This window comes from Pseudaquabacterium terrae (assembly GCF_013266755.1).
Classification (GTDB): Bacteria; Pseudomonadota; Gammaproteobacteria; order Burkholderiales; family Burkholderiaceae_C; genus Pseudaquabacterium; species Pseudaquabacterium terrae.
Genome location: NZ_JABRWJ010000007.1, coordinates 110,177 through 556,533 on the forward strand (window position 1 = coordinate 110,177; position 446,357 = coordinate 556,533).

The following is a 446,357-nucleotide window of genomic DNA, read 5'->3' on the forward strand; positions in this document are numbered from 1 at the left end:
GTTGAGGTGGGGGAATTCGGTGGGTATCGGGTGCGAACCGGATGGCTAGAGCGTACCCACGCCGCAAGGGCCTGTGCAGACTTATGTCTTATAGAAGACTATAAATTTTGTTGTTTGATTTCAATGACTTACGATTTTCGTTTCATGATAAGAAATCAGCTCCTTCGCAATGAAAAATCTTGCTGCATTGCAGCAGCGAAGGAATCCACATTGCGAAACGCAGATTTCTTGATGTGAAACGTCAGGCGCTGCCGGCCAGCCAGTGGCGGTAGAGGTGGTCGGCGAAGCGCTGTTGCGCCGCCAGGCCTGCCGGCGCTTCGTCGTGCATCGACGCGCGGGCCTGCACGCTGGCCGGATGCAGCTGTCGCGCCTCGACGTAGGCCGGGCCGATCGCCGCCGACCAGGCCGCGAGCTTGCTCGCATCGAGCTCGACATGGAACTGCAGCGCCAGATGCGGGCCGAGCGCAAAGGCCTGGTGGCGGCACGCCGGGCTGGTCGCCAGCGACACCGCGCCTGCCGGCAGCGTGAAAGCCTCGTAGTGCCACTGGAAGACCTTCGGCCATGGCGCCGCGCCGAACCAGCTTTCGGCAAGCGCGGCTGCAGGGTCGCCAGCAGGCGGGGCGATCGCCTGCCAGCCGATCTCCGGCGCGATCGATGCCTCCACGCGGCCGCCGAGCGCCTTGGCCATCAACTGCCCGCCCAGGCAATGCCCGATCACCGGCACCCCCTGCGCCACCGCCTGCCGTATCAGCGCTTCGGCGCGCCGCAGCGAAGGCAATTCGTCGTTGGCGCTCATCGAGCCGCCGAGGATCGCCAGTGCCGAATACGCACCCAACTCGGCCGGGAAGGCCTGCCCGGCCTCGCTGCAGCGCAGCTCGATCGGCACACCCTCACGCGCGAGCCATTCGCCCAGGTAGGCGGGACCGTCGTCATGCAGGTGTTGCAGCACCAGCACCGGCTTCATGAATGATCCTTCGCTCGACCTATCATCGCCGCGAGTGTGTACCAGGGGTCGCGATGCCGAGTCTTCCGTTACGGGTGCTTCCGTGAGCCTCTCTGCCGCGCCGCCACGCGTGCAGCACCTGCGCCAGGTGCTGCTGTGGCCGCTGCGGCTGATGCCCCCGCGCGACGGCCAGGCCGAGCGCGCGCCGTGGCTGGTGTTGCAGGACATGGGGGCGGCTTCGCCCTGGCGCGAGGTGATCGACGAGTTCGATGCCGGCGGCGGCACCTTCCACGAGCGCCACTACAACGAGTTCGTCACCTTCCTGCCGTATGTGCAGCGCTTCCTGTACGGCGAAGGGCGCAAGCAGCGCGACAGCGACAGCGGCAGCGGCTCGCCGATGCGCGTTTTCCGGCGCAGCGACATCGCCGGCGTGCGCATCGTCGCCCACCCGGGCGACGAGCCGCTGCAGCTCGACATCGTGCACATCGACCTGTACTTCTTCCTCGATGTCGACATCGTGCTGTTGAACCTCGAGGTGTCGGCATCGAACCTGGCGTTGGGGCAGGCTCAGGAGCTGCTGTACCGCTTCGGCCGCGGGTACCCGGCCGGCTGGGATGCGCAGGGCCTGCCGCTGCACAGCCCGGCGCAGGTCGACTGGCTGGCGGCCGACGGCCGCGTGCTGGCGAGCTCGGACGCGCGCGATCGCGAGACCTTCCTCGCCCACGTCAGCGAGCACCGCGCACCGCGCATCTCGGCGCACTGGGCCTATGTGATGCAGCCGCTGGTCAGCGACCATTCGGCCGATCCGGGCCTGCTGCGCTTCCGGCAGATCGAGTACTACCGCATGCCGATGATGGCCTACTTGGCGCTCGACGATCCGCGCGCGCTGTCACGCGCCGATGTCGTGCGGCTCGGGCTGGTCACTGGCGCCGGCGAGGCCGAAGCGGCCCTGCCCTACGGCGAGCAGCACCTGGCCGACTTCGAGGCTCGCTACTGCTACGACCGCTTCTGGCACACCGCCGGTGCCGCGCCGAATACGCGTTATCTGTGCTGCGGCCATGCGCTGGTGGTGATCGGCCGCGCCGATTCGGATTTCTTCGCCTGCCGCGACCGCGGCGTGCTGGCGCAGTTCCGCCACCAGCACTTCATGCTGTTCCTGATCGCGCACTTCCAGAAAGCCGCGCTGCTGATGTTCTCCGACCGCCTGGCCGATGCGCTGCGCCGGCTGGACATCGCGCGACCCGACAGCGTGCGCCAGTTCAAGCGCGCGATCCGCTCGAGCTTCGAGGTCTTCCTGCGCTTCACGCACCGCTACTGGTTCCACGAGATTTCCGAGCAGGTTCAGGTGCGCGCGCTGTTCCAGATGTGCTCGCGCCACCTCGGCATCGACCCGCTGTACGACGAGGTCAAGCAGCGCATCGGCGAGATGAACGACTACCTCGACGCCGACTCGCTGCGCCGCCAGGCCAACACCGTCGTGCGGCTGACGGTGGTGACGATCTTCGGGCTGATCGGCACCGTGACCACCGGCTTCCTCGGCATGAACCTGATCGCCGAGGCCGACGCGCCGCTGTCCAAGCGCATCGCGATCTTCGCGGTCGTCTTCGTCGCCACCTTCATCCTGACGGCCTACACGATCAACAAATCCAAGGGCTTGTCGGACTTCCTCGATGCGCTGAGCGACGAGCGCATGTCGTTCTGGACGCGGATGAAGATCTTCGCGGCGATCTGGCGGCCCGGGCCGCGGGATTGAGGATCACAACGGCAGCGCCGTCGTCTTCTTCACCGTCCTGAGCACCAGCATCGAATTCGACCGCTCCACCCCCGGCAGCCGCATCAGCACCTGGGTGTGGAAGCGCTCGAGGTCCTCGGCATCGCGGTAGCTGAAGCGGATCAGGTAGTCGTTCGAGCCGGCGACGTAGAAGCAGTCGAGGATCTCGGGCTCGTCGCGCACCGCCTGCTCGAAGGACTTCAGCAGCGCGTCGTTCATCGTCGCCAGGTTGATGATCGTGAAGCAGGTGCCGTGCTGGCCGAGCGCCTTGGCGTTCAGCAGCGCGACGTACTGGGCGATCACGCCGGTGTCCTCGAGCTGCTTGACGCGCCGCAGGCAGGCCGACGGCGACAGGTGCACCCGCTCGGCGAGCTCGACGTTCGACAAGCGGCCCGCGCCTTGAAGCTCGCTCAGGATCTGGCGGTCGATCGCATCGAGTTGCGGCTTCGGGCTCTCTGGTCGCATGAAATTCTGTCGGAGGCTGTAACGTTCGCATGATATTGCGTCGGCAAGGGTGGGCCCGGTGCGATTGCGCAAGCACATTGCGCAGCCGCTTGTCTAGACTGGCGGTTGTTGCCGATCGAGCCCAGGAGCTGAAAGCGCCATGAATCCGCAAGACCTCGATGCCTACTGGATGCCGTTCACCGCGAACCGCCAGTTCAAGAAAGCCCCCCGCCTGTTCACCAAGGCCTCGGGCATGCACTTCTGGACCGACGACGGTCGCCAGGTGCTCGACGGCATAGCAGGCCTCTGGTGCGTGAATGCCGGCCACGCCCGGCCGAAGATCGTGCAGGCGATCCAGCAGCAGGCGGCGGAACTGGATTACGCGCCACCCTTCCAGATGGCGCACCCCAAGGCTTTCGAGCTCGCCGACAAGGTGTCGAAGCTGACGCCCGCCGGCCTCGACAAGATCTTCTTCACCAACTCCGGCAGCGAATCGGTCGACACCGCGCTGAAGATGGCGCTGGCCTACCACCGCGTGCGCGGCGAGGGCCAGCGGACGCGCCTGATCGGCCGCGAGCGTGGTTACCACGGCGTCAACTTCGGCGGCATCTCGGTCGGCGGCATGGTCGGCAACCGCAAGATGTTCGGGATGATGCTCAGCGGCGTCGACCACATCCGCCACACGCACGATGCGGCGCGCAATGCCTTCACGATCGGCCAGCCGGAGCACGGCGCGGAGTTCGCCGCCGACCTGGAGAACCTGGTCGCGCTGCACGATGCCTCGACCATCGCCGCGGTGATCGTCGAGCCGATCGCCGGCTCCACCGGCGTGCTGATCCCGCCCAAGGGCTACCTGAACAAGCTGCGCGAGATCTGCGACAAGCACGGCATCCTGCTGATCTTCGACGAGGTCATCACCGGCTTCGGTCGCACCGGCAACGCCTTCGCCGCGCAGACCTTCGGGGTCACGCCCGACATGATCGTGATGGCCAAGGGCCTGACCAACGGCTCGGCGCCGATGGGTGCGGTCGCCGTCAAGCGCAGCATCCACGACACCTTCATGACCGGGCCTGAGCACCTGATCGAGTTCTTCCACGGCTACACCTATTCGGCACACCCGCTCGCCTGCGCCGCCGGCCTCGGCACGCTCGCGACCTACGAGGAAGAAGGCCTGCTGACGCGCGCGCAGCAGCTGCAGGGCTACTTCGCCGAGGCGCTGCACTCGCTGAAGGGCCTGCCGAACGTCATCGACATCCGCAACACCGGGCTCGTCGGCGGCATCGAGCTGCAAGGGCTGCCGGGCGAGCCGGCCAAGCGCGCGTTCAACATCTTCCTCGACTGCTACGAGAAGGGCGTGCTGATCCGCACCACCGGCGACACGATCGCGCTGTCGCCGCCGCTGATCATCGAACGCCAGCAGATCGACCAGATCATCGACACGCTGCGCGGCGCGATCCAGCGCGCGGCCTGAGAGATGTCAGCTCCCAGCTCACGGCGTTCGCGGCCCCTGGGATCCGAAGGATCCCTTGCGGGATCCCTGGGCGCTCAGCCGGCTTGGGGACGGCCCGGCGCCGGCTGATAACGTCCGAAGCACCCGCACGAAACCACCGAGGGCTTGCCTAGCGCATACCGATGAATTTCCTCAGCGCTGATCGTGAACTGACGCGCCACTCGTACTACGCCGCCACGGCCGTACGGGATGCCCGGTATTCAGCGCTCGAAGGAGAGGCGAGCTGCGACGTCGCGATCGTCGGTGGCGGGCTCGCCGGGCTGTCGGCGGCGATGGAGTTGGCCGAGCGCGGTTTCTCGGTGCGCGTGCTGGAAGCGCGCGAAGTCGGCTTCGGCGCCAGCGGCCGCAACGGCGGCCAGGCGATCCACGGCCTGGCCTGCGACATCGAGGTCATCGAGCAGCAGCTCGGTGTGGCGGAGGCGCAGCGCGTGTTCCGCATGTCGATCGAGGCGCTGGAGCTGATCCGCGCGCGCTGCACGCGCTTCGGCATCGATGCCGATTGGCGCGACGGCTTCCTCGGCGTCGCCACCTCGCCGCGCAAGGCGCGCGAGCTGCTGGCCGGTGCCGAGCAGCTGGCGACGAATTACGACTATCCGATGCATGCGATCCCGCGCGCCGAGCTGCCGCGCTGGATCGAGAGCCCGCGTTATGTCGCCGGCGTGCACGACCCGAAGTCCGGCCACTTGCACCCGCTGAAGTACACGCTCGGCCTGGCGCGCGCGGCAGCCGGCCTCGGCGCGACGATCCACGAGCTGACGCCGGTCACCGCGCTCGACACCCGCGGCGCGCGGCCGGTGCTGCACACCGAGCGCGGCCGCGTGACGGCCCGCCAGGTGCTGCTGGCCGGCAACGTCTACCTGCAGGGCATCGCGCCGCAGATCGAGTCGCGCATCATGCCGGTCGGCACCTACATCATTGCCACGGCGCCGGTCGGCGAAACGCTGGCGCGGCGCCTGATCCCCACGCTGTCGGCGGTCTGCGACAACGACTTCATCCTCGACTACTACCGCTTCGCGGCCGATACCAGCATGCTGTTCGGCGGCCGGGTCAGCTACAGCACGACGACGCCGATGAACCTGGCCGAAAGCATGCGAAAGCGCATGGTCGCCGCGCTGCCGGCGCTGGCCGAAGCGAAGGTCACGCATGCCTGGGGTGGCTTCGTCGACATCTCGATGAACCGCGCGCCGGACTTCGGCCGGCTGCCCTCCTGCCCCGACGTCTACTACCTGCAGGGCTTCTCGGGGCACGGCCTGGCGCTGACCGGGATGGCGGGCAAGCTGGTCGCCGAAGCCATCAGCGGCGACGCCGGCCGCTTCGACACCTTTGCCCGCATTCGCCATCGTCCTTTCCCCGGCGGCAAGTTGCTGCGCACGCCCGCGCTGGTGCTGGGCATGGCGTGGTACCGACTCCGAGACGCGCTCGCATGAACTTCACTCCCAAACCCATGGTGCGCAAACCGGTCGTCCTCGTGCCGGCCTGCAACAAGCCGCTCGGCGAACATCCGTTCCACGTCGCCGGCAAGAAGTACGTCGACGCCGTGCGGCTGGCCGGCGCGCAACCGCTGATCGTGCCGACGGCGTTGCCCGAGGAGCTCGATGCGCTGCTCGACCTGGCCGACGGCGTGCTGCTGACCGGCTCGGCGTCGAACGTGCATCCGAGCCATTTCGACGAGGCGGTGCACGACCCTGCCCTGCCGCTGGATCCGGACCGGGATGCCTGGACACTGCCGCTGATCCCGAAGGTGCTGGCGCGCGGCATGCCGCTGTTCGCGATCTGCCGCGGCACGCAGGAGGCCAACGTCGCGCTCGGCGGCAGCCTGCACCAGGCCGTGCAGGAGGTCGACCCGTACGACGACCATCGCGCGCCGAGCGGCGAGCCGGCCGCCGTGCAGTACGGCCCGGCGCACGATGTCGAAGTCGTGCCCGGCGGCCTGCTGGCCGAGGTGCTCGACAGCAAGCGCTTCGCGGTCAATTCGGTGCACGGCCAGGCGGTGAACAAGCTCGCGCCGGGCCTGCGCGTGGAAGCCCGCGCGCCCGACGGCCTGGTCGAAGCCTTCTCCGTTGCCGAGGCCAAGGGCTTCAATCTCTGCGTGCAATGGCATCCCGAGTGGCAGGCCTCGAGCAACCCGATCTCGATGCAGCTGCTGCAGGCCTTCGGCCAGGCCTGTCGCGCATATCGCGACCGGCATCGCACGGCGATTCCCTAGCGCCGATCTGTTGCTTCAGAGCGCGGCCTGCCGGATCCACGCATCACAGCCGCAACCCCTTCCGAATCGAACAACAGGTGTTCCCATGGTGAACCGAGACAACTTCAATTTCAGCGAGCTCGAACAGTGGCTCAACGAGCGCCGCGTGACCGAGATCGAGTGCCTGGTGCCCGACCTGACCGGCGTGGCCCGCGGCAAGATCCTGCCGCGCGAGAAATTCACCGAAGACCGCGGCATGCGGCTGCCCGAAGCGGTGGTCGCGATGGGCGTGACCGGCGAGTTCCCCGAAGAGGGCCCGTACTACGACGTCATCAGCCCGAACGACATGGACATGCACCTGCGCCCCGACCCGGCGACGGTGCGCATCGTGCCGTGGGCCGTCGACCCCACCGCACAGGTGATCCACGACTGCTACGACAAGGACGGCAAGCTGGTGCCCTTCGCGCCGCGCTCGGTGCTGCGCCGGGTCTGCGAGCTGTATGCGGCCGAGGGCTGGAAGCCGGTGGTGGCGCCCGAGCTCGAGTTCTACCTGGTCGCGCGCAATACCGATCCCGACATGCCGCTGAAGCCGCCGATCGGCCGCAGCGGCCGCGCCGAGACCTCGCGCCAGGCCTATTCGATCGACGCCGTCAACGAGTTCGACCCGCTGTTCGAGGACGTTTACGACTACTGCGAAAAGATGGGCCTGAACGTCGACACGCTGATCCACGAGGTCGGCGCCGGGCAGATGGAGATCAACTTCTTCCACGACCATCCGCTGGGCCTGGCCGACGAGGTGTTCCTGTTCAAGCGCACGGTGCGCGAGGCCGCGTTGCGGCACGACATGTTCGCGACCTTCATGGCCAAGCCGATCGCCGGCGAGCCGGGCAGCGCGATGCACGTGCACCAGAGCGTCATCAACGAGGCCACCGGCCGCAACCTGTTCAGCAATCCCGACGGCACGCCGAGCAAGGAATTCTTCTGGTTCATCGGCGGGCTGCAGAAGTACATCCCCGCGGCGATGGCGCTGTTCGCGCCCTACGTCAACAGCTACCGCCGGCTGGCACGCTTCACCGCGGCGCCGATCAACATCCAGTGGGGCACCGACAACCGCACCGTCGGCATCCGCTCGCCGCTGGCCAGCGCGCAGGCGCGGCGCATCGAGAACCGGGTGATCGGCGCCGATGCGAACCCCTACGTCGCGCTGGCCGCGACGATGGCCTGCGGCTACATCGGCATCAAGAAGCAGATCGAGCCGTCACCCGAGTGCAAGGGCGACGCCTACCTCGGCGACTACCAGCTGCCGCGCAGCCTCGGCGAAGCGCTGACGCTGCTGCGCGAGGACAAGGACCTGCAGGAGGTGCTGGGCTCGGCCTTCGTCACCGTCTATACCGAGGTCAAGGAGATCGAGTACGCGGAGTTCATGAAGGTCATTTCTCCGTGGGAACGCGAGCACCTGCTGCTGCACGTCTGACACGCGAGGAACCGTCATCATGAACACCGAACTCCGCAGCAAAACCCGCACCACGGCGGACTGGCAGGCCGCCGACGCGGCCCACTTCCTGCACCCCTTCACCGACTTCCAGTCGCTCGCGAAGAAGGGCTCGCGCATCATCACGAAGGCCGAGAACATCTACCTGACCGACAGCGACGGCCAGCGCATCCTCGATGCGATGTCGGGGCTGTGGTGCGTCAACGTCGGCTACGGCCAGCAGGCGCTGATCGACGCGGCGACGCGGCAGCTGAAGGAGCTGCCCTTCTACAACGCCTTCTTCCAGACCGCGACGCCGCCGGCGATCGAGCTGGCCGAGCTGCTGGCCGAGGTGACACCGCCGCAGTTCAAGCACGTCTTCTTCACCGGCTCGGGCTCCGAGGGCAACGACACGATCGTGCGCATGGTGCGCCGCTACTGGGACATCCAGGGCCAACCCGGGCGCTCGGTCATCATCAGCCGGCGCAACGGTTATCACGGCTCGACGATGGCCGGCGCCTCGCTCGGCGGCATGAGCGCGATGCATGCGCAAGGTGGGCTGCCGATTCCCGGCATCGAGCACATCGATCAACCGTACTGGGTCGAGCATGGGCAGCACCGCCCGGCGCCGAGCCGCCTCAAGGCGGGCGACCCCCCTCGGGGGGCGGGCGACGAAGGAGACCTGGGGGCCGGCATCTCTCGCGAGCAGTTCGGCCTGGTCGCCGCGCGATGGCTCGAAGAGAAGATCCTTGCGGTCGGCGTCGAGCGCGTCGCCGCCTTCATCGGCGAGCCGATCCAGGGCGCCGGCGGCGTGATCATTCCGCCTGCGACCTACTGGCCCGAGATCCAGCGCATCTGCGACAAGTACGGCATCCTGCTGGTCAGCGACGAGGTCATCACCGGCTTCGGCCGCACCGGCCGCTGGTTCGGCTGCGAGACCTTCGGGGCTCGGCCCGACCTGATGACCTTCGCCAAGGGCGTCACGAGCGGCTACATCCCCTTGGGTGGCGTGATGGTCGGCGAGCGTGTCGCCGAAGCGCTGATCGAGCGCGGCGGCGAGTTCGAGCACGGCTACACCTACTCCGGCCACCCGGTGGCCTGCGCGGTGGCGCTGGCGAACATCAAGCTGATCCGCGAGCTCGGCCTGGTCGAGCGCGTGCACGACGATGTTGGCCCGTACCTTGCTGAAGGCTTCGAGTCGCTGAAGGCACATCCGCTGGTCGGCGATGCCGAAAGCTGCGGGCTGATGGGCGCGGTGCTGCTGGTCAAGGACAAGGACGGGCTGAAGCCCTTCGACGAGAGCGTCGGCATCGGCATGGTCTGCCGCGGCCACTGCTTCCGCGAGGGGCTGATCATGCGGGCGGTCGGCAACCGGATGATCATCGCGCCGCCGCTGGTGATCACCCGTGCGCAGATCGACGAGATGATGGCGCTGATCCGCCGCTGCCTCGACCTGACGCTCGCCGACGCGCGCCGCGAAGGCTGGTTGTGATTTCCCCGATGGGCCTAGTGGCCCATCTGCTTAGACTGCCTGATGTCGCCAATGAGCGCTGAAGCCTGTCCGATCGAAAACACACTGGAGGTTGATTTCATGAAGTTGCCGTCGTCGTCCCGCCGATTGATCACTGGGCTGGCCCTGGCCGCTGCGCTGGGCAGCAGCGCGGTGCGGGCCCAGGAGGAGGACAAGGTCCTCAACGTTTACAACTGGTCCGACTACATCGGCGAGGAGACGATCCGCGGTTTCGAGAAGGAAACCGGCATCAAGGTCCGCTACGACAACTTCGACAACAACGAGATCGTGCACGCCAAGCTGGTCGCGGGCAAGAGCGGCTACGACATCGTCGTGCCCTCGTCGAACTGGGCCAAGCTGCAGATCGACGGCGGCCTGCTCGCGAAGATCGACAAGAGCAAGATCCCGAACTACAAGAACCTCGATCCGGCCGTGCAGGCGCAGCTGGCGCGGCTCGACCCCGGCAACGAGCACATGGTCAACTGGCTGTGGGGCTTCACCACCGTCGGCATCAATGTCGAGAAGGTCAAGGCCGCGCTCGGCTCGACGCCGATGCCGGCCAATGCCTGGGACCTGGTGTTCAAGCCCGAGTACATCTCGAAGCTCAAATCCTGCGGCGTCTCGTTCCTCGACTCGGCCTCCGAAGTGATTCCGGCGGCGCTGCACTACCTCGGCAAGCCGCCCTTCAGCAAGGTGCCGAGCGACTACACCGCCGCCGCGCAGCTGCTGAAGTCGGTGCGCCCGCACGTCACGCTGTTCAGCTCGTCGGGCTACATCAACGACATGGCGAACGGCTCGATCTGCGTGGCGCTCGGCTGGTCCGGCGACATCAACATCGCGCGCCAGCGGGCGATCGACGGCAAGACCGGCCAGACCGTGCAGGCGCTGCTGCCGAGCAACGGCGGCCTGCTCTTCTTCGACGTGATGGTGATTCCCGTCGACGCCGCGCACCCGAACAACGCGCACAAGTTCATCAACTACATCCTGCGCGGCGACGTGCACGCGAGCCTGACCAACAAGGTCTTCTACGCGAACCCGAACCTGGACTCGAAGAAGCACATCAAGCCCGAGGTGGCCAGCAACCCGACCGTCTTCCTGCCCGACGCCGAGCTGAGGAAGATGATCCCGCCGGACGCGCTGAACAACGACCTGCGCCGGCTGATGACGCGCACCTACACCAGCTTCAAGACCGGGCTGTAAGCGCACCGCTTCGGACCGATAGCACCCGAAAGGGGCGGCCGCGACAGGCCCGCCCCGCGAGGAGGAGTGTTCATGCCCGCGAACGGGAATGCCGGCGGCAGCCCGGAGACCGCCTTCCTGCGGATCCAGGACGTCGTCAAGGACTTCGGCGGCCACACGGCGGTCGATCATGTCAGCGTCGACATCGCCCGCGGCGAGATCTTCGCGCTGCTCGGCTCGTCGGGCTGCGGCAAGACGACGCTGCTGCGCATGCTGGCCGGCTTCGAGACGCCGACGTCCGGCCGCATCGTGCTGAACGGGCAGGACCTCGCCGGCCTGCTGCCCTGCGAGCGGCCGCTCAACATGATGTTCCAGTCCTACGCGCTGTTTCCGCACCTGACGGTGTGGGACAACATCGCGTTCGGGCTGAAGCGCGACGGCCTGCCCAAGGCGCAGATCGCCGAGCGCGTCGAGGCGATGCTCAAGCTGGTGCAGCTCGGCAAGTACGCGAAGCGCAAGCCGCACCAGCTCTCCGGCGGCCAGCAGCAGCGCGTGGCGCTGGTGCGCAGCCTCGCCAAGCAGCCGCAGCTGCTGCTGCTGGACGAGCCGCTCGGCGCGCTGGACAAGAAGCTGCGCGAGGAAACGCAGATCGAGCTCGTCAACATCATCGAGCAGGTCGGCGTGACCTGCGTGATGGTCACGCACGACCAGGAAGAGGCGATGACGATGGCCTCGCGCATCGCGGTGATGAGCGAGGGGCGCTTCCTGCAGGTCGGCGCGCCGGCCGACATCTACGAGACGCCGTCGAGCCGCTTCGTCGCCGACTTCATCGGCAACGTCAACCTGATGCCGGGCACCGTCGAGGTCGACGAGCCCGACCACGTGGTGATTGCTGCAGCCGACTGCAAGCACTACGTCGGCCACGGCATCACCGGCACGCTGGGCATGCCGGTGACCGTCGCGCTGCGGCCGGAAAAGATCCAGGTCTCGCGCGACAAGCCGGCCGATGACTTCAACGCCGCGCCGGGCACGATCAAGGACCTGTCGTACTTCGGCAGCTTCACCGTCTACCACGTCGAGCTGGCCAGTGGCCAGCGGCTGAAGGTCTCTCAGGCCAACGTGGTGCGCCACCAGGACGACCAGCTGACCTGGGGCGATGCGGTGTGGGCGCACTGGTCGCCGATGGCGCACGTGGTGTTGACGCAATGAGCGGCGCGGTGGCACGACGCTGGTTCCGCGGCCGCAACGCCGTCATTGGCCTGCCCTATGGCTGGCTGCTGCTGTTCTTCCTGCTGCCCTTCCTGATCCTCGTGAAGATCAGCGTCTCCGAGATGGAGACCGTCAACTTCAAGGACCTGATCACCTTCAAGGAAGGCCTGCTGCAGCTGACGGTCAAGCTGTCGAACTACGTCTTCATCACCGAGGACGCGCTGTACATCAAGACCTACATCGCAAGCCTGAAGTACGCGGCCGCGGCGACGGCGGTGTGCCTGGCCATCGGCTACCCGTTCGCGTACTTCATGGCGCGCGCCCGACCCACCGCCCAGCCGGCGCTGCTGATGCTGGTGATGCTGCCGTTCTGGACCTCGTTCCTGCTGCGCGTCTACGCCTGGAAAGGCCTGCTGTCGGAGAACGGCTGGGCGTTCGACTTCATCGTCGGCAGCGGGCTCGACCAGCTGCTTCACGCCGCCGACATGATCCCGGCGCCGGGCAAGCTGATGTACACGCCGTTCTCGCTGGTGCTGGGCATGGCCTACACCTACATGCCCTTCATGATCCTGCCGCTGTACGGCAACCTGGCGAAGCTGGACCTGCGCCTGCTGGAAGCGGCGGCCGATCTGGGCGCGACGCCGTGGGTGGCCTTCTGGAAGGTCACCGTGCCGCTGTCGAAGGCCGGCATCATCGCCGGCTCGATGCTGGTGTTCATTCCCTGCATCGGCGAGCTGGTGATCCCCGAGCTGCTCGGCGGCCCCGAGACGCTGATGATCGGCCGCGTGCTGTGGGACGAGTTCTTCTCGAACAACGACTGGCCGATGGCGGCGAGCGTCGCGGTGGTGATGATCCTGTTGATCATCGTGCCGCTGGCGATCTTCAACAAATACCAGGCCGAAATGCAGGAGGCACGTCGATGACCTCCGCGTCCTTCAACCGCTATTTCGCGAAGGGGTGGCTGATTTTCGGCTACGCCTTCCTGTACCTGCCGATCCTTGCGCTGGTGATCTACTCGTTCAACGATTCGCCGCTGCCGAACGTCTGGCGCGGCTTCACGTTGAAGTGGTACGCCGCGCTGGCGCAGGACACCGAGATCCTGTCCGGCCTGTGGCTGAGCCTGCGCATCGCCTTCTTCACCGCCTGCGGCGCGGTGGTGCTGGGCACGCTGGCGGCGTTCACGCTGGTCAAGTACCGGCGCTTTCGCGGTCGCACGGTGTTCTCGGGCATGGTCACGGCGCCGCTGGTGATGCCGGAGGTGGTGGTCGGGCTGTCGCTGCTGTTGATGCTGGTGTCGATCCAGCGCGCGACACAGTCGGCCTTCGGCTGGGGCTTCCCCGAGCGCGGCATGCTGACGATCTGGCTCGGCCACCTGCTGCTCGGCATGGCCTACGCCACGGTCGTCGTGCAGGCGCGGCTTCAGGACCTGAACCCGCAGCTCGAGGAAGCCGCGATGGACCTGGGCGCGCGGCCGCTGCAGGTCTTCGTGCTGGTGACGCTGCCGATGATCGCGCAGTCGCTGGCCTCGGCATGGCTCTTGACCTTCACGATCTCGCTCGACGATGTCGTGCTGTCGGCCTTCCTGTCCGGCCCCGGCTCGACGACGATGCCGCTGGTGATCTTCTCGCGCGCGCGGCTCGGGCTGAACCCGAGCGTCAATGCGGTGGCGACGATCATCGTGGCGATCGTCGCCATCGGCGTGCTGATGGCCAGTTATGCGATCGCCCGCGCCGAGCGCCGGCGCCAGCAGGAGCTCGCTGCTGCGGCTCGCGGCTGACCCAACCCGAATACCAACGAACAACCCCCAGAGGAGTCCCGATGAAGAACCGAATCCCCTTCACTGCCCTCGCCTTGGCGCTGGCCGCGGCCTTCCCGGTCCAGGCCCAGTCGAACGCCGAGATCCTGAAGGAGCTGCAGGACCTGAAGGCCAAGGTGGCCGATCTCGAAGCCAAGTTGAAGGCGCAGGAAGCCCGGTCGCCGACCTCGCCGCCGACACCGCAGTGGGGCATGACGCCCGAGCAGGCGCGCGAGCTGAACCGCGTCGCGGTGAAGACCGAGGCGCTGGAAGATGCGGTCGAAGCCCAGGGCCTGAAGATGTTCAAGATCAACGGCTTCATGGACCCGACGTACCTGTGGAACCAGCGCCAGGACCGCGCCGGCTTCCAGTTCCTGAACCCGGTGGCGCTCGACGGCTACAACTACGACAACTCGTACTTCGGCGGCGCCTACCTCGACCTGCAGAAGGAGATGGAAGGCGGCACGAAGTGGCGGCTGACGCTGGTGCCCAACCGCGGCACCGGCAGCGTGATCGGCGAGCAGTCGATCGTGCAGGAGGCGTCGGTCTCGGTGCCGCTGGGCAGCCTGCAGACGCGGCTGATCGCCGGCCAGGTGCCCGACTGGTCGGGCTATGAATACCAACAGGCGACGCTGAACAAGCTGATCACGCACAACCTGCTCTACGACTTCACGCTGCCCACGCTCTACACCGGCGCCGGCATGGAATACATCCGCGGCAAGTGGTGGAGCCGCTGGATGCTGGCCAACGTCAATACCAGCAAGCGCAATGCGGGCGAGAAGGCGCCGGCCTTCGTCTACCGCGTCGATTACTCGCGCGGCGAGTTCCAGGGCTTCGGGTTTGCGGGCCTGCATGGCAAGGCAGCGAACTTTCGCGCCGACGGCGCGAACCCGGTCAGCGGCGAGGACTACTCGACCCGCGACACACGCGTGAACCTGTTCGAGTTCGACGCCTACTTCATCCGCGGCGACTGGACCGTGCAGGGCCAGGTGAGCTACGGCACGCAGAAGCAGGCGGCGATCAACGCCCACCCCGAGACCGGCGAGCTGCGCGACAGCCGGTGGACCGGCGTCTCTGGCCTGGTCGCCTACAAGTTCATCCCGCGCTGGGAGCTTGTCGGCCGCTTCGACCACGTGCGCAACAACAAGAACGGCGGCGGCCTGCTCGGCTACACGGTCGCCGACGACCGCAACGGCATCGGGCCCTCACGTGCACTGCCGACGGCCGATGGCCTGGTCGACTGCACCGCGACCTGGGTCGACGGCTGCGACAAGGGCGCCAACCGCAGCGCGCTGTCGCTGGGCATCTCGTACCTGTTCAACCTGAACACGACGCTCAAGGCCGAGGCCCGCTACGACCGCGCCAACCTGCCGGTCTTCCTCGACGTCAAGTCCGGCGAATACCGCAAGAGCAATGCGGTGTTCGGCACCTCGGTGGTCGTCAGCTTCTGAGCGCTGCACACTCGACCGATTCCTCCAGGAGACATCCCATGGCCAACCCGATCGACTGGCATGCCCGCGCCCGAGAGCTGCGCATCGACGGCCGCTGCGTGATCGACGGCGAACGCCGCGCCGCGCAGAACGGCGAGACCTTCGCCTGCCTGTCGCCGATCGACGGCCGCTCGCTCGGCGAGGTGGCGCGCGGGCGCGAGGCCGATGTCGATGCCGCCGTGCGCGCGGCGCGCGCGGCCTTCGACGACGGCCGCTGGGCCGACAAGGCGCCGGCGCAGCGCAAGCGCATCCTGCAGAAGTTTGCCGAGAAGATCCTGGCGGCCAAGGAGGAGCTGGCGCTGCTGGAGACGCTGGACATGGGCAAGCCGATCCGCGATTCGCTGGCGGTCGACGTACCGTCGGCGTCGCGCTGCATCCAGTGGTACGCCGAGGCCGTCGACAAGGTCTACGACGAGATCGCGCCGACGCCCAAGAGCGGCCTGGCGCTGATCACGCGCGAGCCGATGGGCGTGATCGGTGCGATCGTTCCCTGGAACTACCCGATGCTGATGGCCTCGTGGAAGCTCGGCCCCGCGCTCGCCGCCGGCAACTCGGTGGTGCTCAAGCCCAGCGAGAAGAGCCCGCTGACGGCGCTGCGGCTGGCCGAGCTGGCCGTCGAGGCCGGGCTGCCGCCGGGCGTCTTCAACGTCGTGCCCGGCTACGGCCACGAGGCCGGCGAGGCGCTGGCGCTGCACATGCAGGTCGACGCCATCGGCTTCACCGGCTCGACGCGCACCGGCCGCCGCATGCTCGACTACGCCGGCCGCTCGAACCTGAAGCGCGTCTACAACGAGCTCGGCGGCAAGTCGGCCTTCGTCGTCTTCGACGATTTCGCCGACGTCGCGCGCGCCGCCAGGACCGTCGCCGGCAGCATGTTCTACAACCAGGGCGAGAGCTGCAATGCGCCCTCGCGCGTGTTCGTGCACGAGCGCATCGCCGACCAGTTCGTCGCCACCGTCGCTGCCGAGGCGCCCAAGTACCAGCCGGGCGACCCGCTCGACGCCGCCACCGCGATGGGCGCGCTGGTCGACGACACCCAGCTGAAGACGGTGATGGGCTACATCGACGCCGGCCAGAGCGAAGGCGCGCGGATTGCTGCGGGCGGCAAGCGGGTGCGCACCGAGTCGGGTGGCTACTTCGTCGAGCCGACGGTCTTCGACGGTGTCGCCAACACGATGAAGATCGCCCGCGAGGAGATCTTCGGCCCGGTGATGAGCGTGATCCGGTTCAAGGACGAGGCGGAAGGCGTGGCGATGGCCAATGATTCGAGCTACGGCTTGCAGGCCAGCGTGTGGAGCGACAACATCAACCGTGCGCACCGCGTCGCTCGGCGCTTGCGCGCCGGCACGGTGCACGTGAACCAGTACGACGAGGACGACATCACCGTGCCCTTCGGCGGCTACAAGCAGAGCGGCAACGGGCGCGACAAGAGCCTGCATGCGTTCGACAAGTACACCGAGCTGAAGACGACGTGGATCCGCATTGATTGAACTCTGGAGGTCCGGCATGAAAGATCTGCGCGAGAGGCTGCAGGCCAAGGGCGTGCACACGCTGCTGGCGCAGTTCACCGACATCCACGGCGTGGCCAAGGGCAAGCTGGTACCGCTGGCCCACCTGGATGACCTGCTGACCGACGGGGCCGGCTTCAGCGGCCCGTCGATCGCCGGCACCGGTCTGCCGCGCACCGGCCCACGCGCCGAGTACTGGGCGCGCGGTTATGCCAGCACGGCCGTCGCGATGCCGTGGATGCCGGGCCATGCGCGCATCGTCTGCGACGGCTGGGTCGACGGCGAGGCCTTCGACGCCTGCCCGCGCCAGGTGCTCAAGCGCGCGACCGAGCGGCTCGACGAACGCGGCTGGCATCTGCGCACCGGCATCGAGCCCGAGTTCTTCCTGCTCAAGCACGAAGGCGAACGCTGGCTGCCGGCCGACGACGGTGACCGGCTCGACAAGCCGAGCTACGACCTGAAGGCGCTGCCGCGCCAGCGCGACTTCCTGCAGGCGCTGCACCAGTCGCTGGCCGGCTGCCGGCTCGACATGCTGCAGATCGACCACGAGGATGCGCACGGCCAGTACGAGCTGAACTTCGGCTTCGACGAGGCGCTGACCAGCGCCGATAACCTGATGCTGTTCAAGATCGCCGCGCAGGCGCTGGCCGAAGAGCGCGGCATGGTGTTCTCGATGATGCCCAAGCCCTTCGCCAACCAGCCGGGCAGCGGCATGCATTTCCACGTCTCGCTGTGGAAGGGCCAGGGCGTCGACGGCAGCAACCTGTTCATGCCGCACACGCCGGACGGCGCGGCGAACCCGTCGGCCGGGCTGTCGCCGCTGGGCCGCCAGTTCGTCGCCGGGGTGCTGGCGCATGCGCCGGGGCTGTCCGCGCTGGCCGCGCCGACGGTCAACAGCTACAAGCGGCTGGTGGTCGGCGAATGCCTGTCCGGCACCAGCTGGGCGCCGGCCTACATCGCGCACGGCGCGAACAACCGCACCGCGCTGGTCCGCACGCTGCCCGGCCGCTTCGAATGGCGCCTGCCCGATGCCAGCGCGAACCCGTATCTCGCCAGCGCCGGGCTGATCGCCGCCGGGCTCGACGGCATCGAGCGCAAGCTGGAGCTGCCGCCGGCGCAGGACGACGACCTGTTCGAGCTGAGCGCGGCCGAGCTGCGCGTGCGGGCGATTCCCGTGCTGCCGCAGAGCCTGGACGCCGCGCTCGATGCGCTGCAGGCCGACGAGGTGCTGACCGCCGCGCTCGGCGCGACGCTGACGGCGCAGTTCGTGAAGCTCAAGCGCCAGGAATCGCTGGCCTACCAGCGCCACGTCAGCGACTGGGAACTGCAGCGCTACGCGGCCGCCTTCTAGCGCTTCGACCGCCGCGTGCACCCGCCGCCGCTGCTGGCCTACGCCTGCCTGGCGGCCAGCATGGCGCTGGTCGGCAGCTATGTCGGGTTGTCGCGGCTGCTGGTGGCGGTGTTCCCGGTCTTCCTGCTCGCCTGGCTGCGCTTCGGCATCGCGGCGCTGGCGATGCCGCACTGGCTGGCGCGGGGGCCCGGCGAGGCGCCGCTGTCGACCCACGACCGCTGGCTGCTCTTCTGGGAGAGTTTCCTCGGCAACTTCCTGTTCTCGATCTGCATGCTGTTCGGCGTGCTGCTGACCTCGGCGGTCGCCGCTGGCGTCGTGATGGCGGCGATTCCGGCGGCCGTCGCGCTGATGTCGCGGATCTTTCTCGGCGAGCGCCTGTCGCGCCGGGTGATCGCCGGCATCGCCTGCGCCGTGGCCGGCATCGCACTGCTGGCGTTGACTCGTGCGCCCGAGGGGCACGCCGGCAGCGCCCCGGGCGGTGCCGCGACTGCCCTGCCCCGCTGGCTCGGGCCGCTGCTGCTGCTCGGCGCGGTGCTGTGCGAGGCGAGCTACGTCGTCATCGGCAAGCGGCTGACGGCGCAGGTCTCGCCACGCCGCATCAGCGCGCTGATCAACCTGTGGGGCCTGATGCTGGTGACGCCGCTCGGGCTGTGGCAGGCGCTGTCCTTCGATTTCGGCGCGGTCGCGCCCGGCACCTGGGCGCTCCTGGTCTTCTATTCGCTCGCCGCGAGCGTCGTCACCGTCTGGCTGTGGATGAAGGGCCTGGCCCAGGTGCCCGCGCAGCGCGCAGGCGTGTTCGCGGTGATGCTGCCGGTCAGTGCCGCGCTGGTCGGCGTGGTGTTCCTCGGCGAGCCCTTCACGGGCGCGCACGTCGTGGCGTTCGTGCTGGCCTTGGCCGGGCTGCTGCTGGCGGCGTGGCCGAGCCCGGCTCCATCAAACTGATGATCGACCGGCTTGACGGTGCGCACTAGCATCCAGGCGAATTCGATCGACCGCCTGGAGTAACCGATGCCGCTGCAGATCGCGTTGGTCATGCCATGACCCCACCCGCCATCACCGTCGCCCTCGTCGAAGACGACGCCACCGTGCGCGAGCGCTTCGCACGCGTCATCGCCGCGAATCCCGAGTTGCAGCTGCTGCACGCCGCGGCCACCGCGCAGCAGATGCTCGACTGGCTGGCCGACAACGCGGCCGACGTGCTGCTCGTCGACCTCGGCCTGCCGGACCGGCCGGGGCTCGACGTGATCCGCCATTGCCGCCAGGTGCAGCCGGCCTGCCAGGTGATGGTGATCTCGATCTTCGGCGACGAGGCCAACATGCTGCGCGCGTTCGAGTGCGGCGCGCGCGGCTACCTGCTGAAGGACGGCAACGAGCAGGACCTGGCCGCGCACGTGCTGAACCTGCATGGCGGCGGCTCGCCGATGTCGCCTATCATCGCGCGCCAATTGCTCGTGCGCTGGCAGGCCGGCGGCCAGACACCGACACCGACACCGGCCGCGGCACCGGCGCGGCCAGCGCCGATGTCGGCGCCGCTGTCGGGCAAGGAGAGCCAGGTGCTCGATCTGGTAGCGCGCGGATTCACCTACCAGGAAGTGGCGCAGCACCTGGGCGTGGCCGTCACCACCGTCCAGACCCATGTGCGCAACATCTACGGCAAGCTCGACGTGCACAACAAGGCCGAGGCACTGTTCGAGGCGCGGCAGCTGGGCTTGCTGCGGCACTGACTCCTTGCAGCGGCTGCTCCACACGCTGATCCTCGCCGTCACGCTGTTCGCCGGCCTGCTGGCGCCGACGCAGGCCAAGACCGACGTGATCACGCTGCGCGAGGCGCAGGCCCGGCTCGAGCCCGCCGGCCTGCCGCCGCAGCAGCAGCCAGCGCTGAAGCTGTCGCATCGGTGGGACGAGGCCTTTCCGGGTCGCGATGGCCGCGCCCTTTACACGCTGGCGCTGCCCGCCGGCGGCGGTGACGAGCCGATGGCGCTGCTCTTCACGCGCGTCGGCAACCAGGTCGAGGTGCGGGTCAACGGCCGCGTCGTCGCGCGCTTCGGCGAGCTGGGCAAGCCGCGCTTCGATGCCGCCAAGACGACGCGGCTGGTGCCGGTGCCGGCCGTGCTGCTGCAGGCCGAAGGCAACCGGCTCGAGGTCGAGGTGACAACGCAGGCCTCGCGCTGGGGCGGGCTGTCCTTGGTGCAGTACGGACCCGCCAGCACGCTCGCCGAAGTGCTGGCGGACCAACTGCGCTGGCGCCACCACGCGGCGCTGGTGCTCGTCGCCGGCTTCGCGCTGATGGGTGCGCTGTCGCTTGCGCTGTGGCATCGCCAGCGCGAGCCGCTGTACGGCTGGTTCGGCCTCGCGGCGCTGCTCGGCGTCGTGCGCCACCTCGACCGCATCTGGTCCGACGTGCCGGTGCCGTGGCCGGCCTGGGGCGCGATCACCGCGGCGGCGTACGCCGCGCACCTGGTGACGATCATCCACGTCGGCGCGCTGATGGTCGACGCCACCGGCGCGCGCCTGCGGCGTTCGATGGCGGCGACGCTGGTGGTCTCGGCGGGGCTCGGCATCGTCGCGCTGCTGCTGCACAAGCCGCTGCTGTGGGACATCGGCCTGGTGGCCATGGTGCCCTACGGCGTGGCGGTCGTGATCGCGCTCGGCCGCGTCGCCTGGGCGCGCGGCGGTGCGGCGCGCTGGCTGCTGGCGGCGGTTGCGCTGCTGCTGCTGACCGGCAGCGCGCACGACCTGGGCGTGCGCCTGGGCTGGTGGCCCGGTGGCGGCGGTCGCCTGTCGGTCATGCCGTTCGCGACCTTCCTGATCGCGCTGGGCATGTTCGGCCTGATCGCCCAGCGCCACAACCGCACCGTGCTCGACTATCGCCAGCTCAACGACGAGCTCGCGCAACGCGTGCAGCAGCGCGAGGACGAGCTGCGCCAGGCCCTCGACACGCTGCACCTGCAGCAGCGCGAGCAGGCGGTGCTCGAGGAGCGCCAGCGCACGATGCGCGAGCTGCACGACGGTGTCGGTGCGCAGCTGGTGGCGCTGCTGAACCTCGCCAGCCAGGGCCCGGTCGACGCTGCGCTGGTGCAGGAGCAGGCCAAGCTCGCGCTCGACGAGATGCGCATGGCGGTCGACGCGCTGCAGCCGATGAACGGCGACCTGACCACCGTGCTCGCGACGCTGCGCTACCGGCTGCAGCCTCGGCTCGCGGCGGCCGGCATCGCCGTCGACTGGGACATGCCGCCGCTGCCGCCGCTGGCGCACCTGACGCCGCACAGCGTGCTGCAGGTGCAGCGCATCCTGCTCGAGGCGGTGACCAATGTGCTGAAGCACGCCGCGGCCTCGCGCATCCGCGTCAGCGCCCGGCTGGTCGACACGCCCGCGCCGGCGATCGAGATGAGCCTGCACGATGACGGCCGCGGGCTGCAGCCGGGCGCCGCGCCGCCGCATGCCGGGCGCGGCCTGGCGAACATGCAGGCCCGCGCCCAGGCGATCGGCGCCAGCCTGGTGGTCGAGAGCACCGCGCCGCGCGGCACGCGGGTGTGCCTGCGCTGGCCGCTGCCGCCCGCCGTCGCCTGACGCGTCTTTAGGACGCTAGGCCGCGCCGACCAGCGCCTGCAGCGCGGCGGCCTGTGCAGCGACGATGCCGCGCTCGGTGATCAGCCCGCCGACCAGCCGCGCCGGCGTCACGTCGAAGGCCGGATTCAGCGCATTGCAGCCGGCCGGCGCGAGCTGCACCTCCGTCATCTCGCCCTTGTCGTCGAGGCCGGCGATGTGCGTCAGCTCGCGCGCCGCACGCTCCTCGATCGGGATCTCGGCCCGGCCGTCGCCGAGCGTGGCATCGAAGCTCGACAGCGGCATCGCGACGTAGAACGGCACGCCGTTGTCGTGTGCGGCCAGCGCCTTCAGGTAGGTGCCGATCTTGTTGCAGACATCGCCGTTGGCCGCCACGCGGTCGGCGCCGACCAGCACCACATCCACCTGCCCGCGCTGCATCAGATGGCCGCCGGCGTTGTCGGCGATCAGCGTGAAAGGCACGCCCTGCTGGCCGAGCTCCCAGGCGGTCAGGCTGGCGCCCTGGTTGCGTGGCCGCGTCTCGTCGACCCACACGTGCACGGCCAGGCCGGCCGCCTGCGCCTTGTAGACCGGCGCCAGCGCGGTGCCCCAGTCGACCGTCGCCAGCCAGCCGGCATTGCAATGCGTCAGCACCTGCAGCGGGGCATCCGCCGGCTTGGCCGCGGCCAGGCGGCGCAGCAGCGCGAGCCCGTGCTCGCCGATCGACTCGTTGACCGCGACGTCCTCGTCGGCGATCGCGCCGGCTTCGGCCCAGGCCGCCGCGCAGCGTTCGTCGAGGGCGATCGGGGCCAGCGCATCGAGCATGCGCTGCGTCGCCCAGGCGAGGTTCACCGCGGTCGGCCGCGCGTTGTCGAGAAAGGCCTTGGCTGCCTGCAGCGCCGCGTCGGTCGCCTGGTGGCGGCATTGCAGTGCCAGGCCATAAGCGGCGGTCGCGCCGATCAGCGGCGCGCCGCGCACCGCCATCGAGCGGATCGCCGCATGCACTTCGGCGATGTCGGTCAGGCGCAGTTCGAGCCAGCGGTGCGGCAGGCCGCGCTGGTCGATGATGTAGACGGCATCGGCCTCGGCGGCCGGCCAGATCGTGCGGCGGCGCTGGCCGGCGACGATCATCCGAGCAGTCTCCCGGCGATGAACTTCAACTGTTCAACGACCGCGGGATCACGCGCTGACGGCGCCGTGATCAGCGCATGGTCGAGGGCACGCCGGCAGGCGCAGCCGGCCGCCGTCGGATCGTGGCAGGCCGCTTCGGCCACGCCCGCGACGAGCGCGCGCCCGCGGTCGGCGTTCGACAACAGCACCTGGATGATCGCGTCGACGGTCACGGCGTCATGCTGCGGGTGCCAGCAGTCGAAGTCCGTGACCATGGCTACCGAGGCGTAACAGAGTTCAGCCTCGCGGGCGAGCGCCGCCTCGGGCAGGTTCGTCATGCCGATGACGTCGGCATTCCACGAGCGGTACAGGCGCGACTCGGCCAGCGTGCTGAACTGCGGCCCTTCGATCGCCAGGTAGGTGCCGCCGCGCGTGGCCGCGATGTCCAGCGCCGACAACGCTTGTTGCAGATGGTCGCCGAGCCGCCCGCACACGGGATGGGCCATCGACACATGCGCGACCAGCCCGCGGCCGAAGAAGGACTTGACCCGCGCCGTCGTGCGGTCGATGAACTGGTCGACCAGCACGAAGCGCCCCGGCGGCAGGTCGGCGCGCAGGCTGCCGACGGCGCTCAGCGACAGCACGTCCGTCACGCCCAGGTGCTTCAGCGCCGCGATGTTGGCCCGGTAGTTGACCTCCGAGGGCGGAATGAGGTGGCCGCGGCCATGGCGCGGCAGGAAGGCCAGCCGGGCCGGCCCGCGCGGCGTCGGCAGCGTGCCGATGAAGATTTGATCGGACGGCGCGCCCCAGGGCGTGTCGACCGCCACCCACGCCGTGTCCTGCAGGCCCGCGAGCTCGTAGACGCCGCTGCCGCCGATGATGCCGAGCATGGACGCTCCTTTGGTGCGTTGGGTCCCGACGTCAGGCAGCCCAGTTCTCGAGACGCAGGCCCGGCACCCGTTCGAACTCGCGCAGGTTGTTGCTGACGAGTGTTGCGCCGACGGCGTGTGCGTGGGCGGCGATCAGCGTGTCATAGGGTCCGATAGGCGTACCTTGCGACGCGAGCCAGGCGCGCAATGAGCCACTGAGTTCCGCGGCAGCTGCATCGAAGGGTGAAACTTCGAGGGTCGCCAGGAAGCGGCGCAAGGCTTCCAGGTTGCGCTTGGATCCGGTGCGCGCGACGCCGTAGTGGAGTTCGGCAGCGGTGATCGACGATACGCCCAGGCCGGCTGGTTGATGCTCGCGCAGCTTCCTCAACACGGCAGGCGGCCGTTCGTTGATGGCGTAGATGCAGATGTCGGTATCGAGCATGTACCGCATCAGCGTTGAACCTCGAACGTGGCGCGGTGCTGCTCGGGCGGCTGATCGCGCTGCAGCCGGACATCGGGCTCGAATGCCTCCAAGGCCGCGATCATCGCGTTGGCATCCGGAGGCGGCACGGCGCTGAGCACCACCTCGTTGCCGACGCGGCGCACGTGCACTTCTGTACCCTCGAAGCGGAACTCCTTGGGCAGACGGACGGCCTGGCTGCCGCCGTGCGTGAAGAGCTTGGCAACGCTCATGACGGTCATCCTGCGGTTCGAAGCCGGTAGTGTATACGGTGTAGCTATGTTGGTGAACGGCCAATGACCACTGACGCGCCGCCTCAGGCGGCCTGCACCGCGCGCTCGACGGCGACCTCGCCGCGGCGCGCGCTGCGCGCGAGCAGCAGCACCTCGGCCGCCGGCCGGTCCTTCAGCCGGTGGTCGCTCAACACCTGGCGCCAGCGGCGCGCGCCCGGCCGACCGTTCCACAGCCCGAGCATGTGGCGCGCGACGTGCGCCCACGGCACGCCGCGCTCGGACTGCTGGCGCGCCATGTACGCGGCCATGTGGTCCTCGATCATCTCGCGCCAGGCATCGTCGGCCTCGGCGGCCGGCCCCAGCGCGCCGAGGAAGTCCGCATCCCAGCCGGCCATCAGCGCCGGGTTGTGGTACGCCTCGCGCCCGAGCATCACGCCGTCGATCAGCTGCAGCTCGCGCGCGACGCCCTCGTTGTCGTCGATGCCGCCGTTCAGCACCACGGTGAACTCGGGGAACTCGCGCTTGAGCCGGTGCACGATCTCGTAGCGCAGCGGCGGAATCTCGCGGTTCTCCTTCGGGCTCAGCCCCTTGAGCCAGGCGTTGCGCGCATGCACGATGAAGACCGTGCAGCCGCCTTCGGCCACGGTGCCGACGAAATCGCGCACGAACTCGTAGGACTCCTGCCGGTCGATGCCGATGCGGTGCTTGACCGTCACCGGCAGGCCCACTGCGTCGCGCATCGCCTTCACGCAGTCGCGCACCAGCGCGCCTTCGGCCATCAGGCAGGCGCCGAAAGCGCCGCGCTGCACGCGCTCGCTCGGGCAGCCGCAGTTGAGATTGACCTCGTCGTAGCCCCAGCGCTCGGCGAGCCGCGCGCTGTGCGCCAGGTCGGCCGGCTCGCTGCCGCCCAACTGCAGCGCGAGCGGGTGCTCCTCGGCGTTGAAGTCGAGATGCCGCGGCACATCACCGTGCAGCAGCGCGCCGGTCGTCACCATCTCGGTGTACAGCCGCGTGCGCTTGGTGATCAGCCGGTGGAAGTAGCGGCAGTGGCGATCGGTCCAGTCCATCATCGGGGCTACGGACAGGCGCCACTTGCTAAGCTGTTGATTCAAGACAGATTTTCTCGATGATTGAGGAGCGCAAAGAGGCCAGCGTGCGGCGCACATGCCGTGCATCCGTGCAAAGCGGCGCACACGGGCACATTTTCCCAGCAAGCGAGTCATCGTTGGAACCGCGCTGCGGAACAATCCGAGACCGTCCACATGCGCAGCGTGCGCGCCCCGTCCCAAGTAGGAAGAACATGACCCATTGCACCGGGCTCGTCGCCCTGCGCCGCCTGCGCTCAGCGCTGTCATCGACCTTGCGGCGTACGCTGGTCGCCGCACTGCCCTTCGTGGTGCCGCTCGCGCTGTCCTTCGCGCCGGCCGCGCACGCCGAGCGGCCCAAGGAACACTACATCCTGCTGCCGGGCTTTCGGGAGTTCTACGCCAACAGCTACACGCCGTCCGCGAAGAACGTGGCCTTGCTGAACCAGTTGAAGATCGGTGCGACCACACCGCGGCGCGTGGCTTTTCATCCCGACAAGAAGCAGTTCGATTGGCTGCTGTGCCGCGGCAGCTACCCGATCTATGCGCCTGGCCAGGCGTCGTTCGCCACGCTGTTGGAGGCGGCCGTCAACCTGGAACTGCAGCAGGCAGGCCTTGCGAGCGAGGATGGGCCGAAGGTGCAGATCTGGCTGGACCAATTCGACTTCAGTTCGGCGCTGTTCGGCAACGCCCACTGGGCCATCGACCTGACGCTGGCCGACGAGGGAAAGCCACCGATATCCGTGACCTCGGTGCACGAGTTCGAGGGGCGCCATGGCGCGGGAACGGCCTGCGGGCAGATCAGCTTTCAGCTCCAGACGGCGCTCGAGGGCGTCCTGTTCAAGCTGTACTCGGCCCCTGGGTTTTCTGCGCTGTTCCGCTGAGCGGCTTCGAGTTCGAGGCCAGGCGCCTGGCTGGGCGGCTGGACCGCAGCCACTGGTTCATTCGCGCCCGGCAGCCTCAGAACCGCGGCAGATCGTCCAGCCGTTGCCCGCTGGCGCGCGCCTCGATCAGCCGCAGCTTGCCGTCGCTGTCGCGCTCGATCCGCACCTCGCCGCCCGACGCCCGCTGCCCGCCGTTGAGCCGGCTCCAGAACTCGATGGTCTCGCCGGCTTCGATAGCAGCCGCGAGCTGCTCCAGCGTGGCTTCCTGCGCCGCACCGGTCGGCATTCGGGCCGTGGCGACCTCCTGCCATCGAACCACGGCGATCCGGCCATCGAGACCGAGCCGGACGTGCGTGATGCCGCGGGTCATCATCGTCAGGGGAACCGGCCGGAGGCGACCGAGGCTGCCAGTGCCGGCACGTCAATGCTGACCTGTTGCACGGTCAGCTCGGCAGGCCGCGTGGCGAGCCAGTAGCCGCCCAGTGCGGCAATGGCCAGGATGCTGCCCGTCAGGATGGTCGATCGCTTCATGTGTGCTCCCGGCAGCCGGGAGTCGGCGCAGGTCACGACCACAGGCTACGCGCCCGATCGACACGCTCGCAATACGCTGTATCGCGTAGGGCAAGCTCACTTACACCCTCGCCGCGTTCATGGCCATGCCCGCGGCCAGCCGGGGCAGCAGCTGCTGCGGCAGGTCGTGGCCCATGCCCGGGATCAGGTCACGGCTGGCGCCAGAGATCTTTTGCAACAGGTCGTGTGCCGCACCCACCGGCACCAGCGGGTCGTCCTCGCCGTGGATCACGTGCGTCGGCGCCTGGATGTCCCTCAGCAGCGGCGAGCGGTCGCCATCCGCGGCGATGGCCACCATCTGGCGCACGACGCCCGCCGGGTGGTACGAGCGGCGCACGCTGCGTTCGAGGCGCTGGCGCAGCGCTTGCGGATCGGGCCGGTAGGCCGGGCTGCCGATGACGTGGAACAGGTGTTCGTAGTGCGCGATCTTCGCTTCCAGGTCCGGGCCGCGCGGCCGCGTCATCAGCGCCTGGCGCACCGCCATGCGCGGCTGGGGCAGATGGCGCGCGCCGGAGCTGGTCATCAGCAGCGTCAGGCTGGCCACGCGCTGCGGATGGCGGGCGGCGAGGTGCTGCGCGATCATGCCGCCCATCGAGGCGCCGCAGACGTGCGCCCGCGCGATGCCCAGCGCATCGAGCACGCCGAGCGCGTCGTCGGCCATCGCGCTCATCGGGTACGGCGAGCGCACCTTCAGGTGCAGCGCGTGGCGCAGCGCCGCCTTGACCAGGCTCGGCACGCCGAGGTGGTCGAGGTGCGAGCTCAGGCCGATGTCGCGGTTGTCGAGCCGTATCACGCGAAAGCCGCGGCCGACCAGGTCGGCGACGAGCTCGTCGGGCCAGGCGATCAGCTGCATGCCCAGGCCCATGATCAGCAGCAGCGGCTCGCCGTTGGGCGGGCCCTGGTCGTCGACCTCGAATTCGAGGCCATTGGCTTGCACGCGCATCGTGACGCTCGTTTCGATGGTTAGAACTGGCTGGCCTGCATCGGCGACAGGTGCGTCGTCTTGAAGAACCAGCGCCGCGCGCCGCGCAGGTCGAAGCGCTCCCAGCGCCCGGGGTCCTGCGCCAGGCGGTCGGCGATGGCGTACAGCGCGAGCGGGTTCATGCCCATGCCGATGTGGCTGGCATGGACCTCGATGTTCTCGGCATGTGGCTCGTCGGGGTTGATGCTGCACTGCCAGGCGACGACGCCGTCGGTCTTGCTGTAGATCGAGGTTGTCGGCACCGGCGGCGGCACGCGCAGCTGCGCGATCAGCGCCTCGTTGTGCTCGACGCTCTGGCCGCTGACCATCTCGTAGAAGCGCCACGCGTTGGTGGCGCGCGGATGGCCGGCGAAGGGCGAGCCGAGCGTGATGACGCAGCGCGCGCGCTCGGGTACTTCCTTCGCCAGCTCGCGGGCGTAGACGCCGCCCAGGCTCCAGCCGATCAGGCTGACCGGGCGCTGGTGGCGCTCGGCGACGTAGCGGTAATGCTCGCGGCAGGCCTCGAGCACGCCGTTGCGCGGACCGAAGTTGAAGCCCTGCTTCCACGGGTACGGCACGTAGCCCCGGTCCTCGAGGAAGCTGCGCAGCGGGGCGGTGGTGATGTCGGTGGCGCCGAGGCCGGGGAAGACCAGCACCGGATGCCCGTCGCCGCGCGGCAACTGGCGCAGCCACGGCGCGGCGGCCAGCATCGCAGCCCACTCCCAGGGCGCACGGGCTTCGAGCATCAGCAGCAGCGGCCCCGGGGGTTGAAGGTGGTCCACACCGGGAGGCGGCGGGCCGGCGGGCTTGCGTCGGCGATTCAGGGCCATTCAGGACGTGTTGTGTTGCCGGGCTCCCAACGTGCCCGGATGCGTCCGATCTTATCGGCGCCGCTTGGGGGCCGACGGAGCGCTTGCCCTAGGTGCACGTGTCACGAGAGCGACAGTGTCGAGCGCCGCCTGGGTGGCACCTCTCGTCGCGGTGCGGGTCGCCGTCTGCATGGCGGTCTTCACCGCCTGGCCGACCGCCGCGCCGACGACGCCGCGCGCCGCATCCGGCAGCGCCCGCGACACGCTGCGGCCGACGGCGCTGCCGGCGACACCCTTCATCGCGTCGCTGACGACGCCGGCGAGCCGCCGCCGCGCCTGGCCGAGCACCGCGCGGCCGGTCTCCGCGACGCCTGGCGCCGCGGTGACCGGCGGCGGATTCAGCGCGCGCAGGTCGTCGAAGGCCACCTGCATCGCATTGGCCAGCTGCCGCACGTCGGGCATCGCCTGCGCATCCGCCATGACGCCGAAATCGAGCTGGTCCTCGTAGCTGTGCACGGTGACGTTCAGCGCCATGCCGTGCACGACGATCGAGGTCGGGTAGTTGGCCTTCATGCGCGCGCCGGCCATGAACAGCGGCACCGGCGGGCCGGGCACGTTGCTGATCGCCACGTTGGCCACCTGCGGGATCTTCTCGGCCAGCCGCGCCTTGCCGTAGAGCGCAGTGGCGGCCTCGATCAGCCACGGCGCGCCGAGCGACGGGAAGTCGGTCGGCAGGATGCTCTTCAGGCTGCCCATCGTCGACTTCATCGCCGCGGTCGCCGCCTTGACGTGCGCCAGGCGCTTGCGCAGGTCGGCCAGGTGCGTGCCCAGGCTGATCAGGCTCATCGAGGCCTGGTTGTCGGAGGTGGTGTCGCCCTTCTCGCGCAGCGAGATCGGCACCGCGGCGATCAGCGACTTGCGCGGCAGCGTGCCGTGCTGCTGGAAATAACGCCGCAAGGCGGTGGAGCAGATCAGCAGCACCATGTCGTTGATGGTCGCGTCGTTGGCGCGGCCGATCGCCTTCAGCTCGGCCAGCGGCAGCGACACGCCGGCGAAGGCGCGGCCGGCGGTGACCGACTGGTTCAGCACGGTGCGCGGCGCCAGCGTGACATTGCTGACCTTGGCGCCCTTCTTCTTGCCGCCGAGCAGCTGGCTCTTCTGCAGCACCACGCCGGCGGTGCTGGCGATGGTGCCGACGGTGTCGGGCAGTGACTTGACGATGTTGGCGACCTGTTTCGCCTCGTTGGCCAGCACGCCGCGCAGCATCTCCGGCACGCCGAGGCGGAAGGTCTTCTCGCGCTTGCTGGGCTTGATGTCGAGGTCGCGGCCGCTCGGCACCAGGTCGAGGATCACCTGGCCGAGTGCGACGGCGGCCTGGCCGTCGACCGCCGCATGGTGCAGCTGCGAGTACAGGCCGACCCGCCGGCGCCCTTCCGGCGACGGGCCCAGGCCTTCGAGCACCCAGAACTTCCACAGCGGCCGCTTGCGGTCGAGCAGCTTGACGTGCAGCTCGCCGATGGCGGCTTCGAGCGCCGCCATGCCGTCGCCCTGCTTCGCGCTCTTCGGCAGCTTGTATTCGGCGATGTGCTCGTTCAAGTCCGGCTCGGCATCGACCCAGGCCGGATTCGCAAGGTTCAGCGGCATCCACCACAGCCTGCGCCGCAGTGCCGGCGCCAGCGGCAGCCGCTCGGCCATGTGACGGCGCAAGGCGGTGACGAAACGGCCCTTGAAGCCGGCGGGCAGCTCGAAGACGTTGAGCGCGCCGACGTGCATCGGCATCTCGGGCGTTTCGAGGTACAGGAAGGTGGCGTCGAGGCCGGACAGGCGCTTCATCAGTGCCCGCCCGGCCGCCCGAAGGGCACTGAGCGCCCCTCGGGGGCCGCGAACGAAGTGAGCTGGGGGTCCATGGTCGGATGCTAGGGGTCCAGGTACGCGGCGGCGGCGCGGGGGAACCCTAGGCGTCGCGCGCTTGCAGCAGGTCCCAGCGGTTGCCGTAGAGGTCCTCGAAGACGGCGACGGTGCCGTAAGGCTCGTGCCGGGGCGCTTCGAGAAAGCGCACGCCCGCGGCCTGCATGTGGGCATGGTCGGCGGCGAAGTCGGCGCTGTGCAGGAACAGGCCAACGCGGCCGGCCCATTGGCGGCCGATCGCCGCCTGCTGCTCGGGCGTCGCGGCGCGAGCCAGCAGCAGCGCGGCGCCTTCGGCCCCGGCGGTTGCGCGCGGGCGCACGATCACCCAGCGCTTGTCGCCCATCGGCGTGTCCTCGACCAGCTCGAAGCGCAGCGCCGCCGTGAAGAAGCGGATCGCCTCGTCGTACTCGCGCACCAGCAGCGCGACGGCCGCCAGCGTCATGCCGTGGCTTCCTCACGCTGCAGCGCATGCCACGCCGCCAGCACCTGAGCGGGTTCGATGTCCATCACCTTCGCGTCCGGCGACGGCTCGCACGGGCCGAGCGCGATCACGCGACCGCTGGCCGAGCGTGGCTTCCAGCGCTTCCAGCCGGCCTGGCCATAGAGGACGACCAGCGGGCAGTCCATGGCGCCCGCCACGTGCGCCGGGCCGGTGTCGACGGAGATCATGCCGACCGCGCGCGCGGCCAGGCCGGCCAGCCGTTGCAGCGTCAACTGGTGCGCCGCGCCGTTGATCACCAGGCCCTGCGACGCCGGCACCGCGGCCGCATCGACGATCGCCTGCGCCAGCCCCGCCTCGCGCGCCGAGCCGCAGACCAGCACCGCCGCGTCGGGCAGCTCGGCCAGCACGCCGCGGATCACCGTCGCCCAGCGTTGCGCGGGCCAGTGCTTGTCGTGCGTTCCGGTGCCGAGGCGGCCGCGCTTGTAGGTTTTCTTGTGGCCGGGCTGGACCAGCACCAGCGGCCGCTGCGCCAGGCCCAGGCGCTGCAGCCACTGCCCGGCCTCGTCGTGCCAGGCCGCCGGCACGACGAGCCGTGGCCGGGGTGGCACCTGCGGCACGCGCGCGGGTCCGGGCACGTCGGCGGCGTCGAGTTGCGCGATCTGCAGCCACCAGTCGGCCCAGTGGATGCCGTCACCCGGCCAGTGCTGCCAGGCGCGCACGAGGCGGGGCTCCGGGATGCCGGCACGCGCGATGATGCGCTCGCCGTGGACATCGGGATCACACAGGTAGACGGGGCCGCGGTGCGCGCGCAGCCAGCGCACTGCGCTCCAGCGCGAGGGCGTGAGCCAGTGCGGCGACCGGCGGCTGGCGACCAGTCGCAGCTCCGACAAGGCCGGATCGTGACCGAGCAGCACCGGCGTCCATTCGCCCGACGACAGCAGATGCACCGGCCGGCCATAACGCTCGGCCAGCGCGTTCAGCAGCACCGTGAGCAGGACCGCATCGCCGACCGCCGGGAAGCGCACGACCACCGGTGCATCGGGATCTGCTGTCTCAGGGTCGTGAAGGTCGCCGAGAGGGCGTGGCGCTGCCATGCCGCGCGAGCGTACCAGCACGGCGAACGCTCAGGCGACGGAAAGGCGGCGCTGGCGCAGCGCGAAGGCCTCGTTGGCCAGCAGCGCGCCGATGACCAGCGCGCCGCCGGACAAGGCCGTCGGCCCCGGAGCCTCGCCGGCGCCGACCCAGGCCAGCAGCACGCCGAAGATTACCTCGAGCAGCGCGATCAGCGAGATCTCCGGCGCCGGCAGCACGCGGGCGATGCGCACGGCGATCAGGCACGGGATCGCCAGTTGCACGACGCCGAGCAGGCCGAGCAGCGACAGGTCGTGTGCCGATGCCGACAGCGGCCAGGCCAACGGCAGCGTGACCGCCGCCGACAGCAGCGCGCCGATCAGCACCGCCGGCAGCATGTCGGGCTCCTCGACACTGGGATCGCGTTGATGCTTCTGGTGGATGTACTGCAGCAGCGTCCAGTTCGTCGCGCCCGCCAACGGCACGCCCAGCGCGACCAGGATGCCGGTGAGCGACGAGCCGCCCTCGACCGCCTGGCGGCCGAACATCCATGCGATGCCCAGGCCCGCGACGCCGATCGCGCCCCAAGTGCGCGCCGGCAGCCGGTGGTTCAGGAAGACGCGCGAGAACAGCGCGGTGACCAGCGGCGCGATCGACATCGTCACCAGCACCGTGGCGACAGTCGTCAGCGTGATCGCCACCATGAAGTTGGTGTACATCACCGCCCAGCACAGCCCCGAGGCCCATAACGGCCAACGGGCGCGGGCGATGCCGCGCCACAAGGCCGGGCCGCGCATCAAGCTCAATGCGACGATCAAGGCCAGCGCATTGAACAGGCTGCGCCAGAACGTCACCTCGAAGCTGCGCGCCGAGTCGAGGTGCCGGGTCACGACGCCGGCGATGCTCCACATCAGCGTCACCAGCACCATCAGCGAGACGGCGCGGCTATGGGTCATGCGGCTTCGCGTTGGGCCCGCTTGCGATCGTGTTCCTTCAGGAACCGCTTGCGGATGCGGATCGACTTCGGCGTGATCTCGACCAGCTCGTCGTCGGCGATGAACTCGACCGCGTACTCCAGCGTCAGGATGATCGGCGGCGTGATCTTGATCGCGTCTTCCTTGCCGCTGACGCGGAAGTTGGTCAGCTGCTTGGTGCGGGTGGCGTTGACGACGAGGTCGTTGTCGCGGCTGTGGATGCCGATGATCAGGCCTTCGTAGACCGGGTCGCCCGGCTTCACGAACATGCGGCCGCGGTCGTCGAGCTTGCCGAGCGCATAGGTGAAGATCTCGCCGTCGTCCATGCTGATCAGCACGCCGTTCTTGCGCCCTTCGATCTCGCCCTTGTAGGCCTCGTAGCCGTCGAAGATGTTGCTGATCAGGCCGGTGCCGCGCGTCAGGTTCATGAACTCGTTCGAGAAGCCGATCAGGCCGCGCGCCGGGATGCGGTATTCGAGCCGCACGCGGCCGTTGCCGTCGGTCTCCATGTTGACCAGATCGGCCTTGCGCTCGCCCAGCGCCTGCATCACGCCGCCCTGGTGCTGGTCCTCGATGTCGACGGTGACCATCTCGATCGGTTCGTGGCGCTCGCCATTGACCTCGTGGAACACGACGCGCGGCTTGCTGACGGCCAGCTCGTAGCCCTCGCGGCGCATGTTCTCCAGCAGGATCGTCAGGTGCAGCTCGCCGCGGCCGGAGACCTCGAAGATGCCATCCTCGTCGGTCTCCTTCACGCGCAGCGCGACGTTGCTCTGCAGCTCGCGCTGCAGGCGGTCCCAGATCTGGCGGCTGGTGACGAACTTGCCCTCGCGGCCGGCCAGCGGCGAGTTGTTGACGCAGAAGTTCATCGTCAGCGTCGGCTCGTCGACGGTCAGCATCGGCAGCGGCTGCGGATCGTCCAGGCTGGTGATCGTGACGCCGATGCCGATGTCTTCGATGCCGTTGATCAGCACGATGTCGCCGGGGCCGGCGCTTTCGGTCTGGCGGCGCTCCAGGCCTTCGAAGGTCAGCACCTGGTTGATGCGCGCGCGGCGCGGCGTGCTGTCGGGGCCTTCGCAGACGGCCACGTCGGTCAGGGGTTTAAGCGTGCCCTGGTTGATGCGGCCGATGCCGATGCGGCCGACGTAGCTGGAGTAGTCCAGCGAGCAGATCTGCAGCTGCAGCGGCGCGTTCTCGTCGCCTTCGTGCGGCGGCACATGCTCGAGCACGGCATCGAACAGCGGCGCCAGGTCAGTGCCGACCTCGCCGGCCTTCAGCGTCGCCCAGCCGTTCAGGCCCGAGGCGTAGATCACCGGGAAGTCGAGCTGCTCCTCGGTCGCGCCGAGCTTGTCGAACAGGTCGAAGGTGGCGTTGATGACGTAGTCGCAGCGCGCGCCGGGGCGGTCGACCTTGTTGACGACGACGATGGGTTTGAGGCCCAGCGCCAGTGCCTTCTTGGTGACGAAGCGGGTCTGCGGCATCGGGCCCTCGACCGCATCGACCAGCAGCAGCACGCTGTCGACCATCGACAGCACGCGCTCGACCTCGCCGCCGAAGTCGGCGTGGCCGGGGGTGTCGACGATGTTGACGTGGGTGTCCTTCCACTGCACCGCGCAGTTCTTCGCCAGGATCGTGATGCCGCGCTCGCGCTCGAGGTCGTTGCTGTCCATCACGCGTTCGGCGATCTGCTGGTTGTCGCGGAAGGTGCCGCTCTGGCGCAGCAGCTGGTCGACCAGCGTGGTCTTGCCATGGTCGACGTGCGCGATGATTGCGATGTTGCGGATCTGTGGGCTCATGGTCGTCTTTCGGGGAATTCTCAGGCCGTCTGCAGCAGCGCCTGCACTTCAGGCGGGCTCAGCAGGCGGTCGGCGATCAGCTCGCCGGCGGTGATGTGGGCGCTGCCGAGGAAGGCGCCGGGTTCGGGGCCATACACGCGTATTTCGGGCGCATCGGCATGCTGCACGCGGCGGCGCAGCCCGGAGAGGAAACGGCCGGCTTCGCCGCCGTCGAGCTGCAAGCTCGGCCAATCGGTGAGCAGTGCATCGGGCGGCAGCAGGTGCGCTTCGCGCGCGGCTTCGTCCATCGCCTCGAGTTGCTCCAGCGTCAGTGCATCGGCCAGGGTCAATGCCCCGGTGCCGGTGCGCCTCAGCGCCGCGAGGTGCGCGCCGCAGCCCAGCGCCTCGCCGATGTCTTCGGCGAGGGTGCGGATGTAGGTGCCCTTGCTGCAGCGAACGTCGATCACCAGCGTCTCATGCTGCCAGTCGACGATGTCGATCGAATGAATCGTGACGCGGCGCGGCGTGCGTTCGACCTCGAGGCCGGCGCGCGCGTATTCGTAGAGCGCCTTGCCGTCCTTCTTGATCGCCGAGTGCATCGGCGGCACTTGCTCGATCGGACCGGTGAAGCGCGCGCAGGCCGCATCGATCGCTGCGCGGTCGACGTCCACCGGGCGTTCGTCGACCAGCTCGCCCTCGAGGTCGCCGGTCGACATGCGCTGGCCGAGGCGCAGGGTCGCGCGGTAGGCCTTGTCGGCATCCAGGCTGACCTGCGAGAACTTGGTCGCCGCGCCGAAGCACAGCGGCAGCAGGCCGGTCGCCAGCGGGTCGAGCGTGCCGGTGTGGCCGGCCTTCTCGGCGCGCAGCAGCCACTTCGCCTTCTGCAAGGCGTCGTTGCTCGTCCAGCCGAGCGGCTTGTCGAGCAGGAGCACCCCGTGCAAGGCACGGCGCACCTGGCGCTGGCGCACGGGGCGGTTCATCGCTTCACTCGTCCTTGGCCCGCGTGGCGTTGGCCTGGCGGATCAGCGCGCTCAGCTCGGCGGCGTGCTCGGTCGTGCGGTCGAACTGGAAGTGCAGGGTCGGCACGGTGTGGATCTGCAGCCGCTTGAACAGGCCGTTGCGCAGGTACCCGGCGGCCTCGTTCAAGCCCGCTTCGCATTCGGCCGGGTTGCCGACCAGCAGCGAGAAGTACACCTTGGCATGCGCGTAGTCGGGCGTGACCTCGACGCTGTTCAGCGTGACCATGCCGACGCGTGGATCCTTCAGCTCGCGGATCAGCTCGGCCAGATCACGCTGGATCTGGTCGGCGACGCGGAAGCTGCGGTTGGGGATGGCTTTCTTGTGACGCATGGGGTGCTCCTGGCGAGCTCTTCAAGCACAAACCCCGCCTTCTTTGTCGGAAGGCGGGGTTCGTGGTCGAGCCGGATTCCGCCTTACAAGGTTCTGGCGACTTCCTTGACCTCGAAGAACTCGAGCTGGTCGCCCTCGGCGATGTCGTTGTAGTTCTTCAGCTTGATACCGCACTCGAAGCCTTCGTTGACCTCGCGCACGTCGTCCTTCATCCGCTTGAGCGAATCGATCTCGCCGGTGTAGATCACCACGTGGTCGCGCAGCAGGCGGAAGCGCGCGTTGCGGCGCACCACCCCGGCGGTGACCATGCAGCCGGCGACGGTGCCGATCTTCGATGCCACGAAGACGGTGCGGATCTCGGCCGCGCCGATGACCTCTTCGCGCTGCTCCGGCGCCAGCATGCCGGACATCGCCGCCTTCACCTCGTCGACCGCGTCGTAGATGATGTTGTAGTAGCGCAGGTCGACGTCGTTGCCCTCGGCCAGCTTGCGCGCGCCGGCGTCGGCGCGCACGTTGAAGCCGATGATGACGGCCTTCGACGCGATCGCCAGGTTGACATCGCTCTCGCTGATGCCGCCGACCGCCGCGTGCACGATCTGCACCTTGACCTCGTCGGTCGACAGCTTGACCAGCGACTGCGACAGCGCTTCCTGCGAGCCCTGCACGTCGGCCTTGATGATCAGCGCCAGCGTCTGTGCCTGGCCCTCGCCCATGTTGTCGAACATGTTCTCGAGCTTGGCGGCCTGGCGCTTGTTCAGCGTCACTTCGCGGTACTTGCCCTGGCGGAAGGTGGCCACCTCGCGGGCGCGGCGCTCGTCGGTCAACACCATGAACTCGTCACCGGCCTGCGGCACTTCGGTGAGACCTTGAATCTCCACCGGAATCGACGGCCCGGCTTCCTGGATCGTCTTGCCGTCCTCGTCGAGCATCGCGCGCACGCGGCCGTAGCTCGAGCCCGCCAGCACGACGTCGCCGCGCTTGAGCGTGCCCGACTGCACCAGCACCGTCGCGACCGGGCCGCGGCCCTTGTCGAGCTTGGCTTCGATCACCAGGCCCTTGGCGGGGGCGGTGGTCGGCGCGGTCAGCTCCAGCACCTCGGCCTGCAGCAGCACCTGCTCGAGCAGATCGTCGACGCCCTGGCCGGTCTTGGCCGACACGGCCACGAACGGCGAGTCGCCGCCGAAGTCTTCCGGCACCACCTGCTCGGCGACCAGCTCGCCCTTCAGGCGCTCGACGTTCGCTTCCGGCTTGTCGATCTTGTTCATCGCCACGACGATCGGCACCTTGGCCGACTTCGCGTGGTGGATGGCTTCCTTCGTCTGCGGCATCACGCCGTCGTCGGCCGCGACCACCAGGATCACGATGTCGGTGGCGTTGGCGCCGCGGGCACGCATCGCCGTGAACGCAGCGTGGCCCGGCGTATCGAGGAAAGTGATCGTCCCGCGCGGCGTCTCGACGTGGTAGGCGCCGATGTGCTGCGTGATGCCGCCCGCTTCGCCGGCGGCGACGCGGGTGCGGCGGATGTAGTCCAGCAGCGAGGTCTTGCCGTGGTCGACGTGACCCATGATCGTGACCACCGGCGCGCGCGGCATCAGCTCGGCCTGCGTCGTGGCATGTTCTTCCTCGAGGAAGGCTTCCGGGTCGTCCAGCTTCGCAGCCAGCGCCTTGTGGCCCATTTCCTCGACGACGATCATCGCCGTCTCCTGGTCGAGCTGCTGGTTGATCGTGACCATCTGGCCGAGCTTCATCAACTGCTTGATGACCTCGCTGGCCTTGACCGACATCTTGTGCGCGAGATCGGCGACGCTGATCGTCTCGGGGATATGAACCTCCTGGATGACCGGTTCGCTCGGCGCGCTGAACGCCGGCGAATCGTCGCCGCGGTCGCCACGGCGTCCGCCGCGCGGCGCGCGCCAACCGGCACGGCCGGCACCGGAATCGCTGCGGCCCTTCAAGGCGGCACGCTTCTTCGCCGCATCGTCGGCCCAGCTCGACGACAGCTTCTCGGACTTGACCGACTTCTTGTCGCCCGGCTTCGCGGCACCCGGTGCGGCTGGCGTCGCGCCCGGCGCGCCCTTCGGTTTGTGGATCGTGCCGGTGATGGCTTCCTTGGCCGCCGCCGGCTTGGCTTCTTCCGGCTTCTTGGCGGTCAGCACCTTCTTCGGCGCGTTCATCATCGCGCGGATCGCGGCGGCCTCGGACTCGGCGGCCTTGCGGCGCTTGTCGAGGTCGGCGATGCGCTGCTTCTCGATCGCCTCGTCGGTGCCGGCCTTGACGACGCGCAGGCCGGGCTTCGGCGGCTCGGGAGCCGGCGCCGGTGCCGGCGTTGCCGGCTTGGCGGCGGCCGGCGCAGGCGCGGGTGCTGCCTTCTCGGCGACCGGTGCCGGCTTGGCCTTGTCGGCCCCGGCCGGCGTGGCGGCCTTCTCGATCGCCGCCGCGGCGGCGGCCTCGGCAGCCTTGGCAGCAGCAGCTTCCGCGGCTTCGCGCGCCGCGGCTTCGGCGGCGGCCTTGGCCGCGGCTTCGGCAGCCTCGCGGGCCTGGCGTTCTTCTTCCTCGCGGCGGGCCTGAGCTTCGGCGAGCTCCTCGGCCTGGCGGCGCAGCGCCTCGGCCTGCGCGTTCGCTTCATCCTCGCGGCGCTGCAGCTCGGCGTCCTCGGCCGACGCTGCGCCCGGCGCGTCGGGCACCCCCGGCATTTCGTCGCGCTTGACGAAGACACGCTTCTTGCGCACCTCGACCTGGATCGTGCGGGCCTTGCCGGAGGCGTCGGCCTGCTTGATCTCGCTGGTCGACTTGCGCGTCAGCGTGATCTTCTTGCGGTCGCCGCCGGCAGTGCCGTGGGCGGTGCGCAAGTAGTCGAGCAGACGCTCCTTGTCGGCTTCGGTCAGCGCGTCGTCGGGTGACTTCTTCGCGACACCGGCAGACTGCAGCTGCTCGAGCAGCGTCCCGGCAGGACGGTTCAGCTCGGCTGCGAACTGGGCGACGGTGGTCACGGCCATTGGGGGTTTCCTTGCGTGAACTTCAGTGGTCATCAGGGGCGGTTCAGAGGGCGTATCACGCCGTGAACCAATGCTCCCGTGCCTTCATGATCAGGGCCTTGGCGGCGGCTTCGTCGATCTGCGTCATCTCGACCAATTCGTCGACCGCCAGGTCGGCCAGGTCGTCGCGGGTGTGCACGCCGCCGTCGGCCAGCTTGCCGATCAGATCGGTCGTCAGGCCTTCGAGGTCGCGCAGGTCCTGCGACACCTCCTCGACCGACTCCTCGTGCGCGATCTCCATCGTCAACAGCGCATCCTTGGCGCGCGTGCGCAGCTCGGTGATGGTGTCCTCGTCGAACGACTCCATCTCCAGCATCTCGGTCAGCGGCACGTAGGCCACTTCCTCGAGGCTGGTGAAGCCCTCGGCGATCAGGATGTCGGCAACTTCCTCGTCGACGTCGAGCTTGTCGACGAAGAGCTTGCGGATCGAATCGCTCTCGAGCGTCTGCTTGGCCTGCGATTCCTCGGCGGTCATGATGTTGATGCGCCAGCCGGTCAGCTCGGACGCCAGGCGCACGTTCTGCCCGCCGCGGCCGATCGCGATCGCCAGGTTTTCCTCGTCGACGACGACGTCCATCGCGTGCTTCTCTTCGTCGACGACGATCGACTGCACGTTCGCCGGCGCCAGTGCGCCGATGACGAATTGGGCCGGATCATCCGACCACAAGACGATGTCGACACGTTCGCCGGCGAGCTCGTTGGTCACCGCGTTGACGCGCGAACCGCGCACGCCGACGCAGGTGCCGATCGGGTCGACGCGCTTGTCGTGCGAGACCACGGCGATCTTGGCGCGCGAACCGGAATCCCGGGCGCAGCTCTTGATCTCGAGCAGGCCCTGCTCCATCTCGGGCACTTCCTGCGCGAAGAGCTCCTTCATGAAGTCCGGCGACGAGCGCGACAGCATGATCTGCGGACCGCGCGCGGTGGGATCGATGCCGGCGATGTAGGCCCGCACGCGGTCGCCCGTGCGCAGGTTCTCCTTCGGGATCATCTCGTTGCGCTTCAGGCGCCCTTCGACCCGGCCCGACTCGACGATGATGTCGCCCTTGTCCAGCCGCTTGACGGTGCCGACGAAGATCTTGTCGCCGCGCGACAGGAAATCGTTCAGCAGCGTCTCGCGCTCGGCGTCGCGGATCTTCTGCAGGATCACCTGCTTGGCCGCCATCGCGCCGATGCGACCGATCGGCACCGATTCGATCGGCTCCTCGATGTGGTCGTCGACCTCGATGTCGGAGATCTGCTCCTTGGCCTCGAACAACAGGATTTCGGAGTCGGGCAGTTGCAGGCCCGCTTCATCCGGCACCACGTGCCAGCGACGGAACGTCTCGTAGTCGCCGGTATCGCGGTCGACCGATACGCGAATGTCCACCTCGCCGCCGTGCAGCTTCTTCGTGGCTTGCGCGAGTGCCGCTTCGACCGCGCCGAACACGACATCGCGATCCACGCTCTTCTCGCGTGAGATGGCATCGACCAGCATCAACATTTCGCGGTTCATCAGTCCTGACCTCCGTCGTTCTCCTGGGGCACGGTTTCCCCGGTGCGGCGACGACCCTTGAAGTCGATCACCGGCACCAGGCGTGCCTCACGCACTTCGTCGAGTGCAAATTCGAATGCTTGTTCTGCGGGTGCCGCCGCGGCCGCCGGGCCCGCGGCAGCCGCCTTCGCGGCGGCCTTGGCGGCCGTCTTCGAGAGCGCCTGAGTCGGCAGCACCAGGCACCAGCCGCCGTCGGCGCGTGGCTGCAGCACGCCGCGCCACTTCTTGCGGTTCTGGAACGGCTGGCGCAACGTCACCTCGACCTCGTTGCCGGCAAAGCGCTCGTAGTCGGCCGGTGTCTTCAGCGGCCGGTCGAGCCCGGGCGACGACACTTCGAGGCGTTCGTAGTCAACCGCCTCGACCTCCAGCACCAGTTGCAGCTGGCGCGTGACCAGCTCGCAGTCGTCCACCGTGACGACGTCATGGGGCCCGGTTTCGTACGTTCGCCCGGGCAGCCGGTCGATGGTGACGCGCAGCAGCCCACCCATCGATCGCTCGACGTCGACAACTTCGTAACCCATACCCGTGACGGTGCGCTCCACCGTGGCCTGCCAGCTCATCGTGTTCGGTTCTGCCCTTTTGGCTCAATGACGCAAATTCAGCAACGAAAAAACGCGGTCGAGCAAAAAAAATGGGCTGGATGAATCCGCCCATTCAGCTCAACAGCGAAAGCGCTAATTGTAGCCCGCGGGAGCTATGCCCACAAGCCTGAGGGTGCGCCGGACACACTGCGTGCGAGAATTTCGGGCTTCGCTGAAGACAACCGAACACACAGGACCACCCTCATGGGCTTTCTCGCCGGCAAACGCTTGTTGATCACCGGGATCCTCAACAACCGCTCGATCGCCTACGGCATCGCCCGGGCGTGCCACCGCGAGGGCGCCGAACTGGCCTTCAGCTACCAGGGCGAGCGCTTCAAGGACCGGATCACCGAGTTCGCCGCCGAGTTCGGCTCCGATCGCGTCTTCGAGTGCGACGTCGCCGACGACGCACAGATCGAGCGCCTGTTCGCCCAGCTCGGCGAGCGCTGGGACGCATTCGACGGCTTCGTGCACGCGATCGCCTTCGCGCCGCGCGAGGCGATCGCCGGCGATTTCCTCGAGGGCTTCAGCCGCGAGGGCTTCCGCATCGCGCACGACATCTCGGCCTACAGCTTCCCGGCGATGGCCAAGGCGGCGGCACCGCGCTTGCGCCCCGGCGGCGCGCTGCTGACGCTGAGCTACCTGGGCGCCGCGCGCTACGTGCCGAACTACAACACGATGGGCCTGGCCAAGGCGTCGCTGGAGGCCAGCGTGCGCTTCCTCGCGCACAGCCTCGGTGCCAAGGGCGTGCGCGTCAACGCGATCTCGGCCGGCCCGATCAAGACGCTGGCCGCCTCCGGCATCAAGGACTTCGGCAAGCTGCTGAACGAGTTCGCCAATACCACGCCGATCCGCCGCACGATCACCATCGACGACGTCGGCAATGCCGCGGCCTTCCTGCTGTCGGACCTGGCCGGCGGCATCAGCGCCGAGACGCTCTACGTCGACGGCGGCTTCAGCCAGGTCGCCGCCACGGGCAGCGAAGGCTGACCGGTCGCGGCGGGCGCGGCGGGCTCAACCGCCGTCGCGCACGCAGTCGACTGCGTAGCGCCGCCCTTGCGGGCTGCCCTCGTCGTCGACCTCGACCAGACCGTGCACGTCGGTGTCGAAGCCCGGAAAGCGGGCGTTGAACTCGCGTGTGAAGCGCAGGTACTGCACGATCTTGCGGTTGAAGCGCTCGCCCGGGATCAGCAGCGGGATGCCGGGCGGGTACGGCGTCAGCAGCGAGGTGGTGATGCGGCCCTCGAGCTGGTCGATGTCGACGCGCTCGGTGTCGCGGTGCGCGATGCGCGCGTAGGCCTCGCTCGGCTTCATCGCCGGCTGCAGGTCGGACAGGTACATCTCGGTCGTCAGCCGCGCGATGTCGCCCTTCGCGTAGGTCTCGTGGATCGCCTGGCAGAGGTCGCGCAGGCCGAGCTTCTCGTACTTCGGCTGCGCGGCGCAGAACTCCGGCAGGATGCGCCACAGCGGCGCATTGCGGTCGTAGTCGTCCTTGAACTGCTGCAACGCCGTCAACAGCGTGTTCCAGCGGCCCTTGGTGATGCCGATCGTGAAGAGGATGAAGAACGAGTAGAGGCCGGTCTTCTCGACGACCACGCCATGCTCGGCGAGGAACTTGGTGACGATCGACGCCGGGATGCCGGTCTTGGCGAACTTGCCGGACATGTCCATGCCCGGGGTGATGATCGTGCTCTTGATCGGGTCGAGCATGTTGAAGCCCGACGCCAGGTTGCCGAAGCCGTGCCACTTCTCGTTGGCCTTGAGGATCCAGCCATCGGCGCGGCCGATGCCTTCGGGAACCAGCTTCTCGGGGCCCCAGACCTTGAACCACCAGTCCTTGCCGAAGTCCTTGTCGACCTTGCGCATCGCGCGGCGGAAATCCATCGCCTCGACGATGCTTTCCTCGACCAGCGCGGTACCGCCGGGCGGCTCCATCATCGCCGCGGCGACATCGCAGCTGGCGATGATCGAGTACTGCGGCGAGGTCGAGGTGTGCATCAGGTACGCCTCGTTGAACAGGTGGAAGTCGAGCTTCCTGGTCTGCGAGTCCTGCACCAGCACCTGCGAGGCCTGGCTGATGCCGGCGAGCAGCTTGTGCGTGCTCTGCGTGGCGTAGACCATCGCTTCCTTCGGCCGCGGCCGGCCCTTGCCCATCGCGTGGTAGGCGCCGTAGAACTTGTGGAAGGCGGCGTGCGGCAGCCAGGCCTCGTCGAAGTGCAGCGTGTCGATGTAGCCGTCGAGCTTGGCCTTGATCGTCTCGGTGTTGTAGAGCACGCCGTCGTAGGTGCTCTGCGTCAGCGTCAGGATGCGCGGCTTGACCTTCTTCGGATCGACCCCGGCCAGCAGCGGGTTGGCGGCGATCTTGCGGCGGATCGTCTCGGGCGAGAACTCGCTCTCCGGGATCGGGCCGATGATGCCGTAGTGGTTGCGCGTCGGCGTCAGGAACACCGGCACCGCGCCGGTCATGATGATCGAGTGCAGGATCGACTTGTGGCAGTTGCGGTCGACCACCACCACGTCACCCGGGGCTACGGTGTGGTGCCAGACCATCTTGTTGCTGGTGCTGGTGCCGTTGGTGACGAAGAAGCAGTGGTCGGCGTTGAAGATGCGCGCCGCGTTCTTCTCGCTCGCCGCGACCGGGCCGGTGTGGTCGAGCAGCTGGCCCAGCTCTTCCACCGCGTTGCAGACGTCGGCGCGCAGCATGTTCTCGCCGAAGAACTGGTGGAACATCTGGCCGACCGGGCTCTTCAGGAACGCCACGCCGCCGGAGTGCCCCGGGCAGTGCCAGGAGTACGAGCCGTCCTGCGCGTAGTCCATCAGCGCCTTGAAGAACGGCGGCGCCAGGCCGTCGAGGTAGCTCCTGGCCTCGCGAATGATGTGCCGGGCGACGAACTCCGGCGTGTCCTCGAACATGTGGATGAAGCCGTGCAGCTCGCGCAGCACGTCGTTCGGCAGGTGCGCCGAGGTGCGCGTCTCGCCGTACAGGTAGATCGGGATGTCGGCGTTCTTGAAGCGGATCTCTTCGATGAACTTGCGCAGGCTCAGCACCGCCGGGTCGAGCTCGGGGCCGGGCGTGAACTCGTTGTCGTCGATCGACAGGATGAAGGCCGACGCGCGGCTCTGCTGCTGCGCGAACTGCGACAGGTCGCCATAGCTGGTGGCGCCGAGCACTTCGAAGCCCTCTTTCTCGATCGCCTGTGCGAGCGCACGGATGCCGAGGCCGGAGGTGTTCTCGGAGCGGTAGTCCTCGTCGATGATGACGATCGGGAAGCGGAAGCGAAGCATCGACAGGGCTCCTCGGGAGCGGGGGGAATTCGAAGAGCGCGAAGTGTAGGACCGATTGCCGGCATGCCGATGACAGCCCGCCACGGCGCTGCCGCTGGCTACACTGCTGCGCGACCGCACTGCGGCCGAGGGGTGCAACGATGGATTGGACGGCTTCGACCTGGTGGTGGCTGGGCACCGCGGCGCTGGTGGCCGCCGAGCTCGCCACCGGCACCTTCTACCTGCTGATGCTGGCGGTGGGCACCGCCGCCGCCGCGCTGGCCGCCCACGCCGGCTTGGGCCAGACCGGCCAGCTCATCACCGGCGCGCTGGTCGGCATCGCCGCGATCGCGGTGTGGCACCAGCGCCGCGGCCGGCCGGTCACCGACACCGCGGCGAACCCCGACGTGAACCTCGACATCGGCAGCCGCGTGCGCGTCGAGGCCTGGACGGCGGACGGCACCGCGCGCGTGCACTATCGCGGCGCGGCCTGGGACGCGCGCTTTGCCGGTCAGGGCGCGCCCGAGCCCGGCGAGCACGTGATCCGCGCCGTGCTCGGCAACCAGTTGATGCTCGATCGTCCCGGCGCCTGAAGGAGCCCCTGCATGGAACTCATCGCCCTCGTCTTCCTCGTCATCGCGGCGATCTTCGTCGTCCGCTCGATCAAGGTCGTGCCGCAGCAGAACGCCTGGGTCGTCGAACGGCTCGGCAAGTACCACGCGACGCTGACGCCGGGGTTGAACTTCCTGGTCCCCTTCGTCGACCGGCTGGCCTACCGCCATTCGCTCAAGGAGATCCCGCTCGACGTGCCGAGCCAGGTCTGCATCACGAAGGACAACACGCAGCTCACCGTCGACGGCATCCTGTACTTCCAGGTCACCGACCCGATGCGCGCGAGCTACGGTTCGTCGAACTACATCGTCGCCATCACGCAGCTCGCGCAGACCACGCTGCGCAGCGTGATCGGCCGCATGGAGCTCGACCGCACCTTCGAGGAGCGCAGCCAGATCAACTCCGGCGTCGTCGCCTCGCTCGACGAGGCGGCGCTGAACTGGGGCGTCAAGGTGCTGCGCTACGAGATCAAGGATCTGACGCCGCCGGCCGAAATCCTGCGCTCGATGCAGGCGCAGATCACCGCCGAGCGCGAGAAGCGCGCACTGATCGCCGCCAGCGAGGGCCGGCGCCAGGAGCAGATCAACATCGCCACCGGCGAACGCGAGGCCTCGATCGCGCGCTCCGAAGGCGAGAAGCAGGCCGAGATCAACAAGGCGCTCGGCGAGGCCGCCGCGATCACCGCGGTGGCCGATGCCACCGCCGACGCGATCCGCAAGATCGCCGCGGCGATCGAGCAGCCGGGCGGCAACCAGGCCGTGCAGCTGAAGGTCGCCGAGAAGGCGATCGACGCCTACGCGCACCTGGCGAAGACCAACAACACGATGATCGTGCCGGGCAACATGACCGAGGTCTCCGGCCTGATCGCCACCGCGATGGCGGTGATGCAGCGCGGCGGCCCCGCCGCCCCTGCGGCGCGGCCCTGAGCCGAGCTAGAATCCTGGGCTTGCTTCCCGGGAGGGGCAGCACATCCCTGCGGAGGGATGGATGAGCGGTTTAAGTCGCACGCCTGGAAAGCGTGTGTGGGTTAACAGCCCACCGCGGGTTCGAATCCCGCTCCCTCCGCCACGGCGTCTGCCGTCACCTCAAGCCACGGCCGTTGCCGTGGCACCGCGCACCAGGAACCAGAACATCAGGCTGCCGGCCGGCTGCCCGTTCTCGTCATTCACGCGCACTTCCCACGATTCTTCCAATTTGCCGTCCGCGTTGCGCCGCGTCATGCCGGTGGCCTTGGCGACATCGGCGCAGACGACGACGCGGTGGTCGATCCCGCCTTCGGGCAGCGGGATGTCGATGGTGTAGGTCTGCTTCTTCATGGCTCGCCCCTGGGGGGTCAATGGACGTCCAGTATGCGCGTCCAGCGGCGCAATCGCGCCACAAATCGAAACGGCGCCGCACCGCGCGGGCCGGACCTCCGAATGAGGGGTGCACCCGTTCACGCGAGCGGCCTTCGATAGACTGCGCGCTGGCCGGAATGACCGCGTCGCGGCGCCGGCTTTTCGTGCGAGGGAGGACTCCAGAATGATCGATGAAATGAACGGCCGCGCCGCGGCCGAGGCGGCGCTGCGGCCGTTGTCGGGTGGATTGCGTTTTCGCTTCGGCCCGAACGCCTTGTTCGACGGCACCACGGACGCCGACGACCTGTACGGAACCCAGGCCGACGACACGCTCAACGGCCGCGACGGCGACGACCTGCTGCAGGGATTCGGCGGCGACGATCTCCTCGATGGTGGCAGTGGCTCCGACAGCAGCTTCTACAGCGACGCCGTCGCCGGCGTGGTGGTCGATCTCGGCGCCGGCAGCGCCAGCGGCGGCGCCGGCAACGACCGCCTGATCTCGATCGAGAACGCATGGGGCTCGAGCTTCGACGATCGGCTGCTCGGTGGTGCAGGCGACAACGAGCTGTATGGCGGTCCCGGCGCCGATCACCTCGACGGCGGCGCGGGCGACGACTCGCTCGCCGGCGGTGAAGGCGATGACACGCTCGTCGGCGGCCTCGGCTCCGACTTCGCGGACTACAGCTTCGCACCCGGCGCCGTCGTCGTCGACCTGGCCCGCGGCGAGGCCCGTGGCGCCGACGGCCACGACACGCTGTCGTCCATCGAGGACGTGTTCGGCTCGTTCTTCGACGATACGCTGATCGGCTCCAGCGACAGAAACCTCTTCATCGGGTCCTTCGGCGACGACACGATCGACGGCGGCGGCTGGGAAGACTATGCCGGTTTCGCCTCGTCGCTGGACACGGTCGACATCACGCATGACCCGGTGACCGGCTGGCTGACGGTGTCCTCGGATCTCGACGGCACCGACCGCCTGCGTGACGTCGAGGTGCTGTTCTTCGGCACCGACATGGTCCTCGCCTCGCAGTTCACCACTCGCTCGGCACCGACGCCGGTGCACTTCAGCCCCGCCAATGGCACGCCCGACGTGCGTGTCGGCAGCGACCTGGTGCTGACCTTCAACGAGCCGATCCAGCGCGGCAGCGGCAGCATCGTGCTGCGCGACGGCGCCGGCGCCATCGTCGCCCGTTTCGACGCCGCGACCAGTCCGCAGCTGTCATTCGACGGCAGCCATCTGCGCATCGATCCGGTGCAGGCGTTGAAGCGCGACACGGCCTATTTCCTCGACCTCGGTGCCGGCACGGTGCTCGATCGGGAAGGCAACCCGAACGCTGCGCACCAGGACCACGGCTTCCGCACCCGCCACGACCTCGAGCTGTGGCTGGCCGAACCGGTCCGCGCCGGCGAAGCGGACGGCGCGCTGCGCGTCGAAGTGACGCTGAGCGAGGCCTCCACGCAGCCCGTCTCGGTAACGCTCGATATGAGCGGCGACGGAACGGCAGTGCCCGGCACCGACCTGGTCGGTGGATCCCGTGCGCTGACCTTCGCGCCCGGCCAGACCCGCATCGTCGTCGACCTGCCGATCACCGACGACGCCGCGTTCGAACCGGACGAGGTGTTCACGTTGACGCTGACGCGCGCGATCGGCGCAACGATCGGCGAGGCCAGCGCCGAGGCCGTCATCGTCGACGACGACAGCCCGTTCGCGGCCCTGCCCTCCGACCCGCTGCTGGCGCGGCAGTGGCACCTGTATCCGGACAGCGGCGTCAATGTGCTTGCGCTGTGGCCTGAATACGATGGCCGCGGCGTGCGCGTCGGGGTCTTCGACCAGGGCATCGACGCCAACCACGCGGACCTGGCGGGCAATGTCGACCAGGCGCGCGGCCGCCGCGCCGCAGACCTCCAGCCCGGAGGCCAGCCCGTGTCGAGCTGGGACAACCACGGCACCGCGGTCGCCGGCGTCATCGCCGCCGAGCGCGATGGCAGCGGCGCCGTCGGCATCGCCTACGGCGCCGACCTGGTGTCGCTCTACTCGGCGCTGGAGGCCGACTCGACGCTCACCGAGATCGAGAACGCCTTCAACTACGCGCTCGGCCTCGACGTGCTCAACAACAGCTGGGGCTTCGCGCCGCAGTACTACCTCGATGCGCCCTGGGCCTTCTTCGACAATTTCGACGACCCGGCCTTCGCCGGCAGCGGTTCGGCGTTGCGCAGGCTGGCCGAGGAAGGCCGCGGCGGCCTGGGCACGATCGTCGTGCAGTCGGCCGGCAACAGCTTCGAGTACGGTGACGACACCAACCTGCACAGCTTCCAGAACAGCCGCTACGTGATCACCGTCGCGGCGACCGACTACCACGGCACGGCGGCCGGCTATTCGTCGCCCGGCGCGTCGATCCTCGTTGCAGCGCCGGGCGGCGACGGCAGCGGCGGTGCGGGCGACATCCTGACGACCGACCGCAGCGGGCGTTCCGGCTATGACGGCGGCGATCACGTCAGCATCGCCGGCACGTCGTTCTCGGCGCCCGTGGTGTCCGGCGTCGTCGCGCTGATGCTGCAGGCCAACCCGCAGCTCGGCTATCGCGATGTCCAGGAGATCCTGGCGCTGAGCGCGCGCATCACCGATGCGCCGCACAACGACTGGCGCAGCAACGGCGCCTCCGGATGGAACGGCGGCGGCCTGCACTACGACGCGCAACAGCACGAGCTCGGTTTCGGCCTCGTCGATGCGCACGGCGCGGTGCGGCTGGCCGAGACCTGGCGCGCCCTGCCGGCCACGGCGGCCAACGCGGTCGAAGTCAGCGTCGGGCGGAACGTGCCGGCGGCGATCCCGGACGGCAGGTCGTCGGTGACGCAGTCGGTCGAGGTCACGCAGCGCCTGGTCGTCGAGCGCATCGAGGTCAGCTGCGACATCGAGCACAGCTATGTCGGCGACCTGTCGCTGCAGCTGGTCTCGCCGTCGGGCACCGAGAGCTGGATCCTGTCGCGGCCGGCGCAGGCCGACGAGTCGCCCTATGGCACCGACCAGGCCGATGTGAAGTTCACCTTCACCAGCGTGCTCAGTCTCGGCGAATCCTCGCTCGGCCGCTGGAGCCTGACGGTTTTCGACAACGCCGCGGCCGATGTCGGCACGCTGCGCTCATGGACGCTGAAGCTGATCGGCCATGCCGACGGCGCCGACGACGTGCATGTCTACACCGACGAGTTCGGCGAATCGGCCGCCGCCCAGCCGGCGCGTGCGCTGCTGTCCGACGCGGAAGGCAGCGACACGCTCAACGCCGCGGCGATCAGCTCGGACAGCCGGATCGACCTGAACCCCGGCGCCAGGAGCCGGCTCGACGGCCAGGCCCTGACCATCGCCGCCGGCACCCAGATCGAGACCGCCCTCGGCGGCGACGGCGACGATGCGCTGCTGGGCAATGCGCTGGCGAACACGCTGCGAGGCATGCGCGGCGACGACGAGCTGATCGGCCGCGGCGGCGACGACCAGCTCGACGGCGGCGCCGGCATCGACCTGGCGCGCTACAGCGGCCTGCGCGCTGCGTACACGCTGACGCACGAAGCGAGCGGCTGGCGCGTGGCCGACAACCAGGGCAGCGACGGCCGCGACGCGCTGCTCGGCATCGAGCGCATCGGATTCGGCGACGTCTCGCTGGCGCTCGACACCGGCCGCGACGGCCATGCCGGCGAAACCGCGCAGATCCTGCGCGCCGTGTTCGGCGCGTCGAGCCTGACGAACCGGACCTACGCCGGCATCGGGATCGAATTGCTCGACGGTGGCATGCGCTACGACACGCTGGTCGCCGCTGCGCTCGGCACCGACACCTTCGTGCAGCTCGCCGGCTCGCGCTCGAACACCGACTTCGTGCGCCTGGTGTATCGCAACGTCGTCGGCATCGAGGCCCCGGCAGCCGAGCTGGCGCTGTACGTCGGGCTGCTCGACAGCGGCGCCTACAGCCAGGCCGAGCTCGCGGCGCTGGCCTGCCGCGCCGACATCAATACCAACAGCGTCGAGCTGACCGGACTCGCCGACAGCGGGTTGGCCTACCTGCCCTCCGCCGGCTGACGCGGCGGGGGTGTCGGTTCAACCCGCCAGCCGCGGCGTCGCTGCGCGCGCCTGCTGCGCGGCCGCGTACAACGCGAGGTAGTCGCGCGCGGCGTGGTCCCAGGACAGATCCTGCGCCATGCCGCGCCGCATCATCGCGGTCCAGGCCTCGGCATCGCTGCGCGCGGCGAGCGCACGCCGCACCGCGGCTTCGAAGGCCGCGGTGCTGGCGGCGTCGAAGACGAAGCCGGTCGCGCCGTCCGTGACCGTGTCGGCCAGCCCGCCGACCCGGCGCACGATCGGCACGGTGCCGTAGCGCAGGCCGTACATCTGCGTCAGCCCGCACGGCTCGAAGCGCGACGGCACGGCGATCGCATCGGCCCCGGCGATCAGCTGGTGCGCGCGCGCCTCGTCGTAGCCGATGTGCGCGCGCACGCGGCCCGGGTGCATCTGCTCGGCCATCCGGAAGGCGGCTTCGAGCGCCGGCTCGCCGGTGCCCTGCACGGCGATCTGCACGCCCGCCGGCACCAGCGCCGGCAGCGCGCCGAGCACCAGGTCGAGCCCCTTCTGCGAGGTCAGGCGGCTGACGACGGCCACCAGCAGCGCGTCGTCGTCGACCTCGAGCCCCATCTGCCGCTGCAGCGCGCGGCGGCCACTGCGCTTGCCTTCGAGCCGCTCGGCGTCGTAGCGCTCGGCCAGCGCTGCATCCGTCGCCGGGTTCCAGACCTTGTCGTCGATGCCGTTGAGGATGCCGCTGACCTCGCTGCCGCGGCCGCGGATCACGCCGTCGAGCCCGAAGCCGAACTCGTGCGTCGAGATCTCGCGGGCGTAGTTCGGGCTGACGGTGGTGACGCGGTCGGCGAACTTCAGCCCCGCCTTCATGAACGACAGCTGGCCGTGGAACTCGAGCCCCGCCGGTGACATGAAGCGCGACGACAGGCCGAGCAGCGCCCAGTCGTGGTGCGGGAACAGCCCCTGGAAGGCCATGTTGTGCACCGTGAAGACGGTGGCCGCGGCCGTCGGCAGGTGGTCGGCGATGTAGGCACAGGCCATCGCCGCGTGCCAGTCGTGCGCGTGCACGATTTCGGGCACCCAGGCGGCATCGGCGTCTTCGGCCGCCAGGTGCGCGGCCACCCAGCCGAGCAGCGCGAAGCGGCGCAGGTTGTCGGGCCACTCGCTGCCGTCCGGCGCCTGGTACGGACCGCCCGCGCGCTTGTACAGGTGCGGTGCCTCGACGATGTAGACCGGCAGCTGGCTGCCCGGCATGCGCCCCAGCAGCAGGCGCGCGCGCAACGCGCCGAAGGCCGGCCCGATGTCGATCACCGGGCGCGCCGACTGCACCGCATCGAGGATCGGCGGCAGCCCCGGCAGCAGCAGCCGGACGTCGGCGCCGGCGGCGGCCAGCGCCGGCGGCAGCGCCGCGACGACATCGGCCAGGCCGCCCGTCTTGACCAGCGGGTAGATCTCCGCGGCGACGTGCAGCACCCGCATCAGCCGGCCACCATCGCGTCGAGCATCGAACGCGTCACCAGCGTGATGCCGTGCTCGCTGCGGTAGAAGTGGCGCGCGTCGGCCTCGGGATCCTGGCCGACCACCAGCCCATCCGGAATCGCGCAGCCGCGGTCGACGATCACCCGGTTGAGCTTGGCGCCACGGCCGACCACCGCGCCGGGCAGCAGCACCGACCAGTCGACCTCGGAGTGCGAATGGACGCGTACATTGGAGAACATCAGGCTGCGGTAGGCGTGGCCCGAGACGATGCAGCCGCCGGCCACCAGCGATTCGATCGCCATGCCGCGCCGGTTCTCCTCGTTGTGCACGAACTTCGCCGGCGGCAGCTGCGGCTGGTAGGTCCAGATCGGCCAGCGCGTGTCGTACAGGTCGAGCTCGGGCACGGTGGCGGTCAGGTCGATGTTGGCATCCCAGTACGCGTCGATCGTGCCGACGTCGCGCCAGTACGGCTGCGTGCCGGGCTTCGGGTTCACCGCGCTGAGCTCGAAGGGGTGGGCCACCGCGCAGCCATTCTTCACTGCCGCCGGAATGATGTCCTTGCCGAAGTCGTGGCTCGACGCCAGGTCGCTCATGTCGCGCTCGAGCTCCTTGTACAGATAACGCGCATTGAACACGTAGATGCCCATGCTGGCGAGCGCGCGGTCGGGCTTGCCGGGCATGGCCGGCGGATCGGCCGGCTTTTCGAGGAAGTCGACGATGCGCCGCTTGGCGTCGATCGCCATCACGCCGAAGTCGCGCGCCTCCTCGCGCGGCACCTCGATGCAGGCCACCGTGCATTCGCGGCCTTGTGCGACATGGTCGGCCAGCAGCAGCGCGTAGTTCATCTTGTAGATGTGGTCACCGGCGAGCACGACGATGTAGTCGGCACCGTAGGCGGCGAGGATGTCCTGGTTCTGGTAGACCGCGTCGGCGGTGCCGCGGTACCAGTGCTCCTCGTCGATGCGCTGCTGCGCCGGCAGCAGGTCGACGAACTCGTTCATCTCGCTCTTCAGGAAAGCCCAGCCGCGCTGCAGGTGGCGCAGCAGGCTGTGGCTCTTGTACTGCGTGATGACGCCGATGCGGCGGATGCCGGAATTGAGGCAGTTCGACAGCGGAAAGTCGACCAGCCGGAACTTGCCGCCGAAGTACACGGCCGGCTTGGCGCGGCGGTCGGTCAGTGACCTGAGGCGGCTGCCGCGGCCACCGGCCAGCACCAGCGCGACGGCGCGCTTCGGAAGGTCGAGGCTGGAGGCCAGTTCGCGGGTCGGCATCGTCGTTCTCCATTTGCCCCCGAGACGCCTGCGGCGTCGGCCCCCCGAGGGGGCGTCGTCGCCTTGGGGCGGCCCGGCGGCGACGGGGTCCTGCGATGGTGCCACGGCGAATGGCCCTCGTCGCCGGGGCGCAGGCCATGAATAATGCAATTCGCTCCGCGACCGCCCCCGGTCGCGCCTGTGCGTTCATCACGAGGACTCGCCATGGCTTCGAAGCTCGCGCTCCCGACCGATCCGCCGCTGCCCGAGCGCCTCGACCGGCACCTGCTCGACACCGTCGGCGTCGTGCCGGCGCAGGCCTCGACGGGCGCGCTGTCGCAGGCGCTGTCGCAGGTGGCGCGCGCCGAGCTGTCGCGGCGCTGGGTCGCCGGCGAGCAGGCCGACGGCGTCGCCAAGGCGCGGCGCGTGTACTACCTGTCGATGGAGTTCCTGATCGGTCGCAGCCTGGGCAACGCGGTGGCGGCGTTGGGGCTCGAGGGGCCGGCTGCGGAAAGTGTCGCGACGCATGCCCGCACGCTGGAAGACCTGCAGGCGCAGGAGCCCGATGCGGCGCTCGGCAACGGCGGCCTCGGGCGGCTGGCGGCCTGCTTTCTCGATTCGATGGCCACGCTCGGGCTGCCGTCCTTCGGCTACGGCATCCGCTACGAGTTCGGCATGTTCGCGCAGGAGATCCACGGCGGGCGCCAGGTCGAGTACCCCGACCCGTGGCTGGCCGACGGCACGCCGTGGGAGTTTCCGCGGCCCGAGACCACGCACCGCGTGCGCTTCGGCGGCTGGGTCGAGCGCGCCGAGGCGCCCGACGTGCCGCCGATCTGGCGCCACGCCGGTGAAGTCATGGCCAAGGCCTACGACCACGTGGTGCCCGGCCACGCGACCGACCGGGTCGCGACGCTGCGGCTGTGGAAGGCCGCCGCGCCGGCGCACATCGACCTGCATGCCTTCAACAGCGGCGACTACGCGCGCGCCGCCGAGTTCAAGAACGAGTACGAGAACATCTCCTGGGTGCTGTACCCGAACGACAGCACGCCGGCCGGCCGCGAGCTGCGGCTGCGCCAGGAATACTTCTTCACCTCGGCGTCGCTGCAGGACATCGTCGCGCGCCACCTGGCCGAGCACGGGCGGCTCGCGAACCTCGCCGAGCACGTCGCGATCCACTTGAACGACACGCATCCGGCGATCGGCGTCGCCGAGCTGATGCGGCTGCTGGTCGACGAGCAGGGCTTCAGCTGGGCGCCCGCCTGGGCCATGACGCGGCGCATCTTCAGCTACACCAACCACACGCTGATGCCCGAAGCGCTGGAGACCTGGAGCGTCGCGCTGATGCAGCAGGTGCTGCCGCGGCACCTCGAGATCATCTTCCGCATCAACCACGACTTCCTGCTCGAAGCCGGTGCGCAGCGTCCGGGTGACGCCGACTTCCTGCGCCGGATCTCGTTGATCGACGAGCACGGCGAGCGCCGCGTGCGCATGGCGCACCTGGCCGTTGTCGGCAGCCACCAGGTCAATGGCGTCTCGGCGCTGCACAGCGACCTGCTGGTGCACACGATCTTCGCGGACTTCGCCAACCTGTGGCCGGGGCGCTTCTGCAACGTGACCAACGGCGTCACGCCGCGGCGCTGGCTGGCGCAGGCCAACCGGGGACTGTCGGGCGTGCTCGATGCGCGGCTCGGGCCGGCCTGGCGGCGCGACCTCGGTGAGCTGCGGCGCCTGGCCGAGCACGCCGGCGATCCGGCGCTGCAGGCCGATGTGATGGCGGCCAAGCGGCAGAACAAGGCGCGCCTGGCGGCGCTGATCGACCGCGAGACCGGTATCGACGTCGACCCGGCCTCGCTCTTCGACGTGCAGGTCAAGCGCATCCACGAGTACAAGCGCCAGCTGCTCAACCTGCTGCACGCGGTGACGCGCTACCGCGCCATCCTGGCGCAGCCGCACGCCGCCTGGCAGCCGCGCACGGTGATCTTCGCCGGCAAGGCGGCGTCGAGCTACCACCGCGCCAAGCAGATCATCCGGCTGATCCACGACGTCGGCGCCGTCGTCAACGACGATGCGCGCATCGGTGGCCGGCTGAAGGTCGTGTTCGTGCCGAACTACGGCGTGGCCGCGGCCGAGCTGATCATGCCGGGCGCCGACCTGTCCGAGCAGATCTCGACCGCCGGCACCGAAGCCTCCGGTACCGGCAACATGAAGCTGGCGCTCAACGGCGCCCTGACGATCGGCACCGACGACGGCGCCAACATCGAGATCCGCCAGGCCGTCGGCGACTCGAACATCTTCATCTTCGGCAAGCGCACGCACGAGGTCGCGGCGATGCGCGCCGCCGGCTACCAGCCACTGCGGCTGTACGAGAGCAACCCGCAACTGAAGGGCGTGCTCGATTCGATCGCCGCCGGCGCGTTCTCGCCCGACGAGCCGACGCGGTACCGCGACCTGGTCGATTCGCTGCTCTGGGGCGGCGACCACTACCTGCTGCTGGCCGACTACGAGGACTACGTCGCCACCCAGGGCCGCGTCGACGCGCTCTATGCCGACCCCGCGGCCTGGGCTCGCAAGGCGATCCTGAACATCGCCGGCATGGGGCCGTTCTCTGCCGACCGCACGATCGGCGAGTACGCCGAGCGCATCTGGAGCCTGCCGGTGCGCAGTTGAACACCCGCGCTCGGGTGCGAGTGGAAACAGCGCTTGCCCCGGGGCCCTGCTGTTGCCACACTGACCGGGCTTCGTTGGGGTTGCATCGATGTACGGTCGCACGACCGGTCCACCGCTACCGCGCACGGTCGCCTGGCAACTGCTGCTGCCGATCGCGCTGGCCGGCGTGCTGGTCGCCGGCAGCATCCTCGCGCTGGTGGCCCACAGCCGGCGCCAGACGACCGAGCAGGTCGGCATCAACACCGGCCGGACAGTTGCTCACCAGATCCTGACGCTGCGCGCCTTCTACACCGCCGAGGTCGTCAGCCGTGCGCGCCGGGCCGGCATGGAGATCGACTGGGATTTTGAACACCGCGAGCACACGCTGCCGCTGCCTGCCACGCTGGTCAAGACGCTGGGCGAGAGCGTTGCCCGCGAGCATCCCGGCACCCACATCCGCCTGTTGTCGAACCATCCGTTCCCGAACCGGGTGCCGCATCAGCGGCTCGATGCCGTCGAGTCGCAGGCGCTCGCCGAGCTGGAGCGCAATCCGAAGCAACCGGTGCACCGGGTCGAGGACTACAGGGGCCGGCTCTCGGTGCGCTACATGGTGGCCGACACGATGTCCGCCGGCTGCGTCGCCTGCCACAACAGCCATCCGGCATCGCCCAGGCGCGACTGGAAGCTCGGCGACGTGCGCGGCATCGTCGAGGTCATCGTGCCGGTCGACGAGGTCGCCGCGAACATCGACCAGGCGGCACTGGCGATGGCCGCGCTGGTGATCGGCGGCTTCGGTGCGCTCGGCGCGACGCTGGTGCTGCTGATGCGGCGCGTCGTCACGCAGCCGCTCGGCGCAACGGTGCAAGTGCTCGAACGCATGGCCGCCGGTGACCACAGCGTGCAACCGCCGCAGCACCGGCTCGACGAGATCGGCCGGCTGATCGGCGGCATCGAGTCGCTGTTCACCGATGCGCAGCGCGCGCGTGAAGCCGCCGAGGTCGCGAACCAGGCCAAGACCACCTTCCTGGCCAACATGAGCCATGAGCTGCGCACGCCCTTGAACGCGGTGCTCGGTTATGCGCAGATCCTTCAGCTCGAGCCGGGCCTGAGCGCGCGCGCGGCCGCCGGCCTGGCGACGATCGTGCGCAGCGGCGAGCATCTGCTGTCGCTGATCAACGGCGTGCTGGACCTGGCGCGCATCGAATCGGGCAAGGTCGAGCTCGACCTGGACAGCGTGAACCTGCCCGCCCTGCTGGACGCGGTCAACGACATCATCCGGGTCCATGCCGAGGGCAAGGCGCTGGTCTACCGATTCGAGACCGTCGGTGCACTGCCCTGCGAGGTGCGCGCCGACGGCCGGCGCATCGAGCAGGTGCTGTTGAACCTGCTGGGCAATGCGGTGAAGTTCAGCGCGCGCGGCAGCGTGACCTTGCGCGTCGAGCGGCTCGACGATGCCGTCGCCGGCAACGCCGACGCCCGGCTGCGCTTTTCGGTGATCGACACCGGTATCGGCATCGCGCCGGCGCAGCTGGAGACGATCTTCCGCGCGTTCGAACAAGGCGCCGGCGTGCAGCGCCGTTACGGCGGCGCCGGGCTCGGGCTGGCGATCAGCCGGCAGCTCGTCGAGCTGATGCACGGGCGCATCGAGGTGCACAGCACACCGGGACAGGGCAGCCACTTCAGCTTCGAGCTGCTGCTGCCGGTGCAGCAGGCCGCGGCCGAAACGGTCACCGGGGCCTAACAGGCAAAAGGGGCGCCAGCGGCGCCCCTTCGTGTTGCTTGCGTGAACCGAACGATCAGTTCAGCGGGACCTTCTTGCCGTCCTTGTAGCTGTACAGCGTCATCGCCGGGTTCTTCAGCTCGCCATCGGCCTCGAAACCGATCTTGGTCGTCACGCCCTGCAGATTGGCCGCGCCGATCAGGGGGGTGTAGACCTTCGGGTCGATCGACTTGGCACGCTGCATCGCATCGACCAGCACGTGAACCGCGTCGTAGGTGTACGGCGAGTAGACCTGGAACTGGTTCGGGTACTTCTTGTCGTAGCGGTCCTTCCAGGCCTTGCCGCCGGGCATCTTCTCCAGCGAAGCACCGCCCTCGGCGCAGACCACGTTGCCCAGCGTCTTGGCGCCGCCCGACAGCTCGGCGAGCTTGGCCGTGCAGATGCCGTCGCCGCCGAAGAACTTGACGTTCGCCAGACCCAGCTGCTCCATCTGGCGCAGCATCGGGCCGGCTTGCGGGTCCATGCCGCCGTAGAAGATGCCGTCCGGCGCCTTGGCCTTGATGGCCGTCAGGATGGCCATGAAGTCGGTGGCCTTGTCGGTCGTGAACTGCTCGTCGACGATCGTGATGCCCTTCTGCTGCGCGGTCTTCTTGAAGACCTCGGCAACGCCCTGGCCGTAGGCGGTGCGGTCATCGATGATCGCGATCTTCTTCAGCTTCAGGTTGTTCGACGCGTGCAGCGCCAGGCCGGCACCGAGCGCGTTGTCGTTGGCCAGCAGCCGGAAGGTGGTCTTGTAGCCCTGCTGCGTCAGCTTCGGGTTCGTCGCCGACGGCGTGACGTGGGGAATGCCGCACTGGTTGTAGACCGTCGACGCGGGAATCGTCGTGCCCGAGTTCAGGTGGCCGACGACGCCGGCGACCTTGGCGTCGCACAGCTTCTGCGCCGCGGCGGTGCCCTGCTTCGGATCGGCGGCATCGTCTTCGGCCACCAGCTCCAGCTTGTACTTCTTGCCGCCGATCGTCACGCCCTTGGCGTTCAGATCCTCGACGGCCATGCGGGCGCCGTTCTCGTTGTCCTTGCCGTAGTGCGCTTGCGCGCCGGAGACCGGGCCGACGTGGCCGATCTTCAGGACATCCTGCGCCATCGAGACGCCGGCGAACAGGGTTGCGGATGCGGCGACGAGGAGCTTCAATTTGAATTGCATGCAGATACCTCCGGATGGAATGTTGAGACTTTAGGAACGTCCAGGGGGTGGGTGTTTCTCAACGGGCGCAACGTTACTCCAATTGTCTAGACACCCCATATCGGGAATCCTCGGGGAAGCTGTGCCGACGCAAGCCTCGTGCCGAAGAACCCACCGTGGCCGGCCGCGAAGCCTGGAAAAGCCTCGCCGCGGCTGAGCTGCACAACGCGGCGCGCCGGCAGCGCGACGACCTCAGTCGCCCTGACTTCGGGTAAGCACTTGTGCCGCGGATGCTGCAGCCGCATCGTGGAGCTGCGGCTTGAAGCCGGCGGCGAGGTAGTCGCGCCAGCGTTGCCGGCCAAAGCGCGCGTCCTCGTCGTCGCTGCCGACGAGATCGATCACGCGCGCGAAGCGATCGAACCCGGGCGCGATGCCGGGGCCGAGGTTGACCAGCACCTGCGGCGCGGCCCAGTCCTCGATGCCATCGGCCAGCCAGATCGGCGTGCGCGCTTCCAGCAGCGGGTCGGGCGCTGCGCCAGCGCGCAGCCGGGCATGCGGCAGGAACTCCTCGTGCTCGAAGGTCCACAGCAGCACGTCGAGCCGGTTCAGCGCCTCGGGCGCACCGGTCACGACGACCTGCGCACCCTGGCGCCAGGCCTTGCGCAACAGCCGGCAGGCATAAGCCGGCTTGTCGGCAAGGCCGGTGTGGAAGGCGACTTCCGTGGTCACTTTTCCGTGGTCACTTCACCTGCGAGAGCACGAAGTGGGTCAGCAGGCCGACCGGCCGGCCGGTCGCGCCCTTCGCGGCGCCGGACTTCCATGCCGTGCCGGCGATGTCCAGGTGCGCCCAGCGCAGCTTCGAAGTGAAGCGCTTGAGGAACATCGCCGCGGTGATCGCACCGCCGGCGCGGCCGCCGATGTTGGCCATGTCGGCGAAGTTGCTCTTCAGCCCTTCGTCGTAGTCCTCGTCGACCGGCATGCGCCAGCACGGGTCGAGCGCCGCATCGCCGGCGGCCAGCAGCTCGGCGGCCAGCGCGTCGTCGGCACTGAAGAGGCCTGATCGGTGGTTGCCGAGCGCGATCACGCAGGCGCCGGTCAGCGTCGCGATGTCGACGACCACCGCGGGCTTGAAGCGCTCGGTGTAGGTCAGCGCATCGCACAGGATCAGCCGGCCCTCGGCGTCGGTGTTCAGGATCTCGATGGTCTGGCCCGACAGGCTGGTCACCACGTCGCCCGGCTTGACCGCGCGGCCGCCCGGCATGTTCTCGGTGGCCGCAACGATGCCGACGACGTTGAGCTTGGGCTTGAGCTGCGCGATCGCGCGCATCGTGCCGATCACGCTGGCCGCGCCGCCCATGTCGAACTTCATCTCGTCCATCTCGGCACCGGGCTTGAGCGAGATGCCGCCGGTGTCGAAGGTGATGCCCTTGCCGACCAGCACCACCGGCGCGGCCGACTTCGCGGCGCCCTGGTAGTGCATGACGATGAAGCGCGGCGGCTCGTCCGAGCCCTGCGCGACGGCGAGGAACGAGCCCATGCCGATCGCTTCGATCGCCTTCTTGTCGAGCACCTCGATGCGCAGGCCGTTGGCCTTGGCCATCTTGCGTGCTTCGTTGGCGAGGATCGTCGGCGTGCAGTGGTTGCCCGGGCGATTGGCCAGCTCGCGCGCCAGCGTCACGCCCTCGACGATCGCCGCGGCGCGCTCGAAGCCGCCGTTGAGCGCGCTGCCCTCGGCCTTCGTGCCGGCCAGCAGCGTCAGCTTCTCGAGCTTCGGTGCGGGCGGCGCGCTGGGCTTGGTGGTGCGGTAGAGGTAGACCGCGTCGCCGGCGGCGGCGGCCACGGCCTCGGCATGCACGCCCTGCAGTTCGCCGAAGCCGGCCAGCTGGATCGCGACATGCTTGACGCCCAACCCCTTGAGCGCGCCGAAGCCGGCGGCCGCGGCGGCCTTCAGCGCCTTCGCGCTCGCGTTGGCCGCATGCGCCACCGCCACGCGCGGCGCCTTGACGCCATCGACCGCGCGCAGGTAGGCGAGCTTGCCGCTCTTGAATGCATAGTCGTCGAGTGCGACGGCCTGCTCGATCGCCTTGGCCAGGGGTTCATCCAATCCCGCGGGCAGCTTGTCGCCGGCCAGCACGATCAGCAAGGCGTCCGCGTTGAAGCGGCTCGTGGCCCCGGGCGCGGTCACTTGAGTACGGAAGTCCATAATTCGTACAAGTATGAAGAGCCGATGATGTTATTCGATTCGACAGTGCGCCGAGAGCTGGCGCGGAGTTTCGGCGCGACGCTGGTCGTCGTGCTCACGATCGTGATCACGATGATGCTGATCCGCACCGTCGGCCAGGCCGCGGGCGGCGTCGTCGCGCCCGAGGATGTCGTTCTGGTGCTGGGTTATTCGGCGCTCGGCCACCTGCCGACGATGATCACGCTGTCGCTGTTCATCGCTGTCGTGCTGTCGCTGGGCCGCATGTACCGCGACAGCGAGATGGCGATCTGGTTTTCGTCGGGCGTCGGCCTGGCGCGCTTCGCGCGGCCGGTGCTGCGCATGGCCTGGCCGGTGCTGCTGGTGGTCGGCGTGCTGCTGCTCTTCGTCTGGCCCTGGGGCAACCGCAGCAGCACCGAGCTGCGCCAGCGCTACGAGCAGCGCTCCGACCTGTCGCGCGTGGCGCCCGGCGTGTTCCAGACCTCGCGCGACGGCAACCGGGTCTTCTTCGTCGACCGCGCCAGCCATGAAGGCAGCGACGGCCACAACGTCTTCATCCTGATGCGCAAGGCGGCGCTGGAATCGGTCACCGCGGCGCGCACCGGCCGGCTCGAGGTCATCGACGGCGACCGTATGCTGATCCTCGAGAACGGCCAGCGCAACGAGATCGACACGGCCGCGCGCACACGCACGCTGGCGGCCTTCGACAGCTACCGCGTGCTGGCCGACGAGCGCTCGGTGCGCGAAGCCAGCGCCAAGCCGCCGCGCACGCTGGCGACGCTGGCGCTGATCCAGGACCCGACGCCGCGCCACCAGGGCGAGCTGGCGTGGCGCTTCGGCCTGCTGTTCGCCGCCGCGAACCTGCTGCTGCTGGGCCTGGGCCTGGCGGCGACGAACCCGCGCCGCGCGAGCAACTGGAACCTGCTCTTCGCGCTGCTTGCCTTCATCGTCTACTTCAACCTGATCAACCTGTCGCAGGCCTGGATCGCCGGCGGCCGCTTCGGCTTCGCGCCGGTGATGCTCGTGCTGCACGGCGGTGGCTTCGCGCTGGCGCTGGCGCTGGTCTGGTGGCGCGACAACGGCACGACGCTGTGGCCCTCGTCGCGCAAGGCGGCCGCGGCATGAAGACGGTGCGCAGGCTGCTGTATCGCGACATCGCGTGGTCGGTCGCCTTCGTCGCGATCGCCTTCCTGTCACTGTTCTTCTTCATCGACGTCGTCGACGAGCTCGACAGCATCGGCCGCGACGGCTACACGCTCGGCTACGCGATGCTGCGCTCGCTGTTCGAGCTGCCGGGGCACTTCTACGAACTGTTCCCGATCGCGGTGCTGATCGGCACGATCTACGCGATGGCGCGGCTCGCGCAGTCGTCGGAGTTCACGATCCTGCGCACCGGCGGCCTGGGGCCCGGGCGGGCGCTGGCGCTGCTCGCGGTGCCCGGTGTCGTCTTCGCCGCGCTGACCTTCGTCGTCGGCGACTACGTGTCGCCGTGGACCGAGCGCGAGGCGGTTCTGCTGAAGCACCGCGGCGGCGTTGCGCCGGGCCGCGGCGGCGCCTGGCTGAAGGAGCGCCGCAGCGACCCGCAAGGCCTGCGCAACGTCTCGGTCAATGTCGCCAGCATCGATGCGGGCGGCGAGCTGCACGGCATCCGCATCTTCGAGTTCGATGGCGACGGCCGGCTGCGTTCGCAGATCGCTGCGCGCAGCGGCAGCGTCGGCGCCGAGGGCCAGTGGCGGCTGCGCGAGGTGCAGCGCACCGATTGGCCGGTGCCCGACGAAGCCGGCGACAACGCGCGGCTGACGATGCAAACGCATGCCGAGCTGATGTGGCGCTCGACGCTGGATGCCAACGTCGTCGCCGCCGCGCTGCTGCCGGTGCAGACGATGTCGACCGTCGAGCTGTGGCGCTACAGCGCGCACCTGACCGACCAGGACCAGGCCACGCAGCGCCACGAGATCCAGTTCTGGAAGAAGGCCTTCTATCCGCTGGCCTGCGTCGTGATGGTCGCGCTGGCACTGCCCTTCGCCTACCTGCATGCGCGCTCGGGCGCGGTCAGCTACAAGGTCTTCGGCGGCATCATGCTCGGCATCGGCTTCGTGCTGCTGAACAACGTCTCCGGGCACCTGGGCGTGCTGAAGCAATGGACACCGTGGCTGGTGGCCGCCGCACCGAGTCTTCTCTTCCTGTTGTTGTCGATGGCCGCGTTCGCGTGGCTGGTGAGGTATCGATGAGTGTTGTCGAAGGCGGCCCGCGCGGCCTGCTGCTGTTTGCGCATGGTGCGCGTGATCCGGCCTGGGCGCGGCCCTTCGAGGCAGTGGCCGCGCGCTGCCGCGCCGCGCGGCCCGCGATGCCGGTGCAACTGGCCTTCCTCGACTTCATGGCACCCGGCCTGATCGAGGCCGGCCAGCGGCTCGCGGCCGAAGGCTGCAAGAGCGTCGACGTGCTGCCGCTGTTTCTCGGTGCCGGCGGCCACGTGCGCAAGGACGTGCCGGTGCTGCTGGCGCAGCTCGAAGCCGAGCTGCCCAAGGTGCGCTGGCTGCTGCATCCGGCGGTGGGCGAAGCCGCGGCGCTGATCGAAGCGATGGCGGCGATCGCGCTCGACGCCGCCACCCTGCCCGTGCTGAACACGCGATGAACCTGCACCAGTTCCGCTTTGCGCAGGAAGCGGTGCGCCGCGGCCTGAACCTGACCGAAACCGCGAAGGCGCTGCACACCTCGCAGCCGGGCATCAGCAAGGCGATCCTCGAGCTCGAGGAAGAGCTCGGCGTCGACATCTTCGCGCGCCACGGCAAGCGCATCCGCCGCGTCACCGAGCCCGGACAGCTGGTGCTGAAGTCGATCGAGATCATCATGCGCGAGGTCGCCAACCTGAAGCGCATCGGCGAGGAGTTCTCGAAGCAGGACGCCGGCACGCTGTCGATCGCGACGACGCATTCGCAGGCCCGCTACTTCCTGCCCGAGCCGGTGGCGCAGCTGCGGCGCAAGCTGCCGAAGGTGCAGGTCGTGCTGCACCAGGGCACCCCGGGCGACGTGGCGCGCATGCTGGCCGACGACGTCGCCGAGATCGGCGTTGCGACCGAGTCGCTGGCCGATGTCGAGGGCCTGGTGACGCTGCCGTGCTACCAATGGCAGCACGTGCTGGTGGTGCCGGCGCAGCATCCGCTGGCGCAGGTCGAGCGGCCGACGCTGGAGCAGCTGGCCGCCGAGCCGCTGGTGACCTACCACCCGACCTTCAGCGGCCGCTCGCGCATCGATGCCGCCTTCAACCGCGCGCGGCTGAAACCGAACATCGCGCTCGAGGCGATCGATGCCGACGTGATCAAGACCTACGTGCGGCTGGGCATCGGCGTCGGCGTCGTCTCCGAGATGGCGGTGCGCGACGACCCGCCCGGCGGCGAGCTGGCGTGGCGGCCGGTCGGCCACCTGTTCGGCAACAACACCTCGCGCGTCGCCTTCAAGCGCGGCGCCTACCTGCGCCACTTCGTCTACGCTTTCGCCGAGCTGCTGTCGGACCGCCTGACGCGGCCGCTGATCGAGCGCGCGATGGGTGGGGATGCCGACTCCTACGATCTCTGAAATCCAGCCATGAAGACACCCCACCCACCGACCCGCCTGCCGAACGTCGGCACGACGATCTTCACCGTGATGTCCGCGCTGGCCGCCGAGCACGGCGCGGTCAACCTCGGCCAGGGCTTTCCGGACTTCGATTGCGATCCGCGGCTCATCGACGCGGTGTCGCAATCGATGCGCGAAGGCCTGAACCAGTACCCGCCGATGATCGGCGTGCCGGCACTGCGTGACGGCATCGCGGCGAAGATCGCGGCGCTGTACCACCACCGCTACGACGCCGGCAGCGAGATCACGATCACCGCCGGCGCAACGCAGGCGATCCTGACTGCCGTGCTGGCGATCACCGGTCCCGGCGACGAGGTGATCGTGCTCGACCCGTGCTACGACAGCTACGTGCCGAACATCGAGCTCGCCGGCGGCGTGGCCGTGCGCGTGCCTTTGACGGAAGGCAGCTTCCGGCCCGACTTCGCGGCCATCGGCGCGGCGCTCACGCCGCGCACGCGGGCGATCATCGTCAACACGCCGCACAACCCCAGCGGCACGGTCTGGCATGCGTCCGACCTGCAGGCGTTGGCCGAGCTGCTGCGGCCGACCGAGGTGGTGGTCATCGGCGACGAGGTCTACGAGCACATGGTCTACGACGGCGTCGCGCATGCCAGCATGGCCACGGTGCCCGAGCTCGCCGCGCGCAGCTTCGTGATCTCGAGCTTCGGCAAGACCTACCACGTCACCGGCTGGAAGGTCGGCTACGTCGCCGCGCCGGCGCCGCTGATGGCCGAGTTCCGCAAGGTGCACCAGTTCAACGTCTTCACCGTCAACACGCCGATGCAGCACGGCCTGGCCCGCCACTTGGCGGATCCGGCGCCGTACCGCGAGCTGCCGGCCTTCTATCAACACAAGCGCGACCTGTTCCGCAGCGGCTTGGGCGGCACGCGCTTCCGCCTGCTGCCCAGTGAAGGCAGCTACTTCCAGTGCGTCGACTACAGCGCGATCAGTTCGCTCGGCGAGACCGATTTCTGCCGCTGGCTGACGGCCGAGATCGGCGTCGCGGCGATCCCGCTGTCGGCCTTCTATGGCGACGGCCGCGACCAGGGGCTGGTGCGCTTCTGCTACGCCAAGCGCGACGAGACGCTGCGCAGCGCGCTCGATCGGCTGTCGACGCTGTAGGCCGGTTCAGCGCCGCAGGCGGCGGCCGCGAGCGACGGGCGCCGGTGCGTCGGCCGGTGCGCTCAAGTCGACGTCGACGCTCTGGAACGGCGCCGGCCGCTCGATCACGGAGCCCGGCGTCAACACCATCGTCGTCTCGCCGATCAAGGACAGATGCGGCAGCGGCGCGGTGGTATCGAACAGCGTGCCGCTGTTGCTCATGCGGGCGCTGGCGGCATCGAGCGGCAGCAGCAGGTCGACCTCGATGCGCGACGGTGCCGCATCGTCGGCCAGCTCGCGGGCGATCGCGTAGACGATCAGCAGCTCGCGGTAGGCCGGCAGATCGAAGAGCTCGCCATCGTCCTTGCGGAACAGCAGTGTCTCGAGCTCGGCCATCGCATCGATCGGCTGCGGCCACGCGCGCTGCAGCCGGGCGATCACGCGCGGATAGTCCTCCAGCAGGCGGCTCTGCTGCGGGTCGGTGTCCCAGTCCGGCGCATAAGCGTTGAAGCGCTGGTTGAAGCGCGAGCGTGTGCGCTCGTGCGCCGCGCGGTCGCCGAGGCGGCGCTGGATCTCCAGCAGCTTCAGGTACGGCAGCGGGCTGGTGCCGCCGGTGTCGCGCAGGTGCGCGACCAGCAGGTCGATCGCCGCCTCCTCTTGCCCGAGCACGCTGAAGAACTCCGCCTGTTGCTCGAGGTCGATCAGTTCCTCGGCCGACACCGGACGCGGCGGCGGGCTGGTCTGGTTCCAGGCCGGCTCGGCGGTCACCGGCGCCTGCAGCGTCGGCGCGACGCTCGGGTGCTCGCGGTCGTTGACGCCGAGCGTCGACGCGGGCGCGTTCTCGATCGGCAGGCTCAGGTCCGGCGGCGGAGCGGCGGACCGATGCAGCGGCGCCGGTTCGGCGACCGGGTCGGGCTGCACGTCGGCCAGCACCGCGGCGGCATCCGCATACCACTTGTCCTGCGCTTCCTGCCGCACCTGGCGCAGCCGCAGCGCCAGCCAGCTGGCCAGCAGCAGCAGCGCGCCGACCGCGACGATCAGCGGCGGCATCCAGCGATCCGCGGTGTCGCCCGAGGCTGCGCGAGCGCGCAGCTGCTGCAGTTGATCGCGCTGCTGGCGGCTGTCGGCCGACAGGCGCTCGACCTGCTCTTCCAGGCTCCTCACACGTGCCGCCGTTGCCGAGGCAGCGGCGGCGGCCGTCGCGGCGCTTTGCACGGACGCATGCACGGCGCTGGCCTGCTGCTCGGCCAGTGCCGCGGCGACGGCCTTGGCGATCAGCTCGGGATCGGCGGCTTCGAGCGACAGGCGCGGCGCGGCAGCCATGGCCGCGGGGGCGACCGGCTTGGGGCGCTGCTTCGCGCGGCGTTCGGCCGGCGCCTTGCTGAGCATGGGCGCGCGGGTGGGACGCGCGGCGGCGGATGCGGCCTTCACGGCCGGCATCACGGCCATCACTGCCACGTTCACCGCGCCTTGCGCGACGTCACTGCTCGGCACCTGCGCGCCGAGCAGCGGCGGATCCGCAAAGGCAGTGAAGCGCCGCGTGATGCGCGTGCCGCAGGTGCTGCTCACCTGCACCGTCACGACCGGCTCGTCGACCGCGACCAGCGAGACCACGCGCAGCAGCCGCTGCTGCGGCTCGGCGCCGGCTTCGATCATCCAGCGCAGGTGGTGAGGCGCGACGCGGCGATCGCCGAAGCTGGCCTCGGCGTGCACGCAGGCGGCGTCGAACGTCTCAGCGGGATCGATGCGCAGCGGCAGCGCGAAATTCAGCGGACTGCCCAGCGTCACCTGGCTCGGCGGCGGGCCGAAGCCGATCGCCCGTGCTGCCGTCGTGGCCGTCGACAACAGCAGGCCGCACAGCACGAACGCCAGCGATCGGATCAGGTGCATTGCGCGGCTTCGTCGCTGGGCTGGGACGCCAAAGGAATCGACCGACTCTAGCACCAATGGTTACAAATTGCGCCACGCCGGTGCAGCCGCGGCCGCCCTGCGCGGCGTTGTTCACGCGACGCCGGGCGGACCCGATTCAGCGGTCGTAGCCCGGCGACAGGCGGTCGAGCCGGCGCAGCAGGCCGGGCCATGCGAGCGCCCCAGCGCCCTGCCCGCGTGTCGCGCCGGCAGCCTGCTCGCGCGCCGTCGCGATGATCTCCGGGTGCACCGGCACCAGCGGCCCGCCGGCCTGCGCGCGGACCTGGATCGTGCAGACGGCCTCGAAGAAGTACATCGCGAGGAAGGCGTCGGCGATGGTCGCCCCGACCGTCAGCAGGCCGTGGTTGCGCAGCATCAGGTAGGTCTTGTCGCCGAGGTCACGCACCAGGCGCGGCTTCTCGTCGTCGCGCAGCGCGACGCCTTCGTAGTCGTGGTAACCGAGGCTCGCGAGCACGAAGATCGAGTGCTGCGACAAGGGCAACACGCCATCGCGCTGCGCCGACACCGCGATGCCGTTGATCGAGTGCGTGTGCAGCACGCACTGCGCATCGTGGCGTGCCGCATGCACCGCGCTGTGGATCGTGAAGCCGGCGGGGTTGACGGGGAACGGCGAGTCCTCGAGCTTGCTGCCCTGCTGGTCGACCTTGATCAGGCTCGACGCGGTGATCTCGTCGAACATCAGTCCATACGGATTGATCAGGAACTGGTCCTCGGTGCCCGGCACGCGCGCGCTGATGTGCGTGAAGACCAGGTCGTCCCACTTGAACAGCGCGACGAGGCGATAGGCCGCCGCAAGATCGACGCGCGTGCGCCATTCGTCGACATCGACTTGATCGCGGCGGGACGGCAAATCGAGCATCGGAGCAGCCATGAGAAATCTCCTCGGTCCAGTGCAGCGGCAATTCGCTCGTGGACAATAGTCATCCGATGTTGGCGCTGCTGTCGCGCCTGGGACAAGCCATGAATACCCCCGTTCTTACAATCGAAGAGCGTCACAACATCGAGTCCGCCTCGTGGTTTTCAAAGCTCTCCCAGCCGCTGCGCAATGCGATCCTGTCGCGCGCCTACGTGCGGCGTCTGCAGGACGGCGCACCGATGGCATCGCGCGGCACGCCGGCCGAGGATTGGTGCGGCGTCGCGAAGGGCGCGGTGCGGGTGTCGCTGGTGTCGCTGTCGGGCAAGCAGGTGACCTTGACCTATGTCGAGCCGGGCACCTGGTTCGGCGACATTGCGCTCTTCGACGGGCTGCCGCGCACGCACGATGCCGATGCGCACGGCGAGACCACGCTGCTGTGCGTGCGCAAGCCCGACTTCAAGGAACTGCTCGCGCAGCACACCGAGTTGTACGAGGCGCTGCTGCGCCTGAACTGCCGGCGCCTGCGCCTGCTGTTCAACCAGTTCGAGGACCTGAACACCAAGCCGCTCGCCGCGCGCCTGGCCAAGCAGATCCTGCTATTGGCCAAAAGCTACGGCATCGAGCAGGGCCAGGAAATCCGCATCGGACTGCAATTGGCGCAGGAAGACCTGGCGCAATTGCTCGGTGCCTCGCGCCAGCGCGTCAACCAGGAATTGAAGGGCTTCGAGCGCGACGGCGCGGTGCGTGTCGAGCCGACGCGCCTGGTCGTGCTGTCGCGCGAAAAACTGCTGGCGATCTCGGAAGACCGCTAGCCACAACTACCGAGGCCGAAAACGGCCTCCGCGGAGGCTGATCCCATGGACCAATTCACCGGCACGCGCACGGTGTCGTCGCAGCATGCCTTCGACCTCGAGAAGCTCGAGAGCTGGCTCGCCGAGCAGCTGCCCGGCTTCGCGGGGCCGCTGTCGGTCGAGCAGTTCAAGGGCGGGCAGTCCAATCCCACCTACAAGCTGATCACGCCGGCCAAGTGCTACGTGATGCGCAGCAAGCCGGGGCCGGTGGCCAAGCTGCTGCCGTCGGCGCATGCGATCGAGCGCGAATTCCGCGTCATGAGTGCGCTGGCGCTGACCGGCGTGCCGGTCGCCCGCATGCACGTGCTGTGCGAGGACGAGTCAATCATCGGCCGCGCCTTTTACGTGATGGAGTTCGTCGCCGGCCGCGTGCTCTGGGACCAGGCCCTGCCCGGCATGAGCAACGACCAGCGCGGCGCGATCTACGACGAGATGAACCGCGTCATCGCGACGCTGCATTCGGTCGACGTCAAGGCGGTGGGCCTGGCCGACTACGGCAAGCCCGGCAACTACTTCGCGCGCCAGGTCGGCCGCTGGTCCAAGCAGTACCTGGCCTCGGTGACGCAGGACATCCCCGAGATGAACCGGCTGATCGACTGGCTGCCGGCCCACATGCCGGCGAGCGCGCTGGACGAGAGCCAGGTCGCGATCGTGCACGGCGACTACCGCCTCGACAACCTGATCTTCGACGCCGCCGAGCCGCGCATCACCGCGGTGCTCGACTGGGAGCTGTCGACGCTCGGCCACCCGCTGGCCGACTTCAGCTACCACTGCATGGCCTGGCACATTCCGCCCGGCACCTTCCGCGGCATCGGCGGGCTCGACCATGCGGCGCTGGGCATCCCGAGCGAACGCGAGTACATCCGGCGTTATTGCGAACGCACCGGCCGCGGCACGCCCGACGAGCTGCTCGCCGACTGGAATTTCTACCTCGCCTACAACCTCTTCCGCCTCGCCGCGATCACGCAGGGCATCGCCAAGCGCGTCGTCGACGGCATCGCCGCCAGCCCGCAGGCCAAGGCCACCGGTGCCGCGACGCCCAAGCTCGCCGAGCTGGCCTGGGGTTTCGCGCAGGCCGCATGAACATTTGAAAGGTCGTTGATGGACTTCAGCTACTCCCCCAAGACGCAAGCCCTGCGCGAGCGCGTGATCGCGTTCATGGACGCGCACATCTTCCCGAACGAGAAGCGCTACGACGCCGAGCAGGCGGCGAACACCGCGTCAGGCAACCGCTGGCAGCCGCTGCCGCTGATCGAGGAGCTCAAGCCCAAGGCGCGCGCCGCCGGCCTGTGGAACCTGTTCCTGCCCGAGAGCGAATACGGCGCCGGCCTGTCGAACCAGGAATACGCGCCGCTGGCAGAGCTGATGGGCCGCGTGCTGTGGTCGAGCGAGGTCTTCAATTGCTCGGCGCCCGACACCGGCAACATGGAAGTGCTGGTGCGCTACGGCACGCCGGAGCAGAAAAAGCGCTGGCTCGAGCCGCTGCTGGCCGGCGAGATCCGCTCGGGCTTCGCGATGACCGAACCGGCGGTCGCCTCGTCGGATGCGACGAACATCGAGTCGTCGATCCGCCGCGACGGCGATGACTATGTGATCAACGGCCGCAAGTGGTGGACCTCCGGCGCCGGCGACCCGCGCTGCAAGGTGCTGATCTTCATGGGCAAGACCGATCCGGAGGCGCCCAGGCATTCGCAGCAGTCGATGATCCTGGTCCCGATGGATACCCCGGGGGTCAAGATCCTGCGCCACCTGCCGGTCTTCGGCTGGGACGACGCACCGCACGGCCACATGGAGATCGACTTCAAGGACGTGCGCGTACCGGCGACCAACATGCTGCTGGGCGAAGGCCGCGGCTTCGAGATCGCGCAGGGCCGCCTCGGGCCCGGCCGCATCCACCATTGCATGCGCACGATCGGTGTCGCCGAGCGTGCGCTCGAGTTCATGTGCAAGCGCGCGACGACGCGCGTGGCGTTCGGAAAATCGATCGCGCAGCACACGGTGACGCAGGAGCGCATTGCCGAGGCCCGCTGCATGATCGAGCAGGCGCGGCTGCTGACGCTGAAGGCCGCGTGGATGATGGACGCCGCCGGCAACAAGAGCGCGAAGGCCGAGATCGCGATGATCAAGGTCGTCGCGCCGAACATGGCGCTGCAGGTGATCGACTGGGCCATGCAGGTGCACGGCGCGGCCGGCGTCTGCGAAGACTTCCCGCTCGCCGGCAACTACGCCGCGGTGCGCACGCTGCGCTTCGCCGACGGTCCGGACGAGGTGCACCGCAACGCGATCGCGAAACTCGAACTCGGGCGCTACGCCTGACGAGAGAGAGGGACTACTCGTCCTCGGTCGGCCGCGACGGCGGCCAGACCGACGGTCGCAGCGTGCCGGTGGCCCCGCCGGCCGAGGCATCGCTCCAGTCGCGCGCCAGCTGGCGCGCCGACGGCAGGATGCGCTCGAACACGCCATGCCAGCGCGTCAGCACATCGGGGTCCGGTGACGGCATCGCAGTGCGGAACGTCAGGCGGCCGCGCGTGATCGTGAACACCGCCGGCGCGTGCGCCGGCACCTTGTCGATCGTCTCGGCCAGCGCTTCCTCGAGCGCGGCGGTGAGCCACAGCTGCAGCCAGGGCTTCACGCTGGCGACCGCCGAGTAGCGGTCCTTCAGCTTGCCGAGCTCGCTGCCGGTGAGCTTCGGGAACATCACCAGCCAGCGCATCTCGGGCGGCGTCTCGGTGTCGATGCGGGTCTGCACGTCTTCGACGTATTGCTCGAAGACGGCCTTCTCCATCGTTTCCATCAGCTCGCGGTTGAGCACCAGCACCAGCATCTCGCGCGCGGTGCCGATGTCGGCCGACATGCGCAGCTCGCGCCCTTCGATGTAGCTGCGCTGCGAGTCACCCCACTCGATGCGCCAGGCATTCTCGGCCGTGCTGCCCTGCGGTTCGATCGTGCAGCCATCGGCATCGCGCACGCGCTTGAGCTGCAAGCCGCGCTTGTCCGCCCACTCCTGGAACAACGACACATCGGTCGACTTGGGGCCTTTGCTCCACAGACGCCGCAGCGATTCCAGCATGGTTTAGAGTCAGCCACGGCATGCGGCCGAAGAGGGGACAAGAATGATCGAAGTGTATTCCTGGGCCACGCCCAACGGTCACAAGGTTCACATCATGCTCGAGGAATGCGGCCTGTCCTACCGCATTCATGCGGTCGACATCGGCGCCGGCGAGCAGTTCGATCCGGCCTTCCTCGCGATCAGCCCGAACAACAAGATCCCGGCCATCGTCGATCCCGACGGTCCCGAGGGCAAGCCCTTCAGCGTCTTCGAGTCCGGCGCGATCCTGCTGTACCTCGCCGGCAAGACCGGCAAGCTGCTGCCCGACAGCGTGGCCGGCAAGTACGAAGTGCTGCAGTGGCTGATGTTCCAGATGGGCGGCGTCGGCCCGATGCTCGGCCAGACGCATCACTTCCGCATCTACGCGCCCGACAAGATCCCCTACGCGATCGAGCGCTACAGCAACGAAGCCAAGCGCCTGTACGGCGTGATGGACAAGCGCCTCGCACGCTCGAAATACCTCGGCGGTCCCGAGTATTCGATCGCCGACATCGCCGTCTTCCCGTGGCTGCGCTCGTGGAAGAACCAGGGCATCGAGTGGAGTGACTTTCCCTACCTGAAGGGCTGGTTCGACGAGGTCTCCGCACGGCCGGCCGTCAAGCGCGGCGTCGAGGTGCTGGCCGAGCGGCGCCGGCCGCTGACCGACGATCGTTCCCGCAGCATTCTCTTCGGCGACGAGCAGTACAAGCGGCACTGAGGCATCGACGCTCGTCAGTGCACGAGCGTCGATTGCACCGCCGGCACCGCGAACGCGCGGCCGACCAGTGCGCGCGCGAACAGGTAGTTGTTGCGCGAGCGCTCGCTCAATGCGTTGAGGTCCACGGCGCCGCGGGCGTCGCAGGGGAACGTGAGGCCGCGGCCGGCGCCGACCAGCGAGTCGAAGCGCAGTTCGAAACCCGGACCGTCGTCGATGCGAAGCGCAGTCATGGTGGACCTCCTGCTCAACCGATCCGTCGTGTTCGACCGATCGATGGCCACAGCATGGTCCGCGGCTGTTGCGCTGCCGTTTCATGGGACGCCTCGCCAGGCTACGTTTGTAGCGCAGCTAGGGGCAGTTCAGGATGCCGCCGCCCGTGCTGCAGACGCCGCGCGGACCGAGCAGGTTCGAGCCGAAGCGGGTCAGGCGCGAGCCGTCGCTGGCCCAGCAGCCGGTCGGATCGCAGCTCGTCACGACCACCGGCGGCGAGGGTCGGGGCGTAATCACCGTTGGCGGCGTGGTCGGCGCGGCCGGCATGCGCAGTGACGGCGGCAGCGCGACCATCGGTGCGACGCTGAGTGGCGGACGTGCCGAAGCCGTTGGTGGCGGCGCGTCGCCCGAACCACCGAGGCAGGCGCGCGCGGCATCGCGGCGCAGCGCGCGCACCTGATCGAGGGTGTGGCGTTGCACGCGATCGTCACCGGGCGCGGCAGCATTGCGGGCGGCAATCGCCCGCGCTTCCAACTGGCCGAGCGCCTCGAGTGCCGTTCGGCATTCAGCCGATGTGGGCGCGCTGCCCTGCGGCGCGGCGCTCGCGCCCAGCGCCAGCATCCATCCGGTCAACAGCAGCGAACGGCGTCCCATGCCGCTTCGAGCCGCGGCGGGGCGACAAGTTCGTCGCACTCCGTTCGGCCACGGCTCCTAGAATCCGCCTCCGACTGCCCGTAGCTCAACTGGATAGAGCACCAGCCTTCTAAGCTGGGGGTCGGGGGTTCGAGTCCCTCCGGGCAGGCCAGTGTTCACGCGCCTTCCAAAGCTTGAACCCGCGCTGAAAGTTCTTCGAAGGCCAGCGCGAATTCCTCGATCGCTCTCTTGGCCACTTCGGCCAGTGCAAGCGCCTCGTCGTCGGACGCCGACATGCCCGGGAAGCTGGCCAGCGCATTGCCCAGTTCACCGGCGGTCAGCCGCAGTGCGTTCAAGTCCATGGGTGCGCCCCTTTCAGAGGGTCAGTGGGTCGTTGGGCGAGGCCAGGATAGCCCACGGGCAACTCCCGCGGCCGTGGCGAGCATCGATTGCCCTTGCACGCCCGCACCCGAGGCACTGGCACGCTCGGCACAAGTGCGAGACCATGCGCACTCGTGCCGGCCAGGGTTGGCCGCGGAGCGCCTGATGACCTCACCCCATGGCTCCTTGCCCGATGACGTGCGCGAGGCGCTGCAGCGCGGCAGCATCTTCGATGCCATCAAGCTGCTGCGGCGCTCCGGCGTGGCGAACCTGAAGGAGGCGAAGGCCGTGCTCGAGGCGGAGGCCCGCCGCATCAACGCGGCCAAGGGCGTTGCACCGCGGCCTGCGGGCGGTGCCAAGCCGGCGCCGACATCGGGCGCCTTTCCGCCCGCAGCCATCGACGCGCTGCGCCGCGGCAACAAGATCGAAGCCATCCGCATCGTGCGCGAGCACCGCGGCCTCGGGCTGAAGGAAGCCAAGGACCTCGTCGAAGCGCACGAGCAGATGCTGGTGCCCACCGTCGACAGCCTGTCGCCGCGCAACGGGCTGTCGCCCGGCGAGGTGCCACGCACCGGCGGGCGGGTGGCGTGGGTGCTGGCGCTGGCGACGATCGTCGCGGCGCTGATCTACCACTTCGTGCTGCGCGATCCCGGCTGAGGGGCGACGAGACGGGAACGCCGGCATCACGCGGCGAGGGCGTTGTGAATCGCCGTCGCGACGATCGCACCGTGGCCCACGGCCACCGCAATCTGGTCCAGCGCACTGACGACATCGCCGGCGGCATGCAGCCCCGGCACACTGCTGCGCCCGTGTGCGTCGACGATCACCGTGCCCAGTGCATCCAGCGTGGCCCCGACTTGGCCGCCCAGCCGAGCTCGCGGCTGCGCGCCCAGCGCGGCGTAGATCACGTCGGCTTCGAGGGGAGGTGCCGTTCCCTCGCAGTGCAGGCGCACCAGCGCCTGCGCATTGACCTCCACCGCTTGTGGCACGGCCTCGACGCACACGATGCCTGCCTGCTGCAGTGATGCGCGCAGGCGGTCGTTCACCGGTGCTTGCGCCGGGTCGACCACCAGCGTCAACTCGGCGCTGAAGGGATGCAGGAACAGCGCCTCGCGCGCACCGTGGTCGCCGCGCCCGATCACCAGAATGCGCCGGCCGCGGAACTCGTGCGCGTCGCAGATCGGGCATTGGCGCAGCAGGCCGCGATCGCGCAGTTCGGCGATGCCCTCGATCGCCGGCTCGGCGTCGCACACGCCGGTTGCCAGCAGCACCGTGCGTGCGCGCAGCTGCCCGTGCCGGCTCTGCGCGACGAAGCTGCCGTCGTCGGTGCGCGCGAGCAGCGTCGCTTCGTCGGCGATGATGCTGCCGCCGGCTTCGGTCAACTGCTCGCGCATGCGCTGCAGCAATTGCGGGCCTGACACGCCCTGCGGAAAACCGGGATAGTTGTGCGTGCGCTCAATGCGCTCGGCGCGGCTGTCGCCGGCATCGAGCACCGCGATGCGGCGCTGCAGCCGCTGCAGGTAGATCGCCGCTGTCAAGCCGGCAGGGCCGGCGCCGATCACCAGGCAGTCGAGCATCGCCGGCGCCTAGCGTTCAAAGAACGCGCAATGGGTGTCCGCTCGGGCCGCGACTCGATGCGGCCAACGAGTCGGATCTGCTGCTGCGATGAGGCCATGGGTGCCCGGAGCAAACCCGGTGCCTGCAATCCACGCCGGACCGCCGGCGCTCACGCATGAGCGCTTGTCGTTATTGGCTGCTCGCCGCGGCGGCCATCAGCCGCCGCGGCAAGCGCCCTCCTCCCTACCCTCTCTCCCTGAGCCGCTGCCTCTTCGGTGTCGGGAATTCTTAACGAGACGGCCGCGCGACGGAATTCTCCCGAGGTACTAGTACCTCGGGAGGTGCCCCAGCGCCGCGGCCAGCGCATCGGCATGCAGCGGCTTGGCCAGCACGCGCACGTCGCTTGTCGCGGCCAGCGCGGCTTGTGCGGCCTGCGGCTGCGCCGTCACCAGCAGCGCGGGGATCTGATCCTGCGCCTCGGCACGAACCCGCGCGATCGCCTGCGGGCCGGTGTGTCCGTCGCCGAGGTCGTGGTCACTGACGACCAGGTCCGGCAGGCGCAGGCTCTCCCGCACGGCCGCGACGGCATCATCGATCGAGCCGGCGCTGATCACCATGCAGTTGTACGAGGTCAGCAAGGTCGCCATGCTCTTGAGCACCAGGGGATCGTCGTCGATCAGCAGCACGAGCCGGCCGTCGAGCAGCGGCGCGAGGCGGGCCGAGCCGGCCTCGGCGGCGGCGCTGAACGCGATCGGCACGCCGACCTCGAACAGCGAGCCGCGCCCGGTGCGCGAGCGCACGCGCAGGCCGTGGCTCAGGCGATGCGCGGCGCGCTGCACGATCGCCAGGCCCAGCCCCAGGCCCTGCCGGTTCGTGCGCGCGGCGCGCGACACCTGGAAGAACTCCTCGAACACGCGCGCCAGGTCCTCGCGAGCGATGCCGATGCCCGAGTCCCACACCTGCAGCCACAGCGTGGCGCCGCGCCGGCGGCAACGCACGCGCACGCCGCCGGCGGGCGTGTAGCGGATCGCGTTGGCGACCAGGTTCGACACGATGCGTTCGAGCTGGAAGTGGTCGCTGCGCACGCGCAAAGGGGGGGCCAGCACCTGCAGCCGCAGTCCCTTGGCGAGCGCCTGCGGCTCGAACTGCAGCCGCACGCGCGCCAGCATGTCGTCGACGGCGAATGCGGTGATGTCGAGCGGAACCGCGCCCGCATCGAGCCGCGAGATCTCGAGCAAGGCGCCCAGCAAGGCTTCCATCGACTGCACGGAGGCGTCGATCTGCTCGACGGTGCCGACGTCGGCGCCGCCGCGAGCGCGCGCCGCGTCCGACAACAACGCGATCGTGTGCAGCGGCTGCCGCAAGTCGTGCGTGACCGAGGCGAGGAAGAAGGTCTTCGAGAGATTGGCGCGCTCCGCTTCACGGCGTTGCACGCCCAGCTCGTCGATCAGCGCCCGGCGTTCCTCGGCGACGCGCATGGCCTGCGTGATCGACGTGTTGTGCGCGCGCACGATGCGCATCATCAGCCCGACTGCGATCGCGAAGCCGATGCCGGTGACGACACCGAGCGGGCCGCCGCTGACGATCAGGTCGGCACTCGGAATGAGCTGGCATGGCACGCCGAACAGCGAGATGCCGGGCCGGTAGGCGGCGAACTGGCTCAAGCTGCCGGTGACCATCAGCAGCGTTCCCATCACGACGTACGGCGTGGCCCAGGCCGGCGCGGGCACCAGCACCGCCGATCCCCAGACCAGGCCGAGCAGGAAGATGCAGAGTTGGAAGCGCTGCTGCCACCTGCCGAGTGCGTCATCGCTCGGCCGGCTGCGGCGGAAGCCGACGATGACCGCGGTCAGCGCCGCGGTCGCCGCCGCGGCGAGCACGCACCAGAGGAGGTACGACGCCGACCCGACCGCCTGGAAGCCCGCGGCCCACAGCACGCAGGCCAGGATGGTGCCGACGATCCCGGCCGGTGCCTCGTCCATCATCTTGCGGAACTGCCGCGACGAGATCTCGCGCATCGTGTCCGGCGCGTCGGCCGGCGACGGCAGCGAAGCCGGCCGGCGCCACAGGCCGCGAAAGTCGTCGACGGTTTCCATCAGGCCCGCGATGAGGCGGCGCCACGCGGCAGCCTGCGTGTCGTCGCCGCTCATGCGTCGAGCGAAATGCCGCGCCGCGCAGTCTCCAGGATCGCGCCGACACGCGACGTCACGCCCAGCGCGCGCAGGATCGGCTTCACGTGCTGCTTGATCGTCGACTCGGCGATGTTCAGCGAGTTGGCGATCGCCTTGTTGGACTTGCCCTGCACGATGAAGCGGAACACCTGGACCTGGCGTTCGGTCAAGCCGAGGTCGCCCAGCTTCGTGCATGCCACCGGCGTCGGCGGCACCGGCAACGCCCGCCCGTCGCCGAAGGCGATCGACGGCACGTAGATGCCGTTGGCCAACACGACCTCGAGCGCCGAGCGCAGCACGTCCATCGAGGTCGTCTTCGGCACGAAGCCCATTGCCCCGCCCGCCAGCGCGTCGAGCACGGTCTGCCGGTCCTCCTGCGCGGAGAGCACGACGATCGGCAGGTCTTCGCGTTCCTGCCGGAACTGCGACAGCGCGTCGATGCCGTGGGTGCCGGGCAGGCCCAGGTCGAGCAGCACCAGCGTGATGTCCGCCTGCTCGCGGGCGATCCGCAGCGCATCGCCGAGCGTGCCGGCCTCGAGCGTGACCGAGTCGGGGCTGAGGCGCGCGAGCACGAGCTTCAGGCCCTCGCGGAACAGGGCGTGGTCGTCGACGAGGAGAATCTTCATGAGCGTGTGAGAACGCGCTTGCGCCGACATGCCATCGCGGCAAGGCGCGGTGGTCGGGGTGAGACGATTCGAACGTCCGACCCACTGCTCCCAAAGCAGTTGCGCTACCAGGCTGCGCTACACCCCGAAGCTGCGGATTCTAGTTCCACCGGCGCCCCGCCCGGCGGATCAGGCCGGTTCGGCCATCACCACGATGCCGTCGGCATCGGCATAGAGCCAGTCGCCGGGGCGGATCCACTGGCCCTGGATCTGCACCGGCAGGTCGGTCTGGCCGGCTGCCTTGCGCTCCGTCGGCAGCGGCATCAGCGCCAGTGCGCGGATGCCGATCTCGGTCTGGCGCAACTCGGCGATGTCGCGCACGCAGCCGTCGACGACGATGCCGGCCCAGCCGTTGCGCGCAGCGGTGGCGGCGAGGTTGCCGCCGACCAGCGCGCGGCGCAGCGAGCCGCCGCCGTCGATCACCAGCACGCGGCCCTCGCCGGCCGATTCGACAGCGGCCTTGACCGACGTGTTGTCCTCGAAGCACTTGACCGTCGCCACCAGGCCGCTGAAGACCGCGCGCCCGCCGTAGTCGTTGAACACCGGTGGCAGCACGCGGAAGCTGCCGTCGCTGTCGTTCTTGTGCAGGTCGCACAGGTCGCAGGTGGCCAGCAGGGGCATCGGGTCCTCCGGGGAATCAGTTCGTCTGCGGCGGATGATAGAGGCCGGCTTGGGCGCTTCAGGCGTTCGTTATCTTTCGAATCGGGGGTTTCACGTCCTCGGCGCGCGGCGGCAGCATCACCTGGTGTTCACGTGGGGCGTTCAGGATGATCGAGGTCGAGGTTTCGGCGAGCAGGCAGAAGCGCGTGACGACGGCATCGAGGTGCGGCACGTCGATCACCGCGATCTCGAGGATCCAGCTGTCTTCGCCGGTGACGTTGAAGGCATTGATGACCTCCGGCGTCTCCTTGATCAGCTTGACGATGCGCGCGTACTCGGCACGCGCGACGCGCACGATCGCGCGGATGCCGTAGCCGAGCGCGCCCAGGTCGACCGTCGCGCGGTAACCGCTGATCACGCCGGCGGCTTCGAGCTTGCGCACGCGCTCGGTGGCCGCGGGCTGCGACAGGTGCACGCGGCGGCCGAGCTCGGCCATCGAGATGCGGGCATCGGCCTGCAACTCGGCGAGGATGCGGGTGTCGTAGCCGTCGAGCGGGATGGATTCGGGCATGTTCAAAGCCTAGCGCCGGTTCGGCCTTGAAATCAACGGTGAAATCGACGAGCAATCTGCAAATTTGGCTGGAATGCTGGGCGGCGCCCTTTTACGATTCAACCCACCATGACGACCGCCCTCGCCACCCCTTCGCGCGGCCTGCCGCCGCTGGTCATCGCCTGCCTCGCCGCCACCTGGCTGGTCTGGGGCTCGACCTACCTGGCGATCAAGATCGCCCTCGTCAGCCTGCCGCCCTTCCTGCAAATGGGCTCGCGCTTCGTCGTCGCCGGCGCGCTGCTGTTCGGCTGGATGGCCTGGCGCGGCGCGGCGCTGCCGAGCGCGAAGCAATGGCGCAACGCGCTGATCGTCGGCAGCCTGATGCTCGGCGGCGGCATGGGCGGCACGGCGCTGGCCGAGGTCAGCGTCGGCTCGGGCCTGGTGGTGGCCTTCATCGCCGTCGTGCCGCTGATGATCGCGCTGGCCAATCGCTTCTATGGCGTCAAGCCGGCGCGGGCGGAGTTGGCCGGCATCGTCGTCGGCCTCGGCGGCGTGCTGCTGCTGACGCAGGGTGCCGGCTTCCAGGCTTCGCCGGCGGGGCTGGCGGCCATCTCGGTGGCCTGCGTCACGTGGTCGCTCGGCAGCGTGCTCAGCCAGCGCAGCCTGCCGCTGGCGCCGGGCGCGATGGGCTTCGCGAGCGAGATGTTGTGCGGCGGCGTCGTGCTGCTGGTGCTGGCCGCCTTCACCGGAGAGACGCTGCCGACGCAGATCGAGCCGCAAGCCATCGCCGCCTGGGCCTACCTGGTGGTCGCCGGCTCGCTGATCGCCTTCAACGCCTACATGTATCTGCTGGCGAATGCATCGCCGGGGCTGGCGTCGAGCTACACCTTCGTCAACCCGGTGATCGCGATGCTGCTCGGCGTGGCGCTGGCCGGTGAGCGCATCACGCTGGCCGAGTGGCTCGCCGCCGGCGTGATCCTCGCAGGCGTCGTGCTGTTGCTGCGGGCGAAGCAGCGCGTCTGAATCAGCGCTTCAGGTCGCCCCACAGCATCGTGATGAAGCGGTCGGGCGGGATGAAGCCGCCGCCCCAGACCGCGTCGAACTCGGCTGTCGGCTTCGCAGCCACCACCTCCTCCAGCTTGCGCCCGGCGCGCACGTGTTCCTTGATGCGGCCGCTGACGGTGGCCAGCATGTCGCGATAAGCCTTCAGGTCGGCCTTGCTCGCCCTGGGGCCGTGGCCGGGGATGATCTGCGTGTCGTCGCGGGCGATCGCCAGCACCTTGTCCACCGCCGCGATCACGCCGTCGACCGAGCCGCCGCTGCTGGTGTCGATGAACGGGTAGAGCTTGTTGAAGAACACGTCGCCCAGGTGCAGCACGTTGCTCTGGCGGAAATGCACGATCGCATCGCCGTCGGTGTGCGCGTTCGGCACGTGGAAGACCTGCACCTCGTCGCCGTTCAAGTGAAACGACACATCGCTGGTGAAGGTGACGATCGGCAGCGCCGCCTTCGGCGAGGCCTTGATCGGCATCTGCAGGAACGAGATCACCTGGTCCGAGGACATGCGCTTGCGCACGTTGGCATGCGCGACGATCGCCGCGCCGGCCTTGGCGTGGTTCTCGTTGCCGCCGGTGTGGTCGAAATGCCAGTGCGTATTGAGCACGAACTTCACCGGCTGCTTGCTCAGCGTGGCGATCGCCGCCTGGATCTTGGCCGTCAGCGGCGCGAACTGGTCGTCGACGACGAAGACCGCATCGTCGCCGACCGACACGCCGAGGTTGCCGCCGGCGCCGGTCAGCATGTAGGTCGAGGCGCTGAGCTTCTCGATCTTGATCTCGACCTTCGACCAGTCCTGCGGCTGCGCCTGCACCGGCGCCGCGGTCATCATTGCAGTGGCGGCCACGGCCGCCCACCAACGAGCTTGCATCGTCATTCCTCCTGGCGTTGTTGAATCAATGGCCGGCGCGGCGCGCGGCCTCGCGGATCGCGCTCAAGGTCGAGCGCGAAGTACTGACGTCGGCATCGAGCTTCAAGTGGATCAGCATCGGTGCGCCGGGCTGCAAGCCTTCAGCGAACGCGGCCTCGAAGTCCTCGGTGCGGTTCACGCGCGCCGCGCGCCAGCCATAGGCGGTGGCGAGCGCCGCGAAGTCCGGGTTGAACAGGTCGCTGCCGCTGACACGGCCCGGGTACTCGCGTTCCTGGTGCATGCGGATCGTGCCGTAGGTGCCGTTGTCGACAACCAGGCTGATCAGCCGGCCGGCGCCGCGGTTCGCGCCGTAGCCGGTGGCGGTGGCGAGCTCCTGCCCGGTCATCAGGAAGTCGCCGTCACCGGCGACGTTGATCACCGTGCGCTCCGGGTGCAGCAGCGCCGCGGCCACCGCCGCCGGCACACCGTAGCCCATCGCGCCCGAGGTCGGCGCGAGCTGTGTGCGGCCATGGTGCTGCAGGCCGTAGTAGCGCACGTAGCGGTGCAGCCAGCCGCTGTAGTTGCCGGCGCCGTTGGTGTAGACCGTGTCGGCCGGCGCGAGGCGCTGCACGGTCTTCATCACCACCGCCATGTCCAGCGGCTCGACTGCCGGCGCGGCGTGATTGGCCTCGTAGTCCGCATGGGCTGCTTCGGTCCACGGCCCCCAAGCGAGCGTCGGCGGCGCGGTCAGCGATTCCAGCGCCTTCGCGGCCGCCGGCATCGCGGCCTGCAGCATCAGGTCGGCGTGGTAGACGCGGCCCAGCTCCTCGGGCCCGGCATGGATGTGCACGAGCTTCTGCTTCGGCCGCGGCGGCGTCAGCAGCGTGTAGCCGCTGGTCGTCATCTCGCCCAGGCGCACGCCGAGCGCGATGATCAGGTCCGCGTCTTTCACGCGTTGGGCGAGCTTCGGATTGATGCCGATGCCGACGTCGCCCGCATACAGCGGATGGCGGTTGTCGAAGGTGTCCTGGAAGCGGAAGCCGCAGCCCACCGGCAGCTGCCAGTTCTCGGCAAAGCGCTCGAGCGCCTTCGCGGCTTCGGCATCCCAGCCGGTGCCGCCGGCGATCACGAAGGGGCGCTGCGCCTCGAGCAGCAGCGAGCGCAGATCGCGCAGGCCGCCGGGCGCAGGCCAGGCCTGAGCGGGCTCGGTGCGCGGCAGCACCGGCGCGGTGATCGGCTGCGTCAGCATGTCTTCGGGCAGTACCAGCACCACCGGGCCGGGGCGGCCCTGCAGCGCCGTGTGGAAGGCGCGGGCAACATATTCCGGCAGGCGCTGCGGATCGTGGATCTCGCCGACCCACTTGGCCATGCCCAGCGTGCCGGGGCCGAACATCTGGCGGTAGTCGACCTCCTGGAAGGCCTCGCGGTCCCGCTGGTCGCTGGCGACCTGGCCGATGAACAGGATCATCGGCGTCGAGTCCTGGAAGGCGGTGTGCAGGCCGATGCTGGCGTTGGTCGCGCCCGGGCCGCGGGTGACGAAGCAGATGCCGGGGCGGCCGCTCAGCTTGCCCTGCGCCTCGGCCATGAAGGCGGCGCCGCCCTCCTGCCGGCAGGCGATGAAGCGGATCCTTTCGCGATGCTCGTGAAAGCCATCGAGCACCGCGAGGTAACTCTCGCCGGGCACGCCGAAGGCGGTGGTGATTCCCTGTTCGATCAGGCATTCGACCAGCGCGTGGCCGGCGAGGCGTGATGTCATCGCATCTCTCTCTCGTGAAGAAGAGGCGCGATTATCGGCGCGCGCCCGGCGCGCCGCACGGTCCCGCCCTCAGCCGCCGACCAGCGATGCGAAGCGCGCCAGATCGACGTTGCCGCCCGACAGCACGATGCCCACGCGCAGGCCGCGGATGTCGCCCAATGCGCCGTTGAACGCGGCGGCCACCCCGAGACAGCCGGTCGGCTCGACGATCAGCTTCATGCGCGCGGCCATGAACTTCATCGCCTCGATCAACTGCTCGTCGCTGGCGGTCACGATGCGCACCCCGAGCGCCTGCAGCACGGGAAAGACGTGGCGCCCGAGGTTGCGGCTCTGCGCCGCATCGGCGATCGTCTTCGGCGTCTCGATGCGCACGATCTCGCCGCGCTGCAGGCTCTGCTGGCCGTCGTTGCCGGCCTCGGGCTCGACGCCGATCGCCGCGCAGCGCGGCGCGGCGCCGGTCAGCGCGGTTGCGCAGCCCGACAGCAGGCCGCCGCCGCCCACCGGCGTCACCAGCAGGTCGAGCTCGCCGACCTGCTCGATCAGCTCCAGCGCCGCGGTGCCCTGGCCCGCCATCACGTGCGGATGGTCGAAGGGCGGCACGGGGGTCAGGCCACGTTCTTCGGCGATGCGCTGCAGCACCTGCTCCGGATCCTGCGCATAACGGTCGTAGCCGAGCACCTCGGCACCGTAGCCCTGCGTCGCGGCGCGCTTCATTGCGGCGGCATCGTGCGGCATCACGACGACGGCCTTGACGCCGAGCAGTTGCGCGGCCAGCGCGATGGCCTGGCCGTGGTTGCCCGACGAGAAGGTCACGACGCCGCCGGCGCGCTGCTGCGGCGTGAACTGCGCGATCGCGTTGTAGGCGCCGCGCAGCTTGAAGGCGCCGATGCGCTGCTGGTTCTCGGCCTTGAAGTAAAGCCGGGCGCCGCTCATCGCATCTGCGGTGCGCGAGGTCAGCGCCGGCGTGCGGTGCACGATGCCGGCCAGGCGCCGCTGGGCCGCGGCGACGTCGTCGTAGGTGATGGCGAGGGGGGTCATGGCCGCCACCGTAACGGCGTTCGCCTCACTTGAAACTGTGCTGCCCGCCACAGCCACACAGTGCATCGCGACAGCCGCCCGCTTGTACCTTCACACCGCGCCCACGGGCCGCGACGATGCAGCCCATGACCGAACTGCTGCCCCTCGTGACCTACTCGATCGTGATGTCGAGCACCCCCGGCCCGAACAACCTGATGCTGACCACGTCCGGCGCCAACTTCGGCTTCCGGCGCTCGCTGCCGCACATCCTGGGCATCAGCACCGGCATGCTGGTGCAGACGATGGTGACTTGCCTCGGACTCGGTTCGCTGTTCGCGGCCTTCCCGGTGCTGCACACGGTGCTTCGCTTCGCCGGCGCGGCCTACCTGCTGGTGCTGGCCTGGAAGCTCGCCGGCAGCGCGATCGCAGACGTCTCGCTGGCGCGGCCGCTGACCTTCTGGCAGGCCGCGGCCTTCCAGGCCGTGAATCCGAAGAGCTGGGTCAAGTCGGTCACCATCGCGTCGGTGTTCATGCCGGCGGAGCTCGGCGTGCTGGCCGGCACGGCGCTGGTCACCGCGATCACGGTGGCCATCGGCATGCCCTGCGTCTCGGTGTGGACGCTGTTCGGCGTCGCGATCCGCCGCGTGCTGACCGACGTGCGCCGCCGCCGCGTCTTCAATGTCATCATGGCCGGCAGCCTGATCGCCTTGGCCGTCACCTTCCTGCTCTGACCCGAATGTTCCCGCTCGACCGTGATTCGCCCGTTCCGCTGGCCGACCAGGTCGAGCGCCAGCTGCGCGAATGGATCGAGGCCGGCCGCTGGCCTGCCGGCGCGCGGTTGCCGTCGATCCGCCAGCTCGCCGGGCAGCTCGGCGTCAGCCCGAACACGGTGGTCACTGCCTACGACCGGCTGGTCGCCGCGGCGCTGATCGATTCACGCGCGACGGCCGGCTTCTTCGTCGCCGAAGGCGCGCGCCCGTTGCCCGACGACGTGCTGCTCGATGCCGGCGACGAGCAGGACCCCGTGTGGCTCGCGCAGCAGTCGAACGACCAGCGCGCCGGCGTGTTGTTGGCCAGCAGCGGCGCGCTGCCGGGGCCGTGGCTGGAGGATGCGATCCCCGCGGCGCTGGTGTCGCGCGCGCTCGGCCGCAGTTCCGCCGGCATGGCCACGCGCTGCCCGCCGCAAGGCCTGCCCGAGCTGCGTGAACGCATCGCGACGATGCTGCGCGCGCAAGGCATCGCCGTCGACGCCGGCCGGCTGCTGACCACCGCCGGCGCGACGCATGCGATCGACCTGATCTGCCGCTGCTTCATCCAGCCCGGCGACACCGTGCTGGTCGAGGATCCCGGCTACTTCCTGCTGCTCGGCCGGCTGCAGGACACGGGCGCCCGCATCGTGCCGATCACGCGCCGCCACGACGGCATCGACCTCGAGCAGCTCGAGGCCGCCTGCCGCACGCAGCGCCCGCGCCTGCTGTTCATCCAGAGCGTGCTGCACAACCCGACCGGCTGGGGCAGCACACCGGCCAACCTGCACCGCGTGCTGATGCTGGCGCAGCAGCACGGCTTCCTGATCGCCGAGGACGACGTGCACGGCCATTTCCACCCTGGCGCGCCGATGCGGCTGGCGCAGCTGGCGGGGCTGGACCGCGTCATCTACTTCTCGACCTTCTGCAAGGCGCTGAGCCCGGCCCTGCGCCTGGGTTACCTGGCCGCCGAACCGGCGCTGCTGAAGCCCTTGCTGCGGCAGAAGATCTACTCGCTGCTGACGACGCCGTCGCTGAACGAATTCGTGCTGCTCGAGCTGCTGGCGACGGGCCGCTGGCGCAAGCACCTCGAGCGGCTGCAGCGCAAGCTGGCGGTGGCGCGCACAGCCAGCTCACGCCTGCTGCGACAGGCCGGCGTGCTGCTGGAGCATCCCGGCGAGGGTGGCTTGTTCCTGTGGGGCCAACTGCCGCACGGCATCGACATCGACGGCCTGGTGAAGGACGCCTGGCACAACCGCATCCTGCTCGCCCGCGGCGCGACCTTCAGCGCGCGTGGGGTCGCCGATCCGCACCTGCGCTTCAACGCCGTCTTCGCGCAGCAGCCGCGCCTGTCCGAGTACCTGAGCGAACGCCTCTCGGCGCTGGCGGGCGCCCGTGCCACCTTGGCGCGCGCTGCCCGCACTTCCCACTAATTCACCATCTGGTTAATATCCGCGGCGTGAGCAAAGCCGCCCGCCTGGACATCGACCTGCCGCCGCGCCTGCGCGATGCCGACCGTTCGCAGCAGGCGATCCTGGACGCCGCGCGCGACGAATTCGCGCAGCTCGGCCTGGGCGGCGCCCGCGTCGACCGCATCGCCGAGCGCGCGGCGGTCAACAAGCGCCTGATCTACTACTACTTCGGCAACAAGGACGGGCTGTTCCTCGCGGTGCTGGAGAACACCTACCTGCAGATCCGCGAAGCCGAGCGCCAGCTGCACCTGGCCGACCTGCCGCCGGTCGACGCGGTGCGGCGGCTGACCGAGTTCACCTGGACCTACTACCTCGAGCACCCCGAGTTCATCACGCTGCTCAACAGCGAGAACCTGCACCGCGCAACCCACCTCGAGCAATCGCTGCGCATCCGCGAGATGAACTCGCCGCTGATCCAGACGCTGGGCGAGATCCTCGAGCGGGGCCGGGCGCTGGGGCAGTTCCGCGGCGGCGTGGATCCGGTGCAGCTGTACATCTCGATCGCCGCGCTGGCCTACTTCTACCTGTCGAACCAGCACACGCTGTCGACGATCTTCGGCCGCGACCTGATGACGCCGAAAGCGCGCAGCGAGCGGCTGTCGCACGTCACCGAGGTGATCCTCGGGTATGTCCTGAGGTCGTGAGCATCGATCTGCTCGATATTCACCATTCGGTGAATTAATCGGGAGAAACGTCATGACGCTCCGGATCGCACTCGCCGGCGCGGCGGTCGCACTGTTCGCGACGCCAGCCGCCGCGCAATGGCAACCCGCCAAGCCGATCACCATCATCGTGCCCTGGGCCGCGGGCGGCTCGACCGACCAGGTCACCCGCGTCACCGCGGCCGAGCTGGAGAAGCACATCGGCCAGAAGGTGGTGATCGTCAACCAGCCCGGCGCCTCCGGCTCGATCGGCACCAAGAGTGCGCTCGAGGCACCGAAGGACGGCTACACCTGGGTGGCCGGCGCGGCCAAGGACCTCGGCACCTACAAGGTGCTCGGCATGCTCGACACCAGCGTGCGTGACTGGCACCTGTACCTCAATGTCGCGCACATCGCGGTCGTCGGCGTCAACGCCAACGCGCCGTATAAGACGATGGGCGAGCTGCTCGATGCGATGAAGGCCAAGCCCGGCCAGGTCAGCGTGGCGACCGCCGGCGTCAATTCCAGCGGCCACTCGGCGATAGAGGCGCTGACGCGCGCCGCCGGCGTGACCTACAAGCACGTCACCTACGACGGCGGCAACCCGGCCGTCGTCGCGACGGTCGCCGGCGAGACCGAAGTGACGACGCAGCTTGCCGCCGAGCAGACCGAGATGATCCGCGGCAAGCGCATCCGCCCGCTGGCGGTCGTCGGCGACAAGCCGCTGGTGATCGAGGGCTACGGCACGGTGCCGCCGCTGTCGCAGTTCATTCCCGGCTTCAAGGACCCGATCAACTACTTCGGCATCTTCGTGCCGCGCGGCGTGCCGCCCGAGGTGATCGCCACGCTCGACAAGCTGTGGGCCGGCGACTTCGCGCGCTCCGACGCGGTCAACAAGTACGCGCAGAACCGCGGTGCCATCTTCTCGCCGATGGCGGGCGAGGACGCGCAGAAGGCGGTGTTCCCGGCGATCCAGGCCTATGCGTGGACCCAGCAGGCGGCCGGCAAGGCCAAGGTGTCGCCCGACACCCTGGGCATCCCCAAGCCTTGAGCGATGGCACGGGTCGATCGACCGTGGGGCGCGGGCTGGATCGTGCTGGGCGCGGCGATCACCGCCGGCGCCTGGCGCATCGACCGGCTCGACGCGCAAGGCGTCGCCTGGTTCGCGGCGCCCGGGCTGCTGCCCGGCGTGCTCGGCGTGTTGATCGCGCTGTGCGGGCTGCTGCTGGCGCTGCGGTCCGAGCCAGGCACCTCTGCCACGCCGGATCCGGCCTCGGCCGACGCCGCGCCGATCGCCCTGCCCTGGCGCCGCGTGCTGCTGACCCTCCTGCTGTGCCTGGGCTTCGCGGTCGTGCTGGTGGGCCGCGGCTTGCCCTTCGGCGTCGCCGCCGCGCTGTACCTCTTCACGCACATCGGCTTGCTGCAATGGCATGAACGCGGCGCCGCGGGCCAGCGGCTGCGCGGGCTGCTGGTCGCCGCGGCGATCGCCATCGGCGCCGGACTGGCGGTGCCGTTCGTGTTCGAGCAGCTCTTCCTCGTGCGCCTGCCCTAGCGCGCCATACGAGCGGCCATGCTCGACGGACTCGCCCTGCTCGGCCAATCGCTGCTCGGCTTCGCCGCGCCCTGGCCGATCGTGTACACGCTGGGCGCGACGCTGCTGGGCATCCTCGTCGGCTGCATGCCGGGCCTGTCGGCAACGCTGGCGATCGCGCTGCTGACCACGCTGACGATCAAGATGGCGCCGAACGACGCGATCCTGATCCTCATCTGCGCCTACGTCGGCACGATCTACGGCGGCAGCCGCACCGCCATCCTTCTCAATATCCCTGGCACCGCGGCCAACGCTGCCGCCTGCCTCGACGGCCATGCGCTGGCGCGCCAAGGCCAGGCCGGGCGCGCGATGGGCATCGCGACCACCGGCTCGGTCGTCGGCTCCTTGTTCGGCGTGATCTGCCTGGCACTGCTCACCCCTTCGCTCGGCGAAGTGGCGCTCGCCTTCGGCGCCTTCGAGTTCTTCTGGCTCGCCCTCTTCGGCGTGATGATGTCCGGCTCGATCGCCGGCGCCGATCCGCTCAAGGGCTGGCTGATGGGCTTCCTCGGCCTCTTCGTCACGCTGATCGGCCAGGACGGCATCCACGCCGTCAACCGCTACACCTTCGGCATCAAGGACATCGAGGGCGGCATCTCGCTGATCCCGGCGCTGATCGGTGCCTTCGGCTTCTCCGAAGTGCTGATCGTGCTGTCCGAGCCGGTCAAGCGCGCGGCGATCAATGCCGTCGATTCGGTGCTGCCGCGCTTTCGCGACGTGATCGTGCACTGGAAGACCATCCTGCGCTCGGGCGTGATCGGCGTCTACGTCGGCATCCTGCCCGGCGTCGGCGAGGACATGGCGGCCTGGTCGTCGTATGCGGCCGCGCGCCGCGCCAGCAAGGAGGGTCACCTCTACGGCAAGGGCTCCGTCGAAGGGCTGATCGCCGCCGAGACCGGCGACAACGCGTCGATCCCCGGCGGCATCATCCCGGCGCTGGCGCTGGCGATTCCCGGCTCGGCGCCGTCGGCCGTGCTGATGGCCGCGATGATCATCCACGGCGTGCAGCCGGGCCCGATGCTGATGGTCAACCAGCCGCGCTTCGTCTACGACGTCGTCGCGATGACGCTGCTGGCGACGCTGGCGATGCTGTTCTTCGGCCTCTTTCTCGTGAAACCGTTGCTGGCGATCGTGCGCATCCCGCGCACGGTGATCATGCCGGTGATCTTCGTGCTGTGCAGCGTCGGCTCGTACGCGATCGCGTCGCGGCTCTTCGACCTCTACCTGATGCTCGCGGTCGGCGTGGCGGCCTTCGCGCTGCGCCGCCGCGGCTACCCGATCCCGCCCTTCGTGCTCGGCCTGGTGCTCGGCGACATCCTCGACAAGAGCCTGCGCCGCGGGCTGACACTGTCCGACGGCAACTTCGCCCCCTTCTTCACGCGGCCGATCTGCGCGCTGCTGGCGGCGATCACGCTGTTCACGATGCTGATGTACGTGCCGGCGTTCAACCGGCGCGTGCACGGCGCCTGGGCCTGGCTGCGCGCACGCGTCGGGTGGCGGACGACGGCATGAAGCTCGCGCTGTGCAACGAGGTGCTGCGGCACCTGAGCTTCGAGCAGCAATGCGCACGCGCCGCGGCACTGCGCTGCGACGGGCTCGAGCTGGCGCCGTTCACGCTGGCCGAGGATCCCCGCACGCTGACGACCGATGCCGCGCGCCGGCTGCGCGACACCGCCGCAGCGCACGGACTGACCATCAGCAGCCTGCACTGGCTGCTGGCGCAGCCGGCCGGCTGGTCCCTGTCGACGCCCGACACCGCGCAGCAGGCGCGCACCGTCGACTTCCTGCGCCACCTGATCGACTTCGCCGCCGCGTGCGGCGCGCAGGTGCTGGTGCACGGTTCGCCGGCCCAACGCGCGCCGGCGCCCGGCCAGAGCGTTGCCGATGCGCTGTCGCGCTGCGAGGCCGCCTGGGCCGCGCTGGCGCCGCATGCGCAAGCCGCCGGCATCACCTACTGCATCGAACCCTTGTCCCCGGCCGAGACGCCGGTGTTGAACACGCTGGCCGAAGCGGTCGCGCTGGTCGAGCGCATCGGCTCGCCGGCGATGAAGACGATGCTCGACCTGAGCGCCGCCGCGCAGGCTGAAGCCGACGACGCGGCGACGCTGCTGCGGCGCCACCTGCCCAGCGGCCACATCGCCCACGTGCAGCTCAACGACCGCAACCGCCGCGGCCCGGGCCAGGGCCAGACGCCGGTCGCGCCGGTGCTGGCCGCGCTGCGTGCGCTGAACTACCGCGGCTGGATCGCCATCGAGCCCTTCGACTACCAGCCCGATGCGGAGAACTGTGCCGCGTACTCCTGCGGTTATGCGCGCGCGCTGCTCGACGCGCTGGAGGGCCGCTCATGAACGTCGTGGCGTTGAAGCCGCTGCGCATCGATCTGTTCGAACGCCCGGTGCAGCTGCGGCTCCCGTTCCGCTTCGGCGCGGCGACGCTGCACCATTGCCAGCAGGCGTTCGTGCGCGTCGAGTGCCAGGCGTACGGCAGGACCGTTGTCGGCGCCACCGCCGAGCTGATGGTGCCGAAGTGGTTCGACAAGTCGCGCGAACGCTCGAACGATCAGAACGTCGAAGACCTGCGCGAGGCCTTGCGCTTCGCGCGCGCCGCCTACCTCGGTGCGGCGGGCGCGCGATCACCATGGCAGTTCAGCCATCAACAAGGCACCGAGGCCATCGAGCACGGCGTCGCGCGCGGCCTGCCGCGGCTGGTGGCGCAGTTCGGCGTCGCGCAGCTCGACAAGGCGCTCGCCGATGCCGCGCTGCGCACCACGGCGCTGGGCCTGGCCGAGGGGCTCGCACGTGGCCTGTTCGGCGACCCGTGGTCCGGTGGCCTGGTGCTGCAGCAACCGCAGCGCATCGTGCTGCGCCACACCGTCGGCCTGCTCGACCGGCTGGTTTCCGACGATGCCGGCACCGATCCGCAGGACGGATTGCCCGCGACGCTGCAGGACGCCATCCGCGCCCACGGCCTGACGCACTTCAAGCTCAAGCTCTGCGGCGAGCGTGACGCCGACATCGATCGGCTGACGCGCATCGCGGCGCTGCTCGACGCCGAGGTGCGCGGCGAGTGGCACGTGACGCTCGACGGCAACGAGAACTTCAGCTCGGCCGAGGTGCTGGCAGCGTTCTGGCAGGCACTGCTCGCCGCGCCGGCGCTCACGCGCCTGGTCGAGCGCACGCTGCTGCTCGAACAGCCCCTGCCGCGCAAGCTCGCGTTGCAGCAGCGCGTCGATACCCTGGGCATCGGCGTGCCGCTGATCCTCGACGAATCCGACGATGCCTACGGCGTGTTCGAACGCGGCCTCGCGCTCGGCTACCGCGGCATCTCGAGCAAGGCGTGCAAGGGCCTGTACCGCTCGCTGCACAGCGCCGCGCTGGTGGCGCGCGACCCGGCACATCGGCTGCTGTCCGGTGAAGACCTCACGTGCCAGGCCGGCCTCGCCGTGCAGCAGGACACGCTGCTCGCCGCGACGCTCGGCGTCACGCACATCGAGCGCAACGGTCACCACTACGTCGACGGTTTCGGCAGCGCGCCGGCGGCGGAAGCCGAAGCCTTCGCGCGCGCCCACCCGGCGCTCTACGAGACCGCAGCGAACGGCCGGCCGCGCCTGGCGGTGCACGACGGCGCGCTGTCGCTGCGTTCGCTGCACGGCCCCGGCTTTGCGACGACCGCCGAACCCGACTGGTCCTCGCTGACTCCTATCGCCTGAACACCACGGAGGCTCTTGATGCCCACCCACCGCCTCGGCCTGATCATGCATGGTGTCACCGGCCGCATGGGCCTGAACCAGCACCTCGTGCGCTCGATCGTCGCGATCCGCGAACAAGGCGGCGTCGCGCTCGCCAACGGCGACCGCGTGATGCCGGACCCGATCCTGATTGGCCGCAACGCCGAGAAGATCGCCGCCATCGCCCGTGAGCATGGCATCGCGCGCCATGGCACCGACCTGGCGGCGGCGCTCGCCAATCCGAACGACACGCTGTTCTTCGACGCCGGCACGACGCAGATGCGGCCGGCGCTGCTGGCGCAGGCGATCGCCGCCGGCAAGCATGTCTACTGCGAGAAGCCGATCGCCACCACGCTGACCGAGGCGCTCGAGGTCTGCCACCTCGCGCGCTCGGCCGGCATCAAGCACGGCGCGGTGCAGGACAAGCTGTTCCTGCCGGGCCTGCGCAAGCTCGATTTCCTGCGCCGGGCCGGCTTCTTCGGCCGCTTGCTCGCGGTGCGCATCGAGTTCGGCTACTGGGTCTTCGAAGGTGATCTGCAGCCGATGCAGCGCCCGAGCTGGAACTACCGCGCCGAGGACGGCGGCGGCATCATCCTCGACATGCTGTGCCACTGGCGCTACGTGCTGGACAACCTGTTCGGCGAGGTGCAGGCGGTGTCCTGCCTCGGCGCGACGCACATTCCGCAGCGCTGGGACGAGGCCGGCCAGCCCTATGCCGCCACCGCTGACGATGCATGTTATGCCACCTTCCAGCTGAAGGGCCACGGTGGCGAGCCGGTGATCGCGCAGGTCAACAGCTCGTGGGCGACGCGCGTGCGGCGTGAGGACCTGGTGACCTTTCACGTCGACGGCACGCAGGGTTCCGCGGTGGCCGGACTGACCGACTGCCACGTGCAGTCGCGGGTGACGACGCCGCGGCCGGTGTGGAACCCGGATGTCAGGCAGCCGATGCGCTTTCACGAGCAGTGGCAACCGGTGCCCGACACGCAGCCGAACGAGAACGGCTTCAAGCTGCAGTGGGAAGCCTTCATCCGGCACCTGGCCGACGATGCGCCCTACCGCTGGACCCTGGTCGAGGGCGCCAAGGGCGTGCAGCTCGTCGAGGCGGCGCTGCAGAGCTGGCGCGAGCGGCGCTGGGTCGACGTGCCGGCGCTGTCGTTGCAGGGGGGGCGATGAGCATCCGAATCCGCCTGCCGGCCGCCGACGGGACCTTGCAGTCCTATCGATTGAAAGGCGCGTTGCCGATCGAGCCGGCCGCAATACCTTCCTTCAACCGCATCGCCTACTCCGCCGCCCACGTCGTCGCCGATCCGCGCGCCGCGGTCGACCCCTGGCTGCAGTGCGCGCTCGACTGGGACGCGACGATCGGCTACCGACGCCACCTGTGGTCGCTGGGCCTCGGCGTTGCCGAGGCGATGGACACGGCGCAGCGCGGCATGGGGCTCGACTGGCCGACCTCGCTCGAGCTGATCCGGCGCTCGATCGACGCCGCGCGCGATGTGCCCGGCGCGCTGCTCGCCTGCGGCTGCGGCACCGATCAGCTGGCGCCGCAGGATGCGGCGACGCTCGACGACGTGATCCGCGCCTACGAGGAGCAGATGGCGGCGATCGAGGCGCTCGGCGGCCGCTTGATCGTGATGGCCAGCCGCGCGCTCGCCCGCATCGCGCGCGGGCCGGACGACTACCAGCGCGTCTACGGCCGGCTGCTGTCCCAGGCCCGCGCACCGGTGATCCTGCACTGGCTCGGTGACATGTTCGATCCGGCGCTGGCCGGCTACTGGGGATCGCACGACATCCCGCAGGCGATGGCCACGGCGCTCGGTGTCATCGACGCGCACGCCGCGAAGGTCGACGGCATCAAGATCTCGCTGCTTCACAAGGAGCACGAGATCACGATGCGCCGCCACCTGCCGCCGGGCGTGCGCATGTACACCGGCGACGACTTCAACTACCCGGAGCTGATCGCCGGCGACGCGGCCGGCCACAGCGATGCGCTGCTAGGCATCTTCGACGCCATCGCGCCGGCGGCGAGCGCGGCGCTCGGCGCGCTGGCGGCCGGCGATGCGGAACGCTTTCACGCCATCCTCGCGCCGACGCTGCCCCTGTCGCGCCACGTCTTCCAGGCGCCGACACGCTTCTACAAGACCGGCGTCGTCTTCATGGCCTGGCTCAATGGCCACCAGTCGCACTTCACGATGGTCGGCGGGCAGCAGAGCGCGCGCTCGCTGCTGCACTTCGCGGAACTGTTCCGGCTCGCCGATGCAGCCGGGCTGCTGATCGACCCGGGCCTGGCCTGCCGGCGCATGCGGACGCTGCTGGCGCTGCACGGTATGGATGACGGCCCCCAGCTCACTTCGTTCGCGGCCCCCGAGGGGGCGCAGGCCTCCCTTGAGACGGCTCGGCGAGAGGCCTGATGCGCGACTTCTCGAACGATCACCGCTGGCTGTCGATCAACACCGCGACGGTGCGGCGCCAGCGCGGCGTCGACTGGCCGCTGCTCGAGATCCTCGACGCCTGCGCCGCGCGCGGCATCCCTGCAGTCTCGCCATGGCGCGACCAGGTCGCCGCGGCCGGCCTCGATGCCACGGCGCGCAGCCTGCGCGGCCATGGCATCGAACTGTCGGGCTACTGCCGCGGCGGCATGTTCACGTACAGCGATGCCGCGTCACGCCAGGCGGTGCGCGATGACAACCGGCGCGCGCTCGACGAGGCCTGCACGCTGAACGCGCCGTGCCTGGTACTCGTCGTCGGCGGGCTGCCCGGCGCGCTGTCGGGAAAACCGGCGCACCGCGACATCGCCGGCGCGCGCGAGCAGGTGGCCGAGGGCATTGCCGCGCTGCTCGACGATGCTCGGCCACGCGGCATGCCGCTGGCGATCGAACCCTTGCATCCGATGTACGCGGCCGAACGGGCCTGCGTCAATACGCTGCGCCAGGCATTGGACCTGTGTGACCAGTTGGATCCGGCTCACGACGACGGCCCCCCCGCGCTCGGCGTGGCCGTCGACGTCTACCACGTCTGGTGGGACCCCGAGTTGCAGCAGCAGATCGAACGCGCCGGCCGGCGCCGGCTGCTCGCCTTCCACGTCAGCGACTGGCTGGTGCCGACCACCGACATGCTGAACGACCGCGGGATGATGGGCGACGGTGTGATTCACCTGCCGCGGCTGCGCGGTTGGGTCGAGGACGCTGGCTTTGCGGGTTATTCGGAAGTCGAGCTGTTCTCGAACCGCTGGTGGCAGCACGACGGTGGCGAGGTGCTCGACACCTGCATCGCGCGCCACCGCAGCGCTGTCTGAGCGGTCAGGCGCTGGCCGACACCGGCCGCGGCGCGGCCGGGCCGAAACGCCGCACGTTGAAGGCACTGGCAATCAGCACCAGCTGCAGCAGCGCAAGGCCGATCAGCACGCCCTGGAATGCATGGCCGTCCATCAATCGGCCGAAGACCAGCGGCGTCAACGCCTGGCCGATGTCGAGCCCGGAGTAGACGACGCCGTACACGCGGCCCGTGGCGCCCTCGGGCGTCGAGCGCTTGACCAGCAGGTCGCGCGACGGCCCGGCGATGCCGGCGGCCGCGCCCATCGCGCCGAACAGCACCGGCACGGCCAGTGCCGGCACGTTGCCCAGGCCGAGCGTCAGCGCCACCGCCGCAGCAATGCCGAAGCCGATGCCGACGATGCGCTCGCAGCGCGCCGGATCGGTGGCCAGGAAGCCGCCCGCCACCATGCCCGCGGCGCTGCAGACCATGTAGACCGACAGGCAGGCCGCGGCCAGGTGCACCGGCACGCCGTGCAGCTGGCGCGCCGCTTCCGGCGCATACGTCTGCACGACGCTCAAGGCGCCGGCATAGAACAGGAAGAAGCCGAAGCACATCCACACCGCCGGCAGGCGCAGGAAGTCGAAGCTGCCTTCCGCGGCATGCGCCGACCCTGCCGCCGGTGCCGCCGGCAGGTGCTGCAGCCGATCACGCTGCCACCACAGCGCGGCCAGCACGATGAACGCCACCGCCGCGGCGCAGAACAGGGCCGTGCGCCAGCCCCAGGCGAGCGCCACCGGCACCATCAGCGCCGGCGCCAGCGCCCAGCCCAGGCTGCCGGTGATGCCGTGCACGCTGTAGGCATGGCCGAGGCGCGACTTGTGCACCTTGGCGTTCAGCAGCGTGTAGTCGACCGGATGGAACACGCCGTTGCCGATGCCGGCGATCACCGAGCACAGGGCCAGCGCCGCATAACTCGGTGCCAGCGCGTAGCCCACGGCGGCCAGGCCGATCAGCGCCAGGCCGCCCATCAGCACCGGGCGGGGACCGAACCGGTCGACGACGAAGCCGGACAGCGTCTGCACCGCGCAGGAAACGATGAAGAAGATCGTCAGCAGCAGGCCGAGCTGTGTGTAGTTGACTGCGAAGGCGTCTTTCAGCCACGGGAACAGCGGCGGCAGCAGCAACTGACTGAAGTGGCTGACGCCATGGGCAAGACCGACGAGGCCGATGACGGCGGCGTCCTGGCGCAGATTCGGAACCGGAGGAGCAGCGAGCGAGCTCATTCTTCGACAAGGAAAGGAAGACAGCCCCGATCGTAGGCAGTGGCGCGGCGGCCGGATTACGATATGCGGTCAACTTCTGTCGAGAACCGGCCAATGAATCGCGTGCCTGCCGAAATCGGTCCGCTGACGCCCCATCTCTACGTGCCGACGCCGCTGCGCCCGGTGCGCGCCAAGGTGCACCATCTCAGCACCGACCAGCGCGTCGTGCCGCACCAGCATCCGTGGGCGCAGCTGGCGTTCTCGACCACCGGCGTCATTCGGCTGACGGTCGACCACGGCACCTACCTGGTGCCGGCCTCGCGCGCGCTGTGGGTACCGGCCGGCGTCGAGCATGCGGTCACGGTGATCGAGGATGCGACGCTGATGACGCTGTACCTGCATCAGCCGCGCAGCCGCAGCGGACCGGCCGGCGTGCCGCGTGCCGATCAGGCCGCCTGGCGCACCTGCCGCGTGCTCGAGGTCTCGGACCTGCTGCGCTCGCTGGTGCTGGCAATGGACACCGCGGCCGACGGCGCGGCGCTCGATGACGAAGCGCTGAAGCGCGAGCGCCTGCTCGCGACGCTGGTGCAGGACGAGTTGCGGCGCGCACGCGCGCTGCGCCTCGGTGTCGCGTTGCCGCGCGACAAGCGGCTGCGGGCGTTGTGCGAAGCGGTGCTCGACGATCCGGCGCGCCACCGCAGGCTCGAGGACTGGGCGCGCGACAGCGGCGCCAGCGCCCGCACCGTCGCGCGTCTGTTTCGTGAGCAACTTGGCGTGAGCTTCGGCCAATGGCGTCAGCAAGTGTTTCTCGCGCGCGCACTGAGTCTCGCCACGCAGGGCCGGCCGATGGCGCAGATCGCCGGCGCACTCGGTTATGCCAGTCCGAGTGCCTTCACCGCGATGGTTCGCCGCACCGTCGGCCAGCCACCGCGCCGCTTCTTCGCCGCGGCTGCCTGACGCGACGGTCGCTGCAGTCGGGAGCGCTGCTTGCTCCTACATTGAGAAACAGCGTCGCCCCGGGGCCGCCTACAGTGGCCGGCATCTCCCGGAGAGTCCCAGATGTTGCGCACCCTGTTCGGCGAACTGGCCCCACGCCGCATGCATGCCGCTTCGGCCGCGAGCACCGCGCCCGCGCGTGATGACCCGACCGATGGCGGACTCGGCGTCGAGCTGCGCCATCCGACCAACCGGCTCGACCGAGCGATCAGCGACGTCGTCGTCGACGCCTCGCCCGCCGCGGCGATGCGCGCGCATTTCGCCGCGACGCGCGCCAACCTCGACCAGGCCGGCGCGATGATCACGCTGCTCGATCCGTCGGGGCTGTGGGCATCCCAGGTGATCCGTGCGTTGTCCGATGCCGCGGCCCAGCACGTCGAGCGCCTCGCGCTGCGCGAGCGCGGCACCCTGCGCACCTTGGCGGTGATCGAGCGCACCATCGTGCCGCGCCATGAACAGTCGCCGCTGAAGGTCTACCACGCTGACATCCGCGCCACCGGCCTCGAGCAGGAAGAGATCTCCAACGCACTCGCCGAAGGCAGCCACCTGACGGCGGTGATCATCGGCGCGATGCAGCCGCACGCGGTCGAGGCGCTGCTGCGCTCGCTGCTGGCCGCAACACGCCAGGCCGAGTGGCATTGCCCGTGGCTGGTCTTCCTGCTGCCGCCGGGCTCGACCGCGCTGCGCCAGCGCATCCTCGACCAGGACTGGCCGGCGCAGGTGCGCACCGCCGCGATGGCCGAATCGCTGACCAGCGCCGCCGGGGTCTGGAACACCGTGCTGACCGCTTGGGAAGCTGCCGCCGCCGGCCCGCAATCGGGCGACGTCGACGCCCCGGCCCCGCTGACCGAGGCCGACCCGACGCTGCAGGCGCAAGCGGTCGAACGCGCGCTGAGCCTGGTCGCCCGCACCGACGGGCTGCTCGCCTGCGGCCTCGTGAACCTCGGCTGCGGCGACCTGCTGGCCGCCGACAGCCGCGCCGATTCGCAGCACCTGCTGGCACGCACCGCCGCCGCACTGTGCGCCGCGCGCGAAGCCCACATCGCCGCGCTCGGCCCGGCCGATGCGCCGCCGGACGAGCTGCTGATCACCAACGGCGCGCACCAGGCCCTGCTGCGGGCCATGCCGCAAGCCGCCTCGCTCGGCATCGTCGCGTTGATCGACCGCCAGCATGCGAACCTCGCGCTGCTGCGCTTCCGTCTGCTCGAAGCCGAGAAGCATCTAGTCTAGCTCTAGCGCCAGCGCATTCCTCCGCAATTCAGTGGTCGACGTCTCAAGCCGGCTGCCGCGCCGGCCGATAGCATCGACATCCGCTGACCGTCGCGAGGATCGCTCATGGACTTTTCGTCCGTCCATAACATTCATGAATCCGCTGTCTTCGAGGCGATTGCCTCGGCGGCGCCGCGTTATCCGGGCCTGGCCGACAACACCGACCTGCTTGCCGACGTGGCTTGCGTGGCATTGAACCGTGTTGCGCCGCGCTATATCCGGCATGATGTCGATCTGGCTTTTTTCCTGACCGAGCGAGAACGCGCCGAGAACGAGCGCGCGATTCGCGATGCAGTTGAACATGCGTTCGGCTTCGTGCAGGCCCGGCATGCCATGTCGGCCCGACGCTGAACGTCAGCCCCCTCGAAGGGAGGCATGATGGGTTCGATGTCGAACGACCGGCCCGATGACGACCATTGGGCCAAGACGCGCGTGACCGGCGCGGCCACCCGCCTGATCGGCGACGAAGAAGCCTACCTCGGCAACAAGCAGCACACGATCGGGCGCCGCATCGACGCCGAGCACCACGAGCTGTTTGTCGTCTGCGATCCGGCCGAAGCGCTGTTGCAGCAGTTCGACGCTCACCCGTCGGACTTCATCGTCCTGCACGACCTCGGCATCGACGCGTCGCTGCGCCTGCTGCAGGGCGTCGCCGGCGCGATCAGGAAGCCGGTACAGCAGCTGGTGGTACGCCGGCAGGGTTATGGGGTGCCGCTGGCGCTGCTGCGCTTCGTCGAGCTGCCCGGCGCCGCGGGCGCAGCGCCGGTGCGCATCTACAGCACGCGTTTCGAGACCGCCGTCGGCGATCAGGCCGAGGCCCTGGTCCGCACGCTGATCGGCCACAGCCGGCTCGGCGTGTTCCTCGTCGGGCCGCAGACGGCCGCCGATGCGGCCGTGCGCCTGCATTCGATCGGCGATGCGATCGGCCAGCCGTCCTGGCGCAACCACCAGTTGCTGTGGCTGCCGGTCGGCGAAGACGCCGACACGCGGCCACCGGCGGTGCTGCTGCATCGCCACGGCAGCATGAAGCTGCACACCGCGCCGCCGCAGGCCGACCTGGCCCACGCCTGGCCGGTGATCGGCGGGCTGTGGGATCAGCTGCGCGGCTCGCCGCAGGCCCCACCACCCCGCGCGCCGGCCCCGGCGCCGGCGCCTGCCGCGGAGGCGCCGACGGAGCTGCTGCCCTGGCCGGGCTCCGATGTGCCAGCTGCGGCTGCCGCCGAGCCCGCGCCGTCCGCCGAGCAGGCCAACTGGCAACAGTACGTGCGCGAATGCGCCGCGCTGCCCGGCATGCTCAGCTGCTGCGTCTTCGACCGCGCCACCCAGCGACCGCTGGCGCACGCCGGCAGCAAGCCCGGTCCCGCCGTGCTCGCGGCACAAGGTGCAGCGCTGTACGACACGCTGTGCCAGCGCGCACTGAAGCTCGGGCTGCAACCCGGTGACCCCGACCTGGCGCTGACGCTGGCCGAACATCACCTGATCCTGCACCCGCTGAGCCCGCATCCGGGGCCGCTGCTGTTCGCGGTGCTCGATGCCAACGTCGCCAACCTGACCTTGGTGCGGATGAAGCTGCATCGGCTGGACCCCGCAGGCACCACGCCGTGATCGCGCCGGCGCGAGGCCCCTGGCCCGCGTCGGTCAGCCCCGCTCGGCTACGATGGCGCCCCTGCTGTCCAAGGGACCTTGCACGTGACCCGCGTTTCCTTCGACTACCTCCGCCAGCGCGCCGAAGGCGCGAGCTGCGTCGCGCAGGCCTGGGCCGAGTTGCCCGAGCCGCTGGCGCCGGCGCGCCGCCAGGCGCTGCTCGATCAGTTGACGCGTCGCTTGAAGAGCGGCGAAGCGGTGCTGATCGCCCACTACTACACCGACGGCGACCTGCAGGACCTGGCGCTGGCCTCCGGCGGCTGCGTGTCCGATTCGCTGGAGATGGCGCGCTTCGGCCGCGACCACCCGGCGCAGACCTTGATCGTCGCCGGCGTGCGTTTCATGGGCGAGACGGCGAAGATCCTGTCGCCGGGCAAGCGCGTGCTGATGCCCGACCTCGACGCCACCTGCTCGCTCGACCTCGGCTGCCCGGCCGAGGACTTTGCGCGTTTCTGCGACGAACATCCCGACCGCCAGGTCGTCGTCTATGCCAACACCAGCGCCGCGGTGAAGGCGCGCGCCGACTGGATGGTCACCAGCTCCTGCGCGCTGCCGATCGTGCGCCACCTGAAGGACGCCGGCCACAAGATCCTGTGGGCGCCCGACAAGCACCTCGGCCGCTACATCGCCGATGAAACCGGTGCCGACATGCTGCTGTGGCAGGGTGCCTGCATCGTGCACGACGAGTTCAAGGGCGTGGAGCTCGAGCTGCTCAAGCGCGAGCACCCCGACGCGATGGTGCTGGTGCACCCCGAGTCGCCCGAGGCGGTGGTCGCGTTGGCCGACGTCGTCGGCTCGACCAGCCGGCTGCTGAAGGCGGTGGTCGAGGGCACGGCACAGACCTACATCGTCGCCACCGACAACGGCCTGATGCACCGCATGCGCCAGCTGGCGCCGGGCAAGACCTTGATCGAAGCACCCACTGCCGGCTCGAGCGCGACGTGCAAGAGCTGCGCCCACTGCCCGTGGATGGCGATGAACAGCCTGCAGGGCGTGCTGCAGTGCCTGGACCACGGCCGCGGCGAGATCCACCTCGAGGAAGACGTGCGCGCCAAGGCGCTGGGCTGCATCGAGCGCATGCTCGAGTTCACCGCCCGCGCCGGCGTCACGTCGAGCGCCGGCTCCGCCGGCTTCGTGCCGAAGATCGGCGCCGCATGAAGACCCTGACCGAGACCAACGAAGACCTCGACGCGGCCCGCGCACGCAACATCCGCGATGCGCTGGCCGAGGACATCGGCACCGGCGACTGGACCGCGCAGCTGGTGCCCTCGGACCACCGCGTCCAGGCCCGCGTGATCACCCGCGAAGCGGCGGTGCTGTGCGGCCGCGACTGGTTCGAGGGCTGCCTGAAGGCGCTCGATGCCAACGCGCAATTGACGTGGCTGTTCGCCGAAGGCGAGGACATGACGGCGGGTGCGCCGGTCGTCGAGATGATCGCCGACGCGCGCGCGCTGTTGTCGGCCGAACGCTGCGCGCTGAACTTCCTGCAGCTGCTGTCGGCCACCGCGACGCGCACGCGCGCGCACGTCCGGGCGATCGAAGGCGCCTCGCCGAACCCACGCGGCTGCGCGGTGCTCGACACCCGCAAGACGCTGCCCGGGCTGCGCCAGGCGCAGAAGTACGCGGTGCGCATCGGCGGCGGGCAGAACCAGCGGCTGGCGTTGTGGCACGGCATCCTGATCAAGGAAAACCACATCGCCGCGGCCGGTGGCATCGGGCCGGCCCTGGATGCCGCTCGGCTGCTGAACGCCGGTGTCGACGTGCAGATCGAGGTCGAATCGCTGGCCCAGCTCGCCGAGGCGATGGCCGGCGGCGCGACCAGCGTGCTGGTCGACAACTTCACGCTGTCGCAGATGCGCGAGGCGGTCGCACTGGCGGGCGGGCGCGCGCTGGTGGAGGTCTCGGGCGGCGTCACGCTGGAACAGCTGCGCGACATCGCCGCCACCGGCGTCGACCGCATCTCGATCGGCGCGCTGACGAAGGACGTCAAGGCGGTCGACTACTCGATGCGCATCCTCGGGCCGGCCGAACCGGACGCCTGACCCTAACGCGCTGGAGGTGCGGCTTCGCGGCCGCTGAGCACGGTCGGAAAACTCACCGGCAGCGGCCCGGGGAAATCGAGGCTGAAGTGCAGCCCGCGGCTTTCCGGCCGCGCCAGCGCCGAGCGGACGATCAGCTCGGCGCAATCGGCCAGGTTGCGCAGCTCCAGCAGGTCGGGCGTGATGCGGAAGCTCGCGTAGTAGTCGTGGATCTCGCCTTGCAGCAGCTGGATGCGGCGCAGCGCGCGTTCCAGCCGCTTGCGGCTGCGCACGATGCCGACGTAGTTCCACATCAGCAGGCGCAGCTCGTCCCAGTTGTGCGCGATCACCACCTGCTCGTCGGCATCCTCGACGCGGCTCTCGTCCCAGGCCGGCACCGTCGGCATCGCGTCGGCCGGCCGCGCCAGGATGTCGCGCGCGCAGGCCTGGCCGAGCACGATGCATTCGAGCAGCGAGTTCGATGCCAGCCGGTTCGCGCCGTGCAGCCCGGTGTAGGCCGTCTCACCGACGACGTACAGGCCCGCCAGGTCGCTGCGGCCGTGCAGGTCGCTGACCACGCCGCCGCAGCTGTAGTGCGCCGCCGGCACGACGGGAATCGGCTGGCGCGCGATGTCGATGCCCAGGGCCAGGCAGCGCGCGTGGATGGTCGGGAAGTGCTCGCGCAGCGCCAGCTCGCCGAGCGCGGTGGCGTCGAGCCACACGTGGTCGACGCCGTGCTTCTTCATCTCGAAGTCGATCGCGCGCGCGACGATGTCGCGCGGCGCCAGCTCGGCGCGCTCGTCGTGCGCGGGCATGAAGCGCGGGCCCCAGCGCTCCGTCGAACTCGGCAGCGGCAGGCGCAGCAAGGCGCCCTCGCCGCGCAGCGCCTCGGTGATCAGGAAGCTGCGGTCCTGCGGGTGGTACAGGCAGGTCGGGTGGAACTGGATGAACTCCATGTTCGCGACGCGGCAGCCCGCACGCCAGGCCATCGCGACGCCGTCGCCGGTGGCAGTGTCGGGGTTCGAGGTGTAGCGGTAGACCCGGCCGAGCCCGCCGGTGGCCAGCACGACGGCCGCCGCCGGCAGCGCCAGCACGCGGCGCGCCATCACGTCTAACGCGTAAACGCCATGGCAGGCCGTCGCACCGCCGGTGCCGATGCCGACGTGGCGCGAGGTGATCAGGTCGACCGCGAAGCAGTGCTCGCGCAGCGTGATGTTCGGATGTGCCCGCGCGCGCGTCAGCAGCGCCTCGTGGATCGCCTGGCCGGTGGCATCGGCGGCGTGGGCGATGCGGCGCACGCCGTGGCCGCCTTCGCGCGTCAGGTGCAGCCCGAGCGGGCCCTGCGCGTCGGGTGTCAGTGCGACACCTTGCGCCAGCAGCCAGGCGATCGCCTCGGCGCTGTGCTCGGAGACGAAACGCGCCGCTGCCTCGTCGACGAGTCCGGCGCCGGCCTGCTGGGTGTCGCGCACATGGGCTTCGATGCTGTCGTCGCTGCCGAGCACGCCGACGATGCCACCCTGCGCCCACGGCGTCGCGGCATCCCCGCGGCCGCGCTTGGCCAACAGCAGCACCGGCCGCTCGTCGGCGAGCTTCAACGCGGCGCTGAGCCCGGCCAGGCCCATGCCGACGATCACCACTGCGGGTTGTTCGGGTCGCATCGAGGCGGCGGATTCTACGAGCGGCGATGAGCGTGACCTTTGCGGGGCTCGCCCGCCTTGTCCGCGCCGCGGTGGCGGCCTATGCTGGCCGGTCATGAAGTCGCTGCCGAGGGTCGTCGTCCGCTGGTTCGTGCCGCTGTTGTTGCTGCCGGCGGCAGCGGTGCAGGCCTCCGAGGACGAGGAGCTCGCGCTGGCCTATGGCGACCAGTCGACGATCAGCCTGGCCACAGGCATGCGCCAGCCGCTGCGCCGCGCGCCCGCGGTCGCCACGGTCATCACCGCCGAGGACATCGCGGCGATGGGGGCGACCGATCTGGACCAGGTGCTCGAGACCGTCGCCGGGCTGCACATCAACGTCGCGCCGAGCGCCCGCAATACGCTGTACGTGATCCGCGGCGTCTTCAGCCTGCAGACACCGCAGGTGCTGGTGCTGCAGAACGGCATCCCGCTCACGGTGCTGCTGACCGGCGGCCGCGGCAACCTGTCGGGCCTGCCGGCGGTGGAGAACATCGCGCGTGTCGAGATCCTGCGCGGCCCCGGCTCGGCCCTGTTCGGCGCCGACGCGTTCTCCGGCGTCATCAACATCATCACGCGCGGCGCCGGCGAGCTGCCCGGTACCCAAGTCGCCGCGCGTGCGGGCTCCTTCGGCAGCGCCGACGCGTGGCTGCGGCAGGGCGGCAGCGCCGGCGGCGTTGCCTGGGCTGCGTTCGCCAAGCTCGCACGCACCGATGGCTTGCGCAGGACGATCGAATCCGATGCGCAGACGCGCAACGACCGGCTGTTCGGCACGCAGGCCGGCCTGGCGCCCGGGCCGGTGACGGCGACCGCCGACGCGCTCGACGCCGGGCTCGAGCTGGCATGGCAGCAGTGGCGCTGGCGCGCGCTGTACAAGCTGCGCGACAACGTCGGCACCTACGGCGGCCTGGGCTCGGCGCTCGATCCGATCGGGCGCGGACGCGGCGCGCGGCTGGTCACCGATCTTGGCTGGAGCGCGCCGGCATCGGCCGGCAGCGACTGGAGCTTCGACGCCAACGTGTCGTGGGTGCACTTCGCGCAGCGCTTCCCGGTGCCGGCGCGCATCTTTCCGCCCGGCACGCGCTTTCCGACCGGCGTCTTCGTGCACGGCATGTTCGGCGCACCGGAGGTCTCGGAACGCTCGTTGCGCGTGCAGGCGCATGCGGCCTATGCCGGATGGAACGGACACGCGTTGCGGCTGGGCGTCGGGTACGAGAACCTGCACATGTACATGGCGCGCGACACCAACAACTTCCGCTACACCGCCAGCGGGATCCCGATTCCGAACGACCCGGTGCGGCTGACCGACCTGCCGTTCATCTACCCGCAGCGCCGCGAAGTCCTCTACGCCTTCGTGCAGGACGAGTGGCACTTGCATCCGGACTGGACGCTGACCGCCGGCGTGCGCCACGACCAGTACTCGGACGCCGGCGGCACGACGAATCCGCGTCTCGCGCTGGTCTGGGACGCCACGGTCGACTGGACGGTGAAGGTGCTGTACGGCCAGGCGTTCCGCGCGCCGACGTTCTCCGAGCTGTACGCCACCAACAACCCGATCGCGCACGGCAACCCGGCGCTGCGTCCCGAGACGACACGCACGGTCGAGGCGGTCTCGAGCTGGCAGGCAACGCCAGACCTGCAGCTGACGCTGAGCATCTACAGCTACCGCATGCGCGACATCGCGCGCACGGTGCCGAATCCGTCGCCGGCGCCGGGGACCACCTACATGAACACCGGCCGCCAGCACGGCAAGGGCTTCGAGGCCGAGGCCGTATGGGACGCGACGCGGCAGCTGCGCCTGTCCGGCCACCTGTCGGTGACGCGGGCAGTCGATCCGGCCACCGGCGCCGACGTCGGCAACGTGCCGCGGCGCGATGTCTTCCTGCGCGCCGACTGGCGCATCGGACGCTGGCGGCTCGATGCGATGCTGAACCACATCGCCGACCGCCGCCGCGCCCGCGGCGATGCGCGCCCGCCGGTGCCCGACTACACGACGCTCGACCTCACGCTCTCGACCGATCGCAGCGCGCGCGGCTGGTTTGCCGGCGCGGCGCTGCGCAATGCCTTCGACGAGGACGTGCGCGAGCCGAACTTGGCGCCCGGCCTGATCGCCAACGACCTGCCGCAGGCTGGCCGCACGCTGACGCTGCAGATCGGCTATGCGTTCTAGGCCAGCGTCCTAGTCGCTCTTCAGCAGCATCGGCTCGTACAGCCGCCGCACGCGCTGCACGTCGCCCTGGCTGTACCAGCGCTCGTTGATCAGCCGGTAGCGCGGGGTCGGCCGCAGCAAGCGCAGCACCTCGTCGACTCGCTCGATCACGCGCGCGCCCCACTCGTTCTTCGTGCACATCACGCGGCCGGCCAGCGAGTCGGGCATCTCCCTCAGCGGCAGCACGGCCAGCTCGCCTTCCTGGCCCAACTGCTTCGCGTAGTACGACGCGATCAGCGGGAACTCGATCGCGTAGTCGAGCCGGTCGGCGAGGATCATCCGGATCGGCTCGGCATCGCCCGTATGGCGCCGCACCTGCGGCTGGCGATCCATCGCCTCCCTGACCTCCGGCGGGTAGCTGCGCGCACCGTGGAAGCTGGTGCGCAGCGAGGCCTGCGCGAGCAGCTTGTCCATCGACAGCTCCCCCAGCGCTTCGAACTGCGCCAGGCGCGACTTGCGCACCACCACGCCCTGCGGCAGGTGCACCTGCGCCGGCAGCGAGAAGTAGCCGAAAGCCTCGCGCTCGGGCACCTTCACCGCACCGACCATGCACCACGGCCGACCCTCCTGCATGCTGCTGAAGATGCGCGCGGCCGAGGCCTGCACCTCGCGGTGACGGTACTGCGGCAACTGCTCCTTCAGCACCTCGAGGATCTTGTCGCGGATGCCCTCGCCCTGGTGCGGGCCGCTGGGGATGGAGTACGGGGCGAAGTCGAGCACGCCCCAGACGATCTCTCCGGCCTCGTCGCCCGACGCCGCGGCGACCCCGGATGCGCCGGCCAGCAGCATCGAAACGATGGCGGCCGCGATGGTTGCGTACACGATGCTCTCCCGGCTTCGTGCAGCGCGGTCACGTGACGAGTCGTCCAGCCCGCCTGCACCGATACGGGCAGTATCGGCCGGCCGGCGCCGGGGCTCAAGCGCCGAGCGACGATCGATGCCGGCGCATCAGTGCACCACGCGGCCGAAGCCGAATGCGCCGTCCTTGAAGTCGACCGGGATCACGTCCTTCGGCCCGAAGCGCCCCTCGAGGATCAGCTTGGCCACCGGGTTCTCGATGCGCTGCTGGATCGCGCGCTTCAGCGGCCGCGCGCCGAACACCGGATCGAAGCCGACCTTGGCGATCTCGGCCAGCGCCTCGGGCGAGACCACCAGCTTCATCTCCATCTTCTCGAGCCGGTTCTCCAGCGTCTTCAGCTGGATGCGGGCGATCGATTCGATGTGCTTCTGGTCGAGCGCATGGAACACCACCGTCTCGTCGATGCGGTTCAGGAACTCGGGCCGGAAGTGCTGCTTGACCTCGGCCCAGACCGCGTCGCGGATCAGCTCCGACGGCTGGCCGACCATCTGCATGATCTGGTGCGAGCCGAGGTTGCTGGTCATCACGATCACGGTGTTCTTGAAGTCGACCGTGCGGCCCTGGCCGTCGGTCAGGCGCCCGTCGTCGAGCACCTGCAGCAGCACATTGAAGACGTCCGGATGCGCCTTCTCGACCTCGTCGAGCAGCAGCACGCTGTAGGGCTTGCGGCGCACCGCCTCCGTCAGGTAACCGCCCTCGTCATAACCGACATAACCGGGGGGCGCGCCGATCAGCCGGCTGACCGAGTGCTTCTCCATGAACTCGCTCATGTCGATGCGCACCATGTGGTCCTCGCTGTCGAACAGGAAGCCGGCCAGCGCCTTGCACAGCTCCGTCTTGCCGACGCCGGTGGGCCCGAGGAACAGGAACGAGCCGAGCGGCCGGTTCGGGTCGCTCAAGCCGGCGCGTGAGCGGCGGATCGCATCGGCGACGGCGGTGATCGCTTCATCCTGGCCGACGACGCGCTCGTGCAGCTTCTTCTCCATCTGCAGCAGCTTGTCGCGTTCACCCTGCATCAGCTTGGACACCGGGATGCCAGTGGAACGCGAGACGACCTCGGCGATCTCCTCGGCGCCGACCATCGTGCGCAGCAGCTGCGCCTTGCCCTCGCCCTTCTTGCCGGTCTCCTTGGCCTGCGCTTCCTTCAGCGTCTTGTCCAGCTCCGGCAGCTTCCCGTACTGCAGCTCGGCGACCTTGTTGAAGTCGCCCTTGCGCTTGAGCTCCTCGATCTGCGTCTTGATGCGGTCGATCTCTTCCTTGACGTGGGCCGAACCCTGCGCCGCCGCCTTCTCGGCCTTCCAGATCTCTTCCAGGTCGGCGTACTCGCGCTCGAGCTTGGCCGTTTCGGCCTCGATCAGGCCCAGACGGCGCTGCGAGGCCTCGTCCTTCTCCTTCTTCACCGCCTCGCGCTCGATCTTCAGCTGGATCAGCCGGCGGTCGAGCTTGTCCATCGCCTCGGGCTTGGAGTCGATCTCGATCTTGATCTTCGCCGCCGCCTCGTCGATCAGGTCGATCGCCTTGTCGGGCAGGAAGCGGTCGGTGATGTAGCGGTGCGACAGCTCGGCTGCGGCGACGATCGCCGGGTCGGTAATCTCGACGCCGTGGTGGACTTCGTACTTCTCTTGAAGCCCGCGCAGGATGGCGATGGTGGCCTCGACGCTGGGCTCGTCGACCAGCACCTTCTGGAAGCGCCGCTCGAGCGCGGCATCCTTCTCGACGTACTTGCGATATTCATCGAGCGTCGTCGCGCCGATGCAGTGCAGCTCGCCGCGGGCGAGTGCGGGCTTGAGCATGTTGCCGGCATCGATCGCGCCCTCGGCCTTGCCGGCGCCGACCATCGTGTGCAGTTCGTCGATGAACAGGATGATGCGGCCCTCGTCGGCGGCGACTTCCTTCAAAACAGCCTTCAGCCGCTCCTCGAACTCGCCCCGGTACTTGGCCCCGGCCAGCAGGCCCGCCATGTCCAGCGACAGCACGCGCTTGTCCTTCAGCGTCTCGGGCACTTCGCCCGCGACGATGCGCTGCGCCAGCCCTTCGACAATCGCCGTCTTGCCGACGCCCGGCTCGCCGATCAGCACGGGATTGTTCTTGGTGCGCCGCTGCAGCACCTGGATCGCGCGGCGGATCTCGTCGTCGCGGCCGATCACCGGGTCGAGCTTGGACGCGCGCGCGCGCTCGGTGAGGTCGAGCGTGTACTTCTTCAGTGCTTCGCGCTGGCCTTCGGCCTCGGCCGAATCGACCTTCGCGCCGCCGCGCACCGCCTCGATGGCCGCTTCCAGCGCCTTGCGCGTCAGCCCGTGGCCGCGCACGATGCCGCCCAGGTCGGTCTTCGAGTCGGCCAGCGCCAGCAGGAACATCTCGCTGGCGATGAAGTTGTCACCGCGCTTGGTGGCCTCCTTGTCGGCCGCCTGCAGCAGCTGCACCAGGTCGCGCCCGGCCTGCACCGGGCCGCCGCCCTGCACGCTGGGCAAGCCGTTGATCGCCGTCTCCATCGCCTTGTTCAGCGCAGCGCTGTTGGCGCCGGCGCGGTCGAGCAGCGCTTTCGGGCCGTCGGGCTGCACCAGCATCGCGGCCAGCACGTGGCTCGGTTCGATGTACGGGTTGTCGCGGGCGACGGCCAGGCTCTGGGCCTCGGCCAGGGCTTGTTGGAACGCGGTGGTGAGCTTGTCGAGACGCATGGGGCAATCCTCCGGGATGCGGGGGATTTTGGGCATGCGCCCGCGAAATCAAGTGGCTTTCTGATCGACGAGCTTGCCGGCGGTCAAAGGCGGCACCGGTCGTGCGGCGCCATTGAGCAGCCGGCCGATCCAGCGCCCGCGCACGATGGCCTGGTAGGTCAGCAGGCAGGCCGCCGTCGTCAACGTGATGTTCGCCAGCATCTTCGGCAGTGCGCCGAGCGGTGCGTCGTACAGCAGTGCGCCAAAGAGCACCGTCAACGGGAAGTGCACGATGTAGACCCAGTACGCGCTGTCCGACAGGTAGGCCAGCAGCGGCCGGCGCCGCGGCAGGTAGCGCAGGAACAGGCCGATCAACGCGGCCGACCACAGCCAGCTCGTCAGGTTGTAGGCGAAAGCCGTCCAGGCCTCGCTGTGCGGCAGCGCTCGTCCCTGCTGCGCCAGACCGACAATCGCGCCGCTGGCGAGGAAGAACGGCAGGCCCGCCGCCAGGCAGGCCCAGGCATGCCGCGTGTACAGCGGCAGCAGCGTCTCGCGGGCACCGTAGAGCACCACGCCGGCGGCAAAGAACAGGCCGTTGTGCAGCCACTCGCTCCAGTGCGGCAGCAGCGAGCCCTGCGGCGCCAGGATGCCGTATGGGTGGCCGAGGCTGGCCAGCACCAGCGGCAGCGTCAGCACGACAGGGCCCCACCAGCGCGAGATCAGCCGCTGCAGCAGCCGCGGCGCGGTCTGGGCCACGGCAGCCGGCAGCCGGCGCGAGACCCACTGCCAGCCGGCCGTCAGCACCGCCAGCCACCACAGCAGGTAGAGGAACCACAGGTGCATCGTGTTCAGCAGAGGTTTCCCAGGCACGCGCGGCGCCAACGCCTCGTCGATGCCGAAGCGGCCGTGGTGCGCGTTGTGCACGTACAGCAGCACCATCACCATCGTCGTGATGAGCACCAGCGGCCAGAACACCAGGAACGGCACGGCGATGCGCCGAAACCGGTGCTTCAGCATCCCGCCCGGGCCGCGCTGCTGCGCGAGCATCGCCACGAAGAAGCCGGCGACGATGAAGAACACCGGCATCCGGAAACTGTGGATGAAGGCCATCAGAAAGTCGGCCAGCGGCGTCGTCGCGCGGTCGTGCCAGGGCAGCGGGGATCGGCCGACGGTGTGCATCACGACGACGTGGATCACGACGCCGAGCCACATCATCACGGCACGCAGATTGTCCAGCGCATGCAGGCGGGGGGTGTTGGTCGACATGGTTGGAGTGAGCAATCAGGTGGCAGGCACGAAGTCACGCACCTGGCGCATGCGCGAGCCGAGCAGCGCGAGCACGACGATGATCAGCAGGCTGGCGCCGCTGAAGAGAAAGACGTACGGCAGCGCCACACCGCGCATGAGCCAGCCGGTGACCGCCGACGACAGCGGCGCGATGCCGAGAAAGATGAACATGAACAGGCTCATCGCGCGCCCGAGCATCGCCGGTGCCACGCGGCGCTGGATCCAGGTGAACACTGCTACCTGCATGAACCCGCCGAGCACGCCGATCGAGCCCAGCAGCAGCGCGCCCTGCCAGGTGGCATTGATGCCGCCCATCGGCATGAACAGCAGGCCGACCAGCGCATCGACGGCGAGCAAGGTGAGACCGAAATTGCCGAGCCGCCAATGCGGCTTGGCGCCGGCGATGGCCATGCCGATCAAGGTGCCGGCACCGTGCGACGCCAGCAGCGTGCCGAAGGCCGATGCGCCGAGGCCCGGCACCGTGTCGGCGAGCACCGGCAGCGCGATCTGGATCGGGCCGTGGATCAGCAACGCGACGGCCGACCAGTACAGCAGGCAGGTGCGCAATTCGACGTCGCGCCAGAAGCTGCGCAGACCCTCGGCGACGGCCGCCAGCACCGCCTGCGGCGGCGCAGCCGGCCCCACCGGGCGCATCTGCACCTTCGACAGCGTCCAGGCCGACAGTGCGAAGCTGAAGGCATCGAAGCCGAAGGCCAGCGCGAGGCCGCGCGCATCGGCAATCCTGTCGCCGCCGGCCACCGGCGCCGCATCGGCCGACAGCAGAATCAGCAGCGCCGCGAGCAAGGGGCCGAGGAACATCGTCAGCTGCCGCAAGCCGAGCAGCAGTCCGTTGGCCGCCGCCAGCTGCGCCGGCGCGACCACCTGCGGCAGCATCGCCGTGCCGGAGGGGATGCTGAAGGCCGTCGCCAACCCGATGCCGAGCGACAGCGCGTACAGCAGCGGCAGGCTCAGACCGCCGGTCCACACCAGGAGCGCCAGCGCGCCGAGCAGCACGGTGTTGACGACTTTGGTGATCATCATCACCCGCTTCGGCGAGTAGCGATCGACCACCGCGCCGCCGATCAGCAGGAACGCGGCGCGCGGGATGCCCATCATCGCGATCACCGTGCCGAGCACCAGCGGATCGCCGCTGATCTTCAGCACCAGCCAGGGCAGCGCGACCAGCGTGAACTGGTCGCCGAGCATCGACAGGAAGCCGCCGCTGACCATCCAGGCGAAGTTGCGGTCGCGGAACAGGGCGGCGCGGGGTGCGGGCGCTCCCGCAGAGGCTGAGGAAGAAGCATTCATGCCGCGCACTGTGCGGCCTGACGCTGCGTGAGGGTCAAGCGGTGGCGGGCGCAGCGGCGCTGGCCTCGACCAGGAAGGCGCGCGCCCACGGCGGCATCGCCGCGCCGGCGCGCAGCAGCGGCTCGGCGTCGTAGGCGCGCTGCAGCTTCTCGCCCAGCACCGCGTCGCCCCCCGTCAGGCGGTGCTTCAGGTCCAGCCACTGCCGTGCCACCGGCCATGCGGCCGGATCCGCTGGCGCCACGCCGGCGTCGATCAGCGCCTTCACCGCCCCGACCAGCGCGCGCCACTCGGCCGCGGGCACGACGCCGATGCGGCGCAGGTCGTCCTTGTCGATATACCGGAAATAGAGCGACAGGCGCAGATTCACTGCCGCATCGATGTAGTCGGCGAGCGGCCGGTCGATGGTGGAGCGGTTGTGCAGGCTGCCTTCGGCCCGGAACATCTCACCCCAGCGGTCCATCAGGCCGAAGTCGCCCTGCATCCACGTGTGCATCAGGTTCATCCAGCGCTGCGCGAGCGGTTGCAGCACGGGGTCGTCGGCCGGTACGCCGCGATCCATCTGCACGCGGATCTCGGCGGACAGGTGCTGCAACTGCTGCTCGACCTCGCGCCAGTTCGCGAAGATGCGGCGGATCTCGTCGGCATCGAACCAGCGGCTGCAGGTCGTCATCATCTGCAGCGTCGCGAGCCAGTCATCGAGCTCGGGCTCCTCGCCGGCATCGAACTTCGCCTGCACCAGCAGCAGCCGGTCGCGCAGCGTCGTGGCCTGCGCGATCTGCTCCTGCAGCGACGCGAGCTGGCGGCCGAGCACACGCATCAACCCACCCTCGCCACTCTCGCCCGGTGCACCGTCGAGCAACTGGCCGATGTCTTCGAGCGGCAGCCCGAGCGCGCGCAGCGCCTGGATGCCGTGCAGCCGCGCGACGTCGCTGCGGTCGTAGAGACGGTAGCCGCCGTCGGAGCGACCGGACGGACGCAGCAGCCCGATGCTGTCGTAGTGGTGCAGCGTGCGCACCGTCAATCCGCTGCGCTTGGCGAGCTCGCCGACTTTCAACAACATCACTCGATCGCCTCGTCGCCTTCGTGTTCGTCGTACAGGCATTCGCGACCCAGCCGGTCGATGCACAGCTCGGCCGTCCACGGCAGCATCACCGAGCCGCAGCGCGAATCGCGGTACAGCCGCTCCAGCGGCAGCGACTTCAGCAGCGTCTGCCCGCCGCAGGTGCGGATCGCCAGCCGGCACAACTCGTTGGCGCTCTCCATCACCGTGTAGTGCGCGGCGTAGAGGCGCATCCGGGCGTCCTTGTCGGGATCGAGCCGCGCCTCGCGCGCGGTCTGCAGGAACAGCGCGCGCATTGCCTCGAGGCGGATGCGCATCTCGGCGGTGTCCGACTGCTTGGTCGGGTACATGCGTCGCAGCACCTTCGGCATGCCCGGCACCTCGGCGCGCAGGTACTGCACCGTGAAGTCGTAGGCGGCCTGGGCGATGCCGAGGTAGGTGGCGGTCAGCGTCGACACCATGTGCGGGAAGCGGTTGAAGGCCTCGAAATACAGGCCTTCGGGCAGCAGCCGCGCCTCGTCGGGCACGAAGACGTCGCTGAACACGAGGTCGCGGCTGACGGTGGCGCGCATGCCCAGCGGATCCCAGTCGCCGCACACGGCGACACCCGGCGCATCGGCGGGAATCCCGAGGTACAGCATGTCGCGGCGCGTGCCGCCGGCCGCCTGGCCGGGCTGCTCCAGCGTGCACAGCACGGCGTAGCAGTCCGCCGCGCCGGCGAGCGAGGCAAATATCTTGCGGCCGCTGACACGGTAGCCACCCTCGACGCGGCGCGCCGCGGTGCCCCACGGGGCGGTGCCGGCCGCCGCGGCGCCGCCCTCGGAGAACGGCTGGGCGTAGAGCGTGCCGTCGTCGACGATGCGGCGCTGGTGCAGGCCGCGGATGCGCTCGTGGTCGGCGCGCTGCGCGGGCGACATCGGCAGCGCGTCGGCCAGCGGGCCGAGCCACAGCGTCGGGCAGACATGCATGTTGAAGCTCAGCGCCGTCGAGCCGCACCAGCGGCCGAGCTCGGCGGCAACGAGCATGTAGGTCTCGAAGTCGGCGCCGAGACCCCCGGCGGATTCGGGCACGCACAAGCCGAGCAGGCCCGCCGAACGCAGGTCGGCGAAGTTCTCGGCCGGGAAGCTGGCCTCGCGGTCGTGGTGCACGGCGCGTTCGGCCAGCCGCGGCCCGAGCGCGCTGACCCGCGCGACGAGCTCGCGCTGCCGCGGCGTCAGGCGGCCGGCATCGCCGGCGATGTGCGAAGGCTGATAGCGATCGGCGGGACTCATCGTCACAACACCTCCCCGAGCATGCGGTAGTGCCCGCCCTGGAACGCGAGCGGCGCGATGCCGGCGTCGGTGACCCGCAGCACGCGGCCGATGAACAGCACGTGGTCGCCGGCCTCCTGGCGCTGCGCGGTCTGGCATTCGAAGACCGCCGCGCAGCCGCCGAGCACGGGCACGCCGCCCAGCCCCGGGCTCCAGACGCCGGCGCTGAACTTGTCCGGCACCTGGGATGCGAAGCGGCGCGACAGCTCGACCTGCGTCTCGGCCAGCACATTGACCGCAAAGTGAGCGGCCTGCTCGAACGCCGGCACGCTGGGGCTGCTGCGCCGCAACGACCACAGCACCAGCGGCGGCTCGAGCGACAGCGCGTTGAACGAATTGGCCGTCAGCCCGACCGCCTGGCCGCCGGCATCGACGCAGGTGATGATGGTGACACCGGTGGCGAAACGGCCGAGCGCGGTGCGCAGCGCGCGCGGCTCGACCAGCGCGAGGTTCTCATCCGTCATGCGGCGTTGCCCGAGCGCAGGCCCCAGCGCGCGAGCGCCTCGTCGTCGGCAACCCGGGCGTCGACCCAGCGCGCGCCTTCGGGCGTGGTCTCCTTCTTCCAGAACGGCGCCTGCGTCTTCAGGTAGTCCATCAGGAACTCGCAGCCCTGGAATGCCGCGCCGCGGTGCGACGAGCTCGTCACCACCAGCACGATCTGGTCGCCCGGCAGCAGCCTGCCGACGCGGTGGATCACGCGCACGCCGCGCAGCGGGAAACGGCGGCAGGCCTCGTCGATCATCGCCTCGATCGCCGCCTCGGTCATGCCGGGGTAGTGCTCGAGCTCCATCGCGCTGATCGCCGGCTCGCCCGGGCTGCGGTCGCGCACCGTGCCGATGAAGCTGGCGATCGCACCGACGCCGGCGTCGCCGGCGCGCACGGCGGCGACCTCGGTCGAGAGGTCGAAATCGTCGGTCTGGATGCTGACGCGCGGCATGCTGCGATTGTGCCGTGGCTAGAATCCGCGCTCATGTGCTCGACCTCGCCATTCCACGTCCCGGCCTTCGCCGCGGGCGCCAGCGTGGTCGAGAAACAGAAAAAACAGCCGCTCGTCTGACCGGGGCCCAGCTGTTCCGGCGCGGTCGAGCGACGGAACTGAAGCAGGCTGCCCGACCGGCACAACCCGACCCAGCGGCCCGCCCCACTTCATCGCTTGTCCGACCGGTCTTTCAACGGTCGCTTGATGGAGTCTTTCCGATGGTTCAGTTCTCGGGTATCTGGGTGCCGCTGGTCACCCCGTTTCGCAGCGGCGCGCTCGATCTGCCGGCCTTGCGCCGCCTGGTCGAGCAGCTGGCGTCCCATGGCGTCGCCGGCTTCGTCGCCTGCGGCAGCACCGGCGAGGCGGCCTTGCTCGACGATGACGAGCAGCAGGCGGTGTTGCGCACGGTGCTCGACGCGGCCGGCGACCGGCCGGTGCTGATGGGGCTGTCCGGCGCGCGGCCGGCGCTGGTCGCGGCGCGCGCACGGCAGTTGGCCGACGCGCTGCCGCTGGCCGGCTACCTGCTCAGCGCACCGGGCTACATGAAGCCGAACCAGGCCGGGCTGCTGGACTTCTTCATCACCGTCGCCGACGTTTCGCCGGTGCCGATCGTCGCCTACGACATCCCGTCGCGCACCGGCGTGCGCATCGAGCCGCAGACGCTGCTCGCGCTGGCCGCGCATCCGCGCATCCGCGCGCTGAAGGACTGCAGCAGCGACGCCGCGGCCGCCACCGCGCTGCTCGCCGATGGCCGGCTCGCGCTGCTGGCGGGAAACGACGACGAGTTGTTCGCGCAGCTGGCGCTGGGCGCCACGGGCTCGATCACCGCGTCGGCGCACCTGCGGCCCGACCTGTTCGTCCGCCTGCATCGCCTGATGCAGGCGCAGCGGCTGCACGAAGCGCGCGCGCTGTGGCACCGGCTGCGGCCGCTGGTCACTGGCCTGTTCGCCGAGCCGAACCCGGCGCCGGTGAAGGCACTGCTGGCGCGCCAGGGCGTCATCGCCGGCGAGTTGCGCGCGCCGATGACGCCGGCATCGGCCGCCTGCGTCGAACGCGCGCAAGCCGCGCTGGACGCGCTTCGGGATCTGGACGCTTAACCGCCCGTCACCGGCGGAAAGAACGCGACTTCGGCGCCGGCAATCAGCGGCGCCGATTCGTCGGCCATCACCTGGTTCAGCGCGCAGCGCACGGCCTTGCCGCGGGCGAGTGCCGCGGCATGCGCGCCGCCGCGGGCGATCAGCGTGTCGCGCAGCTGGCCCAGCGTCTGGCCGGGCTCGATGTCGACCGTCTCGCTGCCGCCGAGGGACTCGCGCAGCGCGGCGAAATAACGCACATTCACCGTGGCCATGCTCATGAACCGATCAGGGATGACAGCAGCAGGAAGCGCACGCTGTCGCCGCGCCGGATGGCTTGTCCCGGCGGGTTGTCGATCAGTCCGTCGGCCCAGACCGCCGAGGTCAGTACACCCGAGCTCTGGTTCGGGAACAGCTCGAGGCCGCCGTCGGCGTTGAAGCGCGCACGCAGGAATTCGCGCCGCTTGTCGGGCTTCGGCCAGTCGAAATCGGCACGCACCGTCAGCGCCGGCGGCAACCCGGCCGGCGCGCCCTGCAGCGCGCGCAGCACGGGCGCGACCGCCAGAACGAAGGTCACGAAGCTCGATACCGGGTTGCCGGGCAGGCCGAGGAACAGCGTCTCGCCGCCCTCGCCCCGCCGCACGGCGCCGAAGGCCAGCGGCTTGCCGGGCTTGATCGCCAGGCCCCAGGTGTGCAGCCAGCCTTCGGCCTCGACGGCGGGCTTCAGGTGGTCCTCCTCGCCGACCGACACGCCGCCGCAGGTGAGGATCAGGTCGTGTCCGACCGCGGCACGCCGCAGCGCCTCGCGCGTGGCGTCGCGCTGGTCGGCGACGATGCCCAGGTCGGTGACCTCGCATCCCGCCGCCTGCAGCAAGCCGCGCAGCGTGAAGCGGTTCGAGTTGTAGATCGCGCCCGGCTTCAGCGGCTCGCCGGGCATAGCGAGCTCGTCGCCGGTCGAGAACATGGCCACACGTGGCCGGCGCCGCACCAGCAGCGCGGCCGCGCCGACCGACGCGGCGAGGCCGAGCCCCTGCGGCGTCAGGCGGGTGCCGGCAGCGAGCACCTCGGCACCGTGTTGCACGTCCTCGCCGCGGCGCCGGACCCATTGGCCGGGTTGCGGCACGGCATCGATGCGCACGGCGCCCAAGCCGTCGCCGGCGATCGCCGCGCACTGCTCCTGCATCACCACCGCATCGGCGCCCGCCGGCACCTGTGCGCCGGTGAAGATGCGCGCGGCGCTGCCGGGCGCGAGCGGCGTGCCGATCACGCCGGCGGGGATGCGCTGCGACACCGGCAGCACCGTGCCCGCGGTGGGCACGTCGGCGGCGCGCAGCGCGTAACCGTCCATCGCGGTGTTGTCGGCCGGCGGCACGTCGAGCGTCGAGCGCACGCCCTCGGCCAGCACGCGGCCGAGCGCATCGAAGGTGTTCACCCGCTCGGTGTCGGGGATCGCGCGTTCCCGCGTGACGCTCAACAGGCGCTCGAGCGCCTCGTCCAGGCTCAGCAGGGGCGCCTGCGGGCGCGGCGATTCAGCCATGGATCTCGGGTCGGTAGTGAAAGCGCTCGGCAGTGTCCAACAGGTGCGAAGCCAGCGCGGCGGGTGCGGCCATGTCGAAGACGGGCCGCGCGGTCGCCACCGGCAACGCCGCCGGCGCATCGGTGGCAATGGCGACGACGTAAGGCTCGTCGGGGTACAGCGGCGCCTCGCCGGTCGCGGCGCGCCAGACCTCGATCTTCGGGATGTCGGCGTGCTTGTAGCCCTCGACCAGCACCCAGTCGCAGTCGATCAGCTCGGCGATCAGCTGATGCACCGTCGGATGGCCCTCGACTTCGTATTCGCGCATCTTCGCCAGCCGCTGGCCGGAGGCGATCAGCACCTCGAAGGCGCCGGCCTGGCGGTGGCGCCAGCTGTCCTTGCCCGGCGTGTCGATGTCGAACGCGTGGTGCGCATGCTTGATCACCGAGACGCGCAGGCCGCGCGCCTTCAGCTCGGCGATCAGCTGCTCGATCAGCGTGGTCTTGCCGACGCCGGACGTGCCGCAGAAGCCGACGACGTGCATGTCAGGAGTTGCTCGCGTGCTCGGCGATGTAGTCCTTGACCTGCGCCGCATCCGCCGGCATCACGGTGAAGCGCTTCGGCAGCGCCTCGATGCCTTCCAGCGTCACCGGCCGCGTCGGCTGGCGGCCGAGCGCCTCTTCGATGGTCGCGGCGAATTTCGCCGGCAGCGCGGTCTCGAGCACGATCATCGGCACGTCCACTTCGCGCAGCGAGCGCGCGACCTTCAGGCCGTCGGCCGTGTGCGGATCGATCATGTCCTGGTGCTGCTCCCAGGTCGCGCGGATCGTCGCGACACGATCGGCGTGCGTGCTCTTGCCCGACCTGAAGCCGAACAGGCGGATGCGCTCGACCTCGTCCGGCGCCAGCGCAAAGCCCCCTTGCTGGGCCAGGCCCGGGCCGAACAGCTGCGCGGTGCGCGCGCCATCGCGGCCAAGCAGGTCGAACACGAAGCGCTCGAAGTTCGAGGCCTTGCTGATGTCCATCGACGGGCTGGAGGTCTCGTAGGTCTCGGCGCCACCGCGCACGCGGTAGCTGCCGGTGCGGAAGAACTCGTCGAGCACGTCGTTCTCGTTGGTCGCGACGACCAGGTGCTTGATCGGCAGCCCCATCATGCGCGCGACATGGCCGGCGCAGACGTTGCCGAAGTTGCCCGACGGCACCGCGAACGCGACCTTCTCGTCGTTCGATTCGGTGGCCTGGAAATAACCCGCGAAGTAGTAGACGACCTGCGCCAGCAAGCGTGCCCAGTTGATCGAATTGACTGTGCCGATCTTGTGCCGCCGCTTGAACTCCAGGTCGTTGCTGGCGGCCTTGACGATGTCCTGGCAGTCGTCGAACACGCCTTCGATGGCGATGTTGTGGATGTTGGGATCCGCCAGGCTGAACATCTGCGCCTGCTGGAACGGACTCATGCGGCCCTGGGGCGACAGCATGAAGACGCGCACGCCCTGCTTGCCGCGCATCGCGTATTCGGCCGCGCTGCCGGTGTCGCCCGAGGTCGCGCCGAGGATGTTCAGCTCTTCGCCGCGGCGCGCCAGCTCGTACTCGAACAGGTTGCCGAGCAGCTGCATCGCCATGTCCTTGAAGGCCAGCGTCGGGCCGTTGGACAGCGCTTCGATGTACAGGTTGTCGTCGAGCTCGCGCAGCGGCACGATCTCGTCGCTGCCGAAGGTGTGGCGCGTGTAGGTCTTCTCGACCAGCGTGCGCAGGTCGTCGCGCGGGATGTCGTCGATGAACATCGACAGGATCTCGAGCGCCAGCTCGGCATACGGCAGCGTGCGCCAGCGTGCCAGCGTGAACGCGCTGACCTTCGGATAGTGGTCGGGCATGTAGAGCCCGCCGTCCGGCGCCAGGCCCTCGAGCAGGATCTCGCTGAAGCTGCGTTGGGTCTGGTCGCCGCGGGTGCTGATGTATTTCATCGGGCCGGCTTAGTTGAGCTCTTCCTTGCGGATGTTGACGATCGGCGCCAGCACGGTCGGCAGCGCCTGCATCTTGGCCAGCGCCTCGCGCATGCGGCCCTCAACGGTCTCGTGCGTCAGGATGATGAGATCCGTAGGCTTCTCACCTTCAGCAGCAACTTGACCGGCACCTTCGGCGCCGGGGCGCTGCAGCACCGCATCGATCGAGATGTCGTGTTCGGCGAGGATGGTCGTGATGCGCGACAGCACGCCCGTCTGGTCGGCCACCTGCAGGCGCAGGTAGAACGAGGTGATCACCTGCGCGATCGGAAGAATCGGCGTGTCGTGCAGCTCGTCGGGCTGGAAGGCGAGGTGCGGCACGCGATGGTCCGGGTCGGCGGTGTGCAGCCGCGTGATGTCGACCAGGTCGGCGACGACGGCCGACGCCGTCGGCTCGGCGCCGGCGCCCTTGCCGTAGTACAGCGTCGTGCCGACGGCGTCGCCCTGCACCACCACCGCGTTCATCGCGCCTTCGACGTTGGCGATCAGGCGCTTGGCCGGCACCAGCGTCGGGTGCACGCGCAGCTCGATGCCGCCGGCGTCGTCGCGGCGCTTGGTGATGCCCAGCAGCTTGATGCGGTAGCCGAGTTGCTCGGCATAGCGGATGTCCGCGGCCTGCAGCTTGGTGATGCCTTCGACGTGTGCCTTGTCGAACTGCACCGGCACACCGAAGGCGATCGCGCTCATGATCGTCACCTTGTGGCCGGCGTCGACGCCCTCGATGTCGAAGGTCGGATCGGCCTCGGCATAACCGAGGCGCTGCGCCTCCTTCAGCACGACGCCGAAGTCGAGGCCCTTGTCGCGCATCTCGGAGAGGATGAAGTTGGTCGTGCCGTTGATGATGCCGGCGATCCACTCGATGCGGTTCGCGGTCAGCCCTTCGCGCAGCGCCTTGATGATGGGGATGCCGCCGGCCACCGCCGCTTCGAAGGCCACCATCACGCCCTTGGCATGCGCAGCGGCGAAGATCTCGCTGCCGTGCACCGCCAGCAGCGCCTTGTTGGCGGTGACGACGTGCTTGCCGGCGGCGATCGCCTCCATCACCAGCGTCTTCGCGATGGTGTAGCCGCCGATCAGCTCGATGACGATGTCGATCGCCGGGTTGGCGATCACTGCGCGCGCATCGGCCACGACCTCGACGCCTTCGCCGACGATCGCGCGCGCGCGCACCGTGTCCAGGTCGGCGACCATGGCAATCTCAATGCCCCGGCCGGCGCGGCGGCGAATCTCCGCCTGGTTGCGCGTGAGCACCTTGAAGGTGCCGGAGCCGACGGTACCGATGCCGAGCAGGCCGACCTGGATGGGTTTCATAGTCTCTTTCACTCTCGCTGGAATTGGCGCGTCGGATCTCAAACGGAGTGCCGTTTGCGGTAATGCGCCAGGAATCGGTCGATGCGACCGATCGCGTCGGCCAGGTCATCGGAATTGGGCAGGAAGACGAGCCGGAAGTGGTCCGGGTTGACCCAGTTGAAGCCGGTGCCCTGCACGATCAGCACCTTCTCCTCGTCGAGCAGCTCGTAGGCGAACTGCTGGTCGTCGGCAATCGGGTAAAGCTTCGGGTCGAGCTTCGGGAACATGTACAGCGCGGCCTTCGGCTTGACCACGCTGACGCCCGGGATCTGCGTCAACAGGTCGTAGGCCAGGTCGCGCTGGCGGCACAGGCGCCCGCTCGGCGCGACCAGGTCCTTGATGCTCTGGTAGCCGCCGAGGGCGGTCTGGATCGCCAGCTGCCCCGGCGTATTGGCGCACAGGCGCATCGAGGACAGCATGTTCAGCCCCTCGATGTAGTCCTTGGCGTGGCGCTTGTCGCCGGAGACGATCATCCAGCCGGCGCGGTAGCCGCAGGAGCGGTAGTTCTTCGACAGGCCGTTGAAGGTGATGAACAGCACGTCGTCGGCGAGCGACGCGATGCTGGTGTGCGTCTCGCCGTCGTACAGCGTCTTGTCGTAGATCTCGTCGGCGAAGACGATCAGCTGGTGCGCTCGCGCGATCTCGACGACTTCCTGCAGCAGCGCGGTGGGATACAGCGCACCGGTCGGGTTGTTCGGATTGATGATCACGATGCCCTTGGTGTTGGGCGTGATCTTGCGGCGGATGTCGTCCAGGTCCGGCAGCCAGCCGGCGCCTTCGTCGCACAGGTAGTGCACCGGGCGGCCGCCCGACAGCGAGACGGACGCGGTCCACAGCGGGTAGTCCGGCGCCGGCACCAGGATCTCGTCGCCGGTGTCGAGCAGCGCGTTCAAGCTCATCGTGATGAGCTCCGAGGCGCCGTTGCCGAGGTAGACATCGTCGACCGTCACGCCGGCGATGTGCTTTTCCTGGCTGTAGTGCACCACCGCCTTGCGCGGCGCGAACAGCCCCTTGCTGTCGGTGTAGCCGGCCGCATGGGGCAGGTTGCGGATCATGTCCTGCACGATCTCGTCCGGCGGCTCCAGCCCGAACGCGGCGATGTTGCCAATGTTCAGCTGGATGATCTTCTGGCCCTCTTCCTGCATCTCGCGCGCCCGGTCGAGCACCGGCCCGCGGATGTCGTAGCAGACGCTGGCGAGCTTGCTGGACTTCGTGATCGGCTTCAACGTCGGGCGCTCCAAAGAGGGGCGGCGCTTGCTGCGCCGCAAAAACTACAATTTTATCCGTGCAATCCCAGGCCTCCGGAGCCGCAACCGGCCTTTATCGCCCATGAAATTCCAGCCCGACCATCTTGCCGGCACCAATGTCATCACCCGCCATGGACCCGGCGAGCTGTGGGTCGGCGACCAGCGCTTCGAGCACAGCCTGCTGGTGCCCTGGGTCGGCACGGTGCAGCGCTGGGACCCGGCGACGGTGCAGCAACTCGAGCCGGCGCACTTCGACGCGGTGCTGGCGCTGAAGCCGGAGCTGTTGATCTTCGGCTCCGGGCCGCGCATCCAGTTCGTCTCGCCGGCGCTGATGCGCGCGCTGATCGATCGCCGCATCGGCGTCGAGACCATGGACACCGCCGCCGCCTGCCGCACCTACAACGTGCTGGCCAGCGAAGGCCGATCGGTGGTGGCTGCATTGCTGCTGGCGCCGACATGATGTCAGCCCCCAGCTCGCTTCGCTCGCGGCCCCAGGGATCCGAAGGATCCCCTGCGGGATCCTTGGGCGCAGTCGGCTCGGGAGCGGCCCAGCGCCGACTGAGGGATACCCTATCCCGCTTGGTCCAAGGACTTCGCCGGCGAACTTTATAATCACGGGCTACGCCCCCACCTCCCCGTTGCCGCCAGGTGGCTCGGGTCCGATTGCCGTGCTGATGGGGGCGCCACGACAGAACTCCATTTATCGCACATGACGCCTGTCCTCAACAAAGCCCTGCCCGATTTCGAGGCGCAAGCCACCAGCGGCGTGAAATTCACGCCGCAGGCCTTCGCCGGTCAAGCGATCGTGCTGTACTTCTATCCGAAGGACCATACGCCCGGCTGCACGACCGAGGCAATGCAGTTCCGCGACAAGCACAAGGATTTCCAGAAGGCGGGCGCGGTTCTTTTCGGCGTCTCGCGCGACAACATGGCCTCGCACGAGAAGTTCCGCCAGAACCTCGAGTTGCCGTTCGAGCTGATCGCCGACACCGAAGAGAAGCTTTGCCACATGTTCGGCGTGGTGAAGAACAAGATCATGTACGGCAAGAAGGTCAAGGGCATCGAGCGCAGCACCTTCCTGATCGACGGCGGTGGCGTGCTGCGCGCGGAGTGGCGCGGCATCAAGGTCGCCGGCCATGTCGACGAAGTGCTCAAGGCGGTCAAGGACCTGAAGAAGGCCTGATGACCCGAACGCGGCCGACCAAGCGATCTGTCACAGCACCGCCACGGAGCGCGCGGGCCGGATGTGCATAATCGGCCCATGCTCGTGAGTCGCCCACCGCGTTTCACCGACTAAGCGAAAGCCGCACAGCCGACTGTGCGGCTTTTTTGTTTGTGTCCAGCCGACATTGAAAGCTCCATGCCGCTACCGAAGCCGCCTGCCACCAAAGCCGCACTGCTGACGCCCACCGATTTCGAAGCCCAGGCCGCACCCCGGACCGACAAGAAAAGCCTCAAACCGAGCGCCGCCGCGGCCGAGCCCGCGGCGGCATCGCTCGAGCTGTACGACGGCGCGGCCCAGGTTTCCGCGCCGACGGCCAAGCCGGCCCGCCCGCCGGGCGGCGGCATGCCGGTCAAGACGCCGACGCTCGCCGCCGAGCCGAAGGCGCGCGTGCGCAAGCCGCGCAGCGAGGGTCCGCCGAAGCTCTTCGTGCTCGACACCAACGTGCTGATGCACGACCCGATGAGCCTGTTCCGGTTCGACGAGCACGATGTCTTCCTGCCGATGATCACGCTGGAGGAGCTCGACGGCCACAAGAAGGGCATGAGCGAGGTTGCACGCAATGCCCGCCAGGTCAGCCGCGACCTGGATGCGCTGGCCGGCGGCGAAGGCAAGCTCGATCCGAAGGAAGGCATCGCGCTGGCCAAGACCGGCCACAAGGACGCCGGCGGCAAGCTCTTCTTCCAGACCCAGCTGCTGGACATCAAGCTGCCCGCCGGGCTGCCGCAGGGCAAGGCCGACAACCAGATCCTGGGCGTCGTGCAGGCCTTGCGCGATCAGCACGTCGGACGCGACGTGGTGCTGGTGTCCAAGGACATCAACATGCGCGTCAAGGCGCGTGCGCTCGGGCTGCCGGCCGAGGACTACTTCAACGACAAGGTGCTCGAGGACGGGGACCTGCTCTACACCGGCGTGCTGGCGCTGCCCGGCGACTTCTGGGACCGCCACGGCAAGACGATGGAAAGCTGGCAGCAGGGCGGACAGACCTTCTACCGGATCAGCGGCCCGCTGGTGCCGGCGCTGATGGTCAACCAGTTCGTCTACCTCGAGTCGCCCGGCGCCTCGGCGCTGTATGCCCGCGTCACCGAGATCACCGGCAAGACCGCGGTGCTGAAGACGCTGAAGGACTACACCCACGCGAAGAACTCGGTCTGGGGCGTCACCGCGCGCAACCGCGAGCAGAACTTCGCGCTGAACCTGCTGATGGATCCGGAATGCGATTTCGTCTCGCTGTCCGGCACCGCCGGCACCGGCAAGACGCTGCTGACCTTGGCCGCGGGGCTGTCGCAGGTGCTCGACGAGCGCCGCTACACCGAGATCATCGTCACCCGCGTCACGGTGCCGGTCGGCGAGGACATCGGCTTCCTGCCCGGCACCGAGGAAGAGAAGATGGGCCCGTGGATGGGCGCGCTCGACGACAACCTCGAGGTGCTGGCGCGCGGCGACGGCTCGGCCGGTGAATGGGGCCGCGCGGCGACGCAGGACCTGGTGCGCTCGAAGATCAAGATCAAGAGCCTGAACTTCATGCGCGGGCGCACCTTCCTGAACAAGTTCGTGCTGATCGACGAGGCGCAGAACCTGACGCCCAAGCAGATGAAGACCTTGATCACACGGGCCGGCCCCGGCACGAAGATCGTCTGCCTGGGCAACCTGGCGCAGATCGACACGCCCTACCTGACCGAAGGCAGCTCGGGCCTGACCTTCGCGGTCGACCGCTTCAAGGGCTGGCCGCATTCGGGCCACATCATGCTGGCCCGCGGCGAGCGTTCGCGCCTGGCGGACTTCGCCTCGGAAGTGCTGTAGCGCGAAGCGCCGCCTCGCGAGAGGCGGCGCTGCCGACTACTTCTTCAAGTCCTCGAAGAAGGCCTTCGAGTTGAAGTCGCGGCCGAGGAACTCCTTGACCAGCGCGGCCGGCGGCAACTGGCTGCCGTTGCCCAGCACCTTGTCGCGGTAGCGGCGGCCGACCTGCGGGTCGAGGCGTTTGCCGCCGTCGAACGCGGTGCGCATGTCCATCGCGACGACCAGGCTCCACAGGTAGCCGTAGTAGCCGGCCGAGTAGTTGGTGGCGATGTGGCTGAAGCCGGCCGGGAACATCGTGCCCTTGACGTGGCCGAGCGGCGTCGCGCCCTCCATCTGCGCCCACAGCGCCATCGGGTCGCGCGGCTCGCCGCTGTACAGCGCGAGGTCGTAGCTGGCGAACAGGTGCTGGCGGCTCTGCTGGATGCCCTTGGCGTAGTCGCGCGCGGCCTTGGCCTGCTCGATCATCTTGTCGGGCACCGGCTTGCAGTTCGGGCAGACCTCGCCGAAGAGCTTGAGCACCTGCTTGTCGTAGACCCAGTCCTCGAGCATCTGCGACGGCGCCTCGACGAAATCGCGCTTGGTGCTGGTGCCGGCCTGCTGCCCGTAACGCGTCGCGGACAGGTTGTTGTGCACCGCGTGGCCGAGCTCGTGCAGCAGCGTCTCCAGCTCGTCGAGCGTCAGGCCCTGGCGATCGAAGTTGACGACCAATGCCGCCTGCGGCGTGCGCCGGGCGGCGGTCGAGCCGCTGCGCATGCTCCAGACGGCCGCGTGGTTGTACTTGCCCTCGCGCGGATAGAGGTCGAGCCACAAGGTCGCCAGCGGCTTGTTCGTCTTCGCATCCAGCACGCGCCAGGTCTGCGCTTCCGGATGCCACAGCGTGACGCCGGGCACGCGCTCGTAGCGCACGCCCATCAGCTTCTCGATCAGCCGGAAGCAGAACAAGAGGCTTTCCTGCGGCGGGAAATACGGGCGGAAGGCTTCCTGGTCGACGCTGTAACGCGCCTTGCGCGCACGCTCGGTGTAGAACGGCACGTCCCAGCGCTCCATCCGCACCGCGTCCAGCGGCTGGCCGAGGTGCTCGGCCTTCGCGCGGCGCAGCTCGTCGAGCTCGCGCCGCTCGCGTTCCTCGACCGCGGCCTTGACCTCGGCGAGGAAGGCCTGCGCCTTCGGCACGCTCTCGGCCATGCGCCGGCGCACGACGAAGTCGGCCCAGCTGGCGGCACCGAACAGCGACGCATATTCCTTGCGCAATCGGGTGATCTCGGCCAGCAGCTTCAGGTTCGCTTCGCCGCCTTCGTTGACCTTCGCGCGCCAGATGCGCTCGCGCGCCGAGGTGCTGTCGGCCAGCTGCAGCACCGGGTGGTAGGTCGGGTAGTCGACCCCCAGCAGCAGGCGACCTTCCGGGTCGCGCTTGGCGTTCTTCCACACCGCTTCGGGCACGCCCTTCAGCTCGGCTTCGGTGAACGCCACCTGGACAGCGGCATCGCGCACGTTGCGATCGAACTCCAGCCCGAGCGCGGCGATGCGGTCGTTCAGCGCCTTCGCGCGCTCGCGCTGCGCCGGCGGCAGCGCGACGCCGGCATCCTCGAAGCCCTCCAGCGTCGTCTTCAGCAGCTCGCGGTCGATCGCATCGCGCGGCTTGAGCTCGCGCGCCGCCTTGAAGAGCTTCTCGTTCTGGCCCAGCGACGACTGGAACTCGGTCCAGCGCTGCTCGCAGGCCTCGGAGGCGTCGCGCACCGGCTTGTCGGGATGCACTGCCGACAGGAATTGCAGCGGGTAGCCCAGGTCCTCGAGCTGGCCGTTGAAGCGGTCGTAGGCGGCCAACCAGCCGCCATCGGCCGGACGGCTTTCGAGCTGGCGCAGCGCGGCGGTGGCGGTGTCGAGGCCTCGATCACACGCCGCCTTCAGGTCGGCGGCGGTCTTGAAGGTCGGGAATGCCGGGCCGGGCGCCTGCGGCGCGGCGGCGATCGCGGCGCTGCCGAGCAGCGCCGCGGCCGCGGCCATGACAGGGTGCATGGGGTGTCTGGGCGTCATCGGTGGCTCTTGGTGGGTGGGGTCAATGCGCGGTCTGCGCTGCGGCCAGCGCCTTCTTCGGATGGATCAGGTTGCGCCGGCCGTCGGCGCTGCGTTCGGCGGTGTCGACGATCACCTTGATCAGCTCGGGCGGCTTCAGCTTCGGGTTGATCACCAGCAGCTTCGCCGCCAGATTCGCGACCTGCGGCGCCGCCATCGAGGTGCCCGACAGCGCGACGCGCTGGCCGCCCGGCAGGAAGCTGTCGACCTGGTAGCCGTTGGCATGCACCTTGACCGTCGGTCCGTAGCTGGTGAACGGCGCCTCGTCGCCGGCGCGGTCGACCGCTCCGACCGTCAGCAGGTTCGGCGCGACGATGTCGGCCGGCATGTTCTCGGCGAAGCTGGAATCCGCGTTGCTGTTGCCGGCGGCGGTGACGAAGAGGATCTCCGGCGCGCCGGCGAAGCCCTTGATCAGCGCCGCCTTGCCGATGTCGAAGTACTCACGGGCCAGCGCCTTGCGCTCGTCGGGCGTCTTGCCGATGCCGCATTGCTCGAGCTCGGCCGCGACATCGCCGACGCTGCCGCCCCAGCTCAGGTTCGCGACCTTGACGCCCTGGCGCTTGAACATGTCGATGGTGGCCTGCAGCGCCTTCGCATCCCGCTCGGCCTGTTCGCGGCCGGGGCACGGATCGGGCTTCAGGGTATGGCTGAACTCGATGCGGCCGACGACCAGCCGCGCCTGCGGCACACCGGCCAGCGCGATGCCGGCGACGTGCGTGCCGTGCTGGTAGTTGCCGGCCAGGCCGATCTCTTCGAGCGTCGACCGGTACTGCTCCGGCGGCATCGTCGACAGCAGTTGCTTGACCTGGCTCGCCTCGGGGCTGTCGATGTTCGATTGCAGGTCCGAGAAGCCCTTGGTACGGGCCGTCATCTGCGGCAGCTTGGCGAGGAGCGCCGGCGGGATCGGAATCAGCTCGCCCTGCGACGGGCGGCCGTACTTGTCAAAGGCGATCACCGCCGGCTGGCCATCGGCGGCCTTGGCCAGCTGGCCGGGAAAGAGCCGGGTCTCGACGCCGGAGTCCCAGACCGCGACGGTCACCGTCTGCGTCGCGTTCGCCGGCAGCGTCGCTTCACGTGCGGCCCAGATGTCCGGCTTTTCGACCTTGTTGGCCGCCAGATAGCCGCCGTAGGTTTCGATCAGCGTGCTCTTGAGCGGCAGCACCGCCAGCAGCACCAGGCGCGAGGCGACGATGCCGGGCGCGAAGTCGCTGCTCAGCGCGCCGTTCTGGTCGACGATCGGTTGCCACACTTCGCGCGCGCGGCCGAGCACCAGCGCCTCGCCCATCAGCTCGGCACTCGCCTTCGCGCCCTTGAGGTCGTTCTCGACCACCGGGTACGGCATCGGCGTGATCTCGCGCTTGATGAATTCGCCGACGGCCTTGCGGTACGCCTCGCTGCCGACCGCATGGCTGCGCGCCGCCTGCGCCATCGCCCGCAGGCGCAGGCCCGACAACAGTTTGTCGGCCGGCTTGTCCTGCAGCGAGCGAACTTCTTCGGCGCGCGCGAGCGCGCTGTCGTACTTGCCGTCGAGGAAGTCGAGCGCGGCGAGCGTCGCGATCAAGTCGCGACGCGTGCCCTTGTCGGCGATGTCGTAGTTGGCGAGCAGCGATTCGGTGTCGCGCCGCACGGCGGCAGCGAAGGGGGCGAAGCGCTCGGGTGAACGCAGCAGCTCCTCGACCTTGCCGTCGATCTTGTAGCTGAAGCGAGGCAGGTCGGCCGCCTTCTCGATGCGCGGCCGGCTCGCCTGAGCTGAAGCGCCGACGGGCGCCGCCACGGCGGCCAGCGCCAGCGCGAGCAGCGCGGCAGAGCGCGCGAGTGCTTGTCTATGCATGGGAGGATCCCTGAATGTCTCCAGGGCCCGATGCTAGCCGCCCGGAATGGCCCGCCGCGCAGCATGCGACGAACGGCGGAACGGGCGGATCAGCCTGCGTTCACCAGATCGCGGATCTGCTGCAGCGCCGACGGATCCTCGATCGTCGTCAGGTCGCCCGGGTCACGACGTTCACACACCGCCTGGATCGCGCGCCGCAGCAGCTTGCCCGAGCGCGTCTTCGGCAGCACGCTGACGAAGCGCACGCGCGCCGGCCGCCCGACCGCGCCGAGCGTCTCGTCGACGCGCTTCATGATCTCGCCCTCCAGCTTCAGCGCCGCGGTCGGATCGGCAGCGGCCGAGGCATCCTTGAGCACCGCGAAAGCCATCGCCACCTGGCCCTTGAGCGGGTCGGCGACGCCGACCACCGCCACCTCGGCGACGTTCGGATGGCTGGCGATGCTTTCCTCGATCTCGCGCGTGCCGAGCCGATGGCCGGCGACGTTGATCACGTCGTCGGTACGGCCGAGGATGAAGAAGTAGCCGTCCTCGTCGCGGATGCCCCAGTCGAAGGTGCTGTAGATCTGCCGGCCGGGAATGGTCGACCAGTAGGTCTTGACGAAGCGCTCGTCGTCGCGCCAGACGGTCTGCATGCAGCCGGGCGGCAGCGGGCCCTCGATCGCGACGACGCCCTTCTGGTGGGCGCCGGTCAGCTCGGCGCCGGTGGTTTCGTCGATCAGCCTGACGTCGTAGCCGACCATCGGCACCCCCGGCGAGCCCCACTTCGACGGCGCCGGCTCGACGCCGTTGGCGATCCCCAGGATAGGCCAGCCGGTCTCGGTCTGCCAGTAGTTGTCGACGATCGGCTTTCCCAGGCCCTTCGCGATCCACTGCGCGGTCGGCTCGTCGAGCGGCTCGCCGGCGAGGAACAGCCGCTTCAGCGAGCTCAGGTCGTACTTCGACAGCAGCGCCGGATCCTGCTTCTTCAGCACCCGCACGGCAGTCGGCGCGCTGAACATCACGCTGACGCGGTACTGCTCGACCAGTTTCCACCAGATGCCGCCGTCGGGGCGGATCGGCAGGCCCTCGTACATGATCGTCGCCATGCCGGCCAGCAGCGGCCCGTAGACGATGTAGCTGTGGCCGACGACCCAGCCGATGTCGCTGGTCGAGAAGTAGGTCTCGCCGGGCCGGCCGTCGAAGATCTGCGTCATCGACGCGGCCAGCGCCACCGCGTAGCCGCCGGTGTCGCGCTGCACGCCCTTGGGCTTGCCGGTGGTGCCCGAGGTGTACAGCGTGTAGCTCGGATGGTTCGACTCGACCCAGGTGCAGGGCACCTGCGCGTCGAGGTGCTGCTCGCGCATTGCCGCGTAGTCGAGGTCGCGGCCGGCGACCCGCTCGAAGGCGCTCAGGCCACGATCGACCATCAGCACTTTGGCCGGTTGGTGCTGCGCCAGGCGGATCGCCTCATCGAGCAAGGGCTTGTAGGCCATCACCTTGCCGCCGCGGCTGCCGGCATCGGCGCTGATGACCAGCACCGGCTGCGCGTCGTCGATGCGGCTGGCCAGGCTGACGCTGGCGAAGCCGCCGAAGACCACCGAGTGGATCGCGCCGATGCGCGCGCAGGCCAGCATCGCGAACGCCGCCTCGGGAATCATCGGCATGTACAACAGCACGCGGTCGCCCTGCTTCACGCCGGCGGACAGCAGCACCGCGGCCATGCGCTGCACCTCGGCATGCAGCGCGGCGAAGCTGTACACCCGCTCCTGCTCGACCTCGGTCGAGACCCAGATCAGCGCGTTCTGCTGCGCCCGCTCGGCCAGGTGCCGGTCGACGGCGTTGTGGCACAGGTTGGTGGTGCCGCCGACGAACCACTTCACGAACGGCGGCCGGTCGTAGTCGCAGACGCGCTCGAACGGCTGCTGCCACTCGATCAAGGCCGCCTGCTCGCGCCAGAAACCTTCGCGGTCGTCGATCGAACGGCGGTAGAACTCGCGGTAGCTGGGCATGGCGGCGGACTCTCCAGGGCTGCGGGCGTGCGGCGATGCGGCGATGCAGCCATTGCACGGTTCACCACTGACGGCACTCTGACGCTGCGCGCGCCCGCCGCGGCCGGTTTGATACTCGTCAAACCCCAGGAAATCACCGGGAAATGGCGCTCGCGAGCCGATGGTATCCTCGCGCGCTGTGCTGACGCCCCCCCTGCCCCCGAAGCGCCTGCTCGCTGCCGCCTTGATCGCGCTGGCGACGCTCGCCGCGCAGGCCGCGCCGCAGGCGGGCGCCGACGATCCAGTGATGCAGTTGCTGGCCGAGCGCAAGGCCGCTGCGAAGGAACCTGCCAGCCTCGTGCAAAGCATGCGCGACACGGCTTCGGACCTGGTGATGTCGGCGATGAATTTCCTCGGCGTGCCCTACCGCCGCGGCGGCAACACCGAATCGACCGGCTTCGACTGCAGCGGCTTCACGCGCCACATCTTCGAGAACAGCATCGGCCTGGTGCTGCCGCGCCGGGCCGACGAACAGGCCGCGCTGTCCTCGCTGCTGCAGATCAAGCGCGATGAGCTCAAGCCCGGCGACCTGGTGTTCTTCAACACGATGCGACGCACCTTCTCGCACGTCGGCATCTACGTCGGCGACGACAAGTTCATCCATTCGCCGCGCGCCGGCGGTGCGGTGCGCATCGAGGACATGAGCGACAGCTACTGGGCGCGCCGCTTCACCGGCGCACGCCGCGCCGAGCCGGCCGCCGTCGCGGTCACCGCAAATCCCCGCTGAAGCGCGCGGCCACGCCCGGACGCGCACAATCGCCGCACCTATGGGCGAGACCATCATTCCCCTGGCCGACCTGCGCTACGCCGCGCCGGTGCCGCTGATTCCGGCAACGCTCACCGCGCCGACCGGCCTGCTGGCCGACCACCTCGGCCGCCCGCTGCACGACCTGCGCATTTCCGTCACCGATCGTTGCAACTTCCGCTGCAGCTACTGCATGCCCAAGGAAGTCTTCGACCGCAACCACGTCTTCCTGCCGCATGCCTCGCTGCTGAGCTTCGAGGAGATCACCCGGCTGGCGAAAATCTTCGTCGCCCACGGCGTGCGCAAGCTGCGGCTGACCGGCGGCGAGCCGCTGCTGCGCAAGGGCCTGGAGACGCTGATCGCGATGCTCGCCGAGCTGCGAACGCCCGAGGGCCTGCCGCTCGACCTGACGCTGACGACCAACGCCTCGCTGCTGGCGCGCAAGGCGCGTGCGCTGGCCGACGCCGGTCTGAAGCGCATCACCGTCAGCCTCGATGCGCTCGACGACACCATCTTCCGACGCATGAACGACGTCGACTTCCCGGTGGCCGACGTGCTGCGCGGCATCGATGCCGCGCAGGCGGCGGGCCTCGGGCCCATCAAGCTGAACATGGTCGTCAAGCGCGGCACCAACGATGATCAGATCGTGCCGATGGCGCGCCACTTCCGCGGCTCCGGCCAGGTGCTGCGCTTCATCGAGTACATGGACGTCGGTGCCAGCAACGGCTGGCGCATGGACGAGGTGCTGCCGTCGGCCGATGTGCTCAAGCGCCTGCAGGCCGAGTGGCCGCTGCAGGCGCTGGAGCCGACCGTCGAGGGCGAGACCGCCGAGCGCTGGGCCTATGCCGACGGCGCCGGCGAAATCGGCCTGATCTCCAGCGTCACGCGCGCCTTCTGCCACGACTGCAATCGCGCGCGGCTGTCGACCGAAGGCAAGCTGTTCCTGTGCCTCTTCGCCAGCCGCGGCCACGACCTGCGCGCGCTGCTGCGCGGCGGCCGCAGCGACGAGGAGATCAGCGCCGCGCTGGGCGCCGTCTGGGCCGCTCGTGATGACCGTTATTCCGAGCTGCGCGGCGCGGCCGCCGCACCGGCCAGCGAGCGCCGCATCGAGATGCACTACATCGGTGGCTGAGATGTCGACCCCTCTTCGCTCCGTGCCGACTGACCGATGAACGCGCCGTCGCTCGAACTGATCGCCTCCTGCATCACCGGCTACGACCCGAATGCGTTGCCCGTAGCGCAGGCGCAGGAGTTCATCGCCCGCCTGGTGCCGAAAGTGGAAGCGGTCGAGCAGTTGCCGATCCGCAGTGCGCTCGGCCGCGTGCTGGCGCGCGACGTGATCTCGGCGATCGACGTGCCCTCGCACGACAACGCGGCGATGGACGGCTATGCGCTGCGCGGCATGGACCTCGAGACCGAGGGTCCGACGCTGCTGCCGGTGGCCGGCGCGGGCCTGGCGGGCCAGCCGGTGGTCAGCGCGGTGCCGCCGGCCTTCTGCGTGCGCATCATGACCGGCGCGGTGATCCCGGATGGGCTCGACACCGTCGTGCCGCAGGAATTCACCTCGCTGCTGCCCGACGGCCGCGTCAGCATCCCGGCCGGCATCGCGCGCACCGGCGACAACCGCCGGCTGCGCGGCGAGGACCTGGCGCGCGGCGAAGCGGCGCTGCATTCCGGCCGCGTGCTGCGCCCGGCCGACCTGGGGCTGCTGGCCTCGCTCGGCCTGGCCGAGGTGCCGGTGTATCGCCGGCTGCGCGTCGCCTTCTTCTCGACCGGTGACGAATTGCGCTCGGTCGGCGAGCCGCTCGACGAAGGCTGCGTCTACGACAGCAACCGCTACACGCTGTGGGGCATGCTGTCGCGCCTGGGCGTCGAGCTGATCGACATGGGTGTGGTGCGTGATGAGCCCGACGCGCTGCGCGAGGCCTTCAGCCGGGCCGCCGAGGCGGCCGATGCGGTGATCACCTCGGGCGGTGTCAGCGTCGGCGAGGCCGACCACACCAAGCGCATCATGGCCGAGCTGGGCGAGGTGCTGTTCTGGCGCGTCGCGATGCGGCCCGGGAGGCCTTTGGCGATCGGACGCATCGGCAGAGCCGAACGTTCGGCGATCCTCTTCGGGCTGCCCGGCAATCCGGTCGCCGTGATGGTCACGTTCTATGCCTTCGTGCGCAACGCGTTGCTGGCGATGGCCGGCGCGGCGGTCGAGCCGCTGCCGGTGCTGCAGGCGGTCAGCGCCAGCGCGCTGCGCAAGAAGCCGGGCCGCACCGAGTACCAGCGCGGCACGCTGCGCCCGGGCGCCGACGGCCGCTGGCAGGTCGAGATCACCGGCAGCCAGGGCTCCGGCATCCTGCGCAGCATGAGCCAGGCCAACGGCCTGGTCGTGCTGCACCACGGCCAGGGCAATGTCGCCGCCGGCGACCTGGTCGACGTGCTGCCGTTCGACGGCCTGGTGTAGTTCCGGATCCTGCGCTACTGGTGCAGCTGCCGGCTCGGCGAGGCGCCCTCGCTCCAGCGCAGCTGCAGGTGCCGCGACAGCAGCTCGAGCAGCAGCCGCCGCTCGATCGGCTTGGGCAGGAAGTCGTCGGCGCCGCATTCCAGGCAGGTGGCGCGGTCATGCTCCGACGCATTGGCCGACACCGCGATGATCGGCAGCCGCGCGGTCGCCGGGTCCTCGCGCAGCCGGCGTGTTGCCGCATGGCCGTCCATCACCGGCATCACCGTGTCCATCAGCACCAGGTCCGGCGCACTGCTCTTGACCTGCGCCAGGGCCGCCTGGCCGTCGCCGGCTTCGATGACCTCGAAGCCCAGCGCACCGAGCATCTCGGCCAGCACGCGCCGGTTGCCGACGACATCGTCGACCACCAGGATGCGCAGGCGCGGGCCTTCGTAGCCGGTGGTGGTCTGGTGCGCGCGCTCGCGCACCAGCGCAAGCGCCGGCTGCGGCGGCCGCTGCACGGCGATCTCGAACCAGAACCGGCTGCCTTGTTGCGGCCGGCTCTCGACCTGGATCTCGCCGCCCATCAGCCGCACCAGCTGGCGGCTGATCGCCAGCCCGAGCCCCGTGCCGCCGGAGCGCCGCTGCATCTCGCCGGCCTGCTCGAAGGGCTCGAAGATGCGCTCCAGGTGCGCCTCGTCGATGCCCACGCCCTGGTCGTGCACCTCGAAGTGCAGCATCGGCTGCGCCTCGTTGCCCGCCAGCGTGACCGCCAGCCGCACCAGGCCGCGGTCGGTGAATTTCACGGCGTTGCCGAGCAGGTTCAGCAGCACCTGGCGCAGCCGCTGGCCATCAGCCTCGATCGCCGGCGGCAGGTCCGGACCGACCGTGACGACGAAGTCGAGCCGTTTCTCGAGCGCCTTGATGCGGATGATGTCGCCGACGCCGGCGACCAGCGCCGGCAGGTCGACCAGCCCGGGGTTCAGCTCGGTCTTGCCGGCCTCGATGCGGGCGAGGTCGAGGATGTCGACGATCAATGTCAACAGATGCTCGCCGCTGGTCTGGATCGTCGACAGGCCGTTGCGCTGGCGCTCGCTCAGGTGCGCGTCCATCTGCAGCAGCTGGGCGTAGCCGAGCACCGCGTTGAGCGGCGTGCGCAGCTCGTGGCTCATGCGGGCGAGGAACTCGCTCTTCGCCAGGTTGGCGACCTCGGCGCGCTCCTTGGCCAGGCTGAGCTCGTGCGTGCGTTCGTCGACCAGCTCGGCCAGGTGCTCGCGGTGCATCTTCAGCTCGCTCTCGCGCTGCTGCAGCGCGGCGATCATGCTGTTGAAGGCCTGCGCCATGGCGCCGATGTCGCGCGGGCCGCTGACGTCGGCGCGCACATCGTCCTCGCCGCGTTCGGCGCGCGCCATCGCATGCGACAACTCGTTCAGCGGCCGCGTCAGGCGCAGCGAGAACAGGCGCAGCACGAGGAGGAACAGCACCGCGAACAGCAGCGACACGGCCATGTTGGCCAGGAACACGTTGGCGACCATGCGCTTGAGCGTGGCCTTGCTCAGCGTCACGCGGGCGTGGCCGAGCAGTTCTTCCGGCTGGGCCTCGACGACGAACGGCGACTCGGCGCGCTTGGTGCGCACCGGCGCGACGAAGTGCCAGGCGTCGTCGGATTCGGCCTCCAGGAAAGCCTGTGCCGGCATCGCCGCGGCACTGCGCGGCGGCGCGACGGCCGCGGCGTCCGACCGCGGCGCACCGCGCGACAGCAGCAGCGCGCCGCCGGCAAAGCGCAGCTCGACCGCGGTGACGTCCGGGAAGCTCAGCGTCATGTTCACCGCTTCGCCGGCGTTGTCGGCCGCGCCGTACAGCAGCGCCAGCGTGCTCTGCGTGGCCAGGCTCTGCGCGATGCGCTCGCCCTGCTCGACCAGCGTGTTGCGGATCTCGCGGCTGGCCTGCCACGAGCTGATCAGCGACGACACCAGCGCGATGCACAGCACGCCGATCGTCACCACCACCGACAACTGGCGCCTGAACGTCATGCGGCGGCTGGCCGCAAGCCGGGTCGAGCGTACTGCCGTGCCGATCGTCCCGTCTTTCATTTCATTGCTCCGGGAACACCATGTCGAAGGCCTGCTGGCCGCTCGCGAGGTTCAAGCCGAGGTGGCTGGCCGCCCGCACGTTGACGGCGATGCGCACGTCCTTCAGCGGCAGCACGCCGCTGGTGCGGTTGCCGCCCAGCGCCGCGAGCGCCGCACCGCCGAGCCGCCGGCCGAGTGCGAGGTTGTCGGGGTACAGCGAGAACAAGGCGCCGCGGCGCACGTGCGCGACGCTCGACGACAGCACCGCGAAGCTGCGGTCCCACGCTTCCTGCAGCACCAGCGGCAGCACGGCCGCTTCATCGACGGTCATCGAGTCGTGCGGCAGCCACAGCACGTCGCGCTTCGGATCGAAGGCCGCGACCAGGGTCTGGTAGATGCGCAGCGCCGACTTCAGGTCCTCGGCTTCATGCGCCACCAGCTCCAGCCCCTGCGCCTTCGCGGCTTCGCGCGCCAAGCGCACCAGCCAGCCGTTCTGCCGCGGGTCGTAGACCACCGCGACCCGCCTGGCCGACGGCACCAGGCTGCGCAGGCGGGCGAAGAGCAGCGCCGGATCGGGCGTCAGGCTGTGCACCGCGAAATCGCGCGCCTCGGACTCCGGTACCGCCAGCACGCCGCCGGCGATCACCGCGATGCTGCGGTCGAGCGCACCGACCGCCTTCAGCCCATTGCGGCCCAGCGCGATGACGGCGCGCACCTCGCGCTTGCGCAGCTCCGCCTGCGCCTCGGGCGACAGCCCGGCCGGTCCGACCGCATAACTGGCGACCTTGCCGCGCGCCTGCTGCTCGATGCCCTCGACGATCTTCGTGAAGACGCCGCGGTAGGGCTCGCCGATGTCCGGATAGATCACCGCGAGCGCCGGGGCCGCGTCGGCCTGCGCGAATACGGCGGCCGCCGGCGTCGCCAGCAGTGTGGCGAGCCAGAGGCGCCGCGAGCGGGACGGCGCCTTCATCCAGACGACCTCAATGCGCGGGCGCGGTGGCTTCCGCGAGTTCGGGGGTGCGGTTCTCGCCGGGCACGGCGCCGCGCGCGAACAAGGTGTAGACCGTCGGCACGACGAAGATCGTCAGCAGCGTGCCGACCGTCATGCCGCCGACGATGACCCAGCCGATCTGCTGCCGGCTCTCGGCGCCGGCGCCGCGCGCCAGCGCGAGCGGCAGCGCGCCGAGCACCATCGCGCCGGTGGTCATCAGGATCGGCCGCAGCCGCAGCGACGCTGCTTCGATCGTCGCCTCGAGCACCGGCCGCCCCTGTTCGCGCAGCTGGTTGCTGAATTCGACGATCAGGATGCCGTGCTTGGTGATCAGCCCGACCAGCGTGATCAGGCCGATCTGCGAGTAGACGTTCAGCGTGCCCCCGGTCAGCTGGATCGCACCGAGCGCACCGACCATCGACAAGGGCACCGACAGCATGATCACGAACGGGTCGACGAAGCTTTCGAACTGCGCCGACAGTACCAGGAAGATGAACACCAGCGCGAGCACGAAGACCAGCGCGAGCGCCCCGCTGGACGAGCGGAATTCACGCGAAACCCCGTTCAGCTCGGTGGCGTAGCCCGGCTGCAGCACCTTGCGGGCGGTGTCGTCCATGAACTTCAGCGCATCGCCGAGCGCATAGTTCGGCGCCAGGTTCGCGGTGATCGACACCGAGCGGCGCTGGTTGAAGTGGTTCAGCTCGCGCGGGCTCACCGATTCGCGCACCTTGACCAGCGACGACAGCGGCAGCATCACGTCGCCGCGGCCACGCACGAAGAGCTTCTCGATGTCCTCCGGATTCGTGCGGCCGGTGGTCTGCGTCTGCACGATCACGTCGTACTGCTCGGCGCCGCGCTTGTAGCGCGTCACGGCCCGCCCGCCGAGCATGGTCTCGACGGTGCGCGCGACCTGGTCGACGCTGACGCCGGCGTCGGCGGCGCGGTCGCGGTCGACTTCCATGAAGAGCTCCGGCTTGTTCAGCCGCAGGTCGCTGTCGGGCGCGACGAAGCCCGGGTTCTTCGCCATCTCGGCGAGGATCTGCTGCGTCGCCACGGCCAGGTTCTGGTAGCTGTCGCTGGTGATGACGACGAAGTTGACCGGCCGGTCGCGGAAGCCCTGGCCCAGGCTGGGCGGTGTCGACGCGAACGCGTTGACGCCGGGCAGGCCGGCGAACTGCTGCTGCAGCTCGCGGGCGATCTGCTGCGTGCTCTTGTTGCGGTCGGCCCAGTCCTTGGCGCCCATGAAGGACATCGCCTGCGCGACCGTCGGATTGCCCGACGAGACGAACACCCGGTCGAGCTCCGGATGCTTGGCGGCGATCTTCTCGAGCTCGCGGCCATAACGCGCGGTGTATTCGAGCGTGGCCCCGTCCGGAGCGTTGATCGAGCCGAGCACGACGCCGCGGTCCTCCATCGGCGCGAGCTCGCTGCGCAGGCCGCTGAACAGCACCCAGCTGCCGGCCGCCGACGCCGCCATCACGATCAGCACGATCCAGCGCTGGCCGAGGATGCCGTGCAGCGCCGCTGCGTAGCAGCCGGTCAGCCAGACCAGGAAGCGTTCCATGCCGCGGTCGAAGAAGTTCGGCTTCGGGTTGTGCTTGAGCAGCAGGCTGCACAGCATCGGCGTCAGCGTCAGCGCGACGAAGCCCGAGACGATCACCGCGCCGGCCAGCGCGAGCGCGAACTCGACGAAGAGCCGCCCGGTGCGCCCGGGCGTGAAAGCCAGCGGCGCGAACACCGCGGCGAGCGTCAGCGTCATCGCGACGACCGCGAAGCCGATCTCGCGCGCGCCCTTCAGCGCCGCCTGGAACGGCGTCATCAGGTGGCCCCCGCCCTCCTCGATGTGGCGGAAGATGTTCTCGAGCACGACGATCGAGTCGTCGACCACCAGGCCGATCGCCAGCACCAGCGACAGCAGCGTCAGCGTGTTGATCGTGAAACCGGCGGCGGCCATCAGCGCGAAGGTGCCGATCAGGCTGACCGGAATCGTCACCAGCGGGATCACCGACGCGCGCAGCGTGCGCAGGAAGACGAACACCACCAGCGCGACCAGCGCGACCGCTTCGACGATCGTGCGGTAGACCGACTTCACCGAGCGGTCGATGAAGACCGAGTTGTCGTTGGCGATGCGCACCGTCATGCCCGGCGGCAGGTCGAGCTGCACCTTCGGCAGCTGCTCGCGCACGCCGGCCGAGATGTCCAGCGGATTGGCAGTGGCGTTGCGGATGATGCCGGCGGAGATCGCCGGCGAGCCGTTCAGCCGCACGCTCTGGCGTTCGCTGGCCGGCGCCTGCTCGATGCGCGCGACGTCCTTGAGCCGCACCGTGAAACCGCTGGCGACCTTCAGCGCCACCTCGCCGAACTGGCGCTCGGTGTTCAGATCGGTGCGCGCGGTGACGTTGAACTCGCGCTGCCGGCTTTCGATGCGGCCGGCCGGCACTTCGAGGTTCTGGCGCCGCAGCGCGTCCTCGACGTCCTGGGTCGTCAGTCGGTACGCGGCGAGCTTGTCGGCGTCGAGCCAGATGCGCATCGCATAGCGGCGCTCACCGAAGATCGGCACGTCGGCGACACCGGGAATCGTCTGCAGCCGCGGCTTGACGATGCGGTTGACGACATCGGTGATCTCCAGCGGCGACATGGTGTCGCTGGTGAACGCGATCCACACCACCGGAAAGGCATCGGCCTCGACCTTGGCGACGATCGACTCGTCGGTCGCGTCGGGCAGGCGGCCGCGCACGCGGGCGACGCGGTCGCGCACGTCGGCGGCGGCCGAGTCGGGGTCCTTGCTGAGCTTGAAGCGCACCGTGATGAAGCTCTGCTCGGCGCGCGAGATCGAGGTCAGGATGTCGACGCCATCGATGCCGGCGATCGAATCCTCCAGCGGCTTGGTGACCTGCGACTCGATGACCTCCGACGACGCGCCGATCAGCCGCGTGCCGACCGTCACCACCGGTTCGTCGATGCGCGGGTATTCGCGCACGCTCAGCTTGGTGTACGACACGGCGCCGACGAGGATCAGCAGCAGCGACATCACCGTGGCGAACACCGGCCGGCGGATCGAGATCTCGGAGAGCTTCATCGCCCGCGCTCCTTCAAGGCGTCGTGAAGGCCACGCGCGGCGTCGAGGCGCCGTTGGCCGACCGGCGCGCGGCCGGTGGCGCGCTGGCGCCGCTCGCGGCGGCGGGGGCGGGACCCGCGCCGAGCTGCACGATGCGCAGCGGCTGCGGCTCGCCGCGCATCAGCCGCGCCTGGCCGGCGACGACCACCAGGTCGCCAGCGGCCACGCCGTCGAGCACCTCGACGCGGCCGGCGGCGCGCGCACCGATGCGCGCGACGATGCGCTGGCTCAGCTTGGCGCCGTTCGGCCCATCGACCACCTTGACCAGGAACTGCTGCTCGCCCATCGGCACCAGCGCTTCCTCAGGCACCGTGACCGCCTGGTCGCGCACCCCGAAAACGATGCGCGTGCGCGCGAACATGCCGGAGCGCAATTCACCGCCCGGGTTGGCCAGGCGCGCCCGCACCAGCAGCGAACGGCCGCTGGCATCGAGCTGCGAATCGACGGCCTCGACGCGCGCGGCATAGGAACGGGTTGGCAAGGCGTCGAGGTTCACGGCCACCGCCTGGCCGGGCTTGAGCTGCGCCAGGTAACGCTCGGACAGCCGGAAGTCGACCCACACGGTCGACAGGTCCTCGACCTGCACCAGGTCGGCACCGTCCTTCACGTAGTCGCCGATGCTGACGTTGCGGATGCCGACGATGCCGTCGAACGGCGCCAGCACCTTCATGCGCTGCAGCTGCGCCTGGGCCAGCGCCACCTGCGCTTCGGCCACCTCGAGGTTCGCCTGCGCCTGGTCGACGACGCTCTGGCTGACGAAGTTCTGCGCCACCAGCTCGCGGTTGCGCTGCAGGTTCGTGCGCGCGATGCTGGCCTGCGCCGCCGCCTGCTGCGCCTGCGCCTGCTGCAGCGCATCGTCGAGCTGCACCATCACCTGGCCGCGGCGCACGCGCTGGCCGTCGGTGAAGCCGAGCTTCTGCACCCGACCGCCGACCTCCGGGCGCAGCATCACGCCCTGGATCGAACGCAGCGTGCCGACCGCTTGCGCATCCTCTTCGAGCCGCGTTGTCTGGGCGCGACCCACCTCGACCGCCGCCGGTCCCGCCGATCCGCCGGGACCGGCCGGTGCACGTGCGCCGCCCGCGGGTGCCGCCGCACCGGCGGTGGCCGGCGTGGCCGACGCAGCAGGCCGGTTCTGCAGCCACCAGGCCCCGACAGCGGCACCGGCCAGCGCGACCACGACGACGGTGGTATGGACCTTCTTCATCAATTCGACATTCGCATCGGATTGCACACTGTAACGTCGAGATGCAACAACGCAGGGGCCGTTTGTGATGGCCCGCCGATCAGCGGTCGCCGATGACGGATTGGCGGCCGCGGCGTTGGCGCGACGTCAGCGCCGGACCGTCTCGACGCCGCGGTTGGCGAGCTGGTCGGCGCGCTCGTTGCCCGGATCGCCGGCATGGCCGCGCACCCAGTGCCACTGCACCTGGTGCTGCGCCACCAGCCCATCGAGCTTCTGCCACAGCTCCTGGTTCTTGACCGGCTTGTTGTCTGCGGTGCGCCAGCCGCGCGCCTTCCAGTTCTTGATCCAGCTGGTGATGCCGTTCTTCACGTATTCGCTGTCGGTGTAGATCGCCACCGGCGTCGGCCGCTTCAGCGTCGACAGCGCCTCGATTACCGCGGTCAGCTCCATGCGGTTGTTCGTCGTCAGGGCCTCACCGCCGAACAGCTCCTTCTCGTGGCCGCCCCAGCGCAACCAGGCGCCCCAGCCGCCCGGGCCGGGATTGCCCTTGCACGCCCCATCCGTGTAGATCACGACCGCATCGCTCATCTTGCTTTGGACCTTCTCGCCGAAATCAGCCATTGTCGTGGCCATCGGCCTGCGAATGCATGCGCGGCTGCGCGACCACGGCCGGCGCATTGGCCGGCGCCTTCTGCAGCCGCGCCAATCCGACCAGCCGCATGCCGCGCACGCGCTTCACGGCGACCAGGCAGTACAGCGCGCCGAGCACCGGCCACCAGCGCTCGCCATGGTCGTCCATCCAGGCGCCTCGATCGAGCCAGCGCTGCGAGCCGAACGGCGGCCGCCAGCAGCCGAAGCGGCCGCGCTCGACTTCGAATCCGAGCAGCCGCAGCCAGTCGCGCAGCCGCCAGTAGCCGATGAAGTCGCCGGCGCGCGGCAGGAACAGTTTCCCGCCCAGCCCCATGCCGCGGCGCAGGTGGCCGAAGCGCTGGCGCAGGCCCCACAGGCTCGCCGGGTTGAAGCCGGTGATGACGACCCGGCCCTCGGGCACCAGCACGCGTTCGACCTCGCGCAGCGCGTCGTGCGCGTCGCGCGCCAGCTCCAGCGCATGCGGCAGCACCACGAGGTCCAGGCTCTGGCTCGGAAACGGCAGCGCGTCGAAGTCGCAATGCAAGGCCATGCCCGCGTGCGGCGCCAGGGTCGAGATCGACTCGTCGACCGGCGGCAGGTCATAGGGGTCGGGCATGTACAGCGAGTCGCTCGCGACCCAGCGGTGCGGCATGCGGTTGGCGCGCAGGCCGTCGAGTTGCGGCAGCCCGAGCTGCAATGCATGGAAGCCGAACAGGTCGCTGACGTGGCGGTCCAGCTGCACCTGTTCCCAGCCCAGCAGGTAGCGGCCGGGCGGGCTCTTCAACCACTGGGCCAACTCTATAATCGACGATTCGCGCGTCATGAATCTGCTGCCCTGCCCGCCTTCTCATACGACACCAACTGGATGCTGCACGCTGGCTGCCAGCCGTCGTGGTGAATCCGGGGGACGCGGCGCCGGTGCAGCCTGCACTCGATGCCAACGGGCTCGCGCTGGCAGCCATTCTAGTGACGCACCACCCCGTGGCTAGCCACACCGCCGGTCATATTGCGTATCTGGAGCGGCCATGGAAAAACGGATACCGATGAGCCCTCGTCTCGCCCTGCCGCTCCTCGCCGCGCTGCTGCTCGGCGCCTGCGCCACGCCGCCGTCGCCGCCCCCCGAGCCGCCGCCGGTGGTTGTCCCCGCGCCGGTCGAAGCACCGCCTCCCCCGCCTGTCGAGCCCGCACCGCCGCCGGCACCCGAGGCGCCGCCAGCAGCAGTGCCGATCGACCCGCTCCGGCCCGAGGTGCGCATCGATCCGGAAGATCAGACGACGCGCATCGACCTGTGGATGCGCCTGCGCGGCGGCTTCAAGCTCACCGACCTCGAAGGCGACCTGGTGCGCAAGTGGGAGCAGTGGTACGCAGCGCGGCCGGACTACGTGCAGCGCATGACCGAACGCGGCGGCCGCTACCTGTTCCATATTCTCGAAGAGCTCGACAAGCGCGGCATGCCGAGCGAGCTCGCGCTGCTGCCGTTCATCGAGAGCGCCTACAACCCCGAGGCGATGTCGCACGCCAAGGCCTCGGGCATGTGGCAGTTCGTGCCGGCCACCGGCCGCGATTTCGACCTGCGGCAGAACGTCTTCCGCGACGACCGGCGCGGCGTGCTGGCATCGACGCGCGCTGCGCTCGACTACCTGCAGGTGCTGCATGGCATGTTCGGCGACTGGCAGCTGGCGCTGGCCGCCTACAACTGGGGCCAGGGCAGCGTGCAGCGCGCGCAGACGCGCAACCAGAAGGCCGGCCTGCCGACCGACTACCTCAGCCTGCGCATGCCCGACGAGACGCGCAACTACCTGCCGAAGCTGCAGGCGGTGAAGAACATCGTGATGCGGCCCGACGCCTTCGCATTGACGCTGCCGTCGCTGCAGAACCACCCGTACTTCCTGTCGGTGCCGATCGAGCGCGACATCGACGTCGAGCTCGCAGCTCGCCTCGCCGCCCTGCCGCTCGACGAGTTCCGCCAGCTCAATCCGCAGATGAACAAGCCGGTGATCCTGGCCGCAGGCACGCCGCTGCTGCTGCTGCCCTACGACAGCGCCAACACGTTCGTGCGGGCGCTGGCAGAGCACCGCGGCAAGCTCGCCAGCTGGACCGCCTGGGTCGCGCCAAAGACGCTGAAGCCGGTCGAGGCCGCGCGCCAGGTCGGCATGGACGAGACGCAGCTGCGCAACGTGAACCACATCCCATCCGGCATGCTGGTCAAGGCCGGCTCGACGCTGCTGGTGCCGCGTGATGCCAAGCGCCCGCTCGACGTCACCGAAGACCTCGCCCACAACGCGATGCTGGCCCTGGCACCGGATCGGCCGCCGCTGCGCCGCGTGAGCTTCAAGGCCGGCAAGAAGGGTGACAGCGTCGCGGCGGTCGCCAGGCGCTACCGTCTCGCCCCGGCGCAGGTCGCCGCGTGGAACGACGTCAACACGCAAGCGATGTTCAAGCCGGGCCAGGCGATCGTCGTGATGCTCGCAGGATCGTCGTCGAGCGCCAAAGCGGTGCGCACGGCGGTTGCTGCCAAGACGGCGCCTGCGGTCGTCAAACCGCTGCGCACCGTCGCCAAGCCGGGCAGCACGACGGGCCGCCGCATCGCCCGCCCCGCGCCGACCGCTCGTACCCGCCAGCCCTGACCTTGCCGCCTGCAGCGGCAGCCGCGCATGTCGCGCGTTAGCCGAGGCCGTGCCGGTCGTGCAGCGCGTGCGCCAGCGTCGACAGGTCGACGTATTCCAGCTCGCTGCCCGCCGGCACGCCGCGGGCCAGCCGCGTCACCGACAGTCCGCGCGCCTTCAGCGCCTGCGACAGCACGTGGGCCGTGGCTTCGCCTTCGGCGCTGAAGCCGGTGGCGAGGATCACCTCCTGCACGATGCCGTCGGCGGTCCGCTCGAGCAGCGGGTGCACGCCGATGTCGGCCAGCCCGATGCCGTCGAGCGGCCTGAGCCGTCCCATTAGCACGAAGTACAGCCCGCGGTAGCTGCCGGTGCGTTCGAGCGCCGCCTGGTCCGCCGGCGTCTCGACGACCATCAGCTGCCGCGCATCGCGCGCCGGATCGAGGCAGGTGCGGCAGATCTGCGCTTCGCTGAAGGTGTGGCAGCGCTGGCAGTGGCCGATGCCCTCGGCCGCCGCGCGCAAGGCACCGGCCAGGCGCAACGCCCCGTCACGGTCATGCTGCAGCAGATGAAAGGCCATCCGTTGCGCCGACTTGACGCCGACGCCCGGCAGGCGGCGCAGCGCGTCGATCAGCGCTTCGAGGCTGGCTTCGCTCACCGACCGCTCAGAACGGGAACTTCATGCCCGGGATCTGGGGCATGCCGGCGCTCAGGCGGCCCATCTTCTCCTGCGTCGTCGTCTCGACGCGGCGCACGGCGTCGTTGAAGGCGGCGGCGACCAGGTCCTCGAGCATGTCCTTGTCGTCGGCCAGCAGGCTGGGGTCGATGGTCACGCGCTTGACGTCGTGCTTGCAGGTCATCTGCACCTTCACGAGCCCGGCACCCGACTGGCCTTCGACCTCGATGGTCGCGAGCTCTTCCTGCGCCTTGCGCAGGTTGTCCTGCATCGCCTGCGCCTGCTTCATCAGGCCGGCAAGTTGGTTCTTCATCATGGTCGGAGATTCCTGTATGCGGTGGATGGGGCGGCCCCCAGGAGACGTGTCGATCAGCCGGCCAGAGGCGGCAGCGGCTTGATCGTTCCCGGCACGATGCGGGCGGTGCGGAACTGTGCCATCAACGCGCGCACCGCCGGGTCGTCGCGGATCATGTGCTCGGCCTCGCGTTGCGCCGCTTCGCGTGCTGCGGCGTCGCGGCGAGCGATCGAATCCTCGGCGATGCCCGACTCGAGCTGCAGCTGCAGCGCGCTGCCGAGCGCCGCCTGCAACGCCGCCTGCAGCTTGTCGCGCAGCGCTGGCGTGCGCAGCGTCTCGCGCTCGACGCGCAGGCGCCAGGTCGCGACCGCGTCGACCGTGTCGAGGCCCACCAGCTCGGCCTGGAGGGCCAGCTCGCGGACCAGTGCCGTGATTGCCCCGTCGGCGATCAGCGGCCGCAAGGCGGCGGCCCAACGGTCGCCGAGCGCGGTCGTGCGCAGCGCCGTCGGTGCTGCCGCGGGTGTCGGTGTCGGGGCGGTGTTGCGCGATTCGGCGGGACCGGCATCCGCGGCGTCGTCCGGCAAGGGCTCGTCGACCCACGGCGGCGGCTCGGCGGCGGCCTCGACGCTCGCCGCCGCCGGGGCCGGCGGTCTGGCCACGATCGCGGGAGGTGGCGCGGCCACCTTCGGCTGCGGTCGCGCCGGCGCCGCGGGCAAGGGCTTCGGCGTCGTCGACAAGCGGGCCTCGCGAGGGGCGGCCTGCAAGGGCACGGCGCGCCCGGGCATCGGAGCCGGCGCCGGTCCGCTGGGCGGGAAGGCCAGTAGCCGCAGCAGCACCATCGTCAGCGCCGCGTAGTCGTCCGACAGCAGGCTCAGCTCGACGCGGCCATGCACGACGATGCTGTAGAGCAGCTGCGTTTCGTCGGCCGGCAGCGTCGCGGCCAAGGCGCGCGCCGCAGCGGTGTCGGGATCGTTGTCGTCGAGCGCACCCGGCACGGCCTGCTCGATCGCCATCTGCTGCAGCAACGCGGCCATTTCCTCCAGCGTGCCGGCGGCCGACAGGCCATGCTGGCGCAGCGCATCGACCGTCGCCAGCATGGCGGCGCCGTCGCGTGCGGCGAGCGCCTCGACCAGCTGCGCTGCATGCCTGCGGTCGACGCTGCCGAGCATCACGCGCACGCCACTCTCATCGAGCCGGCCGCCGCCATAAGCGATCGCCTGGTCGGTCAGCGACAGCGCATCGCGCATCGAGCCGCGCGCCGCGCGCGACAGCAGCCGCAGCGCGCCGGCATCGCTGGGCACGCCTTCGGCTTCGAGCACCGCCTGCAGATGCCCGTGCACAACCTCGGGCGCCATCGGCCGCAGGTTGAACTGCAGGCAACGCGACAGCACCGTCGGAAGCATCTTCTCGGGGTCGGTCGTCGCCAGCACGAACTTCAGGTAGTCCGGCGGCTCCTCCAACGTCTTCAGCAGCGCGTTGAAGGCATCCTTCGTCAGCTGGTGCGCTTCGTCGATCATGAAGACCTTGAAGCGCCCGACGCTCGGCTTGTAGGCCGCGCGCTCGATCAGGTCGCGGATCTCGTCGATGCTGCGGTTCGACGCGGCATCGAGCTCGATGTAGTCGATGTAGCGGTCGGCGTCGATCTCGGTGCAGGCCTGGCACTGTCCGCAAGGTTGCGCGGTGACGCCGCCGCTGCCGTCCGGCCCGGTGCAGTTCAAGCTCTTCGCGAGGATGCGGCTGACCGTCGTCTTGCCGATGCCGCGCGTGCCGGTGAACAGGTAGGCGTGGTGCAGGCGGCCGGTCGCCAGCGCATTGCCGAGCGCCTGCACCACATGCTCCTGGCCGACCATTTGCTCGAAGCTGCGGGGCCGGTACTTGCGGGCCAGGACAACATGGGACATGACAGTCATTCTACGGGCCGGGTCCGCCCGACCCTGGCCACTGCGCCCGGGGCCGTCGCCGATAATCGCGCGATGAAATCGACCGTTTCCGGGACCGCCGACGGCACGCTGAGCTACGAGCAGGCGGGCGTCAATTACGACCTCATCGACCCACTGAAGGTCACCGCTCAACGTGCCGCCGCGTCCACGGCGACGCTGCTCGGCCGCCATGGCTTCGCCGAGGTGGCGGCCTCGCGCGGGGAGTCGGCCTACGTCGTCGACGTCGGTCCGTTCTACATCGCTTCGATCGTCGAATGCCTGGGCTCGAAGGCGCTGGTCGCCGACGAGATGGCCGCGTTGACCGGCCGCAGCTGGTACGAAGGCATCGCGCAGGACACCATCGCGATGGCCGTCAACGACCTGATCACCGTCGGCGCCACGCCGCTCGTGGTGCAGGCCTACTGGGCCGCCGGCGGCTCGGACTGGTTCGCCGATGCCGCACGCGCGCAGGCGCTGGTCGCGGGCTGGAAGCGCGCGTGCGAGATCTGCGGCGTCGCCTGGGGCGGTGGAGAAACGCCGGCACTGGCTGGCATCGTCGAAGGCGGCCGCATCGACTTGGCGGCGTCCTGCACCGGGTTGATCAACCCGAAGCAGCGGCTGTCGGTCGGCGACCGCCTGGCGCCGGGCGACACCATCGTGCTGCTCGACTCGAGCGGCATCCACGCCAATGGCCTGAGCCTGGCGCGCAAGCTGGTCGAGCGCCTGCCGCAAGGTTGGCTGACGGAGGTCGCGCCGGGGATGAGCTATGGCGAAGCGCTGCTCGCGCCGACCGTGCTGTATTCGCCGGTGACCGAGGCGCTGTGGCAGGCCGGCATCGTACCGCGCTACTGCGCCAACATCACCGGCCACGGCTGGCGCAAGCTGCTTCGCCATCCCGGCCGGTTCACCTACCGCATTCACACCCTGCCGCCAGTGCCGCCGGTGCTCGCCTTCATCCAGCGCGAGGCGCGCCAGGATGATCGCGAGGCCTACAGCACGCTGAACATGGGTGCCGGCTTCGCGCTGTTCGTCGCCGCCGAGGACGCGGCGCGCTGCGTCGAGATCGCGCAGGCGCAGGGAATCGGCGCGCGCATCGCCGGAGGCGTCGAAGACGGCCCGAAGCGCCTGCTGATCGAGCCGCTCGGAATCACCTTCGGCGACGAAGACCTGCAACTGCGATAGGCCGGAAACTCGAGGGGGCCGCGACCCCTCGCCTACAATCGTCGGTGACGGGCCTCCTCGCATGGAAGCGCGGCCAACTGGGTCAGGTCGGGAACGAAGCAGCCCTAACCGTTGCAACCAGTGCCGAGGGCAAGGCTCGTCACCCTCCCTCCTCCGCCTGTCCAGGCAGCGACTGCAGCATCGGCGCAACGCTTTGTGGCCGGCCGATGCGCGCTGCGGCTGCGTGCACCCCCCAAGTCAACCCGCGCTGCGGTGCAACGTTATGATGACGGAGGTAGTGCTGCGCCCCATCCGAGCATCGAAATTCGCGAGGGCGTTTAAGGCTCTTTCCCTCGAATCCAACCAGGAGTTGCTGATGAAGATGAAGACTGCTCTCTCGCTGATCGCCACCGTTGCCGCCGCGATGGTCGCCCAGGGCGCCTATGCGCAAGCTTCGGCCCCGAGCCGTGCCGACGTGAAGGCCGAAACCAAGGCCGCCGTCAAGGAAGGCAAGACCACGCCGGCAGGTGAAGCCACCCCGGCCGCTCCCGCCGCGAAGAGCACCAAGGCTCGCGCCGACGTGAAGGCCGAGACCAAGACCGCCGTCAAGGAAGGCAAGACCGCGCCGGCAGGTGATGCCGCTGCTGCACCCGCCGCGGCCGCGTCGAAGTCCGACAAGGCCCGTGCCGACGTGAAGGCCGAGACCAAGGCCGCCGTCAAGGAAGGCAAGACCACGCCGGCTGGTGAAGCCGCCGCGAAGAAGTAATCGCCAGGGCACCTCGCCCAAGCGCAACGGCCGTCCCTCGGGACGGCCGTTTTGCTTTGTGCTCGTTCAGCCGGCCTGGCGAAAGGCCATCACCGCCTGGTTGCGCAGGGTGCGCAACAGCGCGAGCTCGCGCTCACCCAATGCCAGCTCGCCCGGCGCTGCCTTGTCGCCGTAGATCAGCGCGAACGGGGCACCTTTCATCGCCATCGGCAGCAGCAGGAACGACGCGGCGTTGACCTGCTTCGCGTACCACGCGGGCAGGCGTTGCGCGATGTGCGTTGCCCGCGCATCGCTGATCAGCGTATCGGCGTTCTTCAGGCACACCGCGGCAAACAGATCGGGCGCAGCGCCGCGCCGCAGCTCCACCCGGAAGGCCTTGGCCACCGCATCGGCCTGGTGGCCGAGGCCGAAGCGGCCGAGCAGCGCTTCGCTCTTCGGCTCGCGAAGGCAAAAGACGACGCGCTGGAAGCCCATGCTGCGGTACATGGTCTCGAGGATCATGCGCAGCACTTCGTTGAGCTTGAATTGGTCTGCCGCCATCGTGTTCGTGATGTCCTGGATGCCGGCGGCGAGCAGCTCGACGACGCGCTCCGGCGCCAGCACCGCGGTCGCCGGCTCGATGGCCGCGGCGGCCTGCGCCGGGTTCAACGGTTGCGTCGCCTGAAGTTCATAGGGCGACAGCGAGTCGCCGGCATCCTGGGGCCGGCGCTCGCCGGTGCCGGCAGTCGACAGCTTCAGCGCCGTCACCGCCTTCGGCAATTGCAGTCCCATCGCCGGTGCGAGCTGGGCCAGCTTCTGTTGCGCGGCGGTGACCGCCGCTTGCAACTCTTTCGTGCCGATCGACAAGGCCTTGCCGAAGCGCTCGGTGATCGATGCCATCCGGCCGGCAAGCTGGTCCGGCTCGGTGTGCAGCAGGATGTCGGCGGTCTCGTTCGCCGCGGCGGCCAGCCAGCGCAGGCGCTCGGCGCCGCGGTCGACGGCCCGGTTCGGCGGTTCGGCGTCGGGGCGCCGCATGCAGCGTTGCAGCGAGTCCGGCAGACCCCATGCGCGCGCAACGCCCAGGCCGAGCTGTTCGAAGCCGATGCCGAGCACGCGCTCCGACACGCTTTCCGCCGACACCGGCGGGCCGTCCGCGCGCGTCGCGGCGGATTGCAATTGCTCGCGGATGGCCTGCGCTTCTTCCGGGAAGTAGTACTCGGTCAGCAAGCGGCCGAGGTTGTGGAACATCGCACCGAGGAAGGCCTCTTCGGCATCACGCGCCAGCGGCGTCAGCTCGGTGGCCAGCTGGCCGGCCATCAACGAACGCAGGAATTCCTCGCGCAGCCGGTGTGCGTGGCCCTTGTCCTTCATGTGCTCGAGCAGCACCAGCGACAAGGCCATGTTGCGGATGCCGGCGAAGCCGACCAGCGCAACCGCCCGCGAGACGGTGCTGATCGTGCCGCCGCCGGCGCTGCTGAAGTGCACGGTGTTGACCATGCGCAGCAGCTTGTTGGTCAGCGCGACGTCCTTCAGGATCTCGTTTGCCAGGCTGTTGAGATTTTCCTTCTCCGAGGTCGCGATGCGCTGGATGCGCACGACCGAATCGGACAGCGTCGGAAAGTCGCTCTTGTGGCGCATGCGCCGCAACAGGAAGTCGAGCGTGCCGCTCGCATTGGCCCCTGCGGCGCCCTCGGTCGCCTGCGGTTGCAGCCAGGCCTGCAGCGCATCGCGCATCGCGCCGGCGCTGTCGAAGCGCAGCGCGGCATCGCGGGCCAGCGCGCGCTGCACGACAGCGCGCAAGGCGTCGTCGACCTGCACACCCTCGGGCAGTTGCATGTCCTCGTTGACGATGCGATGCAGCGCGCGGTACGGGTCGCGCTCACGCAGTAGCGGGCTTCCGGCGAGCAGCTCCGCGAGCAGCATGCCCGCGGCGAAGACGTCCATCGACGGCGACGGCGGCAGCCCGCGCGCGGCTTCGGGCGACATGTAGCCCGGCGTGCCGACGATGCGGCCGTCGGCGTTGTCGGCGACGCGCGCGGCAATGCCGAAGTCCATCACGCGAGCGCGGCCCTCGCCGTCGAGCAGGATGTTCGACGGTTTCAGGTCGCGGTGAACGATGCCGTGTTCGTGGGCAGTGCGCAGCGCATCGAGCACGCCGACCATCAGCGTGCCGGCTTCGCGCGGGGCCATCGCGCCGTTGCGGCGCAGGTGCTCGGCGAGCGTGCGGCCGCGCACCAGCTCGAACACGAGGTACGGCTGGCCGGCATGCTCGTCGGCTTCGAACACCGGCACGATGTGCGGATGCGACAGCCGGCTGACCGCGCGCGCCTCGTGCAGCCACTGGCTGACGGCGAGCGTGTCGGCGTCCGGGTTCATCAGCTTCAGCGCCACGTCGCGCTCCAGCCGTTCGTCGTGCGCCAGCCAGACCGTTGCCTGCGCGCCGCGGCCGAGCTCCTCGCCGAGCCGGAAGCGCCCGATGCGCCGCCCGCTGCGCGCCGCCACCGCGGTAGCGCTCAATGCAGGCCCCCGAGCTGTGACGCGCGACCGGCGACGTCTTCGTCGGAGCCCGGCGCGATGCCCTGGGCGGCGAGCTGGACGTCGCGCAAGCTGATGCCGAGCACACGCGCATAGCGCTGTGCGACCCGCTGCAGACCGTTGGCCTGCTGCGGCGCCGGCAGGCCGCCGACGTCGACCACTTCATTGGCGCAGCAGGCGGCGAGCCGCAGCACCTCGTCATCGGTCTCGGCCGAGCGCACCGGGCTGGTCGCTGCGACGCGGCGAATCATGTGCATCACGGTATCGTCCAGGCCCCATTGGCGCGCCACCGCCGCGCCGAGCGATTCGACGTCGGTGCCGAGCACGGCGAACGCAGCGCCCTCCTCGGTCATCCCGGGTTCGTCTGGCTCGCCGGCCTTGGCGGCCGGCGCGGGTTGCATCAGGCGGCGGATCTGCTGCGCCTCGTCGGGGAAGTGGTAGTGCACGATCAGCCGGCCCAGGTTCTGCAGCAGTGCGAGAAGGTAGACGACCTCGGCGTCGTAGCCGGCCGGTCGCAGCCATTGCGCGATGCGCGCAGCGCGGCGCACGCGTTCGAGCAGACGGTCGAAATCGGCCGCTTGCGTCTCGTTCAGCGGCCCGGGCCAGGCCCGCAGCGACAAGGCCGCGCGGCGCACGCCATCCAGTCCCAACATCGCGATCGAGCGCCGCACCGTCAGCACCGGGCCGCTGCCGGCGGCCATCGCCGCGCGCACCTGCGCGCTGTTGACCATGCGGAGCATCTCGAAGGCCAGCGCGGTGTCCTGCAGCACGATCTCGGCCAGCTCGTTGGTGCGTTCACGCTCCATCAATGCCAGCCGCGCGGCGCGCGCGGCGCCGCCGGGCACCGACGGCAAGGCGCCGTTGGCGCGCATGCGGTCATTCAGTTGTGCGAGCGGCCCGCCGCCCTGGCCGGCCTGCGTCGACAGCCAGCCTTCGAGTGCGTGCTCGAGCGTGCGGGCATTGCGGTAGCGCTGGCGTTCCTGACGGTCGGTCGACCGGTTGACGATCGCGCGCAGCGCCTCCGGAATCGGGTGGGCCGTGCTCCACGGCAGCCTGACGATCTCGCGGCCCTGCGCCGGCAGGCGCTCGATGACCGCGGCGACGTCGGCCTGCTCGAGCGCCGGCTGCCCGGACAGCGCATGGTGCAGCACGATGCCGAAGGCAAGCACGTCGCGCTCGGCGGCGATGCGGTGCGCCTGCAGGCTGCTGGGTACGGCGCCGGCGTCGAGCGGCGCCATCGCGACGCCCAGCCCCATCACGCGGCAGGGTCCCGACTCGCCGATCAGCAGCATGCTGAGCTGCAGGTCCTGGTGCGATGCGCCGGCTTCGTGCGCGAAGGCCAGGCCCTGCAAGGCCTGCAGTGCACGCGGCACGATCTCCAGGGCCGGCTGGCCCTTGGTCGTCAGCAGCTCGGCCAGCGTCGCGCTGTTGCCGCGGTCATAGGTGATGTAGGGCCACTGCTCGACCTCGCCGACTTCGACGACGTGCGCGAGCGACGGGTGGTCGATGCGCGACGCCTTGCGCGCGGCCTGGCGCCAGCGCTCCAGCGCCTCGGGCTCGGTCGGGCGGTTGCGCGGCATTGCCAGCACCAGCTCCTGCCCGTTGCGCGGGTCGGCGACCTGCCAGAGCATCGTGCGCGCGCTCTTGCCGACCAGCTGCAGCAGCTGGAAGCGGCCGAAGTGGCGCACCGCCTGGGAGCGGGACGCTGAAGGGGGGGCCGTGGTCGACGCGGGCATGGCGAGTCAGAGTGGTGTTCCGATTGGAGCAAACCACGCCCACCCGCGATGGCCGGAACAGCCCGGTGATCGGGCATCAGATCACGCTGTCGGCGAATCTGTATCTTCTGCTGACAACTCGACCAGGCGGCCGCCGCCGGCGATGAACGCCGCGCGCACCGGGTCTCCGGGCTGGAGTGCCGCGATGGCATCACGATAACGGCGCAACTGGGCGCGGTTGTCGTCGAGCCGCTCGGGCGCCGACGCGAGCTTGTAGTCCAGCACCCACCAGCAGCCGTCAGCCTCGATCTGCACCAGCCGGTCGATGCGCAGGGGGTCGCCGTCGTGCGCCACCGGCACCTCGTTGCCGGCCCAGCGCAAGGCCGCCGGATCGAAGAAGCGGGCCAGCGCCGGTGCATCGAGCACCTCGGCCGCGCGCCGTTCGATCTCCGCGCCCGCAGTCGCATCGAGGCCGAAGGCCTGCGCTGCCGCCGCCGCGAGCTCGGCGCGCGGGCGGGTGCCGGCGGCGCGCTGCGCGGCCCACTCCAGCACGCGGTGCACCGCCTGCCCCAGGCGCGCCGCGGTCTCGTCGACGGCTGATGCCGCTGCCACGGCGTGGGCGAACTCCGGTGCCGCCGCTGGCAGCACCGGCAACGTCAGCAGCGCGGCAGCACCGTGGGCCTGCCGCGCCAGGTCAGGCACCCACGGCTCGGCCGCCGACAGCAAGCGCGGCCACCAGGCCAGCGGATCGCTGGCGCGCGGCGGCGTGCGGCTGACGACCAGCGCGTAGCGGGCACGCGTCATCGCGACGTACAGCACGTTCAGGTCCTCGCGCGCATTCAGCAGCGCCTCTTCGTCGGCCAGCCGGCGCAGGCTCGGTGGGCAGCGGCTCAGGCTGGCGACGAAGGCGATGCGGCTCGGCGCGGCCTCGTGCACCGGCCACTCGACCATCAAGCCGGCCTGGCCGGCATTCGGCGGCTCGGGATCGGCATCGACGAGGAACACCCGGTCGGCTTCGAGCCCCTTGGCGCCATGCACCGTCAGCAGGCGCACGGCGCCCGAGAACGCCGGCGTGCCGATGCGCACCGGCCTGCGCCGCAGCGCGCGCACGAAGTTGTAGGGCGTCGCATAACGGCCGCCGTCGATCGCCAGCGCCTGCGCGAGCAGCGCCTGCACCGCCTGGCGCGCGATGCCGCGCCGCTCCGGCGGCGCCGCGGCGACCAAACGCGCCAGCACGTCGCCTTCGTGCACGATGCGGTCGAGCAGGTCGTGCGGCGACAGCTGCGGCAATACGGCCGCCCAGCCGGCCAGCAGATCGCGTGCGCGCGCCAGCGCTGCGGGCGCATCGGTCCAGTCCGCGAGCGCCGCGCGCCAGTGGCCGCCGTTCGTCCGCGCGCGCTGCGCCAGTGCCAGCAGCTCGGCATCGTCGGCCGCGAAAACGGGGCTTTTGAGGGCATGGGCCAGCGACAGGTCATGCCCCGGCGAGGCCAGCACATCGAGCAGCGCGATCAGGTCGCGCGCCTCGGGCACCTCCGCCAGCAGCAGATCCTCGGGCGCGACGCAGGGCACATGGCGCTCGCGCAGCGCGTCGGCAACCAGTGCCAGCACGTTGCGCTTGCGTGCCAGCACCATGATCTCGTCGGGCGCCACGCCGCCGTCGAGACATTCGACGATCGCCGCGGCCACCTGCGCGGCCTCGGCCCGCCGCAGCAGCACCTCGGGTTCGACGCGGCGTTCGCTCAGCGAATCGCGCCACACCGGCGCCTGCGAGCGGTCGGCGCGCTCACGCGCCGGGCGTGCGGCCTCCGGCAGCACGCGCAAGGCCGGCAAGGGCACCGGTGCCGCCTCGGTCGTGTGGCTGCGAAAGCCGCTGAATTCGCCCGCCGCCTCGGCATCGCCGAAAACACGGTTGAGCTGTTCGATGACGCCCGGCGCGTTGCGCCGCGTGTGGTCGCATTCGAGCACCGTGCCGCCCAGCCCCTGCGCGACGAACTCCCGCGCCGCGGCGAAGACCCGCGGCTCGGCGCGGCGGAAGCGGTAGATGCTCTGCTTCGGGTCGCCGACGATGAAGACCGCCGGCGGCCGCTGCCCGCTTAGCCCCCCACCGGACCCGGCATACGCGGACAGCCAGTTCAGCAGCGCCTGCCACTGCAGCGGGCTGGTGTCCTGGAACTCGTCGATCAGCACCTGTCGCGTGCGCTGGTCCAGCCGCTGCTGCACCCAGCCCGACAGCACCGGATCGGACAACAGCGCCAGTGCGCAACGCTCGAGATCGGCCATGTCGGCCAGCGCGCGCTCGCGCTTCAGGTCGCGCCATGCCAGCAGCAGCCGACGTGACAGCCGCAGCATGCGCCCGTGGTCGCGCCGCGCGTTCTGCTGCGCGATCTCGTCGCGCAGCTGCAGCAGCAACCCGAAGGCATCCTCGACGGCCGGCGCGTCGCCGAGCTTGCGCGGCTTGTCCTCCTTCGTGAACAAGGCGGCCCAGGCCGTCTCGAAGGTGGCCAGCGGGTCGGACTCGGCAAGCGCCTGCTGCAAGCCGTCGCCGGCGTCGCGCTCGCGTTTGCCCTTGTGGGCGCCGAGCGCGCGCGCGGCGTCGTCGAGGCGATGGCGCAGCAGCATGTCGTCGGCCAAGCGGTCGACGGCCGTTGCTTCGTCGTCGTCGAGCGCCGGCAAGGCCAGCTCGGCACGGCCGGCCTCGTCGGCCAGCTCGATCTCGATGCGCTTGTCGAGCGCCGCCGCCAGCCACGCGGCGAGGCGCGCGCGCCCGTGGCGCTCGATCAGCGCGCGGTAGTCGGCGAGCGCGTCGGCGTCGTCCGCCACCGCGGCATGGAAGCGCCGCATCAGCTCGGGCTGCAGCTCGGTGATGTCTTCGATCAGCCCCATGCCCGGCTGCAGGCCGAGGCGCTGCAGCAGCTCGTGCGGCGCGGCGCGCATCAGGCGCGAGAACCAGGCATGGAAGGTCAGGATCTCGACCGCGCGGCCGCTCGCGAGCAGCCGCTCGGCGAGCCCCGCCAAGGCCGGTGCCAGCGCTTCGGCCTGTGCGGCTTCGACGCCGCGCTGCCGCAGCGCGTCGATGCGCGATGGCGTGTCGGCGAGCGCGAACTCGGTCAGCCACTCCTGCAGCCGTTCGCGCATCTCGCCCGCGGCCTTGCGGGTGAAGGTGATCGCCAGGATCTGTTCCGGCGCCACGCCGTCGAGCAGCGCGCGCAGGATGCGCGACACCAGCATCCAGGTCTTGCCGGCACCCGCGCAGGCCTCGACGACGACGCTGCGCGCCGGGTCGCAGGCGAGCGCGTAGAACGCCTCGCGGCTGCAGGGCTGGCCGTCGGCGCGGTAGGCCGCTGCGATCACGGAGCGCCCTCCTCGCCGTCGGACCACCAGTGGTCGCGCCGGCACAGCCCGCGCGCCTCGCAGAACTCGCAGGCCATGCCCTCGCCGAGCGCCTTCATCGGCGCCCCGGCGCCGAGCCGCGCCCATTCGTCGGCCAGGCCGGTGAGCAAGGCGTGCGCGCTGGCGGCGACGTCTCGATGCTCGAGCTCGCCGATCGCATCGCGCTCGTCGAGGGCCAGGTAGCTGGCGCGCAGACGCTCGGGGTCGGCACCTTGGCTCAACATCTGGGCCGCGTAGAACGCGAGCTGCGTGTCCTCGAACGGATCGGCGAGCTTGTCCTTCAGCGAGCGCTGGCTGCCGGTCTTGTAGTCGAGCAGCTGCTGCGCACCCGACGCGTGGCGATCGATGCGGTCGATGCGGCCGCGCAGCTTCAACGCCGGCAGATCGGCCGGGGCAGCGATCACCTCGACCTCGCCACCCTCGTAGGACCAGCCCGCCGCTTCACGCACGGCGAGCCAGCGCAGATAACGCGCAGCGAACGCGTCCAGGCCGGCACGAAACGGCAGCAGCGCCGGACCGTCGACGCCGAGCTCGCGGGCCGCCTCTTCGGCCAGCTCGACCAGCCGGGCGGCGGCGTCCGGCGGCGCGGCGCCGGCGGCACGTTCGTCGTGAAAGCGCTGCAGCGCGGCATGCAGCAGGCTGCCGTAGTCCCGCTTGCCGGGATCGTCGGCCAGCTCCTCGAGCTCGGACAGGCGCAGCACCGAGCGCGCGAAGAAGCGGTAGGGGCAGGTGCGCAGCGCTTCGACCGCGCTGGCGCTGACGGCGCTCGGCAGCGCACTCGCCGCCAGCGCCGCGGGCGCCGCCACCGGCGCGGGCTGCAGGCTGCGTGACTCGAGCGGCGCGGCCTGCTCGTCGAGCCTCGGTGCCCCCTGGCGCTGCTGCGCCAGCTGCAGCCGGCGCCACCAGCGCGAAGGCCCGAGCGCCTCGTCGTCATCGGCTCGGCGCCGCACCAGCAGCAGCTTCGGATGCCGCAGCAGCTGCACGAAGCGCATCGTCTGGCGTTCGGCGCGCGCCGCGTGGTCGTCGATGCCCAGCGAGCGCAGCAGCGCGTCGTTCAACAAGGCCGGGCCGGGCGCTGCGGTGCCCAGCCGCGACTCGTCGGCACCGGGCACGATGACCGCTGCGAACGGCCGCAGCAGCGCGCGCGCCAGCGGCGTCACGACCACCGGTGCGCCCTCGCGCGCGATCGCCGGGATGTAGGAGGCGTCACACAGCGCAGCGTCGACCCAGGCGCTGAACTCGTCGAGCGTCAGCGGCGTGCGGTCGACGTCGGCGCGCACCGATAGCCGATCCAGCCTCAGCGCCTGCCACACCGCGCGCGCCGCCGCGTCACCGGCCCATCGCGCGGGCCCGCCCGGCGCCGAGCCGAGCGTGTCGCGCAAGGCCTGCAACCAGGCGGCGAGCGGTTGCCGCCGCGCTCCGCTCAAGCCCTGCCAGCGCTGCTGGCGCGCCGCCCAGGCGTCGAGTGCACGCTGCAGGCGGGGTGTCGGTGGCGTCGCCGGCGTCGTGGCCGGACCGCGCCGCCAATGCGCTTCGAGCGCATCGACCAAGCCGCCCTCGCCCGGACCGCTTTCGGCCTTGATCGCGTCGAGCCAGTCATCGGCCGAGGCGCGCGGATGCACGGCGCCCAGCAAGGCCATCACCTGCGCTGCCGGCCGGGTCGTCGACAACATCCAGCCCGATTCGTCGGCCAGCGGCAGCCCCGCGCGTTCGAGCAGCGCCCGGATGCGCCGCACCAGCGCGCGATCCTCCGCGACCAGCGCCACCGGGCCGGCACGCAGGTGCACCGCGTCGATCACCGCCGCAGCGGCGGCAACGGCCTCGTCCTCGGCGTCGGCGGCGTGCCAGGCCTGCAGGCCCGCGGCGTGAATGTCGTCGAACGGTGCTTCGGAAGAGGGGTCGGCCTGCAGCCGGAGCAGCGCCGTGGCGCGGGAGGTCGCCTCATCGACGAGGGCCTGCACCAGCGGGTCGGCGCCGCCGGCCTGCAGCACGATCCACGCCGCCGGGCGCAGGGTGAACAGCACATCGCTCGCCGGCGCGGCGCTCTGGGCAGCCCATTCGAGCGCGAGGCGGGCCAGGGCACCGTTCAGCGGTGCGGCGTCGTCGACCTGCATCGCGAGCGCCGCCCGTGCTCGCGCCCACCATCCGTCGCGCTCCGTCGGTGCGCGCTGGGCGGCGGCACGCGCGAGCGCCAGCGCCGCGGCGGCGACCTCGTCGACGGCACGGGCATGGGCTTTCGGATCACGCCGGCGCCAATCGGCGATGCCCGGCAGCTGCTGCAGCATCGCAGCCACCAGCAGGCGGTCCAGCGCGGCGTCGCCACTCGGGCCGCCTTCGTCGCGGTGCGGCGGCGGTGCAAGCGCCTCGGCCAGCGTGCGCGGTGTTTCGATGCGGGGCTGCCAGCCGCCCTGTCGCGCAAAGGCCTGCCGCGCCGGCGGCAGCAGGTCGGCATAGGGCAACAGCAATACGGCGTCGCGCGCGGCCAACCGGCGCTGCGCCAGCCAGCCGTGCACGAGCGCCGGCAGGTCGGCCCACAGCCGCTCGGGCGTCAGCGCGGTGGGCAGGCGGATCTCGTCTATTGCAGTCATAGCGTGGCCACCAGTGTCGCCGACCGTGTGGGCAAGGCCTTTATGTCAGAATTCTTCGAGCCCATTTCTGGGCCAAATTCCCAAGGAACCGCGATGAGCAGTGAACTGATCAAGGAGGTCACCGATGCCTCGTTCGAGGCCGAGGTGCTGAATTCCGAGACGCCGGTGCTGGTCGACTACTGGGCCGAGTGGTGCGGTCCCTGCAAGATGATCGCGCCGATCCTCGACGAAACCGCCAAGGAATACGGCGGCCGCCTGCAGATCGCCAAGCTCAATGTCGACGACAACCGCGACGTGCCCGCAAAGTACGGCATCCGTGGCATCCCGACGCTGATGCTTTTCAAGGGCGGCCAGCTCGCTGCGACCAAGGTCGGCGCACTGTCGAAAGCCCAGTTGACGGCTTTCCTCCAGCCGCACCTATAATTCGCCGCATTGCAGTGGGGTGCGACGTCACAAGCGCGCTCCCACTGCCGCAGGATCTGCCACCACGCCGCCGGCACCGCCGGCACCCGTTCGAGCGCGTGGTTCCGGCCCCAACCCCAGCGCATCGTTTGTACTCCGCCGCGCGCGGAGCAGTTGGCGCAGCGGTTCGTGCCCGACTCCCGGCCCCACGCGTCCCTGGCAAGGCGCCCGGCCCACCACCCCAGGGTGATTACCCGTTATGCATCTGTCAGAACTGAAGGCGCTTCACGTCTCCGAGCTCATCAAGATGGGCGAGGCGCTGGAGATCGACAACGTCGCTCGCATGCGCAAGCAGGAGCTGATGTTCGCCATCATGAAGAAGCGCGCCAAGGGCGGCGAACAAGTGTTCGGCGACGGCGTGCTCGAGGTGCTGCCCGACGGCTTCGGCTTCCTGCGCTCGATCGACACGAGCTACATGGCGTCGACCGACGACATCTACCTGTCGCCGAGCCAGATCCGCCGCTTCAACCTGCACACCGGCGACATGATCGAAGGCGAGGTGCGCGTTCCGAAGGACGGCGAGCGCTACTTCGCGCTGGTCAAGGTCGACCGCGTGAACGGCCTGACGCCCGAGGAGAGCAAGCACAAGATCATGTTCGAGAACTTGACGCCGCTCTTCCCGAAAGAGCCGTTCAGGCTCGAGCGCGACATCAAGAACGAAGAGAACATCACCAGCCGCATCATCGACCTGATCGCGCCGATCGGCAAAGGCCAGCGTGCGCTGCTGGTCGCGCAGCCGAAGACCGGCAAGACGGTGATGATGCAGCACATCGCGCACTCGCTCGTCGCCAACCACCCCGAGATCCACTTGATCGTGCTGCTCGTCGACGAGCGGCCCGAAGAAGTGACCGAGATGCAGCGCACCGTGCGCGGCGAGGTCATCAGCTCGACCTTCGACGAGCCCGCCGCCCGCCACGTGCAGGTGGCCGAGATGGTGATCGAGCGCGCCAAGCGCCTGGTCGAGCTGAAGAAGGACGTCGTGATCCTGCTCGACTCGATCACCCGCCTGGCGCGCGCCTACAACAACGTGCTGCCTTCGTCGGGCAAGGTGCTGACCGGCGGCGTCGACGCCAACGCCCTGCAGCGCCCGAAGCGCTTCTTCGGCGCCGCGCGCAATGTCGAGGAAGGCGGCTCGCTGACCATCATCGGCACCGCACTGATCGACACCGGCTCGCGCATGGACGAGGTGATCTACGAAGAGTTCAAGGGCACCGGCAACTGCGAAATCCACCTCGACCGCCGAATGGCCGAGAAGCGCGTCTACCCGTCGATCCTGATCAACAAGTCGGGCACGCGGCGCGAAGAGCTGCTGCTGAAGCCTGAGATCCTGCAGAAGACCTGGATCCTGCGCAAGCTGCTCTATCCGATGGACGAGATCGAGGCAATGGAGTTCATCCTCGACAAGATGAAGTCGAGCAAGAACAACCTCGACTTCTTCGACATGATGCGGCGCGGCGGCTGATCTCGGCCGCAGGCTATAATTTTCGGTTTTCCGCTACTGGCAAGTGCGCACGCATGGTGCGGCGTGGCTGCCGACATTCCCTGAGCGAAGAGGTTTCGTATGAAAGATGGCATCCACCCCAACTACCGCGAAGTTTGCTTCGTGGATTTGTCCAACGGCTTCAAGTTCGTCACCCGCTCGACGGTGCAGACGAAGGAAACCGTCAAGATGGACGACGGCCGCGAGCTGCCGCTGGTGAAGCTGGAGACGACCAGCGAAACCCATCCGTTCTATACCGGCACGCAAAAGAGCATCGACAACCTCGGTGGCCGCGTCGAGAAGTTCCGCAACAAGTTCGCGCGCGTCGGCCTGGCCAAGAAGTCGGCCTGATCGCTTTAGCTCCGTGCACACGGACATCAGGGCAGCCTCGGCTGCCCTTTTTACTGCCTGCTCGGGCATCATCGACTAAGTGACCCCGCTGCCGAATCCCGCGCTGGTGACACGCGAGGCCGCACACCGGCTGCCGCGCTTGGCGCTGCTGCTGTTTTGCGCTGCCTACGTGTTGCCGGGATTGTTCGGCCGTGACCCCTGGCGCGGTGCCGACCTGAACGCCTTCGGCCAGATGCTCGCGCTGGCCGAAGGCCGCGCCCCGTGGCTCGCACCGGCGCTCGGCGGGGTGCCGACCGGGGCGTCGCTGCTGCCGCATTGGATCGGCGCCGCCGGCATCGTGATCGGCTCGCCGTGGCTGGATGCCGCAGTCGCCGCACGCCTGCCGTTCGCGCTGCTGCTGGTGCTGACACTGGTGGCCGTGTGGCACGCCACGTTCCATCTCGCCCGCACCGAGGCTGCCCAGCCGCTGCCGCTGGCCTTCGGCGGAGAGGCCGACGCCACCGACTATGCGCGTGCGATCGCCGATGGCGCGGTGCTGGCGCTGATCGCCACGCTGGGGCTGCTGCAGCTCGGGCACGAGACCACGCCGGAGCTCGCGCAGCTCGCGGCGCTGGGTTGCTTCCAATGGAGCCTCGCTGCAGCGCTGCACCGCGCACCGTGGTTGCCGAGGCTGGGCATATTGCTTTCTCTGCCCGCGCTGGCGGCGAGCGATGCACCGGCGATGGCGCTGGCGATCGGGCTCGGCAGCGTCGTGCTCGGATGGCGCACTGGCGTGCCGCCGGTGCTGCGCCGTCTGGTGCCATGGATCGCGGCAGCGACCGTGCTGGCGATGCTGGTCGCCTGGCCGGTCCATGCCTGGCGCTGGCGGATTGCCGCGGTGATCGATCCGCTGCAGCTGGTGCGGCTGCTGGTGTGGTTCCTGTGGCCGGCCTGGGCGCTCGCGCTGTGGACCTTGTGGCGCTGGCGCCGCCACCTGTTGCAGCTGCACCTCGCGATCCCGCTGCTGTCGGCGGTCGTCGCACTGGCCACCTGCGTGCTGATGGGCGGCGCAGACCGAGCGCTGATGCTCGCCCTGCCCGGCCTGGCGATCCTCGCTGCCTTCGCACTGCCGACATTGCGCCGCAGCGCATCGGCCGGCATCGACTGGTTCTCGGTGTTCTTCTTCTCGCTGTGCGCGCTGACGATCTGGGTTGTCTATGTCGCGATGCAGACCGGCGTGCCGGCCAAGCCGGCGGCCAACGTTCAGCGCCTCGCGCCGGGGTTTCAGGCGCACTGGTCGCTGCTGGCGACCGCCCTGGCCGTCGCCGGCACAGCCGCCTGGGTGTGGCTGGTGCGCTGGCGAACCGGCCGCCATCAGGCGGCCCTGTGGAAGAGCCTGGTGCTGCCGGCGGGTGGCGTTGCCTTGTGCTGGCTGTTGCTGATGAGCCTGTGGCTGCCGCTGCTGGACTACGGTCGCAGCTACCGGGCGACCATCGATCGGTTGCAGCGTTGGCTACCCGCCGAAGGCTGCGTGGCCGCTCCGGGGGCGACCGCGTCGTTGGTGGCCGCGCTCGAGTACTACGCGCGGCGGCGAGTGGATGCTTCGCCCGATGCCGCGCGCGGCCGTTGTGAGGTGCTGGTGATCGTCACGCGCGGCGCGGCGCGTCCGCCCACGCCGCCGGCTTGGCGCGAGGTAGCGCGCGAACGGCGGCCGACCGATCGCAACGAGTGGATATCGGTCTACCGGCGCGGCTGACGACGCTCAGGCGGCCTTCGCCGCTTCTGCCAGGCGCTGGGCCCAATGCGTCGCCTGCTCGCCATCGCTGGCTTCGACCATCACCCGCAGTACCGGCTCGGTGCCCGAAGCGCGGATCAAAATCCGGCCTTCGCCGCCGAGCGCGGCTTCCGCGGCCTTCGCCTCGCCGACCAGGCGCTCGTTCTGCTTCCAGTCGGACATGCCCGCCAGGCGCACGTTCAGCAGCGTCTGCGGGAACAACGCGACGCCGGCCAGCAGGTCGGCCAGCGAGGCCTGAGCGCGCTGCGTCGCCTGCAGCACCTGCAGCGCACTGACGATGCCGTCGCCGGTGGTGTGCTTGTCGAGCGCCAGCAGGTGGCCCGAGCTCTCGCCGCCCAGCAGCCAGCCGCGCGCGACGAGCTCCTCGAGCACATAGCGGTCGCCGACCTTGGCCCGCACCAGCTCGACACCGCGGCGCTTCAACGCCAGTTCGATGCCCATGTTGCTCATCAGCGTGCCGACGGCGCCCGGCACCGCCTGGCCTTGCGCCAGACGATCGACGACCATCGCGTACAACAGCTCGTCGCCATTGAAGAGACGCCCCGTGCGATCGACGAGCTGCAGCCGGTCGGCATCACCATCCAGCGCGATGCCGTAGTCGGCGCCGTGCTGCGCCACCGCGGCGACGAGCGCCTGCGGCGCGGTGGCGCCGACGCCGTCGTTGATGTTGACGCCATCGGGGGTGCAGCCGATCGTCAGCACCTCGGCACCCAACTCGTGGAAGACGTCCGGCGCGACGTGGTAGGCCGCGCCATGCGCCGCATCGATCACCACCTTCAGCCCGCGCAGCGACATGTCGTTGCCGACAGTGCTCTTGCAGAACTCGATGTAGCGGCCCTGCGCATCGTCGACGCGGCGCGCCTTGCCGAGCGTCGCCGCGTTCGCCCACTGCGGCGGCTCGTCCAGCGACGCTTCGACGGCGAGCTCCCACTCGTCCGGCAGCTTCTCGCCGCGCGCGGAGAAGAACTTGATGCCGTTGTCCTGGTACGGGTTGTGCGACGCGCTGATCACGACGCCGAGGTCGAGCCGCAGCGCGCGGGTCAGGTAGGCGACGCCCGGCGTCGGCAGCGGTCCGGTCAGCAGCGTGTCGACGCCCGCCGAGGCGAGGCCCGCTTCGAGCGAGGACTCGATCATGTAGCCCGAGATCCGCGTGTCCTTGCCGATCAGCACCACCGGCCGCTGCGTCGAGCGGCGCAACACGCGCCCGACGGCATGGCCGAGCCGCAACATGAAGTCCGGCGTGATCGGGTCCTGCCCGACCTCGCCGCGGATGCCATCGGTGCCGAAATAGCGTCGAGCCATGCTGCGAAATCCCTCTCTTGTTTCCTAACGCGACAAGCCAGCGGCCTGCCAGACTTTCAATGCGTCGACCGTTGCCGCGACGTCGTGCACCCGCACGATGCGTGCGCCGCGCTGGACGCTGGCCAGCGCGGCGGCCACGCTCGCCGCCAGCCGGTCGGCGACCGGCCGCCCGGTCAGCCGACCAAGCGTCGATTTGCGCGACCAGCCGACCAGCAAGGGCCTGCCGATCGCCACCAGCTCCGCCTGGCGTTCGAGCAGCGCCCAATTGTGCGCGGGCGTCTTGCCGAAACCGATGCCCGGATCGAGCACGATGCGTTCCAATGCCACGCCGGCTGCGAAAACCGTATCCAGGCGTTGCTGCAGGAAGGCTGCCACCTCGGCCACGACGTCGCCGTAGTCCGTTTCGGCCTGCATCGTCCCGGGCTCGCCGCGCATGTGCATCAGGCAGACGCCGGCGCGCGACTGCGCGATGGCGTCGATCGCGCCCGGCCGCTGCAGCGCGCGCACGTCGTTGACGATGTCCACGCCCAGATCGAGCGCGGCCCGCATCACCTGGGGCCGGCTGGTATCGACCGATACCGCGCACCCCAGCGTTACTGCATGCCGCAGCACGGGCACGACGCGGGCCAGTTCCTCCTCCCGCGTCGGCTGCCGTGCGCCGGGGCGGGTCGATTCGCCGCCGATGTCGAGGATGTCCGCACCCTCGGCGACGAGCTGTTCGCAGTGCGCGATTGCCTGCGAGGCGTCGAGAAAGCGGCCGCCATCCGAGAACGAGTCGGGCGTCGCATTGACGATGCCCATCACCAGCGGCCGGGACAGGTCGAGCGTGAAGCGGGTGGTCTGCCAGTGCATCACCAATGAAGACGGGGCCTGCCGGCCCCGTCTCGCGTGAATATCGAAGAAAACTCGCCTGAGTGTCAGCCGGCCGTCGCCGGCGCGCCGTCGGTGCTGACCGGGGCGCTCGGGCCGACCGGGCGGGCCGAGGGCGGTGTCCAGTCCTTCGGCGGCCGCGGCGGCTTGCCGTTGACGATGTCGTCGAGCTGCTCGCCGTCGATGGTTTCCCATTCCAGCAGCGCCGCAGCCATCGCGTGCATCTTGTCCTTGTTGTCCTCGATGAGCTTGCGCGCGATCGCGTATTGCTCGTCGATGATGCGGCGCACCTCGATGTCGACCTTCTGCATCGTGTCTTCGGACATGTTGGTCGTCTTGGTCACCGAGCGACCGAGGAAGACTTCGCCCTCGTTCTCGGCGTACACCATCGGACCCAGCTTCTCGCTCATGCCGTAGCGCATCACCATGTCGCGCGCCATCTGCGTCGCACGCTCGAAGTCGTTCGACGCGCCGGTGGTCATCTGGTTCATGAACACTTCTTCGGCGATGCGGCCGCCGAACAGCATGCTGATCTGGTTCAGCATGTAGTCGCGGTCGTAGCTGTAGCGGTCCTTCTCGGGTAACGACAAGGTGACGCCGAGCGCACGGCCGCGCGGAATGATGGTGACCTTGTGCACCGGGTCGAGCTTGGGCAGCAGGCGGCCGATCAGCGCATGGCCGGCTTCGTGGTAGGCGGTGTTGCGACGCTCGTTCTCGTCCATCACCATGCTCTTGCGCTCGGTGCCCATCATGATCTTGTCCTTGGCGCGCTCGAAGTCGATCATCTCGACGACGCGTGCGTTGCGGCGGGCGGCGAACAACGCCGCTTCATTGACCAGATTGGCGAGATCGGCGCCGGAGAAGCCCGGCGTGCCGCGCGCGAGGATGTCGGCCCGGATGTCCTGGCCGATCGGCACCTTGCGCATGTGCACGTTGAGGATCTGCTCGCGGCCGCGGATGTCGGGCAGCGTGACGTAGACCTGGCGGTCGAAACGACCCGGGCGCAGCAGCGCGGGGTCGAGGATGTCCGGCCGGTTGGTCGCCGCCATCACGATGACGCCGAGATTGGTCTCGAAGCCATCCATCTCGACCAGCATCTGGTTCAGCGTCTGCTCGCGCTCGTCGTTGCCGCCGCCGAGGCCGGCACCGCGGTGGCGGCCGACGGCGTCGATTTCGTCGACGAAGATGATGCAGGGCGCGCTCTTCTTCGCCTGCTCGAACATGTCGCGCACGCGCGCCGCGCCGACGCCGACGAACATCTCGACGAAGTCGGAACCGGAGATCGAGAAGAACGGCACCTTCGCCTCGCCGGCGATGGCCTTCGCGAGCAGCGTCTTACCGGTTCCCGGGGGGCCGACCATCAGCACGCCGCGCGGGATGCGGCCGCCCAGCTTCTGGAACTTCTGCGGGTCCTTCAGGAAGTCGACCAGCTCCTTGACCTCTTCCTTGGCCTCGTCGCAGCCCGCGACGTCCGCGAAGGTGATCGAGTTGTTGCTCTCGTCGAGCATGCGCGCGCGGCTCTTGCCGAAGCTGAAGGCGCCGCCCTTGCCGCCACCTTGCATCTGGCGCATGAAGTAGACCCAGACGCCGATCAGCAGCAGCATCGGACCCCAGCTGATCAGCAGGCTCATCAGCAGCGACGGTTCTTCGCGCGGCTTGACGTCGAACTTGACGTCGTTCTTGATCAGGTCACCGACCAGGCCGCGATCGAGCGCGGTGGCGGTCGAGCGGATCTTCTTGTCGTCGGTCGTCGTGGCGAGGATCTCGGAGCTGCCGTAGCCCTCCTGCAGCGTCACCGACTTGACCCGTCGGGCGCGCACCTCTTCGAGGAAATCGGAATACCCGATCTGCTGGCCCTGCGACACCCCGCGGTCGAACTGCTTGAACACGGTGAACAGCACGAGTGCTATCACCAGCCAAACAGCGACCTTCGAGAACCATTGATTGTTCACCGCGGCTCCTTTAGCCAATCCCTGACGCAGGCGACGCGCCGAACTTGCACGCACCACCCGAATGCGTGGGCAGATGGGGCCGATTCTATTCGAGTCAAGCCCTTGCGAAGCTGACGCAAGACCGTGCTGGAACAGGGCAAATCGGGTTCATTTCGACCCACCTTGCGCCTCGTTTGCTGCCTCGTCCACCGCCCGCGCCGGGGTTTTCAGACCGATGCCCACCAAAAAGGTTTCGGCGGACTTGTCACGCGATGCTTTTGGTTTGACGGGTTTCACGGTTCGAAAGGTTTTCTTGAAGCGTTCGACCAGCTGGCTGTAACCGCTGCCATGGAAGACCTTGGCGACCAGGGCGCCGCCGGGCTTGAGCTGCAGCTGGCAGAACTCGATCGCCAGCTCGACGAGGTTCTCGATGCGCGCTGCGTCCGACGACTCGACGCCGGACAGGTTGGGCGCCATGTCCGACACGACCAGATCGACCTGTCGCGGACCGACCGCCGCCCGCAGCGTGGCGAGCACCGCGTCGTCGCGGAAATCGCCCTGGATGAACTGCACGCCTTCGATCGGCTCCATCGGCAGAATGTCCAGCGCGATGATCGTGCCGTCGAGCTCGCCGACCGCCGCGCCGCCGGAGCCGGCGGTCTTCGGAGCGAAACGGCGGCGCAGGTACTGGCTCCAGGCGCCCGGCGCCGAGCCCAGGTCGACCACCACTTGCCCCGGTTTGATCAGATGGAGGGTCTCGTCGATCTCCTTCAACTTGTAGGCGGCGCGGGCTCGGTAGCCCTCGCGCTGCGCCAACTTGACGTACGGATCCTGCAGGTGATCGTGCAGCCACGCCTTGTTGAGTTTCTTGCTCTTGGTCTTGAACTTCATCGCCTTGGGATAATACGCAGATGCCTGCACTCAAATTGACGCCCGCCGACCGCAAGGACAAGCGGGGCGAAGCCCATCACCTGGACCCGGTGGTGTTGATCGGCGCCGACGGCCTGACCGCCGCGGTGCTGAAAGAAACCGATGCTGCACTGAAGGCCCATGGCCTGATCAAGGTGCGCATGTTTTCCGACGACCGCGACGAGCGCGAGGCCGCGCTCGCCAAGCTCGCCGACGAGCTCGGCGCCGCGCCGGTGCAGCACATCGGCAAGCTGCTGGTGCTGTGGCGGCCGCTGCCGCCGAAGGAAAAGGTGGAGCGCGAGGACCGCATGGCCGGCCCACGCACGGTCAAGATCGTCAAGTTCTCCAAGAGCCCGAGCCACCGCCCGCAGGTCAAGAAGATCAAGGTCTTCGGCAACCAGCGCGTGACCGCCGGCGGCTCGATCAAGCGCGCCAAGGCCCGCACCACCAGCGTCAAGAAGAAGGCACAGGCCGACTGATCCGCCAGGCGAGCGCGAGGACGAGCACCGTCTTCGCGCCGAAGAACAGCACGCTCAGGCCATGCAGTTGGCCGAAACTCAGTGCCCCCTGCCCGCTGCGCGCCGCCGGCAGCATCGGCTGGATGCCGAAGTGCCCGGCGATCGTGCAGAACAGCGTGCCCAGCAGCAGCAGCATCTCGGTGCTGAGCACCGAGCCGCGGCCGGCCTCGGCCGCATCCCGCGCGCGCCGGCGCTCGATGAACAGCAACAGCAGCGCCACGCCGAGGCTGATCCACGCTTCCTGAACGAAGATCCGCGCCACGACACGGCCGGCATCGGTGCTGGCCAGCGTCGCGAACGGCGCCGGCGTGGCGATCAGCGCGACGCACAGCAGCAGCCCGGCCCACAGCGCCGGCAGCAACCGCCGCAGCCGCTCGGCCATCGTCAGACGTAGCGGACTTCGACGATTTCGTAGCGCTTCAGGCCGCCCGGGGCCTGGACTTCGGCGACGTCGCCGGCTTCCTTGCCGATCATCGCGCGCGCGATCGGCGAGCTGATCGAGATCAGGCCCTTCTTCAGATCGGCCTCGTCCTCGCCGACGATCTGGTAGGTCACTTCCTGGCCCGAGGCTTCCTCCTCGAGGTCGACCGTCGCGCCGAACACCACGCGGCCGCCGGCATCCACCGCCTTCGGGTCGATCACCTGGGCTGCCGCCAGCTTGCTCTCGATCTCCAGGATGCGACCTTCGATGAAGCCCTGCTTGTCCTTGGCCGCGTCGTACTCGGCGTTCTCCGACAGGTCCCCTTGCGCGCGGGCCTCGGCGATGGCCTGGATCACCGCATGGCGCTCCACGGTCTTCAGCCGTTGCAGCTCTTCCTTCAGTTGCTCCGCGCCACGCTTGGTCAGGGGAATGGTGGTCATGATCAAAAACAGTCCGCCAAAAGAAACAAGCCGCCGGGGCCCTCGAGGGGCAACGCCAGCGGCGGGGTTGTGTGGCGGGGAGTTTAGTGCAGTTCGGCGTGCAGTTCCTGCAGCGACAGCACGCTCAGGTCATCGCGGTGCTTCAGCGCCTCGGTGGCGGCCTCGCAGCCGGCCATCGTCGTGTAGTAGGTCACGCGATGGGCCAGCGCCGCGGTGCGGATGTAGCGCGAATCGGCGATCGCCGTGCGCGTCTCGTCGACCGTCGTGAAGACGAGCTGGATCTCGCCCGCCTTGATCATGTCGGCGATGTGCGGCCGGCCGTCCTTGACCTTGTTGACGGCGCGCACCGGGATGCCGGCAGCACTGATCGCCGCCGCGGTGCCCTTGGTCGCGACGACGCTGAACCCCAGCGCCACCAGATCGGCAGCCACCTTCACCGCACGCACCTTGTCGTTGTTCTTCACGGTGATCACGACGGTGCCCTTGGCCGGCAGCCGCGAGCCGGCGCCGAGCTGGCTCTTCAGCATGGCCTCGCCGAAGCTGCGGCTCGCACCCATCACTTCGCCGGTCGAGCGCATCTCGGGGCCGAGGATCGGATCGACGCCGGGGAACTTGTTGAACGGGAACACCGCTTCCTTGATGCTGAAGTACGGCGGGATCACCTCGTGCGGCGGCTTGCCGCCGACGCCCTTCTGATCGGCGAGCTTCTGTCCGGCCATGCAGCGCGCGGCGATCTTGGCCAGCGGCTGGCCGGTGGCCTTCGAGACGTACGGCACGGTGCGCGACGCGCGCGGGTTGACCTCCAGCACATAGACCACGGCCTGTTCGCCATCGCCCTCGAAGACGCCATCGACCGCGCCCTGGATCGCGAACTGCACGTTCATCAGGCCGATCACCTTCAGCGCCTTGGCCATCAGCGTCGTCTGGCGGCGCAGCTCGTCCTGCAGCTTGGCAGGCAGCGAGTACGGCGGCAACGAACACGCCGAGTCGCCGGAGTGCACTCCCGCCTGCTCGATGTGCTCCATGATGCCGCCGATCATCACGTCGCTGCCGTCGCTGATGCAGTCGACGTCGACCTCGATCGCGTCGTCGAGGAAGCGGTCGAGCAGCACGGGCGACTTCTCGCTGACCTTGACCGCCTCGCGCATGTAGCGCTCGAGGTCGCGGTCGCCGTGCACGATCTCCATCGCCCGGCCGCCGAGCACGTAGCTCGGCCGCACGACCAGCGGGTAGCCGATCTCGTGCGCCAGCGCCAGCGCCTGGTCCTCGGTGCGCGCGGTGCGATTCGGCGGCTGCTTCAGGCCCAGCTGGTGCAGCAGCTTCTGGAAGCGCTCGCGGTCCTCGGCGATGTCGATCGAATCGGGCGACGTGCCGATGATCGGCACGCCGGCCTTCTCGAGGTCGAGCGCCAGCTTCAGCGGCGTCTGGCCGCCGTACTGCACGATCACGCCGACGGGCTTTTCCTTGTCGACGATCTCGAGCACGTCCTCGAGCGTCACCGGCTCGAAGTACAGGCGATCCGAGGTGTCGTAGTCGGTCGACACGGTCTCCGGATTGCAGTTGACCATGATGGTCTCGTAGCCGTCCTCGCGCATCGCCAGCGCGGCGTGCACGCAGCAATAGTCGAACTCGATGCCCTGCCCGATCCGGTTCGGGCCGCCGCCCAGCACCATGATCTTGCGGCGGTCGGTCGGCGCGGCCTCGCATTCCTCGTCGTAGGTCGAGTACATGTAGGCGGTCTGCGTCCCGAACTCGGCGGCGCAGGTATCGACACGCTTGTAGACCGGGCGCACGCCGGCGGCATGGCGCGCGCTGCGCACCTCGTGCTGGTTGGTGCCCAGCAGCTTCGCCAGGCGCTTGTCCGAGAAGCCCTTCTGCTTCAGGAAGCGCAGCTCGGCCGCCGACAGGCTGGCGAGCGTGCGGCCCTGCAGCTGCTTCTCGGTGGCGACGATCTCTTCGATCTGCGCCAGGAACCACGGGTCGATCCGCGTTTCGTCGAAGATCTCTTCCAGCGTCATGCCGACACGGAAGGCATCGCCGACGTACAGGATCCGCTCGGGCCCGGCGTTGCCGATGGCGTCGATGATTTCCTCGCGGTCGCTTTCGCGCTCGCTCAGACCATCGATGCCGGTCTCGAGGCCACGCAACGCCTTCTGGAAACTCTCCTGGAAGGTGCGGCCGATGGCCATCACCTCGCCGACCGACTTCATCTGCGTCGTCAGGCGCGGATCGGCCTCACGGAACTTCTCGAACGCGAAGCGCGGGATCTTCGTGACGACGTAGTCGATGCTGGGCTCGAAGCTCGCCGGCGTCGCGCCGCCGGTGATGTCGTTGCGCAGCTCGTCGAGCGTGTAGCCGACCGCCAGCTTGGCGGCGATCTTGGCGATCGGAAAGCCGGTCGCCTTCGACGCCAGCGCCGACGAGCGCGAGACGCGCGGATTCATCTCGATGACGATCATCCGGCCGTTGTCGGGGTTGATCGAGAACTGCACGTTCGAGCCGCCGGTGTCGACGCCGATCTCGCGCAGGATGGCGATCGACGCATTGCGCAGCAGCTGGTATTCCTTGTCGGTCAGCGTCTGCGCCGGCGCGACGGTGATCGAGTCGCCGGTGTGGATGCCCATCGGGTCGAGGTTCTCGATCGCGCAGACGATGATGCAGTTGTCCGCCTTGTCGCGGACCACTTCCATCTCGTACTCCTTCCAGCCGATCAGCGACTCTTCGATCAGCAGCTCGTTGGTCGGCGACAGGTCGAGGCCGCGCTTGCAGATCTCCTCGAACTCCTCCGGGTTGTAGGCGATGCCGCCACCGGTGCCGCCGAGCGTGAAGCTCGGGCGGATGACCATCGGGAAACCCGAGTGCGCCTCGGCGCCGCCGAGGTCGGCCTGGATGCGTTTCTGCACGCCCCAGGCCTCTTCCAGCGAATGCGCGATGCCGCTCTTGGCCGAATCGAGGCCGATCGAGGTCATCGCGTCCTTGAACTTCAGGCGATCCTCGGCCTTCTCGATCGCCTTCTCGTTGGCGCCGATCATCTCGACGTCGTACTTCGCCAGCACGCCGTGCTTGTGCAGGTCGAGCGCGCAGTTCAGCGCCGTCTGCCCGCCCATCGTCGGCAGGATCGCCATCTTCTCGTCGGGGCGCGCGCGGCGCTCCTTGGCGATGATCTTCTCGACCACCTGCCACGAGATCGGCTCGATGTAGGTGACGTCGGCCATCTCCGGGTCGGTCATGATCGTCGCCGGATTGCTGTTGACGAGGATGACGCGGTAGCCCTCCTGCCGCAGCGCCTTGCAGGCTTGTGCGCCGGAGTAATCGAACTCGCAGGCCTGGCCGATGATGATCGGGCCGGCACCGATGATCAGGATGCTTTGCAGGTCTTGGCGCTTAGGCATTCTGGGTCTCCATCAGCGCCACGAAACGGTCGAAGAGATAGGCGATGTCATGCGGTCCGGGGGAGGCCTCCGGGTGGCCCTGGAAGCAGAAGGCGGGGCGGTCGGTGCGGGCCAGGCCCTGCAAGGTGCCGTCGAAGAGGCTGATGTGCGTCGGCCGCAGCGTCGAAGGCAGCGACCTCTCGTCGACCGCGAAGCCATGGTTCTGGCTGGTGATCGAGACGCGGCCGGAGTCGAGGTCCTTCACCGGATGGTTCGCGCCGTGGTGGCCGAACTTCATCTTGAAGGTCTTGGCTCCGGACGCCAGCGCCATGATCTGGTGGCCGAGGCAGATGCCGAAGGTGGGGATGCCGGCGTCGATCAGCGTGCGGGTCGCTTCGATCGCGTAGTTGCACGGCTCGGGGTCGCCCGGCCCGTTGCTGAGGAAGATGCCGTCCGGCTTCAACTTCAGCGCTTCCGACGCTGGCGTCTGGGCCGGTAGCACCGTGACGCGGCAGCCGCGGCTGGCCAGCATGCGCAGGATGTTGTACTTGACGCCGTAGTCGAACGCGACGACGTGGAAGCGCGGAGCATCGAGCCGACCGTAGCCCTGGCCCAGCGTCCACTCGGTCTGGTCCCAGACATACGGCTCGCGCACCGAGACCACCTTGGCGAGATCCAGGCCGGACATGCTCGGTGCGCCCTTCGCGGCGGCGATCGCCGCGTCGATGTCGGTCTGAGAGATCACGTGGCCGACTTCGAATGCCACGATGCACCCGTTTTGCGCACCGCCGCTGCGCAGCACGCGCGTCAGGCGCCGGGTATCGATGCCGCTGATCGCGACAGTGCCCTCGCGCTGCAGGTACTGGGGCAGGCTCATCGCCTGGCGGAAGTTCGACAGGCGCGGCGGCAGGTCCTTGATGATCAGGCCGGCGGCATGGACCTTCTTGGCTTCGACGTCCTCGTGGTTGACGCCGTAGTTGCCGATGTGCGGATACGTCAGCGTGACGATCTGCCGGCAGTAACTCGGGTCGGTGAGGATTTCCTGGTAGCCGGTGAGTGCGGTGTTGAACACCACCTCGCCGACCGTGCGACCGGCGGTGCCGATCGAGGTGCCATGAAAGACCGTGCCGTCTGCGAGAACGAGGAGAGCGGGAGGCAGCAGGGGCAGCAACACAAAAGCTCCGGAAGTCGCGCACGCCCAGCTTCAGCTCCCCGACGTTTGGACCGTCGGAAACGGAAGTCCGGAAGAGGAAACTTCTGAAGGAGTTTCGCTAGGCTGCGGTGGTGGCGGGTAAACCTTCGAAGTATAGCCGCCTCGGGTTTGCCCTCACGCGCACGACACCCCAAGCGAGTGTCAGAGACCGATGGCCGCAATCCCCGCGCGGGCGATCTGCGCGTCCTCGTTCGACTTCACGCCGCTGACGCCGACAGCGCCGGCGCATTGGCCCTCGACGAGGATCGGAACGCCGCCTTCGAGCATGCCTTCGAGCGCCGGTGCGCTGAGAAACGACACACGGCCCTGGTTGATCATGTCTTCGTAGACCTTGCTCTCGCGCCGGCCGATCGCGGCGGTGCGCGCCTTGGCCGGCGCGATCTGCGCCGAGATCGGCGCAGCGCCATCGAGCCGCTGCAGCCAGAGCAGGTGGCCGCCATCGTCGACGATGGCGATCGTCACCGCCCATTGGTGGCTGCGCGCCTCGGCTTCAGCGGCCTGCGCGATCGCGCGCGCGTCGTCGAGGGTCAGGTGCGGCTTGGTCTTCATCGGGGGAACTCCAGGTTTCGCGAGGCGCGCAGTTTGCCCCAATCGCCTTCGCTTTCGCGGCGAGGCTGCATCGGCGTACGATGCGTCTTGGTGGAACTTAGAATCCCGCCGCGGTGTCCATAACCGCATTGCTGTCATTCATTGACTGGAGGTTCCATGAACGATCAAGGCCTGCAACCCTTCGGCCTCGCCGGGTCGGGCACGCTGGCGGCGGAACGCAACCGCGTCCTGCGCAACACTTACTGGCTGCTCGCCGTCTCGATGGTGCCGACGGTGCTGGGCGCCTGGGTCGGCGTCACCACCGGCTTCGCCGCGGCGATGAGCCCGATGGTCGGCCTGATGGTCTTCCTGGCCGGCGCCTTCGGCTTCATGTTCGCGATCGAGAAGACCAAGCACTCGTCGACCGGCGTTTACGTGCTGCTCGGCTTCACGTTCTTCATGGGCCTGATGCTGGCGCGCCTTCTGGCGTCGGTGCTGGGCTTCAAGAACGGCTCGTCGCTGATCATGATGGCCTTCGGCGGTACCGCGGCGATCTTCTTCGCGATGGCCACATTGGCGACCGTGATCAAGCGCGACCTGTCGACGATGGGCAAGTTCCTGACCGTCGGCGCGTGGATCCTGTTCTTCGCGTTCATCGCCAACGCGTTCCTGCAGTCGTCCGCGCTGATGCTGACGCTGCTGGTCCTGTGCCTGGGCATCTTCTCGGCCTTCATCCTCTATGACGTCAAGCGCGTCATCGATGGCGGCGAGGACAACTACATCAGCGCGACGCTGTCGATCTACCTGAGCGTCTACAACGTCTTCCAGAGCCTGCTGGCCATCCTCGGGATCTTCGGCGGCGAGCGTGACTGACGCTTCGTAGTCTCCCGATGTCGAAAGGCCCCGCATGCGGGGCCTTTTTCATGCGCGATCGAAGACCGCCATGCTCTCGACGTGAGCGGTGTGCGGAAACATGTTGACGACACCCGCCGCACTGCAGCGATACCCGGCCTGGTGGACGAGCAGCCCCGCGTCGCGCGCCAGCGTCGCCGGGTTGCAGCTGACGTAGACGATGCGCCGCGGCGGCGTCCAGCCCTCGCGCGGCGCCTCGTGCAGCTCGGCCAGCGCCTTGGCCAGCGCGAACGCACCTTCGCGCGGCGGATCGACCAGCCACTTGTCCGCCTGCCCGTAGCCGACCAGTTCGTCGGCGCTGAGCTCGAACAGGTTGCGCGCCTCGAAGCGCGTGCGCGCCGCCAGCCCGTTGCGCTCGGCGTTTTCGCGCGAGCGCTGCACCAGCGCCTCGCTGCCCTCGATGCCCAGCACCTCGCGCACCTGCGTCGCGATCGGCAGCGTGAAGTTGCCGAGGCCGCAGAACCAGTCGATCACGCGCTCGTCGGGTCGCAGATCGAGCAGGCCGAGCGACCGGTGCACGAGCACGCGGTTGATGTGGTGGTTGACCTGCGTGAAGTCGGTCGGCTTGAAGGGCATCAACAAGCCGTACTCGGGCAAGCTGTAGGCCAGCTCGGGGCCGGCGTCGTCGAGGCGATGCACGCTGTCCGGCCCCTTGGGCTGCAGCCACCACTGAACGCCGTGTTCGGCACCGAACGCGGCCAGCCGATCGCGGTCGCCGGCGCTCAACGGTTCGAGGTGCCGCAGCACCAATGCGATCACCGGCCCCTCGTCCCGCTCGCCGACCGCGAGCTCGATCTGCGGCAAGCGGTCGCGCTGGTCCATCGCGCCGATCAGCGCGCGTAGCGGCAGCAGCATGGCGCTCACTTTGGCCGGTAGCACGGGGCACACCGACATGTCGGCGACGTAGCGCGACTTGCGCTCGTGAAAGCCGATCAGCACCGTGCCCTTCTTCGCGACGTGCCGCACCGACAGTCGGGCTCGGTAGCGGTAGCCCCAGGTGGGCCCTTCGATCGGACGCAGCATGCGCTCGGGCCGCACCTTCGACAGGTGCTGCAGCCCATCCTCGAGCGCCCGCTGCTTGATCGCCACCTGCGCTGAAGGCTCGAGGTGCTGCATCTTGCAGCCGCCGCAGGCGCCGGCATGCAGGCCGAAGTGCGGGCAGCCGGGCCGCGTGCGCAGCGGGCTCTCACGGCGCAATGCCGTCAGCGTGCCCTGCTCCCACTGGTTCTTGCGCCGGCCGACCTGAACCTGGACCTCCTCGCCGGGCAATGCGCCTTCGATGAAGACGACCTTGCCTTCGCTGTTGCGGGCGACGCCCTGGGCTTCGATGTCGATCGACTCGACCTTCAGCCATTCCTCGTTTGCTGTCATGGGGCCGGATTATCCCGGCCCGGGCATCAAGGCTTCACGTAGTCGGAAACGACCTTCCAGCGTCCCTCCTGGATCTGCGACAGGCGCGACATGTCGCTGCCCAGGCGCTTCGTCGACGTGAACGTCATCTCCGGGCTGCCGAAGATGTCCGGCGGCACGACCATCGTGTCCATCGACTTGATGAATCCATCGACGCTCAGGTTCGGACCCGCCTTCTGCGCCGCACGGATGAACGTGTCGATGATGTTGTAGCCGTAGACCGAGAACACCGTCGGGTCCTCGTTGAACTTGGTCTTGTACTTCGTGGCCCAGAAACGGATCGGCTGCGAGGCTTCGTCGAGGTACGGGTGCTGCGTGCCATGGGTGGCGTACAGCCCATCCATCGCCTTGCCGCCGAGCTTGTGGATCAGGTCGGTGTAGGTCGCGCTGGAGCCGAGGAAGGTGGGGTTGAAGCCGGTCTTGCGCGACTCTGCGATCGTGCCGATGGTCTCGCGGATGATCGTGCCGAGCACCACGACCTCGCAGCCGGCGGCCTTCATGCGGGCGACCTGCGACGAGAAGTCGGTGGCACCGCGCTTGTAGGTCGTGCGCTCTGCCAGCTCGCCGCCGGCGGCCTTCATCCCCGCTTCGGCGCCGCGCAGCACTTCCAGCCCGAACTCGTCATCCTGGTACAGGGTGCAGACCTTCTTCGCGGCCTTGTCCTTGATGAGCTTGGGCAGCGCGGTGCGGACCTGGTCGTAGTAGGTCACGGCGAACGAGTACTTGAGCTTGTGGAAGGGCTCGTACATCTCGCGTGCCGCAGTGATCGGCATGAAGTTGATGACGTTCTTCTCGAACTGAACCGGCATCGCAGCATTGTTCTGCGCCGTGCCGATGTGGCCGGCCATCACGAAGATCTTGTCCTGGTTGACGAGCTTCTGCGCCGCGAGCACCGCGCGCTTCGGGTCATAACCCGAGTCCTCGACCAGCAGCTTGAGTTTGCGGCCGTGCACACCGCCCTGCTCGTTGACTTCGTCCACGCGCAGCATCATGCCGAGCCGCGCCTGCTTGCCGAACGCAGCGATCGGACCCGACAAGTCCTGGATCGAACCGATCAGGATTTCGCCCTTGGCGACCCCCTGGGTCTGCGCCGCAAGCGGCAACGCGGCAATCGCGAGCGATACGGCGGCCAACAGGTGAGCGAGTCTCATGGCGATTCGTCTCCGAAGAAGGGTGCGGGGCATGCTAGCGCCGGCCCTGCCGCACCACATCTCGGGACAAACGCTGACCACCGATCGCGGTCAGCGAAATCACGCGCGCTTCAGAACAGCGAGTCGCGATCGACGCCCTGGCGCGCCATCCGGCGCTTGAGCTTCAGCAGCGCCTCCTGCTGGATCTGGCGTATGCGTTCGCGCGTCAAGGACAGCCGCGCGGCCAACATCTCCAGCGTCTCGGGGTCGCGGTCCTGCAGCCCATAACGTCCGGCCAGGACCTCGCGTTCGCGGTCATTCAGTTCGGCAAGGCCGTGCGCCAGCAGCTGTTCGACCTCGCGGCTGAGCATCAGGCCGACCGGATCGATCGCCTGGTCGTCGACGACGCTGTCGAGCAGCGACTCGGCCGCATCGCCTTCGAGCGGCGCATCGAGCGATGCGGGATGCTCGGCCATCTTCAGCAGCGCAGCGACTTCGGCGACCGGGCGGCCGAGCCGCAGCGCGATGTCCTCGGTGCGCACCGAACGCGCGGCATCGGCTTGCAGCGACGACTGCGCCTCGAGCGCACGCCGCGCCTTGATCACCTGGTTCAGCTCGCGCACCACGTGCACCGGCAGGCGCACCAGCCGGGCCTGGTGCATGATCGCGCGCTCGATGCTCTGGCGCACCCACCACGACGCATAGGTCGAGAAGCGGAAGCCGCGCTCGGGCTCGAACTTGGCGATCGCGTGCATCAGGCCGAGGTTGCCCTCCTCGATCAGGTCCGGCATCGGCAGGCCGCGGCCGAGGTAGTTCTTGGCGATGCTGACGACGAGGCGCAGGTTGCGCTCGATCATCGCCTGGCGCGCATCGAAGTCGCCCTGCCGGGCGCGCGTCGCCGTCAGGAACTCTTCTTCGGGCGTGAACAGCGGCGCGCGGCGGATCTCGCGCAGGTAGAGCTGCAAGGTGTTGCCGACATCGGCGTCGCCCGCGGCGATCTCGATGCCATTGTTGCCGGGCACGTCGCCGTCATCGGCGTTGGCCGGCGGGCGCGGCCCGGCGCCATCGGCACCCTCCGGGCCGTTTGCATGCGCGTCGCGCCGCTTGGCCATGGTGCTGCATCCGTTCGGAGCGCCAGGCCTCTACCTGGGCGGCAGCAAGCGTGCCGGATCGATCGGCTTGCCTTGCTTGCGGATCTCGAAGTGAAGCTGGACGCGCTCGGCGTCGCTCGACCCCATTTCTGCGATTCGCTGGCCCCGGCGCACCACCTGATCCTCCTTCACAAGCAGGGTCTGATTGTGCGCGTACGCGGTGAGGTAGGTGTTGTTGTGCTTGACGATTACGAGGTTACCGTAACCACGCAATCCGGAGCCCGCGTAGACGACCCGGCCGTCGGCCGCGGCGAGCACCGGGTCGCCGGCCTTGCCGGTGATCGCCAGGCCTTTGCTGCGCCCTTCTTCGAACGGTGTCGCAACCTGCCCGCCGGCCGGCCACAGCCAGTTCAGATCATCTTCGGGGTCCTTCGGCGGTGCCGGGGTCGGTGCGGGGCCGGATGCGGCAGCGGCCGGCGCTGCACCGGGTGTTGCCGGCACGGCGCCAGGGGCCGATGCGGCCGTCGCCGGCAGCTTCGCATCGAGCGGGCGCGCCTCGACGCGCGAGCCCGCAACGCCGCGCGCAGCCACGGCATTGGGATCGACGCTCGGCGGCAGGACCCGCAACACCTGGCCGACCTCGATCAGGTTGGCATTCTCGATGCCGTTCCAGCGCGCCACGTCGCGCCAGTTCTGCCCGTTCTCGAGGCCGATGCGGATGAGAGTGTCACCGGGGCGAACGGTGTAGTAGCCGGGCTTGCCGGCGTTCTCGGCATTCGGCAGCGGCTTGGCGTCTGCCGCCACCGCCGATGCAACAGCGGCCGGGGCCGAGGCGGCCGCGGCCACGCGCGGCGTCCCGACGCGGTCCTCGACCGGGGCCTTGTTCCGGGACGATGCACAGCCCGCCATCAGCAGCACCAGCAGCACGGACAACAACGGCAATCGATCGAACATTGGGCGCACAGCCGCGCGAGCGGCAGCAAGGTCAGACGACGCCGGATTTTAGAGGTACGAAGTGAACGCCCTCATGTTGCGAGCGCGTCCAGCCCGCGGCGCTGCGGTCGACCACCACCAGGACCTGCCCGCCGCCGGCCGATTGCATCGGCGCGATGAGTCGGCCGCCGACCGCCAGCTGATCGAGCCACGCCGCGGGCAGATCGTCTCCGCCGGCAGCAGCGATCAGACTGTCGTACGGTGCGCGCGGCGCGTGACCGAGCATGCCGTCGCCGTGCACCAGGCGGACCTGGTCCAGCCGCCATGGCGCGAGATTGATGCGCGCCTTGTCGAACAGCGGCCGCAGTCGTTCGATCGACACCACATGCCGCGCCATGCAGGCCAGCAGGGCGGTCTGGTAGCCGCAGCCGGTGCCGATCTCGAGCGTGCGGCCGAGGTGCCCGTCGCGTCGCGCATTGGTCCCTTCGTACAGCAAACCGATCATGCGCGCGACGACCGACGGCTTCGAGATCGTCTGGCCGTGCCCGATCGGCAGGCTGGTGTCCTCGTAGGCCTGGTTGGCGAGCGCGGTGTCGACGAAGTGATGGCGCGGCACGCGCCCCATGGCATCGAAGACCGCCTCGCCGCGCAGCCCTTCGGCGCGCAGGCGATCGATCATGCGCTGCCGTACATGCGCCGAGTCCAGGCCGAGGCCGCTCGGCGTGGCCAGGCGTGATGCATCGAGCGCGGCCTGGTGCAGCAGGCGCTGCGGCCGCAGCGGCTCGCGCGCCGCGCTGGGCGCACGCGAGGCGGGCGTGCCGACCTTTTCGAGCTCGAGCGGAAAGCCGCGGCGCTTGCCGCTCATGCCGAGAACCCGAGCCGATCGCGCCATGCGCCCAATGCCGCGTGCTCGGTCAGATCGACCTGCAGCGGCGTGATCGACACGCAGCCCTGCGCCGTGGCGTGGAAGTCGGTGCCCTCGCCGGCTTCGCGTGCATCGCCGGCCGGGCCGATCCAGTAGATCTTTTCGCCGCGCGGGTTCACCTGACTGACCACCGGCTCGCTGGCATGGCGCCGGCCGAGCCGCGTGACGCGACGCAGCAGCCGCTCGGCATCGGGGCGGTTCGGGATGTTGACGTTCAGCAGCCACGGCGCCGCTGGCCGCGGCTCGGCGAGCACCTGTTCGACCACTGCACGTGCGACGCGACCAGCCTGCGCCAGATGCGTCCAGCCCTTATCGACCTGCGAGAACGCGATCGCCGGGATGCCGAACAGGTAGCCTTCCATCGCTGCCGCCACGGTGCCCGAATACAGCGTGTCGTCGCCCATGTTCGCGCCCTGGTTGATGCCAGAGAGCACGAGATCCGGGCGCTGCGGGAGCACGCCGGTCAAGGCCACGTGCACGCAGTCGGACGGGGTGCCGTTGACGACCAGGAAACCTCGCTGCGTCCCGCCCTGCGCCTCGAACACCGACAGCGGCCGGTTCAAGGTCAACGCGTTCGACGTGCCGCTGGCGTTCTGCTCCGGTGCGATCACGGTGATCTCGCCGAGCCCTTGCATCGCTTCGACCAGCGTTGCCAGGCCGGGGGCCAGGTAGCCGTCGTCGTTGGCGATCAGGATGCGCATCTGAGCTGGGGGCTGAGCATGCGGCGATTGTAGGGAGTCGTCACCCTTGCGACGCGATGCAACGGCGGCGCTGCCTAACATGCGGACCTTCGATCCGGCCACCTGGCCCACGGGAGACACGAGCGATGCAAGCCTGGATTTGCGACAACCCGATCGGCGTCGACGCGCTGCAATGGAAAGACCTGCCGACACCCGAACCGGGGCCCGGCGAGGTGCGATTGGCGGTGCGCGCCGCGAGCCTGAACTTCCCGGACATCCTGATCGTCCAGAACAAGTACCAGGTCAAACCGCCGCTGCCCTTCGTGCCGGGGTCGGAGTACGCCGGCGTCGTCGAAGCCGTCGGTGCCGGCGTGACGCAGTTCAAGCCCGGCGATCGGGTCGCCGCGCTGGGCAGCACCGGCGGGTTCGGCACCCACGCGATCGTCGGCGCCGACCGCCTGATGCCGCTGCCGCCCGGCTTCGCGTTCGAGCATGCCGCGGCCTTCGCCTTCACCTACGGCACCTCGCATCACGCACTGATCGACCGCGGCATGCTGAAGGCCGGCGAAACGGTGCTCGTGCTCGGCGCGGCCGGCGGTGTCGGCACCGCGGCGCTGCAGATCGCGAAAGCGGCCGGCGCGCGCGTGATCGCGGGCGCATCGACGGACGAGAAGTGCGCGCTGTGCAAGGAGCTCGGTGCCGACGCGACGCTGAACTACAGCAAGGAGAACGTGCGTGACGCGCTGAAGGCGCTGACCGACGGCAAGGGCCCCGACATCGTCTACGACCCCGTCGGCGGTGATCTGGCGGAGCCGGCATTTCGCTCGATCGCCTGGCGCGGCCGCTACCTGGTGATCGGCTTCGCCGGCGGCGGCATCCCCGCGCTGCCGTTCAACCTCGCACTGCTGAAAGGCGCGTCCATCGTCGGTGTGTTCTGGGGCGACTTCGTGCGCCGCGAGCCGCGCGCGAATGCGGCTGCGCTGGCCCAGCTCGCGGCCTGGTATGCCGAAGGCAAGGTCCGGCCGGTCATCGACGAACAATTGCCGATGAGCGAACTGCATCGCGCCTATGCGCGCATGACAGGCCGGGAGGTCAAGGGCAAGGTGGTCCTCGTCAATGCGTAAGCGTTGGTGACAGCAGCGCAAAACCTCCCCCCTTGGAGGGGTTCGGCGCGGGGGTATCTGCGCTAGCATTTCGGCTGGGAGAACAAAACTCATGGCCGTCAAGGTCCTCATCCTCGAAGACAACCCGGTCGCTCGCAGCTTCCTGTGCCGAGTCGTGCGCGAGAGCTTCAGCGACTCGATCACCATCACGGAAGCCGGCGACCTCGAAAGTGCGCGTGCCCAGATCAGCCTGACCGGCGGCCCGAGCGGCCTGCATGGCGTCGATCCGTTCAAGCTGATCCTCGTCGACCTCGAGCTGCCGGACGGCAACGGCATGGAGCTGCTCGCCGAGCTGACGCAGTACCCCGCGACCAAGGTCGTCACCACGCTCTATTCCGACGACGATCACCTCTTCCCGGCGCTGCAGTGCGGTGCCGACGGCTACCTGCTGAAGGAAGACCGCTTCGAGGTGCTGGTCGAGGAACTGCAGAAGATCGTGCGCGGCCAGCCGCCCTTGTCGCCGGCGATCGCGCGCCGCCTGTTGACGCACTTCCGCAGCGGATCTCGCGGCACCGACGGCCGGGCACCGGATTCCGGTTTCGCCCCGCTCGACTACGCGGCCGTCAGCCGCCCGGTGCCGCTCGAAAAGCCACCCGAGCACGACCGCCTGACGCCGCGCGAGAGCGAGGTGCTGACCTACCTGAGCAAGGGCTTCACGATCAAGGAGATCGCGAGCCTGATGGGCATCAAGTGGTTCACCGTCAACGACCACATCAAGTCGATCTACAAGAAGCTCAACGTCTCCAGCCGCGCCGAAGCCGCCGTGCTGGCGACCAAGCAAGGCCTGGTGTGACCGGCCCGGGCCTGTCCCGGGTTCGCTGCCGCTCAAGTCGCCCGTTATGACGGCCGACGCTTCCCATCCCGTCGCCGAGCCCGGCGGCGATGCCGGCGCTGATTCGCGCCACGATTCCCGCAACGATTCGCAGCTCGACTCGCGCTGGGTCGACCAGGCCTTCCTCTCGCGCAGTTCGGCAATGGCACGCTGGATGGGCTGGCGGCTGCGCGTGCTGGTCGTGCTGGCGCTGCTCGGCAGCGTCGGCGTGTTCGCGCTGTTGCGCGTGTTGGCTGTCCTGCCGCACATCGATGCGCAGTGGCGCAGCATCGGCCCCAACGGCATCGAACTGGTCGGCAGCAGCGATCCGGCATTGCGGCAGAAGGTCGGCCGGCGCCTGGTGGCGCTGGAACGCAGCGATGGCCGCCGCATCGAGGTCGACGCGAGCCTGCTGCAGCGGTCGCCGCGCTGGACCGTCGGTGACGTTGAACGAGGGCGCCAGATTGCGCTGCAGGACCACGTGGGCCAGGCCCTGCGCGAGCCGGTGCTGCGATTCGTGTTCGACGATCGCAGCATCGTCGAGCTGAAGCCGGCGCCGCGCGGCTTTCCCGGGTTGGGCGCGCTGTTCTGGCTGCTGTGCGCGCTGGCGCTGGTGTTGTACCTGATCGCTGCAGTCGTCGCACTGGCGGCGCCGGGCGTTGCGAACCTGCTGTATGCGCTGGTCGCGGTCAGCCAGAGCGCCAACCTCGTGCTGATCGCCGTCGAATCGATGCCCGCCTTCGGCGTTGCACCGGGCTTCGGTCAGCTGGCGCTCGATCTGCGCACGCTGTGCGACCTGGTCGCCGCGGCAGCGATCCTGCATGCCTGCCTGGTGCACCCCGCGCGGCTGCCGCGAGCCGGCTGGCTCGCGATCGCCGCATGGAGTGGCGCGCTGCTGTTCGCGCTGCTGGCGATGCGGCAGGCGCTGCCGGCGCAATGGTGGTTGACCCAGGCCATGCTGATCGGCTACGGGCTCGCGGCGGTCGCCGTGCTGACCTGGTCGTATCGCCTCGAGCCGCACCCGTTCTCGATCGTCGTGCGCCGCCTTGGGCTCGCCGCCAGCGGCATCCTGATCCTGCTGACCATCGCCGTCGCACTGGTCAGCACTGAATCGCAGGGCCAGCACACGGTGGCGACCTTCGGCTCGATGGCCTGGTACGTGTTCATCGCGTCGCTGCTGCTGCTCGTGCCCTTCATGTCGCGCTCGCAGCACGTGATGCGCGAGTTCGCGATGCTGGCCGGCATCAGCACCGTCGCCACGTCGCTCGACTTGTTGTTCGTCGCGGTGTTCGCGCTCGGCCAGTTCGCCTCGGTGACCTTGTCGCTGTTCGTCGCGCTCGGGTTGTATGTCGGCGCACGCCAATGGCTCGTCAACCAGTTCATGGGCACGGGCGTGCTGACCGCCGAGCGCATGTTCGAGAGTCTGTACCGCGTCGCGCGCGAGATCGAGGCCACCCCGCGCAAGTCCGAAGACCAGCTGGCGCGGCTGCTGCGCGAGCTGTTCGAGCCGCTGGAGGTCGCGCGCGTGCCACGCCCGGTCTCTCGCACGCGGGTCGCTTCCGACGGCTCGACGATGGTCGTGCCGGTGCCGCGGCTGCCGGGCGCGGCCGAGGACGACGAGCAGCCCGCCAGCGGCGCGATCGTGCTGCGTTATGCACGGCGCGGCCGGCGCCTGTTCAGCAGCGAGGACGCGCGCCTGACCGATCGCGTGCTCGAACAACTGCGCCGCGCCGTGGCCTTCGATCGCGCTGTCGAACAGGGCCGCAGCGAGGAGCGCGCGCGCATCGCGCAGGACCTGCACGACGACATCGGCGCGCGCCTGCTGACGCTGATGTACAAGGCGCAGAACCCGGAGATGGAGGAGTACATCCGCCATACGCTGCAGGACCTCAAGACACTGACGCGCGGGCTGGCTGCATCGAGCCACAAGCTGTCGCATGCCGCGGCCGAGTGGAAGTCCGACATCACGCAGCGCCTGAACGTCACGCACTGCGACCTGGTGTGGTCGTTCAGCGCCGATCGCGACATCCCGCTGACGGTGGTGCAGTGGTCGGGCCTGACGCGCGTGCTGCGCGAGCTGGTCAACAACATCATCGCGCACGCGCAGGCCAGCTGCGTCGAGATCTCGGGGCAGTACGACCGCGGCCGCCTGGTGCTGACCGTCAGCGACGACGGCATCGGCCGCCAGCCCGAACGCTGGTCGCACGGCCTCGGGTTGGGCGGCGTGCGCAAGCGCGTGAAGCTGCTCGGCGGCGAAGTGCGCTGGCGCGAGCGCAGCAGCCGCGGCATCGTCTGCGAGGTGCGCGTGCCGCTGCTCGGCACGCGCGTCTGAAGTCCGGCCCCAGGTGAGCCCACAAACTGAGCGGCCCGGAAACGACGAAGCCGGGACAGTGCCCGGCTTCGCTCTCAATCCTTGGGGTGGCTGATGGGACTCGAACCCACGACGACCAGAATCACAATCTGGGACTCTACCAACTGAGCTACAGCCACCACGGAAGCCGCGAATTATAGCCTGCGCCGTGCGGCGCAGGCTCGGCGCGGCCGGCTTTCAACGACTGGCCGCCGATGCTGCCGCCTCGAGCGCCGCTGCCGGCTTGACCTCGACCTTCAGTCGCGTCTTCAGCGCGCGGTAGTAGGCCTGCGATTCGGCCTGCGACCAGACCTGCGCGTACTGCGCCTGCAGTCGCGTGCCCTCTTCCGGCAGCTTCTCGCGCTCGAGCACCTTCTCGATGCGTGCGACGACGAAACCCTCGCCGGGTACCTCGGTGCCAACGTAGGCCGGCAGCTTCGACACGTCGGCTCGCAGCACCGCATCGAGCGCCGGACGCGCCAGGCCATCCGGCCGCGCGCGCGACACGGTGCCGGTCGATGGCAACTCGGCCTCCCCGTCCTTTCGGAGTTGGGCCAGGCGCGCCTCGCCATCCTTGCGCGCGAGCGCCATCGCCTGCTCGGCCTGCAGCAGCGCGCGCACGCGGTCCTTGACCTCGGCCAGCGGCTGCGTGTGCGCCGGGCGGTGCTCGACGATGCGCGCCGATGCGAGCTGGTTCGGGCCAACCTCGACCGCGTCGGTGTTGCGCTTGTTGCGCACCGCATCGGTGGCGAACACCGCCTCCAGCAGTTTGGTCGATGCGAGCGCGCCGGTCGCGTCGGGTGCCGGCGTGCGGGTCACCGTCGCGCTGCGCTTCTCGAGCTTCAGCTTGTCGATCACCGGCTTCAGGCTGTCGTAGTCCGAGTACACGGTGTTCGTGAACTGCTCGGCCGCGTCGACCCACTTCTTCTGCGCCGCCTGCTTGCGCGCTTCGTCCTCGATCGCTGCGCGCACTTCTTCGAACGGCTTCTTCGCGCCGCCCCGTGTCGCCTCGAGCTTGATGATGTGGAAGCCGAAATCGCTCTCGACGACGTTGCTGATCTCGCCGGCCTTCATCGCGTAGACCGCGTCCTCGAACGGCTTGGTCATCGCGCCCTTGCCGAAGAAGTCGAGGTCACCGCCCTGCGCCGCCGAGCCCGGATCCTCCGACTGCTTGCGTGCGACGTCGGCAAAGCTGTCGGGCGCCTTGCGCAGCTCGGCCAGCAAGGCTTCGGCGCGCGCCTTGGCCTTCTGCTTGACATCCCCGGCGGCGTCCTTGTCGGCCTTGATCAGGATGTGGCGCGCGCGGCGCTCCTCGGCGCTGGTGTAGCGGGCGATGTTCTCGCCGTAGTACTTGCGCAACTCCTCGTCGGAGACCGTGATGCCCTTCTTCAGCACCTCGAGATCGAGCACGACGTACTCGATCGTCGCGCGTTCGGGCGCGCGGAACTGCGCCTCGTGGCCCTTGTAGTAGGCCTCGATGTCGGCATCGCCCGGATTGACCTTGGGCAGGTAGTCCTTCACGTCGAAGCGCGCATAACGAATCTCGCGCCGCTGCAGCAGCGGATCGAGCGCGCTGGCGACGATGGCCGGCGGCGCCAGCACCGAGTCGGCGATGCCGCGCATCACCTGGCGCGCCTTCAGATCCTGCGCGAGCCGGGCTTCGAACATCTGCGGTGTCATGCCCTGCGCCTGCAGGATCGACTTGTAGGTCGCGACGTCGAAGCTACCGTCGGGCCGCTTGAACTGTGCGAGCTCGGGCAGCGCCTGCAGTTCGCGCACGACCTTGTCATCGGATACGTCCAGGTGCAGGCGGTGCGCGGCGGCGAGCATCACGCGTTCGCGCACCAGTTGCTCCAGCGTTTCCGATCGCATCGCGGCAGAGTCGAGCAGCTTGGGGTCGAGGTTGGGCATCTGCCGGCGCAGGCGCTCGGCCTGCTGCTGGTGCGCGGCATCCCATTCGGCCTGCGCGATCGGCTGGCCGTCGACCTTGGCGACGGTTTGCTTTCGGTCCTCGGTGAAGCTCGAGTAGCCCTGAATGCCGAAGACGAGGAAGGACGGAACGATCAGGATCAGCAGCAGCAGTTGCAGCAGCTTGGTATGCGTACGGACGAATTCGAACATGACGGCCTCGGGGAGACGTTCGTTTGCGGCAGCGGCCGCCGAACGCGAAAAAGGCGAACCGCGGTTCGCCTTCTTGTTGCTTGCCTCGCCCCTCGATGAACGAGGGAGCGGCGGATTCTAGCGGTGGTGGGTGCTGACGGGCTCGAACCGCCGACCTACGCCTTGTAAGGGCGCCGCTCTACCAACTGAGCTAAGCACCCAACGCTTCGAACCTGACTCACTCAGTTGACGGCGTCCTTCAAGGCTTTGCCGGCGCGGAACTTGGGCACCTTGGCGGCCTTGATCTTGATCGCCGCGCCGGTGCGCGGGTTGCGTCCGCTGCGCGCAGCGCGCTTGCTGACGGCGAAGGTACCGAAACCGACGATCGACACGCTGCCATTCTTTTTCAGGGTCGTCTTGACGCCCCCGATCAGGGCCTCCAAGGCGCGCGTGGCCGCCGCCTTGGAAATATCGGCCTGTGTGGCGATGTGCTCGATCAGCTCGGACTTGTTCACGAAGGTACCCCCTCTCAATGATGTCTCGAAGAGTTCGGATGGCTTGGGCGCGGGCTTCGGCGTTGATGCTGGCCGCTGCGTCTTTAGGACTCTTGCGCGGGTGTTCCGCGTCTCGTCGATTACAGCGGCGCCCTCTGACAGTGTCAAGCGCGGAGGGCGGATTCTATGCGCAGCACCTGCGGCATTCACAAAGCGTTGCTCGCCGCTGCGCGGGCTCAACGGGCGCGTGCGCGGATCTCCGGCAGCGCCTTGCGCAGGTAGTAGATCATCGACCAGATCGTCAGCACGCAGGCGATGAGGATCAGCACCGTGCCCCACCAGCGCGTGTCGATCAGCCCGAACAGCACCCCATCGAACAGCAGGAACGGGATCGCGACCATCTGCGTCGTCGTCTTCAGCTTGCCGAGCATGTGCACGGCGACGCTGCGCAACGCGCCGATCTGCGCCATCCATTCGCGCAGCGCCGAGATCGCGATCTCGCGGCCGATGATGACCAGCGCGACGAACACATCGACGCGCGTCAGGTGCACCAGCACCAGCAGCGACGCGCAGACCAGGAACTTGTCGGCCACCGGATCGAGGAAGGCGCCGAAGGCCGAGGTCTGGTTCAGCTTGCGCGCGAGCCAGCCGTCGGCCCAGTCGGTCAGCGCGAACAGCACGAACATCACGGTCGCCGTGAGGTTGCGCACCGGCGTGTCGAGCGGCAGATAGAACACGCCGACGATCAACGGGATCGCCACGATGCGAGCCCAGGTCAGCAAGGTCGGCAGCGTGAGGAACATGCCGGTCATTGTGCCGGACAGATTCGACGTGTCAGTCCAGGCTGCGCGGCTTGAAGCGGCGATCGTCGGCGAACAGGAAGACTTCGGTGAACTTCCAGGGCTTCGGCAAGTGCGACACCTCGGCGAACGGCGCCGCGCGGTGCACCGCATCGATGGCCAGCTGCACGGTGTCGCGCGCCTGGCTGGGCTGGCGCATCACGCTGACGCGGCGCACGCTGCCGTCACCGTTGAGCTCGATCTCCAGCACGGGGATCGCCAGCAGCGGTTCCGGCGGCACGCCGTCGTAGCTGGCACTGCGTGATGCGGCGACGATGCGCTGGGCGGCGATCACGCGGTATTCGTCCCAGTTGCGCGCGCGCTTCTGTGGTGCCGGCTTGATGGCGGTGGGCGCAGGCGCCGGCGTCGGCGCGGGCCGTGCTGCGGCCGCCGGTGGCGGTGCCGGGCGTGCCGGCGCTGGGGGTGGCGGCGTCGGGCTGGAACATCCGCCGACCAGCAGCAGGGCCGACACGCGATGCGGCCAGCGTTTCGATTTCAGTCGTTCAATGAAGCGCACGGTAGATCGTCTCCGCCAGGTCATGCGAGATGCCGTCGACACCCGCGAGGTCTTCAACGCTCGCGGCCGTCACGCCGCGGACACCGCCGAAGCGCTGCAACAACCGGGCACGCTTTTTCGGCCCGACTCCGGGAATTTCTTCCAATCTGCCGCCGCCGGTGCGCACGCTGGCGCGGCGCGCGCGCATGCCGGTGATCGCGAATCGATGGGCCTCGTCGCGGATCTGCGCCACCAGCATCAGCGCCGCGGAGTCGTGGCCGAGGTAGACCTTGTCGCGGCCGTCGGCGAACACCAGTTCCTCGAGGCCGACCTTGCGGCCTTCACCCTTCTCGACACCGACGATCAGCGACAGGTCGAGCCCGAGCGCAGTGAACACCTCGCGCGCCATCGCGACCTGCCCGCGCCCGCCATCGACCAGCACCAGGTCGGGCATGCGCAAGCCCTTGACGCTGCCGCTGCCGGAGGCGTCCGGCGCGTTCAGCGCTTCGGCCAGCTTCGCATAGCGCCGCGTCAGCACCTGGCGCATCGCGGCGTAGTCGTCGCCGCCGGTGATGCCCTCGATGTTGTAGCGCCGGTATTCGTTGTTGCGCATGCCGTGGTTCTGGTAGACGACGCACGAGGCCTGCGTCGATTCGCCGGCGGTGTGGCTGACGTCGAAGCACTCGATGCGGAAGGCATCGAGGTCCGGCACCACGAGGTCGAGCGCATCGACCAGCGCGCGCGTGCGTTCGCGCTGCGAGCCTTCTTCGGCCAGCAACCGCGCCAACGCGATCTGGGCGCCCTTCTCGGCCATCTCGAGCCAGACACGGCGCTGTTCGCGCGGCTGGTGCTGCGCATGAAGGCGCACGCCGGTCTGCTCCGACAGCGCCTCGAGCAGCGCGGCATCGACCGCATGGCTCATCACCAGGGCCGGCGGCGGCGCGATGCCGAGGTAATGCTGCGCGATGAAAGCCTCGAGCACCTGCTGCTCGACCGAAGGACGATCGGCGCGCTCGTCGGCTTCGTCGGCCGACAGCGCGGTGGCCTCCTCGACGTGCGTCGGGAAGTACGCACGATCGCCCAGGTGGCGGCCGCCGCGCACCATCGCCAGGTTGACGCAGGCGCGGCCGCCGTGAACGCGCACCGCCAGCACGTCGACATCACGATCGCGGGTCGACAGGCTGCTCTCTTCCACCGACTGCTGGTGCAGCACGCGCGACAGCGCGGTGATCTGGTTGCGCACGTCGGCCGCGCGCTCGAACTCCAGCGCATCCGAGTAGGCCATCATCTGCGTCTGCAGCGTCTCGATCACCTGCTCGGCATCGCCGCGCAGAAAGCGCTCGGCATGCGCGACGTCCTGCGCATAGTCCGCCGGCGAGATCAGCCCGACGCAGGGGCCCGAGCAGCGCCGGATCTGGTACAGCAGGCAGGGCCGCGAGCGGTTCGCGAACACCGTGTCCTCGCAGGTGCGCAGGCGAAAGACCTTCTGCAGCAGCAGGATCGTTTCCTTCACCGCCCAGGCGCCGGGGTACGGGCCGAAGTAGGTGTGCTTGCGGTCGACCGCGCCGCGGTAGTAGGCCACGCGCGGAAAGCCGTGCGACACCAGCTTCAGGTACGGGTAGCTCTTGTCGTCGCGGAACAGGATGTTGAACTTCGGGTTCAACGTCTTGATCAGGTTGTTCTCGAGCAGCAAGGCCTCGGCCTCGGTGCGCACGACGGTCGTCTCCATGCGCGCGATGCGGCCGATCATGTGGCCGATGCGCGTGCCGCCGTGGTCCTTCTGAAAGTAGCTCGAGACGCGCTTCTTCAGGTTGCGCGCCTTGCCGACGTACAGCACCTGGCCGCCGCTGTCGAAGTAGCGGTAGACGCCGGGCAGGCTCGGCAGCGCGGCGACCTCGGCGAGCAGCGCTTCGCGCACCACATCGACGCCGACCTCGGCAGCGGCATCGTCGGTGGAGTCGTCGGTGGTGGGGTCGGCGGGATCGGCGCTCATGCTCATCGCGCCGACATTCTGCCGCGCAGGCCACTTCGATAATCCGGTGATGTTGTGGGACCTGTTCTGCCGCGTGATCGACAACTTCGGCGACGCCGGCGTCTGCTGGCGGCTGGCGCGCGGGCTGGCCGCGCGCGGTGAGACGGTGCGGCTGTGGCTCGACGACGCGACCCCGCTGCGCTGGATGGCGCCCGACGGTGCGCCCGGCGTGACCGTGCTGCCATGGGGTGCAGCCGCAATGCCGGATGCGTCGCTCGAGCCCGGCGACGTGGTGATCGAAGCCTTCGGCTGCGACCCGCCGCCGCCCTTCGTCGAGCGCATGGCCGCGCGCCGGCCGGCGCCGGTGTGGATCAACCTCGAGTACCTGAGCGCGGAGGATTACGTCGAGCGCTCGCACGGGCTGCGCTCGCCGCAGCTCAGCGGCCCGGGCGCCGGGCTCGACAAATGGTTCTTCTACCCCGGCTTCTCGCCGCGCACCGGGGGGCTGCTGCGGGCAGCCAGCGTCGCCGACCGTGATGGCTGGTTGGCCGCTCGAGGCTGGGCGCGCCGTCCCGAAGAGCGCGTCGCGCTCCTCTTCTGCTACGAGAACCCCGCCTTGCCGCGCCTGCTGCGGGACCTGGCGGCAACCCCGACGCTGCTGCTCGCTGCGCCGGGACCCGCGCAACAGGCCTTGTCGGCGATCACGCTGCCGCGTGCGCTGCGCCCGATCGCGCTGCCGTGGCTGCCGCAGACCACGTTCGACGAGCTGCTTGCCAGCACCGACCTGAACATCGTGCGCGGCGAGGACTCGTTCACGCAAGCCAACCTGGTCGGTCGCCCTTGTCTTTGGCAGCTCTACCCCCAGCATGATGGAGCGCATGCCGCCAAGCTCGATGCCTGGATCGACCGCTTCATCGCGGCGAGCGGTTTCGCCGACGGTGATGCGCTGCGCGCGCTGACCCGGGCCTGGAACGGTCTCGGGCCCTGGCCGGAGCGCTGGCCCGAGCCTGCGGGCTGGTCCGGCGCGTGCACTGCCTGGCGTGATGGCCTGCTCGCGCAGCAGGACTTGCTGACCCAGCTCAGCAGCTTCGCCGCATCGAGGCGCTAGAATCCAAGGCTTTGCTTTAATCGACTGAACCCGGGGGCTGACCCATGAAGATTGCTCAAGAAATCCGTGCCGGCAACGTGATCATGCAGGGCAAGGACCCGTGGGTCGTGCTCAAGACCGAATACTCGCGCGGCGGCCGCAATGCGGCGACGGTGCGCATGAAGTTGAAGAGCCTGCTGAACAATTCGGGCACCGAAGTCGTCTTCAAGGCCGACGACAAGATGGACCAGATCGTGCTGGACAAGAAGGACTGCACGTACACGTACTTCGCCGATCCGATGTACGTCTTCATGGACAGCGAATACAACCAGTTCGAGGTCGAGGCCGAGAACATGGGCGACGCGATCAACTACCTCGAAGACGGCATGCCGGTCGAAGTGGTGTTCTACGACGGCAAGGCGATCTCGGTGGAACTGCCGACCTCGCTGGTGCGCGAGATCACCTGGACCGAGCCGGCCGTCAAGGGCGACACGTCGGGCAAGGTACTGAAGCCCGCGAAGATCTCCACCGGCTTCGAGATCCCCGTGCCGATCTTCGTCGCGCAAGGCGACAAGATCGAAATCGACACCCGCACACACGAATACCGCAAGCGGGTCTGATCGCCCGTATTGGCCCGTTGGCCGATCGGCATCGATGAACGTCAGGGGCACTTCGGTGCCCCTGCGTGTTTCAGGGCACACGACGAACAACTCCTGCCATGGGCTTCGGACCCCTGCAGCCAGCGCGCATCGTCTTCAGCGACGGCGAGCCGCCGTATGCGCCGGACTTCGACGACATCTATCACGCGCGGGCCGGCGCACTCGAACAGGCGCAGCATGTCTTCCTGCGCGGCAACCGGCTGCCCGAGCGCTGGCAACGGCAGCCGCGCTTCACGATCCTCGAGACCGGCTTCGGTCTCGGCAACAACTTCCTCGCCGCGTGGCAGGCCTGGCGTGATGCGCCGGCGCGCAGCGAGCGGCTCGAGTTCATCTCGATCGAGAAACACCCCCCGCGCCGCGAGGACCTCGCGCGCGCCCACGCGGCGGCGCCCGACGCGCTGCGGCCGCTGGCCGAGGCGCTGCTCGCCGCCTGGCCGCCGCTGACACCCGACCTGCACACGCTGGCCTTCGACGCCGGCCGTGTCCGCTTGCGTCTGGTCTTCGCCGACATCGCCGATGCGCTGCCGGAACTGATCGCGCAGGTCGACGCCTTCTTCCTCGACGGCTTCGCACCGGCCAGGAACCCGGCGATGTGGGATCGGCACCGGCTGCGCCAGTTGGCCCGGCTCGCCGCGCCGGGCGCGACGGCCGCGACGTGGAGCGTGGCGCGCGAGCTGCGCGACGGGCTGTCCAGCGCTGGTTTCGTCGTCGAGCGCGCACCGGGCTTCGGTGGCAAGCGCGACATGACGATCGGCCGTTTCGCGCCGCGCCACCCGGCCTCGCCGCCGCCCGGCCGTCGGGCGAGCAGCGCACTGCAGGTCGCGGTGATCGGCGCCGGCCTGGCCGGCGGCGGCGTGGCGCGGGCGCTCGCCGCCGAGGGCCTGTCGGTGGCCGTGTTCGAAGCCGACGCGGCGCCGGCCCAGCAGACCTCGGGCAATCCGGCCGGCCTCTTCCACGGCATCGTGCACCGCGACGACGGCCCGCACGCACGCTGGCTGCGCGCCGCCGCACTGCGCATGCAGCAGCTGCTCGCGCCGCTGATCGCCGACGGCCAGGTGCGCGGCGCCTTCGGCCTGCTGCGCGGTGAACGCGACGGCGATGCCGCCGCGATGCAGGCCCTGCTCGATGAAGACGCCTGGCCGGCAGAGTGGGTTCGGATTGCGCGGGCGAATGGCGCGCCGGCCTGGTTCTATCCCGGCGGCGGCTGGGCCGCACCGGTGGATCTGGTGGCGCACTGGCTGGCCACGCCGGGCATCGCGCTGCAACTCGGCATGCGCATCGAGCGCCTGCAGCGCGCCGGCGATCAGTGGCAACTGCTGGGGAGCGACGATCGGATCATCGCGACCGTCGATGCCGTGGTGCTGGCGAATGCGGCCGATGCGACGCGCCTGCTCGGTGACCCGGGCTGGCCGCTGGAATCGGTGCGCGGCCAGCTCAGCATCGTGCGGGGTGCGCCGGCCGATCTGCTGCCGCAGCCCGTGGCCGATGGCGGCTACGCGCTGCAGCTGCCGGACGGCCGCGTGCTGTGCGGCGCGACCTCGCAGGCGGGCGATGACGACCCGCGCGTGCGGGCCGCGGACCACGACGACAACCTCGCGACGCTGCAGCGCCTGAGCGGCTGGACCGCGCCGGACGACTGCTGGATCGAGGGCCGCGTCGGCTGGCGCCTGCAGACGCAGGACAGGCTGCCGCTGCTCGGCCCGGTGCCGATCGAGCACGCGTCATCGCCACTGCCGAATCAAGCACGTCTGATCGAGCGCCGCCCCGGGCTGTACGTCGCCACCGCCTACGGCTCGCGCGGCCTGACGCATGCCGCGCTGGCCGGCGAGGTGCTCGCGGCGTGGATCACCGGCGCGCCGATGCCGGTGCCGGCGCGGCTGCTCGATGCCGTCGATTGCGCGCGCTACCTCGCGCGGCTCAGTCGAACATCAGCGTAGAGACGCCCTGCGCGCTGCCCATCAGGCAGATCCTCGCGCGGTGGCGCGCGAAGATGCCGACCGTCACAACCCCCGGCCACTGGTTGACCTCGACCTCAACGCCCAACGGATCGGTGATGCGCAGGCCGTGCACGTCGAGGATCTGGTTGCCGTTGTCGGTGACCACGCCGGTGCGCAGCTCGGCACGCCCGCCGAAGGCCTTCGCGAAGCGCCGGGCGACCTGCGCTGCGGCCATCGGGATCACCTCGACCGGCAACGGATAGGCGCCGAGCACCTCGACGCGCTTGGACGCGTCGACGATGCAGACGAAGCGCTCGGCCAGGTCGGCGACGATCTTTTCGCGCGTTAGCGCTGCGCCACCGCCCTTGATCATGTTGCCGCGGCCGTCGATCTCGTCGGCGCCGTCGATGTAGACCGGCAGCCGCTCGACCGTCGATGCGTCGAGCACCGTGATGCCATGCGCCTGCAGGCGCTCGGTGCTCTTGACCGAGCTAGACACGGCACCGGCGATGCGGTCCTTGATCGTCGCCAGCGCGTCGATGAAGTGGTTGACCGTCGAGCCGGTACCGACACCGACGACCGAGCCGAGCACCACATGGTCCAGCGCAGCCCGGCCGACCAGCGCCTTGAGTTCGTCTTGCGTCATGTGCTTTGCACGCCGGCGAGCGGCCCGCGCGCGTTTGGGACAATCGCGGGATTATGGCCGTCGTCCCCTATGCCCTCGCCCGCCCCTTCCTGTTCGGACTCGACCCCGAACGTGCGCACGAGCTGACGCTCGACGCGATCGCCACGCTGCAGAACACGCCGGCGCAATGCCTGTGGTCGCAGCCGCGTGTCGACGATCCGGTCCTGCTGGCCGGTCTGCGCTTTCCGAATCGCATCGGCCTCGCCGCCGGGCTCGACAAGAACGGCCGCTGCATCGACGGGCTGGGCGCGATGGGTTTCGGCTTCATCGAGGTCGGCACCGTGACGCCGAAGGCCCAGCCGGGCAACGCCCGGCCGCGCATGTTCCGGCTGCCATCGGCCGACGCGCTGATCAACCGCCTCGGCTTCAACAACGAGGGGCTGGATGCCTTCATCGCCAACGTGCGCCGTGCGCGCAGCTTCCGCGCCGCGGGCGGCGTGCTGGGCCTGAACATCGGCAAGAACGCCAGCACGCCGATCGAGCGCGCGGTCGACGATTACCTGCTCGGCCTCGAAGGCGTGTTCCCGCACGCCGACTACGTGACCGTCAACATCTCCAGCCCGAACACGCAGAACCTGCGCGCGCTGCAGAGTGACGAAGCGCTCGATGCGCTGCTCGGCGCGCTGCAGGCACGCAAGCGCGAGCTGACGACGCTGAAGCGGCGCGAGGTGCCGATGTTCGTCAAGATCGCGCCCGACCTCGACGACGCGCAGGTCGCGTTGATCGCGGCCACCTTGCGCCGCCATGCGATCGACGGCGTGATCGCCACCAACACGACGATCGCCCGCGATGCGGTCAAGGGCCTGCCGCATGCCGACGAACGAGGCGGGCTGTCCGGCGCGCCGGTGCGCGAGGCCAGCAACCGCGTGATCGCCGGCCTGCGTGCGGCGCTCGGCGCGGCGTTTCCGATCATCGGTGTCGGCGGCGTGATGAGCGCCGCGGACGCTCAGGCCAAGCGTGCCGCCGGCGCCGACCTGGTGCAGATCTACACCGGCCTGATCTACCGCGGTCCGGCACTGGTGCCGCGTTGCGCACGCGCGCTGGCACGCGGCGCGGTGCCCCAGGCGGCGTGACATCCTGCCGCGGCGGCGCGGCGTTGCGCCGGCGCGAGCGCGCGGCGGGGCTCACGAAGCGGCCGCGGCGGCCGACAACCCCTCCAAGAACCTCGGATTCAGGGCTCCCGACTTGGACGCTAGCGCCGGCGCATTCCTGCAGACCAATCCCTTCGCGCAACTGACGATCGCCAATGCGTGCGGTGACGTCGACGCGCCCTTGCCGGCGCCGACCGGCACCGCCAGCGTGCAGGCGCAGGCGTTGCGCGCCGCCAGCCGCTTGCACCAGCAGCAGGTGCGCGGCCAGTTGCTCAAGCCGCGCGCGGCCTGGCCGGCGATCGACGGCGGTATCGACGGCACCGCCCTACAGCTCGCGTTGGGCAAGCTGCTCGACAGCGTCGATCCGCTGGTGACGCTGATGCAGCCGGGCGCGCGCGTCCTGCGCGCGGCGGTCGCGACCCTGCGCCTGCACCCGCTCGCGCAGTGGCTGCTGACCGCGGCGGCCGAACGCCACCCGGCCGCCTTCCAGCATGCGGTGCGGGCGATGGCGCTGGCCGGGTCGCTGGCCTGGCACGTGCGCGCGAACGGCGAGTTCCTGCAGCGCGCGATGCTGGCCGGCCTGCTGCACGACATCGGCGAGATCTACGTCGAGCCGGCCTACCTCGGCAGCGGCCGGCAGCTCGACCTGCGCGAGTACCGCCAGCTCGCCGCGCACCCGCATGTCGGCGCGATGCTGCTCACCGACCTGACCGACTACCCCGCCGAGATCGCGCGCGCCGTGGCCGAGCACCACGAGCGGCTCGACGGCACCGGCTACCCGTTCCAGCTGCTCGGCGGCTCGCTGTCACCGCTCGGCCAGCTGATGGCGGTGGTCGAGCTGGTGCTCGGCATCGTCGACCAGCAGCGGCCGGCGCCGGCGGCGCGCGCGAGCTTCGCATTGCGCTTCGTGCCGGGCGAGCTGTCGGGCCCGTGGACCGGACCGATCGCGCGGTGGGCCGACGGTGAGCCGCCCGCACTGCCGCCGGCGCAACCCGGGCCCGGCCCGCATGCCGAAATGGCCCAGCTCGACCAGGCGCTACAGGGCATGCAGGACATGGCCGAAACCATCAGCGCGCAGCTCGACGGCTCGTCCAAGCGCGTGGCGCAGCGCGCCGCGCATCGGCTGAACCGGTTGCGCAGCGCGTGGAATGCGATGGGGCTGTGGTCGCTGCCGGCCGACCTGGTCGAGCCGCGCGAGCGTTTCGACATCGAGCTCGCGCTGCGCGAACTGCGCTGGCGCATCAGCACCATCGGCCGAGATTGCCTGTGGCCGGAAACCGAGCTGAAAGTGCTGGCCGACGCGCGCCTGGTGCCGTTGTGGACGACGCTGGAGTCGCTGGGCCGCAGCAAGCCGGCGTCCTAACGCGCGATGTCAGCGGGTTGGCGTGCAGCACGCGCAGCCAGCCACCACAGTGGCGGCAGCAGTGCCAACGTGATGTCCGGCGTGCGGCCCGGCAGATGGGTCTGCAGCAATTCGAGCAACAGCACCCAGCCGGCGAGCCCCAGCGCCACCGCGCCGCTGCGTCGCGCCCCGCCGCTGGCCAACAGCACCACCGCCCCGAGCCAGTAGAGGTTCCAGCACAGCGTCAGCAGGTTGCTGAGCATCGAGCCATGCAGCAGCGAGACGAAGGGCAGCCACTGGAAGCTGCGGGCGTTGTCGCCCCAATGGAACGGACGCAGCTCGTCGAGCGTGAACCACGCCAGCGCCAGGCCCAGCAGCAGCCGCCGCACCGGCACGGCCGGGGCGCGCCAGCCGGCATGGCAGGCCGCGACGCCGAGCGCGCAACCGAGCACGAACGGCAGCGTCACCGCCTGGTAGGCGATCAGCAGCTTGCCGGCCGCCGCCAGCAGGCACAGTGCCGTGAGCCCTGCCGCCCGTGCCGGATGTGCGCGCAGCAGAGGCCCGAGCACTGCGACGCCGAGCAGCGTGTCGATCAGCGACATCCAGGACCAGCGCAGGGACGGGTGCGACAGCGGCTTCAGCGCGTCCTTGATGTGCTGCCAATCGAGTGTCGGCACGAACGGCCACCATTGCAGCGCCAGCCACAACAACGCGAGCACCAGCGCGATCGGTTCGGCGGCCCCGCGCCACCAGGTGTCGTGCGGGCGCCATTGCAGCCCAAGACGCCGCAGCGGCTCGACCGAGGCCGCAACCCCCAGCCCGATCACCAGGCCGAGCGTGTTCCACACCACGTCCGACAGCGCCGCGTGGCGCGCCGGCACCGCAATCTGAAGCACCTGCAGCAGCATCGCCAGTGCCGCGCCGCACAGCAGGACCCAGAGCCCGGCGCGGCGCGGCGCCCACGCCGCTTCGCGCAGCGCCAGCTGCGCCACCGCCGCCAGCGGCACGAACAGCACGACATTGCCCACCACGTCGCCACGGCCGGTCCACCAGCGGCCGTCGGCGAGCATCGCCCACAGCGCCGCGGTGAACGACCGCGGCGCGGCGAAGCGCCACGGATACAGCGAGCCGTGCACCACGAGCGTGGCGCACACCAGCACCAGCGCTCGCAGCGCCGTCATCCGCTCACTTCAGACGTCAGCCGTCACTGGATCAGCGGCACGCCGGTCTTCGCCTGCAGCTCCTCGTGCGTCACGCCGGGCGCGATCTCGACGACCTTCAGCCCCTGCGGCGTCACGTCCATCACCGCCAGGTCGGTGATGATGCGGTTGACGACGCCGATGCCGGTCAGCGGCAGCGTGCACTTGGGCAGGATCTTCAGGTCGATCGTGCCGTCCTTCTTCTTCGCGACGTGCTCCATCAGCACCAGCACGCGCGCGACGCCGGCCACCAGGTCCATCGCGCCGCCCATGCCCTTGACCATCTTGCCGGGGATCATCCAGTTGGCGAGGTCGCCGCTGTCGGTGACCTGCATCGCACCGAGGATCGACAGGTTGATCTTGCCGCCGCGGATCATCGCGAAGCTGTCGTGCGAGCCGAAGATCGACGAGCCCGGCAGCGTCGTCACGGTCTGCTTGCCGGCGTTGATCAGGTCGGCATCGACCTCGGCCTCGCTCGGGAACGGGCCGATGCCCATCATGCCGTTCTCGCTCTGCAGCCAGACTTCCTTGTCCGGCGGCACGTAGTTCGCCACCTGCGTCGGCAGGCCGATGCCGAGGTTGACGTAGAAGCCGTCCTGCAGCTCGAGCGCGGCGCGTTGCGCCATTTCAGCGTGGGTCCAAGGCATGTCAGGCTCCGGTGGGGTTCTCGCGGGTCGTGCGCTTCTCGATGCGCTTCTCGGGCGTGGCGTTCAGCACCAGGCGGCTGACGTAGATGCCGGGCAGGTGCACCGCATCCGGATCGAAGGTGCCGGTCTCGACGATCTCCTCGACCTCGACGACGCTGATCTTGCCGGCCATGATCACCGCCGGATTGAAGTTGCGCGCGGTGCGGCGGAAGATCAGGTTGCCCGACTTGTCGGCCTTCCAGGCCTTGCCGAGCGAGACATCGGGCACCAGCGAGCGCTCCATCACGTAGGCGTGGCCGTCGAACTCGCGGATCTCCTTGCCCTCGGCGACCAGCGTGCCGACGCCGGTGCGGGTGAAGAAGGCCGGGATGCCGGCGCCGCCGGCGCGCAGCTTCTCGGCCAGCGTGCCCTGCGGCGTGAACTCCAGCTGCAGTTCGCCGGCCAGGTACTGGCGCTCGAACTCCTTGTTCTCGCCGACGTAGCTGGAGATCATCTTCGTGATCTGCCGCGTCTGCAGCAGCTTGCCGAGGCCGAAGCCGTCGACGCCGGCGTTGTTGGAGATGACCGTCAGGTTCTGCGCGCCGCTGTCCTTCAGCGCATCGATCAGCGCCTCGGGAATGCCGCACAGGCCGAAGCCGCCGACGGCGAGCAACTGGCCGTTGCGGACGATGCCGTCCAGCGCGGCGGCTGCACTCGGGTAGATCTTGTTCATGCCACGGTCACTTCCAAGGTAGATTCGCGAGCCACGGAGCGTACTACTTACTCGAATAAGTAGGGGTTACGTCGAATCACCTAAGACCTATCCACGAGAGGGAGCGCCCCTGGACATCGCACTCGACTACCGCATCGCGTTCGACCAGGCGCCGATCGGCCTGGTGCTGTCGCGCCAGCGCCAGATCGTCGACTGCAACCGCCAGCTGCTGGCGATGTTCGGCGCCACGCGCGAGCAGCTGGTCGGCCGCTCGTTCGAGGTGCTGTACCCGACGCCGGCCGAGTTCGAGCGCGCCGGCGACCGCATCGTGGCAAGCCTCGACAAGCAGGGGCGCTATGCCGACGAGCGGGTGATGAAGCGCTTCGACGGCGTGGCGCGCGGCGAGCTGTTCTGGTGCCATGTCACCGGCCGCGCGCTCGACCCGGCGCATCCGCACGCGGCCGGCATCTGGGCCTTCGAGGACCTGTCGTCGCGGCGCAAGCTGCGCGTGGAGTTCACCGCGCGCGAGCGCGAGATCGCCGCGCTGCTGATCGATGGCCTGACCAGCAAGCAGATCGGCAAGCGGCTGGTGATCAGCCCGCGCACCGTCGATGTCTATCGCGCGCGCCTGATGCGCAAGGTCGGCGCGGCAACGACGCCGGAGCTCGTCAACAAGCTGTTGTCGGGCTGATGAGCGGGCCCACCACCGCCACCTGCCGCAATTGCGGCGCCCTGCTGCCGCTGGCGCTGCGGCCCCGCTACTGTCCGCAGTGCGGCCAGGAGACGGCCCTGCACGCACCGAGCTTCTGGGAGTTCGTGCACGAGTTCGTCGGCCACTACGTCGCGCTCGAGGGCACGCTGTGGCGCACGCTCGCCCTGCTGCTGCTGAAGCCCGGTCGGCTGACGCGCGAATACTTCGCCGGCCGGCGGCGCCGCTACGTGCTGCCGCTGCGCCTGTACCTGAGCGCGAGCTTCCTGTTCTTCGTGATCGTCAAGCTGTTCGGCTTCGGCGACACCCGCATCCATTTCGCAGCGGGGCTCGACGCACAGGGCCGGCCGGTGACCGTGGCCAGCTCGCCGGCACTGGCGGAGGACCTGAAGCAGGCCGGCGCCTGCCTGGCGCGCGGCGACGCCTGCCCGTTGTCCGAGCGGCTCGGCGCGCGGCTTCAGCTGCAGCTGGCGAAGACCGCTGACGCGCCACAGGCGGTGCAGCAGCGGCTGGGGTCGATGGCGCCGTACACCGTGTTCCTGATGCTGCCGGTATTCGCGGCGATCGTGCAGCTGGCCTACCGGCGGCGACGCATGAACTACGGCGCGCACGTCGTCTTCAGCCTGCACATGCACGCGTTCTGGTTCATCGCGCTGCTGGCGATGTCGCTGCTGCCCGCCGTGCTGACCTGGCCGCTGCTGGGGCTGATCGTGGTCTATGGGCTGTGGGCGCTGCAGCACGTTTACCAAGGGCGCTGGTGGGCCACCGCGCTGCGCGCGCTGGCGATCTCGGTCAGCTACGCGCTGCTGTTCGTATTCGCGTTGCTGGCGATGGTTGCGCTGGCGGTGCTGCGGTCGTGAACAGGCTCAGGCCAGCAGCGCGCGGACCTCGTCCGGCACCGGCACCGACTTCTGCGCCTTGAAGTCGGTCCAGACGACGGTGGCGCCGCCGCTGGCATACACGACGCCGGGCTGGTCGGTGCGCTCGAGCGTCGCGAAGGTGTCGATCGTGCTGCGGCCGATCTCGCCGGCGTAGTGGCGCGCGAGCACCTCGCCCGGGTATTCGAGCTGGCGGATGAAGCTGCAGAAGGCGTTGATGATCACCGGGCCGATGCCGTCCGGATCGGGCTGGCAATCGATGCTGCGGAACCACTCGATGCGCAGGCTTTCGAGGTAGCGGAAGTAGACGGTGTTGTTGACATGGCCCATCGCGTCCATGTCGCCCCAGCGGATCGGGATCACCATCTCGTAGGTCAGCTTCTTCCGCTCCGGAATCTCGAACCGCATCGTGTCGCTCGTTGAGAAGGGATCAAGCCGCCGGGTCGATGCCGAGCTCGCTGGCCATGCGCTGCACCAGGGCCCGCAGCGCGGCCAGCTCTTCGGCCTGGCGCCCGAGCTCGGCCTTCAGCGCGACCAACTCGCCGACGGTGATGCGGTCCTCGTCGGAGCCGCTGGCCACGATGCGCTCGGCGGTCATCTGCACCTCCCCGCACAGCATGTGTGCCCAGCGCGCCTCGCGCGCGCCCGGCGAGCGCGGCAGCAGCACGGCACGCGGCGGGAAACGTTCGGCCAGTTCGGTCAGGAAGCCCTCGACCGACGAGTTGTCGCCGAAGCGGTGCAGGCGCTCGCAGTTGGCGCGCAGCTCGGCCACCGTCTGCGGTCCGCGCAGCATCAGCACCGTCAGCAGCGCCGTGGCCTGGCTCGGCACCGCGATACCGCGCGTCATGTTGTGCTCGTAGCGCGACACGCGGCTGCCGGTGGTCTCGAACACCAGGCTCAGCGACTTCAGGCCGTCGACGGCCGCCAGCACGTCGGCCTCGCTCAGGTTCAGCACCGGGTCCCGGGCGGTCTTCTGGTTGCAACCGGCGACCAGCGAATTCAGCGACAGCGGATAGGTGTCCGGCACCGTCGCCTGTTTTTCGACCAGCACGCCCAATACACGGGCTTCGACAGGTGTCAGTGAGCGCATCCGTACCGATTGAAGGTTAGGCTCCGAAGCCGTCGTCGGCCGACAGCACCGCGCCGTTGATGAAATGGCTCTCGTTGGCGCACAGCATCATCAGCGCCGCATCGAGGTCCTTCGGCGTACCGACGCGCTTGCGCGGCAGCAGGCTCACGAGCTTCTGCCCGGCATCGGTCTGCCAGTGGTGGTGGTTGAGCTCGGTGTCGATGTAGCCCGGGCAGAGCGCGTTGACATTGATGCCGAACTTGCCCCACTCCAGCGCCATCGCGCGCGTCATGTGCACGACGGCTGCCTTGCTCATGCTGTAGACGCCGATCTTGCTCAGCACGCGCAGGCCCGCCATCGAGGCGACGTTGACGATGCGCCCGCCGGTGAAGGTGCCCGGCGCCGCGCCGCACGAGCGCGCGATCATGCGCTTGGCGACTTCCTGCGCGACGAAGAAGGCGCCGCGCGTATTGGTGTCCATCACGTAGTCGTAGTCGTCCGGCGTCACGTCGACCAGCTTCTGCGTGGTGCTGACGCCGGAGTTGTTGACCAGGATGTCGATCGTGCCCATCTCCGTCTCGGCGTGCGCGACCGCGGCCTTGATGCTCTCGGGATCGGTGACGTCGAGCCCGACGACGTGCGCGTCGCCGCCCATCGACTCGAGCTCGGCGCGCAGCGTCTTCAGCCGCTCGACGCGGCGCGCTGCGAGCACGACACCCGCGCCAGCCGAGCTGAGCACGCGCGCGAACTGCGCACCCAGGCCGCTGGAGGCACCGGTGACGAAGGCGACGCGGCCCGAAAGATCGATGCTGTAGCTCATGGTGGCGGCGGGTTGGCGGCCCCGTGTCGGAGCGGGCTTGCACGATAGCACGCAGGTTTGCGCGACGACGGCATGCGGCACCGACTGACGTCGCAGCGACAGCGCCCGGCCGCCCGATGCGGCACCATGCGCTCCCGAGTGAGCTCTCCAAAAAAGCACGATCGTTCGTTTTTGGAGGTGCCCCGCGTAGAATCGCCCGTCGTTTGCCATCAGCCCGGACCACTGCCCATGACGCCCCAGGAGATCCTCGACCAATACGGCCCGCGCGAGGCCATGGAATACGACGTGGTGATCGTCGGCGGCGGACCAGCCGGCATGGCCACCGCGATCCGGCTCAAGCAGCTGGCCGCGGCGGCGAACAAGGAAGTCTCGGTCGTCGTGCTCGAGAAGGGCTCGGAGCCTGGCGCGCACATCCTCTCCGGCGCGGTGATGGACCCGATCGCGATCAATGAGCTGATCCCCGACTGGAAGGAGCGCGGCGCGCCGTTGAACCAGCCGGTCACCGGCGACCAGGTGCTCTTCCTGCGCGGCGACGGCGCCACCGCGACGACGCCCGATTGGCTGGTGCCCGAGTGCATGCACAACCACGGCAACTACGTCGTCGGGCTCGGCTCGGTCGTCAAGTGGCTCGGCGAGCAGGCCGAGGCGCTCGGCGTCGAAGTCTTCCCCGGCTTCACGGCGGCCGAAGTGCTGTACGACGACAAGGGCGCGGTGCGCGGCGTGGCCACCGGCAACCTCGGCATCGGCAAGGACGGCCAGCCGCACGAAGGCTTCCAGCTCGGCATGGAGTTGCTGGGCAAGTACACGATCTTCGCCGAGGGAGCACGCGGCCACCTCGGCAAGCAGCTGATCGCCAAGTACAAGCTCGACGCCGGCCGCGACGCGCAGAGCTTTGCGATCGGCGTCAAGGAATTGTGGGAAGTGCCGGCCGACAAGGCGCAACCCGGCCTGGTGATCCACACCGCCGGCTGGCCGATCGAGGACAACACCTTCGGCGGCGGCTTCCTGTACCACCTGGAAGGCAACAAGGTCACGCTCGGCTTCGTCATCGGCCTCGACTACGAGAACCCGTGGATGAGCCCGTTCGAGGAGATGCAGCGCTGGAAGACGCACCCGTCGATCCGCCAGCACATCGAGGGCGGCAAGCGCATCGGCTACGGCGCGCGCGCGATCAACAACGGCGGCGTGCATGCGCTGCCGAAGGCGGTGTTCCCCGGCGGCGCGCTGGTCGGCTGCGATGCCGGCTACCTGAACGCCTCGCGCATCAAGGGCAGCCACGCGGCGATCAAGACCGGCATGCTGGCCGCCGAGGCCGCGTTCGAGGCGCTGAATGCTGGCCGCTCGCATGACGAGTTGGCGGCCTACCCGGCCGCGTTCGAGAAGAGCTGGCTGCGCGAGGAGCTCGAGCGCACCAAGAACTTCAAGCTCTGGTTCAAGAAGGGCATGCTGGTCGGCCAGGTCATGACCGGCATCGAGCAGTGGCTGCTGCCGAAGATCGGCATCAAGGCGCCGCCGTGGACGCTGCATTCGACGAAGCGGGATCACGAGTCTCTGCGGCCGGCGAGCCAGGCCGAGAAGATCGAATATCCGAAGCCCGACGGCCGCCTGACCTTCGACCGGCTGTCGTCGGTGTTCATCAGCAACACCAACCACGAAGAGAACCAGCCCGCGCACCTGACGCTCAAGGACGACCGCGTGCCGGTGCAGATCAACCTCGCGCAGTACGCCGGCCCCGAGAGCCGCTACTGCCCCGCCGGCGTCTACGAATTCGTGCCCAACGAAAGCGGCGGCGGCGAACGCCTGCAGATCAACGCGCAGAACTGCGTGCACTGCAAGACCTGCGACATCAAGGACCCGACGCAGAACATCGTGTGGGTCACGCCGGAGGGCGGCGGCGGGCCGAACTACGCCGGCATGTGACGTAGTTCGCGGCTCGGCCGCAACCAATCTTGCTGAATGTGAAGCGCGCGTCCGCGCAGGTAAATGCACTCGCGCCGGAAACGGCGCCGATGCAGTATGTGTCCCATCGCAACAGCGGGGACACCGATGGAAACCCAGGCACCGCCCACCGACAGCAGCGTCCATGAACTGCCCCTCGGCTGGGCAGCGATCGCAGCGCCCATCCTGCTGAGCGCCTGCGGCGGCGGCGAGTCCCCGCCCGCGGAATTCCTGGCCCTCGACCAGGCGCGCACCGACCGCACGATCATGTCGGTGAGCCAGGCGGCGGAAGCCGGCGCGGCCGCACCGCTGCCGACGGCCAGCGAGCTGATGGACTGGGCCGAGCAGCACTACGCCCAGTTCTTTCCGGGCCATCAATCGAACCGCACGCTCGACCCCTACGTCTACCGCTACTACGAGGCGACCGGCAACTACCTGGGCGTCGCCGGCAGCGACATCTACATCCTCGGCCCCGTCTCCGGCGGCGGCCTGGTGCTCGTCGGCACGCTGGCCGACTACGCGCCGCAGGTGTTCGCCACGCGTTATGCCTACTCCGACGCCCAGGCCGCACGCTTCCTGATGCAGGCCACGCTGGCGCCGAGCGATGCCGACATCGCCGCGGTGCGCAGCCTCGGCTACTCGGCCTGGCTGGACCAGGCCTTCGCGCAACCGCTCTCGACGAGCAACTGGGACTGGCTGGTCTCGAAGGGCGTCGACACCAACACCGATGCCGCGACGATCTCGATCGGCGTCGACTCGCAGATCTGGCAGCGCCTGCTGACCGCGTCCGACAGCCTGCGGCAGCGGGTGGCGCTGGCGCTGTCGGAGATCTTCGTCGTCGGGTTCGACGGCGTGACCGGCACCTACAAGCAGTTCAAGCTGGCCGCCTACTGGGACCTGCTCGCCGCCAATGCCTTCGGCAGCTATCGCACGCTGCTCGAGCAGGTGACGCTGAACGTCGCGATGGGCCTGTACCTCAACACCGCCGGCAACGAGAAGGAAGACGCCGCCACCGGCCGCCTGCCCGACGAGAATTACGCCCGCGAGGTGATGCAGCTCTTCACGATCGGACTCTGGGAGCTGAACGCCGACGGCACGCCGAAGACAGGCCCCGCGGACGCGCCGATCGAGAGTTATGACCAGGACACCGTGACCGAGCTCGCCCGCGTCTTCACCGGCTGGAGTCCGCAGCGGCTGAACAACGGCACGAGCCCCGAGTACGCACGGCGGCCGATGGAGCTGAACGACAACAAGCACTCGACGCTCTCGGCCACCTTCCTCGGCACGACGATCCCTGCCGGCACCGGCGGCACCACCGCGCTGAAAACCGCACTCGACACGCTGGCCAACCATCCGAACGTCGGACCCTTCATCGGCCGCCAGCTGATCCAGCGCCTGGTCACCAGCAACCCGAGCGGGCCCTACGTCGCCCGCGTCGCCGCCGTGTTCGCGAACAACGGCCAGGGCCAGCGCGGCGACCTGAAGGCGGTGGTGAAGGCCATCCTGCTCGATGACGAAGCGCGCAGCGATGCCGGTCTGAGCAATCCCTCGTTCGGCAAGCTGCGCGAGCCGGTGCTGCGCTTCGTCCAGTGGGCGCGGATCTTCAAGACGCGCTCGCCGTCGACCGAATGGAACGTCGGCAATACCAGCGATCCGGCAACGCGCCTGGGCCAGAGCCCGCAGCGCTCGGCCTCGGTCTTCAATTTCTTCCGCCCGGGCTACGTGCCGCCGAACACGGCAATCGCCGGGGCAACGCTGGTGGCGCCGGAGTTCCAGATCACCAACGAATCGAGCGTCGCGGGCTACCTGAACTACATGATGACGGCCATCGGCGGCGGCCACTCGGACATCCTGCCCGACTACAGCGCCGAGCTCGCGCTGGCCGCCAACGCATCGTCGCTCGTCGACCGGGTGAACCTGCTGCTGTGTGCGGGCCAGCTCGGCGCCGCCAACCGCACGCTGATCGTCGACGCCATCGCCGCGATGGCCGGCACCTCGACGACCGACCTGACGAACCGCGTCTACGCCGCCGTGATGCTGGTGATGGCCTGCCCCGACTACCTCGTGCAACGCTGAAGGAGCGCGAAGATGACTTCGACGATCGACCTGGCGCGCCGCGCCTTCCTACGTCGCGGCGCGATCATCGGTGCCGCCGGCGCCGCCGCGCCGCTGGCACTGAACCTGTCGCTGCTGGCCGATGCGGCCGCGGCGACCAACCCGTCCGACTACAAGGCGCTGGTCTGCGTCTTCCTCTACGGCGGCAACGACCACGGCAATACGCTGGTGCCGGTCGACAACACCCATCACGCACAGTACGCGGCCATCCGCGGCGCCCTGGCGACCGCGCAATCGGCGCTCGGCGCGACGACGCTGGCGCCCAACAAGGCACTGGCCGACGGGCTGCAGTTCGCGCTCGCGCCGCAGCTGTCGCCGCTGAAATCGCTCTGGGACAGCGGCAAGGTGGCCGTGCAGCTGAACGTGGGCCCCTTGATCGTGCCGACCACCGTCGCGCAGTACACCGCGAAGGCCGTTCCGCTGCCCGACAAGCTGCTGTCGCACAACGACCAGCAATCGACCTGGCAATCGAACCTTACCGAAGGCGCCAGCTCCGGCTGGGGCGGCCGCATGGGCGACCTGATGCTTTCCGGCAACAACGGCAGCGTGTTCACCTGCACCTCGGTCACCGGCAACGCGGTGTACCTGTCCGGCGCCAGCGCCGTGCAGTACCAGCTCAGCAGCAGCGGCGCGGTGGCCATCAAGGGGCTACAGCGCTCGCTGTTTGGCGCGACGGCGGCGCAGACGGCGCTGCGCACGCTGATCACCGCCAACAGCACGCACCTGTTCGCCGACGAATACGCCCGCGTCACGCGGCGCTCGATCGATGCCGAGGCGCAGGTCACCACGGCGCTGGCCGGCCTGCCCGAGCTGGCGACCGCCTTCCCCAGCACCGGCCTCGGGCCTCAGCTGAAGATGGTCGCGCGCATGATCGCCGCCCGCTCGGCCTTCGGCCTGAGCCGCCAGGTGTTCTTCGTCTCGCTCGGCGGCTTCGACCTGCACGACCTGCTGGTCGAGAACCACCCTGGCCTGCTGACGCAGGTCGGCGAGGCGCTGAAGGCCTTCTACGACGCGACGGCCGAGCTCGGCGTCAGCAACCAGGTCACGAGCTTCACGGCGTCCGACTTCGGCCGCACGCTGTCGATCAACGGCGACGGCTCGGACCACGGCTGGGGCAGCCACCACTTCGTCGTCGGTGGCGCGGTCAAGGGCAAGGACTTCTACGGCACGGCGCCGGCGATCGCCGTCAACGGACCCGATGACATCGGCCAGGGCCGGCTGCTGCCGACCACCTCGGTCGACCAGTTCGGCGCCACGCTGGCCAGCTGGTTCGGCGTCTCGGATACCGATCTCGCGTACGTGATGCCGAATCTCGGCAACTTCACGACCAAAAAGCTCGGTTTCCTGTAGGCCGCCGAGGAGGCGCATCATCGAAGGCACGGTAAATGCTGCCGACCTTCACGATGCTGAACACCGAACGGCCGAGCGCGCAGCACCGCGAACTGGACCGGTACGCGGACGAGCGGCTGATTGCGGCCCTCGTCGACGACCAGCGCCACGCGGTGGCGGCGGTGGCCGCGGCCCAGACCGACCTCGCGCGGGCCGTCGAGGCCGCGGTGCCGCGGCTGCGCGGCGGCGGGCGGCTGGTGTACGTCGGCGCCGGCACCTCGGGCCGGCTCGGGCTGCTGGACAGCGTCGAGCTGCCGCCCACGTTCTCATGGCCGCCGCAGCGCGCGCTCGCGCTGCTCGCCGGTGGCCAGCGCGCGATGTTCGAAGCCATCGAAGGCGCCGAGGACCGCGCCGACCAGGGCGCCCTCGACATCGACCGCCTGCCGGTGAACAAGCAGGATGTCGTGCTGCTGATCGCCGCCTCGGGCACGACGCCCTACGTGATCGGCGCGCTGCGCGCCGCGCGGCGGCGCGGCGCACTGACGATCGCGCTGGCCAACAACCCGGGCACGCCGATCGTCATGGAGGCCGACATCGGCATCGTGCTCGACACCGGCAGCGAAGTGATCTCCGGCAGCACGCGCCTGAAGGCCGGCACGGCGCAGAAGATCGCGCTGAACACCTTGTCGAGCGCGATGATGGTGCGGCTCAACAAGGTGTTCGGCAACCTGATGGTCGACGTCAACCCGAGCAATGCGAAGCTCTATCGCCGCGCACTCGACCTGACGATCGGCGCCACCGGCTGCAGCGAGGACCTGGCGCGCACGACGCTCGAAGCCTGCGGCTGTCGTGTCAAGGTGGCCATCGTCGCGATCCTCGGCGACCTGGGCGTCGCGGAGGCGGCGACGCGGCTCGATGGGGTGGACGGAAGCGTGAGGGCCGCACTGAATCGGCGCCCTATCAGGTGACGGCCGTCACAACTCTTTCGCGCAGGGGCAAGCAGAATGCCTCCATACCGTCCATCGTCAGCAGCAACCATCATGTCGGCCGTGCCAGCACGAATCGCTCTTGCCTCCGAACGCACGGCTCGTTCGCCCGTCATTCCGCATCAGGTGAACGACCAGGACCGGGGCAAACGCGCCCGCCCAGCCCCGTCGCGACCCGCGAGAGACGACAACTTCCTGCAGCGCTTGCGAGAGTCGGGGCTCTGATCATCGCCGGATCGGGTGGCCTTCGCCTCGCCTGTCCGCCTGTCGTGGCGTCGATCGTCGCCAACCAGCAGCATTCAACGATGACGAGTTCATCGGCGCGATGCCCGCTCCTCTGACGTAGGCCTCGGCCGAACGATTCAGGCCATCGCGCCTTCTCTCGCCGGGCGCTGCTGCATCAGAGCGACACCGGCAGCGAGCGCTGTCGATCGTTGTTTCTTGGTGGGCCTGGGTCAGAATGCCTAACGTCCCCAAGGATCGATCGTGATCAGCTTGCGCGCACTGATGCTCATGCCGTTTCTACTTGCATGGGCGTGCGCGTGGGCCCAGCCGCCGGGCTGGACTCGCCCGCCGCGCATCGTCGTGACAGGCGCCGTCGATGACGAAAGCTTCGCCCTGGTCCAAGAGTCGATCGGCTATTGGAACCGGGCGCTGGCCGACAGCGGCACTGCATTCCGCCTGCCGCCAGCCGAGCGTGTCTCCGGCGATGCGCCGGAGGACGGCCTGCAGGCGCTCAGCCGGTCGATCCTGGCCGGAATGCGCCAGAGTGCCCCGATCCCCGACGCCCTGTCCAAGCTGCCCGGTGAGCTGGTCGTCGTGTTCGGCAGTTCGGAGTTCGTGTCGTTCGCCAGTCCGTTCTTCGGCGAGCAGCAGCGCCGCATCATCGGGATACGCGGCCTGTCGCGCTATCCGTTGAAGCTGCCCAACGTGGCACGCAACGTGATTGCGCACGAATTGGGCCATGCCCTCGGATTGATCCACAACGATGATCCGACGCGCCTCATGTGCGGAAGGCCGGCGAACTGCGGTCCGCCGGCATTCGAGTCGAGCACGGCCGTATTCTTTCCGCTCACCGAAGCGGATCGGCGGGCGCTGGCTCGCCTTTATGGGCCCGCGGCCCTCCTGCCCGCAGCCGCTGCGGCATCCGACGTGGGCCCGAAGTGACAGCGCGACGACGGCGCGTGCTCGGTGCCCTGACCGCTGCCTCGCTGCCGGTCGGCTGGGCTGATTCGGCCGTGCGCCGCCTCGGCATCGTCTGGGTCGATGCCGAGCCCGAGGCCAGCTTTTCGTTCCTTCAGCAGGCCCTGACCGCGCTGGGCTGGACCGAGGGCGTGTCGTTGCGGACGGAACATCGATTCGGCCGCGGCGATGCAACGCGCATCGGAGAACAGGCGGCCTCACTGGAGGCATCCGGCGTCGACGTGCTGCTGGCCTGGGGATCTCCGGCCGCTCGGGCGGCCGTCCGGAATACGCGGTCGGTGCCGATCGTGTTCAACATCCAGGTCGACCCGGTCGAGCTCGGCATCGTCGAGTCACTCAATCGGCCTGGTGGCCGGGTCACCGGGGTTACCGGATTGACGAAGGAAGAGGCCGGCAAGCGATTGTCTTTGCTGAAGGATGCGCTTCCAGGGCTGCACCGCGTCGGCATGCTGTTCCATCCGCCGGCTGTCATGCAAGGCGAAACTGACGAGTCCGAGCGCGCCGCCGCTCTGCTGGGCCTCCAGCTGATTCGGCTGGAACTGCATGGCCTGGACGACTGGCCAGCTACGTTTGGCCTGGCTCGTCGCTCGGCAGTGCAGGCGCTGACCGTGCTTGCGGCGCCCAGTATCTCGAGGAACCAGGAGCGCATTGCCAAGCTGTGTTTGCAGCACCGTCTGCCAGCGATCTACTGGCGGGTGAGCTTTCCTCAACTCGGGGGCTTCCTGAGCTACGGCGGCGATCCCTCGGCGGCGACGCAGCGTCTGGCCGCGATCGTCTCGTCCGTCCTGGGGGGCAAGTCGCCCGAGTCGATTCCCGTGGAACGGCCTTCGCGCTTCCGGCTCGCCGTGAACCGGCGCACCGCACGTGAGCTGGGTCTGACTCTGCCGTCGAACTTCCTGACGCAGGTGGACGAGTCGATCGATCGGTAGCGGACGATGGCTTGCCCTGCCCCGCACGCCCCTCCCCGTTCACTCGGCCAAGCGCCGCCCGCCAACCACAAGCGAAAACGCCCACCTTGTAGTGGGCGCTGTCGTGAACTCCTGGTGGAGCCTCTTCTTGGTGGGCGGTGCAGGGTTCGAACCTGCGACCCCTGCCGTGTGAAGGCAGTGCTCTACCGCTGAGCTAACCGCCCGGTATTCCGGGTCCGCTGGCGGCTGGGCTGCCGTCAGCGAAGCGCGGATTATGCCATAGCGATTTCTGCGGTCCTGCGCCAGATCGTCTTGCCGCCGCTGGCCTTGTCGAGGTCGGCGAGCAGCGCCTCGTGAGCGGCGAGCTCGTCGTCGCTCGGTTCGATCACCGGCAGCACGAAGATCGACAGGTCGCGCGCCAGTTCGGCCTGCGGCGTCGACGGGCCGTCGTCGTGGTGGATCACCAGCGAGTCCTGGCCGCGCGTCAGGCGGATGTAGACCTCGGCCAGCAGCCCGGCATCGAGCAACGCGCCGTGCAGCGTGCGGTGGGTGTTGTCGACCTCCAGCCGGCGGCACAGCGCGTCGAGCGAATTGGCCTTGCCGGGGAACATGTCACGCGCCATCGCCAGCGTGTCGGTGACCTTGCCGGCGATCGTGTGGAAGGGCTCGCGGCCCAGGCGCTTCAACTCGGCGTTGATGAAGCCGACGTCGAAGCCGGCGTTGTGGATCACGATGTCGGCGCCCGCCAGGTAGCCGAGCAGCTCGTCGGCAACCTCGGCGAACTTCGGCTTGTCGGCGAGGAAGTCGTCGGTCAGGCCGTGTACCTTGATCGCCTCGGCGTCGCCCTTGCGCTCGGGGTTCAGGTAGAAGTGCTTGTCGACGCCGGTCAGGCGCCGGCTGACCATCTCGATGCAGCCGATCTCGACGATGCGATCGCCGCTCTCGGGGTTCAGGCCGGTGGTTTCGGTGTCGAGGAAGATCTGTCGCATGGACCGCAATCCTACCGGGCGCGGCGGCCGGCCCAGACCCACAACAGCACGCCGGCGGCGATCATCGGCACGCACAGCCACTGGCCCATGCTCATGCCGAGCGCGAGCAGGCCGAGGTGGCTGTCGGGCTGGCGGAAGAATTCGGCGATGAAGCGGAACACGCCATAACCGAACAGGAAGGCGCCCGACACCTGCCCGATCGGCCGCTGCTTGCGCGCGTAGATCCACAACAGCACGAACAGCAGCAGGCCCTCGAGCCCGGCCTGGTAGAGCTGCGACGGGTGGCGCGCGAGGCCGTCGCCGGCCTGCGGAAAGACCATCGCCCAGGGCAACGACGGATCGGCCGCGCGCCCCCACAGCTCGCCGTTGATGAAGTTGCCCAGGCGCACCGCCGCGATGCCGGTGGGCACGCAGGGGGCGACGAAGTCGGTCACGTCCAGCCACGGCCGGCCGCGCCGGCGCGCATACAGGATCAGCGCGAGGATCACGCCGAGCATGCCGCCGTGGAAGGACATGCCGCCCTTCCAGACCGCGAAGATGTCGAGCGGATTCGCCAGGTATTCGGACAGCTTGTAGAACAGCACATAGCCGAGGCGGCCGCCGAGGATCGTGCCGAGCACGCCCCAGAACAGCATGTCCTCGATCTCGCGCCGCGTCCAGCCGGTGGCCGCGTACCAGGGTTGCCTGGCACGCCGCAACGCGAGCAGGAAGAACAGGCCGAAGGCGAGCAGGTAAGTCAGCCCGTACCAATGGATCTTCAGCGGCCCCAGCGACAGGGCGATCGGATCGAAATTCGGATGCACCAGCATCAGTTAGACACTCCGCGTGAAACGTCGTGGCGTGGTCTTGCGCGCCACGCCGGCGGCGGATTGTCGCTGCAGCGTCGTGACCTGCGCGACGAAGCGCTCGACCACCGGCAGCGCCGGTTCGCGCCACAGCAGGCTGGTCTCGCAGCGCAGCGCTGCGCCGATGACGGCGCGATAGACGACACCCGGCCGCTGCAGCCGCGTCACCGCCTCCGGCACCCATGCGACGCCCATGCCTGCGGACACCAGGTTGACGATCGTCTGCATCTGGATCGCCTCCTGCGCGATGCGCGGTGTCGCGCCATTCGCGCGATAGGCGGCGAGCACCGCGTCGTACAGCGAGGGCGCGATCTGGCGCGGAAAGATCACCAGCGGCTCGTCGGCGATCGCGGCGAAACGCAGGCTGCGCAGCGCGGCCGCGGGATGGTTCTCCGGCAGCGCCATCACCATCGGCTCGGCCAGCGCGCGCCAGGCCACGAAGCCGGCCGGCGCGGCGTCAGGCGCATGCAGCACGAAGCCGGCGTCGATCTCGTCGGCATCGAAGGCGGCGAGCTGCACGTCGAGCGTTGCCTCGCGCAGCTGCAGCGCGACGTCCGCATGCGCTTCGCGAAAGCGCCGCAGCCATTCCGGCAGCGGGCCGTAGGCGATGCTCGACACAAAGGCCAGCCGCAGCGTGCCCGAGAGCCCGGAGGCGGCTGCCTGCGCCAGCCGCGGCAGCTCATCGGCGCCCGCGAGCAGGCGCCGCACCGGCGCGAGCAAGGCCTGGCCCGCGGGAGTCAGCGCGACGCTGCGCCGCGTGCGATCGAACAACGCCACGCCGAACGTGCGCTCGAGCGCCTGGATCGCCAGCGTCAGTGGCGGCTGCGTCATGTGCAGCCGTGCGGCGGCGCGGCCGAAGTGCAGTTCCTCGGCCAGTGCGAGGAACTGGCGCAGGGGTCGCAGCTCGATCATCGATACGCTCCATGAATCAAAACTCAGGCACAAATATATTGGACGATCGACTGCCGAGGATCCGATACTGCCCGCATTCCGATCCCGAAGGAGCTGCCGCCATGGCCTCGAACCGCCGCTCGAAGAACATCACCGAAGGCGTCGCGCGCGCGCCGAACCGCTCGATGTACTACGGCATGGGCTACACCGAGGGCGACTTCGGCAAGCCGATGATCGGCGTCGCCAACGGGCACTCGACGATCACGCCGTGCAACTCCGGACTGCAGCGCCTGGCCGATGCGGCGATCGAAGGCCTGAAGGCCGCCGGCGCCAATCCGCAGGTCTTCGGCACGCCGACGATCAGCGACGGCATGGCGATGGGCACCGAGGGCATGAAGTACAGCCTGGTGTCGCGCGAGGTGATCTCCGATTGCGTCGAGACCTGCGTCGGCGGCCAGTGGATGGACGGCGTGCTGGTGATCGGCGGCTGCGACAAGAACATGCCGGGCGGCCTGATGGGCATGCTGCGCGCGAACGTGCCCTCGCTCTACGTCTACGGCGGCACGATCCTGCCCGGCCACTACAAGGGCCAGGACCTGAACATCGTCAGCGTGTTCGAGGCGGTCGGCCAGTTCTCGGCCGGCAAGATGAACGAAGAGGACTTCTGCCAGATCGAGCGCCGCGCGATCCCCGGCAGCGGCTCCTGCGGCGGCATGTACACCGCGAACACGATGTCCTCGGCCTTCGAGGCGCTGGGCGTCAGCCTGCCCTACTCGTCGACGATGGCCAACGTCGAGGACGAGATCGTCGGCACGGTGCGCCGTGCCGCAGACGTGCTGGTCAACGCCGTCAAGGCGGACCTGAAGCCGCGCGACATCGTCACCAAGCAGGCGATCGAGAACGCCGTCGCGGTGATCATGGCCACCGGCGGCTCGACCAATGCGGTGCTGCACTTCCTGGCGATCGCGCATGCGGCCGAGGTCGAGTGGGACATCGACGACTTCGAGCGCATGCGCCGCAAGATCCCGGTGCTGTGCGACCTGAAGCCGAGCGGCAAATACCTGGCCATCGACCTGCACCGCGCCGGCGGCATTCCGCAGGTCATGAAGGTGCTGCTGAAGGCCGGCCTGCTGCACGGCGACTGCATCACGATCACCGGCAAGACGGTGGCCGAGAACCTGGCCGAGGTGCCTGATTCACCGCGCGCCGACCAGGACGTGATCCGCGACATCACCGCGCCGATCTACGAGCAAGGCCACCTCGCGATCCTGCGCGGCAACCTGGCACCGGACGGCTGCGTCGCGAAGATCACCGGCCTGAAAAATCCGGTGATCACCGGTCCGGCGCGCGTCTTCGACGACGAGCAGTCGGCGCTGGCGGCGATCATGGCCGGCAAGATCGTCGCCGGTGACGTGATGGTGCTGCGTTACCTCGGGCCCAAGGGCGGTCCCGGCATGCCGGAGATGCTGGCGCCGACCAGCGCGCTGATCGGCCAGGGCCTCGGTGAAACCGTCGGTCTGATCACCGACGGCCGCTTCTCCGGCGGCACCTGGGGCATGGTCGTCGGCCACGTCGCCCCGGAGGCGTTTGAAGGCGGCGCGATCGCGCTGATCCACGAGGGCGACTCGATCACCATCGATGCGCACGAGCTGCTGCTGCAGCTGAACGTCGACGACGCAGAGATCGCGCGACGCCGCGCCGCCTGGCAAGCGCCGGCACCGCGCTACACGCGCGGCGTGCTGGCGAAGTTTGCGAAATGTGCGTCGAGCGCCAGCTTCGGCGCGGTGCTCGATCGTTTCGAGTGAGGCTGCCGGCGGCCCGCCCTGGCCTTGGCTAGCGCGGGTTGTCGTCGGTCGGAACGCGCGGCTTGCCGGTCGTGCCGCCGCGTCGCTTCTTCAGGTTCAAGCCCATGTTGTCGAGGTGGCGCTCGCGGCGCGCCTCGACGCGGCGCTGCTCCTTGTCGGATTCCCGCTGCTTCGTGAAGCCGGTGGCATCGGCGATGATCCACCAGACGGCTGCCGCCGCGAAAGGCGACAGCACCCACAGCCAACCCCAGTTGGCGACCGGCGTCAGATCGGCCCATTTCAGCAGCACCAGCAGGCAACCGACGGCTACGAACCACATCTGCCGAGTCCCTTGTCGTGCAAGGGCGACGTCAACCGCCCCGGCTAGAATTCGTTGAAACCGAAGCACTGTACTCCAGCCGGCCCTCGGGCCACGCCACGAAAGGACCCCATGAAACAAGCCGCCCTCTTCGTCACCTTGGCCGCAGCGTTCGCCGCCCCCGCCTTCGCGAATGCCGACCTGGCGCAGAAGAAGGCCTGCATGGCCTGCCACGCGGTCGACAAGAAGCTCGTCGGCCCGGCCTACAAGGAAGTCGCCGCGAAGTACGCCGGCCAGAAGGACGCCACCGCAAAGCTCGCCGAGAAGATCCAGAAGGGCGGCTCGGGTGTCTGGGGCGCGGTGCCGATGCCCGCGAATCCCGGCGTCAGCGCCGATGAGGCCAAGCAGCTCGCCGCCTGGGTGATGACGCAGAAGTGATCGGCCTTCGCGCCTGAAGCAACAAAGCCCCGCTTGCGGGGCTTTGTCGTTTCCGGGATGGCCTACTTCTTCTCTTCGGCCGCAGTCAGAGTCACCCGCTCGGTGACGCTCTTGCCGGCCAGCGAGTCGGCGATGTAGCTGGTCGAGCGAACGAGCAGGTCGCGCGCCACTTCCTCGAGCGGCGAGCCGCTGATGCTGGCATGGCTGCCGCCGAGGCCGACGCCGCCGCCCCAGCCGGCGCCCGACAGGCCGAAGCCGCGCTTCTCGTTGTCGGCCTGGAAGGTGCGCGAGCCGACCACCTTGGCCTTGTTGATGTCGACGACGCGCAGGTCCATGTTCATGTGGACCTTGCTCTTCTTGAAGTCGACGCTGCCGGCGACGATCGACAGCGGCCCCTTGAACAGGCCGCCGAGCGCGCCGAGGCCGGTCGAGCTCTGCTCGAAGCCGAGCGAGGTGATCGAGCCGACGACCATGAAGTCCGCCGCCTCGACCTGCACCTTCTTGCCGACCAGCGCGAGCTCCTTGTTGATCTCGTCGAGCTGCTGGCGCTCCATCACCTCGAAGCAGCCGGTCTGGCTCAGCGCGGTCGACAGCATGTCGGTCATGCCGGTGCCGACGCCCGTGTAGGTGGGCTGATTGACGGTGCCGCCGCCGGTGCCCATGTACTCCCACCACCGGTAGCGCCGCGGGTCCTGCTGGCCGGCGCCGGAGCCGCAGTCGGCCGACTTGCACTTGATCTCGCTGACGATCACCTTGGCGACCGGCGCTGCGCACTTGGGCACGCCGATCTCGCGCTCGCGCACTTCGCTGGTCTGCGCGTGCGCCAGCATCACACCGAGCGCACCCAGCACTCCCACCACTGTCTTCATTCGCATGCCTCGTCCCTCAATCGAACGCGGCACTGTACAGGCGGAAATGAGACGCGCAGCGCCCAGGCCGCCCCAAACCTTGGGGGGCCCCGGCCCGCGCTTCGGGGGTCAGTTGTTCTCGGACAACTGCGCCAGGATCGCCGGGTTCTGGTGAGCGCGTCACGTCGCTGCGCGACATGAGCGCTCCCCGAGCCCCGGCCTGGTCGCCCTATCGGGCGCCCACCGCGCTACGCGCGGACTTGGCTCAGTTGTTCTCCGACAACTGAGCCAAGATCGCCGGGTTCTCCAGCGTCGAGGTGTCCTGCGTGATCTGCTCGCCCTTGGCGATCGAGCGCAGCAGGCGGCGCATGATCTTGCCGGAGCGCGTCTTCGGCAGGTTGTCGCCGAAACGGATGTCCTTGGGCTTGGCGATCGGGCCGATCTCCTTGCCGACCCAGTCGCGCAGCTCCTTGGCGATCTTCTTCGCTTCGTCGCCGGTCGGGCGCGGGCGCTTGAGCACGACGAAGGCGCAGATCGCCTCGCCGGTGGTCTCGTCGGGACGGCCCACGACGGCCGCCTCGGCGACCAGGTCGGTGTGCGAGACCAGCGCCGACTCGATCTCCATCGTGCCCATGCGGTGGCCGGAGACGTTCAGCACGTCGTCGATGCGGCCGGTGATCGTGAAGTAGCCGGTCTTGGCGTCGCGGATCGCACCGTCGCCGGCGAGGTAGTAGCCCTTCAGCTCCGGCGGGTAGTAGCTCTTCTTGAAGCGCTCGGGGTCGCCGTAGATGTTGCGGATCATGCTCGGCCACGGCTTGCGCACGACCAGGATGCCGCCCTGCCCGTTCGGAACTTCGTTGCCGGTCTCGTCGACGACCGCGGCGTCGATGCCGGGAAACGGCAAGGTGCATGAACCCGGCACCAGCGGCGTCGCGCCCGGCAGTGGCGTGATCATGTGGCCGCCGGTCTCCGTCTGCCAGAAGGTGTCAACGATCGGGCAGCGGCCGCCGCCGATGTGCTGGTGGTACCACTCCCAGGCGGCAGGGTTGATCGGCTCGCCGACCGAACCGAGCAGGCGCAGGCTGCTCAGGTCGTAGCGGTCGGGGTGCACCGCGGCGTTGCCTTCGGCGGCCTTGATCAGCGAGCGGATTGCCGTCGGCGCGGTGTAGAAGATCGTGACCTTGTGGTCCTGGATCATCTTCCAGAAGCGGCCGGCATCGGGATAGGTCGGGATGCCCTCGAAGACGACCTCGGTGCCGCCGAGCGCGAGCGGGCCGTAGGTGATGTAGGTGTGGCCGGTGACCCAGCCGATGTCGGCGGTGCACCAGAAGACGTCGTCGGGCTTCAGGTCGAAGGTCCACTTGGTCGTCAGCGCCGCGTGCAGCAGGTAGCCGCCGCTGGAGTGCTGCACGCCCTTGGGCTTGCCGGTCGAGCCGGAGGTGTAGAGCAGGAACAGCGGGTGCTCGGCGCTGACCCACTCTGGCTCGCAGGTCTCGCTCTGGCCGGCCAGCGCGTCGTGCAGCCAGACGTCGCGCTTCGCATCCCACGCCACTTGGCCGCCGGTGCGCTTGTAGACGATGACGTTCTTCAGGCTCTCGCAGCCGCCGAGCGCGATCGCCTCGTCGACGATGGCCTTCAGCGGCAGCGACTTGCCGCCGCGCGCCTGCTCGTCGGCGGTGATCAGCATCACCGCGCCGGCGTCGTTCACGCGGTCGCGCAGCGATTGCGCCGAGAAGCCGCCGAAGACGACCGAGTGCGTCGCGCCGATGCGCGCGCAGGCCTGCATCGCGACCACGCCCTCGATGCTCATCGGCATGTAGATGACGACGCGGTCACCCTTGCTGACGCCGCGCTCGCGCAGCGCGTTGGCCATGCGGCAGGTGCGCGAGAGCAGATCGCTGTAGGTGGCGCGGGTGACGGTGCCGTCATCGGCCTCGAAGATGATCGCGGTCTTGCCGCCGAGGCCGGCCTCGACGTTGCGGTCGAGGCAGTTGTACGAGACGTTCAGCGTGCCGTCCTCGAACCACTTGAAGAACGGCGCCTCGCTGTCGTCGAGCACCTTCGTGAAGGGCGTCTTCCAGCTCAGATGCTCGCGCGCCAGGCGGGCCCAGAAGGCCTGGTGGTCGGCGTTCGCTTCGTCGACCAACGCCTGGTAGGCGGGCATGCCGGAGACGTGGGCCGAGCGCACAGCGGCTTCGGACGGTGCGTAGATCTTCGGCTCGTGCAAGCCGTCGGAAGCGCTCATGCGGGGTCTCCTGCTATGGGTAGGCCAAAACTGCCGCGACGCTATCGGGAGGCTCTTACGAACCGCTTACTCCCGACGGATCGGTTGCGGCCGAGGGGCCAGTCACGATGGTCGCATACGCGGCACCTAAAATCCTACCCGGTGCGACCCCACGCTCTCCCCAATGATTCCTGATCCGCAGAAGACTCCCATCCGCCTCCGTCCCCTGCCCAACCTGATCTTCGCCAGCCGCTGGCTGCAGTTGCCGCTCTACCTCGGTTTGATCGTCGCGCAAGGCGTGTACGTCTTCCACTTCTGGGTCGAGCTGGTGCACCTGGTCGAGGCCGCGTTCGGCGACCAGCAGGCCCTGGCGCAGCTCGTGAAGAGTGCCGGCTACGTGCCCGGCAGCGACGGCGAGATCGCCTTCAACGAGACGCTGATCATGCTGGTCGTGCTCGGCCTGATCGACGTCGTGATGATCAGCAACCTGCTGATCATGGTGATCGTCGGCGGCTACGAGACCTTCGTTTCGCGCATGGACCTCGAAGGCCATCCGGACCAGCCGGAATGGTTGAGCCACGTCAATGCCTCGGTGCTGAAGGTCAAGCTCGGCACGGCGATCATCGGCATCAGCTCGATCCACCTGCTGAAGACCTTCATCAACGCGCCCAACCTGACCGAGAAGACGATGCTGTGGCAGACCGCGATCCACATCGCCTTCCTGCTGTCAGCGATGGCCATCGCCGCCTCCGACCGCATCCTCGGCGGTGCCGGCGCATCCAACGCCAGGCACTGAATTTTCCCCGCCGCCCGAAAGCCCTCCGCCATGAGCACCACGATCCGCCAGGCCGACCTGGTCGAAAGCATCGCCGCCGCGTTGCAGTACATCAGCTACTACCACCCGGCCGACTACATCACCCACCTCGCGCGCGCCTACGAGCGCGAGGAAAGCCCGGCGGCGAAGGACGCGATCGCGCAGATCCTGACCAACTCGAAGATGTGCGCCGAGGGCCGGCGCCCGATCTGCCAGGACACCGGCATCGTCAACGTGTTCCTGAAGATCGGCATGGACGTGCGGTGGGAAGGCTTCACCGGCTCGATCGCCGATGCCGTCAACGCCGGCGTGCGCCAGGGCTACCTGAACCCGGACAACGTGCTGCGCGCCTCGGTGCTGAACGACCCGATCTTCGAGCGCAAGAACACCAAGGACAACACGCCCGCCGTGGTGCACATGGAGGTGGTGCCGGGCAACACGATCGACGTGATCGTCGCTGCCAAGGGCGGCGGCAGCGAGAACAAGAGCAAGATGCAGATGCTCAACCCGAGCGACTCGATCGTCGACTGGGTGCTGAAGACGGTGCCGACGATGGGCGCCGGCTGGTGCCCGCCGGGCATGCTCGGCATCGGCGTCGGCGGCACCGCCGAGAAGGCCGTGCTGCTGGCCAAGGAAGCGCTGATGGACGACATCGACATGTACGAGCTGCTGCAGCGCGGACCGTCGAACAAGCTGGAAGAGCTGCGCCTCGAGCTCTACGAGAAAGTCAACGCGTTGGGCATCGGCGCGCAGGGCCTGGGCGGGCTGACCACCGTGCTCGACGTCAAGATCAAGACCTTCGCGACGCACGCCGCGAGCAAGCCGATCGCGATGATCCCGAACTGCGCCGCGACGCGCCACGCGCACTTCGTGCTCGACGGCTCGGGCCCGGCCTACATCGACCCGCCGAGCCTGGACCTGTGGCCCGACGTGAAATGGGCGCCCGACTACAACAAGAGCAAGCGGGTCGACCTCAACACGCTGACGAAGGCCGAAGTGGCGAGCTGGAAGCCCGGCGACACGCTGCTGCTGAACGGCAAGATGCTGACCGGCCGAGATGCCGCGCACAAGCGCATCCAGGACATGCTGGCCAAGGGTGAGCAATTGCCGGTCGACTTCACGAACCGCGTCATCTACTACGTCGGCCCGGTCGACCCGGTGCGCGACGAAGTGGTCGGCCCGGCCGGCCCGACGACGGCGACGCGCATGGACAAGTTCACCGAGATGATGCTGGCCCAGACCGGCCTGATCTCGATGGTCGGCAAGGCCGAGCGCGGCCCGGTGGCGATCGAGGCGATCCGCAAGCACGGCTCGGCCTACCTGATGGCCGTGGGCGGTGCCGCGTACCTGGTGGCCAAGGCGATCAAGGGCGCGCAGGTCGTCGGCTTTGCCGACCTCGGCATGGAGGCGATCTACGAGTTCGACGTCCAGGACATGCCGGTGACAGTGGCGGTCGATGCGCAAGGCACCAGCGTGCACAACACCGCGCCGAAGGAATGGCAGGCGAAGATCGGCAAGATTCCGGTCGCCACCGCCTAGTTGCGACGCACCACCGTCGCAACGACAAGGAAGGGCCGCCACGCGCGGCCCTTTCGCTTTGTGCAATGCAATACCGCCGCCGACATTCGCCGAGCCACAAGCATTGGCGCTGCGCAACGGGAACTACGCACGGCTAGCACGCGAACGGGGGGGACACCTGGCGGTATCAACTCGATACAGTTCGCCGCTGTGCCCGCAGCCTGGACCGGTTGTCGAGCACTTGGGGACCACAACGGTCCCATCCACACCCCGACAGACCAGGGAGCCTTGCAAGGCACGGAGGACGACGAACCTCCGGCCTTGAGCAAGTCCGCTTTCGAGCGGGTTTGCGCACGATCTGTCGCCCCGAAGGTCAGCCATCGCCGCTTGCATCTGCCAAGCGCGGGGTCGATTTGCGTGGCGCTTGGGCAGCACCGACCGTGGAACGATCCATCCTTTATCCGGCCGACGCTTTTCGCCAGGCCCGCGAGTCCCGCGAACCCGATTGCGCGGATCTGATCATCGAGAGCCTCGAAGCGCTGGGCATCGAATACGTCTTCGGCGTTCCGGGCGGCGCGATCGAGCCGCTGTACAACGCGCTGGCGCGCAGCGGCCGCCGCGGTGGGCCACAGGCCGTCGTCGCGCGCAACGAATCCGGCGCGGCCTACATGGCTGACGGGTATGCCCGCGAGACCGGCAAGATCGGCGTCTGCATCGCCACCTCCGGCCCCGGCGCGACCAACCTGATCACCGGCGTCGCCTGCGCGTTCGACAACAGCGTGCCGATGCTGGTGATCACCGGCCAGCCGCCGATCCACTCGTTCGGCAAGGGTGCGCTGCAGGAGTCGAGCTGCACCGGCGTCAACACGGTGGGCATGTTCCGCCACTGCACACGCTACAACTCGCTGGTCTCGCACGCCGACCAGCTGCCGACGAAACTCTTCAACGCGCTGATGCAGGCGCAGCGCGCGCCGATGGGCCCGAGCCACCTGTCGCTGCCGGTGGACATCCTGCGCCAGACGATGGCGATGCAGCCCGATGCAGCGACCTTCGCCGACCTGCTGAACCGGCCCTCGGCGATGATCGACGTCGCCGCCACCGAGTCGCTGTCGCGCCTGCTGAAAGCGGCCGAGCGGCCGGTCTGGCTGATCGGCGACGGCTGCGGCGAGGCCATTCCGGCGCTGATGCAGCTGGTGCAGCTCACCGACGGCCACTTCATCACGACGCCCGACGGCAAGGGCTTCGTCAATCCGCGGCATCCGCGCTTCGCCGGCGTGTTCGGCTTTGGCGGTCATTCGACGGCGCGCGAGCTGCTAGCCAGCCGCCCCGACCTGGTGATCGCCCTGGGCACCGGCTTCGGCGAATTCAACAGCGGCGGCTGGTCGGCCCAGCTGCTGAACAGCCGGCTGGTGCACGTCGATACCTGCGATGACAAGCTGATGCGCTCGCAGACCGCGCGGCTGCACGTGCGCGGCAACATCCGCTCGGTGTGCGAGCAGCTCTTGAGCCTGCTGGCACCGTCGGGCGAGGCCGTGAACGTGCTGCCGTTCCAGCACCCGCAGGTCGCGAAGCTGGCCTACGAATCGATGGTCGACAAGCCCGAGGCATTGCGCGACACGGGCAGTCCCGTCAAGCCGCAGCGCCTGATCGGCACGCTCGGCGAGCGTTGCCCCCCGCATACGCGCTTCGTCGCCGACGCCGGCAACAGCGCCGCCTGGTCGGTGCACTACCTGGCGCCGCACGACCGTCGCGGCGCGGCGCGCGCCGCGACCAGCCCGCCAGCCGGGCGCGACCAGCGCACCAGCCGCTCGAGCTGGCTGCGCGTGACGATGGACTTCGCGCCGATGGGCTGGGCGATCGGCTCGGCCATCGGCATCGCGCTGGGCAACCCGCGCTGCCCGGTGGTCTGCCTGACCGGCGACGGCAGCTACCTGATGAACGGCCAGGAGATCACCGTTGCTGCCGAGCTCGGCCTGCCGGTGCTCTACGTCGTGCTCAACGACGGCGCGCTCGGCATGGTCAAGCACGGCCAGCGCCTGGCCGGCGCCGAGCCGATCGGCTTCCAGCTGCCGACGGTCGACTACGCGGCGATCGCCGCGGCGATGGGCATCCCCGGCCACGTGATCCGCAGCCCGCAGGACTTGGACGCGCTGGACTTCAACGCGATCCTGTCGCGCAAGGGGCCGACGCTGCTGGACGTGCGCATCGATGGCGAGGAAGTGCCGCCGATCAATGTTCGGATGAAGACTCTCGGAACTGCGTAATCGACATGCAAAGCGACATGCAAAGGCTACAAGGCAAGACCGCCCTGATCACCGGCGGCAGCAGCGGCATCGGGCTCGCCACCGCGAAACTCTTTCTCGAACAGGGTGCGCGCGTCGCGATCACCGGTCGGGACGCGTCGGCACTGGCGTCCGCCCGCGCCAGCCTGGGCAACGACGTCGAGGCGTTCCGGAGCGATGCCTCGAAGACCGCCGACATCGATGCGCTGATGGGCGCGGTCGGGCAGCGATTCGGACACCTGGACGTGCTGTTCGTCAACGCAGCCTCGCTGCGCCCGGCGCCGTTCGAGGCTGTGGATGAAGCGCGCTTCGACGAGGACGTCGCGGCCAACTTCAAGGGCTGCTTCTTCGCCGTGCAGAAGGCGCTGCCGCTGCTGCGGCCCAAGGCGTCGGTGATCCTGACCACCTCGATCGCCAACCAGATGGGTTCCCCGAACTTCAGCGTCTACAGCGCGTGCAAGGCGGCGCAGCGCTCGCTGGTGCAGACCCTGGCACTCGAACTGATCGGCCGCGGCATTCGCGTCAACGCGATCAGCCCGGGGCCGATCGCGACACCGATCTGGGCCAAGTTCGGACTGCCCGCCGAGGTCGTGGAGGCCGCACAGCGGGAGATCCTGAGCAAGTCGCCGTCGAAGCGTTTCGGCGAGGCCGACGAGGTGGCGCGGTCGGTGCTGTTCCTCGCCAGCGACGACTCGTCGTACGTAGTCGGCCAGGAACTTGCCGTCGACGGCGGCATGAGCCTGCTATGAGCGCACCGGTGACGCCCGTGCGCACGCGCATCTGGCAGGAGGAGGCCGAGGCCGACAACGCCTTTGCGACGCGCACCGCCCATTGCCACGGCTACGACGTCTACGGCCAGATGCTGGGCCATGCGCGCTGGGTGGAGATGCTGTACCTGCTGTTTCGCGGGGAAGCACCGGATGCGGCGCAGGCCGCGCTGCTCGAAGCGCTCGCCGTCGGGCTGGCGAACGCCGGACCGCGCGATCCGGCGGTGCATGCGGCCATGTGCGCCGGCATCGGCGGCTCCCCCGCTGCAGCCGCGCTGATGGCAGCCCTCGCGGTGGGGGCGGGCCAACACACCGGCGCACGTGAAGTGCTGCTGGCAATGGAGGCTTGGCAGGCCTGCGGAACCGACCTTGCAGCGTGGCGCCGTCATCTGCAGCGGCCCGCGACGACCAGCACCGACATCTGGCCCGACCACAGCGAGCCACCGGGCTTCGACCCGCACGGCACCTCGGTCGCCGGCACGGTGCGCCAGGCCTTGCACCGCATGACTGAACTGAGCCCGGGCACCTCCCTGGCATGGCTCGGAGCGCAGCGCGTCGAGCTCGAGCGATGCGCCGGGGGCCCGCTGGCGATGACGGGAGTGGCGGCGGCCGCACTGACCGACCTCGGCTTCAGCCCGGAGGCCGGCGAAATGCTGTTCCTGCTAATGCGCCTGCCGGGTGCCGCAGCCCACGCGCTAGAGCAGCGTTCGAATTCGTACCGGGACTTCCCGTTCTTTGCCGTCGAACTGCAGGATGACCCCGGCCGTTCGAAGACTGCCGCGAGAGCCGAGCAATGAGCGCTAGCCGACGATCCCTGCACGACGGCGTCGGTCGCCTGCGCACGCGCATGGGCGCCGCCTTCGTCGGCCAGCGGGCGGTCTTTCGCGGCCACGATCTTCACGCCGACCTGAAGGACGCCGACTGGGTCGACCTGTACGTGTTCGGCATCACCGGTCGTCGCCACACGGCGAAGCAGCTGAAACTGCTGCATGCGATCTGGGTTTACACGAGCTACCCGGACGCGCGCATCTGGAACAACCGCGTCGCCGCGCTCGCCGGCACGACGCGCAGTTCGGGCAACCTGGGCGCCTCGGCGGCATTGGCGGTGTCGGAGGCGTCGATCTACGGCCGCGGCATCGACATCCGCGCGGCGCGCTTCCTGACCGGCACGTTGAACCGCATGCGCGACGGCACCTCGCTGGCGGACTGCGTGCGCGTCGAGCTCGATCGCCATCGCGGCCTGGCCGGCTATGGGCGGCCAATCGCCGCCGGCGACGAACGGCTCGAGCCGACGCTGGCACTGGCGCATCGGCTGGGCCTCGACGGCGGGCCGCACCTCCAACTTGCAAAGGACGTGGAGCAGTTTCTGCTCGATGGTCGCTGGCGCTGGCGCATGAACTATGCCGCCTTGTCGGCAGCGCTGACCGCCGACCTCGGCTTCACGCCGCGCGAACATTACCTGTTCGGCTTCCCCGCCTTCCTCGCCGGCATGCAGCCGTGCTTCATCGAAGCCTGCGAACAGCCTGCCGGCACGCTGTTCCCGATACCGTGCAGCCACGTCGCCTACGAAGGCGCGGCCAGGCGCCCTTGGCCCCCTAAATCCTCCCGCCATGAACCCTGATCCCTACACCCATTACGCGCGCATGCGCGCCACCACACCGGTCTCGTTCAACCCCGCGCTCCAGATGTGGGAGGTCTACCGCTACGCCGACATCCAGTCGGTGCTGGCCGATCCCGCGACCTTCTCGTCGGACCTGTCGGCCTACCAGACGATGGCGACGATGGACCCGCCGCGCCACACACAGCTGCGCAAGCTGGTCGCAAGGGCGTTCACCAGCAAGCTGATGGCTTCGCTCGAGCCGAGCATCCAGGCGATCACCGATGCGCTGCTCGACCGCGTCGAGCACACGGGCCGGATGGACGCGATCGCCGACCTCGCCTTCGCGCTGCCGGTGACGGTGATCGCGGAGCTGCTCGGCTTGCCGGCGTCCGATCGCGAACGCTTCAAGCAGTGGTCGGTCCCCGCGATCCGTGTCGCCGAAGCGGAGCTGCACGGCCAGCCGCCTGAACCCGAGTGGCTCGCCGCCGTCGATGAACTGATGGCCTATCTCGGGGCACTGGCCGAACAACGGCGCAGCGCGCCGCGCGAAGACCTGATCAGCGGTCTGGTGCACGCCGAGATCGACGGCGCCCGGCTGACGGCCGAGGAGATCACGAGCACCTGCCGGCTGCTGCTCATCGCCGGCTTCGAGACCACTGCCAACCTGATCGGCAACACGCTGCAGCTGCTGCTGGCGCATCCGGCGGCCCTCGAACGCGTGCGTTCCGATCCCGAACAGCTGGCCGGCGCAATCGACGAGTCGCTGCGCTTTCATGCCCCGTTCCAGTTCTTCGCCCGCAAGGCCACGCGTGACGTGACCATCGGCGGGCAAGCCATCGCTGCCGGACAGGTCGTGCTGATCTTCAACGCCTCCGGCAACCGCGACGAATCCGTGTTCGACAAGGCCGACGAGTTCGACATCGGCCGCAGCCCGAATCGCCACCTCAGCTTCGGTCACGGAATCCACTACTGCCTGGGTGCGGGACTGGGTCGGATGGAAGCACGCATCGGCATCGGCACCTTGCTGCGCCGCTTTCCGGCGCTGCATGTCGACGCTGCGCAGCCGGCAGAGCGCCTGCAGTCGATCGTCCTGTACGGCTGGCGCAGCCTGCCGCTGTCTACAGGTGATAGATCGCCTGCAGAACCACCGAACGCGGCGCCATCGGCAGGTCGTTCGGATAAGCGATGCCCGGTGACAGGCTAGGTTCGCGCACGTCGGCGTTGAAGAGGTTGCGCACGGTCACGCCGAGCTCCCAGCCCTTCTTGCCGCGCGCGTTGCGCAGCACCAAGTCCAGCGTGGTGTAGTCGGCGATGTCGCTGCGCGGATCGCCGGCCGCGCGGCGACGGTCCGCCACGTGGTTGGCCTGGGCGCTGAACAGCCAGCCGCTGCGAAAGCTCCAGTCGGCGCGAGCCCACAGGTGCTGCCGCGGCGCGTAGCCGGCGTCGCGCCCCGCATCCTCGTCGATCGAACGCTGGTAGGCGTAGTGACCGGAGAGTCGCAGGCCTCGGCTGGCCTGCCAGAGCGCCTCCAGCTCTGCGCCGCGGCCGCGCTGCGAACCGATGTTGTTGAAAACCGCGGAGCCGTCGCTGGCCTGGGTCGTGCGAATGATGTCGCGCATCGCATAGCGGAACATGTTCAGGTTCACCTGCAGGTCGACGCCGGCCTGCCAGGCCAGGGCCGCCTCGAGGGTGCGGATGGTCTCCGGTTGCAGGTCGGGATTACCGCGGATCACCGGGTTGTTGATGCTGTACTGCTCGGTGAACGATGGTGCGCGGAATGCGCGGCCGTAGAGCAGCTTCGTGGTGAGATCGAGGCTCGCGTCCCAGACCAGCGCTACGCGTGGATTCGTCGTCCCGCCGACATCGGAATAGCGGTCGTGCCTGACACCGGTCGTGAGCGTCCAGTCGCGGCGGAAATTCCATTCGTCCTGCACGTAGACGTAGTCCACACGCCGGCGATGAGGTGCGACGAAGGACTCGGCCACCGGGAACTCGACCACTTGCGCGCCGGGCGTCGGCACGGGCAGCCCGATGAACGGCCCCGACGGGACCAGCGAGAAGTTCTTGAACTCCTGCGTCCGGTACATGTCGAGGTCGTCGTGGCCGATCCCCAGCCGCCACTGGTGGCCGTTGCTCGAATGGCTCACCACCGCCGCCAGCCGCACCTGCCGTTCCCAGGTCTGCGGCGCACCGATCATGCCTTGCGGGAAAGCACCGCCGAACGCTCCCGGCGGGAACAACTGCAGCGGCTGCGGAAACTCGTTGCTGTAGTGGAAGGCGCTCGCGCTCAGGTCCAGCTTCCAGCGCGGCGCAATCTCGATGTCGTTCCAGGAGAGATCGGTCAGGAAGCGCTCCGAACGCCCCTTGCCGACGGGATCCAGCGCGCCGGCGGCGCCCGCGCCGGTCCCGAGCTTGTCGCGCAGCTTGTAGCTCGCGCGCAGCTGCAGCTTGGACCATTCGAGGGCCAGGCTGGCGTCGACGCCCTCGTGGCCGGTGTTCACGGGCCCGGGCGCCAGGCTCGCCCGCGTTCCGAACAGGCCGTCGAGAAAACTCTGATTGTCGCGATCGATGGTGCGGCGGTAGCCGTCCGTCCTGCCGACGCGCAGGTACGCCGCGGCTTTCAGCGCCCCGATCTGCCCGCCGTGCTGGATCCATGCCTCGTAGGTCGAGAACGAGCCGCCGCGCACGCCGAACTCGGTCCCTGCCACATCGGCCGCACTCTTGGTGATGATGTTCACCACCCCGGCGTAGGCATCGGCTCCATAGAGCGCCGACCCCGGCCCGCGGATCACCTCGATCCGGGCGACGTTGTCGAGCGGCAGACCGCCCCACACGTTGCCGCGATTGCCGACGAACAACGTCGTCAGCGGCACGCCGTTGAGCAGCACCAGGGTCTGCGGATTGAACTCGCTGTAGATGCCGCGCATGACATACAGGGCCGGGAAGCCCTGGTTGCTGCGGGAGACGTGGACCCCGGGCACGGCCTCCAGCGCCTCGTCGATGTCGCGGGCCCCCATCGCGGCGATCTCTTCCGCGGTGATCACGGTCGCCACCGCCGGTGCCCGCCGCAGCGGCTGCCGATTGCCGGTCGCGATGCTGATCGACGCCTTGTCGCCGAAGGCCATCGCCAACTCGTCCTCCTCGACGGCGGCTTGTGCGACGGCGCTGCCAGCCTGCAGCGCCATGAGCCAGATCAAGGACTGCGCTGCACAACATACAGGACGCATGCCGGGACCCCTCCTCGTCGTTGAGTCGGCCGATCCTACAGCCGACACCATGCGGTCCCCCATCCGGTTTGCTGCCGAACAGACGGTGCGGCTCAGCGCCCCCCGTCGCCGCGGCGGTGGATCTCCTGCGCGATCGTCCTGGCCGCCTTGCGCACGGTCGCCGCATCGGGATGAACGCCGTCACCTCCGTGTCGGAAGTCCTTCCAGATGTCCAGCACCAGCGCGCCGGCCAGTTCAGCGCGCAGGCGCATGCGCACGAGGTCGCGCAGGGCACGGTAGTCGGTTTCCCCGATGACCCAGGCCAGACCGAACATCGAGCGGAACAGCGGCAGGTCGAGGTCCTCATAGCGCGGATGTACGTCGTAGATCGGTGTCAGGCCCCTGGCCAACGCGGACTGTCCCACGGCAATCAGTCGATCGGCCACGCCGTTGATCTGTGCCGGGGTGCATGGCTGCGACAAGGCCTGCGGCACGCCGAAGGCATCGGCATGCAGGCAGTCGTTTGGTGCGGTGATCACCACATAGCGCGCGTTGTACGTGGTGAAGGTCGGCGGCAGCGCGACCCGTGCCAATGCCCGGTCGAACTGGGTCTGAAAGCCGTCCCACGACGCCGGCCCGCAGGTCGGCGAGCCTGGTGGACAGTAGGGCCGCGGGAAGGTCGTGGCCCCGGCCTGGCCTTCGTTGATGACGTAACCCGGCAGCCGCTCGTCACGGATCAGCGCGGTGCCCAGGCTGATGTACGACCCGAAGCCGACCGAGATGCCACCCAGCGGCGCGATGCCGTTGTTGAAGGGGGTCTTGCCTTCCGAGTACGACCCGCCGATCAGCAGGAGCGGCAGATCGGAGGCCTTGTCCTTGGCTTGCACCGCGGCCATGGCGGCGCATGCGGTGGCGAGGGTGGTCCATTTCTTCAGGTTCATGTCGACTCTCCCTGGGTGGTGTGAGGCACGGCGTTCCTAACGCCTGTCGCGCGCGGCGGGCGCCACGCGTGACCCCTTTTCGTCATGCCGTCGTCGGACTTGATGTGCACCCGCGTCCTCCGTCCATTAGCCCTACTTCGGTAATAGGCAAAACAAGCATAAACGATAAAACTGGCATACTCGTGCACAGCTTCACGGCAAGAAGTCTTCAAGGACCGCCAGAAGCCCGCCTGCTGGGATCAGCGGGGCGCAACACGCGACAGGCTCGGCCTGCCGCAATGCAGCGATCAGCAGGGTCAGGCGCCCGGCGCGGGCCCCGGACCAGGGAGTGCACCACATGGACAACGCGCTGGCCCGGGCGGATGTCTTCCGCCGTGACGAGCAGGCATTCGCCGCGCCCGTCGACGCCGCCGACCTGATCATCCGCAGCCTCGAGGCGCTCGGCGTCGAGTACGTCTTCGGCATCCCCGGTGGCGCGATCGAGCCGCTGTACAACGCGCTCGCCCGCAGCGCGCGCCGAGGCGGCCCGCAGCCGGTCGTCGCCCGCCACGAGACCGGCGCGGCCTGCATGGCCGACGGTTATGCGCGCGAGACCGGCAAGCTCGGCGTCTGCATTGCCACCTCGGGCCCCGGCGCGACCAACCTGATCACCGGCGTCGCCTGCGCCTACGACAACCAGGTGCCGCTGCTGGTGCTGACCGGCCAGCCGCCGCAGCACTCCTGGGGCAAGCGCGCATTGCAGGAGTCGAGCTGCAGCGGCATCGACACGGTCGCGATGCTGCGCCACTGCACGCGCTACAGCTCGCTGGTCTCGCATCCCGACCAGCTGTGGCCCAAGCTGCACAACGCGCTGATGAAGGCGCAAGGCTTCCCGCAGGGCCCGGCACACCTGTCGTTGCCGGTCGACCTGCTGCGCGGACCGCTGCCGACGCCACCCGCCGGCAACGACTGGGCCGGTGCGCTGCTGCGGCGCGCGCCCGAGGTGACCGACGGGCCGGCAATCGAAGAACTGCACGCCTTGCTGGCCGGCGCGAAGCAGCCGGTCTTCCTGATCGGCCATGGCTGCGCCGAGGCCGCGCCGCTGCTGATGCGCCTGGTGCAGATGCACGGCGCGCTGTTCATCACCACGCCGGACGGCAAGGGCCTGGTGCATCCGCAGCATCCGGCCTACCGCGGTGTGTTCGGCTTCGGCGGGCATGCCAACGCCGAGGCGCTGCTGGCCGCCGAGCCCGATCTGATCGTCGCCTTCGGCACCACCTTCAGCGAGCTCAACAGCGGCGGCTGGGCGGCCGGGCTGATGAACCGGCGCCTGGTGCACGTGGACTGCTGCGACGAGAACCTGATGTACTCGCCGAGCGCGCGGCTGCACGTGCGCGGCCGGATCTCGACCGTGTGCGAGCAGCTGATCTCGATGCAGCAGCAGCGCACGCACGCCGGCAACGTGCTGCCTTTCCCCGAGCGCCGTGGGGAAAGTGCCGCGGCCGATGGGCTGCTGTGCAAGCCCGAGGCCTTCCACAGCGAAGCCACGCCGATCAAGCCGCAGCGGCTGATGAAGGCCTTGTCGCGGCTGTGCCCGCCGAACACCCGCTTCGTCGCCGACGCCGGCAACAGCGCGGTGTGGGCGGTGCACTACCTGTCGCCGCACGACCGCCGCGCGCCGCGCGCCGCGCACGAGCCGCTGCTGCTGCGCGAGCGCCGCCAGCACCGCGCCGGCTGGCTGCGCGTGACGATGGACTTCGCGCCGATGGGCTGGGCGATCGGCGCGTCGATCGGCATCGCTGCCGGCAACCGCGATTGCCCGGTCGTCTGCATCACCGGCGACGGCAGCTACCTGATGAACGGCCAGGAGATCACGGTCGCCGCCGAAGCCGGTCTGCCCGTGCTGTTCGTCGTGCTCAACGACGGCGCGCTCGGCATGGTCAAGCACGGCCAGCGCTTCGCGGGTGCCGAGGCCGTCGGTTTCCAGCTGCCGTCGATCGACTACGCGGCGCTGGCGGCGGCAATGGGCATCCCGGGCCACGTGATCCGCTCGCCGCAGGACCTCGAGGCGCTGGACATGGGTGCGATCCTGTCCCGCAAGGGGCCGACGCTGCTCGACGTGCGCGTCGATGGCGAGGAAGCCGCGCCGATGAACCTGCGCATGCGCACGCTGGGTACGGCCAAGTGAGGCGGCCGAACGCTTCAGCTCCCCGCCGCCAGCTCCTGCAAGGCCTCGGCCTTGTAGCGTTCGATCAGCCCCTCGGCTTTCATCTGCCGCAGCGTCGACGCCAGCTTCGGCGCCAGCGCCGCGTGCCGCTGGTTCAGGAACGGATGCAGCGGCGAGGAGCCCAGGTCGAGCGCGCGCCGCGTGATGTCGACATCCTTGAACTCGGCGCTGTGCTGCAGCGTGATCGCCGACAGGTCGCCGGTGCAGTGCAGGTCGACACGCCCGAAGCGCAGCATGTTGAAAGCCTGCTGGTCGGAGCTGACGTCGAAAAGGCGCGTGGCGGGCAGCGCTGCCTTCAGCGTGTGTTCGCAGACGCCGACGCCGCGCAGGTAGGACACGCGCAAATCGGTGCCGGTGGCCAGCTCGGCCAGGTTCGCGAAGCGCCGCGAGCGGCCCATCGTGAACAGGCCCCAGGTCAGGTCGTAGACCGATTCCTCGACCCGCACCAGCTGCGGCCGGCCTTCGGCATAGCTGTGCACGCGGGCCACTTCGCCGTCGATGCTGCCCTGCTCCGAATTGAGGGTCAGCCTTTGCAGCGGCTGCACGCTCAATTGCAGCGGCACGCCCAGCCGGCGGAAGGCCTCGATGTAGATCTTGCGCTGCAGCTTGCCGGCGTAGGTGGTCTCGGCCTGGCTGGTGCCGAGCACCACGGTGCCCGGCGCGGCCGGCGGCTGGGCCGGCACGCCGATGCTCAACAGCATTGCGAACACCCCCAGGACAGCGAGGCGCTGTGCACGACGCACGGGCGGAGGGTCCATGGCGGGTCGCGAAGCGGTGTTGCAACGCATCGTAGGCCGCTGCATTCGCGCGGTCAAACCCACTCACAGGAGAGCACGGCATGCTGAACACGACCCAGGCCGCGCCGGTGCGCCAGGCCATCGAGCGCCTGCAATGGACCAGCGCCCGCGGCATCGATCGCATCGACCTGAGCGAACGTGGCCTGCTCGACGCGGCGCGCTGCGAGACCGGCCTCGAGGACTTCGGCGACGACCACTTCCTGACCCCGCTGCGCCGGCTGCTGGCCGCGCTGCACGATGAAGCCGAGCTGAACCCGTTCGGCGAGCGCATCGCACATGGCCGCACGCTCGGCTCGCTGAAGAACCGGCTGTGGGCCCGCGCCTGCCTCGACGCCCATCCGGAGATCGCCGAGCGCCGCCTCGTCGCGCCGATCATCATCGTCGGGCCGCACCGCTCGGGCACCACACGGCTGCACCGGCTGCTGGCGGCCGACCGCCGGCTCGCGCACCTGCGCACCTGGGAAGGCATGAACCCGGCGCCGCGGCGCTGGATTGGCGCGCGCGCGGCGCCCGACGACGTGACGACGCGGCGCGTCGAAGCGGTGCAGGCGCTGGCAATGCGCCACCGCATGTACCCGGAGTCGTCGACGATGCACGCGATGCACGCCGACTGGCCCGAGGAGGAGATGCTGCTGCTGAACCACGAGTTCGTCAGCTTCTCGGCGCTCGGGCTCTACGACGTGCCGGGCTACTACCGCTGGTTCATCGACGCCGACAAGACCGCCGCCTACCGCAGCATGGCCGAGCAGCTGAAGCTGGTGTCGTGGGCCCGCGGCGACGCCGACGGCACGCGCTGGGTGCTGAAGAACCCGCAGCACATGCTCGACCTGCCGGTGCTGCTGGCAACCTTTCCTGACGCGAAGATCGTCTTCACGCACCGCGATCCGCTGAAGACCGTCGGCTCGATGCTGTCGATGGCGCTGCACTTCGCGGTGCAGCACACTGACCGCGACTGCCGCACCAGCGTGCGCGACACCTGGCTCGACTTCTTCGAGCAGACCGCGCGCCGCTGCATGCAGTGGCGCGGCCGCATCCCGGCCGACCAGCAGCTCGACCTGCACTACGAGGACATGGAGAGTGATTGGCGCGGCCAGGTGCGGCGCATCTATCATTTCGCCGGGCTCGATTTCGACGCCGAAGCCGAGCGGTCGATGGCCGACTGGCTCGACCGCGACGCGCAGGCCGCGCGGCACGTCGGCCACCGCTATGCGCTGGAAGACTTCGGCCTGACGCGCGCGGCGGTGGACGAGCGCATGCGCTTCGTGCGCGACCGCTATTCGATCGGCTACGAAGGCGTGCGCGCAGCCGCCTGAGTGGCGGCGCTTCGCCGCAGCACCCGCTGCGGAAACGGAATCTCGACACCCGCCTCGTCCAGCGCGCGCAGCACGGCCAGGTTGACGTCGCTGCGCACGTTGCCGTTGCCGTTCTCGGGATCGTCGATCCAGAAGCCGAGCGTCAGCTCGAGGCCGTCGGGCGCGAAGCTCGACAGCTGCACCGCCGGCGCCGGATCGGCCAGCACGCGCGGCACCGCGGCCATCGCGGCGACCAGCTTCGGGCTCAGCGCGTCGAGGTCGCTGCCATAGGCCACCTGCACGACCGTGTTCAGCGAGATCCGGGTGTCGGCGAACGAGAGGTTCTCGACGCGCTGCGTGATCAGCAGCTCGTTGGGCACCAGCGATTCGCGGCCATTGGACGCTCTGATCACGGTGTAGCGCGTCGTGATGTCGGTGATGGTGCCCTCGAAATTGTCGACCTTGACGATGTCGCCGATGCGCAGCGAGCGCTCGGCGAGGATCACGAAGCCGGAGACGTAGTTGGCAGCCAGCTTCTGCAGGCCGAAGCCGAGGCCCACGCCGATCGCGCCGCCGAGCACCGACAGCGCACCCAGCGGAATGCCGGCCGCCGACAAGGCCACCAGCAAGCCGACCAGCAGCAGCCCGGCGCGCGTGGCGTTGGCCGCGATCTTGCGCACCGAGAGATTGACGCCCTCGGCCTTCAGCAGCCGCGACTCGATCGTCGCCGACAGCCACAGCACCAGCATCAGCACCACCGCGGCGCTCAACGCGCCCTCGATCAGGCTGCGCAGGCTCAGGTCGGCGCCACCGACCTTCCAGCGCACGCCGTCGAGCTCGGCCAGCAGCAGCGGCAGCAGGTCCGTCAGCCAGAGCACCAGCACGCCCCACACCAGCCATGAGATCGTGCGCTCGAGCGTGCGCACCAGCAGCGACTGCGGGAAGGCCACGCGCAGCACGCGCACCGCCGTGCGGATCACGACGAGGCCGATCAGCACCGGGATCGCGAGCTTGAACAAGCCCACCGGCAGCCAACGCTGCAGCAGCAGGCGCGCAATCAGCGCCAGGCCCAGCGCCAGCAGCGGGAACAGCACGCCGTCGAAACCGCGCTCGCCGAACCAGATGCTGCCGGGTGCGCGGCCGTGCGCAAGCCTGATCGCACCCCAGGCGACGATGAGGCAGGCCGCGAGCACCGCGGCCTCGATCAGCACGCTGGGGCGCTGCAGCGCTGCCAGCAGCGCGGCGAAATCCATGCCTTGCATGCCGTTGTTAGACGTCGGCCAGCACGCGCAGGTGCGCGACGACGCTGCGGCCGAGCGCGCTCAGCGCATAACCGCCTTCGAGGCAGGACACGATGCGCCCGCCGGCATGGCGGTCGGCGATGTCCTTGATGCGCTGCGTGATCCACGCATAGTCGGCCTCGACCAGGCCGAGCTGGCCGAGCTCGTCCTCGCGATGGGCATCGAAGCCGGCCGAGAAGAACACCATCTGCGGCTTGAACGCCTCCAGCCGCGGCAGCCACATCGCCTCGATCACTTCGCGGATTTCGGCGCCGCGGGTGTACGGCGGGATCGGCACGTTGACCATGTTGGTGCCCTTAGGGCAAGCGCCGCTGCCGGGATACAGCGGATGCTGGAAGAAGCTGGCCATCAGCACCCGTTCGTCGCCGGCGATGATGTCCTCGGTGCCGTTGCCGTGGTGCACGTCGAAGTCGACGATCGCCACGCGCTGCAGGCCGAGCACGTCGAGCGCATGGCGCGCCGCGACCGCGACGTTGTTGAAGAAGCAGAAGCCCATCGCCGCGTCGCGCGTGGCGTGGTGGCCGGGCGGACGCACGGCGCAGAAGGCGCTGTCGAGCTCACCGCGCACCACCGCTTCGGTGGCCGCCACCGCGGCGCCGGCCGAGCGCAGCGCGGCCTGCCAGGTGTCGGGGCAGGCGACGGTGTCGGGATCGATCGCACGCCGCTCGCCGGCGTCGCGCAGACGCTCGAGCACGTCCTTCATCTGCAGCACGTAGCCAAGGCTGTGCGCGCGCCCCAATTGCTCCAGCGTCGCCAGCGGCGCTTCGCGGTGATCGAGCGCGGCATCGAGGCCGGACGCGATCAGCTGGTCGGCGATCGCATCGAGGCGCTGGGGGCATTCCGGGTGGCCCGCGCCCATGTCGTGCAAACGGCACTCACGGTGGGTATAGATCGCAGTCGGCATTCGGCGGCTAGGGTTTTTGGGCTATGGTGCCGCGCATGGTTGACACCCCTGTTGCACAGCGCCTGACCCGGCTGACGGACCAGATTAGCACGATCATCGTCGGCAAGCGTCCGCAGATCGAGGACTGCATCGCCTGCCTGCTGGCCGGCGGCCACCTGCTGATCGAGGACGTGCCCGGCGTCGGCAAGACGACGCTGGCGCATGCGCTGGCGGTGTCGCTGGGCCTGAAGTTCTCGCGCGTGCAGTTCACCGCTGACCTGATGCCCTCCGACCTGGTCGGCGTCAGCGTCTACGAGCGCTCGAAGGAGAGCTTCGTCTTCCACCCGGGGCCGGTGTTCACGCAGGTGCTGCTGTCCGACGAGATCAACCGCGCCGGCCCGAAGACGCAGAGCGCGCTGCTCGAGGCGATGGAGGAGCACCAGGTCAGCGTCGAGAACGAGACGCGCGCGCTGCCGAAGCCGTTCTTCGTCATCGCCACGCAGAACCCGAGCGACCAGCTCGGCACCTACCCGCTGCCCGAGAGCCAGCTCGACCGCTTCCTGATGTGCATCACGCTCGGCTACCCGGACCGGCTGTCCGAGCGCGGGCTGCTCGCCGGCGAGGACCGCCGCCACGTGATCGAGCGGCTTGGGCCCGTGATGTCGCCGGTGGACCTGTTGGAAGCGCAGGCCGCGGTGCAGCGCGTGACGATCTCCGACGCGCTGCTCGACTACCTGCAGGCGCTGATCGCCGCGACGCGCTCGGGCCAGTGGTTCGTCGAAGGCCTGAGCCCGCGCGCCGGCATCGCGATCCTGCGCGCGGCGCGGGCGCGCGCGCTGCTGGCGCGGCGCGACTACGTGGCGCCCGACGACCTGCAGGCCATCCTGCCGCAGACCGCCGCGCACCGGCTGGTGCCGGTGGCCTCGGCCGGGCGCGGGCGCGTCGAGCAGGTCCGCGCGATGGTCGAGGCGGTGCCGTTGCCGTGATCGCGCGGCTGCGCAGCTACCTCGAGAACCGGCTGCCGCGCAGCGACAGCTGGACGCTCGGCCAAGGCAATATCTACATCCTGCCGACGCGCGCCGGCTGGGCCTTCGCGGTGACGCTGATCGTGATGCTGCTGGCCTCGATCAACTACCAGCTGAACCTGGGCTTTGCGCTGACCTTCCTGCTCTGTGGCGCCGGCCTGGTGGCGATGCACCAGACGCACGCCAACCTGCGCCGGCTGACGCTGCGCGTGAAGAGCCCGCAGCCGGTGTTCGCCGGCGAGCGCGCGCTGCTCGAAGTGGTGCTGAGCAATCCGGGCCGCGAGCGCAACGGCCTCGGCCTCGGCGTGTACCGCGCCGGGCACCAGGGCATGGCCTGGGTCGACGTGCCGACGCAGGGCAGCAGCAGCGCGCGGCTGGCCTTCGTGCCGGCGCGCCGCGGCCTGCACACGCTGCCGACGCTGATGGCCGAGACCAACTTTCCGCTCGGCCTGTTCCGCGCCTGGACCGTCTGGCGCCCGGCCGGCCAGGTGCTGGTCTATCCGAAGCCGGAGCATCCGGCGCATGCGCTGCCGGCCTCGCAGCCGGCGATCGGCGGGCTGCCGCAGGCGCAGGTGCGATCGGGCGGCGAGTTCGACGGCGTGCGCGCCTACCGCCGCGGCGACACCTTGCGCCAGGTGGTGTGGAAGAAGACCGCGAAGAGCGGCGAGATGATCAGCCGCGACACCAGCACCGCCGCCAACCGCGAGCTGTGGCTCGACTTCCAGCTCACCGCGCTGGCGGAGACCGAGGCGCGGCTGTCGCGCCTGGCCGGCTGGGTGCTGGCGGCCGAACAGCGCGGCGCGAGCTTCGGGCTGCGCCTGCCCGACCAGGAGCTCGGCTGCGCCGGCGGCGACGCGCAGCGGCGTGCGGCGCTGGAGGCGCTGGCGCTGTGGCGGGCCGCGTGAAGCGATCGTCATGAAAGCCGCCTCCGCACTGGCCCCGATCACCCGGCCGCGCCGCTGGGCCGACTGGGGCCAGCTGCCGCGCGAATCGCGCGACACGCTGTTCCAGCTCGCGGTGATCGGCTGGACCGTGCTGCCGCACCTGAGGCACCTGCCCTGGTGGTGCACTGCGCTGACCGCGCTGGTGCTGTTCTGGCGCGGCAACCTCGCGCTGAACAATGCGCCGCTGCCCGGCCGCTGGCCGGTGATCGGCCTGCTGGTGATCGCCACGCTGCTGACCTTGTGGACCGAGCGCACGCTGTTCGGCAAGGACGCCGGCGTCACGATGCTGGTGGTGCTGATGGCACTGAAGATGCTGGAGCTGCGCGCGCGCCGCGACGCGCTGGTCGTCTTCTTCCTCGGTTTCTTCCTGGTGCTGACGCACTGCCTGTATTCGCAGTCGATGTTGACCGCGCTGTCGATGCTCGTCTCGACCTGGGGCCTGATGACGGCGCAGGTGCTGTCCAGCATGCCGGTGGGCCGGCCGTCGCTGAAGCGCGCCGGCGGCATCGCCGCACGCAGCGCGCTGCTCGGGCTGCCGCTGATGCTGCTGCTGTTCCTGCTGTTCCCGCGCTTCGGCCCGCTGTGGGGGCTGCCGCAGGACGGCCTGGGCAAGACCGGCCTGTCGGGCACGCTGCGGCTGGGCGGCGTGGCCGAGGTCGCGAACGACGACGCGATCGCCTTCCGCGTGCGCTTCGAGGGCCCGCCGCCGCCGTCGGAGCTGCTGTATTTCCGCGGCCCGGTGCTGCCGCGCTTCGATGGGGTCGAGTGGCACCAGGCCCGTTTGCGGCTGGGCGCCCCACCGCAAGCGGCGGAGCTGCAGCTGCACGGCGACGGCCGGTCGTACGAGATGCTGATCGAGCCGATCCGGCTGCCGCTGCTGCCGCTGCTGGAGGCCACGCCCGACCGGCCCGATGCGGCGCCCGCGCTGCGCGGCTGGGCGTTCACGCTGAGCGCCGACCTGCAGTGGCAGACCGACCGGCTGGTGGCCGAACGCATCAGCGTGCGCGCCCGCGCCTGGCCCAACCATGTGCTCGGACCCAAATGGGCGCTGCCCGGCGCCTTCGAGATGACCCAGATCCCCGACGGCAGCAATCCGCGCGCGGTGGCCTGGGCCCGGGCGCTGCGCGCCTCGGCGCCGCTGGCCGGCGCGCGCACGCCGCAGCTCGCGCAGGCGGTGCTCGAACACATCCGCACAGCAGGCTTCACCTACACGCTGGCGCCCGGCCTCTACGGCGGCCAGGCGATCGACGAGTTCTGGCTCGACCGCAAGGAGGGCTTCTGCGAGCATTTCGCCGCGAGCTTCGTGCTGGTCATGCGCGCGATGGGCGTGCCGGCGCGCATCGTCACCGGCTACCAGGGCGCCGAGCCGGCCGATGCCGACGGCTGGATGGTCGTGCGCCAGAGCCATGCGCATGCCTGGGCCGAGTACTGGGAGCCCGGATTCGGCTGGCGCCGCGCCGACCCGACCGCCGCTGTCGCGCCGCACCGCATTCACAGCAGCCGGCCGCTGCCGCCGCGCCAGGGGCTGGTGGCCGGGGCGCTGAACACGATGAGCCCGGCGCTCGCCGAGCAGCTGCGGCGCACGCTGGAGCTGATCGACAACCGCTGGAACCAGTGGGTGATGAGCTACTCGCGCACGCGCCAGTTCGATCTGCTGGAGTCGCTGGGCGTCAGTGCGCCGAGCTGGCAGGACCTGGCGTTCCTGCTGATCGGCATCGCCAGCGCGATGTCGCTGACCGCTGCCGGCTGGGCCTGGTGGGACCGCCATCGCCAGGACCCGTGGCTGCGCCTGCACCGCCGCATCCGCGAAACCCTGAACGGCCTGGGGCTGGACGCGCTGCCGCACGATGCGCCGCGCGCCCTGGCAGCCAAAGTACGCGTGCGTTTCGGCGCCACCGGCGCGGCGCTGGCGGACACGCTGGAAGCGCTCGATCGCCTGCGCTACGGGCCGGACAACCGCCGCCTGCCGGGACCCGGCTGGTGGTCGGGCTTTGCGCGCGAGGCCGCGCGCCTGCGGCGCAGCGGCGCACCGGCCGCGCTGCAGCAGCCGGGATAATCGACCGATGCCCTTCCCCCTCCGCCGGGCCGCGCTGCCCGGCCTGCTCGCGCTGCTGCTCGGCTGCAGCGCCCTCGCCGCGCCGACGAAGACTGCCCGCAAGCCCCGCCCGGGGCCGGTGCGTTCCGACCATGCCCCCGACGCGGTGACCTACGGCGGCCGCGCCGACGTGATGGCCTTCGCCGACGACACCGCCGCCACGCTCGGCCTGGATCGCGAGGGGGTGCGCGCCGCGCTGGCCGAGGCGCGCTTCCAGCCGGTCGTCGCGCGGCTGATCATGCCGCCGCCGGCCGGCACGGCGAAGAACTGGCGGGCCTACCGCGCGCGCTTCGTCGAGCCCGAGCGCGTGCGCGCCGGCGCGGCGTTCTGGGACGCGCAGCGGCGCTGGCTGGACGCTGCAGCCACGCGTTATGGCGTGCCGCCGGAGATCGTCGTCGGCATCGTCGGCGTCGAGACCTACTACGGCCGGCTGATGGGCGGCTTCCGCGTGCTCGACGCGCTGGCGACGCTGTCCTTCGATTTCCCGCCCGGCCGCAAGGACCGCAGCGCCTTCTTCCGCGGCGAGCTGCAGCAGCTGCTGCTGCTGGCCGAGCGCGACGGCGTGGCACCGGCGGCGATCAAGGGCTCGTACGCCGGCGCGATCGGCCTCGGCCAGTTCATGCCCGGCAGCATCCTGCGCTTCGCCGTCGACGGTGACGGCGACGAGCGCATCGACATGCACGACAGCCCCGCCGACGTCGTCGCCAGCATCGCGCACTTCCTGTCGGTGCACGGCTGGCAGCCCGGGATGCCGACGCACTTCGCGGTCAAGCCGCCGGTCGACACGACCGACCGCGCGGTGCTGCTGGCGCCGGACATCGTGCCGAGCTTCAGCGCCGCGCAATTCGTCGAGCGCGGCGCCGAGCTCGACGCCGCCGGCCGCGCGCACGAGGGGCCGCTGGCGCTGGTCGAGCTGCAGAACGGCTCCGCCGCGCCGAGCCATGTCGCCGGCACGCAGAACTTCTACGCGCTGACGCGCTACAACTGGTCGAGCTACTACGCGCTGGCGGTGATCGAGCTGGGGCGTTCGGTGCGCGAGACGCGCGAGGCCAGGGAAGTCAAGGCGCCGCGCTGAGCGAACGGATGCCGGCCGCGGGCGCCAGGACTTCCAGCACGTGCGGGTGGCCGACCGCCCGGCCGTCCAGCGGATTTCCGCTCAGGTAGACGTTCAGGTAGCGCCCGTTGCGCTCGGTCCGCGTCACCTGCCGCACCTGCCTGTCGGCCAGGCGCACCTGGATGCCGGGCGCATAGCGGCGCTGGGCATCGACGCTGTCCTGCACGATGAAGCCGGCCCAGTTGCGGGCCACGCCGAGCAGCCAGTGATCGTCGGTGATCTCAGGCGGCCGGTCGCTGGGCTGCGGCAGCTCGGCCAGCCCCAGCAGGTTGCGCTCGACGACCTCGATCATCACCACGTTGGCGCGCAGCGGATGCATCCACTCGATGCGCCGCTGGTCCGCGCCGGCGGCGATCAGCCACGCATCCTGCTGCGCCTGGGCCGCCGTCGGTGCGAGGACCTGGCCGTACGCGAGGTCCCAACCGCTGAAGCGCTCGGCGATCACGCTGGCGGTGGGGGCCATGAACACCATGAACGAATCGCCGAAGGCCAGTACGCGCGCCTGGGTCGCGGGATCCAGCCCGGCCGCCGGCGCGGGCTCGGGCTGCGCGCGGCCACGCGGCACGACGGTCGCGTGCGGATCGGACTCGCCGAACCACTGCCACAGGCTGTCTTCCAGCGGCGCGGCGGGCGTGGATTCGATCCGCAGCGCGCCGACCGGCCAGCGCAGCTGCGGATGCACCGCACTGATGCTGCGGCGCACTTCCTGCCATGCCAGCTGCGCGCCGCGGTCGTTCCAGTGCGTTCCCCAGCGGAAGTACAGACCCTCGTCGCGATGCTTGCGCAGCACCGGCCGCAGGTCGACGCGGATGAACGGACACCGGTAGTCGAGCGCATGAACCTGGTCCAGCATGCTCGGCCGGTCGAGCCATGGCCGCTGATGCGGCGGCATCTTCTCCGGATAGATCGTCGACTTGTTGGGCCCCGAGAAGAACACCAGCTCCGCGCCGTGGCGATGCGCATAGTCGCACCAGGCGTCGAGTCGGTCGCGGATGCGCTGCGCCTGCCGGGCCGACAGCGTTTGCTCGCGGCGGAAGGTCGGCAGCTCCTGCTCGTAGAACAACCAGCCCTGCTCGCCGAGCACGACCGGCAGTCCGAGATCGGCGTTCAACACCCGCAGCCGGAACATGAAGTAGCTGCTGATCAGCGGCTTGCGCAGGCCGAAGTTGTCGGCCGAAAAGCGCGTCAGGGCCGCGGCCAGCTGGCTCGGGGTCGCCGCGTCGGCGCGACCGGGCAGGCGCGCCAGCGTGCGCTGCTCCTGGAACAGCGGCATCGGGTCGCGCGGCACGAAGCTGCCCACCAGGCCGACCCCCAGGCAGGCACAGAAGAACAGCGCCAGCGCGATCTGGCAGCGGCGTTGCAGCCGCTTCGAACGAGGGGCGTCGCCGCTCACGCTAGAACCTGAAGTAGATGAAGGCACGGTGGGTCTGCGCGCCGAGGAAGGCGATGCAGATCACGAACGTCGCTGCCAGGGTGCCCGTGCGCCACAGCGGCAGCGCCGGCAGCGCCGACCAGCGGATTCGCCCGCGCCACGGGAACGACGCCAGCACGCCGCACGCCGCGCTGAGCCAGGTCAGCGTGTCGGTGTACAGGCGCAGCGCATGATGCGGATCGCTCCAGCCGTTCAAGCCGAGCATCGCGCGGCCCATCGCGCCCGCCTGCTCCAGCGAGGTGGCGCGGAACACCATCCACGACAGCACGACGACGAGCAGCACGTAGCCGTGGCGCAGCAGCGCGGGCCAGCGCTCGAGCCAGCGACCGAAGGCGGTGCGCTCGAGCGCCAGGAACAGCCCGTGCAGCAGCCCCCAGACCACGAAGGTCATGTTCGCGCCGTGCCACAGGCCGCACAGCAGGAAGACGACGAAGAGGTTGAACGCGGTGCGCAGCGGGCCATGGCGGCTGCCGCCGAGCGGGATGTAGAGGTAGTCGCGGAACCAGCGCGACAGGGTCATGTGCCAGCGGCGCCAGAAGTCCTGCACCGAGCGCGCGGCATACGGGTGGTCGAAGTTCTCCGGCAGGTGGAAACCGAACATCCGCCCGAGCCCCAGCGCCATGTCGGTGTAGCCGGAGAAGTCGAAATAGATCTGCAGCGCGAACAGCAGCGTCGCGGACCAGGCGATGCTGCCGCTCATCTCGGCCGCCGGCAGCCCGAACATGCGGTCGACCGACACCGCGCAGACGTCGGCGATCAGCACCTTCTTGGCCAGGCCGATCGTGAAGCGCTCGACGCCCGCGGCAAAGCTCGCCCAGTCGTGGCGCCGGCCGCTGAACTGCGGACCGAACTCGCTGTAGCGCACGATCGGCCCGGCGATCAGCTGCGGGAACAGCGTCTTGAACAGCGCGAAGCGGAAGACGTTGGTCTGCGCCGGGTAATCGCGGCGGTAGACGTCGATCAGGTAGCTCATCGCCTGGAAGCTGAAGAACGACACGCCCAGCAGCAGCGGGATCTGCGCCTCGCCGATGCGCGGCAGCGCGAGCGGCGCGGCCGCGCCATTGATCAGCTCGGCGAAGAAGTTGAAGTACTTGTAGTAGCCCAGCAGCAGCAGGTTGGCGCCGAGCCCGGCCACCAGCAGTGCCTTCGCCGGACCCTCGCCGCGCCGGCGGCTGCGCTCGATGGCCAGGCCGAGCAGGTAGTTGACGACGATGGTCGCCACCATCACCAGCACCAGCACCGGCTCGCCCCAGGCGTAGAACAGCAGGCTGAAGCCGAGCAGCACGGCATTGCTGCGCCCGGCGGCGTAATAAGCCGCGAGGCACAACGGGAGGAACAGGAACAGGAAGACCGGCGTGCTGAACAGCATTACGCGGATGCGGAGCGGCCGAACACCTTCTTCACGCCGGTGAAGGCCAGCAGCGCGACCGCACCGGCGAGCACGCCGACCAGCGCGTCGGCAACCATCGACAGCACGCCGCCCGCCAGCCCGCCGAGGCCTTGAGTCCAGCCCTCGACCGCATGGTGCAGCGGACCGATTCCGTGCATCAGGATGCTGCCGCCGACCAGGAACATCGCCGCGGTGCCGGCGACCGACAGGAACTTCATCAGCGCCGGCGCCGCGATCAGCAGCAGCTTGCCGAGCTGGCGCTGCGCCGCGCCGGCCTGGCGGCTGAGCCACAGCCCGGCATCGTCGAGCTTGACGATGCCCGCCACCAGGCCGTAGACGCCGACCGTCATCAGCAGCGAGATGCCGATCAGCACGCTGGCCTTGGTCAGCAGCGGCTTGTCGGCCACGGTACCGAGCGCGATGACGATGATCTCGGCCGAGAGGATGAAATCGGTGCGGATCGCGCCTTTGATCTTGTCGCGCTCGAAGGCCACCATGTCCACGTTCGGATCGAGCAGCGCCTCGGCCACCTCGCGCTCGTGCGCGGCGTCCTCGGCCTTCGAGTGCAGGAACTTGTGCGCCAGCTTCTCGACGCCCTCGAAGCAGAGGTACAGGCCGCCGAGCATCAGCAACGGAATCACCGCCCACGGCGCGAACACGCTGATCACCAGCGCCGTCGGCACGAGGATGGTCTTGTTGATCAGCGAGCCGAGCGCCACCTTGCCGACCACCGGCAGCTCGCGCTCGGCACGCACGCCGGCGACCTGCTGCGCATTCAGCGCCAGGTCGTCGCCGAGCACGCCGGCAGTCTTCTTCGCGGCGACCTTGGTCATCACCGCGACGTCGTCGAGCACGAGCGCGATGTCGTCGAGCAGGGCTAGCAGGCTGGCAGCGGCCATGGCGTCCTTCGAGGGGCGGCAAAAAAGCCGGCTATGGTAAGGGCTCGACGGTGACGGCCACGGCAGGCGGCGTGGTGCCGCCGCCGCGGATCACGCCGCGCAGCGGGGCGACGTCGAGATAGTCGCGGCCGAAGGCGAGGGTGACGTGGTCGACGCCGACACGGATGTCGTTGGTCGGGTCCAGCGCGACCCAGCCGTTGACGGGGCACCACACCGAAACCCACGCGTGCGACGCGTCGGCCCCGACCAGCCGCGGCTGGCCTTCGGGCGGCCGCGTCAGCAGGTAGCCGCTGACGTAGCGCGCGGCCAGGCCGCGCGAGCGCAGCGCGCCGATCATCAGGTGCGCGAAGTCCTGGCACACGCCGCGGCCCTGCGCCAGCGCCTGCAGCGCATCGGTCGCCACGTCCGTGCTGTTCGGCTGATAGACGATGCGCTCATACACGCGCGACATCAGCGCCTGCGCGACGTCCAGCAGCGGCTGGTCGGCGTCGAAGAGACCCTCGCCGAACTCGGCCAGCGCCGGGTGCACCGGGGCGAAGGTCGAGCCGAGCGCGAACTCGATCGCCTCGGGCTGCGTCGCACCGGCTCGGAAGTGCAGCGCCTGCGCGACGTCCTGCCACGGCGGGCTCGGCTCGAGCGCCGGCGGCGCCGTCAGGCGCACCTTGAAGCTCGACACCACCGCCAGCCGCTCGTGCACCGTGGCATGGTTGAAGCCATGGCGCCAGTTGCCGAACGCGTCCCGGCTCTCCTGCATCGCGCCCAAGCCCCCTTCGGGCTCGGGATCGATCGCCAGGTCCCAGTCGAACACGTCCTGGCATTCGGTGTCGCGCGGGCGCAGGTGCGCGCTGTGGTGCGCGACCTCGACCGGCGCGTCGTAGTCGTAGAGCGTCTCGTGGCGTACCGAGAGCACCCGGCCTTCCGTGTCCGAATCGCTCATACCCAGACGCTGCGCTCCGGCGACACCACGTGCACGAACAGGTGCCGGCCGATCTGGTCGGACAGCTCACGCGCGGCGTCGCTGCAGGATTCGAGCGCCTCGATCAGTGCGCCGTGGCGGCCGGCGGGGTCCGGCGCGGTGAGCGCGTCGAGCGACCAGTTGTCCGGCGTCGGCAACGAGTCGGTGATCTCGGCGACCCAGGCCGGGTCCTGGCGCGCGAGCTTGCGCAGCCGGTCGCGCATCGTGCGCGCGACCCAGGCCAGCGAGCGCGGGTTGTCGGTGTCGAGCACCAGCAGGTGCAGCAGCGGCAGCACCTCGCGCCGGGCCTGGAACTGCGCGCGGTAGGTGATGATGCTGTCGAAGATGCCGAGGATCGCCGCGAAGCCGTCGTCGGCCTCGTGCACACCGCATTCGAAGGCCAGCGCGAGCGCGTTCGCGAGCACGTCCAGGCGCTCGATCTGGCGCCCCACCGACAGCAGCCGCCAGCCGTCGTCGCGTGTCATGCGGTCGGTCTGCGCGCCGGTGATCGCCGCCAGGTGCGTCGTCGCGCGCGCCAGCACGCCCAGCACGTCGGGCGGCGCGGCATGGCCCTCGCCTTCTTCGATCACTGCGGCGAGGTGGTGCTCGAAATGGTCGCCGACCTCGTGGATCAGCTTCCAGTGCTCGGGCGACAGCCGCTCGCGCAGCGCCTTGGCGCAGCCGCGCAGCGCGCGCAGGTTGTAGGCCACGCTGGTCAGGTCGTCGGTGTCGCCGAGGCCGTGCACCAGCGCGCGCTCGAACAGGCGCATCGATTGTTGAGGCGTCGGCACGCCGGCCGGCACCAGGCCATGGCGACGCGCCAGCGCATCGAAGAACTGCAGCACCGGCTCGCTGCCCTCGGGCAGCGCCTCGAGCATCACGCGCGCCATCCGCGCGCAGTTCTCGGCCCGCTCGGTGTAGCGGCCGAGCCAGAACAGGTTCTCGGCGGCACGGCTGCTGACGGTGCGGTGCCAGCCCTGCAGCTCGGCCACCGACAAGGGCTTGGGCAGCAGCGACGTGGCATCGACCGCGCCACGCGCGATGACCCAGGTGTCGACGCTGGCGCTGCCGCGCTGCATCGACAGCAGCGGGTCGTGCATCGCCTCGTCACGGCCGGCCACGCGGGTCAGCGCGCCGGGCAGCACGCGCCAGCCGCCGGTGCCGTCGGCCAGCGCGAAGACGCGCATCACCGCGGCACGCGGCCACAGCTGCCCGTCGGCCCACACCGGCGTCTCGGACGGCCGCTGCGGCCGCAGCAGCGTGTAGGCGGCCGGGTCGGCATCGATGCGCGCGACCAGCGCCGTGCGCTGCGCCTCGTCGAGCTGCGAGACGATCTGCGGGCCTTGTGCGGTGCCCGGGAAGGTCGGCACGACGATGAATTCCTCGAGGCGTTCACGCTGCGCCTCCCAGACCGCCTCCTCGCCGCACCACCAGGTCGTCGGCGCCGGCAGCAGCAGGTCCTCGCCGAGCAACTCGCGCGCGACCGCCGGCCAGAACGCCGACAGCCCCAGGCTTTCGAGGAAGCCGGCGCCGGGTGCATTGGCCATCACCAGCTCGCCGGCACGCAGCGCCTGCAGCAGGCCCGGCACGCCGAGCGCGGAGTCGAAGCGCAGCTCCAGCGGATCGAGGAACTCGTCGTCGACGCGGCGCAGCAGCACGTGCACGCGTTCCAGGCCGTGCAGCGTCTTCAGGTACAGGCGCTTGCCGCGCACCGTCAGGTCCGAGCCCTCGACCAGCGTGACGCCGAGGTAACGCGCGAGGAAGACCTGCTCGAAGTAGGTTTCGTTCAGCGGGCCGGGTGTCAGCAGCACGATGCGCGAGCGCTCGCCGGCGGGGCTCGCGCGCATCAGCCCGTCGAGCAGCGAACGGAAGGTCGATGCGATGCGCTGCACGCGCAGCGCGGCGAACTGATCGTGGAACTGCGGGCCGATGATCAGCCGGTTCTCGAGCAGGTAGCCCAGCCCCGACGGCGCCTGCAGCCGCTGCGCGAGCACCGTGAAGCCGCCTTTGGGCGTGCGCGCGAGGTCGAAGGCGGCGATGTGCAGGTGGATGTCGCCGCGCGGCCACAGGCCGTGCGCCGGCCGCAGGTATTGCGGATGCGCGAACACCAGCGCCGGCGGCAGCAACGCATCGCGCAGCAGCGTCTGCGGGCCGTAGATGTCGGCCAGCGCCATCTCCAGCAGCTTCGCGCGCTGCTGCACGCCCTGCTCGATCACCGCCCAGTCGTCGGCGCTGACGATGAAGGGCAGCGTCTCCAGTGGCCAAGGCCGGTCGGCCTCGCCGCGTTCGGCATAGATGTTGTAGGTGGCGCCGTCCTCGCGCACGCGCTGCTGCACGCGCAGCTGGCGCGCGCGCAGGTCGGCCCAGCCATCGGGTCCCAGGCTCGTGAAGAACTCGCGCCACAGCGGCGCGAGTGGTGCCGGCGGCTGCCCGGCGGACGTCAGCTCGGCGCGCAGTTCGTCGAACTGCCCGGCCGTGCCACGGCGCGCGACGGCGGCAGCCACGGTCGCGGCGTCCGGCACGTCATCGTCGTCGTCGGCGAGCAGGCTGCTTTGCATAGGTCTCGGATCATGCCCTGCGGCGCGAGGCAGCCGCATCGGGCATGCCCCCCGGAATCAGCGGCCCGCGGTGCGCAAATCGAGCGTGAACGGGAATTCCAGCGACCGCTCGGGCTCGCCGACCTGCATCCGCCCCGGCGTGTGGCCGATCGTGAAGAAGCGCGCCAGGCGGCGGCTCTCGGCCTCGAAGGCGTTGACCGGGAAGGTGGCGTAGCTGCGGCCGCCCGGATGGGCGACGTGGTACTGCCCGCCGCCGAGCGAGCGCTGCATCCAGCGGTCGACCAGATCGATCACCAGCGGGGCATGCACACCGATCGTCGGGTGCAGCGCCGACGGCGCCTCCCACGCGCGGTAACGCACGCCGCAGACGAATTCACCGACCCGGCCGGTGGGCTGCAGCGGCACCGCGACGCCGTTGACGGTCACGACATGGCGCGAATCGACCAGGCCGCTGGCCTTGATCTCCAGCCGCTCCAGCGATGAATCGACGTAGCGCACCGTGGTGCCGGCAGCGCCCTCCTCGCCCATCACGTGCCAGGGTTCGAGCGCGCTGCGCAGCACCAGCTGCACGCCGCGGGCAGTGAGCTCTCCGACCTTCGGGAAGCGGAACTCGAAGTGCGGCGCGAACCAGTCGGGTCGGAAATCGAAGCCGGCCAGGCCCATGTCCTCGAGCACGTCCTCGAAGTCCATCCAGATGAAAGTCGGCAGCAGGAAACGGTCGTGCAGCTCGGTGCCCCAGCGCACCAGCTCGGCGCGATAGGGCTCGTTCCAGAAGCGCGCGACCAGAGCGCGCAGCAGCAGCTGTTGCACGACGCTCATGCGGGCATGCGGCGGCATCTCGAAGGCGCGCAATTCCAGCAAGCCGAGCCGCCCCGTCGCCGAGTCGGGCGAATACAGCTTGTCGATGCAGAACTCGCTGCGGTGCGTATTGCCGGTGACGTCGACCAGGATGTTGCGCAGCGTGCGGTCGACCAGCCACGGCGGCAGCGCATCACCGTAGACCGTCTTGCTGCGCTCGATCTCGCCGAGCGCGATCTCCAGCTCGAAGAGCTGGTCGTTGCGCGCCTCGTCGACGCGCGGCGCCTGGCTGGTCGGGCCGAGGAAGAGGCCCGAGAACAGGTAGCTCAAGGAGGGATGGTTGTGCCAGTACGCAAGCAGCGAGCCGAGCAGGTCGGGCCGGCGCAGGAACGGCGAATCGGCCGGCCGCGCCCCACCGAGCACGAAGTGGTTGCCGCCGCCGGTGCCGGTGTGGCGGCCGTCGAGCATGAACTTCTCGGTCGACAGGCGCGATTGCCACGCTGCGTCGTAGAGGAATTCGGTGTGCTCGACGAGCTCCTTCCAGTCGTGCGCCGGGTGGATGTTGACCTCGATGACGCCGGGATCGGGCGTCACCTGCAGCAGCTTCAGCCGCGGATCGCGCGGCGGCGGATAACCCTCGAGCACGATCTTGACGCCCTGCGCGGCGGCCGTGGCTTCGATGGCGGCGAGCAGCGCCAGGTAGTCCTCCAGGCGCTCCAGCGGTGGCATGAAGACGTACAGCACTCCTGTCGGTGCGCCGACGCTCTCGGCCTTCGGGCCGTTGGCGCGGCGTGGATCGCGTGCTTCGACGACGAGCGCGGTGCGGGTGATCCAGTGCGCGGACTCATGGCGCTGCGGTGCGCGGGTCGGATCGACCGCAGCCAAGTCGCTGCCGGGCACGGGGCCACGGCCGCGGCCGCGTGCGCCGGCAGTGCCGGCCGCGCCCGCGGCGCCGGCTGCCTCGAGGCCCACATCCCGCACGCCGCGCTGCACGCCGACCATGCCCCCCTCGGCAAAGCCGCCGCCGATCTGGTGAGACGCGTACTGCGTGCGCAGCGTCGCGGCCGCCGGCAGCGCATCACGCGGCGCGAACGGATCGGTCTCGATGTGGTACGGGTAGTCGGTGCTGGTGACCCAGGGCAGCGAGTCGAGCGGCAGGCGCAGGCCCATCGGCGAATCGCCGGGGAACAGGTACATGCGTTCGTCGCGGAAGAACCACGGGCCCGTGATCCAGCTTGGGCCGCTGAGCGCCGGGCCCTCGGCCGGCTTGATGGGCAATGCGTAGCCGACTTCGTGCGACAGGCCTTGCTCGAAGATGCGGCGCAACCGGATGCGCTCGAGCTCGTCATCGAGCTTCGCATCGAACGGGTCGACGTTGACCGGCAGCCGGCGCTCGCGCCACAGGTAGTACCAGGTGTCCTCGTAGCCGGTCTGCACATGGTCGGCGGTGATGCCCAGCCGCTGCGTCAGCGCGACCATGAAGGCCTTCGCGTCCTTCGAGGTGTAGTGATGCGGGTCGCGTTCGTCGGCGAAGAGCGACGGGTCGTGCCAGCAGGGCTCGCCGTCGGCGCGCCAGTAGATGTTCAAGGCCCAGCGTGGCAGCTGCTCGCCGGGGTACCACTTGCCCTGGCCGAAGTGCAGGAAACCGCCCTTGCCGTAGTGGGCGCGCAGCCGGTGCACCAGGTCCTGCGCCACCATGCGCTTGGTGGGGCCGAGCGCGTCGGTGTTCCACTCGGCGCCGTCGCGGTCGTCGACCGAGACGAAGGTCGGCTCGCCGCCCATCGTCAGCCGCACGTCGCCGGCGACCAGCTGTTCATCGACGGCGTCGCCGAGCGCCAGTACTTGCGACCACTGCTCTTCGGTGTACGGCTTGGTGACGCGCGGCGACTCCCAGATGCGGCTGATCGACATCGCGTGCGCGAACTGGACCTCACTCTCGTCGACCGCGCCCGACACCGGTGCCGCGCTCGACGGCTGCGGCGTGCAGGCCAGCGGAATGTGGCCCTCGCCGGCCATCAGCCCGGAGGTCGGGTCGAGCCCCACCCAGCCGGCGCCGGGCAGGTAGACCTCGCACCAGGCGTGCAGGTCGGTGAAGTCGATCTCGGTGCCGCTGGGACCGTCGAGCGCCTTGACGTCGGATTTGAGCTGGATCAGGTAACCGGAGACGAAGCGCGCCGCAAGCCCCAGGTGGCGCAGCGCCTGCACCAGCAGCCAGCCGGTGTCGCGGCACGAGCCGGAGGCGTTGACCAGCGTCTCTTCCGGCGTCTGCACGCCCGGCTCCATGCGGATCAGGTAGCGGATGTCGTGCTGCAGCCGCTGGTTGATCTCGACCAGGAAGTCGATCGTGCGCCGCTCGCGCCGGTCGATCGACGCCAGGAAGGCGGCGAAGGCCGGCGTGGCCGCTTCCTTCACGAGGTAGGGCGCCAGCTCCTGCGTCGTTGCGTCGTCGTAGCCGAACGGAAAGTTCTCGGCCGCCGGTTCGAGGAAGAAGTCGAACGGGTTGTAGACCGCCATCTCGGCCACCACGTCGACGGTGACCTTGAACTCGGTCGTCTTCTCCGGGAAGACCAGGCGCGCGAGGTAGTTCGAGAACGGGTCCTGCTGCCAGTTGATGAAGTGGCCTTCGGGCTCGATCTTCAGCGAGTACGACAGGATGTTGGTGCGGCAATGCGGCGCCGGCCGCAGCCGCACGATCTGCGGGGAGAGGGCAACGCGGCGGTCGTACTTGTAGTGGGTGACGTGATTGAGGGCAACGTGAATCGACACGGCGAGCCTTTTCTTCTTTATGCGGGCACGAGAAAGTCGCGGCTGATGCCGGCGCCGATGTCGTTGACGCGATCAAGGAACTGCGTCAGGAAGGCGTGCAGTCCAGTCGCCAGGATCTCGTCGATGCGGCCGAACTGCAGGTCGCTGCGCAGCCGGCCGGCGCGGCGCTGGGTCTCACTGCTGAGCTCGTTGGCCACGTGGTCGAGGTTCGCCACCAGCTCATTGAGGCAGGCGGCGAGCGAGCGCGGCATGTCGGGGCGCAGGATCAGGAGCTCGGCGACCTTGTCCGGCCTGATCACGTTGCGGTACACACGGCGGTAGATCTCGAAGCCGGACACCGACCGAAGGATGGCTGACCAGTGGTAGAAGTCGACCTCCGGTGCGTCCTCGTGGCCCCAGGCGCCGAAGTAGTCGCCGGCCAGCGCGTGGAACTTGACGTCGAGCAGCCGCGCGGTGTTGTCGGCACGCTCCAGGAAGGTGCCGATGCGGATGAAGTGCAGCGCCTCGTCCTGCAGCATCGTGCCGACGGTGACGCCGCGCGACAGGTGCGAGCGGAACTTGACCCACTCGAACAGCGCCGCCGGATCACGCTCGAAGCCGCCGCTGTCGCGCAGCAGGCGGTTGAATTCGAGCCAGGTCTGGTTCGTCGTTTCCCACAGCTCGGTCGTCAGCGTGCCGCGCACCGCGCGCGCGTTCTCGCGCGCCGCCGACAGGCAGGAAACGATCGACGACATGTTCTGCGCATCGCGCACCATGAACTGCATGACGTTCCGGGCATCGGCGACGTCGTGCCTGGCGCGGAAGGCCTTCGTCAGCTCGGAGATGCCGAGCACCCCCTGCCAGCCCTGCTCGTCGCGGTCTGCCGATTGCGGCAGCAGCGAGGTCTGGTAGTTGACGTCCAACATTCGAGCCGTGTTCTCGGCGCGCTCCATGTAGCGCGCCATCCAGAACAGGTGATCGGCGGTTCGCGACAGCATCGTGGTTCCCCTCCCTCAGCGCTGGCGCTGTGATTGCGACTGCGATTGCGACGATTGCGATTGCGTTTGAGACTGCGACGACTGGCCCATCGAGGTCAGCGCCCCCGGCACCGTGTCGCGCCCGGGTTCGTCCTCCAGCACCCAGGTGTCCTTGGTACCACCCCCTTGGCTACTATTGACGACCAGCGACCCCTCCTTCAACGCGACGCGCGTCAGCCCGCCGGGCACCATCTGCACGCTCTTGCCCGACAGCACGAAGGGCCGCAGGTCGATGTGGCGCGGCGCGATGCCGCGTTCGACGAAGGTCGGGCAGGTCGACAGCGCCAGCGTCGGCTGCGCGATGTAGTTGCTCGGGTTGGCCAGCAGCTGGGCGCGGAATTCCTCGATCTCGGCCTTGCTCGCCGCGGGGCCGACCAGCATGCCGTAGCCGCCGGCGCCATGCACCTCCTTGACCACCAGCTCGCTCAGGTGGTCGAGCACGTACTGCAGGTCCTTGGGCTCGCGGCACAGGTGCGTCGGCACGTTCTCGAGGATCGGCTTCTCGCCGAGGTAGAACTCGACCATCTTCGGCACGTACGGGTAGATCGACTTGTCGTCGGCGACGCCGGTGCCGATCGCATTGCACAAGCTGATGTTGCCCTTGCGGTAGACGTCGAGCAGCCCGGCGCAGCCGAGTGTCGAGTTCGGCCGGAAGGCCTGCGGGTCGAGGAAGTCGTCGTCGACGCGGCGGTAGATCACGTCGACGCGCTTCGGCCCCTGCGTCGTGCGCATGTAGACGAAGCCTTCCTTGACGAACAGGTCCTGGCCTTCGACCAGCTCGACGCCCATCTGCTGCGCGAGGAAGGCGTGCTCGAAGTAGGCGCTGTTGTACATGCCGGGCGTCAGCACCACCACGGTCGGCTCGTTGACCGAGGCCGGCGCGACGTCGCGCAGCGTCTCCAGCAGCAGGTCGGGATAGTGCGCGACCGGCGCGATGCGGTGGTTGGCGAACAGCTCGGGGAACAGCCGCATCATCATCTTGCGGTTTTCGAGCATGTAGCTCACGCCCGAGGGCACGCGCAGGTTGTCCTCCAGCACGTAGTAGGTGCCGCTGCCGTCGGGCCGCGCGGCGCGCACGATGTCGATGCCGGCGATGTGCGAGTAGATGCCGCCCGGCACGTCGACGCCCATCATCTCGGGCCGGAACTGCGCGTTCTTCAGCACCTGCTCGGCCGGCACGACGCCGGCCTTCAGGATCTCCTGGCCGTGGTAGACATCGTGGATGAAGCGGTTCAGCGCGGTCACGCGCTGCTCGAGCCCGGCCTGCATGCGCTGCCACTCGTCGGCCGGGATGATGCGCGGGATCAGGTCGAACGGGATCAGCCGCTCGGTGCCGGCGCCGTCCTCATCCTTGGCGCCGTAGACCGCGAAGGTGATGCCGACGCGGCGGAAGATCATCTCGGCTTCCTCGCGGCGCGCCGCCATCAGCTCCGGCGGCTGCTGCCCCAGCCAGCGTTCGAAGCCCCGGTAATGCGGCCGCACTGCGGCGGCCGTGGCCTGCATCTCGTCGAAACTCGGGGTCATTGTTTGCCTTCTCCTGCGCTGGGAATAGCAACATTCGCACCACCGTCCGCACCAGATTCCGGCGCCTGCCAGTGCCAATAGCGGCGCCGCACCTCACGCGTGCATCGTGCCGCACCATCGTGCCACATCCATGCACCGCAACGGTCCGTGCGAACCACGGGTATTCCCAGAGCGGCATAACGCGCCAACACGTCGGACACCGGGTGGCCGAAGCGGTTGCGATAGCCGGCCTGCACCACCGCCACGCGCGGCTGCACGGCGCGCAGGAAGGCCTCGCTCGAGGAGCTGCGGCTGCCGTGGTGCGGCACCAGCAGGATGTCGCTGTGCAGCCGGTCGGCGGGGTGGCGGCGCAGCAGCGCGGCTTCTTCTTCGGCGCCGATGTCGCCCGGCAGCAGCGCGCTTCGGCCCTGTCCATCGACGACGCGCAGCACGCAGGACAGTGCGTTGGGTCTGCGCGGCGCGCCCGTGTAGTCGGAATCGTCCGGATGCAGCAGCTCGAAGTGCACCCCGTCCCAGGTCCAGGACTGGCCGCTGGCGCAGCGGGTGTTGGTTCGATCGGCCGACAGCAGCGCATGCCCCGGCTCGAGCGAGCTGAGGAGCTGCGGCACCGGCAGCCCGGCCAGCAGCGACGCGGCGCCGCCGACGTGGTCGGCATCGCGATGGCTCAGCACCAGTTGGTGAATGCGCGTCTCGCCGCGGGCGCGCAGCAGTGGCAGCAGCACGCGCTCGCCGGAGTCGCTGTCGCGGCCGAGCGGCGGGCCGCTGTCGTAGACCAGCAGGTGGCCGCGCGTGCGCACCAGCACGGCGGTGCCCTGCCCGACATCGGCGGCGACCAGCTCGAAGGTGCCCGCGGCGGGCCGATGCACCGGTGGCCAGAGCATCGGCAGCAGCAGCGGCACAGCCAGCCAACGCAGCCGCCATGGCAGCGGCAGCACCATCAACAGTGCGCCGGCGAGGCCGCAGGCGACGCCCCAGGCCGGCGCGGCGGCCACGGTCCACAGCGCACCGGGCCCGCCGGCCAGCAGCTCGAGCACCGTGCTCAAGCCGCGAATGGCCGCCGCGCCCAGCAGCCACAGCGGCGGCAGCAGGCTGCCGAGCAGCGCCAGCGGCGTGATCAACAAGGTGACGAGCGGGATCGCCAGCAGGTTGGCGATGAAGCCGACCAGCGAGACCTGCTGGAAGAACAGCAGCGACAGCGGCGCGAGGCCGATGGTGGCCACCGCCTGGCTGCGCAGCAATCCACCAAGCCGGCCGGGCACGCTGCGCGCGGCAGACGATGGCCGCGCCGTCTCCGACGCCATCAGCAGCCCGACCGCCGCGAACGACAGCCAGAAGCCCGGCTGCAGCAAGGCCCACGGGTCGAGCGCGGTCACCACCACCGCCGCCAGCAGCAGCACCAGCGGCCACGGCCAGCGCCAGCCGGCACTGCGCCAGAGCACGCCGACCGCCAGCATCAGCAGCGTGCGCTGCGCCGGCACGCCCCAGCCGGCGAGCAGCGCATAGGCCGTTGCTGCGATCAGGCCGCCCCAGCCGCCGGCCACCGGCGAGGGCAGCGCCGTCGCGCCGCGCGGCCAGCGCCGCCATAGCGCGCCGATCATGGCGCCGGCGAGCCAGGCGAACATCGTCACGTGCAGCCCGCTGATCGACATCAGGTGCGCGATGCCGGTGCGGCGGTACAGGTCCCAGTCCTCGCGTTCGATGGCGGCCTGGTCGCCGACGGCCAAGGCCGCGAGCACGCCCGCCGCACGCGCATCGGGCACGTGGCGCTGGATCGCATCGCGCAGCGCCTGCCGCAAGCGCTCGACCGGATGCGCGACGCCTTCGGCCAGCAGCATCGGCGCGGCCGCGCCGCGCGACGCGGCGCGCACGCTGCCGGTGGCACGCACACCGCGCTCCCACAGCCAGAGCTCGACGTCGAAGCCGCCGGGATTCAGCACGCCGTGGGGCTGCTTCAGCCGCACCGGCAAACGCCAGCGCTGGCCGGCTCGCAGCGTGCTGCGCGGCTCGGCACCGGGCTCGTCATCGGACAGCGCGCTGTACCAGCCAAGCGAGATCAGGCCCGGGATGTCGACCGGGGCCCCGCCCGCGCTGGCCTGCTCGACCTCGAACAGGAAGCGCGTGCCGGCGGCGCCGGCATTCGGCAGCGCGGCGATGACGCCGGTGAGCACGAGGTCACGCCCTTCGAGTGCCGGATCGAGCTGCTCGGCGAGCCGCAGCGATGCGCGTCCGCCGGTGCTGGCGAAGGCCAGCAGCGCCAGCCCGAGTACCGCGGCGATGCCGAGCCGCCTCCGCGCGCCGGCCCACAACAACAGCGCCAGGCCGATGCCGAGCAGCAGCCCGTACGAACCGATCGGCCACAGCGCCGGCTGCTGCAATTGCAGCGCAACGCCGCCGAGCCAAGCCCCTCCCCCTGCTGCGATGCGCCATCCCGGGTTTGTCCCTGGTATTGGCATCGCCCCAGTGTAGGATGCCGACCCGCATTTCTTCCCCCTGCGAGCCCCCCATGTCCGTCTACGGCAAGCTCACTGAACTGGGCATCACGCTGCCCCCCGTCGCCACCCCCGCCGCCGCCTACGTGCCCTTCGTGCACACCGGCAAACTGGTCTTCCTGTCGGGCCACATCGCGAAGAAGGACGGCAAACCCTGGGTCGGCCAGCTCGGGTTGACGATGGGCACCGAAGAAGGACAAGCGGCGGCCCGCGCGATCGCCATCGACCTGCTCGGCACCTTGCACGCCGCGGTCGGCGACCTGAACAACATCACGCGCATCGTCAAGCTGATGAGCCTGGTCAACTCGACCGCCACCTTCACCGAGCAGCACCTGGTGACCAATGGCGCATCGAACCTGATCGGCGAGGTCTTCGGCGCGACGATCGGTGCGCATGCGCGCAGCGCCTTCGGCGTCGCGCAGGTCCCGATGGGCGCCTGCGTCGAGATCGAGCTGATCGCCGAGGTGAAGTGAATCAGCGTCGACGCGCAGCGCCCGGGTTCGCGCTGATTGCGCTGCTGGCCTTCGGCGCGGTCGGCGTCGCGCTGTACACGCAGCATGCGCGGGACATGCAGCCCTGCCCGTGGTGCGTGCTGCAGCGGCTGGTCTTCGTCGCCATCGGCGCCTGGGCGGTGATCGGCTTCGTGATGCGCGGCGGCCTCGGGCAGCGCGTCGTCGCGATCATCGTCTCGCTGCTCGCCAGCGCCGGCATCGCGGCCGCGCTGTGGCAGCACTTCGTCGCGGCCGCATCCGCCTCGTGCAACCAGACCTTCGCCGACAAGTTCATCGCCGCCACCGGCCTGGACGGCCTGCTGCCCGATGTCTTCGCCGCCTACGCGTCCTGCGCCGACGCCAAGGTCGACCTGTTCGGCGTGCCATACGAGTTCTACAGCCTCGCGCTGTTCGCGGTGCTCGACATGCTGGCGGTGCTGACGCTGCTGCGCCGGCGTTGAAGCCCCATGCGTGGCGCCGCTCAGGCCGCCCGCTGCACCACTCACCGCACTGAATCAACCACCCGCCGGGCTGGCCCTCGCCGGCCGCGGCGCGTCACCGCAGCATCCGGCCTCTTTCACGACGAAGGAGGAACGGATGATGGATCGACGCAACTTCTCCCGCCTGGCCGCCAGCGCCTGTGCAGCCCCGCTGGCCACGCTGGTCGGCTGCGGCGGCGGTGCCGACACAACCGCCGACACCGGACCGCAACGCCAGGCGCTGGGTTCGACGACCGGCACCGGCCGCCCCACGGTGGTCAAGTGGCACGCCACGCCGAACCCCACCGGCCTGCGCATCGGCTTCTGGGAGACCTTCGGACGGCGCGACGTCACGCTGGCCAGCATGGGCCGCCGGCCGAGCGCGCGCGTCGGCTTCGACAACTGGTCGGCGATCGAGACCGCGCCCGGCGTCTACGACTGGCGCGACAACGAGCACGCGGCCGACACGCACCGCTACGGCGAGAGCGTGCTGACCGCGGTCAACATCAGCTTCGCGATCCCGCGCTTCTACCAGGACGACGCGTCCGGCAACGTCGACATCGAGAACCCGGCCACCCGCGCGGCGGCGCTGAAGTTCCTGCGCGCCTACGTGCGGCGGCTGCTGAAGCGGCACGGCGCGCTGGCGCTGACGATCGACTACGAGATCGTCTCCAACTTCAAGCTCTACCGCCCCGATCCGCAGCGCGACCACCGTGCCCGCGCCTGGGGCCGTTGGTACGTCGAAGCCGCTGCAGCCGCGCGCGACGAGGCGGCGCAGCTCGGCTTGCCGCCGGGGCAGCTGACGCTGCAGCCGATCGTCAATGGCGATCCGCTCGATCCGGCCAACCCGATGTCCGGCGGCGCGGCGATGAACCCCTGGCTGGTCGACGTGATGGCGGTGTCGGACGTGCTGGCGCTGGACACCTACCACCGCGATGCGTCGCGCCCGGTCGATCCGACCTACACGCTGCGCATCATCGACTACTGGCGCCGCGAGTTTGCCGCCGGCAAGCCGGTGGTCGTCGCCGAGCACGGCTTCAGCAGCATCGTCAGCGATGGCGGCGACGACGCGCACCTGGGCGACCCCGACAAGTTCCACGGCACGCGCGCCGATCAGCTGGCCTACTACGACCGCCTGTTCACGATGCTGCTGGAGGCGAACCAGCCGGCCGGCATGTTGAGGAACCAGCTGCGCGGCCTGCACCTGTGGTCGATCACCGACAACCTGGTCAGCGACAAACCGCATTCGCGCTACTACGGCCTGCACGAGAAGGACGGCGCGCCGAAGCCAGCAGCCGCCGCGATTCAACGCGCCATCCGCCTGATCGAAGGTGACCAGCTCAACGACGGTGATCCGCTGCACCGGCCGTACCACCGCTCGCAGTCCGATCCCGCGAACCTGGCCGACAGCTTGCGGCTGGGCACGCAGCCGGTGAACCTCGTGTTCACCGAGGGTGACCACTTCGAGTTCCTGCGCTACCGCGACCAGGGCGCGCCGGCGCATGCCCGATCGGCGCGGCTGAAGGTCGCGCTGGCGCAGCCGGGCTCGCTGCTGGTCTGCGTCAACGGACACTGGCTGCACGAACCGAAGGCGGACCCCGTCCACCTTTCGGCACACTACAAGTTCGGCGCGGCCGATGGCGGCAACGTGATCGACGTGCACGCCACGGCCGAAGTCTTCCCAGCCCGCCACCAAGTCCTGTCCCTGCGCATTGCCTACGACTGACATCGAGACCCCGGACACGGCGCCCTCCCCGCGGGCGCTGGAAGGTTATGCCGGCGTGCTGGCCTCGTTCGCGCTCGGGCTGGCGGCGCTGGTCGTCGCGCTGGCCACGCACAAGCCGCGCATGGCCTTGCTGCAGGTGCTGCCGACGGTGGTCGCGATGCTGTTCGGCGGCGGTGCCGCGGCGCTGTGGCTGCTGCGCCGGCGCCAGGCCATGCCGCTGTGGGCACTGCTGGTCGGCCCGGCGCTGGCCACGTCGGCGGCGATGCTCGGCACCGTGCTGCTGCTGGCGACGCTGCACGGCAAAGTGCTCGGCGTGGTGTTCGCCCGCCCCATCGTCGAGCGCGGCCTGCTCGCCGCGCCGCTGCTCGGTGCGCTGGTCGGCGGCGGTTTGTGGCTGCTGGAGCGCACGCGCCAGCGCGAGCGCGCCGCATGGGCCGCGCAGCAGCTGGCGCGCGCCCACGAGAAGCAGCTGCAGCACGAGCGCGCGCTGGCGCAGCTGCAATTGCTGCAGGCGCAGATCGAGCCGCACTTCATCTACAACACGCTGGCCAACCTGCGCCAGCTGGTGAAGCTGGACAGCGCGCGGGCGCTGCAGATGCTCGACCACCTGATCCGCTACTTCAAGCTGGTGCTGCCGAGCTTTCGCGCCGACCGGCTGCCGCTGCGCGACGAGCTGGCGCTGGTCGAGGCCTACCTCGACCTGCTGCGCGAGCGCATGGGGCGGGCGATGACGCTGCAGGTCGACCTGCCCGAGGCCTTCGCCGGCCTGTCGCTGCTGCCCGGCGCGCTGCTGTGCCTGACCGAGAACGCCGTCAAGCACGGCCTGCCGGAGGACGATTCGCCGCTGCGTCTGCAGATCGGCGTGCGGCGCATCGGCGCGACGCTGCTGCTGACGGTGCGCGACAACGGAGGCGGCCTTTCCGCCGGGGCTCCGGCGCCTGCCGGCACGGGCCTGGCCAACCTGCGCGAGCGGCTGCGGCTGCTGTACGGCGCCGGCGCCGAGCTGCAGCTGCACAACGCCCATCCCGGCTGCGAGGCGGTGCTCGTGCTGCCGTGGGAAGAGCCGCGCGGCGCCATGCCGGATAACACATGAGGAGAGCGTCATGCGCGCGCTGATCGCCGACGACGAACCGCTGCTGCGCGCCGAGCTGCGCGAGGCGCTGGCGCTGGCCTGGCCGGAGCTCACGATCGCTGCCGAGGCCGGCGACGGCCGCGCCGCGCTGAAGGCCGCGCTCGAGCTGCGGCCCGAGGTCGTGTTCCTCGACATCAGCATGCCGCACCTCGACGGCCTGGCCGCCGCGCAGCGCCTGCGCGAACGCGGCTACGGCGGCGAGATCGTCTTCGTCACCGCCTACGACCAGCACGCGCTGGCGGCCTTCGATGCGCGGGCGGTCGACTACCTCGTGAAGCCGCTGGAGCCCGAGCGGCTCGGCGAGACCGTCACGCGGCTGAAGGCGCGGTTGGCGTCGGCGCCAGCCGCGTCCGCCGCGCCGCCTGCAGAACAGGCTTCACCGTGGCTGCGCGTGACCCGCGGCACCGCGACGCAGCTGATCGCGCTCGACGACATCGCCTGCCTGCGCGCCGTGCCCGGCTACACGCAGGTGATCACGCGCGCCGGCGAGCACCTGGTCGAGCTGGCGATGAAGACGCTGCAGGAGCGGCTGGACCCGCGCTGCTTCGTGCAGGTGCACCGCGCCAGCATCGTCAACCTGCACTTCATCGCCCGCATCCTGCGCGAGCGCCCCGGCCACTGCGTCATCGAGCTGAAGCACGGCCTCGGCCGCGTCGAGGCCAGCCGCAGCGGCGCCGAGCTGCTGCGCGCCCTTTAGCCTCAGCGCGGGCTCTCCCAACGCGAGGCCAGCTCGGTGTAGAAGCGAATCGCCGCGTAGTTCGGCGGCAGCAGCGTGCGCCCCCCGCTGTCCGGCCCGGCGGCGTTGTACGACCAGCGCGTCCAGTGCAGGCCCCGGTCCTCGAAGAAGTCGATCAGGTCGCCTTCGTAGGCCAGTTGGCCGAGCGCCTCCGTGCTGGCGCCGAACTGGTCGACATACAGCGGCACCTGGTGCCGGTCGCGAAAATCCAGCGCCCACTGCAGGTACCACGGGATGAAGCCCTTGCTCAGCGTCTTCTGGTAGTTGCCCGGCTTCACGCGCTGCTCGTTGAAGACCTTCTCCGGCTGCGCGGCAGGGTCGGCACCCGCGAGCAGCGATCCATAACCGTCGACCGGATCGGCGAAAGGATAGGTCGGCTTGCAATCGCCCGTTGGCAGGCACGGCAACGTCCAGGTGCCGTGGTTGATCCATTCCTTGGGCACCAGGAAGTTCACCGCATAGACCACGCGCCCGGCATAGGCCGCGATGAAGTAGTCGTCGAGCCGGTACTCCATCGTGTCGTAGTTGTAGTTCGGGCCGATGAAGAACGGCGTGCGCCGGTCGACGCGGCTGATCTCGTCCATCAGCGCCCGCTGGAAGCTCACCAGCGTGGCGACCGGATTCGCCGCGCCGGTCTTGTCGGCACTCGGCTCGGCGAGAAGACCATAACCCGCGATGTAGTCGGTGCCCCGGAAGCGCTCGGCAAGGAAGCGCCAGGTCTTGCGGTAGTAGCCGAAGTTCGGGCAACGCACGAGCTCGACCTTCGGATCGCAAGGCCCCGTCTTGCGGATGTCGTAGAAGTCGGGATGCGTGGTGAAGGCATCGCTGCCGCGCATCTCCAGCACCATCCACAGCCCGCGCGAACGCGCCGCCGCGACCCAGCCATCGATCTGCTGCAGGTAGTCGTCGCGAAAACCGGAGGGCGTGTCGGCGCGGGTGTCCTTGCTGTAGGTGATGCGCAGCCGGATCGTGTTCATGTTGAACTGCCCGGCGATGATCGCCGCGTCCTGCGCGTCGATGCCGTCGACATTGACGCCGCGCAGCCTCACGGCGCGCCCCTGCGGATCGAGCAGCGTCGTGCCCTGGATCGTCAGCCGCAGCGGCGCGCAGCCGGTGCTGCCGCAGGCGCCGGCCGCCGCGGCTTGCGCGGTCTGCATGCCGTCCGCGCCATCGCTGCCGCCGCCGCCACCACCGCAGCCGGCCAGCAGCCAGGCCGCGCCGAGCATCGCCGCGCGGGCGATCGGTCGCCAGGTCATCGTGTCCATCGGGCCCCCTTCGAGCTTGTCGCTCGTCTGCACATGCGCAGACGGTAGGAGGGCTCGGCCCGGCGATGAAGTGGCAACCCGGCGAACGAGCGCGCCGGCCCGCTGGACGGCCCGAATCAGGCGCCGAGCTGCGTCAGCGCAGCGACGCGTTCAGCTTGTCGAGCGCCGCGTGGCCCGGGCACAGCTCGGCTTCCCCGAGCGCATTCAGCGGCTTGGCGACGGTGTTCAGCGCCTGGTGCATGTCGCCGGCCTCGGCGTCGACGTAGAGCAGCCCGGTGGCGATCTCGCCGCGCGCGGCGTAGGCCTGCACCTGGTTCATCGCCGCGATGCGGTCGGTCGGGTCGTAGTTGGCGTGCAGCTTGCGCAGCCGCATCGTGCCGCCGTCGGGTCCGGGCAGGTCGACCGCTTCGCCGGGCGCCGGCGCGGCGCTGACTTCGGCATCGAGGTCGATGAAGTCGATGCGGCTGACGGCCTCGTTGTGCTCGCGCACGTAGTCGTAGCTGCGGGTGCTGCCGGCGTGGTTGTTGAACGCGACGCAGGGGCTGATGACATCGAGGAAGGCGGCGCCGCGGTGCGCGATCGCGCCCTTGATCAGCGGCACCAGCTGCGCCTTGTCGCCCGAGAAGCCGCGGCCGACGTAGGTGGCGCCCAGCTGCAGCGCGATGCCGACCAGGTCGATCGCCGCGTCGTTGTTGACGGCGCCCTTCTTGGCCTTCGAGCCGCGGTCGGCGGTGGCCGAGAACTGGCCCTTGGTCAGCCCGTAGACGCCGTTGTTCTCGACGATGTAGACCATGCGCACGCCGCGGCGCATCGCATGCGCGAACTGGCCGATGCCGATCGACGCCGAATCGCCGTCGCCCGAGACGCCGAGGTACAAGAGCTCGCGATTCGCGAGGTTCGCGCCGGTCAGCACGCTGGGCATGCGGCCGTGCACGGTGTTGAAGCCGTGGCTCGCGCCGAGAAAGTAGTCCGGCGTCTTCGAGCTGCAGCCGATGCCCGACAGCTTGGCGACGCGGTGCGGCTGGATGTCGAGCTCCCAGCAGGCCTGCACGATCGCCGCCGAGATCGAGTCGTGACCGCAGCCGGCGCACAAGGTCGAGACCTTGCCTTCGTAGTCGCGGCGCGTGTAGCCGACCGCGTTGCGCGCCAGCGTCGGGTGGTGCAGCCTGGGTTTGGCGAGGTAGGTCATTGGGGGGTCTCCCGCCGGGCCGCCCCAAGGGAGACGGCGCCCCCTCGGGGGGCAGCGAACAGAGTGAGCTCGGGGGTCATACGATTCGTTCGCGGCGCGGCGCGACGGCCAGCGCATGCACGTGCTTGGTGATCGATTGCGTGATGAAGCGCGCAGTGATCGGCGTGCCGTCGTAGTGCAGCACCGCGATCAGCCACGACGGGTCGATGTCCAGCTCGTTGACCAGCAGCGTGCGCATCTGCGCATCGCGGTTCTGCTCGGCGACGAAGACGTGGTCGTGCATCGCGATGAACTCGCGCACGCTGGGCGCGAACGGGAAGGCGCGCAGCCGCATCGCGTCCAGGTGGATGCCGTCGGCCGCCAACGCCTCGAGCGCCTCGTCCATCGCCGGCGCGGTGGAGCCGAAATACAGCACGCCCAGCCGCGTCTTCTTCGCTGCGGCGCGCAGCACCGGCTGCGGCACCAGCGTCGCGGCGGTGGCGAACTTGCGCAGCAGCCGCTGCACGTTGTACATGTAGTGCGGACCCGCCTCGGAGTAGCGCGCGTACTCGTCGCGCGTCGTGCCGCGCGTGAAGTACGCGCCCTTGTTCGGATGCGTGCCGGGCAGCGTGCGCCACGGCACGCCGTCACCGTCGACGTCCTTGTAGCGCGCGAAGTCCTTGCCCGCCTCGAGCTCCTCGGCGGTCATCACCTTGCCGCGGTCGTAGGCTTGCGACTCATCCCATGCGAAGGGCTCGCACAGGCGCTGGTTCATGCCGATGTCGAGATCGGTCATCACGAAGATCGGCGTCTGCAGCCGGTCCGCCAGGTCCAGCGCCACGGCCGAGAACTGGAAGCACTCGTGCGGATCCTGCGGCAGCAGCATCACGTGCTTGGTGTCGCCGTGCGACGCATAGGCGCTCGACAGCAGGTCGGCCTGCTGCGTGCGCGTGGGCATGCCGGTGGACGGACCGCCCCGCTGCACGTCGATGATCGTCATCGGGATCTCGGCGAAGTACGCCAGGCCGATGAATTCGGTCATCAGCGACACGCCCGGCCCGGACGTCGCGGTGAACGCGCGCGCGCCGTTCCAGCCGGCGCCGGTGACGATGCCGATCGACGCGATCTCGTCCTCGGCCTGCACGATCGCGAAGCGGTTCTGGCCGGTCGCCGGGTCGACGCGGTACTTGCGGCAGTACTTCTCGAAAGCCTCGGCCAGCGACGACGACGGCGTGATCGGATACCACGCGCACACGGTCGCGCCGCCGTACACGCAGCCCAGCGCAGCGGCGGTGTTGCCGTCGACGAAGATGCGCTCGCCGACGGCCTCGGCGCGCTTGACCGTCAGCCCGATCGGCGCCTTCAGGTGGTCCTTCGCGAAGCTGCGCCCGGCGTGCAGCGCGCGCACGTTCGATTCGAGCAAGCGCTCCTTGCCCTTGTACTGCTCGCTGAAGAGCATCTCGATCACCGCGGCGTCGACTTCCATCAGCACCGACAGCGCGCCCAGCACCATGATGTTCTTGAACAGCGTGCGCTGGCGCGGGTCTTCGTAGGTCGCGTTGCAGATCGCGGTGACCGGCATGCCGATGACGTTGATGTCGTCGCGGAAGGAAGAAGGCGGCAGCGCCTTGGTGCTGTCGTAGAACAGGTAGCCGCCGACTTCGAGCTCGGCGACGTCCTGGGCCCAGGTCTGCGGGTTCATCGCGATCATCATGTCGATGCCGCCGCGCCGGCCCAGCCAGCTGCGCTCGGACACCCGCACCTCGTACCAGGTCGGCAGGCCCTGGATGTTGCTCGGGAAGATGTTGCGCGGGCTCACCGGCACGCCCATGCGCAGGATCGCCTTGGCGAACAGCTCGTTGGCCGAGGCCGAGCCCGAGCCGTTGACGTTGGCGAACTTGATGACGAAGTCGTTGACCGCTTCGATGCGCTTCATGCCAGGGTCTCCACGCGCACCGCGCTCGTCGTCTTTGCATCACGGCACGCCGGCCCGGCCTTGGTCGTCAGCAGCAGGAACTTCTGCATGTCCCAGGCGCCGGTCGGGCAGCGCTCGGCGCACAGGCCGCAGTGCAGGCAGACGTCCTCGTCCTTGACCATCACGCGCTGCGTCTTCAAGGGTGCACTGACGTACAGGGCCTGTTCGGTGTTCAAGGCCGGCGCGCTGAGTTGCAGGCGCAGTTCGGGCTCGTCGGCATCGCCGGTGAAGCTGATGCAGTCGGTCGGGCAGATGTCGACGCAGGCGTCGCACTCGATGCACAGCTTGTCGCTGAACACCGTCTGCACATCGCAGTTCAGGCAGCGCTGGGCTTCCTTGAACGCGGTCGGCAGGTCGAAGCCGAGCTCCACCTCGACCTTGATGCTCTTCAGCGCCTTCTCGGCGTCGGTCCACGGCACCTTGAAGCGCAGGTCGTTCGACACCGCGTTGTCGTAGCTCCACTCGTGCAGGCCCATCTTCTGCGACATCAGGTTGACATGCGGCGGCGGGCGCTGCGTCACCGGTTCCTCGTGCAGCAGGCGGTCGATCGACACAGCCGCCTCATGGCCGTGGGCGACCGCGGTGATGATGTTCTTCGGCCCGAAGGCCGCATCACCGCCGAAGAAGACATGGGGCAGGTTCGACTGGAAGGTCACCGGGTCGACCGTCGGCATGCCCCATTCGTCGAATGCGATGCCGCTGTCGCGCTCGATCCACGGGAACGCGTTCTCTTGGCCGACGGCGACCAGCACCTCGTCGCATTCGAAGTCGACGTCCGGTTGCCCGGTGGGTTTCAGCGTGCGCCGGCCCTTCGCGTCGTAGACCGATTCGACGAGCTCGAAGCGCATCCCCACCAGCTTGCCGTTGTCGTGCAGGAAGGCCTTCGGCGTGTGGCACGGAATGATCGGGATGCCTTCGTGCATCGCGTCTTCCTTCTCCCACGGCGAGGCCTTCATGTCCTCGAAGGTCGAGCGCACGATGACCTTGACGTCGTCGGCGCCGAGCCGGCGCGCCGAGCGGCAGCAATCCATCGCGGTGTTGCCGCCGCCGAGCACGATCACGCGCTTCTTGACCGCGGTGACGTGGCCGAAGAACACGGACGCGAGCCAGTCGATGCCGATGTGGATATCAGCCTTGGCTTCCTCGCGCCCATCGATCTGCAGGTCGCGCCCGCGCGGCGCGCCGCAGCCGACAAAGATGGCGTCCCAGCCTTCGCCGAGCAGCTCCTTCATCGAGCCGATGTAGCGGCCCGACTTGAACTCGACGCCGAGGTTCAGGATGTAGCCGCATTCCTCGTCGATGACTTCCTCGGGCAGCCGGAAGCGCGGCACCTGCGTGCGCATGAAGCCGCCGGCCTTGGCGTCGCCGTCGAAGATCGTGACCGCATAACCCTGGCTCACCAGGTCGCGGGCAACGGTCAGCGAGGCCGGACCGGCGCCGACGCAGGCCACGCGCTTGCCGTTCTTCGGCAAGGGCCGGGGAATGATCGCGCGGATGCCGTCGCTCTTGAAGTCGGCCGCCACGCGCTTCAGGCGGCAGATCGCTACCGGCTCCGGCTTCGTGGCCTGCTTCTCCTCGACGCGGCCGCGTCGGCACGCGGGCTCGCAGGGCCGGTCGCAGGTCCGGCCGAGGATGCCGGGAAAGACGTTCGACACCCAGTTGACCATGTAGGCGTCGTCGTACCGACCCTGCGCGATCAGGCGGATGTATTCGGGGACGGGGGTGTGGGCCGGACAGGCCCATTGGCAATCGACGACCTTGTGGAAATAGGTCGGGTCGGCCACGTTGGTGGGCATCACGAGCGGCTGTCTCCTGCGGTGCATGGAGCGCCGTGGACCGGTCACCCGACCGGCCGGACCCGAACAAAACCCCGGGCCGATCCCGAACGCCCCTTCGTTGTGCGGGGCAGTCTACTCCCGGGCGTCCTCGGGGCGCGCCCAGGCAATCCCGCGTGATTTGAGCGCCATCAAGCGCCCAGGTGTGACCACATGTACTTCACATTGCGAACGGAAATGTCTTTACACGCGCTGGGCACAGTGGCTGCCACGTGATCCGCGCCTCACCTGGCCCGACGATGCCCGAACAACAAGCACCCTCCTCGCCCGTTGTCCCACCGACGCGCCCGGCGCGCCGCTGGCTCGGCACCGCACTCGCGCTGGCCGGCCTGTTGCTGCTCGGCGGCGGCGCCTGGTACCTGACGCATCGCCCGCCGGCGACCGATGCCGCCGCGGCCGCCGGGGGTGGCCAGCCCGGAGGCGGTGGCCCGGGCGCGCGTGGCGGTGGCGGCGGGCGCGGTGGCGGCATGGCCAGCACGGTGGCGATCGCGGTCGCGCGCCGCATCGACGTGCCGGTCTACTTCAACTCACTCGGCACCGTGACCTCGGCGGCCACGGTGGTCGTGCGCCCGCAGGTCTCGGGTGTGCTGCAGCAGGTGCTGTTCACCGAAGGCCAGATGGTCACCAAGGGCCAGCTGCTGGCACAGATCGATCCGCGGCCCTTCGAGATGACGCTGATGCAGGCCAGCGGCGCGCGTATCCGCGACGAGGCGCAACTGCAGAACGCCAAGCTGACGCTGGAGCGCTACCGCACGCTGCTGGCACAGGACTCGATCGCGCGGCAGGATGTCGACACCCAGGCCGCGCTGGTCAAGCAGCTCGAAGGCAGTGTGACGGCCGACCGCGCCGTCGAAGGCACCGCGCGGCTGAACCTGAGCTATGCCCGCATCGTCGCGCCGGTGGCCGGGCGGGTCGGCCTGCGCGCCGTCGATGCCGGCAACATCGTCAGCAGCAGCGATGCCAACGGCATCGCGACGATCACGCAGGTGGCGCCGATCGACGTGCAGTTCAGCGTGCCGCAGGACCGCGTGCCCGAGCTGCTGCAGCAGATGCGCGCCGGGCTGCCCGCGCGCGCCTTCGACCGCACGCGCAGCACGCTGCTCGAGGAAGGCCGCTTCGCGATCCTCGACAACCAGGTCGACACCACCACCGGCACCGTCAAGGCCAAGGCGCGCTTCCTGAACCGCGAGGGCCTGCTGTTCCCGAACCAGTTCGTCAACCTGCAGCTGCAGGTGCGCATCATCAAGGACGCCGTCGTCGTGCCGGTCAGCGCGGTGCGCAACGGCGCCGCCGGTGATTTCGTCTATGTGCTGAACGACGACCGCACCGTCAGCCAACGCCCGGTCAAGCGCGGTGAGGCGACACCGGACCAGGTCGTGATCAGCAGCGGGCTCGAAGGCGGCGAGCGGGTCGTCACTGAAGGCGCCGACCGGCTGAAGGACGGTGCGCGCGTGCAGCTCGGTGGCGACCGCGCGTCGGCTCCCGGCCGCGGTGCGTCGCGGCCCGGAGGTGCGTCGCGCCCCGACGGCGCTTCGGGCCCGGGTGGCGGCCGCTGGCGCGAAGCGCGCGCCGCCGGCGCCGCCGGCGCGTCCTGGCCGGCCGGCGCGGCCAGCGCGGCCTGGCCCGAGGGCGCATCGCGCCCGCGCCGCAGCGAGCGCCGCGCCTCGGCCCCCGATTCATGAACCCGTCGCGCCCGTTCGTTGAGCGCCCAGTCGCCACGGGCCTGCTGATGCTGGCGATCGTGCTGGCCGGCCTGGTCGGCTTCCGCCTGCTGCCGCTGTCGGCGCTGCCGCAGGTCGACTTCCCGACGATCCAGGTGCAGACGCTGTACCCCGGCGCCAGCCCGGAGGTGATGAGCCGCACCGTCAGCGCGCCGCTGGAGCGCCAGTTCGGCCAGATGGCCGGCCTGAATCGGATGAGCTCGACCAGCGCGTCCGGCGTCTCGATCGTCACGCTGCAGTTCTCGCTCGGCGAAACGCTCGACGTCGCCGAGCAGGAGGTGCAGGCGGCCATCAACGCAGCCGGCTCGAGCCTGCCGGCCGACCTGCCCGCGCCGCCGGTGTATGCCAAGGTCAACCCCGCCGACGCGCCGGTGCTGACGCTCGCGATCAGCTCCGACACGCTGCCGCTCACCGAGGTGCAGAACCTCGTCAACACCCGCCTGGCGCAAAAGATCTCGCAAGTCGCCGGCGTCGGCCAGGTGAGCTTGTCGGGCGGCCAGCGCCCTGCCGTGCGCATCCAGGCCGATACCCAGGCGCTGGCGGCCAAAGGCATCGGCATCGATACGCTGCGCAGCGCGATTTCCGCGGCCAATGCCAACAGCGCCAAGGGCAGTTTCGACGGGCCGACGCGCAGCTACAGCATCAACGCCAACGACCAGCTGCTGACTGCCGCCGACTACCGCAACCTGATCGTCACCTACAAGAACGACGCACCGGTGCGGCTGGCCGAGGTCGCCCGCGTGATCGACAGCGCCGAGAACACGCAGCTCGCCGCGTGGGCAGGCCGGACACCGTCGATCATCCTGAACGTGCAGCGCCAGCCCGGCGCCAACGTGATCCGCACCGTCGATGCGATCAAGGCCCAGCTGCCGGCCCTGCAGGCGCAGCTGCCGGCGACGCTGAAGGTCGAGCTGCTGTCCGACCGCACGACAGGCATTCGCGCGTCGGTCGCGCACGTGCAGATCGAGCTCGCGCTCGCGGTGCTGATGGTCGTGCTGGTGATCTTCTTCTTCCTGCACAGCCTGCGCGCGACACTGATCGCCAGCGTCGCGGTGCCGATCTCGCTGATCGGCGCCTGCGGCGTGATGTACCTGCTCGGCTACAGCCTGAACAACCTGAGCCTGATGGCGCTGACGATCGCCACCGGCTTCGTCGTCGACGACGCGATCGTGATGCTCGAGAACATCAGCCGCCACGTCGAGGAAGGCGAGAAGCCGCTCGCCGCTGCCCTGAAGGGGGCCAAGGAGATCGGCTTCACGATCATCTCGCTGACGGTGTCGCTGATCGCGGTGCTGATCCCGCTGCTGTTCATGGGCGACGTCGTCGGCCGCCTGTTCCGCGAGTTCGCCGTCACGCTGGCGATCACGATCCTGATCTCGGCCGTGGTGTCGCTGACGCTGGTACCGATGCTCGCCGCGCGCTGGCTCGGCGACTCGGCGCGCCATGGCGGCCGCATGGGCGCCGCGATCCAGCGCCGCTTCGACGCGGTCATCGCACGTTATGACGTCTGGCTCGGCCACGTGCTCGCGCACCAGCCGCTGACGCTGCTGGTCGCGCTGGTGACGCTGGTGCTGACGGTGATGCTCTACCTGGTGATCCCGAAGGGCCTGTTCCCGACGCAGGACACCGGCCAGCTGCAGGCGCGCGTCGAGGCGGCGCAAGGCGTGTCGTACCGCCACATGAGCGAACTGCAGCAGGCCGCGGCCGATGCGCTGCTGCGCGATCCGGCGGTCGCATCACTGGCGTCGTTCGTCGGCGTCGACGCCGCCAACAACACGATGCTGCACACCGGCCGCATGCTGATCAACCTGACGCCGAAGTCCGAGCGCGGCGATCAGGCCGCGGTGATGCAGCGGCTGCGCGAGCGCGTGTCGCAGATCGCCGGCGCGAAGCTCTACCTGCAGCCGACGCAGGACCTGACGATCGATGCCGAAACCGGTCCGACCGAGTTCCGCGTCTCGCTCGAAGGCGCCGACACCGCCAGCGTCACCGAGTGGGCGACCAAGCTGACGCAGCGGCTGCAGACGGTGCCGCAGGTGCGCAATCCCGTCACCGATGCCGGCGCCACCGGCATGGCGGCCTTCGTCGACATCGACCGCGACACCGCAGCGCGGCTGGGCGTCACCGCCAGCGCCGTCGACGACGCGCTGTACAGCGCCTTCGGCCAGCGCATCGTCTCGACGATCTTCACCGAGACCAACCAGTACCGCGTGATCCTCGAGGCCCAGCCCGGCGTGCTGACGTCGCCGGAAGCGCTGGGCGAGCTGCGCCTGCGCACGCCGTCTGGCGGCAGCACGCCACTGTCAGCGTTGGCCACGGTGCGCGAGCGTCCGGCGCCGCTGCAGGTCACCCACGTCGCGCAATTCCCGGCCACGACGATCGGCTTCGACACCGCGCCCGGTGTCGCGCTCGGCCGCGCCGTGGACGCCATCCGCGCGGCGGCCAAGGACATCGGCCTGCCCGCCGGCGTGACGATGAGCTTTCTCGGCGCGGCCGGCGCCTACGAACACTCGCTGGCCAACCAGCTGTGGCTGATCCTCGCCGCGGTGGTCTGCGTCTACATCGTGCTCGGCGTGCTGTACGAGAGCTACATCCACCCGCTGACGATCCTGTCGACGCTGCCGTCGGCGGGAGTCGGCGCGCTGCTGGCGCTGATGATCGGCGGCCACGACCTCGGCGTGATCGGCATCATCGGCATCATCCTGCTGATCGGCATCGTCAAGAAGAACGCGATCATGATGATCGACTTCGCGATCGATGCCGAGCGCGACGAAGGCAAGGCGCCGGAAGAGGCGATCCGCCAGGCCGCGCTGATGCGCTTCCGCCCGATCCTGATGACGACGCTGGCCGCGCTCTTCGCCGCGCTGCCGCTGATGCTCGGCTGGGGCGAAGGCTCCGAGCTGCGCCGGCCGCTCGGCCTGGCGATCTTCGGCGGGCTGGTGCTGAGCCAGCTGCTGACGCTGTTCACGACGCCGGTGATCTATCTTGGCTTCGATCGGATGGGCCGGCGCGTGCGGGATTGGCGCGAGCGCCGCGCCGCGAAGGCTGCGGCATGAATCTGTCGAAGCCCTTCGTCGAACGGCCGGTGGCCACGGTGCTGCTGACCATCGGCCTGGCGCTCGCCGGCATCGCCGCCTTCTTCGTGCTGCCGGTGTCGCCGCTGCCGCAGGTCGACTATCCGACGATCTCGGTCAGCGCCAGCCTGCCCGGCGCCAGCCCGGAGACGATGGCGTCGAGCGTCGCGACGCCGCTGGAGCGGCGCCTGGGCGTGATCCCCGGCGTCAACGAGATGACCTCGTCGAGCTCGGCCGGCTCGGCGCGCGTGACCCTGCAGTTCGACCTCAACCGCCCGATCGACGGCGCCGCGCGCGAGGTGCAGGCGGCCATCAATGCCGCGCGCGTCGACCTGCCGGCCACGCTGCGCAGCAACCCGACCTACCGCAAGATGAATCCGGCCGACGCGCCGGTGATCATCCTCGCGCTGACCTCGAAGACGCGCACGCCGGGCCAGGTCTACGACGCGGTGTCGAACATCGTCAGCCAGCGCGTGGCGCAGGTCGACGGCGTCGGCGACGTCGAGATCGGTGGCGGCTCGCTGCCGGCGGTGCGCATCGAGCTGATGCCCTTCGTGATGCAGCGCTACGGCATCAGCAGCGCCGAGGTGCGCGCCGCGCTGCAATCGGCCAACGCCAACCGGCCGCAGGGCGCGATCGAAGGCGACGAGCGCCGGCTGCAGATCTACACGCCCAAGCCCGAGCGCAGCGCGGCGGAGTTCGCGCGGCTCGTCGTCGCCTGGCGCAACGGCGCCGGCGTGCGGCTGGCCGACATCGCCAGCGTCGAGGACAGCGTCGAGAACACGCGCACGCTCGGCCTCTTCAACGGCGAGCCGGCGGTGGTGGTGCTGATCACGCGCCAGCCCGGCGCCAACGTGATCCAGACCGTCGACGCGGTGCGCGCGCTGGTGCCCGAGCTGCAGGCGCAGCTGCCGCAGGACATCACGCTGCGCGTCGCCTCCGACAGCACCAACTCGATCCGCTCGTCGTTGAAGGAGATCGAGCTGACGCTGGTGCTGTCGGTGCTGCTGGTGGTGGTCGTCGTCGGCCTCTTCCTCGGCAGCGTGCGCGCCACGCTGGTGCCGGCGGTGGCCACCGTCGTCTCGCTGCTGGCGACCTTCGGCGCGATGTACTTCTTCGGCTTCAGCCTCAACAACCTGAGCCTGATGGCGCTGACGGTGGCCACCGGCTTCGTCGTCGACGATGCGATCGTCGTGCTCGAGAACACCGTGCGCCACATCGAGGCCGGCATGGACCGCATGGAAGCGGCGCTGCAGGGCGCGCGCGAGGTCGGCTTCACGGTGCTGTCGATCAGCCTGTCGCTGGTGGCGGTGTTCATTCCGCTGCTGTTCATGGAAGGTCAGGTCGGGCGGCTGTTCCGCGAGTTCGCGATCACGCTGTCGGCCGCGGTGATGATCTCGCTGGTCATCTCGCTGACGACGACGCCGATGATGTGCGCCTGGTGGCTGAAGGGCGCGGCCCCCCGGCACGACGGTCCGCCGCCGCGGCGCAGCCGCTTCGCGCGCGCCGGCGCCTGGGCCTGGCAGCAGGTGCTGAAGACCTACGCGCGTTGCCTCGACTGGGCGCTGGCCAGCAAGGCGCTGGTGATGCTGATCCTGGTCTTCGTGATCGGCATGAACGTCTACCTGTTCATGCACACCCCCAAGGGCTTCTTCCCGCGCCAGGAGACCGGCCAGATCAGCGGCGGGCTGTCGGCCGACCAGAGCATCTCGACCAAGGCGATGGGCGCGAAGCTGCGCGAGGTGGTCGACCTGATCCGCGCCGACAAGGCGGTCGACACCGTGGTCGGCTTCACCGGCGGCGGCCGCGCCGGCGGCGGCTTCCTGTTCGTCAACTTGAAGCCCTTCGGCGAGCGCAACGAAGGTTCGCAGGCGGTGATCAACCGGCTGCGGCCGCAGCTGGCGCAGGTCACCGGGCTGCGGCTGTTCCTGAACCCGGTGCAGGACCTGCGCATGGGCGGCCGCAGCGCCAACGCGAGCACCCAGTACACGCTGAAGTCCGACAGCCTGACCGACCTGCGCCACTGGGCGACGCGGCTGGCCGACGAGCTGAAGCTCGAACCACGGCTGACCGACGTCAACACCGACCAGACCGAGAACAGCGTCGAGAGTTACGTCGAGATCGACAAGGACAGCGCGGCGCGCTTCGGCATCACCGCCGCGGATGTCGACAATGCCCTGTACGACGCCTTCGGCCAGCGCGCCGTCAGCACGATCTACGGCGACGTCAACCAGTACAAGGTGGTGATGGAATGGGCGCCGGCGTTCACGCGCGGGCCGACCGCGCTGAACGACGTGATGGTGCCGGCGCGCACCGCGAACGCCGTGGCCGGCAGCTCGGCGAACCCGGGCCAGCGGGATGCCTCGACAGCCGCCGCGCTGAGCAGCGCCGGCAACGTGATGGTGCCGCTGGCGGCGATCGCGCGCTTCAAGGAAGGTGCGGCGCCGACCTCGGTGCAGCACCAGGACACCGAGCTCGCGACGACGGTCTCGTTCAACCTGGGCGACGGCGTGTCGCTGGGCGAGGCGCAGCAGATCGTCGCGCAGGCGCAGGCCCGCATCGGCATGCCGACCAATGTACGCGGCGGCTTCGCCGGCACGGCCTTGAGCTTCCAGCAGTCGCAGAGCCAGCAGCTGTGGCTGATCCTCGCGGCGCTGGTGGTGATCTACATCGTGCTCGGCGTGCTGTACGAGAGCCTGATCCATCCGCTGACGGTGCTGTCGACGCTGCCCTCGGCCGGCGTCGGCGCGGTGCTGGCGCTGCTGGCGCTGCGCATGGAGTTCACGATCATCGCCTTGATCGGCGTCTTCCTGCTGATCGGCATCGTCAAGAAGAACGCCATCCTGATCATCGACTTCGCGCTCGAGGCCGAACGTGCGCGCGGCCTGAGCGCCACCGAGGCGGTGCGCGAGGCCTGCCTGCTGCGGCTGCGCCCGATCCTGATGACGACGCTGGCCGCGGGCCTGGGCGTGCTGCCGCTGGCGCTCGGCTTCGGCGAAGGTGCCGAGCTGCGCCAGCCGCTGGGCATCGCGATCATCGGCGGGCTGATCGCCAGCCAGCTGCTGACGCTGCTGACGACGCCGGTGGTCTACGTGCTGCTCGACGGCCTGCGCAAGCGGCGCGATGACGAGCGGCAGCTGAGCCGCGCCGGGCAGACGCTCGAGAGCGGTGCCTGAACCGAACCTGACTTGTCATCATGACTTCCCGATCTCCCTTGAATCGCCTGGCGCTGACCGCGCTGGCCGCCGCCGTCGTGCTGGCGGGCTGCGCCTCATCCGGCCGGGCGCCCTCCTCGCCCGAGCTGAACCTGCCGGCCAACTTCAAGGAGGCGACGCCGGCCGCCGGCTGGGTCGCCGCGCAGCCGGCCGACAGCGCACCGCGCGGCCCGTGGTGGCAGCGCTTCGGCGATGCCGAGCTCGATGCGCTGGTGGCACAGGTGACAGTATCGAACCAGAACGTGGCCGCGGCTGTTGCGCGTTATGCCGCGGCGCAGGCGCTGGTGGCCGGCGAACGCGCCCGGCTGCTGCCCGGCCTGCAGCTGAGCGGCGGCGCATCGCGCTCGGGCGGTGGCGGCGACACGCCGTCGCGCAACAGCTTCCAGCTCGGTCTCGGCGCGAGCTGGGAGCCCGACCTGTGGGGGCGGCTGCGCGGCGCCGTCACGCAGGCCGAAGCCAACGCGCAGGCCAGCGCGGCGGACCTGGCGGGCGCCACGCTGTCGGCGCAGGCACTGCTGGCGACCGACTACTTCCTGCTGCGCGAGGCCGATGCCGAGCTGGCGCTGCTGCGCAGCAGCGTCGCCGGCTTCGAGCGCAGCGCGCAGATCGCGCAGAACCGCTACGCCGCCGGCCAGGTCGCGCGCACCGACGTGCTGCAGGCCGAGACGCAGCTGGCCAACGCGCGCGCCGACCTGGCCGCGCTCGATGCGCAGCGGCGCCAGTTCGAGCATGCGATCGCGGTGCTGGTCGGCCGCGCGCCGGCCGACTTCACGCTGGCGCCGGCGCCCTGGGTCATGCAGGTACCGGCGGTGCCGCCGGCGCTGCCGTCGGAGCTGCTGCAGCGGCGGCCCGACATCGCTTCGGCCGAACGCGCGGTGGCCGCGGCGAATGCGCGCATCGGCATCGCGCGCGCCGCGTACTTTCCGAGTTTGTCGCTCAACGCGTCGGGCGGCAGCAGCGCGGCGCGGCTGGCCGACCTGTTCAGCGCCTCGCACCTGATGTGGTCGCTCGGCCTGTCGATCGCGCAGACGCTGTTCGACGGCGGCGCGCTGAACGCCGCGCTGCGCAATGCCGAGGCCAGCCGCGAGGTCACCGTCGCGACCTACCGGCAGACGGTGCTGAGCGCGTTCCAGTCGGTCGAGGACCTGCTCGCCAACCGGCGCGCGCTGCACGAGCAGCTGGCGCTGCGCCAGCAGGCCTCTGCCGCCGCCGACCTGAGCGAGCAGCAGGTGCTGAACCGCTACCGCGCCGGCCAGATCAGCTACACGGAAGTCGTCGCCGCGCAGGCCACCGCGCTGACCGCGCGGCGCGGTCTGGTGCAGCTGCAGGCCAGCCTGCAGACCAACGCGGTGGCGCTGATCCAGGCCATGGGCGGCGACTGGGACGCGGCGCAGCTGGGCCGCGTGGCGTCGAGCGGCTGAGGCTGTTCAGCCGATGGGCGCGTTCGGATCCCGCGGCGGCGCCGGGGCGGGTGGCACCGCCGGCGCTGCCGGCACGGGCAGCGGAGCCCGCGAGGCCGCGGGAGCGGCAGGGACCGTCTCGGGCGTTGCTGGGGTCGTCTCCGGTGCGGGTGCAGGTGCGGCCGCGGCCGGTGGCTCGGCCGGGGCCGGCGGTGCGGCGGCTTCCACCGGCGCGCTTGCCGCGGCCTGCTCAGGCGGCGCCGAAGCCGGTAGCGGCGCCTTCTTGCCGCAGCCGGCGATCAGCGCGAAACCGATGACCAGCGCCGTGGTGCCGGGAAGCGTCATCCCTTGTCGCATGAAACCTCCTTGATCGAGGCCGGCCATTGTGCCGCCGGCGAACTCAGCTCCGGCCCTCGTGCCGCACCGCAGGATCGAGCGCGGCGAGCAGCGCCAGCACGGCCGACACGACCGCGAACAAGGCCAGCGCGGCAAACACGCTGGCGTGCTCGATCACCAGCCCGCACACCGCGGCACCCACCGGATGCAGCGCGAAGGCGATCAGGCGGAAGCTCGAGTTGACGCGGCCCTGCAGGCCATCGGGGATCTTCGCGATGCGGTGGCTGAACTGCACGACGTTGTAGATCGGCGCGAAGAACTGGATCGCGCCGAGCACCAGGCCCAAGGTCAGCGCGGTGCTCGCCAGCCCGAACAGCGGGAACAGCACCGCCTGGACCACCAGCGTGCCGATGATCACGCTGCCGAAGCCGAAGCGCCGCTGGCACCACGGCCCGAGCAGCGCGCCGAACATGCCGCCCAGACCCGCCAGGCTGAAGATCACACCGATCTGCGCCTCGCCGACGCCGCGCTGCTGCGCCAGCACGATCACCAGCAGCGGCACCGCGGCGTTGACGAAGTGGCCGATGCCGGTCAGCAGCGCCATGTCGCGCACCAGCCGGTCGCGCCACAACCAGCGCAGGCCCTCGGCGATGTCCGAGCGCATGTCGAGCCGCGCCGCGCCGGGCGCCGGCTCGAACGACGCGCGCAAGCGCAGGATGCCGAAGGCCGACAGCGCGAAGCATGCGGCATTGACGACGAAAGGCAGGCCGCGCCCGAGGTTGCCGTAGAGCCAGGTGCCGAGCGCGGGCCCCGCGATGGCGGCAGCGGCGAAGCCGACCTGGTTCTGCGCCACCGCCTGCGGCAATTGCTCGTTCGCGACGACGCGCGGCAGCGCTGCCGTCTCGGCGATGTTGAAGCACACCAGCAGCGTGCCTTCGATCACCGCGACCGCGTAGATGTGCGGCATCACCAGCGCATCGAAGGCCATCGCCAGCGGCAGGCTGCCGACCGCGAGCGCGCGCCCGACATCGCAGACGATCATCACACGGCGCCGGTTCCAGCGATCGATCAGCGCGCCGACCGGCAGGCTCAGCAGCAGGTACGGCACGATGCGCAGCGCCGAGACGACGCCGACGATCGCCGGCGACTGCGTGATCGCCAGCACCAGCAGCGGGTAGATGATGCCGGTGGCGTAGGCGCCCAGGTTCGACACCACCTGCGCACCCCACAGCAGCAGGTAGTTGCGCTGGCGCCAGACCGGCGGACGCTCCTGCGTCACGCCAGCACGCGCAGCACCTTCTGCATGCCTTCGACCTTGCGCCCCTTGCGCGCGCGCTTGCCCACGTGTTCCGCCAGAGCCGCGCCCTTCAGCTCCTCGTCCTTCGGCTTGCCGCCGCGGCCGCTGCCGACGATGCGCAGGCTGCCGGCGCAGGTGGCGACCGATACCAGCGGCGACTGCTCGTCGACGTCGATCAGCGTCAGCCCCTTGCCGCCGTTGGGCTGCAGCTTCAGCTCGTCGAGCGGGAACAGCAGCAGCCGGCCGTCCATCGCCAGGCACGCCACCTGCGCGTGCGCTGCGGCCACCGCCACCGGCGGCAGCAGGCGGTCGTTGTCGCCTAAGGTCAGAAACGCGCGGCCGGCGCGGTTGCGGCCCTGCATGTCGCCGGCCTTGGCCAGCAGCCCGAAGCCGGCGGTGTTGGCCAGCAGCAGCGTCGTCTCGGCCGTTCCGGCGAAGTAGTGCGCAGGCTGCGTGCCGGCCTCGAGGTCGATGAGGCTCGTGATCGGCGCGCCATCACCGCGCCCGCCCGGCAGGCTGCTGATCGACACCGAGTAGACCCGCCCGCTGCCCTTGGCGGCCGTGCCGAAGACCAGCAGCGTCTCGACGCTGCGGCACGGGAAGGTGCCGTACAGCGCGTCGCCGGCCTTGAAGGCCAGCGTCTGCGGATCGATCTCGTGGCCCTTCAGTGCCCGCACCCAGCCCTTCATGCTGACGACCACCGTCACCGGCTCGTCGACCACCTTGATCTCGGCCACCGCGCGCTTGTCGGCCTGGATCAGCGTGCGGCGCTCGTCGCCATGCGCCTTGGCGTCGGCCTCGATCTCCTTGATCACCGTGCGCTTCAGGATCGCGGCGCTGCCGAGGATTTCCTCGAGTTTCGCCTGGTCCTCGCGCAGGCTCTTCAGCTCCTGCTCGATCTTGATCGCCTCCAGCCGCGCCAGCTGGCGCAGCCGGATGTCGAGGATGTCGTCGGCCTGCCGCTCGCTTAAGCGGAAACGCTGGATCAGCGCGGGCTTCGGCTCGTCGGCGTTGCGGATGATGCGGATCACCTCGTCGATGTTCAGCAGCACCAGCTGCCGGCCTTCGAGCACGTGGATGCGCTCGCGCACCTTCGCCAGCCGGTGCTCGGTGCGCCGGCGCACCGTGTCCTGCCGATAGGCGACCCATTCGACGAGGATCTGGCGCAGGCTCTTCTGCGTCGGCCGGCCGTCGCGGCCGATCATCGTCAGGTTCAGCGGCGCGCTGGTCTCGAGGCTGGTGTGCGCGAGCAGCGTCGTGATCAGCGCCTGCTGCTCGATGGTGCGGCTCTTCGGCTCGAAGACCAGGCGCACCGCCGCTTCCTTGCCCGATTCGTCGCGCACCGCGTCGAGCACCGACAGCACGGTGCCCTTCAGCTGCACCTGCTCGGCGGAGAGCGCCTTCTTGCCGGCCTTGACCTTCGGGTTCGTCAGCTCCTCGATCTCCTCGAGGATCCATTTCGTGCTGACGCCCGGCGGCAGCTCGGTGACGACCAATTGCCACTGGCCGCGCGCCAGGTCCTCGATCTTCCAGCGCGCACGCACCTTCAGCGAGCCGCGGCCGGTGGCGTAGGCGTCGCGGATCTCGGCCGGCGTGCTGATGATCTGGCCGCCGCCGGGATAGTCGGGGCCGGGCAGCAGCTCGTGCAGCACGTCGTCGGGCAGCTTCTCGTCGCGGATCAGTGCGACCGCGGCGGCCGCCACCTCGCGCAGGTTGTGGCTCGGGATCTCGGTGGCGAGACCCACCGCGATGCCCGACGCGCCGTTCAGCAGCACGAACGGCAGCCGCGCCGGCAGCAGCCGCGGCTCCACTTCGGACCCGTCGTAGTTCGGCACGTAGTCGACGGTGCCCTCGTCGAGCTCGTCGAGCAGCAGCCGCGCGATGGGGCTGAGGCGCGTCTCCGTGTAGCGCATCGCCGCCGCGCCGTCGCCGTCGCGGCTGCCGAAGTTGCCCTGGCCGTCGATCAGCGGATAACGCAGGCTGAAGTCCTGCGCCATGCGCACCAGCGCGTCGTAGGCGGCGGTGTCGCCGTGCGGATGGAACTTGCCCAGCACGTCACCGACGACACGCGCGCTCTTGACCGGCTTAGGGGCGCCCGCAGCGCCGAAGCCGAGCCCCATGCGCTGCATCGAGTACAGGATGCGGCGCTGCACCGGCTTCGCGCCGTCGCAGACATCGGGCAGCGCGCGGCCCTTGACGACCGACAGCGCGTATTCGAGGTAGGCACGCTCGGCATAACGCGCCAAGGTGAGGGAGTCGGTGCCGCCGCCGTCGGGCGGGCCGGATTGGAAGTCGAGTGTGGATTGGTCCATCGGATGGCGCGGCGCCGTGCGGCACCGGGCTCTCTAAGGTTCAAGCGAAAGGTCGTGGGTCCGAAGCCTCAGCGCGGAAACATCTGCCGCAGCTTCAGCTTCGAGAACTTGCCGGTGGAGGTGCGCGGCACCGCGTCGATCGTTTGATAGCGGTCGGGCAGCTGCCACTTGGCGAAACCGTGCTGCAGCAGATGCGCGTTCAGCGCATCGGGGGCCGCATTCTGCCCCGGCTTGAAGGCGACGCAGGCGAGCGGCCGTTCGCCCCATTTCTCGTCGGCAATCGCGATCACCGCCGCCTCCGCCACCGCCGGATGCGCCATCAGCGCGTTCTCCAGGTCCACCGAGCTGATCCACTCGCCGCCGGACTTGATCAGGTCCTTGGTGCGGTCGGTGATGCGCAGGAAACCCAGGTCGTCGAGCGTCGCGACGTCGCCGGTGCGCAGCCAGAGCTGGCCACGGTCGTCGCCGATGAACTTGTCCTCGCTGCGCGGCACGCCGTGGTACGAGCCGGTGATGAACGGGCCGCGCACCTGGATCTCGCCCATCGTCTGGCCGTCCCACGGGGCAACCCGGCCCTCGTCGGTGACCAGGCGCAGCTCGATCAGCGGTGCCGCGATGCCGGCCATCGCCGCGCGGCGGAAGCGCTCGTCCTCGCCGGCGTCGCGCAGCTCGGCGCGCGGGTACGAGACCGTCGCCAGCGGCGAGGTCTCGGTCATGCCCCAGCCCTGCACGATGATCACGCCATGGCGCGCGAAGGCGCGGATCAGCGATTCCGGCACCGCCGCACCGCCGACCAGCGAGCGCATGCCCTGCGGCAGCCGCCAGCGCCCGGGCGTCGTCTCGAGCGCACGTTCATAGGCCTGGATCAGGCCGAGCCAGATCGTCGGCACGCCGAGCGCCAGCGTCGGCGGCTCCAGTTGCATCAGGTCGAGCAGGTCCTCGGGATGCAGGTGCGGCCCGGGGAAGACCAGCGGCACGCCGAGCATCACCGCGCCGTAGGGCATGCCCCAGCTGTTGGCATGGAACATCGGCGTCACCGGCAGCACAACATCGCTGCTGCGCAGGCCCCAGTGATCGGCCAGGCTAGCGGCGAGCGTGTGCAAGACCGTCGAGCGATGCGAGTAGACGACGCCCTTGGGCCGGCCGGTGGTGCCGGACGTGTAGCACATGGCGACCGGATCGTTCTCACCATGCTCGGCGTACACGAAACCGTCCGGGTCGGCCTCGGCGAGCAGCGCTTCATAGTCAGCGAACTCCGCCGGCACCGGCGCGCCCGAGAACGGGAACACGATCACCTGCTCGAAGGCATGCAGGTGCGCGAACTGCCGGTACAGCGGCAGCAGCACGTCATCGACGATCAGGAAGCGGTCCTGGGCATCGGCGGCGATCCAGCCGAGCTCGTCGGGCGACAGGCGCAGGTTCAGCGTGTGCATCACGCCGCCGGCCGCCGGGATGCCGAAGTAGGCCTCCAGGTGCGCATGGTGGTTCCAGCCCAGCGTGGCGACGCGATCGCCCGGCCGCAGCCCCAGCCGCTGCAGCGCCGAGCCCAGCGCCCGCGTGCGGCGATGCCACTGGCCGTAGCTCATCGTGCGCAGCGACTTGTCGGGCAGCCGCGAGACGATGCGGTTGTGCTTGAACAGCGTGCCGGCGCGGTCGAGGAAATGGTTCAGCGACAGCGGGACGTCCATCATCGTCGCTTGCATCACGGGCCTCCTCAAGCCGCCGCCTCGAGCCCGAGCGCGACGCGTGCGTGGAATTCGCGGTCGAGCATGCTCATCACGATCAGCGAGTCGTAGCCGTCGGCGCCGTCGATGCTGATGCGCACGCTCTCGCGCAGCCGGCCTTCCTCGACGAAGCCTTCACTCGCATAGAGGGCCAGCGCGCGCGTATTCAGCGCCTTGACGTCGAGCCAGAAGCGGTGCGCATGCAGGTCGCGGTAGGCCATGCGCTTGAGCAACCGCACGCAGGCGCGGCCGAGCCCCTGGCCCTTGGGCTGCAGCACGATGCGCTTCAACTCGACGCTGCGGTGCTGATTGCGGCAGCCCTGCAGGATCACGAAGCCGGCGCGCTCGTAGTCGGCACCGGCCTCGACGATGAAGTGGCGGAAGTCGGGGATGCGCACCGCCGCCTCGTGCTGCGGGCGCTCCCAGGGCGTGATGAACGGCAGGTTGCGCGCATCGGTCTCGACCGAGATGACGAAGTCGAGGTCCGAGAGCATCGTCGGCCGCAGGCGCAGCCGGAGGTCGGGGGCGGTCGGGCTATACATCCGCCCGATTGTGGGGCCCGCCTACCGGCACTCGAAGCTCGCCGCGCTCTCGAGGCTGCCGGTACCCTTGTAGCGCGCCACTTGCGGGAACGGGCACAGCGGGCGCGCGCGATCGGCGGCCCAGCCGGCCGGCACATCGGCATTCGCGCCGCCGGCGTTGCCCGTGGCGCGTGCTGTCGCCGTGACCTGGTCGGGTGCGCGGCCGTTCTCGACCCATTCCACCAGCGGCGCCAGCATGTCGAACTGGTCGGTGGCCGGTCCGCCGCTGCAATGCCCCATGCCGGGCACACGGTAGAAGCGCGCGAAGTCCGCCGCGCTGCCGCCGTTGGCGGACTGCAGGCCGCGGTACCAGGTCTCGGTGTCGTTGACCGAGAAGATCGCGTCGCTGACGCCGTGGTAGACCATCAGCTTCGCCCCGCGCTGCTTCAGCGGCGTCAGCGCGGTCGGGTTCGGCGGCGTCATGAAGCCCATCGCCGATTCGCCGTAGGTCGCATTGCTCGCGTTGATCCCCTGCACCAGCGCGTCGATGCTGGCCGTCAGCGAGAACTGCGGACCGTTGAACGTGGCGGGGTTCTCAGGCGGCACCTTGAAGACGAAGCCGACCGCACCCGAGTCCAGCACCAGCGAGGCGGTGAACTCCCAGAAGGCGACGCCGGCGCTGCCGAGGCCGGCGTCGAACGGGAAGCTGGCGTACACCGGCGTGCCGGTGCTGGTGATCGCGCCGCTGAAGATCGGCGCGATCGCGCTCTTCTGCGCCGCGCTCAGGCAGCTGCCGTCGCGTTCGCCGCTGCAGGTCGGCACGTCGGCGGCGAGGCTGAAGGCCGCCTGGCAGGCGGCGACGTCCTGCACCAGGCCGTCGGTGGCGCCGTCGAGCGCATCGCACTTCGCCAGCACGCGCTGCGACACCAGCGTGCGTTCAGCGGCGCTGAAGGCGGTCGACAGGTCGGCCGGGTTGGTCGCCACGCCCGCATAGCGCTGGGCGCCGAAGATGTTGGCCACGGCGGCCTTCGGCAGGTTGTAGCCGGGCGCGCCGGCGAGGAAGCCGTCGTACTGGTCGGCGTAGCGCGCGGCGGCAACCAGCGTGTGGCGCCCGCCGTTCGAGCAGCCGCCGATGTAGGAGCGGTCGGGCCCCTTGCCGTAGGCGGTCTGGATCACGCTCTTGGCCATCGGCGTGAGCTTGCCCACGGCCTGGTAGCCATAGTCCAGCCGCGCCTGCGGATCGAGGCCGAACAGCGGGTTCTGCGCGGCGCTGTGCCCGGCGTCGGAGCTGATCACGGCGAAGCCCTTGTGCAGCGCATGCGTCAGCGGACCGCCGCCGGTGGCGCCGGTGGCCGGGACGACGTTGCCGTCGAGCCCGCCATTGGCCTGGTAGAAGAAGCGGCCATTCCAGGCGCGCGGCAGGCGCATCTCGAAGCCGATCGCGTAGGTCTGCCCATCGACCGCGCTGACGCGCTGGTGCATGCGGCCGGCGACCAGGCAGTGCTCGGGCACCGGCTGGCCGCCGATCGTCAGCGTGCCTGCCGCGACGGTGGACGTCGCCGTGACGGCGGTGTTCGCCAGCGTCGCCAGCCGCCCCGCGAGCGACTCGCAGGTGCCCGACAACGAGGCCGGCGTCGCGGGCGCGAGGTGCGGCGAGGACGCTTCGCTGCCGCCGCAGGCGGTGAGCGCCAGTGCGGACAGCGCTGACAGTGCGAGTCCGGCAGACGGGAAAGGTCTCATGGCAAGGGTCTCCTTCGATGAGCGTCCGATCGATCCTGATCGCGCATTTGATTAAGTTACTGAATCACATAGGAGACAAACATCCGGTTTTACCCGGTGAAACGCGTTGCCATTTCATTCATCTACTGCATCATGTGCCCCTGCCAGCGCCGTGCATCGACAATGCGCCATGCCACGCAGGACCCCCGCTTCGCCGAGCGCATCGGCCCAGGACGATCTTCGCCAGGAGACGCTGAGCGACGTGATCGGCTACCAGGTCGTGCAGGCCGGCATCACGACGCTGCAGGTGTTCGAGCGCTGTGCGGGGCAGCCGCTGTCGCTGCGGCCGGTGGAGTACAGCCTGCTCGCGCTGATCCGCGACAACCCCGGCATCGCCCCCGCCCGCCTGGCGCGCGCGCTGAGCGTCACGCCGCCGAACATCACGATGTGGGTTGCCAAGCTCGAAGCGCGCCAGCTGGTGCGGCGCGAAGCCAGCACCGACGACCGGCGCGCGCAGCACCTGCGCGCGACTCCGGCCGGCGAGAAGCTGGTCAACGATGCGACACGGCGCATCCTCGAGGGCGAGCAGCAGCGCCTGGCCGCACTGACCCCCGGCGAGCGCTCGATCCTGACCGAGCTGCTGCGCAAGCTCGCGCAAATCCGCTTCGATCGGACGTAGGCAACGTGCCCGGCAAGGGCGAAGCCTGAAGACGGCGCTTCAGACGTCGATCTCGACGGCGTCGCCGTGCAGCTCCATCAGCTCGCGCCGCGCCGCCGCTTCGCCCTTGCCCATCAGCTTGGTCATGGCGACGACGGTGGCATCGAAACCGATCTCGCCGAAGGACACCGGCAGCAGGCGCCGCGTCTCCGGATTCAGCGTCGTCTCCCACAGCTGCTCGGCGCTCATCTCGCCCAGGCCCTTGAAGCGGCTGATGCTCCACGAGCCTTCGCGCGCGCCTTCCTTGCGCAGCTTGTCGAGCGTCGCCTCCAGCTCGCCGTCGTCGAGCGCGTAGAGCTTGGCGGCCGGTTTCTTGCCGCGCGCCGGCGCGTCGACGCGGTACAGCGGCGGCTTGGCGACGAACACATGGCCGGCTTCGACCAGTTTCGGAAAGTGACGGAAAAACAAGGTCAGCAACAGAACCTGGATGTGCGAGCCGTCGACGTCGGCATCACTCAGGATGCAGACCTTGCCGTAGCGCAGGCCGGAGAAGTCCGGCGTGTCGGTCGGCCCGTGCGGATCGACGCCCAGCGCCACCGCGATGTCGTGGATCTCGTTGTTCGCGAACAGCCGGTCGCGCTCCACTTCCCACGAATTGAGCACCTTGCCGCGCAGCGGCAGGATGGCCTGCGTTTCCTTCTCGCGGCCCATCTTGGCCGAGCCGCCGGCCGAATCGCCTTCGACCAGGAACACCTCGTTCAGCGTCAGGTCGCGGCTTTCGCAATCGGTCAGCTTGCCCGGCAGCACCGCGACGCCCGAGCCCTTGCGCTTCTCGACCTTCTGGCTCGCGCGCTGGCGCGCCTGCGCCTGGCGGATCACCAGCTCGGCGAGCTTGCGGCCGTAGTCGACGTGCTGGTTCAGCCACAGCTCCAGCGGCGGCCGCACGAAGGCCGACACCAGGCGCAGCGCGTCGCGGCTGTTCAGCCGCTCCTTCGTCTGGCCCTGGAACTGCGGATCGAGCACCTTGGCCGACAGCACGAAGCTGGCGCGCGAGAACACGTCCTCGGGCATCAGCTTGACGCCTTTGGGCAGCAGAGAGTGCAGCTCGATGAAGGCCTTGATCGCACCGAACAGGCCGTCCTTCAGCCCCGACTCGTGGGTGCCGCCGGCCACCGTCGGGATCAGGTTGACGTAGCTCTCGCGCAGCACGTTGCCCTCGTCGGTGAAGGCCAGCACCCAGGCCGCGCCCTCGCCTTCGGCGAAGTTCTCGGTTTCGTTGCCCGACGCGTAGGCTTCCCCGTCGAAGAGCGGGATGACCGGGTCGGCGGGCAGCCCCTGCATCAGGTAGTCGCGCAGGCCGCCCTTGTAGAGCCAGGTCTGCGTCTCGTGAGTCCATGTGGCTTTGCCACTGGACTCAACCCCCTCGGGGGGCGACGGCGGTATTTCCGCCGTCTGGGGGCGCTTGGTTTCCTTGCCGCTCTTTTCGACCGTTAGCGAGACGGTCACGCCGGGCATCAGCACCGCCTTGCTGCGCAGCAGGTGCGTCAGCTCGGCCTTCGGCAGCTCGGTGCTTTCGAAGTACTTCGGATCGGGCCAGACGCGCACGCTGGTGCCCTGACGGCGCTCGCCGGCGCTGGCCTTGCGAATCACCAGTGGCTCGATCACGTCGCCGCCGGAGAACGCCAACGCCGCGACCTGGCCCTCACGCCAGACCGTCACCTGCAGCCGCTTCGCGAGCGCATTGGTCACGCTGACGCCGACGCCGTGCAGGCCGCCGGAAAAGCTGTACGCGCCGCCGGCGCCCTTGTCGAACTTGCCGCCGGCGTGCAGCCGCGTGTAGACGATCTCGACCACGGGCACGCGCTCTTCCGGGTGCAGCCCGAACGGGATGCCGCGGCCATCGTCGTCGACGCTGACCGAGCCGTCGGCATGCTGCGTCACCGCGATGCGCTTGCCGAAGCCGGCCAACGCCTCGTCGGCGGCGTTGTCGATCACCTCCTGGATGGTGTGAAGCGGGGTGTCGGTGCGGGTGTACATGCCCGGCCGCTGCTTGACGGGCTCGAGGCCCTTCAGCACGCGGATCGAGGCTTCGCCGTAGTGGCCCGGCGTCAGTGTCTTGGTTGGCATGGGGGCGCATTCTAGGAACGGCGGAGGGTCGTCAGTCGCGTGTACATGTTCGGGCCGCGGATGATGAACTTCGCGAGTTCCTCGTTCATGGCTTCAACGCACGCCGGAGAAGTTGTAGGCCCCGAGCTCGCCGAACACGGCGTCCTCGATCCACACCGTGCCGCCCAGGTACAGCGGCTGGCCGATCACTTCGTCGCTGACATGCGCGTCGACCGTGCGCACCGTCGCGCCGGTGGCCATGTTGTTGTGCTTCAGGTGCAGGCGGCCGGTGACCCGGCAGTACCAGCCGCGCAGCGGCGCCGAGCCGATCGTGCCGTGCACCGTCACGCAGGTGGGCCCGCCCGCGGTGCCGGTGCCGCCCTGGGACGTGATCACCAGCTGCTCGCTGGCGCCGTTGATCTGCACCGTCCAGGTCGTGCCGGCGAGGTTGGCCGGCCGCGCGCTCCACGCAGGCAGCGTGGTGGCGGCGGCCGCAGCCGCCAGCACGGACATCAGCAAAGTCTTCATCATGCGTACTCCGTTGGGACAGGGGTGGAAGTGGTTTCGCACCGGCGCGTGCCGATGGCGAGCGCGAGAAGGCCGAAGGCCAGCAGCGCAGCGCTGCCGGGCTCGGGCACGGCCGAGAGGACGTCGCCGTCGCGCACGGCCCAGCCGTGCGCGTTGGTCAGGTCGTCCGGCAACAAGCTCTGGTAGCCGGTCGCGAAGTCGAATGCAAAGCGGTTGCCGCGATGCGATATCGGCGCCTTGTTGTCGGACCAGTAGACGCCGGTGCCAGGCACGCCGACGAACCAATCGTCGGTGAAGACGAACGGGCCCGGGTTGCCGAGGCAGCCCTGCGGCGGCGTGGCGCAGGCGGTCCCGCTGTTCGGCGGGCCGCCGAACAAGGGCAGGTTGCCCAGGGTGTTGTAGAACAGGTGCGCCATCTCGCTCGCGGTGCTGCCCGGGTACGGCGACCACGGCGCGCTCACGCCGTAGCCGACGTCGCCGTTCGGCGCGCCGATCACGTAGTGAATGCCGTTGATCGGATCGGTGCGCGGCAGGCGCCAGTCGCTGTAGCCGAGGTAGCCGGCGGCGTTCATGCCGTGGATCCAGTCCACCGCGGTGAACGCGTCCATGCCGCCATGGGCATCGATGCCGGTGACGCCGAAGGCCTGCTTGCGCGCCAGCTCGGGATCGGCCTGCCAGGTGATGTTCAGCGTGGTGTCGTAGTAGGCCTCGAAGGTCGACGCATCGCCGTCGAGGTTGCGGCCGAGCAGTGCGGCGCTCGCCGTGCTGCCGGCCATCGCCAGCGCCGCTGCCAGCAGCGCGCCATGAAGGGAAGGTCGTCTCAAGATCGTGCTCCAGATCGGGTGGGGGAAGCGGGTGGAAGGCTCAGGGGCGCCGGCGTCGTTGTAGCCAGGTCAGCAGCAGCAGCGCCGCCGTGACGAGCGCTGCGGTGCCGGGCTCGGGCACCGCGCCGATCGACCGCTCGATCAGCCGGATGCCGCCGCCACCGGCGAGCAGGTCGAAGGGGTCGCCGAGCGCCGCGCGGCCGCCGTTCTCGAAGCTGCCGCGCACCCGCGCCAGCATGTCGTAATACAGCGTCACCTCGCCGTAGGGCGCGATCTCCGGCATGGCGACGAGCCCGGCATAGGCCGCGATGTCGTAGCCCCAGATGCTCTGGCCCGGCGGCTGGTCGCGCTCGCTGAGCAGGGCATGGGCGTTGTCGGTGTACTGCAGATCGTGGCCCGGGCCGGCGCCGAACATGCCGACGTAGAAGTCGAAGAGCCGGTGCTCGGTCACGTCGTAGTGGCCGCCGTGCGGACCGGCGGGTGTCGACAGCACCGCGTCGATGCGCGCGAAGACCTCCGCTTCGGCGGCCCGTGGGTGGTCGGCCGGATAGCCGTTCGAGTCGTAGACCAGCACTTCGCCGGCCAGGATGTTGAACGCGAAGTCGAGCTGCACCGGCCGCGAGCGGTGGTTCTTCACCGTCAGCGCAAAACGCGACAGCGCGCGCCCGACACCGCGGTTGAAGCCGTCGACGCCGACTTCCATGTCGCCGGCCGCGTTGACCAGCGCCGAGGACATCTGCTTGCCGAGCAGGCCCGGCAGCTCGACGTAGCTCTCGTGGCGGTCCTGGGCATTGCCGAGCTGGCCGATCAGCGCGGTGTAGTTCTTGTTGGCCAGCACCTCCTGGGGGGACGCGGCGCCGATCGGTGTGCCCTGCGCGACGGAACGGACGCCGAGCACGTCGGCGCCCGAAATCAGACCGACGCTGACCAGGTCGACGAAGCCGCCGTCCTGGTCCATCACACCGATCGGGACGGCGGGCGCCGATCCGGCGGCGCAGCAAGTGACGAGCAGCGCCATCACGTGGCGCACGGGGTGAGCTTTCATGAGAGTTCCTTCCGAAGCGATCGATTCCGCTTGACTGGTAAAGACGCGGCCACGCGCCGCGGCCGGACAGGCCTCGCCCGTTGCGTGCGCTTCGAACTAGGGGGCGGGCCGCCGCTCTGGGCGGTGATGCCCGGCGCACAATGACCGCCCTCCGTCGCGTCAAGGAATCGCCCTCGTGCCTGCCCCCGACACCGGTCCGCGCAACGACGCGGGCGCGCCCGTCGATGCGTTGTTCGAAGCCACCTATGCCGAGCTGCGCCGCCTCGCACATGCGCGGCTGCGCGACGGCGGCCGCAACACCGTGCTCGACACCACGGCGCTGGTGCACGAGACCTATCTCCGGCTGAGCAAGTCGCTGCAGGTGCCGGTGCCCGACCGGCCGCACTTCTTTGCCTATGCCAGCCGCGTGATGCGCTCGGTGATCATCGACCTGGTGCGCCAGCGCAGCGCCGAGCGACGCGGCGGCGATGCCGTGCACATCACGCTGACCGGCGATCTGCACGAGCACCTGCATCACCGCGACACGGCTGCACGCCGCGAGGAGATCCTGCGCGTGCACGAAGCGCTCGCAAAACTCGGCAAGGTCGACGAGCGCATGGCGCAGGTCGTCGAGATGCGCTACTTCGGCGGACTGACCGAGGCCGAGATCGGCGAGGCGCTGGGCGTCACCGACCGGACCGTGCGGCGCGACTGGGAGCAGGCGCGGCTGTTCCTCGCCGAAGCGCTGAAGTAGCGGCCAAGCGCAGCGCCAGCATCGGCAGCAGCCCGACGACCAGCGCGATGCCGAAGGCCAGCGGCAGCGCCAGCATCTCGGCCAGCAGCGCCAGGCTGGCCGCGAAGGCCGCGCGGCCCGGCAGCCCATCGAGGTAGCCGCTGAGGAAGGCTTGCGCAGCGCCGCATCCGGCGCAACGCTGCTGCTGCGTGGCGACGACGGCCGCCAGCAGCGGTGGCGACGCCAGCACGCCGGCCCAGAACGCGCCGAGCTGCGGCGCGCTCCACGCGACGGCCGCGGTCACCCCGCCGGCCGCGGCCACCGTGAGCAGCGCGCTCCACGCCGGCCTGCGCGGCGCCGCAGCGGTCGAAGGCCGCGGCATCGCGCGCCGGCACAGCGCGAACGCGGCGCCGGCGCCGAACAGCGCCGCGCCGAGACGATCCTCGAGCGGCCACAACAGCGGCAGCAGCAGCAGCGTTGCCAACGTCGCCAGGCCCAGCGCCGCCGCGACGCCGACCGAGCGCCCGGCGCGTGCCTGCACCAGCGCGAACAGCGCACACGGCGCGCAGGCCGCGACGCTGCCGACCGCCGCATCGCCGAGCGCGGCAGGGCCCGACTGCAGCCCGAGCACCAGCAGTGCCGGCCCGGTGACGGTCGGCAGCCCGGTCAACAGGCCGGCCCGGCGCCGTCCGAGCAGCGGCAGACCCCACAACAACGCCGCGACCGCCGCGGCGCTCAGCGCCGCCTTGTTCCATTCGTCCATGGTCCGCCCGAGATCGGTGATTGATGGGGAAAGACGCAGTCCGGCGACCAAAGCGGACATCCCCTCGCCTGTCGATCAAGGGATCGCCGGCGGCCACCGGGCCGCGCTACCGTTCGCCGTCAGGGCGTCCGGCCGCACGCTGCAGGCGCCGGGAGAGCTTCGATGTCGCAGACCTTCGCCCACTTCGAGATCACCCCCGCCGACTGGGCCGCGCTGCGCGCGCTGCTCGACGAGGCGCTCGCGCTGCCGGCTGCCGAGCGCGAGCGCTGGCTCGATGCGCTGCCGCCATCGGACCAGCGCCATGCGGTGCGGCTGCGCCGCCTGCTCGCGCATGCCAACGGCGGTGCCGATGCCGAGCGCCTGCTGCAGACGCTGCCGAAGATCGAGACCGGCGATTTCGCGACGCAGCCGCCGGCAGACGACGCCGCCGCGCCGGGCCGCACGATCGGTCCCTACCGGCTGCTGCGGCCGCTCGGCGAAGGTGGCATGGTCGAGGTCTGGCTCGCCGAGCGCAGCGACCTGCTGCAGCGCCGCCAGGTGGCGCTGAAGCTGCCGCGCGTGTTCCTGCAGCGCAGCGTCTGGTCCGAGCGCCTGGCGCGCGAGCGCGAGATCCTCGCCACGCTCGAACACCCGAACATCGCGCGCCTGTACGACGCCGGCGTCGCCGCCGACGGCCAGCCCTACCTGGCGCTCGAATTCGTCGAAGGACGGCGCATCGACGAGCACTGCCGCGAACGCGCGTTGGACGTGCGCGCGCGGCTGCGGCTGGTGCTGCAGGTCGCGCAGGCGGTCGCGCATGCGCATGCCAAGCTCGTCGTGCACCGGGATCTGAAGCCGAGCAACATCCTCGTTACCGCCGATGGGCAGGTCCGGCTGCTCGACTTCGGCATCGCCAAGCTGCTGGACCGGGGCAGCGCCGAGGAATCCGCGCTGACGCGCGAGACCGGCCGCGCGCTGACGCCCGACTACGCCGCGCCGGAGCAGATCCGCGGCGAACCGATCGGCACCGCGGCCGACATCTACTCGCTCGGCGTGCTGTTGTACGAGCTGCTCGCCGGCGAGCGGCCGTACCGGCTCAAGCGCGGCACGCGCGCCGAGCTCGAGGAATCGATCCTGCACGCCGAGCCGTTGCGGCCGAGCGACGTGGCCGCCGACGCGCGCCTGAGGCGCGAACTGCGCGGCGACCTCGACACCATCGTTCTGAAGGCGCTGAAGAAGGCACCGTCCGAACGCTACGCCACGGTCGAAGCGCTGGCCGCCGACGTCGAGCGTTATCTTGCCGGCCGCCCGGTGCTCGCCCATCCCGATGGCGCGTGGTATCGCACGCGTCGCTTCGTCGGGCGCCACATCCTGGCCGTGGGCGCGGCCGGCGCGGTGCTGGTGGCGGTCGTCGCGGGTGCCGGCATGGCTGCATGGCAAGCTGCGATCGCGCGCGCCGAGCAAGCCAAGGCGGAGGAGGTCAAGGACTTCATCGCTTCCATCCTGCGTGATGCCGACCCCTGGACCACGGGCGTCAGGGCGTCGACGGTGGTCGACATGTTGCGGCACGCCACGCAGCAGATCGACACCACCTTCGCCAGGCGTCCCGAGCTGCAGGTGGAGCTGCTCGACATCGTCGGCATGAGCCTGCTGCATCGGCAGGAGTACGAGCTGGCCGAGACCGTGCTCGCACACAGCGCGGCGACCGCCAGGCTGCATCTGCAGCCCGACCACCCGCAGGCAGCGCGCGGCCGCATCTACATGGCCGAGATGCATCTGGAGCGCGGCCGATTCAAGCAGGCGCGTGCCGACCTGGAGTCGGCACTGGCGGCGCTGCGGGGACGCAGGAACGCGGACCCACGCGACATCGTCACCGCTTGGTGGGACCTGTCCGCGCTCGCGATCGATGAGGGTCGGTACGACGAAGCGCTAGCGGCAGCCAGCCGAGCCAGGCAGCACGCACTGGACAGGCTGGGCGAGCGTCATCGGCTGACGGCCGGCGCGTCGGTCAATCTCGCACTGGCGTATCTCTACGCCGGGAAGGCAGACGAGGCGCTGCGGGCCGCCGAGCCAGCCCACCGGCTCACCGTCGACGTGCATGCGGGCGCCTCGACGCATCCACAGGTGATCGAGGCGGCCGAGGTCTATGGCCGCACGCTGGCGGCCAACGGTCAGTTCGTGCGCGGCGCCGAGGTTCTGCAGCGCGCCAAGGCCGACGCGGCCGAGGCAGCCGGCGCTTCGGCCCTGGTGGTTGGCAACCTGGCTTGGAAGCTGGCGGCGCTGCAGGTGGAGGCGGGGGAGACCGCGCAGGCCCTCGTGCACGGCAGCGAAGCACTGCGCATCAGCAGCAGCCACCACGCCGCCGACACGATCCACCATGCCCGCGCACAGCGCGCATACGGGCGTGCGCTGGTGGCCGCGCGTGCCGGCGCGCAGGCCGAGCCGTTGCTGGCCGACGCGCTGCGAACGCACGCGGCGGCCATGGGGGCCAAGCACCCGGACGTGAGCGCCATCCGCGTCGAGCGCGCACTCTCGCTCGCCTACGCCGGCAGGCTCGCCGAAGCGCAGCGCGAGCTGGAGGCGGTCGCGCCGCAAGCCGGCGACGGCGCCGCTCCCTTGCTGCGCGCGCGCACGCTGTACGTGCTCGGCGTGGTCAAGCGGCTGGCGCGCGACGACGAGGGGGCGTTGCGGCTTCAGCAGCAGGCGCAGGACGCCGCCGGGTCCGGCCGAGCAGGCAGGCTAGCGATCGCGCGCGCGGCGGTCGAGCAGGGCCTGGTTCACGTTGCACGGGGCCGGGCGGATCTGGCATCGCCGGTGTTGGAGCGCGCCCTCGCGCAGCTGCAAGAGCTGCAGCCTGGGGCCTCGCCCGAGCGCGCCGATGCATGGCTGGGCCTGGGGCGTGCCAGGCTCCAGCAGCGCAAGCACGTCGAGGCACGGCAGTGGCTCGACCAGGCCGCGCGCTTCTGGCGCGAGCTCGACCCGCAGCATCGGTGGGCCGGCGAGGCCGCGTACTGGCTAGCGGGTTGCGATGCCGTGCTCGGCCGTCACGCCGACGCGCACGCGGCCTACGCGCGGGCGGCGGACACGCTCCAGCGCTCGCCGATCCCGGCAGACGCCGACCTGGCAAAGCTCGCGCGCGGCGCGCTGTCCACATCAGCCGGCTCAGGCCCGGCACGCGCCACGGGCGCTGCCGACGCGGCCACCCGCGCGCGCGCCTCTTGACGCGAAGAGCAACTCCCGCCACGAAGATGCACGCGCCCTTCGACCTCTCGGCCGATGACTGGTCCACCTTGCGCCGCCTGCTCGACGAGGCCCTCTCGCTGCCGGCGCAGGATCGCGTCGCCTGGCTCGCCGGCCTCCCGGCGACCGAGCATCGCTTCGCGCCGCGCCTGCGCGCGCTCCTGTCGCATGCGCAGCGTGCCGACGCGGGCGAGCTGCTGCACACGCTGCCCAAGATCGAGACGGGCGTCTTCGCCGGCCGTTCGCCTGCGTATGACGAAGCTCCTGCCGAACCGGGCCGGTTCGTCGGCCCGTACCGCTTGCTGCGCGAACTCGGCGAAGGCGGCATGGCCAGCGTCTGGCTGGCCGAGCGCAGCGACCTGCTGCAGGGCCGCCAGGTAGCGCTGAAGCTGCCGCGTGCCTCGTGGCGGCACGCGGCGTGGGCCGAGCGCTTGGCGCGCGAGCGCGAGATCCTCGCGACGCTGGAACATCCCAACATCGCGCGCCTGTATGACGCCGGCATCGCGACCGACGGCCAGCCCTACCTCGCGCTCGAATTCGTCGAGGGAGATCGCATTGACGAACACTGTCGCTCACGCAAGCTCGACGTGCGGCCGCGACTGCGGCTGTTCCTGCAAGTCGCGCGTGCGGTGGCACACGCGCACGCCAAGCTGGTCGTGCACCGCGACTTGAAGCCCAGCAACATCCTCGTCACCTCGGATGGCCAGGTGCGGCTGCTCGATTTCGGCATCGCCAAGCTGCTCGACCAGGGCGTGGCCAAAGAGACTCAGCTCACGCTGGAGCACGGCCGCGCGCTGACGCCCGACTACGCGGCGCCGGAGCAGATCCGCGGCGAACCGATCGGCACGGCCGCCGATATCTACTCGCTCGGCGTGCTGCTGTACGAGCTGCTCGCCGGCGAGCGGCCGTACCGGCTCAGGCGCGGCACGCGTGCCGAGCTGGAAGAATCGATCCTGCTCGCCGAGCCGCAACGTCCGAGTGACGCGGCGCAGGACCGCAAGCTCGCCAGGCTGCTGCGCGGTGACCTCGACACCATCGTTCTGAAGACGCTGAAGAAGGCGCCAGCCGAGCGCTACGCCACTGTCGATGCACTGGCCGCCGATATCGAGCGCCACCTCGCCGATCAGCCGGTGCAGGCCCGGCCCGACAGCCGCAGCTACCGCCTGCGCAAGCTGATCGCGCGCAACAAGCTCGAGTCGGCGGCCGCCGCCGGCACGCTGGTGGCCGTGCTGTCCGGCACGGGCGTGGCGCTGTGGCAGGCCTCCGAGGCGGCGCGCCAACGCGACGCGGCACTGCAGCACCAGCAACGCGCGGAGGCGTTCAGCGAGTTCATGTACACGCTGCTCGACGACGTCGGCAGCTCCGACCAGCCGCTGACGATGCCTGCACTGCTCGATCGCGGTACGGCGATGCTCGAGCGGCAGCGCACCAGCGACCCCGCGCTGACCGCCTACCTGCAATACGAAATTTCGCGCAAGTACACGATGGTCAACCAGACCCATCGCGTGTTGTCGCTGCTGCAACGCAGTGCCGACGGCGCGCGCGCCGCTGGCGACCATGGCCTGCTGGCAGCCGCCCTGTGCGCCACGGCCTGGTCGCTCGCCGAGGGCCAGGCGTCGCTCGCGCGAACGCGCCTCTCCGAAGCCGAGCAGGCCCTGGCGCGGGCCACGTTGGTGCCGATGTTCGCGCGGGCCGACTGCCATCGCGCGCGAGCACGTGTGCAGCAGGCCAGCGGCGACCTCGCAGGCGCGATCATCACCATTCAGCGCGGCATCGCTGAAATCGACCGCAGCGGTGTCGATCCCGGATCCAGGGGTCGCATCATGCGAGTGCAGCTCGCCGATTTCTATCGCGCCAGCGACCGCTACAAGGACGCGCTGGCGTTGTCGGCAGAGGAATTGGAGCTGCATCGTCAGGCGGGCAGCCTCGATTCGAGGGCCGGCTTCGTTGCGCTGAACAACCATGCGGGCAACCTCAATCGGCTGGGCGAGCACGTGCAAGCGCAGGCAATGCTCGACCAGGCCCAGGCATGGGTGGCGAAGCAACCGCCGTCGCTGTCGCAGCCGGTGGGCTTTGCATCCAACTACGGCTTCGCGCTGCTTCGCATGGGGCACGCCGAGCGCGCGCTCGCGCTGGCCGAAGAGAGCCTGCGGCAATCGCGCCCAGCGAAGAACGTGTTTCGCAATTCGATCGGGGAGTTGCTCGCCGCGAGTGCGTTGCGGGCCCTGCAACGGCCCGAAGAAGCGCTGCGACGGCTCGAAGCCGCCGAGGCCGTGTGGCGCGCCGATCCGCGGGCACACGGCCGCATGCTGCAGGCGGCGAGCCTGCTGCGGGCGGAACTCCTGCTGGACACCGGCCGCGCCGCCGAAGCTCGCGTGGCGATCGACGCCGCCCTGGCCAAGGCCGGCTATCCCGGAAGCTCGACCGCGCCGGGCGTGGATCGCCTGTTGCGTGGGGCGTCGCGCATCCACAAGGCGGCAGGCGATGCGGTGGCGGCTGAGGCCTTGGCCAGCGCGGCCCTGGAAGCATCGCGGCGCATCGCTCGCGACGAACGACTGAGCGGCGATGTCGGCGAAGCCGCCCTGCTGCGGGCGCAGGGCAGGCACGCGCTCGGCCGCGACGGCGACGCGCGCCGCGATGCCTTGCTCGCCCATGAAGCCCTGCGCAACGGGCTGGGTTCGCAGCACGCCCTCACCGCCGCGGCGGCAGCGCTATTGGCCAAATTGCCCGGGTCGTGACGCGAGCGCCGCGCGACGGCGGTGGCGCGGGCAAGGCGCCTCAGCGCCGGTGCAGCTCGATAACTCCGCCGGTGAGCGTCCGGTAGGCGTCGGACGCCAGCCAGTCGATCGCCTGCTGGCGCTGCGCCAGCACCGCGTCGAGGAAGGCGACACCGAGCGCGCGCATCCAGCGGCAGTGGTTGGCGCGCAGCACGGTATCGCACTCGCCGATGTCGATCGTGCCGTGGTTCGCCTCGGCGGCGTTGTCCCAGGACAGCAGCTTGCCGCCCGGCGTCGACGCCAACCAGCTGACGGTGCGGGATTCGGCCGGCTCGCCGGTCTCGTCGCCGCGGCCGGAGAACATCAGGTAGGGCCGCGCATCGATCGCGTAGTAGGCGTCCTCGCCGATGCCCGAGTTGAAGCCGGCGTAGGTCGGCCCGCGCGGCGCGTCGCCGAAGAAACCGATGACGCCGGCGATCGGCGTCGGCGCGACGCGCAGCAGGCCGAGCTGGAGCGCCACGCCCGCGATGTTGAGCATCGATTCGGTACCGCCGGACCAGCCGCCGACCACCATGCGCGTGCGGTCCGGCGTGCCGTTGAAGCCGGGCAGCATGCCGACCTGGTACTGCGGCAGCACGCTGGCGATGAAGGCGTTGTTCAAGGGGCCGTGGACGTGGAAGCCGAGCCAGGTCTTGCACGCCTGCAGTGCTTCGCCGACGGCGCCGACGCTGGTCATCACGCCGCCGGACACGCAGGCCGCCAGGTCGGCCGCGCCGGGGTTGGCGACATCGACGCGGGCGATGTGGATCACGATGTAGCCGGCGGCGGCGAAACTTTCGCTGCGTTCGACGCTGCCGTGGTGGCCGGTCGGGTTGGTGGCGCCGCCGTGGTTCCACAGCACCACCGGCCGCGCGCCGCCGGCGCCGACCGGGTAGCGCACGCGGATCGGCACCAGGTGGCCGTTGCGCGACGCATCGGGCAGCGTGAAGTCGACGAACGCGGTGGGATAGGTGATGGCGCTCTGGTAGAGGCAGGGCTCGGGCTGCGGATAGACGCAGGTGGGCTGCGCCTGGGCGGCGTGGCTGGCCGACAGCAGCGCAAGCGCCGCGAGACAGGTGCGAAGGTTCTTCATCGGGGCTCCTTCAAGCCGCACGACGGGCGGCATGAACGGTGGGCAGCGTAGGTGCCGCGCGCCGCGACGCCGCGATCGCCGGCCACCCGGTTTTGCCGTGCCGCCTACCCACATTTGCGCCGCAGACGCGCTCGTCTCGCATTTCTGCAATCCCCGCATGCAAGCCTGCACGTCCTTCCCCGCCCTGGGGTCAACTCCGATGTGGGTAGAGTTCCGGGCGATGAATCCGCCCGCCGCCTCCCCTGCCCGCCTGTCGATGACGCAAGTGCTGCTCTGCGGCGCCGCGATCGTCACCCTGTCGATGGGCATCCGCCACGGCTTCGGCCTGTGGCTGGCACCGATCACGATGGACCGCGGCTGGACGCGCGAGACCTTCGCCTTCGCGATCGCGATCCAGAACCTGGCCTGGGGTGCCGCCGGGCCGCTGGCCGGCATGCTGGCCGATCGTTTTGGCGCTTATCGCGTGCTGCTGGCGGGCGGCCTGCTGTACGCCGTCGGCCTGGTGCTGATGGCCTTGTCGACCTCCGGGCTGGCGTTCACCGGCAGTGCCGGCCTGCTGATCGGCATCGCGCAGTCGGGCACCACCTACTCGGTGATCTACGGCGTGATCAGCCGCAACGTCGCGCCGGAGAAGCGCTCGTGGGCGATGGGCGTCGCCGCGGCTGCGGGTTCGTTCGGCCAGTTCCTGATGGTGCCGGTGGAGAGCTGGTTGATCAGCACCTGGAACTGGCAGAACGCGCTCTTCGTGCTCGGCTGCGCGGCGCTGGTGATCCTGCCGCTGGCGCGCGGGCTGAAGGAGCCGGCCTTCGCCGCGACGGGCGCGCACCAGCAGAGCATCCCCCAGGCGCTGCGCGAGGCCTTCGGCTACCGCAGCTTCCAGCTGCTGATGGCCGGCTACTTCGTCTGCGGCTTCCAGGTCGTCTTCATCGGCGTGCACATGCCGAGCTACCTGAAGGACAAGGGCCTCGGACCCGAGGTCGCGACCACCGCGCTGGCGCTGATCGGCCTGTTCAACGTCTTCGGCACCTATGCGGCCGGCACGCTCGGCCAGTACCTGGCCAAGCGCCACATCCTGGCCGCGATCTACGCATTGCGCGGCGTGGCGATCGTCGCCTTCCTGCTGCTGCCGCTGACGCCGATGAGCGTCTACGTCTTCTCGGCGGTGATGGGCCTGCTGTGGCTGTCGACGGTGCCGCCGACCAATGCGGTGGTCGCGCAGATCTTCGGCGTGCAGTACATGTCGATGCTCGGCGGCTTCGTGTTCCTGAGCCACCAGGTCGGCTCCTTCCTGGGCGTCTGGCTCGGCGGGCGGCTGTACGACCTGTCGGGCAGCTACGACGTGGTCTGGTGGATGGCAGTCGCGCTGAGCGTGTTCGCGGTGCTGATCAACCTGCCGGTGCGCGAGTCGGCGATCGTGCGTGCGCCGCGGCCCGCGGTGGCGTGATGACCCGGACCCGCCGCTGGCTGCTGCACGGCGCTGCCGTGGCGGTGCTGGCGATCGTGTTCGCGGCGTACTTCAATCCGCACCTGCTGGTCGAGCTGGCCGGGCGGGCCTGGGCCTGCTTTTGATGTCACACGAACTGTCGCTCGCGCCGTCGCCCTGGCTCGAGCGCTGGGCGCACCTGCTGCGTCCCGGCATGTCGGCGCTCGATGTCGCCTGCGGCAGCGGCCGGCATGTGCGCTTCCTGGCCGCGCGCGGCCTCGGCGTCACCGCGGTCGACCGCGATGCCGAGGCGCTGGCCGGTTTGCGCACGCAGGCCGAAGTGCTGGTCGCCGACCTCGAAGGTGCGCCGTGGCCGCTGGCCGGCCGCCGTTTCGACCTGGTGCTCGTGACCAACTACCTGTGGCGGCCGCTGTGGCCGGCGTTGCTGGCGAGCCTGGCACCCGGCGGCCTGCTGCTCTACGAAACCTTCGCCCGCGGCAACGAGACCGTCGGCCGGCCGTCGCGGGCTGAATTCCTCTTGGAGCCGGGCGAGCTGCTGCGCGTCTGCGCGAACCTGCGCATCGTCGGCTACGAGGATGGCTTCCTCGCCGAGCCGCAGCGCTTCGTGCAGCGGATCGCGGCGCTGGCGCCCGATCCGGCCGCTGCCGCGCCGCTGCGCATCCCGCTGGCGGGCTGACGTCGCCCGGCCGGGCGCCCCGGGCCGCCCGGCTAAAATCGCCGGCTTGCAAGGAATGCGCATGAAACCCATTGTTGGCAGCATCGTCGCGTTGGTGACGCCGATGCACGAGGACGGCAGCGTCGATTTCGACGGCTTGCGTCGCCTGATCGACTGGCACATCGCCGAAGGCACCGACTGCATCGGCGTCGTCGGCACCACCGGCGAATCACCGACCGTCTCGGTCGAGGAGCACTGCGACATCATCCGGATCGCCGTCGAGCACGCCGCCGGCCGCGTGCCGATCATGGCCGGCGCCGGTGCCAATTCGACGCGTGAAGCGATCGAGCTGACGCGTTTCTCGAAGTCGGTCGGCGCCGACTGCACGCTGCAGGTCGTGCCCTACTACAACAAGCCCTCGCAGGAAGGCATCTACCAGCACTTCAAGGCGGTTGCCGAGGCGGTCGACCTGCCGGTGGTGCTTTACAACGTGCCCGGCCGCACCGTCGCGGACATGCTGCCCGAGACCACGCTGCGCCTGGCCCAGGTGCCTGGGATCGTCGGCATCAAGGAAGCCACCGGCAACATCGAGCGCGCCGCGCAACTGATCAAGGAAGCGCCGAGCGGCTTCTCGATCTATTCCGGCGACGACGGCACCGCCGTCGCGCTGATGCTGCTCGGCGGCCACGGCAACGTCAGCGTCACCGCCAACGTCGCGCCGAAGCTGATGCACCAGCTGTGCATGGCGGCGATCGAGGGCCGTGTGCAGGCGGCGCGCGAGATCCATTTCCGCCTGCTGTCGCTGCACAAGCACCTGTTCTGCGAGCCGAGCCCGGCGCCGGCGAAGTGGGCGATGTCGCGGCTCGGCCTGTGCCGGCCGGCGGTGCGCCTGCCGATCCTGCCGCTGACCGACGCCGGCCAGTCACTCGTCGATCGCGCGCTGCGCGACGCCGGCCTGTCGTGAGCCGGCGCGCCGGCGCTGTGCCGGCACGGGCAGTCCACCGCGGACAGCGGCCTGCCGTTATTTGACTTTCCTCGCCCAGGCCGCCCAAGCAACGGCGGCCACGGGCACGATCTGGAGATCTGCACCGTGAATCGTGTGTCCGTCGTCACCCCGACCCGCGCCCTGGCGCTCGCATGTGCGCTGCTGCTGGCCGGCTGCTCGACCGTCGAGGAGTTCTTCTCCGGCGACAAGATCGACTACCGGTCGCAGTCCAAGAAGACCTCGGCACTCGAAGTGCCGCCCGACCTGACGCAGCTGGCCCGCGACGGCCGCTACCAGCCGCAGAGCGGCAGCGTCAGCGCCACCGCGATGCAGGCCGGCGCGCAGGCCGGTGCGGTCACCGCGCCCGCGACGGCGGCGACCGTGGCGCCGAGCACGCTCGGCGACGTGCGCATCGTGCGCGACGGCAACCAGCGCTACCTCGTCACCACGCAGCCGCCGGAGAAGCTGTGGCCCGAACTGCGCGCGTTCTGGCTCGAGCGCGGCTTCACGCTGGCGGTCGACAACGCGCAAGCCGGCGTGATGGAAACCGAATGGGCCGAGAACCGCGCCAAGCTGCCGCAGGACGGCGTGCGTGCGCTGCTCGGCAAGGTGCTCGATTCGCTGTACTCGACTTCCGAGCGCGATCGCTTTCGCACCCGCGTCGAGCGCAACCCAGCCGGCGGCAGCGAGATCTACGTCGCCCACCGTGGCCTGATCGAGGTCTACACCAACCAGCAGCGCGACGTGACGACGTGGCAGCCGCGGCCGACCGATCCGCTGCTCGAAGGCGAGTTCCTGAGCCGGATGATGGTCAAGCTCGGCGGCGCGAAGGACGACGCCAGTGCGCGCACGGTGGTCGCCACCGCCACCGCCGCGCCGGCAGCGCCGGCCCGCGCGCGCCTGCTGGCCGGCCAGCCCGGCGCGGCGATGGAAGTCGACGAGGCCTTCGACCGCGCCTGGCGCCGCGTCGGCCTGGCGCTCGACCGCGGCGGCTTCACCGTCGAGGACCGCGACCGCAGCGCCGGCGTGTACTTCGTGCGCTACGTCGATCCGAAGCTCGCCGGCCAGGAAGAGCCGGGCTTCTTCGCGAAGCTGTTCGGCGCCGACAAGGACCAGGGCAAGCTGCTGCAGCGCTACCGCCTGTCGGTCAAGGGCGCCGGCGAGAAGACGCAGGTCGCGGTGCTGAACAACCAGGGCGCCGCGGACGGCGGCGACGCCGCGAAGCAGATCGTCGCGCGCCTGATCGACGAGCTGAAGTAGGCCGCCCCCGCGGAAGCAAAAAGAGCCGGTGCATGCACCGGCTCTTTGTCTTTGTGGCGCCGCGTGGCGCCCGATCGCTCAGCCGAAGTTGGCTTCGGCGAACGACCAGTTGACCAGCGACGTCAGGAAGGTCTCGACGAACTTCGGACGCGCATTGCGATAGTCGATGTAGTACGCGTGTTCCCACACGTCGACCGTCAGCAGCGGCTTGTCGGCTCCGGTCAGCGGCGTGCCGGCGTTGCTGGTGTTGGCGAGGTCGACCGAGCCATCGGCCTTCTTCACCAGCCAGGTCCAGCCGGAGCCGAAGTTGCCGACCGCGCTCTTCGTGAAGGCTTCCTTGAAGGCGGCGTAGCTGCCCCACTTGGCGTTGATCGCCGCGGCCAGCGCGCCGCTCGGCTCGCCGCCGCCGCCCGGCTTCATGCTGCTCCAGAAGAAGGTGTGGTTCCACACCTGCGCGGCGTTGTTGAACACCGGGCCGCTGGACTTGCGCACGATGTCCTCCAGCGACATCCCGGCGAACTCGGTGCCCGGCAGCAGGTTGTTCAGGTTCGTGACGTAGGCCTGGTGGTGCTTGCCGTGGTGGAACTCGAAGGTCTCCTTCGAGATGTGCGGCGCAAGCGCATCGGGGGCGTAAGGCAGGGGCGGCAGCGTGAAGGTCGACATGGCGATGTCCTCGGCAGTGAGCGGTGCCTCGTGGCACCTGGTTGGGATTTGCGGGGCATTGTAGGCAGCAACATTCGCGCCCACGACCGGCGAAGGGTCAGCCTGCGCCGTCCGGCGCGCGGTCGAGTCGGACCGCGCTCACCTCGAGATCCGCCTGCCCGTCGGACCACTGCGCGAGCAGCGGCTGACCCCGCTGCAGCGCCTGCGCGGTGGTGACGGGGCGCCCGCCGGCGTCGCTGATCCACGCATAACCGCGCGCCAGCACCTGGCGCGGATCGGCCGCTTCCAGGCGCGCGCCGACCTGCACCAGCCGGTCGTGCCGCGCCGCGACCGTGCGCCGCAGCGATGCCGCCAGCCGCTGCGCCAGCTCGTCGATGCGCCGCCGCTGCAGCCGCGTGGTCTGCAGCAAGGCGCTGCGGCCGCGCTGCTGCAGCATCTGCAGCCGGCCGACCTGCAACGACAGCAGCCGCGCCGGCCGCCCCAGCCGCAGCGCGAGGCGGTCGAGCCGTTGCGCCTGCGTGTCGAGTCGCCGTTGCACCGCCTCGCGCAGGCGGCGTTCCAGGTGCGCCAGGCGCTGCAGCTCGTCGTCGCGCAGCGGCGTGGCGAATTCGGCGGCGGCCGTCGGTGTCGGCGCGCGCCGGTCGGCGGCGAGCTCGGCGAGGCAGACATCGGTCTCGTGGCCGACGCCGCAGACCACCGGGATCGGGCTGGCAGCGACCGCGCGCACGACGATCTCCTCGTTGAAGGCCCACAGGTCCTCCAGCGAGCCGCCGCCGCGGCAGACGATCAGCGTCTCGACCTCGGCGCGCACGCCGGCGCGGCGGATCGCCTCGGCCAGCTGCGCGGGCGCCTCGGTACCCTGCACCGGCGCCGGATAGACGATCACGCCGACGTGCGGTGCGCGGCGCCGGATCGCGCTCAACACGTCGTGCAGCGCCGCCGCGGCCAGCGAGGTGACCACGCCGATGCGGGCGGGATAGGCGGCGATCGGCCGCTTGCGCGCGGCATCGAAGAGCCCGGCCGCCTCCAGCCGCGCCTTGCTGCGCAGGAACAGCTCGTACAGCGAGCCGGCGCCGAGCCGCTGCATCGATTCGACGACGCATTGCAGCTCGCCGCGCGCTTCGTAGACGCCGATGCGCCCGCGCAGCTCGACCTGCTGGCCGTCGGCCGGCCGGAAATCGAGCAGCATCGACGCGCGCCGGAACATCGCGCAGCGCAGCACCGCGGCCTGGCCCTCGTCGTCCTTCAGCGTGAAGTAGCAGTGGCCGCTGGCGGCGCGCGTGAAGCCGGTGAGCTCGCCGCGCACGGTGATCGAGCCGAGCCGTGACTGCAGCGCATCGCTGGCCGCCAGCAGCAGCGCCGCGACGCTCCAGGCACGCGCCGGCGGAGGTGTTTGATTCAGCATCGACTGAACGCTCGGGGCGACTTGAAAAGCATGGATTTCCCCAGGTCGGCCTGGCGTGCCTGAAGCGCGGCGACCCCTGTCACGCAATCGTAGCAATGGCGCAAGTCGTTGAATTCAAACAAGAAAGTGCTGCTCAAAAATGTGGCAAACCGTTGCGGAGCCTGAATTGGCGCGCTCTGCGGGCCGCCATGAAAGGCTTGCCCACAAACTTATCCACAGACTCGGTGGATTGTTTGCCCGCGCCAAGCGGCAGGCCCCCGAAGCGCGATTCGACCGCTCGCCGCGTGACGCCATAATCGCGGCTCCGCGGCCGGGCGCACCGCCCGCTGCAAGCCGCCGAAAACCCAAGCCCCACAGCCCAGACAGCGTCTGACGAGGACCCCTTGCTTTCGATCATACAAGCGGCCGGTTGGCCGATCTGGCCCCTGATCCTGTGCTCCGTGATCGGCCTGGCGCTGGTGGTCGAGCGCCTGTTGAGCCTGCGCGAGCGGCGCATCGTGCCGGCCAAGCTGCTCGACGAAGTGCTGGCCGTCACGCGGCAAAGCCTGCCGGCACCCGACGTCGTTGCCAAGCTGCACGACAACTCGGTGCTCGGCCAGGTGCTCGCCGCCGGGCTGCGCGCGGTCGGCACCGATCCGCGGATGAATGAAGCGGCGCTGCGGCTGGTGTTCGAGAACGCCGGCCGCGTCAGCGTGCACCGCCTCGAGCGCTACCTGAACACGCTGGGCACGATCGCCGCCGCCGCGCCGCTGCTGGGCCTGTTCGGCACCGTCGTCGGCATGATCGAGATCTTCGGCTCGCAGGCACCGACCGGTGCGTCGAACCCGGCGCTGCTGGCGCACGGCATCTCGGTGGCGCTGTACAACACCGCGTTCGGCCTGATCATCGCGATCCCGGCGCTGATGTTCTACCGCTACTTCCGCGGCAAGGTCGACTTCTTCGCGCTCGAGCTCGAGCAGGCCGCCGAGCGCATGGTGCCGCACCTGATGCGCTTCGCGCTGCGCACCGCGCCGGCGGCGGCCTCGGCCGCGACGCCGGCAACGCCGGTGGCCGCTTCGCCTTCCGCCTGACCGATCGAGCCTTCAAGCGATGAACTTCCGCCACCGCCGCATGGAAGAGCCGGAGATCAACCTGATCCCGTTCATCGACGTGCTGCTCGTCGTGCTGATCTTCCTGATGCTGTCGACGACCTACAGCCGGTACTCCGAGCTGCAGATCACGCTGCCGGTGGCCGACGCCGAGCGGCTGAAGGAGCGGCCGGGCGAGATCCTGGTGTCGGTGACGGCCGAGGGCCGCTACCTGATCAACCACAAGGCGATCGAGGGCCGCAGCGTCGAGCTGCTGACCGCCGAGCTGAGTGCCGCCGCGACGGCCGGCGCCGGCAGCGACAGCGTGGTGATCCTCTCGGCCGATGCGCTGGCGGCGCACCAGTCGGTGATCAACGTGCTGGACGCGGCGCGCCGCGCGTCGCTGCCGCGCCTGACCTTCGCGACGCAGACCAACAGCGGCACGCGCTAAATCGGCGCGCAGGCCCTCCTTGTCCTGGCAGCAGCGGCTGGTCGAGCAGTGGCAGCAGCCGCGGCCCGGTGCGCTGCTGCTCGCGCTGCGGCCGCTGGCGTGGGTCTACGGCGCGCTGGCGGCGGCTCACCGCGCGCTGTATGCCAGCGGCCTGCGCCGGGCGCGGCGCGCCCCGCGTCCGGTGATCGTGGTCGGCAACCTGGTCGCCGGTGGTGCGGGCAAGACGCCGGCGGTGATCGCGCTGGTCGAGCAGCTGCGCGCGCTGGGTCGACGGCCCGGCGTGCTGTCGCGCGGCCACGGCCGGCAGGATGATGGCGTCCGGCTGGTCAGCCGCGACAGCACGGCGGACGCGGTCGGCGACGAGCCGCTGCTGATCCATCTGCGCACTGGCGTGCCGGTGGCGGTCGGGCGCGACCGGGTCGCGGCGGCCGAGGCGCTGTGTGCTGCGTTTGCGGACATCGACCTGCTGATCGCCGACGACGGGCTGCAGCACCTCGCGCTGCAGCGCGAGCTGCAGATCCTCGTCTTCGACGACCGCGGCGCCGGCAACCACCAGTTGCTGCCGGCGGGGCCGCTGCGCCAGCCGATGCCCGATTCGTTGCCCGAGCGCACGCTGGTGCTCTACAGCCACGGCGTGCAGAGCACGCCGCTGCCCGGGGCGCTCGGCGAACGCCGGCTGGCCGGCTTCACGCCGCTCGCGGACTGGTGGAACGGCGCCGCGCCGCAGGCCGCGGCCCTCGACGCGCTGCGCGCTCGACCGCTGCTGGCCGCCGCCGGGCTGGCGCGGCCGGAGCCGTTCTTTCGCATGCTGGAGGCGCTGGGCCTGCGCATCGGGCGCATGGCCTTGCCGGACCATGCACGCTTCGATGCGCTGCCGTGGCCGGCGAGTACGCCGGACGTGATCGTCACCGAGAAGGACGCCGTCAAGCTGCGGCCCGACGCCGTCGGCACGACGCGGGTCTGGGTCGCGACGCTAGACTTCCGCCTCCCGCCGGACTTCGGCCGCAACGTGCTTGACCGCCTGGAAGGTTCCCGATGAGTTTGGACCACCGATTGATCGACCTTCTCGTCTGCCCGCTGTGCAAGGGGCCGCTGACGATGGGCCGCGACGAAAACGCGCAGCCGCGCGAGCTGCAATGCGCGCCGGACCGCCTCGGCTTTCCGATCCGCGACGGCATCCCGGTGATGCTGGAGAGCGAAGCCCGCGCCCTCGAAGCGCCCGGGCAGGACCCGGCACCGGCCTCCGGCACGTGAACGACGCGCCGAGATGAGCTTCACGGTGCTGATCCCGGCGCGGCTGGCGAGCACGCGGCTGCCCGACAAGCCACTGGCCGACATCGCCGGCCTGCCGATGGTCGTGCGCGTCGCGCAGGCCGCACGCGCCAGCGCTGCCGAGCGCGTGGTCGTCGCCGCGGACGCGCCGGCGATCGTCGCGGCCTGCCGCCGCCACGGAGTCGACGCGATCCTGACGCGCAGCGACCATCCCAGCGGCAGCGACCGCCTGGCCGAAGCCTGCGAGCAACTCGGCCTCGATGGGCAAGCGCGCATCCTCAACGTGCAGGGCGACGAGCCGCTGATCGCGCCGGCGATGATCGACGCCTGCGCACGCCTGCTCGACGAGCGCCCCGACTGCGTGATGTCGACGGTCGCCCATGCGATCGACGATGCGGCCGAGTTCGCCAATCCGAACGTCGTCAAGGTCGTGCTCGATGCGCGATCGCGAGCGCTGTACTTCTCGCGCGCGCCGATCGCCTGGTGGCGCGATGGATTCGCCGCCGCCGGTATCGGCAACACACTGCCGGAGCCGCGGCCGCTGCGCCATGTCGGGCTCTACGGCTACCGCGCCGGCTTCCTGCGGCGTTTTCCGCTGCTCGAGCCGGCGCCGCTGGAACGGCTCGAGGCGCTGGAGCAGCTGCGCGTGCTGTGGCACGGCGAGCGCATCGCGGTGCACGTCAGCACCGAGCGCCCCGGCCCCGGCGTCGACACGCCGGAGGACCTGGAGCGCGTGCGCGCGCTCTTCGCCGGCTCCTGATCCAGCGCAACCCGGGCGATCCCCACTGCAGCGCCCGCCGCGAACCGTCAGTTTCACGCAGGTCCGGCGGCGATAATCGCCCCCGCTGAATCCACGCACTGCCTCCAGCGAAAACCCGGCGGCAGCCAACATCACGAGACGGACCGAGGAACGGATGAGACTGATCCTGTTGGGCGCGCCCGGCGCGGGCAAAGGCACGCAAGCCGCCTACATCTGCCAGAAGTACGGCATCCCCCAGATCTCCACCGGCGACATGCTGCGCGCCGCCGTCAAGGCCGGCAGCGACCTCGGCTTGGCGGCGAAGAAGGTGATGGACGCTGGCGGACTGGTCAGCGACGACATCATCATCGGCCTGGTCAAGGAGCGCATCGCGCAACCGGATTGCGCCAAGGGCTTCCTCTTCGACGGCTTCCCGCGCACGATCCCGCAAGCCGATGCGATGAAGTCGGCCGGCGTCAAGCTCGACGCGGTGCTCGAGATCGACGTGCCGGACGAAGCGATCATCGAGCGCATGAGCGGCCGGCTGTTCCACATTCCGTCGGGCCGCAGCTACCACGTCAAGTACAACCCGCCCAAGACTTCGGGCAAGGACGATGTCACCGGCGAGGACCTGATCCAGCGCGACGACGACAAGGAAGAGACCGTGCGCAAGCGCCTCGCCGTCTACCAGGCGCAGACGCGGCCGCTGGTCGAGTACTACTCGAAGTGGGCGGCCAGCGGCGACGCCCAGGCACCGCGTTATGCGCGCATCGCGGGCATGGGCTCGGTCGACGACATCAAGTCGCGCGCCTTGGCGGCACTGGAAGGCTGATCATGCAGATCGCAGGCAAGAGCTTCATCGTCACCGGCGGCGCGTCGGGCCTGGGTGAAGGCACCGTGCGCATGCTGGTGCACAACGGCGGCAAGGTGGTGATCGCCGACGTGCAGGCCGACAAGGGCCAGGCGCTGGCCGCCGAGCTCGGCGCGGCGACCGTCTTCGCGCGCTGCGACGTCAGCCAGGAAGCCGACGGTCGCGCTGCAGTCGCGGCCGCGCAATCCCTTGGCAAGCTCTGCGGGCTGATCAACTGCGCCGGCATCGCGCCGGCGATCAAGACCGTCGGCAAGGACGGCGCGCACGCGCTGGATGCCTTCACGAAGACGATCACCGTCAACCTGATCGGCAGCTTCAACATGATCCGCCTGGCGGCCGAGGCGATGTGCCGCAACGAGCCCGAACCGACAGGCGAGCGCGGCGTGCTGATCAACACCGCCAGCGTCGCCGCCTACGACGGCCAGATCGGCCAGGCGGCGTATGCGGCCTCGAAAGGCGGCGTCGTCGGCATGACCTTGCCGATCGCCCGCGACCTGGCCCGCAACGGCATCCGCGTGATGACCATCGCGCCGGGCATCTTCGGCACGCCGATGCTGTTCAAGATGCCGCAGGAAGTGCAGGACGCGCTCGCCGCCAGCGTGCCCTTCCCCAGCCGCCTCGGCCGCCCCGAGGACTACGCCAAGCTGGTGCAGCAGATCGTCGAGAACGACATGCTCAATGGCGAGGTGATCCGGCTGGATGGGGCGATCCGGATGGCGCCGAAGTAGTGATGCGGCGGCGTCAGACGTCGTAGACGTCGTTGATGCTGCCGAAGTGGTTCAGCGCCTCGTTCATCGCGGTGATCATGCGGCGCTCCGGCTCCGCAATCATCGGGTGCCAGGTGTCGAAGATCAGCACCACACGCAACTCGTCGCTGTCGTTCCAGGCCTCGTGCTCGATCGTGTCGTCGAAAACCCAGACGCGACCCGGCGCCCATTCGCGCACGGTGTTCCCGACACGGAAGCGACAACCGGCCGGCACGATCAGCGGCAGGTGGCACACCAGCCGCGCATTGCTCGCGCCGACATGCGGCGGAATGTGGGTGCGCGGCTTGAGCAGCGAGTACATCGCCACGGGCGTACGACCCGGTTGATCAGGGCTCGGAATCTTGCGCCAGGCGGCCACGGTGCGCGGGCAGCGCTCGACATTGCCGCTGACAGGCTGCCCGTCCTTCCAGAGGTGGAACGCACTCCAGCGGGGTGAATGGTTCAATTCCGCCCATTGCGCAACGGGCTCGTCCTGGCCGTAGCGGATGTACGGCTCGAATCCCTGATCGGCGCGCAGCACGGCCAGAAACTCGTCCCGGATCGCATCCGTTTCAGCCTCGAGTTCCTCGATCCATGGAAAGTGCTCGCGATCGAAGAACTCGATCGCCGGCAGGCCGGGCACGAAGTAGCGCATCGGCTGCGAATCGAAGCGGCGCTTGCGGCCGAGCAGGATGTCCAGCGACAGCTTGAAGCGCGCAAGGCTCGCGCCATCGAGCTCGCGCAAGTGCGGCTCCAGGAAGCCATCGACCGCGGCAGCGAGATCATTCTGGTAACGATCGCGGTACTCGATGGCATGGCTCACCGCTGGGCGCAGCTCGGGCAGCAGCCGATCCATCGCCGGCGCGACCGCGGCGGCCGCCCCGTAGGCCCCGGCAGCGCGATGGGTCTTGCCCTGCCGCTCATACAGGTTTCCGCGCAGGAACAGCGCCAGCAGGTCCGACGGATCGGCTGCCGCCGCGCGAAACAGCGCCTCCTCCTCGGCAGCATCGTCGCCGAGCCGTTGGCACGCCAGCGCAAGGTTGACCCACTGTCGAGCATCGCGGCCGTCGGCCTGTGCCGCGCGCTGGAACGCGACCCGCGCGGCCGCGAAGTCACCGCCCTTGAATGCCTCCTGGCCGACCTGGGTCAGCGCGGCCGCATGGTCGGGCCGCAGTTCGAGCACGCGCTGCCAGGCCAGCAGCGCCTCCCGCGGACGACCGCCATTCATCGCCTCGATCGCCTGGCGCTCGTACTCGGCCAGCGCCTGCGCATGGGATAGGGATGTCATGAAAGTGATTGTCGATGGAAAAGAAACGGCGAGCCGCAGCTCGCCGTTTTCGGACTAAACGAAAGAACCGGTCAGAACGTGTAGGTCGCGTTGAAGAAGATCCGGCGACCGAACGAGTCGTACACACCCGGGTAGGTGTTGCCGTTGCCGGTGCCCGTGTTGAGCTGGGCCGTGATCGGCGGATCCTTGTCGAGCAGGTTGTTGACGCCGAACAGCAACTGGAAGTTCTTCGTGACGTTCCAGGTGCCGGCCAGGTCGAGGTAGTCGCGCTTGCCGAGCAACCGGTCGACCGGGTTCGACGGACCTGCGAGCAGCGGGTTCGTGCTGGTTTCCTGCTGCTCGACCTCGCCCAGGTGGCGCCAGGTCACCGACACGTCCGCGCTCCACGGCGTCTGCCACGTGAAACGCAGCTTGTGACGCCACTCCGGCCGCGGCGTGCCGCACTTGTTGGCGCCGTAGAGGCCGACGCAGTCGTAGCTGCCGTCACCCGGGATTTCCTCGGTCTCGTGCTTCTTCAGCAGCGTGCCGACGAAGCTCACGCCCAGCGTGCCCATGCCGCCCAGGCGCTGCGTGTAGCTGGCGCCGAAGTCGAGGCCGTTGGTGCGCACGCTGCCGATGTTGGTGTTGGTCGCGACGATGCGGCCTTCGTCCAGCAGCCACAGCGTGCCCAGGCGGTCGCGCTGGATCAGGCCGCAGAACACCGGGTCGCCGGTGGCCAGGCACTTGCTCAGCGTGGTCGTCGGGTCGACGATGTTGATGTTGTCCTTGACCTTGATGTCGAAGTAATCGACGCTCAGGTTCAGGTTCGCCATCGGCGACAGCACGATGCCGAAGGTCTTCGACTCACCGCGCTCGGGCCTCAGGTTCGGGTTGCCACCCTGCAGGAAGTTGTATTGGTCGGCCGGGCTGTCCTGGATCGTGCCGTACTGAGCCGCCGTCACGCCTGTGCGCGCGCACTGCTCGCGCGTGGCCTGCGGGGTCTCGCCGGCGCACGGATCGCTTTCCATGTCGAACAGGTTGTTGCCCTGTGCGGTGAACAGCTCGATCAGGTTCGGTGCCCGCGTGGTGCGCTGCACGCTGCCGCGCAGGCGGACCTGCTTGACCGGCGCCCACTCCATGCCGACGCCCCAGGTGTCGGTGTTGAACTTCTCGTACTTCGACGAGCGGGCGCTCAACGAGGCGTTCAGCACATCGGCAAACGGCTTCTCCTGCATGATCGGCACGCGCACTTCGCCGAAGACCTCCTTCACGCGAATCTGGCCGTTGATGCCCGCGGTCGGACCGCCCGAACCGGACAGATCACCCGCCGCAGTGGAGGCGTCCGTCTCGCGAGAGAGCTTCTCGCGCCGGTTCTCCAGGCCGATCGCGACACCGATGCCGTCCTTCGCCGTCGGCAGCTTCAGGCCGTAGTTGCTCAGGTCGGCCGACGCGGTGAAGCCTTGCATGCTCAGCTCGGTCGAGCCCTTGCGCAGGCCCGGCGTCTGCAGGTAGTCGAGCTGTGCCTGCGTCACGCCGCCCAGGCGCCACGGGTTGTAGGGCACGCACGCCGGATCGGTGCCGTCTTGCACCGAGCGGCAGGTGGCCACGCCATTGACGTTGACCACGTCCATCGCGCGCGCGATGCGCGGCGTCAGGAAGTAGTTCTTCTCGTTCTGCGTGTAGAGCACGCGGCCTTCGATCAGGTAGCCGTCGTAGCTCCACGGACCGACGTCACCCTTGACACCGACGACGTTGCGGAAGCTGGTGTTGCGGAACTCCGACTGCCGGCCACCGCCCTCGACGTTGCGGCGCTGCAGGACGACGTCGGTGGTGTCGCCCGGGTTGACGAGCCCGAGCGCCGTGCGCCAGCTGGCGGACAGCAGCGGGTTGTCGAAGGCGACCGTGTGGATGCTGCCGAACGCGCCGCCCGGGGCGATCTGCGCCACGGTGTGGTCGTCGTGGAACGAGAACTCGCCGTACACCTTGGCGAACTTGCTGACCTCATAGTTCGCGTAGGCGTTGAAGCCGTAGCGTTCCGACGGGCGCTGGAAGTAGTTCAGCGGCCCGAAGTTGTACTGGTCGGTCGCATTGGCGAACGTGCGGGCCGTACCGTTCGCATCGGCGGTCGTGAAGACGCGGTTGTTCGTCAGGTTCGTGATGCGGCCGGTGGCATTGGTGCCCGAGCCGCCGCAGACGAAGCCGGTGGCCGACGACGCGACCGAGCAGGCGCTGAAGTCGCGCTCCGATTGCAGCAGCGCGTCGTCCTTCTTGTACGAGAAGTAGACGGTGGCGTTGCCCTTGTTGTTGGCGAAGTTGCCGCCCAGCAGCACGCTGAAATCGGTGGACTTGCCGTCGGAGCTCTTGTCGCCGGGGACGTTGAACTCGGCCGGGTTCGTGGCACCGCGCGCGCGCACGATGTCGGCCACGCCGGCGGCGTTCTGCTGCGAGTGGTTGTAGAAGCTGTGGTTCAACTGCAGCTGAACGCCTTCGAAGCGGTCGTTCATGATGAAGTTGACGACGCCGGCGACGGCGTCGGAGCCGTAGACCGCGGACGCGCCACCGGTCAGCACTTCGACGCGCCGGATCAGGCCGGCCGGGATCTGGTTCAGGTCAGGCGACGTGCCGGCCTGCACCGGGCTGCCGATCATCATGCGCCGGCCGTTGACCAGCACCAGCGTGCGCTCGGGGCCGATGCCGCGCAGGTCGACAGTCGCGGTACCGGTCGCGCCGTTGGCCACCGTGCTGCCCTGGTCGGCGAGCACCTGCGGCAGGTTGTTCAGCAGGCTTTCGACGTTGCGCAAGCCTTCGACCTTGATTTCCTTGGCGTCGATCACCGTGACGGGGCTGATGCCCTCGACCTCGATCGTCTTGATGCGCGAACCGGTGATCTCGACACGCTCTTGCGCCAGGCCCGGCAGGGCCGTCATCGCCAGTACGCCGCCAAAACTCAGCGCTAGCGCGCTGGCGATTCTGTTTCGCTTGAACACTTCGCTCTCCTGTGAGAAAGGGGTGAAAAGAAGGAGGCGTCCACGTAATTGACGCAACATGCCTTGTAAGCATGCGGCGTACCACCACGCGAAACCCGTGACTGGATTTTTGGTTACTGCCGTGTGAGCGCCACGTAGGGGAAGCGAGAGAGCCGTTGTTTTTGCGCATCGCGTTTACGCGCGCATGTTGGCGTGAAGCAACGCAGCTCAGATGCTCCACTCGCCGGGTGCACCGCGCTGGCGATCGACCGCCTCGAACATCGCGCTGACCTGCGCGCGTTCTGCAGCACTCAGCTCGGGACGCCAGACCTCGAAGAGCAGGATGACCCGCGTGCGATCGGTGGGATTCCAGGCCTCGTGCTCGATCGTGTCGTCGAACAGCCAGGCGCGACCTTCGACCCATTCACGCACTTCGTTGCCGACACGCAATGCACAGCCTTGGGGCACGACCAGCGGCAAGTGCACGATCAAGCGCGTATTGACGAACCCGTGGTGCGGGGGTATGCGCGTCCCCGGCCGCAACACCGAAAATAGCGCAGCAGGCGAGCGGCCAGGCATCTGCGTCAGCGGCGCGTGCGCCAGCGCCGCCATGGTGCGCGGACAGCGCTCGGCATTGCGTGCGACAACCTGGCCGTGCTGCCACAGGAAGAAGGCGCTCCACTGCGGGTTGTCCACGAGGCCGCCGCGCTGAGCCGGGCGCCGCGGATCGGACTGCACATAGGGCACCAGATCACCCGCGTCGAGCACGGCCAGCATTTCGGCGCGAATGTCGTCCGTGGCCGCCTCGATGGCGTCCAGCCACGGAAATGCCGAACGGTCGTGGAACTGAATCGTCGGCAATTCCGGAAAGTGGAAGTGCCGCGGCTGTGACGGATAGAACTGGCGCTCGCCGAGCAGGATGTCGAGGGCCTGCGCAAAGCGCGGCGACGACGGCGGGCCGATCGAGCGGCGGAAGTCCTGCGCGAGTTGCGCCACGAGCCGCGCACGTTCGGTCTCGGCACGCTCGAGCTCGCGTCGCAGGGCATGGGGCACCACGGCGCCTTCGGGCACGGCAACGATCGCCGCCTCGTAGAAGGCAGCCGCAGCGGCTGCATCGCCTTCGGCCAGCAAGACGTCACCCTTGAGCAGCAGCGCGAGGACGTTGCGCGGCTCGCGCGCCAGCACCGCTTCGACGGCCTGACGTGCCGCCGCCAGGTCGCGTCGCCCGAGGGCTGCGCGAACGGTCGATTCGAAGTCGGCAGTGGTCGACCGGTGGTTCATGGTTCGCCTCGATGGCGTACCTGGACAAGTGCGAAATCGGGACAGGGCCGATCGTTGCCGATCGACCCCTGCCCCCCACGCCTAACTGCAGTGCGGTGTTGCTTGCGTATCAGTCGAATGCGTAACGCAGGCCCAGGTAGTACCGGCGACCGATCGCGTCATAGGTCCCACCATCGGTCTCGACACCCGTGTCGTTCCCGGGCAAGCCCGACGGGATCAGCGGCGGCTTGGTATTGAACAGGTTGTTCACGCCGAAGTAGAACTGCGCCGACTTGCCCATCCTGTAGGTCAGCTGCGCGTCGGTGTAGGTCTTCGCGGCCACCTTGCCGGCTTCCTTCGGATACTCGCTCGCGATCATGAACTGGTCGTCGAGGTAGGACTTGCCGATGTAGGAGATGGTGCTCTTGAGGCCGAAGTTGCCGATGTCGTAGCCCAGCAGCATGGTCCAGCGGTCCTTCGGTGCGCCGACTTCGCCTGTCGTGTGGTCGCGCTCCGCATCGGGCGTGGTTTTCTGCCACGCCTTCATCAGGTGCGAGTACGAGAGCCGGCCGAGGAAATTGCCGCCGGCGAGCTTGGTCCGGAAGCTCGTGGTGATGTCAACGCCTTCGTTGAACCGGCCGCCGGTGTTCTCGAAGGTGGAGTTGATGATCGCCAGCGCGCCGGCGCTGTTGCCGCCGACAGCGACCTGACGCCGCGCGATGTCCTTGCAGAAGAACGGATCGCCGCCGTAGCACTGGGTCAGCTGGAACTGGCGACCGGGCAACTCGATGGCGTCGCTGATCTCGATCTTGTAGTAGTCCACCGTGACGTCGAGATTGGCCATCGGCGTCATCACCAGGCCCAGCGTCGTCGAACGGCCCTTTTCGGCGCCCAGGCTCTGGTTGCCCTTGTTGAAGCCGCTGACACCCTGCAGATCGGCCTGCGTCAGCGTGAACTTGCCGTTCGCCGCGATGTTGGCCATCACGCCCGGATCCTTGCGGCAGGCCTCGGAGATCGCGCCGGTGGACGTGGCGGTCACGCCGACGCACGGGTCGACCAGGCCGGTCGGGAAGGTCTGGTTCGGGCCCTGGAACAACTCGCCGATGTTCGGCGCGCGCGTCGACTGCGCAGTGGTCGCGCGGAATCGGAACATCGAGTTGAACGCCCAATCGAAGCCGGCGTTCCAGCTCGTCGTGCTGCCGGCGCTCGAGTACTTGCCCGAACGCACCGCCAGGCTGGCGTCGAGTGACTTGACGAACGGCTTGTCCTTCAGGATCGGGATGCGCACTTCGCCGAAGGCTTCCTTCACGTCGAAGCCGCCCTCGGTGATCGGGCGCGCGTTGCCCAGGTTCAGGCCGAGCTGCGTCAGCGCATCGGCGACGTCACTCGAGGTCTCCTTGCGGTACTCGACGCCGACCGCCACGCCGAGCGGCCCGGCCGGCAGCTCGACCGGCTCGCCGGAGATCGTGGCGCCGGTGAAGGACTGCGTGATCTTGGTGACCAGCGTGCTCGGTGCGTGCAGGTATTGCGCCGCGGCCGGGCTGATCGTATTGGCGCCGAAGACATTGACCGGCACGCAGCCGGAGGCACGCGCGATCGGGTCGGCACAGATGACGTTGCCGTTGGCGTCGGGGATCGCTGCCAGCGCGTAGCGGAAGTTCGCCGCATTGACCTGGCCGGTGCCGTATTGCGCTTCCTTCGTGAAGCCGTAGGCCGCATAGGCGTTGTAGTTCCACTTGCCGATGTCGCCCTCGACGCCGGTGAGGAAGCGGAAGGTGTCGCGATCGGTCTTGTTGCCGCGGTTCGCAATATCGGACAAGCGGCGCGTGAAGTTGTAGTCCTTCAGGCCGTCGCCGTCGCGGTCGGTCAGCAGGTTGAACAGCGCCTGCGGCATGTACGGGTTCTTGACCTTCTCGCCGTTGACCAGCGTTTCGGCAGGCACGAACTTGCCGCCGGCGAAGATCGGGTTGGTGCCACCGGTGGAATCGACCGCGAAGGGCTCCAGGCGCGACTTCGTCTTGGTCGCCGCGTAGGTGCCTTCGAAGAACACCTTGGCCATCTCACTGACCTGGTGTTCGCCATTGGCGGCGAACAGCAGCCGGTCGGTCGGCACGGCGATCGTGCGGATCGCATTGCGGTTGTAGCCGTGCGCGCCGACACCATCGCCATTCGGGCCGTTGGTGCTGAACGGTACCAGGTTGCCGTTGGCGTCGAACGTGCGGTTGCCGCCCTGGTAGAAGAAGCGGCCCTGCGGCGCGAAGCTCGAATAGAACGGCGTCAGGTTGACGAACAGGTCCGCCGGATCGCCGGTCAGCCCTTCGGCCTTCGAGAAGCCGTCGATCGCCGAGATCGAGCGATCGGCCGAGTACACCGGACCCTGCTTGGACACCGAGAAGTGGCCGATCATCTTGCTCTTGCCGTCGCTGGAATTGGCGCCGACGCTGGCGCTGAACTTGCGCAGCGTGTCGTCGCCTTCCTGGCTCTGGCCGACCTGGGCATCGAGCAGGATGCCCTTGATGCTCTTCTTCAGGATGATGTTGACGACGCCGCCGACCGCATCCGAGCCATACAGCGCCGACGCGCCGCCGGTCAGGATCTCGACGCGCTCGATGAGGTCCGTCGGGATCGTGTTCAGGTCGATCGCGGCCTGGCCCGATTGGCCGGCGACGTAGCGGCGGCCGTTGACCAGCACCAGCGTGCGCTCCTCGCCGAGGTTGCGCAGGTCGATCGTCGAGACGCCGACGCTCGAGGTGATGAAGTTGGAGTTGGTGCGGCTGATGGTCGGCGTGCCGAACGCCGGGTTCTTCAGGATGATTTCCTGCAGGTTCACCGAGCCGGACGCAGCGATGTCTGCAGCGGTCAGCACCTGAACCGGTGCGGGCGACGCCGCATTGGGCGACACGATGCGACTGCCGGTGATTTCAACGCGCTGGCCGGCTTCTTGAGCGATCGCAATGTGAGCAAACGCGCCCGCGCCGATGGCCAGAACCAAGCTGGTCGAAAGGCGGGTTCTCTGGAATGACATGGAGCTGATCTCCTGGAGGAAGGTGGGGTGATCGACAAGCCACGACCTGGGGCCGCTTGGCATGGGGACTGCGTCAACGATTGTCAACAAAGGGTTGCGCGGCATGACCACGGGAGAGCCCTTGATTTGTTGTTTTCCCGCCTCGCTGCAACACCTGATTAGACAAGTGACTCTGCATTTCGCGCATCGGATGCGCGTCCCGCGCGCCAGAGGGCGCGGCGCAAGAGGGGAACGAGACCCGACTGTTACAGCCGCGGCACCGCCGCCAGCAGCGTCTTCGTGTAGTCGTGCTGCGGTCGATTCAGCACCTCCGCCGCACGCCCACGCTCGACGATGCGCCCGGCCTGCATCACCGCCATCTCGTCGGCGATGTACTCGACGACGCCGATGTTGTGCGTGATGAACAGGTACGAAACGCCGAGCTCGCGCTGCAGATCACGCAGCAAATTCAGTATTTGCGCTTGAACTGATACATCCAGCGCCGACGTCGGCTCGTCGCAGACGATCAGCTTGGGCTGCACCGCCAGCCCGCGGGCGATCGCGATGCGCTGGCGCTGGCCGCCGGAGAACTCGTGCGGGAAGCGCTCGAGCGCCTCCTGGCGCAGGCCAACCTGGTCGGCGATGCGCTTGATGCGCGTGCGCCGCTCCTCTGCGGCGATATCGGGCTGCAGCGCCTGCAGGCCCTCGTCCAGGATGTCGAACACCCGCATGCGCGGGTTCAGCGACGCGAACGGGTCCTGGAAGATGATCTGCACGTCGCGGCGCGCGCGGCGCAACGCCTCGCCCTGCAGCTCGAACAGGTTCTGCCCGTCCAGCCGCGCCTGGCCGCTGATGGTGGCGATGCGCCGCAGCAGCTGCACGATCGCCTTGCCGGTGGTCGTCTTGCCGCAGCCCGACTCTCCCACCAGCGCCAGCGTGCGCCCGGCCGGCACCTGGAACGAGACGCCGGCGACGGCGTCGAAATGCGCCCTGACCCGCTGCAGCAGGCCGCCGCGGATCGGAAAGCGCACGGTCAGGTCCTGCACGTCCAGCAGCGGTGCGCCGGCGGCCACCGTCGTCGTCGCCGGCACCTTGATCACCAGCGGCACGCGCTCGACCAGCCCTGGGCCGCCCGGCTCCAGCAGCAGGCAGCGCACCTGGCCACCGTGCAGCGGTGTCAGCTCCGGCGGCGTCGTGTGGCAGTAGTCCAGCGCATAGGGGCAGCGCGGCGCGAAGCGGCAGCCGTCGAACTGCATCGTCAGCGGCGGCACGGTGCCGGGGATCGCCGCCAGCGTTTCGCTGCGCCGGCCGGCATCGGGCAGCGCTTTCAGCAGTGCGCGGGCGTACGGATGCTGGGGCGCGGCGAAGAACTGGTCGGCCTCGGCGACCTCGATGATCTGGCCGGCGTACATCAGCGCGACACGGTGCGCCATGCCCTTGACGACCGCCAGGTCATGCGTGATCAGCAGCAGGCCCATGCCCTGCTCGCGCTGCAGGTCCTTCAGCAGGTCGAGGATCTGCTTCTGGATCGTCACGTCGAGCGCGGTGGTCGGCTCGTCGGCCACCAGGTAGTCGGGCTCCGAGGCCAGCGTCATCGCGATCATCACGCGCTGCTTCTGGCCGCCGCTCATGCGGAACGGGTAGTCGTCGATGCGGCGCTCGGGCTCGGGAATGCCGACGCGGCGCAGCCACTCGATGGCCTTCGCGCGGGCGGCATCGCCGCGCAGCGCGGTGTGGGCCTCGATCGCCTCGACGATCTGCTGGCCGACCTTCATCACCGGGTTCAGGCTGGTCGACGGCTCCTGGAAGATCATGCCGATGCGCCCGCCGCGCACGCCGCGCATCTGCGCCTCGGGCAGCTCGAGCACGTCGGTCTGGTCGATCATCACGCGGCCGCTGGTGACCTGGCCGTTGTCGGGCAACAGGCGCATCAGCGCCAGCGCGGTCATGCTCTTGCCGCAGCCGGACTCGCCGACGAGCGCAAAGGTCTCGCCGCGGCGGATCGCCAGCGCGAGACCGTCGATCGCGCGCACGATGCCGGATTCGGCGTCGAGCGCCACCTTGAGGTTGTCGATGGTCAACATGGTCAGGCGGGCTCGGGGGTTTTCTTGCGCAGCGCCAGGCGCGGCCGCAGCGCGCGCGAACGCGGATCGAAGGCGTCGCGCACGCCGTCGGCGAACAGGTTGGCCGCCAGCACCAGCGCGACCATGAAGCCGAACGCGGCGGCGAACGACCACCAGACGACAGGGTCGCCGCTCATCTCGTTGCGCGCCAGGTTGATCATGCCGCCGAAGCTGCTGGTCGACGGGTCGACGCCGACGCCGACGTAGGTCAGCACCGCCTCGTAGAGGATCAGGTCGCTGAAGTTCAGCACCGTCGTGATCAGCACCAGGTGCACCACGTTGGGCAGGATGTGGCGGCCCATGATGCGGGCATCGCCGACGCCGAAAGCCGTGGCGGCCTGCACGAAATCGAGCTCGCGCAGCTTCAGCGTCTCGGCCCGCACCAGGCGGCACAGCGTGGCCCAGCCGGTCAGCCCGAGGATCGCGCAGAGCATGAAGACCTTCAGGTCCGAGCGCTCGGCGCCGGTCTCGAACCATTCCGGATGCTTGTCGAGCCCGACCTGCACCATCAGCACGCAGGCGGCGATCAGCAGCACGCTGGGCACCGACGACAGCGTCGTGTACAGGTACTGCACGAGCTCGTCGACCCAACCCCGGAAGTAGCCGGCCAGGATGCCGAGCGTGACGGCGATCGGCAGCGTCGCCAGGGTCGACAGCGTGCCGATGACGAAGGCCGTGCGCACGCTCTTGATCGCCTGCACCAGCACGTCGTTGCCGGTGCGATCGGTGCCGAAGACGTGGTAGTGGCCCATCAGCGCGCCGACCGCACCGCCCAGCACGCAGATGACGGTCAAGGTCAGCAGCAGCGCGCGCAGCGGCAGGTGCGTGCGGTCCCGGCCCAAGTCACGCCAGGCCTGCAGCGTGCCGCCGTGGGAGCGCCGCAGCAGCCACGCGGTGCCCAGGCTGCACAGCAGCGCGACCGCCAGCCCGCCGATCGCGCCGCCGATGGCGCGACCGGTGACGTCGCCGCGCCAGTCGCGCGCCGGATCCAACAGGTGAGCGCCGCCGTGCTCGAGGCGCGGGTAGTCGCGCACCGGGTCGCCGTTGCGCATGAAGGTCTGCTTGATCGTCGCCAGGTAGGCCAGCGGCTGCGAGTAGGTGCTCTCGCGCATGCGGATCTGGCGCTCGAGCACCAGGTCGAGCAGCGATTCGGCGCGTGGGTCGTAGAACGACTTGTCGGCGGCCTGCCCCGCACTGGCCGCCAGCGCACGGCGGAAGTGCACGCTGTCGAGCGCGGTGACGCCGAGGAACAGCAGCAGCACCAGCGCGGAGCACAGCGCCGCCGGATCGCGCAGCACCTTCTCCCAGGTGGCGCGCAGGTGCGGCGCGCGCGTCACGCGAACGCCATAGCCGATCAGCGCCACGAACAGCGCCCACAGCGCGACGTCGGTCCACAGCAGGACGAACTTGAAATCCATGACAGCTTCCGGTCAGGCGAGTCGCACGCGCGGGTCGACCCAGGTGTAGGCGACGTCGAGCAGCACGTTGGTGGCGATGTAGAGCATCGAGCCGAGGAAGACCATCGAGCGCACGATCGCGAAGTCCTGGCCGCTGATGGCCTCGATCACGAAGGCGCCGAGCCCGGGGATGCCGAAGAAGCTCTCGAACACCAGGCTGCCGAGGAAGACGTACGGCAGGTACGAGCCGGCGCTGGTGATGATCGGGATCATCGCGTTGCGCAGCACGTGGCGGAACAGCACCACCTGCTCCGACAGGCCCTTGGCGCGCGCGGTGCGCACGTAGTCCTTGCCGATCTCCTCCAGGAACATCGCGCGATAGAGCCGCGCCTCGCCGCCCATGCGCGACAGCAGCGACAGGATGATCGGCAGCGCCAGGAAGCGCACCGCATCGAGCCCCGGCGCATAACCCGAGATCGGCACCAGCCGCAGCACGCGCGAGAACAGGAACTGGCCGACGATGATGTAGAACAGGCTCGAGATCGACAGCATCAGCACGCACAGCACGACGCCCCAGAAGTCGATGCGCGAATGCCGGAAGAACACCAGCATCAGCGAGAACGCGATGCTGACGATCAGCTGCAGGATGAACAGCGGCACCGCGAGCTGCAGGCTGACCCCCATGCGCGTGGCGACCTCGTGGCCGATGTCGACCGAGCGTGCCGAGTCGCTGCGGCCGAAGTCGAGCACCATCAGCGAGACCGAACGCTCCCACAGCACGGTGCGCGTGATCTTCGCGGCGCCCTCTTCCTGCTGATTCCAGTACAGCGGCCGGTCGTAGCCGCGCTCGCCCTTCCACTTGTCGATCTGCTCCTGCGTCACCCGCTTGCCGCCGATGTTCAGGCGCGCCATGTCGTCGGGCGTGTTGACGGTGAAGAACAGGAAGAAGGTCAGCAGGTTGACGCCGACCAGGATCAGGAAGCCGTAGCCGAGACGGCGCAGGATGTAGTTGGCCATGTCAGGTCAGGTCGTCGGCTCGGTGGCCGGCACGGCGGTGCCGCGCGCGGTCGCGGTCTCGCGCAGCTTGAAGCTGCGGCGGGCGATCCAGGCCAACGCCAGCGCGCCGATGGCCAGCAAAGCGAGCGGCCAGGCCACCGGCTTGTTCCACTCGGCCTGCTTCTGCGCGCGCGTGGCCGCGTCGATCCGGTAGTACTTGGCCATGTCGCGGATCATGATGCTCGGCTTGCCGTTGTGCACCCACTGCTGGAAGGCCAGGCCGCCCCACGGAAAGTAGCCGAAGCACCAGGGCGCGTCGTCCTGCAGCATCGTCACCATCTTGTCGATCACCGCCTGCTTCGGCGGCCCGTCGTCCAGCGTCTGCAGCTGCCGGTAGAGCTTGTCGTACTCGGGGTTGTCGTAGTTGGCGTAGTTGTCGCCCTGGCTCTTCGAGCGGCCGAGCGGGCCGTACAGCAGGAACAGGAAATTCTCGGCGTCGGGATAGTCGGCGAGCCAGCCGCCCCAGAAGATCTGGTGCTTGCCCTTGAGCGTCTTGTCCTGGTACTGGTTGAAGTCGGTGGCGCGGATCTCGAGCTGGATGCCGAGCTTGGCGAACTGCTTGACCATCCAGTCGTTCTCGCTCTTGAACTCCGGTGTGATCGCACGCTGGAAGTCGTAGTTCAGCACCAGCGGCTTGCCGGTGACCGCATCGCGGCCGTCGGGGTAGCCGGCCTCGGCGAGCAGCTTCTTCGCGTCCTCGATCGGCCGGCGCACCGAGCGGCCATCCTTGCGCAAATGGGTCACCGGGTTGTGGAACTCGCCCTGCCCGTCGCGCGAGCCGAACAGGCCCGGCGGAATCGGCCCGTGCGCAGCGACGCCGCCCTTGTGCTTGAAGATGCGGCCGTAGCCTTCTTCCCAGTCGATCGCGATGCCGATGGCCTGGCGCAGCTTGCGGTTCTTCAGCTGCTGCTGCGGCGTGTCGCCGCGGCCGATCACCGGGTCGAGCATGTTGAAGCCGAGGTACCAGTTGCTGATGTCGGTCATCAGCGGCAGCTTGAAGCCGCGCTGTTCGAACATGCGCTTGGTGTCGTCGGAGTCGTCGGCGTCGCTGCGCAGCATCACGCCCCACTCGGGCCGCTCGATCTCGGGCACGTCGAGGAAGCCCTGGCGGAACTTCTCCTTGCGCGGCACCCGCTCCTTCTCGATCGTCACGTACAGCTTGTCGATGAAGGGCATCGTCTTGCCGCAGTCGTCGAGCAGACCCGCCGCCTTGTCCTCGGGCATGCCCTCGCAGGGATAGGGCTCGCCGCGGAAGTTCGGATTGCGCTTGAGCACGTGGCGGCGGTCGCGGATGAACTCGGCCATCATGTAGGGGCCTGTGCCCACCGGCCACTGGTGCAGCGACAGGCCGTTCTCGCTCATGCCCGGCTGGGCATAGAAGGCATCGGCCTCCCACGGGATCGGCGCCAGGAAGGGCATCGCCATCCAGTAGCTCCACTGCGGATACTTGCCCTTGAGCCGGATGCGCCAGGTGTACTTGTCGGGCGCGGTGCTGCCGGCCAGCGGGTACTTGCGGAAATCGAGGAAGGGCTTGTCGCGCGCGTCCTCGGCCAGGCCCTTGGTCAGCTGGGCGTCCTCGCGCTTGATCAGCTCGACGTAGTCCTTCAGCCCGATCACGTAGTCGGCGAAGACCGCCAGCACCGGCGTCTCGACGCGCGTCGTCGCGTGGCGCTTGAGCGCATAGACGAAGTCCTCGGCCACCAGCTCGCGCGTGCCCTGGTGCTGGAAGTCCCAGGGCGAGAGCTTGTCGCCGAGCTCGCCCGGCTTCATCGCGTGATAGCGGTAAGCGCCCTTGTCGTCCTTCGCGAAGGCCGGATGCGGCGCATAGCGGATGCCGGGCTGGATCTTGACGTCGTAGATGCTCTCGGCGATGGCGTCGGCCGGTGCGTCGTCGGGCAGCGGCTTGCCGTCCTTGTCGACGTAGTGCGGGCGGGCGACCTCGGTGGCGGCCTTCGGCGTCAGCACATAGGGCCGCTTCAGGTAGTGGTAGCCGTAGGCCGGCTCGTAGACCTGGAAGGTGTAGGCCGACTCGGGGTTCGAGTACGACTGCGTCGGATCGAGCGATCGCGGCGAGCGTTCGTCGAACGAGTAGAACATCGTGTTCTCGCGTTCGGCACCGGCCCAGTACGGGCTGTTGTTGCAGCCGGCGGTGATCACCGCTGCCGCAGCGGACAGCACGAAGCCGAGTCGGCGAATGAGGGATGTTCCGCGCATGCGGCACTCCTGGTACGAGGGCCGGCCCGGAGCGTGTTCACTTCGTGCCGGCGGAAAAAACGTCGCCTCGAGAGTGACCGGCTTGTGGCCAGCCCGTTCGAGGCGGTGCGCGATTCTAGATGTCTATGCAAGCTGCATGCCTTGGGGTTTCCATCCAAGGCAGCTGCTGCGTCTCCCCGCAGGCGCGGGGGGATGCCGCAAGCGCGGCGGGGCTCTACCAGCCGATCAGCACGTCGCGGCCATCGACCAGCAGGTCGACTCGCGCGCCGATCGGCAGCGTCACCTTGGTCGGCACGTGGCCGAAGGGCAGGCCGGTGAGGACCGGCGTGCGGCACACGCTGCGCAGCTGCGCGATCACGTGCTTCATCGTGTAGCCGCGGTCGAGCGGCGACTTGCGGTAGTCGGTGAAGGCGCCGAGCAGCACCGCCTTCTGGGCAGCCAGCACGCCCGCCTGGTGCAGCTGCAGCAGCGTGCGCTCGATGCGGTACGGGTGCTCGTTGACGTCCTCGACGAACAGGATGCCGCCCTTGACCTTCGGCCAGTGCGGCGTGCCGAGCAAGGATTGCAACACCGCGAGGTTGCCGCCCCACAACACGCCGCGACCCTGCAGGCCGTCGAAGCCGGCCTCGGTGCGAAAACCCACCGCCTCCAGCGCCCCGCTCATCGCCTCGTCGAAGCAGTCGCGCGTCACCTCGTCGACGCCGCCGGCCTCGTCGGTGCGGCCGAAATCGTCGCAGGCCATCGGCCCGTGCCAGCTGCGCGCGCCGGTGTGCGCGAGCAGGCCCAGCTGCAAGGCAGTCAGGTCGCTGTAGCCGACCCAGCGCGTGCCCTGCTCGACGCTGTTGGCGATCAGCTTCCAGTCGATGCCGTCGAGCATGCGCGTCAAGCCATAACCGCCGCGGCAGGCCATGGCGATCGACGGCGCCGTGCGGGCGACGCGGTGCAGCGTGTCCAGCCGCGCCGCATCGTCGCCGGCGAAGCGCTGGTGGCGCGCACGCACGCTGGGATCGAGCGTCACGTCGTAGCCCAGCGCACCCAGGCGCTGCTTCGCCAGCTTCAGCGCCGGGGCGCGCAGTTCCACGCCCGCCGGGGCGAAGACGGTCATCGAGGTCATCGTGTGGGGTTCAGGTCGGTTTGGGATCGGGCTCGAGCGAGCCGAGCTCGGTCGCGTCGCCGGTGGGAATCGGATCGGCGGGCGCATCGTCCGCCCCGCTCGCTTCGCGCTCGGCGCGCTGCAGCGCGCGCCGTTCGGCGAAGAAACTGCGCAGCAGCCCCGCCGACGCATCGGCGAGCACGCCGCCGACGATCTCGGTGTGGTGGTTCAACTTCGCTTCGGCGAACAGGTCCAGCACCGAGCCGGCAGCACCGGTCTTCGGATCGAAGGCGCCGAAGACCACGCGCTTGAAGCGTGCATGCATCAGTGCCATCGCGCACATCGCGCAGGGCTCCAGCGTCACGTAGAGCTCGCACTCGGGCAGGCGGTAGTTCTCGAGCAGCTGCGCGGCGTGGCGCAGCGCGACGATCTCGGCATGCGCCGTCGGGTCGTGCGTGGTGATCGGCCGGTTGTAGCCGGTGGCGATGACCTGGCCGGCGCGCATGATCACCGCGCCCACCGGCACCTCGCCGGCCAGCTGCGCATTCAGCGCCTGGTCGAGCGCGATGCGCATCGCGTAGTCGTCGGCCGGGGTGGTCACTGCGTCGGCTCGGAAGCGCGCTGCTGCATGCCCTGCTCCAAGGCCCGCTGCACGTCCTGCTTGTACTTCTCCGGCAGTGCCTGCGCGCCACCGGCGCCGGAGGCCGCAGGCCCGGCCGTCGACTTGAGCGCCGCCGTCTGGTCCTTGCCGAGTTTCAGCATCACGAAGACGACCACCAGCAGCGCCACCACGCTGAAGACCATGCGCATCATCTCGGCACTCCTTCGATGTTCAGGCGGCCAGCGGCCAGCGCGCCAGCGGCACGTGCGTCGAGCGCCCGACCAGGCTGTGCATCAGCACGAACTCGCGCACCGTCCAGCCGATCGGCTCGACCGGCCGCGCCGGCACGCGCTGGTCGTCGTACATCAGCGTCAGGTGCGGGGTGTAGGCGCGGTGCGCTTCGAAGGGCAGCCCGGCGGCCCGCAGCCGCGCCACCAACGTGTCGTGCAAGGGCGCGACCGGCTCCGCATCGGCCAAGAGCACCAGCGGCCGGTTCGCCGGCCGCCGGTCGAAGCTGGCGATGCGGTCGAAGCGCAGCTCGAACGGCGCGCAGCTGATGTGATTCGCCGCCTCGGCCAGCTGCTGCGCCAGCCCGGCCGGCAGCTCGGCAAACGTGCCGACGAAAAGCAGCGTCAGGTGGCAACGCTCGGTCGGAATCGGCTTGCCCTTCAGCCCGAGCTCGCGCCGCAGCGACTGCGTCAGCGCATCGATGCGCTGCGCGGCCGCAGCGTCCGGATGGGCGGCGAAGAACAAGCGGTCCATCGGTGCTGAGCGGGCTCACTCCCACTCGATCGTCGCCGGCGGCTTCGACGACACGTCGTAGGTCACGCGGTTGATGCCGCGCACCTCGTTGATGATGCGGCTGGAGACCTTCTTGAGCAGACCGAACGGCAGCTCGGCCCAGTCGGCGGTCATGAAGTCGCTGGTCTGCACCGCGCGCAGCGCGACCACGTAGTCGTAGGTGCGGCCATCGCCCATCACGCCGACGCTCTTGACCGGCAGGAACACCGCGAAGGCCTGGCTGGTCAGCTCGTACCAGCTCTTGCCGCTGGCCGGGTCGATCGTCGCGCGCAGCTCCTCGATGAAGATCGCGTCGGCGCGGCGCAGCAGGTCGGCAAACTCGCGCTTGACCTCGCCGAGGATGCGCACGCCGAGGCCAGGGCCGGGGAACGGATGGCGATAGACCATGTCGTGCGGCAGCCCGAGCTCGACGCCGAGCTCGCGCACCTCGTCCTTGAACAGGTCGCGCAGCGGCTCCAGCAGTTTCAGCCCCAGAGTCTCCGGCAGGCCGCCGACGTTGTGGTGGCTCTTGATCGTCGTCGCCTTCTTGGTCTTGGCGCCGCCCGATTCGATGACGTCGGGGTAGATCGTGCCCTGCGCCAGCCACTTGGCACCGCCGCTGGAAGCGGCGCCTCCAGCGTCTTTCAGCTTCGCGGCCTCGGCCTGGAATACCTCGACGAACTCGCGGCCGATGATCTTGCGCTTGGCCTCGGGGTCGCTGATGCCGGCGAGCTGGCCGAGGAACTGCGCGCTGGCGTCGACGTGCACGACCTTCGCATGCAGCCGCCCGGCGAACATCTCCATCACCGCCTTGCCCTCGTCGAGCCGCAGCAGCCCGTGGTCGACGAAGACGCAGGTCAGCTGGTCGCCGATCGCGCGGTGGATCAGCGCCGCGGCGACGCTCGAATCGACGCCGCCGGACAGCCCGAGGATGACCTCCTCGCTGCCGACCTGCTCGCGGATGCGCTGCACCGCTTTCTCGACGTGGTCGCGCATGACCCAGTCGGCGCCGCAGCCGCAGATCTGCAGCACGAAGCGCTCGAGCAGCGCCCTGCCCTGCACCGTGTGCGTCACCTCGGGATGGAACTGCACGGCGTAATAACCCCGTGCTTCATCGGCCATGCCGGCGATCGGGCAGCTCGGTGTCGAGGCCATCAGCTTGAAGCCCGGCGGCAGCGCGGTGACCTTGTCGCCGTGGCTCATCCAGACCTTCAGCATGCCGTGACCCTCGGGCGTGCGGTGGTCCTCGATGCCGTCGAGCAGCCGGGTGTGGCCGTGCGCCCGCACCTCGGCATAACCGAACTCGCGGTGCGTCGAGGCCTCGACCTCGCCGCCCAGCTGCACCGTCATCGTGAACATGCCGTAGCAGATGCCGAGCACCGGCACGCCCGAGTCCCACACCGCCTGCGGCGCGCGCAGGTCATGCTCTTCGTAGGTGCTGGCGTGGCTGCCGGACAGGATGATGCCCTTGGGCTTGAACTCGCGGATGAAGGCGTCCGAGACGTCGTTCGGATGGATCTCGCAATAGACGTGGGCCTCGCGCACGCGGCGCGCGATCAGCTGCGTGACTTGCGAGCCGAAATCGAGGATCAGGATCTTGTCGTGTTGCATACGGAGGTGTTCACGCGGCGGCGGGATGCAGCGCGCGGTGGCGGCGGAAGTGGCGGATCGCGAGCGTCGTGCCCAGCAGCTGCAGCGCGGCGCAGAAGTAGAACGGCAGGCCCATCAGGAAGTCGCCGGCCGGGCGGTGCGAGACGATGCCCAGCAGCGCCGCGCCGACCACCGGCGCGACCACCGCCATCAGGCTGTTCAGCGAGGCGACCGAGCCCATCGTCTGGCCCTGCGTGCGGGCGTCGGCGGCATTCGACACCACGCTCTGCAAGGCGCTCGCCGCCGCGTAGCCCAGGATGTTCAGGAAGATCACCCCGTACATCATCCAGCCCTGCGTCGCGAGGCCCCAGCCCAGATAGGCGAGCGACGACGACACCAGCCCCATCACCGCCAGGCGCTGCGGCGAGAAGCGCGCCAGCAGGTGCTTCAGCAGCACGCCCTGCACCAGCGCCGTCATCAGGCCGACGGCGAACAGCGACCAGCCGTTTTCCGCCGGTCCCCAGCCGAACTTGAAGGACGTGTACAGCACCCAGGTGGTGTGCAGCGTGAACTGCGCCAGGCTCGCCAGGCCGATCACGACGACCAGCAGGCCGATGCCCTTGAGCTTCACCAGCCCGCTCAGCGCGCTGACCGGATTGGCGCGGCGCCACTCGAAGTTGCGGCGCTGCGTCGTCGGCAGCGACTCGGGCAGCACGAAGAAGCCGTAGATCCAGTTCAGCACCGCCATCACGCCGGCGGCGATGAAGGGCCAGCGCACGTCGATGCCGCCGAGCAGCCCGCCGATCACCGGCCCGAGGATGAAGCCGACGCCGAAGGCCGCGCCGAGCAGGCCGAAGCGGCGGGCGCGGTCCTCGGGCGCCGTGATGTCGGCGACGTAGGCATTGGCGACCGCGGCATTGGCCTGCATCGCGCCGCTGAAGAGCCGCACGACGATCAGCATCCACAGCGCGGTGGCGACCGCCGTGACGAAGAAGCTCAGCGCCAGGCCGGCGATGCCGATCAGCAGCACCGGGCGGCGGCCGAAGCGGTCCGACAGGCCGCCGAGGATCGGCGCGCCGAAGAAGTTGGCGACGCCGAACGAGAAGGTCACGGCGCCGAACCAGAACGCCTGTTCGGCAGGCGCCGCGGTAAACGTTCCCACCAAATGGGGCAGGACAGGAATGATCAACCCGATCGAGATCATGTCGATCAAGACCGTGACCATGATGAACGACATGGCCGGCTGACGCCGGCCATTCGCTGCCTCGATCTGCAGATCGGACACCGTCATTCCATGCGGTAGTTCGGCGCTTCCTTGGTGATCTGCACGTCGTGCACGTGGCTCTCGCGGATCCCCGACGACGTGATCTCGACGAACTGCGCCTTGGTCTGCATCTCGGCGATCGTCGTGCAGCCGCAGTAGTGCATCGAGGCGCGCAGGCCGCCGGCGAACTGGAAGATGATGCTGACGACCGAGCCCTTGTACGGCACCTGGCCTTCGATGCCCTCGGGCACCAGCTTGGTGGTGTTCGGGTTGCCGGCTGCGCTGTCCTGGAAGTAGCGGTCGGCCGAGCCCTGCTGCATCGCGCCGAGCGAGCCCATGCCGCGGTAGCTCTTGTAGCTGCGGCCCTGGTAGAGGATGGTCTCGCCGGGCGCTTCGTCGGTGCCGGCGAAAACGCCGCCCATCATCACCGTGTCGGCGCCGGCGGCGATCGCCTTGGCCAGGTCGCCGGAGAAGCGGATGCCGCCGTCGGCGATCATCGGCACGCCGGTGCCGGCGAGCGCCTTGGCGACCGAATCGATGGCCATGATCTGCGGCACGCCGACGCCCGTGACGATGCGCGTCGTGCAGATCGAACCGGGGCCGATGCCGACCTTCACCGCGTCGGCGCCGGCCTCGACGAGCGCCAGCGCGGCTTCGCCGGTGGCGATGTTGCCGCCGATCACGTCGACCTGCGGGAAGTTCTTCTTGACCCAGCGCACGCGCTCGATCACGCCAGCCGAGTGGCCGTGCGCGGTGTCGACGACCAGCGCATCGACACCGGCCTTGACCAGCAATTCGACGCGTTCCTCGGTGCCGTCGCCGACGCCCACCGCCGCGCCGACGCGCAGCTTGCCGTGCGCATCGCGCGCGGCGTTCGGGAAGCTGGTCTGCTTGGTGATGTCCTTGACGGTCATCAGCCCGCGCAGCTCGAAGGCATCGTTGACGACCAGCACGCGCTCGAGCTTGTGCTTGTGCATCAGCGCCTTGCCGTCTTCGATCGTCGCGCCCTCGGACACGACGATCAGCTTGTCGCGCGGCGTCATGATCTCGCGCACCGGCACGTCCAGCCGGGTTTCGAAGCGCAGGTCGCGGCCGGTGACGATGCCGACGACGCGGCCGTCCTCGAGCACCGGGAAGCCGGAGATGCCGTGCTGCCGGGACAGGTTGATCACGTCGCGCACCGGCACGCCCGGCGAGATCGTGATCGGGTCGCGCAGCACGCCCGATTCGTAGCGCTTGACGCGCGCCACCTCGGCGGCCTGCTGCTTGGCCGTGAGGTTCTTGTGCACGATGCCGATGCCGCCTTCCTGGGCGATGGCGATCGCCAGGCGGGCTTCGGTGACGGTGTCCATCGCGGCGGACACCAGCGGCAGGTTCAGACCGATCCGGCGCGTGAAGCGCGTCGCGAGGCTGGTGTCGCGCGGCAGGACCTGGGAGAAGGCGGGCACCAGCAACACATCGTCGAAGGTGAGCGCTTTGCCAAGAAGGCGCATGGGGAATGCTCCAAAAAGCGGATTATAGGGATGACCCTTGGCGCGGCGTGGCAGGGGTTCATCGCAACGCCTCGTAGCAGCCTCGAACCGACCGCGCCGGTACACTTCGGCGCTGACTGTTCGCTTGGGGATTGACGATGCAATGGGACCGTGCTTTGTGGATCGCGACCGCCGCCTTGATGGTCGCGCTGCCGGTTCACGCCCAGTGGAAATGGAAGGACGGCAAGGGCCAGGTGCACATCAGCGACCTGCCGCCGCCGCGCGAGGTCCCGGAGAAGGACGTGCTGCAGCGCCCGAGCGAAGTCAAGCGCGCCCCGGCAGCGCCGGCGGCCTCCGCACCGGCAGCCGCGTCGGCCGCGGTCGCGCAGGCCAAGCCGCGTCTCGACCCCGAGCTCGAAGCGCGCCGCGCGCGCGCCGAGCAGGAGCAGAAGGCGCAAGCCAAGGCCCTGGAAGACAAGAATGCCGCGATCCGCGCCGACAATTGCCAGCGCGCGAAGCAGAACCTCGCCACCCTGGACAGCGGCATTCGGATCACACGGGTCAACGACAAGGGCGAGCGCGAATTCCTCGACGACAAGGCGCGTGCCGAAGAAGTGCAACGCGTGCGCCAGGTGATCCAGTCGGAATGCCGCTGAGGTAACCGCCTCGGTTCAGCGCGGCGCACGCCGCACACCATCGCGCCGGTAACGCTGGCGCCGCGCCTCTTTCGGATCGACCTGCAGCGGCCGGTACAGCTCGATGCGGTCGCGCGCGCGCAGCAGCGCGCCGGGCTCGCAGCGATGGCCCCAGATGCCCGGCTGCAGCGCATCGAACAGCGCCGGCCCGAAGCGCTCGCGCCAGCCGCTGAGCTTCAGCGCATCGTCGACCGTCGCGCCCGCGGGCAGGCGCAGCGTCAGCTGTTCGAGCGCATGCGGACCGGCCGCGTAGACCAGCTCGACCTCGATGGTCTGGTCGGTCGCCCCGCCGATCGATTCACCGGGCGCCATACACCTGCTCGGCGCGGTGCACGAACGAATCGACGAAGGTGTTGGCGACGCGGTCGAACACGGGGCTCAGCACGACCTCGAGCGCGCCGCTGGCAAATGCATAACGCAGATCGAACTCGACGCGGCAGGCCGGCGCGCCGCTGGACGCGCCGATCGGCTTGAAGAGCCAGGTGCCGTCGAGCACCGAGAACGGTCCGTCGATCAGCTCGATCGTCACCGACTCGTTGCCCACATGCTGGTTGCGCGTCGTGAACGCATGGTGCAGGCCGGCGTAGGCCAGGTGCAGGCGGGCGGTCATGCCGGCCGCATCTTCCTCCAGCACCTCGGCGCGCTCGCACCACGGCAGGAAGGCCGGATAGGAGCGGCAATCGGTGACCAGCTCGTACATTTCCCGCGGTGAGTACCAGAGCAGGACGGACTTCCGGACGTGCTTCATACAATGCGAAATTCTAGGGGCCGCCTTGGGAACACCGAGGCGGCCCTCACTTCTTTCGCACATGTCCACCGCCCCTGCCCCGATCGCCGAAAACCGCCGCGCCCGCTTCGACTATCACCTCGAAGAGTTCTACGAGGCCGGCGTCGTGCTCGAGGGCTGGGAGATCAAGGCCATCCGCGCCGGCCAGGTGCAGCTGACCGACGGCTACGTGCTGGTCAAGGACGGCGAGCTGTTCCTGATCGGCTGCCGCATCAACGCGCTGCGTTCGGCGTCGACCCATGTGCATCCGGAAGCCGACCGCACGAAGAAGCTGCTGATGCACAAGGACGAGATCAAGCGCCTGGTCGGCAAGGTCGAGCAGAAGGGCTTCACGCTGGTGCCGGTGAACCTGCACTACAAGGGCGGCCGCGTGAAGGCCGACATCGCGCTGGCCAAGGGCAAGGCGCAGCACGACAAGCGCGAGACCGAGAAGAAGAAGGACTGGGAACGCGAGAAGGGCCGCCTGATGCGGCACAAGGTGTCGTCAGCGAAGGAATAGCCGGAACGCTACTTCACTTCGAGCGTACCGCCCGCGACTCCATCGGGCCGGAAGACCTGGAACTTGCTGTCGCCCTCGCGCTTCACCGTGAAGCACATCTCCTGGCCGCCGCGCATACCCTTCCAGGTGGTGCAATAGCCTTGCTCCCAGGGCCGCCAGTTGCCGCTGTCCGGCAGGGCGCCGATCAGCAGCTTCGCGCTGCCGTCGGCATTCATCGTCATGATCACGCGCGCGCCGTTCGGCGCCCGGCCGACGATCTCCTTGCCGACCCATTGCTCCTGGATCTCCTTGCCGGTGACCTCCTGGGCGTGTGCGGCCTGCCCGACTGCAACGAGCATCACTGCGGCCGTCGCGTTCCACTTCATCGCTGTTCTCCTTCATGGTCGGAGCCAGCAGCATGTCGTCCGGCGCGGCGCGCCGCATCCTTCAAACTGACGAACCCTACAGCGGCTTCTTCAACCAGGCCCCGAGCTCGCCGATCACGCCGCGGCGAAACGCCAGCACGCAGATCACGAAGATCACGCCCTGCACGACGGTGACCCAGGCGCCGAGCTGGGCCAGGTAGTTCTGCATCGTGATGATCACCGCGGCGCCGACCACCGGCCCGAACAAGGTGCCCATGCCACCGACCAGCGTCATCAGCACGACCTCGCCGGACATCGACCAGTGCACGTCGGTCAGCGACGCGAGCTGGAACACCAGCGACTTGGTCGCCCCCGCCAGGCCGGCCAATCCCGCGGACAGCACGAAGGCGATCAGCTTGTAGCGGTCGGTGTCGTAGCCCAGCGACAGCGCGCGGCTCTCGTTCTCGCGGATCGCCTTCAGCACCTGGCCGAAGGGCGAGTGCACGGTGCGCCAGACCAGCAGGAAGCCGCCAATGAAGATCGCGTAGACCAGCCCGTACATCGCCCAGACGTTCTTCAGGTCGATCAAGCCGAAAAGCCGGCCGCGCGGCACCGCCTGGATGCCGTCTTCCCCGCCGGTGAACGGTGCCTGCAGGCAGAAGAAGTACACCATCTGCGCCAGCGCCAGCGTGATCATCGCGAAGTAGATGCCCTGGCGACGGATTGCCAGCAGGCCGGCACCGAAGCCGAGCACGACGGCGGTGGCGGTGCCGCACAGGATCGCCAGCTCCGGCGTCAGGCCCCAGATCTTCGCCGCATGCGCCGAGACGTAGCCCGCACTGCCGAGGAACATCGCGTGGCCGAAGGACAAGAGGCCGCCGAAGCCGATCAGCAGGTTGAACGCGCACGCGAAGAGCGCGAAACACATCAGCTTCATCATGAAGATCGGGTACACCAGCGCCGGTGCTGCGAGCAGCGCGAGGGCCATCACCGCGAAGGCGATCTGCTGCGCCCTCATTTCTGCGTCCCGAAGAGGCCGGCCGGCTTCAGCAGCAGCACGATGGCCATGATGATGAAGATCACCGTGTTCGACGCCTCCGGATAGAACACCTTCGTCAGCCCCTCGATCAGCCCGAGACCGAAGCCGGTGAGGATGGCGCCGATGATCGAGCCCATGCCGCCGATCACGACGACCGCGAAGACGACGATGATCAAGTCGGCCCCCATCTGCGGGCTGACCTGGTAGATCGGCGCCGCCATCACGCCGGCCAGCGCGGCCAGGCCGACGCCGAAGCCATAGGTGAGCGTGATCATGCGCGGCACGTCGATGCCGAAGGCCTGCACCAGCTTCGGGTTCTCGGTGGCCGCTCGCAGATAGGCGCCGAGCTTGGTCCGCTCGATCACGAACCAGGTGCCCAGGCAGACGATCAAGGACGCGACGACGACCCAGGCGCGGTAGTTCGGCAGGAACATGAAGCCCAGGTTCTGGCCGCCCTGCAGCTCCGGCGGGATCGCGTAGGGCATGCCCGAGGAGCCGTACTCGTTGCGGAACAGCCCCTGGATGATCAGCGCGAGGCCGAAGGTCAGCAGCAGCCCGTACAGGTGATCGAGCTGGTACAGCCGCGCGAGCATCACGCGCTCGATCACCATGCCGGTGGCGCCCACCACCACCGGCGTGATCACCAGCGCCCACCAATAGCCGACGCCGAACTTGGTCATCAATAGCCAAGCGCAGAAGGCGCCCATCATGTATTGAGCGCCGTGCGTGAAGTTGATGATGTTCAGCAGGCCGAAGATGACGGCCAGGCCGAGCGACAGCAGCGCGTAGAACGAGCCGTTGATCAGCCCGATCAGCAACTGACCGAACAGCGCCTGACTCGGGATGCCGAAGATGTCCATGCGTTTCGACTGTTAGCCTAGTTGCCGCAAGCCGGGTCTTCCCAAGCGGCCGCCGCGGAACCGGCTTTGCCGGGCCGCTGGCGGCGCCCCCCTTGGGGGGAGGCGCCGGAGGCGCTCCGGGGGGGAGTCATTTCACGAGGGAACAGCCGCCGTCGGCGATCGGGCGGAACGCCTGATCGGTAGGAATCGTCGCCCGCACGTGGTACAGATCCCATGGGCCCTTCGACTCGGACGGCTTCTTCACTTCGACCAGGTACGCCGGGTGCAGCTTGCGGCCGTCGGCGCGGATGGTGCCCTTGCCGAACAGCGGATCGTCGGTCGGCATCTTCTTCATCTGCTCGATGACCTTCGCGCCGTCGTCGGTCTTGATCGCCTCGATCGCCTTCAGGTAGTGCAGCACGGACGAGTAGACGCCGGCATGGATCATCGTCGGGTAGTTGTTGCGCGGCGCCTGCTCGGAGAAGCGCTTGGCGAAGGCGCGCGTGGCGTCGTTCTGGTCCCAGTAGAAGGTCTCGGTGAAGATCAGGCCCTGCGCGGTTGCCAGGCCGAGCGCCTTGACGTCGGTCAGGAAGACCAGCAGCCCCGCCAGGTTCTGCCCGCCCTTGACGATGCCGAACTCGGCCGCCTGCTTGATCGAATTGATCGTGTCGCCGCCGGCATTCGCCAGGCCGATGATCTTCGCCTTCGACGACTGCGCCTGCAAAAGGAACGACGAGAAGTCGGTGCCCGGGAACGGATGCCGCACCTTGCCCAGCACCTTGCCGCCGCTCTTCGTCACCACCGCCTCGGTGTCGCGTTCAAGCGCATGGCCGAAGGCGTAGTCGGCGGTCAGGAAGAACCAGGAATCGCCGCCGGTCTTGACGATCGCGCTGCCGGTGCCGTTGGCCAGCATCCAGGTGTCGTAGGTCCAGTGGATGGTGTTCGGCGAGCAGGCCTTGCCGGTCAGGTCGGACGATGCGGCGCCGGAGACCAGGAAGGCCTTGCCCTTCTCGCGCGTGATCTGGTTGACCGCCAGCGCCACCGATGAGGTCGGCACGTCGACGATCACGTCGACCTTGTCGGTGTCGTACCAGGTGCGCGCGATCGTCGAGCCGACATCGGGCTTGTTCTGGTGGTCGGCGCCGATCACCTCGACCTTCATGCCCTTCCTCGCGGCGCCGAAGTCCTCGATCGCCATCTTCGCGGCGACCACCGAGCCGGGGCCGGTCAGGTCGGCATAGAGGCCCGACATGTCGTTCAACACGCCGATCTTGATCACGTTGTCGGAGATCTGCGCCGCGGCACCGCCGGCAGCACATGCGGCGGCGGTGGCCACCAGGGTTCGCAGCAACGGGAGGGAACGCTTCGAATTCATGTCAGCTCCAGGGTGTGGTGAGGGACTTCAGGACTAGACGCCGAGCAGCTCGTGCAACAGCCCCATCTTCGATTCGAGCTCGGCCGCGGTGAAGCCTTCGATGATGCGGCCATGCTCCATCACGTACAAACGATCGGCCAGCGGCGCGGCGAAGCGGAAGTTCTGCTCGACCATCACGATCGTCAGCCCCTTCTCGCGCAGCAGCCGGATGGCGCGGCCGAGCGCCTGCACGATCACCGGCGCCAGGCCTTCGGAAATCTCGTCGAGCAGCAGCAGTTTCGCGCCGGTGCGCAGGATGCGGGCGACCGACAGCATCTGCTGCTCGCCGCCCGACAGCCGCATGCCGGGACTCGTGCGCCGCTCCTTGAGGTTCGGGAACAGCGCATAGATCTCGTCGACGCTCAGGCCGCCCGCAGCCACCGCCGGCGGCAGCAGCAGGTTCTCCTCGCAATTGAGGCTCGCGAAGATGCCGCGTTCCTCGGGGCAATAGCCGATGCCGAGCCGCGCGATGCGGTGCGGCGGCAGCCCGATCGCCTCGACACCGTCGATGCGGATCGATCCGGTGCGCCGGCCCACGAGCCCGAGGATCGCCTTCAGCGTCGTCGTCCGCCCGGCGCCGTTGCGGCCGAGCAGGGTGACGACCTCGCCGCGGTGCACCTCGAGGTCGACGCCGTGCAGGATGTGCGATTCGCCGTAGAAGGCGTGCACGCCGGCGAGCTTGAGCAGCGCGTCAGCCATGGGCACCCTGCAGTTCGGCATCCGCCGAGCCCATGTAGGCCTCGAGCACCTGCGGGTTCTTCGACACCACCGCGTACGGCCCTTCGGCGATCACCTGGCCGCGCTGCAGCACGCTGATCGTGTCGGCGATGCTCGCGACGACGTTCATGTTGTGCTCGACCATCAGCACCGTGCGGTTCGCCGCGACGCGCTTGATCAGTTGCGTCACGCGCTCGACATCTTCGTGCCCCATGCCCTGCGTCGGCTCGTCCAGCAGCATCAGCTTCGGGTCCAGCGCCAGCGTCGTCGCGATCTCCAGCGCACGCTTGCGGCCGTAGGGCAGCTCGACCGTCATCGCGCCGGCGAAGTCGCGCAGGCCGACGGTTTCGAGCAGCTCGATCGCGCGGCCGTTGAGCTGCTCGAGCGAGCGCTCCGAGCGCCAGAAGTGCATCGAGGTGCCGAGCTCGCGCTGCAGGCCGATGCGCACGTTCTCCAGCACCGTCAGGTGCGGGAAGGTGGCCGAGATCTGGAACGAGCGGATCACGCCGCGCCGCGCGATCTGCGCCGGCCGCTCCAGCGTGATGTCATGGCCCTCGAACAGGATGCGGCCGCGCGTGGGGATCAGGAACTTGGTCAGCAGGTTGAAGACCGTCGTCTTGCCGGCGCCGTTGGGCCCGATCAGCGCGTGGATCTGGCCGCGCTTGACGCGCAGGTTGACGCCGCTGACGGCGGCGAAGCCCTTGAATTCCTTGACCAGGTCCTGGGTCTCGAGGATGACGTCGGAATCCATCTGTCCTTGTTGTCGGTTATTCGGCTGCCCGCCGCAGTGTCTCCATCACCGGCCGCCGCAGCACTTCGCGCAAACCCCACCACCCTGCCGTCAGCGCCAGCAGCGCGCCGACCGCGGTGCCCGCCAGCGGCACCCAGGGCGACGGTGCCCAGGTGAATTCGAAGACCTGCCGCGCCATCACGCCGCCGACCGTGATCGCCGCGATCGACGCCAGCAAGCCGGCCAGCGCGCCGACACCGAGCAGCTCGGCGCGCTGCATCTGCCGCAGCAGCGCGCTGCCGGCACCCACCGCGCGCATCACCGCGTACTCGCGCGCGCGGCTCTCGCGCGTCGAGGCGACCGCCGCGAACAGCACCACCAGCCCGGCCGCCAGCGTGAAGCCGAACAGGAACTCGACCGCGCGGATCACCTGGTCCAGCACCTGCTGCACCTGGGCCAGCGAGACCGAGACGTCGACGTTGGTGATGTTGGGGAATTGCCGCGACAGCGCGCTGTCGAAGCCCGGCGTCTGAGGCGCGCGAAAGGCGCTGATGTAGCTGATCGGCACGTCGTCCAGGCGCGACTGCGGAAAGATGACGAAGAAGTTGACGCGCATCGAACCCCAGTCGACCTTGCGCAGGCTGGTGATGCGGCCCTCCTTCTGAATGCCGCCGATGTCGAAGCGCAGCCGGTCGCCGAGCTTGATCTTCAGCGTCTGCGCCAGGCCCTCCTCGACGCTCAGGCCCTCGGCCTCGTCGGCCGTCCAGGCGCCGGCGCTGACGCTGTTGTGCCCCGGCAGCGCCGCGGCGTGGCTGACGTTGAACTCGCGCTCGACCAGCCGCCGCGCGCGGTCCTCGGTGTACTGCGCGGGGCCTACCTCCTGCCCGTTCACCGCCACCAGCCGGGCGCGGATCATCGGGTACCAGTCATAACGCGCAATGCCAGCGGCCTTGAGCATCGCCTGGAACGGCTCGCCCTGCTCGGGCTGCAGGTTGATGACGAAGCGGTTCGGCGCATCCTTGGGCGTCGCCTGGCGCCAGGCGGCGATCAGGTCGGTGCGCAGCAGCACCAGCAGCACCAGCGCGAGCAGGCCGACCGCCAGCGCCGAGACCTGCAACACCGCGAAGGCCGGCCGTGCAGCGAGCTGGCGCGTCGCCAGAACAAGCCAACGCGGGGCACGCGTTTCGGGCACCGCGCGCTTGAGCAGCATCACCGCACCCCAGGCCAGCACGGCAAAGACGGCGATCGCCGCGGCGAATCCGCCGACCGCGATCAAGCCGAGCATCAGGTCCGACGACGCCGCCACCAGCAGCGCCGCGAAGCCGGCGCTGCCGGCCAGCAGCACACCGACCGAGGCCGCCTTCACCCCGCCGACATCGCGCCGGATCACGCGCAGCGGCGGCACGCGCGCGAGTTGCAGCACCGGCGGCAAGCCGAAGGCGACCAGCAGCGTCAGCCCGACACCGATGCCGAAGGCGGCCGGCGCGAGCGTGGGCGCCGGCAGCGCGGCTTCCAGCAGGTTCGCAAGCAGCCGGACGAAGATGAAGTGCACCGCAAAGCCGAGCGCAACGCCAAGCAGGCTGGCCAGCAGCCCGATGGCGCCGAATTCCAGCGCATAGGCGCCGGCGATCGCCCGCTGCGGTGCGCCCAGCACGCGCAGCATCGCGCAGTCGTCGAGGTGGCGCTGCGCAAAATCACGTGCGGCGATCGCCACCGCCACCGCCGACAGCAGCGCAGCGAGCAGCGCGACCAGGTTCAGGAAGCGCTGCGCGCGATCGAGCGTCTGGCGCATCTCCGGCCGCCCCGATTCGAGCGACTCGGTGCGCAGGCCGCGCAGCTTCGCCTCGGCGATGTGGGCTTCGGCCCAGCGCACGAACTCGCGCACCTGCCGTTCGTCGGTGGGGCGGCCCTCGGGCGCGGCCACCGCCAGCCGGTAGGTCACGCGGCTGGCCGGCTGGATCAGCCCGGTCGACGCCAGGTCGCCGGCATGGAGCATCACGCGCGGCGCGAAGCTCATGAAGCCGGCGCCGCGGTCAGGCTCGAGCACGATCACGCGGTGAATCGTCAGGCGCTGCTCGCCGAGCATCAGGCCGTCGCCGACCTGCAGCTGCAGCGCTTCGAGCAGCGCGGCGTCGGCCCACACCCCGCCGCGCGGCGGCCCGGTGCTGAGCTTTTCTTCCGCCGCCGCGGGCCCGGCCTTGACGCGCATCGTGCCGCGCAGCGGATAACCCTCCGTCACGGCCTTCAGCGCCACCAGCCGCGATTCGCCGCCCTTGTCGTCGGGGGCGCGCGCCATGCTCGGGAAGGTCGCGCTGCTGACGACGCGCAAGCCCAGCGCACGCGCCTTGTCGGCGAAGGCGGGCGGCGCCGGCTGGTCGCTGGCGACCACCGCGTCGCCGCCGAGCAGCGCGCGGGCGTCGCGGGCGAGCGCCGCCTCGAGCCGGCTGGCGAAGAAGCCGACCGCCGTCAGCGCGGCCACCGCCAGCATCACCGCGACCATCAGCAGCCGCAGTTCGCCGGCGCGGAAGTCGCGCCAGCCCTGGCGCCAGGCCAGCCCCAGCGCCGAGACCGGCAGCCGGGCCGCCGGCGCGTCGAGTGTTCGATCCATGGGGCGCGACGGTACACCAAGCCTCGTGAAACCAGCGTGCAAGAGGGTCGAACGGTCGCGGGCACGCCCGCTGCTCCAATGCCGGGATGGACATCACCTTGCTGCCGCCCGTCTTCGTCTCGCACGGTTCGCCGATGACGGCGCTGGAGCCCGGCGAGACCGGCCCGTTCTGGGGCCGCCTCGGCGCGGCCATCGATGCGCTGGCCGGGCGGCCGCGGGCGATCCTCGCGGTCTCGGCGCATTCGCTGGCGCGCGAGCCGGTGCTGCTGGCCGCGGCCGAGCATCCGACGGTGCACGATTTCGGCGGTTTCCCCGACGCGCTGTACCAGCTGCGCTACGACACCGCCGGCGCGCCCGCGCTGGCGACGCAGGTCGCCGCGCAGCTGGCCGAGTCCGGATTGCCGGTCCAGCGTGTCGACGAAGGGGGCCTCGACCACGGCATCTGGACGCCGCTGCGCTTCGTCTACCCGCCAGCCGACATCCCCGTGCTGCCGCTGGCCTTTCCGCCGGACTGGACGCCGGCGCAGCTGTTCACGCTCGGCGAAGCGCTGGCCCCGCTGGCCGCCGAGGGCGTCTGGGTGCTCGCCACCGGCAGCATCACGCACAACCTGCGCCTGCTGTTCGGCGCGCAGCGGCCGCCGCTCGACGCGCCGGAGATTCCGCCAAGCGCCGCCTTCCGCCGCTGGTTCGTCGAGCGCAGCGCGGCGCGCGACTGGGAGGCGCTGTTCAACTACCGCGCGCAGGCGCCGCACGCCGCGCTGATGCACCCGAGCGACGAGCACCTGCTGCCCTGGTACGTCGCCGCCGGCGCCGGCGGCCGCGATGCCGCGGCTGTGCGCGTGCACGACGCGCTGACCTACGGCTGCCTTGGCATGGACGCCTACGCCTTCGGCCCCGAGGGGGGTAGCCTGGCGCGCGCGCTGGAGCCGCCGACGATCTGAAGGTGAGCCGACCCCCAAGACGCCTTCGGCGTCGCCCCCCGAGGGGGAGTCAGCCGACCGGGAGACCCGGATCGGCTGAGCGCCCCTAAACTGCGGGGCAATGTGCGCGGCCCCCCTGCAGCTCTCCACCGACCGGCTCGAACTGGTCGCCACCGATCCGTCGCTGGCGGAAGCCGTCGCCGACTTCTACCTGCGCAATGCCGCTCACTTCGCGCGCTGGGACCCGCCGCTGCCGCCGGACCATGCCAGCGTGCAGCGCGTGCGCGAATCGCTGACCGAGGGCGAAGCGGCCTTCGAGCAGGGCCGCAGCCTGCGTTGGTGGCTCAAGCCGCGGGCCAAGCCGGCCTGGGTCATCGGCTCGGTGCACCTGTCGAGCATCGTGCGCGGCCCGTTCCAGAGCTGCACGCTGGGCTACGCGCTCGACGTGCAGCACACCGGCCGCGGCCTGATGCACGAAGCGCTGAGCGCGGTGATCGCCGAGGCCTTCGCGCCGGCGATCAACCTGCACCGCATCCAGGCCGCCGTGCGGCCGGAAAACGCACCCAGCCTGGGCGTCGTGCAACGGCTGGGCTTCGTCGAGGAAGGCCTGGCGCGCGACTACCTGTACATCGACGGCGCCTGGCGCGACCACCGCATCTTCACGCTGCTGAATCCCCACTTCGCGCGGCCGCAGAGCTGGCCGCGCAGCCTGGGCTGATCCGGCCTCGGCTGATCAGCGCGCCGACGGCAACGCGCCGCTGACGCCCTGCACCAGCCAGTCCATCGCCGCGATCTGCGCATCGTCGAGCGCGCCCTGCGCCAGCCGCTCGCGGCCGGTGTTGTCGACCAGCCGGCCGCTGAAGGGCCTGAAGCGGCCGCTGGTGATCGCTTGCCGGCGCGCCTCGACATCGGCCTTCAGCCCCGGCGGCAGCGCCGGGTTCAGCGCCGACAGCTGCACGAAGCCGTCCTTCATGCTGCCCCAGACCGGCTGCGCCTTCCACTGCCCGGCGATCACGGCCCTGGCGACCTGCGTGTAGTAGCCGCCCCAGTGGTGCGTTACCGCGGCGAGCTGCGCCTTCGGCGCAAACCTGCTCATGTCGCTCTGGTAGGCCAGCACCGCGACGCCCTTCTCCTCGGCCGTCTGCGGCACCGCGGGCGAGCCGCTGTGGTTGGTCAGCACGTCGGCGCCCTGGTTGATCAGCGCCAGCGCCGCTTCGCGCTCCTTCGCGGGGTCGAACCAGGTGTTCAGCCACAGTAGCTTGAGCTGGGCTGAAAGGTTGGCCGCCTGCATGCCGAGCGCGAAGGCGTTGATGCCCTGCACCACCTCGGGCACCGGGAAGCCGGCGACGTAGCCGGCAATGCCCGTCTTGCTGTGCTTGCCGGCCAGGTAACCGGCAAGCCAGCGCGCCTCGTAATAGCGCGCGTTGTACGTGGTCAAGTTCGACGCGGTCTTGTAGCCGCCGGCATGCTCGAACTTGACGCCCGGAAACTCGGCCGCCACGCGCAGCGCGGGCTCGAGGTAGCCGAAGCTGGTGGCGAAGATCAGGCCGCAGCCTTCGCGCGCCAGGTCGCGCATCACGCGCTCGCTGTCCGGCCCTTCGGCCACCGCTTCGACGAAACGGGTCCTGACCTCGCCGCCGAGCGCTTTCTCCATCGCCTGGCGGCCGAGGTCGTGCTGGTAGCTCCAGCCGGCCTGGCCGACCGGGCTGACGTAGACGAAGCAGGCTTGCAGCGGAGCGGCCTGGGCGGTGAATCCGGCCATGACAAACACGCCGGCGAATGCGGCGCGCTTGAGGTTTTTGTGCATGGTTGTCCTCGACATGGCCCCGACATGGGGCGGCGGCATTCTCTCAAATCGGGGTTGTCCCTCGGGGGGAAAGTCCGGGTGTGGCGCGGTCCTTGCTGCACTGCCGCACGACTTAGCATGTCGCTCACACCAAAAGGAGGACCGCATGCCCATCGTCACGCCCTCTCGCCGCGCGCACCTCGCCACCACCCTCGGCCTGGCCTGCGCGGCGGTATTCGCTGCCCTGGCACCCCAGGCCGCTGTCGCGAAAACCTTCGTGTACTGCTCCGAAGGCTCGCCCGAGAACTTCACGCCGGCGCTGAACACCACCGGCACCAGTTTCGACGCCGCACGCCCCGTCTACGACCGGCTGACGCACTTCAGCCGCGGCTCGACGCAGGTCGAGCCCGGGCTCGCCGAGAGCTGGACCGTCTCTGCCGACGGCAAGGTCTTCACCTTCAAGCTGCGCAAGAACGTCAAGTTCCATTCGGGTGTCGGCGGCTTCAAGCCGACGCGCGACTTCAGCGCCGACGACGTGCTGTTCTCGTTCGAGCGCCAATGGAAGCCCGAACATCCGTACCACAAGGTCTCCGGCGGCAAGTACGACTACTTCGCCGACATGGGCCTGCCCGAGGACCTGCAGTCGATCGAGAAGATCGATCCGCACACGCTGCGCATCACGCTGAAGCGCGCCAACGTGACGATGCTGGCCAACCTGGCGATGGACTTCGCGTCGATCCACTCGGCCGAGTACGCCGACTTCCTCGCCAAGCAGAACAAGAAGGAGCAGTTCGACCAGGTGCCGGTCGGCACGGGCCCGTTCTCGTTCGTCACCTACCAGAAGGATGCGGTGATCCGCTTCAAGGCCAACAAGGACTACTGGGCGCCCGCCGGCGAGAAGGCGCAGGTCGACGACCTGGTGTTCGCCATCACACCCGATCCGACCGCGCGTTATTCGAAGCTGAAGGCCGGCGAATGCCACTTCGTCATCGCGCCGCGGCCGGCCGACCTGCCCGAGATGCAGAAGGACCCGAAGCTGCAGGTGATCAACCAGCCCGGGCTGAACATCGCCTACTGGGCCTTCAACACGCAAAAGCCGCCGTTCGACAAGAAGGAAGTGCGCCAGGCCTTCAGCATGGCGATCGACCGCGCGGCGATCATCAAGGATGTCTACCTCGGTGCCGGCCAGCCGGCGAAGAACCTGATCCCGCCGACCTTGTGGTCCTACAACGACAAGGTCGCGCCGCTTCCGCACGATGCGACGCAGGCCAAGGCGCTGCTGGCCAAGGCCGGCGTCAAGACGCCGCTCGACGTCGACCTCTGGTACATGCCGGTGCAGCGCCCGTACAACCCGAACGCCAAGCGCATCGCCGAGATGATGCAGGCCGACCTGGCGAAGATCGGCGTCAACGCCAAGCTGGTGACCTACGAATGGGGCGAGTACCGCAAGCGCATGCAGCAGGGTGAGCACCTGACGGGGCTGCTCGGCTGGACCGGCGACAACGGTGACCCCGACAACTTCTTCTTCCTGCACGGCTGCGATGCCGCGCGGCCGGGCGGGCAGAACCTGTCGAAGTGGTGCAACAAGGAATTCGACGGCCGGCTCGAGAAGGCGCGCGCGCTGTCCGACACGAAGGAGCGCACCCGGCTGTACCAGGAGATGCAGCAGATCGAGGCCGACGAGGTGCCGGATTTCAAGATCGCGCATTCGGTGGTCTACGAGGTGATGCGCAAGGAGGTCAGCGGCTACAAGCAGAGCCCGTTCGGCTCGCACCAGTTCAATGGAGTCACGCTGAAGTAGCCACGGACTCGCCAGCACGCGCCGGCTGATGTCGGCGCGCGTATGGCTGCTCCACTCCCATGCTCCGTTTCCTGCTGCGCCGCCTGGCGCTGACGCTGCCGACCTTCGTCGCGCTGATGTTCGTCACCTTCGTCGCGATTCGCCTGGTACCGGGCGATCCGGTCGAGGTGCGCGTCGGCGAGCGCGGCATCAGCGCGGAGCGGCTGGCGAAGTTCCGCCATGAGCTCGGGCTCGACCAGCCGGTGTGGAAGCAGTTCGTCGACTACATGGCGCAGCTGCTGCAGGGCGACTTCGGCACCTCGCTGGCGACCAACCAGAAGGTGCTGACCGAGTTCGCCGCGCTATTCCCCGCCACGCTCGAGCTCGGCCTGGCCGGCATGCTGCTCGCCGTGTTGCTCGGCCTGCCCGCCGGCACCATCGCCGCCGCGCGCCGCGGCACCTGGTTCGACCAGGCGCTGATGGGCTTGTCAGTGACCGGCTACTCGATGCCGATCTTCTGGTGGGGCCTGCTGCTGATCATGTTCGTCGCCGAGGCCTGGGGGCTGACGCCGGTGTCGGGCCGCATCGACCTGATCAGGCACTACATCGAGCCGGTCACCGGCTTCATGGTCATCGACGCCTGGCTGTCGGGCCAGGACGGCGCGGTGCTCGACGCGCTGCACCACCTGGTGCTGCCGGCAATCGTGCTCGGCACGATCCCGCTGGCGGTGATCGCGCGCATGACGCGCTCGGCGATGCTCGAGGTGCTGAACGAGGATTACGTGCGCACCGCGCGCGCCAAGGGCCTGCCGCCGTGGCGCGTGATCGGCCTGCATGCGCTGCGCAATGCGTTGATCCCGGTGGTGACGATCATCGGGCTGCAGGTCGGCACGCTGATGGCCGGCGCCGTGCTGACCGAGACGATCTTCTCGTGGCCCGGCGTCGGCAAGTGGCTGATCGAATCGATCTCGCGCCGCGACTACCCTGCCCTGCAAGGCGGCGTGATGCTGATCTCGTCGATCGTGATCGTCGTCAACCTGCTGGTCGACCTGACGTATGGCCTGATCAACCCGCGCATCCGCCATGGCTGACGCAGCGCCGCCGCCCGAGCCCGGTCCTTGGCGCGCCTTCTGGCACGCCTTTCGCGACAACCGCGGCGCGCTGGCCGGCTTCATCGTCGTGCTGGGGGTGATCACGATCGCGCTGCTCGCCGACATGATCGCGCCGCACTCGCCGACCGAGCAGTTCCGCGATGCCGTGCGCGCCGCGCCGATGTGGGCCGAAGGCGGCTCCGCGCGCTTCGTGCTCGGCACCGACAGCCTCGGGCGCGACATGCTGTCGCGGCTGATCCACGGCGCGCGCATCTCGCTGTTCATCGGCCTGGCGGTGATGGGCGTGTCCTTCATCCTCGGCGTGCTGATGGGGCTGGCCTGCGTCGCCTCGCCGGGGCCGCTCGGCCAGGCGGTCGACGTGGTGATCACGCGGCTGATGGACCTGATCATGGCGGTGCCGAGCCTGGTGCTGGCGATCCTGGTCGTCGCAGTGCTGGGGCCGAGCCTGACCAACACCATCATCGCGGTGACCATCGTCTACCTGCCGCGCTACGTGCGGCTGGTGCGCGCGTCGGCGCTGGGCGAGCTGGGCAAGGACTACGTGGTTGCCGCGCGCGTCGCCGGCGTCGCCCGCACGCGGCTCTTGTTCTTCACGGTGCTGCCGAACTGCCTGTCGCCGCTGATCGTGCAGGCCGCGCTCGGCGTGTCCGATGCGATCCTCGAAGCGGCCGCGCTCGGCTTCCTCGGCCTCGGCGCGCAGCCGCCGACCGCCGAGTGGGGCACGATGCTGGCCGATGCGCGCGAGTTCATTCGCTCGAACCCCTGGCTGGTGACGCTGCCGGGCATCGCGATCCTGGTCACCGTGGTGTCGATCAACCTCGCCGGCGACGGGCTTCGCGACGCACTCGACCCCAAGATGAGGCGCTCGTGAAGCCGCTGCTCGAAGTGCGCGGCCTGACGGTGCGCTTCGCGACGCGCCACGGCGCGTTCACCGCCGTTGACGGCGTCGACATCGTGGTCGAGCGCGACGAGGTGCTGGCGATCGTCGGCGAATCCGGCTCCGGCAAGTCGGTCGCGATGCTGGCGATCATGGGGTTGCTGCCGTGGACCGCGCAGGTCGAGGCCGAGCGCATGGCCTTCGACGGGCGCGAGCTGCAGACGCTGACGCCCAAGGAACGCCGCGGCCTGGTCGGCAAGGACCTGGCGATGGTGTTCCAGGAGCCGATGTCGTCGCTGAATCCGTGCTTCACCATCGGTTGGCAGGTCGGCGAGGCGCTGGCGATCCATCTGAAGCTCGACCGCGCCGCGCGCAAGCGCCGCGTCATCGAGCTGCTCGAACAGGTCGGCATCCCCGATGCCGCGCGACGCGCCGGCGCCTTTCCGCACCAGCTCTCCGGCGGCATGTGCCAGCGCGTGATGATCGCGATGGCGCTGACCTGCCGGCCGCGCCTGCTGATCGCCGACGAGCCGACCACCGCGCTCGACGTCACGATCCAGGCCCAGATCCTCGACCTGCTGCTCGGCCTGCAGCGCGACAACGGCATGGCGCTGGTGCTGATCACGCACGACCTGGGCGTCGTCGCCGAGACCGCCGACCGCGTGATCGTGCAGTACGCCGGCCGGCAGGTCGAATCGGGCGCGGCCGAGACGCTGTTCAGCGACCCGCACCACCCGTACACCGCGGCGCTGCTCGACGCGCTGCCCGAGCGCGCGACCGGGCGGCGGCTGGCAGCCATCCCTGGCCTGGTGCCGGGCGCGCACGACCGGCCCGAGGGCTGCTTGTTCTCGCCCCGCTGCGCCTTCGTGCAGCCGCTGTGCCGGCAGCGGCCGTTGCCGGCCGGCGACGCGCTGGGCCGCGCGCTGTGCCACACGCCTTTGCTGCACGGAACGCCGTTGGAGCCGCAGCGGTGAGTGCAGCGACCGCGCACGTGCTGCAGGCCGAGGATTTGACGCGCGACTACGCCGTGCGCCGCGGCCCCTTCCGCGCCCCGGCCACCGTGCACGCGCTGGCCGGCGTCTCGTTCACGCTCGCGGCCGGCCGCACGCTGGCGGTCGTCGGCGAATCGGGCTGCGGCAAGAGCACGCTGGCGCGCCTGCTGACGATGGTCGAGCCGCCGAGCGGGGGCCGGCTGCTGGTCGACGGCATCGACGTCGCCGACGCCACGCTGCGCGATGCCGCACAGCGCCGGCAGCTGCGCCGCGCGGTGCAGATCGTGTTCCAGAACCCCTACGGCTCGCTGAACCCGCGCCAGACCGTCGGCGCCGCGCTGATGGAGCCGCTGCTGGTCAACGGCGAGCGCGATGCCGGCAAGCGCGAGGACGCGGCGCGCGCGATGCTGCGCCGCGTCGGCCTGCGTGACGAGCATTTCACACGTTATCCGCACATGTTCTCCGGCGGCCAGCGCCAGCGCATCGCGATCGCCCGGGCGCTGATGCTGCAGCCGCGGGTGCTGGTGCTCGACGAGCCGGTGTCGGCGCTCGACGTCTCGATCCGCGCGCAGGTGCTGAACCTGCTGGTCGAGCTGCAGCAGGCCTTCGGCGTGGCCTATGTCTTCATCTCGCACGACCTGGGTGTCGTGCGCCACGTCGCCGACGAGGTGGCGGTGATGTACCTCGGCCGCATCGTCGAGCAGGGCACGCGCGATGCGCTGTTCGGCGATCCGCAGCATCCGTACACGCAGGCGCTGCTGTCGGCGACGCCGACGGTGGATGCCGCGGCGCGCCGCCAGCGCATCCTGCTGCGCGGCGAGCTGCCCTCGCCGCTGGCCCCGCCGAGCGGCTGTGCCTTCCATACGCGCTGCCCGATCGCCATCGAGCGCTGCCGCGGCGAACTGCCGCTGCTGGCACCAGCGCTCAGCGACCCGGCGCTGCGGGTCGCCTGCCTGCTGCGTCAACGCTGAGATGTCAGCCCCCAGCTCACTTGGTTCGCGGCCCCTGGGATCGGAAGGATCCCTTGCGGGATCCTAGGGGCTCAGCCGGCTTGGGAGCGGCCCGGCGCCGGCTGCGGCCGCAGCCCCCGCAGCGCCAGCGGAACGCCGACCAGCGTCAACACCGCGCTGCACCAAGCGGCGGCCGGCCAGCCCCAGCGTTCGACGCCGGCGGCCATCAGCGGCGGGCCGATCAGCGCGCCGCCGGCACCGAACTGCGCCAGCAGGCCGTTGGCCCGCACCATGCCGGCCGCGCCGCCGGCGGCGGCCGGCAGCGCCGCAAACGCCAGGCTGAAATAGACGCCGTAGATGGCGTTCAGCAGCGTCGCCAGGAGCGCACTGCGCAACAGCAGCGGCGCCTCGACGAAGACGCCGAACATCAGCAGCGCCGGCAGCGCCATCGATGCCACCACCGGCCCCCGCGGATCGACACCGCGCCGCAGCAGCAGCGCCGCGACCAGGCTGCCGGCCACCGCGGCGATCGAGGCGACACCGGTCCAGCTGGCGGCGACGGTCTGCGCCGCGCCGGCCTGGCCGACCAGAAAGCTCGGCAGCAGCGCCAGCAGGCCGACCTCGGCCAAGGTGCAGCAGCCGAACGAGGCCGCGAGGCACCACACGGCGGCACCGCCGCCGTTCCGGAGGTCGGCGGCACCGCCGCCGTTCGGCAGACCGGCGGCACCGGTGCCGGCGGATCGATCGTGTGCCGCGGCGTGCGCCACCGGCACCGGCCCGCGGGCCTGCGCGAACGCACAGGCGCCCAGCGCCAGCAAGGCCAGCCCACCGGCCACCATCAGCGCCGGACGCCAGCCGAATTGCGCCGCCAGCGCCGCCCACAGCCACGCCCCCAGCGCCAGCCCGACCGGCACGAAGCTGCTCCACAGCGCCAGCGCCACGCCGATCACCGGGCCGGCGACCGAGGCAATCAGCACCGGCGCGGTGACGATCACGCCGAGGAAGCCGATCGCCTCGACCAGCCGCCACGCCAGCAGCGACACCGCGCCCTGCGCGAAGCCGGCGCCGCCGCCGCCGAGCGCCAGGCAGGCCAGCCCGCCGAGCAGCGTGCGCTTCAGCCCGATGCGCTGCGCCAGCAGGCCGGCCACCGCGCCGAGCGTCGCGCCGCCGACTTCCAGCAGCGAGACCGCCGCCGCCGCGGTCGTCAGCGACAGCCCGAGCTCGGCGGCGATCTGCGGCGCCAGCGCCGACAGCTTGCCCATCTGCGCCGCGCCGAGCACGCCGATCAGGTAGTAGCCGAGAATCGCCGGCCAGGGCGAGCCTCGACTCATCGCCGCCCTGTCCTGCCGGATCGACGACGATGACCCTGCACATCCACTGCGGCGACGCGCGCCAGCTCGGGGCTGCGCTGCGGCGCTGGCGTGCGCTGCGCCGCATCAAGCAGGACCATGCCGGTGCGCTGCTCGGCGTGTCGCAGGCCACCGTCTCGCGCTGGGAGAACGGGCGGCAGGCGCCCGATCCGGACGAACAGACGCGGCTGCGCACGCTGATGCAGGCGCGGCTCGACAGCGCTGCCGACCGCGAACTGGCGCGCCTGGTCGAGCACTCGCAGCGCCCGGTGCACCTGGTGTGCGACCTGACGCACCGCTTGCTCGCGCTGTCGCCGGCGCGCCAACGCCAGTGCCGGCTGCCGCGCGCCGAGCTGCTCGGCCGCTCGCTGTGGCGCTATGCCAGCGCCGAGATCATCGAAGCCGAAAGCCGGCTGGCAGCGCTCGACTGGTTCGGCCCGGCCGCACCGGCGCTCGAGATCCGCACCGGCGCCAACGACGATCGTGCAGCGGTGTCGATCGAGCCGAGCCGCTGCCGCTGGGTGCGCTTCCAGCTGGCCGACGGCAGCTTCGCGCGGCTGGTCGAGACGCTGGACGGCTATACCAGTGAATCCAGCCACGGCACCAACTGAGCCAAGGTGTCGAACTGACGGAAGCGCGGGTGCGCGTGCGGCGCCTCGGCCGCCTCGTGCGCCCAGACCAGCGGATACGGAATCAGCGCCGCGTGCGCGCCCGCCTCGAGCGCCGGAAGGATGTCCGAGCGCACCGAGTTGCCGGCCATCAGCGCTTCCTCGGGCGGTGTGCCGTGGCGGCGGAAGGCGCGGCGGTAGGTGTCGGCGGTCTTCTCGCTGACGATCTCGACGCCGGCGAACAGGTCGCCCAGGCCCGACGCGGCGAGTTTCGACTCCTGGTGGAACAGGTCGCCCTTGGTGATCAGGAGCAGTGGCGCGCGCTGCGCGAGCTGTTCCAGCGCGTCGCGCACGCCGGGCAAGGGATCGATCGGGTGCGTCATCAGCTCGCGACCGGCGGCGAGGATTTCGCCCAGCACGCCGGCGGGCGCGTTGCCGCCGCTCAGCTCGACGGCAGTCTCGAGCATCGACAAGGTGAAGCCCTTGGCCCCGTAGCCGTAGACCTTCAGGTTGCGCCGCTCCACCGCGGCCAGGTGCTCTTCGACCTGCGGCGCATCGGCATACGCCGCCAGCAGTTCGTTGAAGCGCTGGTGGGTCAGCCGGAACAGCGTCTCGTTGTGCCAGAGCGTGTCGTCGGCATCGAGGCCGATCAGCGTGGGACGGGTCATGGTCCGGCGAGCATACCGAGGCAACGGCCCGCGGCCGGCGCGCGGCGGTGAATGATTTATTCAGCGCCGGGTTCGGCGTCCGGCGGCTGCAGCCGGATCCGCGTGCCGGTCACGCCGACCACCTGGCCGGCGCGCAGCTTCGCGGTCTTGCGCAATTCCTCGCGGCCGTCGACCTGCACCTTGCCCTCGGCGATCAGCAACTTGGCCTGCGCGCCGCTCGGCACCACCCCGGTCGCCTTGAGCAGCTTGTCCAGGGTGATGAATTCGCCGCGCAGCGTGAAGTCGATTTTTTGCATGGGATGATCTGCTCGGCTGGGAGCCCGGCATTGTGCTGCGCCCGTGGCCGCCGAACTGGTACTAACAATGGTCATCGAGCGGTGCGCTCGACCGCCCCCCCGCCCACCGAGACCCCGGAGCCCCGGTAGATTTCCCTACATCGTCGAGGAGAAGCACCGGTCGGCAGGGTTTCTCCGGAGCGGCCCCGGCCGACCGTTGGATTGACCGGCTGGTCTTGTGTGGTACTATATTGGTATTGTTCGTCACACCACCTATGCGCCTCCAGTCCCTGCCCTCCGCCCAGCCCCGTTTCTTCATCGGCGTCGATGGCGGCGGCAGCGGCACGCGGGTGCGGCTGGTCGATGACCGCGGCCGCGCGCTCGGCCAGGGTGAAGCCGGTCCGTCCGCGCTCGGCCAGGGCATCGAGCAGGCCTGGGAGCACGTGCAGCTGGCAATCGAGCGCGCCTTTGCGCAGGCCGGGCTGCCGCTGGCGGCAGCGGCCGACTGCGCGCTCGGTCTCGGCCTCGCCGGCGCGCACACGCCGGCGCGCTGCGACCGTTTCATGGCCGCCGCGCCGGCCTATGCCCGCGTCGCGCTGGACACCGATGCCGGCACCGCGCTGCGCGGCGCCCATCGCGGCGCGCCGGGCTCGATCGTCGCCGCCGGCACCGGTAGCGTCGGCGAGGCACTGCGCTGCGATGGCCGGCGCGTGTCGGTCGGCGGCTGGGGCTTCGGCATCGGTGACGAAGGCTCCGGCGGCTGGCTCGGCCTGGCGTCGGTGCGCATCGCCCAACGCGCGCTCGATGGCCGCGCCAGCGCCGGCCCGCTGGCGCGCGCGGTGTGGCGGGTGGCCGGCGGCCAGCGCGATGCGTTGCTCGACTGGGCGGCGGTGGCCGGCCAGCATGGTTTTGCCCGGCTCGCGCCGCTGGTCTTCGACAGCGCCGACGCCGACCCGGCGGCACGCCGATTGCTCGACGAAGCAGCACACGCGCTGGTCGAAATGGCGGCGGCGCTGGACCCGGCGGCCGAATTGCCGCTGGTACTGATCGGCAGCATCGCAAAGCGGCTCGCGCCGCGGCTGCCGAAGGAATGGCTGGCGCTGGTTGTCGCGCCCCATGGTGATGCGATCGATGGCGCGCTGTTGCTGGCGCGCGAACCACGGGTTCTCGCCTGATGCTCTCTCCCGCGAACCGGCTCCCCGCCGACGGCCCCGCCGCCCGGCGACTGGACGGCCACATCCTGACCCCCCGCGGCTTCGTGCGCGGCCACCTGTTGATCGGCGACGACGGCCGCATCGCCACGGTCCACGGCGAGCCGCGCGACGAATACGCGGTGCGCCACGAAGGCCTGCCGATCCTGCTGCCCGGCTTCATCGACCTGCACGTGCACGGCGGCGGCGGCAGCGACACGATGGAAGGCGGCGATTCGGTCGAGCGCATTTCCCGCCTGCACGCCACCTACGGCACCACCTCGCTGCTGGCGACGACGATGACCGCGCCGCACGAAGAGCTGGTCAACGCACTGTCGGCGATGGGCCGCATCTGCGCCGAGCGCTCCGCCGGCGGCGCGCGTGTGCTCGGCGTGCACCTCGAGGGCCCGTACATCAATGCCGGCAAGCTCGGTGCACAGCCGGACTTCGTGCGCGCGGTGTCGATCGATGAGTTGCAGGAGCTGCACGCGCTGGCGCCGATCCGGCTGATCACGCTGGCGCCCGAGCTGCCGCACAACCTCGAGGTGATCGAGCCGCTGGTCGCTGCCGGCTTTCGCGTGCAACTCGGCCACTCGGCCGGCAGCTACGAGGACGGCGTCGCGGCACTGCAGCGCGGCGCGGGCGGTTTCACGCACCTGTTCAACGCGATGACCGGGCTGCACCACCGCGCGCCCGGCATGGTCGGCGCGGCGCTGGCGCATGCGCGTTACGCCGAGATCATCCCTGACCTGCTGCACGTGCACCCGGGCGCGATCCGCGCCGCGCTGCGCGCCATTCCCTGCCTGTACTGCGTCACCGATTCGACCGCCGCCGCCGGCATGCCCGACGGCGACTACAAGCTCGGCAGCCACACCGTCACCAAATGCCTGGGCGGTGTGCGGCTCGAGGACGGCACGCTCGCCGGCAGCACGCTGACCATGGACCAGGCGCTGCGCAACCTCGTCGGCCTGGGCCTGGAATTGGAAGAAGCGGCCCGCCGCACCTCGACCCACGCCGCCGACTACATGGGCCTGCATGACCGCGGCCGACTCGAACCCGGCGCCTGGGCCGACATCGTCGTGCTCGACCGCACGCTGCAACTGCAACAAGTGATCATCGAAGGAGAAGCGATTGAGCTCGCGGACGTCCACTGACGCGCCCCATGACGTACCGGTTTCGCGCATGCTGAGCGAGGCGCGCGAAGCGCCGGCAGCGATCGCCCGCGCACTGGCGGCCGACGGGGAGACGCTGGCCGCGCTGGGCCGCGTGCTGCGCGCCGAACCGCCGTCGGCGGTGCTGACGGTCGCCCGCGGCAGCTCCGACCATGCCGCTCACTTCATGGCCTATCTGGTGATGGCGCGTTTGGGGCGGCTGGTCACATCGCTGCCGATGTCGCTGGTCACGCTGTATTCGTCGCGGCTGCAGTGCGAGGGCCTGTTGTCGCTGGCCTTCTCGCAATCCGGCCAGAGCCCGGACCTGGTCGCGCCGCAGCGCTTCTTCCGCGCCGGCGGCGCGCGCACGGTGGCCGTCGTCAACGACCCGGCATCGCCGCTGGCCGAGGCTGCGCAATGGGTGCTGCCGCTGCACGCCGGCGCCGAACGCAGCGTCGCGGCGACCAAGAGCTACATCGCGCAGCTCGTCGCCGGCGCGCGCTTCGTCGCGCAGTGGCAGGGCGATGCGACCCTGCAGTCGGCACTCGAGGCCCTGCCCGAGGCGCTGGAATCGGCGGCCTACGCCGACTGGACGCCGCTGGCCGAGACGCTGATCGATGCCGACCGGCTCTTCGTCATCGGCCGCGGCCTGAGCCTGGCGGTGGCGATGGAAGCGGCGCTGAAATTCAAGGAGGTCTGCGGCATCCAGGCCGAGGCCTTCTCCGGCGCCGAGGTCAAGCACGGCCCGATGGCACTGATCGACGAGGGCTATCCGATGCTGGTCTTCGCACCGCGTGGCCCGGCGCAGGCCGGCCTGCTGGCGCTGGCCGACGAGATGCGCCAGCGTGGCGCGCGCGTGCTGCTGGCCGCGCCCGCCGGCACGCCCGGTGCCGAGCTGCCGCTGATCGCCACCGCCAACGAAGACCTCGATGCGATCAGCGCGATCCAGAGTTTCTATCCCGCCGTGGAAGCGCTGGCGCGCGCGCGTGGCCTCGACCCGGACGCGCCGCGTCACCTGAGCAAGGTCACGAGAACCCACTGAATCCGATGAGCCACCCCGATTTCCACCCCGGCCACCTGGTGATGGTCGACCTGCCGGGCACCTCGCTCGACACCGAGTCCGCCACCTTCCTGCGTCGCCACCACATCCGTGCGATCTGCCTGTTCCGCAAGAACCTCGGCAGCGAGGACGAGGTGCGGCGCCTGATCACCGAGCTGCGCGAGGTGCTCGGCCCCGAGGCGCTGATCGGCATGGACCAGGAAGGCGGCTCGGTCGTGCGCGCAACCTTCCTGCCGCAGGCACCGGCTGCGATGGCGCTCGGCGCGGCCGACGACGAAGCGCTGGCCGAAGCCGTCGGCGCGGCGGTGGCGCGCGGCCTGCGCTCGCTGGGCATCAACTGGAACTTCGCGCCGGTGCTCGATGTCAACAACAACCCGGCGAACCCGGTGATTGCCGAGCGCAGCTTCGGCGCCGACCCGGAGCGCGTCACGCGGCTGGCCGCGGCGTGGATGCGCGGCTCGCTGCGCGAAGGCGTGGCCTGCTGCGCGAAGCACTTTCCCGGCCACGGCGACACGCATGTCGATTCGCACCACGCACTGCCGACGGTCGACAAATCGCTCGAAGAGCTCGAGGCGCTGGAGCTGATCCCGTTCCGCGCGCTGGCGCACGGCCCCGATGCGGCGCCGGCGCTGATGACCGCGCACATCGTCTACCCGCAGATCGACGCGGCCCATCCGGCGACGCTGTCGCGCCCGGTGCTGACCGGCCTGCTGCGCGAACGCATCGGCTACGACGGCGTCGTGATCACCGATGCCCTCTTCATGAAGGCCGTGCACGAGCGCTACGGCCATGCCCGTGGCGCCGTGATGGCGCTGCAGGCCGGCGCCGACATGCCGCTGGCGCAGGGCAGCGTGCAGGAGCAGTCCGACACCGTGCAGGCGATCGAGGAAGCGCTGCGCGAAGGCGAGTTGCTGCCGCAGCAGGCGCAACGCGCCGCGCAGCGGCTGGCGCGCCTGGCGCAGGCGTATCCGGCCACGCCGCGGGTCTACGACGAGGCGCAGCGCGCCCACGACGACGCGCTGATGCATCGCGCCTGGGCGCGCGGGCTGACGGCGCTGGGCGGCGCGCTGCCACCGCCGCGCGGCGCGGCGCTGCGCGTGTTGACGCAGGCATCCGTCGCCAGCGATGGCGTCTCCGAAGCCGGCCTGCCGGCCGCGAAGGTGCGCGAGCTCTTCGCCGGTTTCGACAATGTCGAGTTCATCACGCTGCCGGATCTGCAGGCGATCAACGCCACGAGCTTGCCGCGCGATGGCCGCGTCAATCTGCTGGTATCGAACCAGCGCACGCGCTACCCCGGCACCGCCGCCGCGGCGCGCCCCGACCTGCACCTGGCGCTGTGGAACCCGTTCCAGGTGCTCGACATCGCCGCGCCGGCTCTCGTCAGCTGGGGCTACGCCGACGGCGCGCTCGCGGCTGTGCGCGCCTGGCTCGAAGGCGCCGCCGATGCGCCCGGCCGTGCGCCGGTGGCGCTGGCGCCGCTGTCCGCCTGATCCGCCCCCGCTGCACACGAAGAGGCTCCCGCCGATGACACCGTCCACGACCGCTTCAGGCGCGCCGCCGTCCGCCGGCAGCGCACCGGCCCGCTCGCCGATCACCTGGGTGCCGAGCCTGTACTTCGTGCAGGGCCTGCAGTTCTTCGTCGTCATGCTGATAGCCGGCCTGATGTTCAAGAAGATGGGCGTGCCGAACGACCAGATCGCGCGCTGGACCGGCGTGCTCGGCCTGGCCTGGGCCTTCAAGCCGCTGTGGAGCCCGTTCCTCGAGATGGCGCGCAGCAAGAAGCTGCTGGTGGTGGTGTTCCAGTTCACCGGCGCGGTCGGCCTCGCGCTGCTGGCGCTGGCGATCCAACTGCCGATGTTCTTCGCCGCCAGCATCGCGGTACTGTTCCTGCTGGCCTACTCGTCGGCGACGCACGACATCGCCTGCGACGGCCTGTACATGGCGAGCTTGAGCCCGAAGCAGCAGGCCGCCTACGCCGGCTGGCAGGGCGCGTTCTTCAATGCCTCGAAGTTCCTGACGCTGGGCGGGCTGCTGGTGCTCGCCGGGCACCTCGAGAAAAGCATCGGCGTGCACCACGCCTGGTCGCTGATCTTCGCCTTCCTGGCGCTGCTGCTGGCCGCGCTGGCCGCGTACAACGCCTGGGCGCTGCCCGGCGGGACATGGGCCCCCAGGTCTCGGCTGCGCCAAGCCCGCCCCCCGGGGGGGTCGAGCGAAGCGGCAGAGCCGCATTCGCTCGGCGCCGAAGCCCTGCCCCTAAGCATGGACAGCGTACTGAGCACGCTGCGCGAGGTGCTGAAGGACTTCTTCGCCAAGCCGGGCATCGGCATGGCGTTTCTCTTCATCATCCTGTTCCGTCTCGCTGAAGGCCAGGTGCAGACGATCGGCCCGCTCTTCCTGATCGAGCCGCGCGACAAGGGTGGGCTCGGGCTGACCACGGAACAGGTCGGCGGCATCTACGGCACCGCCGGCACCGCGGCCTTCCTGGTCGGCAGCATCCTCGGCGGCTACTTCACGTCGTGGCTGGGGCTCAAGCGCGCGATGCCGATCCTGATCCTCGCGATGGCGGTGCCGAACGTCGTCTTCTGGTACCTCAGCCTCACGCTGCCGACCGACCTGATCCACACCGGCGTCGCGATCAGCGTCGAGATGGCCGGCTACGGCTTCGGCTTCGTCGGCATGATCCTGTACATCATGCAGGCAGTCGCGCCGGGCAAGTACCAGACGGCCCACTACGCGCTCGGCACCGGCGTGATGCAGCTGGGGTTCATCCTGTCGAAGACGATCAGCGGCGACATCCAGGTCGCGCTCGGCTACCAGAGCTTCTTCCTGTGGACCATCGCCTGCGGCGTTCCGGCCTTCCTGCTGCTGTTCTTCGTGCGCATCCCGGCGCCGGAGCGTTCCGACCGATGACTCGCTATCACGCATTCGGCGCGGCCCTGCTGCTCGCGCCGACCCTGGCCGTGGCCGCTGCGGCCCCGATCTTCTTCGACGACTTCAGCGATGCCGACACCAGCACGCTGCCCGCCGCCGGTTGGCAATTGCGCAGCGCCGCCGGCCACCCCGGCGTGCCGGGCGGCCAGTGGCGGCCGGACGCGCTGTCCCTGGTGGACGACCCCGCGCAGCGCGGCAACCGGCTGCTGCGCCTGAGCGCGCGCACCGATGGCACCGGCGAGGGCACCGTGCAGGCGCAGCTCTGCCACCAGCGCAAGCTGCTGCACGGCACCTACGCCGCGCGGCTGCGTTTCTCGGACGCGCCGACCGCGGGCATCGACGGCGACCCGGTGATCCAGACCTTCTACGCCGTCGCGCCGCTGAAGCATGCCTTCGATCCGCAGTTCAGCGAGGTCGACTGGGAGTACCTGCCCAACGGCGGCTGGGGCAGCGACAAGACGCGGCTCTACGGCATCTCGTGGCAGACGGTGCAGGTGGAGCCCTGGGAGGCGCACAACAGTGCGCACGAGGAGTTCCGCTCCTTCGACGGCTGGCACGTGCTGCTGATGCAGGTCGAGCCGGCGCAGGTGCGGCTCTTCGTCGACGGCAAGCAGGTCGCCCGCCACGCGGGCCGCAACGTGCCGGTGGTGCCGATGGCGGTGAGCTTCAACCTGTGGTTCTCGCCCGGCGGCCTGCTGCCGAAAAGTGCCGAGCCGCGCGCCTACACGCAGGACGTCGACTGGGTCTTCCACGCCGCTGGCCGCACGCTGAGCCCGGCGCAGGTGGCCGCCGAGGTCCAGCGCCTGCGCCGCAAAGGCACGGCGCGCATCGACACCGTGCCGGCGCCTCAGCCCCCTCTCGAGAGCCGCTGTGATTTTTAGCCGTCAGCGCCGCTAGATCGCATTCAGCTCGGCCACGAAGTCGTAGGTGTCGCCGCGGTAGATCGACTGCGACAGCTCGATCGCCCGCCCGTCGCGCAGATAACCCAGCCGCTCGACCAGCAGCCCCGCATCGCGCGGCTTGGCCTCCAGCAGCTTGGCCTGCTCGTCGTTGAGCAGCAGCGCGTGCAAGCGCTGCAGCGCCCGCACGGGCCGATGCCCGGCGCGGTCCAGCGCTTCGTAGAGCGACGTATCGACCGCCTCCAGCGACGGCAGCGCAAACGCCGCGATCGTCGCCGTCTCGATCGACATCGGCGCGTCGTCGGCATAGCGCAGCCGGTTGAAGCGGTAGACGGTGGTGCCCGGGCTCATCGCCAGCTTCAGCGCCTCTTCCGGCGTCACCGTGCCCTCGGCCTTCTTCAGCCAGACGCTGCGCGGATTGCGGCCGCGCGCGCGCATGTCCTCGGAGAACGAGGTCAGCTTCGAGAAGTTCTTGTCGATGCGCGTGCAGACGAAGTTGCCGGCGCCCTGGCGGCGCTCGAGCAGGCCTTCGTCGGCCAGGCCATCGATCGCCTTGCGCACGGTGATGCGCGAGACGTTCAGATCGGCGGCGAGCTGGCGCTCCGACGGCAGCGCGTCATCGGGGCCGAGGATGCGCTTCTCGATCGCCTCGCGCAGCGCCTGCTGCAACTGCAAATACAGCGGCTGGTTGTTGCTCGGGTCCAGCGTGCGCAGGATCTGCGTCAGCGCCGCCGGATGGTGGGCTTCACTCCTCATCGCCGGTCTCTTTGCCTCGCCGTTGCTTAAGTACCACTATCGTACCAGAAGCGATTGACGTGGCTCCTCGCGCTTGTACTAGGTGGGTGGTGGCACCGCTGCTGCGCAGCCTGCGCCTCGGTACTGGACTGCATTTGTAAGCACCGGATTCGGGTAAACGGCTAGACCGGTCCCACAAAGTGGTAGTACATTGGTACGCATCCACTTTAGACCAAGCGCCCCGGCGCGCAACCCCACCTCACCCGCCACCCATCTGTACGAGGAGCACATGAAGGCAACTTTGACACCCATCGCATCGGCCGTCGCGTTCGCGCTGATCGGCACGGTCGCGCAAGCGCAGCAGCAGACCCAGCAGGACGACAAGAAGGCGCAGCAGGTGGCTCAGGCGCCGCAGGCTCCCGCAGCACCGGCGGCACCGGTCACTGCGCCGATCCAGCTGGCGCAGGCGCAGACCGCGGGGCCCCAAGCCGGCACCACGCCGCCGCCGACGGTCATCGAGGTCAAGGGCATCCGCGCCTCGCTTGAATCGGCCGTGAGCGTCAAGCGCAATGCCACCGCCGTGGTGGACGCCGTTTCCGCCGAAGACGTGGGCAAGCTGCCGGATTCCGACGTCGGCGAAGCCATGGGCCGCATCCCGGGCGTTTCGGTGGGTCGCGATTTCGGCCAAGGCGCTTCGGTATCCATCCGCGGCACCGACCCGCAGATGACCTACACGACGCTGAATGGTCAAACGGTGGCCTCCACCGGCTGGTATGACCAGAAGGCGATCGACCGCTCGTTCAACTACTCCCTGCTGCCGCCCGAGCTGATCGGTGGCCTGGAGGTCTACAAGTCGTCCCAGGCCGACCTGACCGAAGGCGGCATCGGCGGCACCGTGATCGTCAAGACGCGCAAGCCGCTGGATCTGGCTGCCAACACTGCCTTTGCGAGCCTCAAGTTCGGCAAGGGCAGCATCAGCGATTCGAACCGTGAAGGCTCCGCCCTCTACAGCTTCAGGAACGACAGCAGGACGTTCGGCGTGCTGATCGCCGGCGCGCTCGAAAAGGGCGACTACATCCGCCGCGGCGTCGAATCCGACATGCGCTGGTCCGGCGACGTGGCCCCGACCTCGTTCGTGCAGGAGCGCGAGCGCAGGGCCCTGGGCCTGACGCTGCAGGCCCGTCCGGCGCAGGGCGTCGACATCAGCCTGAACTACCTGAAGCTCGAACTGGATGCCAACAACTCCAACAGCAGCCACTACATCTTCACGGGCAACTCCGGCAACTGCGCGCAGACCAATGCGGCCGGCCTGTGCGTGCTGCACACCCGCGCAGCGGGCAACCCGGCCACGGACAACGTGTTCCTGCAGAACTGGGTGCGGTCTTCCTCGATGTCTTCGGACAGCCTGGTGCTGGACGGCTCCTTCAAGACCGACGGCTTCAAGCTGTCGGGCGTGGTGGGCTCGACCAAGGCCGATGGCGGCACCAACCAGACGGCCAATTTCGCCTATGGTCAATGGGCTCCGTTGACCAGCGCGCCGCAGCTGCCCCTCTGGACGGGCACGATCGATGCCACCGGCCACCAGATTTCCGTCAAGCCGTCGTCCAACCAGACCATCGGCGTCGGCAACCTCCCTGCCACCTCGTCGCCCGAAACCTGGGCCTCCGGCCGCGGCCCCAACGCGGACAAGGAAAACTTCGTCCAAGCCGACGCGACCATCGATCTGAACTGGGGCGGGTTGACGGCGTTCAAGACCGGTGCGCGTGCCTCCGAGCACACGTTCACGCGCACCGGGGCGCGTGGCGTGCATGCCGCGACTGCCGTTCCGGGCGCCACGCCGAGCCTGCACGACGGCACCCTGGAGGTTGTGGGCGGCTGGAGCATTCCGCGGCCGAACATCGACGCCATGCTGGCCCTGGCCTCGGCCAACATCACCAACTGGGTTGAAGACCGCTCGGCATACGGGCAGCTGAAGGAGAAGAACAAGGCCTTGTACGGCATGGTCGAGTTCGAGAAGGACGCGCTGCGCGGCAACGCCGGCCTGCGCTACATCCGCACCAACGTCTCGGCCACCGGCTACAACTTCGACGGCACCCCGACGACCGATGTGGGCCAGAACAACGGCTGGAGCAAGAGCAAGGTCACGCGGCAGACGAGCTACGACGATGTCCTGCCGAGCATGAACCTCGTCTACTCGCTGAACCAGAACATGATGCTGCGCGTGGCCGCTGCCAAGGCGATCACCCGCCCGAACTTCGACAACATGTTCCTCACGACGGTGGTCGGTTTCGACGACACCAACGCGCAGAACGACGCGTTCACCTACGGCACGCCGGACCTGAAGCCGCAGAAGTCCACGCAGTTCGACCTCAGCTTCGAGTACTACTACGGGCGTGGTCGCGGCAACCTGTTGTCGGCTGCGATCTTCCACAAGAAGATCGACAACTTCGTCACCACGCAGACCCAGCTGAACCAGCGCGTCGGCACGGTGAGCCCGGACACCGGCCTGGACAACTGGACGATCAACCGCTACGTCAACGCCGGCGGCGGCAGGATCAACGGGGTGGAAGTGCAGGCCAACCATGCCTTCGGCAACGGCTTCGGCATGACAGGCAACTACACGTACGCCGATGCCAAGGCACCCGCCACCAGCTACCTCGACGAGCTCAACCTCTTCACGCTGTCTTCGCGCCACACCGCCAACCTGGTCGGCTACTTCGAGACCGACGTGTACTCGGCCCGTCTGGCCTACAGCTGGCGCTCCAAGTACATGGTTCGCGAGAACGGCTGGTACGGCAATCGATTTCACGACGCCATCGGCAGCCTGGACCTGAGCCTGGGCTGGAACATCACCAAGAACCTGCGGCTGACGTTCGAAGCGCTCAACCTGACGAAGGAAGACGACGTGCAGTACGGCGCAGGCAACGCCGCCAAGCAGCGCGCCTCGCTGCAAAATGGCTTCCCGACGTGGTCGTTCAAGGGTGAAACGACTTACCAGGTCGGCCTGAGCGCAAAATTCTGAGGGCCCGAAGGCTACGGCCCGTCTCCCGCAAAGCCCGGCTCAGGCCGGGCTTTTTTATCCTTGCGCCATGAGTCCACCCGTCACGATACGCATGCCACCCGACATCCAAAGCGTGGACATCGGCGGGCACAGCATCGTCTTCATCGACAACTTTTTGCAGGACCCGCAGGCCTTGGTGGAGGCAGCCGCCCAAAGCCCCTTCGAGCGGCCAGCGACGCTGGACGAACTCAAGGGCTACCCGGGCCTGCGCGCGCCCGCGCCGGCGGCCTACACGCAAACGCTCACGGAGTTGCTGGACCCGCTCATCAAGGTCAATTTCCAGGTACCCGAACACCTGGGCGTCAAAGTGGGACTGAGCGCGTTCTCCCTCACCACCGTTCAGCCTGAACAACTGGGGCCCCTGCAGCGCACACCCCACTTCGACGCCAGCACGCCGTACTACATGGCCGCCTTGCTCTGGCTGTGCGACGAGAGCCATGGCGGCACCGGCTTCTACCGGCACAACGCCACGGGCTGCCAGCGCATCACTGCCGGGAACCGCGAGCGCTACCTCGACGTTTACAACGAGGAAGTCAATCGCCGCCGCCCGCCGCCGCGCTACTTCGACCGTTCAGACGAACAGTTCACCTTCCTGGGCATGATGCCCGCCCGCTTCAACCGCCTGGTGGTATATCCCGGCAGCTTGTTGCACAGCGCGTGCATCAACCCCGCCCGCAGCTTGAACAGCGACCCGCGCAAGGGCCGCCTGACGGTCAACACTTTCTACGATTTCTGAAAATCCCGGCATGTGCCGCTAGATCGCATTCAGCTCGGCCACGAAGTCGTAGGTGTCGCCGCGGTAGATCGACTGCGACAGCTCGATCGCCCGCCCGTCGCGCAGATAGCCCAGCCGTTCGACCAGCAGCCCCGCATCGCGCGGCTTGGCCTCCAGCAGCTTGGCCTGCTCGTCGTTCAGCAGCAGCGCGTGCAACCGCTGCAGCGCCCGCACGGGACGATGGCCCGCGCGGTCCAGCGCTTCGTAGAGCGACGTATCGACCGCCTCCAGCGACGGCAGCGCAAACGCCGCGATCGTCGCCGTCTCGATCGACATCGGCGCGTCATCCGCATACCGCAGCCGGTTGAAGCGGTAGACGGTGGTGCCGGGGCTCATCGCCAGCTTCAGCGCCTCTTCCGGCGTCACCGTGCCCTCGGCCTTCTTCAGCCAGACGCTGCGCGGATTGCGGCCGCGCGCGCGCATGTCCTCGGAGAACGAGGTCAGCTTCGAGAAGTTCTTGTCGATGCGCGTGCAGACGAAGTTGCCGGCGCCCTGGCGGCGCTCGAGCAGGCCTTCGTCGGCCAGGCCATCGATCGCCTTGCGCACGGTGATGCGCGAGACGTTCAAGTCGGCGGCGAGCTGGCGCTCCGACGGCAGCGCGTCGTCGGGGCCGAGGATGCGCTTCTCGATCGCCTCGCGCAGCGCCTGCTGCAACTGCAAATACAGCGGCTGGTTGTTGCTCGGGTCCAGCGTGCGCAGGATCTGCGTCAGCGCCGCCGGATGGTGGGCTTCACTCCTCATCGCCGGTCTCTTTGCCTCGCCGTTGCTTAAGTACCACTATCGTACCAGAAGCGATTGACGTGGCTCCTCGCGCTTGTACTAGGTGGATGGTGGCACCGCTCCTGCGCCCCGGTACTGGACTGCATTTGTAAGCACCGGATTCGGGTAAACGGCTAGACCGAGCCCCTAAAGTGGTAGTACATTGGTACGCATCCACTTTAGGCTAAGCGCCCCGGCGCGCAACCCCACCTCACCCGCCACCCATCTGTACGAGGAGCACATGAAGGCAACTTTGACACCCATCGCATCGGCCGTCGCGTTCGCGCTGATCGGCACGGTCGCGCACGCGCAGCAGCAGACCCAGCAGGACGACAAGAAGCCGCAGGCGCAACAGGTGGCTCAGGCGCCGCAGGCTCCGGCAGCGCCGGCGGCGGCGGCCTCCGCCCCGCAGGCACAACAGGTCGCGCAAGCCCCGGCCCAGCCGCAGGCGCCCCGCGCCGGCACGCCGGCGCCCGAGACCATCGTCATCACCGGCATCCGCGGCTCGCTGCAGCAATCGCTGAACCAGAAGCGCGCCGCCGACAGCCACACCGAGGTCATCACCGCCGAGGACATCGGCAAGATGCCTGACAAGAACGTCGCCGACTCGCTGCAGCGCGTGCCCGGCGTGACGATCAGCTCGGCGGGCGCCACCGAAGGCGGCTTCGACGAGAACGACCGCGTCTCGATGCGCGGCACCAACCCCAGCCTGACGCAGACGCTGATCAACGGCCACCCGGTCTCGTCCGGCGACTGGTTCGTGCTGAACCAGAGCGACAACGCCGGCCGCAGCGTCAGCTACACGCTGCTGCCGTCGGAACTGGTCAGCCGCGTCGTCGTGCACAAGAGCTCGGAGGCCAGCCTGATCGAAGGCGGCGTCGCCGGCTCGGTGAACATCATCACCCGCAAGCCGCTCGAGTTCCGCCAGCAGCTGACGCTCGAAGCCGCGCTCGGCGCCGTGCACGCCACGCTGCCGAAGAAGACCGACCCGCAGTTCAATGCGCTGGTCAACTTCAAGAACGATTCCAGCACCGCCGGCGTGATGCTGCAGGTCTTCTCCGAGAAGCGGCATCTGCGCCGCGACGGCGTCGAGATCCTCGGCTACAACCAGATCTCCCCGACCAGCGATGTCGTACTCGGCAATGCCACCAAGGGCATTGCACCTCACCCGGACCTCGCCAACGTCTACTACCCGCGCTCGACCGGTGCGGCGTTGTTCGAGCAGGTGCGCAAGCGCGAAGGCGGGTTGCTCGAGGTGCAGGTTAAGCCGATGGCCAACCTGACCCTCGACGCCTCGGCCTTCGCGTCGAAGATGGACGCGTCGAACTACAACCGCAACTACCTCGTGCACGCGCCGTTCTTCTTGAACGAAGGCCGCGGGCAGGCGCCCGATCCGGGCTATGTCGTGCGCAACCAGACGCTGGTGAAGGCGAAGTTCAGCCCGATTCCGAATGCCGATGGGTCGCCCTCGACACAGGCTTATGGCGTCTACGACCAGATCGCGCGCCCCGACGAATCGGCCGAGACGACGTTCTTCAACTTCGATGCCAACTGGCGTGCCAGCGATGCGTTGACGCTGAACTTCAAGGCCGGCACGTCGACCGGCAAGGGCAAGACGCCAACGCAGAACGTCGCCGAATGGGACGTAGGCAAAGGCACCGGAGCGTCGTGGAATCTCAATGGCGTCGACAGCGCTCCCGACTTTTCGCTGCACACGCCCGCCAACGTACCCGGAGGCGATGCCACGCGCTCGCTCGACTGGATCTTCGGCTACCAGAACGTCAACATCAAGGACAAGGACGACTGGGCGCAGATCGACGGCGAGTTCGCACTCGACGCCGGCATGTTGTCGACGCTGAAGTTCGGGGTCCGCGCAGCCAAGCACACGCGTGACTCGCTGGGCGTCATCGCGCAGGGCCCTGGCCCAGGCGCTTTCGACCTGACCAAGTGGCCGAGCACCTTCGCCAACTATCCCGGCAACTTCGGCTCGGGGCTGGGTGGCACGTTCGCCCGCGACATCTGGTACTACACGTACGAGCAGATGAACGCGGTGGCCCCGGGCTTGTCGAACCGCGACCCGAAGATCCGCGCCTATCCGCTGGCCGATTTCGAGCTCGAGGAGAAGGCCAACGCCGGCTACGTGCAGGCCAACCTCGAGGGCAAGGGCTGGCGCGGCAATGTCGGCGTGCGCTTCGTGCAGACCAAGGAGCACGTGATCAAGTTCATCAACGTGCCCGAGACGGCGCCCGGGGCCATCATCGGATCGGCCTTCGGCGCTTTCCTGCCGGTGGTGACCGACCACAGCTACAACGACGTGCTGCCGAGCCTGAACCTGCGCGTCGACGTCGCCAAGGACATGGTGGCGCGCTTCGCGGTGTCGAAGACCATGACCCGGCCCGACTATTCGGCACTGGCGGGCGCGTTGAACCTGGCGCCGCCGGCCAACCAGGGTGACATCGGTCGCGGTAACGGCTCGAACCCCGACCTGAAGCCGGTGCGTTCGACCAACGTCGACGCCGCGCTCGAGTGGTACTACGCGCCGCGCGCGCTGGTCTCGGCCGGTGCCTTCTACATGGACCTGCGCAGCTACGTCGGCCTCGGCAAGGTGCGCCGCCAGTACATCACCTTCGATCAGGCGCACCCGAACGGCTACATGGCCGACTACGACCTCGACGTGCCGATCAACAGCAGCGGCAAGATCAAGGGCCTGGAGCTGGCGATCGAGCAGCCGTTCGGCAACTTCGGCATTTCGGCCAACTACACCTACACCGATGCGAAGGAAAAGGGCGGCGGCCCGATCGTCGGCGCCTCGCGCAACATCTACAACCTGGTCGGCTACTACGAGGACGACCGCTTCAATGCGCGCGTCGCCTACAACTTCCGCTCGCACTTCTACAGCGGCCTGGATCGTTCGACAGCGTTCAGCCAGGACGACACCGCGTCGCTGGCCGCATCGCTGGGCGTGAAGATCAGCGACAAGCTGAGCGTCTCGCTCGACGGCATGAACCTGAACAACCCGAAGCTGAAGTACTACGCGCTGAACGGCGATCAGCCGCGATCGATCTACCAGAACGGCCGGCAGTTCTACCTGACGCTGCGCGCCAAGCTCTGACTCAGAGTCTTCATCCCCGAAAGTCTCCTCGGGTTCGTAGGGCGGTCCGGCGCAAGCCGGCCGCCCTTTTTTGCCGCCCTTTTTGCATCTATGCTCGGCGCCCGATGGAGTATCAGATGCACGTGCTGCCCGCTGACCAGCGCATGGCGGTCAGCGCCGATCAAACCCTGCTGCAGGCGGCACTGCACGCCGGCCTGCGCCTGCCCCACTCCTGCCGCAACGGCACCTGCCGCAGCTGCATGTGCCGGCTCATCGACGGCCGCATCGGCTACCGCATCGCCTGGCCCGGACTGCTGGCCGAAGAGAAGGTCGAAGGCTGGATCCTTCCCTGCGTCGCCTACCCCGAGACCGATGTGGTCATCGACGCGCCCGCGGCCTCGGCGGCCTGACAGCAATCATTCTTTGCACTGCGGCGCCGGCCGTCTGGCACGATGGCGTTGCAAGCTTCGCTGATGGAGGTACGCCATGCGAGCCCTGTCGATCAGACCCATCGTCTCCGTGCTGGCCGCGGCGTCCTGCCTGGCTTCGACCGCGGCGCTCGCCGGCACGGTCGAGGTGCAGTTCGTCGAACCGGACAAGTACGCCGACGCGCGCGACGGCCTGCACCGCCGCGAAGACGTCATGAAGGCGTTCGCCGATCGGCTGAAGCAGCTCGGCGAGAAGCGCCTGCCGCCATCGCAGTCGCTGCGCATCGAGGTGCTCGACATCGACCTGGCGGGCGACGCGTTCCCACGCGTCGCGCTGCGCGACACCCGTGTGCTGCGCGGGCGCGCCGACTGGCCGCGCATGCACCTGCGCTACACGCTGCGCGAGGGCGACAAGGTGCTGAAGAACGGCGAGGAGCACATCTCCGACATGAACTACCTGATGAGCACGCGCCTGTGGAAGGACGAGCCCTTCCCGTACGAGAAGCGCATGCTCGACCAGTGGTTCAGCGAGCGTATCGCAGCCGCACCGGCACGCTGACCCTGCTTCGTTCTCAGCGCCGGCGCGCCTTGCGCCCTTCGGCCGCCGGCGCCAGCGCGTCGTGCAGCGCGACGTATTCCTGCGTCAGCTTGTGCTTCGCATCCAGGTGCACCAGCGGCGTCGCGCTCTCGTGTGATTCCTTGACGCGCACGCTCGCGCTCAGGTAGGGCGCCAGCACCGGCAACCCCTCGTCGACCAGCTCCTGCACCAGGCGCTGCGGCAGCTTGGCGCGCGGCTGGAACTGGTTGACGACGATGCCGGTCACCTGCAGCCCGCGGTTGTGGTCGGACTGGATCTCCTGCACGCTCTCGAGCAGCGAGTACAGCGCGCGGCGCGAGAAGTCGTCGCAATCGAACGGGATCAGGCAGCCTTCGGCCGCGATCAGCGCCGAGCGGGTGTAGAAGTTCAATGCCGGCGGCGTGTCGATGTAGATGCGGTCATAACTGCCATTGAGCTCGGCCAGGGCATCGCGCAGCTTGTAGATCTTGTAGCGCGATTCGAGCTTGCCGTGCAGCTCGTCGAGCAGCGGGCTCGACGGCAGCACGTGCAGCTGCTCGAAGCGCGTCTCGGCGATGAAGTCGGTGGTCGACTTGCTGCGCAGGCTGAACTTCAGCGTCTGGTCGAAGAATTCGGCCAGCGTGTCGCGCGGCGCATCGGTGGCGTCGCCGAGCAGGTAGCGCGTCGAATTGCCCTGGGCATCGAGGTCGATGACCAGCGTGCGCAGGCCCTGGCTGGCGCTGATGGCCGCGAGGTTGCAGGTGATCGTCGACTTGCCGACGCCGCCCTTCTGGTTGAACACGACGATGCGCATGCCGGTGCCTTGGGTCCTTCGGTGGTGCGCGCGATTATGCTGCGGCGCAGCACCAGCGAGGATGCCTTATGCTCCGTGGAGGGCAGCGGCACGCGAATGGCGCGAAGCCGGCCAACACAGGAGGACGACCACTTTGGCGACCCCCAATTACTCGTACGAGAAACGCCAGCGCGAGCTGGCCAAGAAGCGCAAGGCCGAAGAGAAGCGGCAGAAAAAGGTCCACAAGCCTGGGGAGGGCCCGGCGGACGACGCCGCCTCCGGCCCACCCTCCGAGCCGGGCCAGAGCCCGGCGAACCCGCCTGCGCCCTCGGGCGAGTAATCAGCAGCACAAACAAAAACCGCGGCCTGGGGCCGCGGTTCTGCTTTTGGCGTGGTCGCCGAAAGTCGGTCAGAGGACCTTGATGTTCGCGGCCTGCAGGCCCTTCGGGCCTTGCTTGACTTCGAACTCGACGCGCTGGTTCTCTTGCAGGCTGCGGAAACCGCCGCCGTTGCGGATCTCGCTGAAGTGGGCGAACAGGTCGCTGCCACCGTTCTCAGGAGTGATGAAGCCGAAGCCCTTGCCGTCGTTGAACCATTTGACGACGCCGGTCTGCGTGGTGCTCATGTACTGTGTTGCCTTACGAATGGACTGGAAAAACATCGCGGCCGGCAAACCGCCGGCCGCTGATGCCCGCCGAATGTAGCAGCAACTGAATGACGCTCCCTTTGCGTGCCTCACCCTGCTGCATCCGCCATGCGGTCTTACCCGTAGCGCTGCTAGAGGCGGCCCCCGACACTAAGGGCATGCGCACCTCGCGGCGGCCGAGGGGCCGTCGATATGATGAATCGAGACCCGACGGAGACAACAAGACCATGTTCGACTACGTAGTGATCGGTGGCGGATCGGCCGGCTCGGTGCTGGCCTCGCGCCTGAGTGAAGACCCGGCCGTGAAGGTCTGCCTGCTCGAAGCAGGCGGCGTCGACAAGAGCGTGCTGATCCACTGCCCGGCCGGCCTGGCGGTGCTGGCCAAGAACGGCCACGCGAACTGGGCCTTCGAGACGGTGCCCCAGGCCGGCTTGAACGGCCGCCGCGGCTACCAGCCGCGCGGCAAGGTGCTGGGCGGCTCGAGCTCGGTCAACGCGATGGTCTACATCCGCGGCCAGCGCGAGGACTACGACGGCTGGGCCGCCGAAGGCAATGCCGGCTGGTCCTACGAGGACCTGCTGCCGTATTTCAAGCGCGCCGAGCACAACGAGCGCGGCGCCGATGCATGGCACGGCAGCGGCGGTCCGCTGAACGTGATGGACCTGCGCAGCCCGAACCGGCACGGCCCGAACTTCGTGCAGGCCGGCCAGCAGGCGGGCCTGGCGCTGAACCGCGACTTCAACGGCGCGACGCAGGAAGGGGTCGGTCCCTACCAGGTCACGCACCGCAACGGCGAGCGCTGCAGCGCTGCCAAGGCCTACCTCACCGCGCACCTCGGCCGGCCGAACCTGCAGGTGATCACCGATGCGCACACGACGCGGCTGCTGTTCGAAGGCAAGCGCGCGGTCGGCGTCGAATACCTCCACGGCGGCGCACTGCGCCAGGTGCATGCGCAGCGCGAGGTGCTGCTGTGCGCCGGCGCGCTGCAGTCGCCGCAGATCCTGATGCTGAGCGGCGTCGGCCCGGCCGAGCACCTGCAGCAGCACGGCATCCGCACGCTGCTGGACCAGCCCGGCGTCGGCGCGCAGCTGCACGACCACGTCGACGTCGTGCTGGGCGTCGACGCGCCGCACCTGAAGGACCTGTTCGGCCTGTCGGCCAGCGGCCTGTGGCAGGCGCTCGGCGCCATGCGCGAATGGAAGCGCCACCGCAGCGGCCCGCTGACGACCAACTTCGCCGAAGCCGGCGCCTTCCTGAAGAGCAGCCCGGATGTCGCGACGCCGGACCTGCAGCTGCACTTCGTGATCGGCAAGCTGGTCGACCACGGCCGCAAGACGGTGTTCGGCCACGGTTATTCCTGCCACGTCTGCCTGCTGCATCCGAAGAGCCGCGGCAGCCTGCGCCTGGCCAGTGCCGATCCGCGCGCCGCCCCGCTGATCGATCCGAACTTCTTCGGCCATCCCGAGGACATGCCGCGCCTGGTGCGCGGCGTCAAGCTGATGCGCCACATCCTCGCGCAGCCGGCGCTCGCCGGGCTGGGTGGGCGCGAGATGGCCGCGTCGGCCAGCGCCCGGACCGACGCCGAGATCGAGGCCTTCATCCGCCAGTACGCGGACACGATCTACCACCCGGTCGGCACCTGCCGCATGGGTCCCGGTGCGAACGATGTCGTCGACAACGAGCTGCGGGTGCGCGGACTGCAGGGCCTGCGCGTCGTCGATGCGTCGATCATGCCGAGCATCGTCAGCGGCAACACCAACGCGCCGGTGATCGCGGTGGCCGAGAAGGCCGCCGACCTGATCAAGGCCGCCGCGCGGCGCGGCGTCGAGGCGCCGGCGGCGGTCGCCGCGGCCTGAACGGGAGAAGGGCCGGCACCTGCGGGTGCCGCGTCCTTTGAAACCTAGGCTGCGGGCGCCTCCAGCCCGCGGCCCTGCAGCACCGGCACCGCGCGCAGGCGCTCGGCGGCAAAACCGACGAAGGCCCGCACCTTGGCCGCCGCCATGCGGCCGGCCGGGTAGACCAGGTGCACCGGCACCGGCGGCGGCTCGTGCGCTTCGAGCACCACTTGCAGCCGGCCGTCGCGCACTTCGTCGGTCACCTGGTAGGCCAGCGCCCGCGCGAGGCCGAAACCGGCGCAGGCGGCGGCCACCTTCAGCTCGACGGCGTTGACGACCAGGCGCTGCTGCGGCGCGCCCGCCTCGCGCGGATCACCGAAATGCCAGGGCTGGGCGCCCTGCCCGTCGAAGCTGAAGCCGATCGCCTGGTGCAGCGTCAGGTCGGCGGGCCGCCTCGGCACGCCATGCGCCTGCAGGTACGCGGGCGATGCAACGACGACGCGCCGCAGATGGCCGACCGGCAGCGCCGTCAGGCTCGAGTCCGGCAGATGCGCGATGCGCAGCGCGACGTCGTAGCCCTCGTCGATCAGGTGCACGACGCGGTCGGCGAAGAATGAGCGCACGCCGAGCGCCGGCTGCGTGGCGAGGAATTGAAGCAGCAGCGGCGCGATGTGGCGGCGGCCGAACAGCGCCGGGGCCGTCACCGCGAGCACGCCGCGCGGTTCGTCGCGCTGGCCGCTGACGGCGGCTTCCGCGTCGTCGAGCTCGCCGAGGATGCGCCGGCAGTCGGCGACGAAGGCCTCGCCGGCTTCGGTCAGGCGCAGGCTGCGCGTGCTGCGGTGAAGCAGCGGCGTGCCGAGCCGGCGCTCGAGCGCGGCGATCGCCCGCGTCACCGCGGGTGCCGACGCGCCGCGCTGGCGCGCGGCCTTGGCGAAACCGCCGCTGTCGGCGACGGCGACGAAGATGCGCAGGCTCTCGAGATGGTCCATCCCGCCATTACGCCAAATGGAATTCTCAAATGTCAATCAGGCGGATTCATATCGGAGAACGCAATGGCTACGCTGCGGCCTTTCCACCATCAGAACGAAGGATCGCGATGCCCCGCCCTGCCCAGCCGATCACGCTGTACCGCTTCACGCTCTCCGGCCACGCGCACCGCGCACAGCTGATGCTGTCGCTGCTCGACCTACCGTACCGGCTGGTCGACATCGACCTGATGAGAGGTGAGCAGAAGGCCGCCAGCTTCGTCGAGCGCAACCTGTTCGGGCAAGTGCCGGTGATCGAGGACGGCGACTTCACGCTCGCCGACAGCAACGCGATCCTGATCTACCTGGCGCTGGCCTACGACGCCGACCGGCGCTGGCTGCCGGCGGACGTGCGCGTGCAGGCCGAGGTGCAGCGCTGGCTCGGCGCGGCGGCCGGGCCGCTGGTGCGCGGGCCCGCGGTCGCGCGCTGGCAGCGGATATCGGGCCAGGGTGACGGCGTGGCGCTGCACGCCGCGAGCCACCAGCTCTTCGCCCGGCTCGAAGGCCATCTGCAGCAGCGCGACTGGTTCGTCGGCGAGGCGCCGACGATCGCCGATGTCGCGCTGTACAGCTACACCGCACGGGCGCCGGAGGGCGGCATACCGCTCGACGACTATCCGCGGCTTCGCGCGTGGCTCGCGCGTGTCGAGGCGCTGCCGGGCTTCGTCGCGATGCCGGTGGCCGCGCCATGAACGCCGCGCCGGACGACGCGCCGTTCCATGCCGGCGAGGTCGCGCTGCAGGCGCGACTCGGCATGCACGAGCGACTGGCCCAGGTCGGCCGCAACATCATCCGCGACCACATGCCGGAGCAGCATCGCGAGCTCTTCGAAAAGCTGCCGACGCTGCTGGTCGGCGCGCTCGACGACGACGGCCAGCCGTGGGCCACGATGCTGCATGGCGCAACGGGCTTCGTGCGCACGCCGGACGCAGGCACGATGACGATCGCCGCGCTGCCGGCCGCTGCCGATCCGGTCGCCGCGCTGATCCGCTCGGGTGCGGCAGTCGGCCTGCTCGGCCTCGAGCCGCACACGCGGCGCCGCAACCGGATGAACGGCCGCGTGCTCGTCGCCGACGATCGTGGCTTCAGCGTCGAGGTGACGCAAAGCTTCGGCAACTGCCCGAAGTACATCCAGGCACGCGAGCCCGAGCGTGTCGAGCGCCACGCGGCGCCGGCGCTGACCGAGGGCCCGTCACTCAGCGCCGCGGCGCGTGCGCTGGTCACACGCGCCGACACCTTGTTCATCGCCTCGGCCAGCGGCGCGCGCATCGGCCCGGCGCGCGCCGAGGGCGTCGACGTTTCGCACCGCGGCGGCCTGCCCGGCTTCGTGCAGATCGAAGACCACGACGGCGCCTGCACGCTGACGCTGCCCGACTACAGCGGCAATTTCCTCTTCAACACGCTCGGCAACCTGCAGCAGTGGCCGCGCGCGGGGCTGCTGTTCATCGACCATCACTCGGGCGACCTGCTGCAGATCGCCGTCGAGACGCGGATCACGCACGAAGGCCCGGCGCTGGCGCGCTGGCCGGGCGCGCAGCGGCTGCTTCATGCACGCGTGCAGCGAGGCGTCTGGCGCGCAGGCGCCCTGCCGTTGCGCTGGACCGCGCCGGCCTTCGCGCCGCAGTTCGAGGCCATGGCGCGCGAGTTTTCGGGAAAACCCGTGCAGGTTTGAAATCGCTGTGCCACAATCGCGGGCTTCGCCGATCGGGACATTCCGATGACCTGATCGGCGATTCTTCGTTCATCTCCCTGACCCTCATCGAGCCGGGCTCCGCCACCAGTGCGGGGAACTTCAAGCCGTGTCTCGAGGCCTGGTTGGCGGCGATGCCGTCGCTCCAGACGTTCGGGCCCGCCGGCGCACCCTTCGCGCCGTCATTCCCTTGCTTGGCGACTTCACCTGCGGTGAGCACTGCGTGCCGCCGCGGCCGTGCCTCGTCGTGGCTTCGTTGGCCACCGGGCATGGCTCGCTCGATGAAAGTGTTCCATGAGTTTCGAACCCCAGATCGACCCCACCCTGATGGTCGACACCCCGGCTGACAACAACAACAACACCTCGTTCGACGCCCTCGGCCTCGCGCCGGAAATCTTGAAGGCGATCATCCACGCCGGCTACCCGTCGCCGACCGACGTGCAGGCCGAAGCCGTGCCCGTCGCGCTGACCGGCGTCGACCTGCTGGTCTCGTCGCAGACCGGCAGCGGCAAGACCGCCGCCTTCGTCTGGCCGGCGCTGCAGCGCATCCTGCTGGCGCGCCAGGACCCCTCGAAGAAGCGCCTGAAGGGCCAGCCGCAAGGCCCGCGCATCCTGGTGCTGGCGCCGACGCGCGAGCTGGCGATGCAGGTCTCGCGTGCCTGCATGCAATACGGCCACGGCGTGCAAGGCCTGCGCATCGCGCACGTCGTCGGCGGCGTGCCCTACCAGGCACAGCTGAAGGCGCTGCGCGGCCCGCTCGACATCCTGATCGCCACCCCCGGCCGCCTGCTCGACCTGATGGGCTCGGGCGCGGCGATCATGTCGCAGGTCGAGATGCTGGTGCTCGACGAAGCCGATCGCATGCTCGACATGGGCTTCATCGACGACATCACGACCATCGCCCAGGCGCTGCCCGAGCAACGCCAGACGCTGATGTTCAGCGCCACCTTCGCCGGCAACGTCGGCCAGCTGGCGCGCCAGCTGACCCGCGATCCGCAGCGCATCAGCATGCAGTCGCACACCGACACGCATGCGCAGATCGAGCAGCGACTGCACTGGGCCGACAGCCCGTTCCACAAGCATGCGCTGCTGGAGCAGCTGCTCGCCGACCGCCAGCTCGACCAGGCGGTCGTCTTCACCAGCACGCAGCGTGATGCCGACGAGCTGGCCTACAAGCTGGGCGAGATCGGCCACCAGGTCGCCGCGCTGCACGGCGGCATGCCGCAAGGCCGCCGCAACCGCGTGCTGCAGGGCCTGCGCCAGGGCCAGCTGCGCGTGCTGGTCGCCACCGACGTCGCCGCGCGCGGCATCGACGTGCCGACGATCAGCCACGTCATCAACTTCGGCCTGCCGATGAAGGCCGAGGACTACGTGCACCGCATCGGCCGCACCGGCCGTGCCGGCCGCACCGGCCTGGCGATCACGCTGGCCGAGCGCCGTGACATCGGCATGATCCGCCGCATCGAGCGCTTCACGACCCAGCGCATCAGCGCGACGGTCGTGCCGGGCCTCGAGCCGAAGGCACCGCCGCCGAGCGACAAGCCGACGGGCGACCGCTCGTTCGGCAAGCCGATGGGCCGCGGCTTCGGCGGCAACAAGTCCTTTGGCAACGGTGGCGGCGGCTTCGGCCGCGGCAAGCCGAGCGGCGGTCCGCGCGGCAACGGCGGTGGCTTTGGTGGCGGTTTCGGCGGCGGCGGTTTCGGCGGCGGCAAGCCGCGCGGTCCGGCGCGCTGAACCCCCACGGCGTGTCCTAACACGCCAACTGCACGGCCTGCAGCGGCAGGCCACTGCGCTGGTCGGTCACGACCAGCAGCAGGCGCGCCGGCCGGCCGCCCTCGCCTTGACGCGGTGCGGCCACGCTCCACTGCTGTGGCGCGGCACCGCGCCAGGCCGGCTGCCGGCCGTACGCGCGCACGACGTGGTCGTGGCGCAGCATGGCTCCGCGGTTCTCGCCGGCCTTCACCGCGCTGCCGTGGTCGTCCTCGAGCAGCGCCCACCGGGCGGTGAGCGCCTGCGGTGCGCCGGGCAACGCGGTGACTTCCACCTGCACGCGCAGCGCATCCTCGCGCTGCAGGCGGATCTGTACCGGCGCCGCCGCCTCCGCTGGCGGCAGCGCGGGCCAGCGTCGCCAGTCGCGCCCATTGACCAGCACCTGCGGCGTGTAGCTGAAGCGCGCACCGCTGCCCGGGACGACCTGTGCCTGCCGAGCGCTGTGCGCCGGATCGCCGAAGCGATCCTTCCAGCCCAACGAATCCCAGTAGTCGACATGGAAGGCCGCCGCGAGCACGTCGCTGCGACCCTTCAGCGTCGACAGCCAACGGTCGGCCGGCGGGCAGGAGTCGCAGCCTTCGGAGGTGTACAGCTCGACCAGGTGGGTCTGCCGGGCACCGGATGACGCTTCGCAGCGCCCGGGCTGCGCGACCGCGGCAGTCAGCGCCCCGGACAACGCCGCGGCCAACAGGCCATGGTGGAGAGAAATCGTCATGCCCGTTCGGTCGAGTGAGGATCCACGGACCTTACGCTCGGGGCGTGAGAATCCGCGCATGGATGTTTTGCCGCTGCGCCTGCCAACCGGCGCCGACCTGCGAATGGCGCTGCAACAGGCGGCGCCTGCGGCGGCCTTCGTGCTCGCCGGCATCGGCAGCTTGTCGGTGCTGAAGCTGCGGCTCGCCGGCGCCGCCGATCCGACCGAGTGGCAGGGTGACTTCGAGCTGCTGACCTTGTGCGGCTCGCTGTCACCGGACGGCCCACACCTGCACGCGAGCGTCGCCGACGCCGAGGGCCGCGTCTTCGGCGGCCATGTCGCCGCCGGCTGCATCGTGCGCACGACGGCTGAAGTGCTGATCGCCGTCCTGGCGGACTGGCAGTTCAACCGCGCCACCGATCCGGCGACGGGTTACGCCGAGCTGATCACGCAGCGGCTGCGCTGATCGCCCTCCGGCAGCCCCGGCCGCTTGGCGCCGCCGCGCTATGCTTGCCGCCCCCTGGCGATCGTTCGCCGCAGTCCACTTTCCCCCGCATGGCCGGCATCCACATCACCGACATCGAATCGGCCATCAACTGGTGGCGCGAGCGCTCGCCCTCGCCCGACGGCATCACCGCCTGCGCACAGGTGCGCGCGCTGGCCGAGGTCTATGCGCTGATGGTGTACTACCGCGAGCCGCTCGCCGACGAACACTCGATGCCGCCGGCCGCGCGCGAGGCCTGGCTCGGCTGGTACGCGCAGACGCCCGACGCGCCGTGCATCGCGATCTGCTCGACCGCCCAGGGCGACGCCGTCTGCAAGGGCTGCGGCCGCACCGAGGACGAGGTGCAGCACTGGCCGGTGTTGAGCCCGGCCGAGAAGCGGCTGGTCTGGCGCCGCATCACGCAGCAGGGCACGGCGTGGCGCTTCAACCGCTATGCCGAGCGCGCCCGCCTCGCCAATGGCGCCGACCATCCGGCGCCCGACAGCTTCAGCCCGCCGAATAGATGAGCCCCGCCCGGCCGCCTCGGGCCACGAAGAGGCCCCCTTCGGGTCTCGGGGGCTCGCTCCCGCTTGGCGGGACCGGCCGCAGGCCGTAGGGTGCACCATTGACCCCGGCGGGCTTTGCCGCCAGCGTTCGGCGCATCGTGCCGCTCGCCTGGCCGGTCTTCGTCGGCCAGCTCGCGGTGCTCGGCTTCTCGACCGTCGACACGGTGCTGGTCGCGCGCCACTCGGCAACCGACCTGGCGGCGCTGGCGGTCGGCTCGGCCGCCTACGTCACGGTGTTCATCGGGCTGATGGGCGTCGTGCTGGCGCTGAGCCCGATCGTCGGCCAGCTCTTCGGCGCACGAAAACTGGCCGAAGCCGGCGCCCAGCTGCACCAGGCGGTGTGGCTCGCGCTCGGGCTGTCGCTGCTCGGCAGCGCGGTGCTGCTGTTCCCCGCGCCCTTTCTCGCGCTGTCGCAGGCGAGCCCGGAAGTAGCGTCCAAAGTACGCGGCTACCTGCTGGCGCTGGCTTTCTCGCTGCCGGCGTCGCTGCTGTTCACCGCCTTCCGCGGCTTCAACGTCGCGGTGTCGCGGCCGAAGGCGGTGATGGCGCTGCAGCTGGGCGGCCTGGCGCTGAAGATCCCGCTGTCGGCGACGCTGGTGGTCGGCGCGCCCGGGCTCGGCCTGCCCGCGCTCGGCGTCGAAGGCTGCGGCATCGCCACGCTGGTGGCGATGTGGGCGCAGGCGATCGCCGCCTGGATCCTGCTGCGGCGCGACCCGTTCTACGCGTCGTTCGGATTGCGCGGCCATGGCCTGGACCGGCCGCACGGGCCGTCGCTGAAGGCGCTGCTGAAGCTCGGCGTGCCGATGGGGCTGTCGATCCTGATCGAGGTGACCGGCTTCTCGTTCATGGCGATCTTCATCGCCCGCCTCGGCGAGACGCCGGTGGCCGGGCACCAGATCGCCGCCAACCTGGTCGCGCTGCTGTTCATGATGCCGCTCGGCTTGTCCAACGCCACCGGCACGCTGGTCGCGCAGCGCATCGGCGCGGCCGATCTGCACGACGCCCGCCGCCTCGGCTGGCACGGCATGCAGCTGACGCTGCTGGTGGCGCTGGTGATGGGCGGCGGCGTCTACCTGGCACGCGGCGCCGTCGTGCGGCTGTACACCGACAACCCGACCGTGATTGCCGCCGCGTTGCCGCTGGTGGCCTGGGTGGCACTGTTCCATGCCGCCGATGCCGTGCAGACGGTCGCCGCCTTCGTGCTGCGCGCCTGGCGCATCGCGACCGTGCCGCTGGTGATCTATGCGGTCGCGCTGTGGGGCGTCGGCCTCGGCGGTGGCTTCATGCTGGCTTTCGATGACGGTACGCGCTTCCCCGCAGCATGGCGCGGCGCGCCGGGCTTCTGGATCGCCGCGACCGCCGGCCTGGCGGTCGCCGCCGCGGGCCTGAGCCTGTTCTTGCTGTTCGTGTACCGCACCAAGGAGCGCGAAGCGCACACCGCCGTGGCCGCCACCGACTGAATCAGACGGCCGGCAACGCGAGCACGAAGCAGCTGCCGCCGCCCTCGCGCGGCTCGCAGCGCACGCTGCCGCCATGGTGCTCTGCTATCTGGCGCACCAGGCTCAGGCCGAGGCCGACGCCGCCTTCGCGCTCGGCATGGCCGGGCAAGCGGAAGAACGGCTCGAAGATGCGCTCGCGGTAGGCCGCCGGCACGCCGGGGCCGCGATCGCTGACGCGCGCTTCGGCACCGCCATCCGGGCGACGGAAGATCTCGGCTTCGACCTCCGCGCCGCCGTAGCGCCGCGCGTTTTCCAGCAGATTGCGCAACGCGCGCCGCAGCAGGCGTTCGCTGCCGCGCACCGTCACCGCCGCGCCGGCAGCCTGCGCGCCGACGCGAGCGGCCTCCTCCGCGGCCAGGCCGAGCAGCTCGACCGGCTCGCTGCGCTCGATCGCCTCGGCCGTGTCGAGCCGGCTGGCCAGCAGCACCTCCTCGACCAGCGCGTCGAGCTCGGCGACGTTGGTCTCGATCTCCTTGCGCAGTGCCGGCCGCTGGGGCTCCGCAGCGTCGGTGTACAGCGCGACCGCCATCTTCAGCCGCGCCAGCGGCGAGCGCAGCTCGTGGCTGGCGTTGGCCAGCAGGTTCTGGTGCGATCGCACCAGCGTTTCGATGCGTTCGGCCGCGCGGTTGAAGGTGTTGGCGACCGCGGCGACCTCGTCGCTGCCCGAATCGTCGACGCGCTGGGCGAGCCGGCCGGCGCCGAAGGCTTCGACGCCCTGCTTGAGCGTTTCGAGCCGCCGCGTCAGCCGGCGCACCACCGGGTAGGCGCCCGCGGCGACCGCCAGCAGCAGCAGCACCACCAGCACCACCGGGCCGATGGCGGCCGGCAGCCCTTCGCCGGGCAGCAGCAGCGTCGAGGGCAAGCGCAACCCGCCCGCCCCTGGCGCAGCCGCATCATCGTCGCGTGGCGCCGGCGCGCGCTCGCGCCAGGCGCCCGGTCCGCCTCCGGGACCACCGGGGCCTGCTCCCGCGCCCCCCGGTCCACCGCCGGGCACGGCGCCGAAAGGCCCGCGCGGGCCCTCCGCCCAGCCGGGCCGCGGGGGGCCTGCCGGCCCGCCGAGCGCCCGGGGACCCTCGCCCTGGAATGCGCGCCGCAACGGGCGCCTGGCGATCCACAGCGTGCGGCCGTCATCCAGTGCCACCGGCGTCGCCGGCATTGCGCCCTCAGCCTCGCGGCGCAGATAACTCTCCGACGCGCCGATGCGCTGGCCGCGCGCATCGTGCAGCGCCATCGGCAGGCGCAGCCGCAGCGACCACTCGCGCAGCGCCTCGGCCTGCGCCGCGGCCGGCGCGTCGGCGGCCGGCAACGACCGCTGCACCAGCTCGGCCCAGGCAGCGACGCGCTCGTTGGCTGCCGCCTCGAAGCGCACCCGTTCCTGCGCCAGGTGGCGCTGCCACAGCCAGCCCGAGACCAGCGCAAACAGCGCCAGCGCCGCGACCACCGTCAGCCAGATGCGCAGATAGAGCGACTTCACGGCGCGCCGATCACTCGTCGGCGTCCTGCTTGCGCGCGAACACGTAGCCCGAGCCGCGCACCGTCAGCACGCGCTTCGGGCACTTCGGGTCGTCCTCGATGCAGGCGCGGATGCGCGAGACGTGCACGTCGATGCTGCGATCGAAGGCCTCGATCGGATGGCCCTTCAGCGCATCCATGATCTGGTCGCGCGAGAGCACGCGGCCGGCGCTCTGCGCCAGCACGCACAGCAGATCGAACTGGTGGCCGGTGAGGTCGCAGGCCTTGCCTTCGATGCGCGCCTGGCGTGCACCCATGTCGATCTCCAGGCGGCCGAAGCGCAGCAGCTCGTCGCCGGCGGTGTCCGGCTCGGCACGGCGCAGCAAGGCCTTGATCCGCGCCAGCAGCTCGCGCGGCTCGAAGGGTTTGGGCAGGTAGTCATCGGCGCCGAGCTCGAGGCCGACGACGCGGTCGAGCGGCTCGCCGCGCGCGGTCAGCATCAGCAGCGGCAGCCGCTTCAGCCGCGCATCGGCGCGCAGCTCGCGGGTCAGGTCGAGGCCGTCGCCGTCGGGCAGCATCAGGTCGAGCACCAGCGCGTCGTAGGCTTCGCCGCGCAGCCGCTCGCGGCCGGCAGCCAGCGAACCGGCCGTGTCGACCTGGTAGCCGTGGCCACGCAGGTAGTCGCCGACCATCGTCGTCAGCCGGGCGTCGTCGTCGATCAGCAGCAGTCGTGCGCTCATGGGGCCATTATTCAAAAACAAAAACGCCCCGGCGCACGGGGCGCCGGAGCGAAACTCCTGGGAGGAAGGAAATCAGTGCGCATCGGCCGTAGGGCCGGCTCGACCAAACTAGCTGCGCTTCGGCGCGCCACCCGACTCGCGCTCGCGGTGATGGCGCTCCATCATGTCGCGCCGCTTGCCCATCTGCTCGGCGAGCTTCACGCGCTGCTCCGGCGTCAGCACGGCCGACGCATCGATCATCGCCTGCAGCATGCGCTTGCTGGCGGCTTCGTGCAGCACCGCCTGCTTCTGGCGCAGCGCTTCGGCGGCGCGGGCGTCGACGGTCGTCGCGGTGAAGACCTGCACCCACTGCGCGCGCAGGTCGCCGGCGGCGGCCCGCTGCTGGTGCACTTCGTCGCGCGCGGCCTTGAAGATCTCGTGCACGCGCGCCTGCTGTTCGGCGCTGGCGCCGATCGACTGCAACAGTCGACCGGACATCATCATCGAGCCATGGTGTCCCCCACCGTGGTGGCCGCCCCCCGGCATGGCCTGCGCGAGCTGCGCGGCGCCGCCGGCCAGCGCCAGCACCAACATGCCGGCTGCCAGGGCCCAGGGGCCTTTCGAGCGCATCGTCGTGATCATTGCGGCTTACCTCATCGAATCAGGTTGCGATGAAGTCATTCTGGGCAGGCGACTTATCGGCCCCTCATCCGGGGGGTAAAGATCTGCAAAGGGGTACGGTCGGGGGGCTGGCCGCTCAGCCGCCGGCGGCTTCGACACGCACCAGCCGGCGCCGCAAGGCGTAGTTCGCGTTTTCGCAGCGCAGTTCCAGCCGCAGCAGCACGCCGCTGCGCCGGTCGACGGACATCACGCCATCCAGCCTCGTGCTGCCACCGGCGCCGGCCGGCGCATCGCCGAACAGCTCGATCACCGCGACGTCGAAATCGCGGCCGCCGATCTGCTGCGGCCCGATCGCCACCACCTGGCCGCGCACGCGCGCGGTGCCGGGCGATGCGTCTGCGGCCGCGAGCTCGCCGGCGAGGACCTGGCCGAGCTCGAGCTCGCGCCGCAGCAATCGTTGCCACCCGATCAGCTGCGAACGCTGCGGCAAGCTCACCGCCTGGCCATCGAGATCGACTGAGAATTCGGGCGGGTCGCTGCGCAGCGAAGCGACGCGCATGCCGAGCTCGTGCGGCAGCCCGCGATGGCCGGCGCGGTGCTCGTAGACCAGGCGATCACCGAGTGCCACCGGCAGCGCGCCAGCACCCTCGGAGGCCGACGCGGCGGTCAGGGTGGTGTCGCAGCGACGCCGAGCGGCGGCGACCTGCATCGCCTCGAAGCGGCCCTTCAGCTCGGCGAGTTCCACCGCCTCCATGCCATCGGGTCGCATCGCCAGCAGCGCCGGCCAGAACACGGTGACGCCGAGGCCGAGCGCGATCATGTTGTGGCCGACACGCGCATCGACCGCATAGGCCACGTCGGCTGCGCGCTGTTGCACGCTGTCGATCTCACCGAACAGCCGGTCGCAGTTCCAGCTTGTATAGGCAGCCGGATCCCCGGGTTTGGCGCGCACGTCGACCGAGCGCGTGGCGCAGCCGCTGGCCAGCGCCAGGACGCCGATCGCCAGCCAGGGTCCGACGGAATGCATGGCCGGCGATTGTGCCTGCAGCAACGCCCGCGGCGCCAGTGCGGTGATCGCCGGGGTTCAGCGCTGCGCCTGGGGCGGGGCCTGGGTCGGCTGAGCCTGCGCCGTCTGCGCCGTCTGCGCCGTCGGCAGCGCGAGTTCGTTGCGCACGTCGACGACGCCTTGCGGCGCCCGGGCCAGCACGGTCGCACGATCACGCGCTTCGATGGTCGGCGCCGGTCCGCGCAGCGTCACGATGCCCTCGCGCGTGTCGACCTCGATCTTCAGTGCGCTCAGCGCCGGGTCGGCGGCCAGGGCAGTCTTCACGCTGGCCGTGATGCCGACATCGCCGACCGCACCGGCCGCACGGGCCACCGACTGCGAGCCGCGCTCGACGACGCCGTCGGCCGAACGCCGCACCTCGTCGCCCAGGCCGCGCACGGCGTTCTCGCCGCGTTCGACCGTGGCATCGATGCGCTCTCCGAGCGTCGCGCTCTCGTAGTAGTCGGAGACCGCCAGGCCGGCGATCACCGCACCGACGGCAGCCGGGATCAGCCAGGCGAACCAGCGGATGCGACGGCGCGGCGGTGGTGCGACACGGGTCGGCTTCGGCGGAGGTTGCGTCGCGACAGCCGATTCCAGCGGAGTGCGATGGGTCATCATGGCCCCAAGCCTAGAGCTCGCCCCCCTTCGCGCCTGTCGGCGGCCCGGCGGTTTTGCTGTCCGTACAGTCCTACGACGCGCCGACCCGGTCGGACTCGCGCAGGAAATCGGACAGGTGCGCCTCGCCCACCTGAAGCTTGTCACCCGCGCGGTAGTCCGACGGGCTGACATCGAAGGGCAGCGTGCGTTCGGCCGGATGGGCGCCGCGGCGGTCGAGCTCGTTCGAGATCTGCTGCTGCAACTGCAGCAGCGCCGGGTGCGCCATCGTGTTCAAGCCGTCGAGCTGGACCATGATCTTCTGCAGCACCGGTGCCGGCGTCGCGACGATCGCCTGAGCACCCTGGCGCCCGAGCGCCGATTCCAGGTAGCGCAGATGCGGCAGCGCATGCCGCGAATCGGGTCGCGCGTCGAGCAGCGTCTTCAGCGCGGCGCGCTGCACGACAGCCCCGGCATCGGTCGGCGGGCCGGCCGTCGCGGCTGTCGGCTCGGGTGCCGCGACAACCGGCGCGGCGCGGCGCTCTTCGAGGCTCAGGCGCAGCGCGCCGCCATCGCGCGCGAGGCGCACATGGCCGAACAGCAGCTTGCGCACCAGGCCGACCAGGCCGCCGCGCGGCTTCTTCGCGGGAAGGGGGGCGGATTCGGGGGGCGTGTGGCGGGTGGACATCTCGAAGCACAAGGCAGTACGCCTTAGGGATATCGGTTGTTCACGCGCCGGCTTGAACGCCGTCTCCGGGGCCGGGCAGCGATGCGCCGAACACATGCGCCGGCGCCGCGTCGAGTGCGAGGTGGTAGTGCATCACCGGCCGCTCGTACATCACGACCTGCATCGACGCGCGGGGCACGAAGCCGCACGCTTCCAGCAGCCGCGCCGAGGCCACGTTCTCCGGAAACACCCAGGCGCTCAGCTCGTGCAGTTGTCGCTGCTCGGCTTCGCGACGCAGCGCTGCAACGAGTGCGCGTCCCACGCCACGGCGGCGCAGGTCCGGCGTCACGAAGAAACGCAACTCGCCGTCGAGCAGATAGCCCGCACCGGCGACCTCCGATCGCCCATGCCGCACCGCGGTAACGGCCAGGTGCGCGCCGCGCGGGCTGTCCTGGCAGGCCTGCCACTCGCGCAGCAGGATCTCCCGCGCGCGCCGCGGCGCGAGCGCGGCGCCGAAGCAGCCGCGCATCACGGCGGGCTTGATGATGATCGACTCGAGCTGCTCGAGCACAGCCGGGGAGGTCGGACCGATGGTCAGATTCGGCGTTCGATGGGGCGATGCTTTCACCGGATCGATTCTGAATCGGTCCAGACGTTGGGGAGCGTTTCAGAGGTAAGGAGCTTGCGCCGATCGGGTCGTTTGGAGCAGGAAAGAAAAACGGGCCGCGAAGGCCCGTGTTTCGTAGTCGTCTGGCGGAGAAGGAGGGATTCGAACCCTCGATACGGGGTTACCGTATACCGGATTTCGAGTCCGGCGCATTCGACCACTCTGCCACCTCTCCTGATCCCGCTTCACCGGTGGTCGCCCGGGTGAAGCCTGCGATTCTAGCGCATCAATTCCGCAGTTCTTCCAGGCCGCCGAGGTACGGACGCAAGGCCGCCGGGATGCGGATGCTGCCGTCGGCCTGCTGATGGTTCTCGAGCACCGCCACCAGCGTGCGGCCGACCGCCAGGCCCGAACCGTTGAGCGTGTGCACGAGCTCGGGCTTGCCCTGCGCATTGCGATAGCGCGCCTGCATGCGCCGCGCCTGGAACGCGCCACAGTCGGAACACGAGCTGATCTCGCGATAGGTGTCCTGCGCCGGCAGCCAGACCTCGAGGTCGTAGGTCTTGGTCGCTCCGAAGCCCATGTCGCCGGTCGACAGCAGCATCACGCGGTACGGCAGCTCGAGCTTGCGCAGGATGACCTCGGCATGCCCGACCATCTCCTCGAGCGCGCGCGCGCTGTCTTCCGGGCGCGTGACCTGCACCATCTCGACCTTGTCGAACTGGTGCTGCCGGATCATGCCGCGCGTGTCGCGCCCGGCCGAGCCGGCTTCGGAGCGGAAGCACGGGCTGTGCGCGGTGAGCTTCACCGGGAGGTCTTCGGCCTTGAGGATCTGCTCGCGCACGGTGTTCGTGAGGGAGACCTCCGAGGTTGGGATGAGGTACTGCTCCTGCGGCACCTCATCCCCCGCTTCCGCACCCCGGAAGACCCAGAACATGTCCTGCTTGAGCTTGGGCAGCTGGCCGGTGCCTTCGAGGATCTCGCGGTTGACGATGTAGGGCGTGTAGCACTCGGTGTAGCCGTGCTCGGCCGTCTGCACGTCGAGCATGAATTGCGCGAGCGCCCGGTGCAGCCGCGCCACCGGGCCCTTCATGAACGTGAAGCGCGAGCCGGCGAGCTTCGTGCCCATCTCGAAGTCCAGGCCGAGCGGCGCGCCGAGGTCGACGTGGTCCCTGACCGCGAAGTCGAACACGCGCGGGTCGCCCCAGCGGCGCTGCTCGACGTTGGCATGCTCGTCGGGGCCGACCGGCACGCTCTCGTGCGGCAGGTTCGGCACGCTCATCAGCAGCATGGCCAGCTCGGCCTGCAGCGCTTCGAGCCGTTCACCGCCGGCCTTCATCTCGTCGGCGATGCCGCTCACTTCGGACATCAGCGCCGAGGTGTCCTCGCCCTTGCCCTTGAGCTGGCCGATCTGCTTCGACAGCGCATTGCGCCTGGCCTGCAGCTCCTCGGTGCGGGTCTGCAGCGTCTTGCGTTCGCCCTCGAGCGCGCGAAAACGCTCGACGTCGAGGAAGGGTTGCGGGGTCTTGCGGGTCTCGAGCCGGGCGACCACCTGGTCGAGGTCGCGGCGCAGCAGGCTGATGTCGAGCATGAGGTGTCCTTGGAATCGGGGCGATTGTAGAAACGGCACCCGAGGGTGCCGTTGTGTGCTGCATGCAGACGAACGGCGCGGGCTCAGGATCGCGAGGAGGAGAACTCGCGCATCGACTTGTCGCCCAGCCCCACCGGCAACGGGAAGCGCACCGTCTCCTCGACGCCGGACATGCGGCGCAGGCTCACGGCGCCCAGCTCGCGCAGCCGGGTGATGACCTGCTGCACCAGCACGTCCGGCGCCGATGCGCCGGCGGTGAGCCCCACGCGCGGGCGGCCCTCGAACCAGGCGGGCTGCAGGTCGGCGGTCGAATCGATCATGTACGCAGGCGTGCCGATCCGCTCGGCCAGTTCGCGCAGCCGGTTGCTGTTGCTGCTGGTCGGGCTGCCGACGACGATCACGACGTCGACCTGCGGCGCCATCAGCTTGACGGCGTCCTGCCGGTTCTGCGTCGCATAGCAGATGTCCTGCTGCTTCGGCTCGCGCACCTGCGGGAAGCGCAGCTTCACGGCGGCGAGGATCGCCGCCGCATCGTCGACCGACAGCGTGGTCTGCGTGACGACGGCGAGCTTGTCGCCCTTCGGGCTCACGCCGGCGACGTCGGCCACCTCCTCGACCAGGTAGATGCCCTCGGACAGCTGGCCCATCGTGCCCTCGACCTCAGGATGACCCTTGTGGCCGATCATCACGAACTCGTAGCCTTCCCTGGCCAGCTTGGCGACCTCGACGTGCACCTTGGTCACCAGGGGGCAGGTGGCATCGAAGATCTGGAAGCCGCGCTGCTTCGCTTCGTCGCGCACCGCGCGCGCCACGCCGTGGGCGCTGAAGACCAGCGTCGCGCCGGGCGGCACGTCGGCCAGGTCCTCGATGAAGATCGCGCCCTTGGCCTTCAGGTCGTTGACGACGTAGGTGTTGTGAACGATCTCATGGCGCACGTAGATCGGCGCGCCGAAGCGCTCCAGCGCGCGCTCGACGATCTCGATCGCACGGTCGACGCCGGCGCAGAAGCCGCGCGGCTCGGCCAGCAGCACATCGTCTACCCGCGTGTTGAGTTGGGTCGCCGTCATGAGACCCCCTTGGCGCTGCGCGCCATCCCCCCGAGGGGGAGCGAGCGCCTTCGGAACGGCCGGGCGGCGCTCACAGCACGCCCACGACGTGGACCTCGAAGCTCACCGGCTGCCCGGCCAACGGGTGGTTGAAGTCGAACAGCAGCCAGTCGTCGCCGACCTCGCGCACGACGCCGGCATAGGCGCCCTGCCCGTCCGGGGTCGGGAACTGCACGACGTCGCCCGGGCCGTACTGCGCGTCCGGATCACCCAGCTCGTCGAGCAGCGCGCGCTTCACGCGCTGCAGCAGCGAGGGGTTGCGCTCGCCGAACGCAGCGCCGGCGGCGAGCTGGAAGGTTTCATGCGCGCCTTCGGCGAGGCCGAGCAGTCGCTGCTCGATCGCCGGCGCGAGCTGGCCGCTGCCGAGTGACAGCGTCGCCGGCGGGCCGTCGAAGGTGTTGATCACGTCGGCCCCATCGGGGCCGGCGAGCCGGTAATGCAGGGTCAGGAACGACCCCTCCTGAATGGTGATCACGCCGATGGGGGAGAAGTTGAGTCGCGCTCGGGCGAATAGACTGAACGGCATTTTACGAGGGGGGCGGCCCGGGCCGTTGACGATGTCGATCAAGCACTTGCCGAGCCAGGCCCGGCCACGCGAGAAACTGCTGGCGCTCGGGCCTGCGGCGCTGGCCGATGCCGAGCTGCTGGCGTTGCTGTTGCGCACCGGCCTTCCCGGCCAGGGCGTGCTGCAGCTGGCCGAGAGCGTGCTGCAGCGCTTCGGCGGCTTTGCCGGCCTGTTGCAGGCCAAACCGGCCGAGTTGACGATCAAAGGCCTCGGGCCGGCCAAGCGCGCCGAGCTGTCGGCGGTGGTCGAGATGGCGCGGCGCTCGCTCGCCCAGCGCCTGACTGAAGCGCCGGTGTTCGATTCGCCGGCGGCCGTCAAGGACTTCGTGCGCCTGAAGCTGGCGGGCTTGACGCAGGAGGTCTTCGCGGTGCTGTTCCTCGACAGCCAGCACCGCCTGCTGCAGTGGGACGAGATGTTTCGCGGCACGCTGAACCAGACCAGCGTCTACCCGCGCGAGGTCGTCAAGCGCGCGCTGGCGCTGAACGCGGGGGCGGCGATCCTCGCGCACAACCATCCGTCCGGCCTCGCCGAGCCGTCGCGCGCCGATGAATTTCTCACGCAGACGCTGAAGAACGCGCTGCAACTGATCGACGTGCGCGTGCTCGATCACCTGGTGGTCGGCCAGGGGGCCGTGGTGTCGATTGCGGAGCGAGGCTTGTTGTGAAGATCAGGAGCCTGGCCGAGCTCGGTGCGCTGCGCGAGGCGATGGCCCGTTCGCAGCGCGAAACGGCCGAGCGCATCGCGCGCGAACGCGAGCGGCATCGGCGCCAGCAGGCGCAGCACGATCTCTTCGCGCGCTCGGTCGGGCCGGTGCATCCGATGCGTGATCGCGGCCTGGCCGAGATCATCCGGCCGCGCCCGGCGCCGCATCCGCGCCAGCGCGAGCTCGACGAGCAGGCGGCGGTGCGTGAGTCGATGTCCGACGAGGTCAATCTCGAATCGTTGCTGCTGACCGACGACGGCCTGAGCTACCGCCGGCCGGGCATCGGGCCGGAAGTCGTCACCAAGCTGCGCCGCGGCCACTGGGCGCTGCAGGGCCAGATCGACCTGCACGGACTGAATCGCGACGAGGCACGTCAGGCACTTTCCGGCTACCTGCACGAATGCCAGCGCCGCGGCATGCGCTGCCTGCGCGTCGTGCACGGCAAAGGCCATGGCTCGCCCGGACGCCAGCCGGTGTTGAAGGCCAAGGTGCAGCGCTGGCTGGCGCAGAGCGCCGAGGTGATCGCCTTCGCGCAGGCCAGCGGCCCGCAGGGCGGCGCCGGGGCGCTGGTCGTGCTGTTGAGCGGCTGATCAGCCGCCCTTGTTGCGCATCCAGTCGGCCGTGCCGAAGAAGCTCTCGGCCAGGCGCTCGGCCAGTGCCGGGTCGACGGCCCGGTCATGCATCGCCTGCAGCATGCAGGCCATCCACTGGTCGCGCTCACGGATGCCGATGGCATACGGCAGGTGCCGGGCGCGCAGCCGCGGATGGCCGAAACGCTCGATGTAGTGGTTCGGCCCGCCGAGCCAGCCGCAGAGGAACCAGAACAGCTTGTCGCGCGAGCCGTCGAGCGTGGCCGGATGCAGCGCGCGCAACTCGGTGAACACCGGCTCGAGGTCCATCAGGTCGTAGAAGTGGTCGACCAGCGCGCGCACGGCGAGCTCGCCGCCGATGCGCTCGAAGGGTGTGACCACCGAGGCGTCGGCCTCGTCGTCGATGTCTGCCATCGTGGGTTCAGCCGACCAGCTTGCCGGCAGCGGCGACAAGCGCCTGCGCCGCCGGGCTGCCCGGCAGCGCTTCGAGCAGCAGCTGGCGCCGTTGCACCGTCTCGCGCACCGCGTTGTCCTGTGGGATGTCGCCGATGTGCTCGAGCTTGACCGGCTGCGCCAGCGTGCCGTTGACGAAGCGGTCGACCACCAGCTGCAGCTGGGTGCGCACGGTGCGGCCTTCGCCGGCGCGTTGCGTCTGGTTGACCAGCAGCTTCATCGGCCGCGCCGCCTGGGTCGACGCCAGCACCTTGACGGTGGCGTAGGCGTCGGCGAGCGAGGTGGGCTCGGGCGTCGCGACGATCAGCACCTCGTCGGCCAGCGAGATCGTGAACAGCACGACGTCGGAGATGCCGGCACCGGTGTCGAGCAGCACATGGTCGTAGCGCGGTCGCACGCGGTTGATGACGTCGAGCAGCTTGTCGCGTACTTCGGGCGTCATGCGCGAGTACTCGATCAGCCCCGAGCCGGCCAGCAGCACCGAGAAGCCGCCCGGCGCGGGCAGGATCGCATCGTCGAGCGGCGTGCGGCCGGTGAAGACGTCATGCAGCGTCAGCCGCGAATACAAATTCAGCACGACGTCGAGGTTCGCCAGGCCCAGGTCGGCATCCAGCACCAGCACGCGCGCGCCGCGGCGCGCCAATGCGGCGGCCAGGTTGGCGGTGGTGAAGGTCTTGCCGACGCCGCCCTTGCCGCTGGTCACGGCGGTGATGCGCGCGCCTTTCTGCGGCACGGCGGGCGGCGCGGCGGGCGAGGTGGTGGGCGCGGCGGCGGGACCGGCCGCGCCGGGTGCCCCAGGGGCCGACGGAGTCACGGGGGTCATTCGAAATCCTGAAACTGGGAGGTGCCGAACAGCAGGCCCTTTTCTTCGGCACTGACCGACGGCACTTCGGAGGGTTCGATGCAGACGCGGTCGCGGCCTTCGGCCTTGGCGCGGTAGAGCTGGCGATCGGCGCGCTCCATCCAGAGCTCGGTCGACGAGCGCACCCACTGTTGGGCAAAGGCACCGCCGACGCTGACCGTCACGCCGATCGCGCGGCCGTCGAGCAGCGGCACGCTGGTGCGGGCGACGCGCTGGCGTACGCGCGCGGCGACTTGCGGGCCGAAAGCGGCCGGGCAGTTCGGCAGCACGACGGCGAACTCTTCGCCGCCGATGCGCGCGACCAGGTCCATCGGCCGCACGGTGACGGCCAGCGCCTCGCCGACGGCGCGGATCACCTGGTCGCCGACGGCGTGGCCGTGGCTGTCGTTGATGCGCTTGAAGTGGTCGATGTCGACGACCAGCAGCAGCGCCGATTCGCCGGAGCGCGCGACGCGGTCGACCTCGCGCGCCAGCGCCAGCTCGAAGTGGCGGCGGTTCGACAGGCCGGTGAGCGGATCGCGGCTCGACAGGTCGACCAGGCGATCGATCAGCTGCTGCATCCAGGCCTGCGAGCCGGGAATCCCGGCCGGCACGTCCTGTCCGGCCTGCCGCAGCAAGGCGAGCGCCGTGTCCAGCCGCAGCACATCGGCATCGGTGAACAGCAACGGCGATCGGTGATGAGCGTCCACTGAAGAGTTGGGGGGGTACAGCCTGGCGGCCAGTCTAGCAGTGGCCCTGCCGCCAGCGGGGGCTTGAATAGCGGGCCAAACCGGCCTTTCTTCCGCCCGCTTGGCCTTCAGCCGCTCGGTCAGACTGCCGATCACATGCCGTGATGCCGCGCCGTCCGATCCCCTGGCCCGAGCCGAAGAACCAGATGCCATGTCCGAACTGATTGCACCGATCCGAACCGAGTCGCCGAGTGGCGGCACCGCCGTCGAGCAGGAATTCACGTTCTCGAAGGCCGACTTCGACAAGGTGCGCGAGCTGATCTATGAGCGCGCCGGCATCAGCCTGCACGCGGGCAAGCAGGCGATGGTCTACAGCCGGCTGTCGCGCCGGCTGCGCGAGACCAGCCACCGCTCGTTCGCCAGCTACCTGCAGTGGCTGCAGTCGCACACCGGCGCCAGCGGCGAGGCCGAATGGCAGGAGTTCATCAACTGCCTGACGACCAACCTGACCTCGTTCTTCCGCGAGGACCACCATTTCCATGCGCTGGCCGACGACCTGAAGGCCCGCGCCGGCCAGAACCTGCGCATCTGGTGCAGCGCGGCGTCGACCGGCGAGGAGCCGTATTCGATCGCGATGATCGTCGCCGAGGCGCTGGGCGCGAACGCCTCGGTGCGCATCATGGCCAGCGACATCGACACCAAGGTGCTGGCGACCGCGCAGCGCGGCGTCTACGACGCCGATTCGCGCGGGCTGACGCCGCAGCGGCTGCAGCGCCACTTCCTGCGCGGCAAGGCGGGCAACGCCGGGCTGATCCGTGTCAAGCCCGAGCTGGCGCGGCTGATCGAGTTCCGGCCGTTCAACCTGATGAGCCGCGACTGGGCCCTCGGCGAGCCCTTCGACATCATCTTCTGCCGCAACGTGATGATCTATTTCGATGCACCGACGCAGCGCCAGGTGCTGCAGCAGATGCACCGCATCACGCGGCCGGGCGGATTGCTGTATGTCGGCCATTCCGAGAATTTCACCGACTCGCGCGACCTCTACCGGCTGCGCGGCAAGACGATCTACCAGAAGGCCTGACGCGCCCCGCTCGGCCTTTGAAGCACCTTTCCAGAAAACGCTGCACCCAGGACCGCCCATGATCCCGATGCCCACCGCCGGCGCCGCGCCGGCCACGCGAGCGCCGCTGATGAACTCGTCGCCGCGCCTGGAGCGGCTCAAAGCCGGCAGCCGCAAGCCGGGCGAAGCCTCCTTCTTCTTCTGGGATGCCCACTTCAAGAACGATTCGGTCAAGGTGCTGCCCGGCGAGTACTTCGTGCATGACGAAGACCTGCTGATCACGACCACGCTCGGCTCGTGCATCGCCGCCTGCCTGTGGGACCGCGAGCGCCGCATTGGCGGCATGAACCACTTCATGCTGCCCGACGGCGCCGGCGACTCCGGGCGCTACGGCTCGTACGCGATGGAACTGCTGATCAACGAGATGATGAAACGCGGCGCCTCGCGCATCACGATGGAGGCCAAGGTCTTCGGCGGCGGCGCGGTGATCAGCGGCATGAACACCCTCAACGTCGGCGAGCGCAACACGAAGTTCGTCATCGAGTACCTGCAGACCGAGCGCATCCCGATCGTCAGCAAGGACGTGATGGACGTCTACCCGCGCAAGGTCTGCTTCCTGCCCGGCAGCGGCAAGGCGATGGTCAAGCGCCTGGCACCGACCAACGCCGAGGCGCTGGTGGCACAAGACCGCGCCGCGGCGCAGAAGGCCGTGCCGGTGACCACCGGCGGCGGCTCGGTCGACCTGTTCTGACGCCCACCCGAACCGAAACGGAGACAAGAGATGCCCAAGACCCGTGTCGTGGTGGTGGACGATTCCGCGCTGGTGCGCGGCCTGCTCGCCGAGATCATCAACAAGCAGCCGGACATGGAATGCGTCGGCGCGGCGAGCGACCCCTTCGTCGCCCGCGAGATGATCCGCAACCTGAATCCCGACGTGATCACGCTGGATGTCGAGATGCCGAAGATGGACGGCATCGACTTCCTGTCGAAGCTGATGCGGCTGCGGCCGATGCCGGTGGTGATGGTCAGCACGCTGACCGAGCGGGGCGCCGAGGTCACGCTGCGCGCGCTCGAGCTGGGCGCGATCGATTTCGTCGCCAAGCCGAAGATCGGCGTCGCCGACGGGCTGCGCCAGCTTGCCGAGGACATCACCGAGAAAGTGCGCACCGCATCGAAGGCCCACGTGCGGCGGCTGCCACCGGCGGCCGCGCCGGCCGGCGCGGCACCGGGCGGCGCAGCGGCCGCGGGCGTGCGGCCGGCGGCGCCGGTGGCCTCGCTGGGCCGGCTGTCGACCGAAAAGCTGATCTTCATCGGCGCCTCCACCGGCGGCACCGAGGCGACCAAGGAAGTGCTGATGAACCTGCCGGCCGACGCGCCCGGTGTCGTCATCACGCAGCACATGCCGGCCGGCTTCACGCGCAGCTACGCCGCGCGGCTCGATGGCCTGTGCCGCATCCGCGTCAAGGAAGCGGTGGATGCCGAGCGGATCCTCCCGGGCCACGCCTACATCGCACCGGGCGGGCTGCACCTGTCGGTCGAGCGCTCCGGCGCGAACTACATCGCCCGCGTCAAGGACGGCGACCCGGTCAACCGCCACAAGCCTTCGGTCGAGGTGCTGTTCGAATCGGCGGCCCGCGTCGTCGGGCAGAACGCGCTGGGTGTGATGCTCACCGGCATGGGCGCCGACGGCGCGCGCGCCATGAAGACGATGCGCGACGCCGGCAGCTACAACTTCTGCCAGGACGAGGCCAGCTGCGTCGTCTTCGGCATGCCGCGCGAGGCCATCGCCCACGGCGCGGCCGACGAGGTGCTGCCGCTGCAGCGCATCGCGCCGGCGCTGCTGGAGCGCCTGCGCTCGACGGTCGGCGCCGCCATCCACCGGGTCTGACCCGGCGCCGGCGGTCACCGGCTGAGCGCCGTTCAGCCGTACCAGCGCACCCCCCCACCAGCCAGATCGGCACGAGCGGCGCGCAGCGCCAGGCTGTCGACCTCGCGCCGCGCGGCCGCCTCGGCCTGCAGCCACTCGGGTGCGCCGATGTCGCGCAGCGTCGCGTCGTTCAGCTCGATCGCGGCTTGCAGGTCCATTTCTTCGGCCGAGGCGGCACGCGTCGTGCGCAGCCGGCTGAAGTGCTCGCGCGCCGCCTCGGTCCAGCGCTGCCACAGCGGACGGTGCAGCGGAATCGTCACGGGCATCGTGCAGGTATTGGCATTCATGGTGCGCTCCTGAAGGGGTTTGATTCGACGTGCTGGTAAGCATAGTCATCCATCATCGGCAGCGAAATCGATTTGTTCCGGCCAATTTGGTCAGCTATGCTTACCATCATGGCCCGCCTACCGCTGCACACCCTGCCCACCTTCCGCCTCGTCGCGAAACGCCAGAACCTGCGCGCCGCCGCCGACGAGCTGCACCTGACGCACAGCGCCGTCAGCCAGCAGATCAAGCTGCTCGAAGAGCAGATCGGCTTCGAGCTGTTCGACCGCAGCGGCCGGCGCATCGCGCTGAACCCGGCCGGCGCGGCGCTGCTGCCTGCGGTCGAAGCGGCGTTGACGCAGCTCGACGAGGGCCTGCGCGCGGCGACGGCCACCGCCGCCGGCGACGCCCAGCGCGTGCGTGTGACGCTGCTGCCCTCGTTCGGCCAGCGCTGGCTGCTGCCGCGCATGGGCCGCTGGCGCGCGCGGCACCCGTGCATCGCGCTCGAGATCGAGGTCTCGCAGAAGGTGATCGACCTGCAGCGCGAAGGCTTCCACGTCGCGCTGCGCCAGGGCGCCGGGCCGTGGCGCGGGCTGGTCTGCGAGCGCCTGATCGCCTCGCCGCGCGTCGCCGTCGCCACGCCGGAGATCGCGCGCCGGCTGCGCGGTGCCGATGCGGCGATGCTCGCCGATGAGCCGCTGCTCGGCGATGCCGACCTGTGGCAGCAGTGGTTCGCCCAGCTCGGCCACACCGCGCGCGTGAACCCGGTCGCCAGCTTCAACGACGCCGGAATGATGCTGCAGGCCACCGAACAAGGCCTCGGCCTGGCCTTGACGCGCGAGCTGCTCGCCGCCGATGCGCTGCGCGACGGCCGACTGGTGCGCCTGTCGCAGCAGTCCTTGCAGGGGGATGGCTACGACACCTTCTGGTTCGTCTACCCTCCGGGCCTGGCCGACTGGCCGCCGCTGAAGGCCTTCCACGCGTGGTTGCGCGAGGAGCTCGCGCAGTCCGCCGTCGAATTGACCGGCGGTGTCGCCGATGATTTGGCCGGTGCTGCATCCGTTTCGCCGGCCGCGCCGTAAGTGGCCGACCCGACCCACCCGAGGAGCCCTCGAATGATCCGTCTTGCCCCGTTGAGCCTGACCCTTGCCGCCGCTGTGCTCGCTGCCTGCGCGCAGGCACCGTCAAAGCCGTCGGCCGCCGCGCCCGCAGCGGTGCCGGCTGCCTTGCAGCCCGGCGCGGGCCAGGCACTGGTCGCCACGATCGGCGCCAACGGCGTGCAGATCTACGAATGCCGCGCCGACAAGGACAAGCCTGGCGCGGCGGCTTGGGTCTTCGTCGCCCCCGAAGCCGACCTGCTCGATGCGCAGGGCAAGACCATCGGCAAGCACTACGCCGGCCCGTCGTGGGAGTCGCTCGACGGCAGCAAGCTCGTCGGCACGGTGAAAGCGCGCGCCGCAGCGCCGCAGGCCGGCAACATTCCGTGGCTGCTGCTGACGACGCGCTCCGTCGGGCCGGCCGGCAGCTTCGCCAAGACCAACAGCATCCAGCGCATCAACACCGAAGGCGGCGAAGCACCGCCGGCGGCCGGCTGCACGACAGCGGCGATCGGCAAGGTCGAGCGCGTCGGCTACACCGCCGACTACCTGCTCTTCGCGGACAAGTAGGCTCAGGCGGGCGCGAGGAACAGCGCCTGCAGGTCCGACAGGAAGTCGAAGCCGCGCGCGGTCGGCCAGACGCGTGTGAAATCGCGCTCGAGCAGCCCGCGCGCTTCGGCCTGCTGCAGCGGCGCGGCAATCGCCGTCACCGGCAGCCCGGTGCGGGCGCTGAAGTCAGCCAGCGTGAAGCCTTCGCGCAGCCGCAGCGCATTGAGCATGAACTCGAACGGCAGCTGCGCGCGCGGCACTTCGTCGTCGTTGCTCATCGCGGCGCCGGCCTGGGCCTTCTCGATGTAGGTCATCGGCTCGCGCCAGCGCACCTGGCGCACGACGCGGTGCGGGAAGCTCAACTTGCCGTGCGCGCCGGCGCCTAGCCCCAAGTAGTCGCCGAACTGCCAGTAGTTCAGGTTGTGGCGGCAGCGGTGGCCGGGCTTGGCGAAGGCCGAGACTTCATAACGCCCCAAGCCCGCGGCCGCGGTGCGCTCGACGATGACATCGAGCATGTCGCTGGCCAGGTCGTCGTCGGGCAGCCCGGGCGGCGGCTGCAGCGCGAAGCGCGTGTTCGGCTCGATCGTCAGGTGGTAGACCGACAGGTGCGGCGGCTGGAACGACAGCGCGATGTCGAGGTCGGCATGCAGCTGCGCCAGCGTCTGCCCGGGCAGCGCGTACATGATGTCGAGGTTGAAGGTCTCGAAGGCGCTCTTCGCTTCCTCGATCGCCGCGCGCGCCTGTGCGCCGTCGTGCACGCGGCCCAGCTTCTTCAGCATCGCATCGTCGAAGCTCTGCACGCCGATCGACAGCCGCGTGACGCCGGCGGCGCGGAAGGCCTTGAAACGCTCGCGCTCGAAGGTCCCCGGGTTCGCTTCGAGCGTGATCTCGCATCCGGCCTCCAGCGGCAGCCGCGCGCGGATCGCCGCCAGCAACTGGTCGATCGCCTCGGGCGAGAACAGGCTCGGCGTGCCGCCGCCGATGAACACGCTGATCACCGGCCGGCCCCAGACCTGCGGCAGCGCGGCGTCGAGGTCGGCGAGCAGTGCGTCGATGTAGCGCTGCTCCGGGGGCCGGCCATCCGGCAGCGCGTGGGAGTTGAAGTCGCAGTACGGACACTTCTTCAGGCACCACGGCAGGTGCACGTACAGCGCCAGCGGCGGCTGCTCGCTCAAGCTCAGCGTGCCCGGGCGCAGGTAGCGTTCGACGATGTCCATGGCCGCTTCTTTCGGATGCTAGGAGCCGAGGTGCCAGGCCTCATGCAGCTGCACGCGCAGCGCGGCGGCCGAGCGCGCGCGGTGGCTGAACCGGTTCTTGCGCTCGGCGTCGAGCTCGGCGACTGTGGCACCGAGCGCGGCGATGAACATCAGCGGGTCGTAGCCGAAGCCCTGCGTGCCGCGCGGCGCGTGCAGGATCTCGCCCGGCCAGCGGCCGACGGCGATCAGCGGCTCCGGATCGTCGGCATGGCGCAGCGCGACCAGTGTGCTGATGAAGTGCGCGCGGCGATCTGCCGCGCCGTGCAGGCGTTGCAGCAGCAGCGCGTTGTTCACCGCATCCTGGCGCCGCCGCCGCTCCTCGCGCGCTTCGCCCGCGACCGCCTCGACCTCGCCGGCGTAGTGCGCCGAGATCACGCCCGGCGCGCCGCCGAGCGCGCTGACGCACAGGCCGGAATCGTCGGCGATCGCCGCACCATGGCAAGCCGCCGCCGCATGCCGCGCCTTGACCAGCGCGTTCTCGACGAAGGTGCCGTGCGGCTCCTCGGCCTCGGCGATGCCGAGCTCACCCTGCGTGACGATCTCCAGCGGCAAGCCGGCGAGCAGCGCGCGCAGCTCGGCGAGCTTCTTCGCGTTGTTCGAGGCCAGCACCAGCCGCATGATGGTCAGCGGGGCAAAGGCAGTGCCAGCGCCGCCGCCTGGGCCTGCACCAGCTCGCGGATGCCCTTGTCGGCGAGCGCCAGCAGCGCATCCATCTCGCTGCGCGTGAAGGACGCGCCCTCGGCCGTGCCCTGCACCTCGACGAAGCCGCCGGAGCCCGTCATCACGACGTTCATGTCGGTGTCGCAGGCGGCATCCTCGGTGTACTCGAGGTCGAGCAGCGGCGTGCCCTCGACGATGCCCACCGACACCGCGGCGACCGGCTCCTTGATCGGGCTCTTCGTGAGCAGCCCCTGGCCGATCAGCCAGTTCACCGCATCCTGCGCTGCCACCCAGGCGCCGGTGATCGCCGCGGTGCGCGTGCCACCGTCGGCCTGCAGCACGTCGCAATCGATCAGGATGCTGCGCTCGCCCAGGGCGGCGAGATCGAACACGCAGCGCAGCGAGCGGCCGATCAGGCGCTGGATCTCCTGCGTGCGGCCGCTCTGCTTGCCGCGCGCGGCCTCGCGGTCGCCGCGGGTGTGCGTGGCGCGCGGCAGCATGCCGTACTCGGCCGTCACCCAGCCCTCGCCCGAGCCGCGCTTGTGCGGCGGCACCTTCTCCTCGACCGACGCAGTGCACAGCACGCGCGTCTCGCCGAAGCACACCAGCACCGAGCCCTCGGCATGGCGCGTGAAACCACGCTGGATCACGATCGGGCGCAACGCGTCCGCCGCACGGTTGCCCGCGCGCTTGAATTCACTCATCGGGAATACCTCAGTGCTTCTTCTGGGAGGACTTACGAATGGCCTCGTTGATCTCACGGATCGAGCGCTCGATCTCGGCGTCGTCCAGCTCGTCGGGCGGCGCCTCGCCGGCAGCGAGGCTGGCCTGGATCGTCGAGGCGAAGACCTCGTCGCCGAGCGCCTGGGTCGAGACGGCCACCGTCGATTCGTGGTCCTCGGCGGCCTCCCACTCGACGGCCAGGATCGTCACGTTGTCGCTCTTCGCGCCGGCATTGCGCAGCGCCTGCTCGGCGAGCTCGGGCACCGCATCGGAGATCGGCCGCAGCGCGAGCTGCTCGGTGATCACCGCATCGGTCACGCTGCCCCACAGTCCGTCGGAGCACAGCAGCAGCTTGTCGCCCGGCTGCAGCAGCAGCGGACCGGCGGTGTCGACGACCGGCTTGCCCGGCGAGCCCAGGCAGGTGAACAGCACGTTGCGGTTGAAGCGCTGCGCGATCGGCACCACCTGCGCCATCGTGTCCTGCAGCTCGGTGTACGAATGGTCGCGCGTCCGGGCGATCAGCTTGTCGCCGCGCACCAGGTACAGCCGCGAATCGCCGCAATGCGCCCAGTACGCGGCATTGCCCTGCATCACGCAGGCGACGATGGTCGTGCGCGGCGTGTCCAGCAGCGCCTTGTCGGTGGCATAACGCAGCAGCTGGTGGTGGCCGGCGAGGATGGCGTCGTGCAGGAAGCGCAGCGGATCCTTCAGCCCCGGCTTGGCATCGCGCTGGTACAGCGCTGCCATCGTCTGCAGCGCCAGTTGCGAAGCCACCTCGCCTTCCGGATGGCCGCCCATGCCGTCGGCCAGCGCGAACAGGCCCGAGCTGCGGGTATAGCAATACCCCATGCGGTCTTCATTCTTCTCGCGACCGCCCTTGCGGCTGACCTGGTAGACGGAGAACCTCATCGGCATGCTCTGCTGACACTCAAGGCTTGGCGCCCGACTTCAGGTTCTCGATCTGCAGCTTCAGCCGTTCGCTGAAGCTGAGCTTGGTGTAGCGCCGTTCGGTCTCGCGCGAGAGCTCCTTCTGCAGCGCGAACACGCTCTGCGGCCGCGACAGCGGGTCGAGCGACATGCACCATTCGGTGACCTCGATGAGGTTGTCCGAATAGACATTGCGCAGCCGCGACAACGACAGCGCCAGGCGATCCTTCTCGAGCCGCTGCGGCGCATCGTTCGGCGGGTAGCCCTGCATGCAGGCATAGATGCAGGCGCCGATCGCGTAGATGTCGGTCCACGGGCCCAGCGTGCCGTCGCGCCGGTACATCTCGGGCGCCGCGAAGCCCGGCGTGTACATCGGGCGAATGAAGTTGCCTTCCTTGCTCAGCACTTCGCGCGCGGCACCGAAATCCAGCATCACCGCCTTGTTGTCGTTGGTGATGAAGATGTTCGCCGGCTTGATGTCCAGGTGCAACATCTTGTGCTGGTGCACGATGCGCAAGCCGCGCAGGATTTCATCGAACAGACTGCGGATCGTCGACTCGCGAAATACCTTGTCGCGCTTCAGATCGCGCGCGGTGACGATGAAATCCTGCAGCGTATCGCCCTGCAGGTAGTTCATCACCATGTAGACGGTTTCGTTCTCGCGGAAGAAATTCAGCACCGAGACGACGCTGGAATGCGAGATCTGCGCGAGCGAGCGGCCTTCTTCGAAGAAGCTCTTCAGGCCCAGGCGGTACAGCGGCTGCTTCTCCGGCTTGACGCGCGGCGTCAGCTCGCCCGGCGAACGCTCGGCCAACGACGCCGGCAGGTACTCCTTGACCGCCACCAGATGCCGATCGGCATCCTCGGCCAGGTACACCACGCCAAAACCCCCAGCCGCCAGTTTCTTGACGATCGAGTACCCCCCGACCACAGTGCCCGCAGGCAATGGGGCAGGTTTCGGCTTTGACATAATTGGTGATTTCGCTCTAACAAATTGTCGATGGCAGTCTACAGCATGACCGGTTTCGGCAGCGCCAGCGCAGCCGCTGCAGCACCTGCCGAAACGGCACCGGCCGCCTCGACCGCGGGGGCGGCTGCAACGGTCGAACTGCGCTCGGTCAACGGCCGTTTCCTGGACCTCGCGCTGCGGCTGCCCGACGAGCTGCGCGGGCTGGAGCCGGCGCTGCGCGAGCTGGTCGGCCAGGTCTTCAAGCGCGGCAAGATCGAGCTGCGGGTCGCGACGCAACGGGATGCCGACGGCGCCTTGCCGCAGCCGCAGGCCGAGCAGCTGATGCGGCTGGCGCAACTCGAGTCGACGGTGCAATCCTGGCTGCCGAACGCCCGCCCCTTCAGCACCAGCGAGGTCTTGAACTGGTGCCGCGGCGGCGCCGGCACCGAACGCCTGGACGACGCGGTGATGCAGGCCGCGCGCACCGCGGTCGAGGCCCTGCGCGAGGCACGCGGACGTGAAGGCGCGCGGCTGGTGACGATCCTGCTGGAGCGCATCGCGCGGCTGCGCGAGCTCGCTGCACAGGCCGTGCCGCTGGTGCCGCAGGTCGTGCAGCGCCAGCAGCAGCGTTTCCTCGAGCGCTGGCACGAGGCGCTGGCCAATGCCGGCGCCGCCAGCACCGTCAAGCCCGAAGCGCTGCAGGAGCGCGCGCTCAACGAGGCCGCCGCCTACGCGCTGCGCATCGACGTGGCCGAGGAGCTGTCGCGGCTGTCGGCGCATCTGGACGAGATCGAACGCCTGCTCGGCGCCGGCGGCGAGCTCGGCAAGCGGCTCGACTTCCTCATCCAGGAGCTGCATCGCGAGGCCAACACGCTGGGCTCGAAATCGTCGGCGCTGGAGCTGACCAACGTCTCGGTGGAGATGAAGGTGGCGATCGAGCAGATGCGCGAACAGGTCCAGAACATCGAATGAGGTGCCCCGGATGAGCGACTCCCTAGTCACCGCGCCGATCGAGACGCCGGGCAACCTCTTCGTCGTCGCCGCGCCGTCGGGTGCCGGCAAGTCCAGCCTGGTCAAGGCCCTGCTGGAGCTCGATTCGCACCTCGCGGTGTCGATCTCGCACACCACCCGCAAGGCGCGCGGCCAGGAGCAGCACGGCCGCGAATACTGGTTCATCGACGAGCCGGAATTCCGCGCCAAGATCGAGCACGGCGACTTCTTCGAGTGGGCCGAGGTCCACGGCAACCTCTACGGCACCTCGCGCAAGGCCATCGAGACGCGCCTGGCGGCCGGCGAGGACGTGGTGCTGGAGATCGATTTCCAGGGTGCGCTGCAGATCAAGGAGCTGTTTCCGCATGCGGTGCTGATCTTCATCCTGCCGCCGAGCTGGGACGAGCTGCGCCAGCGCCTGCAGCGCCGCGGCGAAGACCACCCCGAGGTCATCGAGCAGCGCATGGCCAATGCGCGCGAGGAAGTTTCCCAGGCCCGGCATTTCGACTTCGTTATAATCAACAGCTTGTTCGAAACGGCGCTTTTCGATCTGAAGACCGTCGTTCACTCCCAGCGCCTGAAGTACGTCGCACAAATGCGCAACAAGTCGCAGGTTTTCGCGGCGCTGGACCTGGTCTGAAAAGACCTTCCGCAACGACTGGACCCCATGGCCCGCATCACTGTCGAAGACTGCCTGCAGAAGATTCCGAACCGCTTCCAGCTCGTGCTCGCCGCGACCTATCGCGCGCGCATGCTGAGCCAGGGCCACGCACCGAAGATCGAAACCAAGAACAAACCTGGCGTCACTGCGCTGCGCGAAATCGCCTCTGGCGAAGTCGGCGTCGAGATGCTGCGCCGCGTGCCGCTCTGAGCTGCAACGCTGCGTCTGCCGTCCACGGGCACCTTCGGGTGCCTTTGACAAGAGGGCACCTTCGGGTGCCCTTTGCTTTTCCCGGCCTCACCGTTGCCTCGGCCAAAGCAGGCTAAATTCGGGCCATGGGGATCCGATCGTTCGCCGCTGAACTGCTGTTGCCTGCCGCACTGCAGCCGCGCCTTCGATCGGCCGTGGTCGACACCTCGCCGAAGGCCGAGGCCGCATCCTTCGCCGCGCTGTCCGACAAGCTGAGTTACCTGTCGAAGGCCGAGATCAAGCAGATCCGCGAGGCCTACAAGTTCGCCGATGAGGCCCATCTGGGCCAGTTCCGCGCCAGCGGCGAGCCCTACATCACGCATCCGATCGCCGTCGCCGGGCTGGTCGCCGACTGGCGGCTCGACGCGCAGGCCGTGATGGCCGCGCTGATGCACGACGCGATGGAAGACTGCGGCGTCACCAAGGTCGAGCTGATCGAGCGCTTCGGCGCACCGACGGCCGAGCTGGTCGACGGGCTGACGAAGCTGGACAAGCTGCAGTTCCCGAACCGCGAGGAAGGCCAGGCGGAGTCGTTCCGCAAGATGCTGCTGGCGATGGCGCGCGACGTGCGCGTGATCCTCGTCAAGCTCGCCGACCGGCTGCACAACATGCGCACGATGGCCGCGATGCAGCCGGCCAAGCGCAAGCGCATCGCCCGCGAGACGCTGGACATCTACGCGCCGATCGCGCACCGGCTCGGCCTGAACCAGATCTACCGCGAGCTGCAGGAGCTGTCGTTCGCGCACCTGTTCCCGTGGCGCCACGGCGCGCTGGACAAGGCCGTCAAGCGCTCGCGCGGCTACCGGCGCGACATCGTCGAGCGCGTGCACCACGATGTCGAGAAGGCATTCGCGGCCGCCAAGCAGAAGTCCCTGGTCTCGGGCCGCGAGAAGACCGTCTACTCGATCTACCGCAAGATGCGCGAGAAGCACACCAGCTTCGCGCAGGTCAACGACATCTTCGGCTTCCGCATCGTCGTGGCGACCCTGCCCGACTGCTACCTCGCGCTCGGCGTGCTGCACCAGCTGTACAAGCCGGTGCCCGGGCGCTTCAAGGACTACGTCGCGATCCCGAAGCCGAACGGCTACCAGTCGCTGCACACGACGCTGGTCAGCCCGCTCGGCACCGCGGTGGAGTTCCAGATCCGCACCGAGCAGATGCATGCGGTGGCCGAGAGCGGGATCGCCGCGCACTGGCTCTACAAGAACGACCGCCGCTCGGGCGGTGCCGGCGACGCGCATCCGCTGGGCGCGATGTGGCTGCAGTCGCTGCTCGACATCCAGGACGAGACGCGCGACGCGGCCGAATTCCTCGAGCACGTGAAGATCGACCTGGTGCCCGAGGCGGTCTACGTCTTCACGCCGATGAGCAAGATCATGGCGCTGCCGCGCGGCGCGACGGCGGTGGACTTCGCCTACGCGATCCACTCCGACGTCGGCGACCACTGCGTTGCCGCGAAGGTCAACAGCGAACCGGTCGCGCTGCGCACCGAGCTGAAAAGCGGCGATGTCGTAGAGATCGTCACGGCGCCCGGCGCGCGGCCGAACCCGGCGTGGCTGAACTTCGTGCGCACCGGCCGCGCGCGCTCGAAGATCCGCCACTTCCTGAAGACGATGGAGCAGGAAGAGTCGCGCAGCCTGGGCGAGAAGCTGCTGCAACAGGCGCTGCGCGCCGAGGGCCTGACGCTGCCGTCGACCGACCCCACCGACACCGAGGCCAACGCGCTGTGGCAGCAGCTGACGCGCTGGAGCGGCAACCGCGGCCGTGGCGAGCTGCTGACCGACATCGGCCTCGGCCGCAAGATCGCCACCATCGTCGCCAAGCGGGCGGCGCAGCTGATGGCCGAGCGCGGCACGCGGCCCGATGCGCTGACGCTGACGCTCGGCCGCTATGCCGCCGACGATGCAATCCCGTCGCAAGGCGGCGTGGCGATCGACGGCAGCGAAGGCGCCTCGGTGCAGCTGGCCACCTGTTGCCGGCCGATCCCGGGCGACGCGATCGTCGGCTACCTGGGCCGCGGCGAAGGGCTGCTGGTGCACACCGCAGACTGCCACAACGGCAAGCGGCTGAAGGAGCGCGATCCGGAGCGCTGGATGGCCGTCGAATGGGCCGAGCAGCCGGTGCGCCCCTTCGAGACGATGATCGCCGTGCAGGTGCGCAACGGCAAGGGCGCGCTGGCCCAGGTCGCCGCTTCGGTCAGCGCCGCCGAAGCCGACATCACGCACATCGACATGGACAACGAGCGCGACGCCGATGTCGCCGAGCTGCGCCTGTCGCTCGCGGTGCGCGACCGCCATCACCTGGCCGACGTGCTGCGCACGCTGAAGCGGTCACCGCCGGTGCTACGGTCGGCGCGGGTCAAGCCTTGAGCTGACGCGACCGGCCGGCTGCATCGGCCAAGTGCGGGCCGCGCGCGGGTGAATTTGTCACTCGGGCGGGATTGCATTGTTCATCGGCTGCGGCGGGGGTGCCTGCGTACATTGCTCGTCAAGCCCTCCTGACGAGAACGCCGATGATGAGCACCACGCCCCTGCGAGCCCCCGCCAGCGCCCCGATTGCGCGGCAGGCTTGGCGCATGCCGTCGGACCCGGGCGCTGGCTGGCGCCTCGTCGACGGCACGCCGATCCGGCTGCGTCCGCTGAGCACCGTCGATGGCGAGCGCGAGTTCGGTTACGCCATCGCGGTGCCCGACGAAGGCGGCGAACGCCTGATCGGCGAGGTGCGTCTCGTCGTCGACGGCAGCTCGGGCAGTGCCGACATCACGCTCGTCATCGCCGACGCCTGGCAGCGTCACGGCATCGGCACGATGGCGCTGCTGGCACTGGCCAGGGCCGCGGCGCAGCGGGGGCTGCGCTGGCTGCATGCCGACGTCGACGACGCGAACCAGGCCATGCTGCGCATGCTGCACCGCTGCGGCTTCATCGCGACGCCGCATCCGGACGACGTGAACCGCACGCACCTGCACCTGCTGCTGCTGCCGCCCTTCCCAGGTCAGCAACGCGATTGACGCAAGTGGAATATTGCACTCCGGCCCGGCGTCTTCCTTGGTTGGAAAGGGCAACGGCGCTGCCTAGAGTCGTCGTGCCTCGACTTGCGCCGACGATGAGCTTTGTCGTTTCCCGCCGCACCCACCCCACCGCCACGCCGGCCCCGCGCGATCCCCTCGAAGCCGGTGCGCAGTGGCGGCTGCCTGACGGCGCGTGCGTGCGCTTGCGGCGCGTACGCCCGTCTGACGCCAACGCGCTGGCACGGCTGGTGCGCGAGCTGTCGCCGTGCACACGGCGCGCCCGCTTCCCGGGGTCGCTGGGCGCCTTGACGGCGACGCAGCTGTCCGAGCTGACCGACGTCGACTTCGATCATCACGTCGGCTGCGCCGTCACCATCGTCGACGACCGTGGCGAGCAATTGGTCGGCGAAGCGCGCTACATGGTCGACGGCAGCTCGGGTACCGCCGACATCGCGCTCGTGCTCGACGACGCGTGGCAGCGTCGTGGCATCGGCACGCGCGTGCTGCTGGCCGTGATCACCAGCGCGACGCAACGCGGGTTGCACTGGCTGCGCGCCGACGTGGGCCGCGACAACACCGCGATGCTGTCGCTGCTGCAGCGTTGCGGATTCGCCGCATCGCCGCACCCCGACGAGGTCGAGCTCATGCAATTGCACCTTCAGTTGCAAGCGCTGCCGTCCCCGGACTGACACGGCCGGCGCGGCGGCGCTTCCTATAATCCCGCCGACGCGGGTCGAGCCCGTGATCGGACGGGCCGACGGTGCGATTCGAAGAACTCCTCGACGCTGCCGCGCAGCTGCTGCAGCGGCGCCGGCGCATCTCCGGCCGCGCGCTGCAGCGCGAATACGCTCTCGACGATCCGACCCTCGCCGACCTGATGCACGAGCTGGTCGATGTGCTCGGGCTGGCCGATGTCGATGCGCAGGGCATCCTGCAAGCGCGCACGTTCGCGCCGCCGCCGGCGCTGCCCACCGAGCCCGAGCGCCGGCTGCTGACCGTGATGTTCTGCGACATCGTCGGTTCGACACGCCTGGCCGGCACGCTGGATCCCGAGGACTGGCGCGACCTGCTGCACCTGTTCCAGCGCGAGAGCGCATCACTGCTGCAGCCCGCCGGCGGGCACATCGCGCAAGTGCTCGGCGACGGGCTGCTGGTCTACTTCGGCTGGCCGCAAGCGCACGAGGACGATGCCGAGCGCGCGGTGCACGTCGCGCTGGCGCTGCAGCCGGCGCTGCAGCGGGCCTTCCCGGCGCGGCTGCGGGCGATCCACCCCGGCGGACTGCAGGTGCGCATCGGCATTCACACGGGCATCGTCGTCGTCGGCGAGGTGGGCATCGGCGACCGCCGCGAGCTGCTCGCGCTCGGCGAAGCGCCGAACCTCGCCGCGCACATCCAGGCCTTCGCGGCACCGGGCACGGTGCTCGTCAGCGACACCACGCTGCGCCTGCTGCGAGGAGGCTTCATCGCGCAGGATTTGGGGCCGCACCGGCTCAAGGACGGCGCGCCGCCGATTCGGCTGGCCTGGGTCCAGGGCGAGCATCATCCTGCCGACCGCCGTCCCGCCGAGCAGGTCCCTTTGGTGGGCCAGGACGAGCGGCTCGCCAGCTTGCACCAGGCCTGGCAGGCGGCGTCGGCCGGCGCGGGCCGCGCTGTGACGTTGCGCGGCGAGCCGGGGCTCGGCAAGACCCGTCTGGCCGGCACACTGCGTGCTGCGGCCCAGGCGGCCGGCGCCGAAACGATCGTCCTGCGCTGCTCGGCGTTCCACCGCCAGAGCCCGCTCTATCCGCTGGTCGAGCTGCTTGCGCGCCGCACCGGGCTCGACGCGCAGGCGTCGGAAGACGAGCTCGTTGCCCGCCTCGGCGCCGTGATCGACGAGGCCGGCCTGGCGCCGGCGCAAGCCCTGCCGCTGTTGGCCGCGCTGATCGCGCCCGGCTCGCACGCCGCGCAACCGACCGCGACGCTGACGCCGACCGAGCTGATGCGCGACACGCTGGCGCAGCTGCAGCCGTGGCTCGCCGGGCGGACCGGCCCGCGGCTGCTGCTCTGCGAGGACGTGCACTGGGCCGACCCGTCGACGCTGCGCTTGCTGCAGCAACTCGTCGCCACGGTGACCCACCGGCCGGGCCTGCTGCTGTTGCTGACGCAGCGCACCGACTTCGACCCGCCGTGGCACGTCGGCCGTGACACCGAGCTGATCGAGCTGCCGCGCCTGTCGCCCGACGAGATCCGGCTGCTGGTGCAGCAGCTCGCACGCGCCGAGCAGCACGCGTTGCCGGGCCCGCTGCTCGAGCGCATCGTCGAGACCGCCGACGGCGTGCCGCTGTACGCCGAGGAAATCCTGCGCGCCGTGCTGCAGGCGCCGGGGACCGACCAGGGCTGGCCCGAGCAGGTGCCGGCGACGCTCACCGCGTCGCTGAGCGCGCGGCTGGACCGGCTCGGCACCGGCAAGGCGGTAGCGCAAGCGGCTGCGCTGCTGGGCCGCGAGTTCTCGTTCGAAACCCTGGCCGCCGTCAGCGAGCTGCCCGTGCCGGCGCTGAGCCTGGCATTGCACCAGCTCGTCAGTACCGGGCTGTTGCGAAGGCGCGGCGTCGCGCCGCAGGCGCGCTACGTGTTCCGCCATGCGCTGCTGCAGGCCGCGGCCGAAGAATCGCTGTTGAAGAGCGCGCGTCGAACCTTGCACCTGCGCATCGGCGACACGCTGCAGGCGCAGTTCCCCGGTCTGCGCGAGCTCGAGCCGGAGACGCTCGCTCGCCACTTCAGCGAAGGCGGCGATGCGATGCGTGCCCTGCCGCTGTGGCGGCACGCCGGCGAGCGCACGCTGGCGCGCTCGGCGGTGATCGAGGCACTCGCGCACCTCGACCAGGGCATGGCGCTGCTCGATGCGCTCGACGCAGGCGATGCGCGCGACCGCGCCGAGCTCGGCCTGCAGGTGCTGCGCCTGGCGGCGCTTCGCGCATCGCAGGGCGTCGCCGCCGCGGCGACCGGTGCGGCCGCCGAGCGCGCCGCCGGGCTCGCACGCGCGCTGCACGAGGACAACGCGTTGATCACCGCGCTGAACGGCCTGTACTCCTTCCACATGGTGCGCGGCGAGTGCGCCGCGGCGCTGGCGCCGGCGCGCGAGATGCTGCGGCTGGCCGACACGCTCGACGATCCGACGATCGAGATGATCAGCCACCGTGCGCTCGGCGCGGTCAGCTTTCACATCGCAGACCCGCTGAATGCGCGCGCGCACCTGGAGCGCGCGCTCGCCCTGTACGACCCGCAGCGGCACGCGCAGCTCGCGCACACGCAGGGCATCGACCACCGCGTGATGGCCGGCAACTTCATGGCGCTGACCTTGCTGATGCTGGGCGAGGACGACGCCGCGCGCGCGCTGCAGGACGAGCTGATCGCGCATGCCGAGGCGATTGCGCATGCCCACAGCCTGGGGCAGGCGCTGGTGTTCGGCTGCCTGCTGCTGTCGATCCTCGGCGACGGCGTCGGCCTCGCCGCGCGCGCCGCGCACACCGCACGCGTGGGCCGCGAGCATGGCTTTGCGCTGATCGCCGGTGCCGGGCGCTTCTTCGAGGGGGCCGCGCTGCTGCATGGCGGCGACCCGGCCGCCGCGCTGCCGGCGATGCGCGAAGGGGCCGCCGCCTGGTGGGGCACCGGCGCGCGCAACTACCGCGCCCATGGCGAGATGCTGATGGCCCAGGCCGAGCTTGCGCTCGGCCGCCTCGACGACGCGCGGGCGCTGCTGCGCGCGGCCCATGAAGGCATCGCCCAGACCGGAGAGACCTGGCTCGAAGCCGAGTTGCGCCGCGCCGAGGCGCTGATGCTGCGCGAGGCCGACGGCGATGCGCCGTGCGAGCGACGCCTGATGGAGGCGCTGCGCCTGGCGCAGGCACAGCACGCGCTCGGCTGGCAGCGTCGCTGCCGCCAGGCGCTGCAGGCGCTTCAGGCCAACGGCGCCGCATCGACCAGCACGCCCTGACGCCACCCGCGTCGCACTCTGTGGCGTACCGAGCGATCCGCTTGTGTCAGCGGGCGCGTTCCGCCACGCGCTTCACCAGGCGTGCGGCAGCTTCTTGCGGATCACCAGCAGCTTGGAGTTCTCGTCGGTCACGACGTACTCGCCGATCGCCAGTTCCTTCATGACCCGGTGCACCATCTCGCGCGACGAGCCGACGCGGTCGGCGATGTCCTGCTGCGTCAGCCGCTGGCGCACCTGGCGCTGCTCGACGTGGTCGCCGATCGGATCGGACAGCTCCATCAACACGCGCGTGACGCGGCCGTAGACGTCCTGCAGCGCGAGGCTCTTCACCTGCTCGGTGAGCCGCCGCACCATGCGGATCAGCTTGCGCGTCAGGTGGCCGGCGAACTCCGGGTGCTCGACGAGAAAGGCATCCAGCCCGTCGCGCTGCACGACGCAGCAGGTGGTGGGCTCGAGCGTCTTGATCGACACCGAGCGCTTGTCGCCGTCGAGCGCGAGCTCACCGACGTAGTGGCCCGGGCCGAGCTCGTCGAGCACGATCTCGCGGCCCTGCGTGCCGGCCGAATAGGCCTTCACGCGGCCGCTGAGCAGGATGAAGATCGAATCGCTGACGTCGCCCTCGTGGATCAGCACGGTGTTGGCGGCGAAATTGCGCGTTCCGCCGTGGCGCGAGATGGCCGCGAGCAGGCTGTGCGGCAGGCGATCGTTGTCGGTGTTGGGCAGCTCCATCATCGGCGGCGATTATGGCCGGCCGGCCATGGAACCTTGGCAATAAGTCACAAGGCGCTTGTGAATTCCAGCGCCACTTTGGTTCGTCGTCGCCGCCTACATTGAGCCCAGACCGTCGCACGACGGCATCGGCTCAGGGAAAGAGGCCGCGCGGCACCAAAGCCGTGACGAGCTGGGATCGGGGCGGGCAACGCGGTGCGTTGTCCGCCCTGCTCTTTTTGGGGGTCAGGCAGGCGCTAGTTCTGCTCGCCGGGCACGGGGTAGTCGACCTCCAGCACTTCCAGCGTTTCCAGCCCGCCCGGCGTCTGCAGCCGCACCTCGTCGCCGACGCGCGACTTCAGCAACGCCCGCGCGATCGGTGCCACCCAGCTGACCTGGCCCTGCAGGTTGTCGGCCTCGTCGATGCCCTTGATCGTGATCGTGCGTTCCTCGCCCTTGTGATTCGCATAGGTCACGGTGGCGCCGAAGAACACCTGGTCGCTGCCATGGTGCGCCGACGGGTCGGCGACCTCTGCGATGTCCAGCCGCTTGGTCAGGAAGCGGATGCGCCGGTCGATCTCGCGCAGCCGCTTCTTGCCGTAGAGGTAGTCGCCGTTCTCCGAGCGATCGCCGTTGCTCGCCGCCCAGTGCACCACCTCGACCATCTTCGGCCGCTCGACGTCGATCAGGCTCAGCAGCTCCGTGCGCAGGCGCTGGTAGCCCTGCGGCGTGATGTAGTTCTTGCCACCGGCGGGCAGCGGCGGCAAGCCGGCCGAGTCCTCGTCGTCATCGTCGAGGGCACCGTCGGGTTCGCGGGTGAAGGCCTTGTTCATGATCAAGGGAAGTCTAGGCAAGGATGCGCGCGGTTCACAGCAAGGACACGCCCGGCAGGGTCAACAGCGAGGTTTCGCGCATCAGGCGAACGAAGTCGACGACGTAGGGCCGCTCGCGCAGCCGCAGCGGAACGGCGGCATACAGCCGGCCCGTGAGCCCGTCCGGACCGATGCGCTGGCGGGCCACGTAGCCGCGGTCGAGGTAGTGCTTGACGGCCCACAGCGGCAGCGCCGCGACGCCGCGACCGCTGGCGACGAGCTGCAGCATCGCCACCGTCAGCTCGGTGGTGCGGCGTGCCGGCGTGATGCCCGCCGGCAGCAGCACGCGGCGCACCAGATCGAGCATCTCGTCCGGCACGGGATACGTGATCAGCGTCTGCGCCGCGAAGTCCGCTGCGGCCAGCCAGGATTTCGCGGTCAGCGCATGCCCCGGCGGCAGCAGCGCGACGATCTCGAAGCTGAACAGCGGCAGGAACACGACACCCGGCTCCTGCGTCTCGGCCAGCTCCGAGACGATCGCCACGTCCGCGCGGTCCTGGTGCAGCAGGCCGACCGGGTCGGCCTGGAAGCCGGACACGATGTCGAGCTCCACCTCCGGCCAGCGCGGCCGCAGCGCGTCCATCGAGGGCATCAGCCAGTCGAAGCAGGTGTGGCACTCGACGGCGATGCGCAGGGCGCCCGCGGCTCCGGAGACCAGCCGCGCGACGTCGCGCTCGGCGTCGTCCAGGCGCGGCAGCACGTCGCCGGCCAGCCGCAGCAGGCGCTGGCCGGCGGCGCTGAAGACGATCGGCTGCGACTTGCGCTCGAACAGCACGCTGCCGTAGTGGTCCTCCAGCGCCTTCAGCTGGTGCGACAGCGCCGACTGCGTCAGGTTCAGCAGCTGCGCGGCGCGCGACAGGTTGCCGGCCTCGCGCAATGCCTGCAGGGTCTTCAGGTGCCGCAGCTCCAAGGGCGATGTCGTCATGAACCAAATTCAAGCTGATCAGCAGAAACTTTCGTTTGAATCATAGAGCCTGCACTCCGATGATCCTGGCCATGATCAAGATCCACACCCTCGGCTTCCCGCGCATCGGTGCGCAGCGCGAGCTGAAAACCGCCCTCGAACGCCACTGGCGCGGCGAGATCGACGCCACCGCCCTCGAAGCCACCGGCCGCGAACTGCGCGCACGCCACTGGGCGCTGCAGCGCGATGCCGGGCTCGATGTCGTGACGGTCGGCGACTTCGCGTTCTACGACCAGGTTCTCGACCACCTGCTGCGTTTCGGTGCCGAACCGGCGCGCTTCGGCTTCGCCGGCGGCGAGCCGGAGCTGATCCGCTGCTTCGCGCTGGCGCGCGGTGTCGCCGCCGGCGCCGATGCGCACGGTGAGGGCTGCAGCTGCCCGACCCACCCCGCCGGCGGCCAGCGCGCGCTGGAGATGACCAAGTGGTTCGACACCAACTACCACTACCTGGTCCCGGAATACGAACCCGGCACGCGCTTTCGCCTCGCCTCACGCCGCCTGCTCGATGAAGTGGCCGAGGCGCAGGCGCTCGGCCATGCGGTGAAGGTCGTGCTGCTCGGTCCGCTGACGCTGCTGTGGCTGGGCAAGTCGGTGGTCGATGGATTCGAGCGGCTCTCGCTGCTCGACGCGCTGCTGCCGGTCTACACCGAGCTGCTGACCCGCCTGGCCGCCGCCGGCGTGCAGTGGGTGCAACTCGACGAGCCGATCCTCGGCCTCGACCTGCCACCCGCGTGGCGCGCGGCCTTCGAGCCGGCCTATCGCGTTTTGGGCGCGGCCGACGTCTCGATCCTGCTGGCGACCTACTTTTCGCCGCTGCGCGAGAACCTGACCATGGCCTGTCGGCTGCCGGTGGCCGGACTGCACGTCGATGCCGTGCGCGCCGGCGACGAGCTGGCCGAGGTACTCGACCAGCTGCCGCCCGAGCGCGAGCTGTCGATCGGCATCGTCGACGGCCGCAATGTCTGGCGCAGCGACCTCGATCGCGCGCTGGCGGCGTTGCGCCCGGCCCTGGAGCGCCGCCGCGGCCGGCTATGGATAGCACCGTCATGCTCGCTGCTGCACGTGCCGATCGGCCTGGCCGACGATGGCACGCTCGACCGCGAGCTGCGCAGCTGGCTGGCCGGCGCCCGCGAGAAGCTCGACGAGCTGCAGGTTCTGCGGCGCGCGCTCGGCGAAGGCGAGACCGCCGTGCGCGGCGAGCTGTTCGCTGCCCGCGCGGCGGTGGCTGCACGCGCCGCCAGTGCCCGCGTCAAGAACTCGACGGTGGCCGAGCGCCTCGCTGCGCTGCCGCCCGACGCCGACCGCCGTGCCTCGCCGTTCGAGGTGCGGCAAGCCGTGCAGCAGGCGAAGCTGCAACTGCCCGAATTCCCGACCACGACGATCGGCTCCTTCCCGCAGACGCCCGAGATCCGCGCCGCCCGCGCCGCCTTCCGTCGCGGCGAATTGCCGGCCGAGGCCTACCGCACCGCGATGCAGCGTGAGATTGCCGACGCCGTCGCGCGCCAGGAAGCGCTGGGCCTCGATGTGCTGGTGCACGGCGAGGCCGAGCGCAACGACATGGTCGAGTACTTCGGCGAGCAGCTCGACGGTTTCGCCTTCACCGCCAACGGCTGGGTGCAGTCGTACGGCTCGCGCTGCGTCAAGCCACCGATCCTGTTCGGCGACGTCGCGCGGCCGCGGCCGATGACGGTGGAATGGGCGCGCCATGCGCAAGGCCTGACGAAGCGGCCGATGAAAGGCATGCTGACCGGCCCGGTGACGATCCTGCAGTGGTCCTTCGTGCGCGACGACCAGCCGCGCGAGCACACCACGCTGCAGATCGCGCTGGCGATGCGCGACGAGGTGCGGGACCTCGAGGCGGCCGGCATCCCGATCATCCAGATCGACGAGCCGGCGCTGCGCGAAGGCCTGCCGCTGCGCGCGGCCGATGCATCGGCGTATCTTCGCTGGGCGACCCGCGCCTTCCGCATCAGCGCCGCCGGCGTGCGCGACGAGACGCAGATCCACACCCACATGTGCTACGCCGAGTTCAACGACATCCTGCCGGAGATCGCCGCGCTCGACGCCGACGTGATCACGATCGAGACCAGCCGCTCGGACATGGCGCTGCTGCGCGCCTTCGGCGACTTCCGCTACCCGAACCAGATCGGCCCCGGCGTCTACGACATCCACTCGCCGCGCGTGCCCGACACGCAGGAGATGCTGCGGCTGCTGGACAAGGCGGCGACGGTCATTCCGCGCGAGCGGCTGTGGGTCAACCCGGACTGCGGGCTGAAGACGCGCGGCTGGCCGGAGACCGAAGCCGCGCTGCGCAACATGGTCGAGGCGGCGCGCACGCTGCGGGCGGCGCACACCGCCTGACGAACGCCTCGTGGACGCTCAACTCGCGCGATAGGCGCCCGGCGCCGCGCCGGTCCACTTGCGGAACGCGCGGTGGAAGGAGCTGGCATCGGTGAAGCCGAGTTGCGCGGCGACCTGCTCGATGCTCAGGCGCCGGTCGGCCAGGTGGTGGATCGCGAGGTCGCGCCGCACCTCGTCCTTCAGCGCCTGCCAGCCGGCGCCTTCGTCGTCGAGGCGCCGGCGCAGCGTCGCCGGCGACAGGCCGAACTGCCGCGCCAGGGCTTCGAGCGTCGGGCCTTCGGCGCTGTCGGCGAGCAAGGCGCGCCGCAGCTGGCGCCGCACGCGCTCGGCCCAGCCGGCGGGGTTCACCTGCTTCAGGAACACCGACTGCGGCGCGTCGCGCAGGAAGGCGCTCAACGCGGCCGGGACGATCGCCAGCTCGCCGCGCAGCACGCGCGCATCGAAGGAGATCGCCGTCGCCGGCTGATCGAAGTGCAGCACCGGCGCGAACATGCGGCGGTACTCGTCGGCATGGGAGGGCCGCGGGTGCGCCCAGTCGAGGCGCGCCAGCGGCACGCGGCGGCCGGCCAGCCAGCACAGCAGGCCGTGCACCATCACGAGCAAGGTTTCGTCGGCGAAGCGACGGGCATCGGGCGCAGCGATGCGGTTGGCGATGGTGATGCGCGCCGCGCCGCCCTGTGTCGACAGCGTCGCGCCAATGTCGTCGAGAAACAGCGCCAGCCCGCGCAGCGCCTGCTTCAGCGCCCGCTCGACGCTGCGCTGCCCCACCAGCGCGTGGCACAGCAGCGCAAAGCTGCCGACCTTCATGCGGCGGGCGTCGAGACCGAAGAACTCGTCGTCCAGCGCTTCGCCGACCGCCAGCCAGAGTGCCGCAAAGGCCGCGGCCGGCACGCGGGCCGCATCGCTGGCCAGCAGCTCCGGCGCGATGCCGGCGCACTGCAGCGCCGCCCGCCGGCCGATGTCGTCGAGCGCACCGACCGCGCTGCGCACGAAGGCGATCGAGACGGTGTGCTGCGGGGCCGGCGGCATCGGAGCATTCTGGCAAAACCCGTCAGGCGGCTGAGCGCTTAGACCATCGCGCGCCGCCGCCGACCGTCCTAGACTGCCCGGTCGTGGACCCCCGTCCGCCGGAGACAAACAATGACGAACCTGTCCGCCGAATACAAGGCGCTGGCCGAGTACCGCCCGACGCACAAGGTGCGCTTCGTCACCGCCGCGAGCCTGTTCGATGGCCACGACGCGGCGATCAACATCATGCGGCGCATCCTGCAGGGCATGGGCACCGAGGTGATCCACCTCGGCCACAACCGCTCGGTCGACGAGGTCGTCACCGCGGCGCTGCAGGAGGACGTGCAAGGCATCGCCGTCTCCAGCTACCAGGGCGGGCACAACGAGTACTTCGCGTACATGGTCGAGCTGCTTCAAGCACGCGGCGGCGAGCACATCCAGGTCTTCGGCGGCGGCGGCGGCGTGATCGTGCCGGCCGAGATCCGCGCGCTGGCGGACCAGGGCGTGCGCATCTACAGCCCCGAGGACGGCCAGCGCATGGGCCTGGCCGGCATGATCGGCGAGATGGTGATGCGCGCCGACCGCGACCTGTCGGTGTTCGCGCCCGCCTCGCTCGATGCGATCAAGGGCCAGAGCGAAACCGCCTGGCGCGCACTGGCGCAGCTGATCACCGCACTGGAGAACGGCAAGGTCCCGGCCGAGCAGGTGGCCGCGCTGCACCAGGCGGCCAAGGATCACCCCGCCCCGGTGCTCGGCATCACCGGCACCGGCGGCGCCGGCAAGTCCAGCCTGACCGACGAGCTGATCCGCCGCCTGCGCCTGGACCAGGGCGACGCGCTGCGCATCGCGGTGATCTCGATCGACCCGTCGCGGCGCAAGAGCGGCGGCGCGCTGCTGGGCGACCGCATCCGCATGAACGCGATCGCGCCGTGGAGCCAGCCGGCCGGTCGGACGGCGTCCGACGACTCAGGCCAGCGCGTCTACATGCGCTCGCTCGCCACGCGCGACACCGGCAGCGAGGTCTCCGCCGCGCTGCCCGACGTGCTGGCCGCCTGCAAGGTCGCCGGCTTCGACCTGGTGATCGTCGAGACCTCGGGCATCGGCCAGGGTGATGCGGCGATCGTGCCGATGGTCGATGTGCCGATGTACGTGATGACGCCCGAATACGGCGCCGCGAGCCAACTCGAGAAAATCGACATGCTCGACTTCGCCGAGTTCGTCGCCATCAACAAGTTCGACCGCAAAGGCGCGCCGGACGCGCTGCGCGACGTCGCCAAGCAGGTGCAGCGCAACCGCGCCGCGTTCAACGTGATGCCCGACCAGATGCCGGTCTTCGGCACGATGGCCAGCCGCTTCAACGACGACGGCGTCACCGCGCTGTACCAGGCGCTGAAACCCCGCCTCGCGGCCCTCGGCCTGCCGCTGACCGACGGCAGGCTGCCGGCGGTGAACACGCGCCACAGCACGCACCAGACCCCCGTGGTGCCGGGTGCGCGCGCACGCTACCTGGCCGAGATCAGCGACACCGTGCGCGGCTACAAGGCCCGCGCCCGCAAGCAGGCGACGCTGGCGCGCGAGATCCAGCAGCTGCGCGAGAGCGCACGCATGCTGCACGCTGCCGGTGGCAGCGGCGACGCACTCCTGCCGCTGGCCGACGAACGCGCGTCGCGGCTGGACGCCTCGGCCCGCAAGCTGCTGGCGATGTGGCCGGAGATGCAGAAAGCCTACGCCGGCGACGAATACGTCGTGAAGATCCGCGACAAGGAGATCCGCACCGCGCTGATCCACACCACGCTGTCGGGCAGCAAGATCCGCAAGGTCGCGCTGCCGCAGTACGAGTGCCACGGCGAGCTGCTGAAGTGGCTGATGCTCGACAACGTGCCGGGCAGCTACCCGTACACCGCCGGCACCTTCGCCTTCAAGCGCGAGGGCGAGGACCCGACCCGCATGTTCGCCGGCGAAGGCGACGCCTTCCGCACCAACCGCCGCTTCAAGCTGGTGTCCGAAGGCATGCCGGCCAAGCGCCTGTCGACGGCCTTCGATTCGGTCACGCTGTACGGCAACGATCCCGACCTGCGGCCCGACATCTACGGCAAGGTCGGCAACTCGGGCGTCTCGATCGCCACGCTCGACGACATGAAGGTGCTGTACGACGGCTTCGACCTGTGCGCGCCGAACACGTCCGTCAGCATGACGATCAACGGCCCGGCGCCGACGATCCTGGCGATGTTCATGAACAGCGCGGTCGACCAGCAGCTGGCCAAGTTCCGCACGGACAACGGCCGCGACCCCACCGACACCGAGAGCCAGAAGATCCGCGAATGGGCGCTGGCCAACGTGCGCGGCACCGTGCAGGCCGACATCCTGAAGGAAGACCAGGGCCAGAACACCTGCATCTTCTCGACCGAGTTCTCGCTGAAGGTGATGGGCGACATCGCCGAGTTCTTCGTGCACCACCAGGTGCGCAACTTCTACTCCGTGTCGATATCGGGTTATCACATCGCCGAGGCCGGCGCGAACCCGATCTCGCAGCTCGCCTTCACGCTCTCCAACGGCTTCACCTTCGTCGAGGCGTATCTCGCCCGCGGCATGCACATCGACGACTTCGCGCCGAATCTGTCGTTCTTCTTCAGCAACGGCATGGATCCGGAGTACACCGTGCTCGGCCGCGTCGCGCGCCGCATCTGGGCGGTGGCGATGAAGGAGAAGTACGGTGCCAACGAACGCTCGCAGAAGCTGAAGTACCACGTGCAGACCTCGGGCCGCTCGCTGCACGCGCAGGAGATCGCCTTCAACGACATCCGCACGACCCTGCAGGCGCTGATCGCGATCTACGACAACTGCAACTCGCTGCACACCAACGCCTACGACGAGGCGATCACCACGCCGACCGAGGAAAGCGTGCGCCGCGCGATGGCGATCCAGCTGATCATCAACCGCGAATGGGGCCTGGCGAAGAACGAGAACCCGAACCAGGGCGCCTTCGTCATCGACGAGCTGACCGAGCTGGTCGAGGAAGCCGTGCTGGCCGAGTTCGAGAAAATCGCCGAGCGCGGCGGCGTGCTGGGCGCGATGGAGACCGGCTACCAGCGCGGCAAGATCCAGGAAGAGTCGATGCACTACGAGATGCTCAAGCACACGGGCGAGTACCCCATCATCGGCGTCAACACCTTCCGCAATCCGCACGGCGACCTGGTGCCCGACCACATCGAGCTCGCCCGCTCGACCGACGACGAGAAGCGCAGCCAGCTGACGCGCCTGGCCGACTTCCACGCCCGTCACGCGGCCGACGCGCCGCAGCAGCTCGAACGGCTGAAGCAGGCGGTGATCGACAACCGCAACGTGTTCGAGGTGCTGATGGATGCGGTGCGCTGCTGCTCGCTGGGGCAGATCACCAACGCGCTGTTCGAGGTTGGGGGCCAGTACCGGCGCAGCATGTGAGCGTCGTGCAAGGCTGCACGCTGCACGAGGCTGCACCTCGTAACACCTGACTTTCGGCACTGCGCACGACAGGCGCAGGGCACCCGCGGGCTCCTAGAATTTTCGACGTCCCCACGCGTCGCCTGGAAGGAAGCCCATGTCACGGTATTTGCGCCCGATGCTGCCAGTGGTGTTGAGCCTGGCGCTCGTGATGCTCGGCTCCTGTGGTGGGGGTGGCGGTGGCGATGCGCCCGCGGCCTGCGCGCCGATCGCCGACAGTGCAGGCGGCAGCATCGCCTGCGACGACCCGTTCTGGGGGACCGCGCCCGGCGGTGGCGCCGGTGGTGCCGATGGCGATGCCGCAGGTGCCGACGGCACCGCCGGTGACGGCCGTGCGATCGCCGGCGCGACGATCACGCTGGTCGACGCCGGTGGCCAGAGCCGCAGCGCGGTCAGCGACGCCCAGGGCTACTACCGCGTCAACATCACGCGCTTCGCGCCGCCCTTCGTCGTCAAGCTGGTGACCGCCGACGGCGAAGAACGCCACCACGCCTTCAGCACGCAAGCGGTGAAGAAGCGCGGCTTCATCACCATCAACATCACCGGCCTGACCGACAAGCTGGCCTCTGATGTGGCGATCGCCGGCGGCAAGCCCGGCGCGAAGGACCTGACCCCGGCGATCGTCGCCGCGCAGGCGGCGGCGATCCAGACCGCGCGCAACAACCTGACGCAGGCGATCCGCAACCAGGTCATCGCGGCCGGCATCACGCCCGAATCCTTCGATCCGATCGCGGTGTTCTTCCGCCCGAACCTGCAGGGCTACGACCTGATCCTCGAGACGGTCGCCGTCTTCATCGACAACAGCGGCGCGACGCAGGTCATGCCGAAGCCGCAGAACGCCTGCACGGCACCACGCCGCTGGACGGCCGGCGGCAACCTCTGCACGACCTCGAACAGCCCCGGCTTCGTCGCGCACGGCGCGACCGGCCACTTCAGCGACACCAGCGCACCGCTGGTCGGCAGCGCCGACTTCAGCTGCAGCAACGGCACGCTGCTGCAGGTCGGCACACCGACCTGCGCGCCGCCGGCAAATCAGCCGTGCAGCGCGCCGACCGCCACGTGGAGCGTCGCCGGCAGCAGCTGCAACGCCGACAGCGCCCCCGGCAGCGTGCCGTCGGGCCAATCGCTGACGCTGACCGACAGCCAGTCGCCGACGACCGGCACGATCACCTACGCGTGCAGCAACGGCACGCTGAGCCAGACCGGCACAGCGGCTTGCAGCAACGCCGCGAACAACTGCGCTGCACCCAGCGGCACGTGGACGGTCGGATCGAACGCCTGCACGTCCGACACGGCGCCCACCGGCCTGGCTGGCGGTCAATCGGTCACCCTGCAGGACGCCACCGGCGCCGCGGTCGGCTCGATCACCTATGCCTGCAGCGGCGGCGTGTTGAGCCAGACCGGCGAGACCAGCTGCGGCCTCATCGCGCAAAGCTGCAGCGCACCGAGCGCGGCGTGGAACGTCGGCGGCTCCGACTGCACCGCCGACCTCGCGCCGGGCCCCTTGGCCACCGGCGAGTCGGTCACGCTGAACGACACCAAGGTACCGGGGACCGGATCGATCAGCTACACCTGCAGCAATGGCACGCTGAGCCGGGTCGGCACGGCCAGCTGTCAATCCGCAACCGGTTCGGGCTGCTCCGCGCCGAGCGCCGGCTGGAGCGTGCAAGGCCTGTCGTGCCAGTCGTCGACGACGCCGGTCGCGATGAACTCGAGCGAACAGCAGACGCTGCAGGACAGCAGCGCCCCGACGCTCGGCAGCATCGTCTGGGGCTGCAGCGGAGGCTCGCTGTCGGTCCTCGGCAGCCCCAGCTGCGCGTTGACGGCAGGCAGCTGCGCCCCGCCGTCGAACACCTGGGCCAGCGGCGACAACGTGTGCACGGCCGACTCGGCACCGGTCGCGCTGTCGAACAACCAGTCGACCACCCTGGCGGACAGCGCCAGCCCGACGACCGGCAACGTGACGTGGATGTGCTCGAACGGCACGCTGTCGATGGTCGGATCGCCGGTCTGCAACCTGACCCAACCGGTCGGCTGTGCGGCGCCGCCGCGGAGTTGGATCGTGGATGACCTCACCTGCGCGGCCGACAGCGAGCCGTCGCCGATCGGCAACGGCGGATCCGCAACCCTGACGGACAGCCTGGCGCCGCGCACCGGCGCGATCACCTATGCCTGCAGCGACGGAAGACTGTCCGTCGTCGGCTCGGCCACCTGCACCGGCACCAGCGGCGGCGGCTCCTGCAGCACCTCATCCTTGGTGAGCAGCGGGTGGAGCGTGTCGGGCAACAACTGCCTGCCGGACCAGGCCCCGGCGTCGGTGACCGAAGGCACCACGCTCGTGCTGCAGGACACGGTGGGATCGCCGGTCGGGCAGATCACCGTGCAGTGCGGGGGCAATGGCCAGTTCACCACGATTGGACAGCCGACCTGTGGCCCGAACCAGACTTCGTGCCAGACCAGTGTGTCGTCCTGGAGCAATCCCGCCGCCGGGTTCACGTGCACGCCGGACCAGAACCCCGGCACGGTCACGATCCCGTCCGGCTCGACCTTCACGTGGACGGACACGGTCAGCCCGACGACGGGATCGCACACGCTGCGCTGCGACAACGGCTCGCTCAACGTGGTCAATAGCAGTTGCGGCCCCGGGACGGGCGGGCTGGCGGCGCCGCGAGAACGGGGCACCCTCGGCAGCCCCGGCGCGGCGCCGGCGCGGCCGCGCCACGCGCGATGAGCGCCGCGCGGCCGCCCCGGAGGCGCTCGCTCCCCAAGGGACGCGAAGCGGCCCCTCCGGGTCCGTGGGGGACGGCCCGCAGGGCCAAGGGGGTCCAATGAGCCAGCGGCGCTTGCGCTCGCGCGCCGTCGCCGCGGCTGCGGCGGCGGCGCTCGCGTTGCTGCCCGCGCTCGGCGGACCCGCCGCATCGACGAGCCAGGAGCGCCTGGCGCTGGTCATCGGCAACGCCAACTATCCGGGCAACGAGCTGCTGAATCCGAAGAACGACGCGCGCGCGGTCGCCGAGCTGCTGCAGCGCGCCGGCTTCCAGGTCGACGCGCGCTACGACGCCTCGCGCGCCGACATGGTGTCGGCGATGCAGCGCTTCGGCGCGCGCATGCGCGACAGCCAGGTGCGCTTCGCCGTCTTCTACTACGCCGGCCACGGCCTGCAGCAGGACTGGCGCAACTACCTGGTGCCGGTCGATGCCAAGGTCAAGACCGCGCCCGACGTGCAGCGCCAGACCGTCGACGTCAGCGAGCTGATGCGCCACATGAGCGAAGCCCGCGGGCGCAGCTACCTGCTGATCCTCGACGCCTGCCGCGAGGACCCCTTCGTCGGCGCCTGGCGCCCGCCCGCCAAGGGCCTGAGCCCCTTCGATGCGCCGGCCGGCAGCCTGCTCGCCTACGCCACCGCGCCGGGGCAGCTGGCCTACGACGGGCGCGGCAGCAACGGCCTGTACACCAAGCACCTGGTGCGCGAGCTGGCCACGCCGGACACCTCGCTCGAAGACGCCTTCAAGCGCGTGCGCCTGAACGTGCGCATGGAGTCCGAAGGCCGCCAGGTGCCGTGGGAGAGCACCTCGCTCGAGCAGGACGTGATGCTGTTTCCACAGCGCAAGGGCACGCTGTCGGTGACCGAGCTGGAACAGCGCTTCGAGAAGGAGATGTCCGACTGGCAGCGCGTGCGCAACAGCAGCAACGTGGCCCAGCTGACCGAGTTCATCCGCGCCTATCCCAGCGGCAACGCGAGCGAGCTGGCGCAGGCGCGGCTCAATCGCCTGCTCGAGGATGAGCTGCGCAAGAACGAGACCGCGCGCCGCGAGGAGGCCCGGCGCAAGGCGGCCGAGGCCGAGGCCGAACGGCTGAAGGCCGAGACGGCGCTGCGCGAGCGGCTCGCGGCCGCCGAGCGCGAGGCGCAGCGCGTGGCCGCCGAACGCGAGGCCGCGCGCATCGCCGCCGAGCGTGAAGCCACCCGCATCGCCGCCGATCGCGAAGCCGCGCGCAAGGAAGCCGAGCGTGCCGAAGCCGCGCGCATCGCCGCCGAGCGGGCTGACGCCGCGCGCATCGCCGCCGCCGAAAGCGCCGCCCGGCAGCGCGCGGCCGAAGAAGCCGAGCTGCGCCGGCGCCAGGAGGCCGAGGCCCGCCAGCGCGAACGTGAGCGCCAGGAGGCGGTGCGCGTGGCCGAGCAGCGCGCGGCCGAGGTCGAGAGCCGGCGCAAGCAGGCCGAAGCGCAGGAGCGCCAGGCCGCCGAGACCCGCGCGCGCGAAGCCGACGCCGCACGGCGCGAGCTGCAGCGGCTGGCCGACGCGGCCGACAAGCAGCGCATCGTCGCCGCGCAACCGGCGCTGGCGGTGGTCGCGCAGCTGGCGCCGACGCCCTTCTTCCAGGGCCGGCAGCAGCACCGGCGCGACTACCGCGTTGGCGACCACTTCGAATTCCGCATCGTCGACCAGTTCAGCCGCAGCGAGAAGCCGCTGTCCTTGCATGTCACCGCAGTCGACGAGAATGTCGACCGGGTCGAATACAACGGCGGCGAGTACGCTTCGGACATGATGGGCAACACCACGGCCAATCCGCTCGGCAGCATGGGCACGCCACGCCAGTTCTATCCGGCCGAGCTGGTCGTCGGCCACCGCTGGCGCACGATGTTCAAGCAATCCCGGGCCCGGGTCGCCGGCCTGCAGTACACCTTCCAGTACGACGTCAAGGTCGCTGCGAAGGAGACGATCCAGGTGCCTGCCGGCCGCTACGAGGCCTACCGCATCGAGGCCCGCGGCTTCAACGTCGACCTCGGCGCCGCGATCACCCGCACGATCTGGATCGCGCCGGGCGTCAATGCCGACATCGCGCACGAGACGATGGTGCGGCTGCGCGACGGCCGCGTCGAGCAGCACGACCGGCAGGAACTGGTCTCGCTGGCACGCCGCTGATGAAGCCCCCACGCTCGCTTCGCTCGCTGCCCCCTGGGATCCGAAGGATCCCCTGCGGGATCCGGGGGGCGCGTCAGCGCCTACGGGCGGCCGGGCGCCGCTGACATGTTCGACGACAACCTGCCGCAAGGCACGATCGTCGGCGAATTCGAGATCCGCCGCGTGCTCGGCTACGGCGGCTTCGGCATCGTCTACGAGGCCTACGAGGCGATGCTCGACCGGCGCGTCGCGCTGAAGGAGTATTTCCTGCGCGGCTACTCGCGCCGCGACGGCGTCGAGGTGCGCCCGTCCAACGACGACGCGGCGGAGATGTTCACCTCCGGCGCCACGCGCTTCGTGCGCGAGGCGCGCCTGTTGTCGATGCTCAACGAGCGCACGCGCAGCGATGGCTCGCTGGTCGCCGTGTACCGCGTCTTCCAGGCCAACGGCACCGCCTTCATGGCGATGAAGCTGTACGAAGGCCAGACGATGCGCAACGCGGTGCACCTGGACCCGGACATCGTCACCGAGCCCTGGCTGATCCGCCTGATGGAGCGCCTGCTCGACGCGCTGCACGGCCTGCATTCGCTGCCCGGCGAGAACCTGGTGCACCGCGACGTGTCGCCCGACAACATCATCCTGCAGCCCGACGGCTCGCCGGTGCTGCTCGACTTCGGCGCCACGCGCAAGGCCAACGATGCGCAGACTTCGCTGATCTTCAAGCCCGGCTATTCGCCGATCGAGCAGTACACCGACAGCTTTCCGCTGGGGCCCTGGACCGACCTGTACGCGCTGTGCGGCGTGGCCTACTTCGCGGTCACCGGCAAGTCGCCGCTGCCGGCGATCGACCGCTATGCCGGCGCGATCTTCAAGACCGCCAGCGAGCTCGCCGCCGGCCGCTTCTCGCCCGGCTTCCTGGCGCTGATCGACCGCGGCATGGCGGTGCAGCCGGAGAACCGCTGGCGCAGCTGCGACGAGCTGCGCGCGGCGCTCGATCGCGTGAAGAACGGGACCTACGAGGTGCCGCCGCCGCCCGTTCTGGCCGCGCCGACTTTGATCGACGACCAGGCGACGCAGGTGATGTCGAGCGGGCCGGGGCCGGCAACGCAGGGCTGGCCGGCCACGGTGACAGCACCGCCCGTCGCGCCACCGATCAGCGTCGCGACGCCGGCAATCAGCGCCCCGGCGCCGGCGATGGCGACACTCACCGCTCCGCCGGTGCACACCGAAGCGCCCGCGCCCGAGCCGGCACCGGCCGCATCGCGGCGTCCGCTGATGCTGGCGCTCGGCGGCGGGCTCGTCGCCGCGGCGCTGCTGGGCTACGGCTGGCAGAAGTTGCAGCCGCGCCCGGTGATCGATCCCAAGCTCGGCACGGCGAGCGGGCAGGCAGCCTCGGCGGTTCCGGTGGTCGCGAAGACCGCGTCGGTGCCGGTCGCAGCGGCGCTGGTGCCGGGGCTGGCCTGCAGTGCGGAGTCGGCCGACTGGGGCTGCGTGCTCGACGGCCTGGCGAAGCTGTCGACGGCGCAAGACCTGCAGTTGCGCGTCGTGCCGCAGCGCCTGAAGCTCGGCCAGCCGATCACGATCGAGCTCGCGCCGGCACGTGATGGGCGGTTGATGCTGCTGAGCGTCGACGATGCGCGCGACGGTCGCTTGACCGTGCTGTTCCCGAACGGCAGCGATGCCAACGACCGCGCGCATGCCGGCAATGCACTGAAGCTGCCGCGCCGCCCGCACTGGGATCTGGTTGCCCGCCCACCGCTCGGCCGCAGTTGGGTCGTCGCCGTGCTCACGGCGCAGCCGCTGGCCGTTCCCGCCGCGCTGCAGCAGGGCGTGCCGCTGCAGGACGCGGTGCGCGCGTTTTCCGATGGTCGGCCGCTGGCGCTGCTCGGTGTGGCCGAATGCACGCCGGGCGCCGCGCCGAGCCCGGGCGAATGCCCAAAGTCACTGTCACTGCGCAGCGCGGACTTCATCATTGACTGAAGTCCCGCAAGCGGTGCGGAGCAAGGAGAGACCCATGGCTGCGAAGCGCTTCCACACCCTGATCGCCCCGATCGCCTTGTCGTCGCTGCTGGCCTGTGCCGGGGCCGCGCTGGCCACCGATTTCGGCAAGCGCACGCCCGAGGTCAAGGAGCTGGTCGACGCGCTGAAGCCGTCCGCCCAGCCCGCCGAGCGCACACGTGGCCTCGCCGTCGTCGGCGCCGCTGCCACCGCCGCCAAGCCCAGCGCCTCGATGCAGGTCGGCTTCGACTTCGGCTCGGCCGAGGTGATCTCGCGCGACGTCGTGAAGATCGATCGCCTGGCCGAGGCGCTGAAGAGCGATTCGCTGCGCGAGTACAAGTACCTGGTGATCGGCCACACCGATGCCGTCGGCCCGCTACCGCTGAACATGCAGCTGTCGCGCGACCGCGCGGCCTCGGTCGTCAATCACCTGAAGCGCCAGGGCGTCGCCGCCGAGCGCATCGTCTTCGAAGGCCGCGGCCCGAACGAGCTGTTGAATCCGCGCCAGCCGGACGCCGCGGAGAACCGGCGCGTCGAGGTGCGCTTGATGCAGTGACCGGTAGTCGAGCGACCCGCCCCCAAGGCCTGGCTCGGCGAGCCTGGCAACTGTTGCATGCCGACGCCCCGACCGCCGGGCGGCTGGCCGAGCAGGCGCTCGCGCTCGCACTGAAGAACGCGGACGGCCCGGCCGAGGCCTGGGCCCGGCTTGTCCGCGGTTACCACCGGCTCAACTTCGGCACGCTCGCCGATGCCGCTGACGAGCTGTGCCGTGCCCGCGCGTGCTTCGATGCGCAGAGCGACCGCGCCGGCCACATCCTTGCCGTGGCCGGCTTCGCCCGCACCCTGTGGCGCGGCGGCCGCTACCGCGAGGCCATCGACACCGTGCTGCCGCTGCGCGACGAGGGCCTGCGCGTGCTGCGCCACGCCCAGCGCAGCGTGCTGCTGAACACGATCGCCGGCTGTTACTCGGCCAACGGCGACTCGGAGCGCGCCTTCGCCTACATGTACGAAGCGCTGCGCGATGCCGGACCGGCGCACGGCCACGGCCTCGACGCGGTGCTGCACTGCAACCTGTCGAACGAGCTGCTGCAGCTCGGCGATTTCGAGGAGGCGCTGCGCCAGGTCGAACAAGGGCTCGGCCGTTCGGCCCGCATGAACAACCCGTTCCTGCGCAGCGTGCTGCTGATCAACCGCATCATCTGCCTGACCGAGATGGGCCGCGCCGCGGAGGCGCTGGACGACGTGCAGGCGGTGCTCGCGCTGGCGCCCGATGAGAGCGGCCGCGGCGGCAACGCCAAGCACTTCGAGACCCTGGCCATCGCTGCGCTCGCCGCCGACGACGGGCCGCTGGGCGAGCGGCTGCTCGCGCTGGCCGAGGCCTCGCCCGGCGCCGGCCTGCCCGACGAGCGCCTCGAGCGGGTGGTCGCACAGGCCCTGCTCGCGCACCAGCAGCAGCGCCTGCCCCACGCACTGCAGGCGCTGGCCGACGAGCGCACGCTCGCCGCCGACGACGGCGTGGCCGGCTTGAGCCTGCGCGTGCGCTGCCAGTTCTTCCACTGCGCTTCGGTGCTGCATGAATCCGCCGGCGAAACGCGCCAGGCGCTGGCCGACCTGCGGCAATGGCAGTCGCTGCACCTGCAACAGGCGCAACGCGCCTCACGGGCGCGCTACCAGGCCGCAGCGCTGCACACCGAGCTGCTGCGCTTGCAGCATCGCCTCGAGGAGAACGATGCCCGGCGCCGCGACACCGAGCGCGCGCGCGCCGCGCTGGCCGAGGCGAACAGCCGCCTCGCGCGCCGCGTCGATGAAGCCCAGGCCCTGCAGGAAGCGCTGCGGCGCCAGGCGACGCGCGATGCGCTGACGGGCCTGTTCAACCGCCGCCACCTCGACGACACGCTGCCGCAGCTGCTGGCCCAGGCCCGGCGCGCGGCCGAGCCCCTGGCCCTGGCGCTGATCGACCTGGACCACTTCAAGTCGGTCAACGACCGCTTCGGCCACGATGTCGGCGACCAGCTGCTGGTCGCCTTCGGCCGGCTGCTGGCGCGCAGCGTGCGCGCCGGTGACATCGCCTGCCGCTATGGCGGCGAGGAGTTCTGCCTGCTGCTGCCGGCCACCGGCGGCCTGGCCGCGCAGCGCCTGGTCGACGGGCTGCTGCAGCGCTGGCGCCGCGAAGCCTTCGAGCTCGACGGGCTGACGCTGCAGGGCCTGAGCTTCTCGGCCGGCGTGGTCGACAGCGACGGGCCGGCGCTGGAGCCCGCGGCGCTGCTGCGCGCCGCCGACCAGGCACTGCTGATGGCCAAGCAGCTCGGCCGCAACCGCGTGCTGCAGACGGCGCTGCCGGCGGCTGCGTAAGGAAGGCGTCGCCTGCGCGTCAGTGCGCCGGGCGGTCGCTGTGGCAGCATGCCGCGGCCCTTCCACTGTACGGAGCTGTCGCGATGACCACCCGCCACCCGATCGAAGCCTGGCACCACGTCGCGCGAACCGGCGACCTCGCGGCGCTGGACGCGCTGCTCGCCGATGACGTGGTGTTCCATTCGCCCGTCGTGCACACGCCGCAGCGCGGCAAGGCGATCACCACGCTGTACCTGCGCGGCGCGCTGCAGGTGCTTGGCAACCCGGCCTTTCGTTACGAGCGCGAGATCGTCGGCGAACGCGATGCGGTGCTCGAGTTCGTCACCGAGATCGACGGCCTGCAGGTCAACGGCGTCGACCTGATTCACTGGGACGAGAGCGGCCGCATCGACGATTTCAAGGTCATGGTGCGACCCCTGAAGGCGGTCAACGCGGTGCACCAGAAGATGGGCGAGCTGCTGCAGCAATTGAAGTAAGGCGTAACAACTAACCCCCTGGCTCGGCGGGTGCCCCTTAAACAATCGGCGGCCGAATCAGCACTTACCGCGAGGATGCTGCTTGCGCCGCACCTGACCTTGAACATCACCAAACGGGGGTTGTATGGCCTTTCATTTGTATGACATCACCGAGCTGTTCAGCAATGCCAATGGCAGCGTGCAGTTCATCGAGCTGCGCACGGGCGCCAACGGCGAGTCCTTCTGGAGCGGGCAGACGATCACCGTGACCCAGGGTGCCAGCGTGCACACCTTCACTTTCCCCGGCAACCTGCCGAGCACGCAGACAGCCAACACGTCCGTGCTGCTGGCGACGCAGGGCTTCGCGAACCTCGGCATCGTGACGCCGAACTTCATCATTCCCGACGGATTCCTCTTCACTGGCGGCAGCGCGACGGTCAACTTCGGCGGCAGCAGTGACGTGGTCAGCTACGCCACGCTGCCCACCGATGGCCAGCATTCGATCGACCGCAACGGCGCACAGCAGATCAATTCGCCGACCAACTTCGCCGGCCAGACCGGTTCGGTCAACGTGGGGGGCGGCCTCAATCCGATCGTCGGCACCGCCAATGCCGACACGCTGAACGGCACCGCCGGCGCCGACGACATCGACGGCCTGGCCGGCCGCGACTCGCTGAAGGGCAACGGCGGCGACGACGTGCTCGACGGCGGCAGCGAGGTCGACACGGCGCTCTACAGCGGCAACCGCGCGACCTACACCGTCGGCGCCGCCGGCGGCAGCGTCAGCGGTGGCGGCGAAGGCAGCGACATGCTGACCAGCATCGAGCGCGTGCGCTTCGCCGACTTCGCGCTGGCCTTCGACTTCGGCGCCAACGGCGCGGCATCGAACTCCGCGAAGCTGCTCAATGCCGTGTTCGGCGACGCAGGGCTGCACAACCGCACCTACGCCGGCATCGGCCTGTCCTTGTTCGACGGCGGCCAGACCTACACCCAGGTTGCCGACCTGGCGATCCATGCCGCGCTCGGCCAGCAGATCGACAACGCGGCGCTGGTGCGACTGCTGTACACCAACGTCGTCGGTGCCGCGCCGAGCGAGCAGGAGGTGACCAGCTTCGTCGCGCTGATCACCAGCGGCGCGTTCACGCAGACCTCGCTGACGACCTTCGCCGCCGACCACGAGTTGAACGCGGCGCGGATCAACCTCACCGGCCTCGCGCAGGGCGGGCTCGAATTCACGCCCTCCCCCGGCTGAGTCTGCGCCGAGCGGCCGAGCAGCCGCGCGGATGCACCGCGTCGGGCCGGTAGGCATCGCGTCAGCTCGGTGACCGAGACTGCGCGCATGAAGACGGCACGCATGGATCCGCACGTGCACCGCCGCCGGGTGCTGCTCGCCGCGCTGCCGGGCGCCGCAGCGGCCGGCCCTGCCCGCGCGAATCCACCGGCGTGGGCGCAGCCGTTCGTGCTCGGCACGCATCAGCGCGAGTCGACCTTCCACGGCCGCTGGCTGCGCCTGATCTACACCGAAGCCTTCCGCCGGCTCGGCGTGCCGCTGACGATGGCGGTCTACCCGCTGCAGCGGCTGACGCAGATGCTCGACCGAGACGAGATCGACGGCGACGTCGGACGCGTGCCGGGCTTCGGCGAGGACCACCGCTCGCTGCTGCGCGTCGACGAATCCGTCTGGGACCTGCAGTTGGGCCTGTTCGGCACCAACGCGGCCTTGCCCACGCTGCGCCTGGACGACCTGCGCGGCAGCGCCTGGCGCGGCGTCTACGTGCGCGGCGTGGCGATCTGCGAGCAGTTGCTGAAGCCGCTGCTGCCGTCGGACCAGCTGTCCGCGCTGAGCAGCGAGACGCAGGGACTGCACATGCTGCTGGCCGGCCGCGCCGACTTCATGTGCACGACACAGTTCACGATGCTCGAACTGCAGCTGCAGCCGGAATTCCGCCAGGCACCGCCGGCGCGCCGGCTGGTGACGCTGGGCACGATCCCGATGCATCCTTACGTACAGCGCCGGCATGCCGGGCTGGCCGGCCGGCTGGCCACGGTGCTGCGCGAGCTGAAGAGCGAAGGCACCATCGAGCGCCAGCGGCTGCAGGTGCTGCGCGAGATGCGCGAGCAGGCAGTCGAGCCCCGCGCCGCTGACGCTCAGATCGAACGCTAGGCCGCCTGCGCCTGCGCCGCCAGCACTTCCACGCGCACCGCCTCGGTCAGTTCGGCCTTCAGCTCGGCGAAGGCCACCGTTGTCTTCACCGAATAGTGCCGCGGATGCGGCAGCGGCACGCTGCGGTCGAGCTTGATGCGGCCCGGGCGCGCGCTCATCACGACGACGCGGCTGCCCATGAAGACGGCCTCGTCGATGTCGTGGGTGACGAAGAGCACCGTCGTACGCTCGGCTTCCCAGATGCCGAGCAGCAGCTCCTGCATCAGCTCGCGCGTCTGGTGGTCGAGTGCGCCGAAGGGCTCGTCCATCAGCAGCATGCGCGGCTGGTTGGCCAACGCGCGGGCCAGCGCAGTGCGCTGCTGCATGCCGCCGGAGAGCTGCTTCGGGAAGTGCCGCTCGAAGCCCTTCAGCCCGACCTTGTGGATGAAGCCGGCGGCGATCTCCAGCTGCCGTGCGCGCGGCAGGCCCCGTTCGCGCAGGCCGAAGCAGACGTTGTCCTGCACCGTCAGCCAAGGGAACAGCGTGTAGCTCTGGAACACCATGCCGCGATCGGCGCCCGGGCCTTCGATGCGCGCGCCGTCGAGCAGCACCTCGCCGGTGCTTTGCCTGTCGAGCCCGGCGACGATGCGCAGCAGCGTGCTCTTGCCGCAGCCCGACGGCCCGAGGATCGTGATGAAGTCGTTCTCGGCAACGTCGAGGTCGGTGGCCTGCAAGGCCAGCGTCTCGCCGTGGCTGGACTGGAAGCGGCGCGAGACGCCACGCACGTTCAGCAGGTTGGCCATCGTCTTTACGCGCTAGCGTCCGAGTTGGGCCCACGGGAACAACGCCCGGTTCGCGGCCTTGAACAAGAGATCGCTGACCAGCCCGATCAGGCCGATCACGATGATGCCGAAGATGATCTGGTCAGTCGCCAGCAGCGCCTGGCTGTCGGTGATCATGTGGCCGATGCCGCTGGAGGCGCCGATGAGCTCGGCGACGATCACGTAGGTCCAGGCCCAGCCGAGCACCATGCGCAGGATCTCGGCGATCTCCGGCGCGGCGCCGGGGATCAGCACACGGCGGATCAGGCTGCGGTCGCGCACGCCGAGCGTGTAGGCGGCCTCGACCAGGTCGCGCCGCGTATTGCCCACCGTCACCGCGATCATCAGCACCAGGTTGAAGAAGCTGCCGATGAAGATCACCGCCAGCTTCTGCGCCTCGCCGATGCCGGCCCACAGGATCAGCAGCGGAATGAAGGCCGAGGCCGGCAGATAACGCGCAAAGGAGATGAAGGGCTCGAAGAAGGCCTCGACGGGCTTGTAGGCGCCCATCATCACGCCCAGCGGCAAAGCGAGCACTGCGGCGATCAGGAAGCCGCCCAGCACGCGCCACACCGTCATGCCGATGTCGCCGATGAAGCCCATCTCCGTGAGCAGCGTGTAGCCGCTCTTGAGCATCGTCAGCGGATCGGCCAGGAACGTCTTCTGCACGAAGCCGCCGAAGGTGGCGACGCTCCACGCGGCAACGAAGACGACGAAGAACCCCACGCCGAGCGCGATGCGCGCGCCCGGCGCCACTGCCACCAGCGGCTTCATCGAAGGCTTATTTGATGAAGCGGGTGTCGGCGAGTTTCGCCATGTCCGGCGCGGCCTTGATGATCCCGACCTCGAGCAGCAGGTCGGCCGCTTCCTTGCTGAACGCCGCATGCTCGCCGGCGAAGAACTTCTGGTTCGCCTCGCGGTCCTGCCAGCGCAGGTAGGCCTGGCTCTTCTCGAAGGCCTCGCCGCTTTGCTTGACGTCGGCGCCCATGATCTCGAAGCTCTTCTTCGGATCGGCCTTGATCATCGCCACCGCGTCGAAGTAGCCGTCGGCCAGCGCCTTCGCGGCCTTCGGGTTCTCGGCCAGGAACTTCGGCGTGCAGCCGAAGGTGTCCATCACCATCGGGTAGTCGAGCGTCGTCGCGATGATCTTGCCGGCCTCGGGCTTGGCGCGCACCGCGCCGAGGTAGGGCTCGTAGGTCATCGCCGCGTCGATGCCGTCGGTGCCGGCGATCATCGCGTTGGCGGCGGCCTGCGGCTCGAGGTTCACGACCTTGACGTCCTTCACGCTCAGGCCGTTCTTCTTCAGCATCCAGGCCAGCGTGAAGTACGGCGCCGTGCCGGGCGCGCTGGCGGCCACCGTCTTGCCCTTCAGGTCGGCGATCTTCGTGATGTTCGGCTTCACGACCATGCCGTCGGCGCCGTAGCTCTTGTCGAGCTGGAAGATCTGCGTCGTCGCAACGCCGTTGGCGTTCCACACCACCCAGGTCTCGACCGTCGTCGCCGCGCACTGGATGTCGCCCGAGGCGATCGCCAGGTGGCGGTCCTTCTGCGGGATCTTGCGGATCGTCACGTCGAGGCCGTGCTTCTTGAACAGGCCCGCTTCCTTGGCCAGCGTCAGCGGCGCGAAGCCGGTCCAGCCGGAGATGCCGACTGCCACCTTGGTGTCTTGGGCGAAAACGCTGGAAGCGAGCAGCGATGCAGCGGCGAGAGCGATCAACGACTTCATGTGTTCTCCAGTGATGCAGGGATCAGGCGGGTGATGTTCGCATGCAGGAATCAGGCCGGAATCCACAGCGCCGGCAGGCCGGTGAGCGTGCGGAAGACGCGCGACAAGGCGCCATCGGTCACCAGCGTGGTCGCGCGCTCGATGTCCGGCGCCAGGTAACGATCGCGCTCGACCGACGGGCAGGCATCGCGCAGCAGCGCATGCGCCTGCTCCAGCGCCACCGAGCTCGCCAGCGGGCGCAGGAACTCGATGCCCTGCGCGGCGGCGAGCAGCTCAATGCCGAGGATGTGCGCGGTGTTGTCGATCATCGGCTGCAGGCGGCGCGCGGCGAAGGTGGCCATCGACACATGGTCCTCCTGGTTCGCCGAGGTCGGCAGCGAATCGACGCTGGCCGGATGGGCGAGCGACTTGTTCTCCGAGGCCAGCGCGGCCGCGGTGACGTGGGCGATCATGAAGCCGGAGTTGAGCCCGGCATCGCTGGTCAGGAATGGCGGCAGGCGCGACACGCCGGCGTCGATCAGCATGGCAATGCGTCGTTCGGCGATCGCACCGACCTCGGCGATCGCCACCGCCATCGCATCGGCTGCCAGCGCCACCGGCTCGGCGTGGAAGTTGCCGCCGCTGATCAGCGTGCCCTCGCCGTCCGGTTCGGCGAAGACCAGCGGGTTGTCCGTCACCGCATTCGCTTCACGCAGCAGCACCAGCGCGGCATGGCGCAGCTGGTCGAGGCAGGCGCCGACCACCTGCGGCTGGCAGCGCAGGCAGTACGGGTCCTGCACGCGGTCGTCGCCGGTCTCATGGGATCTGCGGATCGCGCTGCCGGCGAGCAGCGCGCGGTAGTACTGCGCCACGTCCATCTGCCCCGGCTGGCCGCGCAGCTTGTGGATGCGCGGATCGAACGGCCCATCGCTGCCGCGCGCGGCATCGACCGTCAACGCGCCGACCACCAGCGCCGATTCGAGCACCGGCTCGAAGGCGAGGAAGGCGTGCAGCGCCAGCGCGGTCGAGGTCTGCGTGCCGTTGATCAGCGCCAGGCCTTCCTTGGCGGCGAGCTGCAGCGGCGCGATGCCGGCCTCGGCGAGCACCGCCTTCGCCGGCCTGCGTTTGCCCTCGACAAAGAATTCACCTTCGCCGATCAACGCCAGCGTCATGTGCGACAGCGGCGCCAGGTCGCCCGAGGCGCCGACCGAGCCCTGGCTCGGCACGTAGGGCACCAGGCCGGCATTGAAGACCTGCAGCAGGCTGTCGATCACGACCGGCCGCACGCCCGAGGCGCCGCGCGCCAGTGACGCCGCCTTCATCGCCAGCATCAGCCGCAGTACGGGCGGCTGCAGCGGCCCGCCGACGCCCACCGAATGCGAGCGGATCAGGTTCAGCTGCAGCAGCGCCAGATCGGATTCGCTGATGCGCTTGTTGGCCAGCTTGCCGAAGCCGGTGTTGACGCCGTAGACCGGCGCGTCGCCGGCCGCCGCGCGCTGCACGACCGCCGCGCTGGCCGCGATCATCGGCGCGGCCGACGGGTCGAGCTCGAGCCGGATGCCGCCGCGGTGGATCGCCTGCAGGTCTTCCAGCGTCAAAGCGCCGGGTTTCAGGGTCATCGTGTTCAAGCTCAGGTCCCCAGCATGGGCATGTTCAGGCCCTGTTCTTTCGCGCAGGCGATCGCCTCGTCGTAACCCGCGTCGGCATGGCGCATCACGCCGGTGCCGGGGTCGTTCCACAACACGCGCTCGAGGCGACGGGCTGCTGCATCGGTGCCGTCGCAGACGATCACCACGCCGGCATGCTGCGAGTAGCCCATGCCGACGCCGCCACCATGGTGCAGGCTGACCCAGGTCGCGCCGCCGGCGGTGTTCAGCAGCGCGTTCAGCAGCGGCCAGTCGGACACCGCATCCGAGCCGTCCTTCATCGCCTCGGTCTCGCGGTTCGGCGACGCGACCGAGCCCGAATCGAGGTGGTCGCGGCCGATGACGATCGGCGCCTTCAGCTCGCCGGACTTCACCATCTGATTGAACGCCAGGCCGGCACGGTGCCGCTCGCCCAGGCCGATCCAGCAGATGCGGGCCGGCAGGCCCTGGAACGCGATGCGATCGCCGGCCATGTCGAGCCAGCGGTGCAGGTGCGCGTCGTCGGGGAACAGCTCCTTCATCTTCGCGTCGGTCTTGCGGATGTCCTCGGGGTCGCCGGACAGCGCGACCCAGCGGAACGGCCCCTTGCCGCGGCAGAACAGCGGCCGGATGTAGGCCGGCACGAAGCCGGGGAAGTCGAACGCATTCTTCACGCCTTCGTCGAAGGCGACCTGGCGGATGTTGTTGCCGTAGTCGACGACCTTCACGCCCATGCGCTGGAAGGCGAGCATCGCCTGCACGTGCACCGCGCAGCTCTTCGCGGCGGCCGCGCGCAGCACCTCGTGCTGCGCCGCGTCGGCCTGCGCCATGCGCCACTGCTCCACTGACCAACCGGCCGGCAGGTAGCCGTTGACCAGATCGTGCGCCGAGGTCTGGTCGGTCACCAGGTCGGGCTTGACACCACGCCTGACCATCTCGGGCAGCAGCTCGGCTGCGTTGCCCAGCAGGCCGATCGACACCGCCTTGCCTTCGGCCGTGTAGCGGCGGATGCGATCGAGCGCATCGTCCAGGTCCGTGGCCTGCTCGTCGAGGTAGCGCGAGCGCAGGCGGAAATCGATGCGGCTCTGCTGGCACTCGATGTTCAGGGACGTCGCGCCGGCGAACGACGCGGCCAGCGGCTGCGCGCCGCCCATGCCGCCCAGGCCCGCCGTCAGGATCCAGCGCCCGCTCATGCTGCCGCCGAAGTGCTGGTGCGCGGCTTCGGCGAAGGTCTCGTAGGTGCCCTGCACGATGCCCTGGCTGCCGATGTAGATCCAGCTGCCAGCCGTCATCTGGCCGTACATCATCAGGCCCTGGCGGTCGAGCTGGTCGAAGTGCTCCCAGGTGGCCCACTTCGGCACCAGATTGGAATTGGCCAGCAGCACCCGCGGCGCATCCTCGTGCGTGCGGAACACCCCCACCGGCTTGCCCGACTGCACCAGCAGCGTCTCGTCTTCCTTCAACTCGCGCAGCGCCTTCAGGATGGCCTCGAAGCAGTCCCAGTTGCGCGCCGCCTTGCCGATGCCGCCATAGACAACCAGCGCATCCGGGTTCTCGGCCACGGCAGGGTCGAGGTTGTTCTGGATCATCCGGTACGCCGCCTCGATCAGCCAGTTGCGGCAGTGCAGCGTGCTGCCGGTCGGCGCCTGCACCGGGCGCGGCCGGGCGACGTGGCGGATCGAGGACAGGTCGGTCATGGGCGAGGCTCCGGGTAAACGACGGGCCGCACTCTACTTGTCTATACAAGTCGATGCAAGTAGTATTCGCGCCGATGTCCCGAATGAACAATTCCGTCCCCCAGCTCGCGCCCTACGCGCAGGTCAAGCAGCATCTGAAGGGGGAGCTCGCGCGCGGCCGGTACCCGCCCGGCGCGCTGATGCCCTCGGAGGCCGAGCTGGTCGGGCAGTTCGGCGTCAGCCGCATGACCGTCAACCGCGCGCTGCGCGAGCTGCAGACCGAGGGCCTGGTCGACCGCGTGCAAGGCGTCGGCACCTTCGCCGCGCAGTTGCACCGCGTGGCGTCGACCTTGACGATCCACGACCTGCACGACGAGATCGCGCAGCGCGGCCATGTGCACACGCCCGTCGTGCACATCGCCCGCAAGGAGAAGGCGCCCGCCGCGCTGGCCGAACGGCTCGGGATCGAGGCCGGCTCGTCGGTCTTCCACACGCTGATCGTGCACCACGAGAACGGGGTCGCGATCCAGTGCGAAGACCGCTACGTCAACCCTTCGTGCGCACCGGATTACCTGAGCGTCGATTTCACGCAGACGACGCCGACGCACTACCTGCTCGAGGTGGCGCCGTACTGGAAGGCGCAGTACTCGATCGAATCGGCGCTGCCCAGCGTCGACGAAGCGCGCCTGCTCGGCATCCGCCGCAGCGAACCCTGCCTGGTCGTCGTGCGCCGCACCGAGCGCCGCGATGCGGCGATCACCATCGCGCGCCTGGTGCATCCGGGCTCGCGCTATCTGCTCGAAGGCTCCTTCGCACCGTGAGCCTCGGGGTTCTGCAGGTCGACCGGGTTGCGCCGCAGCCGTGGCGCAACGGCCGCGGCGCCACGCGTGAGCTGCTGGCCTGGCCGGACGCCGCGGACTGGCAGCTGCGCATCAGCGTCGCCGACATCACGCAGGACGGCCCGTTCTCGTCCTTCCCCGACATCGAGCGCTGGTTCGCGGTGCTCGAGGGCGACGGCGTGGTGCTGCAATTCGCTGACCGCCGCGTGGCGCTCGACGTTCACAGTGCGCCCTTGCCCTTCGACGGCGCGGCGGCGCCGCAGTGCAGCCTGCAAGGCGGCGCGACGCGCGACCTGAACCTGATGCTGCGCCGCAGCGCCGGCAAGGGCCTGATGCAGCGCGTGCAAAGCGACGAAGAATGGTTCAGCATCGCCGCCATGCGCGCGGTGTTCACGACCGGAGGGGCCCGGCTGCAGATCGACGATGCGGATGCGGCGGTGCTGCCGCCATGGACGCTCGCATGGAGCCCGCAGGCATCGCGGCAGCGCTGGCGGCTGCGCAGCGATGCCGCGCCGCATGCCTTCTGGCTGGCACTCGACCGGCATTGCTGAAATGAACCGGTCCTCGCACTCGCTCGGCTCGCTGCGTTCGGGGTCACTGATCCATGCCTCGGCTGACGGCCCAGTGCGGCGTTCGGCGCCGTACCGCGCATGCACGGACCGAGCGAGCCAAGGCCACGGGGTACCCGCTGCCGCTCGTGTCCCCCGGTCGCTCCGCTCCCTCCTCCTCTTACCTCGCTGCAGCGGGCACCCCATGTCCTTGGCAACGGCACCGCGGTGGCGTGCGAAGAATCAATTCCAGGGCCGTGCCGGATCAGGACGGCAGGGTGCCCTGTGGAGCGAGGTAAGAGGAGGAGGGAGCGGAGCGACCG

Annotated in this window: 380 protein-coding genes, 7 tRNA genes and 1 other RNA gene; 182 read left to right on the top strand and 206 right to left on the bottom strand. The window is 69.5% G+C overall.

All coding sequences use genetic code 11. From position 1 onward, the window contains the following. Positions 1-241: 241 nt before the first annotated feature. Positions 242-964 (bottom strand): type 1 glutamine amidotransferase, encoded by a 723-nt coding sequence (locus HLB44_RS22630; RefSeq protein ID WP_173127468.1) that lies wholly within the window; start codon positions 962-964, stop codon positions 242-244. Positions 965-1,115: 151 nt separating this feature from the next. On the opposite strand from HLB44_RS22630, the gene HLB44_RS22635 reads away from it, so the two are divergent. Further along, positions 1,116-2,696 (top strand): CorA family divalent cation transporter, encoded by a 1,581-nt coding sequence (locus HLB44_RS22635; protein WP_246312439.1) that lies wholly within the window; start codon positions 1,116-1,118, stop codon positions 2,694-2,696. A gap of 3 nt (positions 2,697-2,699) precedes the next feature. Here HLB44_RS22635 and HLB44_RS22640 read toward each other — a convergent pair whose 3' ends face one another. After that, the gene (locus HLB44_RS22640; protein ID WP_173127474.1) at positions 2,700-3,179 is read right to left on the bottom strand and encodes an Lrp/AsnC family transcriptional regulator; all 480 of its coding nucleotides are present in this window, start codon (positions 3,177-3,179) and stop codon (positions 2,700-2,702) included. 139 nt (positions 3,180-3,318) lie between these two features. On the opposite strand from HLB44_RS22640, the gene aptA reads away from it, so the two are divergent. The 15 genes from aptA (at position 3,319) to HLB44_RS22715 (ending at position 21,936) form a co-directional block, all read left to right on the top strand. Continuing rightward, entirely contained in the window at positions 3,319-4,629 is a 1,311-nt protein-coding gene (aptA, locus tag HLB44_RS22645) for an omega-aminotransferase AptA (protein WP_173127477.1), read from the top strand. A gap of 161 nt (positions 4,630-4,790) precedes the next feature. After that, the gene (locus tag HLB44_RS22650) at positions 4,791-6,095 is read left to right on the top strand and encodes an NAD(P)/FAD-dependent oxidoreductase (protein WP_173127482.1); all 1,305 of its coding nucleotides are present in this window, start codon (positions 4,791-4,793) and stop codon (positions 6,093-6,095) included. Next, entirely contained in the window at positions 6,092-6,874 is a 783-nt protein-coding gene (locus HLB44_RS22655) for a gamma-glutamyl-gamma-aminobutyrate hydrolase family protein (protein ID WP_246312414.1), read from the top strand. The genes HLB44_RS22650 and HLB44_RS22655 overlap by 4 nt, the downstream gene beginning before the upstream one ends. An 85-nt stretch (positions 6,875-6,959) precedes the next feature. Next, positions 6,960-8,327, top strand: coding sequence for a glutamine synthetase family protein (locus HLB44_RS22660; RefSeq protein WP_173127485.1), 1,368 nt, complete (start codon positions 6,960-6,962; stop codon positions 8,325-8,327). Positions 8,328-8,346: 19 nt separating this feature from the next. Beyond that, on the top strand, positions 8,347-9,816 hold the full coding sequence (locus tag HLB44_RS22665) for an aspartate aminotransferase family protein (RefSeq protein ID WP_173127488.1): 1,470 nt from the start codon (positions 8,347-8,349) through the stop codon (positions 9,814-9,816). A 99-nt stretch (positions 9,817-9,915) separates the two neighbouring features. Then, positions 9,916-11,034 (top strand): polyamine ABC transporter substrate-binding protein, encoded by a 1,119-nt coding sequence (locus tag HLB44_RS22670; protein WP_173127491.1) that lies wholly within the window; start codon positions 9,916-9,918, stop codon positions 11,032-11,034. Positions 11,035-11,106: 72 nt separating this feature from the next. Further along, a complete protein-coding gene (locus tag HLB44_RS22675; protein WP_173127494.1) occupies positions 11,107-12,222 on the top strand; it encodes an ABC transporter ATP-binding protein in 1,116 nt (371 codons plus the stop codon). Then, positions 12,219-13,145: an ABC transporter permease gene (locus HLB44_RS22680; RefSeq protein WP_173127497.1), complete on the top strand. Its 927-nt coding sequence runs from the start codon at positions 12,219-12,221 to the stop codon at positions 13,143-13,145. Before HLB44_RS22675 ends, HLB44_RS22680 begins: the two co-directional genes overlap by 4 nt. Next, complete coding sequence (locus HLB44_RS22685) at positions 13,142-13,999, top strand: ABC transporter permease subunit (protein WP_173127500.1); 858 nt, start codon at positions 13,142-13,144, stop codon at positions 13,997-13,999. Before HLB44_RS22680 ends, HLB44_RS22685 begins: the two co-directional genes overlap by 4 nt. Before the next feature lie 41 nt (positions 14,000-14,040). Beyond that, complete coding sequence (locus HLB44_RS22690; RefSeq protein ID WP_173127503.1) at positions 14,041-15,468, top strand: DUF3138 family protein; 1,428 nt, start codon at positions 14,041-14,043, stop codon at positions 15,466-15,468. Between the two features lie 38 nt (positions 15,469-15,506). Beyond that, positions 15,507-16,997: an aldehyde dehydrogenase gene (locus HLB44_RS22695; RefSeq protein WP_173127506.1), complete on the top strand. Its 1,491-nt coding sequence runs from the start codon at positions 15,507-15,509 to the stop codon at positions 16,995-16,997. Positions 16,998-17,013: 16 nt separating this feature from the next. Continuing rightward, positions 17,014-18,366 carry a type III glutamate--ammonia ligase gene (glnT, locus tag HLB44_RS22700; RefSeq protein WP_173127509.1) on the top strand — a complete coding sequence of 451 codons (1,353 nt, stop codon included), beginning with the start codon at positions 17,014-17,016 and terminating at the stop codon, positions 18,364-18,366. Between the two features lie 60 nt (positions 18,367-18,426). Then, a complete protein-coding gene (locus tag HLB44_RS22705) occupies positions 18,427-19,308 on the top strand; it encodes a DMT family transporter (protein ID WP_173128587.1) in 882 nt (293 codons plus the stop codon). A 95-nt stretch (positions 19,309-19,403) separates the two neighbouring features. Next, complete coding sequence (locus HLB44_RS22710) at positions 19,404-20,090, top strand: response regulator transcription factor (protein WP_173127512.1); 687 nt, start codon at positions 19,404-19,406, stop codon at positions 20,088-20,090. Between the two features lie 4 nt (positions 20,091-20,094). Continuing rightward, positions 20,095-21,936 carry a sensor histidine kinase gene (locus HLB44_RS22715; RefSeq protein WP_173127515.1) on the top strand — a complete coding sequence of 614 codons (1,842 nt, stop codon included), beginning with the start codon at positions 20,095-20,097 and terminating at the stop codon, positions 21,934-21,936. Positions 21,937-21,951: 15 nt separating this feature from the next. Here the strand turns inward: HLB44_RS22715 and mtnA are convergent, their stop codons facing one another. From mtnA to dusA, 5 genes are all read right to left on the bottom strand, one after another. Beyond that, positions 21,952-23,043, bottom strand: coding sequence for an S-methyl-5-thioribose-1-phosphate isomerase (gene mtnA, locus HLB44_RS22720; RefSeq protein WP_173127518.1), 1,092 nt, complete (start codon positions 23,041-23,043; stop codon positions 21,952-21,954). After that, on the bottom strand, positions 23,040-23,912 hold the full coding sequence (locus tag HLB44_RS22725) for an S-methyl-5'-thioadenosine phosphorylase (protein ID WP_173127521.1): 873 nt from the start codon (positions 23,910-23,912) through the stop codon (positions 23,040-23,042). The genes mtnA and HLB44_RS22725 overlap by 4 nt, the downstream gene beginning before the upstream one ends. A 31-nt stretch (positions 23,913-23,943) precedes the next feature. Continuing rightward, the gene (vapC, locus tag HLB44_RS22730; RefSeq protein WP_246312415.1) at positions 23,944-24,333 is read right to left on the bottom strand and encodes a type II toxin-antitoxin system tRNA(fMet)-specific endonuclease VapC; all 390 of its coding nucleotides are present in this window, start codon (positions 24,331-24,333) and stop codon (positions 23,944-23,946) included. A gap of 8 nt (positions 24,334-24,341) precedes the next feature. Further along, complete coding sequence (locus tag HLB44_RS22735; RefSeq protein ID WP_173127527.1) at positions 24,342-24,584, bottom strand: antitoxin; 243 nt, start codon at positions 24,582-24,584, stop codon at positions 24,342-24,344. An 83-nt stretch (positions 24,585-24,667) separates the two neighbouring features. Next, a complete protein-coding gene (gene dusA, locus HLB44_RS22740; RefSeq protein ID WP_246312440.1) occupies positions 24,668-25,654 on the bottom strand; it encodes a tRNA dihydrouridine(20/20a) synthase DusA in 987 nt (328 codons plus the stop codon). 56 nt (positions 25,655-25,710) lie between these two features. On the opposite strand from dusA, the gene HLB44_RS22745 reads away from it, so the two are divergent. Continuing rightward, a complete protein-coding gene (locus HLB44_RS22745) occupies positions 25,711-26,553 on the top strand; it encodes a hypothetical protein (RefSeq protein ID WP_173127165.1) in 843 nt (280 codons plus the stop codon). Positions 26,554-26,629: 76 nt separating this feature from the next. Here HLB44_RS22745 and HLB44_RS22750 read toward each other — a convergent pair whose 3' ends face one another. The 14 genes from HLB44_RS22750 to rimP all read right to left on the bottom strand — a co-directional run bounded on the left by HLB44_RS22750 (position 26,630) and on the right by rimP (position 41,542). Beyond that, positions 26,630-26,923, bottom strand: a complete 294-nt coding sequence (locus HLB44_RS22750; RefSeq protein ID WP_173127533.1) for a hypothetical protein — start codon at positions 26,921-26,923, stop codon at positions 26,630-26,632. 5 nt (positions 26,924-26,928) lie between these two features. Next, positions 26,929-27,084, bottom strand: a complete 156-nt coding sequence (locus HLB44_RS22755) for a hypothetical protein (protein ID WP_173127535.1) — start codon at positions 27,082-27,084, stop codon at positions 26,929-26,931. 100 nt (positions 27,085-27,184) lie between these two features. Further along, on the bottom strand, positions 27,185-28,066 hold the full coding sequence (locus tag HLB44_RS22760) for an alpha/beta fold hydrolase (RefSeq protein WP_173127538.1): 882 nt from the start codon (positions 28,064-28,066) through the stop codon (positions 27,185-27,187). 20 nt (positions 28,067-28,086) lie between these two features. Then, on the bottom strand, positions 28,087-28,914 hold the full coding sequence (locus tag HLB44_RS22765; protein ID WP_173127542.1) for an esterase/lipase family protein: 828 nt from the start codon (positions 28,912-28,914) through the stop codon (positions 28,087-28,089). 51 nt (positions 28,915-28,965) lie between these two features. Next, positions 28,966-30,726, bottom strand: a complete 1,761-nt coding sequence (locus HLB44_RS22770) for a wax ester/triacylglycerol synthase family O-acyltransferase (RefSeq protein ID WP_173127545.1) — start codon at positions 30,724-30,726, stop codon at positions 28,966-28,968. A gap of 121 nt (positions 30,727-30,847) precedes the next feature. Beyond that, complete coding sequence (locus HLB44_RS22775) at positions 30,848-31,243, bottom strand: VOC family protein (protein WP_173127548.1); 396 nt, start codon at positions 31,241-31,243, stop codon at positions 30,848-30,850. Continuing rightward, positions 31,240-32,274, bottom strand: coding sequence for a glycosyltransferase family 9 protein (locus HLB44_RS22780; RefSeq protein WP_173127551.1), 1,035 nt, complete (start codon positions 32,272-32,274; stop codon positions 31,240-31,242). The genes HLB44_RS22775 and HLB44_RS22780 overlap by 4 nt, the downstream gene beginning before the upstream one ends. A gap of 93 nt (positions 32,275-32,367) precedes the next feature. Further along, on the bottom strand, positions 32,368-33,270 hold the full coding sequence (locus HLB44_RS22785; protein WP_173127554.1) for a DMT family transporter: 903 nt from the start codon (positions 33,268-33,270) through the stop codon (positions 32,368-32,370). Then, complete coding sequence (gene typA / locus HLB44_RS22790) at positions 33,267-35,084, bottom strand: translational GTPase TypA (protein ID WP_173127556.1); 1,818 nt, start codon at positions 35,082-35,084, stop codon at positions 33,267-33,269. Before typA ends, HLB44_RS22785 begins: the two co-directional genes overlap by 4 nt. A gap of 20 nt (positions 35,085-35,104) precedes the next feature. Then, positions 35,105-36,043 (bottom strand): tRNA pseudouridine(55) synthase TruB, encoded by a 939-nt coding sequence (truB, locus tag HLB44_RS22795; protein ID WP_173127559.1) that lies wholly within the window; start codon positions 36,041-36,043, stop codon positions 35,105-35,107. Between the two features lie 4 nt (positions 36,044-36,047). Beyond that, entirely contained in the window at positions 36,048-36,413 is a 366-nt protein-coding gene (rbfA, locus tag HLB44_RS22800; protein ID WP_173127562.1) for a 30S ribosome-binding factor RbfA, read from the bottom strand. A gap of 83 nt (positions 36,414-36,496) precedes the next feature. Next, positions 36,497-39,409 (bottom strand): translation initiation factor IF-2, encoded by a 2,913-nt coding sequence (gene infB / locus HLB44_RS22805; protein WP_173127565.1) that lies wholly within the window; start codon positions 39,407-39,409, stop codon positions 36,497-36,499. A 55-nt stretch (positions 39,410-39,464) separates the two neighbouring features. Continuing rightward, on the bottom strand, positions 39,465-40,943 hold the full coding sequence (gene nusA / locus HLB44_RS22810) for a transcription termination factor NusA (protein WP_173127568.1): 1,479 nt from the start codon (positions 40,941-40,943) through the stop codon (positions 39,465-39,467). Then, positions 40,943-41,542: a ribosome maturation factor RimP gene (rimP, locus tag HLB44_RS22815; protein ID WP_173127571.1), complete on the bottom strand. Its 600-nt coding sequence runs from the start codon at positions 41,540-41,542 to the stop codon at positions 40,943-40,945. Before rimP ends, nusA begins: the two co-directional genes overlap by 1 nt. A gap of 225 nt (positions 41,543-41,767) precedes the next feature. Between rimP and fabI the strand changes: the two genes are divergently transcribed. Continuing rightward, complete coding sequence (gene fabI, locus HLB44_RS22820) at positions 41,768-42,553, top strand: enoyl-ACP reductase FabI (protein ID WP_173127574.1); 786 nt, start codon at positions 41,768-41,770, stop codon at positions 42,551-42,553. 24 nt (positions 42,554-42,577) lie between these two features. Here the strand turns inward: fabI and HLB44_RS22825 are convergent, their stop codons facing one another. After that, entirely contained in the window at positions 42,578-44,848 is a 2,271-nt protein-coding gene (locus tag HLB44_RS22825) for an arginine/lysine/ornithine decarboxylase (RefSeq protein WP_173127577.1), read from the bottom strand. Between the two features lie 140 nt (positions 44,849-44,988). Here HLB44_RS22825 and HLB44_RS22830 point away from each other — a divergent pair, with 140 nt between their 5' ends. The 3 genes from HLB44_RS22830 (at position 44,989) to HLB44_RS22840 (ending at position 46,507) form a co-directional block, all read left to right on the top strand. Continuing rightward, positions 44,989-45,420, top strand: a complete 432-nt coding sequence (locus HLB44_RS22830; RefSeq protein WP_173127580.1) for an NfeD family protein — start codon at positions 44,989-44,991, stop codon at positions 45,418-45,420. 12 nt (positions 45,421-45,432) lie between these two features. After that, entirely contained in the window at positions 45,433-46,365 is a 933-nt protein-coding gene (locus HLB44_RS22835; protein ID WP_173127583.1) for an SPFH domain-containing protein, read from the top strand. Between the two features lie 51 nt (positions 46,366-46,416). Next, positions 46,417-46,507, top strand: a tRNA-Ser gene (locus HLB44_RS22840). A 17-nt stretch (positions 46,508-46,524) separates the two neighbouring features. On the opposite strand, the gene HLB44_RS22845 is transcribed toward HLB44_RS22840, so the two are convergent. Beyond that, complete coding sequence (locus HLB44_RS22845) at positions 46,525-46,755, bottom strand: hypothetical protein (protein WP_173127586.1); 231 nt, start codon at positions 46,753-46,755, stop codon at positions 46,525-46,527. Between the two features lie 205 nt (positions 46,756-46,960). Between HLB44_RS22845 and HLB44_RS22850 the strand changes: the two genes are divergently transcribed. Next, positions 46,961-50,842 (top strand): S8 family serine peptidase, encoded by a 3,882-nt coding sequence (locus HLB44_RS22850; RefSeq protein WP_173127589.1) that lies wholly within the window; start codon positions 46,961-46,963, stop codon positions 50,840-50,842. Between the two features lie 18 nt (positions 50,843-50,860). Here HLB44_RS22850 and glgA read toward each other — a convergent pair whose 3' ends face one another. Together glgA and glgC are read right to left on the bottom strand one after the other, a co-directional pair. Beyond that, complete coding sequence (glgA, locus tag HLB44_RS22855; protein WP_173127592.1) at positions 50,861-52,312, bottom strand: glycogen synthase GlgA; 1,452 nt, start codon at positions 52,310-52,312, stop codon at positions 50,861-50,863. Further along, positions 52,312-53,583, bottom strand: coding sequence for a glucose-1-phosphate adenylyltransferase (gene glgC / locus HLB44_RS22860; protein WP_173127595.1), 1,272 nt, complete (start codon positions 53,581-53,583; stop codon positions 52,312-52,314). The genes glgA and glgC overlap by 1 nt, the downstream gene beginning before the upstream one ends. 204 nt (positions 53,584-53,787) lie before the next feature. Between glgC and HLB44_RS22865 the strand changes: the two genes are divergently transcribed. Both HLB44_RS22865 and HLB44_RS22870 read left to right on the top strand, forming a co-directional pair. Further along, a complete protein-coding gene (locus tag HLB44_RS22865; RefSeq protein ID WP_173127597.1) occupies positions 53,788-56,229 on the top strand; it encodes a glycogen/starch/alpha-glucan phosphorylase in 2,442 nt (813 codons plus the stop codon). A gap of 88 nt (positions 56,230-56,317) precedes the next feature. Then, complete coding sequence (locus HLB44_RS22870) at positions 56,318-57,949, top strand: sensor histidine kinase (RefSeq protein WP_173127601.1); 1,632 nt, start codon at positions 56,318-56,320, stop codon at positions 57,947-57,949. Positions 57,950-58,004: 55 nt separating this feature from the next. Here HLB44_RS22870 and HLB44_RS22875 read toward each other — a convergent pair whose 3' ends face one another. The 3 genes from HLB44_RS22875 to HLB44_RS22885 form a co-directional block, all read right to left on the bottom strand. Next, on the bottom strand, positions 58,005-59,132 hold the full coding sequence (locus HLB44_RS22875) for a branched-chain amino acid ABC transporter substrate-binding protein (RefSeq protein WP_173127604.1): 1,128 nt from the start codon (positions 59,130-59,132) through the stop codon (positions 58,005-58,007). Between the two features lie 231 nt (positions 59,133-59,363). Beyond that, positions 59,364-59,840, bottom strand: a complete 477-nt coding sequence (locus HLB44_RS22880) for a DNA polymerase III subunit chi (protein WP_173127607.1) — start codon at positions 59,838-59,840, stop codon at positions 59,364-59,366. Between the two features lie 10 nt (positions 59,841-59,850). Next, on the bottom strand, positions 59,851-61,314 hold the full coding sequence (locus HLB44_RS22885) for a leucyl aminopeptidase (protein WP_173127610.1): 1,464 nt from the start codon (positions 61,312-61,314) through the stop codon (positions 59,851-59,853). Positions 61,315-61,338: 24 nt separating this feature from the next. On the opposite strand from HLB44_RS22885, the gene lptF reads away from it, so the two are divergent. The 5 genes from lptF to HLB44_RS22910 are packed head-to-tail and all read left to right on the top strand — an operon-like array spanning position 61,339 to position 66,048. After that, on the top strand, positions 61,339-62,436 hold the full coding sequence (gene lptF / locus HLB44_RS22890; protein WP_343051492.1) for an LPS export ABC transporter permease LptF: 1,098 nt from the start codon (positions 61,339-61,341) through the stop codon (positions 62,434-62,436). Further along, positions 62,433-63,542 (top strand): LPS export ABC transporter permease LptG, encoded by a 1,110-nt coding sequence (lptG, locus tag HLB44_RS22895; RefSeq protein ID WP_173127613.1) that lies wholly within the window; start codon positions 62,433-62,435, stop codon positions 63,540-63,542. The genes lptF and lptG overlap by 4 nt, the downstream gene beginning before the upstream one ends. Then, on the top strand, positions 63,539-63,946 hold the full coding sequence (locus HLB44_RS22900) for a sirohydrochlorin chelatase (protein ID WP_173127615.1): 408 nt from the start codon (positions 63,539-63,541) through the stop codon (positions 63,944-63,946). Before lptG ends, HLB44_RS22900 begins: the two co-directional genes overlap by 4 nt. Next, the gene (locus HLB44_RS22905; protein WP_173127619.1) at positions 63,943-64,887 is read left to right on the top strand and encodes a CysB family HTH-type transcriptional regulator; all 945 of its coding nucleotides are present in this window, start codon (positions 63,943-63,945) and stop codon (positions 64,885-64,887) included. Before HLB44_RS22900 ends, HLB44_RS22905 begins: the two co-directional genes overlap by 4 nt. A 9-nt stretch (positions 64,888-64,896) precedes the next feature. Beyond that, entirely contained in the window at positions 64,897-66,048 is a 1,152-nt protein-coding gene (locus tag HLB44_RS22910) for a pyridoxal phosphate-dependent aminotransferase (protein ID WP_173127622.1), read from the top strand. A 6-nt stretch (positions 66,049-66,054) separates the two neighbouring features. On the opposite strand, the gene HLB44_RS22915 is transcribed toward HLB44_RS22910, so the two are convergent. Together HLB44_RS22915 and HLB44_RS22920 are read right to left on the bottom strand one after the other, a co-directional pair. Next, positions 66,055-67,917 carry a type IV pilus assembly protein FimV gene (locus tag HLB44_RS22915; RefSeq protein ID WP_173127625.1) on the bottom strand — a complete coding sequence of 621 codons (1,863 nt, stop codon included), beginning with the start codon at positions 67,915-67,917 and terminating at the stop codon, positions 66,055-66,057. 136 nt (positions 67,918-68,053) lie between these two features. Next, on the bottom strand, positions 68,054-68,827 hold the full coding sequence (locus HLB44_RS22920; protein WP_173127628.1) for a class II aldolase/adducin family protein: 774 nt from the start codon (positions 68,825-68,827) through the stop codon (positions 68,054-68,056). A gap of 89 nt (positions 68,828-68,916) precedes the next feature. Here HLB44_RS22920 and HLB44_RS22925 point away from each other — a divergent pair, with 89 nt between their 5' ends. Genes HLB44_RS22925 through HLB44_RS22935 form a run of 3 tightly spaced genes read left to right on the top strand, consistent with a single transcriptional unit; the run spans position 68,917 to position 71,979 of the window. Then, positions 68,917-69,624: a Crp/Fnr family transcriptional regulator gene (locus tag HLB44_RS22925; protein WP_173127631.1), complete on the top strand. Its 708-nt coding sequence runs from the start codon at positions 68,917-68,919 to the stop codon at positions 69,622-69,624. Positions 69,625-69,669: 45 nt separating this feature from the next. Continuing rightward, complete coding sequence (locus HLB44_RS22930; RefSeq protein ID WP_173127634.1) at positions 69,670-70,746, top strand: phosphotransferase family protein; 1,077 nt, start codon at positions 69,670-69,672, stop codon at positions 70,744-70,746. Positions 70,747-70,764: 18 nt separating this feature from the next. After that, the gene (locus tag HLB44_RS22935; protein WP_173127637.1) at positions 70,765-71,979 is read left to right on the top strand and encodes an acyl-CoA dehydrogenase family protein; all 1,215 of its coding nucleotides are present in this window, start codon (positions 70,765-70,767) and stop codon (positions 71,977-71,979) included. Positions 71,980-71,992: 13 nt separating this feature from the next. On the opposite strand, the gene HLB44_RS22940 is transcribed toward HLB44_RS22935, so the two are convergent. Next, positions 71,993-72,733, bottom strand: a complete 741-nt coding sequence (locus HLB44_RS22940) for a hypothetical protein (protein ID WP_173127640.1) — start codon at positions 72,731-72,733, stop codon at positions 71,993-71,995. A 43-nt stretch (positions 72,734-72,776) separates the two neighbouring features. Here HLB44_RS22940 and HLB44_RS22945 point away from each other — a divergent pair, with 43 nt between their 5' ends. After that, positions 72,777-73,469, top strand: a complete 693-nt coding sequence (locus HLB44_RS22945; RefSeq protein ID WP_173127643.1) for a glutathione binding-like protein — start codon at positions 72,777-72,779, stop codon at positions 73,467-73,469. Between the two features lie 14 nt (positions 73,470-73,483). Here the strand turns inward: HLB44_RS22945 and HLB44_RS22950 are convergent, their stop codons facing one another. Beyond that, the gene (locus tag HLB44_RS22950) at positions 73,484-73,699 is read right to left on the bottom strand and encodes a hypothetical protein (protein ID WP_173127646.1); all 216 of its coding nucleotides are present in this window, start codon (positions 73,697-73,699) and stop codon (positions 73,484-73,486) included. 118 nt (positions 73,700-73,817) lie between these two features. Further along, entirely contained in the window at positions 73,818-74,333 is a 516-nt protein-coding gene (locus tag HLB44_RS22955; protein ID WP_173127648.1) for a hypothetical protein, read from the bottom strand. Positions 74,334-74,407: 74 nt separating this feature from the next. Between HLB44_RS22955 and HLB44_RS22960 the strand changes: the two genes are divergently transcribed. Next, positions 74,408-74,484: transfer RNA gene (locus HLB44_RS22960), tRNA-Arg, on the top strand. 4 nt (positions 74,485-74,488) lie between these two features. On the opposite strand, the gene HLB44_RS22965 is transcribed toward HLB44_RS22960, so the two are convergent. After that, entirely contained in the window at positions 74,489-74,674 is a 186-nt protein-coding gene (locus HLB44_RS22965) for a hypothetical protein (RefSeq protein ID WP_173127652.1), read from the bottom strand. Positions 74,675-74,858: 184 nt separating this feature from the next. Here HLB44_RS22965 and HLB44_RS22970 point away from each other — a divergent pair, with 184 nt between their 5' ends. Beyond that, on the top strand, positions 74,859-75,350 hold the full coding sequence (locus tag HLB44_RS22970) for a ribosomal protein bL12 (protein WP_173127655.1): 492 nt from the start codon (positions 74,859-74,861) through the stop codon (positions 75,348-75,350). Between the two features lie 26 nt (positions 75,351-75,376). On the opposite strand, the gene HLB44_RS22975 is transcribed toward HLB44_RS22970, so the two are convergent. The 6 genes from HLB44_RS22975 to HLB44_RS23000 form a co-directional block, all read right to left on the bottom strand. Next, positions 75,377-76,270, bottom strand: coding sequence for an NAD(P)/FAD-dependent oxidoreductase (locus HLB44_RS22975; RefSeq protein WP_173127658.1), 894 nt, complete (start codon positions 76,268-76,270; stop codon positions 75,377-75,379). Between the two features lie 306 nt (positions 76,271-76,576). Then, on the bottom strand, positions 76,577-78,400 hold the full coding sequence (locus HLB44_RS22980) for an ATP-binding response regulator (protein ID WP_173127661.1): 1,824 nt from the start codon (positions 78,398-78,400) through the stop codon (positions 76,577-76,579). Beyond that, on the bottom strand, positions 78,397-79,047 hold the full coding sequence (locus HLB44_RS22985) for a response regulator (protein ID WP_173127664.1): 651 nt from the start codon (positions 79,045-79,047) through the stop codon (positions 78,397-78,399). The genes HLB44_RS22980 and HLB44_RS22985 overlap by 4 nt, the downstream gene beginning before the upstream one ends. Positions 79,048-79,097: 50 nt before the next feature. After that, a tRNA-Pro gene (locus tag HLB44_RS22990) sits at positions 79,098-79,174 on the bottom strand. Positions 79,175-79,215: 41 nt separating this feature from the next. Beyond that, the gene (gene rraA / locus HLB44_RS22995; RefSeq protein WP_173127667.1) at positions 79,216-79,707 is read right to left on the bottom strand and encodes a ribonuclease E activity regulator RraA; all 492 of its coding nucleotides are present in this window, start codon (positions 79,705-79,707) and stop codon (positions 79,216-79,218) included. A gap of 58 nt (positions 79,708-79,765) precedes the next feature. Beyond that, the gene (locus HLB44_RS23000; RefSeq protein WP_173127670.1) at positions 79,766-80,257 is read right to left on the bottom strand and encodes an Lrp/AsnC family transcriptional regulator; all 492 of its coding nucleotides are present in this window, start codon (positions 80,255-80,257) and stop codon (positions 79,766-79,768) included. 108 nt (positions 80,258-80,365) lie between these two features. Here HLB44_RS23000 and yedA point away from each other — a divergent pair, with 108 nt between their 5' ends. Further along, a complete protein-coding gene (gene yedA, locus HLB44_RS23005) occupies positions 80,366-81,259 on the top strand; it encodes a drug/metabolite exporter YedA (RefSeq protein ID WP_173127673.1) in 894 nt (297 codons plus the stop codon). A 1-nt stretch (position 81,260) separates the two neighbouring features. Here the strand turns inward: yedA and HLB44_RS23010 are convergent, their stop codons facing one another. The 3 genes from HLB44_RS23010 to HLB44_RS23020 form a co-directional block, all read right to left on the bottom strand. Then, positions 81,261-82,163 carry an MBL fold metallo-hydrolase gene (locus tag HLB44_RS23010; protein ID WP_173127676.1) on the bottom strand — a complete coding sequence of 301 codons (903 nt, stop codon included), beginning with the start codon at positions 82,161-82,163 and terminating at the stop codon, positions 81,261-81,263. Positions 82,164-82,188: 25 nt separating this feature from the next. Beyond that, entirely contained in the window at positions 82,189-83,898 is a 1,710-nt protein-coding gene (locus HLB44_RS23015) for a thiamine pyrophosphate-binding protein (RefSeq protein ID WP_173127679.1), read from the bottom strand. A gap of 69 nt (positions 83,899-83,967) precedes the next feature. Next, positions 83,968-84,936: a threo-3-hydroxy-L-aspartate ammonia-lyase gene (locus HLB44_RS23020; protein ID WP_173127682.1), complete on the bottom strand. Its 969-nt coding sequence runs from the start codon at positions 84,934-84,936 to the stop codon at positions 83,968-83,970. A 125-nt stretch (positions 84,937-85,061) separates the two neighbouring features. Here HLB44_RS23020 and HLB44_RS23025 point away from each other — a divergent pair, with 125 nt between their 5' ends. From HLB44_RS23025 to HLB44_RS23075, 11 genes are read left to right on the top strand one after another with little or no spacing between them, the layout of a single operon-like run. Further along, entirely contained in the window at positions 85,062-85,646 is a 585-nt protein-coding gene (locus tag HLB44_RS23025; RefSeq protein ID WP_173127685.1) for a LysE family translocator, read from the top strand. Positions 85,647-85,651: 5 nt separating this feature from the next. After that, complete coding sequence (locus HLB44_RS23030) at positions 85,652-87,094, top strand: aminotransferase-like domain-containing protein (RefSeq protein ID WP_173127688.1); 1,443 nt, start codon at positions 85,652-85,654, stop codon at positions 87,092-87,094. A gap of 26 nt (positions 87,095-87,120) precedes the next feature. Further along, entirely contained in the window at positions 87,121-87,777 is a 657-nt protein-coding gene (locus HLB44_RS23035) for a TetR family transcriptional regulator (protein ID WP_173127691.1), read from the top strand. A 52-nt stretch (positions 87,778-87,829) separates the two neighbouring features. Beyond that, complete coding sequence (locus HLB44_RS23040) at positions 87,830-88,825, top strand: Bug family tripartite tricarboxylate transporter substrate binding protein (protein ID WP_173127694.1); 996 nt, start codon at positions 87,830-87,832, stop codon at positions 88,823-88,825. Between the two features lie 3 nt (positions 88,826-88,828). Beyond that, positions 88,829-89,326, top strand: a complete 498-nt coding sequence (locus HLB44_RS23045; protein WP_173127697.1) for a tripartite tricarboxylate transporter TctB family protein — start codon at positions 88,829-88,831, stop codon at positions 89,324-89,326. Between the two features lie 18 nt (positions 89,327-89,344). Continuing rightward, entirely contained in the window at positions 89,345-90,874 is a 1,530-nt protein-coding gene (locus HLB44_RS23050; protein WP_173127700.1) for a tripartite tricarboxylate transporter permease, read from the top strand. After that, positions 90,871-91,710, top strand: coding sequence for a sugar phosphate isomerase/epimerase family protein (locus HLB44_RS23055; RefSeq protein WP_173127702.1), 840 nt, complete (start codon positions 90,871-90,873; stop codon positions 91,708-91,710). Before HLB44_RS23050 ends, HLB44_RS23055 begins: the two co-directional genes overlap by 4 nt. Then, positions 91,707-93,071, top strand: a complete 1,365-nt coding sequence (locus HLB44_RS23060; protein WP_173127704.1) for an enolase-like domain-containing protein — start codon at positions 91,707-91,709, stop codon at positions 93,069-93,071. The genes HLB44_RS23055 and HLB44_RS23060 overlap by 4 nt, the downstream gene beginning before the upstream one ends. Positions 93,072-93,089: 18 nt before the next feature. After that, complete coding sequence (locus HLB44_RS23065; protein WP_173127707.1) at positions 93,090-94,265, top strand: Gfo/Idh/MocA family protein; 1,176 nt, start codon at positions 93,090-93,092, stop codon at positions 94,263-94,265. Next, a complete protein-coding gene (locus tag HLB44_RS23070) occupies positions 94,262-95,503 on the top strand; it encodes a dihydrodipicolinate synthase family protein (RefSeq protein ID WP_173127710.1) in 1,242 nt (413 codons plus the stop codon). Before HLB44_RS23065 ends, HLB44_RS23070 begins: the two co-directional genes overlap by 4 nt. After that, positions 95,503-96,387 carry a sugar phosphate isomerase/epimerase family protein gene (locus HLB44_RS23075; protein WP_173127713.1) on the top strand — a complete coding sequence of 295 codons (885 nt, stop codon included), beginning with the start codon at positions 95,503-95,505 and terminating at the stop codon, positions 96,385-96,387. The genes HLB44_RS23070 and HLB44_RS23075 overlap by 1 nt, the downstream gene beginning before the upstream one ends. 4 nt (positions 96,388-96,391) lie before the next feature. Here HLB44_RS23075 and HLB44_RS23080 read toward each other — a convergent pair whose 3' ends face one another. Beyond that, complete coding sequence (locus HLB44_RS23080) at positions 96,392-97,630, bottom strand: MFS transporter (RefSeq protein WP_173127716.1); 1,239 nt, start codon at positions 97,628-97,630, stop codon at positions 96,392-96,394. A 93-nt stretch (positions 97,631-97,723) separates the two neighbouring features. On the opposite strand from HLB44_RS23080, the gene HLB44_RS23085 reads away from it, so the two are divergent. The 6 genes from HLB44_RS23085 to nadC all read left to right on the top strand — a co-directional run bounded on the left by HLB44_RS23085 (position 97,724) and on the right by nadC (position 103,560). Continuing rightward, a complete protein-coding gene (locus tag HLB44_RS23085) occupies positions 97,724-98,566 on the top strand; it encodes an AraC family transcriptional regulator (protein WP_246312417.1) in 843 nt (280 codons plus the stop codon). A gap of 102 nt (positions 98,567-98,668) precedes the next feature. After that, positions 98,669-99,835, top strand: a complete 1,167-nt coding sequence (locus HLB44_RS23090) for a hypothetical protein (RefSeq protein ID WP_173127722.1) — start codon at positions 98,669-98,671, stop codon at positions 99,833-99,835. Positions 99,836-99,940: 105 nt separating this feature from the next. Next, positions 99,941-100,225 carry a late competence development ComFB family protein gene (locus HLB44_RS23095; protein WP_173127725.1) on the top strand — a complete coding sequence of 95 codons (285 nt, stop codon included), beginning with the start codon at positions 99,941-99,943 and terminating at the stop codon, positions 100,223-100,225. A gap of 27 nt (positions 100,226-100,252) precedes the next feature. Then, positions 100,253-101,479 (top strand): hypothetical protein, encoded by a 1,227-nt coding sequence (locus HLB44_RS23100; protein WP_173127728.1) that lies wholly within the window; start codon positions 100,253-100,255, stop codon positions 101,477-101,479. Positions 101,480-101,563: 84 nt separating this feature from the next. Continuing rightward, positions 101,564-102,676: a quinolinate synthase NadA gene (gene nadA, locus HLB44_RS23105; RefSeq protein ID WP_173127731.1), complete on the top strand. Its 1,113-nt coding sequence runs from the start codon at positions 101,564-101,566 to the stop codon at positions 102,674-102,676. After that, positions 102,673-103,560: a carboxylating nicotinate-nucleotide diphosphorylase gene (gene nadC, locus HLB44_RS23110; protein ID WP_173127735.1), complete on the top strand. Its 888-nt coding sequence runs from the start codon at positions 102,673-102,675 to the stop codon at positions 103,558-103,560. The genes nadA and nadC overlap by 4 nt, the downstream gene beginning before the upstream one ends. A gap of 2 nt (positions 103,561-103,562) precedes the next feature. Here the strand turns inward: nadC and nadB are convergent, their stop codons facing one another. Beyond that, positions 103,563-105,194 carry an L-aspartate oxidase gene (nadB, locus tag HLB44_RS23115; RefSeq protein ID WP_173127738.1) on the bottom strand — a complete coding sequence of 544 codons (1,632 nt, stop codon included), beginning with the start codon at positions 105,192-105,194 and terminating at the stop codon, positions 103,563-103,565. 94 nt (positions 105,195-105,288) lie between these two features. Here nadB and HLB44_RS23120 point away from each other — a divergent pair, with 94 nt between their 5' ends. Further along, complete coding sequence (locus HLB44_RS23120; protein ID WP_173127740.1) at positions 105,289-107,379, top strand: TonB-dependent receptor plug domain-containing protein; 2,091 nt, start codon at positions 105,289-105,291, stop codon at positions 107,377-107,379. A gap of 9 nt (positions 107,380-107,388) precedes the next feature. On the opposite strand, the gene HLB44_RS23125 is transcribed toward HLB44_RS23120, so the two are convergent. The 8 genes from HLB44_RS23125 to HLB44_RS23160 all read right to left on the bottom strand — a co-directional run bounded on the left by HLB44_RS23125 (position 107,389) and on the right by HLB44_RS23160 (position 116,836). Further along, complete coding sequence (locus HLB44_RS23125) at positions 107,389-108,240, bottom strand: TIGR02285 family protein (protein WP_173127742.1); 852 nt, start codon at positions 108,238-108,240, stop codon at positions 107,389-107,391. 126 nt (positions 108,241-108,366) lie between these two features. Continuing rightward, on the bottom strand, positions 108,367-110,955 hold the full coding sequence (clpB, locus tag HLB44_RS23130; RefSeq protein ID WP_173127744.1) for an ATP-dependent chaperone ClpB: 2,589 nt from the start codon (positions 110,953-110,955) through the stop codon (positions 108,367-108,369). Between the two features lie 48 nt (positions 110,956-111,003). After that, complete coding sequence (locus HLB44_RS23135) at positions 111,004-112,200, bottom strand: acyltransferase family protein (protein WP_173127747.1); 1,197 nt, start codon at positions 112,198-112,200, stop codon at positions 111,004-111,006. Between the two features lie 15 nt (positions 112,201-112,215). Next, complete coding sequence (locus tag HLB44_RS23140) at positions 112,216-113,529, bottom strand: MFS transporter (protein WP_173127750.1); 1,314 nt, start codon at positions 113,527-113,529, stop codon at positions 112,216-112,218. A 34-nt stretch (positions 113,530-113,563) separates the two neighbouring features. Next, entirely contained in the window at positions 113,564-114,589 is a 1,026-nt protein-coding gene (locus tag HLB44_RS23145) for a MerR family transcriptional regulator (RefSeq protein WP_173127753.1), read from the bottom strand. Further along, the gene (locus tag HLB44_RS23150) at positions 114,589-115,860 is read right to left on the bottom strand and encodes an acyl-CoA dehydrogenase family protein (protein ID WP_173127756.1); all 1,272 of its coding nucleotides are present in this window, start codon (positions 115,858-115,860) and stop codon (positions 114,589-114,591) included. The genes HLB44_RS23145 and HLB44_RS23150 overlap by 1 nt, the downstream gene beginning before the upstream one ends. A 2-nt stretch (positions 115,861-115,862) precedes the next feature. After that, entirely contained in the window at positions 115,863-116,363 is a 501-nt protein-coding gene (locus tag HLB44_RS23155; protein WP_173127759.1) for a flavin reductase family protein, read from the bottom strand. After that, positions 116,360-116,836, bottom strand: a complete 477-nt coding sequence (locus HLB44_RS23160; protein ID WP_173127762.1) for a molybdenum cofactor biosynthesis protein MoaE — start codon at positions 116,834-116,836, stop codon at positions 116,360-116,362. The genes HLB44_RS23155 and HLB44_RS23160 overlap by 4 nt, the downstream gene beginning before the upstream one ends. Positions 116,837-117,096: 260 nt before the next feature. Here HLB44_RS23160 and dapA (HLB44_RS23165) point away from each other — a divergent pair, with 260 nt between their 5' ends. Continuing rightward, positions 117,097-117,975: a 4-hydroxy-tetrahydrodipicolinate synthase gene (dapA, locus tag HLB44_RS23165; RefSeq protein ID WP_173127765.1), complete on the top strand. Its 879-nt coding sequence runs from the start codon at positions 117,097-117,099 to the stop codon at positions 117,973-117,975. On the opposite strand, the gene HLB44_RS23170 is transcribed toward dapA (HLB44_RS23165), so the two are convergent. Genes HLB44_RS23170 through HLB44_RS23195 form a run of 6 tightly spaced genes read right to left on the bottom strand, consistent with a single transcriptional unit; the run spans position 117,972 to position 124,043 of the window. Then, positions 117,972-118,226, bottom strand: a complete 255-nt coding sequence (locus HLB44_RS23170) for a MoaD/ThiS family protein (protein WP_173128593.1) — start codon at positions 118,224-118,226, stop codon at positions 117,972-117,974. The two genes, dapA (HLB44_RS23165) and HLB44_RS23170, sit on opposite strands and share 4 nt — an antisense overlap. Before the next feature lie 2 nt (positions 118,227-118,228). Next, on the bottom strand, positions 118,229-119,488 hold the full coding sequence (locus HLB44_RS23175; RefSeq protein ID WP_173127768.1) for a molybdopterin molybdotransferase MoeA: 1,260 nt from the start codon (positions 119,486-119,488) through the stop codon (positions 118,229-118,231). Beyond that, positions 119,481-120,011 carry a molybdopterin-guanine dinucleotide biosynthesis protein B gene (gene mobB / locus HLB44_RS23180; protein WP_173127771.1) on the bottom strand — a complete coding sequence of 177 codons (531 nt, stop codon included), beginning with the start codon at positions 120,009-120,011 and terminating at the stop codon, positions 119,481-119,483. The genes HLB44_RS23175 and mobB overlap by 8 nt, the downstream gene beginning before the upstream one ends. 1 nt (position 120,012) lies before the next feature. Then, a complete protein-coding gene (gene thrC, locus HLB44_RS23185) occupies positions 120,013-121,428 on the bottom strand; it encodes a threonine synthase (protein WP_173127774.1) in 1,416 nt (471 codons plus the stop codon). A gap of 9 nt (positions 121,429-121,437) precedes the next feature. Continuing rightward, positions 121,438-122,778 (bottom strand): homoserine dehydrogenase, encoded by a 1,341-nt coding sequence (locus tag HLB44_RS23190; protein WP_173127777.1) that lies wholly within the window; start codon positions 122,776-122,778, stop codon positions 121,438-121,440. A gap of 38 nt (positions 122,779-122,816) precedes the next feature. Continuing rightward, positions 122,817-124,043: a pyridoxal phosphate-dependent aminotransferase gene (locus tag HLB44_RS23195; protein WP_173127779.1), complete on the bottom strand. Its 1,227-nt coding sequence runs from the start codon at positions 124,041-124,043 to the stop codon at positions 122,817-122,819. Between the two features lie 103 nt (positions 124,044-124,146). Between HLB44_RS23195 and HLB44_RS23200 the strand changes: the two genes are divergently transcribed. The 3 genes from HLB44_RS23200 (at position 124,147) to HLB44_RS23210 (ending at position 127,089) form a co-directional block, all read left to right on the top strand. Then, on the top strand, positions 124,147-124,524 hold the full coding sequence (locus HLB44_RS23200) for an Mth938-like domain-containing protein (RefSeq protein WP_173127782.1): 378 nt from the start codon (positions 124,147-124,149) through the stop codon (positions 124,522-124,524). A gap of 249 nt (positions 124,525-124,773) precedes the next feature. After that, positions 124,774-125,247: a peroxiredoxin gene (locus tag HLB44_RS23205; protein WP_173127785.1), complete on the top strand. Its 474-nt coding sequence runs from the start codon at positions 124,774-124,776 to the stop codon at positions 125,245-125,247. Positions 125,248-125,424: 177 nt separating this feature from the next. Continuing rightward, complete coding sequence (locus tag HLB44_RS23210; protein WP_173127788.1) at positions 125,425-127,089, top strand: PhoH family protein; 1,665 nt, start codon at positions 125,425-125,427, stop codon at positions 127,087-127,089. Positions 127,090-127,125: 36 nt separating this feature from the next. On the opposite strand, the gene HLB44_RS23215 is transcribed toward HLB44_RS23210, so the two are convergent. The 3 genes from HLB44_RS23215 to HLB44_RS23225 form a co-directional block, all read right to left on the bottom strand. Further along, positions 127,126-129,120 (bottom strand): M3 family metallopeptidase, encoded by a 1,995-nt coding sequence (locus tag HLB44_RS23215; RefSeq protein WP_246312418.1) that lies wholly within the window; start codon positions 129,118-129,120, stop codon positions 127,126-127,128. Between the two features lie 22 nt (positions 129,121-129,142). Beyond that, positions 129,143-130,990, bottom strand: a complete 1,848-nt coding sequence (locus HLB44_RS23220; protein WP_173127791.1) for a S8 family serine peptidase — start codon at positions 130,988-130,990, stop codon at positions 129,143-129,145. A gap of 89 nt (positions 130,991-131,079) precedes the next feature. Beyond that, positions 131,080-132,978 carry a propionate--CoA ligase gene (locus HLB44_RS23225; RefSeq protein WP_173127794.1) on the bottom strand — a complete coding sequence of 633 codons (1,899 nt, stop codon included), beginning with the start codon at positions 132,976-132,978 and terminating at the stop codon, positions 131,080-131,082. Between the two features lie 178 nt (positions 132,979-133,156). Here HLB44_RS23225 and HLB44_RS23230 point away from each other — a divergent pair, with 178 nt between their 5' ends. From HLB44_RS23230 to moeA, 3 genes are read left to right on the top strand one after another with little or no spacing between them, the layout of a single operon-like run. Continuing rightward, on the top strand, positions 133,157-133,744 hold the full coding sequence (locus tag HLB44_RS23230; RefSeq protein WP_343051497.1) for a C40 family peptidase: 588 nt from the start codon (positions 133,157-133,159) through the stop codon (positions 133,742-133,744). A 40-nt stretch (positions 133,745-133,784) separates the two neighbouring features. Continuing rightward, a complete protein-coding gene (moaA, locus tag HLB44_RS23235) occupies positions 133,785-134,894 on the top strand; it encodes a GTP 3',8-cyclase MoaA (protein ID WP_173127800.1) in 1,110 nt (369 codons plus the stop codon). Positions 134,895-134,930: 36 nt separating this feature from the next. Then, complete coding sequence (moeA, locus tag HLB44_RS23240; protein WP_173127802.1) at positions 134,931-136,217, top strand: molybdopterin molybdotransferase MoeA; 1,287 nt, start codon at positions 134,931-134,933, stop codon at positions 136,215-136,217. Between the two features lie 14 nt (positions 136,218-136,231). Here moeA and HLB44_RS23245 read toward each other — a convergent pair whose 3' ends face one another. The 6 genes from HLB44_RS23245 to HLB44_RS23270 all read right to left on the bottom strand — a co-directional run bounded on the left by HLB44_RS23245 (position 136,232) and on the right by HLB44_RS23270 (position 145,016). Continuing rightward, on the bottom strand, positions 136,232-138,289 hold the full coding sequence (locus tag HLB44_RS23245) for an ATP-binding protein (protein WP_173127805.1): 2,058 nt from the start codon (positions 138,287-138,289) through the stop codon (positions 136,232-136,234). Position 138,290: 1 nt separating this feature from the next. Then, positions 138,291-139,238, bottom strand: a complete 948-nt coding sequence (locus HLB44_RS23250) for an ABC transporter substrate binding protein (protein ID WP_173127808.1) — start codon at positions 139,236-139,238, stop codon at positions 138,291-138,293. 10 nt (positions 139,239-139,248) lie between these two features. Beyond that, positions 139,249-142,338, bottom strand: a complete 3,090-nt coding sequence (locus HLB44_RS23255; RefSeq protein WP_173127811.1) for an efflux RND transporter permease subunit — start codon at positions 142,336-142,338, stop codon at positions 139,249-139,251. A 13-nt stretch (positions 142,339-142,351) separates the two neighbouring features. Then, on the bottom strand, positions 142,352-143,584 hold the full coding sequence (locus HLB44_RS23260) for an efflux RND transporter periplasmic adaptor subunit (RefSeq protein ID WP_173127814.1): 1,233 nt from the start codon (positions 143,582-143,584) through the stop codon (positions 142,352-142,354). Between the two features lie 126 nt (positions 143,585-143,710). Then, complete coding sequence (gene rnhA / locus HLB44_RS23265) at positions 143,711-144,196, bottom strand: ribonuclease HI (RefSeq protein ID WP_246312419.1); 486 nt, start codon at positions 144,194-144,196, stop codon at positions 143,711-143,713. Further along, the gene (locus HLB44_RS23270) at positions 144,177-145,016 is read right to left on the bottom strand and encodes a class I SAM-dependent methyltransferase (protein ID WP_173127817.1); all 840 of its coding nucleotides are present in this window, start codon (positions 145,014-145,016) and stop codon (positions 144,177-144,179) included. Before HLB44_RS23270 ends, rnhA begins: the two co-directional genes overlap by 20 nt. A 220-nt stretch (positions 145,017-145,236) precedes the next feature. Here HLB44_RS23270 and HLB44_RS23275 point away from each other — a divergent pair, with 220 nt between their 5' ends. Beyond that, positions 145,237-146,820, top strand: a complete 1,584-nt coding sequence (locus HLB44_RS23275; RefSeq protein WP_173127820.1) for a transglycosylase SLT domain-containing protein — start codon at positions 145,237-145,239, stop codon at positions 146,818-146,820. Between the two features lie 37 nt (positions 146,821-146,857). On the opposite strand, the gene recR is transcribed toward HLB44_RS23275, so the two are convergent. The 3 genes from recR to dnaX are packed head-to-tail and all read right to left on the bottom strand — an operon-like array spanning position 146,858 to position 149,668. Beyond that, positions 146,858-147,454 (bottom strand): recombination mediator RecR, encoded by a 597-nt coding sequence (recR, locus tag HLB44_RS23280; protein ID WP_173127824.1) that lies wholly within the window; start codon positions 147,452-147,454, stop codon positions 146,858-146,860. Between the two features lie 7 nt (positions 147,455-147,461). Then, positions 147,462-147,788, bottom strand: coding sequence for a YbaB/EbfC family nucleoid-associated protein (locus tag HLB44_RS23285; protein WP_173127827.1), 327 nt, complete (start codon positions 147,786-147,788; stop codon positions 147,462-147,464). A gap of 53 nt (positions 147,789-147,841) precedes the next feature. Continuing rightward, on the bottom strand, positions 147,842-149,668 hold the full coding sequence (gene dnaX, locus HLB44_RS23290) for a DNA polymerase III subunit gamma/tau (protein WP_173127830.1): 1,827 nt from the start codon (positions 149,666-149,668) through the stop codon (positions 147,842-147,844). A gap of 72 nt (positions 149,669-149,740) precedes the next feature. Here dnaX and HLB44_RS23295 point away from each other — a divergent pair, with 72 nt between their 5' ends. The 3 genes from HLB44_RS23295 to HLB44_RS23305 all read left to right on the top strand — a co-directional run bounded on the left by HLB44_RS23295 (position 149,741) and on the right by HLB44_RS23305 (position 151,613). Next, a complete protein-coding gene (locus HLB44_RS23295; protein WP_173127833.1) occupies positions 149,741-150,868 on the top strand; it encodes an AIR synthase related protein in 1,128 nt (375 codons plus the stop codon). A gap of 46 nt (positions 150,869-150,914) precedes the next feature. After that, positions 150,915-151,012, top strand: an RNA gene (gene ffs / locus HLB44_RS23300) — signal recognition particle sRNA small type. 133 nt (positions 151,013-151,145) lie between these two features. Continuing rightward, a complete protein-coding gene (locus HLB44_RS23305) occupies positions 151,146-151,613 on the top strand; it encodes a DUF4148 domain-containing protein (RefSeq protein WP_173127837.1) in 468 nt (155 codons plus the stop codon). Positions 151,614-151,679: 66 nt separating this feature from the next. Here HLB44_RS23305 and HLB44_RS23310 read toward each other — a convergent pair whose 3' ends face one another. The 4 genes from HLB44_RS23310 to HLB44_RS37420 form a co-directional block, all read right to left on the bottom strand. Further along, a complete protein-coding gene (locus tag HLB44_RS23310; RefSeq protein WP_217283776.1) occupies positions 151,680-154,109 on the bottom strand; it encodes a serine/threonine protein kinase in 2,430 nt (809 codons plus the stop codon). After that, on the bottom strand, positions 154,106-155,863 hold the full coding sequence (locus HLB44_RS23315; protein ID WP_173127840.1) for a serine/threonine protein kinase: 1,758 nt from the start codon (positions 155,861-155,863) through the stop codon (positions 154,106-154,108). Before HLB44_RS23315 ends, HLB44_RS23310 begins: the two co-directional genes overlap by 4 nt. 81 nt (positions 155,864-155,944) lie before the next feature. Beyond that, a complete protein-coding gene (locus tag HLB44_RS23320) occupies positions 155,945-159,193 on the bottom strand; it encodes a UvrD-helicase domain-containing protein (protein WP_173127843.1) in 3,249 nt (1,082 codons plus the stop codon). Next, positions 159,190-161,820, bottom strand: a complete 2,631-nt coding sequence (locus tag HLB44_RS37420) for a PD-(D/E)XK nuclease family protein (RefSeq protein WP_173127846.1) — start codon at positions 161,818-161,820, stop codon at positions 159,190-159,192. The genes HLB44_RS23320 and HLB44_RS37420 overlap by 4 nt, the downstream gene beginning before the upstream one ends. A 93-nt stretch (positions 161,821-161,913) precedes the next feature. Here HLB44_RS37420 and trxA point away from each other — a divergent pair, with 93 nt between their 5' ends. The 4 genes from trxA (at position 161,914) to HLB44_RS23345 (ending at position 165,848) form a co-directional block, all read left to right on the top strand. Further along, positions 161,914-162,243 (top strand): thioredoxin TrxA, encoded by a 330-nt coding sequence (trxA, locus tag HLB44_RS23330; protein ID WP_173127849.1) that lies wholly within the window; start codon positions 161,914-161,916, stop codon positions 162,241-162,243. Positions 162,244-162,481: 238 nt separating this feature from the next. Further along, a complete protein-coding gene (gene rho / locus HLB44_RS23335; protein ID WP_173127852.1) occupies positions 162,482-163,744 on the top strand; it encodes a transcription termination factor Rho in 1,263 nt (420 codons plus the stop codon). 99 nt (positions 163,745-163,843) lie between these two features. Next, positions 163,844-164,113 (top strand): type B 50S ribosomal protein L31, encoded by a 270-nt coding sequence (locus HLB44_RS23340; protein ID WP_173127855.1) that lies wholly within the window; start codon positions 163,844-163,846, stop codon positions 164,111-164,113. 79 nt (positions 164,114-164,192) lie between these two features. Continuing rightward, positions 164,193-165,848, top strand: coding sequence for a hypothetical protein (locus HLB44_RS23345; RefSeq protein WP_343051500.1), 1,656 nt, complete (start codon positions 164,193-164,195; stop codon positions 165,846-165,848). A 6-nt stretch (positions 165,849-165,854) separates the two neighbouring features. Here the strand turns inward: HLB44_RS23345 and glmM are convergent, their stop codons facing one another. From glmM to HLB44_RS23365, 4 genes are all read right to left on the bottom strand, one after another. Continuing rightward, positions 165,855-167,189 carry a phosphoglucosamine mutase gene (glmM, locus tag HLB44_RS23350; RefSeq protein ID WP_173127858.1) on the bottom strand — a complete coding sequence of 445 codons (1,335 nt, stop codon included), beginning with the start codon at positions 167,187-167,189 and terminating at the stop codon, positions 165,855-165,857. A 24-nt stretch (positions 167,190-167,213) separates the two neighbouring features. Further along, complete coding sequence (gene folP / locus HLB44_RS23355; RefSeq protein WP_173127861.1) at positions 167,214-168,041, bottom strand: dihydropteroate synthase; 828 nt, start codon at positions 168,039-168,041, stop codon at positions 167,214-167,216. Between the two features lie 65 nt (positions 168,042-168,106). Next, positions 168,107-170,011 carry an ATP-dependent zinc metalloprotease FtsH gene (gene ftsH / locus HLB44_RS23360; protein WP_173127864.1) on the bottom strand — a complete coding sequence of 635 codons (1,905 nt, stop codon included), beginning with the start codon at positions 170,009-170,011 and terminating at the stop codon, positions 168,107-168,109. Between the two features lie 147 nt (positions 170,012-170,158). After that, entirely contained in the window at positions 170,159-170,881 is a 723-nt protein-coding gene (locus tag HLB44_RS23365) for an RlmE family RNA methyltransferase (protein WP_173127867.1), read from the bottom strand. Positions 170,882-170,901: 20 nt separating this feature from the next. Between HLB44_RS23365 and HLB44_RS23370 the strand changes: the two genes are divergently transcribed. Next, positions 170,902-171,378, top strand: a complete 477-nt coding sequence (locus HLB44_RS23370; RefSeq protein WP_173127869.1) for a YhbY family RNA-binding protein — start codon at positions 170,902-170,904, stop codon at positions 171,376-171,378. Here HLB44_RS23370 and HLB44_RS23375 read toward each other — a convergent pair. From HLB44_RS23375 to HLB44_RS23395, 5 genes are all read right to left on the bottom strand, one after another. Continuing rightward, on the bottom strand, positions 171,353-171,799 hold the full coding sequence (locus HLB44_RS23375; protein ID WP_173127872.1) for a DUF4149 domain-containing protein: 447 nt from the start codon (positions 171,797-171,799) through the stop codon (positions 171,353-171,355). The two genes, HLB44_RS23370 and HLB44_RS23375, sit on opposite strands and share 26 nt — an antisense overlap. Before the next feature lie 2 nt (positions 171,800-171,801). After that, positions 171,802-172,278 carry a transcription elongation factor GreA gene (gene greA, locus HLB44_RS23380; RefSeq protein WP_173127875.1) on the bottom strand — a complete coding sequence of 159 codons (477 nt, stop codon included), beginning with the start codon at positions 172,276-172,278 and terminating at the stop codon, positions 171,802-171,804. 83 nt (positions 172,279-172,361) lie between these two features. Further along, positions 172,362-175,670 (bottom strand): carbamoyl-phosphate synthase large subunit, encoded by a 3,309-nt coding sequence (gene carB / locus HLB44_RS23385; protein WP_173127878.1) that lies wholly within the window; start codon positions 175,668-175,670, stop codon positions 172,362-172,364. Further along, positions 175,663-176,820 (bottom strand): glutamine-hydrolyzing carbamoyl-phosphate synthase small subunit, encoded by a 1,158-nt coding sequence (gene carA / locus HLB44_RS23390; RefSeq protein ID WP_173127881.1) that lies wholly within the window; start codon positions 176,818-176,820, stop codon positions 175,663-175,665. The genes carB and carA overlap by 8 nt, the downstream gene beginning before the upstream one ends. 183 nt (positions 176,821-177,003) lie before the next feature. Then, a complete protein-coding gene (locus HLB44_RS23395; RefSeq protein ID WP_173127884.1) occupies positions 177,004-177,411 on the bottom strand; it encodes a GlcG/HbpS family heme-binding protein in 408 nt (135 codons plus the stop codon). 156 nt (positions 177,412-177,567) lie between these two features. On the opposite strand from HLB44_RS23395, the gene HLB44_RS23400 reads away from it, so the two are divergent. Beyond that, entirely contained in the window at positions 177,568-178,263 is a 696-nt protein-coding gene (locus HLB44_RS23400) for a Bax inhibitor-1/YccA family protein (protein ID WP_173127887.1), read from the top strand. Positions 178,264-178,311: 48 nt separating this feature from the next. Here the strand turns inward: HLB44_RS23400 and rlmD are convergent, their stop codons facing one another. The 6 genes from rlmD to surE all read right to left on the bottom strand — a co-directional run bounded on the left by rlmD (position 178,312) and on the right by surE (position 184,492). Further along, positions 178,312-179,673: a 23S rRNA (uracil(1939)-C(5))-methyltransferase RlmD gene (rlmD, locus tag HLB44_RS23405; RefSeq protein ID WP_173127905.1), complete on the bottom strand. Its 1,362-nt coding sequence runs from the start codon at positions 179,671-179,673 to the stop codon at positions 178,312-178,314. Between the two features lie 26 nt (positions 179,674-179,699). Beyond that, entirely contained in the window at positions 179,700-180,863 is a 1,164-nt protein-coding gene (locus HLB44_RS23410; RefSeq protein ID WP_173127908.1) for an ABC transporter substrate-binding protein, read from the bottom strand. A gap of 110 nt (positions 180,864-180,973) precedes the next feature. Beyond that, positions 180,974-181,954 (bottom strand): RNA polymerase sigma factor RpoS, encoded by a 981-nt coding sequence (rpoS, locus tag HLB44_RS23415; protein WP_173127911.1) that lies wholly within the window; start codon positions 181,952-181,954, stop codon positions 180,974-180,976. A gap of 30 nt (positions 181,955-181,984) precedes the next feature. Beyond that, positions 181,985-182,887, bottom strand: a complete 903-nt coding sequence (locus HLB44_RS23420) for a peptidoglycan DD-metalloendopeptidase family protein (RefSeq protein ID WP_173127914.1) — start codon at positions 182,885-182,887, stop codon at positions 181,985-181,987. A 31-nt stretch (positions 182,888-182,918) separates the two neighbouring features. Further along, on the bottom strand, positions 182,919-183,731 hold the full coding sequence (locus HLB44_RS23425) for a protein-L-isoaspartate(D-aspartate) O-methyltransferase (RefSeq protein WP_173127917.1): 813 nt from the start codon (positions 183,729-183,731) through the stop codon (positions 182,919-182,921). Then, positions 183,728-184,492 (bottom strand): 5'/3'-nucleotidase SurE, encoded by a 765-nt coding sequence (gene surE, locus HLB44_RS23430; protein ID WP_173128608.1) that lies wholly within the window; start codon positions 184,490-184,492, stop codon positions 183,728-183,730. The genes HLB44_RS23425 and surE overlap by 4 nt, the downstream gene beginning before the upstream one ends. 125 nt (positions 184,493-184,617) lie before the next feature. Here surE and HLB44_RS23435 point away from each other — a divergent pair, with 125 nt between their 5' ends. The 3 genes from HLB44_RS23435 to HLB44_RS23445 all read left to right on the top strand — a co-directional run bounded on the left by HLB44_RS23435 (position 184,618) and on the right by HLB44_RS23445 (position 188,777). Beyond that, positions 184,618-185,595: an NADPH:quinone oxidoreductase family protein gene (locus HLB44_RS23435; RefSeq protein WP_173127920.1), complete on the top strand. Its 978-nt coding sequence runs from the start codon at positions 184,618-184,620 to the stop codon at positions 185,593-185,595. 91 nt (positions 185,596-185,686) lie between these two features. Then, entirely contained in the window at positions 185,687-186,427 is a 741-nt protein-coding gene (locus HLB44_RS23440) for a LuxR C-terminal-related transcriptional regulator (RefSeq protein WP_173127923.1), read from the top strand. Between the two features lie 46 nt (positions 186,428-186,473). Continuing rightward, positions 186,474-188,777: an ATP-binding protein gene (locus HLB44_RS23445; RefSeq protein ID WP_173127926.1), complete on the top strand. Its 2,304-nt coding sequence runs from the start codon at positions 186,474-186,476 to the stop codon at positions 188,775-188,777. 82 nt (positions 188,778-188,859) lie between these two features. On the opposite strand, the gene HLB44_RS23450 is transcribed toward HLB44_RS23445, so the two are convergent. The 7 genes from HLB44_RS23450 to uvrC form a co-directional block, all read right to left on the bottom strand. Further along, a tRNA-His gene (locus HLB44_RS23450) sits at positions 188,860-188,935 on the bottom strand. Between the two features lie 58 nt (positions 188,936-188,993). Beyond that, positions 188,994-190,916 (bottom strand): SurA N-terminal domain-containing protein, encoded by a 1,923-nt coding sequence (locus HLB44_RS23455; RefSeq protein WP_173127928.1) that lies wholly within the window; start codon positions 190,914-190,916, stop codon positions 188,994-188,996. A 124-nt stretch (positions 190,917-191,040) separates the two neighbouring features. After that, positions 191,041-191,116, bottom strand: a tRNA-Val gene (locus tag HLB44_RS23460). 21 nt (positions 191,117-191,137) lie between these two features. Further along, complete coding sequence (locus HLB44_RS23465; protein WP_173127931.1) at positions 191,138-191,410, bottom strand: HU family DNA-binding protein; 273 nt, start codon at positions 191,408-191,410, stop codon at positions 191,138-191,140. A gap of 215 nt (positions 191,411-191,625) precedes the next feature. Beyond that, the gene (pgsA, locus tag HLB44_RS23470) at positions 191,626-192,192 is read right to left on the bottom strand and encodes a CDP-diacylglycerol--glycerol-3-phosphate 3-phosphatidyltransferase (protein WP_173127933.1); all 567 of its coding nucleotides are present in this window, start codon (positions 192,190-192,192) and stop codon (positions 191,626-191,628) included. A gap of 31 nt (positions 192,193-192,223) precedes the next feature. Continuing rightward, positions 192,224-192,700, bottom strand: a complete 477-nt coding sequence (locus HLB44_RS23475) for a hypothetical protein (protein WP_343051502.1) — start codon at positions 192,698-192,700, stop codon at positions 192,224-192,226. 31 nt (positions 192,701-192,731) lie between these two features. Continuing rightward, positions 192,732-194,717, bottom strand: coding sequence for an excinuclease ABC subunit UvrC (gene uvrC, locus HLB44_RS23480; RefSeq protein WP_173127936.1), 1,986 nt, complete (start codon positions 194,715-194,717; stop codon positions 192,732-192,734). On the opposite strand from uvrC, the gene earP reads away from it, so the two are divergent. The 3 genes from earP to mnmC all read left to right on the top strand — a co-directional run bounded on the left by earP (position 194,716) and on the right by mnmC (position 198,379). Then, positions 194,716-195,804, top strand: coding sequence for an elongation factor P maturation arginine rhamnosyltransferase EarP (gene earP, locus HLB44_RS23485; RefSeq protein WP_246312420.1), 1,089 nt, complete (start codon positions 194,716-194,718; stop codon positions 195,802-195,804). The genes uvrC and earP overlap by 2 nt on opposite strands. A gap of 44 nt (positions 195,805-195,848) precedes the next feature. Continuing rightward, on the top strand, positions 195,849-196,403 hold the full coding sequence (gene efp / locus HLB44_RS23490) for an elongation factor P (RefSeq protein ID WP_173127939.1): 555 nt from the start codon (positions 195,849-195,851) through the stop codon (positions 196,401-196,403). 98 nt (positions 196,404-196,501) lie between these two features. Then, the gene (gene mnmC / locus HLB44_RS23495) at positions 196,502-198,379 is read left to right on the top strand and encodes a bifunctional tRNA (5-methylaminomethyl-2-thiouridine)(34)-methyltransferase MnmC2/FAD-dependent 5-carboxymethylaminomethyl-2-thiouridine(34) oxidoreductase MnmC1 (RefSeq protein ID WP_173127942.1); all 1,878 of its coding nucleotides are present in this window, start codon (positions 196,502-196,504) and stop codon (positions 198,377-198,379) included. Here mnmC and rpiA read toward each other — a convergent pair. Beyond that, entirely contained in the window at positions 198,360-199,025 is a 666-nt protein-coding gene (gene rpiA, locus HLB44_RS23500; protein ID WP_173127945.1) for a ribose-5-phosphate isomerase RpiA, read from the bottom strand. The two genes, mnmC and rpiA, sit on opposite strands and share 20 nt — an antisense overlap. Positions 199,026-199,078: 53 nt before the next feature. Here rpiA and HLB44_RS23505 point away from each other — a divergent pair, with 53 nt between their 5' ends. Together HLB44_RS23505 and HLB44_RS23510 are read left to right on the top strand one after the other, a co-directional pair. After that, complete coding sequence (locus HLB44_RS23505) at positions 199,079-200,137, top strand: quinone-dependent dihydroorotate dehydrogenase (RefSeq protein ID WP_173127947.1); 1,059 nt, start codon at positions 199,079-199,081, stop codon at positions 200,135-200,137. Positions 200,138-200,249: 112 nt separating this feature from the next. Beyond that, positions 200,250-201,518: an HD-GYP domain-containing protein gene (locus HLB44_RS23510; protein WP_173127950.1), complete on the top strand. Its 1,269-nt coding sequence runs from the start codon at positions 200,250-200,252 to the stop codon at positions 201,516-201,518. Here the strand turns inward: HLB44_RS23510 and HLB44_RS23515 are convergent. Genes HLB44_RS23515 through HLB44_RS23525 form a run of 3 tightly spaced genes read right to left on the bottom strand, consistent with a single transcriptional unit; the run spans position 201,515 to position 204,055 of the window. Beyond that, positions 201,515-202,678 carry a VanZ family protein gene (locus HLB44_RS23515; RefSeq protein WP_173127953.1) on the bottom strand — a complete coding sequence of 388 codons (1,164 nt, stop codon included), beginning with the start codon at positions 202,676-202,678 and terminating at the stop codon, positions 201,515-201,517. The two genes, HLB44_RS23510 and HLB44_RS23515, sit on opposite strands and share 4 nt — an antisense overlap. A gap of 23 nt (positions 202,679-202,701) precedes the next feature. Continuing rightward, positions 202,702-203,343: a 3-oxoacid CoA-transferase subunit B gene (locus HLB44_RS23520; protein WP_173127956.1), complete on the bottom strand. Its 642-nt coding sequence runs from the start codon at positions 203,341-203,343 to the stop codon at positions 202,702-202,704. Between the two features lies 1 nt (position 203,344). Further along, positions 203,345-204,055, bottom strand: coding sequence for a CoA transferase subunit A (locus tag HLB44_RS23525; RefSeq protein ID WP_173127959.1), 711 nt, complete (start codon positions 204,053-204,055; stop codon positions 203,345-203,347). Positions 204,056-204,170: 115 nt separating this feature from the next. Between HLB44_RS23525 and HLB44_RS23530 the strand changes: the two genes are divergently transcribed. Next, on the top strand, positions 204,171-204,725 hold the full coding sequence (locus tag HLB44_RS23530; protein ID WP_173128617.1) for a LuxR C-terminal-related transcriptional regulator: 555 nt from the start codon (positions 204,171-204,173) through the stop codon (positions 204,723-204,725). Continuing rightward, entirely contained in the window at positions 204,725-205,603 is an 879-nt protein-coding gene (locus HLB44_RS23535; RefSeq protein ID WP_173127962.1) for a DUF3667 domain-containing protein, read from the top strand. Before HLB44_RS23530 ends, HLB44_RS23535 begins: the two co-directional genes overlap by 1 nt. A 6-nt stretch (positions 205,604-205,609) precedes the next feature. Here HLB44_RS23535 and HLB44_RS23540 read toward each other — a convergent pair whose 3' ends face one another. From HLB44_RS23540 to HLB44_RS23550, 3 genes are read right to left on the bottom strand one after another with little or no spacing between them, the layout of a single operon-like run. Then, the gene (locus HLB44_RS23540) at positions 205,610-206,029 is read right to left on the bottom strand and encodes an acyl-CoA thioesterase (protein WP_173127965.1); all 420 of its coding nucleotides are present in this window, start codon (positions 206,027-206,029) and stop codon (positions 205,610-205,612) included. Between the two features lie 22 nt (positions 206,030-206,051). Beyond that, positions 206,052-206,711, bottom strand: a complete 660-nt coding sequence (locus HLB44_RS23545; protein WP_173127968.1) for a YceH family protein — start codon at positions 206,709-206,711, stop codon at positions 206,052-206,054. 16 nt (positions 206,712-206,727) lie between these two features. Then, positions 206,728-207,510, bottom strand: coding sequence for an SDR family oxidoreductase (locus HLB44_RS23550; protein WP_173127971.1), 783 nt, complete (start codon positions 207,508-207,510; stop codon positions 206,728-206,730). Positions 207,511-207,738: 228 nt separating this feature from the next. On the opposite strand from HLB44_RS23550, the gene HLB44_RS23555 reads away from it, so the two are divergent. The 6 genes from HLB44_RS23555 (at position 207,739) to HLB44_RS23580 (ending at position 216,010) form a co-directional block, all read left to right on the top strand. Then, on the top strand, positions 207,739-209,430 hold the full coding sequence (locus HLB44_RS23555; protein WP_173127975.1) for an electron transfer flavoprotein-ubiquinone oxidoreductase: 1,692 nt from the start codon (positions 207,739-207,741) through the stop codon (positions 209,428-209,430). Positions 209,431-209,556: 126 nt separating this feature from the next. After that, positions 209,557-211,524, top strand: a complete 1,968-nt coding sequence (locus HLB44_RS23560) for a DUF1800 domain-containing protein (protein WP_246312421.1) — start codon at positions 209,557-209,559, stop codon at positions 211,522-211,524. Between the two features lie 12 nt (positions 211,525-211,536). Continuing rightward, positions 211,537-212,913, top strand: coding sequence for a DUF1501 domain-containing protein (locus HLB44_RS23565; RefSeq protein ID WP_173127978.1), 1,377 nt, complete (start codon positions 211,537-211,539; stop codon positions 212,911-212,913). A gap of 53 nt (positions 212,914-212,966) precedes the next feature. Next, positions 212,967-213,860: an N-acetylmuramic acid 6-phosphate etherase gene (murQ, locus tag HLB44_RS23570; RefSeq protein WP_173128623.1), complete on the top strand. Its 894-nt coding sequence runs from the start codon at positions 212,967-212,969 to the stop codon at positions 213,858-213,860. Between the two features lie 504 nt (positions 213,861-214,364). Beyond that, positions 214,365-215,045, top strand: coding sequence for a M57 family metalloprotease (locus HLB44_RS23575; RefSeq protein ID WP_173127982.1), 681 nt, complete (start codon positions 214,365-214,367; stop codon positions 215,043-215,045). Between the two features lie 17 nt (positions 215,046-215,062). Continuing rightward, positions 215,063-216,010 carry an ABC transporter substrate binding protein gene (locus HLB44_RS23580; protein WP_173127985.1) on the top strand — a complete coding sequence of 316 codons (948 nt, stop codon included), beginning with the start codon at positions 215,063-215,065 and terminating at the stop codon, positions 216,008-216,010. 128 nt (positions 216,011-216,138) lie between these two features. Here the strand turns inward: HLB44_RS23580 and HLB44_RS23585 are convergent. The 4 genes from HLB44_RS23585 to HLB44_RS23600 form a co-directional block, all read right to left on the bottom strand. Next, positions 216,139-216,213, bottom strand: a tRNA-Val gene (locus HLB44_RS23585). A gap of 48 nt (positions 216,214-216,261) precedes the next feature. After that, positions 216,262-216,978, bottom strand: coding sequence for a DNA polymerase III subunit epsilon (gene dnaQ / locus HLB44_RS23590; protein WP_173127987.1), 717 nt, complete (start codon positions 216,976-216,978; stop codon positions 216,262-216,264). 11 nt (positions 216,979-216,989) lie between these two features. After that, positions 216,990-217,787 (bottom strand): prolipoprotein diacylglyceryl transferase, encoded by a 798-nt coding sequence (lgt, locus tag HLB44_RS23595; RefSeq protein ID WP_173127990.1) that lies wholly within the window; start codon positions 217,785-217,787, stop codon positions 216,990-216,992. Positions 217,788-217,790: 3 nt separating this feature from the next. Further along, on the bottom strand, positions 217,791-218,735 hold the full coding sequence (locus HLB44_RS23600) for a LysR family transcriptional regulator (RefSeq protein ID WP_173127993.1): 945 nt from the start codon (positions 218,733-218,735) through the stop codon (positions 217,791-217,793). 101 nt (positions 218,736-218,836) lie between these two features. Here HLB44_RS23600 and ilvD point away from each other — a divergent pair, with 101 nt between their 5' ends. Further along, complete coding sequence (ilvD, locus tag HLB44_RS23605; RefSeq protein ID WP_173127996.1) at positions 218,837-220,519, top strand: dihydroxy-acid dehydratase; 1,683 nt, start codon at positions 218,837-218,839, stop codon at positions 220,517-220,519. Between the two features lie 28 nt (positions 220,520-220,547). On the opposite strand, the gene HLB44_RS23610 is transcribed toward ilvD, so the two are convergent. Further along, positions 220,548-220,838 (bottom strand): TIGR04438 family Trp-rich protein, encoded by a 291-nt coding sequence (locus HLB44_RS23610; RefSeq protein ID WP_173127998.1) that lies wholly within the window; start codon positions 220,836-220,838, stop codon positions 220,548-220,550. Positions 220,839-220,949: 111 nt separating this feature from the next. Here HLB44_RS23610 and HLB44_RS23615 point away from each other — a divergent pair, with 111 nt between their 5' ends. Beyond that, entirely contained in the window at positions 220,950-221,255 is a 306-nt protein-coding gene (locus tag HLB44_RS23615; RefSeq protein WP_173128001.1) for a c-type cytochrome, read from the top strand. Between the two features lie 62 nt (positions 221,256-221,317). On the opposite strand, the gene HLB44_RS23620 is transcribed toward HLB44_RS23615, so the two are convergent. Both HLB44_RS23620 and acs read right to left on the bottom strand, forming a co-directional pair. Then, positions 221,318-222,130 (bottom strand): CsgG/HfaB family protein, encoded by an 813-nt coding sequence (locus HLB44_RS23620; protein ID WP_246312422.1) that lies wholly within the window; start codon positions 222,128-222,130, stop codon positions 221,318-221,320. A gap of 238 nt (positions 222,131-222,368) precedes the next feature. Beyond that, on the bottom strand, positions 222,369-224,348 hold the full coding sequence (gene acs / locus HLB44_RS23625) for an acetate--CoA ligase (RefSeq protein WP_173128004.1): 1,980 nt from the start codon (positions 224,346-224,348) through the stop codon (positions 222,369-222,371). 163 nt (positions 224,349-224,511) lie between these two features. Between acs and HLB44_RS23630 the strand changes: the two genes are divergently transcribed. The 7 genes from HLB44_RS23630 to HLB44_RS23660 all read left to right on the top strand — a co-directional run bounded on the left by HLB44_RS23630 (position 224,512) and on the right by HLB44_RS23660 (position 232,512). Beyond that, positions 224,512-225,123 (top strand): TIGR00645 family protein, encoded by a 612-nt coding sequence (locus HLB44_RS23630; protein WP_173128007.1) that lies wholly within the window; start codon positions 224,512-224,514, stop codon positions 225,121-225,123. A gap of 30 nt (positions 225,124-225,153) precedes the next feature. Then, positions 225,154-226,680, top strand: coding sequence for a fumarate hydratase (locus HLB44_RS23635; RefSeq protein ID WP_173128010.1), 1,527 nt, complete (start codon positions 225,154-225,156; stop codon positions 226,678-226,680). A 419-nt stretch (positions 226,681-227,099) separates the two neighbouring features. Beyond that, positions 227,100-228,923 (top strand): thiamine pyrophosphate-binding protein, encoded by a 1,824-nt coding sequence (locus HLB44_RS23640; protein ID WP_343051506.1) that lies wholly within the window; start codon positions 227,100-227,102, stop codon positions 228,921-228,923. Positions 228,924-228,940: 17 nt separating this feature from the next. Then, a complete protein-coding gene (locus HLB44_RS23645; RefSeq protein WP_173128013.1) occupies positions 228,941-229,690 on the top strand; it encodes an SDR family oxidoreductase in 750 nt (249 codons plus the stop codon). Then, a complete protein-coding gene (locus tag HLB44_RS23650; RefSeq protein WP_173128016.1) occupies positions 229,687-230,505 on the top strand; it encodes a citrate synthase family protein in 819 nt (272 codons plus the stop codon). Before HLB44_RS23645 ends, HLB44_RS23650 begins: the two co-directional genes overlap by 4 nt. Next, entirely contained in the window at positions 230,502-231,329 is an 828-nt protein-coding gene (locus HLB44_RS23655) for a citrate synthase family protein (RefSeq protein ID WP_173128019.1), read from the top strand. The genes HLB44_RS23650 and HLB44_RS23655 overlap by 4 nt, the downstream gene beginning before the upstream one ends. After that, positions 231,319-232,512 (top strand): cytochrome P450, encoded by a 1,194-nt coding sequence (locus HLB44_RS23660; protein WP_173128022.1) that lies wholly within the window; start codon positions 231,319-231,321, stop codon positions 232,510-232,512. Before HLB44_RS23655 ends, HLB44_RS23660 begins: the two co-directional genes overlap by 11 nt. Here the strand turns inward: HLB44_RS23660 and HLB44_RS23665 are convergent. Together HLB44_RS23665 and HLB44_RS23670 are read right to left on the bottom strand one after the other, a co-directional pair. Beyond that, entirely contained in the window at positions 232,427-234,586 is a 2,160-nt protein-coding gene (locus HLB44_RS23665) for a TonB-dependent receptor plug domain-containing protein (RefSeq protein WP_173128025.1), read from the bottom strand. The two genes, HLB44_RS23660 and HLB44_RS23665, sit on opposite strands and share 86 nt — an antisense overlap. A 41-nt stretch (positions 234,587-234,627) precedes the next feature. Continuing rightward, positions 234,628-235,455: an SGNH/GDSL hydrolase family protein gene (locus HLB44_RS23670; protein WP_173128027.1), complete on the bottom strand. Its 828-nt coding sequence runs from the start codon at positions 235,453-235,455 to the stop codon at positions 234,628-234,630. Between the two features lie 337 nt (positions 235,456-235,792). Here HLB44_RS23670 and HLB44_RS23675 point away from each other — a divergent pair, with 337 nt between their 5' ends. Further along, positions 235,793-237,622, top strand: coding sequence for a thiamine pyrophosphate-binding protein (locus tag HLB44_RS23675; RefSeq protein WP_173128030.1), 1,830 nt, complete (start codon positions 235,793-235,795; stop codon positions 237,620-237,622). 14 nt (positions 237,623-237,636) lie between these two features. Here the strand turns inward: HLB44_RS23675 and HLB44_RS23680 are convergent, their stop codons facing one another. Continuing rightward, entirely contained in the window at positions 237,637-238,419 is a 783-nt protein-coding gene (locus HLB44_RS23680; protein WP_173128033.1) for a substrate-binding periplasmic protein, read from the bottom strand. An 80-nt stretch (positions 238,420-238,499) separates the two neighbouring features. Here HLB44_RS23680 and HLB44_RS23685 point away from each other — a divergent pair, with 80 nt between their 5' ends. Beyond that, entirely contained in the window at positions 238,500-239,771 is a 1,272-nt protein-coding gene (locus tag HLB44_RS23685; RefSeq protein WP_173128037.1) for a sulfotransferase family protein, read from the top strand. Here HLB44_RS23685 and HLB44_RS23690 read toward each other — a convergent pair. Both HLB44_RS23690 and HLB44_RS23695 read right to left on the bottom strand, forming a co-directional pair. After that, the gene (locus HLB44_RS23690; RefSeq protein ID WP_246312423.1) at positions 239,744-241,003 is read right to left on the bottom strand and encodes a mechanosensitive ion channel family protein; all 1,260 of its coding nucleotides are present in this window, start codon (positions 241,001-241,003) and stop codon (positions 239,744-239,746) included. The two genes, HLB44_RS23685 and HLB44_RS23690, sit on opposite strands and share 28 nt — an antisense overlap. 16 nt (positions 241,004-241,019) lie before the next feature. Then, complete coding sequence (locus tag HLB44_RS23695) at positions 241,020-241,955, bottom strand: histone deacetylase family protein (protein WP_173128043.1); 936 nt, start codon at positions 241,953-241,955, stop codon at positions 241,020-241,022. 35 nt (positions 241,956-241,990) lie between these two features. Here HLB44_RS23695 and HLB44_RS23700 point away from each other — a divergent pair, with 35 nt between their 5' ends. Genes HLB44_RS23700 through mltB form a run of 4 tightly spaced genes read left to right on the top strand, consistent with a single transcriptional unit; the run spans position 241,991 to position 247,073 of the window. Beyond that, on the top strand, positions 241,991-242,920 hold the full coding sequence (locus HLB44_RS23700) for an AAA family ATPase (RefSeq protein ID WP_246312424.1): 930 nt from the start codon (positions 241,991-241,993) through the stop codon (positions 242,918-242,920). Next, positions 242,917-243,864: a DUF58 domain-containing protein gene (locus HLB44_RS23705; RefSeq protein WP_173128049.1), complete on the top strand. Its 948-nt coding sequence runs from the start codon at positions 242,917-242,919 to the stop codon at positions 243,862-243,864. The genes HLB44_RS23700 and HLB44_RS23705 overlap by 4 nt, the downstream gene beginning before the upstream one ends. A gap of 10 nt (positions 243,865-243,874) precedes the next feature. After that, positions 243,875-245,959, top strand: a complete 2,085-nt coding sequence (locus HLB44_RS23710) for a transglutaminase TgpA family protein (RefSeq protein ID WP_173128051.1) — start codon at positions 243,875-243,877, stop codon at positions 245,957-245,959. Between the two features lie 7 nt (positions 245,960-245,966). Continuing rightward, the gene (gene mltB, locus HLB44_RS23715; RefSeq protein ID WP_173128054.1) at positions 245,967-247,073 is read left to right on the top strand and encodes a lytic murein transglycosylase B; all 1,107 of its coding nucleotides are present in this window, start codon (positions 245,967-245,969) and stop codon (positions 247,071-247,073) included. Here mltB and HLB44_RS23720 read toward each other — a convergent pair. From HLB44_RS23720 to HLB44_RS23760, 9 genes are read right to left on the bottom strand one after another with little or no spacing between them, the layout of a single operon-like run. After that, positions 247,057-248,505 (bottom strand): alginate O-acetyltransferase AlgX-related protein, encoded by a 1,449-nt coding sequence (locus HLB44_RS23720; RefSeq protein ID WP_173128057.1) that lies wholly within the window; start codon positions 248,503-248,505, stop codon positions 247,057-247,059. The genes mltB and HLB44_RS23720 overlap by 17 nt on opposite strands. 1 nt (position 248,506) lies before the next feature. Beyond that, the gene (locus tag HLB44_RS23725) at positions 248,507-249,913 is read right to left on the bottom strand and encodes an MBOAT family O-acyltransferase (RefSeq protein WP_173128060.1); all 1,407 of its coding nucleotides are present in this window, start codon (positions 249,911-249,913) and stop codon (positions 248,507-248,509) included. Beyond that, on the bottom strand, positions 249,913-250,833 hold the full coding sequence (locus HLB44_RS23730) for a DUF808 domain-containing protein (protein WP_173128063.1): 921 nt from the start codon (positions 250,831-250,833) through the stop codon (positions 249,913-249,915). Before HLB44_RS23730 ends, HLB44_RS23725 begins: the two co-directional genes overlap by 1 nt. A 31-nt stretch (positions 250,834-250,864) precedes the next feature. Further along, positions 250,865-251,770, bottom strand: coding sequence for a transglutaminase family protein (locus HLB44_RS23735; protein ID WP_173128066.1), 906 nt, complete (start codon positions 251,768-251,770; stop codon positions 250,865-250,867). Beyond that, the gene (locus HLB44_RS23740; RefSeq protein WP_173128069.1) at positions 251,767-254,346 is read right to left on the bottom strand and encodes a circularly permuted type 2 ATP-grasp protein; all 2,580 of its coding nucleotides are present in this window, start codon (positions 254,344-254,346) and stop codon (positions 251,767-251,769) included. Before HLB44_RS23740 ends, HLB44_RS23735 begins: the two co-directional genes overlap by 4 nt. Positions 254,347-254,403: 57 nt before the next feature. Beyond that, positions 254,404-257,910 (bottom strand): transglutaminase family protein, encoded by a 3,507-nt coding sequence (locus tag HLB44_RS23745; protein WP_173128072.1) that lies wholly within the window; start codon positions 257,908-257,910, stop codon positions 254,404-254,406. A 17-nt stretch (positions 257,911-257,927) separates the two neighbouring features. Beyond that, entirely contained in the window at positions 257,928-258,887 is a 960-nt protein-coding gene (locus tag HLB44_RS23750; protein ID WP_173128075.1) for an alpha-E domain-containing protein, read from the bottom strand. Positions 258,888-258,902: 15 nt separating this feature from the next. Then, positions 258,903-260,450, bottom strand: a complete 1,548-nt coding sequence (locus tag HLB44_RS23755; RefSeq protein ID WP_173128078.1) for a circularly permuted type 2 ATP-grasp protein — start codon at positions 260,448-260,450, stop codon at positions 258,903-258,905. After that, positions 260,447-262,903, bottom strand: a complete 2,457-nt coding sequence (locus HLB44_RS23760) for a DNA internalization-related competence protein ComEC/Rec2 (protein WP_173128081.1) — start codon at positions 262,901-262,903, stop codon at positions 260,447-260,449. The genes HLB44_RS23755 and HLB44_RS23760 overlap by 4 nt, the downstream gene beginning before the upstream one ends. A gap of 50 nt (positions 262,904-262,953) precedes the next feature. Here HLB44_RS23760 and HLB44_RS23765 point away from each other — a divergent pair, with 50 nt between their 5' ends. The 5 genes from HLB44_RS23765 to HLB44_RS23785 all read left to right on the top strand — a co-directional run bounded on the left by HLB44_RS23765 (position 262,954) and on the right by HLB44_RS23785 (position 267,464). Then, positions 262,954-263,412: a RidA family protein gene (locus HLB44_RS23765; RefSeq protein WP_173128084.1), complete on the top strand. Its 459-nt coding sequence runs from the start codon at positions 262,954-262,956 to the stop codon at positions 263,410-263,412. After that, positions 263,409-263,891, top strand: coding sequence for a disulfide bond formation protein B (locus HLB44_RS23770; RefSeq protein ID WP_343051509.1), 483 nt, complete (start codon positions 263,409-263,411; stop codon positions 263,889-263,891). Before HLB44_RS23765 ends, HLB44_RS23770 begins: the two co-directional genes overlap by 4 nt. A 139-nt stretch (positions 263,892-264,030) precedes the next feature. After that, positions 264,031-265,635: a hypothetical protein gene (locus HLB44_RS23775; RefSeq protein ID WP_173128087.1), complete on the top strand. Its 1,605-nt coding sequence runs from the start codon at positions 264,031-264,033 to the stop codon at positions 265,633-265,635. Then, positions 265,622-266,728 (top strand): sensor histidine kinase, encoded by a 1,107-nt coding sequence (locus HLB44_RS23780; protein ID WP_173128090.1) that lies wholly within the window; start codon positions 265,622-265,624, stop codon positions 266,726-266,728. Before HLB44_RS23775 ends, HLB44_RS23780 begins: the two co-directional genes overlap by 14 nt. Before the next feature lie 10 nt (positions 266,729-266,738). After that, positions 266,739-267,464, top strand: a complete 726-nt coding sequence (locus HLB44_RS23785) for a LytR/AlgR family response regulator transcription factor (RefSeq protein WP_173128093.1) — start codon at positions 266,739-266,741, stop codon at positions 267,462-267,464. Between the two features lie 2 nt (positions 267,465-267,466). On the opposite strand, the gene HLB44_RS23790 is transcribed toward HLB44_RS23785, so the two are convergent. The 4 genes from HLB44_RS23790 to HLB44_RS23805 form a co-directional block, all read right to left on the bottom strand. Continuing rightward, positions 267,467-268,768 carry a cellulase family glycosylhydrolase gene (locus tag HLB44_RS23790; protein WP_173128096.1) on the bottom strand — a complete coding sequence of 434 codons (1,302 nt, stop codon included), beginning with the start codon at positions 268,766-268,768 and terminating at the stop codon, positions 267,467-267,469. 133 nt (positions 268,769-268,901) lie between these two features. Next, positions 268,902-269,957, bottom strand: a complete 1,056-nt coding sequence (locus HLB44_RS23795; protein WP_173128100.1) for a 2-oxoacid:ferredoxin oxidoreductase subunit beta — start codon at positions 269,955-269,957, stop codon at positions 268,902-268,904. A gap of 76 nt (positions 269,958-270,033) precedes the next feature. Beyond that, the gene (locus HLB44_RS23800; RefSeq protein WP_173128103.1) at positions 270,034-271,872 is read right to left on the bottom strand and encodes a 2-oxoacid:acceptor oxidoreductase subunit alpha; all 1,839 of its coding nucleotides are present in this window, start codon (positions 271,870-271,872) and stop codon (positions 270,034-270,036) included. Further along, positions 271,869-273,707, bottom strand: a complete 1,839-nt coding sequence (locus HLB44_RS23805) for an FAD-dependent oxidoreductase (protein WP_246312425.1) — start codon at positions 273,705-273,707, stop codon at positions 271,869-271,871. Before HLB44_RS23805 ends, HLB44_RS23800 begins: the two co-directional genes overlap by 4 nt. Before the next feature lie 278 nt (positions 273,708-273,985). Between HLB44_RS23805 and HLB44_RS23810 the strand changes: the two genes are divergently transcribed. The 4 genes from HLB44_RS23810 to HLB44_RS23825 are packed head-to-tail and all read left to right on the top strand — an operon-like array spanning position 273,986 to position 283,177. Then, complete coding sequence (locus tag HLB44_RS23810; RefSeq protein WP_173128109.1) at positions 273,986-275,428, top strand: efflux RND transporter periplasmic adaptor subunit; 1,443 nt, start codon at positions 273,986-273,988, stop codon at positions 275,426-275,428. After that, positions 275,425-278,523 (top strand): efflux RND transporter permease subunit, encoded by a 3,099-nt coding sequence (locus HLB44_RS23815; RefSeq protein ID WP_173128112.1) that lies wholly within the window; start codon positions 275,425-275,427, stop codon positions 278,521-278,523. The genes HLB44_RS23810 and HLB44_RS23815 overlap by 4 nt, the downstream gene beginning before the upstream one ends. Further along, positions 278,520-281,717 (top strand): efflux RND transporter permease subunit, encoded by a 3,198-nt coding sequence (locus tag HLB44_RS23820; protein ID WP_173128114.1) that lies wholly within the window; start codon positions 278,520-278,522, stop codon positions 281,715-281,717. Before HLB44_RS23815 ends, HLB44_RS23820 begins: the two co-directional genes overlap by 4 nt. Positions 281,718-281,737: 20 nt before the next feature. Continuing rightward, positions 281,738-283,177, top strand: coding sequence for an efflux transporter outer membrane subunit (locus HLB44_RS23825; protein ID WP_173128117.1), 1,440 nt, complete (start codon positions 281,738-281,740; stop codon positions 283,175-283,177). A 6-nt stretch (positions 283,178-283,183) separates the two neighbouring features. On the opposite strand, the gene HLB44_RS23830 is transcribed toward HLB44_RS23825, so the two are convergent. From HLB44_RS23830 to HLB44_RS23855, 6 genes are all read right to left on the bottom strand, one after another. Next, positions 283,184-283,513, bottom strand: a complete 330-nt coding sequence (locus tag HLB44_RS23830) for a hypothetical protein (RefSeq protein WP_173128120.1) — start codon at positions 283,511-283,513, stop codon at positions 283,184-283,186. A 43-nt stretch (positions 283,514-283,556) separates the two neighbouring features. After that, positions 283,557-284,771 carry an MFS transporter gene (locus HLB44_RS23835; protein WP_173128123.1) on the bottom strand — a complete coding sequence of 405 codons (1,215 nt, stop codon included), beginning with the start codon at positions 284,769-284,771 and terminating at the stop codon, positions 283,557-283,559. Then, positions 284,768-287,101 (bottom strand): DNA topoisomerase IV subunit A, encoded by a 2,334-nt coding sequence (gene parC, locus HLB44_RS23840; RefSeq protein ID WP_173128126.1) that lies wholly within the window; start codon positions 287,099-287,101, stop codon positions 284,768-284,770. The genes HLB44_RS23835 and parC overlap by 4 nt, the downstream gene beginning before the upstream one ends. 68 nt (positions 287,102-287,169) lie before the next feature. Then, a complete protein-coding gene (locus HLB44_RS23845) occupies positions 287,170-288,804 on the bottom strand; it encodes a long-chain fatty acid--CoA ligase (RefSeq protein WP_173128129.1) in 1,635 nt (544 codons plus the stop codon). Between the two features lie 11 nt (positions 288,805-288,815). Next, positions 288,816-289,367 carry a GNAT family N-acetyltransferase gene (locus HLB44_RS23850; RefSeq protein ID WP_173128132.1) on the bottom strand — a complete coding sequence of 184 codons (552 nt, stop codon included), beginning with the start codon at positions 289,365-289,367 and terminating at the stop codon, positions 288,816-288,818. Positions 289,368-289,388: 21 nt separating this feature from the next. Continuing rightward, entirely contained in the window at positions 289,389-291,086 is a 1,698-nt protein-coding gene (locus tag HLB44_RS23855; protein WP_173128135.1) for a tannase/feruloyl esterase family alpha/beta hydrolase, read from the bottom strand. A 169-nt stretch (positions 291,087-291,255) separates the two neighbouring features. Here HLB44_RS23855 and HLB44_RS23860 point away from each other — a divergent pair, with 169 nt between their 5' ends. Then, positions 291,256-291,744 carry a MarR family winged helix-turn-helix transcriptional regulator gene (locus HLB44_RS23860; RefSeq protein ID WP_173128138.1) on the top strand — a complete coding sequence of 163 codons (489 nt, stop codon included), beginning with the start codon at positions 291,256-291,258 and terminating at the stop codon, positions 291,742-291,744. A 39-nt stretch (positions 291,745-291,783) separates the two neighbouring features. Here HLB44_RS23860 and HLB44_RS23865 read toward each other — a convergent pair whose 3' ends face one another. The 4 genes from HLB44_RS23865 to HLB44_RS23880 all read right to left on the bottom strand — a co-directional run bounded on the left by HLB44_RS23865 (position 291,784) and on the right by HLB44_RS23880 (position 296,226). Continuing rightward, a complete protein-coding gene (locus HLB44_RS23865) occupies positions 291,784-293,850 on the bottom strand; it encodes a DNA topoisomerase IV subunit B (protein WP_173128141.1) in 2,067 nt (688 codons plus the stop codon). A gap of 93 nt (positions 293,851-293,943) precedes the next feature. Continuing rightward, a complete protein-coding gene (locus tag HLB44_RS23870) occupies positions 293,944-294,357 on the bottom strand; it encodes a hypothetical protein (protein WP_173128144.1) in 414 nt (137 codons plus the stop codon). Further along, positions 294,357-295,181, bottom strand: a complete 825-nt coding sequence (locus HLB44_RS23875; protein WP_173128147.1) for a PEP-CTERM sorting domain-containing protein — start codon at positions 295,179-295,181, stop codon at positions 294,357-294,359. Before HLB44_RS23875 ends, HLB44_RS23870 begins: the two co-directional genes overlap by 1 nt. Positions 295,182-295,221: 40 nt before the next feature. Next, on the bottom strand, positions 295,222-296,226 hold the full coding sequence (locus tag HLB44_RS23880; RefSeq protein ID WP_173128162.1) for a PEP-CTERM sorting domain-containing protein: 1,005 nt from the start codon (positions 296,224-296,226) through the stop codon (positions 295,222-295,224). Between the two features lie 175 nt (positions 296,227-296,401). Here HLB44_RS23880 and HLB44_RS23885 point away from each other — a divergent pair, with 175 nt between their 5' ends. Then, complete coding sequence (locus HLB44_RS23885; RefSeq protein ID WP_173128165.1) at positions 296,402-296,959, top strand: ECF-type sigma factor; 558 nt, start codon at positions 296,402-296,404, stop codon at positions 296,957-296,959. Here HLB44_RS23885 and HLB44_RS23890 read toward each other — a convergent pair. Continuing rightward, entirely contained in the window at positions 296,892-297,701 is an 810-nt protein-coding gene (locus HLB44_RS23890; protein ID WP_173128168.1) for a hypothetical protein, read from the bottom strand. The genes HLB44_RS23885 and HLB44_RS23890 overlap by 68 nt on opposite strands. Before the next feature lie 162 nt (positions 297,702-297,863). On the opposite strand from HLB44_RS23890, the gene HLB44_RS23895 reads away from it, so the two are divergent. Beyond that, the gene (locus HLB44_RS23895) at positions 297,864-300,902 is read left to right on the top strand and encodes a serine/threonine-protein kinase (RefSeq protein WP_173128171.1); all 3,039 of its coding nucleotides are present in this window, start codon (positions 297,864-297,866) and stop codon (positions 300,900-300,902) included. Positions 300,903-300,928: 26 nt separating this feature from the next. After that, positions 300,929-303,658 carry a serine/threonine-protein kinase gene (locus HLB44_RS23900; RefSeq protein WP_173128174.1) on the top strand — a complete coding sequence of 910 codons (2,730 nt, stop codon included), beginning with the start codon at positions 300,929-300,931 and terminating at the stop codon, positions 303,656-303,658. A 40-nt stretch (positions 303,659-303,698) separates the two neighbouring features. On the opposite strand, the gene HLB44_RS23905 is transcribed toward HLB44_RS23900, so the two are convergent. Further along, a complete protein-coding gene (locus HLB44_RS23905; protein ID WP_173128177.1) occupies positions 303,699-304,769 on the bottom strand; it encodes an alpha/beta hydrolase in 1,071 nt (356 codons plus the stop codon). A gap of 220 nt (positions 304,770-304,989) precedes the next feature. Here HLB44_RS23905 and HLB44_RS23910 point away from each other — a divergent pair, with 220 nt between their 5' ends. The 5 genes from HLB44_RS23910 (at position 304,990) to bamC (ending at position 309,113) form a co-directional block, all read left to right on the top strand. Beyond that, a complete protein-coding gene (locus HLB44_RS23910; RefSeq protein ID WP_246312426.1) occupies positions 304,990-306,213 on the top strand; it encodes an MFS transporter in 1,224 nt (407 codons plus the stop codon). Continuing rightward, on the top strand, positions 306,213-306,338 hold the full coding sequence (locus HLB44_RS37965; RefSeq protein WP_281375220.1) for a hypothetical protein: 126 nt from the start codon (positions 306,213-306,215) through the stop codon (positions 306,336-306,338). The genes HLB44_RS23910 and HLB44_RS37965 overlap by 1 nt, the downstream gene beginning before the upstream one ends. Further along, a complete protein-coding gene (locus HLB44_RS23915; RefSeq protein WP_173128180.1) occupies positions 306,338-306,889 on the top strand; it encodes a class I SAM-dependent methyltransferase in 552 nt (183 codons plus the stop codon). The genes HLB44_RS37965 and HLB44_RS23915 overlap by 1 nt, the downstream gene beginning before the upstream one ends. Positions 306,890-306,950: 61 nt before the next feature. Continuing rightward, positions 306,951-307,832, top strand: a complete 882-nt coding sequence (gene dapA, locus HLB44_RS23920) for a 4-hydroxy-tetrahydrodipicolinate synthase (RefSeq protein ID WP_173128183.1) — start codon at positions 306,951-306,953, stop codon at positions 307,830-307,832. Positions 307,833-307,958: 126 nt separating this feature from the next. Next, positions 307,959-309,113: an outer membrane protein assembly factor BamC gene (gene bamC / locus HLB44_RS23925; protein WP_343051517.1), complete on the top strand. Its 1,155-nt coding sequence runs from the start codon at positions 307,959-307,961 to the stop codon at positions 309,111-309,113. Positions 309,114-309,191: 78 nt separating this feature from the next. On the opposite strand, the gene HLB44_RS23930 is transcribed toward bamC, so the two are convergent. After that, positions 309,192-309,776, bottom strand: a complete 585-nt coding sequence (locus HLB44_RS23930) for a superoxide dismutase (protein WP_173128186.1) — start codon at positions 309,774-309,776, stop codon at positions 309,192-309,194. A gap of 97 nt (positions 309,777-309,873) precedes the next feature. Beyond that, positions 309,874-311,181, bottom strand: coding sequence for an exodeoxyribonuclease VII large subunit (gene xseA / locus HLB44_RS23935; protein WP_173128189.1), 1,308 nt, complete (start codon positions 311,179-311,181; stop codon positions 309,874-309,876). A 383-nt stretch (positions 311,182-311,564) separates the two neighbouring features. Between xseA and HLB44_RS23940 the strand changes: the two genes are divergently transcribed. From HLB44_RS23940 to HLB44_RS23970, 7 genes are all read left to right on the top strand, one after another. After that, a complete protein-coding gene (locus tag HLB44_RS23940) occupies positions 311,565-312,251 on the top strand; it encodes a MotA/TolQ/ExbB proton channel family protein (RefSeq protein ID WP_173128192.1) in 687 nt (228 codons plus the stop codon). A gap of 19 nt (positions 312,252-312,270) precedes the next feature. After that, complete coding sequence (locus HLB44_RS23945; RefSeq protein WP_173128195.1) at positions 312,271-312,699, top strand: ExbD/TolR family protein; 429 nt, start codon at positions 312,271-312,273, stop codon at positions 312,697-312,699. A gap of 19 nt (positions 312,700-312,718) precedes the next feature. Next, entirely contained in the window at positions 312,719-313,738 is a 1,020-nt protein-coding gene (gene lpxK, locus HLB44_RS23950) for a tetraacyldisaccharide 4'-kinase (RefSeq protein WP_173128197.1), read from the top strand. Between the two features lie 2 nt (positions 313,739-313,740). After that, positions 313,741-313,953: a Trm112 family protein gene (locus HLB44_RS23955; protein ID WP_173128642.1), complete on the top strand. Its 213-nt coding sequence runs from the start codon at positions 313,741-313,743 to the stop codon at positions 313,951-313,953. Positions 313,954-313,966: 13 nt separating this feature from the next. Then, positions 313,967-314,731, top strand: a complete 765-nt coding sequence (gene kdsB / locus HLB44_RS23960; RefSeq protein ID WP_173128200.1) for a 3-deoxy-manno-octulosonate cytidylyltransferase — start codon at positions 313,967-313,969, stop codon at positions 314,729-314,731. 154 nt (positions 314,732-314,885) lie between these two features. Then, positions 314,886-315,542, top strand: coding sequence for an adenylate kinase (gene adk / locus HLB44_RS23965; RefSeq protein ID WP_173128203.1), 657 nt, complete (start codon positions 314,886-314,888; stop codon positions 315,540-315,542). 2 nt (positions 315,543-315,544) lie between these two features. After that, positions 315,545-316,309, top strand: coding sequence for a 3-hydroxyacyl-CoA dehydrogenase (locus HLB44_RS23970; RefSeq protein WP_173128206.1), 765 nt, complete (start codon positions 315,545-315,547; stop codon positions 316,307-316,309). Positions 316,310-316,322: 13 nt separating this feature from the next. Here HLB44_RS23970 and HLB44_RS23975 read toward each other — a convergent pair whose 3' ends face one another. From HLB44_RS23975 to guaB, 15 genes are all read right to left on the bottom strand, one after another. Then, complete coding sequence (locus tag HLB44_RS23975; protein ID WP_173128209.1) at positions 316,323-317,615, bottom strand: aspartyl/asparaginyl beta-hydroxylase domain-containing protein; 1,293 nt, start codon at positions 317,613-317,615, stop codon at positions 316,323-316,325. A gap of 71 nt (positions 317,616-317,686) precedes the next feature. Beyond that, positions 317,687-320,521, bottom strand: a complete 2,835-nt coding sequence (locus HLB44_RS23980) for a TonB-dependent receptor domain-containing protein (protein WP_173128212.1) — start codon at positions 320,519-320,521, stop codon at positions 317,687-317,689. A 267-nt stretch (positions 320,522-320,788) separates the two neighbouring features. Further along, a complete protein-coding gene (locus tag HLB44_RS23985; RefSeq protein ID WP_173128215.1) occupies positions 320,789-321,841 on the bottom strand; it encodes an aspartyl/asparaginyl beta-hydroxylase domain-containing protein in 1,053 nt (350 codons plus the stop codon). A 109-nt stretch (positions 321,842-321,950) separates the two neighbouring features. Beyond that, positions 321,951-324,845, bottom strand: a complete 2,895-nt coding sequence (locus tag HLB44_RS23990; RefSeq protein WP_173128218.1) for a TonB-dependent receptor domain-containing protein — start codon at positions 324,843-324,845, stop codon at positions 321,951-321,953. Positions 324,846-325,090: 245 nt separating this feature from the next. Continuing rightward, positions 325,091-326,908, bottom strand: a complete 1,818-nt coding sequence (locus tag HLB44_RS23995) for an ABC transporter ATP-binding protein (protein WP_173128221.1) — start codon at positions 326,906-326,908, stop codon at positions 325,091-325,093. Positions 326,909-326,910: 2 nt separating this feature from the next. After that, on the bottom strand, positions 326,911-328,365 hold the full coding sequence (locus HLB44_RS24000; protein WP_173128224.1) for an ABC transporter permease: 1,455 nt from the start codon (positions 328,363-328,365) through the stop codon (positions 326,911-326,913). Between the two features lie 12 nt (positions 328,366-328,377). Continuing rightward, the gene (locus tag HLB44_RS24005) at positions 328,378-329,361 is read right to left on the bottom strand and encodes an ABC transporter permease (RefSeq protein WP_173128227.1); all 984 of its coding nucleotides are present in this window, start codon (positions 329,359-329,361) and stop codon (positions 328,378-328,380) included. A gap of 6 nt (positions 329,362-329,367) precedes the next feature. Continuing rightward, complete coding sequence (locus HLB44_RS24010; protein WP_173128230.1) at positions 329,368-331,614, bottom strand: ABC transporter substrate-binding protein; 2,247 nt, start codon at positions 331,612-331,614, stop codon at positions 329,368-329,370. Between the two features lie 214 nt (positions 331,615-331,828). Further along, entirely contained in the window at positions 331,829-332,728 is a 900-nt protein-coding gene (locus tag HLB44_RS24015) for an LD-carboxypeptidase (protein ID WP_173128248.1), read from the bottom strand. A 10-nt stretch (positions 332,729-332,738) separates the two neighbouring features. Beyond that, on the bottom strand, positions 332,739-333,281 hold the full coding sequence (gene tadA / locus HLB44_RS24020; RefSeq protein ID WP_173128645.1) for a tRNA adenosine(34) deaminase TadA: 543 nt from the start codon (positions 333,279-333,281) through the stop codon (positions 332,739-332,741). Positions 333,282-333,304: 23 nt separating this feature from the next. Beyond that, positions 333,305-333,520 carry a hypothetical protein gene (locus HLB44_RS24025; RefSeq protein ID WP_173128251.1) on the bottom strand — a complete coding sequence of 72 codons (216 nt, stop codon included), beginning with the start codon at positions 333,518-333,520 and terminating at the stop codon, positions 333,305-333,307. 19 nt (positions 333,521-333,539) lie between these two features. Next, a complete protein-coding gene (gene thpR, locus HLB44_RS24030) occupies positions 333,540-334,070 on the bottom strand; it encodes an RNA 2',3'-cyclic phosphodiesterase (protein ID WP_173128254.1) in 531 nt (176 codons plus the stop codon). Positions 334,071-334,085: 15 nt separating this feature from the next. Further along, complete coding sequence (gene guaA / locus HLB44_RS24035; protein WP_173128257.1) at positions 334,086-335,699, bottom strand: glutamine-hydrolyzing GMP synthase; 1,614 nt, start codon at positions 335,697-335,699, stop codon at positions 334,086-334,088. Positions 335,700-335,709: 10 nt separating this feature from the next. Beyond that, positions 335,710-336,969 carry an MFS transporter gene (locus tag HLB44_RS24040; RefSeq protein ID WP_425500849.1) on the bottom strand — a complete coding sequence of 420 codons (1,260 nt, stop codon included), beginning with the start codon at positions 336,967-336,969 and terminating at the stop codon, positions 335,710-335,712. Continuing rightward, entirely contained in the window at positions 336,966-338,435 is a 1,470-nt protein-coding gene (gene guaB / locus HLB44_RS24045) for an IMP dehydrogenase (RefSeq protein ID WP_173128260.1), read from the bottom strand. Before guaB ends, HLB44_RS24040 begins: the two co-directional genes overlap by 4 nt. 137 nt (positions 338,436-338,572) lie before the next feature. Between guaB and HLB44_RS24050 the strand changes: the two genes are divergently transcribed. Next, positions 338,573-339,070: a DUF4124 domain-containing protein gene (locus tag HLB44_RS24050; protein WP_173128263.1), complete on the top strand. Its 498-nt coding sequence runs from the start codon at positions 338,573-338,575 to the stop codon at positions 339,068-339,070. 15 nt (positions 339,071-339,085) lie between these two features. Here HLB44_RS24050 and HLB44_RS24055 read toward each other — a convergent pair whose 3' ends face one another. Beyond that, the gene (locus HLB44_RS24055) at positions 339,086-339,421 is read right to left on the bottom strand and encodes an RnfH family protein (RefSeq protein WP_173128266.1); all 336 of its coding nucleotides are present in this window, start codon (positions 339,419-339,421) and stop codon (positions 339,086-339,088) included. After that, a complete protein-coding gene (locus HLB44_RS24060) occupies positions 339,408-339,857 on the bottom strand; it encodes a type II toxin-antitoxin system RatA family toxin (RefSeq protein WP_173128269.1) in 450 nt (149 codons plus the stop codon). The genes HLB44_RS24055 and HLB44_RS24060 overlap by 14 nt, the downstream gene beginning before the upstream one ends. Positions 339,858-339,918: 61 nt before the next feature. Here HLB44_RS24060 and smpB point away from each other — a divergent pair, with 61 nt between their 5' ends. Beyond that, positions 339,919-340,395, top strand: a complete 477-nt coding sequence (smpB, locus tag HLB44_RS24065; RefSeq protein WP_173128285.1) for an SsrA-binding protein SmpB — start codon at positions 339,919-339,921, stop codon at positions 340,393-340,395. Positions 340,396-340,403: 8 nt separating this feature from the next. Here smpB and HLB44_RS24070 read toward each other — a convergent pair whose 3' ends face one another. The 7 genes from HLB44_RS24070 to HLB44_RS24100 form a co-directional block, all read right to left on the bottom strand. Beyond that, positions 340,404-340,760: a hypothetical protein gene (locus HLB44_RS24070; RefSeq protein WP_173128288.1), complete on the bottom strand. Its 357-nt coding sequence runs from the start codon at positions 340,758-340,760 to the stop codon at positions 340,404-340,406. Between the two features lie 76 nt (positions 340,761-340,836). Next, entirely contained in the window at positions 340,837-341,757 is a 921-nt protein-coding gene (locus HLB44_RS24075) for a branched-chain amino acid ABC transporter permease (protein WP_173128291.1), read from the bottom strand. After that, positions 341,754-342,638 (bottom strand): branched-chain amino acid ABC transporter permease, encoded by an 885-nt coding sequence (locus HLB44_RS24080; RefSeq protein WP_173128294.1) that lies wholly within the window; start codon positions 342,636-342,638, stop codon positions 341,754-341,756. Before HLB44_RS24080 ends, HLB44_RS24075 begins: the two co-directional genes overlap by 4 nt. 127 nt (positions 342,639-342,765) lie before the next feature. After that, positions 342,766-343,992, bottom strand: coding sequence for an ABC transporter substrate-binding protein (locus tag HLB44_RS24085; RefSeq protein WP_173128297.1), 1,227 nt, complete (start codon positions 343,990-343,992; stop codon positions 342,766-342,768). Between the two features lie 33 nt (positions 343,993-344,025). Further along, on the bottom strand, positions 344,026-344,730 hold the full coding sequence (locus HLB44_RS24090) for an ABC transporter ATP-binding protein (RefSeq protein WP_173128300.1): 705 nt from the start codon (positions 344,728-344,730) through the stop codon (positions 344,026-344,028). Further along, complete coding sequence (locus tag HLB44_RS24095) at positions 344,723-345,499, bottom strand: ABC transporter ATP-binding protein (RefSeq protein WP_173128302.1); 777 nt, start codon at positions 345,497-345,499, stop codon at positions 344,723-344,725. The genes HLB44_RS24090 and HLB44_RS24095 overlap by 8 nt, the downstream gene beginning before the upstream one ends. Positions 345,500-345,515: 16 nt before the next feature. Next, complete coding sequence (locus HLB44_RS24100; protein ID WP_173128305.1) at positions 345,516-348,086, bottom strand: ABC transporter permease; 2,571 nt, start codon at positions 348,084-348,086, stop codon at positions 345,516-345,518. Positions 348,087-348,172: 86 nt separating this feature from the next. On the opposite strand from HLB44_RS24100, the gene HLB44_RS24105 reads away from it, so the two are divergent. Continuing rightward, on the top strand, positions 348,173-349,027 hold the full coding sequence (locus tag HLB44_RS24105; protein ID WP_217283781.1) for a dioxygenase family protein: 855 nt from the start codon (positions 348,173-348,175) through the stop codon (positions 349,025-349,027). A 100-nt stretch (positions 349,028-349,127) separates the two neighbouring features. Beyond that, the gene (locus tag HLB44_RS24110) at positions 349,128-349,724 is read left to right on the top strand and encodes a GNAT family N-acetyltransferase (RefSeq protein ID WP_173128308.1); all 597 of its coding nucleotides are present in this window, start codon (positions 349,128-349,130) and stop codon (positions 349,722-349,724) included. Positions 349,725-349,739: 15 nt separating this feature from the next. On the opposite strand, the gene HLB44_RS24115 is transcribed toward HLB44_RS24110, so the two are convergent. Next, entirely contained in the window at positions 349,740-350,813 is a 1,074-nt protein-coding gene (locus HLB44_RS24115) for a BMP family ABC transporter substrate-binding protein (protein WP_173128310.1), read from the bottom strand. A gap of 145 nt (positions 350,814-350,958) precedes the next feature. On the opposite strand from HLB44_RS24115, the gene HLB44_RS24120 reads away from it, so the two are divergent. From HLB44_RS24120 to HLB44_RS24140, 5 genes are read left to right on the top strand one after another with little or no spacing between them, the layout of a single operon-like run. Next, entirely contained in the window at positions 350,959-352,593 is a 1,635-nt protein-coding gene (locus HLB44_RS24120; protein WP_173128313.1) for an ABC transporter substrate-binding protein, read from the top strand. A 59-nt stretch (positions 352,594-352,652) separates the two neighbouring features. After that, on the top strand, positions 352,653-353,663 hold the full coding sequence (locus HLB44_RS24125) for an ABC transporter permease subunit (RefSeq protein ID WP_173128317.1): 1,011 nt from the start codon (positions 352,653-352,655) through the stop codon (positions 353,661-353,663). Then, a complete protein-coding gene (locus HLB44_RS24130) occupies positions 353,656-354,555 on the top strand; it encodes an ABC transporter permease subunit (protein ID WP_173128319.1) in 900 nt (299 codons plus the stop codon). Before HLB44_RS24125 ends, HLB44_RS24130 begins: the two co-directional genes overlap by 8 nt. Then, positions 354,552-355,535 carry an oligopeptide/dipeptide ABC transporter ATP-binding protein gene (locus tag HLB44_RS24135; RefSeq protein ID WP_173128322.1) on the top strand — a complete coding sequence of 328 codons (984 nt, stop codon included), beginning with the start codon at positions 354,552-354,554 and terminating at the stop codon, positions 355,533-355,535. The genes HLB44_RS24130 and HLB44_RS24135 overlap by 4 nt, the downstream gene beginning before the upstream one ends. Beyond that, the gene (locus HLB44_RS24140) at positions 355,532-356,524 is read left to right on the top strand and encodes a dipeptide ABC transporter ATP-binding protein (RefSeq protein ID WP_173128326.1); all 993 of its coding nucleotides are present in this window, start codon (positions 355,532-355,534) and stop codon (positions 356,522-356,524) included. The genes HLB44_RS24135 and HLB44_RS24140 overlap by 4 nt, the downstream gene beginning before the upstream one ends. Positions 356,525-356,595: 71 nt before the next feature. Here the strand turns inward: HLB44_RS24140 and HLB44_RS24145 are convergent, their stop codons facing one another. Beyond that, complete coding sequence (locus HLB44_RS24145; RefSeq protein ID WP_173128329.1) at positions 356,596-357,834, bottom strand: MFS transporter; 1,239 nt, start codon at positions 357,832-357,834, stop codon at positions 356,596-356,598. 29 nt (positions 357,835-357,863) lie between these two features. Here HLB44_RS24145 and HLB44_RS24150 point away from each other — a divergent pair, with 29 nt between their 5' ends. Beyond that, a complete protein-coding gene (locus tag HLB44_RS24150) occupies positions 357,864-358,463 on the top strand; it encodes a helix-turn-helix domain-containing protein (protein WP_173128332.1) in 600 nt (199 codons plus the stop codon). Here HLB44_RS24150 and HLB44_RS24155 read toward each other — a convergent pair. Together HLB44_RS24155 and HLB44_RS24160 are read right to left on the bottom strand one after the other, a co-directional pair. Beyond that, entirely contained in the window at positions 358,430-359,128 is a 699-nt protein-coding gene (locus HLB44_RS24155; protein ID WP_173128335.1) for an HAD family hydrolase, read from the bottom strand. The genes HLB44_RS24150 and HLB44_RS24155 overlap by 34 nt on opposite strands. A gap of 56 nt (positions 359,129-359,184) precedes the next feature. Further along, entirely contained in the window at positions 359,185-359,424 is a 240-nt protein-coding gene (locus HLB44_RS24160) for an RNA-binding S4 domain-containing protein (protein ID WP_173128338.1), read from the bottom strand. Positions 359,425-359,678: 254 nt separating this feature from the next. Between HLB44_RS24160 and HLB44_RS24165 the strand changes: the two genes are divergently transcribed. Genes HLB44_RS24165 through HLB44_RS24190 form a run of 6 tightly spaced genes read left to right on the top strand, consistent with a single transcriptional unit; the run spans position 359,679 to position 366,616 of the window. Further along, entirely contained in the window at positions 359,679-360,578 is a 900-nt protein-coding gene (locus tag HLB44_RS24165; protein ID WP_173128341.1) for a glucosamine kinase nucleotide-binding domain-containing protein, read from the top strand. After that, positions 360,578-361,747, top strand: coding sequence for an N-acetylglucosamine-6-phosphate deacetylase (gene nagA / locus HLB44_RS24170; protein ID WP_173128344.1), 1,170 nt, complete (start codon positions 360,578-360,580; stop codon positions 361,745-361,747). Before HLB44_RS24165 ends, nagA begins: the two co-directional genes overlap by 1 nt. A 28-nt stretch (positions 361,748-361,775) precedes the next feature. After that, a complete protein-coding gene (locus tag HLB44_RS24175) occupies positions 361,776-362,786 on the top strand; it encodes an SIS domain-containing protein (RefSeq protein WP_173128347.1) in 1,011 nt (336 codons plus the stop codon). A 5-nt stretch (positions 362,787-362,791) separates the two neighbouring features. Beyond that, positions 362,792-364,294 (top strand): beta-N-acetylhexosaminidase, encoded by a 1,503-nt coding sequence (gene nagZ, locus HLB44_RS24180; protein ID WP_246312427.1) that lies wholly within the window; start codon positions 362,792-362,794, stop codon positions 364,292-364,294. A 34-nt stretch (positions 364,295-364,328) separates the two neighbouring features. Further along, entirely contained in the window at positions 364,329-365,714 is a 1,386-nt protein-coding gene (locus HLB44_RS24185; protein ID WP_173128350.1) for an MFS transporter, read from the top strand. Beyond that, positions 365,711-366,616, top strand: a complete 906-nt coding sequence (locus HLB44_RS24190; RefSeq protein ID WP_173128354.1) for a glycoside hydrolase family 16 protein — start codon at positions 365,711-365,713, stop codon at positions 366,614-366,616. Before HLB44_RS24185 ends, HLB44_RS24190 begins: the two co-directional genes overlap by 4 nt. A 12-nt stretch (positions 366,617-366,628) precedes the next feature. Here the strand turns inward: HLB44_RS24190 and HLB44_RS24195 are convergent, their stop codons facing one another. Beyond that, complete coding sequence (locus HLB44_RS24195; protein ID WP_173128356.1) at positions 366,629-367,390, bottom strand: GntR family transcriptional regulator; 762 nt, start codon at positions 367,388-367,390, stop codon at positions 366,629-366,631. A 190-nt stretch (positions 367,391-367,580) separates the two neighbouring features. On the opposite strand from HLB44_RS24195, the gene HLB44_RS24200 reads away from it, so the two are divergent. Together HLB44_RS24200 and HLB44_RS24205 are read left to right on the top strand one after the other, a co-directional pair. Further along, entirely contained in the window at positions 367,581-370,391 is a 2,811-nt protein-coding gene (locus tag HLB44_RS24200) for a TonB-dependent receptor (RefSeq protein ID WP_173128359.1), read from the top strand. A 67-nt stretch (positions 370,392-370,458) separates the two neighbouring features. Then, the gene (locus tag HLB44_RS24205; RefSeq protein ID WP_217283782.1) at positions 370,459-371,166 is read left to right on the top strand and encodes a DUF6445 family protein; all 708 of its coding nucleotides are present in this window, start codon (positions 370,459-370,461) and stop codon (positions 371,164-371,166) included. An 18-nt stretch (positions 371,167-371,184) separates the two neighbouring features. Here the strand turns inward: HLB44_RS24205 and HLB44_RS24210 are convergent, their stop codons facing one another. Beyond that, positions 371,185-371,946 (bottom strand): GntR family transcriptional regulator, encoded by a 762-nt coding sequence (locus HLB44_RS24210; protein ID WP_173128356.1) that lies wholly within the window; start codon positions 371,944-371,946, stop codon positions 371,185-371,187. A gap of 259 nt (positions 371,947-372,205) precedes the next feature. On the opposite strand from HLB44_RS24210, the gene HLB44_RS24215 reads away from it, so the two are divergent. From HLB44_RS24215 to HLB44_RS24225, 3 genes are all read left to right on the top strand, one after another. Further along, entirely contained in the window at positions 372,206-375,076 is a 2,871-nt protein-coding gene (locus HLB44_RS24215) for a TonB-dependent receptor (RefSeq protein ID WP_173128362.1), read from the top strand. A 116-nt stretch (positions 375,077-375,192) separates the two neighbouring features. After that, positions 375,193-375,465, top strand: coding sequence for a 2Fe-2S iron-sulfur cluster-binding protein (locus HLB44_RS24220; protein WP_246312428.1), 273 nt, complete (start codon positions 375,193-375,195; stop codon positions 375,463-375,465). A 76-nt stretch (positions 375,466-375,541) separates the two neighbouring features. Then, positions 375,542-376,042 carry a DUF3016 domain-containing protein gene (locus HLB44_RS24225; RefSeq protein WP_173128368.1) on the top strand — a complete coding sequence of 167 codons (501 nt, stop codon included), beginning with the start codon at positions 375,542-375,544 and terminating at the stop codon, positions 376,040-376,042. A gap of 13 nt (positions 376,043-376,055) precedes the next feature. Here the strand turns inward: HLB44_RS24225 and HLB44_RS24230 are convergent, their stop codons facing one another. Continuing rightward, positions 376,056-376,853 carry a ParA family protein gene (locus tag HLB44_RS24230; protein WP_173128372.1) on the bottom strand — a complete coding sequence of 266 codons (798 nt, stop codon included), beginning with the start codon at positions 376,851-376,853 and terminating at the stop codon, positions 376,056-376,058. Positions 376,854-376,986: 133 nt separating this feature from the next. Here HLB44_RS24230 and HLB44_RS24235 point away from each other — a divergent pair, with 133 nt between their 5' ends. Further along, the gene (locus tag HLB44_RS24235; protein WP_173128375.1) at positions 376,987-377,172 is read left to right on the top strand and encodes a hypothetical protein; all 186 of its coding nucleotides are present in this window, start codon (positions 376,987-376,989) and stop codon (positions 377,170-377,172) included. Positions 377,173-377,241: 69 nt separating this feature from the next. On the opposite strand, the gene HLB44_RS24240 is transcribed toward HLB44_RS24235, so the two are convergent. Further along, positions 377,242-377,457, bottom strand: coding sequence for a cold-shock protein (locus HLB44_RS24240; protein WP_173128378.1), 216 nt, complete (start codon positions 377,455-377,457; stop codon positions 377,242-377,244). 248 nt (positions 377,458-377,705) lie between these two features. On the opposite strand from HLB44_RS24240, the gene HLB44_RS24245 reads away from it, so the two are divergent. Then, a complete protein-coding gene (locus tag HLB44_RS24245; protein ID WP_173128381.1) occupies positions 377,706-379,334 on the top strand; it encodes a GMC family oxidoreductase in 1,629 nt (542 codons plus the stop codon). Between the two features lie 44 nt (positions 379,335-379,378). Here HLB44_RS24245 and HLB44_RS24250 read toward each other — a convergent pair whose 3' ends face one another. Continuing rightward, the gene (locus tag HLB44_RS24250; RefSeq protein WP_173128384.1) at positions 379,379-380,302 is read right to left on the bottom strand and encodes a LysR family transcriptional regulator; all 924 of its coding nucleotides are present in this window, start codon (positions 380,300-380,302) and stop codon (positions 379,379-379,381) included. Between the two features lie 107 nt (positions 380,303-380,409). Between HLB44_RS24250 and HLB44_RS24255 the strand changes: the two genes are divergently transcribed. The 3 genes from HLB44_RS24255 (at position 380,410) to HLB44_RS24265 (ending at position 383,762) form a co-directional block, all read left to right on the top strand. Beyond that, positions 380,410-381,030 carry a glutathione S-transferase family protein gene (locus HLB44_RS24255; protein ID WP_173128386.1) on the top strand — a complete coding sequence of 207 codons (621 nt, stop codon included), beginning with the start codon at positions 380,410-380,412 and terminating at the stop codon, positions 381,028-381,030. Beyond that, complete coding sequence (locus HLB44_RS24260; protein WP_173128388.1) at positions 381,027-382,010, top strand: pyridoxamine 5'-phosphate oxidase family protein; 984 nt, start codon at positions 381,027-381,029, stop codon at positions 382,008-382,010. The genes HLB44_RS24255 and HLB44_RS24260 overlap by 4 nt, the downstream gene beginning before the upstream one ends. 312 nt (positions 382,011-382,322) lie before the next feature. Next, the gene (locus HLB44_RS24265; protein ID WP_173128391.1) at positions 382,323-383,762 is read left to right on the top strand and encodes a DEAD/DEAH box helicase; all 1,440 of its coding nucleotides are present in this window, start codon (positions 382,323-382,325) and stop codon (positions 383,760-383,762) included. A 16-nt stretch (positions 383,763-383,778) separates the two neighbouring features. Here the strand turns inward: HLB44_RS24265 and HLB44_RS24270 are convergent, their stop codons facing one another. Further along, positions 383,779-384,513, bottom strand: a complete 735-nt coding sequence (locus HLB44_RS24270; RefSeq protein ID WP_173128394.1) for a DUF1223 domain-containing protein — start codon at positions 384,511-384,513, stop codon at positions 383,779-383,781. Between the two features lie 58 nt (positions 384,514-384,571). Here HLB44_RS24270 and HLB44_RS24275 point away from each other — a divergent pair, with 58 nt between their 5' ends. The 3 genes from HLB44_RS24275 (at position 384,572) to HLB44_RS24285 (ending at position 387,002) form a co-directional block, all read left to right on the top strand. Further along, the gene (locus HLB44_RS24275; protein ID WP_173128397.1) at positions 384,572-384,958 is read left to right on the top strand and encodes a PPC domain-containing DNA-binding protein; all 387 of its coding nucleotides are present in this window, start codon (positions 384,572-384,574) and stop codon (positions 384,956-384,958) included. An 89-nt stretch (positions 384,959-385,047) separates the two neighbouring features. Then, positions 385,048-385,503 (top strand): DUF3717 domain-containing protein, encoded by a 456-nt coding sequence (locus tag HLB44_RS24280; RefSeq protein WP_173128400.1) that lies wholly within the window; start codon positions 385,048-385,050, stop codon positions 385,501-385,503. 98 nt (positions 385,504-385,601) lie between these two features. Then, the gene (locus HLB44_RS24285) at positions 385,602-387,002 is read left to right on the top strand and encodes an MATE family efflux transporter (RefSeq protein ID WP_173128402.1); all 1,401 of its coding nucleotides are present in this window, start codon (positions 385,602-385,604) and stop codon (positions 387,000-387,002) included. 1 nt (position 387,003) lies between these two features. Here the strand turns inward: HLB44_RS24285 and HLB44_RS24290 are convergent, their stop codons facing one another. The 11 genes from HLB44_RS24290 to HLB44_RS24340 form a co-directional block, all read right to left on the bottom strand. Further along, positions 387,004-388,515 (bottom strand): ATP-binding protein, encoded by a 1,512-nt coding sequence (locus HLB44_RS24290; RefSeq protein WP_173128405.1) that lies wholly within the window; start codon positions 388,513-388,515, stop codon positions 387,004-387,006. Between the two features lie 10 nt (positions 388,516-388,525). Further along, the gene (locus tag HLB44_RS24295) at positions 388,526-389,233 is read right to left on the bottom strand and encodes a response regulator (protein WP_173128408.1); all 708 of its coding nucleotides are present in this window, start codon (positions 389,231-389,233) and stop codon (positions 388,526-388,528) included. A 108-nt stretch (positions 389,234-389,341) separates the two neighbouring features. Next, the gene (locus tag HLB44_RS24300; RefSeq protein WP_173128411.1) at positions 389,342-389,854 is read right to left on the bottom strand and encodes a Spy/CpxP family protein refolding chaperone; all 513 of its coding nucleotides are present in this window, start codon (positions 389,852-389,854) and stop codon (positions 389,342-389,344) included. A gap of 115 nt (positions 389,855-389,969) precedes the next feature. Next, a complete protein-coding gene (locus HLB44_RS24305) occupies positions 389,970-390,860 on the bottom strand; it encodes a hypothetical protein (protein WP_173128413.1) in 891 nt (296 codons plus the stop codon). Between the two features lie 57 nt (positions 390,861-390,917). Next, on the bottom strand, positions 390,918-391,496 hold the full coding sequence (locus tag HLB44_RS24310; RefSeq protein ID WP_173128416.1) for a BON domain-containing protein: 579 nt from the start codon (positions 391,494-391,496) through the stop codon (positions 390,918-390,920). A gap of 73 nt (positions 391,497-391,569) precedes the next feature. Then, positions 391,570-392,163: a hypothetical protein gene (locus HLB44_RS24315; protein WP_173128419.1), complete on the bottom strand. Its 594-nt coding sequence runs from the start codon at positions 392,161-392,163 to the stop codon at positions 391,570-391,572. A gap of 40 nt (positions 392,164-392,203) precedes the next feature. After that, the gene (locus HLB44_RS24320) at positions 392,204-392,770 is read right to left on the bottom strand and encodes a GNAT family N-acetyltransferase (RefSeq protein ID WP_173128422.1); all 567 of its coding nucleotides are present in this window, start codon (positions 392,768-392,770) and stop codon (positions 392,204-392,206) included. Positions 392,771-392,893: 123 nt separating this feature from the next. After that, positions 392,894-392,984: transfer RNA gene (locus HLB44_RS24325), tRNA-Ser, on the bottom strand. A gap of 51 nt (positions 392,985-393,035) precedes the next feature. Continuing rightward, positions 393,036-394,340 (bottom strand): serine--tRNA ligase, encoded by a 1,305-nt coding sequence (gene serS / locus HLB44_RS24330; protein ID WP_173128425.1) that lies wholly within the window; start codon positions 394,338-394,340, stop codon positions 393,036-393,038. Between the two features lie 83 nt (positions 394,341-394,423). Further along, positions 394,424-395,407, bottom strand: coding sequence for a 4-hydroxy-3-methylbut-2-enyl diphosphate reductase (ispH, locus tag HLB44_RS24335; RefSeq protein WP_173128428.1), 984 nt, complete (start codon positions 395,405-395,407; stop codon positions 394,424-394,426). A gap of 70 nt (positions 395,408-395,477) precedes the next feature. Next, positions 395,478-395,972: an FKBP-type peptidyl-prolyl cis-trans isomerase gene (locus HLB44_RS24340; protein ID WP_173128673.1), complete on the bottom strand. Its 495-nt coding sequence runs from the start codon at positions 395,970-395,972 to the stop codon at positions 395,478-395,480. 31 nt (positions 395,973-396,003) lie between these two features. Here HLB44_RS24340 and radC point away from each other — a divergent pair, with 31 nt between their 5' ends. Both radC and HLB44_RS24350 read left to right on the top strand, forming a co-directional pair. Continuing rightward, positions 396,004-396,675: a RadC family protein gene (gene radC, locus HLB44_RS24345; RefSeq protein ID WP_173128432.1), complete on the top strand. Its 672-nt coding sequence runs from the start codon at positions 396,004-396,006 to the stop codon at positions 396,673-396,675. Beyond that, a complete protein-coding gene (locus tag HLB44_RS24350; RefSeq protein WP_173128434.1) occupies positions 396,672-397,304 on the top strand; it encodes a Smr/MutS family protein in 633 nt (210 codons plus the stop codon). Before radC ends, HLB44_RS24350 begins: the two co-directional genes overlap by 4 nt. Here the strand turns inward: HLB44_RS24350 and HLB44_RS24355 are convergent, their stop codons facing one another. Genes HLB44_RS24355 through HLB44_RS24365 form a run of 3 tightly spaced genes read right to left on the bottom strand, consistent with a single transcriptional unit; the run spans position 397,305 to position 399,284 of the window. Then, on the bottom strand, positions 397,305-397,718 hold the full coding sequence (locus HLB44_RS24355; protein WP_173128437.1) for a group II truncated hemoglobin: 414 nt from the start codon (positions 397,716-397,718) through the stop codon (positions 397,305-397,307). It abuts the gene before it with no gap. A gap of 7 nt (positions 397,719-397,725) precedes the next feature. Further along, a complete protein-coding gene (locus HLB44_RS24360) occupies positions 397,726-398,580 on the bottom strand; it encodes a MinD/ParA family protein (RefSeq protein WP_173128440.1) in 855 nt (284 codons plus the stop codon). Further along, positions 398,577-399,284, bottom strand: a complete 708-nt coding sequence (locus tag HLB44_RS24365; RefSeq protein ID WP_246312429.1) for a GGDEF domain-containing protein — start codon at positions 399,282-399,284, stop codon at positions 398,577-398,579. The genes HLB44_RS24360 and HLB44_RS24365 overlap by 4 nt, the downstream gene beginning before the upstream one ends. A gap of 214 nt (positions 399,285-399,498) precedes the next feature. On the opposite strand from HLB44_RS24365, the gene HLB44_RS24370 reads away from it, so the two are divergent. From HLB44_RS24370 to HLB44_RS24380, 3 genes are all read left to right on the top strand, one after another. After that, positions 399,499-400,368 carry a CheR family methyltransferase gene (locus HLB44_RS24370; protein WP_173128444.1) on the top strand — a complete coding sequence of 290 codons (870 nt, stop codon included), beginning with the start codon at positions 399,499-399,501 and terminating at the stop codon, positions 400,366-400,368. A gap of 67 nt (positions 400,369-400,435) precedes the next feature. Continuing rightward, positions 400,436-401,098, top strand: a complete 663-nt coding sequence (cheD, locus tag HLB44_RS24375) for a chemoreceptor glutamine deamidase CheD (protein WP_246312459.1) — start codon at positions 400,436-400,438, stop codon at positions 401,096-401,098. 30 nt (positions 401,099-401,128) lie between these two features. Continuing rightward, complete coding sequence (locus HLB44_RS24380) at positions 401,129-402,235, top strand: protein-glutamate methylesterase/protein-glutamine glutaminase (protein WP_173128450.1); 1,107 nt, start codon at positions 401,129-401,131, stop codon at positions 402,233-402,235. 32 nt (positions 402,236-402,267) lie between these two features. On the opposite strand, the gene HLB44_RS24385 is transcribed toward HLB44_RS24380, so the two are convergent. Next, the gene (locus HLB44_RS24385; RefSeq protein ID WP_173128453.1) at positions 402,268-402,561 is read right to left on the bottom strand and encodes a hypothetical protein; all 294 of its coding nucleotides are present in this window, start codon (positions 402,559-402,561) and stop codon (positions 402,268-402,270) included. 96 nt (positions 402,562-402,657) lie between these two features. Here HLB44_RS24385 and HLB44_RS24390 point away from each other — a divergent pair, with 96 nt between their 5' ends. Then, positions 402,658-403,620, top strand: coding sequence for a LysR substrate-binding domain-containing protein (locus tag HLB44_RS24390; RefSeq protein ID WP_173128456.1), 963 nt, complete (start codon positions 402,658-402,660; stop codon positions 403,618-403,620). A gap of 33 nt (positions 403,621-403,653) precedes the next feature. Continuing rightward, positions 403,654-404,205, top strand: a complete 552-nt coding sequence (locus tag HLB44_RS24395) for a DUF3455 domain-containing protein (RefSeq protein WP_173128459.1) — start codon at positions 403,654-403,656, stop codon at positions 404,203-404,205. Positions 404,206-404,207: 2 nt separating this feature from the next. Here the strand turns inward: HLB44_RS24395 and hemW are convergent, their stop codons facing one another. The 5 genes from hemW to HLB44_RS24420 are packed head-to-tail and all read right to left on the bottom strand — an operon-like array spanning position 404,208 to position 408,720. Beyond that, a complete protein-coding gene (gene hemW / locus HLB44_RS24400; RefSeq protein ID WP_173128462.1) occupies positions 404,208-405,401 on the bottom strand; it encodes a radical SAM family heme chaperone HemW in 1,194 nt (397 codons plus the stop codon). An 18-nt stretch (positions 405,402-405,419) separates the two neighbouring features. Continuing rightward, entirely contained in the window at positions 405,420-406,058 is a 639-nt protein-coding gene (gene rdgB, locus HLB44_RS24405; protein ID WP_173128466.1) for an RdgB/HAM1 family non-canonical purine NTP pyrophosphatase, read from the bottom strand. 5 nt (positions 406,059-406,063) lie between these two features. Beyond that, positions 406,064-406,804, bottom strand: coding sequence for a ribonuclease PH (gene rph / locus HLB44_RS24410; protein WP_173128469.1), 741 nt, complete (start codon positions 406,802-406,804; stop codon positions 406,064-406,066). 10 nt (positions 406,805-406,814) lie between these two features. After that, the gene (locus HLB44_RS24415; protein ID WP_173128472.1) at positions 406,815-407,732 is read right to left on the bottom strand and encodes a PP2C family protein-serine/threonine phosphatase; all 918 of its coding nucleotides are present in this window, start codon (positions 407,730-407,732) and stop codon (positions 406,815-406,817) included. Positions 407,733-407,751: 19 nt separating this feature from the next. Continuing rightward, positions 407,752-408,720 (bottom strand): serine/threonine protein kinase, encoded by a 969-nt coding sequence (locus tag HLB44_RS24420; RefSeq protein WP_173128474.1) that lies wholly within the window; start codon positions 408,718-408,720, stop codon positions 407,752-407,754. Between the two features lie 30 nt (positions 408,721-408,750). Between HLB44_RS24420 and HLB44_RS24425 the strand changes: the two genes are divergently transcribed. The 7 genes from HLB44_RS24425 (at position 408,751) to HLB44_RS24455 (ending at position 417,579) form a co-directional block, all read left to right on the top strand. Then, positions 408,751-409,671, top strand: coding sequence for a YicC/YloC family endoribonuclease (locus HLB44_RS24425; RefSeq protein ID WP_173128477.1), 921 nt, complete (start codon positions 408,751-408,753; stop codon positions 409,669-409,671). Positions 409,672-409,708: 37 nt separating this feature from the next. Continuing rightward, a complete protein-coding gene (gmk, locus tag HLB44_RS24430) occupies positions 409,709-410,329 on the top strand; it encodes a guanylate kinase (protein WP_173128680.1) in 621 nt (206 codons plus the stop codon). A gap of 27 nt (positions 410,330-410,356) precedes the next feature. Then, complete coding sequence (rpoZ, locus tag HLB44_RS24435) at positions 410,357-410,560, top strand: DNA-directed RNA polymerase subunit omega (RefSeq protein ID WP_173128480.1); 204 nt, start codon at positions 410,357-410,359, stop codon at positions 410,558-410,560. A 125-nt stretch (positions 410,561-410,685) separates the two neighbouring features. Next, the gene (locus tag HLB44_RS24440; RefSeq protein WP_173128483.1) at positions 410,686-412,968 is read left to right on the top strand and encodes a RelA/SpoT family protein; all 2,283 of its coding nucleotides are present in this window, start codon (positions 410,686-410,688) and stop codon (positions 412,966-412,968) included. 206 nt (positions 412,969-413,174) lie between these two features. Beyond that, positions 413,175-413,606, top strand: coding sequence for a GNAT family N-acetyltransferase (locus tag HLB44_RS24445; RefSeq protein WP_173128486.1), 432 nt, complete (start codon positions 413,175-413,177; stop codon positions 413,604-413,606). A gap of 95 nt (positions 413,607-413,701) precedes the next feature. After that, positions 413,702-414,295 (top strand): GNAT family N-acetyltransferase, encoded by a 594-nt coding sequence (locus tag HLB44_RS24450; protein ID WP_173128489.1) that lies wholly within the window; start codon positions 413,702-413,704, stop codon positions 414,293-414,295. 71 nt (positions 414,296-414,366) lie between these two features. Beyond that, positions 414,367-417,579 (top strand): AAA family ATPase, encoded by a 3,213-nt coding sequence (locus tag HLB44_RS24455; protein WP_173128492.1) that lies wholly within the window; start codon positions 414,367-414,369, stop codon positions 417,577-417,579. A 72-nt stretch (positions 417,580-417,651) separates the two neighbouring features. Here HLB44_RS24455 and HLB44_RS24460 read toward each other — a convergent pair whose 3' ends face one another. The 3 genes from HLB44_RS24460 to HLB44_RS24470 all read right to left on the bottom strand — a co-directional run bounded on the left by HLB44_RS24460 (position 417,652) and on the right by HLB44_RS24470 (position 420,084). Beyond that, entirely contained in the window at positions 417,652-418,308 is a 657-nt protein-coding gene (locus HLB44_RS24460) for a Crp/Fnr family transcriptional regulator (protein WP_173128495.1), read from the bottom strand. Positions 418,309-418,544: 236 nt separating this feature from the next. Then, entirely contained in the window at positions 418,545-419,120 is a 576-nt protein-coding gene (gene greB, locus HLB44_RS24465; RefSeq protein WP_173128498.1) for a transcription elongation factor GreB, read from the bottom strand. 34 nt (positions 419,121-419,154) lie between these two features. Then, on the bottom strand, positions 419,155-420,084 hold the full coding sequence (locus HLB44_RS24470; protein ID WP_173128501.1) for a LysR family transcriptional regulator: 930 nt from the start codon (positions 420,082-420,084) through the stop codon (positions 419,155-419,157). 71 nt (positions 420,085-420,155) lie between these two features. Between HLB44_RS24470 and metE the strand changes: the two genes are divergently transcribed. Further along, positions 420,156-422,483: a 5-methyltetrahydropteroyltriglutamate--homocysteine S-methyltransferase gene (metE, locus tag HLB44_RS24475; protein WP_173128505.1), complete on the top strand. Its 2,328-nt coding sequence runs from the start codon at positions 420,156-420,158 to the stop codon at positions 422,481-422,483. Positions 422,484-422,501: 18 nt separating this feature from the next. On the opposite strand, the gene HLB44_RS24480 is transcribed toward metE, so the two are convergent. Next, a complete protein-coding gene (locus HLB44_RS24480; protein WP_173128507.1) occupies positions 422,502-423,512 on the bottom strand; it encodes an AraC family transcriptional regulator in 1,011 nt (336 codons plus the stop codon). A 111-nt stretch (positions 423,513-423,623) separates the two neighbouring features. On the opposite strand from HLB44_RS24480, the gene icmF reads away from it, so the two are divergent. The 9 genes from icmF to HLB44_RS24525 all read left to right on the top strand — a co-directional run bounded on the left by icmF (position 423,624) and on the right by HLB44_RS24525 (position 438,841). Then, positions 423,624-426,932 carry a fused isobutyryl-CoA mutase/GTPase IcmF gene (icmF, locus tag HLB44_RS24485; protein WP_173128510.1) on the top strand — a complete coding sequence of 1,103 codons (3,309 nt, stop codon included), beginning with the start codon at positions 423,624-423,626 and terminating at the stop codon, positions 426,930-426,932. Between the two features lie 136 nt (positions 426,933-427,068). After that, positions 427,069-429,702 (top strand): serine-rich family protein, encoded by a 2,634-nt coding sequence (locus HLB44_RS24490; protein WP_173128513.1) that lies wholly within the window; start codon positions 427,069-427,071, stop codon positions 429,700-429,702. A gap of 97 nt (positions 429,703-429,799) precedes the next feature. Then, positions 429,800-431,893, top strand: a complete 2,094-nt coding sequence (locus HLB44_RS24495) for a caspase family protein (protein WP_173128516.1) — start codon at positions 429,800-429,802, stop codon at positions 431,891-431,893. Between the two features lie 105 nt (positions 431,894-431,998). Continuing rightward, on the top strand, positions 431,999-433,852 hold the full coding sequence (locus HLB44_RS24500) for a serine/threonine-protein kinase (RefSeq protein ID WP_173128518.1): 1,854 nt from the start codon (positions 431,999-432,001) through the stop codon (positions 433,850-433,852). Positions 433,853-433,886: 34 nt separating this feature from the next. Next, a complete protein-coding gene (locus HLB44_RS24505; protein WP_173128521.1) occupies positions 433,887-434,426 on the top strand; it encodes an OmpA family protein in 540 nt (179 codons plus the stop codon). A 53-nt stretch (positions 434,427-434,479) separates the two neighbouring features. Continuing rightward, complete coding sequence (locus HLB44_RS24510; RefSeq protein ID WP_246312430.1) at positions 434,480-436,222, top strand: tetratricopeptide repeat-containing diguanylate cyclase; 1,743 nt, start codon at positions 434,480-434,482, stop codon at positions 436,220-436,222. An 83-nt stretch (positions 436,223-436,305) separates the two neighbouring features. Next, the gene (locus tag HLB44_RS24515; RefSeq protein ID WP_173128527.1) at positions 436,306-436,698 is read left to right on the top strand and encodes a nuclear transport factor 2 family protein; all 393 of its coding nucleotides are present in this window, start codon (positions 436,306-436,308) and stop codon (positions 436,696-436,698) included. 124 nt (positions 436,699-436,822) lie between these two features. Then, positions 436,823-437,929 (top strand): calcium-binding protein, encoded by a 1,107-nt coding sequence (locus HLB44_RS24520; protein ID WP_173128531.1) that lies wholly within the window; start codon positions 436,823-436,825, stop codon positions 437,927-437,929. A gap of 87 nt (positions 437,930-438,016) precedes the next feature. After that, entirely contained in the window at positions 438,017-438,841 is an 825-nt protein-coding gene (locus HLB44_RS24525; RefSeq protein ID WP_173128534.1) for a type 2 periplasmic-binding domain-containing protein, read from the top strand. Here the strand turns inward: HLB44_RS24525 and HLB44_RS24530 are convergent. The 5 genes from HLB44_RS24530 to hutU are packed head-to-tail and all read right to left on the bottom strand — an operon-like array spanning position 438,838 to position 444,668. Beyond that, positions 438,838-439,623: an ABC transporter ATP-binding protein gene (locus HLB44_RS24530; protein ID WP_173128537.1), complete on the bottom strand. Its 786-nt coding sequence runs from the start codon at positions 439,621-439,623 to the stop codon at positions 438,838-438,840. The two genes, HLB44_RS24525 and HLB44_RS24530, sit on opposite strands and share 4 nt — an antisense overlap. Before the next feature lie 12 nt (positions 439,624-439,635). Next, entirely contained in the window at positions 439,636-440,415 is a 780-nt protein-coding gene (locus tag HLB44_RS24535) for an ABC transporter permease (RefSeq protein ID WP_173128540.1), read from the bottom strand. Positions 440,416-440,422: 7 nt separating this feature from the next. After that, a complete protein-coding gene (locus tag HLB44_RS24540; RefSeq protein WP_173128543.1) occupies positions 440,423-441,367 on the bottom strand; it encodes an ABC transporter substrate-binding protein in 945 nt (314 codons plus the stop codon). Positions 441,368-441,417: 50 nt separating this feature from the next. Continuing rightward, positions 441,418-442,974 (bottom strand): histidine ammonia-lyase, encoded by a 1,557-nt coding sequence (gene hutH / locus HLB44_RS24545; RefSeq protein WP_425500851.1) that lies wholly within the window; start codon positions 442,972-442,974, stop codon positions 441,418-441,420. A gap of 2 nt (positions 442,975-442,976) precedes the next feature. Further along, entirely contained in the window at positions 442,977-444,668 is a 1,692-nt protein-coding gene (gene hutU / locus HLB44_RS24550) for a urocanate hydratase (RefSeq protein WP_173128548.1), read from the bottom strand. 83 nt (positions 444,669-444,751) lie between these two features. Between hutU and hutC the strand changes: the two genes are divergently transcribed. Together hutC and HLB44_RS24560 are read left to right on the top strand one after the other, a co-directional pair. Next, positions 444,752-445,468: a histidine utilization transcriptional repressor HutC gene (gene hutC / locus HLB44_RS24555; RefSeq protein ID WP_173128551.1), complete on the top strand. Its 717-nt coding sequence runs from the start codon at positions 444,752-444,754 to the stop codon at positions 445,466-445,468. After that, positions 445,465-446,037 (top strand): HutD family protein, encoded by a 573-nt coding sequence (locus HLB44_RS24560; RefSeq protein WP_173128554.1) that lies wholly within the window; start codon positions 445,465-445,467, stop codon positions 446,035-446,037. Before hutC ends, HLB44_RS24560 begins: the two co-directional genes overlap by 4 nt. Positions 446,038-446,357 lie beyond the last annotated feature (320 nt).

Excerpts from the sequence above, each read along its gene's own strand:
- HLB44_RS22930 (WP_173127634.1), top strand. The coding sequence starts at position 69,670 with ATGGACCAATTCACCGGCACGCGCACGGTGTCGTCGCAGCATGCCTTC.
- HLB44_RS24515 (WP_173128527.1), top strand. The coding sequence starts at position 436,306 with ATGACCACCCGCCACCCGATCGAAGCCTGGCACCACGTCGCGCGAACC.
- HLB44_RS23725 (WP_173128060.1), bottom strand. The coding sequence starts at position 249,913 with ATGCTGTTCAGCACGCCGGTCTTCCTGTTCCTGTTCCTCCCGTTGTGC.
- HLB44_RS22830 (WP_173127580.1), top strand. The coding sequence starts at position 44,989 with ATGGATTGGACGGCTTCGACCTGGTGGTGGCTGGGCACCGCGGCGCTG.
- HLB44_RS24015 (WP_173128248.1), bottom strand. The coding sequence starts at position 332,728 with ATGACCTCGATGACCGTCTTCGCCCCGGCGGGCGTGGAACTGCGCGCC.
- ispH (WP_173128428.1), bottom strand. The coding sequence starts at position 395,407 with ATGACGGCGACCCAACTCAACACGCGGGTAGACGATGTGCTGCTGGCC.
- HLB44_RS23880 (WP_173128162.1), bottom strand. The coding sequence starts at position 296,226 with ATGAAAGCTCACCCCGTGCGCCACGTGATGGCGCTGCTCGTCACTTGC.
- HLB44_RS23900 (WP_173128174.1), top strand. The coding sequence starts at position 300,929 with ATGCACGCGCCCTTCGACCTCTCGGCCGATGACTGGTCCACCTTGCGC.
- HLB44_RS24495 (WP_173128516.1), top strand. The coding sequence starts at position 429,800 with ATGAGCCAGCGGCGCTTGCGCTCGCGCGCCGTCGCCGCGGCTGCGGCG.
- HLB44_RS23980 (WP_173128212.1), bottom strand. The coding sequence starts at position 320,521 with ATGACGGCCCTGCCGGGCCTGGCGCAAGAGCGTGTCGAGATCACCGGT.
- HLB44_RS23025 (WP_173127685.1), top strand. The coding sequence starts at position 85,062 with ATGACCGAACTGCTGCCCCTCGTGACCTACTCGATCGTGATGTCGAGC.
- HLB44_RS24220 (WP_246312428.1), top strand. The coding sequence starts at position 375,193 with ATGCACGTGCTGCCCGCTGACCAGCGCATGGCGGTCAGCGCCGATCAA.
- HLB44_RS22630 (WP_173127468.1), bottom strand. The coding sequence starts at position 964 with ATGAAGCCGGTGCTGGTGCTGCAACACCTGCATGACGACGGTCCCGCC.
- truB (WP_173127559.1), bottom strand. The coding sequence starts at position 36,043 with ATGAACCGCCCCGTGCGCCAGCGCCAGGTGCGCCGTGCCTTGCACGGG.
- HLB44_RS22770 (WP_173127545.1), bottom strand. The coding sequence starts at position 30,726 with ATGAAGCGCCTGTCCGGCCTCGACGCCACCTTCCTGTACCTCGAAACG.
- HLB44_RS23685 (WP_173128037.1), top strand. The coding sequence starts at position 238,500 with ATGCTGAACACGACCCAGGCCGCGCCGGTGCGCCAGGCCATCGAGCGC.
- HLB44_RS23785 (WP_173128093.1), top strand. The coding sequence starts at position 266,739 with ATGCGCGCGCTGATCGCCGACGACGAACCGCTGCTGCGCGCCGAGCTG.
- HLB44_RS23985 (WP_173128215.1), bottom strand. The coding sequence starts at position 321,841 with ATGAACCACCGGTCGACCACTGCCGACTTCGAATCGACCGTTCGCGCA.
- HLB44_RS22695 (WP_173127506.1), top strand. The coding sequence starts at position 15,507 with ATGGCCAACCCGATCGACTGGCATGCCCGCGCCCGAGAGCTGCGCATC.
- HLB44_RS23700 (WP_246312424.1), top strand. The coding sequence starts at position 241,991 with ATGGTTGACACCCCTGTTGCACAGCGCCTGACCCGGCTGACGGACCAG.
- rph (WP_173128469.1), bottom strand. The coding sequence starts at position 406,804 with ATGAGTGAATTCAAGCGCGCGGGCAACCGTGCGGCGGACGCGTTGCGC.
- HLB44_RS23365 (WP_173127867.1), bottom strand. The coding sequence starts at position 170,881 with ATGAAGTTCAAGACCAAGAGCAAGAAACTCAACAAGGCGTGGCTGCAC.
- HLB44_RS24265 (WP_173128391.1), top strand. The coding sequence starts at position 382,323 with ATGAGTTTCGAACCCCAGATCGACCCCACCCTGATGGTCGACACCCCG.
- rimP (WP_173127571.1), bottom strand. The coding sequence starts at position 41,542 with ATGAGCTGGCAGGCCACGGTGGAGCGCACCGTCACGGGTATGGGTTAC.
- HLB44_RS24095 (WP_173128302.1), bottom strand. The coding sequence starts at position 345,499 with ATGGATTCCGACGTCATCCTCGAGACCCAGGACCTGGTCAAGGAATTC.
- HLB44_RS23370 (WP_173127869.1), top strand. The coding sequence starts at position 170,902 with ATGCCTGCACTCAAATTGACGCCCGCCGACCGCAAGGACAAGCGGGGC.
- HLB44_RS23065 (WP_173127707.1), top strand. The coding sequence starts at position 93,090 with ATGCCCACCCACCGCCTCGGCCTGATCATGCATGGTGTCACCGGCCGC.
- HLB44_RS23540 (WP_173127965.1), bottom strand. The coding sequence starts at position 206,029 with ATGCGGTTCGAGATTCCGGAGCGGAAGAAGCTGACCTACGAGATGGTG.
- HLB44_RS23000 (WP_173127670.1), bottom strand. The coding sequence starts at position 80,257 with ATGCCCGAATCCATCCCGCTCGACGGCTACGACACCCGCATCCTCGCC.
- HLB44_RS22950 (WP_173127646.1), bottom strand. The coding sequence starts at position 73,699 with ATGACTGCGCTTCGCATCGACGACGGTCCGGGTTTCGAACTGCGCTTC.
- glnT (WP_173127509.1), top strand. The coding sequence starts at position 17,014 with ATGAAAGATCTGCGCGAGAGGCTGCAGGCCAAGGGCGTGCACACGCTG.
- HLB44_RS24005 (WP_173128227.1), bottom strand. The coding sequence starts at position 329,361 with ATGGCCAACTACATCCTGCGCCGTCTCGGCTACGGCTTCCTGATCCTG.
- HLB44_RS24190 (WP_173128354.1), top strand. The coding sequence starts at position 365,711 with ATGACTCGCTATCACGCATTCGGCGCGGCCCTGCTGCTCGCGCCGACC.
- HLB44_RS24280 (WP_173128400.1), top strand. The coding sequence starts at position 385,048 with ATGGCCGGCATCCACATCACCGACATCGAATCGGCCATCAACTGGTGG.
- HLB44_RS24270 (WP_173128394.1), bottom strand. The coding sequence starts at position 384,513 with ATGACGATTTCTCTCCACCATGGCCTGTTGGCCGCGGCGTTGTCCGGG.
- HLB44_RS24395 (WP_173128459.1), top strand. The coding sequence starts at position 403,654 with ATGATCCGTCTTGCCCCGTTGAGCCTGACCCTTGCCGCCGCTGTGCTC.
- HLB44_RS22670 (WP_173127491.1), top strand. The coding sequence starts at position 9,916 with ATGAAGTTGCCGTCGTCGTCCCGCCGATTGATCACTGGGCTGGCCCTG.
- HLB44_RS24530 (WP_173128537.1), bottom strand. The coding sequence starts at position 439,623 with ATGGCCAACCTGCTGAACGTGCGTGGCGTCTCGCGCCGCTTCCAGTCC.
- lptF (WP_343051492.1), top strand. The coding sequence starts at position 61,339 with ATGATGTTATTCGATTCGACAGTGCGCCGAGAGCTGGCGCGGAGTTTC.
- HLB44_RS23275 (WP_173127820.1), top strand. The coding sequence starts at position 145,237 with ATGAGCCCTCGTCTCGCCCTGCCGCTCCTCGCCGCGCTGCTGCTCGGC.
- rnhA (WP_246312419.1), bottom strand. The coding sequence starts at position 144,196 with ATGGCCACGACAATGGCTGATTTCGGCGAGAAGGTCCAAAGCAAGATG.
- HLB44_RS23895 (WP_173128171.1), top strand. The coding sequence starts at position 297,864 with ATGTCGCAGACCTTCGCCCACTTCGAGATCACCCCCGCCGACTGGGCC.
- HLB44_RS24125 (WP_173128317.1), top strand. The coding sequence starts at position 352,653 with ATGCTCCGTTTCCTGCTGCGCCGCCTGGCGCTGACGCTGCCGACCTTC.
- HLB44_RS22765 (WP_173127542.1), bottom strand. The coding sequence starts at position 28,914 with ATGGCCCTGAATCGCCGACGCAAGCCCGCCGGCCCGCCGCCTCCCGGT.
- HLB44_RS23740 (WP_173128069.1), bottom strand. The coding sequence starts at position 254,346 with ATGCAAAGCAGCCTGCTCGCCGACGACGACGATGACGTGCCGGACGCC.
- HLB44_RS37965 (WP_281375220.1), top strand. The coding sequence starts at position 306,213 with ATGACCCGGACCCGCCGCTGGCTGCTGCACGGCGCTGCCGTGGCGGTG.
- HLB44_RS22900 (WP_173127615.1), top strand. The coding sequence starts at position 63,539 with ATGAGTGTTGTCGAAGGCGGCCCGCGCGGCCTGCTGCTGTTTGCGCAT.
- HLB44_RS23990 (WP_173128218.1), bottom strand. The coding sequence starts at position 324,845 with ATGTCATTCCAGAGAACCCGCCTTTCGACCAGCTTGGTTCTGGCCATC.
- HLB44_RS23135 (WP_173127747.1), bottom strand. The coding sequence starts at position 112,200 with ATGTCGACCAACACCCCCCGCCTGCATGCGCTGGACAATCTGCGTGCC.
- HLB44_RS23285 (WP_173127827.1), bottom strand. The coding sequence starts at position 147,788 with ATGATGAAGAACCAACTTGCCGGCCTGATGAAGCAGGCGCAGGCGATG.
- pgsA (WP_173127933.1), bottom strand. The coding sequence starts at position 192,192 with ATGTTCCTCACGCTGCCGACCTTGCTGACCTGGGCTCGCATCGTGGCG.
- adk (WP_173128203.1), top strand. The coding sequence starts at position 314,886 with ATGAGACTGATCCTGTTGGGCGCGCCCGGCGCGGGCAAAGGCACGCAA.
- HLB44_RS23050 (WP_173127700.1), top strand. The coding sequence starts at position 89,345 with ATGCTCGACGGACTCGCCCTGCTCGGCCAATCGCTGCTCGGCTTCGCC.
- HLB44_RS24470 (WP_173128501.1), bottom strand. The coding sequence starts at position 420,084 with ATGACGACATCGCCCTTGGAGCTGCGGCACCTGAAGACCCTGCAGGCA.
- dapA (WP_173127765.1), top strand. The coding sequence starts at position 117,097 with ATGGTTCAGTTCTCGGGTATCTGGGTGCCGCTGGTCACCCCGTTTCGC.
- HLB44_RS23610 (WP_173127998.1), bottom strand. The coding sequence starts at position 220,838 with ATGTGGTTCGTAGCCGTCGGTTGCCTGCTGGTGCTGCTGAAATGGGCC.
- HLB44_RS24415 (WP_173128472.1), bottom strand. The coding sequence starts at position 407,732 with ATGAGGTTCTCCGTCTACCAGGTCAGCCGCAAGGGCGGTCGCGAGAAG.
- carB (WP_173127878.1), bottom strand. The coding sequence starts at position 175,670 with ATGCCTAAGCGCCAAGACCTGCAAAGCATCCTGATCATCGGTGCCGGC.
- HLB44_RS24075 (WP_173128291.1), bottom strand. The coding sequence starts at position 341,757 with ATGAGGGCGCAGCAGATCGCCTTCGCGGTGATGGCCCTCGCGCTGCTC.
- HLB44_RS23795 (WP_173128100.1), bottom strand. The coding sequence starts at position 269,957 with ATGACCTACCTCGCCAAACCCAGGCTGCACCACCCGACGCTGGCGCGC.
- tadA (WP_173128645.1), bottom strand. The coding sequence starts at position 333,281 with ATGCGCATCGCGCTCGACCAGGCGCTGAATGCGCAGCTGGCCGGCGAG.
- HLB44_RS23680 (WP_173128033.1), bottom strand. The coding sequence starts at position 238,419 with ATGGACCCTCCGCCCGTGCGTCGTGCACAGCGCCTCGCTGTCCTGGGG.
- HLB44_RS24145 (WP_173128329.1), bottom strand. The coding sequence starts at position 357,834 with ATGAGTCGAGGCTCGCCCTGGCCGGCGATTCTCGGCTACTACCTGATC.
- HLB44_RS24000 (WP_173128224.1), bottom strand. The coding sequence starts at position 328,365 with ATGGATTTCAAGTTCGTCCTGCTGTGGACCGACGTCGCGCTGTGGGCG.
- HLB44_RS24175 (WP_173128347.1), top strand. The coding sequence starts at position 361,776 with ATGCTGAGCGAGGCGCGCGAAGCGCCGGCAGCGATCGCCCGCGCACTG.
- HLB44_RS23930 (WP_173128186.1), bottom strand. The coding sequence starts at position 309,776 with ATGTCGACCTTCACGCTGCCGCCCCTGCCTTACGCCCCCGATGCGCTT.
- HLB44_RS23245 (WP_173127805.1), bottom strand. The coding sequence starts at position 138,289 with ATGAAAGACGGGACGATCGGCACGGCAGTACGCTCGACCCGGCTTGCG.
- HLB44_RS23815 (WP_173128112.1), top strand. The coding sequence starts at position 275,425 with ATGAACCCGTCGCGCCCGTTCGTTGAGCGCCCAGTCGCCACGGGCCTG.
- lptG (WP_173127613.1), top strand. The coding sequence starts at position 62,433 with ATGAAGACGGTGCGCAGGCTGCTGTATCGCGACATCGCGTGGTCGGTC.
- mobB (WP_173127771.1), bottom strand. The coding sequence starts at position 120,011 with ATGCACGTCGTCGGCTTCTGCGGCACGTCCGGCGTCGGCAAGACCACG.
- HLB44_RS24010 (WP_173128230.1), bottom strand. The coding sequence starts at position 331,614 with ATGCGCGGAACATCCCTCATTCGCCGACTCGGCTTCGTGCTGTCCGCT.
- HLB44_RS22925 (WP_173127631.1), top strand. The coding sequence starts at position 68,917 with ATGAATACCCCCGTTCTTACAATCGAAGAGCGTCACAACATCGAGTCC.
- nagZ (WP_246312427.1), top strand. The coding sequence starts at position 362,792 with ATGAGCCACCCCGATTTCCACCCCGGCCACCTGGTGATGGTCGACCTG.
- rpiA (WP_173127945.1), bottom strand. The coding sequence starts at position 199,025 with ATGACGCAAGACGAACTCAAGGCGCTGGTCGGCCGGGCTGCGCTGGAC.
- HLB44_RS37420 (WP_173127846.1), bottom strand. The coding sequence starts at position 161,820 with ATGACTGCAATAGACGAGATCCGCCTGCCCACCGCGCTGACGCCCGAG.
- thrC (WP_173127774.1), bottom strand. The coding sequence starts at position 121,428 with ATGAAATACATCAGCACCCGCGGCGACCAGACCCAACGCAGCTTCAGC.
- HLB44_RS23060 (WP_173127704.1), top strand. The coding sequence starts at position 91,707 with ATGAACGTCGTGGCGTTGAAGCCGCTGCGCATCGATCTGTTCGAACGC.
- rpoS (WP_173127911.1), bottom strand. The coding sequence starts at position 181,954 with ATGGCCAAGCGGCGCGACGCGCATGCAAACGGCCCGGAGGGTGCCGAT.
- HLB44_RS24025 (WP_173128251.1), bottom strand. The coding sequence starts at position 333,520 with ATGATGCGCATGGTCTTCAGCGTGGTGGCGCTGCTGGTGGTCGTCTTC.
- HLB44_RS23435 (WP_173127920.1), top strand. The coding sequence starts at position 184,618 with ATGCAAGCCTGGATTTGCGACAACCCGATCGGCGTCGACGCGCTGCAA.
- HLB44_RS23665 (WP_173128025.1), bottom strand. The coding sequence starts at position 234,586 with ATGGTGTCGGCTGTAGGATCGGCCGACTCAACGACGAGGAGGGGTCCC.
- HLB44_RS22885 (WP_173127610.1), bottom strand. The coding sequence starts at position 61,314 with ATGGACTTCCGTACTCAAGTGACCGCGCCCGGGGCCACGAGCCGCTTC.
- HLB44_RS23425 (WP_173127917.1), bottom strand. The coding sequence starts at position 183,731 with ATGAGCGGCAAGCGCCGCGGCTTTCCGCTCGAGCTCGAAAAGGTCGGC.
- HLB44_RS24505 (WP_173128521.1), top strand. The coding sequence starts at position 433,887 with ATGGCTGCGAAGCGCTTCCACACCCTGATCGCCCCGATCGCCTTGTCG.
- HLB44_RS23210 (WP_173127788.1), top strand. The coding sequence starts at position 125,425 with ATGCCGCTACCGAAGCCGCCTGCCACCAAAGCCGCACTGCTGACGCCC.
- HLB44_RS24205 (WP_217283782.1), top strand. The coding sequence starts at position 370,459 with ATGAGTCCACCCGTCACGATACGCATGCCACCCGACATCCAAAGCGTG.
- HLB44_RS23015 (WP_173127679.1), bottom strand. The coding sequence starts at position 83,898 with ATGACATCACGCCTCGCCGGCCACGCGCTGGTCGAATGCCTGATCGAA.
- HLB44_RS23690 (WP_246312423.1), bottom strand. The coding sequence starts at position 241,003 with ATGGATTTCGCCGCGCTGCTGGCAGCGCTGCAGCGCCCCAGCGTGCTG.
- HLB44_RS23250 (WP_173127808.1), bottom strand. The coding sequence starts at position 139,238 with ATGAAGGCGCCGTCCCGCTCGCGGCGCCTCTGGCTCGCCACACTGCTG.
- HLB44_RS24210 (WP_173128356.1), bottom strand. The coding sequence starts at position 371,946 with ATGAGGAGTGAAGCCCACCATCCGGCGGCGCTGACGCAGATCCTGCGC.
- HLB44_RS23040 (WP_173127694.1), top strand. The coding sequence starts at position 87,830 with ATGACGCTCCGGATCGCACTCGCCGGCGCGGCGGTCGCACTGTTCGCG.
- HLB44_RS24370 (WP_173128444.1), top strand. The coding sequence starts at position 399,499 with ATGTCCGAACTGATTGCACCGATCCGAACCGAGTCGCCGAGTGGCGGC.
- HLB44_RS24250 (WP_173128384.1), bottom strand. The coding sequence starts at position 380,302 with ATGGACCATCTCGAGAGCCTGCGCATCTTCGTCGCCGTCGCCGACAGC.
- HLB44_RS23635 (WP_173128010.1), top strand. The coding sequence starts at position 225,154 with ATGAGCACCACGATCCGCCAGGCCGACCTGGTCGAAAGCATCGCCGCC.
- HLB44_RS23090 (WP_173127722.1), top strand. The coding sequence starts at position 98,669 with ATGTTGCGCACCCTGTTCGGCGAACTGGCCCCACGCCGCATGCATGCC.
- HLB44_RS23520 (WP_173127956.1), bottom strand. The coding sequence starts at position 203,343 with ATGCCTTGGACCCACGCTGAAATGGCGCAACGCGCCGCGCTCGAGCTG.
- rbfA (WP_173127562.1), bottom strand. The coding sequence starts at position 36,413 with ATGCGTCACAAGAAAGCCATCCCCAACCGCAGCTTCCGCGTCGCCGAC.
- HLB44_RS23315 (WP_173127840.1), bottom strand. The coding sequence starts at position 155,863 with ATGCCCGCGTCGACCACGGCCCCCCCTTCAGCGTCCCGCTCCCAGGCG.
- lgt (WP_173127990.1), bottom strand. The coding sequence starts at position 217,787 with ATGCTGGTGCATCCGAATTTCGATCCGATCGCCCTGTCGCTGGGGCCG.
- typA (WP_173127556.1), bottom strand. The coding sequence starts at position 35,084 with ATGAGCCCACAGATCCGCAACATCGCAATCATCGCGCACGTCGACCAT.
- HLB44_RS23150 (WP_173127756.1), bottom strand. The coding sequence starts at position 115,860 with ATGAGTCCCGCCGATCGCTATCAGCCTTCGCACATCGCCGGCGATGCC.
- uvrC (WP_173127936.1), bottom strand. The coding sequence starts at position 194,717 with ATGAGCGCCGATCCCGCCGACCCCACCACCGACGACTCCACCGACGAT.
- HLB44_RS23260 (WP_173127814.1), bottom strand. The coding sequence starts at position 143,584 with ATGAAGAAGGTCCATACCACCGTCGTCGTGGTCGCGCTGGCCGGTGCC.
- yedA (WP_173127673.1), top strand. The coding sequence starts at position 80,366 with ATGACGACCGCCCTCGCCACCCCTTCGCGCGGCCTGCCGCCGCTGGTC.
- HLB44_RS22685 (WP_173127500.1), top strand. The coding sequence starts at position 13,142 with ATGACCTCCGCGTCCTTCAACCGCTATTTCGCGAAGGGGTGGCTGATT.
- HLB44_RS24085 (WP_173128297.1), bottom strand. The coding sequence starts at position 343,992 with ATGAATTCGAAGCGTTCCCTCCCGTTGCTGCGAACCCTGGTGGCCACC.
- HLB44_RS23080 (WP_173127716.1), bottom strand. The coding sequence starts at position 97,630 with ATGAGCTCGCTCGCTGCTCCTCCGGTTCCGAATCTGCGCCAGGACGCC.
- mnmC (WP_173127942.1), top strand. The coding sequence starts at position 196,502 with ATGGGCTTCGGACCCCTGCAGCCAGCGCGCATCGTCTTCAGCGACGGC.
- HLB44_RS22825 (WP_173127577.1), bottom strand. The coding sequence starts at position 44,848 with ATGCTTCGCTTCCGCTTCCCGATCGTCATCATCGACGAGGACTACCGC.
- HLB44_RS24440 (WP_173128483.1), top strand. The coding sequence starts at position 410,686 with ATGGGGATCCGATCGTTCGCCGCTGAACTGCTGTTGCCTGCCGCACTG.
- dnaX (WP_173127830.1), bottom strand. The coding sequence starts at position 149,668 with ATGTCCCATGTTGTCCTGGCCCGCAAGTACCGGCCCCGCAGCTTCGAG.
- HLB44_RS22915 (WP_173127625.1), bottom strand. The coding sequence starts at position 67,917 with ATGCACCTGATCCGATCGCTGGCGTTCGTGCTGTGCGGCCTGCTGTTG.
- HLB44_RS22760 (WP_173127538.1), bottom strand. The coding sequence starts at position 28,066 with ATGCGCGTGCAAGCCAATGGCCTCGAATTCGAGGTCGACGACCAGGGC.
- HLB44_RS24450 (WP_173128489.1), top strand. The coding sequence starts at position 413,702 with ATGAGCTTTGTCGTTTCCCGCCGCACCCACCCCACCGCCACGCCGGCC.
- HLB44_RS22750 (WP_173127533.1), bottom strand. The coding sequence starts at position 26,923 with ATGACCCGCGGCATCACGCACGTCCGGCTCGGTCTCGATGGCCGGATC.
- HLB44_RS24460 (WP_173128495.1), bottom strand. The coding sequence starts at position 418,308 with ATGGAGCTGCCCAACACCGACAACGATCGCCTGCCGCACAGCCTGCTC.
- HLB44_RS24120 (WP_173128313.1), top strand. The coding sequence starts at position 350,959 with ATGCCCATCGTCACGCCCTCTCGCCGCGCGCACCTCGCCACCACCCTC.
- aptA (WP_173127477.1), top strand. The coding sequence starts at position 3,319 with ATGAATCCGCAAGACCTCGATGCCTACTGGATGCCGTTCACCGCGAAC.
- HLB44_RS22935 (WP_173127637.1), top strand. The coding sequence starts at position 70,765 with ATGGACTTCAGCTACTCCCCCAAGACGCAAGCCCTGCGCGAGCGCGTG.
- HLB44_RS23030 (WP_173127688.1), top strand. The coding sequence starts at position 85,652 with ATGTTCCCGCTCGACCGTGATTCGCCCGTTCCGCTGGCCGACCAGGTC.
- HLB44_RS22735 (WP_173127527.1), bottom strand. The coding sequence starts at position 24,584 with ATGAGCGTTGCCAAGCTCTTCACGCACGGCGGCAGCCAGGCCGTCCGT.
- HLB44_RS23870 (WP_173128144.1), bottom strand. The coding sequence starts at position 294,357 with ATGAAGACTTTGCTGATGTCCGTGCTGGCGGCTGCGGCCGCCGCCACC.
- HLB44_RS23010 (WP_173127676.1), bottom strand. The coding sequence starts at position 82,163 with ATGCAAGCTCGTTGGTGGGCGGCCGTGGCCGCCACTGCAATGATGACC.
- HLB44_RS24305 (WP_173128413.1), bottom strand. The coding sequence starts at position 390,860 with ATGCATTCCGTCGGACCCTGGCTGGCGATCGGCGTCCTGGCGCTGGCC.
- HLB44_RS23830 (WP_173128120.1), bottom strand. The coding sequence starts at position 283,513 with ATGCGACAAGGGATGACGCTTCCCGGCACCACGGCGCTGGTCATCGGT.
- HLB44_RS23760 (WP_173128081.1), bottom strand. The coding sequence starts at position 262,903 with ATGCCAATACCAGGGACAAACCCGGGATGGCGCATCGCAGCAGGGGGA.
- HLB44_RS23845 (WP_173128129.1), bottom strand. The coding sequence starts at position 288,804 with ATGCAAGCGACGATGATGGACGTCCCGCTGTCGCTGAACCATTTCCTC.
- HLB44_RS23155 (WP_173127759.1), bottom strand. The coding sequence starts at position 116,363 with ATGACGGATGAGAACCTCGCGCTGGTCGAGCCGCGCGCGCTGCGCACC.
- HLB44_RS23525 (WP_173127959.1), bottom strand. The coding sequence starts at position 204,055 with ATGAACAAGATCTACCCGAGTGCAGCCGCCGCGCTGGACGGCATCGTC.
- dapA (WP_173128183.1), top strand. The coding sequence starts at position 306,951 with ATGAAACCCATTGTTGGCAGCATCGTCGCGTTGGTGACGCCGATGCAC.
- HLB44_RS23560 (WP_246312421.1), top strand. The coding sequence starts at position 209,557 with ATGGAAACCCAGGCACCGCCCACCGACAGCAGCGTCCATGAACTGCCC.
- HLB44_RS22875 (WP_173127604.1), bottom strand. The coding sequence starts at position 59,132 with ATGCAATTCAAATTGAAGCTCCTCGTCGCCGCATCCGCAACCCTGTTC.
- HLB44_RS23710 (WP_173128051.1), top strand. The coding sequence starts at position 243,875 with ATGAAAGCCGCCTCCGCACTGGCCCCGATCACCCGGCCGCGCCGCTGG.
- HLB44_RS24195 (WP_173128356.1), bottom strand. The coding sequence starts at position 367,390 with ATGAGGAGTGAAGCCCACCATCCGGCGGCGCTGACGCAGATCCTGCGC.
- HLB44_RS24340 (WP_173128673.1), bottom strand. The coding sequence starts at position 395,972 with ATGCCGTTCAGTCTATTCGCCCGAGCGCGACTCAACTTCTCCCCCATC.
- HLB44_RS23095 (WP_173127725.1), top strand. The coding sequence starts at position 99,941 with ATGGACTTTTCGTCCGTCCATAACATTCATGAATCCGCTGTCTTCGAG.
- HLB44_RS23650 (WP_173128016.1), top strand. The coding sequence starts at position 229,687 with ATGAGCGCACCGGTGACGCCCGTGCGCACGCGCATCTGGCAGGAGGAG.
- HLB44_RS23995 (WP_173128221.1), bottom strand. The coding sequence starts at position 326,908 with ATGTTGACCATCGACAACCTCAAGGTGGCGCTCGACGCCGAATCCGGC.
- HLB44_RS24040 (WP_425500849.1), bottom strand. The coding sequence starts at position 336,969 with ATGACGGTGTCCGATCTGCAGATCGAGGCAGCGAATGGCCGGCGTCAG.
- guaB (WP_173128260.1), bottom strand. The coding sequence starts at position 338,435 with ATGCGCCTTCTTGGCAAAGCGCTCACCTTCGACGATGTGTTGCTGGTG.
- HLB44_RS24160 (WP_173128338.1), bottom strand. The coding sequence starts at position 359,424 with ATGCAAAAAATCGACTTCACGCTGCGCGGCGAATTCATCACCCTGGAC.
- HLB44_RS22650 (WP_173127482.1), top strand. The coding sequence starts at position 4,791 with ATGAATTTCCTCAGCGCTGATCGTGAACTGACGCGCCACTCGTACTAC.
- HLB44_RS23865 (WP_173128141.1), bottom strand. The coding sequence starts at position 293,850 with ATGCCAACCAAGACACTGACGCCGGGCCACTACGGCGAAGCCTCGATC.
- HLB44_RS23205 (WP_173127785.1), top strand. The coding sequence starts at position 124,774 with ATGACGCCTGTCCTCAACAAAGCCCTGCCCGATTTCGAGGCGCAAGCC.
- HLB44_RS24275 (WP_173128397.1), top strand. The coding sequence starts at position 384,572 with ATGGATGTTTTGCCGCTGCGCCTGCCAACCGGCGCCGACCTGCGAATG.
- HLB44_RS24215 (WP_173128362.1), top strand. The coding sequence starts at position 372,206 with ATGAAGGCAACTTTGACACCCATCGCATCGGCCGTCGCGTTCGCGCTG.
- HLB44_RS24240 (WP_173128378.1), bottom strand. The coding sequence starts at position 377,457 with ATGAGCACCACGCAGACCGGCGTCGTCAAATGGTTCAACGACGGCAAG.
- clpB (WP_173127744.1), bottom strand. The coding sequence starts at position 110,955 with ATGCGTCTCGACAAGCTCACCACCGCGTTCCAACAAGCCCTGGCCGAG.
- HLB44_RS23755 (WP_173128078.1), bottom strand. The coding sequence starts at position 260,450 with ATGACCCCGAGTTTCGACGAGATGCAGGCCACGGCCGCCGCAGTGCGG.
- HLB44_RS24420 (WP_173128474.1), bottom strand. The coding sequence starts at position 408,720 with ATGTCAAAGCCGAAACCTGCCCCATTGCCTGCGGGCACTGTGGTCGGG.
- HLB44_RS24295 (WP_173128408.1), bottom strand. The coding sequence starts at position 389,233 with ATGAGCGCACGACTGCTGCTGATCGACGACGACGCCCGGCTGACGACG.
- HLB44_RS23555 (WP_173127975.1), top strand. The coding sequence starts at position 207,739 with ATGACGCCCCAGGAGATCCTCGACCAATACGGCCCGCGCGAGGCCATG.
- HLB44_RS24380 (WP_173128450.1), top strand. The coding sequence starts at position 401,129 with ATGCCCAAGACCCGTGTCGTGGTGGTGGACGATTCCGCGCTGGTGCGC.
- icmF (WP_173128510.1), top strand. The coding sequence starts at position 423,624 with ATGACGAACCTGTCCGCCGAATACAAGGCGCTGGCCGAGTACCGCCCG.
- HLB44_RS23850 (WP_173128132.1), bottom strand. The coding sequence starts at position 289,367 with ATGTATAGCCCGACCGCCCCCGACCTCCGGCTGCGCCTGCGGCCGACG.
- HLB44_RS22905 (WP_173127619.1), top strand. The coding sequence starts at position 63,943 with ATGAACCTGCACCAGTTCCGCTTTGCGCAGGAAGCGGTGCGCCGCGGC.
- HLB44_RS23400 (WP_173127887.1), top strand. The coding sequence starts at position 177,568 with ATGAACGATCAAGGCCTGCAACCCTTCGGCCTCGCCGGGTCGGGCACG.
- ilvD (WP_173127996.1), top strand. The coding sequence starts at position 218,837 with ATGGCCTCGAACCGCCGCTCGAAGAACATCACCGAAGGCGTCGCGCGC.
- HLB44_RS24500 (WP_173128518.1), top strand. The coding sequence starts at position 431,999 with ATGTTCGACGACAACCTGCCGCAAGGCACGATCGTCGGCGAATTCGAG.
- HLB44_RS24070 (WP_173128288.1), bottom strand. The coding sequence starts at position 340,760 with ATGAAGTGGAACGCGACGGCCGCAGTGATGCTCGTTGCAGTCGGGCAG.
- HLB44_RS23750 (WP_173128075.1), bottom strand. The coding sequence starts at position 258,887 with ATGCTGTCGCGAACCGCCGATCACCTGTTCTGGATGGCGCGCTACATG.
- HLB44_RS24165 (WP_173128341.1), top strand. The coding sequence starts at position 359,679 with ATGCGCCTCCAGTCCCTGCCCTCCGCCCAGCCCCGTTTCTTCATCGGC.
- HLB44_RS23175 (WP_173127768.1), bottom strand. The coding sequence starts at position 119,488 with ATGGCTGAATCGCCGCGCCCGCAGGCGCCCCTGCTGAGCCTGGACGAG.
- HLB44_RS24100 (WP_173128305.1), bottom strand. The coding sequence starts at position 348,086 with ATGGATCGAACACTCGACGCGCCGGCGGCCCGGCTGCCGGTCTCGGCG.
- fabI (WP_173127574.1), top strand. The coding sequence starts at position 41,768 with ATGGGCTTTCTCGCCGGCAAACGCTTGTTGATCACCGGGATCCTCAAC.
- HLB44_RS23905 (WP_173128177.1), bottom strand. The coding sequence starts at position 304,769 with ATGAAGAACCTTCGCACCTGTCTCGCGGCGCTTGCGCTGCTGTCGGCC.
- HLB44_RS24080 (WP_173128294.1), bottom strand. The coding sequence starts at position 342,638 with ATGGACATCTTCGGCATCCCGAGTCAGGCGCTGTTCGGTCAGTTGCTG.
- HLB44_RS23615 (WP_173128001.1), top strand. The coding sequence starts at position 220,950 with ATGAAACAAGCCGCCCTCTTCGTCACCTTGGCCGCAGCGTTCGCCGCC.
- HLB44_RS23890 (WP_173128168.1), bottom strand. The coding sequence starts at position 297,701 with ATGGACGAATGGAACAAGGCGGCGCTGAGCGCCGCGGCGGTCGCGGCG.
- rpoZ (WP_173128480.1), top strand. The coding sequence starts at position 410,357 with ATGGCCCGCATCACTGTCGAAGACTGCCTGCAGAAGATTCCGAACCGC.
- HLB44_RS23695 (WP_173128043.1), bottom strand. The coding sequence starts at position 241,955 with ATGCCGACTGCGATCTATACCCACCGTGAGTGCCGTTTGCACGACATG.
- HLB44_RS22725 (WP_173127521.1), bottom strand. The coding sequence starts at position 23,912 with ATGCTCGGCATCATCGGCGGCAGCGGCGTCTACGAGCTCGCGGGCCTG.
- HLB44_RS23805 (WP_246312425.1), bottom strand. The coding sequence starts at position 273,707 with ATGCCCACCAACGTGGCCGACCCGACCTATTTCCACAAGGTCGTCGAT.
- HLB44_RS23910 (WP_246312426.1), top strand. The coding sequence starts at position 304,990 with ATGAATCCGCCCGCCGCCTCCCCTGCCCGCCTGTCGATGACGCAAGTG.
- HLB44_RS24360 (WP_173128440.1), bottom strand. The coding sequence starts at position 398,580 with ATGACCCCCGTGACTCCGTCGGCCCCTGGGGCACCCGGCGCGGCCGGT.
- HLB44_RS24090 (WP_173128300.1), bottom strand. The coding sequence starts at position 344,730 with ATGGCTGACGCGCTGCTCAAGCTCGCCGGCGTGCACGCCTTCTACGGC.
- HLB44_RS23550 (WP_173127971.1), bottom strand. The coding sequence starts at position 207,510 with ATGAGCTACAGCATCGATCTTTCGGGCCGCGTCGCCTTCGTCACCGGT.
- HLB44_RS22835 (WP_173127583.1), top strand. The coding sequence starts at position 45,433 with ATGGAACTCATCGCCCTCGTCTTCCTCGTCATCGCGGCGATCTTCGTC.
- HLB44_RS23730 (WP_173128063.1), bottom strand. The coding sequence starts at position 250,833 with ATGGCCGCTGCCAGCCTGCTAGCCCTGCTCGACGACATCGCGCTCGTG.
- HLB44_RS23085 (WP_246312417.1), top strand. The coding sequence starts at position 97,724 with ATGAATCGCGTGCCTGCCGAAATCGGTCCGCTGACGCCCCATCTCTAC.
- HLB44_RS23505 (WP_173127947.1), top strand. The coding sequence starts at position 199,079 with ATGGCCGTCGTCCCCTATGCCCTCGCCCGCCCCTTCCTGTTCGGACTC.
- HLB44_RS22665 (WP_173127488.1), top strand. The coding sequence starts at position 8,347 with ATGAACACCGAACTCCGCAGCAAAACCCGCACCACGGCGGACTGGCAG.
- HLB44_RS22975 (WP_173127658.1), bottom strand. The coding sequence starts at position 76,270 with ATGCTCGACTGCCTGGTGATCGGCGCCGGCCCTGCCGGCTTGACAGCG.
- surE (WP_173128608.1), bottom strand. The coding sequence starts at position 184,492 with ATGCGCATCCTGATCGCCAACGACGACGGCTACCTGGCCCCCGGCCTG.
- HLB44_RS23200 (WP_173127782.1), top strand. The coding sequence starts at position 124,147 with ATGAAATTCCAGCCCGACCATCTTGCCGGCACCAATGTCATCACCCGC.
- HLB44_RS24150 (WP_173128332.1), top strand. The coding sequence starts at position 357,864 with ATGACCCTGCACATCCACTGCGGCGACGCGCGCCAGCTCGGGGCTGCG.
- nusA (WP_173127568.1), bottom strand. The coding sequence starts at position 40,943 with ATGAACCGCGAAATGTTGATGCTGGTCGATGCCATCTCACGCGAGAAG.
- HLB44_RS22785 (WP_173127554.1), bottom strand. The coding sequence starts at position 33,270 with ATGACCCATAGCCGCGCCGTCTCGCTGATGGTGCTGGTGACGCTGATG.
- HLB44_RS23670 (WP_173128027.1), bottom strand. The coding sequence starts at position 235,455 with ATGAACCTGAAGAAATGGACCACCCTCGCCACCGCATGCGCCGCCATG.
- nadB (WP_173127738.1), bottom strand. The coding sequence starts at position 105,194 with ATGCGACCCGAACAACCCGCAGTGGTGATCGTCGGCATGGGCCTGGCC.
- HLB44_RS24445 (WP_173128486.1), top strand. The coding sequence starts at position 413,175 with ATGCCGTCGGACCCGGGCGCTGGCTGGCGCCTCGTCGACGGCACGCCG.
- HLB44_RS23545 (WP_173127968.1), bottom strand. The coding sequence starts at position 206,711 with ATGCGCTCACTGACACCTGTCGAAGCCCGTGTATTGGGCGTGCTGGTC.
- HLB44_RS24050 (WP_173128263.1), top strand. The coding sequence starts at position 338,573 with ATGCAATGGGACCGTGCTTTGTGGATCGCGACCGCCGCCTTGATGGTC.
- infB (WP_173127565.1), bottom strand. The coding sequence starts at position 39,409 with ATGGCCGTGACCACCGTCGCCCAGTTCGCAGCCGAGCTGAACCGTCCT.
- HLB44_RS23565 (WP_173127978.1), top strand. The coding sequence starts at position 211,537 with ATGACTTCGACGATCGACCTGGCGCGCCGCGCCTTCCTACGTCGCGGC.
- glgC (WP_173127595.1), bottom strand. The coding sequence starts at position 53,583 with ATGCCGACCCGCGAACTGGCCTCCAGCCTCGACCTTCCGAAGCGCGCC.
- HLB44_RS23660 (WP_173128022.1), top strand. The coding sequence starts at position 231,319 with ATGAACCCTGATCCCTACACCCATTACGCGCGCATGCGCGCCACCACA.
- HLB44_RS23765 (WP_173128084.1), top strand. The coding sequence starts at position 262,954 with ATGTCCGTCTACGGCAAGCTCACTGAACTGGGCATCACGCTGCCCCCC.
- HLB44_RS23225 (WP_173127794.1), bottom strand. The coding sequence starts at position 132,978 with ATGCCCAGCTACCGCGAGTTCTACCGCCGTTCGATCGACGACCGCGAA.
- HLB44_RS24480 (WP_173128507.1), bottom strand. The coding sequence starts at position 423,512 with ATGCCGCCGGCCCCGCAGCACACCGTCTCGATCGCCTTCGTGCGCAGC.
- HLB44_RS24255 (WP_173128386.1), top strand. The coding sequence starts at position 380,410 with ATGCCCCGCCCTGCCCAGCCGATCACGCTGTACCGCTTCACGCTCTCC.
- HLB44_RS24315 (WP_173128419.1), bottom strand. The coding sequence starts at position 392,163 with ATGTCCACCCGCCACACGCCCCCCGAATCCGCCCCCCTTCCCGCGAAG.
- HLB44_RS23535 (WP_173127962.1), top strand. The coding sequence starts at position 204,725 with ATGAGCGGGCCCACCACCGCCACCTGCCGCAATTGCGGCGCCCTGCTG.
- efp (WP_173127939.1), top strand. The coding sequence starts at position 195,849 with ATGAAGATTGCTCAAGAAATCCGTGCCGGCAACGTGATCATGCAGGGC.
- HLB44_RS23070 (WP_173127710.1), top strand. The coding sequence starts at position 94,262 with ATGAGCATCCGAATCCGCCTGCCGGCCGCCGACGGGACCTTGCAGTCC.
- mtnA (WP_173127518.1), bottom strand. The coding sequence starts at position 23,043 with ATGATCGTCGCCGGCCAGCGCCGCCGCACGATCTGGCCGGCCGCCGAG.
- greA (WP_173127875.1), bottom strand. The coding sequence starts at position 172,278 with ATGACCACCATTCCCCTGACCAAGCGTGGCGCGGAGCAACTGAAGGAA.
- HLB44_RS24130 (WP_173128319.1), top strand. The coding sequence starts at position 353,656 with ATGGCTGACGCAGCGCCGCCGCCCGAGCCCGGTCCTTGGCGCGCCTTC.
- thpR (WP_173128254.1), bottom strand. The coding sequence starts at position 334,070 with ATGGACCGCTTGTTCTTCGCCGCCCATCCGGACGCTGCGGCCGCGCAG.
- HLB44_RS24490 (WP_173128513.1), top strand. The coding sequence starts at position 427,069 with ATGTCACGGTATTTGCGCCCGATGCTGCCAGTGGTGTTGAGCCTGGCG.
- HLB44_RS22640 (WP_173127474.1), bottom strand. The coding sequence starts at position 3,179 with ATGCGACCAGAGAGCCCGAAGCCGCAACTCGATGCGATCGACCGCCAG.
- HLB44_RS23145 (WP_173127753.1), bottom strand. The coding sequence starts at position 114,589 with ATGTTGTTGAAAGTCGGCGAGCTCGCCAAGCGCAGCGGATTGACGGTG.
- HLB44_RS23215 (WP_246312418.1), bottom strand. The coding sequence starts at position 129,120 with ATGACGCCCAGACACCCCATGCACCCTGTCATGGCCGCGGCCGCGGCG.
- HLB44_RS23675 (WP_173128030.1), top strand. The coding sequence starts at position 235,793 with ATGGACAACGCGCTGGCCCGGGCGGATGTCTTCCGCCGTGACGAGCAG.
- HLB44_RS23775 (WP_173128087.1), top strand. The coding sequence starts at position 264,031 with ATGGATCGACGCAACTTCTCCCGCCTGGCCGCCAGCGCCTGTGCAGCC.
- HLB44_RS23100 (WP_173127728.1), top strand. The coding sequence starts at position 100,253 with ATGGGTTCGATGTCGAACGACCGGCCCGATGACGACCATTGGGCCAAG.
- moaA (WP_173127800.1), top strand. The coding sequence starts at position 133,785 with ATGGGCGAGACCATCATTCCCCTGGCCGACCTGCGCTACGCCGCGCCG.
- HLB44_RS22680 (WP_173127497.1), top strand. The coding sequence starts at position 12,219 with ATGAGCGGCGCGGTGGCACGACGCTGGTTCCGCGGCCGCAACGCCGTC.
- hutU (WP_173128548.1), bottom strand. The coding sequence starts at position 444,668 with ATGACCGACCTGTCCTCGATCCGCCACGTCGCCCGGCCGCGCCCGGTG.
- HLB44_RS23800 (WP_173128103.1), bottom strand. The coding sequence starts at position 271,872 with ATGAAGCGCATCGAAGCGGTCAACGACTTCGTCATCAAGTTCGCCAAC.
- HLB44_RS23045 (WP_173127697.1), top strand. The coding sequence starts at position 88,829 with ATGGCACGGGTCGATCGACCGTGGGGCGCGGGCTGGATCGTGCTGGGC.
- trxA (WP_173127849.1), top strand. The coding sequence starts at position 161,914 with ATGAGCAGTGAACTGATCAAGGAGGTCACCGATGCCTCGTTCGAGGCC.
- HLB44_RS22745 (WP_173127165.1), top strand. The coding sequence starts at position 25,711 with ATGATTGAGGAGCGCAAAGAGGCCAGCGTGCGGCGCACATGCCGTGCA.
- HLB44_RS22845 (WP_173127586.1), bottom strand. The coding sequence starts at position 46,755 with ATGAAGAAGCAGACCTACACCATCGACATCCCGCTGCCCGAAGGCGGG.
- HLB44_RS22955 (WP_173127648.1), bottom strand. The coding sequence starts at position 74,333 with ATGGGACGCCGTTCGCTGCTGTTGACCGGATGGATGCTGGCGCTGGGC.
- HLB44_RS22705 (WP_173128587.1), top strand. The coding sequence starts at position 18,427 with ATGGCGCTGGTCGGCAGCTATGTCGGGTTGTCGCGGCTGCTGGTGGCG.
- HLB44_RS23600 (WP_173127993.1), bottom strand. The coding sequence starts at position 218,735 with ATGATCGAGCTGCGACCCCTGCGCCAGTTCCTCGCACTGGCCGAGGAA.
- HLB44_RS23630 (WP_173128007.1), top strand. The coding sequence starts at position 224,512 with ATGATTCCTGATCCGCAGAAGACTCCCATCCGCCTCCGTCCCCTGCCC.
- HLB44_RS22940 (WP_173127640.1), bottom strand. The coding sequence starts at position 72,733 with ATGCTGGAATCGCTGCGGCGTCTGTGGAGCAAAGGCCCCAAGTCGACC.
- HLB44_RS23420 (WP_173127914.1), bottom strand. The coding sequence starts at position 182,887 with ATGTTCGATCGATTGCCGTTGTTGTCCGTGCTGCTGGTGCTGCTGATG.
- HLB44_RS23825 (WP_173128117.1), top strand. The coding sequence starts at position 281,738 with ATGACTTCCCGATCTCCCTTGAATCGCCTGGCGCTGACCGCGCTGGCC.
- HLB44_RS24105 (WP_217283781.1), top strand. The coding sequence starts at position 348,173 with ATGGACATCACCTTGCTGCCGCCCGTCTTCGTCTCGCACGGTTCGCCG.
- murQ (WP_173128623.1), top strand. The coding sequence starts at position 212,967 with ATGCTGAACACCGAACGGCCGAGCGCGCAGCACCGCGAACTGGACCGG.
- HLB44_RS22655 (WP_246312414.1), top strand. The coding sequence starts at position 6,092 with ATGAACTTCACTCCCAAACCCATGGTGCGCAAACCGGTCGTCCTCGTG.
- HLB44_RS23945 (WP_173128195.1), top strand. The coding sequence starts at position 312,271 with ATGAACTTCCGCCACCGCCGCATGGAAGAGCCGGAGATCAACCTGATC.
- HLB44_RS23915 (WP_173128180.1), top strand. The coding sequence starts at position 306,338 with ATGTCACACGAACTGTCGCTCGCGCCGTCGCCCTGGCTCGAGCGCTGG.
- metE (WP_173128505.1), top strand. The coding sequence starts at position 420,156 with ATGATCAAGATCCACACCCTCGGCTTCCCGCGCATCGGTGCGCAGCGC.
- HLB44_RS22635 (WP_246312439.1), top strand. The coding sequence starts at position 1,116 with ATGCCCCCGCGCGACGGCCAGGCCGAGCGCGCGCCGTGGCTGGTGTTG.
- folP (WP_173127861.1), bottom strand. The coding sequence starts at position 168,041 with ATGCACTGGCAGACCACCCGCTTCACGCTCGACCTGTCCCGGCCGCTG.
- parC (WP_173128126.1), bottom strand. The coding sequence starts at position 287,101 with ATGGACCAATCCACACTCGACTTCCAATCCGGCCCGCCCGACGGCGGC.
- HLB44_RS23255 (WP_173127811.1), bottom strand. The coding sequence starts at position 142,338 with ATGAAGCTCTCCGAGATCTCGATCCGCCGGCCGGTGTTCGCCACGGTG.
- hutC (WP_173128551.1), top strand. The coding sequence starts at position 444,752 with ATGAACAATTCCGTCCCCCAGCTCGCGCCCTACGCGCAGGTCAAGCAG.
- HLB44_RS23395 (WP_173127884.1), bottom strand. The coding sequence starts at position 177,411 with ATGAAGACCAAGCCGCACCTGACCCTCGACGACGCGCGCGCGATCGCG.
- HLB44_RS22910 (WP_173127622.1), top strand. The coding sequence starts at position 64,897 with ATGAAGACACCCCACCCACCGACCCGCCTGCCGAACGTCGGCACGACG.
- rho (WP_173127852.1), top strand. The coding sequence starts at position 162,482 with ATGCATCTGTCAGAACTGAAGGCGCTTCACGTCTCCGAGCTCATCAAG.
- HLB44_RS24385 (WP_173128453.1), bottom strand. The coding sequence starts at position 402,561 with ATGAATGCCAATACCTGCACGATGCCCGTGACGATTCCGCTGCACCGT.
- HLB44_RS23455 (WP_173127928.1), bottom strand. The coding sequence starts at position 190,916 with ATGTTCGAATTCGTCCGTACGCATACCAAGCTGCTGCAACTGCTGCTG.
- HLB44_RS23820 (WP_173128114.1), top strand. The coding sequence starts at position 278,520 with ATGAATCTGTCGAAGCCCTTCGTCGAACGGCCGGTGGCCACGGTGCTG.
- HLB44_RS23120 (WP_173127740.1), top strand. The coding sequence starts at position 105,289 with ATGAAGTCGCTGCCGAGGGTCGTCGTCCGCTGGTTCGTGCCGCTGTTG.
- HLB44_RS22980 (WP_173127661.1), bottom strand. The coding sequence starts at position 78,400 with ATGAGCGGCGACGACACGCAGGCTGCCGCGTGGCGCCGCCTCATCGCG.
- HLB44_RS24055 (WP_173128266.1), bottom strand. The coding sequence starts at position 339,421 with ATGGCGCCCGGTGAATCGATCGGCGGGGCGACCGACCAGACCATCGAG.
- nagA (WP_173128344.1), top strand. The coding sequence starts at position 360,578 with ATGCTCTCTCCCGCGAACCGGCTCCCCGCCGACGGCCCCGCCGCCCGG.
- HLB44_RS22870 (WP_173127601.1), top strand. The coding sequence starts at position 56,318 with ATGTACGGTCGCACGACCGGTCCACCGCTACCGCGCACGGTCGCCTGG.
- HLB44_RS23445 (WP_173127926.1), top strand. The coding sequence starts at position 186,474 with ATGACGGCCGACGCTTCCCATCCCGTCGCCGAGCCCGGCGGCGATGCC.
- radC (WP_173128432.1), top strand. The coding sequence starts at position 396,004 with ATGTCGATCAAGCACTTGCCGAGCCAGGCCCGGCCACGCGAGAAACTG.
- HLB44_RS23340 (WP_173127855.1), top strand. The coding sequence starts at position 163,844 with ATGAAAGATGGCATCCACCCCAACTACCGCGAAGTTTGCTTCGTGGAT.
- HLB44_RS22920 (WP_173127628.1), bottom strand. The coding sequence starts at position 68,827 with ATGGCTGCTCCGATGCTCGATTTGCCGTCCCGCCGCGATCAAGTCGAT.
- HLB44_RS22660 (WP_173127485.1), top strand. The coding sequence starts at position 6,960 with ATGGTGAACCGAGACAACTTCAATTTCAGCGAGCTCGAACAGTGGCTC.
- glgA (WP_173127592.1), bottom strand. The coding sequence starts at position 52,312 with ATGCGGGTGCTGCACGTCGCCGCGGAGATCTACCCGCTGGTCAAGACG.
- serS (WP_173128425.1), bottom strand. The coding sequence starts at position 394,340 with ATGCTCGACATCAGCCTGCTGCGCCGCGACCTCGACCAGGTGGTCGCC.
- HLB44_RS24185 (WP_173128350.1), top strand. The coding sequence starts at position 364,329 with ATGACACCGTCCACGACCGCTTCAGGCGCGCCGCCGTCCGCCGGCAGC.
- HLB44_RS22970 (WP_173127655.1), top strand. The coding sequence starts at position 74,859 with ATGACCTCACCCCATGGCTCCTTGCCCGATGACGTGCGCGAGGCGCTG.
- HLB44_RS24540 (WP_173128543.1), bottom strand. The coding sequence starts at position 441,367 with ATGAAGTCGTTGATCGCTCTCGCCGCTGCATCGCTGCTCGCTTCCAGC.
- HLB44_RS23160 (WP_173127762.1), bottom strand. The coding sequence starts at position 116,836 with ATGCCGCGCGTCAGCATCCAGACCGACGATTTCGACCTCTCGACCGAG.
- HLB44_RS24300 (WP_173128411.1), bottom strand. The coding sequence starts at position 389,854 with ATGATCACGACGATGCGCTCGAAAGGCCCCTGGGCCCTGGCAGCCGGC.
- vapC (WP_246312415.1), bottom strand. The coding sequence starts at position 24,333 with ATGCTCGATACCGACATCTGCATCTACGCCATCAACGAACGGCCGCCT.
- HLB44_RS22675 (WP_173127494.1), top strand. The coding sequence starts at position 11,107 with ATGCCCGCGAACGGGAATGCCGGCGGCAGCCCGGAGACCGCCTTCCTG.
- HLB44_RS22690 (WP_173127503.1), top strand. The coding sequence starts at position 14,041 with ATGAAGAACCGAATCCCCTTCACTGCCCTCGCCTTGGCGCTGGCCGCG.
- HLB44_RS22945 (WP_173127643.1), top strand. The coding sequence starts at position 72,777 with ATGATCGAAGTGTATTCCTGGGCCACGCCCAACGGTCACAAGGTTCAC.
- HLB44_RS24225 (WP_173128368.1), top strand. The coding sequence starts at position 375,542 with ATGCGAGCCCTGTCGATCAGACCCATCGTCTCCGTGCTGGCCGCGGCG.
- HLB44_RS22710 (WP_173127512.1), top strand. The coding sequence starts at position 19,404 with ATGACCCCACCCGCCATCACCGTCGCCCTCGTCGAAGACGACGCCACC.
- HLB44_RS23295 (WP_173127833.1), top strand. The coding sequence starts at position 149,741 with ATGAAATCGACCGTTTCCGGGACCGCCGACGGCACGCTGAGCTACGAG.
- rlmD (WP_173127905.1), bottom strand. The coding sequence starts at position 179,673 with ATGACAGCAAACGAGGAATGGCTGAAGGTCGAGTCGATCGACATCGAA.
- HLB44_RS23790 (WP_173128096.1), bottom strand. The coding sequence starts at position 268,768 with ATGGACACGATGACCTGGCGACCGATCGCCCGCGCGGCGATGCTCGGC.
- glmM (WP_173127858.1), bottom strand. The coding sequence starts at position 167,189 with ATGGCTCGACGCTATTTCGGCACCGATGGCATCCGCGGCGAGGTCGGG.
- HLB44_RS22865 (WP_173127597.1), top strand. The coding sequence starts at position 53,788 with ATGGCTTCGAAGCTCGCGCTCCCGACCGATCCGCCGCTGCCCGAGCGC.
- HLB44_RS23620 (WP_246312422.1), bottom strand. The coding sequence starts at position 222,130 with ATGCGAATGAAGACAGTGGTGGGAGTGCTGGGTGCGCTCGGTGTGATG.
- cheD (WP_246312459.1), top strand. The coding sequence starts at position 400,436 with ATGCCCACCGCCGGCGCCGCGCCGGCCACGCGAGCGCCGCTGATGAAC.
- HLB44_RS24245 (WP_173128381.1), top strand. The coding sequence starts at position 377,706 with ATGTTCGACTACGTAGTGATCGGTGGCGGATCGGCCGGCTCGGTGCTG.
- greB (WP_173128498.1), bottom strand. The coding sequence starts at position 419,120 with ATGAACAAGGCCTTCACCCGCGAACCCGACGGTGCCCTCGACGATGAC.
- HLB44_RS24155 (WP_173128335.1), bottom strand. The coding sequence starts at position 359,128 with ATGACCCGTCCCACGCTGATCGGCCTCGATGCCGACGACACGCTCTGG.
- HLB44_RS24425 (WP_173128477.1), top strand. The coding sequence starts at position 408,751 with ATGGCAGTCTACAGCATGACCGGTTTCGGCAGCGCCAGCGCAGCCGCT.
- HLB44_RS23975 (WP_173128209.1), bottom strand. The coding sequence starts at position 317,615 with ATGACATCCCTATCCCATGCGCAGGCGCTGGCCGAGTACGAGCGCCAG.
- xseA (WP_173128189.1), bottom strand. The coding sequence starts at position 311,181 with ATGCTGAATCAAACACCTCCGCCGGCGCGTGCCTGGAGCGTCGCGGCG.
- mltB (WP_173128054.1), top strand. The coding sequence starts at position 245,967 with ATGCCCTTCCCCCTCCGCCGGGCCGCGCTGCCCGGCCTGCTCGCGCTG.
- HLB44_RS23140 (WP_173127750.1), bottom strand. The coding sequence starts at position 113,529 with ATGAATGCTTCTTCCTCAGCCTCTGCGGGAGCGCCCGCACCCCGCGCC.
- smpB (WP_173128285.1), top strand. The coding sequence starts at position 339,919 with ATGTCCACCGCCCCTGCCCCGATCGCCGAAAACCGCCGCGCCCGCTTC.
- HLB44_RS23970 (WP_173128206.1), top strand. The coding sequence starts at position 315,545 with ATGCAGATCGCAGGCAAGAGCTTCATCGTCACCGGCGGCGCGTCGGGC.
- HLB44_RS24535 (WP_173128540.1), bottom strand. The coding sequence starts at position 440,415 with ATGAAGCCGCTGGTGGCAGTGGCGCCGGGCGCGCGCATCGCGCTCGGC.
- HLB44_RS24230 (WP_173128372.1), bottom strand. The coding sequence starts at position 376,853 with ATGCGCATCGTCGTGTTCAACCAGAAGGGCGGCGTCGGCAAGTCGACG.
- HLB44_RS22755 (WP_173127535.1), bottom strand. The coding sequence starts at position 27,084 with ATGAAGCGATCGACCATCCTGACGGGCAGCATCCTGGCCATTGCCGCA.
- hemW (WP_173128462.1), bottom strand. The coding sequence starts at position 405,401 with ATGGACATCGTCGAACGCTACCTGCGCCCGGGCACGCTGAGCTTGAGC.
- dnaQ (WP_173127987.1), bottom strand. The coding sequence starts at position 216,978 with ATGCGACAGATCTTCCTCGACACCGAAACCACCGGCCTGAACCCCGAG.
- HLB44_RS23410 (WP_173127908.1), bottom strand. The coding sequence starts at position 180,863 with ATGAGACTCGCTCACCTGTTGGCCGCCGTATCGCTCGCGATTGCCGCG.
- HLB44_RS24525 (WP_173128534.1), top strand. The coding sequence starts at position 438,017 with ATGAAGACGGCACGCATGGATCCGCACGTGCACCGCCGCCGGGTGCTG.
- HLB44_RS24115 (WP_173128310.1), bottom strand. The coding sequence starts at position 350,813 with ATGCACAAAAACCTCAAGCGCGCCGCATTCGCCGGCGTGTTTGTCATG.
- HLB44_RS23810 (WP_173128109.1), top strand. The coding sequence starts at position 273,986 with ATGCCCGAACAACAAGCACCCTCCTCGCCCGTTGTCCCACCGACGCGC.
- moeA (WP_173127802.1), top strand. The coding sequence starts at position 134,931 with ATGAACGCGCCGTCGCTCGAACTGATCGCCTCCTGCATCACCGGCTAC.
- HLB44_RS24310 (WP_173128416.1), bottom strand. The coding sequence starts at position 391,496 with ATGACCCATCGCACTCCGCTGGAATCGGCTGTCGCGACGCAACCTCCG.
- HLB44_RS22965 (WP_173127652.1), bottom strand. The coding sequence starts at position 74,674 with ATGGACTTGAACGCACTGCGGCTGACCGCCGGTGAACTGGGCAATGCG.
- HLB44_RS23655 (WP_173128019.1), top strand. The coding sequence starts at position 230,502 with ATGAGCGCTAGCCGACGATCCCTGCACGACGGCGTCGGTCGCCTGCGC.
- HLB44_RS24060 (WP_173128269.1), bottom strand. The coding sequence starts at position 339,857 with ATGAAGCACGTCCGGAAGTCCGTCCTGCTCTGGTACTCACCGCGGGAA.
- dusA (WP_246312440.1), bottom strand. The coding sequence starts at position 25,654 with ATGATGGACTGGACCGATCGCCACTGCCGCTACTTCCACCGGCTGATC.
- HLB44_RS23055 (WP_173127702.1), top strand. The coding sequence starts at position 90,871 with ATGAAGCTCGCGCTGTGCAACGAGGTGCTGCGGCACCTGAGCTTCGAG.
- HLB44_RS23860 (WP_173128138.1), top strand. The coding sequence starts at position 291,256 with ATGCCACGCAGGACCCCCGCTTCGCCGAGCGCATCGGCCCAGGACGAT.
- HLB44_RS24520 (WP_173128531.1), top strand. The coding sequence starts at position 436,823 with ATGGCCTTTCATTTGTATGACATCACCGAGCTGTTCAGCAATGCCAAT.
- rdgB (WP_173128466.1), bottom strand. The coding sequence starts at position 406,058 with ATGCGGCTGGTGCTGGCCTCGAACAACGCGAAGAAGCTCGCCGAGCTG.
- kdsB (WP_173128200.1), top strand. The coding sequence starts at position 313,967 with ATGAGCTTCACGGTGCTGATCCCGGCGCGGCTGGCGAGCACGCGGCTG.
- HLB44_RS23645 (WP_173128013.1), top strand. The coding sequence starts at position 228,941 with ATGCAAAGGCTACAAGGCAAGACCGCCCTGATCACCGGCGGCAGCAGC.
- HLB44_RS22985 (WP_173127664.1), bottom strand. The coding sequence starts at position 79,047 with ATGAAGATTCTCCTCGTCGACGACCACGCCCTGTTCCGCGAGGGCCTG.
- HLB44_RS24390 (WP_173128456.1), top strand. The coding sequence starts at position 402,658 with ATGCTTACCATCATGGCCCGCCTACCGCTGCACACCCTGCCCACCTTC.
- HLB44_RS23075 (WP_173127713.1), top strand. The coding sequence starts at position 95,503 with ATGCGCGACTTCTCGAACGATCACCGCTGGCTGTCGATCAACACCGCG.
- HLB44_RS23020 (WP_173127682.1), bottom strand. The coding sequence starts at position 84,936 with ATGACCCCCCTCGCCATCACCTACGACGACGTCGCCGCGGCCCAGCGG.
- HLB44_RS23515 (WP_173127953.1), bottom strand. The coding sequence starts at position 202,678 with ATGACGGCGCTGCGAGCGCTGGTGCTGGTGTGCGCCACGCTCGTGGTG.
- rraA (WP_173127667.1), bottom strand. The coding sequence starts at position 79,707 with ATGCCCCTGCTGGCCACCTGCGACCTGTGCGACCTGCACAAGAACGAC.
- nadC (WP_173127735.1), top strand. The coding sequence starts at position 102,673 with ATGAAGACCCTGACCGAGACCAACGAAGACCTCGACGCGGCCCGCGCA.
- guaA (WP_173128257.1), bottom strand. The coding sequence starts at position 335,699 with ATGCAACACGACAAGATCCTGATCCTCGATTTCGGCTCGCAAGTCACG.
- HLB44_RS23270 (WP_173127817.1), bottom strand. The coding sequence starts at position 145,016 with ATGACGCGCGAATCGTCGATTATAGAGTTGGCCCAGTGGTTGAAGAGC.
- HLB44_RS23220 (WP_173127791.1), bottom strand. The coding sequence starts at position 130,990 with ATGCATAGACAAGCACTCGCGCGCTCTGCCGCGCTGCTCGCGCTGGCG.
- HLB44_RS22850 (WP_173127589.1), top strand. The coding sequence starts at position 46,961 with ATGATCGATGAAATGAACGGCCGCGCCGCGGCCGAGGCGGCGCTGCGG.
- acs (WP_173128004.1), bottom strand. The coding sequence starts at position 224,348 with ATGAGCGCTTCCGACGGCTTGCACGAGCCGAAGATCTACGCACCGTCC.
- earP (WP_246312420.1), top strand. The coding sequence starts at position 194,716 with ATGCTCATCGCGCCGACATTCTGCCGCGCAGGCCACTTCGATAATCCG.
- HLB44_RS23855 (WP_173128135.1), bottom strand. The coding sequence starts at position 291,086 with ATGAGACCTTTCCCGTCTGCCGGACTCGCACTGTCAGCGCTGTCCGCA.
- HLB44_RS23375 (WP_173127872.1), bottom strand. The coding sequence starts at position 171,799 with ATGGCCGAGCGGCTGCGGCGGTTGCTGCCGGCGCTGTGGGCCGGGCTG.
- HLB44_RS24110 (WP_173128308.1), top strand. The coding sequence starts at position 349,128 with ATGTGCGCGGCCCCCCTGCAGCTCTCCACCGACCGGCTCGAACTGGTC.
- HLB44_RS23170 (WP_173128593.1), bottom strand. The coding sequence starts at position 118,226 with ATGGCCACGGTGAATGTGCGTTATTTCGCCGCGCTGCGCGAGTCCCTC.
- HLB44_RS23735 (WP_173128066.1), bottom strand. The coding sequence starts at position 251,770 with ATGAGCGATTCGGACACGGAAGGCCGGGTGCTCTCGGTACGCCACGAG.
- HLB44_RS24260 (WP_173128388.1), top strand. The coding sequence starts at position 381,027 with ATGAACGCCGCGCCGGACGACGCGCCGTTCCATGCCGGCGAGGTCGCG.
- HLB44_RS22775 (WP_173127548.1), bottom strand. The coding sequence starts at position 31,243 with ATGACGCTGGCGGCCGTCGCGCTGCTGGTGCGCGAGTACGACGAGGCG.
- HLB44_RS24355 (WP_173128437.1), bottom strand. The coding sequence starts at position 397,718 with ATGGCAGACATCGACGACGAGGCCGACGCCTCGGTGGTCACACCCTTC.
- HLB44_RS23440 (WP_173127923.1), top strand. The coding sequence starts at position 185,687 with ATGGCCGTCAAGGTCCTCATCCTCGAAGACAACCCGGTCGCTCGCAGC.
- HLB44_RS23190 (WP_173127777.1), bottom strand. The coding sequence starts at position 122,778 with ATGAAACCCATCCAGGTCGGCCTGCTCGGCATCGGTACCGTCGGCTCC.